The organism is Microbacterium festucae, from assembly GCF_025421715.1.
In the GTDB taxonomy this organism is placed as follows: domain Bacteria; phylum Actinomycetota; class Actinomycetes; order Actinomycetales; family Microbacteriaceae; genus Microbacterium; species Microbacterium festucae.
Window position 1 is genome coordinate 1 of the sequence record NZ_JAOEFC010000001.1, and the last position, 461,373, is coordinate 461,373.

A 461,373-nucleotide genomic window follows, 5' to 3' on the forward strand; every position below is an offset into this window, starting at 1 on the left:
AGCGAGCGCAGCGAGTCGACACGCCCCCCCCCCGCCCCCCCCCCCGGTCGTTGAGCGAGCGCAGCGAGTCGAAACGCCCCCACCGCGCCCCCACCGCGCCCCGGTCGTTGAGCGAGCGCAGCGAGTCGAAACGCCCCCCACGGCGCCCCGCCCGCACTCCCCCGCTCAGGGCCGCAGGGCGGTGGTGGTGCGGTCGCGCATGGTCAGGTCGGGGTGGGTGGCCGCGGCGCGCCAGCCGTCGCCGGTCAGGAGCTCCCGGATCGGCGCCCCCTGCCACTCGCCGTGCTCGATGACGATCGTGCCGCCGGGTCGCAGCAGCCGCAGGCCCACTCCCGAGAGCACGCGCACGACGTCGAGCCCGTCGGGGCCGCCGTAGAGGGCGGCGGGCGGGTCCCAGAGGCGCACCTCGGGGTCGCGCGGGATGGCGTCGTCGGGCACGTAGGGCGGGTTGGAGACGAGCACCGAAACGGTGCCGTCGAGCTCGGGGAACGCGTCGGCGAGGTCGACGAAGGCGACGCGGGCGTTGGGCGCGCCGACCGCGGCGAAGTTCTCCTTGGCCCACACGAACGCGTCGACCGAGTTCTCGGCGGCGTGCACGCGGGCGTGGGGCACCTCGGTGGCCATCGCGAGGGCCAGCGCGCCGGAGCCGGTGCCGAGGTCGACCGCGACGGGTTCGGGCTCCGCACTGGCGCGCAGCGCGTCGATGGCGAGCTGGGCCACCGATTCGGTCTCGGGGCGGGGCACGAACACACCCGGGCCGACGCGCAGTTCGAGGTGACGGAACGGGGCGAGTCCGATGAGGTGCTGCAGGGGCTCACGGGCGGCGCGGCGGGCCAGCAGCGCCTCCCATCGGGCGCGGTGGGCCTCGGGCCACGTGTCGCCGCGGAACGCGGCCGCCGCCAGCTCGCCCCGCGAGAGGCCGAGCACGTGGGCGGCCAGCAGCTCGGCATCCGCTTCGGGGGTGGCCACCCCCGCGGCCTGCAGTGCCTGCACCGCCGACCGGATCGTGTGCGCCAGAGACGCCGCGGGCGCGGATGCGGGGGGCGTCGGGTGCTCGGCGGGAGCCGGTGCGGCGGGAGGGGTGCTGACCATCAGAAGATCCAGCCTAGCCGTGAGTATTCGTCACATTCGGCCCTCTACGCGTGCGCGTGAATAGTCTTGTGCGAGGATCTCGCACCCGCACGAGACGTCGCAGACCCGCACGAAAGGCAGGCCATGTCCGGCATCCACCCCGACATCACGAGCGCATTCGGCAACACCCCGCTCGTCAAGCTCAACCGCATCTCCGAGGGACTTCCGGGCACGGTGCTCGCGAAGCTCGAGTTCTACAACCCGGCGTCGTCGGTGAAGGACCGTCTCGGCATCGCCATCGTCGACGCCGCCGAGGCCTCGGGCGAGCTGAAGCCCGGCGGCACGATCGTCGAGGCCACGAGCGGCAACACCGGCATCGCCCTGGCGATGGTCGGCGCGGCGCGCGGCTACAAGGTGATCCTCGCGATGCCGTCGTCGATGTCGACCGAGCGTCGCCTGCTGCTGAAGGCCTACGGCGCCGAGCTCGTGCTCACCGACCCCGCGGGCGGCATGAAGGGCGCCGTCGCCAAGGCCGAGGAGATCGCCGCGGCGACCCCCGGCGCGATCCTCGCCAAGCAGTTCGCCAACGAGGCCAACCCCGCCATCCACCGCGCGACCACCGCCGAGGAGATCATCCGCGACACCGACGGCGAGGTCGGCTACTTCGTCGCCGGCATCGGCACCGGTGGCACCATCACCGGCGTCGGCCAGGTGCTGAAGGAGCGCATCCCCGAGGCGAAGGTCGTCGCCGTCGAGCCCGCCGACTCGCCGCTGCTGACCAAGGGCACCCCCGGTCCCCACAAGCTGCAGGGCATCGGCCCCAACTTCATCCCCGAGATCCTCGACCAGACCGTCATCGACGAGGTGCAGGACGTCGCGTTCGACGACGCGATCCGCGTGGCCCGCGAGGTCGCCACGAAGGAAGGCATCCTCGTCGGCATCTCTTCGGGTGCGGCGATCTGGGCGGCGCTCGAAGTGGCCGCGCGTCCCGAGGCCGAGGGCAAGAACATCGTGGTGATCGTGCCCTCGTTCGGTGAGCGCTACCTGTCGACGGTGCTGTACGAGCACCTGCGCGACGAGCCCGCGGGCATCTGAGCGTCGCCGGCGTGCACCCGATCCGTCGCATCCGCGAAGACATCGCCTCGGCGAAGCTCCGCGACCCCGCCGCGCGCGGGGCCGTGGAGATCGCGCTGCTCTACCCGGGCCTGCACGCCGTGTGGGCGTATCGCCTGTGGCATGCCCTGTGGATCCGGCGGGCGCGTTTCGTCGCGCGCGCCGGGTCGCAGGTGACGCGCTGGCTCACCGGCGTCGAGATCCACCCCGGCGCCACCATCGGGCGCCGCTTCTTCATCGACCACGGCATGGGCGTGGTCATCGGCGAGACCGCCGAGATCGGTGACGACGTGATGCTGTACCACGGCGTCACCCTCGGCGGCCGCACCCGCGACGCCGGCAAGCGTCACCCCACTCTCGGCGACGGCGTCGCCGTCGGCTCGGGCGCCAAGATCCTCGGCCCCATCACGATCGGCGCCGGATCGGTCGTCGGCGCCAACGCCGTGGTCACCCGCGACGCCCCCGAGGACTCGGTGCTCGTCGGTATCCCCGCCAAGCCGCGCCGCCGCTCCGCCGGCGAAGACACCCGCGCCCTCCTCACCGTGCCGGAGTACTACATCTGAGGTCGCGTTCAGTGGCCTAGGGCTCACGGTTTGTGGGACACGATGCCGGGGCCGGTCCCGCAGGATGCGGGTGCCGGCCCCGGCATCCGCCGTATGCGGGACCTGGTGCGCGGGTCGGTCCCGCAGAGTGCGGGTGGACGCCCCGGCATCCGCTGATTGCGGGACCTGGTGCCGCGCCATGTCCCCCAGGGTGCGGGTGTACGCCCCGGCATCCGCCGTTTGCGGGACCTGGTGCCGCGCCATGTCCCACGGGATGCGGGTGCGGGATGCCTCACCCGCCGCTTTCGAGACCTGGTGTGGGCCGGACCCATACAGCGCGGATGCTGGCCGCCGCACGCGCCGTATGCGAGACCTGCTGCGGCACCGTGTCCCGCGGAGTGCGGGTGGACGCCCCGGCATCCGCTGATTCTGGGATCCCCTGTCGGGGCGCGTCCCGCACAGCGCAGGTGCTAGCCCCGGCATCCGCCAGTTGCGGGACACGCTGCCGGGGCGCGTCTCACAGAATGCGGGTGCGGGAGCCCGCACCCACCGGTTGCGGGACACCATGTCGGGGCGCGTCCCGCACATTGCGGGTGATAGCCCCAGCATCCGCCGTTTGCGGGACACGCTATCGAGGCGCGTCTCACAGAATGCGGGTGCGGGAGGCCGCAGCCACCGGTTGTGGGACACCCTGCCGGGGCGCGTCCCGCAAAATGCGAGCGAGAGCCCCGGCACCCACCGGTTGCGGGACACGCTGCCGCGGCGCGTCCCGCAGAGCGCGGGGGCCAGAGCCTGCAGCCACCGTTTGCGGGACGCGCTCCCGCGCCGCGTCCCACAGGATGCGGGTAGACCCCCGGCATCCGCCCTCCCCCGGTCTCAGGCGCGGGTGCGCGGCGGGCGGATCTTCGCGACGAGCGGAGTGAGCAGCCAGGTGGCCAGGGCGGTGACGAGCCAGACGATGGCGGGGCCGGCGATCCAGGCGAGGGGCTCCGAGATCGACAGTCCGGCCGCCGGGATGAGCACGACGATGACGATCGCGACGAACGTCGACAGGATGCCGATGCCGCCCAGCAGCAGCGGCGCGTGCTTGCGGCTGAGGCGCTGCGCGATCGGCGTGAGCACGCTCTGCAGCACCGCGAACAGCACGATCGCCAGCAGGAAGCCCCACCAGTCCCGCCACGCGATGTGGAAGCCGGGCAGCACGAGGTCGGCGACGATCAGGCCGATGGCCGCCGAAGCGAGGAACACCAGCGCACGCAGCAGGAACGCGATCATGCGCCGACAGTAGCGCCGAGCTCAGCCCAATGCCGCGAGGCGCGCCTCCTCGTCGGCGGTGATCGCCGACTCGATGATCGGCTCGAGCGCGCCGTCCATCACCTGGTCGAGGTTGTAGGCCTTGTATCCGGTGCGGTGATCGGCGATGCGGTTCTCGGGGAAGTTGTAGGTGCGGATGCGCTCGGAACGGTCCATGCCGCGGATCTGCGAACGACGGGCGTCGGATGCCGCGGCGTCGAGTTCTTCCTGCTGCTTGGCGAGCAGGCGTGCACGCAGCACGCGCATGCCGGCCTCGCGGTTCTGCAGCTGCGACTTCTCGTTCTGCATCGACACGACGATGCCGGTGGGGACGTGCGTGATGCGCACGGCCGAGTCGGTCGTGTTCACCGACTGCCCGCCGGGGCCCGACGAGCGGAAGACGTCGATCTTCAGGTCGTTCGGGTCGATGTGGATCTCTTCGGGCTCGTCGACCTCGGGGAAGACGAGCACACCGGTCGTGGAAGTGTGGATGCGCCCCTGCGACTCGGTGGCCGGCACGCGCTGCACGCGGTGCACGCCGCCCTCGTACTTGAGGTGAGCCCACACCCCCTGCGCGGGGTCGGACCCGGAGCCCTTGATCGCCACCTGCACGTCCTTGTAGCCGCCCAGGTCGGACTCGTTGCGCTCGAGGAGCTCGGTCTTCCACCCCTTGGACGCGGCGTACTGCAGGTACATGCGCAGCAGGTCGGCGGCGAACAGCGCCGACTCGGCGCCGCCCTCGCCCTGCTTGATCTCCATGATCACGTCGCGGGCGTCGTCGGGGTCGCGCGGGATGAGGAGACGCCGCAGCCGCTCCTGCGCCTGGGCGAGCTTCTCCTGCAGCGCGGGCACCTCGTCGGCGAACGCGTCGTCTTCACGGGCGAACTCGCGCGCCGCCTCGAGGTCGTCGGCCGCCGCGACCCACGCATCGTGGGCCGCGACGATCTTCGACAGCTCGGCGTACCGCCGGTTGACGCGCTTGGCGCGCGCGGGATCGGCGTGCACCGCCGGATCGGAGAGCTCCTCCTGAACGGCGCGGTGCTCGTCGATCAGGACGGCGACCGATTCGAACACGTCGGACTCAGCGGATGTTGTTCTCGTGACCGTGGCTGTGGCCACCGCCGTGCCCGCCCGTGGGCGCGGGGATCGACTTCTGCATCTGCACGAGGAACTCGACGTTCGAGCTCGTCTCCTTGAGCTTGCCGAGGACGACCTCGAGGGCCTGCTGCGGGTCGAGGCCGGCGAGGGCGCGACGCAGCTTCCACGTGATCTTGACCTCGTCCGAGGACAGCAGCATCTCCTCACGACGGGTCGAGGACGCGTTGACGTCGACGGCCGGGAAGATGCGCTTGTCGGCGAGCTGACGCGACAGGCGCAGCTCGCTGTTGCCGGTGCCCTTGAACTCCTCGAAGATGACATCGTCCATCTTGGAGCCGGTCTCGACCAGCGCGGTGGCGAGGATGGTCAGCGAGCCGCCGTTCTCGATGTTGCGCGCCGCGCCGAAGAAGCGCTTGGGCGGGTACAGCGCCGAGGCGTCGACGCCGCCCGACAGCACGCGGCCCGAGGTGGGAGCCGACACGTTGTAGGCGCGGCCGAGGCGGGTGATCGAGTCGAGCAGCACGACGACGTCGCGACCGAGCTCGACCAGACGCTTGGCACGCTCGATGGCGAGCTCGGCGACGGTGGTGTGGTCCTCGGCCGGGCGGTCGAAGGTCGAGGCGATGACCTCGCCCTTGACGGTGCGCTGCATGTCGGTGACCTCTTCGGGACGCTCGTCGACGAGCACGACCATGAGGTGGACCTCGGGGTTGTTCGCCGCGATGGCGCCCGCGATCTGCTGCAACACGATCGTCTTGCCCGCCTTGGGCGGGGCGACGATGAGGCCGCGCTGGCCCTTGCCGATGGGCGCGACCAGGTCGATGATGCGCTGGGTCAGCTTCTCGGGCGCGGTCTCCAGACGCAGACGCTCCTGCGGGTAGAGCGGCGTGAGCTTGCCGAACTCGACACGGGTGGCGGCGTCTTCGACCGACAGGCCGTTGATCGCGTCGACCTTGACCAGCGCGTTGTACTTCTGGCGGCTGGACTGCTCGCCCTCGCGCGGCTGCTTGATGGCACCGACGACGGCGTCGCCCTTGCGCAGGTTGTACTTCTTCACCTGGCCGAGCGAGACGTAGACGTCGCTCGGGCCCGGGAGGTAGCCGGTGGTGCGCACGAACGCGTAGTTGTCGAGCACATCGAGGATGCCGGCGACCGGGATGAGTACGTCGTCGTCACCGATCTCGGCCTCGAACTCGTCTCCCCCGGCGGCGGTCTGGCCGCGACGCTTGTTGCGCTGACGGCCACGGCCGTTCTGCGACGCGTTGTCGGCAGGAGCCTCGTCGTCGGACTCGGTCTTCTCCTCGGCGGGAGCGGCCTGACCGTTCTGAGCGGCCTCGTTGCGGTTGCGGCTGCGGCTGCGCGAACGGCTGCGCGAACGGCTGCGGCCCGAGGTCTCCCCCTCGGCCTTGTCGCCGTCGGCGTTCTCGCCCTCGGACTTCTCAGCCTCGGACTTCTCGCCCTCGGACTTTTCAGCCTCGGCCACCTCGGCGGTCTCGGCGGCGGGGGTCTCGGCGGCGGGGGTCTCGGCAGCGGCAGCGTCAGCCTCAGCGTCGGCGGCGGGCGCCTCGACGTCGGCGGCGGGCGCCTCGGCAACGGCATCCTCGGCGGGCGCAGCCGGCACGTCGGAGCTCTTCGCGCGGCGCGGGGCGCGCTTGCGCGGCGCCTTGGCGGGCTTCTCGGGGGCGGCCTCGGGCGCAGCCTCCTCGGCGGGCGCTTCGGCAGCGGCCTCGGGCGCAGCCTCCTCGACGGGCGCCTCGGCAGCAGCCTCGGGCGCAGCCTCCTCGACGGGCGCCTCGGCAGCAGCCTCCTCGACGGCGTCCTCGGCCGGCGCCGCGGCGTCGGCCTGCTCGGTGCCGTCGGCGGGCGTCTCGGCCACGGCGGCCTGGTCGGTCGTCACCTCGGCGGCGTCGCCGGTGGTGTCTTCGGTCTGGATCTCGGAGATGGACTCCACGAGTTCTCCCTTGTGAACGTGTGGATAGGACTGTCCGCATCCGGCGCCGTCCACAGCGGCGGCCGACCGTCCCGTCGGCGCGTCCGCGTCCAGGGAGGACGGCGGTCGCCGAAGCGGGGGGTTATGCGGTGGTTCGCAGATTTGCGACGGAGGCCAGATTCACGCTCGAGGCGTGGCACCCTCCGTATACTCCCTCACTGTAGCACCCCGCACATCGACGGCGAGCAGGTGCGGGGCCCACGGCGTGGGCTGGCGGGCGGCCACCTCGAGGGCCTCGAGACGGCGCCCCGGCCCGTCGGCCAGGACCAGCACCGACGGCCCGGCGCCGGAGACGACGGCGGCGAATCCCTCGGCGCGCAGCGCGCGGACGAGGGCGTCGGTGGCCGGCATCGCCTGCGCACGGTAGGACTGATGGAGCTTGTCCTCGGTGGCCGCGAACAGCAGCTCGGGGCTCTGGGTGAGCGCCGCGATCAGCAGCGCCGAACGCGACACGTTGAACACGGCGTCTTCGCGCGGCACCTGCACGGGGGCCAGGCCCCGCGCGACCGACGTGGACATCTGGAAGTCGGGCACGAACACCAGCGGCGCCACGCCGCGATGCACGAGCAGCTTCTTGTGCTGCGGACCGCTCTCGTCGATCCACGCGATCGTCAGACCGCCGAACAGCGCGGGCGCGACGTTGTCGGGGTGGCCCTCGAGCTCGGTCGCCAGGCGCAGCAGAGTGGCGTCGTCGAAGTCGACGTCGCCGGCCAGCAGTCCCTTGGCGGCGAGGATGCCGGCGGCCACGGCCGCACCCGACGAGCCCATGCCCCGGCCGTGCGGGATGGTGTTGTGCGCTTCGAGGTGCAGCCCCGGAAGCTCCCGCCCCGCGGCCTCGAACGCGTACGCGATCGCGCGCACGACGAGGTGCGACGCGTCGGTGGGGACGTCGGCGGCGCCCTCCCCCGTCACGACGATCTCGAGCTCGCCCGCGGGCAGGGTGGTGACGGTGAGCTCGTCGTACACGCTCAGCGCGAGGCCGAGGGTGTCGAAGCCCGGTCCGAGGTTCGCGCTCGTCGCGGGCACCCGCACCGCGACCGAACGGGACTCGGTCATTCGGCCGGAGCCAGCTCGAGCACCGAGGCGACCTCCGACGTCGACGCGTCGACGACGGTGGGGGTGACCTCGGAGCCGTCGGCGTTGCGCAGGGCCCACTGCGGGTCCTTCAGGCCGTGGCCGGTGACGGTGAGCACGACCTTGGCGCCGGCGGGGATGACGCCCGCCTCGGCACGGTCGAGCAGGCCGGCGACGCTGATGGCCGAGCCCGGCTCGACGAAGACGCCCACGGTGCCGGCGAGCAGCTTCTGCGCGGCGAGGATGCGGTCGTCGTCGATGGCGCCGAACCAGCCGTCGGTCGCGTCACGCTGCTGCAGGGCGAGCTCCCACGAGGCCGGGTTGCCGATGCGGATGGCCGAGGCCACTGTCTCGGGGTTCTTGACGACCTCGCCGCGCACGATGGGGGCGGAGCCCTCGGCCTGGAAGCCGAACATGCGGGGAACGCGGGTGGAGACGCCGCGGTCGGCCTCTTCGCGGTAGCCGCGCGAGTAGGCGGTGTAGTTGCCGGCGTTGCCGACCGGGATGAAGTGGAAGTCGGGGGCGTCGCCCAGCTGCGAGACGACCTCGTAGGCGGCGGTCTTCTGCCCCTCGATGCGGTCGGGGTTGACCGAGTTCACCAGGTGCACCGGGTAGTGGTCGGCCAGCTCGCGGGCGATCTCGAGGCAGTCGTCGAAATTGCCGCGGATCTGGATGAGACGGCCGCCGTGGATGACGGCCTGGCTCAGCTTGCCCATCGCGATCTTGCCCTCGGGCACGAGCACGGCGGCGGTGATCCCCGCGTGCGCGGCGTAGGCGGCGGCCGAGGCGGACGTGTTGCCGGTCGAGGCGCAGATGACGGCCTTGGCGCCGTGCTCCACGGCGCGCGAGAGCGCGACGGTCATGCCGCGGTCTTTGAAGGAGCCGGTGGGGTTCATGCCCTCGAACTTCACCCACACGTCGGCGCCGGTGAGGCGCGAGAGTGCGGGGGCGGGGATGAGCGGCGTGCCGCCCTCGCCGAGGGTGACCACCGTCGAGGACTCGGTCACGCCGAGTCGGTCGCCGAATTCGCGGAGGACTCCGCGCCAGACATGTGCCATGTTCAGTCTCCTTCCATGCGCAGGACCGAGACGACGCGGTAGACGACGCCGCTGGAGGCGAGGCGTTGGACCGTCTCCCCCAGGTCCTGCTCGAGTGCGGTGTGGGTGCCGATGACCAGGCGCGCCCGCGCCTGCTCGTCCCCCGGGATGATCGTCTGCTCGACGGTCGCGATCGAGACGCGGCCGTCGGCGAGGATGCCGGCGACGGTCGCGAGCACGCCGGGGCGGTCGTCGACCTCGAGGGTGATCTGGTAGCGCGTCGTCGCGCGGCCGATGGGCAGGATCGGCAGGTTGGCGCGGGTGGACTCGCCCACGCCGATGCCGCCGGCGATGTGCCGCCGGGCGGCCGAGACGAGGTCGCCGAGAACCGCGGATGCCGTCTGCACGCCGCCCGCGCCCGCACCGTAGAACATGAGGTCGCCGGCGGCCTCGGCCTGCACGAACACGGCGTTGTTGGCGCCGTGGACGCTGGCCAGCGGGTGGTCGCGACGCACGAGCGCAGGGTGCACGCGCACCGAGATCGCCTCCCGGCCGTCGTCGGTGCGCCGCTCGCACACCGCGAGCAGCTTGACGACGTAGCCGGCCTTGCGTGCGGCCTCGATGAGAGGGGCGTCGACGCTCGTGATGCCCTCGCGGTGCACGGCATCCAGCGGCACGGCCGTGTGGAAGGCGAGCGAGGCGAGGATGGCGGCCTTCTGCGCGGCGTCGTAGCCTTCGACGTCGGCGGTCGGGTCGGCCTCGGCGTAGCCGAGCCGCTGCGCGTCGGCGAGCACGTCTGCGTAGTCGGCGCCCTCCAGGTCCATCCGGTCGAGGATGTAGTTGGTGGTGCCGTTGACGATGGCGAGGATGCGCTGCACGCGGTCGCCGGCGAGCGAGTCGCGCAGCGGCCGGATGATCGGGATGGCGCCGGCGGCGGCGGCCTCGTAGTGCACCGAGGCGCCCACCTGGTCGGCGGCCTCGAACAGCGCGGGGCCGTGCGTGGCCAGCAGCGCCTTGTTGCCGGTGACGACGTCGGCGCCGGCGCTGAGCGCCTGCAGCAGGTAGGAGCGGGCCGGCTCGATGCCGCCCATCAGCTCGATGACGATGTCGCTGCCCACCAGCAGCGGCTCGGCGTCGGTGGTGAGCAGCTCGCGCGGGATGTCGGTGTCGCGCGGCGCGTCGATGTCGCGCACGGCGACGCCGACCAGCTCGAGGTGGGCCCCGGCGCGGTCGGCCAGTTCCGCCTCGTGCTGGAGCAGGAGCGCAGCCACCTGCGACCCGACGGAGCCCGCACCCAGCAGCGCCACGCGCAGGCGGCGGTATTCGGTCGTCATACGGTGTCCTCGTTCGGGGTGGGGATGCCGGCGTCGCGCGCCAGCAGGTCGTCGATCGTCTCGCCGCGCACGATGACGCGGGCACGGCCGTCGGCGACGGCGACCACCGGCGGGCGCGGCACGGCGTTGTAGTTGTTCGACAGCGAGAAGCAGTAGGCCCCGGTGGCGGGGACGGCGAGCAGGTCGCCGGGGGTCACGTCGCCGGGGAGGTACTCCGCGTCGACGACGATGTCGCCCGACTCGCAGTGCCGGCCCACGACCCGCACGAGCGCCGCCTCGGCATCCGAGGTGCGCGACGCGAGCCGCGCGGAGTACTGGGCGCCGTAGAGGGCGGGGCGGGCGTTGTCGCTCATCCCCCCGTCGACGCTCACGTACACGCGGGTGAGGTCGTCGGTGACGGGGACGGGCTTGACGGTGCCCACCTCGTAGAGGGTGATGCCGGCACGGCCGACGATGGTGCGTCCCGGCTCGAAGGCGAGGTTCGGCACCGGGATGCCGCGCACCTCGCACTCGCGGGCGACGGCGTCGACGATGCCGGTGGCGAGCTCGCCGATGGGCGTGGGGTCGTCGACGGAGGTGTAGGCGATGCCGAAACCGCCGCCGAGGTTCAGCACCGGAACCTCGCCGCCCTCGCGCAGCTGCGCGTGCACGTCGACGACGCGCGCGGCCGACTCGGCGAACCCGGCGGTGCCGAAGATCTGCGAGCCGATGTGGCAGTGCAGCCCGATGAACTCCAGCGACGGCAGTTCGCGGATGCGGGCGACCACGGCCGGCGCATCGGCCAGCGGGAAGCCGAACTTCTGGTCTTCGTGGGCGGTGGCCAGGAAATCGTGGGTCTCGGCGTGCACGCCGCTGTTGACCCGCACGAGCACGCGCTGCACGACGCCGCGGCGCTCGGCGACCACGGCGAGGCGCTCGAGCTCGATGGGGCTGTCGATGACGACCGACCCGACCCCGTGGGCCACGGCCGCCTCGAGCTCGGCGACCGACTTGTTGTTGCCGTGCAGCCCGAGCCGGCCCGGGTCGGCCCCGGCGGCCAGGGCGATGGTGAGCTCTCCCCCGGTGGCGACGTCGACGGCCAGGCCTTCCGCGCTCACCCAGCGGACGACCTCGGTCGACAGGAACGCCTTGCCGGCGTAGTAGACGCGGGCGGCGGCGCCGTGGCGGGCGGCGGCGGACTCGAAGGCCTCGCGCACCTCGCGGGCGCGGGCGCGCACGGCCTGCTCGTCGAGCACGTACAGCGGCGTGCCGAACTGCTCGCGCAGGGCCGAGACGGCGACACCGGCGATGCGCAGTTCGCCCTCGGCATCCCGCGCGGCCGATGCCGGCCACACCAGCGGCGCGAGCGCATTGGCGTCATCCGGCACGGCCAGCCAATCGGGAACGAGCGGACGGGAGTCGGGGGCGGACAACGTTCGAGGAGCCAATCGGTGGAGATGTGCCGGCGGTCGGGTCACGCCGGCGAGGACCGTGCAGAGAGTGGTTGAAGTCTAGGGCACCGTCGGCGCGGGCCATCCGCGCATGACGCCCGGTGGCACCGGCATCCGTTCGGCGCCCGTCGCGGGCACGCGGCCGGGGTGCGGCCCGCCGTCAGGCGCAGGTGCCGGTCTCGCGGGCGGACGGGTCGGTGAGCAGCGCGCTGTCGATGTCGAACTCGGCGACGACGGCATCCGCGCCCACCGTCGTGCTGGTGAGGGTGAGGGCGCGCGGCACGTACTGCGCGACGCAGACCTCCCAGTCGCGCACGACGGTGCGGGCGATGGCGCCGAACTGGTCGACGAGCGTCTCGGCGGGCACTTCCGCCCCGGCCAGGCGCAGCGTGTCGGGGGTGAGCAGCAGCGCCCCGTCCTGCGTGGTGACCGACAGGCCCACCCCCACCGGGATCGAGGCGCCCAGCACGCTGAGCTCGGTGGACATCGCGATGTCGGGGCTGTCGAGGGTGACGGAGTCGGCCGGGAACCCCTCGACCCGCCCGAGCAGCGCCTGCAGCTGCTGCTCATCGAGCGAGATGGACGCCTGGGCCGAGCTCCAGTCGGCGCCGCCGCGGATCGGCACGTCGGCCGCGGTGACCACGACGTCGCCGGTGATCCCGTCGATGGCGACGTCGTCGGATGCCACGCGCACCTGGCCCAGCGAGCCGCCGATCAGCTGCGGCAGCACCGCGCCGGGCACCTCGACGTCGACCTGCTGGTCGGCGGGCAGCTGCAGGTTGGAGACCACCTGCTGCCGGATGGTGCGCTCGACGATGCCGCGCGCGACCCACTCGCCGATGAACCACGCCGCCACCGCCAACAGCACGACGACCACCAGCGCGACCAGCCACGGCCACCGCCGTCGCCGCTTCGGCGCCGGCTCGGGGCTCGACAGCACCCAGCGCGCCGCGGGATCGGGGATCGGGAGGGTGGGCTGCGTGTCGCCGCTCATGTCACATCCGTTCGGGCGCGCTCACGCCGAGCAGGTCCAGTCCGTTGCGCAGCACCTGGCCGGTGGCGTCGTTGAGCCACAGGCGCGTGCGGTGCAGGTCGGTGACCGGCTCGTCGCCCAGCGGGGTGACGCGGCAGTTGTCGTACCAGCGGTGGTAGAGGCTCGCGAGCTCTTCGAGGTAGCGCGCCACGCGGTGCGGCTCGCGCAGCTCGGCGGCAAAGGCGACGATGCGCGGGAACTCCTGCAGGGCGCCCAGCAGCGCCGACTCGGTCTCGTGGTCGAGCAGCTCGGGGGCGAACGCGTCGCGGGCCACGCCCACGCCGGCCGCGTTGCGGGCCACGTTGTGGGTGCGCGCGTGGGCGTACTGCACGTAGAACACCGGGTTGTCGTTGGTGCGCTTGGTGAGGATCTCGGGGTCGAGCGTCAGCGGCGAGTCGGCCGGGTAGCGCGCCAGCGAGTAGCGCAGCGCGTCGGTGCCGAGCCAGTCGCGCAGGTCGTCGAGCTCGATGATGTTGCCGGCGCGCTTGGACAGGCGCGCGCCGTTGACCGACACGAGCTGTCCGATGAGCACCTCGATGTCCTTCTGCGGGTCGTCGCCGGCCGCGCCGGCGAGGGCCTTCAGGCGGTGCACGTAACCGTGGTGGTCGGCGCCCAGCAGGTAGATCTTGTGCGCGAAGCCGCGGTCGCCCTTGTTCAGGTAGTACGCGGCATCCGCGGCGAAGTAGGTGTACTCGCCGTTGGAGCGGCGGATGACGCGGTCTTTGTCGTCGCCGAAGGCGGTCGTACGCACCCAGACGGCGTCGTCCTGGTCGAAGACGTGGCCCTGCGCGCGCAGGCGGTCGACCGCCTCGTCGACGAGGCTCGGCTCGCCGTTCGGACCCTTCGCGTGCAGGTCGCGCTCGCTGAAGAACACGTTGAAGTGCACGTTGAACGCCTCGAGCGAGGCCTGCAGGTCGCCCAGCTGCAGGCGGTAGGCGGTGTCGCGGGCGGTCGCCTCCTGCTCGGCGAGGGGCAGCGCGAGCAGATCGGGCTGCGCGGCGATGACGCGGCGGCCGAGGTCGTCGATGTACGAGCCCGGGTAGCCGTCTTCGGGGGTGGGCTCCCCCTTGATCGAGGCCAGCACCGACCGGCCGAAGCGGTCCATCTGGGCGCCGGCGTCGTTGACGTAGAACTCGCGCACGAGCGTCGCGCCGGATGCCAGCAGCACGCGCGCCATCGCGTCGCCCAGCGCCGCCCACCGGGTGTGCCCGATGTGCATCGGTCCGGTCGGGTTCGCGCTCACGAACTCGAGGTTGATGGTGGCCCCGCGCTGGGTGTCGTTCGTGCCGAACGCGGCTCCCGCCTCGACGATCTGCCGGGCGAGGGCGCCCGCCGCCGCGGCATCCAGGCGGATGTTGATGAACCCCGGGCCGGCGACCTCGACCGAGGCGATGCCGTCGACGTCGCCGAGCGCGTCGGCGATCTGCTGCGCGAACTCGCGGGGGTTGCCCCCGACGGCCTTGCCGAGCTTCATCGCCGCGTTGGAGGCCCAGTCGCCGTGGTCGCGGTTCTTGGGGCGCTCCAGCGGCAGGTCGGCGGCGGTCAGCCCGGCGCTCGAGCCCTCGCGTCGCGCCTCGGCGAGCGGGACGATGACGGCGAGCAGGGCTTCGGAGAGGGCATCGGGATTCATAGCCCCTCGATTCTACGGTCGGCGCCCCTCGGCATCCGCCCGGCGGGGTGGGCGCGCGCGTGTGGACGGGCGCGTGGGCGCGGCGTCACGCCTGCCGAGTGTCCAAGACACGCGGCATCCGCGCGGAGCCGGCCGCGTGTCTTGGACACTCGGCGGGTGGGGATGGGGGCACCGGGGGCGGGGCGGGGGCACCGGGGCCGCGGCGGGGCGGTACCGGGGCGGAGGCGTGGCGGAGCGGACCGGGGGTCAGGCGATGGCGACGAGGTCGGTGATGTCGTCGGTGGCGGGGTCGGATGCCGCGGCGGCGGCGCCGACGGCATCCACATCGGCGGCGTCGTCGGGCACGACGAAGGCATCGACGCGCATGCGCTGCAGGCCGACGTAGGCCCCGTGGTAGCTGAGGAAGGCGCAGTCGGCGGCGTCGCGGCCGGTGGCGATGCGCACGAGCGAACGGCGGTTGGCCAGGCGCGTGGCGTCGATCGCGTACCAGCTGCCGTCGAGGTAGGCCTCGGCGACGGCGTGGAAGTCCATGGGGCGCAGGCCCGGCGCGAAGCAGGCGGCGTAGCGGGCGGGCATGTCCATCGCCCGCAGCAGCGCGATGACGACATGGGCGTAGTCGCGGCACACGCCCTGACCGGTCATGAGGGTCGTCACGGCCGAGTCGGTGCCCTGGCTGAGTCCGGGCGTGTAGGTCGTGCTGGTGGCGACGAACTCGCTCACCGCGGCGATGAGGTCGTGACCCTGCAGGCCGCGGAACTGGCGCCGCGCCTGCGAGAACACCTCGTCGGACTGGCAGTAGCGGCTCGGGCGCAGGTAGGTGATCGCCTCGAGGTCGCTGGTGGCGCGGGGCGCGACCGACCCGTCGATGAGCGCCTCGTAGCGCACCTGCAGCGGTCCGGCGTCGCCGTGGAGCACGTGCAGACGGCTGCCCGACTGGTCGACGATCTCGTTCGGCGTGTAGACGCGGTCGCCCTGCACGAAGGTCAGTTCCTCGCGCACGACGGGCGCCGGCTGGGCCGCCGTGATCTGGAAGATCAGGTCGACGGACGACCCCAGTTCCAGGTCGAGTTCGGCGGTCACGTTGCGCTGCACCGAAGTATCCTCGCACGCCGCGGGAGGTGCTCCGGCACGCGCGGATGCCGGCCGGTTCCGGCCCGATTCCGCGTGCGGCCGAACGTGGCTTACCCTCTACGCATGACGCGCCCCGACACCCGCCCCCGGCGACGCGTCGTGTGGGCGATCGGCGCGCTGATCGCGGTGGTCGCGCTCATCGCCGTCGCCGCGTCATGGCGGCCCTGGACGGCCCCCGCCGCGACCGTCGCCGCCGGCGCCGACGAGCCGGTGGGAGTGGCCCTGCCGGAGCGGTTGGACCTGCCCGACGACGCCACGGTGCTCGTCTTCGGCGACTCGTGGACCTACGGGTCGGCCGCCGCCGCCCCGACCCTCGGCTACGCCTACGTGCTGGCCGAGCTCACCGGCTACACCACCGTCGTCGACGGAGTGCGCGGCAGCGGCTACCTCAAGCCCGGCCTGGACGGCCCCGACTTCGGCACGCGCATCGCCGCGCTCGATCCCGCACTGGATCCCGACCTGGTCATCGTGCAGGGCTCCATCAACGACCGGCGGCTGCCCGCCACCGGCTATGCGGATGCCGTCAGTGCGGCCTGGGACCGCCTCGCGGCGACCTACCCGCGGGCGCGCATCCTCATCCTCGGACCGGCGCCGCAGGTGCTGCCGGTGGAGCCTGCCACCGCGCGCATCGACCGCGACCTGCAGACCCTCGCCGCCGACCGCGGCTGGTGGTACGTCTCCCCCGTGCAGGACGACTGGATCACCCCGGCCAACTACGCCGACGTGATCGACACGGGCATCGGCCGGGATCACCCGTCCACCCCCGGACACCGCTACCTCGCCGAGCGGGTGGCCGCGGCGATCGCCGCCGCATCGCGGTGATACCCTCGATCGGTACGCCTCCGTAGCTCAGGGGATAGAGCGTTGGTTTCCGGTACCAAAGGTCGCAGGTTCGATTCCTGTCGGGGGCACTTCATCCATCACCCGTCGGTGTGACACCGCGCGGGATCCAGCGCGCGGCACCGCCGGCGCACCGCCGCGGGCGCACCAGCCGCGCGGATCACACGAACGGCCGGCAGCCGTCGATGATCCGGTGCAGGAAGATCACGGCGGCCGTCGGCTCGTCCGCGCCGCGCCCGTCGCCGACCGGCGCGGTCTCGCGCAGCCGCTCGACGGCGCCGACTGCGGCGTCGAGGCGCTCGGCTGCGGCGGGATCCCCCACCGGGGTGCCCACGACCTCGGCGACGGCGGCCGTCGCCTCCGCCAACCGGGTGCGCGCCGGCTCGCCCCGCAGCCCGTCGACGGCGTGCAGTCGCTCGATGACATCGGCGAGCTCCCGCGTGTACCGCCACGACAGCTCGAGGCCGCGCAGCCGCGCGTCGTTCTCGTCCAGCTCGCCGCGATGGCGGCGCCCGCGCGGGTTGACGGTGCCGCTCTCGCGCGCTTCGCGCACATCGTCGCCGACGGCATCCATCGTCTCGGCGAAGAGGTCGAGCTCACGCTGCAGGCTCTCTGGGTCGACGTCGGTGGCGGCAACGGCATCCGCCATCGCGCGCAGCTGGGCGGCGAGCGCATCGCGCAGCACGCTGAGGCGCCCGCTGGCGCGGCGCACGTACAGCGGCGGCACGACGACGAGGTTCACGACGATCCCGACGACCACCCCGACACCGGTGGTGACCAGGTACGACACCGAGAAGTCGGCGAGGTCGCGCCCGCCGACGAGCAGCACGAACAGCGCCGCCAGGGCCACCCAGTCACGGCCCACGCCGAGCACGCCGACCCCGCCCAGCAGCACCCCGACCAGGATCACGGCCGCCAGCGCCACCCCGCCGGGCCAGCCCGCGAACACGATCGCCAGTCCGACCAGGCCGATGCCGACGCCCAGGGCGAGCCCGGCGAGGGTCTGCGCCCCCGAGTGGGCCGACCGCGCGACCGTCGGGTACATCGTCACGAGCACGCCCAGCGGCGCGTAGTAGGAGTACTGGTCGTCGGTGAACGGCACCAGCGGCGCCAGGTACCAGGCCAGCACCGCGGCGAAGGCGGCCTTGCCCGCCAGCAGCAGGCGCGCCGGGCTGCCGATCGGCGCGAACGCCGCGAGCATCGCCCGTCCCCGGGCGCGCGCGGCGTCGGCCCCGCGGGAGGCGCCGGCCGCGGACGCGGAGCGGACTGTTCGGGTCATGTGCCTGCCTTCGTTCGGATGCCGGCACGCGTCTGCGCACCGGAGGTGTCGGGCCGAACGGATGCGGGTTTACTCGTGGCCGACGGGCTTGAGCCCCACCACGCAGCCGACGAGGCCGAGGATCAACAGCATCCGCACGAACGAGAACGACTCGTCGCCGGTGGCCATCGCCCAGCCGACCGTGAGGGCTGCGCCGATGCCGACCCACACCGCATACGCCGTGCCGGTCGGGATGGTGCGCATCGCCCACGCCAGGCCGCCCATGCTCGCCACCAGGGCGACGCCGAACACGACCGACGGCCAGAGCTTCGTGAAGCCCTCGGACTTGCCCAGGGCGGTCGCCCAGACCGCCTCGAGGATCCCGGAGATGATGAGAATGATCCACGCCATGACTGTGCCTCCTGGCCAGTCTTGTCGCTCACCGGGTACTGATCCGTCGTCCGGGGACCTGTGGAAGATCCGATGCCAGGCTAACGCCCCGACCTGATCAGCGCCTGGGCAGGATCATCCTCCCGACGGATGCGCATCGTCCCGTCGGCCGATCCGCCGGCGGCCAGCGCTCCGTAGCGTCGATGACATGAGCACAGCGAGCCTCGACATCCGTTCCGCCGCCCGCCCCGGCATCCGTCCGGGCCGGCCGGACCGCCGCGACGGCGGGTCACGCGGGCGCGCCGTGGCGGGGGCGGTGCTCGGCAACATCCTGGTGATCGGACTCGTCATCGCCGCCGCCCTCACCGGTCCGATCGCGGCGACGATCGCGTTCCTGCCGCAGGTGCTCGAACGCCTCTGAGCCCGGGCTCGGGCGCGGGCCCGGGCGCGGCTCGGGCTCAAGGGGAGATGAAGAAGATCGCGCTGAGCAGTCCGGGGTTGTGCGCGTGCACGAGCACCGCGAACACGACCGCGTCGAACAGCAGGTGCACGGTCACGACATAGCCCAGCGAGCGTGTCCTCAGGAAGATCACCGCCTGCAGCAGGGCGAACGGGATCGTCAGCGCCGGCCCCCACGCCTGGTAGCCCAGCTCCCACAGGAACGACACGAACACGATCGCCTGCAGCACGTTGGCCGCGGCATCCGCGAAGTGCCGCCGCAGCAGCACGAAGCAGGTGCAGATGAAGAACAGCTCGTCCCAGATGCCCACCGCGCCCACGCCGACGAACAGCCGTGCGATGAGGTCAGGGCTGTCGACGACCGGCCAGTTGAGGTAGACGTCCGAGGTGATGAAGTAGAACGGCAGGATCAGCCACCCGAGCAGCAGCACGAGGCCGAGCCAGATCCACTGCCACCGCTTCCAGCGCGTGCCGCCGCGCCAGGGGAACCCGATCGCGCGGTCGCGGTAGACCCACCGCGAGATCACGTAGGGCACGACCACCGCCCCGCCGAGGGCGAGGGTGAAGCGCAGCATCGCGAGGTTGTCGAGCTCGGCCTTCAGCGGGATCGCCGAGACGATCAGCAGGCCCGCCGCGATGAGCGACAGGTCGCGGGTGAGCGACGGCGCGGATGCCGTGACCGCGCGGCGCTCGATCAGCAGCGCCCAGGCGAGTCCGGCCGCCAGCAGCAGCCAGCCCAGCCACGGCAGCAGCAGCACGAAGAACGCCGGTGCGGCCAGGCACACGAGCAGCGCCGGCCCGGTCCCCCACGCCACCAGGGGGCGTGCGGATGCCGCGCCGCGCGCGTTCATGTGCGGTCCGCGCGCCGGTAGACGAGGTCGCGGATGTCGCGGCCCTTCGCGAGGCCCTTGCGCTCGAACGCCGTCATCACGCGCCCCTCGAACCGCGGCGCCCACTCGCCCTCGAACGCGGGCGCGAAGTCGTCGGCGCCCCGCATGACCTCGCGCATCTGCAGGGCGTAGTCCTCCCAGTCGGTCGCCAGGCGCAGCAGACCGCCGCCGGTCAGCGCCCGCGCCGCCAGCGGCGGGAAGGGCGGGGCGACCAGGCGCCGCTTGTTGTGCTTGGACTTGTGCCACGGGTCGGGGAAGAAGATCCACAGCTCGTCGATCGACTCGGCGGGCAGCAGGTGCTCGAGCACCTCGGGGGCGTTCGCCTCGACCAGGCGGAGGTTGCGCGCGCCGACGCGGTCGGCGTCGAGCATGGTGCGGGCCAGCCCCGCACGGAACACCTCGACCGCGATGAAGTCGGTGTCGGGGTGGGCGAGGGCGGCGTTGACGATCGCGTGTCCCTGGCCCGAGCCGATCTCCACGACCCGCCGGGCGTCGCGGCCGAACACGGCGACCGGGTCGATGACCGTGCCCGGACGGATGCTCGTGGCCGCGGCATCCCGCTCGACGTCGATGACGTAGTGCGGGGCCAGGTGTTCCCAGGCACCCTCCTGCGCATCGGTCATGCGGCCGCTGCGGCGGACGAACGACACCGGCTTGTCGCGGAAGCGCCGCTCGGGCGCGAGGTCGTCGGCGTCGGGATGCGGCACAGTCCCAGGGTACCGGCCCCGCTCCCCGCCCCGCCGCGGGTTCCGGTCCGCCGCTCTCCGCTCACGCCCCGGCGCGAAACTCCTCCACTTCGCGGCGCGACCGCTCGAGAGAGCGCTCCCCGGGGCTGGAACGGCCCGGAATGGAGGAGTTTCGCGAGCCGGCGCGGACACCGGACACCGCGCGTCGGGCCGTCCACGCGGGCGGCCCCGGTCCGCGAGAGGCAGCACGAGTCCGCGGACGGGAGCTCGAGGCCGCCCGCGGCGAGCCTGGGGGCGGCGACCTCCGGCCCCGCCGCGCCCGCCCGGGCCCCGCCACGCCCGCCGGGCCCCCGGCCCACCGCCGCGAAACTCCTCCGATCCGGGGCGTCACCGCCCGAGAGACCGCTCCCAGCCCGACAACGGGCCCGATGTGGAGGAGTTTCGCGGGGCGGCGCGGAGCCGGGGCGGTGGGGTCAGTCGACGGTGACGAAGTCGATGAGCTCCTCGACGCGGCCGAGGAGGGCGGGGTCGAGGTCGCGGTAGGTCTTCACCGACCCGAGGATGCGCCGCCAGGTGCGGGCGATGTCGGCCTGGTCGCCGGTCGGCCAGCCGAGGGCGCGGCTGACGCCGACCTTCCACTCGATGCCGCGGGGCACGTCGGGCCAGGCGCGGATCCCCAGCACCTCGGGACGCACGCACTGCCAGACGTCGATGTGCGGGTGACCCACGATCTTCAGGTGCGCGCCGTGCGGGCCGCGCATCACGCTGTCGGCCAGCCGCGACTCCTTCGACCCGGTCACGAGGTGGTCGACGAGCACGCCGTAGCGGCGACCCGGGCCGGGCGGGTCCTCCTGCAGCACGTCGGCGAGCAGGTCGACGCCCTGCAGGTACTCGACCACCACGCCCTCGGCGCGCAGGTCGTCTCCCCACACCTTCTCGACGAGCTCGGCGTCGTGGCGCCCCTCGACGAGGATGCGGGACGCCCGCGCGACCCGCGCGCGCTGCTGCGGTGCGGCGAATGACCCGGATGCCGTGCGGCGAGGACCCGTCGGCGCCACGGCTGCGGGGGCGACGAGCTCGACGAGCACGCCCTCCACGAGAAAGCCCGCGCCGAGCGGGAACACCCGCACCCGACCGTGCCGGTCTTCCAGTTCGACCATGCCGCCGCGCACCCCGACGACGGCGCCGCAGTAGCCGTCGGCGGCGACCTCGACGACGAGGTCACGCTCGGCCGGGGTCTTCTGCACGGTGGGTCGGCCGGCGGTGCGCCAACCGGGGGCGAGCACGTCGTCGCCGTATCTGTCCATGGTGTCCTCCGCAGCGGTCACCCTAACCCGCGGCGGGGCGCGCGGGCCCGAGCGACGCACGGTGCGGCGGGGAGACCTAGGTGTTCTCTGTGAGCGTCCGCCCCACCTGGAATCGCATACCGGGCCGGGCATAGGATCGGCGACAAGGGGGCGGGAAGCGGGCCCCGTGGGAAGGAACGCATGCGTTCGCGTCTGGCATTCGCGCTCGTCGCGGCCGGGTCGATCGTGCTCGGCGGTGCCGCGTCGGCGGCGCTGGCCACCGAGCCCGTCGCGCCCCTCACCGAGCCCGTCGCGCCCCTCACCGAGCCGGTCGCTCCCCTGACCGCGCCGGTGACCCTGGGGTCCGGCCACGTGCTCGATCAGGCCGATGTGCTGACCGATGCCGAGGAGCAGAGCCTCGACGAGCGTCTCTCCGCCCTGCCCTCGGACGGCGTGGAGCTGTGGGTGACGTACGTCGACGTCTTCACCGACCCGAGCGATGCCGCCCAGTGGGCCAACACCACCGCGACCGTCAACAACCTGGGCCCGAACCAGTACCTGCTCGCCGTGGCGACCGAGGGCCGGGCCTACTACCTCTCCGGCGACGAACAGGGCCCGGTGTCGGGCGCGGAGCTCACCGACATCGAGCAGGACCTCATCGCGCCGGCCCTGCGCGCCGGCGACTGGGCGGGCGCCGCGGATGCCGCCGCCACCGGCCTCGCCGACGCGGCGGGCGCGGGCGGGGTGAGCCCGATCTGGGTCGTGCTGCTGATCGTGGTGGTCGTCGCCGTCGGCATCCTCGTCGCCGTGGTCGTGGTGCGCTCTCGCAAGCGCGCGGCCGCCGGCGCTCCCGGCACGGGCGGCGGCGCCGCCCCGGTGCGCTCCACCGCCGACCTGCGGCGGGACGCCGCCTCGGCCCTGGTGGCCGCCGACGACGCCGTGAAGACGAGCGAGCAGGAGCTCGGCTTCGCCATCGCGCAGTTCGGCGAAGAGACGGCGCGCGAGTTCACCGATGCCCTCACGGCGGCCAAGGCCGACCTCGACCACGCGTTCTCGCTGCAGCAGCAGCTCGACGACGACGTCGCCGACACCGACGCGCAGGTGCGCGCCTGGGCGCAGCAGATCCTCGACCTGTGCGCGCACGCCGATACGGTGCTCGACGAGAAGGCCGCCGCGTTCGACCGGCTGCGCAGCCTCGAGCAGAACGCCCCCGAGGCGCTCGGCCGCGTGCAGACGCTGCGGGCGACGGTGGCAGAGCACGCCCCCGCCGCGCAGTCGCGCCTGCAGGCGCTGCAGACCGCGTATGCGCCGGAGGCGCTGGCCACCGTCGCCGACAACCCGGCCCAGGCCGCCCAGCGGCTCGCCTTCGCCGACGAGCGTCTCACCCTCGCCGAGCAGGCGATCGGGGCCGGCGACGGCTCGGAGGCCGCCGTGCACATCCGCGCCGCCGAAGACGCCGTCGCGCAGGCGCAGAAGATGCAGGATGCCGTCGGCTCGCTCGCCGCCGACCTGGCCACCGCCGAGCAGTCGGCCGCCGCGCTGGTGACCGACGTCGAGACCGACCTGGCCACGGCGGCCACGGTGCCCGATCCCGACGGCCGGGTCGCCCCGGTGATCGCCGCGACCCGGCGTCAGCTCGACGCCGCCACGGCGCTGCTGACCGGCACGGCGCGCCGACCGCTGGCCGCCCTCGAGCAGCTCGAGGCCGCCGACACCCAGATCGACGCCCTGCTGGACGGGGTGCGCGATGCGCAGGAGAAGGCGCGCCGCGCCGAGCGGCAGCTCGCCCAGCTGCTCACCCAGGCCCAGGCGCAGGTGTCGGCCGCCGAAGACTTCATCACCTCCCGCCGCGGCGCCGTGGGCGCCACCGCCCGCACCCGGCTCGCCGAGGCGGGGGCCGCCCTCGTGCAGGCCCGTCAGCTCGCCGACTCCGACCCCGCCGCGGCCCTCGGGGCCGCCCAGCGCGCCAACGACCTGGCCGCGCAGGCGCTCGGCGCCGCACAGGGCGACGTCGGCGCGTTCGGCGGCGGTGGGGGCACCGGCGGCGGGCTCGGCGGCAACATCATGGGCGCCGTGCTGGGCGGCATCATCGTCAACGCGATGCAGGGCGGCGGCGGCGGCTTTGGCGGCGGCGGCAGCTTCGGTGGCGGCGGCTTCGGCGGCGGATCGTCCCGCGGCCGCACCGGCGGCGGGGGCGGCTTCCGGCCCGGCAGCTTCGGCGGCGGCGGCACCCGTGCCCGCCGGGGTGGAGGTCGATTCTGATCCGCCGACGACTCGCATCCGCCGGGCCGGTTCGGCTCCGCACGAGACTCCCCGCCCGTCCCGATTCCACGCTCGACCTCCGACCTACCTCCTCCAGAAAGGGAACCCGATGGTAAAGCAGTCCATCTTCGGCCGCATCTCGACGCTCGTGAAGGCGAACATCAACGCGATGCTCGACTCCGCCGAAGACCCGCAGAAGATGCTCGACCAGCTCGTCCGCGACTACAGCAACAACATCGCCGACGCCGAGGCGGCGATCGCCGAGACGATCGGCAACCTGCGCCTGCTCGAGCGCGACCACGCCGAAGACGTCAAGGCCGCCACCGAGTGGGGCGGCAAGGCCCTCGCAGCCAGCCGCAAGGCCGACCAGCTGCGGCAGTCGGGCAACGCCGCCGACGCCGACAAGTTCGACAACCTCGCCAAGATCGCGCTGCAGCGTCAGATCAGCGAGGAGAACGAGGCCCGCACGCTGGCCCCGTCGATCGCCGCCCAGACCGAGGTCGTCGACAAGCTCAAGGACGGCCTCAACGGCATGAAGCAGAAGCTTCAGGAGCTGAAGTCGAAGCGCTCCGAGCTGCTGGCGCGTGCCAAGTCGGCCGAGGCGCAGAACAAGGTGCACGACGCCGTCAAGTCGATCGACGTGCTCGACCCGACCAGCGAGCTCGGCCGGTTCGAAGACAAGGTGCGCCGTCAGGAGGCGCTCGCGGCCGGCAAGGCCGAGATCGCGGCGTCGTCGCTGGACGCGCAGTTCAACCAGCTCGAAGACGTGGGCGAGCTCACCGAGGTCGAGGCGCGCCTGGCCGCGCTGAAGTCCGGCGCCGCCCCCGCCATCGAGCAGTAAGACCCGGTACGCGAGGCATCACGCCGGCGGGACGCCCCGCCGCGCGTGGTGCCTCGCGTCGTCGATGATCCCGGGCCGCGCCGCGGCGGACGGGCAGCCGCAGCGCAGGCCGGTGACAGCGGATGCCGACGGCGGAAGGATGAGAGCATGACGCGTTTTCTGGTGGTGCCGCAGTGGCAGGGCTCGCCCTCGCCGCGCGCGATGATGCTGGTCGACGGCGCCGAGGCCATCGCCGGCGACCTGCCCCGCTCGGCGACCACGCGCATCGAGGTGCCGGCCGAAGCAGGCGAGCCCCTCGACACCGGCATCCGCCGCTTCAGCGCGCTGTCGCGGGTGCGCGACGCGGTCGCCGAGGCGCTGGCCGGCTCGGACGAGCCGGCGATCGCAGTGGGCGGCGACTGCGCGGTCGCGGTGAGCGCCGTCGCGCACGCCGCGGCGCGGCATCCGTCGCTGGCCGTCGTCTGGCTCGACGCCCACGCCGATCTGCACTCCCCCGACACCTCGCCGTCGGGCGCCTTGGCCGGCATGGCGCTGCGCGCCCTGTTCGACGAGGGTCCGTTCGCCCAGGCGGCCGTGGGTGCCGAGCGCGTAGTGCTCGCCGGCTCGCGCGAGTTCGACGATGCGGAGTGGGACCTCGTGGCCGCCGGCCGGGTGCGTCACGTCGCCGCCGACGCGTTCGCCGACCCGCGGGTGCTCGTCGATGCCGCCCTGGCGACGGGCGCCGACGCGGTGTACGTGCACGTCGATCTCGATGTCATCGACCCGGCCGACCTCGCCGGGCTCGCCCTGCCCGTCCCCTTCGGGGTGCCGGCGGGGCAGCTGATCGCCGCCCTGGGGGCGCTGCGCGAGCGGATGCCGCTGGTCGGCGCCTCGATCGCCGGCTTCGCCCCCGCGAGCCCGGCCGCCGCCGTCGACGACCTCGGCACCATCCTGCGCGTCGTGGGCGCGCTGGCATGAGCGCGCTGCGCACCCCGCCCGCCGGCTGGCGGGAGCGCGCCGCCCGCGCGGTCGCCCGCGGCGAGCGCCTCGACGCGTTCCTCCCCTTCCTCGACTCTCCGCTCAGCCGGGCGGGGGCGTGGTGGGGCACCGCGGTCGGGTTCGTCTGGGGCGGCCTGTGGTCGACCGGGCGGGTCGAGCGCCGCGAGGGCCTCTGGGTGTTCACCGGCATGCCGGCCCGCACGTTCCGCCGCGGGGGCGTCTGCGTGGGCGCCTGCTACCTCACCGGCGACGCGCGGGTGACGGCGGCGGTGCTGCGCCACGAGGCCGTGCACGCGCGGCAGTGGCGGCGCTACGGAATGCTCATGCCGCTGCTGTACCTGCTGGCCGGGCAGAACCCGCTGACGAACCGGTTCGAAATCCTCGCCGGGCTCGAAGACGGCAACTACGTGCCGCGCGGCGCCTGAGGCGGCGTCCGGCGCCGGCGCGGGGCGGACTCAGCGCGCGGCGGCGAGGCCGAAGCGCGCGGGGGTGCCGATGCCGTCGGCGTCGAAGCCGAGCGCACCGGTGAGGTGGTCGAAGATGTCGGCGGTGCCGAGGTAGCCGCCCAGCAGGTGGATGCGGGTGGCGCGGGCCGCCTCTTCGCAGAGCATCTCGTCGGCCCAGCCGGTGACCGCGCGGGTGAGTGCCTGCCCGGGCACGCAGGTGCGCCCGGTGCCGGGCGTGCCGCTGCGGCGCGAGCGGTCGAGCCAGGTCACCGTCATGCGCGCCGGCGCGTCGATGCGGCCGATCCACTCGGCATCCGGCACTTCGATGAACACGCGCCCGGTCGAGCAGATCGGCAGCGTCGCGATGAGCGCCTGCAGCTCGGCGAGGCTGTGCTCGTCGGCGGTGATCAGGTGCTGCACGCGCTCGTGACGCGACGCCTTGCAGGCGGTCGGGTCGTGGGCGAGACGCGTGGACATGATGAGGCCACTATACCCCCCACAGGATAGGCATGCCTAACCTTCGCGCCAGGCGCGGATGCCGGCCGCGACGACCGCGCCGCGGTCACCCCTCCCGGGCGACGAGCACCTCGCGCAGCCGCTGCAGGTCGTCGGCGTCGAGCCCGTGGGTGCGCAGGAACGCGGCCGCCCCGCCGTGCTCGCGGTCGATCTCGGCGAGCAGTTCCCGCATCACCGGGGCCGGCGAGCGCGTCGCCAGCGCCTCGAGGTTGCGCGCCTCGGGGTGGGCGCTGCGCAGGTAGGCGAGCACGCGCGCGTTGCGCCGCTCGGGAAGCGAGGCCTCGGTGCGCGCGTAGTCGGCGACGATCTCGTCCTCGTCGACCCCCGCGGCGGCCAGCGCCAGCGCCACGGTCACCCCGGTGCGGTCTTTGCCGACGGTGCAGTGCACGAGCACCGGGGCATGGCGGGCGATGGTCTGCACGGCCGCGACGATCGCCTGCGACCCCTCGGCGAGGATCGTGCGGTACATGCTCTCGAGGGTGACGTCGGCGTCGAAGAAGGATGCGGTGGAGCCGGCGAACAGCGGCGCGCGCACCGTCTCGAGCTCGCTCGAGCCGATGAGGTCGACGCGCGACGGCTCGGAGGCCACCTCCTCGCCCGAGCGCAGGTCGACGATGCGGCGCACCCCGAGCCCCCGCAGCACGGCCGCGCCGTCGGCGTCGAGCCGGGCCAGATGCCCCGACCGCAGCAGCACGCCGTGGCGGGTGACCCCGTCGCCGGCGCGCAGCCCGCCGACGTCGCGGAAGTTGAGGGCGCCCGAGACGCTCACGCGCGGGTGTCGCCGCGCCGGGGCGGCACCGGGTACTTGCCGGCGATGGTGATGCGGTTGAAGGAGTTGATCGACACGAGCAGCCAGCTGAGGGCGACGTACTCCTGCTCGGTGAAGATGCCGCCGACGTGGTCGTACACCTCGTCGGGGATGCCCTCTTCGTGGATGTAGACGTAGCTCTCCGCCAGCTGCAGCGCCGCCCGCTCGCGGGCGCTGAACACGCCCGACTCCCGCCAGGCCGCCAGCTGCGCGATCTCGTCCACCGTCACCCCGGCCGTCACCGCGCGGTCCACGTGCACGCGCACGCAGTAGGCGCAGCCGTTGAGCTGCGAGGTGTGCAGCAGCACGAGCTCCTTCAGACGCTCGTCGATCCCCGCGCTCTTGGCGATGTCGCCCACGGTCTGCGAGAAGGCCTCGAGGGCGTCGTAGGCGGGGCGGGCCGAGCGCGAGAGGTGGACGCGGCGTTCCTCAGTCATGACCCCCACCCTGTCACGTCACCCCCACGGGGGCGAGGCAGAATGGCGGTCATGGATGAGTTCCAGTTCCTCCCCGCGCAGGCCGAAGCCGTGGGCGTCGCCGCCCCCGCCGTGCGCCGGCTGAGCCACACGCTTCCGGACGGGCGCTCGGTCAGCGCCCTGCACTACGGCGACGCGCCGCCGGTGGTGACCTTCCTCCACGGCGCCGGCCTCAACGCGCACACGTGGGACACGACGATCCTGTCGCTGGGCCTGCCCGCCCTCGCCGTGGATCTGCCCGGTCACGGCGACTCGTCGTGGCGGGACGACGCCGCCTACACCGGCCGCGCCCTCGCCGCCGACCTCGCCGAGCCCCTCGCCGCCTGGACGAGCACCCCGCAGGTGCTGGTGGGCCAGTCGCTGGGCGGTCTCACCGCCGCCGCGCTGGCCGCCGCCCACCCGCAGCTGGTGCGCCACCTCGTCGTCGTCGACATCACCCCCGGCATCGACCCCGACGGGGATGCCGCGCAGATCGGCGCCTTCTTCGCCGGCCCCGCCGACTGGGCCTCGCGCGATGAGCTCGTCGACCGGGCCCTGTCGTTCGGGCTCGGCGGCACCCGCGCGGCGGCCACCCGCGGCGTCTTCCTCAACTCGCGCGTGCGCGAGGACGGGCGCGTCGAGTGGAAGCACCACTTCGCCCGCATCGCCAACGCGCTGGCCGCCAACCCGGATGCCGCCGCCGCGGCATCCGCGCAGCAGAAGGCGCTGCGGGAGCTGCTGTCGGCCGGCGGCTGGGACGATCTGGCCCACGCGAGCGCCCCGATCACCCTCGTGCGCGGCGACCGCGGCTTCGTCACCCCCGCCGATCTGGCGACCTTCCGGGAGCGCGTGCCCGGCGCCACCACCGTCGATGTGCCCTCCGGTCACAACGTGCAGGAGGAGCAGCCGGCCGCGCTGGGCACCCTCGTGCGCGACATCGCCGGGAAGTGATCGGGCGGCGGCGCTGTTGCTGTCAGCGGTGTTGATGACACTGGATGTCAGCACTTGCGGCGCCGGAGCCTAGGCTGTTACGCGCACAAGAGTCGGCAGCTCCGGCGCAGTACCCAGCAACGACGCGCCCTGCCCCCTGCGAAAGGACCACCCCCGACATGCTCCGTCGTCTCACCCTCGCCGCCGCGGCCCTCGTCGCCGCCAGCGCGCTGGCACTCACCGCGTGCAGCGCCGGCGGCAGCCCGGCCCCCTCCGCCACGGCCGGCACCCCCGACGCCGACGCGTCGGTGGCCATCCGCCTGGTGCTCGAGCCGGGCAACCTCGACATCCGCGAGACGGCCGGCGCGGCGCTGGACCAGATCCTCATCGACAACGTCTACCAGGGCCTGGTCTCCCGCACCCCCGAGCAGGACATCGTGCCCGCCCTGGCCAGCGACTACGAGGTCTCCCCCGACGGCCTCACCTACACCTTCACCCTGCGCGAGGGCGTGACCTTCCACAACGGCGAGGAGCTCACCCCCGCCGACGTGGTGTGGTCGCTCACGCAGGTGCGCGACACCGCCACCTACCGCGACTCGGCGCGCCTCGCCCACGTCACCGGCATCGCCGCCGAGGGGCAGACGATCACCCTCACCCTCGACCAGCCCGACTCGACGCTGCTGTGGTCGCTCACCGGCCGCGCCGGCCTCATCCTCAAGCAGGACGACACCATCGACCGCAAGACCGCGGCCAACGGCACCGGGCCCTACCGCCTGGGCACCTGGAAGCAGGGCGACTCGATCAGCTTCGAGCGCAACGACGACTACTGGGGCGACAAGGCCCCCGTCACCGAGGTCGTCTTCGACTACATCCCCGACACCCAGGCCGCCCTCACCGGCGCCCTCGCCGGTGAGCTCGACGTCGTCACCGGCTTCGACGCGACGCTGAAGGACCAAATCGAGGGCAACGGCGACTTCGTGCTCGAGACCGGCGCGTCCACCGACAAGGGCACCCTGGCGATGAACTCGACCAAGGCCCCCCTCGACGACGTGCGCGTGCGCCAGGCGATCCGCCAGGCCATCGACAAGAAGTCGATCGTCGCCGCCCTCGGCGCCGGCCAGACCCAGTACGGCCCGATCCCCGAGCTCGACCCGGGCTACGAGGACCTCAGCGACACCGCCCCGTTCGACCCCGAGGCGGCCAAGAAGCTGCTCGCCGATGCGAACGCCGAAGACCTCACCCTCACCCTCACGCTGTACAGCGGCTACGGCACCACCGTCTCGCAGATCCTGGTGTCCAACCTCGCCGACGTGGGCATCACGCTGAAGGTCAACCCAGTCGAGTTCCCGACCTGGCTCAACGACGTCTACATCAACAAGGACTACGACCTGAGCTTCGTGCTGCACACCGAGGCGCGCGACTTCGAGAACTGGGCCAACCCCGACTACTACTTCACCTACGACAACCCCGAGGTGCAGCGCCTGTACCAGGAGTCGGTCGCCGCCACCGATGAGGGCGACGCCGCCGACCTGCTCGCCCAGGCCGCCGCGATCGTCGCCGACGACCAGGCCGCCGACTGGCTGTACAACGGCGCGTCCGTCGTCGCCGTGGGCACCCACGTCACCGGCATGCCGACGGTCAACGTCAACGAGCGCCTGAACCTCGCCGAGCTGGCCAAGAGCAAGGGGTGATCCGCTACGCGCTGACCCGACTGTCCCTGCTGGTGCTGGGACTGTTCGTGGCCAGTGCGCTCATCTTCGTCACCCTGCGGGTGCTGCCCGGCGACGTCGCGCAGCTGATCGCCGGCCTGAACGCCACCCCCGAGCAGCTCGCGGGCATCCGCGAGCGGCTCGGGCTGGGCGACCCGCTGGTCGTGCAGTACCTCACGTGGCTGGGCGGGGTGCTCACCGGCGACCTCGGCACCTCGCAGCTGACCGGCACGCCCGTCGCCGACGAACTGCTGGAGAAGGCCGCCGTCACCGTGCCGCTGGGCCTCATGGCGATGACGGTCGCCCTGGTGATCGCCCTGCCGTTCGGCGTCTTCGCCGCGATGCGTCGCGGCCGGGCCTCGGGCACCGTGATCAACGTCACCGCCCAGGCGCTGGCAGCCGTGCCGGTGGTGTGGGCGGGGATGATGCTCGTCGTGGTGGTGGCGGTGTGGCTCGGGTGGCTTCCCGCGCAGGGCTTCCCCCGCACCGGCTGGTCCGACCCCGGTCTCGCCTTCCGCTCGCTGCTGCTGCCGGCCATCACGATCGGGGTGATCGAGGGCGCCATGCTCATGCGCTTCGTGCGCTCGGCGACCCTGCAGGCGGTCGGCCAGGACTACGTGCGCACCGCCGCGGCCAAGGGCCTCACCCGCACCCAGGCGCTGCTGCGCCACGGCCTGCCCAACGTCGGCCTGTCGATCATCACCGTGCTGGGGCTGCAGGTGGCCGGCATCATCGTGGGCGCCGTCGTCATCGAGCAGCTGTTCAGCCTGCCCGGCATCGGGCGGATGCTGGTGGCCGATGTGGGCCAGCGCGACCTGCCCAAGGTGCAGGGCGAACTGCTCGTGCTCACCGGGTTCGTGCTCATCGTCGGCTTCCTCGTCGACCTCCTCCACCGGGTCATCGACCCCCGGCAGCGGGAGGCGGAGTGAGCGCGCGGGTGGGGCGGGCACGCGCCTCGTGGCTGCGGCGCCTCTGGGCGCTGGGCACCGGACGGTTCGGCATCATCGTGGTGCTCGTCGTGGCCCTCACCGCACTCGTGTCGGTCTTCTGGACCCCCTTCGACCCGCAGCAGGTCGACGTCGCGGCGCGCTGGTCGCCGCCGGGCTGGCCGCACCTGCTCGGCACCGACAACTCCGGCCGCGACATCCTGAGCCTCCTGATGGCCGGGGCGCGCACGACGGTGTGGGTCGCCGTCGGCGCGGGCGTCGTGGCCACCGTCATCGGCATCCTGCTGGCCGCCCTCGGCGCGCTCACCGCGCGCTGGCTGCGCGAGACGGTCGCCGTGGCCGTCGACATCCTCATCGCCTTCCCGGTGCTGCTGATCGCGATGATGCTGTCGGCGGTGTGGGGCGGTTCGCTGCTGGTGGTGATCGTCTCGGTCGGCATCGGCTTCGGCGTGAACATCGCCCGTGTCACCCGGCCCGAGCTGCGCCGCGTGCTGCACAGCGACTTCGTGCTGGCCGGTCGCGCGGCCGGGCTCACCCCCTTCCAGAACCTGTGGCGGCACCTGCTGCCCAACGTGGCGCCGGTGTTCATCGTGCAGCTGTCGTGGGGCATGGCCGTGGCGGTGCTCGCCGAGGCGGGCCTGTCGTACCTCGGCTTCGGCGCGCCCGTCACCGAGCCCTCGTGGGGCCTGCTGCTCAAAGACCTGCAGGCCTACATCACCGTGCACCCCGGCAGCGTCGTGTGGCCGGGGCTGGCGATCACCCTCACCGTGCTGGGTCTGAACCTGCTCGGCGACGGCCTGCGCGAGGCGACCGACCCCACCCTCAGCCGCCGGCGCAGCGCGGCGCGCACCCACCAGCCGGAGGTGATCGCATGACCCTCGAGGTGCGCGACCTGGTGATCGACATCGACGGCGCACGGGTGGTCGACGGCGTCTCGTTCGACGTGCCCGAGGGCGCCCGGGTGGGCCTGATCGGCGAGTCGGGCTCGGGCAAGTCGATGACCGCGCTGGCGATCCTCGGCCTCCTCCCCGACGGCGCCGAGGTGGGCGGCAGCATCCGCTGGCAGGGGCGCGAGCTCATCGGCCTGCCCGAGCGGGAGCTGGCGGCGCTGCGCGGCGACGAGATCGGCATCGTCTTCCAGGAGCCGCGCACCGCGCTGAACCCCATCCGCACCGTCGGTCGTCAGATCGCCGAGGCGTTCCGCATCCACGAGGGCCTGGGGCGGCGCGAGGCGCTGGCCCGTGCGGTGGCCGAGGCCGATCGGGTGCGCCTGCCCGACCCCGCGCAGATCGTGCGGCGCTACCCCCACCAGCTCTCCGGCGGGCAGCGTCAGCGCGTCGCGATCGCCGCGGCGCTGGCGTGCCGGCCGCGCCTGCTCATCGCCGACGAGCCGACCACGGCCCTCGACGTCACGATCCAGGCCGACATCCTCGAACTGCTCCACGGGCTCGTCACCGGCGACGGCATGTCGCTGGTGTTCATCACGCACGACCTCGCGGTGCTGTCGCAGATCGCGACGGATGCCGTCGTGCTCGACGCCGGTCGCGTCGTCGAGCAGGGCCCCCTGTCGACGCTGCTCACCGCGCCCCGCTCCCCCGTCACGCAGGGCCTGCTGCGCGATGCCACGGCCACGGTGTGGCGACCGGGAGGCGGCGCATGAGCGACAGTCTCATCCGCGCCCGCGGACTCGGGCGGCGCTTCCGCCAGCCGACGACGCGGCTGTTCGAGCCGAAGAAGTGGACGACGGCCCTCGACGACACCGACATCGATGTCGCCGCCGGCTCGGCCATGGGCGTCATCGGGGAGTCGGGCTCGGGCAAGTCCACGCTCATCCGGCTGCTGCTGGGACTGGATGCGCCCACCACCGGCACCGTGGAGGTGGACGGTCGCGCCGTCGACGCCCGCGCCGGCGCCCGCGCCCTGCACTGGCTGCGCCGACGCACCGGCGTCGTGTTCCAGGACCCCTACGCCTCGCTCGACCCGCGGATGAGCGTCGGACGCATCGTCGGCGAACCGCTGTGGGCGCTGGGGATCGACGGCGACCGGCGCGCGCGGGTGCGCGAGGTGCTCACCGACGTCGGCCTCGACGCCGCCATGGCCGAGCGCTTCCCGCACGAGTTCTCCGGCGGGCAGCGCCAGCGCATCGCCCTGGCGCGCGCGATCGTGCACCGCCCCGACATCCTCGTCGGCGACGAGCCGCTGTCGGCGCTGGATGTGACGGTGCGCGCGCAGATCCTGGAGCTGCTGCGCGACCTGCGCCGCCGCGACGGACTGACACTCGTGCTCGTCTCGCACGACATCGGCGTGGTGCAGAACCTCTGCGACGACGTCGTCGTGATGAAGGACGGCCGCATCGTCGAGGAGGGTCCGACCGAGAAGGTGCTGCTGCAGCCGCAGGTGTCCTACACCCGGCGCCTGCTGGCCTCCATCCCGGTGATCGACCCGACCCGCCCCGGGGCCTGACGGGCCCCGACGCGGTGCGTCATGCGCGCCCCGCGACGTCGGGGGCCGCGGTTACCCTGGGCGCATGCACGCGATCATCCCCCCGTACCTGCTGGCCCGACTCGCGGCATCCTCCGAGCCGCACGTGGCCCGCGCCGCCGAGGCGGCCCGTCAGACCCTCGCCGCGCCGCGGGTGTACCGCCCGACGCGCGCGAGCATCGACCTGTCGGTCGAGGGCGGCGCGCTCGTGCTCGAGGCCTCGCCGGCGCCCGACCGGGTGATCTCCGACGCGCAGCACCGCGAGCAGCTCCCCGGGGTGCGCGCCCGCGGCGAAGACGACCCCGCCACCGGCGACGCCGCCGTCGACGAGGCCTTCGACGGGCTCGGGGCCACCTTCGCGCTGTTCTGGGAGGCGTTCGGCCGCTCGTCGATCGACGGCGCCGGCGGCACCCTCGAGGCGACCGTGCACTACGGCGAGGACTACGACAACGCGTTCTGGAACGGCGAGCGCATGGTCTTCGGCGACGGCGACGGCGAGGTGTTCACGGGGTTCACCCGCTCGGTGTCGGTCATCGGCCACGAGCTGACGCACGGCGTCGTCGAGCACGCCGGGGGGCTGCAGTACGTCGGCCAGTCCGGCGCGCTCAACGAGTCGATCGCCGACGTGTTCGGCGCGCTCACCGAGCAGCATCTGCGCGGGCAGACGGCGGCCGAGGCGTCGTGGCTGATCGGCGCCGGCATCTTCACCGACGCCGTCCAGGGCGACGCGCTGCGCTCGCTCAGCGCCCCCGGCACCGCCTACGACGACGACGTGCTCGGCCGCGACCCGCAGCCGGCCCACATGCGCGACTACGTGCACACCAGCGCCGACAACGGCGGCGTGCACATCAACTCCGGCATCCCCAACAAGGCGTTCCACCTGGTGGCCACCGCCCTCGGCGGTCACGCCTGGGAGCGCGCCGGCCGCATCTGGTACCTCACCCTCACCACCGGCGGCCTGTCCGACACCGCCGACTTCGCCGAGTTCGCCGCCGCCACCCACGCGGCCGCGACGCGCGAGTACGGTGAGGGATCGGAGGAGGCCGCCGCCGTCCACGCCGCCTGGGTGGGTGTCGGCGTGATCGAGGATGCCGCACAGCGCTGACGAGACCGCGACCCCCGACGACGTGCGCGCCGGCGACGGGCGGGGACCCCGCGCCGGCGACGGGCGGGGACCCCGCGCCGACGCACCCGCCGACGCCCCCGACGACGACGGCACGATCGTCGTGATCACGGTCGTGCGCTCGGGCGGGGTGGCCGGGCTCGTTCGCCGGTGGCGGGTGTCGGCCGTGGCCGACAGCGAGCCGCGGTGGATCACCCTCATCGACGCGTGCGACTGGGATGCGGCCGTCGCCGCCGCGCGGGGGGCCGATCGCTACCAGTGGGAGATCGAGGTCACCGCTCCCCCGGTGCGCCACCGCGCGCAGGTGCCCGACGGCGCGCTGCTCGGGCCGTGGCGCACCCTCGTCGACGCGGTGCGCGAGGCGGATGCCGGCGCCCCGGCATCCGAGCGGTCAGCCGCGCCCGAACAGTGAGCGCTTCTTCTTCTTGGGCGAGAGCTGCTTCTGCAGGTAGATCGTGCCCAGCCAGCGGCCGAACTTGAAGCCGACGCGGCCCATGCGGCCGACCTCGACGAAGCCGAGCCGCTCGTGGAGGGCGATGGACCCCTCGGCGCCCTTGTCGCTGATGACGGCGACCATCTGGTGGATGCCGACCTCTTCGCTGGCGGCGATGAGTGCCTCCAGCAGCGCCCGCCCGAGGCCCTTGCCGGTGGCGGCCTGGCCCAGATAGATCGAGTTCTCGACGCTGTAGCGGTACGCCGACTTCGACGACATCGGCTGCACGAGGGCGTAGCCCAGCACCTGCCCGGTGGGCGACTCGGCCACCAGCACCGGCATGCCGAGCTTGGCCAGGTGCGCGAGCTTGTCGCGCCACTGCGCGAGCGACCACTTCTTCTCGTCGAAGGTGACCACCGAATTGGTCACGTAGTAGTTGTAGATCTCGCGGATGTCGGGGATGTCGGCATCGCGGACGGGTCTGATCTCGTAGGAGAAGGGCCGCTCGGCCTCGACCCGGCGCAGGTGCGCGGGCAGGCGGCGACGCGTCTTCTCGTACTCCTCTTCCAGCATGCGCGCCAGCCTACGCGGGGAGCCGCCAGTCGACGGGACCGGCCCCCTGCTGCGCGAGCAGCGCGTTGACGCGCGAGAAGGGACGGGAGCCGAAGAACCCGCGCCGCGCCGACAGCGGCGACGGGTGCGCCGACGCCACGATCGGGGTGTCGCCCAGCAGCGGCTGCAGGGTGGCGGCGTCCTTCCCCCACAGCACCGCCACCAGCGGGCGCCCCCGTGCGACGAGGGTGCGGATGGCGTGCTCGGTGACCTTCTCCCAGCCCCAGCCGCGGTGGGATGCCGGGGCGCCGGGCGCCACGGTGAGCACCCGGTTCAGCAGCATCACGCCCTGATCGCTCCACGCCGACAGGTCGCCGTGCGCGGCGGGCGGGATGTCCAGATCGTCGGCCAGCTCGCGGTAGATGTTGGCGAGGCTCCGCGGCAGCGGCCGCACGTGCGCGTCGACCGCGAAGGAGAGGCCGATGGGGTGGCCCGGGGTCGGGTAGGGGTCCTGCCCGACGATGAGCACCTTCACGTCCGCCAGGGGTCGCGCGAAGGCGCGCAGCACGCGGTCGCCGCTCGGAAGGTAGCCGCGACCGGCGGCCGTCTCGGCGCGCAGCCGCTGCCCGAGGGCGGCGATGTCGGGGGCCACCGGCTCCAGCGCCCGCGCCCACCCGGCATCCACGAGCCCGGCGTCGGCGAGCTCGGGCAGCGACGCCGGGGTCACCGCCCGACCGCCCGAGCGGCGGCGCGCATCAGGCGCTGGCCTCGGCGCCGGCGTCCTCCTCGGCGACCGTGCCCTGCGCCGACCACGGGAAGTCGATCCACTGTCCGGTGGCGCGCCACGAGTAGTCGGGCGTGGCGATCGTGCCGGGCTTGGTGTAGATGCACACCGAGCGCACGTCGGCGCCCGCCTCGCGCAGCATGGTCACGGCCAGGGCGAGCGTGCGACCGCTGTCGGCGACGTCGTCGACCAGCAGCACGCGCTTGCCGGGAAGGTAGCCGAGGTCGAGGTCGGGGGGCAGCAGCGCGGGCGCCTCGAGCACCGTGCCGATGCCGGTGTAGAACTCCACGTTCAGGGCCCCGCAGCTCTTGACGCCGAGCCCGTAGGCGATGGCTCCGGCCGGCAGCAGCCCACCGCGGGCGATGGCCACCACCACATCGGGCGCGAAGCCGTCTGCCAGCACCGCGCGCGAGAGCTCACGCGTCGCCTCTCCGAAACCGTCCCATGTCAGCACTTCGCGCTCATCCGTCACGCGCTCCAGCCTAGGCGGGGCGCGCACTCCCGCGGTGTGTCGCGCACGCGGCCGCACGCGCCGCCGTCCCTAGAATGAGCGCCGTGGCGACCCGAACCGCACTGCGCACCCCGCTGGCCTCGTCAGCGCTGGGAATCACCGCCGGCCTCATCGGCTGGTTCATCCTCGTCGAGCTGGTCAGCGGCATCCTGCAGGGGTACTACGTGCCCCTGTTCAGCGACATCGTCGTGCACCTGGGCATCCACGACTCCGACGTGAACTGGTTCGAGGCCGCGCAGCTGCTGCTGTCGGCGCTGGTCGTGCCGGTGCTCGCCAAGCTCGGCGACATGTACGGCCACAAGCGCATCCTGCTGATCGCCGCCGTCCTCACCGCCGGGGCCACGTGGTGGCTCGCCTTCGCGGGCTCGTTCTGGACGTTCCTCATCGCCTGGGCGCTGCAGGGCTTCTACGTGGTGTGGCTGCCGCTGGAGATCGCGCTCATCTTCGAACGCGGGCGCAGCCAGCAGCGCGGCGTCTCGCAGACCCGCCGGGCGGCGGGCCTGCTGGTGGTGGGACTGCAGGCCGGCGCGATCATCGGCGCCCTCGCGGCCGGACGCATCTTCGCCGCGACCGGCGGCGACCTCACCCTCACCCTCATCGTCCCCGCCGTCGCGGTCTCGATCGTGGCGGTCGTCATCTGGCTGTGGGTGCCCGAGTCGCAGCCCGAGGCCGGGCGCCGCCTCGACACCGCGGGCTTCGTGATCCTCGCGTGGGCGCTGCTGCTGGTCACCGGGGCGCTGGTCTGGATGCGGATGATCGGCGAGCTCGACCTCGGCCCCGGCGCCTGGTGGTGGGTCGGCGCGCTGCTGGTGGCCGGCATCCTCGTCTTCGTCTGGTTCGTGCGTCACGAGCTGCGCCAGGACGACCCCGCCATCGACATCCGCGTGCTGCGCAGGCCCGAGATGTGGCCGGTGCAGGCCACCGCCTTCCTCGTCGGCATCAGCCTGCTGGGCGCGCAGGGGCCGCTGTCGACCTATGCGGGCACCGACCCCGCGCTCGGCTACGGGCTGGGGCTGGATGCCACCGAGCGCTCCAACATCATCGGGGTCTACCTCGTGTCGCTCATCGTCGGCGCCGTGCTGTTCGCCGTCACCTCGCGGTGGGCGAGCCCCCGGGTCGTGCTCATCGGCGCGTCACTGCTGGTCGGCATCGGCTACCTGCTGTTCCTGCCGTTCCACCTCGAGCTGTGGCAGGTGCTGCTGAACCTGTCGATCGCCGGCCTCGGCTGCGGCGCGCTGGTCGGGGCGATGCCCGCCGCCGCGGCGGCCGCCGCCCCGCGGGGCCAGACGGGGGTGGCATCCGCCCTCACCAACACCACCAAGACCATCGGCGGCACGTTCGCCTCGGCCGTCTTCGGCGTCGTGCTCGCCGCCGGGGTCGGGGCGGTCGCCAGCCAGACCGCCGCCTCGCTGGGCGGCTACATCACCGTGTGGGCGGTGTGCGCGGCCGGCGGGTTCCTGGCCGCGGTGCTGCTGCTGTTCGTGCCGAAGGTCGCCTTCGCCGACGCCCCGCCCGCCTGAGCGGACGCCCTGCGGTCAGTGCCCGCGCGGACGCAGCGCGCCGCGGGCGAGCTGGTGCTGCGCCGACTGCGCGACGGGACGCAGGGTGACCAGGTCGAGGTTGACGTGGCCGGGGGCGCTCAGGGCGTAGACGATCACGTCGGCGACGTCGGCGGCGGTCAGCGGGTCGGCGACGTCTTCGTAGACCTTCTCGGCGGCCGACACGTCGCCGCCCAGCCGGTTGAGGGTGAACTCGGGGGTGTGCACCATGCCAGGGGCGACCTCGCTCACCCGGATCGGCTCGCCGCCGAGCTCGAGGCGCAGCGCGTGCACCAGCATCGACTCGCCCGCCTTGGCGGCGTTGTAGCCCGCGCCGCCGGCATAGGCGGTCTGGGCGGCGGTGGAGGTGACGAACAGGGTGTCGGCGTGCCCGTCGGATGCCGCGGCGTCGCGCAGCAGCGGCAGCAGCGCCGCCGTCACCAGCTGCGCCGACAGCACGTTGACCTCGAACATCCAGCGCCAGTCCTCGGGCGAGCCGTCTTCGATGCGGTCGGCGCCGCGGGCGCCGCCGGCCACGTGCACGAGGGCGTGCACCGGGCCGGTGTCGGCGAGGTGGGCGGCGAGGGCCTCGACGTCGGTCTCGGAGGTGAGGTCGGCGGCGAAGGAGGCCGAGCCGACCTCGGCGTCGAGGGCCTCCAGGCGCCCGGCGCGGCGGGCGACGCCCACGACGTCCCAGCCGGCGGCCCGCAGGCCCCGCACGGTCGCCTCACCGATCCCCGAGCTCGCCCCGGTCACCACTGCACGTCGCGTCGTCATCCCCCCACGCTACCCGCGCCGCACCCCACCCCCCGAGCCGGGGCCCCGTGTCGCGAGAAGGGACCCGGCGCGCGCCGATCGGGCGGGGCGGGGCGCGTTACGCCCCGTGTCCGGGGCTTTGCCGCCGCCGCGGGGCGGGACGTACGCTCGACCCCAGCGACGGCATCCGACCGCCGCGAACGACCACCGCGCGATCGAGGGACGATCGGGCGCATCATCCAGGGGAGCCCGACATGACCGCATCCGAGAACTGGCGCTTCGAGACGAAGCAGATCCACACCGGCGCCCAGCCCGACCCGGTGACCAAGGCGCGCGCGACCCCGATCTACCAGACCACCTCGTACGTGTTCGACAACGCCGACCACGCGGCGAACCTGTTCGCGCTGGCCGAGTTCGGCAACATCTACACCCGCATCCAGAACCCCACGCAGGACGTCGTCGAGCAGCGCATCGCCGCGCTCGAAGGCGGCACCGGCGCACTGCTGGTCGCCTCCGGGCAGGCCGCCGAGACCTTCGCGGTGCTCAACATCGCCCAGGCCGGCGACCACATCGTCTCGTCGAGCTCGATCTACGGCGGCACGTACAACCTGTTCAAGTACACCCTCGCCAAGCTCGGCATCGAGACGACCTTCGTCGAGAACCAGGACGACCCCGAGGAGTGGCGCCGCGCGGTGCGCCCGAACACGAAGCTGTTCTTCGCCGAGACGGTCGGCAACCCGCAGATCAACATCCTCGACATCCGCACCGTCGCCGACGTCGCCCACGCCGCCGGTGTGCCGCTCATCGTCGACAACACGATCGCCACGCCCTACCTGATCCGCCCGTTCGAGCACGGCGCCGACATCATCGTGCACTCGGCGACGAAGTTCCTCGGCGGCCACGGCACCGTCATCGGCGGCGCCATCGTCGACGGCGGCACCTTCGCGTGGTCGCAGAACGTCGACAGGTTCCCCGGCCTCACCGAGCCCGACCCCTCCTACCACGGCGCCTCGTACACGACCGCCGTCGGCGACCCGCTGGCCTACATCATCAAGGCCCGCGTGCAGCTGCTGCGCGACCTCGGCGCCGCCATCTCGCCGCAGAGCGCGTGGCTGCTGATCCAGGGCATCGAGACACTGTCGCTGCGCATCGAGCGTCACGTGCAGAACGCGCAGGAGATCGCGGAGTGGCTCGAAAACCACCCCGACGTGGCCAGCGTCAACTACTCGGGCCTGCCCAGCTCGCCCTGGTACGCCGCCGCCAACCGCTACGCGCCCCGCGGCGTCGGCGCGGTGCTGTCGTTCGAGCTGAAGGGCGGCGTGGCCGCCGGCCGCGAGTTCGTCAACTCGCTGAGCCTGTTCAGCCACCTCGCCAACATCGGCGACGTGCGCTCGCTGGTGATCCACCCCGCCTCCACGACCCACTCGCAGCTCACCCCCGAGCAGCAGCTCACCTCCGGAGTGACGCCGGGGCTCGTGCGCCTGTCGGTGGGGCTGGAGAACATCGACGACCTCAAGGCCGACCTCGACCAGGCCCTCGCCGCCGCGCGCCGCTTCGCCGAGGCCGCCCGCGCCTGAGGCGCCTTCCCGTCACCGGGCACGATGCCCCGTCCCTTCACCGGGGCGGGGCATCGCCGCGTGAGACGTAACACGACCGCCCGCAGCGCCCCCAGCCGCGAGAATGGATGCCATGGACTGGCAGACCTCCGAAGACACGGTGCCCAGCGCGCCGATCACGGAGGCCGACGCGCGCCTGTTGCGCGCCCGTCCCCCGGCCACCGGCGCCTGGCGCGACGGCGACCCGGTCGGCGGCCGCCGGTTCGCGGCCCTGGGTTCGTTCCGCACCGAGGGCGGCCGGGAGCTTCCCGGCATCCGCCTGGCCTACGAGACGTGGGGCGAGCTGGATGCCGACGGCGGCAACGCCGTGCTGGTGCTGCACGCCCTCACCGGCGACAGCCACGTGGCCGGCGACGCCGGCCCCGGCCACCCCACCGACGGCTGGTGGGAGGACATCGTCGGCCCGGGCCGCGCCCTCGACACCGACCGCTACTTCGTGGTCGCCCCCAACATGCTGGGCGGATGCCAGGGCTCGACCGGTGCGTCCTCGATCGCCCCCGACGGCCGCGAGTGGGCCTCGCGCTTCCCCTACCTCACCATCCGCGACCAGGTCGCCGCGCAGGCGCTGCTGGCCGACCGGCTCGGCATCGGCACGTGGGCGGCGGTCGTCGGCGGGTCGATGGGCGGCATGCACGCGCTGGAGTGGGCCGTCGGGATGCCGCAGCGCGTCGCGCGCCTGGCGGTGCTCGCCGCTCCCCCGAGCTCGACGGCCGACCAGGTCGCGCTGAACTCGGTGCAGCTGGAGGCCATCCGCATCGACCCGCGCTTCGCCGGCGGCGAGTACTACGACGAGGCCGACGGCGACGGGCCCCACCGCGGGCTGGCGCTGGCGCGGCGCATGGCGATGCTGAACTACCGCAGCACCATCGAGCTGAACCAGCGGTTCCAGCGCTCCTGGCAGTCGGGGGTCAGCCCGCTCGGCCGCGGCGGCCGGTTCGCGGTGGAGAGCTACCTCGACTTCCACGGCAACAAGTTCACGCGCCGCTTCGACGCGAACTCGTACATCACGCTCGTCGAGGCCATGAACTCCCACGACATCGGACGCGATCGCGGCGGCGTCGAAGACGCGCTCGCGCAGGTCACCGCGCGCACGTTCGTGCTCGGCATCGACAGCGACCGGCTGTTCCCCGTGGAGGGGCAGCAGCGCATCTTCCGCGGCATCCGCTCGACCATCGACGACGAGCTGGTGGTGCTGGCCAGCGACTTCGGGCACGACGGCTTCCTCATCGAGACCGAGGTCGTCGGCGCGCACCTGCGGCGGCTCCTCGCCGCCTGACCCCTGCGCGGGGCTGCGGACGGCCCAGCGCAGCCTCGGACGGCTGAGCGCAGCCCGGGCGGCCCGGCGCAGCCCGGGGCGGTTCAGCGCAGCACGGGCACCCGGCGCCGCTCGACGACGACGCTGACGATCGCGATCACCAGTCCCGCCGCGGCCAGCGACGCACCCACCCAGATCGGGGCGGTGAAGCCGAGGCCCGCGCCGATGACCAGGCCGCCCAGGGCGGCGCCCAGGGCGTTGCCGATGTTCAGGGCGGAGTGGTTGAGGGCGGCGGCGATCGACTGGTTGTCGGCGGCGACGTCCATGAGGCGGGTCTGGATGGCGGGGCTGAGGGCAGCCGAGGCGAACCCCACGAGGAAGACGAACAGCGCGAGCGCGCCGATCCACTGCGCCGTCAGCGCCAGCGAGATCTGCACGACGATGAGCACCCCCAGCCCGCCCAGCAGGGTGCGCACGAGGTCGCCGTCGGCCAGGCGTCCGCCGACGAGGTTGCCGGCGGTCATGCCGAGCCCCATCAGCACGAGGATGATCGGCACCACCCACTCCGGCGAGCCCGCCACCTCGGTGATGACGGGGGCGATGTAGCTGTAGCAGGCGAAGAAGCCGCCGAAGCCGATCGCGCCGAACGCCAGCGTGAACCAGACCTGCCCGATGCGGAAGACGCCGAGCTCGGCGCGCAGAGTGCGGCCCGGATCGCCGGGATGGGCGGGCACGAACATCCAGATGAGGAGTGTCGCGAGTGCGAAGATCGCGGCGACGACGACGAAGGCCGCCCGCCATCCCACCTGCTGGCCGAGGAAGGTGCCCAGCGGCACGCCGACCACATTGGCGATGGTCAGGCCGGTGAGCACGAACGCGACGCCCTGCGCGCGCTTGCCCGGGCCGAGCACGTCGGCGGCCACCAGCGCGCCGATGCCGAAGTAGGCGCCGTGGGGCAGGCCCGCCAGCAGCCGCGAGGCCAGCACGGTCTCGAAGCTCGGCAGCAGGAACGTCAGCGCGTTGAACACCGTGAGCGCGAGCGCCAGCACCACCATCACCCGGTGCCGCGGGTATTTCGCGACCGAGCCGGCGATGGTCGGCGCACCGATGACGACGCCCAGCGCGTAGGCGGTGATGAGCCAGCCGGCGCGGGCGATGGCATCTTCGGGCGAGTCGGACCACAGGGCCGGCAGCAGGCTCTCGGCGATGTCGGGGAGCAGCCCCATGACGACGAATTCGGTCATGCCGATGCCGAAGCTGCCGACGGCGAGGGAAAGGAGCGCCCACGTCGCCGCCCCCCTCGTGGTGTTCGAGGAGGTCACCCGCCCAGCGTAGTGGCGTCCGGAGCGGGCGGCTCCGCGGCATCCGCGATGGCCTGCTCGAGGCGCTGGATCTTGCCGTCGATCTCCCCGGTGTAGCCGGGGCGGATGTCGGCCTTCAGCACGAGCGACACGCGCGAGCCGTAGGGCATCACCGCGTCGGTGGCGGCCTTGACGACGGCGAAGACCTCGTCCCACTCCCCCTCCACCTCGGTGAACATCGAGGTGGTGCGGTGCGGCAGGCCCGAAGCGCGCACGACGGCGACCGCGGCGGCGACGGCGTCGTGCACCGAGCCGTCGGCGGAGCCGGAGCCGGACGGGGCGACGGAGAAGGCGATGAGCATGGGGATGACCTCCGATCAGGCGGCGACCGTCGCCGGGCGCCGCACCGGCGGGCGCACCCGCGCCAGCCGGACGACCATCCAGACGAACAGTCCCACGAGCAGGATATTGCGCACCGTCAGCACCGTGACGGCGACGGGCTCCGGGTACAGGATGCCGTTGTAGAGCATCGGATACACGATCTGGGTGAGCGCGGCGGTGACCAGCACCAGCAGCGCGGGCCGCAGCCATGCCCGCCGGTCGAGCACGAGCCCGAGGATCACCGAGGGGAACAGCCAGCAGATGTACTGCGGCGAGCCGACCTTGTTGAAGGCGATGAAGCCCACCACCAGCGCCAGCGAGAGGGCCGGCAGCAGCGTCAGCACCGTGGCGCCGCGGGCGGCCTTGACCGCGCCGAGCGCGGCGACGGCCACGATGGCGGCCACCAGCACCGGCGTCATCACCGCGATCACGGGGTCGATCTGACTGCCGGTCACCTGGAAGGTGAGGATGTCGGGGTCGTAATAGACCCAGAAGCCGGGCACCTCCAGGAGCGCGCCCCACAGGTAGAAGGCGCTCACCGGCGCCTCCACCTGCAGCCCGCGGGAGGTCTGCTCGGTGAGGAACCCGAACGCATACGGCAGGCCGCCGGCGGCCACCACCAGAAGCAGGGTGAGCGCGCTGACCGCGAGCGCCCCGGCGATGATCACGAGGCGCCGGCGCAGCGCGATGACCGCGGCGGCCAGGAGAGCCGCCGGCCACACCTTCATCCACGTGGCCGCCGCCAGCAGCACGGCGGCCACCGCGGGGCGGCGCACCAGCCACAGGCATCCCAGCACGGCGAGGGCGACGGTGATCCCGTCGAGTCGGTACAGGCCCACCGGGCCGAGCAGCACGATCGCCGCCAGCCAGAACCACGCGGCCACCTGCCGCCCCTGCGAGGAGCCCCGTCCGACGAGCACGGCGAACGCGGCGGCGTCGACCGCCGTCACCAGCAGCGCCCACCCGACGATGTAGCTGCCCGTCAGCACACCCAGCGGCTGGGCGATGAGCATCGGCACGAGCGCGAGCTGCGGATAGACCCAGGCGGAGTGGATGCCGACGATGCCGGCGCCCTCGAGCGCGGCGGCCGACCACGGCTCGTACACGCGGTACACGTCGCCCATCGGCTCGTTGGGCATGAGCCAGCCGAGCCACGCGACGCCGAGGTGCACGACGGCGAACGCGATCCACAGCACAGCTCGCCTCGACACCCGCTCCATTGTAGGGATGCCGGCGCGGCGCTCCCCCGGCATGTCGTCCCGCGACGCCGCGCGGGGTGTGTCGGGCGTCTCTGCGGCGCGCGGGGTGTCGGGCGCAGCCGGTGCCAGGTGCCGCGGTGTCAGGAGCTGCGGTGTGCGCGCAGCAGCCCGCCGACGACGGCGGGCACCGCCTCGGCGACGTCCAGCGCGGTCACCGCCCCGCCGCCGGCGCGTTCAACCGCCGCGGCACCGGCGTGCCCGTGCACCCAGGCGCCAGTGGCGGCGAGCGCGCCGAGGGCGTCGAGTGCGTCGGTGCCGGCCTGGTCGCGGGCGGCCGCGCCGGCCACCAGCGCGCCGAGCACCCCGCCCAGCACGTCGCCGGTGCCGGCGGTGGCCAGCCATGCGGTGGGCGCGGCGACGGTGCGCACCGCGCCGGCGGGGGTGGCCACGATCGTGACGGCGCCCTTCAGCAGCACGACCCCGCCGAGCGCGGCCGCGGTCTCCACCGCCGCCGCCTCCCGCTCGGGGGTCTCCGCGGAGGACTCCGGTGCGGACAGGCCCAGGGCGGCGCGCAGCTTCGCGTGCTCCGAGGCGTGCGGGGTCACCACGAGCGGGGCGTGCGCCGCGGGGGCCAGGTCGAGCGCGCCGGCATCGACGACGACCGGCTCATCGCCGGCGAGGATCTCGCGCAGCGCGGCCGTCTCGGCGGCGGTGCGCTCGGCGGCGTCGGTGCCCGAGCCGATCAGCCACGCCTGCACCCGGCCGGCGGCGGTCACCGTCTCGGGCCGGCGCGCCAGCACGAGGGAGGTCGGATGCTCGGGGCCGAGGTAGCGCACCATGCCGAGCCCGGTGCGCCACGCCGCCTCCACGCCGAGCACCGCCGCACCCGGGTAGCGCTGCGACCCGGTGCGCACGCCGAGCACGCCGCGGGAATACTTGTCGTCGGAGCCCGTTGGCTCTCGCAGCAGGGATGCCGCATCCTGTGCCGTCCACTCGTCCGCCATGACGCCACCCTATTCCCGGGAGGCGCCCCGGCCCGCCGCCTCCGAGGAGTCCTCCCGCATGAGCCAGCTGTTCAGCCCCATCGAGCTCGATGGTCACACCGTCCGCAACCGCCTCTGGGTGGCGCCGATGTGCATGTACTCGGCGGTCGACGGGATGCCGAACGACTGGCACCACGTGCACCTGGCGCAGTTCGCCGCCGGCGGGGCGGGCATGGTGATCACCGAGGCGACCGCGGTGCTGCCCGAGGGACGCATCTCCCCCGAGGACGTCGGCCTGTGGAACGACGCGCAGGCCGAGGCCTGGGCGCCCATCGCCGCCGCCATCCGCGCGCGCGGCGCGGTGCCCGCCTTGCAGCTGGCCCACGCCGGGCGGAAGGCCTCGACGTGGTCGCCGTTCTCGGGCCGCGGCCACGGCTCGGTACCGGAGGCCGAGGGCGGGTGGGAGACCCTCGCCCCCTCGCAGGTCGCCTTCGAGGGCTACGCGCCGCCCGCCGCGCTCACCGTCGACCAGCTCGACGAGCTCGTCGCGGCCTTCGGCGCCGCGGCCGCGCGCGCCGTGCGCGCCGGGTTCGAGGCGCTCGAGGTGCACGCCGCCCACGGCTACCTGCTGCACGAGTTCCTCTCGCCGCTGTCCAACCACCGCGACGACGCCTACGGCGGCAGCCTCGAGAACCGGGCACGCCTGCTGCTGCGGGTCATCGATGCCGTCCACGCCGCCGCCCCCGGTGCGCTGCTCATGGTGCGCTTCTCGGCGCAGGACTGGGCCGAGGGCGGCTGGGACCTCGCCCAGACCGCCACGGTGGCCACATGGGCGGCCGAGCACGGCGCCGCCTTCGTCGACGTCTCCAGCGGCGGGCTCGTCGCCCACCAGCAGATCACGACCGGCCCCGGCTATCAGGTGCCCCTGGCCGCCGGCATCCGCCGCGCCACCGGGCTGCCCGTCGGCGCGGTCGGCGAGATCACCAGCGGCACGCAGGCCGAGGCGATCCTCGCCGCCGGCGACGCCGATGTCGTGCTGGCCGGTCGCGAGTGGCTGCGCGACCCGCACTTCGCGCTGCGCGCCGCCGGCGAGATCGGCGACACCGACCTGGCGCCGTGGCCGGCCCCCTACCTGCGGGCCCGCCGCCGCGCCTGACCCCCGCACGCACACGCGCACGACAGAGCCCGCCCCGAGCGATCGGGGCGGGCTCTGTGCGGTGCGGGTCAGTATCCGCGACGGGTGGCGTCGTGCACTTCGCCGACGAGCTCCTCGATGATGTCCTCCAGGAACAGCACGCCGGTGATCTCACCGGTCGCATCGCGCACCTGGCCGAGGTGACGGCTCGAGCGGCGCATCAGCGCCAGCGCGTCTTCGAGGTCGGTGGTCTCGGCGACCGACACCATGTGGTGGATGCGCTTGGGCTTGATCGGCTCCGAGACGTCGTTCTCGGCATCCGGACCCTCGGCCGCGCGCAGCACGTCCTTCAGGTGCACGTAGCCCAGCGGCACGCCCTGGTCGTCGACGATCACGTAGCGCGAGTAGCCGTACTTGGCGACGGCGCGCTCGATCTCGTCGGGCGTCGTCGACTCGGGCAGCGTCACCAGCGCCGACAGCGGCACCGCGATGTCGGCGGCCTTCTTGTCGGTGAACTCCACCGCCGCCGCGACCGCACCCGACGCGTCGTCGAGGAGGCCCTCGATGCGCGACTGGTTGACGATCGTGGCGACCTCGTCGAGCGTGAAGGTCGAGGCGGCCTCGTCCTTCGGCTCGACGCGGAACAGGCGCACGATGTGGTTGGCGATCCAGTTGAGCGCCACGATCAGCGGGTGGAACACCTTCGAGACCCACACCAGCGGCGTCGCCAGCAGCAGCACCGCCCGGTCGGGCAGCGAGAACGCGAGGTTCTTGGGCACCATCTCGCCGAACACGACGTGCAGGTACGACACCAGCAGCAGCGCGATCGCGAACGCGACGCCGCCGATGACGGCCTCGCTCCAGCCGGTGAGCGCCAGCGGGCCCTCCAGCAGGTGGTGGATCGCCGGCTCCGAGACGTTCAGGATCAGCAGCGAACAGATCGTGATGCCGAGCTGGCTCGTGGCCAGCATCAGCGTCGCGTGCTCCATGGCGTACAGCGCCGTCTTGGCCGTCTTCGAGCCCTTCTCGGCCAACGGCTCGATCTGCGAGCGTCGTGCCGAGATGACGGCGAACTCCGCGCCGACGAAGAACGCGTTGAAGACCAGCAGCACGACCAGCCATGCGATTCCCGCCCAGTCGCTCATCGCTGCTCACCTCCCTCGACGCCCGCGCCTTCCGGCAGCGGATGCGCCACGAACTTCACCCGGTCGACGCGGCGACCGTCCATGCGCTGCACCGTGAGGGTGCCGTCCTCCAGGTCGACGACGTCGCCGACCACGGGGATGCGCTCGAGGGTGGACATGAGGAACCCGCCGACGGTGTCGTAGACGTCCCCCTCCGGCACGCGGATGCCGGTGCGGTCGCGCACCTCGTCGGGTCGCAGGTCGCCGCCGAAGACGACGCCGCCGCCCACGCGGACGACGCCCGCGCGGTTGCGGTCGTGCTCGTCGAGCACCTCGCCGACGATCTCCTCGACGAGGTCTTCGAGGGTGACCACACCGGCCGTGCCGCCGTACTCGTCGACGACGATGGCCATCTGGTAGCCGCGGGCGCGCAGCTCCGACATGAGGCCGTCCAGGTGCACGGCCTCGGGAACGCGCAGCGGCTCCTCGGCGATGGCGGCCGCCGGCACATCGGCGCGGCGGTCGCGCGGCACGCTGACGGCCTGCTTCAGGTGGGCGATGCCGATGATGTCGTCCATCGACTCGTCGTACACCGGGAAGCGGCTGTGGCCGGTGCGGCGGGCCAGCTGGATGACGTCTTCGACGCTGTCGCCCGCGGCGACGGCGTGCACGCTCGGGCGCGGGGTCATCACGTCGGCCGTCGACAGGCGGGCGAAGGTGAGGGTGCGGTCCAGCAGCGACGCGGTGTCCTCCTCGAGCACGCCGGCACTGGCCGAACGACGCACGAGGCTCGACAGCTCCTCAGCGGTGCGCGCACCCGACAGCTCCTCCTTGGGCTCCACGCCCATCGAGCGCAGCACCCCGTTGGCGCTGCCGTTGAGCACGGTGATCGCCGGCCGGAAGACCGTCGTGAAGGCCACCTGGAAGGGCAGCACGAGCTTGGCGGTCTGCCGCGGCACCGCGAGGGCGAAGTTCTTCGGGACCAGCTCGCCGATGATCATCGAGAACGTCGTGGCGACGGTGATGGCCACCACCGTCGAGATCGGCCGCGCCGCGGCATCCGAGAGCCCCCACGCCGTGAAGACGGGGCTCAGCAGGTTGGTGATCGCCGGTTCCATCGTGTAACCGGTGAGCAGCGTGGTCAGGGTGATGCCCAGCTGCGCGCTCGACAGGTGCGTCGAGGTGATCCGCAGCGCGCTGATGGTCAGCGCGAGCCGTGACTCACCGGCCGCCTGGCGCGCTTCGAGATCTGCGCGATCGAGGTTGACCAGCGCGAACTCGCTGGCCACGAACAGGCCGGTGCCCACTGTCAGAAGCAGCCCCACGCCCAACATGACGTAATCCATCACGCATCACCTCCGATCGAACGGAGGCGGGGTCGGTGGGGCGAGCGTCTATTAGGGGGGTCATCCATGACAGAAGATTCTAAGGGATCCCCGCTCCCCCTCGGCCGGTCCCCGTTTCGCCCCCCGCTCGTCGAGCGAGGAGCGCGTTTCGACTCGCTCCGCTCGCTCAACGACCAGGGGTCGAGGCACGGTCGTTGAGCGAGGAGGCAATGACCGGAGGACGAGCCACGTTTCGACTCGCTGCGCTCGCTCAACGACCAGAGGTCGAGCGACGGTCGTTGAGCGAGGAGCGCAGCGACGAGACGAAACGTCGCAACCACCACGTTTCGACTCGCTCCGCTCGCTCAACGACCAGAGGTCGAGCCACGGTCTTGAGCGAGGAGCGCAGCGACGAGACGAAACGTCGCAACCGACACGTTTCGACTCGCTGCGCTCGCGCAACGACCGGGGGTCGAGCCACGGTCGTTGAGCGAGGAGCGCAGCGACGAGACGAAACGTCGCGACGGACGCCTTTCGACTCGCTGCGCTCGCTCAACGACCCGGGGTCGAGCCACGTTTCGACTCGCTGTGCTCGCTCAACGACCGGAGGGCGTCACCAGCTGACGGGGAGGGCCTTGCCTTCTTCGTAGCCGGCGGCGGACTGCAGTCCGACCAGCGCGCGCTCGTGGAACTCGGGCACCGTGGCGGCCCCGGCGTAGGTGAACGACGAGCGCACCCCCGAGGTGATCATGTCGAGCAGGTCCTCCACCGACGGACGCAGCGGGTCGAGGTAGATCTTCGACGACGAGATGCCCTCGGCGAACAGCTCCTTGCGGGCGCGCTCGTAGGCGTCGAGGCGACCGAAGCGCCCCTGCACCGCCTTGGTCGAGGCCATGCCCCACGACTCCTTGTAGACCCGGCCGAGGTCGTCGACCTGCAGCTGGCCGGGCGCTTCGATCGTGCCGGCGAACCACGAGCCGATCATGACGGATGCCGCGCCGGCGGCCAGCGCCAGGGCCACGTCGCGGGGGTAGCGCACCCCGCCGTCGGCCCAGACGTGCGCGCCGCGCTCGGCGGCGGCCTGAGCGGTCTCGAGCACGGCCGAGAACTGCGGGCGTCCGACAGCGGTCATCATGCGGGTCGTGCACATCGCGCCGGGGCCGACGCCGACCTTCAGCACCGAGGCGCCCGCCGACACGAGGTCGGCCACGCCGTCGGCGGTGACGATGTTGCCGGCGACGATCGGGATGCCGAGGTTCAGACCCGCCACGGCGTGCAGCGCCCGCAGCATCCCCTCCTGGTGGCCGTGGGCGGTGTCGACGACCAGCACGTCGACACCGGCGGCGGCGAGGGCCTTCGCCTTGGCGGCGACGTCGCCGTTGATGCCGACGGCGGCCGCGACGATGAGGCGCCCGTCGTCGTCGACGGCGGGGCGGTAGAGGGTGGAGCGCAGGGCGGTGCGCTGCGACAGGGTGCCCACGAGGTGGCCGTGCTGCAGCACGGTCACGATCTCGGCGTCGGCGGCCACGAGCAGGTCGAACGCGCGGCGCGGCCCGTCGACGTCGTCGGCGTCGATCGAGGCGCCGCGGCCGCGGGCGAGGTCGCCCAGGCGGGCGTCGGGCAGCGCCGTGCCCAGGCGCGTGGCCGGCACGATGCCGAGGATGTCGTCGACGTGCACCGGGCCGTCGGTGGTCGCCGAGACCACGATGCCGTGTCCGACGGTGGGCGGCAGCAGCGCCGCCGCCTCGGCCACCGTCGTCTCGGGCGAGAGCACGAGGGGCGTGTCCCAGTCGGTCGGCTGCGCCTTCACCCAGCGGATCGCGGTGTCGAGGTCCTGCAGCGGCATGTCCTGCGGCAGCACGCCCAGCCCGCCGCGGCGGGCGAGGGTGGCGGCCAGGCGCGGACCCGTGACCGAGTTCATGTTCGAGGCCACCAGCGGGATGGTCGCCGTCGTGCCGTCGCCGGGTGAGAGGTCGACGTCGAGCCGGCTCGTGACGGCGGAACGCCGCGGCACGAGGAAGACATCGGAGTAGGTCAGATCGACCGTGGGGAGCGCGCCGGAGAACTGCATGCTTCCACGGTACCCACCGGTCACCGTCTCCCGGCGGAATCCGCCCTCCGGATGCGGGGGTATCAGCCGATCGGAAGGTGAACCTGGGCTACCCTGGATTGTTGTGCGCGTGGGGCTCCGCGTCCCCGCACGATCCGAGTCTTCATCGATGAAAGCAGGCGAACTCGTGTCCAGCCAGGTGACCGGCGTGGGAACTTCGAGCGACGGCGACTTCGGAGCCAATGAATGGCTCGTCGCCGAGATGTACGAGCAGTACGCGAAGGACAGGAACTCGGTCGATCAGTCCTGGTGGCCGATCCTCGAGGCCTACCGGCCGGTGAACGCTCCGGCCGCCGCTGCGGCCCCCGCCGCTCCGGCTGCCGCAGCCCCCGCCGCCCCGAGCGCTCCGGCGCCGGCCGCGTCGGCATCCGCCACCGCCGAGCCCCGCCCCGTCACCGCCGCGGTGCCGGTGAACGGCGGCCAGCCGGTGGCCCGCACCACCGCGCGCCCCGCCGCGGCCCAGCCGGTGCCCGCCCAGGCACCCAAGGCCGCCGCCACCGCCGCCCCCGAAGAGGCCGGCGCCGACGTCGTCACGCCGCTGCGCGGCATGCCCAAGACCCTCGCGGCCAACATGGACGAGTCGCTGACCGTCCCCACCGCCACGAGCGTGCGCACCGTCCCGGCCAAGCTGATGATCGACAACCGCATCGTCATCAACAACCACATGGCCCGCACCCGCGGCGGCAAGGTCAGTTTCACGCACCTCATCGGGTGGGCGCTGATCCAGGCGCTGAAGGTCTTCCCGAGCCAGAACGTCGCCTACGCCGAAGTCGACGGCAAGCCGTCGGTGGTCGCCCCCGCCCACATCGGGCTCGGCATCGCCATCGACCTCCCCAAGCCCGACGGCACCCGCGCGCTCATGGTGCCCAGCATCAAGCGCGCCGAGAGCCTCACCTTCCACGAGTACCTCAGCGCCTACGAAGACCTCGTCAAGCGCGCCCGTGCGGGCAAGCTGGCCGCCGCCGACTTCCAGGGCACGACGCTCTCGCTCACCAACCCCGGCGGCATCGGCACCGTGCACTCGGTCCCCCGCCTCATGAAGGGCCAGGGCTGCATCGTCGGCGCCGGCGCCCTCGAGTACCCGGCCGAGTTCCAGGGCTCCAGCGAGCGCACGCTCACCGAGCTCGGCATCGGCAAGACGATCACCCTCACCAGCACCTACGACCACCGCGTCATCCAGGGCGCCGGTTCAGGCGAGTTCCTCAAGATCGTGCACGAGATGCTCATCGGCGGGCACGGCTTCTACGACGGCATCTTCGCCGCGCTGCGCATCCCGTACGCGCCGATCCACTGGTCCAGCGACATCAACGTCGACCTGGCCGAGCGCGTCGACAAGGCCGCCCGCGTGCAGGAGCTCATCAACTCGTTCCGTGTGCGCGGTCACCTGATGGCCGACATCGACCCGCTCGAGTACGTGCAGCGCACCCACCCCGACCTCGAGATCGAGAACCACGGCCTGACGTTCTGGGACCTCGACCGCGAGTTCGTCACCGGCGGATTCGGCGGCAAGCGCACGATGAAGCTGCGCGAGATCCTCGGTGTGCTGCGCGATTCGTACTGCCGCACCATCGGCATCGAGTACATGCACATCCAGGACCCGGGACAGCGCAAGTGGTTCCAGGACAACGTCGAGGTGAAGTACCAGAAGCCCACCCACGACGAGCAGCTGCGGATCCTCGACAAGCTGAACCAGGCCGAGGCGTTCGAGACGTTCCTGCAGACCAAGTACGTCGGGCAGAAGCGCTTCAGCCTCGAGGGCGGCGAGTCGCTCATCCCCCTCCTCGACGAGATCCTGCAGGGCGCCGCTGCGGCGGGCCTGGAGGGCGCGACGATCGGCATGGCCCACCGCGGCCGCCTCAACGTGCTCACCAACGTCGCAGGCAAGACCTACAGCCAGATCTTCCGCGAGTTCGAGGGCTCGGTCGCCATCGGCTCCAAGCGCGGCTCCGGCGACGTGAAGTACCACCTCGGCACCGAGGGCACCTTCGTCTCCGACGGCGGCGCCGAGATGCCGGTGTACCTGGCGGCCAACCCCTCGCACCTGGAGACGGTCGACGGCGTGCTGGAGGGCATCACCCGCGCCAAGCAGGACCGCCGCCCCATCGGCACGTTCTCGTGGCTGCCCGTGCTGGTGCACGGCGACGCGGCCTTCTCGGGTCAGGGCGTGGTCGTGGAGACCCTGCAGATGTCGCAGCTGCGCGGCTACCGCACCGGCGGCACCGTGCACGTGGTCGTCAACAACCAGGTCGGCTTCACCACGCTCCCCCAGGATGCGCGCACCTCGGTGTACGCCACCGACGTGGCCAAGACCATCCAGGCGCCCATCTTCCACGTCAACGGCGACGACCCCGAAGCGGTCGTGCGCGTGGCCGAGCTCGCGGTGCGCTACCGCCAGGAGTTCCAGCGCGACGTCGTCGTCGATCTCGTCTGCTATCGCCGCCGCGGTCACAACGAGGGCGACGACCCGTCGATGACGCAGCCGCTGATGACGAACCTCATCGAGGCCAAGCGCTCGGTGCGCCGCCTCTACACCGAGTCGCTCGTCGGCCGCGGTGACATCACCGAGGAAGAGTACGACAAGGCCAAGCAGGACTTCCAGAACCGGCTCGAGGTCGCCTTCGCCGAGACGCACGAGGCCGAGACCGGTTCGGCGTCGGTCGTGCCGACCACGACGGGCTCGCTCGAGGTCGTCGCCGGCGAGCCCGAGTCGACGGGTGTCGGCGAGGACGTCATCCACGCCATCGGCGACGCGTTCGTCAACAAGCCCGACGGCTTCACGGTGCACGCCAAGCTGCAGCAGCTGCTCGACAAGCGCAACGACATGAGCCGCAAGGGCTCGGTCGACTGGGGCTTCGGCGAGCTGCTCGCCTTCGGCTCGCTGCTCATCGAGGGCACCAACGTGCGCCTCGCGGGTCAGGACGCCCGCCGCGGCACCTTCGTGCAGCGTCACGCCGTGCTCCACGACCGTCAGAACGGTCAGGAGTGGCTGCCGCTGGCCAACCTCGGCGACGGCCAGGGCCGCTTCTACGCGTACGACTCGCTGCTCAGCGAGTACGCCGCGATGGCCTTCGAGTACGGCTACTCGGTGGAGCGCCCCGACACCCTCACCCTGTGGGAGGCGCAGTTCGGCGACTTCGCCAACGGCGCCCAGTCGGTCATCGACGAGTACATCTCCGCCGCCGACCAGAAGTGGGGTCAGCAGTCGAGCGTCGTGCTGCTGCTCCCCCACGGCTACGAGGGCCAGGGACCCGACCACTCGTCGGGCCGTATCGAGCGGTACCTGCAGATGTGCGCGCAGGACAACATGACCGTCGCCCGCCCGTCGACGCCCGCGTCCTACTTCCACCTGCTGCGCCGGCAGGCCTACGCCCGCCCGCGCCGCCCGCTGATCGTGTTCACGCCGAAGGCGATGCTGCGTCTGCGCGGTGCCACCAGCGAGGTCGCCGACTTCACGAGCGGCCGCTTCGAGCCGGTGCTCGACGACGATCGCGGCATCGAGGCCACCCGCGTCAAGCGCGTGCTGCTGCACTCGGGCAAGATCCACTGGGATCTGAAGGCCGAGCTGGAGAAGAACCCGAACCCCGAGGTCGCCCTCGTGCGGCTCGAGCAGTTCTACCCGGCGCCGATCGACGAGCTCAACGCGGTGATCGACGCCTACCCCGACGCCGAGCTGGTGTGGGTGCAGGACGAGCCCGAGAACCAGGGCGCGTGGCCGTTCATCTCGCTCGAGATCGTCAAGCACCTGCACGGCCGAACGATCCGTCGTGTGTCGCGTCCGGCCGCCGCCTCCACGGCCACCGGATCGCCCAAGGTGCACGCGGTCGAGCAGCAGGCCATCCTCGCCAAGGCGCTGACTCTCTGAACGATGCGGATCCGACCGGGGCCGGTTCGCCGGCCTCGGTCGCCTTCCTCGACAACCCCACCGCGCGCCACGGCGCGCACACCGGGGCTGCCCGTCGCGCCGCCCTGCTGCTGCGCGGTGCGGGCATCGACGTGCGCGCCCTGCCCGCCCGCACCCCCGGCGAAGCGTCCGCGCTGCTGACGGATGCCGTCGGCCGGGGCGCCGAGGCGGTCGTGGTCGCCGGCGGCGACGGCACCGTGGGCCTCGCGGTGCAGGTGCTCGCCGGCACCGGCATCCCCCTCGGCATCATCCCCACCGGCACCGGCAACGACCTCGCCACCGGGCTGGGGCTGCGCGAGCTCGACGCCGACGGCGCCGCGGCGGCCGTCATCGGCGGACGGGTGCGCGAGATCGACCTCGCCCGCCTCACCCGTGCCGACGGCACCTCGACGCTGTTCGGCACGGTGCTGGCGAGCGGGTTCGACTCGAAGGTCAACGACCGCGCCAACCGGATGCCGTGGCCACGGGGTCACGTGCGGTACGACATCGCGATCCTCGCGGAGTTCCTGCGGCTGCGGGCCGACCCGTTCCGCATCGAGCTGGAGCTGGCCGACGGACGCGTCGAAGTGGTCGACGACACGCTCACCCTCACGGCCATCGGCAACGGCCGCACGTACGGCGGCGGCATCCCGATCTGTCCCGTCGCCGACCTCGCCGACGGCCTGCTGGATGCGACGATCGTGCGCCGCGTCTCGCGGCCGCGCCTGCTGCGGCTGCTCCCCCGCGTCTACCGGGGCACGCACCCGACGATCCCCGAGGTCTCGACCTACCGCATCCGTTCGGCGCGTCTGGTCGCGAGCGGGGTCACCGCCTACGCCGACGGCGAGCCGCAGGGGCCGCTGCCGGTGCACGTGGCCGCCGTGCCCGGCGCGCTGCGGGTCTTCGCCCCGTAGCCCGAGGCGACGACCGCGCAGGTCAGCGCGCGGCTGGGGTCAGCTCAGTGCGTGGCCTGCTGGGCGCGCAGGCGTGCGAGCACCATGTCGCGCAGCTCTTCGGGAGCCGACTCCTTGCAGGCGCGCGCAACCACGGCGGTCAGGGTCGTGGCCACCAGTGCCTCGTCGCGGCAGGAGGGGCAGTTCTCGAGATGCTCGCGGATGTCGGTGTGCTGGGTCTTGCACACCTCGTTGCGCAGGTACTCCTCGAGATCCTTCCGGGCTTTGTCGCAGCCGCAGTCGCTCATTTCGTGCTCCTCGTGGCGGGCACTTCGATGCCGCGCTCTCTCGCATAGTCGGACAGCAGGTCACGCAGCATCCGTCTGCCTCGGTGCAGACGGCTCATGACCGTGCCGATCGGTGTCTTCATGATGTCCGCGATCTCTTGATACGCGAAGCCTTCGACGTCGGCCAGGTAGACCGCCAGGCGGAAGTCCTCGGGGATCGACTGCAGGGCGTCTTTGACGACGGATGCCGGCATGTGGTCGATCGCCTCGGCCTCAGCCGAACGGCTGCTGGTGGCCGTGGTCGATTCCGCACCGCCCAGCTGCCAGTCCTCGAGGTCGTCGATCGTCCCCTGGTACGGCTCGCGCTGCTTCTTGCGGTACGTGTTGATGTAGGTGTTGGTCAGGATGCGGTACAGCCACGCCTTGAGGTTCGTGCCCTGCGTGAACGAGGCCCACGACGAGAAGGCCTTCACGAAGGTCTCCTGCACGAGGTCGGCGGCGTCGGCCGGATTGCGGGTCATCCGCATGGCGGCGGCGTACAGCTGGTCCATGAACGGCAGCGCCTGCTGCTCGAACTGGTCCCGCGGATCCTGGGGCTGCGGCGTGGTGTCCGCGTCTTGTTCCATCAGGGCCCAGTCTACGTCGCGGGCATCGATCACCAGGGGATCGGGGCCGCGCTCCAAAGTCGCGATCATGTGCCTCCTCGGCGCTGGTTTCGATGGGTCGTGTCGACGGGTTCGTTAGGGTAGAACCTGATGACCGCCACCGGGTATTCCCCAGACTCGTCCACCCCGGACTCGCCCTGGCCCGCGCCCGTGGCCGACTCCCCCGTGCACGCGACCGTGTCGATCCCCGGATCGAAGTCGCTGACCAACCGCAAGCTGGTGCTGGCGGCCATCGCCGACCAGCCCAGCACGCTCGTCTCGCCGCTGCATTCCGACGATTCGGCGCGCATGATCGAGGCGCTGCGCACCCTCGGCACCGAAATCGAAGAGGTCGAGGGCGCAGGCCCGTTCGGCCCCGATCTCTATGTGACGCCCGCACCCGCCCTCACCGGCGATGTCACCGTCGACTGCGGCCAGGCCGGCACCGTCATGCGCTTCGTCGCCCCGCTGGCCGGCCTCGTGCACGGCGATGTCACCCTCACCGCGCACCACAGCGCGCTCCACCGCCCCATGGGCGTCATGATCAAGGCGCTGCGCGAGATCGGCGTCGACATCGACGACGGCGGCAACTGGTCACTGCCGTTCACCGTCAAGGGCCGCGGCCATGTGCGCGGCGGCGAGCTGACCATCGACGCGAGCACCTCCAGCCAGTTCGTCTCGGGCCTGCTCCTGGCGGCGCCGCGCTTCGACGTGGGACTGCACCTCGTGCACTCCGGCGAGCGACTGCCGAGCCTGCCGCACATCGACATGACCGTCGAGGTGCTGGCCCGCCGCGGCGTGCACGTCGAGCGCCCCACCCCCCACGAGTGGATCGTGCCGGCCGGCGCCCCGCGCGGCCGCGACGCCGTCATCGAACCCGACCTGTCCAACGCGGCGCCGTTCCTGGCCGCCGCCGTCGTCACCGGCGGCACGGTCACCATCCCGGGCTGGCCCGCCTCCTCCACCCAGCCCGGCGCGCTGCTGAGCGACATCTTCCCGCTGCTGGGGGCCCGCGCCAGCCGGCGCGGAGGCGCCCTCACCGTCAGCGGCGGCGGTCGCATCGCGGGCGTCGACCTCGACCTCACCGCCGCCAGCGAGCTGACCCCGACCCTGTTCGCCGTCGCCGCCTTCGCCGACGCGCCCACCACGCTGCACGGCATCGGCCACATCCGCGGACACGAGACCGACCGCATCGCCGCGCTCGTGCAGAATCTGCGCGCGCTCGGCGGCGAGGCCGAAGAGCTCCCCGACGGCATCCGCATCCTCCCCCGGCCGCTGCGCGGCGGGCTGTGGCGCGCCCACCACGATCACCGCCTCGCCACGGCTGGCGCGATCATCGGGCTGCGGGTGCCCGGCGTGCAGGTCGACGACATCGGCACCACTGCCAAGACCCTCCCCGAGTTCCCCGAGCTGTGGCGGCAGCTGCTGTCGGCCGACCCCGCCGCATGAGCGCCGACCGGGCATGACGATGCGGAGCACGCGGTGAGCTGGCTCGACGACTTCGACGACGACGACGAGCCGCGCTACGACGAGGCCGACGTGCGCGTGCGCCCGAACCCCAAGGCCAATCGCCCGCGCACCAAACGCCGCCCCGCCCACGCGGATGCCGAGATCGCACGGGTGCTGGGCGTCGACCGCGGCCGCTACACCGTGCTGGTCGACGAAGACGGCCCCGGTGAGCACCAGGTGCTCGCCTCCCGCGCCCGCGAGCTACGCAAGCAGCCCATCGTCACCGGCGACCTCGTGCGCACTGTCGGCGACACCAGCGGCAGCGACGGCACGCTGGCCCGCATCGTGGGCATCACCGAGCGCACGTCGCTGCTGCGTCGCAGCGCCGACGACACCGACCAGGTCGAACGGGTCGTCGTGGCCAACGCCGACCAGATGCTCGTCGTGGTCGCCGCCGCCGACCCCGAGCCGCGCCCGCGCCTGGTCGACCGCTACCTCATCGCCGCGCTCGACGCCGGCATCCACCCCATGCTGGTGGTCACCAAGACCGACCTGACCGACCCGAGCGACTTCCTCACCCACTTCGAAGGGGTGGGCGATCTCGAGGTGTTCCGCAGCAGCCGCGGCGAGATGCCGGTCGAGGCGATCGGCGAGCGGCTCGTCGGCCATTCGACCGTGTTCGTCGGGCACTCCGGCGTCGGCAAGTCGACGCTGGTCAACGCCCTCGTGCCCAGTGCCCTGCGTGCCACCGGGCACGTCAACGAGGTCACCGGACGCGGGCGCCACACCTCGAGCTCGACCGTGTCGCTGCGCTACGAGAGCCCGGCCGGCAAGGGCTGGGTCATCGACACCCCGGGGGTGCGCTCCTTCGGTCTGGGCCACGTCGACCCCGCCAACATCCTCGCCGCGTTCACCGATCTGGCCGCGGTGGCCGAGGAGTGCCCGCGCGGCTGCACGCACCTCCCCGACGCCCCCGACTGCGCGATCGTCGAGGCCGTCGCCGAGGGGCGTCTCGGCGACCAGGGCGCGGCGCGACTCGACTCGCTGCAGCGACTGCTCACCACCTTCGCCTGACCGGCGGCGGCGCAGCCTTCGCCTGACCGCCGGCGGCACCGCAGACGATCTAGGCTGGACGGATGTCGCGCCTGGAACCCGGAGCCCTCGCCCCCGCCTTCACCCTCCCCAACCAGGACGGGGTGGACGTCTCGCTCGACGGGCTGGCCGGCACCGGCGTGATCGTGTTCTTCTACCCGGCGGCGATGACGCCCGGGTGCACCAAGGAGGCCTGCGACTTCCGCGACAGCCTCGCCCCGCTGCAGGCCGCCGGCTACACCGTCGTCGGTATCTCACGCGACACCCCCGAGAAGCTGCGGGAGTTCCGGGAGCGCGACGCCCTGACCTACGACCTGCTCAGTGACCCCGACCACCACGTCCACAGCGCGTACGGCGCGTGGGGCGAGAAGCTCAACTACGGCAAGGTCGTCGAGGGCGTCATCCGCTCGACGTTCGTGATCGACCCCGCCGGACGCATCGAGCACGCGCTGTACAACGTGAAGGCCACCGGCCACGTCGGGCGGCTGCGCACGCTGCTGCACGTGGGCTGAGCCCCGGGCGGGCCCCGCGGCTGTCGCGTGCCTCCCCCTGCGGCCTAGTCGCGCGGGCGAGGCGGCGCCGCAGCCCGCGCGGCGAGCAGCAGCAGCACGCCGGTGACGAGGGCCGGTGCGGCGATGAGCGCAGCACGCGCGGCATCCCCCTCGGGTCCGGTCGCCGCCCCCAGGGCGACGGCCAGCACCAGCAGCTGCGTGACGATACCGCCCGAGCGTCCCCATGATGCGCCGCGGAACACGCCGACGGCGAGGGCGATCACGACGACCGCGCCGACGACGGTGAGGACGAGCAGGGCGAGGGAGCTGGTGGGGTCGACGGTGTCGCCGCCGATCAGCGCGACCAGTTCCCAGCCGGCGAGCACGAGCAGTCCGATGCCCTCCAGGCCCAGCAGGATCGCGGCGGCGCGGGCGACCGGGGAGAGGGTCATGCGGTCATCTCCGAAAAGCTCTGTCGCCGCGGCGCGAGGTGTATTCCTGAGAATGGGCGCCGAAACGTCGATGAAACACGAAGTTCACTCTTGATTCACTTGGCGGTGCATGGAACCATAGAGGAAGCGTGTGCTCCCACAGCGTGGTGGGGCGAGCGAAAAGCTCGCACACCCACCAGGGTAGCCGACGTCCCGAACGTCTCTTGCCCGAATCGAACTCTCAATCCCTGCATCAAGGAGCACGTCACTATGGATTGGCGCGACAAAGCCGCCTGCCTCACCGTCGACCCGGAGCTGTTCTTCCCCGTAGGGAACACCGGCCCGGCCGTCGACCAGATCGAGAAGGCCAAGGCCGTCTGTGCTCGTTGCACGGTCACCGAGATCTGCCTGCAGTACGCCCTCGAGTCCGGTCAGGACTCGGGCGTGTGGGGCGGGCTCTCCGAGGACGAGCGCCGCGCTCTCAAGCGCCGCGCCGCCCGCGCGCGCCGCGCCTCCTGACGCCACATCTTCCTGCCGCCGCCCCGGACTGACCTCGCGTCAGTACGGGGCGCGCTCGCGTCAGTGCGGGGCGCGCTCGATGTAGCGCATCGGAATGTCGATCGTCACCTCGGTGCCGCTGCCCACGAGCGTGTGCCAGTCGATGGTGCCGCTCAGCTCGCCCTGGATGAGGGTGCGCACGATCTGCGTGCCCAGGCCCCGGCCGACCTGACCCTCGGGAAGGCCCACGCCGTCGTCGCGCACCCGCACCTCGAGGCGGTCTTCGGAGCGCTCGGCGATGATCTCGACCTCGCCCTCCTTGTCGGCCAGGCCGTGCTCGACCGCGTTGGTGACCAACTCGGTCAGCGCGAGGGCGAGCGGCGTGGCGTACTCGCTGGGGAGGGTGCCGAACGTGCCGGTCTTGCGCGTGCGCGCCCGGGTGTTGGGGGAAGCGGCCACCTCGGCGACGAGCTTCAGCACCCGGTTGAACACGTCGTCGAAGTCGACGTTCTGCGCGAGGCCCTCCGAGAGGGTGTCGTGCACAACGGCGATCGCCGACACGCGGCGCATGGCGTGGGTGAGGGCGTCGCGGGCGTCCTCGGAGTGGGTGCGCCGCGACTGGATGCGCAGCAGCGATGCGACGGTCTGCAGGTTGTTCTTCACCCGGTGGTGGATCTCGCGGATCGTCGCGTCCTTGGTGATGAGCTCCTGCTCCTGGTGACGGATCTCGGTGACGTCGCGGCACAGCACCACCGCGCCCACGCGGGTGCGGTGGTCGCGCAGCGGGATCGTGCGCAGTGACACCGTCACGCCGCGGGCCTCGATGTCGGCACGCCAGGGTGCGCGACCGGCCATGACGATGGGCAGCGACTCGTCGAACTCGCGGTTGGCGGGCAGGATGCCGGTGGTGACGGCCAGCAGGTCCTCCCCCTCCAGCTCGTCGTCGAAGCCGAGGCGGTTGAACGCCGACAGCGCGTTGGGGCTGGCGAAGGTGGTGATCCCGTCCACGTCGAGGCGGATGAGGCCGTCGGAGGCGCGCGGCGCACCGCGGCGCGGCGAGGTGGGCGCGGCCAGGTCGGGGAAGTCGGCGGTGGCGATCATGCCGAACAGGTCGTCGGCGCAGTCGTTGAACGTGATCTGCTGGCGCGAGGGCGTGCGCGCCTCGCCGAGGTTGGTGTGCCGGGTGAGCACGCCGACGACGACGGGCGCCGACGAGTCGGTGCCCAGGGCGCGCACGATCGGCACCGCCCGCACCCGAGTGGGGGTCTCTTCGAACCAGTCGGGCGAGGCCGAGTCGACGATGCGCAGCTGCGTGAAGGCGTCGTTGACCTGGGTGCGCCACTGCGGCCGCACGAGGTCGCCGACGATGTCACGGTAGAACAGCGTCGCCGCACCGCTCGGACGGGTGTGGGCCACCGCGATGAACGAGTCGTCGGCCGTCGGCACCCACACGACGATGTCGGCGAAGGCGAGGTCGGCCAGCAGCTGTCCGTCGCCGGCGAGGCGGTGCAGCCACTCGACGTCGGCTTCGCTGGAGCGGCCCTGGGCGTACACGAGATCGCTGAGTGTCGACACGAGTCCAGGCTACCGACCCGGCGCTCGGCACGTGCGCGCCGGCGCCGGAGGAACCCGGTGGCGCCGGGGGTCTCGGTGGGGTCCGGGGTCTCGGGAGCGGGGTCGGTTCGGACGGGCAGTCCGGGTCGGGCACCGGCCTCAGGCCGTGCGCGCGAGCTGCGGGGTGCGGCGCGGGCCGGATGCGGCGGCGCGGGGTGCGGGCGACCGGTCGATCGCATCCTCGGTGAACCGCCGCAGGGCCGCCGCCAGCGGCGAGCGCCCCGCGGCGCGCCCGGCCGGCTGTGCGGTGAGCAGCGCGGCATCCGTCGCCTTCTGGTCCCAGGGGGCGAAGGAGATGTCGGACAGCCCGGCGAAGCGCTCGAGGGTGCGGCGCACCTGCCCTCGTGCGTCGATGCCGAGGGCGCCGTTGCGGGTCTTGTTGACGAGCACCCGCAGCGGGGTGGCGCCGATCACGGCGCGCAGCTCTGCGTGCCCGCGCACGAAGCGCGAGACCCCGACGGGGTCGGCGGCGCACACCCCCACCACGAGGTCGGCGGCCGAGAGGGCGGCGAGGGTCGCGGCGTTCCGGCGCGGACCCTCCAGGTCGCTGACGATCTCCTCGTCGCGCTCGAGCGGCCCCGCGAGGTCGACCACGGTCATCTGCACCCAGTCGCGGCAGACGTCGAGCGCGGCCACGACCCGCTCGTGCGAGAGCTCGGGCCAGCGGGCGGGGCGGTTGATGCCGGCGAGCACCTCCACGGGCCCCAGCGGCACGGCGATGCGCTGCAGCTCGGCGACGGTCAGCGCCCCGCGTGCAGCCTGGCGGCACGCGGCAGGGAACCCGGGGCCCTCGTCGGCGATGCCCAGCGACAGGGCGAGCGAGGGCGCGTGGGAGTCGGCGTCGACGAGGCCGACGCGGTGACCGCGGCGGGCGAGCTCGACCGCGATACCGGTCGCGACCGTGGTGCGTCCCGGCGCGCCGGCGGGGCCCCACACCGCGATCACGCGGCCGCGCTCGGAGGGGCCGGTAGCCGCGGCGGCGGGCTCCCGCAGGAAGTCGGCGGCCGGCGCCGTGTCGTCGTGGGCCGCGACCCCGAACATCTCGGCCAGGCGGTGGCCGGAGGCGCCGATGCAGCGGGCCACGATCCGCACCGAGAACCGGTCGCACACGGCGACGAGATCGGCGGTCAGGCCGTCGCGGGTCGCGTCGATGATGAGCACGTCGGCCCGGCTGAGCGCGGCGAGCACCTGTGCCGACAGCGGCCCCGCCACGGCGTCGGCGACAGCCTCCGCCGGGGCGCGGGCGGCGACGAGCTCGACCTCCGCACCGTCGTCGCGCAGCGACTCGGCGAGGGCGCCGGCCCCCGCGGTCACCGCCAGCAGCACCTTCACGGCGTCGTCCCCGGTGCCTCGGAGCCGTCGTCCGCGGCGGCCTCCGCAGCGGCGTCGGTGCCGGCCCCCGACAACGGCACCACCGACAGGCTCGCGCCGGCGGCGACGGCGGCGAGGGTGTCGGCCACGTCGGCCCGGTCGATGACGAGCTCGAGCGACGCGCCGGCCGAGGCCACGACACCGTCGTCGGTGGCGACGGCGGCGACCGTGGCGGCGGGCACGAGGATGCGCGGGGTGTCGAAGCGGCCGCCCTCCAGCGGAGCCGCCGACCACACCTCGACCACGCTGCCCGGCACGATGGCGGCCGGCACATCGGTGGCGCTGTCGACGACCACCGTCGTCGTGCGTGCTGCTCCGGCGTCGCCGACCGCGCTGCGCGGGATGAGTTCGCCGGCGGCGATCGTGCGGGTCGCGACGGCGCCCGGCTCGAGCAGTCCCGGCGCGGTGTACGCCTCGCCCACCTGGCCGAGGGCGACCTCGACGACCCGCAGGTCGTCGCCGGAGACCGCCTCGCCGGGCACGATCGTGCGGGTCGCGGCGAACACCGGCACCGTGGTGCGCGCGACGGCGACGACGGCCCACACCCCGGCGATCGAAGCGGCGATCAGCGCGACGCCGAGCAGGAACCGCGCATCCGACCAGAAGGCGCGGGCCCGGGGACGGGCGGCATCGGCGGTGGTCATGCACCCCATGGTGACCGAGCGATCCGATGCGCGACGACGTTATCCACAACCCGGCGCGGGGCCGTCCGCTCGCGGCGGACGCGGCAGATAATGGCCTCATGCCCGAGCACCCGTCTGATCCCGCGCGCCTGCTGACTCCCGCGCAAGTGGGAGAGATGCTGCAGGTGACCGTCGATGAGGTGCTCGCCCTCGTGCTCGACGGACGCCTGTCGGGCATGCGCGTCGGATCGCCGGCGCAGTGGCGCGTCACCCCCGACAGCGTCGAGGCCTACCTCGACGACCAGGCCGAAGAGGCGCGGCGCATCGCGCTGTGGCGGGAGTCCAACGCCGCCAGCTTCCCCGAACTGTGGGGGCGCGGGGCGGTGCGCCGCCCCGACTGAGCAGGTCGGGCTGGGTCCAGCCCGCTCAGGGGATCTCGGCCGACGGGTCAGCCCGCTCAGGGGATCTCGGCCGGAGCATCCGCCCGCACGGCGGCGATCGCGGTGAAGGTGACGAGTCGATGGCCGGTGACGCTGTGCGGATGCCGCGGCGCCGCGGTGTCGTGCAGCGCCAGGTCGAGGTGGTCGGCGCCGGCGCGATCGATCGTGCCGGTCAGCTGCCGCCCGTCGGCCAGGTGCACCGTCACCGGAACGCGCCGGCGCGCGAGATCGCGCAGCACGAACCCGAAGGTCATGCGGCGACGCAGCGTCTCCCCCGGTGCGGCGTCCCGCGCACTGGCGAGCAGGGCGGCGTGCGGCAGCGCGAGGGCGGTCACCGCGTGCAGCGGTGCGATGACCGGACCCGATCTGCGCGCCTCGGAGGCCAGCGCGCACCAGTCGGCTCCGACGGCCGTCATCCGGCCGGTCAACGACGTGCCGCCGTGCAGGTCGAGCGCGAGATCGTGGTCGAGCAGAGCCACCAGCCGGTCGTGCAACTCGATGCGTGACAGTCGCAGCCGCTCGGCCTCGGTGTCCAGCGCGGCGCGCTCGGCCTCCCATTCGGAGTCGAGCTGATCTTCGAGGTCTTCGAAGAACCGATCCCAGCGCACGACGCGAGGCTAGAGCAGCACCGGCGCGGCCGCGGATGTTGTCCACAGCGCCCTCGCGCCGCTTGTCCACAGTGAAAGGATTCTCATCCTGTCGGGCGTGTCGCTGTGCTCTACTCGTGCCACGTCGCATCCCACCGGCGGTTGCTCTGCGGGTCGGGATCGCGCTCCTGCTGTGAACCCCCGCCCCGTGGACAAGGAGGCCGCCATGGTCCCGCCGTCGTCATCGTCGGAGCGGTCGCCGCGTCGAGGCGCCACCGCTCTGCAGGTGGCCGAGTACTTCGCTCCCCAGCGCACCTCGACCGATGATCTCCCCGCCGCCGAACCCCTGCTGAAGAACCTCGCGATCGGAGTGCTGGAGGTGCTCGCGGGTGTACGCGAGGTCGATCAGCTCGCCCGATGGCTCGGCGAAGACGCATACCGCGTGCTCGTGACGCGCGCGAACCTGTCTGCCCGCGCCCGCAGCGCCCGCGGGGTGAGCGCCCAGCGTCCGGCGCATCAGATCCTGTCGATCCGCGCCTGCTCCCCCGCCGACGGGGTCGTCGAAGGCGTCGTCATCTCCGCCGGCCCCGCCCGCACCCGCGCGATCGCCATCCGCCTCGAAGGCTGGGACGGCCGCTGGCGCGCCACCTCGCTCTCCCTCCTCTGACCCCTCCCTGAGGCAGGAGCGGTCCGCGCAAGTGGGACCGGGATCGGGTGAGCCGGTCGGATCGGCTGAGCCGGTCGGATCGGGTGAGCTGGTCGCCGGCTCCTCGAGTCGGGCTGGCGGCTCCTCGCGTCGGGCTGGCGGCTTCTCGAGTCGGTTGGCGGCACCCGATGACGTGACGCCTGTCCCCGCATCCGACTGGGCGCGACCCCGGAGCGCACCGCACTCCGCCCGTGCACTCGGTGGACCATCCGCCCCCTGATGCGCGCCGCGCCCCCAACTCGGGCCTGGCACTCGGCGGATGGCATCCGCCCGCGCGCCCGGCCCGTGGCATCCGCCCGCCGCTCCCCCGCCAGGCACCATGCCGCGACCGCATCCCGCATTCGACGGATGCCGCATGGCCGACCCACCATCCGCGAGACCGACCCCGTCTCCACGTCCCGGAAAACGCGGCTCCTGCAGCCATCACCCACCATTTGCGAGACACACCCACGCGCCAGGTCCCGCGAAATGCGGTTCTACGGGCCCCGACTCACCATTCGCGGGACAACCCCACGCGGCAGGTCCCACAGAATGCGAGTCCTCCAGCGACCACCCACCGTCTGCGAGACACCCCCACGCGCTACGTCCCACAGAATGCGAGTCCTCCAGCGGCCACCCACCGTCTGCGGGACACGCCCGCGCACCATGTCCCGCAAAGTGCGGGTACACGGGCATCGATCCACCATTCGCGGGACGCAACCGAGCCGCATGTCCCACATAGTGCGAATGCGCCGGCCTCAACCCGCGATCCCCGGGACGCGCTCGCGCACCATGTCGCACAAACTGCGGATGCCACCCAACCCAGCATCCGAGGGACGCACCCACGAACCGTGTCCCGCGAAGTGCGAGTGCACCGACCTCAAACCGTCATTCGCGGGACGCGCTCGCGCACTGTGTCCCACGGAGTGCGAGTGCACCGACCTCAAACCGTCATTCGCGGGACGCGCTCGAGAACCATGTCCCGCAAAGTGCCGGTACGCCGGCCGCGACCCGCCGATCGCGGGACGCACCCACGCGCCACGTCCCACAAACCGCGCCCCGCCACCAGGCCCCGCCCCGGGCCGCGCCGCGCCCCGCGCCCTACTGCCGGTACGACGACAGGAAGTTGCCGAGGCGCTCGATGGCCTCGGTGAGCACGCGGGCTTCGGGGAGGGTGACGATGCGGAAGTGGTCGGGCGTCGGCCAGTTGAATCCGGTGCCCTGCACGAGCAGCACGTGCTCGGCGACGAGGAAGTCGTAGACGAACTTGGCGTCGTCGCGGATGTCGTAGACCTTGGGGTCGAGGCGCGGGAACGCGTAGAGCGCTCCCCGCGGCTTGACGCACTCGACACCCGGGATGGCGGTGAGCGCCGCGTAGGCGGCATCCCGCTGCTCGTGGAGTCGCCCGGTGGGGGCGATGAGCGAGTTGATCGACTGCACCCCCGACAGCGCGGCCTGCACGGCGTGCTGCGCCGGCACGTTGGGGCAGAGCCGGGTGGAGGCGAGCAGCTGGATGCCTTCGAGGAAGCCCTCGGCGTGCTTCTGCGGCCCGGTGATGACCATCCATCCCGAGCGGTAGCCGGCCACCCGGTAGGTCTTGGACAGACCGTTGAAGGTGAGGCAGAGCAGGTCGGGGGCGAGAGTTGCGAGCGGGATGTGCTCGGCGTCGTCGAAGAGGATGCGGTCGTAGATCTCATCCGACAGCAGGAGCAGCTCGTGCTCGCGCGCGATCTCGACGATCCCCTTCAGCACCTCGCGGCTGTAGACGGCGCCGGTGGGGTTGTTCGGGTTGATGACGACGATCGCCTTGGTGCGCTCGGTGATGAGCGAGCGCATGTGCTCGAGGTCGGGCTGCCAGTCGTTGTCGGGGTCGCAGCGGTAGTGCAGGGGCGTGCCGCCGGCGAGGCTGGTCATCGCGGTCCACAGCGGGTAGTCCGGCGACGGGATGAGCACCTCGTCACCGGTGTCCAGCAGCGCCTGCATGGTCATGGTGATCAGCTCCGACACGCCGTTGCCGAGGTACACGTGGTCGGGATCGAACTGCGGGAAGCCGGGGACCTGCTCGTAGCGGGAGACGACGGCGCGGCGGGCCGACATGATGCCGCGGCTGTCGCTGTAGCCGTGCGCGTGCGGGATGGCCTCGATCATGTCGCGCACGATCTGGAACGGCGCTTCGAACCCGAACACCGCCGGGTTGCCGGTGTTGAGCTTGAGGATCGTGTGGCCGTCGGCTTCGAGGCGATCGGCCTCGACGAGGGCGGCACCACGGATCTCGTAGAGGACGTCCTTGAGCTTCGACGACTGATCCAGGATGCGCGGTGTCATCGCATCAGGATATCGGCGCCGCGCCCGTGCCAATCGGCGGCGCGTGGCCTGCACGCGCCGCCGACGGCACTCACTTCTTCTTGTCGGCGGCGCGCCGCTGGGCGCGGTTCTGCGCGGCGGGGGCCGCGCCCTGCGACTCGGTGCGCTGCCCGAAGGCGCCGCGGGCGGCCTCCTGCTCGGGAGCCGACGGGGCCGCCTGCGCCTGCTGGCGCAGCTTCGTGGTCGCCGCCTGCTGCACCTGACCGCGGTCGTTGCGCACCTCGACCTCGCCGTCGGTGCCGGGCGCCGTGTACTGCAGACGCTGCTGCTCCACACCCGGGGTGGTGAGGCCCTTGGCCTCGACCTGGCCCTCGGCGGCGCTGCGCACCTCGACCTCGAGGTTGTAGAGGAAGCCGACCGACTCCTCCTTGATCTGCCCCATCATCGACTGGAACATCTGGAAGCCCTCGCGCTGGTACTCGATCAGCGGGTCGCGCTGTGCCATCGCGCGCAGGCCGATGCCGTCCTTGAGGTAGTCCATCTCGTAGAGGTGGTCGCGCCAGCGGCGGTCGAGCACCTGCAGCACGACGCGGCGCTCGAGCTCGCGCATGGCCGCCTCACCGAGCTTCTCCTCGCGCTTGGCGTAGGCGATCTTCGCGTCGGAGAGGATCTCGCGCTTGAGGCCCTCCGAGGTGACGCGGCCCTTCGCGCCGCCGCTCTCGGCGACGACCTCGTCGATGGTGACGTCCACCGGGTAGAGCGTCTTCAGCTCGGTCCACAGCGCGTCGAAGTCCCAGCTCTCGGTGTGCCCGCTGCCGGTGTGGTCGTCGATCACGGCGCCGACGGCATCCTCGATGAAGTGCTCGACACGGCCGGCGATGTCATCGCCCTCGAGGATGTGGCGACGGTCGGCGTAGATCGCCTCGCGCTGCCGGTTGAGGACGTCGTCGTACTTGAGGACGTTCTTGCGGATCTCGGCGTTGCGCGACTCGACCTGGCTCTGTGCGCTCTTGATGGCGCGGGAGACCATGGTCGACTCGATGGCGACGTCGTCGGGGAAGTTGGTGCGCGCGAGGATGGCCTCGGCGGCGCCCGACTGGAACAGGCGCATGAGGTCGTCGGTCAGCGACAGGTAGAAGCGGCTCTCGCCGGGGTCGCCCTGACGGCCCGAACGTCCGCGCAGCTGGTTGTCGATGCGGCGCGACTCGTGGCGCTCGGTGCCGAGCACGTAGAGGCCACCGGCCTCGACGACCTTGACGCTCTCTTCGGCGACGGTGTCGCGCATGGCCACGTAGACCTCGTCCCACGCCGACTCGTACTCGTCGGGCGTCTCGACGGGGTCGAGGCCCTTGGCCTTCATCTCCTGCACGGCCATGAACTCGGCGTTGCCGCCGAGCATGATGTCGGTACCGCGGCCGGCCATGTTGGTGGCGACGGTGACGGCGTTCAAACGCCCCGCGCGGGCGACGATCTCGGCCTCACGGGCGTGGTTCTTGGCGTTGAGGACCTCGTGCTTGATGCCCTTCTTGGCCAGCATCCTCGACAGGTACTCGCTCTTCTCGACGCTGACCGTGCCCACCAGCACCGGCTGGCCGGTGGCGTGGCGCTCGGCGATGTCTTCGACGACCTGCACGAACTTGGCCTGCTCGTTCTTGTAGACGAGGTCGGGCATGTCCTTGCGGATCATCGGCTTGTTGGTCGGGATGGGAACGACGCCGAGCTTGTACGTCGACATGAACTCGGCGGCCTCGGTCTCGGCCGTTCCGGTCATGCCGGCGAGCTTGTCGTACAGACGGAAGTAGTTCTGCAGCGTGACGGTGGCGAGGGTCTGGTTCTCGGCCTTGACGGGCACCGCCTCTTTGGCCTCGATGGCCTGATGGATGCCTTCGTTGTACCGGCGGCCCACGAGGATGCGGCCGGTGTGCTCGTCGACGATCATGACCTCGTCGTTCATCACGACGTAGTCGGTGTCGCGCTTGAACAGCGCCAGCGCCTTGATCGAGTTGTTGAGGAACGAGATGAGAGGCGTGTTGGCCGACTCGTAGAGGTTGTCGATGCCGAGGTAGTCCTCGACCTTCTCGATGCCGGGCTCGAGCACGCCGATGGTGCGCTTCTTCTCGTCGACCTCGTAGTCCACGCCCGCCTCGAGGGTCTTGGCGATCTTGGCGAACTCCACGAACCAGCGGTTGGCCTCGCCCGACGACGGCCCCGAGATGATCAGCGGGGTGCGCGCCTCGTCGATGAGGATCGAGTCGACCTCGTCGACGATGGCGAAGAAGTGGCCGCGCTGCACGAGGTCTTCACGGCGCCAGGCCATGTTGTCGCGCAGGTAGTCGAAGCCGAACTCGTTGTTGGTGCCGTAGGTGATGTCGGCGGCGTACTGCTCGCGGCGCACCTCGGGGGTCTGCCCCGAGATGATCGTGCCGGTCGTCATGCCGAGGGCGCGGTACACGCGGCCCATGAGCTCGGACTGGTACGAGGCGAGGAAGTCGTTGACGGTGATGACGTGCACGCCCTCGCCGGCGATCGCGTTGAGGTAGACCGCGAAGGTCGCCGTCAGGGTCTTGCCCTCACCGGTCTTCATCTCGGCGATGTTGCCGAGGTGCAGGGCGGCGCCGCCCATGATCTGCACGTCGTAGGGACGCTGGCCGAGGGTGCGCTTGGCCGCCTCGCGGACGGCCGCGAAGGCCTCGGGCATCAGCTTGTCCAGCGACTCGCCGGCCTGGTGGCGGGCACGCAGTTCGGCGGTCTCGCCGCGCAGCTCTTCGTCGGTGAGCTGCGCGTAGTCCTCTTCGAGGGCGCCGACGGCCTTCACGACCTGCTGCAGTCGGCGGAGGATGCGTCCCTCACCGGCACGGAGCAGTTTCTCGAGGGGGTTCGCCACGGAGGGTCTCCATCTGTCGGGTGCGGGCGACGATGACACAGCGCCCGGTCGCACGCGCACGGGTACGGCACGACTTCCCATGTTATCCGCCCGTGACCTTTGCGGTTGCTGTGCACCGCCGTCCTGTCGGTCGGGGACTCGGCGCGGCGCCATAGGATCGAACCATGGCCGGATTCTGGGGCAACCGTAAGAAGGAGCGCGAAGAGCTCGCCGAGAAGGATGCCGAGCTCGGCCGGCGGGCGGGGGCCGCGCTCGTGGCCACCGACGAGCGCATCCGCACCACCGCCGACGAGCTGCTCTACGCCGAGATCGAGCTGGGCGCCGACGCGACCTCCGACCTGCGCGACGCGCTGACGGCCGTGCGCGAGCACCTCGGTGAGGCGTTCCACCTCAACCAGCTCAACCACGACGAGATCCCCGACACCCCCGAAGAGCTGCGCACCCGGCACGCCCGCATCCTGCAGCTGTGCGAGTGGGCCGAGGAGCTGCTCGACGACCGCACCGAGGCGCTGGCCGCCCCCATCGAGCGCGCGCGCCGCGCTCCCGAGATCATCGCCGGGATCCGCAGCGACGTGGAGCGCCTGCGCACCCGGCTCCCCCAGCTCGAGGCCACCCTCGACCGCCTCGCCGCGCGCTACTCGGATGAGGCGCTGCGCAAGGTCTCGGGCAACGCCGCCGAAGCGCGTCAGCTGCTGGAGTTCGCCGTGCACGGCGCCGAGGTCTCGGAGCGCCGCCGCGAAGCCGACCAGCGCGAGCAGGCCAACCTGGCCCTGGAGACCGCGATCGAGGCCGCCCGCCGGGCGGGCACGCTCATCGAGGCGGTCGACCAGTACGAGGTCGAGGCGCTGCGCGCCGAGTCGACGCTCGACGCGATCGTGCTCGACTCGCGCGAAGACCTCGCCGTCGCCAAGCAGTACGCCGCCGTCCCCGCCGTCTCCAGCGCCATGGCGGTGCTCGACCGCGAGCTCGGCAGCCTCACCCCCGCCGGTCACAAGCCCGACCCGTTCGGCGAGCTCACGCGCCTGCGCGAGGCCAACGCCGCTCTGGATGCCGCCGTCGACAAGGCCCGTGCGCGCGCCGAGCGCCCGGTGCCGCCCGAGGCGCACGTGCGTCACGCCATCGACGACGCCGACCGCCAGCTGGGCGTGGCGCGCAGCGTGATCTCGGGTCACCGCGGCTGGATCGGCGCCGACGCGCGCACGCGCCTGGCCGAGGCCGAGCGGGTGCGCCTGGAGCTGTCGACGGTGGGGCCCTCGATCCCCGAAGACGACCGCGAGCAGGTGATGGCCCTCGCCCGCCGCTGCGGCACGCTCGCCGCCGAGGCGCTGCAGCTCGCCCAGCGCGACATCGACTCCGGACGCCCGAACGACGGCGGCTGGGGTCAGGGCGGCCCGGGCGGCTGGGGCGGCCAGCAGCAGGGCTGGGGCGGCGGCGGACGTCGCGGCGGCGGGGGCGACCTCGTCGGCGGCATCCTCGGCGGTCTCGTCATCGGCGGCCTGCTCGACGGCATGTTCGACTGACCCCTCCCGACCCCGCGCTCCGACACCGGACATGACGAAGGGCGGATGCCGACCGGCATCCGCCCTTCGCGTGTTCAGCTCAGGATGCGATCTCGGCGACCGGTGAGGCCGTCGTCTCGAGCGCGATCACACCGTAGTCCCAGCCCTTGCGGCGGTAGACGACCGCCGGGTGGTCGGTGCGCACGTCGATGAACAGGAAGAAGTCGTGACCGACCAGCTCCATGCGGTCGACCGCCTCTTCGACGGTCATCCACTCGGCGTCGAAGCTCTTCTGGCGGATGACGACCGGTGTGTAGTCCTCGTCTTCCTGCGGGTTCAGCGCCACCGGGATCTCCCCGGTCGCCACGGCACGCAACGCCTCCACGGAGGCGGGCTGCACGTCGATGCCGGCGAGGCCGCCGCTCTCCTTGTCGAGCTTCGCCCCGCGCGGGTGGTTGCGCGCGTCGACGCGCTTGTCCTTGGCGCGCCGCAACTGCTCGGCGAGCTTGTCGACGGCGAGGTCGAGTGCCGTGAACTTGTCGCCATCGGTGGCTTCGGCCCGCACCACGGGGCCCTTGCCGGTGACGGTGAGCTCCACCGTCTCCTCTTCGCGACTGCCGTTGTGGTACGCGCGATGAGTGACCTTGACATCCAGGCGCTGCGCGCGCGGAGCGAGGTTCTCGATCCGAACGGACTTCTCTTCAGCGACGGTGCGGAAGCGATCGGACACGCTCACTCCGACCCCGACAATGCTGGTTTCCATCCTGACCTCCTTGTTCCGGGTCCTCCCGGTCAAGGGCGGACCCTGAGTTCGCCTTGTCCCCTCCACGCTATCTGTGCCGGGCATCCCTGTCACGCGCGACTTCCCAGGAAAACCGGATATGACGACGCCGGCAGCCGCTGCGGTGTCGCCGCCACCGTCGCCGCCCCCACCACGACCGCACCCGCCGCCGTCAGCGCCCGCGCGGCCTCTCCGAGCGTGGCCCCGGTCGTGACGACGTCGTCGACGATGACCACCCGGATGCCGTCGGCACGGCGCCGCGCGCCGAACGCGCCGGCGAGGTTGGCTGCGCGCTCATCGCGGCCGAGCCCGCGCTGGTCGCGCGTGGTGCGCAGCGGCCGCAGGAGCGGGAGCGGGCGGCATCCGGCGCGGCGGGCCAGCAGGTCGGCGACGACGTAGCCGCGGCGGCGCAGGGCGGCCCGGGAGCCCGGCACCGTGACCACCGCGTCCCACCCCGCCCCCGCAGACGAGGCGGAAGCCGCCGCCAGCGCCGCGGCCAGCGCGGCACCGAGGGGACGGGCGAGGGCCGTGCGACCGTCTTGCTTGAGGGCACGGAGGCTGCGTGCGCGCACCCCCTCGAACCGCAGCGCGCTGTGCACGGCCAGACCGCCCGGCAGCACGCGCCGTTCGGGCGCCGCGACCAGTGCCCCCGCGCACGGGGCGCACAGGCCCGGTCCGGGCGCGTCGCAGCCCGCGCACCATGACGGGAAGACGAGTTCGAGCGCCTCGTCGACGGCGGCGCGCCAGGCGGGTGGGAGCGGCATGGGCCCACCCTGCGGCATCCCCCCGCGCGATGGGCGCGCCGGTCACGCATCGGTGGACGGATGCCGCCGGCTCATGCCTGGGGAGGAAGCCTCACTCCGGGGTGCCCTGCTGCACCGCGAGCACGTCGATGCCGTCGGTGACCTGCTGCCAGGTGGAGCCGCGCTGCACGAACAGGTTGCCCTCGTCGTCGCGCAGCCGCACCGATCCCGACTGGTTGCCGCCGGCGACCGAGGTGGTGCCCTCGCGCGCACGGATGACGCTGCCCGGGCCGCCCACCGACTGCTCGCGCACGTACCAGTCGCCGTCGCCGACGAACAGCACCGCCGTGGTCACGCTGTCGAGCCACGCCAGGCCGACGCCGTCGCCGCCCAGCACCGCCAGCGGGGTGCGCTCCCCGCTCAGCGCGGCGGGCTCGCCGTCGTCGCCGCGGATGATCGAGGCGATCCACACGGCCGGCTGCGTGCCGTCGCGCACGATCGCGGCGATGCGCGTGCCGTCGCGCGAGACGCGCAGCGCGCTGATGCGCGTGGCGCCGGCCCACGCCCCGGTGAGCTCGTACGCGGTGCCGTCGGGCGCGTAGGCGATGAGCGCGTCGGGGTCGTCTTCGGGCACGACGTAGATGTAGCCGGAGGGGTCGATGGAGGGCGCGATGACGCCCGGCCGCTGATCGATGACGGCGACCGTCCCGGTGGCGGTGACCCGGGCGATCTCACCGCCCGTGGTGCGCACGGCGGCGGTGGTGCGATCTGCCGACACCTCGACGGCCTGCGGGTCGGTGGACACGACGGCATCCGACAGCCCCGGGATCGGGGTGATCTCGTCGCCGGAGAGGAAGCCGAAGCGCCCCTCGGAGGCCACCAGGGTGCGCGCGTCGATGCGGGTGTCGCGCACGCCCACCGGCGAGGCCGCCAGCTCCTGCCCGTCGACGAGCATCTCCACGTCCATGACCCCGGCGGTGGCCAGGCTGCTCTCCAGCTGGGTCTGCATCAGATCGAGCGTGCGCTGGTCGAGGGAGCGCGCGCTGCTGCGCAGCGCGACCTGTGCGACGCCCTGCTGCAGCGGCACCGAGCGCTGGGCGAGCCCGGCGTTCTCGGTGAACGCGGAGCGCACCGCCGAGGCCAGCCACGGGCTGGGGGTGCCCTCGACGAGGGCTTCGGTGATGCGGGTGGCCGCCGTCTCGAACGGGAACCACCGCTGGTCGGGGACGAGGTAGCTCCACGTCGGATCGAAGTAGGTGAGCGAGTAGGGCCGGAAGACGCTCTGGAAGCGGGTGCGGTCGAGCACGATGCCGTCGGGGGCCTGCACGATGCGCCACTCGCCGTCGGACTGCTGCTCGAGGCGGTAGGTGAGCTCGGTGCGCCCCGCGCTGTCGGAGACGACGTAGGCGCCGGTCTCGTCGACGGTGGCCTCGGGCACGACGGTGACGACGATCTCGTCATCGGAGACGGCGGTGACCGCCCGGTCGCCGGGGCCGTAGACGGTCACCGAGGCGCTCGGCTTCCACACCTCGCGGAAGTCGTCGCTGAGGAACTGCTGCGCCGTCTGCCAGTCGCCGCGGGGGCCGGAACCGGCGGCGATGAAGCCCTCGACGACCTGCTGCGGGGTCATGCCCTCGGTCGGCCCGTCGGGCACATACGCGAAGGGCAGGTCGCCGCCCGCGTCGCCGGCGGCCTGGCCGATGCGCACCGGTCCCGAGGTGGGCAAGCCCGCGCACGCGGTGAGCGCGAGGATCAGCACCGCGGCGAGCGCGGTGAGGATGCGGCGGGTCGGTCGGTCGGACATCAGCGGCCTCTCCGTTGCGCGCCGGGCACCTCGATGGGCTGGGTGAGCCCGAGGTGCTCGAGGGGAGCGCCGTCGTCGCCCGGGTCGAGCGGGATGGGGCTGGCGCCGTCGAGCGGCTGCCCGCGCCGGGGCAGGGTGAGCACGAAGTTCGTGCCACGGCCGAGCTCCGACCACACCCCCAGGGTGCCCCCGTGCAGCTTCGCGTCGCCGAGCGCGATCGACAGGCCGAGGCCGGTGCCGCCGATCGTGCGCTTGCGCGACGGGTCGGCCCGCCAGAACCGGTCGAAGACCCGCTCGGCATCCTCGGGGCTCATGCCGAGCCCGAAGTCGCGCACACCCAGCGCGACGGCGCGCTGGTCGCTGTCGACGGTGACCACGATGGGCCGGCCCTCGCCGTGCTCGATCGCGTTGCCGAGCAGGTTGCGCACCACCCGGCGCACGCGCCGCGGATCCATGTCGACCGGGGAATACCCGCCGGGAGCCACGACCCGCACGTCGCTGCCGTGCTGCTCGGCCAGCTGCGCCATCGATTCGACGACGTCTTCGGCGAGCTGGGCGAGGCTCGTGGCCTCCAGCTCGAGCTGCACCGAGCCGGCGTCGTAACGGCTGATCTCCAGCAGGTCGCCCAGCAGCGTCTCGAAGCGCTGCACCTGGGCGTGGAGGAGCTCGGCGGTGCGCGCCGTGGTGGGGTCGAACTCGTCGCGCTGGTCGTTGAGCATGTCGGAGGCCAGGCGGATCGTCGTGAGCGGGGTGCGCAGCTCGTGCGACACGTCGGAGACGAACCGCTGCTGCACGAGAGACAGATCGGCGAGCTCCTTGATCTGGCTCTCGATGCTGTCGGCCATGGCGTTGAACGAGCGCCCCAGCGTCGCGAACTCGTCTTCACCCATCACCGGCAGGCGCACGCCCAGGTCGCCGCCGGCGAGCTTCGCGCTCGTCTCGGCGGCCTGCGCGATCGGCACCGTCACCGAGCGCAGCACCACCCACGAGATCGCACCGATGAGCACGACCAGCGCGATGCCGACGCCCCACAGGGTCACCTGCACGAAGCCGAGCGTGGCCGCCTCCCCCGACATGTCGTAGGCGAAGTAGAGCTCGTACGCACCCGCCTCGGGCACCTGCAGCTGCTGGCCCACGACGATGCCGGGGATCACCCGTCCGTCGTCGCCGGGCAGCCCGATCGACTGCCACCACTGCTGGTCGGGCGTGGCCTGCACGCTGCGGTGCAGCTCGGGCGAGATCATCTCCGCCGTGAGCGATCCCCGCTGGAAGTCCTGCGGGGCGAGGGCGGAGGGCTCGGAGGAGATGCGGGAGACGACCATCATGTCGGTGCCCGCCTGCCGCGAGACGACGTCGCGCAGGTCGTTCATGAGGTTCTGCAGCACGTTCGCGTCGCCCTCGACGACGGCGGCGTCCATCTTCTCCTGCGCGGCCTGCGTGGCACGCCCCGCGGCGGCCTCGGCCTGCCGCACCCGGGAGTCGAACAGGTCGTTCTGGATCGCCAGGGCCATCCACACCAGCGCCACCATGATCGTCAGCGCCGTGAGGCCCAGGGTCACCGCGAGCGTGCGGAAGCGCAGCGACCGGCGCCACGACTCGATCAGCCGGTCAGGCCAGGTGCGCCAATCGCGCCACAGCGCCCACCGGGCGGCGCGCGAGACCGCCATCGGCGATCACACCACCGCGCCGGCGCGGTAGCCCACGCCGCGCACGGTGGTCACGATGCGCGGGTTGTCGGGGTCGAGCTCGACCTTGGCGCGCAGCCGCTGCACATGCACGTTCACGAGGCGGGTGTCGGCCTTGTAGTGGTAGCCCCACACCTGCTCGAGCAGCATCTCCCGCGAGAAGACCTGCTGCGGCTTGGAGGCCAGTGCCACGAGCAGTTCGAACTCGAGCGGAGTGAGGGCGATGACGCTGTCGCCGCGGCGCACTTCGTGGGCGGAGACGTCGACGGTGAGGTCGCCGATGCGCAGCGACTCGTCGGGGGCCTGCGCGGCCGGGCGCAGCCGCGTGCGGATGCGGGCGACGAGCTCCTTCGGGTTGAAGGGCTTGACGATGTAGTCGTCGGCGCCCGACTCGAGCCCGCGCACGACGTCGGCGGTATCGGTGCGGGCGGTGAGCATGATGATGGGCACGCCGGACTCGGCGCGGATGCGGGTGCAGATCTCGATGCCGTCCAGCCCGGGCAGCATGAGATCGAGCAGCACCAGTTCGGGCCGTTCGCTGCGCCAGATGTCGACGGCGATCGCACCATCCGCGCAGAACACCGGTTCGAAGCCCTCGGTGCGCAGCACGATGCCGATCATCTCGGCCAGGGCGGTGTCGTCATCGACGACCAGGATGCGGGATGCCATGGAACCCATACGTCCTTCGGGTACTCAGGGGCGCCGGACGAGGCGCACCTTGTCCACAGTAACGGACAGGGCTGTGCGCATGCCCGGTGGACGGGCCGTATGCCACGATAGGACCACCCGCGATGACCGTCCGAGGAGGCCGCTTGACCCCCTATCCGACGTGGACACCTGCGTCCCGTCCGGGCATCGTGCCGCTGCAGCCCCTCGGTTTCGGCACCATCCTGGGTCGTTCCTTCACCGCGCTGCGCCACAATCCGCGCGTGCTGCTGGGCTTCGCGATGGGCGTGCAGATGCTGGCGGTGCTGGTCGTGGCCGGCGCGACCTTCGGGCTCGGCGTGCTCACCTTCTCTCGCCTGGCCACGCTCACCCCCGGCTCCGACGACTTCGAGGCCGTCATGATCGGGTCGACGGCGCTGATGATCGGGATCGGGGTGGTGCTCTCCGCCGGGGCCACCGCGCTGACGGTCGTGGTGCAGGGCGTGGTGGTGCTGGAGGTGACCCACGCCGTGGTCGCCGAGAAGCTCACCGTGCGGCTGTTGTGGCGCCGTGTGCGCCCCGTGGTCTGGCGCCTGGTCGGCTATTCGCTGCTGCTGCTCCTCGTGATCGCCGTCGTCGCCGCGGCCGCCGGCGCCGCCCTGGTCGCGCTCAGCTTCGCCCTCGGCCCGGTCGCGATCGTGCCGGTGCTGCTGGTGGTGATCGCCTCCGTCCCGCTGTGGCTGTGGCTGAGCACCAAGCTCATGCTGGTGCCGGCGATCATCGTCGTCGAGCGCGCCACCGTCCGCGGGGCGATCGCGCGGTCGTGGACCCTCATCCGCGGCCGCTTCTGGGTGGGACTCGGGGTGACGGTGATCGTCTCGGCCGTGTTCGGCGTGCTGGCCCAGGTGGTGAGCATCCCGCTGACGTTCGCCTCGCTCGGCATCAGCACGACGCTCTCCCCCACCGGCGACCCCGAGGTGGGCGCCACCGTCGCGATCCTCGTCGTCACGCTCCTCACCTACGCGCTCACCTTCGTCATCCAGTCGATCTCGCTGGTCGTGCTCGCCACGGCCACCACGCTGGTCTACGTCGACTGCCGGATGCGGCACGAAGGCCTCGACCTCGATCTGCTCGCCTACGTCGAGCAGCGCGATGCGGGCCGGCTCGACCTTCCCGACCCCTATCGGGTGCACGTCGGCCGTGCCCTCCCCCGGTGGGCACCGCCCACCGCATGGGCACCCCCGGGCGGAGCCGTCCCGCAGGGCGGAGCCTTCCCGCAGGGCGGAGCCTTCCCGCAGGGCGGAGCCTTCCCGCCGGCGCCGGTGGTCGGCCGCGCGCCCGTCCCCGTCGGCGCCCCACCGCCGGCCGCCGCACCCGCCGCACCGGCCGCGCCACCGGCCGCAAGCCCCGAGTCGACCCCGGCGGCCCCGCCGACAGCACCCGAGACAGCCCCGCCGAGCGCCGCACCCAGCGCCACGCAGTGGACCGCGCCGGGAGCGCCCGCGGAGCGCTCGTGATCTCACGCCTGGCGGCACTGCCGCTGATCCCCGACGCCGACGAGGCGCGCTCGCTGGCCGAGCAGGAGCTCGCCGACCCGGTCTACCGCGCCGCCGAGCCGACCTGGTTCGACCGTGCGGCACAGGCGGTGCTCGACTTCGTGGTGTCGCTGTTCTCCGGCGACATCACAGCCGGAGCGGGCGCGGCCCTGGCCGTCGGGGCCATCGTGCTGGTGGGCGCGCTGCTCGTCGTCGCCCTGGTGATCTGGGGGCGCCCGCGCCGCGCGGTGCGCTCGCGCGCGAGCGCCGACCTGTTCGGCGAACCCGAGGGCCGCTCCGCCGGCGAGCTGCGTCGCGCCGCGGCATCCGCGGCCTCGGCCCGGCAATGGGAGGAGGCCATGGTGCTGCGCCTGCGTGCGATCGCCCGGGCCCTGGCCGAACGCGTGGTGGTCGAACCGGCACCGGGAGCGACCGTGCACGCCTTCGCCCGCGAGGCCGGCGCCGTCTTCCCCGCCGAGGCCACCGCCCTGGCCGAAGCCGCCGACCTGTTCGACGACGTGCGCTACCTCCGCCGCCCGGGGACGCCCGCCGGGTACGCATCGCTGACCGCGCTCGATGAGCGCCTCGCCGCCGCCCGCCCCCGGACGACACCCGTCGAGGCGGGCGCATGACGACGACCGCGGCGCCCGTCGCCGCCTCCCCGTCGGCCACGGCCCCGCGCCGCACCCGGGCGATCGGCGCCTGGGTGGCGATCGTCGCCGGCTTCCTCGTGGTGGGAGCGGTGCTGGCCGCGATCGCCGGGGTGTCGACCCTTCCCGCGCAGGGACGCCTCGACCCCGAGGCGGCCGGCCCCGCCGGCGGGCGCGCCCTCGCGCAGATCCTCGCCGACCAGGGCATCGACGTCGTGGTCGCGCGGGATCGCGCAGCCGCCGTCGACGCCCTCGCCGCGGGAACGGCCACCCTCGCGATCACCGACACCGCCGCGCTGTCGGACGAGACCCTCACCGACCTGGTCGACGCCGCCGCCGACGCGGTCGTGCTCGAGCCGCGCAGTCGCGACCTGCGCCTGCTGTGGGGCGCCGAGCCGGCCGGTGCGGGCTTCGACGCCGTCGCACCGCAGTGCGCCCTCCCCGAAGCCGGACGGGCCGGCGAGCTGACCCCCGGCTTCCTGTTCACCCCCGGCGACGACTCCGGCGTGACCGCGTGCTACCCCGACGGCGACGCCGCCGGACTGCTCGTCAGCGACGACGACGGACACCGCCTGGTCGCCGTGGACGGGTCGGCGCTGTTCACCAACGAGAGCCTCGCGGTCGGGGGCAACGCGGCGCTCGGCATCGGGCTGCTCGGCCATCACCCGCGTCTGGTCTGGTACGTGCCGACGTTCGCCGACAGCGACGTGGCCGCCGCGCCCACCCTCGGCGAACTCACCCCCGCGTGGGTCACGCCGGCCATGCTGCTGCTGGTGTGCGCCGCCGTCGCCGCCGCGATCTGGCGGGGACGCCGCTTCGGCCCGCTCGTGGCCGAGAACCTTCCCGTCACCGTGCGCGCCGGCGAGACCACCGAGGGGCGCGCCCGCCTGTACGCGGCAGCGGGCGATCCCACCCACGCCGCCGACGAGCTGCGGATCGCGTCGCTGCGACGCGCCGCGCGCACCCTCGGGCTCGGCCCGGGCACGCCCGCCCACGCCATCAGCGACGCCGTGGCCGCCGCGCTCGGCGCCGACCGCGCCGTGGTGCGCGGCATCCTCGTCGATCGCACCGTCGCCGATGACCGCGCCCTCGTCGAGATCGCCGACAGCCTGCGCGAACTCGACCTTCGCCTGACCCGCACGACCCGTCCCGAGAGGAACACCCGATGAGCGACTCCCCCCAGGCCGCCGAGCTCCGCGAAGCCATGAACCGCGTCCGACTCGAGGTCGGCAAGGCCGTCGTCGGCCAGGACGGCGCCGTGACGGGGCTGCTCATCGCCCTGCTCTCGCGCGGGCACGTGCTGCTGGAAGGTGTGCCCGGTGTGGCCAAGACCCTTCTCGTGCGCTCGTTCAGCCGGGCGATCGGGCTCGACACGACCCGCATCCAGTTCACCCCCGACCTGATGCCGGGCGATGTGACCGGCTCGCTCGTCTACGACGCGCGCAGCGGATCGTTCGAGTTCCGTGCCGGGCCGGTGTTCACGAACGTGCTGCTGGCCGATGAGATCAACCGCACCCCGCCCAAGACCCAGGCGGCCCTGCTGGAGGCGATGGAGGAGCGGCAGGTGTCGGCCGACGGCACCTCGCGCGCGCTGCCCGACCCGTTCCTGGTCGCCGCGACGCAGAACCCCGTCGAGCACGAGGGCACCTACTCGCTGCCCGAGGCCCAGCTCGACCGCTTCCTGCTGAAGCTCGTCGTCGACGCCCCCGCCCGCGACGACGAGATCGCCGTGCTGCGCCGCCACGCCGACGGGTTCTCACCGCGCGCGCTCGACGGCCTGCAGGCGGTCGTCGACGCCGAGGCGATCCGCGCCGCACAGCGCGCCGCTGCGGCCGTCGCCGTCTCGGACGACGTGCTCGGCTATGTCGTCGATCTCGCCCGCGCCACCCGCAACGCCCCGTCGGTGCAGCTGGGCGCGAGCCCCCGCGCCGCGACGGCGCTGCTGGCGACGGCGAAGACGTGGGCCTGGCTGGGCGGGTACCCGGCGATCACGCCCGACCACGTGCAGACCATGCTCGTGCCCACCTGGCGCCACCGGCTGCGGCTGCGGCCCGAGGCCGAGATCGAGGGAGTCTCGGCCGATGCGGTGCTCGCCTCGGTCGTGCAGCAGACCCGCGTGCCGGTGTGACCTCGTGTTCGTGACCGGCCGCCTCGCCCTGGCCATCGGGCTCGGGGTGATCCCGACGGTGCTTCTGAGCGCCGCCGGGGCCTCGCCGTGGGCGGTCGCCGGGGGCTGGCTGCTGCTGTGCGTGCTCGCCGCGGTGGCCGACACGGTCGCCGCCGCCGACCTGGGGGCGGTCAGCGTGAGCCGCCGCCTGCCGGCGCGGGCGCTGCGCGACGACACCGTCGAGACGTCGGTCGTGGTGCGCAACGACGGGCGACGGCGAGTGAGCGGCGCGCTGCGCGACGCGTGGCAGCCGACGGCCGGGGCCCCGCAGGATCGCCCGCGCCTGGACGTGCCCGCCGGTGAGCGCCGCGCCGTCGCCGTGCCGCTGCGTCCCCGCCGTCGCGGCGAGCTGCGTTCGGGGTTCGTGGTCGTCCGCAGCCGCGGGCCCGTGGGCCTGGCCGGGCGGCAGCGGCGCATCGACGCCCCCGGCGCGCTGCGGGTGCTGCCCCCGTTCCGGGCGCGGCGCCACCTGCCCTCGCGCCTGGTGCGTCTGCGCGAGCTCGACGGCAACACCAGCGTGCAGGTGCGCGGCCAGGGCACCGAGTTCGACAGCCTGCGGGAGTACGTGCGCGGCGACGACGTGCGCTCCATCGACTGGCGCGCCACCGCCCGGGCCGGCACCACGATGCTGCGCACGTGGCGCCCCGAACGCGACCGTCACGTCGTGATCGTCATCGACACCGGCCGCACCGCCGCCACGCGCGTGGGCGACGGCGTGCGCCTGGATGCCGCGATGGAGTCGGCGCTGCTGCTGGCGGCCCTCGCCGCCCGCGCCGGCGACCACGTGCACCTGGTGATGTTCGACCGGGTCGTGCGCGCGCGGGTGACACGGGTGGACGGTGCCGCGCTCCTGCCGGCCCTCGTGGATGCGATGGCCCCGGTGGAGCCGCAGCTGATCGACACCGACTGGGACGCCGCCTTCGCCCAGGTGCGCACCTTCACCACCCGCCCGGCCCTCGTGGTCGTGCTCACCGCGCAGGATGCCGTCGCCTCGGCGCGCGCGTTCCTGGGATCGCTGCCGGCGCTCACGGCGCGCAGCCGTGTGCTCGTGGGGACCGCCACCGACGACCCCGCCCCGACCGCATCCCGCCGCGTCGCCGAGGACGTCTACCGCGATGCCGCCTACGCCCGCGCGGTGCGCGAGGCCGAGCAGGTGGCCACGGCGGTCAGGCGGGCCGGCGCCGAGGCGCTGACGGCATCCGCCGAGGAGCTGCCCCCCGCGATCGCCGACCGCTACCTCGCGCTGAAAGCCGCCGGCCGCCTCTGACCCGCCGCGCGCCGGTCGCGCGGGCCCGGCCGCCTCGGCCCGGCCGCGAGAGAACAACGGAGCGCCGAGAGAACGGGCGGCACCCGTACCTTCGGCGCCCAGGTGTTCTCTCGCGGCCGGGAGGCGTCGGTCCGTCGGCGTGTGACGCCGCGCGACGCGCCGTGACGATTCCGGGGCGAGATGCTGTGCAACAGCCCCGGTGAGCGGCAGAATCAGCGGCAACCGGCGATTCTCCGCGAAAGGAACGACCATGAGCCCCGATCCGATCCCCGACCAGCCCGTCGCCCCCACTCCCCTCGATCACGCGCCCTCACCGGCCGGACCCTCCACCGCACAGAAGCTGCTCGCAGAAGCCCTCGGCACGTTCGTGCTGGTCTTCGGCTCGATCAGCGCCGCCCTGTTCGCCTCCGACTTCGGCGTCGGCGCCAACGGGTCGTCGCTGGGCATCGGGTTCGTCGGTGTGGCCTTCGCCTTCGGCCTCACGGTCGTGGCGGGCGCCTACGCGTGGGGTCCGATCTCGGGTGGCCACTTCAACCCCGCCGTCACTCTCGGCCTGGCCGCCGCCGGCCGCTTCGCGTGGAAGGACTCGCTCGGCTACATCGTCGCGCAGGTCATCGGCGGCGCGATCGGCACAAGCCTCATCGTGCTCATCGGCCTCTTCGGACCCGGCAGCTGGCTCGCCGACGCGCAGGCCGGCGGCTTCGCCAGCAACGGCTTCGGCGAGCACTCCCCCGGCGGCTTCGGCCTGGGCGCGGCGATCATCGCCGAGATCCTGTTCACCGGCATCTTCGTGCTCGTCATCCTCGGCGCGACCCACGCCACCCGCGGCACGAAGTTCGCCGGGCTCGTGATCGGCCTCACCCTCACCCTCATCCACCTCGCGTCGATCCCGATCGACAACACCTCGGTCAACCCGGCGCGCTCGCTGGCCACCGCCATCTACGGCGGGCCCGACGCCCTGCTGCAGCTGTGGGTGTTCCTGGTGTTCCCGATCGTCGGCGCGCTGATCGCCGGGTTCGTCCACCGCGCCCTGTTCAGCGTGAAGGGCATCGACGCCTGACCGACACCACCGACGCGGCAACGCGCAACGGCCCCGCCCCCGAAAAGGGGCGGGGCCGTTGCGCATCCGGCGCTCAGCCGTGCAGGTCGAACCGGTCGAGCTCGGTGACGCGGCCCCACGCGGCGACGAAGTCGCGCACGAACTTCTCGTGGGCGTCGTCGGAGGCGTAGACCTCGGCGACGGCCCGCAGCTCCGAGTTGGAGCCGAACAGCAGGTCGACGCGGGTGCCCACGCCGACCCGGTCGCCCGAGCCGTCCTTCACGCCGCCGAACGCGTGCGCACCCGGGTCCAGCGGCTTCCAGGTGGTGCCGAGGTCGAGCAGGTTCACGAAGAAGTCGTTCGTGAGCACGCCCGGCCGGTCGGTGAACACGCCGTACGACGAGCCGTCCCAGTTGGCGCCGAGCACACGCAGGCCGCCGACGAGCACGGTCATCTCGGGTGCGGAGAGGGTGAGCAGGTTCGCCTTGTCGACGAGCAGGTGCTCGGCGGGAAGACCCGCCGCCGTCGCGAGGGGACCCTGGTAGTTGCGGAAGCCGTCGGCCGCCGGCTCCAGGTATCCGAACGAGCGCACGTCGGTCTGCTCCTGCGAGGCGTCGGTGCGACCCGGGTGGAAGGGCACCTCGACCTCGACGCCGGCGTCGGCTGCGGCCTTCTCGACCGCCGCGTTGCCGGCGATGACGATCAGGTCGGCCAGCGACACGGTGGTGCCGGTGGCATCGAAGTCGGCCTTGATGCCGCCGAGCACGCCCAGCACGCGGTGCAGCTGCGCGGGGTTGTTGACCTCCCAGTCCTTCTGCGGCTCGAGGCGGATGCGGGCGCCGTTGACGCCGCCGCGCTTGTCGCTGCCACGGAAGGTCGATGCCGCGGCCCACGTGGTGCCGACCAGCTCCGAGACGGTCAGGCCCGACGCGAGCACGGCCGCCTTCAGGGTCGCCACGTCGGCGTCGCCGATGAGCTCCTGCGGGGCCGCGGGCACGCGGTCCTGCCAGATGAGCTCCTCCTGCGGCACCTCGGGTCCGAGGTAGCGCTCGATGGGTCCCATGTCGCGGTGGGTCAGCTTGAACCACGCACGTGCGAACGCGTCGCCGAACGCCTCGGGGTCGTCCTTGAAGCGGCGCGAGACCGCGTCGTAGGCGGGGTCGGTGCGCAGCGCGAGGTCGCTGGTGAGCATGCGCGGCTCGCGACGCCCGTTCGAGTGCGCGAGGGGCACCATGTCGGCGCCGCCGCCGTTGATGGGCCGCCACTGGTGGCCGCCGCCGGGGCTGGTCATCAGCTCCCACTCGTAGGCGTACAGGATGTGGAAGAACTCGTTGTCCCAGCGCGTGGGGTGGTAGGTCCACGTCACCTCGAGGCCCGAGGTGATGGTGTCGTCGCCGTGGCCGGCGCCGAAGTTGTTCTTCCAGCCGAGGCCCTGCATGTCGACGTCGGCGGCTTCGGGGTTGTTCTCGATGTTCGTGTCGGGCGCCGCACCGTGGGTCTTGCCGAAGGTGTGGCCACCGGCGATGAGGGCGACGGTCTCTTCGTCGTCCATGCCCATGCGGCCGAACGTCTCACGGATGTCGCGGGCGGATGCCAGCGGGTCGGGGTCGCCGTTCGGACCCTCCGGGTTGACGTAGATGAGGCCCATCTGCACGGCTGCCAGCGGCTTCTCGAGGTCGCGGTCGCCCGAGTAGCGCTCGTCGGCGAGCCACGTGGTCTCGGGGCCCCAGTACACGTCGTCGTCGGGCTCCCACACGTCGGGGCGGCCGCCGGCGAAGCCGAAGGTCGAGAAGCCCATCGACTCGAGGGCGACGTTGCCGGCGAGGATCATGAGGTCGGCCCACGAGATCGCCTGACCGTACTTCTTCTTGACCGGCCACAGCAGGCGCCGCGCCTTGTCGAGGTTGACGTTGTCGGGCCAGCTGTTCAGCGGCGCGAAGCGCTGCTGACCGGCACCGCCGCCGCCGCGACCGTCGGTGACCCGGTAGGTGCCGGCGCTGTGCCAGGCCATGCGGATCATCAGCGGGCCGTAGTTGCCGAAGTCGGCGGGCCACCAGTCCTGCGAGGTGACGAGCGTCTGGGCGATGTCGGCCTTCACGGCCGCCAGGTCGAGCGCCCCGAACGCCTCGGCGTAGTCGAAGTCGCCGCCGAGGGGGTTTGCCAGGGCGGGGTTCTTCTTCAGGATGCGCAGGTTCAGCTGGTTCGGCCACCACACGTGGTTGGCCGATCCGCTGGTCGGGTGCGGCTGGGTGCCGCCGTGGATGACGGGGCAGGCGCCGGCCTCGTCCGGGTTGGGGCGGGGACGGGTCTCGCCGTCCTCGCGCTCGTCGACGGGGGTGTCGATCGGCGTGACGGCCTGGTCGGCGTCGGTGGGGTCCGCGCCGATCGGCTGGACGGTCTCATCCGGGTTGCTGCTCATACGTCTTCCTTCCTCGGGAGGTCGTTGGGGGTACAGGAGGAGTCGGTCAGGGGCGCGCCGACCGGCAGGCCGGGCACACGCCCCAGAAGGTGACCTCTGCGGCGGCGATCGTGTAGCCGTGGTCGTCGGAGGGCACGAGGCAGGGGGCGGCGCCGACGGCGCAATCGATGTCTTCGACGGCACCGCATCCGGTGCACACGAGGTGGTGGTGGTTGTCGTCGACGCGCAGCTCGAAGAGCATCGGGCGGCCGGCCGGCTCGATGCGGCGCACCAGACCGGCGTCGGCGAAGTCGCCGAGGGCGTTGTAAACCGACTGCCGACTCGTGCCGGGCACGTGCACGCGGATGCGCTCGTACACGTCGTCGGCGCTGGCGTGCGGAGCGGACCGCAGGGCCTCGTAGACCGCACTGCGCGACTCGGTGACACGCAGGCCCGCACCGCGCAGGGCATCGGATGCCGCGAGCGCGAGGGAGGTCATGGCATCCACTCTACGCGTTGTTTTGACAGGATCAAAACAACGCGTCAGCCCGCGACGAGACGTGCCGTGCCGGTCTCGTACTCGGTGAGATCGCCGGTCTCGCCCGCCTGCGCCGCGCGGCGTCCGACGACGAGCATGTAGACGAGGAAGACGGCCAGCGCGGCGGTGCCGATGCCGATCTTCAGCGGCCAGGGCCACGGCTGGCGGGTGATGAACCCCTCGACCAGGCCCGACAGCGCCAGCGCCAGCACGAGACCGACCGCGACCGTGGCCAGCGAGCGCCCTGCGGCGGCGAGCGCCTCGCCACGCCCCCGACGGCCCGGCGCCACCCACGCCCAGAAGATGTGCAGGCCCGCCGCGGCGGCCACGAAGATCGCGGTGAGCTCGAGCTGGCCGTGCGGGGCGATGAACAGCAGGAAGACGTCGCCGCGGCCGTGCGCGAACAGCACCGCCGCCGCCGTGCCGACCCCGACCGCGTTCTGGATGACGACCATCACCGGCCAGAAGCCGGTCACCCCGAACAGCACGCACTGCGCGGCGATCCAGGCGTTGTTGGTCCACACCGTGCCGGCGAACACCGCCGCCGGGTTCTCGCTGTAGTAGTCGGTGAACTCGTTCTCGGCGTAGTACTGCAGGTCGGCCTGATCGCCGAGGGCGGCCAGCACCGCGGGGTCGCGGGCGATCCACACCGCCACGAGCGCCCCCACGAGGAAGAACCCGAGTGCGACGACGAGGGTGGTCCAGCGCAGGCGGTAGAGGGCCGCCGGCAGCTGCCAGAGGAAGAACCGCGGCAGCTGCCGCAGCACGTTCTCGGGTGCCCCGGTCAGCCGCAGCCGCGCCCGGCCCAGCAGCGTCGACAGGTGGTCGCCCTCGACGCTGCGGCCCGCGGTGGTCTTGATCTCGGCCAGATCGGCGGATGCCGCGCGGTACCGGTCGACGAGTTCGTCGACCTCGCCGGCGGTCGGGCGCCGGATGCGCCCGAGCTCGTCCAGCCGCTCCCACTCCGCGCGTCGCGCGGCCGTGAGGGCGTCGAGGTCCATGTGCTTCACTGTACCCATGCCGATGCCCGGGACCGCCGCCGCGATCCGGCAGGACGAGGTGCTCACCGGCGAGGCCGTCGCCCTCGACGTGCAGCCGCTGGGCTACTTCCTGCGGGCGGTCGGCACGCTCATCGACCTCATCGTGGGCCTCGCGCTGCTGATCGCGGTGTGGGCCGCCGCGGGGTGGGTCACCGGCACCGGAGCCGCCGCCGCCACCCTCTCCCCCATCCTGTCGATCACCGCGCTCGTGCTGGTGATGGTCGTCATCCCGACCGCGGTGGAGACGGCCACCCGCGGGCGCAGCCTCGGCAAGCTCGCCGTCGGCGGGCGCATCGTGCGCCTCGACGGCGGCGCGGCGGGCTTCCGCCACGCGTTCATCCGCGCGCTCGTGGGCGTGTTCGAGCTCTGGTTCACGGTCGGCGCCGTCGCCGGCATCGTCGGCGCCGTCTCACCGCGCTCGCAGCGCCTGGGCGACCTGCTCGCCGGCACCTTCTCCGAGCGCACCCGCGCGCCGCGCCTGCCCGCCCCCGTCGACGGGGTCCCGGGACCGCTGGCGGGCTGGGCGCGCGTGGCCGACGTGGGGCGCCTCCCCGACCGTGTCGCGCGTCGCGCGGCGCGGTTCGTGCGCAGCGCCGACACGCTCGACGCCGCCGCCCGCGTCCGCGCCGCTGGCACCCTCGCCGCCGACGTCGCCCCGTTCGTCACCCCGGTGCCCGCCGTCGATCCCGAGCTGTTCGTGCGCGGCGTGGTCGCGGTGCGCCGCGACCGGGAGTACACCGCCCTGCGCCTCGAGGCGGAGCGCGTCGACGCCCTGACCGCCGGCACCGCCGACCCCCCGCCCGGCTTCCCCCGCCGCTGACGCGCGCGCCGCGGCATCCGCCCGGCCGCGAGAGAACACCTCGCCGCCGAGAGTACGGGCGCTACCCGTTCCCTCGGCGCCCCGTTGTTCTCTCGCCGTCAGAGCCGAGCCCGAGCCGAGCCCGAGCCCGAGCCCGAGCCCGGGGCCTCAGTAGCGGTAGTGGTCGAGCTTGTAGGGGCCCTCGACGGGGACGCCGATGTAGGCGGCCTGGTGGGGGGTGAGCTCGGTGAGCTCGACGCCCAGCGCCGGCAGGTGCAGGCGCGCGACCTTCTCGTCGAGCACCTTGGGCAACGTGTAGACGCCGACCGGGTAGCGGTCGCGGCCGACCCACAGCTCGAGCTGGGCGAGCACCTGGTTCGCGAACGACGCGCTCATCACGAACGACGGGTGACCGGTCGCGTTGCCGAGGTTGAGCAGGCGCCCCTCGCTGAGCACGAGCACGCTGCGCCCGGTGGGGAGGCGGAACTCGTGCACCTGCGGCTTGATCTCGATCTTCTCGACGCCCTCGACCGCTTCCAGGCCCGCCATGTCGATCTCGTCGTCGAAGTGTCCGACGTTGCCGACGATGGCCAGGTGCTTGAGGCCGAGCAGGTGCTCGACGGTGACGACCTGCGTGTTGCCGGTGCCCGTGATGAGGATGTCGACCTGATCGATCACCGACTCCAGACGGGCGACCTGGAAGCCGTCCATCGCGGCCTGCAGGGCGCAGATCGGGTCGACCTCGCCCACGATCACGCGCGCGCCCTGGCCGCGCAGGGCCTCGGCGGCGCCCTTGCCCACGTCGCCGTAGCCGACGATGAAGGCGACCTTGCCGCCCATCAGCACGTCGGTGGCGCGGTTGATGCCGTCGGGCAGCGAGTGGCGGATGCCGTACTTGTTGTCGAACTTCGACTTGGTGACCGAGTCGTTCACGTTGATCGCGGGGAACAGCAGGGCGCCCGCCGCGTGCAGCTCGTACAGGCGGTGCACGCCGGTGGTGGTCTCCTCGGTCACGCCGAGCAGCCCCGCGGCCATCCGCGTGAAGCGCTGCGGGTCGCGGGCGAGCGAGGCGCGGAGAGTGTCGAGCACGATGCGGTACTCGGCGGAGTCGGATGCCGTCGCCTCCGGCACCGCGCCGGCCTTCTCGAACTCGACGCCCTTGTGCACGAGCAGGGTGGCGTCGCCGCCGTCGTCGAGGATGAGGTTCGGGCCGTCGAAGCCTTCGGCCGACCAGTCGAAGATGCGGTCGGCGAGCTGCCAGTACTCGGCGAGGGTCTCGCCCTTGAAGGCGAACACCGGCACGCCGGCGGGGGCCTCGGGGGTGCCGTCGCGGCCGACGACGACCGCGGCGGCGGCCTCGTCCTGAGTGGAGAAGATGTTGCACGACGCCCACCGCACCTGGGCGCCGAGGGCCACGAGGGTCTCGATGAGCACCGCGGTCTGCACGGTCATGTGCAGCGACCCGGCGATGCGGGCGCCGGCCAGCGGCTGGGCCGCCCCGAACTCTTCGCGCAGCGCCATGAGGCCGGGCATCTCGTTCTCGGCGAGGCGGATCTGGTGCCGTCCGGCCTCAGCGAGGGCGATGTCGGCGACGACGTAATCGAGGGTGCTCACGGGAGTCGGCATCTCGCCATCATCCCACGCGCGCGGCGGCGGGAGGTGCGCACGGATGCCGTGCGGCCGGGCCCCGCGGGCGTGCGCGCCTCAGACGCGGAGCGTCTCGTGGCGGACGACCATCCACCCCTTGGGAACCGAGAGGCGGTCGGTGTGGATGGCGCACAGGTCGTGGGCGTGCGGATCGTTGCCCGCGCCGAGCGGGCCGAGCGCCGCCATCTGGTCGCCGTAATCGTAGGTCAGGGTCGTGACCGCTTCGCGGGCGCAGCCCACCTTGGAACAGAGTCTGGTGCGCATCGCCTCCACGCTAGCGAGCCGCCGGCCGGGCAGCCGGATGCCGCGCCGCGCTCAGAAGAAGCGGAACCGCTCGGGGCCGAGGTCCCACGGGTCGCGGTCGAGGTACTCCGCGGCGGCGCGGAACACGTACGACTCGATCATCATGCGCCGGTGCAGCTCGTCGTCGCGGTGCAGGTGGCTGAGGCGCTCGATGGGCAGGCGGAACAGGATGATGCGCTGCTCGGCGGGGCGCGCATCCCAGCGCGGGATGCCGTCGGCGTCGCTGGCGGGCGGCATCGCGCCCACCTCGAAGCGCACTTCGCGCAGCTCGGGCCACGCGCTCCGCAGGAACTCCGCCGCCGTGCCCACCGACAGCTCGAAGGCGTCCTGGCGGGTCTCCAGCGGCGGCAGCGGCGGCCGCACGACGGGGCTGCGGCCCTCACGGCCGTGGCGTCCGTGCCGCGACGGCCGGGCCGTCTGGGCGCGGGTGCGGCGGCGGATCATGCCGCCCATCCTATGCGCGGTGGCGGCGCGGTGGCGGCGCTGCCGGGGCGGCCGGCCGCCGCCCCCGACGGGTCACTGCACGTAGACGACGACGTCGGCCGCCGCGGCATCCGAAGGGGCGACGGGGTAGCCGGCCAGCGCACCGGCGCCGGCATAGGTGACGCTGGCGCGGATGCCGGGGGTCGTGGTGCCGATCACATAGGCCTCGCCGGCCGCGACCGCCACCTGGGCGGCGCCGCCGCTGGGCACCGCGACGTCGACGGGCTCGTCGGCGCCGGCGCCGGCAGAGGTGGTGACGACGGCATCGTCGGGCCCGTCGTTGGTGATCGTGAGCACCGCCCCGGGGCCTTCGGCGACCACGGCGACCGAGCGGGCGCCGAGCTCGGGCGAGGCGGCGTACCAGGCGAAGTCGTCGGCGGCCCCGTAGCCGGTGGCCTCCCACAGCCCCGCGACGACGGGGACGGCCGCGTCCACGCGCAGCGAGTATGTGCCCGCGGCCAGGCCGCCCAGCTGCAGTTCGAGGGGCTGCCCGGCGCTGAGGGCGACCTCGCTCGTGGTGGGCGCGCCTCCCCCCACCGGGGTGACGGTGACGGTGGCCTCGCCGCCACCGGTGGGCGCGAGCAGGCGCAGGGAGGTCGTGCCGTCGGTGTCGGACACCGACGCGCCGGCCACGGTGAAGGCGGGGAACACCTGGGTGGGCGCGGGATCGACGGTGGCGCCGGTCTGGTCGACGCCACCCGGGATGAGCGTGCGGGTGATGCTGCTCTGCACCGCGGCGGTCACCGGCGCCTCGGACGCGTCGACGCGGATGATGGGGCTCTCCTCGCCGAGGGCGAGGGCGGCCATCGACAGCACCCGCTGGGTGCCGGGACCGACGACGATGCCGCTGCCGGCGGCGGGGCGCGTCTCGCCGGACGCCCCGAACACCGTCAGGTCGACCCGCGCGGCGACGTCGCCCGGGTTGGCCAGCAGCACGAGGTCGGACGCGCCGGTCTGGCCGCTGCCGGCGACCAGCCACGACACCATGCGGGGCGTGCCGCACGCGGATGCCGTGAAGCCGCGCAGGTCGTCGTCGGCGAGGCTCGACGACTCGGCGCCGGCGACCTCGGCGCTCTCCCGGCCGGTGGGGATCGCGACGATCGCGTCGACGCCCGCTCCGCCCTGCACGTCGGGGGCGGCGAGGCGGCGCATCGTGGCATCCGACTGCCCGTCGACCGTGGCGGCGACCACCTGCGGGGCGGCCGCGTCGGAGACCGAGCCGGCCGCCTCGGCGGTGCGCCCGGTGGCCAGCACCGGTCCGGCGCAGGCCAGCAGCGATGCGGCCGCGACGGGTTCGGCCGTGACGGCCAGGGGCGTGCGCTCGACGCTCGGCCAGGGCACGGCGACGGCGGCCGCGGCGCCGATCAGGCACGCGGCGGTGACGGCGGCGCCGGCGATGAGGCGCGCGGTCGTGCGGGGAAGGCTCATCGGGCTCCTCCGATCACCCTCGGCACGCGCCGCGCGGCGCGTGCCGTCGCGGCAGTGGGAACGGCCAGCAGCAGCGCGAGCACGAGAGCCCCCGCCTGCAGGACGATCCAGCCGGCGCCGGGGTCGCCTGCGGCCCGCGGGTCGACCTCGGCGGTGACGCGCCACAGCACGCCCTTGCCGGTGTCGCCGACGTTCTCGAGGGCATCGCGCAGGTCGAACGACGACGCGGCCGTGCGGCCGACCGCCGCCGCGGCGTCGTCGGCGGGCACCTCGAGCAGCACGAAGCCGACACCGTGCGCGCCGAGGCGCTCGACGACGTCGCCGGCGGTGCCGGTGACGAGATCGGCGACGACGCCGCCCAGCTCGTCATCGGCGTCGGTGGCGGCGCCGCGCGCCGAGACCAGGGTCGTCTGGCCGTCGAGGGTCTCGCTGCCGCCCCAGACGACCTGCGCGGCGAACGCGCCGGAAGTCTGCGGGGTCAGCACGAGGGTCGCCGTGCCGGTGCCGCCGCGGCCTTCAGCGTCGACGAAGGCGGGGAGGGTGCTGACCGGTCCGTTGGTGAGCACCGCGGCGCCGCGCACCGTGGCGGTGAGGGCGGGCACCGCCGCCACGGCGAGGGCGCCCAGCACCAGCAGGGCGACCAGACCCCGCGGGCGGGGGGCGAGCCGGTCGAGGGTGAGAGCGGCAGCGCCCGCCATTCCGGCCCAGCCGAGGCTGAGGGCGGCGCCCGGCCACAGCGGGGCGGGGTCGGCGCCGACTGCGGCGACGGCGACGCCGGAGACGAGGAACGCGGTCGCGATGCCGGTCGCGGCGATGAGCAGGGTCACGGCGGCCGGCAACAGGCGGGCCACGAGCGGCGCAGTGAGTGCGGCGGCCAGGAGCGGTGCGACCAGCAGCGGCACCCACCAGACCGGCCCGTCCGTCCACGCGCCCCATCCGCCGGGGTCGGCGGTCGGGAACCCGGCCAGCAGCGCGAGCCGCGACACCGGATCGCCGCCCAGGCCCGTGCCGGCGAGGGGCACGCCCGGATCGGCGGCCAGCGTCACCCACTCCCCTGCGGTCACCCGCGCCCACACGAGCGGGGCGAAGACGGCGATCGTCGGCACGATGAGCCACAGCACGCGGCCGATGCCGGCGCCGCGCAGCGTCGCCACGAGAACCAGCTGCACCGTCCACAGCAGCAGCAGCGCGGGCGCCAGTGTCGGGGCGCAGGCCAGGACGGCGACCGCGATGATCGACGCGAGCCCCGCGCTCGTCCAGGCCCGGTGCGCGGCGGCACCGGTGAACAGCAGCCACGGCAGCAGCAGGTGCACGAGCACGCCGGTGGGACGGCCCTCGGTGAGGGCGGACAGCAGCGGCGGCGCGAGCGTCCAGGCGATCGCGACCGCGGCGCGGGGCAGCGCGCGGTCGGTGACGCGGGTGGCCGCGAACCAGCCGCCGAGGGCGGCCAGCGGCAGCGCCAGCACCCACAGCACGACGATGGCGCGGGAGGGGGCCAGCGGCGAGAGCGACCCGATCGTGGCCACGACCGCGCTGAACGGGTCGGCGGGGCCGGAGGTCGCCCAGCCGAGGGCGCGGTCGCCGGCCGGGGCGGCGTCGGCCCACAGCTGCGCGACGGTGGCGCGCAGCGGCGCGAGCGCCCCGCCGCCCAGGGCGGGCCACGCCAGCAGCGCGGGGAACGCGGCGATCGACAGCACGAGCGCGGCCAGCACGATCCAGGCGCCGCCCCCGGTGAAGAAGCCCAGCTCGTGGCGGGCCTCGGGGCCGGTCTCGATCTCGTGACGCTCGCGCAGTTCGCGCGGCGTCATCCGCAGCGGCGCCAGCTGCGCCCAGCCGGCCTGGCGGATGCGACGGATGCCGGAGCGTGCGCGCACGACCGAGGGGATGCGCACCAGCGCGGCGACGGTGGCGGCGATCTCGGGGCCGATGCGCGAGGGATGCTTGCCGATCAGGTGTCCCACCGACCGGGCCAGACCCAGCGGCAGCAGCGAGAGCCAGTGCAGGAACACCAGCGGCGGGGCCGCGTAGACCAGACGCCGGTGCAGCTGGGCGGCCCGTGCGGCGAACCGGGCACGGGTGCGGCTGGCGGTGGAGCGGTCGTCGGGGGCGCCGGCGACGCCGTCACCGGCGACGGCGACGATGGCCCGCGGCGCGAGGGCGACGCGGTGGCCGGCCAGGCGCGCGCGCACGCCGAGGTCGAGCCCCTCGTCGGCGCCGGACAGGGCGGGGTCGAGCCCGCCGAGCTCCTTCCAGCGGTCCGCGCGCACCAGCAAGGCGCGCACGTCGGCGCCGAGCACATCCTGCCGGCCGTCGTGCTGCCCCTGGTCGAGCTCGCCGCCGGCCAGGCCCACGGCGTGTCCGGTGCGGGTCATCGTGACCCCGAGCGAGACGATGCGGTGCGCGTCGTCCCAGCGCACGAGCTTCGGCGCCGCGAAGGCGACCGACGGCGCAGTCTCGAGGGCCCCGGCCAGGCGGGCGAGCGCGGCGGGCTCGGGGGCGGTGTCTTGGGCCAGCAGCCACACGGCATCCCCGTCGATGCGGTGCGAGGCCAGGTGCAGGGCGTCGGCGAAATGCGTGCCGCGATCGGCCTCGATCACGCCCTCGGCACCAGAGGCGGCCGCCAGCTCGCGCACCTCGTCGTCGGTGCCGCACAGCACGATCGTGAGCGCGTCGATGGGCCGCGTCTGGGCGGCGAGGGCGGCGAGGGTTCGACGCAGATGGATGTCGGCGGAGTCGCGCGCATCGGGACGCACGACCAGAAGCGCGTGGACTCTGGCGGGCATGACCTGGTCAGCCTAGGCGCGAGGAACGCTCAGCCGGGGAGATCGGCCGCGATTCTCGAAGTCCGGCCTGTCAGCCGGCGCGACGCTTGAGCTTGCGGCGCTCGCGCTCGCTGAGCCCGCCCCAGATGCCGAAGCGCTCGTCGTTCTGCAGCGCGTACTCGAGGCACTCGCCCCGCACGTCGCACGATCCGCAGATGCGCTTCGCGTCGCGGGTCGAGCCGCCCTTCTCGGGGAAGAACGCCTCGGGGTCGGTCTGAGAGCACAGCGCGTCGGTCTGCCACGCGAGCGTGGTGTCGTCACCGGTGGCGGCGGTGCGCCGCACCCCGGGGACACCGAGGTCGACCGGATCGACGAACCAGTTCTCGGGAACGCCGGAACGGTAACCCGTCATATTGCTCTCCCCCGTGTAATGGTCCGCGCCGTTCGCGCGATGCACTAATTACACCCGTGTCATTCGCTCAGGTCAAGTCGCAGATCGTAAAGCCTCAACCGGTGATTGAACCTTGTTGCCGGCCCGGCGTGTCGGAACTCGACCCCGGAAGTCTGGTCAGGAAGGTCGGTGCGCGCCGCCCGGCTCGGCGACGAAGGCCTCACCCGTCCCCTCGAACAGCAGCTCGGTCTCGTCGGCGTCGGCGTAGGCGGCGGTGCCGGGGGCCAGTTCGCGCCGCGCCGCGCCCGCCGCGACCGTCACCTGTCCCGCCGTGGCCAGCACGATCGAGGGGCCGGTCACCGCGAGCCGGCGCGGCTCGCCGTCCAGCTCCACGCGGGTGAGTCGGAAGTCGGGCACCCCGGCGTCGTAGACCGACACCGCGCCGGTGCCGGAGGCCGCCACGCGCGGCGCGGGGCCGGGAGTCGTGTCGACCAGGCGCAGCAGCTCGGCGACGTCGACGTGCTTGGGCGTGAGCCCGCCGCGCACGACGTTGTCGCTGGCGGCCATCAGCTCCACGCCCAGGCCCTCCTGGTAGGCGTGCAGGGCACCGGCGGGGGCGAACAGCGCCTCACCGCGGCGCAGGTCGACGAGGTTCATCAACAGCGCGACGACCACGCCCGGGTCGCCGGGGAAGTCGGCGGCGACCCGTCGCAGGTTCTCGATCTCGCGGGCGAACTCCGGCGACTGCGCGGCGGGGAGGGCAGCGACGACGTCGGCGATGGCAGGGGCGGCGGCATCCGAGAACAGCCAGGCGAGCGTGTCGCGCAGCACGGCCTCGGCCGTGCCCTCGGCGCTCAGCTGCGCGGCGAGGGCGCCCAGGCCCGCCGCATCCGGAGACGCGTCGCGCAGGGCCGCCACGAGACGGCGGGAGTCCTCGAGCGGCCGCAGCCCCACCAGGGCGGTGAAACGGTCGCTGAGGGCGACGATGATCTCCGGCTTGTGGTTGTCGTCGCGGTAGGTGCGCTCGGCGCCGTCCCGCGGGATGCCGGCGGCCTCTTCGCGGGCGAAGCCCACGGCCGCCTCGGCCTTGGAGGGATGCGCCTGGATCGACAGCGACGAGCCGGCGGCGAGCACCTTCATCAGGTAGGGCAGCGCGGCGCCGGCGGTCACGGTGTCGAGGGTGCGGCCGTCCTCGGTCGTCGACGGCGAGCCGGGGTGGTCGCCGAACCAGATCTCCGCCTCGGGGAGCCCCGACGGCTCCCGTCCCTGCAGAGCCGGGATCAGCGTGACCGATCCCCAGGAGTAGTCGCGCGGGCTGTTGGTGAGCGAGATCAGCACCCCACCAGCCTAGAAGCTCCCCCGCCTCGCGCCCCGGGCGCCACGGCGGGGCCGGGCGACCTGCGGGCGGCGCACCGCCGCACGGTAGCCTGATCCCGGGATGACGGTACACACGAAGCATCCCGTCGCGGCGCCCCCGGTGGCCCCCCGCCGGGAGAAGACGGGCCACCTGCTGCTGCGCGGGTGGTGCATCTTCGTGCTCGCCGCGGGGTTGGCCGGCACCGCGTGGTTGCTGGCGTTCGGCACGGCCGTGTCGGCCGTCGTCGCCGTCGGCTCGGCGCTCGTGTCGATCACGCTGTGGCTCGTGCTGCGCCCCGCGGTGCAGTGGCGGCGCCTGCCCTGGTTCGCGGTGGGCTACGTCGCGCTGGCGACCAGCTCGCTCATCTGGTCGGCCTGGCCCGCGGCCACCGGCCTCACGCTCGTGCTGCTCGTGTCGACCAGCGTGCAGGCGATGTTCGTGGCCGCGGTGCTCACCTGGCGCGAGCTCGTGCGCACCCTGGCATCCGCCCTGAAGTGGATCATCGGGCTGTCGATCGTGTTCGAGCTGTGGGTGTCGCTGGTGTGGGGCGGACCCATCCTGCCGCTGTTCGAGCGTCCCGACGGGCCGGTCGAAGACCCCATCGTGCTGTGGTCGCGCGACAACCTGTTCGACGGCGGACGCATCCAGGGCATCTTCGGCAACGCCAACGCCCTCGCCTACGTCGCCCTGCTGGCGGCCACCGTGTTCGCCGTGCGCATCGCCGCGCGCGCCCCGCGGCGCACCCTGCTGTGGGTCTGGATCGCGCTGGCCGCCTACCTGTTCGTGCGCGCCGGGTCCGCCACCGCCTACCTGTCGGCGGCCTTCACCGTGGTCGTGCTCGTCGCGGCCCTCCTCATGCGCACCACCCGGCGTCCCGGTGCGCGCACCAAGTACTACCTGAGCTACGCGGCCGTGGCCATCGGCGGCCTCACCGCGCTGTGGCTGCTGCGCGACACGATCTTCGGGCTGCTCGGCCGCTCGTCGGATCTCACCGGACGCGAGGGCATCTGGGCACTGGTGGCCGAGCGCGCCGCCGAGCGTCCCGTGCTCGGCTGGGGCTTCTCGACGCCGTGGGTGCCCAGCGACCCCGCGTTCGACCGCTGGATCGTCGACCACGGCCAGACGGTGATGCAGGCCCACAACATGTGGCTCGACGTCTTCCTCCAGCTCGGTGTCATCGGGCTCGTCGTGCTCGGCCTCACCTACCTCGCCTTCATCTGGCGCGCCTGGTTCTTCGCCGTCGACCGGCCCCGCTGGGACCTCGACGCCGACCGTCCCTACTCGCCGCTCACCCTCGTGCCGACCCTCGTGGCCGCCCAGCTGCTCATCCAGGGCCTGGCCGAGTCCTCGCCCCTCCTCGGCTGGGGATGGCTGCTGCTGGTGATGTTCGCCTTCAAGATCAAGCAGGCCCCGCTCATCGGCCGCGGCCCCTCCGAGGAGCGCCTCGCCGGCGAGCGCGGCGAGCAGCTGCCCGCGAACGGGTCATGAGCGCGGCGGCGCGCCCGGGCGGCGCCCCCGAGCGCGCCGCGCTGTTCGCCGTGCTGCGCTCGGCCGAGTTCGCCCGCGCCTACACGTTCACCGTGCTGGGGGCCATGCTCGGCACGCACCTCATCGAGCGCACGATGGGCCAGGTCGTGCTGCGCACGATCATCGCCGGTCTGTGCGTGACGGGCATCGCGGTGCTCGTCGCCCGGCGCGAGGAGATCTCGTTCTTCCGCCTCGTGCCCACCTCGCTCGTGCTGCTGACCGGCTGGGCGTTCGCGACGATCTTCTGGAGCTCCGACCCGGCGATCAGCTTCGGGCGCTGGCTGGCCCTGGCCGCCGTCGCAGTGCTCGCCGTGACCATCGGGCACGTCCGCGACACGCTGCAGACGGTGCGGGCCTTCGCCGACGTCGCCCGCGTCGCCCTCGCGCTCTCGCTCGGCCTGGAGATCTTCTCCGGCGTGCTCATCGACACCCCGCTGCGCTTCCTCGGCATCCAGGGGAACATCGCCCAGTGGGGGCCGGTGCAGGGCATCTTCGGCACGCGCAACATGCTCGGCATCGTCGCGGTGCTCGCCCTCATCACCTTCGTCGTCGAGTGGCGCACCCACTCGGTGCGCCCCGCGCTCTCGTACGCGTCGATCGGCCTGGGCGTCGTGCTGGCGCTCCTGTCGGCCTCCCCCACCGTCTTCATCCTCGCCGCGGCCGTGGGCGCCGCCACCGCGGCGCTGGCGCTGGTGCGCGCGGTGCCCGCCCGCAGCCGGGTGGCCGTGCAGTGGGGACTGGGGGGCGCCGTGGCCACGGCCGGGGTCGCGCTGTGGGTGCAGCGCTCCCGCATCCTGGATCTGCTCGGCGCGACCGACGACCTCGCCATGCGCAACAGCCTGTGGACGCTCGCGAACTTCTACGTGCGGATGCGGCCGGTGCAGGGCTGGGGATTCTTCGGGCCCTGGGAGCTCAGCGAGCAGCCGTTCGCCACGATCAACATGCTGCTGCGGCAGCGGCACACCACCGCGCTGAACGCCTTCGTCGACGTGCTCGTGCAGCTCGGCTGGGTGGGCATCGTGCTGTTCTGCGCCCTGGCCGGCGTCGCCCTGGTGCGCTCGTGGCTGGATGCCAGCGAGCGCAAGTCGATCGTGTACGCGTGGACGCCGCTCATGCTCGTGGCCCTCGGGGTCACCAGCCTGTTCGAGAGCGTCGCGCTGTACGGCACCGGATGGCTGCTGCTGGTGATCTGCGCCGTGCGCGCCGGGCAGTCCCGGTCGTGGCGCGAACGACTGGATGCCATCGGGGTGCGCCGCCCGCCGCCGGAGCCGTCGGACGCCCTGGGGTGACCACAGGTTCGCCGAGGCGCGCACGATAGACTTTCGAGGCCATGACCTCCCCCAGCACGCAGCGCGGATCCGCGTCCACCGCCGCCTTCGACCCGTCGACGGCGACCATCGCGGTCGTCACGTTCAACCGATCCGGGCTGCTGACCAAGCTGCTGGAGAGCATCGTCCGGATGGATCCGCAGCCGGGTCACGTCGTGATCGTCGACAACGCGTCCACCGACGACACGACCGACGTCGTCGAGTCGTTCCGCGAGCGCATCGGCGCCGAGATCGTCTACCGCCGGCTCGACACCAACACCGGCGGCTCGGGCGGCTTCAGCGAGGGCATGCGCGTGGCCTACGAGCTGGGCTCGGAGTGGATCTGGCTCATGGACGACGACGTCGAGGTGATCCCCGACGGGCTCGCCAAGATGGGCGCGTGGTCGGGCCGCTTCCAGAGCATCCAGGGGCGCCGCTACGACTACGACGGCAGCGAGTTCTACTGGCAGTACCGCATCTCGGAGCCCCTCGGCATCCCGATCCCCTTCGCCCCGTCGAAGTTCGACTCCTCGGGCTACAAGGAGATGAACTCGGGATGCTTCGAGGGCATGTTCATCCACCGCGACATCGTCGCCCGGATCGGGCTCCCCGACCCCCGCTTCTTCATCTACTGGGACGACCAGACCTACGGGTGGCTCGCCTCCCGCATCACGACGTCGGTGATCGTCGACGAGTTCGTGCTGCGCCGCACGCGCGAGATCAAGCAGTGGGACATGGGCATCCGCCACATGAACGCCTCCAGCGACGCCTACCGCTACTACATCATGCGCAACCGCGCGATCATCAAGCGCTACTACCGCGCGCTCGGCGTCTACCACGCCGTCCCGTTCGCCCTGGGCACCGCGCTGACCTTCGCCAAGGAGCTCATCCGGCTGCTGTTCGTCGAGCGCAAGGTGCGCGGCACGTCGAACCTGGTGCGCGGCCTCCGCGACGGCCGCAAGATCGCCCGCGACCCGCAGTGGCAGCCGATGCCGCCGCTCGTGGCCGACGCATCCGCCTGAGTCAGCTTTCCGACGCCGATCGGCGCCGATCCGAGGAGATCCCCGTGGCTTACGTCCTTCAAAACACCGTGCTCCCCCTCGACCGGGACCCCGATCTGCTGCCGCTGTACGTCGACCCCGAGACGTGGACGTCCATCGACGAAGAACCGGTGCGCGTCTCCAACCGCGCACGCCTCGGCAACATCCTGGGCCGCACCCGCGCACGCATCCTCGAGGGGCGTCGCGTCTCGTTCGGCACCTACTTCAACGCGTTCCCGGCGTCGTACTGGCAGCACTGGACGACGGTGCGGCAGGTGACGCTCACGGTGCACACGAACGGACCGGCGACCATCCTCGTCTACCGCTCGACCGGGGGCGGCGTCTCACAGCGCATCGACACCCGCGAGGTGACCGGCACGGCCTCGACCTCGTTCGAGCTGACCCTCAACCAGTACAGCGACGGCGGCTGGATCTGGTTCGACGTCGCCGCCGACGAGCACTCGGCGACCTTCGAGGGTGCTCAGTGGACGACCGAGCAGGAGCCGGTGCGCTCGGGCAAGGCCAGCATCGGCATCACGACCTACAACAAGCCCGAGTACTGCGTGGAGACGCTTGCGACCCTCGCCGACTCGGCCGATGTGCTCGATGTCGTCGATCGGATCTTCGTCATCGATCAGGGCGACCAGCGCGTCGACGCCCGGGCGGAGTTCCCGGGGCTCGCCGAGCGACTGGGTGACACCCTCCAGATCGTCACGCAGCCGAACCTGGGAGGCTCGGGCGGCTTCGCCCGCGCGATGAGCGAGACCCTGGCCCGCCCCGAGAGCGACTTCGTGCAGCTGCTCGACGACGACGTGCGCATCGAGCCGGAATCGGTGCGGCGCTCGGTCGTGTTCGGCCGCTACGCGGCGACGCCCACGATCGTCGGCGCGCACATGTTCGACCTGCTCGATCGGCCCAAGCTCCACGCGTGGGCCGAGGTCGTCGACGAGGCGCCGTTCATGTGGCGCACGCTCTACCAGGAGCGCATGCCACACGACTTCGCGGTCGCCAACCTGCGACAGTCCCCGACGCTGCACATGCGCCTCGACGCCGACTACAACGGCTGGTGGATGTGCCTCATCCCGACCGAGATCATCCGCGAGATCGGGCTGGCCCTTCCCGCGTTCATCAAGTGGGACGACGCGGAGTACTCGCTGCGGGCCCGGGATGCCGGCTACCCCACCGTCTCGGTGCCCGGCGTCGCCCTGTGGCACGTGTCGTGGGTGGGCAAGGACGACTCCATCGACTGGCAGGCCTATTTCCACGCCCGCAACCGCATCGTCGCGGGCCTGCTGCACTCTCGGGCGCCCGGCGGCGGCACCCTGCTGCGGCACAGCCGACGCGTCGACCTCAAGCACCTGATGATGATGCAGTACTACCCCGTGGCGCTGCGCCATCGGGCACTGCGCGACATCCTCTCCGGGCCCGCCCACATGCGCGCGAACCTGGCCACCGCCATGCCGGAGGCGCGGGAGGTCGCCAAGAGCTTCCCCGAGACGGTGGTGCACACGGATGCCGGCGTTCCCCTGCGGTCGCGCCGCGGCCGGCAGGTGTTCAGACGGCACAAACGTCATCAGTTCGACAGCCCGACGGGGTTGCGACTTCGGTGGTTCACGGCATCCACGATCCTTTCCCACTGGCTGCACGCACCGAAGCCGGAGAACCTCGCCCAGCCCGAGGTCGAGTTCGGCAAGGACGATGCCTATTGGTGGCGCGTGCCTCTTTTCGACAGCGCTCTCGTCAGCGCGGCGAACGGGTCGGGGAAGAACATCTACACCCGCGACCGGGCGAAGTTCCGCCGAATGCTCGTCGACTCGGTGCGGCTGCACCGAGAGCTCGGACGTCGCTGGCCGCATCTGTCGCAGCAGTATCGCGCTGCTGACGCCGAACTCACCTCGCCCGCCGCGTGGAATCGGACCTTCGAACAGTCCTGACCGCCGTCGCCCTGACCGGTTCAGCGGGCGGTGCCGTACTCGGCGTTGTACCGCGCGAGGACCTCGTCGATGGCGGCATCCATGACCAGTCTGCCCTTGTCGAGGTAGAGGCCGCGCGTGCAGAAGCGGCGCAGATCCTTCTCGTTGTGGCTCACGAAGAAGAGGGTGCGCCCCTCGGCGAGCAGTTCGTCGATGCGGCGGTAGCACTTCTCTCGGAACGCCTTGTCGCCGACGGCGAGCACCTCGTCCACAAGGAGGATCGGCTCCTCCAGCTGCGAGACGACGGCGAACGCGAGACGCACCTTCATGCCACTGGAGAGGTGCTTGTAAGGCATGTCCACGAAGTCGGCGAGCTCGGCGAAACCGATGATGTCGTCGAACCGGCGGGCGATCTCGGCCTTGGTCATGCCGTGGAGCCCGGCGGTGAGGCGCACGTTCTCGCGCACCGTCAGGTCGCCGACGAAGCCGCCGGTGATCTCGATCAGCGGGGCGACCCCGCCGTGCACGGTGACCGACCCCTCGTCGGGGATCAAGACGCCGGCGACGAGCTTGAGCAGCGTGCTCTTGCCCTGCCCGTTGCGTCCGACGACGCCGATGGCCTCGCCCGGGCGCACGTCGAAGCTGACCTCGCGCAGCGCCCAGAACCGGCCGGGCTGCGACCGGCGCTTCGCCCCACCGAAGAGGTCTTTGAGGCTGCGGCGACCCCGGCGGTTGCGCCGGAAGTCGACCCCGAGGCCCGCCACCTCGATCGCCAGCGTGTCACCCATCACAGCTCCTTCAGCACGCCGGGCTCGAGCCGGCGGAACGTGAGGATTCCGAGCAGCAGGACGAGCACGCTGAAGCCGACGCCCACGGCGACGGCGAGCGTGTCCCACTGGTCGGGGAAGAAGCCGACGCGATAGAGCGTGAAGATGCCCGAGAGGGGGTTGAACGCCGCCAGGTCGGAGAAGATGCCGGGCAGGTCGGAGACGCCGTAGATGATCGGCGTCGCGTAGAAGAGGGCGCGCAGCACCAGCCGCGTCGTGCGCTCGAGGTCGCTCCACAGCACGCACAGCGGGGCGACGATGAGCCCGAGCCCGATCAGCAGCACCGTCTGCGTCAGGATCGCCAGCGGAAACAGCAGCAGCCCCCAGCCCACCGACGCGCCCGCGAAGATCGCGAAGCCGGCGAGCACCGGCAATGAGAACAGGAACTCGATGCCCTTGCTCAGCACGATGCGGTTCACCCAGATCGTGCGCGGGATCGCCGTCGAACGCACGAGTCGGGCATCCTTCGTGAACGCGCGCGTGAAGTCGATGACGGCCGAGTTGAACCAGACCCACGGCAGCAGGGCGGTGATGAGGAAGACGATGTACGGCGCCTCACCCACGCCCGAACGGTGGAAGACCTGCGTGAAGACGAACCAGTAGATCCCGCTCATGACGAGCGGATCGAGGATCGACCACAGGTACCCGAGCGCGCTCGTCGAGTAGCGCACCTTCAGGTCGCGCGCCGACAGCAGCCACAGCGAGTGGACATAGCGCCGCGCGGTACCGGGGGCGCCGACGACGGCGGTGGTCACGGGTTCGAGTCTAGGTCGTGGCGACAGCTGAAACTGCGCAGGCCTCACCGGAGGCGAAGCCGCTTTGCCCACCGTCGCAGCAACGGAACGTGCTCCTCGAAGCGGCGCAGGCGTTCTTCCAACAGGACAGCATGTCGTGTCGTGTCGGCCAGCCGGCGCTCGATCCTCGCGCGTTCTTGAGTTCCCTGCTCGATCTGCGCCTCGAGTCCCGAGATCTCGATCCTGAGCTTGTCGACCTGTTCGGGGTGGAGTTCCTCGATCTGGCGTTCCAGCGCGCTCACGTGGGCCTTCGCCCGCCTCAAGTCAGCGAGCAATGGTCCCGATGGGAGGTCCCTGGACTTGCCCTGCGACACACGGCGGCCGGCGATCACAGGCCACTCGTGGTAGCGGGACTGGAAGTTGTCCAGCTCGATCGTGCGGTATCGGATGCCCGCGCCGAGAGCGACCATGATCGACAACTGGTCCCGCCTCGAGTATCGCAAGACGTGGTCAGCCCATGTGCGCATGGCGGCGGCCACTGCGTGCGATCGTCGTCGGACGAGGATGCCGGTCCAGAGCGGTTTCGACGTGAGCACACCAGGATCGGCTTGCGCGTAGTCCGTGAGCTGTTCGTAGACCCGGGCTCGATCGTCATAATTGAGCCTGACGACCTCGTCGAACTCGTCGACCACCGTCTCGCGGTAGCTGTGTGTGGCGAGCGCCATGTCGACGTCGTCAGCGAGCCACTCACCGACCAGCTCCTCTGGCGTCACCCTCAGCCGGACCGATGCGTCGATGTACAGCGTGATGTCGAAGCTGTCGGGAACCGACTGCCCCAGGATCTTGTGAAGACGCGCACTGCGGATGGGGTCCTGGTCGAAGGCGGGCGGGACAACGCGGACATCCCAGGTCTCACTCGTGAGATTCGGATCGTCTGTGAAGCAGATGAAGACGGCGTCGCTGTCACGGGCTACCGGCTGATCAAGCAGAGCGTCGTACTGCCCGAACAGCGACGTGTACACACAGATGCTCATCGTGTCGCGGAGGAGGTGCAGTGGAGAAAGTGACTGCCGTCAACGTCGCAGCATCGCGTGTATCGGCCTCGGTGGGAGCAGGACATTGCCCTACAGTATCGGGACGGCGGGGCTGGAGTGGGGAGGCCGCGACCAAACCCGGACGACGCCCGCCGTGGCGTTCGCTCGAGGCTCTCATCCACCCGCGGATTATCGTGGAAGTATGACCAACGCTGCGCTGACGCGACTGACACGCCTTGCGCGCTCACGGGCGCGATCGCTCGCTGTCCGATTCGGTGGCCTTCCGCACTCTGTGGGTACCGTGGACAGCCCCCCCGCGCCCGTCGCCGCCGACGTGACCTCGCTCTGGCGTCGGAACCTCACATCGAAAAAGCCGGTCGTCGATGCGGCGCATCCTGAGGTGGTGACGATGACCACCCATGGCGACCGGCTGCGCGACGTCTGGCTCGCGATCGAGTCCATCGGGCGGGGAGCGTATCTGCCCGGGAGGATCATTCTGTGGCTCGACCACGAGGCTGGTCTCCCCTGGCGACTGCGCAGATTGCGAAAGCGCGGTCTAGAGGTGAAGTACGTGGAGGCCGGGTGGGGCGTTCACACGAAGTACTGGCCCTATGTCTCCACACAGGCCATCACGGGGCCTCTCATCACCGCGGACGATGACATCATTTACCCGCCGAACTGGCTCGGCGACCTCTCGCACGCACACCGCGCGCACCCCGATGATGTGATCGCGTTCCGCGCTCACACCGTCGGAATGTCGACGCCGTCCGTATTCGCGCCCTACACGACGTGGCTGCCGTGCCTCACCACCGAACCCCGATACAGCAACTTCGCCACGTCGGTGTCGGGCCAGTTGATTCCGCCTGCACTGCAACGCCATATCCTCGGCGAAGGGACAGCTTTCACGAGCGCCGCCCCGACAGCCGATGATGTGTGGCTGCACAGATGCGCGGTCACGTTCGGTTTCGCCACCAGACAGGTGGAAGAGACCCCCCTGCACTGGTGGTTCATTCCCGGTTCCCAGGTGAGCGGACTGAACGCTCAGAACGTGATCGGCGGCGCGAACGACCGACAGATGCAGGCAAGCCACACAAGTCAGACGAGGGCTCGCCTCTGGAATGAGCTACGGGCCGGCTCTCAGACCAACTCAATGTCTGCGTAGACGGTGCCGGTCTGGCGGTGCTCCATCGGAACGAAGAAGTCGACAATCTGCCATTCGATGTCGAGCGATGAGCCGTTCTCGTCAGCGACCTCGACGTTGACGAAGTACTGCCCTCCGGCGAAATGCGCATCACGGATGAGGTACTGGACCTGACTGACCCCGACGGCCGCGTCTCGGTGCGGGCGCCGGAGCCGCCTGCTCCCGGTACCCAGCACTTGCTGCCCGGTGGGGGTGTCGATGCTGATGCCGGTGTTCCACTCTGCCGCGGCGTGCGAGTGCCGTACCGAGATGCTGACGCGGATGTCGTCGCCCGGTGTGACTTCTTTCAGTGCAGTGCCGTCTGCGGCGAGAAGTTCGACCCCGACGATTTCGACACGGGGCGCGACAACGCTCTGCTGAGGGTGCAACTCCGACTCGAGCGCTTCGGCTGTCTCAGCGTTGTGGCGACGACGACCTTCCAGGATCTCGCGGTGCACACGTGTCGCCTCAGCCGCTGAACCGGAGTAGACGACCTTCCCTTCGTGGAGGACCACGCCTTGATCGCAGATCTCCATCACCTGCGCCGCGGAGTGAGACACCAGGATGATGGTGCGTCCCTCAGCTTGGAATTCACGGATCTTGTCCATGCACTTGCGCTGGAAGGCCTCGTCGCCGACAGCCAACACCTCGTCGACCAGCAGAATGTCGGGGTCGGTGTGAATGGCGACCGCAAACGCCAGGCGGACATACATTCCGGACGAGTAGAACTTCACCTGCGTGTCGATGAAGTCGCCGATCTCAGCGAAAGCGACGATGCTGTCGAACTCGGCATCGGTCTGCTCACGCGACAGTCCGAGGATCGAGGCGTTGAGGTAGACGTTGTCACGGCCGGACAGATCAGGATGAAAACCGGCGCCGAGCTCAAGAAGGGCGGCGAATCTTCCCCGCCGTCGCACCGAACCTTCCGACGGATCGATGATTCCGCCGATGACCTTGAGCAAGGTGCTCTTGCCGGACCCGTTGGGGCCCATCAGCCCGATCGTCGAGCCGGCGGCCACAGACACGGAGACGTCCTTCAACGACTCGAAGACCTCCTGGTGAAGCCTTCCGCGTCGCCCAAACGTCACGACCCGCTCTTTGATCGAGTTGTCGCGGCGGATGACGAACTTCTTCGAGACGTTCTCCACGACCACGACGTCGGGACCGGTGGGCCGAAGGTTGCCTCTGCTTGATGTCATTGCGGTCACAGCTCCTGCGCGAAGTTTCCTTGAAGGCGCGTGAAGACGCGCTGGCAGATCCACAGAAGGACCAGACCCACGGCGAAGGCGATCGCCATCCTCAGGGCCAGGCCGGGCGGGTAATCGGCCGGTGTGCCCGCAACCCAGAATGCACGGTGGAAGCCGAGCACGGCCAGCGTGAGCGGACTATTCGTGTAGACCTCGAGCAACCACGCGGGAAAGTTGAACTGTTGGAACACGGAATTCACCATCGTCCAGCTGTACACGATGGGCGAGGCCCACATGGCCAGCATGAGCACGACCTGGGTGAGGTACTGCACATCGCGCAGGTAGACGTTCAACGCTGACAGCAGCAACCCGGTCGCCATGCCGTAGACGATGATCAGGGCCACGGAAGGGAAGAAGTACAGCAGACCCGCCGTCAGCGGAGGCGAGCCCAGCAGGAAGCATGCCACGATGAGCACGACCAGCTGGACGAGAAAGGTGAACATCGCTGACCCGATGCTGGCCAGCGGGAAGATCTCGCGCGGCACGTAGACCTTCTTGACCAGCCCGGAGTTGGCGACGATGGACCCCGTCGATCCGGAAAGCATCTCCGAGAAGAACGCGTAAATGGTCAGTCCCGAGAAGATGTAGATCGCGAACTCGGGGATGCCGCGCGCCGCACCCAGGAACTGACCCATCACCACGTAGTAGACCGTGAGCTGGACGATCGGATTGATCAAGACCCACAACAGTCCGAGAACGCTGTCCTTGTAGCGCGCTTTGATGTCGCGACGAACGAGCAGGGTGAGCAGTTGACGGTGCGACAGCACCTCGGCGATAGAGGCCCAGAAACCGCTGCCGGCCGTGATCGGCGACAGGGGTGCGCGCGACAGCCGCTCGAACCTCGTTTGTGCGTCTTCTAGCACCAGCTGTGTCCATTCCTTTGCGCCGACTCAATATAGCTACCGCACACGGGCAGCAAGCCGCGGCGTCCTGGGTGCTCGGCCATCACGCGAGCTGGTTGTTCCACATCGACAGCGCGGCGCCGATGGCCATGTGCATGTCGAGGTACTGGTAGGTGCCCAGACGACCACCGAACAGCACATCCTTCTCCCCCTTGGCGAGGTCGCGGTACGCGAGCAGGCCCGAGCGGTCGGCCGGGGTGTTCACCGGGTAGTACGGCTCGTCGGCGCGCGTTGCGAAACGGGAGTACTCGCGCACGATCACCGTCTTGTCGGTCGGGTACCGGTCGGCGCGCTCAGGGTGGAAGTGCTTGAACTCGTGGATGCGCGTGTAGGGCACATCGGCATCCGCGTAGTTCATCACGCTCGTGCCCTGGAAGTCGGCGATGTCGAGTACTTCCTGCTCGAAGTCGAGCGTGCGCCAGCCGAGCTCGCCTTCGGCGTAGTCGAAGTAGCGGTCGACCGGCCCCGTGTAGACGATCGGGGTCTGGCCGACGGTGTCGCGCTTGTTGAGCGGCTGCGACTCGTCGAAGAAGTCCACGTCGAGCTTCACGTCGATGTTGGGGTGGTCGGCCATGCGCTCGAGCCACGCGGTGTACCCGTCGACCGGGAGACCTTCCCAGGTGTCGTTGAAGTATCGGTTGTCGTAGGTGTAGCGCACCGGCAGGCGGCTGATGATGTCAGCCGACAGCTCGGTCGGGTCGGTCTGCCACTGCTTGGCGGTGTAGTCGCGGATGAACGCCTCGTAAAGGGGACGGCCGATCAGCCCGATGCCGCGCTCTTCGAGGTTCTGGGCCTGCTTCGGATCGAACTCGCCTGCGAGCTCGTGCACGAGCGCGCGCGCCTCGGCCGGCGTGTACGCCGCCTGGAAGAACTGGTTGATCGTGCCGAGGTTGATCGGCAGCGGGAACACCACGCCCTTGTGGGTCGTGTAGACCCGGTGCACATAGTTCGTGAACGACGTGAAGCGGTTGACGTACTCCCACACGGTGGCGTTGGAGGTGTGGAAGAGGTGGGCGCCGTACTTGTGGACCTCGATGCCCGTGGTCGGCTCGTCCTCGGTGTAGGCGTTGCCGCCGATGTGGGGACGGCGGTCGATGACGGTGACCTTGCGGCCCGCGGCCGCGGCGCGCTCGGCGATCGTGAGGCCGAAGAAGCCGGAGCCGACGATGAGGAGATCCATGTGTCCACTTCCGTGACGCGCGAAAGCGCAGAGCGATGAATGACAGAGCCGCACATGAGTCTACGTGCGCACTCTCTCACTGCCTGGGAGTCGCGACCGTGCTGCGCAGGAAGCGTCCATTACCATTGCAAGCTGGCGTCATTCGAGAAGGTGGAACACGATGATCCAGGAATGGTACGTCGCGTTGCTCCCTCTGCTCATCGCGACGCTCGCGTTCGTCGTACCCGGTCTCGCGGTGATCATCGCAGGTTGGGGAACGTCCCGCATCTCGCTGTTGTTCCTCGCGCCCGCGGTGTCGACGGCGCTGTTGGCGGTCTCGGCGACCATCGCCCCCGTGGTCGGAATGGCCTGGTCTGCACTCCCGTTGGTGATCCTGACGGCCGTGGCCGCCGTCGCGGCCTACGGGCTTCGCCGGTGGGCGGGCAGGGACGCTCCCCCACGCCGGCTCGGATGGCCCCGGATCATCGCACCCGTCGCAGCCTTCCTCGTCGCAGCCGCCATCATCGGCGCTCAGCTAGCGTGGGCGTTCGGTCGCCCCGACAACATTTCGCAGACCTTCGACGCGATCGTGCATGTGAATACGGCGGCTTTCGCAGTCGACACGACGAACGCATCCGCCTTCCACATCGGAGCCACCTCCGACATTCCGTTCTATCCGAACGCCTGGCACAGCCTGGTCTCCCTGGCGGCACTGATGACAGGGGTGTCGACACCGGTCGCGGTGAGTGCCGCGAACATCGCCATCGGAGCGATCGCGTGGCCGGCCTCCTGCATCGCCCTGGCAGGAGCGCTCTTCCGGGGGCGGACGGCAGCGCTGGTGAGCGCCGCCGCTCTGTCGACGGGATTCGGGGCGTTCCCGATGCTTCTGCTCTTCTTCGGTGTCCTCTACCCCAACCTTGCCGCCTACGCCGTCCTGCCGGCCGGAATCGCGGTCGTGGTCTGGCTCTTGAGATCTACCTCTGCACGGGAAGCGACCCTCTGGTCGACTCTGCTGGCGGTCATCGGCGTGGGGATCGGCCTCGCGCATCCGAACGCATTCCTCGCCCTGTTCGCGTTCGGAGCGTCGCTCGCGATCCTGGAGTTCGCGGCCCGCATGCTGCGTGACCGCACCCGCCGGTCGGTCGTGATCCACGCGAGCCTGATCGTCGTGCTGCTCGTGGTCGGCGCCGGGCTCTGGCGGTTCGGGCGCACGAACTACGACATGTCGCGCTGGGGGCCGTGGCAGAGCACCGCGCAAGCCATGGGGGAAGCACTGTTGCTCTCGCCACGCGCGTATCCGATCACGGTAACCGTGTCGATCCTCACCCTCCTCGGCCTCGTCGCGATCATCCGACGCCCGCGGCTGTACCCCCTCGTCGTTCCCTACGCCATCGCGTCCTTCATGTTCGTCCTCGTGTCAGGCACCGGGGTGAACAATCTCCTCCGCGAGATGGTGACGAACCCGTGGTACAACGACTCCTTCCGGCTCGCGGCCCTGCTGCCGGTAGCGGGCATCCCGGTGGCCACGTTGGGCGCTCTCACCGTCGTCGATCTGTCCCGACGGGCGCTCGCACGGTGGAACTCCCCGAAGGGTGTGGCCGTCGTCGCGACCGTCATCGGCGTGGCGGTGCTCTTCTCCGTCGGAGTGGGGCCCAACGTGCTCAGGGTGGCAGCCGACACCCGCAGCGCGTACGCGATGACCTCGACCTCGCCGCTGCTCACCAGCGAGGAGCAGACTCTGCTCGAACGCCTCGACCGCACAACAGCGGCCGACGCGCTCATCGCCGGCAGTCCGTGGACAGGCGCATCGCTCGCCTATGCGATCGGCAACCGCCAGGTGGTCGAGAAGCATGTGTTCGGCACTCGAGACGATGACGAGATCTATCTCGATGAGAACCTCCGCAACATCGATACGGACCCTCGCGTATGCGCCGCGATAAATGAGATCGGCGTCGACTACGTGCTCGACTTCGGGACCCAGAACGTGTGGAACAACCCGGCGGCTTCCGCCGACCGCGACGGCATTCAGGGCCTTCCTCCCACTGAGTCGCTCGCCCTGGTGGATTCCGAGGGACCGGCCGCGAAGCTCTACCGAGTCGTGGGATGCACGCAGTGACCGGTCCCCGCCCGGTCGCCGTCGCCTACGACTGCCTCTTTCCCTATACGACCGGCGGCGGCGAGCGCCAGTATCGCGGATTCGCTGAAGCGCTCGTCGACCGCGGATGCACGGTGGAGTATCTGACGGCGCAGCAGTGGGAACGAGGCGCTGCACCGAACGAGCGTTTCACCGTGACGGCGATCACCCCGCCGCTGAAGCTCTACGATTCCGGTGGGGTGCGGCGCATCACCGCTGCCGCTCGCTTCGCGATGGCACTCTTCTGGAACCTGAGGCGCCGCAGACATGATTTCTCAGCGCTCCTGGTGAGTGGGCTGCCTGTGCTGAACGTCTTCGCGGCGCGTCTCGCTCTCCTCGGGTCGCGGACGCCGCTCGTTGTCGACTACCTCGAAGTGTGGGGGCGCCGCCAGTGGATCGAGTATTCCGGTCACGTCACGGGGACCCTGGCCTGGGTCCTTCAGAAGCTCGCAATCGCCATGACTCCGGTCGCGTCATGCCATTCCCAGCTCAGCGCGCGGCGGCTGCGCGCAGAGGGCTTCCGCCGAGAAGTCCTCGTCAGCCCCGGACTGATCGACGAGAAGGCGACCGGCACGACATCGATCGTGACCACCCCCAGCACCCCCCCGTTCGTGCTCTACGCCGGACGGCACATCCCTGACAAACGCGTCGAATCCCTGCCGGCGGCCGTCGCCGTCGCACGTCGGTCGATTCCCGATCTGAGGCTCGTCATCCTGGGAACCGGCCCCAGCACACCGGCGATCGAGGCCGCCGTCGCAGATGTCGAGGGCGAGACATGGACCGACCTCCCAGGGTTCGTGTCTGATGCCGAACTCGACGGGCTCATGCGATCGGCGTCCGTGCTCGTCAATCCGTCGCGCCGCGAAGGATACGGACTCGTCGTGGTGGAGGCAGCAGCCGCCGGCACGCCGATCGTGCTCGTCGACGACGATTCGAACGCGGCGACCGAACTGGTCACCGTGGGGGTCAACGGCGCGATCGCGCCCGACATCGGCCCGGCGTCGCTGGGAACCAGCATCGCCGAGGTGATCACCGCCGGCACACCGCTGCGCGCGCGCACCCGCGAGTGGTACGCCGACGCCGTGCAGAACAAAACCATCGGGCGCACTGTCGACGGCATCCTCGCCGCATTCGAACGCGCTCGTCATCAGCCGAGTGGGGCGCAGCAAGCCGCTCCCAGGGAAGGACACCTGTGAACAATCAGCCCGAGATCGAGCTGACGATCCTCATGCCCTGCCTCAACGAGGCGGAGACACTCGAGGTCTGCATCCGCAAGGCGCAGGGCTTCCTCGAGCGCTCCGGGGTCGACGGAGAGGTGCTGATCTCCGACAATGGCAGCACCGACGGCTCCCAGGAGATTGCGGCGAGGCTGGGCGCGCGCGTCTCGGCTGCGAGTCGCCGCGGCTACGGCGCGGCTCTGATCAACGGGATCGAGGCCGCCCGCGGTCGGTACATCATCATGGCCGACGCGGATGACAGCTACGACTTCGAGAATCTCGAGCCGTTCGTGGAGCGACTGCGCGCGGGGGCCGACCTCGTCATGGGAAACCGATTCGCGGGCGGGATCGCACCGGGCGCCATGCCCCCCTTGCACAAGTACCTCGGCAATCCCGTGCTGTCGGCTATCGGTCAGCTCTTCTTCCGCCCCAACGTCCGCGACTTCCATTGCGGTCTCCGCGGTTTCAACCGAGACCGGATGCGTGAGCTGGGACTGCAGACGACGGGGATGGAGTTCGCCTCCGAGATGGTCGTGAAGGCCTCGCTCGCGCGATACCGCATCGAAGAAGTCCCGACCACCCTGAAGAAGGACGGCCGGTCCCGCCCGCCCCACCTTCGCAGCTGGCACGATGGCTGGCGCCATCTGCGCTTCCTCCTCCTGTTCGCCCCGCGCTGGCTGTTCGTCTACCCGGGGATCGTCGCGTTCTTCCTGGGCGCGATCACCGTCGCCGTGCTCGCGTTCGGGGGCGTTCAGATCGCCGGTATCGGTTTCGACGTCACCACCATGGTGTACGCCAGCGCACTGTGCATCTTGGGTTACCAAGCGCTGCTGTTCTTCTGGCTCACCAAGTTGTACGCCACCCAGGAAGGCTTCCTCCCGACGAGCCCGCGGTACCGAGCGATCGTCGCGAAGTGGTCAGCCGAGCGCGGCCTCCTCATCGGGCTCGCGATCTTCCTCCTGGGCGTCGTGATCGGCGTCGTCCAGGTGGTGCGGTGGGGAAGCATCGACTTCGGGGCACAGGATGCCGCGCAGGCAGTCCGGATCGCGATCCCCAGCGCGCTCGGAATCATGCTCGGGTTCCAGACGGTGATGATGAGCTTCTTCTCGGGCGTCCTCACCACTCCTCGTCGCGAGCAAAGACCTGACGCGATCATCGAGAGCTGACAGCGGATGCGCATACTCGTCGATCTGTTGGGCTTCACCGGCGGGCGCGGCGGCACGGAGACCTACGTTCGCGAGCTCCTCCCCCGTCTAGCCACCGTCCTGGCTGACGCCGAACTCATCGTCGTGACCGGGCGCGCCGGTTCGGAACACGTCCGCGAGTTCTTCCCTGGCCGGATCGAGACTGTGCCCTGGGTCGGTGCCGACCGGGCGACCTGGGCGCTCGGGGAGATCGCCGCGGTCATCCCTACCGCGCGCCGTGTCGGCGCCGACCTCATATGGTCGCCCGCCAACTTCGGTCCCCTTCGCCGCGGGCCCGTGCGGCGAGTCGTCTCGGTGCACGACGTCATCTATCACGAGGTGAGGGGTGCAGGGCTCTCCGCTCTGCCTCGCAAGATCACCGCGTGGCTGATGACACGCACAGCGCGCAGCGCGCACAAGGTCCTCACGGTGTCCGACGCCGCAGCGGCGTCGATCTCTTCTCACCTCGCTCTCCCTCGCACGCGCATCGCCGTGGTACACAACGGCAGCACACCCGCCCGGCCGGTTCAAGACCCCGCGGCGGCTCTTGCGACTCTCGACCTCCCCGCTGGGCGTCCGATTGTCCTCAGCGCCGGCAATAGGATGCCGCACAAGAACTTCCTCGGGCTCCTCGACGCGCTGTCCAGCATCGCCCCCGCAGATCGCCCGCTGAGCGTCCTGGTGGGGGGTGGCGACGATGATCCGCTGCGGCCGGCCGTCGCCGCGCGCGGACTGGAAGCTGACGTCGTGCTGCCGGGATGGGTCTCAGCGGAGGAGCTGGCAGCGCTCTACGCCGTAGCAACGGTGTACGCGTGCCCCTCTTTGACGGAAGGGTTCGGTCTTCCTGTCGTCGACGCCATGCGCGCAGGGTGCCTCGTCATCGCCAATGACATACCGGTGCTGCGCGAGGTGGGCGGCGACAACGCCTTCTATGCCGACGCGCGTGACCCTGAGAGCTTCGGCGCCGCGCTCTCGCGCGTTCTCATGATCGACGATCACGAGAAAGATGTCCGGCGCGCGGCGGGCCGGTCGTGGTCTGAGAGGTTCAGCTGGGACGCAGCGGCGCTCGGGGTCGCGGCCGTTCTGCGATCAGCGACAGAGGGAGAGACTGCGGGTGCCTGAAGCGAACACGCTCCGCGGCCGCCTGTTCGGGTTCACACTGATCCCGGCGATAGCTGCGGTTTCGCCTCTTGTCGTTCTGCCGGCTGTCTCCCGCTCGGCCGGCGACGACGGGTGGGCCAGCGCGGTCGCGGGCGAGTCCGTGGGCACGTTCATCGCGATCGCCGTCGCCTACGGGTGGACGACGGTCGGCCCGGCGCTGGTCGCCGGCGCGAGCGATGACGTCCGTCGGGGGCGACTGTATCGTGACGCCGTCGTGGTGCGTTTGATCACGTCGGCCTTCGCCCTCCCCCTTCTCGTGGTCCTGTGTGCGCTCGTCGCTGCTCCCGGACACGCGCTCCTCGCGTCGCTGATGGGGTTGCAGGGAGCTCTCATCGGATTGTCGTTCACGTGGTTCGCGGTCGGTGTCGGCGACCCCCGTGCGATTCTCTTTTTCGATGCCGTCCCGCGGCTGGCAGTGGCCGTCGTGGCGATGCTGGCGATCGTCAATGGTGCCCCCGTCGAGGTCTATCCTCTTGCCGGCATCGTTGTCACTCTCGTCGGCACGACCGTCTATACGCTGAACCTCCTGCGGCGCTACCCCTCCGCATGGCCCTCGATGCGCGAACTACCGACGCTTTTCCGGTGGGGAGCTCCGGTCGCACTCAACGATGCTGCCCTGGGTGCCTACTCGTCGGTCCCGATGCCCCTGGTGAACACGATTTCCTCCGGCGCCACCGCAGCCGGATTCGCCTCGGCGGACAAGCTGGCCAAACTCGGTCAGTTCCTGCCGCTCACGCTGGCCAATGCGTTGCAAGCGTGGACGGCTGAGGCCCACGAGGACCAACGTGCACGACGATTGCGGATCGCGCTCGTCATGCACGGCTCGTTCGGCGCTGTCGGGATGGTGGTTCTCGGGCTGACGGGTCCCCTCGTCACCACGCTGTTCTTCGGGGCGCACGCTGGTGCATCGATGGGGGTCTGCTTCGCGCTGGGCGCCGCCTTCGCCATGTATTCGCTCCGCACGTCGATGACACGCCACGTTCTCTTCCCCGCAGCCCGCCAGAAGACGGTCATGTGGGCGACTCTCACCGCAACGGCCGCGGGAGTGCCCGCCATGCTCGTCGGCGCGTGGGCGTTCGGCCCTCTCGGGGTCGCGATCGGCTACGCGCTCACGGAAGCCATCTCGACGGTCCTTCTGGCCCAGCCCACGCGGCGCGCCTTCCATCGACTGGTGAGCGAGGTGGCCCCGTGATCGAACCGATGCTCTTCGTGGTTTCCACCCTCGGGCGCATCTCCGCCCTCGAAGATCTTCTGGCCAGCATCACGCCCCAGCTCCGCTCCGACGATCGCCTCGTCATCGTTGCGCAGCGTCGCGTCGACGAGGTGCATCGGATCGTCGCGCAGTGGGAACCCCGATCGGCGGGAGAGATCCGTGTGGTGAGCTCGGAACTCGGGGCCTCTCTCGGCCGCAACACGGGAGCCAGACGCGGCACGGACGGCCGTACCGACCCTCTCACGATGTTCCCCAACGACACCACCACGTTTCCGCCCGGCAGTGTCGATGCCATCCGCAGCGCCTTCCGAGGTCGCGCCGCCGGTGCCGTCCATGTGATGACCCCCGCGGGCCCGAGGTTCGAGCTCCCCCCGGCGGGCACTCCACTCAGCACGCGGACAGTCTGGTCGGTCATCGAGATGGGCCTGGTCATACGCCTGAGCCTGTTCCGTGAGCTCGGCGGGTTCGACGAGAACATCGGCACCGGCGCGCCCACCCCCTGGCAGGCAGGAGAAGTGACCGACTTGCTGATGCGGCTTGTGACGCGCCGCCCGAGTGAGGGCGCAGCGTTCGTGTGGACCCACATCGTCGGCGCCCACGTCTGCGGAATCGACGAGACCGAGGGCCTCAGCCGCGCGGAGAGCAAGCGAAAGCTCCGGGCGTACGGGCGGGGAGTGGGGCATGTGTACCGCATCCATCCCTTCCCCCGATGGCAACGGTGGGGTTTCGTGCTCGCCGGGTGGGCGATCGGGTTGCGGCGGTCCAGCGACTATCGCCTCGCAGATGGCGGGACCGCGTTCCTCGGCCGTTTGGAGGGCGTGTGCGGGCGCACCTGGGGTCGGGACGCCTCATCTCGCGCCGTCTCGCGATGATCGACGGCACGCGCACGAGCCGGGTCGCTCGGGGGCACGGGTCACCCACCCGCCTCGCGATCAGGCCTGACGGCATGGTCTGGCAGGATTGGACCTCATGAAGGGCATCATTCTCGCCGGCGGCTCGGGCACGCGACTGCATCCGATCACTCTGGGCGTCTCCAAGCAGCTGATCCCGGTGTACGACAAGCCGATGGTCTACTACCCGCTGTCCACGTTGATGCTCGCGGGCATCCGCGACATCCTCGTGATCACCACCCCGCACGACGCACCATTCTTCGAGCGCCTGCTCGGCGATGGTTCGCAGTTCGGCATCTCCCTCAGCTTCGCTCAGCAGCCGTCGCCCGACGGCCTCGCTCAGGCCTTCACCATCGGGGCCGACTTCATCGGAGACGACACGGTCGCCCTCGTCCTCGGCGACAACCTCCTCTACGGGCCCGGACTCGGCTCGCAGCTCAAGCGCTACGCCGACGTCGACGGCGGGGCCGTGTTCGCGTATTGGGTGGCTGAACCGTCCGCCTATGGCGTGGTCGAATTCGACGAGGCGGGTCGCGCCGTATCGCTCGAGGAGAAGCCGTCGCAGCCCAAGAGCAATTACGCCGTCCCCGGCCTGTACTTCTACGACAACGACGTCATCGAGATCGCGCGAGGTCTTCAGCCCTCCCCTCGAGGAGAGTACGAGATCACCGATATCAATCGTGCATACCTCGAGTCCGGAAAGCTGCAGGTCGAAGTGCTGCCGCGCGGAACCGCGTGGCTCGACACCGGCACGTTCGATCAGATGACCGACGCGGCCGACTATGTGCGCACGATGGAGCGACGCACAGCGTTGCGCATCGGCGTGCCGGAGGAAGTCGCGTGGCGGCAGGGTTTCCTCACCGACGACGAGCTGCGCGCTCGCGCGGCCACGCTGGTCAAGTCCGGCTACGGCACCTACCTGCTCGAGGTTCTCGAGCGCGGTCGGTGACCGGCGGGTGAGCCCGAACGCCGCGAGCCTGAATCGCGCGCTACGCCAGACCCTCTCATCGGCGCGCTCTCGGGTGCGCTCGCTGAGGACATCGCCGTGGGCGGGAGCGATGATCCGCGCCGCCGACCGATGGTGGTGGGGCCACGTGATTCGACGAGCGGACGTCGTCGATCTCGCCGTGGTGAACCTCCAACTTCCTGGTCTCAGCACCCGCGCGGCGATCCGCCATTACGTGCGCGGCGGGTTTCGGGACGGCTTCACGCTCAACCCCCTCTTCTCCGAGCAGATGGTGTCCATGCAGCTCTCGGATGCCGGTAGGGTTCCGGCCCTGTACGCCTACCTGGTCAACGACAGGCAGCGCGTCCAAACGAGCCTGCTCTGGGATGCCCCGGAGCATTCCGCCGCCGCGCCGGAGTCCCGTGACGACGCTGCCGGCCCGCTCGGTCACGCCTGGCGTCGGCTTCTGGCCGGCGGACCGATCGACTTCGGACATCGAGATCACCGCACTGCGTCGCGCCACGCCGAGATCCTCGATCTCGTCGCCAGGGCTCTCGTCCTCAGCCGCAAAGACGATCTGACGAGCATCCCCCGGCATCTCGATGACGAGGCCGTCCTGGTGTGGCAACTGGCCGAGGACGAACGCGACATCGCCCTCTCCCTCAAGGGAGCCGCCAGCGCGACGGATCAGTTGGGCGCCCGGCTCGTGATCGGGGTGTCAGGCGACCGCCCTGACGCGTGGGTTCCCGCAGTCGCGATGAGCGACGCGTGCGGGGGCGTGGTCACAACGCTTCGGGATGCCGGAGCGGCACGGCGATTCCTGTCGTCCATCCAGGAGTCGATGGCGGCGGGCTCACGCCTCACCGTGCGTGGGCCCGGGGTCGAGGTCACGGTTTCGAGCATTCTTCTCCTCGCTCGTGCGACCGGAGCGGAGTTGACGTCACCTCTGGTTCTCGACGCCGACGGCGTCCTCATCAACGCCGGGTACATGCACAGCGACGGGGCTCTGCGTCCACTTCTGGCGGGCCACCCCGCCGAAGACGCGTGCGCGCTCGGCCGCGAAGTGCGCGTAGACGCCATCTCGACGACGACGTTCGCGCAGACCATCACGCCGGGACGCCGCCCGGAGTCAGCGTCCGTGCTGACGGATTCCTGGATCATCGCCGCGCCCCACGGCCGGTCCGGGCTCCCCCGAGAGGTGCTGGCGGTGGCGCGGCGGGCTCCGCGGCACGCCGAGGATCTTCTCGCATCCATCGGGCTGCGGAGGGCGCGCGAGTCGTCGACGAGACTCGAGCGCGCGCCCGCGCTCGGCCATAGTGAAACGCCGCGTCTGCGCTGGGCGATAAAGACCGCAGCCCCCGCCGGTCTCGGCGCTGAATGGTGGGGAGACACCCACTTCGCTCGAGGCCTGGCCGCCGCGCTGCGCGAGCTCGGCCAGGACGTGGTCATCGACTCCATCGGCGCGAGAGATCGCCCGTCGCATCATCTCGACGACGTGGAGCTGGTGCTCCGCGGCCCGGAGGCGATCGCACCCCACACGCACGCCACCTCGCTCATGTGGATCATCAGTCACCCCGATCAGATCGCTCCCGACGAGACAGCGCAATTCGATCATGTCTTCGCCGCGTCCGAGAGCTGGGCTCGCTACGCACGCCCCACGCTCGGCGCGATCGAGACTCTCCTGCAGTGCACGGATGCGCGCCAGTTCCATCCGACCGGTGTTGCGAACTCCGACCGCATCGTCTTCGTCGGAACCGCGCGCGGCATCCCGCGGCCCTCGGTGATCGAGCCGATCCGCGCCGGTTTCGAGGTGGACGTGATCGGGCCGGACTGGACGGGATGGATACCAGCATCTTCCGTGGTGGCCACCGGGATCTCCAACACCGAGCTACCCGCGCTGTATGAGAGTGCGCACGTCGTGCTCAACGATCATTGGCCGGCCATGCAGCGTGCCGGCTTCGTGTCCAACCGCCTCTTCGATGTGGTCGCCGCCGGCGGCCGGGCGATCAGCGACAGCGTAGACGGAATCGACGAACTTTTCGGCGGCATGGTGCAGACCTACGAAACGATCCCCGAACTGCTCACGCTTCTGTCCAGGGACCCGCACGAGCTGTTCCCCCAGGGTGACATCGCGACTGCGATCTCAAGAGCTGTGCGAGAACAGCACTCATTCGATGCTCGCGCGGCCACCCTCCTGCGAACGGCACTCGCGATTCGGGCCGGATCCGACAGAATCTAACGTCGCCGGACCGAGCGCACGGCACGGCGGACACGACGACGCCACCGCACCCAACGGTCGTAGGCAGCGAGAATCTTTCGCTCGTCGCCTTGACGGTGCAGTCTCGCGTAGACGGTGAGGAAATCTCGGAACGTCCCCCATTCGAACACGCCCGCTCGTCGCAGGAACTCGATCTGCTCCATCGTGGACACCGGCGGAAGCGTCACAGAGATCTGGTCGAAGTTGTAATCGAGAGCGGTGTAGCTGACCGCCATGTAGTCCGCAGAGGCGACCGTCCGCGAGTGATAGCCTGCTTCGCCCGCGACGTAAACCGGAGTGCGCTCGAGAATGTGCGCCAGGCCGCCGTCCTTGTACGCCTCGACGCCACCGAACTGCTCGTAGTCCCAGGGCTCCTCAACGAGACGGCGTAGTGCAGAGGGACGGGCCACGAACATGGAACCGTAGGGAGCGAGCGGAGTTCCCTCGTCGACCGGCACTCGGATGTTGAGTCGCTCCGTGAGCTCGATGAAACCCGGCTTGTTCGCCCACCACCCGTGGCCGAGAGTCGGGTGACCGATGTGGATGACCGGCGGAAACACGAGCCCGAGGCCCGACTCGCGTTGGAACAGCGAGATGAGGTTAGCCGCATACCCCGCGCTCGGGAGCAGGTTGTCGAGCTGCTGAAGTTTGAAGTGTCGACCGACATTGTCGGAGTCCTGCGGAGTCTTCTTCGAATGCAGTTTCACCACGAGGTCATACCCCCCGTGGAGGAGTTCCTCGCGGCACCCGATCAAGAAGGCCGCTTGATCGCGACCGTTGTTGGAGGGCAGCACGCGCACCTCGACCGCTCCTCGTGGGGCTCGAGGTGCGAGATGCGAGCGGATCAGCTGAGCGCGCCCCTCTTCGGGTGTCGTGACGATGAGGTCGTACGATCCCGGCAATCTGTCGACCCGGTCCATGATCTCGTCGGTCATTTCGGGGTAGTAGATGTGAGCCACCACGAGGGTGCGCAGCGGACGTGCAGGATCATAAGAGCCCGCGTCATCGTCAGCCAGCACCTCGAGCATGGCCGCGTCGGTATTGAGAGTCTGGGGCTCGACGTTCCGAGCGAGATCCTGATAGATGAGCTCCATCGGATACCCGTTCCTCTCGGCCGCATCCAGCGTCCACCGACCGATCACCGCCAACCTGTCCATGAACGGCGGCCACTGGAAGAAGGGCCGTCGCTTCAGCGTCGGGCACCCCGCTTCGATCAGCTGCTCGGCATAGAGAACGGCATTGTTCTCGATCTTGTCGGTCAGGCTCGGGAAGGCGACTTCCGCGACGAAGCCGAGCTCGACGAACTTCTCGGTGAACACCGCCTCGTGCTTGCTCACGGCATCCGAGTAACTGTCGAGCGCGGGCAGGTCCCGCCAGTACGCACGCCACTCCTCTGAGAGGACCATGTCGCGGCGAACGGCCATCCAGTACGACTGCAGATGGTAGGCGAGGTACTCCTCTCCCGTGAAGGGATGGGGCTCGACTCGGGGATGGTCGGTCATCCCCCAGAAATGCAGCGGTCGGCGATCCATTCGCTCGAACAGTGGCGCGAAGTCACCGATGGGGCCGAACCAGGTGTCGTTCGCGAGGACGATCTCGTCCCATCGTCGCAGACGATCGCCGAGGTGCTCCAGCCCCTCCTTGTAACCCGTGATGTCGAATCCACGGTTCTCACGGACAAGGATCTCGTCGGACACCGGTTCCAGAACAGCGCGACCGGCGTCGGTCAAATGCCCATTCACGACGACGAGTACGTGGTCGCAGTGATCGCGAAGCTTCTCCAGCGCGTAGGGAATGTACGCTTCGACATCCCCGCGCCGGTCATAAACCACGTAGATGAGAGCCCGCTTCCCACCGGCGGGGAACTCGGAGGCCGAGCGTGCGGGAAAACTGACGAGCTCTGCCGTTTTCATGCGGATTCCTTCCGACGCGGCGACCGCCCAGGACGAAGTTGACGGAGCGCGCCGACGACCCGATGGCCTCGCCGCGCGAAATAGTAGAGGGGCAGGAGCCGCCGGGCGAGACCGAAGTGGTTGAGACGGAGGTACATCCTCATGAGGGCGACCGGCCCACCGAAACCGGTCGCACCGGCAAGATGCAAGAACCGGATCTGATCCACCGGATAGCCACGCACCGACATCGACACTTGATCAGTCTTGAATTGCAGTGCGGTGTGGCTGATGCTGGCGTGCTCGGAAGTAAGGATCGTTCGGGAATGGAAGCCCGCTTCCGCGGCAGCCGACACGACGGTGCGCTCTTGCACGTGGGCCAACTCGCGCTCACGCTTACCGCGGCGATAGTCGGCGTGGCGCCAACGGTGCTCGGTCATGATCCGAAGGGCCTGGGGCCGTCCGATCCACATGCCGCCATACGGCGCCAGCGGGGACACCGCATCGACGGGGACGCGGATACCGAGGGTGTCGCGAAGGCGAGCGGCCGCACTCTCGAGCCCCGCCCAAGCGCGTCCCATCGTGCCGAAGCCGATATGCACCATAGGCGGGAAGACGAGGCCGAGCCCAGGTTCGCGCGCGAACATCTGCAGGACGTTTCTGACATACCCAGGACTGTTCAGAAGGTTCTCGAGCTGGTAGCGGCGTGAGTACCGGTTGAGATTCAGCGTCTTCCGCGGCGCCGGCCGATGGTGGAGCTTGACGACGATGTCGTGATCGCCGCTGAGCAGAACATCGCGGCACCCGACGAAGAAGTCGCTCATGTCCCGCCCCGGCCCCGGCGGCACGACGCGCACCTCGAGCGAACCGAATGCCAGATCCTCGCGCTCCTCGAACCGGCGTTGGATCGTCGCGGCCGTCATGCCGTCCGGCGCGGTAACGAGAAGGTCGTACCCGGCCGGAAGGTTTTCCATCGCGCGGAAGACCACGTCAAGGCCGGCGCCATCACTCACATGAAGGATCACGAGCAGCCGCAGAGATGTCGCGTCATCCGTCCCGGGCCGGGGACGATCGGGGATCACGTTGAAGAGACCCGCGTTCACATTCAGCGCCTTGGGCGGGACGGTGCGGGCAAGGCTCTGCCACACGAGGTCGCTTGAATACCCCAACTTCGCCATGGCAGCGACGGTCTCGCGCCCCACGACGGCGTGCTGGTCCAGCAGAGGCGGGAAAAGGCGGAATTGGGAGCGGGCCACGACCGGGCAGCCTGCATGCATCAAAGCGACAGCGCCGAACACCAACGGGTCGCCGGTGCGGAACTCGGCGGCGTGGAAGGCGTATGTCGTCGAGAGTCCGGACTCCGCCAGCGAGGGCAACAGCCGGTGCTCGGCATCGACATCGTCTCCGTCCAGCGTCTCCCAGAACGTTGCGAGAGCGCCGCTTCGCAGGGCACCGTCGCGAAGCACCGTCCAGACCCACGGCGCCTCGATCGCGGGAAACCCCTCACCGGGAAAGGACTCCGGCTGGTGGCGGTGGGAGTTCTCGACGAGCTGCCACGCGTCCCAGGACGAGTCCGCCATCCGCTCGAGGACCGGGCGGAAGTCGTTCACCGGACCGAACCAGGAGTCCCCGCTCAGGATGACTTCATCCGCGCCCCCGACGACGGCCTCTCTCGCGGAAAGCGCGACGCCGTAGTCGCTCGCCCGAAACGCGGAGGCCACCGGCGCGAACACGGCATCGCTGACGTCGCGCAGGCGCGCGCGGTCGACCGCTTCGACCGAGCGGGGCGCGATGACAATCACATCGTCCATCAGAGGACGCAGTTGAGTGAGGGCGAAGATGACCTGGTCATCAACCGTGGGCCGCGATCCTTCGATCGCGTAGATGAGACGGCGCCGGGGGTGTTCGACAGGCTCAACCATCGTGTCGCACTCTCCGTTCATGCCCGAAAACAACAGGCCTCAGGATTCTATCCGCCGATCGGCTCGGGGAACTTCGAGCTGCTTCGGTCAGCGACGGTGAGAACGGTAACCTGGGGAGGTGTCCCAGCTTCTTGTGACCGGCGGCGCCGGGTTCATCGGTTCGAATTTCGTCCACCATGTGATCGCGAACACCGATCACGAGGTGATCGTTCTCGACAAGCTCACCTACGCGGGCAATGCCGCGTCGCTGGCGGGGCTGCCTGAACACCGGGTGCGGCTGGTTCAGGGGGACATCGCCGACGCGCCGCTGGTCGATGACCTGTTCTCCCAGGTCGACTCCGTCGTCCACTACGCCGCAGAATCCCACAACGACAACTCCCTGAGCGATCCGCGTCCGTTCCTCGACACGAACATCGTCGGAACATACACGTTGCTCGAAGCAGCGCGCGCGCACGATGTGCGGTTCCACCACATCTCCACGGACGAGGTCTACGGCGATCTCGAACTCGACGACCCCGAGCGCTTCACCGAGAGCACGCCGTACAACCCGTCGTCTCCGTACTCGTCGACGAAAGCCGGGTCCGACCTGCTGGTGCGAGCCTGGGTCCGGTCTTTCGGTGTGCGGGCGACCATCAGCAATTGCTCGAACAACTACGGCCCCTATCAGCACGTCGAGAAGTTCATCCCGCGCCAGATCACCAATGTCCTGCGCGGCATCCGCCCCAAGCTTTACGGCACGGGTGAGAACGTCCGGGACTGGATCCACGCTGATGACCATTCCTCGGCGGTCTTGACCATCCTTGAGAAGGGGACGCTAGGCGAGACCTACCTCATCGGGGCCGACGGAGAGAAGGACAACAAGGCGGTCGTCGAACTCATCCTCCGGCTCAGCGACCTCCCCACCGATGCCTACGACCACGTCAGCGACCGCCCCGGACACGACTTGCGTTACGCGATCGATTCCACCAAGTTGCGCACGGAACTCGGCTGGGCACCGCGCTACCGCGACTTCGAAGCAGGGCTGGCAGCGACCATCGAGTGGTATCGCGAGAACGAGTCGTGGTGGGCGCCCGCGAAAGACGGCGTCGAGGCCTTCTACGCCTCGAAGGGGCAGTGAGGGACGTGTCGATCGAGTTCGGCAAGCACCTCTCCGTCACACAGACCCCCATCCCGGGTCTCATCGTCATCGACCTCCCGGTTCACGGCGATGAACGCGGCTGGTTCAAGGAGAACTGGCAGCGGGAGAAGATGACGGGGCCGGGCATCGAGCTTCCCGATTTCGGACCCGTGCAGAACAACATCTCCTTCAACGATGCGGTTGGTACAACACGGGGAATTCACGCGGAGCCGTGGGACAAGTACGTCTCGGTGGCCTGCGGAAGCATCTTCGGCGCGTGGGTGGATCTGCGTGAGGGCCCGACGTTCGGGGCGGTGTACTCGGCCCGGATCGATGCATCACGGGCGGTGTTCGTCCCGCGCGGCGTCGGCAATGCCTACCAGACGCTGGAGCCCGACACCGCCTACACATACCTGGTGAATGACCACTGGTCACCGGATGCGTCCTACACGTTTCTGAATCTCGCCGACGAGACGGCAGCCATCGACTGGCCGATCCCGCTCGATCAGGTCACCATCAGCGAGAAAGACAAAGGCCACCCGCGGCTGGCCGACGTCGTGCCGATGGCACCGAAGCGCATCCTCGTGACCGGTGCGAACGGGCAGCTGGGGAGAGCCCTCCGTGCCGAGTTCGGCGATCACGAGTGGATCGACTATGCCACGCGCGACGATCTTGATCTGACGGCACCCGATCTCGCGTCGACCCGTCGGTGGCGTGACTACGGCACCATCATCAATGCGGCCGCTTACACCAAGGTCGATCTCGCCGAAACCCCCGCAGGGCGAGCGGAAGCCTGGGCAGCCAACGTCACCGCGGTCTCCGCTCTGGCACGCATCGCGACGGACAACGACATCACCCTCGTGCACGTCTCGAGCGACTACGTCTTCGACGGCGGAAGCGATACTGGTTACGGCGAGGGCGACGAGGTGTCACCGCTGGGTGTCTACGGGCAGACGAAAGCCGCCGGCGACGCTGTGATCTCGGTCGTGCCCCGTCACTACATCTTGCGCACCAGCTGGGTCATCGGTGACGGCAAGAACTTCGTGCGGACGATGGCGTCACTGGCGGAACGAGGAGTGTCCCCGAAGGTGGTCGACGACCAGTGGGGGCGCCTGACGTTCGCATCCGAGATCGCGCGGGCCATCCGGCACCTCCTCGACAGTGGGTCCGACTACGGCATCTACAACGTCTCCGGCGGTGGTGCGACCATGTCCTGGTACGAGATCGCACGAGAGGTGTTCCGCATGACGGGCGCGCCGGACGGGCTGGTGAGTGGGGTCTCGACCGAGGTGTACTTCGCCGACAGCACACTGCCGGTCGCACCCCGGCCCACCCACAGCACTCTGAATTTGAGCAAGCTGGAAGACACCGGCTTCACGCCGCGGGATGCCGCACACTCTCTCGCCGCATACCTGGATGTGTGACATCTCGCGGGAGCTGGCGCAGGGCCGACAGACGGTGTCGGCGGCATGAGGTCCCTCGCCCGCTGGTTGCGCACATCGGTCCTCGTGCGATATCTCCTGGTCGGCGGCCTCTCCTTCCTCATCGACATCGGACTGCTCGCGCTCCTCCACGAGATTTTCCGGGTGCCCTTGTTCGTCGCTACTCCGGCTGCGTTCCTGCTGAGCTTCGGGATCACGTACGTGCTCCAGCGCACCCTGACATTCACCACGCGCACCGGCTGGGGGGCCAGCAGCATCAAGTACGCGCTGCTCGTCGCCTTCAACACCGTCGCGACGACGGCTATCGTCGCCGTGACGGCGGGATGGGGCTGGCCGTGGGAGGTGGGGAAGGTGATCGCGGTGGCGTCGACCACCGTGTGGAACTATTTCGGCTACCGCTACTGGATCTTTCCGCCGTCTGAGCCATCGGGTTCCCCGGAAGCGTCGCTCTGAAGCGTCGGCTCGTGCGTCGACGGTGCCGGATCACGAGCTGCATCTCGGCGCATCAGCATCTCGACCTGCGAACGGAGAATGGCGGTCTCTTCTGCGACGCGCCGGATCTCGTCCTCGGCTCGTGACAGCTCCCAGGACAGATGCAGCGCGACGCCGACCAGGAGCACAATCGAGAGCGCGAAGATCAGGTTGGCGGGAACCTCGACGCCGAGGAGGCTGGTGAGTTCCAGGAGCAGCCCGGGGAAGATCGAGATGATCAGGAGCGCGAGACCGATGACGAGCCACAGGGTCGCATATTTCTCCCCCAACTGACGCTTGAGCAGCAGGGTGATGATGATCGCGAGCACGACGACCGCGAAGATGATTCCAGCGAGGATGATCATTTTGCACCGTGGCCCTCTGCCGATGGACCTCGCATCAGGGCCAAGCTCAACGCGAATACCGAACGCAGGAGATACACTGCCGCCCCGAACGGGTTCTGGCTGGGACGACCGTACGCCCTCGGACGCATCGCCACCGGCACCTGCGTGACCTTCAGTCCTGCGTGTACAGCGCTCACGAGTGAGTCGACTGTGTCCCCCAGGTATTCCGCGGGGTAGTAGCGGACGTACTGCGCGATAGCCGAACGGTTCGCTGCTCGGAACCCGCTCGTGACGTCGGTGAGTTGCGTGCGCGCGACCCTGGACAGCACCGCAGCCAGCAGACGCATCGCCCATCGACGTGGCCCCCGCGCCGAATAGTCTCCGACGTCCGCGAAGCGTGCTCCGATGGAGATGTCCGCGACCTCGAGTCCGTCCAGCACCGCGGCGATATCCCGGGGATTGTGCTGTCCATCCGCATCCACCTGTATCGCCTTGGCGTAGCCGTGGCGCTGGGCATATGTGAAACCGGTTCGCATCGCCCCTCCGACCCCCATGTTGAAGGGAAGGCTGAGGACGACGGCGCCGGCTTCTCGCGCCGCCTGCGCCGTGTCATCGCTGGACCCGTCGTCGACGACGACGATGTCCCAATCTTCGGGTTGGGCGCGGATCTCTCTGACGGTATTGCCGACGTTGGCAGCCTCGTTCCATGCCGGAACGATGACCAAAGTGCGCTCTCGTGCCGTCGACATCCTCAGTAGGATATCAGCGTCTCTCTGCCCCATTGCTCGGCCGCTGTCAGGGTGCAATCCCGTAGATGCGCATCGTGGTCGGACCTTCGTCGACGGTCTCCACGAGGTCGACGCATTCTCCCTCGAGGGTCACTTCGCTGAGAACCCATCGGACGTGTTTCTGTGCGAAATCGCTGCAGGGGTCGAATGTCATCTGGATCTGGTCCGGGGCAGGATTGCGCGGGTTGGGCTCACCGTCCCCCAGCACCCACGACGTCGTCGCGAGCCGATTCCAGATCTCCTCGTGCGCGCCCGACGGATCGATGGCATCCCACATCTCCTCCGAGGGGAAGCCTTGCACGCCATTGAAAGTACGCACCCCGGACTCTACGAGCATCATCGTGGGGAGCAGGGTGTTGCCGATTCCGACCCAGTTTCCGGGCTCAGACTGGTCGACGGCTTGCACGGCCTTCACCGATTCGGTCTCACGCAGATCCAGGACTCCGCTGTACACCGGGTTGACGACGGCGGATTGAGCGAGCGAGAGCACCAGCAGGCCACCGGCCGCAGCAGCGGCCCGGTCGCGCGCAAGAAGCCAGACGACGACGACGAGGCCGGCGGCGAACAGTGCGCCCAGCGCGATGTCACGCTTGGCCACCGCACCCCATAGGCCGTCACCGACCAACTCGTGCGCCTCCCAGACGACGAAGAGTATGGATGCTGCCGCAAGGCCGGCGCTGAGCATCGAAACGGCGAGCGGGGGCTTAGCCCCGGACGTCGGTCTGCGTCCGTCGAGACGCCAGATGCATACGACCACCATCACCATGCTGAGCACGCCAAAGCCGATCCGCATTCTCGAATAGGTCGTTCGATCGAGGAACAGGGCGTGCGCGAGCGCGTCCCAGCCGGGAATGAACAAAAAGGCGAACATGACAATCAGTGCCGCCAGGCACGCGATCGCGATCGCGTCCAGCCCCCCACCGCGGCGCCGACGCGACACGATCAGCCATATCAGCACGGGAACGAGGAACAGCCCCGGCAGGAAGAAGGTGGAGGCCTCCGACTCGTTGACCGTGAAGGGCTGTCCGTGGGTGTAACCGAGTCCGAAGGACAAGAAGCCAGACAGCAGCTGCGCGAACTGATTGCCGTCGGCCGAACCGACGCTTTGAAGCCGCTCGCCGGGATAGACGGTCTCGGTGAAGCCCCTGATCGTGTCGAACCGAGTGAGGATCCACACGAGCATCACGAGCAGCGCCGCGATCCCGGCGATGAGCAGCGGCAGGACCTGTCTGAACCGGCGCCAGCCGACGGCATCGCCGAATCGTCGATCGCAATAGGCGCCCACTGCGAACGCCGCGACGACCACGACGACCGGGATGATGAACGGGGCGTAGATTCCCATTCCCAGGGTGACGGTCGTGTAGCCGGTGAGTGCCGCGAGGATCCATCCCGCACGGCGCCGGGTTGACCGCAGACACCACACAACCGTCGTCAGCGCCAGGAAGCCCCAGACCGCGGGGTAAAGCGTGAGCGACAGATACCACCACTGGAAGAACGGAGAGAAGAAGAAGCCGGCCGCCAGAGTCGATGACAGGATGGGGCGCCGCGGCAGCAGCGAGACTGCGAACAGATAGACGGCGGCTATCACCGCCAAGCCCGGCAGCCACCATTTGAATGCCATGGCGTTGTCGAGGGGAAGAAAGAAGAACCCCAGAAGGTGCGGGCGGAAGGCGGTCGACCAGTCGGAGTTGGGAAGGTCGTTCTGCACGGTGGCGTCCATGCCCCCGGGGAAGGATTCATTGCGAGCGGGCAGACCCTGCTCGACTTGCGAGATCACCCAACTGGTCTGGACGAACCACTCGTCCGACCTGATGCCACGGGGCTGACCCGCGAGCAGGTCTGAGTCTGCGCCTTCCGCGATCTGTCCGTGCACCATCCCCGTCGAACTGCCGGTGATGCCTGCACCGACAAGACCGATGAACATCACGAGGAGGATCAGCAGCGGCACTGCCACGACACGGGCGTTCGGCAGCCCGTCGTCTCTCGGCTCCACGCTGCGACGCCACGTCTCGACGACGCCGCGCACTCGGAAGCCTTCGCGGGGCGATTGTCCGACCGCGGTCACGGCACCGTCACCTTCTGACATCCGAGGAGGGCATTCTGGCCCTGTCCGACGTTGATCCCGTAACTGCAGATGTCGTAGGCACCGGAGGCCAACTTCAGCGTCGTATCGATGCCATGGTTGGCTCCGGCCTCAGGGTAAACCGCTGCGACGTCGGGACGGGCGACGCCGGCGGCGGTCACCGTGTGACCGGCGCCGTTCACGTAGACGTGAACGGTCACGGGATCGGATGTGTCCGGATCGATGACCCAGCCACGCAGACGCACGCCATCGGAGAGGACCGTCGCATCCGTGCCACCGAACGGCGACATGTTCTTGACGGTGACGTCTGTGCACCCCAGCAATGCGTTGACGCCGGCCCCCACGTTGATGCCGTAGGCACAGATCGTGTGCGTCCCCGCGGCCAGCTTCACCGTGGCGTCGACGCCGTGACGCGATCCGTATCCGGGGTAAACGCGACCGACGTCGGCTCGCTCGATGTCGGCTCGGGTCACGCTTCCCACTCCGTCGATGTAATAGTGGACGGCGACAGGTTCGGTCGTGTCCGGATCGATCACCCAACCGCGAAGGCGCACGCTTTCTCCGCTCGCGGTTACATCGACGCCGCCGTACGGATTACCGGCCCGCACCTCCACGTCCTGACACCCGATCGTGGAGTTCGACCCCCATCCGACGTTGATTCCGTATGCGCACACCTGAGCACGACCCGCCGGTGCGGGAATATGTGAGTCGAATCCGCTTCGCAGAGCAGCCTGAGGATACTGCTGGATCACGTCAGGTCGATCGACGCTGGTGGTGAGAGGTGTCCCCGTAGCGCCGCGGTAGACGTGCACGGACATCGGCGCGGAAGTGTTGGGATCGACGACCCAACCTCGGACACGCAGCCCCCCCGGCTCTGCGTACGCCGTCTCCAGCGCTCCGACGGGGCTGGCTGAGCGCTCGACCTCCACCGTCGAGCAGCCCAGCAGCTTGTTGAATCCTAGACCCCGGTTGATTCCGTAGACGCAGACCTCATGACGACCGACCGCCGCCTCGAGTGATACGTCGATTCCGTGACGATCACCAAAGCCCGGAAAGGCTTGACCGACGTCAGGGCGAACGGCATCGGCTCGATGGATCGAACCGACACCATCGACGTACACGTGGATGTCCAAGGAATCGGTGGTGTCGGTGTCCAGCGTCCACCCGGTGATCCGCACGCCGCCCGGAATCGCTTCCGCGCCTGCCCCGCCGTAGGGCGACGCCGTCTCGATCCAGGTGGTCACGCAGCCGAAGTCCTTGTCGTAGCCCGGTCCGATGTTCTTCGCGACCACGCAGATTGTGTGATCGCCGCCGAGCGCCTCGAAAGTGCGACGGATTCCGTGTTTCGAGCCGTACCCCGGATACGCCGCCGCAACGTCCGGGCGTTCGTCGTCCGCAGCGAATGTCCCGAGGCTCTGACCGTCGAGGGTCGCCTCGACCCTCACAGCTTGCGATTGCGCATCGGGATCCAGAACCCAACCCAAGACAGTGAACTTGCCGCGCTCCACCTCGACATTGAACCCTCCGAACGGCGACCGCAGCTGCTGGCCGAACCAGTCGGTGAACAAGCGCCAGAAGTTGCGGTTGCCGTACGACGAGCATCTGTCACCAGTGCCGTAGAGGTTGTTCAGGGCTGCCGCGTTCGGCGTGTAAGGCGTGTAGATGTACAGCCCTGCGGTGGCCTGATTCTCGATGTACACCCGCTGCGTGCCGCAGTTACGGCTGGCATCGGGGTGGTACAGGATGGTGTTCCACCGTCCGGCCTGGTAGCCCCAGTTCGACGGCGTCAACCGATAGACCTCGTACTGTCGAGCCGCGTAGTAGACCTGATAGAAGAACCCCATGGTGGCGGGGTTGCAGGGCGCCGTGTCGGGGCATCCCTGACCCGTCGCCGCCGCGTACGCGCGCGCCTCAGGCGCAGACGACGTGACGAGCGACTGCTCCTTCTCCAAGAGGACCAGGAGCACCTGCTGGCTGATGCCGCAGGATCGGGCGACGTTGTCGATGATCTGGGCCGCGGTTTCGTTCTCGCGCCCCGTGTAGCCGTTGCAGTAGCGGTCGGCCGCGCGCGTGTCGGTGGTCTGGCGATAGTCCTTCAGGCAGGTGTATCCGGCCTTGCAGTTCTTCACCCGCGCATCGAGGAACTGCTGAACGGCAGCCGCGTCCATCGCATTGGAATTGTAGAAAGTGGCGTCATCGATGATGTTCCCGGGGTTGAAGTCCGAGGCCACAGCTGCGTTGGCAGCGGTCGTTGGAGCAACGATGGGCACGGCGACGACGAAACCGAGAATCAGAGCGAGGGTCCCGAGGGTCACTGCCAGCGCGCGGGCACCGCCACGGGCGCTCACGGAGCGGCCTGCACGGGAGTGACGGCGGATTCGGCGCGCGTCACGGCCGAGACGTAACGGACCTGGAATGTCGCGTCGTCCTGATCGACATCCGCCAGCGACACCCGCATCACTCCGCAGTAGGTGACGCCGTTGCCGGCGGTCCCCGTCACCGTGGACACCTCGGTCGCATCACGCAGTTCGAGCGAGCACTCCCCGTCCGACTCGCTCACTCCCTGGACCATCGCGGTCACCTCGAGCGCGCCGTCGATGACCTCCGCGCTGATCACCAGCACCTCCCCCTCTGCAGGGGTGATCGGCGATGATGCTGCCGGGGATGCAGTGGGCGAGATTCCGCTCGGTTCGAGCGTCGGGCTCGCCGTCTGCGACACCGACGGCGTCGAGGTGGTCTCCGAGGCGGGCGTCGGCGCGCAGGCACTCAGGGCCGCGCTGACGACGACAGCACCGAGAAGTAGTGCCCCCGCAACGCTGAATCGGCGGGGGACTCTTCGGACTGTTCGCTCGCACACCACGACTCCATTGTCGCCGCTTGAACGATCCACGATGACACACACGCCGGGTGACCCCGCGTCGGCGGACCCTGGGAGCACTACCTCCTGCGCGGAAGGAGGCGTCGCCGCAGACGCCGAAGCCGCGACCACACGGGTTGGTGAGAATCGATGTCCTGGCGGATGTCCGCGCGCTGACGCTCGAAGGCCAGCTCGATCTCCCGGCGCACTTCCGCTCGAATCCGCTGTTCCACCTGTGCGATGTAGAGAGGCAGGCCCATGCCGTTGTCCGCGATCCACGCGCGCAACGCACGCTCACGGACTTCCTGGTCGTCGCGACGATGCAGGTGATCGAGAGCGAACATGCTGTTGCCCTCCGCCCCGTGGGCGTCCGGTCGCTGCGTCCAGAATGCGAGGGGCTCACCGGCGATGAAGCCGAATCTGTGTCGTGCGAGTGCGCGAAGGTAGAACTCCCAGTCCTCCACCGCGTCCAGCGTCTCGTCATACGGCCCCACCTCGTCATGGAGCGAGCGACGGTAGAGAACCGAGATCGGGACCGCGCGGTTGACCTCGACGAGATCGATCAGTCGCAGAGAGTCCAGGCCTTCCCAGAAAGGGACTCGTTCGGTCTCGATCCACGCACCGTCTCTGAAGGTCTCATAGACGATGGCTGTCGTCACCCCGACCCCCGATTCAGCCGGGGACTCGTCCAGCCGCGCCACGGTCCTCCGCAGGAAGTCGGGATGCCAGAAGTCATCGTCGTCGTGCAGAACCACGTACTCCGTGTCCAGCGCCGCGACTCCGGCATTGGCCGCGGCGCACCGACCACCCGGAGCGGTCGTCGCGATCACTCTCACACGGTCGCCCCACGACGCCTCAGCCACCACCGCGGCTACGGCGTCGACTTCTCCGCCGTCGACGACGACCACCACGCGCCAGTCATCGAAATTCTGTGACGAAATATCCTTGAAAGTTCGTCGGAGGAAGTCGGGCCTGTCGACGGTGCGGACGACGATTCCCACGCGAGCGCTCATGAAGACAGCCTAGGGACGTCTCAGAGGTCCGCGTGCAGCAACCAGACCTGCTCGGCGGCGCCGCGCCATGAGAACGCGCGGCCGCGATCGGCGGCGAGCACGCCGAGCCGCTCCACCGACGCGGCCGAGGCCAGCGCGTCGGACAGCGCCGCCCCGAGGCCGTCGGCGGTGGGCACGATGACGCCGCCGTCGACGAGCACCTCGCGGTGCACCTCGGTCGACACCGCGATGACCGGCACGCCTACGGTGAGCGCCTCGACGACCCGCCACGGGAAGGCCTCCCGCGTGCCGGCGGCCAGAAGCGCCACCGCTCCCCCGAGCACCGCGGCCCGGTCCGCGTCGTCGAGGTCGCCGCGCACGTGCACGCGAGCCGCGGCCAGCCCGGCGGCCTCGGCCAGTTCGACGACCGCCGGCTCGGTGCCGGCCGGAGCGCCGAGCACCACGACGGGCAGGTCGACCCCGGATGCCACGACGGCGGCGAACGCGTCGGCGAGGCCGTCTGCGGCTCCCGGCCCGCCGGCGACCAGCAGGAAGCCTTCGGGGAGGTCGAGGGCGCGACGGCGGCCGACCTCGTCGGTGGGCACCGCGAAGCCGCGGGGCGCGGCGCCGGCGATGACGCGCACGCGGTCGCGCAGACGCGGCTCGATCTCGACGAGCCGGGCTCCCATGGCGTGAGTGGGCACGACGACGGCATCCGCGTGCTTCGCGGCGCGCTTGAGCATGCCCCGGTGCCACATGACCGCGGGCTTGGGCATCTCGTCGGCGTGCAGCCAGGGCGAGAGGTCCCACACGGTGACCACCGTCTGGTCGCTGTCGTGCACGCGGTCGTGGCGCACGAGCGGCGCCATCAGCGTCGGCGAGTGGATGAGCCCGCCCGAGGTGCCCGCGGGCACGCCGAGCTGCCATGCCGCCGACAGCTCGCGTCGCGCGAACGAGGTGCGCGTGACGTCGGCGACGCCGGGCACGTCCGCCGTGACGTCGACGGTGCCGCCGGAGGGCACGATGGCCTCGACGCGGCATCCGGCGGGCGCGGCGGCGACGAGCGCCCGCCCCAGCTCGCGCGAGGCCGTCGCCAGATCGGCCTCGACCGGCGTGACGACCTGGTCGAGCACGACCCGCAGCACCGCGGTCATGAGTCCGGGGTGGGGGTCGGGGTGGGCGGGTAGAGCGCGGCATCGACGAGCTCGCGGATGCGCACCCAGTCGTCGGCGCTCGGCTTGTCGGGGTTGATGCCGGCGCCCTGCGGCGTGAGCTCGAGGGTCTGCACGGGCTGCTCCTTCGACTTGAGCGCGATGTCGACCAGGAAGGACAGCAGCGACGCGGGGATGTCGGTCTGCACGAGGTCTTCGCCGGCGGCGGCGATCTCGTTGAAGTGGGAGAGCACGTTGGTCGGGTTGGCCTGGGCGAGGATCGCCTGCTGCAGCTCTCGCTGACGTCGCATGCGGTCCCAGTCGCTGGTCGTGTAGCGCGACCTGGCGTACCACTGGGCGGTGTCGCCGTCCATGTGCTGCGGACCGGCTTCGATCCAGCCGCTGGCCCAGTCCTCGGCGGACTGTCCCTCGTACGAGGGCCCGCCGCCTTCGGGCAGGCGCTCCTGCACGGTGATGTCCACGCCGCCGAGCGCGTCGACGATGTCGGCGAAGCCCTTCATGTCGACGAACACGTAGTACGGGATCTCGATGCCCATGACGCCCTCGGCGGCGTCGCGGGTGGCCTCGACGGCCGGCGTCGAGTGGTTCGCCGCGGCATCCGGGTAGATGCCGGCACCGCGGTCGGGCTGACACGTCTCGACGGCGTTCATCAGCTGGTTGATGCCGGCGGCCCACCCGCAGGTGCGCGAGGCGTGACCTTCGAGCCCGTCGGGGTAGCGCTCCTTCATCGGCCCGTCCGAGAACGGCACGTTCTGCAGGTCGCGCGGGATGCCGGTGATGGTGACGGCGCCCGAGGTGGCGTTGACGGAGACCACCGAGATGCTGTCGAAGCGCATGGAGTCGCGGCCGAGCCCCGAGTCCGCACCCAGCAGCAGGAAGTTGTAGTAGCCGTTGGACGGCGGCACCGGCGGGGCGGTGTTGGCGAAGATCGATCCGAGCGCTTCGCGGGCGGGCCCCAGCAGCTGCTGGGCGCCGTAGACGGCGGTGCCGCTGGCGAGCACGGTGCCGGCGATGGCGAGGATCGCGATGCCCGCGCGGGCGCGGGGCCGGGTGCGCACCAGGCGCACGAGGCGCAGCGTGTCGATGGTGAGCACGACCCACAGCACGGCGTAGGCCAGCAGCAGCACCTGCACGAGCAGCAGCACCCACCCCAGCGTGAACAGCGAGTAGATGACGGTCGGCGCGACGAGGAACGTGCCGAGCGCCGCGATGGCCAGCAGCCACACGGCGATCGTGGCGCCGAGCCCGATGCGTCCGAGCCGCTTGTTGCCGGCGAGCACCTGCGCCGAGCCCGGCAGCAGGAAGTTGAGGGCGACGAGCCACCAGGCCCGACGCGTCATCACCTGCGGCGATCGGGTGTTCGGATGCCGGATCGGCCGCTCGTCGAGCGCCCCCGCCGACGACAGGGAGGGCGCGGCGGGAGTGGATCCGGACGGCCGGGCGCGGGGCGGGGTGGTGACGCTCACAGCGACTCCTTCAGCCGCCGATTCTTCTCCTCGACCTGCGACTCGAGGTCGCGGGCGTACTGCTCGACGCGGTCGGCGAGGGCGTCGTCACCGGCGCCGATGATCCGCGCGGCCAGCAGGCCCGCGTTCTTCGCGCCGTTGATCGAGACGGTGGCCACCGGGATGCCGGCGGGCATCTGCACGATCGACAGCAGCGAGTCGAGGCCGTCGAGCGTGGCCAGCTGCACCGGCACGCCGATGACGGGGAGGGCGGTGACCGAGGCCAGCATGCCCGGCAGGTGCGCTGCACCCCCGGCGCCGGCGATGATCACGCGGATGCCGCGGCCACGGGCCTCGCGCCCGTAGCGCAGCAGCTTGTCGGGCGTGCGGTGGGCCGAGACGACCTCCACCTCGTGCGGCACCCCGAAATCGCTCAGCAGCTGCGACGCGTCGCTCATGACGCGCCAGTCCGAGTCGGAACCCATGACGACGCCGACCAGCGGCTCGGAAGAGGAGTGGAGGGCGCTTGTCACCGGTCCAGGGTAGGCGGCCCGGCTGGAAGATGCCCGCAGGTGACGCGGTCAGTCGCCGAAGAACGCGGCCGCGGCCCGGGCTTCGTAGACGACGGCGTCGAGGTCGTCGCCCACGGCGTTGACGTGGCCGACCTTGCGCCCGGGGCGCGGTGCCTTGCCGTAGGTGTGCACCTTGACGGCGGGGTGGGCGGCCAGGGCCGCCGGCATCCGGTCTTCGAGCGCGTCCTCGGCCGGCCCGCCGAGGATGTTCACCATGACCGCCCAGGGCTGACGCGGCGTAGGGTCTCCCAGCGGCAGGTCGAGCGCGGCCCGCAGGTGCTGCTCGAACTGCGAGGTGACCGCGCCGTCCTGCGTCCAGTGGCCGCTGTTGTGCGGACGCATGGCGAGCTCGTTGATGAGCAGGCGCTCGTCGGAGGTCTCGAAAAGCTCGACGGCGAGCATCCCCGTCACGCCGAGCCCTTCGGCGATGGCGGTGCCGATGGATGCCGCGACCTCGGCCAGCCGCCCCGCACCGCGCGGCGCGGGCGCGATGACCTCGGCGCAGACGCCGCCGCGCTGCACCGTCTCGACGACGGGGTAGACGGCCAGCTCTCCCGAGGGGCGGCGTGCGACCTGCTGCGCGAGCTCGCGCGTGAAATCGACGAGCTCCTCGACGAGCAGCTGCCCGCCCGGCGCGAGCGCGTCGAGCCAGTCGTCGGCCTCGGCGGCGGATGCCACGACGCGCACACCCTTGCCGTCGTAGCCGCCGCGCGGGGTCTTCACGACCGCGCGGCCGCCGTGCGCGGCGAGGAACTCGTCGAGCTGCGCGGCGTCGGCGACGGCGGCCCAGTCGGGCTGCGGGACGCCCAGTTCTGCCAGCCGGGTGCGCATGGCGATCTTGTCCTGCGCGTACTGCAGGGCGTCCGGCCCCGGGTGCACCTCGACGCCCTCGGCGACGAGGGCGCGCAGCACGTCCTGCGGCACGTGCTCATGGTCGAAGGTGACGACGTCGACGTCCTGCGCGAACGCGCGGACGGTGTCGAGGTCGCGGTAGTCACCGGTCGCGGTCGCGGCGATCTGCGCCGACATGCCGGGCTCCTCGGCCAGCACGCGCACCTGCAGCCCGAGCTCGACCGCCGGGGCGATCATCATGCGGGCCAGCTGCCCACCTCCGACGATTCCGACGCGCAGTGCCATACCGCTCCCTTCCGGCATCCATCCTGTCAGGAGGACGGCACGGATGCCGACCCGGTCAGTCTTCGGGGACGACGGTGGTCGGCGTGGTCTGCGCGTCGCGGTGCGCGAGGATCTGGCTGACCTCGACCTGGTCGGCGAGCACCTCGTGCACGAGGCGCACCGACGCGACGTCGCGGATGCGCAGTGGCGCGTCGAGGCCGTTGGAGAGGGTGAGCGTGCCGGTGCCCCACATCCGCTGCACCGGACCGCGGCGCTCGGCGATCGTGTAGCCGCGGGCGTGGCTGATCTCGGTGCGGTGACGGCCGAGCAGGCCCGACTGCTCGACGACGCGGCGCGTGGTGACGGTGTAGGTGTGGGCGTACCAGCGGGCGAACGGCAGCACGACCAGCAGCAGCACGGCAGCGCCGGCCGCACTCCACAGCATCCAGTCTTCGAAGGGAGCGGGGAGGTTGCCGGTGAAGAAGCCCACCGCACCGGCGGCGGCGATCAGCACGACAGCCGACCAGAACAAGCGGCGGGCGTGTCGCCGGAGGCGCACGAGGCGCAGCTCGGTCGGCGCCGCGCCTGGCATGGGCGTCAGCGGGCGGCCGGTGTAGGCGGTCGGCTGCGTCACGAGACCATTGTGCGTCAGGGCCCCGACACCGGCCGGGACGGCACGCCCAGAACCCGCGTCAGCGGGGGCGCTCGGGGGCGTTCGGGCGGTGCGTCGTCAGCGGGCGTGGACGATGTCGCCCGCCGCCACGACGCTCTCCACGCCCTCGCGCTCGAGCACCAGTCGGCCCGCCGGGTCGAGGCGCACGGCGCGCCCGCCGGTGGTGGTGCCGTCGGGAAGCGACACCGTCACCTCGGTGCCGAGGGTGCGGCACTGCGCCTCGACGGCGCCGCGCACCGCTTCACCGCCGCCGAGGGCGAGCTCGGCGATCAGGTCGCGCAGGCCGGTGAGGTAGTCGGCGAGCAGGCGGTCGTCGTCGGAGGTCTTCCCGAGCACGGCGAACGACATCGCCGTCTCCACCGGCAGCTGCTCGGCGGTCATCGCCGTGTTCACGCCCGCCCCGACCACGACCGTCTGCGGGTCGCCGGGCAGCACCTCGGCGAGGATGCCGCTGATCTTGCGCGCCGCGGCGCCCTCCCCGACCAGCACGTCGTTGGGCCACTTGAGCCCCGCCCCGTCCAGCTGCGCGCCGACGGCGCGGGCCATGGCAGCGCCGGCGACCAGCGGGATCCACCCGCGGTCGGCGTCGGCGACAGCGGCGACCCGCAGCACGACCGAGATGGCCAGCGCCGAGCCGGGCGGGGTGACCCAGCTGCGATCGAGGCGGCCGCGGCCGGCGGTCTGGTCGGTGGTGACGACGGCGGCCAGGTGCGGGTGCGCGTCGGGGTCGACCTCGGCGTCGTGGAGCAGCTTCGCGTTGGTCGACGGGGTCGAGTCGATGAGATGCAGCCGCGGGGTGACGGCGGCGGCGAGCGGGTAACCGAGCGGCGGAAGGGTCATGCCGCCACGATACGCGCACGCCCACCGCACGTCGCAGGCCGCCGCGGGCCGCCGCAGGCCGCCGCAGGCCGCCGCAGGCGCGGAGGGTTGGAGGGAAGGCCACAGCGGATGGCCGCCGGCGTTGTGGCTTGTCGCCAACGTTCGCCGGAAGCGGCTCGCTAGGGTGGAACGCGTGACCGACGCGCCCGACATGTCCACGACCGCCGGCAAGATCGCCGACCTCCGCGCCCGCTACCAGGCGGCCGTGGTCGACGCCGAGGCCGCGGCACTCGAGAAGCAGCACGCGAAGGGCAAGCTCACCGCCCGCGAGCGCATCGAGATGCTCGTCGACCCGGGCTCGTTCGTCGAGCTCGACGAGTATGTGCGCCACCGCACCACCGCGTTCGGCATGGACCGCGCGCGCCCCTACGGCGACTCCGTCGTCACCGGCACCGGCACCATCCACGGCCGCACGGTCGCCGTCTACGCACAGGACTTCACGACCTTCGGCGGGTCGCTCGGCGAGGTCGCGGGCGAGAAGATCATCAAAGTGATGGAGCTGGCGCTGCGCGGCGGCATGCCCATCATCGGCATCCTCGATTCCGGTGGCGCCCGCATCCAGGAGGGCGTGGTCGCCCTCGGCAAGTACGGCGAGATCTTCCGCCTCAACACGCAGGCCTCCGGTGTCATCCCGCAGATCTCGCTCATCATGGGCCCCGCCGCCGGCGGCGCGGTGTACTCCCCCGCCCTCACCGACTTCGTGGTCATGGTCGACAAGACCAGCCAGATGTTCGTCACCGGCCCCGACGTCATCAAGACCGTCACCGGCGAGGACGTCGGCATGGAGGAGCTCGGCGGCGCCTACACGCACAACACCCGCTCCGGCGTGGCCCACTACCTCGCCGAAGACGAAGACGACGCGATCGACTACGTGCGCACGCTGCTGGGCTACCTGCCCGACAACAACCTGTCCGAGCTGCCGCAGTACGACACCGACTTCGAGTTCGAGACGACGGATGCCGACCGGTCGCTGAACACCGTCATCCCCGACTCCCCCAACCAGCCCTACGACATCCACCAGGTGATCTCGCACGTGGTCGACGCGGGCGAGTTCATCGAGGTGCAGCCGCTGTTCGCGCCGAACATCGTCATCGGCTTCGGCCGCGTCGAGGGCCGCACGGTCGGCATCATCGCCAACCAGCCCTCGCAGATGGCCGGCACGCTCAACATCGACGCCGGCGAGAAGGCCAGCCGCTTCGTGCGCTTCTGCGACGCGTTCAGCGTGCCGATCGTCACCCTCGTCGACGTGCCCGGCTACCTCCCCGGCACCGACCAGGAGTGGACCGGCGTCATCCGCCGCGGCGCCAAGCTCCTCTACGCCTACGCCGAGGCCACCGTGCCGCTGGTGACCGTCATCCTGCGCAAGGCCTACGGCGGCGCCTACATCGTGATGGGCTCCAAGCAGCTCGGCGCCGACATCAACCTCGCCTGGCCGACCGCCGAGATCGCCGTCATGGGCGGGCAAGGCGCCGTCAACATCCTTTACCGCGGCGAGCTGAAGAAGGCCGAGGAGGCCGGCGAGGACGTCGCCGCGGTGCGCGCGCGCCTGGCGAGCGAGTACACCTACAACGTGGCCTCCCCGTTCCTGGCCGCCGAGCGCGGCGAGCTCGACGGCATCATCGAGCCGGCCCAGACCCGCGTCGCCATCGCGAAGGCGCTGCGGTCGCTGCGCGGCAAGCGCGCGAGCCTGCCGGCCAAGAAGCACGGGAACATCCCGCTGTGAGCGACGACGCCGCCGTCGACCCCGCCGACCCCGGGCGCATCGTCCGGGTCGACCTCGTGCGCGGCCACGCCGACGACGACGAACTCGCCGCCGTGGTCTCCGTCGCCACCGCCGCCTACCTGCAGGAGACCCGCGCCGCGGTGGCCGAAGAGCAGCCGCGCCGGTCGGCCTGGCAGATCACGGCGACCGCGCCGCGCCCGCCGCTGCGCCGCGACCTCGGCTGGGGCCCGCACTCGGCCTGACCACGCCCCGGGGGCGCGCGTCCGCCCGAGGCCCCGGGCGCTCAAGGCCCTCGGCGTGCTGGATCGGGGTCGCGAGCGACGGGCTCACGCGCCCCGAGCCCGTCGATCGGGACCCCGATTCCCTGCCGAAGGATGCCGGGGCTCGGCGCCCCCGAGGGAGGTCGGGCAGATGTCCCCCAAAGTACCTACAGACAAGAGCCTTCCCGCGGGCGAGACTATGAGAGCTGGAACGCTTCTGCGTTCGGCCGGCCATCGGTCTCCGGTGGCTCCGGCCCCTTGCGAGTCGGTTTTCGGGTAACCACTCGCGCGGCGAGGGGCGGGCGGCTTCGCCGCCCCTCGCCTTCCAGCGGCTTCGGCCGCAGCGGATGCCGGCGCGTGCGGCATCCGGGCCCTCCGCCGATCCCGGCGAGAGCCCCGACGGGCGCGATGGGAGCGCCCCACCACGGACTCCCCCGCCGTCACCGCGGCACGCGATCAGTCGCGGGCGGGACCCTCGGCATCCGGCGACGGCAGCACCGGCGTGGTGCGCTCGATCTCGTGCCACAGGTCGACGACGTCTTCGCCGTCGCCGCCGCGCGAGCGTCCGACGACCGTGACGGCCGTGTCGCCGTGGGTCGAGGTGCGCACGAACACCTGCTCCGACGACGCCGCCGCCAGCGCCTGCGCCAGCCGCGCGCGGATGAGTCCGAGCTCACTGCCGTCGAGGCCGTCGAGGCCGCCCTCGTCGGTGACCGACACGACCGCGCCGCGACGCCGCGCGGCGTCGAGCTGGGCGCGCACCTCGTCATCGAGCAGCCGCGAGGCGCGCAGCTCGTCGCGCAGCGCCCCTTCGGCCAGGTGGGCGCGCTGGCGCTCCGCGGGGTCGAGGCGTCCCTCGGCCTCGATCACCCGGGCCAGCACCGGGCCGGCGATCGCCAGCGCCCGCTGCACCTGGGCGCGGCGTTCGCGCCGCCCGCCCTCCTGCGAGGCCAGCCATTCCGACGCGGCCCGCTGCAGCTGGGTGAGCTCGGCGGTGTCGCGCGCGGCGCGGCCGACGAGCCCCGTGACGAGGTTGGCCACCCCCACCCACAGCACGGCGCCGACGGCGCCGAGCGACAGGGCGTCGGCGAGGCCGATCCACACGATCGCCTCGATGACCACGATCGCGACGCCGATCCACGCGAACACGGTGCGCCCGCGCACCACGAGGATTGCCATCAGCGCGCCGATGCCGCCCAGGCTCCAGGTGGCGAAGCCCTCGAGGCGGGCGTCGGGGCCCACCGCGAACCACGTCGCGTTGGGCACGAGCACGGCCACCCCGAGTGCCAGCAGCGCCGCCCACAGCGGCAGCAGCGAGCGGTGACCGAGGTCGCCGGTGACCGCCGCCGGCCCGGGGGCGCTGCCGTCGGGCCAGAAGATGCAGACGAGCGTCGTGATGAGGTAGCAGGCGAGTGAGGCGACGGCCACGAGCGGCTGGTCGACCGGCTCGGTCCACAGCAGGCCGCCCACGGTGAGGTACGCGGTGAAGGCGACGGCGAGCCACGACAGCAGCGGCCGGATGCCGCCGTTCATGACGGCCTCACCCAGTCGAGGGTGACGACGGTGCCGGCGGCGCCGCTGCGGATCACCGCGCGGCCGGCCACGGCGGCCACCCGCGCGTGTATCGACCCGCGGATGCCCAGGCGGTCGTCGGGCACGGAGGCGGGGTCGAAGCCCGGTCCGCGGTCGGACACCCGGATGCCGAGGGTCCTCGCTTGCGCCCGCACCTGCACCTCCATGCCGGCCGCGCCGGCGTGCTGCACCGAGTTGGCGATCGCCTGCGTCGCGGCGAGCACCAGCGCACCGGCGACACGGCCGGGGATGCGCAGTCCGGTGTCCTCGCCGACCAGCTCGACGGTGAGCGCCACGTGGAAGTCGTCGAGGGCCGACTGCAGGCGGGCGACGACATCGGCGACCCCCACCGGCTCGTCCGACCCCTCCCCGGCATCCCGGTCGGCGTTGGCCAGGCGGGTCAGCGCCTCGCGGGCCATCGCGACGGCGAGGGTTTCCTCGCGCGGCGTCTCGGCCCGCTCACCGGCGATGAGGGCGGCCAGCACGCTGTCGTGCATGAGCGCCGCCACCTCGATGCGCTCCTTCTCCGCGGCATCCGCGGCCGCCGCCGCCGCATACGACGCGACGGTCTCGCGCCGGCTGCGGTCGATCTGGGCAGCCACCGAGCGCAGGATCATGCCGAGCGCGATGATGACGCCGGCGAGGATCATCGCGAACATGCCGTTGAGCAGCACCAGCACGAGCTGGTTCGGATCGAAGCCCAGCTGCACCAGGCGGGCGATCACGAACAGCGCCGGAACGGCGACGGCCCAGACCATCTGCAGCGGCACCGCGAAGGCGAACACCGTCGCGGCGGAGGCCACGTTGAGCAGGTACCAGACCCACGGCGCGTCGACCCCCGGCTCGCGGCCCGCGGTGGCGAACGGCCACGCGATCAGCACGACCGGCAGCACCACGGCGAACACGCGGCACGCCACGCGCACCGCCCGGCCGATCAGCAGCGCGGCGACCATGGCCACCAGCGGCACGAAGGTCACCACGAGCAGCACCACGTGCCACGTCGGGTCTTCCTGCCGCGAGTTGACCGCGTTCAAGAACGCCTGCAGGCCCAGCAGCGCCGACCCGGCGCCGACGACGACCTCGAGGATGCGCTCCATCCGCGCCCGGGTGAAGTTGGCGGCGCCTGCCGAGATGCCGCTGAGCGCGCGGCGCACGTCGGGGTCGATGAGCCCCGGGGCCGGTTCAGTGCTCATCGGGACTCTCGTCGACGAGTCCGTCCTCCATCGCCCGACGGAGGAGATCGACCTTGGTCGGAGCGGGGCGTCCCACCTCGACGTACTTCACGCGCACGCGCGTGATGTTCTCCTTCGCGGTCGAATAGGCGATGCCGAGTCGTTCGGCGACGGCCTTCAGCGGCAGGCCGGCGGCGTACAGGCGCAGCACGTCGCGCTCGCGCGCCGACAGCTGCGCATCGGCGAAGGCGCGGTCGCCCTCCACGGCGCTGGCCCACTCGACGTTGTCGAGCGGCTCGCCGCGGGCCACGACGCGGATCGCGCCGAGCACGTCGTCGGTGCGCGACGACTTGCTGATCACGCCGGCGGCGCCCGCCGCGAGCGCCTCGCGCACCGCAGAGGGGCGGTCGGCCACGCTGTGGATGATCACGGGCGAGCCGTCGCGGATGACACGGGTGACGTTCTCGGTGACGGTGCTGCCGTCGCCGAGGGTGAGGTCGAGCACCACGACGTCGGCGGGCTGCGAGGCCGAGTAGGTGCGCCACGCGAGATAGTCGCGCACCGTCGACCCCGAGAACACGACGTCCATGCCGCCCACCCGCGCGCAGGCGGACTCGAGTCCGAGGCGCACCGACTCGTGATCGTCGATGAGGGCCAAGCGCGTCATGGCGCTCAGCCTAACGGCGAGAGGACGGCGACCGCCTCGACATGGTGTGAATGGGGGAACAGATCCAGCGCGCGCACCGAGCGGGCGGCGTAGCCGTGCCCCTGGAAGGTGCGCAGGTCGCGCGCCAGCGCCACCGGGTCGCACGCGACGTAGACGACGTGGGCGGGATGCAGTCCCGCGAGCAGGTCGACGACCTCGCGCCCCACGCCGGCACGCGGCGGGTCGAGCACGACGACACCGGCCGACAGTCGGGCACGCTGCGCGGCGGATGCCGAGGCGGTGAGCTCGGTGAGCCAGCGGTCGACCCGGCCGGTCTCGGCACGGGCGCCCACCCACTCCGCGAGGTTCTCCCCCGCGTGGTCGGTGGCGCGCGCGTCGGACTCGACCGACGTGAGCCGGGTGCCCGCACCGCCGAGGCCGGCGATGGCGGCGGCGAGCAGCCCGACGCCGCCGTAGAGGTCGAGGTGGTGCGCGGCGGGGTCGACGAGACCGTCGAGCGCGTCGCCGACGGCATCCGTCAGTGTGGTCGCCGCGAGGCGGTGCACCTGCCAGAACCCGCCGGCGTCGACCTGGAACGGGCGCCCGGCGACCGTCTCGACGATCGTCTCGCGGGCGGCGGGGTCGGTGGGGACGCGGGAGGGTCCGCCGCGGCGCCGTCCGCGCGGGGCGGGGGCCTCGGCGCGCGGGATGGTGCGCACCCGCCCGTCGGCCGGCTGCACGAGGTCGAGGCGGCCCGGGTCGCCGCCGTGGCGGCGCAGGGCCGCGCGGGCGATCGCCGGCGTCGCCAGCGGCAGCTCGTCGACCTCGATGACCCGGTGGCTGCGCGCGGCGTACGGGCCGACGCGGCCCTCGGCGTCGACGTGCAGGCTGACGCGGGTGCGCCAGCCCAGCCCGTCGGCGCTCTCTTCGGCGAGCACCGTGCCGTCGGCATCCCGCGCCGGGTGGGCGGCCTCGATCGTGACGGGCAGCTCGACGCCGCCGATGCGCTGCAGGGCGTCGCGAATGACCTCGGTCTTCAGCGTGCGCTGGTGGTCGAGGTCGATGTGGCCGAAGTCGGCGCCGCCGGGGCGCAGCTCGGGCGGCGTGTCGACGTCGGCCGGACGCCAGACGTGCGGCCGGCGGTGCGGCGACGCCGCGAGCACCTCGAGCACGTCGCCGCGCCAGAAGCTCGGCTTGCTGGTGTCGGTCAGCCGCACGCGCACCCGCTCGCCGGGGATCGCATCGGGCACGAACACGACCCGCCCCCCGCCGTGCTCGGGCGCGTCGGCGGCGGTGTCGGGCAGGCGCCCGACGAACACGCCGCCGTGGGCGACAGCGGTGACGTCGAGGTCGATGAGGTCTCCGGCATCCATCCTCCGACTCTCCCACACCGCTCCCCGCGCGCCGCGCCCGGGGCGGGAGCGAAAGCTGCGGGTGGGTACGGTGGGGGGATGCGCGTGTGCCTCGCCTCCACCTCGCCCGCCCGTCTCATGCTGCTGCGGCAGGCGGGGATCGAGCCGGTGAGCCTGGCCCCGCAGGTCGACGAGGAAGCCGTGATCGCCGCGATCGAGTCGCACGAGCAGCGCACGCTCTCCCCCGAGGAGCACGTGCTCGTGCTCGCCCGCCGGAAGGCCGCCGACGTCGCGGCGCGCCTGGCCGCCGACGAGCCGGGCTTCGACGGGCTGGTGATCGGCGGCGACTCGATGTTCGAGCTCGACGGCGAGATCCTCGGCAAGCCCCACACCCCCGAGGTCGCCACGGCGCGCTGGCACGCGATGCGCGGCCGCACCGGGGTGCTGCACTCGGGGCACAGCGTGTTCCGCCTGACCCCCGGCGCCGCGCCGCGCGAGGCGCACGCCGTGGCCGCGGCATCCGTGTCGTTCGTCGCCGATGCGACCGACGCCGAGATCGCCGCCTACGTCGCCAGCGGCGAGCCGCTGCAGGTGGCCGGGGCCTTCACCGTCGACAGCCTCGGCGGGGCGTTCATCGAGCGGGTCGAGGGCGACCCCTCGACGGTCGTGGGCATGTCGCTGTCGACCGTGCGGGCCCTGGCGCGCGAGCTCGACGTCGTCTGGACCGACCTCTGGAACACGCCGACGCATTCGTAGCCTCCCGCACACGTTTTGTGCGTGATCTTGTGCGGGTGATCCAAAGAGCACCCCTCCCGGCTCGGTAGGCTGGCATCCATGCCCCAGACCCCCACGAGGCGGATCTCCAAGGTTCTCGTTGCGAACCGAGGCGAGATCGCCGTCCGCGTCATCCGCGCCGCCCGCGATTCCGGCCGCGCATCGGTCGCCGTCTACGCCGACCAGGATCGCGACGCGATGCACGTGCGCCTCGCCGACGAGGCCTATGCGCTCGAGGGCGCCACGAGCGCCGAGACCTATCTGTCGATCGAGAAGATCCTCTCCGTCGCCCGGCGCTCCGGCGCCGACGCGGTGCACCCCGGCTACGGCTTCCTGGCCGAGAACGCCGAGTTCGCGCGCGCCGTGACCGCGGCGGGCATGGTGTGGATCGGCCCGTCACCCGAGGCGATCGAGGCCCTCGGCGACAAGGTCACCGCACGCCACGTGGCCGAGAAGGTCGGCGCCCCGCTCGCGCCGGGCACCCCCGGCCCGGTGCAGAACGCCGACGAGGTCATCGCCTTCGCGCGCGAATTCGGCCTGCCCATCGCCATCAAGGCGGCCTACGGCGGCGGCGGTCGCGGCCTGAAGGTCGCCCGCGAGTTCGACGAGGTCGCCGAGCTGTTCGAGTCGGCCACCCGCGAGGCGATCACGGCGTTCGGCCGCGGCGAGTGCTTCGTCGAGAAGTACCTCGACAAGCCGCGCCACGTCGAGACCCAGTGCCTGGCGGATGCCGAGGGCACGGTCGTCGTCGTCTCCACCCGCGACTGCTCGCTGCAGCGCCGCCACCAGAAGCTCGTCGAGGAGGCCCCCGCGCCGTTCCTCACCGAGGCGCAGAACCGCACCCTGTACGAGGCGTCGAAGGCGATCCTCAAGGAGGTCGGCTACGTCGGCGCGGGCACGTGCGAGTTCCTCATCGGCGCCGACGGCACGATCTCGTTCCTCGAAGTCAACACCCGCCTGCAGGTCGAGCACCCGGTCTCCGAAGAGGTCACCGGCATCGACCTCGTGCGCGAGCAGTTCCGCATCGCCGAGGGCGGCGTGCTCGACTACGGCGACCCCGAGCCGGTCGGCCACTCGTTCGAGTTCCGCATCAACGGCGAAGACCCGGGGCGCGGGTTCCTGCCCCAGCCCGGTCGCATCCACCAGTTCAAGACGTTCGGCGGCCCCGGCATCCGGCTCGACTCCGGCGTCACCGCCGGCGACTCGGTCTCGGGTGCGTTCGACTCGCTCCTGGGCAAGATCATCGTCACCGGCCGTGACCGCGCCGAGGCGCTGGAGCGCTCGCGCCGCGCGCTCGACGAGTTCGAGGTGGCGGGCATGCCGACGGTACTGCCCTTCCACCGCAAGGTCGTGCGCGACCCCGCCTTCACCGCCGAGGACGGCGTGTTCGGCGTGTTCACCCGCTGGATCGAGACGGAGTTCGTCAACGACATCGCGCCGTGGGACGGCGAGCTGGAGTCGCCCGAGCCGGGCGCCCCGCGCCACACCGTGGTCGTCGAGGTCGGCGGCAAGCGTCTCGAGGTGAGCCTGCCCGAGCGCATCACGCAGTCCACCGCCAAGGTCGGCCGCCCCGTCACGGCGCCGCCCGCGCGCCGTTCGCACGCGACGTCGGTGACCGCCGGCGCCTCGGGCGACGCGGTCACCTCGCCCATGCAGGCCACCATCGTCAAGCTCGCCGTCGAGGACGGTCAGCAGGTCGTCAAGGGCGACCTGGTCGTCGTGCTCGAGGCCATGAAGATGGAGCAGCCCATCCAGGCGCACAAGGACGGCGTCGTCGGCGCGATCGACGCGAACCCGGGCACCACGGTGTCGGCCGGTCACCGCCTGCTCACCATCAGCTGAGCGGCCACCGCCCCACCAACGGCAGAGCGCCACCGATCCCTCACGGATCCGGTGGCGCTCTCTCGTGGGCGCAGGCGCGGCGACCGCCGTCGCACGGCGCGACGCGGTCAGGCCAGCGCGTCCTCCTCCTCGCGGTGCACACGGTGCATCGCGCGGGTGGCGTCGGTGATCGATCCGGTGAGCGAGGGGAACACCGCGAACACGCGCGAGACCTGGTCGACGGTGAGGCGGCGCTCGACGGCGATGGCGATCGGGTAGATCAGCTCCGACGCCTTCGGCGCCACGATCGTGGCGCCGAGCACGGTGCCGGTGCCCTCGAGGGCGATGATCTTCACGAAGCCGTCCTTGATGCCCATCATCTTGGCGCGGGCGTTGGCGGCCAGCGGCATCTTGTGCACGTATCCCTTCAGTCCGCTGCCCTCGAGGTCCTTCTGCTGCCACCCGACGGTGGCGATCTCGGGCGCGGTGAAGATGTTGGCCGTGACGCGGCGCGGCTCGAGCGGGATGACGGTGTCGCCGAGGGCGTGGAAGACGGCCATGCGCCCCTGCATCGAGGCGACCGAGGCCAGCGGGATGAACGTCGTGCAGTCGCCGGCGGCGTAGATGTTGGGCACCGAGGTGCGCGCGACCCGGTTGACCTGGATGTGACCGGATGCCGCCAGCTGCACCCCCGCATCCTCCAGGCCGATGCCGGCGGTGTTGGGGATCGATCCCACCGCCATGAGGCAGTGGCTGCCCTCGATCGTGCGACCGTCGGCGAGGGTGACGACCACCCCGTCGCCGGAGCGCTCCACCCGCTCGGCCCGCGAGCGCGACAGCAGGGTCATGCCGCCGCGGCGGAAGACCTTCTCGAGCACGGCCGCCGCGTCGGCATCCTCGCCGGGGAGCACCTGGTCGCGCGAGGAGATCAGCGTGACCGCCGCGCCCAGGTTCATGTAGGCCGAGGCGAACTCGGCGCCGGTGACGCCCGAGCCGACGACGATGAGGTGCTCGGGCAGCTCCTTCATGTCGTAGAGCTGGGTCCAGGTGAGGATCCGCTCCCCGTCGGGGAGCGCCGAGGGCAGCTCGCGCGGCGAGGCGCCCACAGAGACGACGAGGGTGTCGGCCTCGACGCGGTCGAAGTCGGTGCCGCCGGGGCCGGTGGACACCACCAGCGCGCGCGGTCCGTCGAGCCGGCCGTGGCCGGAGATGATGCGCACGCCCGCCTCGACCAGCTGGGCGCGCATGTCGTCGGACTGCTGGCGCGCGAGCGAGAGCAGCCGCTTGTTGACGGCGGCGAGATTGATGGCGATCTCGGGGCGCAGCGGCGCTCCCCCGCCGCCCTTGGCGAACAGCTGCACGCCGAGGTCGGAGGCCTCGGCGATCGCCACGGCGGCGTCGGCGGTGGCGATGAGGCTCTTGGAGGGGACCACGTCGGTGATGACGGCCGCGCCGCCCACCCCGGCCCGCTCCACCAGCGTCACCTCGGCGCCCAGCTGGGCGGCGGCGAGCGCGGCCTCGTAGCCGCCGGGGCCGCCGCCGAGCACGGCGACGGTCTGGGTGTTGACGAAGCTCGAGGTCATGATGTCCATTGTCTCAGCAGGTGTGCACGGCTCCGCCGCCTGGCAGCGTCGCGGCGCTGTTCCTAGACTCAGACCATGTCCGACACGACCAACCCCCTCGACGATCCCACTGCCGACCCGTTCGAGATCGCCGCCACCGCCGCCGCCGACATCGCGCGACTGACCGGCGTCGCCCAGCACGACATCGCCCTCACCCTCGGCAGCGGCTGGGGCAAGGCCGCCGACCTCGTCGGCGAGACCACCGTCACCATCCCCGCCACCGAGGTCACCGGCTTCAGCGCCCCGGCCCTGGCCGGTCATGTGGGGTCGCTGCGCAGCATCCTCACCCCCAAGGGCAAGCGCGTGCTCGTCATCGGCGCGCGCACCCACTACTACGAGGGCCACGGCGTGCGCCGGGTCGTGCACAGCGTGCGCACCGCCGCCGCGACCGGCGCCACCACGATGGTGCTCACCAACGGCGCCGGCGGCATCAAGAGCACCTGGACGGCCGGTCGCCCCGTGCTCATCAGCGACCACATCAACCTCACCGGCGACTCGCCGCTGGAGGGGGCGACGTTCATCGACCTCACCGACCTCTACTCCACGCGCCTGCGCGACGTCGCCCGCCGCGTCGACCCGAGCCTCGACGAGGGCGTGTACTGCCAGTTCCGCGGCCCCCAGTACGAGACCCCGGCCGAGGTGCGCATGGCCAAGGCGATCGGCGGCCACATCGTGGGCATGTCGACCGCGCTCGAGGCCATCGCCGCCCGCCAGGCCGGCATGGAGATCCTGGGCTTCTCGCTCATCACGAACATGGCCGCCGGCATCCAGACCACCCCCCTCAGCCACCACGAGGTCATCGAGGCCGGCCGCGAGGCCGAGCCGGTGATCTCCGATCTGCTCGCCCGCGTCATCGGGGAGCTGTGATGGCGGTCCTCGACGCCGCGCGCGCGTGGCTGGCGCAGGATCCCGACGAGGTCACCCGTGACGAGCTGGCCGCGCTGATCGCGCAGGCCGATGCCGGCGACGCGGCCGCCCTCGCCGACCTCGACGACCGGTTCGCCGGGCGCCTGGCCTTCGGCACCGCGGGTCTGCGTGGCCGCCTGGGCGCCGGGTCGAACCGGATGAACCGGGTGCTGGTCGGGCAGGCCGCCGCCGGGCTGGCGGCCTACCTGCGCGCGCAGGCGGGCCCCGACTCGGCCCCGACGGTGGTCATCGGCTACGACGGCCGCCGCAACTCCGACGTGTTCGCCCGCGACAGCGCCGAGCTGTTCGCGGGGGCCGGGGTGCGCGCGATCCTGCTGCCGCGGCTGCTACCCACCCCCGTGCTCGCCTTCGCGGTGCGACACCTCGGCGCCGACGCCGGCGTGATGGTCACCGCCTCGCACAACCCGCCCGACGACAACGGCTACAAGGTGTACCTCGGCGGCGCGGAGGGCGGGTCGCAGATCGTCTCGCCCGCCGACGCCGACATCGCCGCGCACATCCAGCGGGTGGCCGACGCCGGCGACCTCGCCGCCCTCCCCCGCGGCGAGTACGAGATCGCCGACGAGCAGGTCGTCGAGGCCTACGTCGCGGCGACGGCGACCGTCGCCCCGGCCCCGGCGGGTGCCGCCGGGATGACCTGGGTGTACACCGCGATGCACGGCGTCGGGCACGAGACCCTCGCCCGCATCCTCGACCTCGCCGGCTACCCGCAGCCGGTGGTCGTGACCGCCCAGATCGAGCCCGACGGCGCGTTCCCGACCGTCTCGTTCCCGAACCCCGAAGAGCCCGGGGCGATGGACCTGTCGTACGAGACGGCGACCGCCGCCGGCGCGGAGTTCATCCTCGCCAACGACCCCGACGCCGACCGCCTGGCCGTCGCGATCCCCGCGGCGGACGGGAGCTGGCGGCGGCTGACGGGCAACCAGGTCGGGCTGCTCCTGGGCTGGCGCGCCGCGCGCACGGCATCCGGCGGTTCGCTGGCGTGCTCGCTGGTGTCGTCGCCGGGCCTGCAGGCCGTCGCCGAGCACTACGGGCTCGACTTCCACGCCACCCTCACCGGCTTCAAGTGGATCTCGCGCGCCGACGGCCTGGTCTACGGGTTCGAAGAGGCGCTCGGCTACCTCGTGAACCCCGAGACCGTGCGCGACAAAGACGGCATCTCGGCCGCGGTCGCCATGCTCGGCCTCATCGCCGAGGCGCGGGAGGAGGGCCGCACCCTCGGCGACCTGCTGGTGCAGTTCGACGAGACGTTCGGCGCTTTCGCGTCGGGTCAGGTGTCGGTGCGCGTCGACGACGTGTCGATCATCGGCCGCATCATGGCCGCGCTGCGCGCCGACCCGCCGGCGGCCATCGGCGGTGTGGCCGTCGAGGTGGTCGAGGACCTCGCGACCGGCGGCGGGGATCTGCCCCCGGGCGACGTGCTGCGCTACTGGCTCACCGACGGCTCGCGCGTCATCGTGCGCCCGAGCGGCACCGAGCCCAAGCTGAAGGTCTACCTCGACGTGCGCGGCGACTCGGCCGCCGACGCCGAGACCCGCCTGGCGGGCCTGGATGCCGGGGCGCGCGCCCTGGTGACCGCCGCGCAGGGCTGAGCCACCGCCCGCGGGCGCCGTGAGCGGTGCCCGCGGGCGCATAACTCCTGCAGAATCGCGTCACCGCGCCCCCAGGGCGCCCGTGGCGGCGATTCTGCAGGAGTTATGGTCCGGGTGGCGGCGGTCCTAGGCTCGGGGGCGTGCTGCTGACCGACGCCGTGACCCTCGACAACCCCCACGTGCGGCTCGAGCCGCTGGCGCCGGCCCACGCCGACGACCTCACCCGCGCCACCGCGGGCCTGTCGTACGCCTGGTACACCTCGGTGCCCGCCTCCGTGCCCGACGAGATCGCACAGCGCCTGGCTCAGCGCGACGCCGGCACGATGAACCCGTTCGCCGTCGTCCGCGGCGGCGTGGCGGTGGGGATGACCACCCTGTGCAACATCGACCAGCCCAACCGGCACGTCGAGATCGGCTACACCTGGCTCTCGCCCACCGTGCAGCGCACCTCGGTGAACACGGCCGCCAAGCTCCTGCTGCTCGGCCACGCGTTCGAGCAGTGCGCCGCCATCGCCGTGGAGTTTCGCACGCACTGGCACAACCGCCAGTCGCGTGCGGCGATCGAGCGGCTGGGCGCCAAGCTCGACGGGGTGCTGCGCAACCACCGGCTCGGCCCCGACGGCACCCTGCGCGACACGGTCGTCTACTCGGTGCTCCCCCACGAGTGGCCCGCGGTGAAGCTGGGCCTGCAGCAGCGGCTCGCGCGCGACTGACCGCGCCCCGCGCCGCGGCGACACAACGGGCCGGATGCCGCCGGCTCAGCCGTCGACGACGGCGACGAGCTCGTCGAGGAACGCCCCGAACGTCGTGCCGCGGCGCACGATGCGCTGCACGCTGTCGCGTTCACTGAACACCTCGACGAGCTGCTCGAACACCGTCTGGAAGGCGGCGCGGTCGGACTCCGAGAAGGCGACCATCGTCACGACCTGCACGCGGCCGTCGCCCCAGCGCATCGACGGATCGGCGATGCCGACGGCGATGGCGGTGCGCGTGGCGGTCATGCCGAGCGCATGCGGCACGGCGAGCGCGTCGGTGAACGCGGTCGACGACAGCCGCTCGCGCTCGAGCGTGCGCTCGACGTAGGCCTGGTCGATCACGCCCTGATCGACCAGCAGGCCGCCCAGCCGGGCGATGACCTCGTCGGATCCGGCGTCGGGGTCGAGCCCGTGCACGAACGCGTCCGCGGAGAAGTAGCGCTCCAGCTCGGTGCGCAGCCGCGCCAGGCGCCGGGCGCGGCGCACCCGTCCGGCGGCCACGTGCACCCGCTCGATGTCGCCGTCGGTGAGGAAGGGCTGGATGCGCACGATGCGGTCGCCGCCGACGGGCGCGTCGATCGTGGTGAGGATGAGGTCGGCGTCGATCGCGTCCCAGTCGGGGTCGACGTGCGTGTCGACGCCGATGACGTCGATCGACTGCCCGAGCGAGCGCGAGATCGACGAGTGCAGCAGCTCGTGCAGCTCGTAGTAGCCGGGGCAGACGATCATCGCCGTCAGCAGCGCCCCGTCGCGGCGGCTGCGCTCGAGGCGTCCCCCGACGTGCATGGCGATGTAGGCGATCTCGTCGTCGAGCAGCGCGATGCCGAGGATCCCCCGCAGCCGGTCGGCGATGAAGACGGCGACTTCGAAGATCATCGGGTACGTCGTCTTCAGCGAGCGGGTGAGCGGGTTGCGCGACCAAGCCTGCTCGGCGGCGCGCAGCCGCAGGTTCTGTACGTGCAGCGCGAGGCGCAGGATGAAGTCCTCGTGCCCGATGTCGACGAGGAACTCCGCCGCGGCCTGCTCGACCGCCTCGCGCACCGCCGCCTCCACGACCGGGTCGAGGCCGGCCCGGATGGTCGCGGCGGGCGCCTCGGCGCCAGGGGCGACCACGCGGCTCTGCACGAGGGCGGCGAGGTGGGCGAGATCGCCCGCACCGAAGTGCACGTCGAGGTGGCGCTGGGAGAGGGTGTCGACGGTGTCGGAGATGCGCGCCAGTGCCTCGCCGCCGGGGTGGTCGTCGGCCTCGTCGAGGCCGCGGTCGCGGTTGACGCGGTCGGCGGCGATGGCGATGTGCATGAGCACGTCGCCGATGCCGAACTCGTTGACGTAGTAGCCCAGGCCCGACAGTTCGGCGACGAGGTCGCGCTTGAGCGGCCCGAACACGTCGGCGGCGACCGTGGAGCGTCCGAGCGCGCGGCGGAGGGTGACCAGGTCGAACGCGCCGTCCTCGGTCTCGTCGTGGGCGAGGCGGCTCAGCAGCCGCCGCTGGTCCATCTCGCTCCCCACGAGGCGGGCGCGCGGACCCGAGCGCTCGAGGGTGAGCCGGGTGCCCGACAGCAGCGAGCGCACGCGCCCGAGGTCGGCCTCGATGGTGGCGGCGCTCACGAAGAAGGCATCCGCGGTCTCGTAGACGTCGATGCCGTCGCGGGCGGCGAGGATCTCGCGCACGAGCCGGTGCAGCCGCTCGCGGGGCGTGCCCTCTTCGAACCCGCCGGCGCGCCCGGCCGCGGCGATCGAGGGGCCGGCGCGATAGCCCAGCGGACCCGACTCCACGGCCACCCCCGACGGCACGCGGCCGTTGACGGCGGTGACGTAGCTGCGGATGCTGCGCGGGGTGACCCCGATGAGATCGGCGAGCTCGGCGGCGGTGATCCAGTCGTCTTCGCGCGTGAGCAGTGACACCAGTCGGTCCTGCCGGGCTCTGCTCACCTCCCCAGTCTTCCATGCACTGCGGCGGGCGTTTCCGCCCTGCGGAAGTTCTCCTGGTTGTCCCCTCCCAGCCCGTTCACAAGAATGGGCGGGAAGGAGGCGGGTCGATGAGGATCCTGGTTGTGTGCGGGGCCGGTGCGTCCAGCACGTTCGTCGCGCAGCGTGTCCGACACGCGGCGCACGCGCGCGGGCGCGACCTGAGTGCCGTCGCCGGCACCGAGCAGTCGCTCCCGATCGACCTGGATGCCGCCGACATCGTGCTCGTGGGACCCCACCTCGAACACGCCCTCGATCGCATCGACCGTGTCGCACGCCCTCGCGGGACGCGCGTGATCCTCCTCCCCGCCGACGTGTTCGGCGACATCGACGGCACGCGCACGCTCGCCCTCATCGATGCCGCCCTGTCCGACGCGGCCACCGCGACAGAGACCACCCCCAGCGAAGGGACACCGCAATGAGCATCGCCACCCGCACGATCCGCATCGGCTCGTCGAACGGGCTGCACGCCCGGCCCGCCAAGCTCTTCGCACAGGCGGTGAAGGATGCCGGCGTGCCGGTGACCATCGCCAAGGGCAGCGGCGCGCCCGCCAACGCCGCCAGCATCCTGGGCGTCATCGCGCTGGGCGCCGAGAAGGGCGACTACGTCACCCTCACCGCCGAAGGCGACAACGCCGAGAGCGTGCTGGACACCCTCGCGGAACTGCTCACGACCGATCACGACGAGTGATCGTCGGAGCCCAGCAGCAACGACAGGGTCTGCGGACCACAGTTTTCAGGATTCAGGAACCACTAGGAGGACGAGGAACAATGAGCGAACTGCGTGGAGTCGGCATCGGACTGGGTGTGGCCCAGGGACCGATCGCCCGGATGGCCGAGCCGCTGCCTGCACCGGAGGACGCCCCCAGCACCCTCTCCCCCGACGAGGAGATCGCCCGCGTGCGCGAGGCCGTGGCCGCCGTCGCCCGTGAGCTCGAGGAGCGCGGCGCCAAGGCCGGCGGCGCGGCCCGCGAGGTACTCGAGGCGCAGGCCATGATGGCCGAGGACCCCACCCTCGACAGCGAGGTGTCCACCCGCACGCAGGCCGGCAAGACCGGCGAGTTCGCCGTCTCCGACGCGTTCGCCTCGTTCCGCGACCAGCTGGCGGCCATGGGCGGCTACCTGGGCGAGCGCGCGGCCGACCTCGACGACGTCGCCCAGCGCGTCATCGCGCGGCTGCGCGGCGTGCCCGCGCCGGGCGTGCCCGACCCGGGCCACCCGTTCGTGCTCGTGGCCAAGGACCTCGCCCCCGCCGACACGGCCCTGCTCGACCTCGACAAGGTGCTGGCCCTGGTCACCACCGAGGGCGGCCCGACCTCGCACACCGCCATCCTCGCTCGCGAGAAGTCGATCGTCGCCGTGGTGGGCGCCGCCGCCGCCAAGGACCTCACCGACGGCGAGACGGTCATCGTCGACGCCGCCAAGGGCATCGTCACCACCGAGCCCACCGACGAGGAGCTCGCCCAGGCGCAGCACCGCGCCGACGCACGCCGCACCGCGGCCTCCGCCCCGCTCACCCCGGGTGCGCTGAAGGACGGCACCGCCGTGCCGCTGCTGGCCAACCTCGGCAAGCCCGGCGGCGCCGCCGAGGCCGTCGAGCTGGGTGCCGAGGGCGTGGGCCTGTTCCGCACCGAGTTCCTCTTCCTCTCGGCCACCCAGGCGCCCACCGTCGACGAGCAGACGAAGTCCTACACCGAGCTGCTGCAGGCCTTCCCCGGCAAGAAGGTCGTCGTGCGGGCGCTGGATGCCGGTGCCGACAAGCCGCTGGCGTTCCTCAACGACGCCCACGAGGAGAACCCGGCGCTGGGCCTGCGGGGCCTGCGCGCGCTGCGCGCCAGCGAGGACATCCTGCGCGAGCAGCTGACCGCCCTGGCCAACGCGGATGCCGCCACCGACGCCGACCTGTGGGTGATGGCGCCGATGGTGTCCACCGTCGAGGAGACCACCTACTTCACCGAGCTCGCCCGCGAGTACGGCATCAAGACCGCCGGTGTCATGGTCGAGGTCCCCTCGTCGGCGCTGCTGGCCGAGCGCGTGCTGCAGATCGCCGACTTCGCCTCGATCGGCACCAACGACCTCACCCAGTACACGCTCGCCGCCGACCGCCTGCTGGGCTCGGTCGCCTCGTTCCAGGACCCGTGGCACCCCGCCGTCCTCCACCTCATCAAGGCGACCGGCGACGGCGGCCGCGTCAACGGCAAGCCCGTGGGCATCTGCGGCGAGGCCGCGGCCGACCCGCTGCTGGCCGTGGTGCTGGTGGGCCTGGGCGCCACCACGCTGTCGATGGCCCCCACGGCCCTCGCCGACGTGCGCGCCTCGCTGCTGCAGTACACCCGCGAAGATGCCGAGCGCATCGCCGCGGCCGCCCTCGCCGCGGACGACGCGGCATCGGCCCGTCTGGCCGCCCAGCAGGCGGCGGAGTCCGCCGGCTGACCGGCACCTACCCGAAGGAGAAACCAGATAATGACAACGGCGTCAACCACCGCCTCTTCACCGAAGAAGGGCGGTGCACGAGTCGCGGTACAGCGATTCGGAACGTTCCTGTCCGGCATGATCATGCCGAACATCGCGGCATTCATCGCGTGGGGCTTCATTACGATGCTCTTCATCCCGGCCGGGTTCTTCGGTGAGAAGAGCCCGTTCGGGTGGCATTGGTTCCCGGTCGCCGAGATCATCGGCGGCGGCGGCAACGCCGAGCAGATCGGCTGGAACGGTGCGATGACCGCACTGGCCGAGGGCGACAACGGCAACTTCATGGCCTACGTCGGCCTCGTCGGCCCGATGGTGACCTACCTGCTGCCGCTGCTGATCGCCAACACCGCCGGCCGCATGGTCTACGACGCCCGCGGTGGCGTCGTGGCGACCATCGCGACCATGGGTGTCATCGTCGGCACCGACATCCCGATGTTCCTCGGCGCGATGATCATGGGCCCGCTGGCCGCGTGGATCACCAAGCAGATGGACAAGCTGTGGGACGGCAAGATCAAGCCCGGCTTCGAGATGCTCGTCAACAACTTCTCGGCCGGCATCCTGGGCATGATCCTCGCGATCCTCGGCTTCTTCGCCTTCGGACCGTTCTTCCTCGGCATCAGCACGGTCCTCGGAAGCGTCGTGGCCTGGCTGGTCGACTTCAACCTGCTGCCGGTGCTGTCGGTGATCGTCGAACCGGCGAAGGTGCTCTTCCTCAACAACGCCATCAACCACGGCGTGTTCACCCCGCTCGGCATCGAGCAGGCCGCCGAGGCCGGCAAGTCGATCCTGTTCCTCATCGAGGCCAACCCCGGCCCCGGCGTGGGTCTGCTGCTGGCCTTCACCTTCTTCGGTGTCGGCGCGGCCAAGGCGTCGGCTCCCGGTGCGGTCGTCATCCAGTTCGTCGGCGGCATCCACGAGATCTACTTCCCGTACGCCCTCAGCAAGCCGATGACCCTCCTCGCCCTCATCGCGGGCGGTGCGACCGGTGTCACCACCAACATGCTCCTCGGCGGCGGCCTCGGCTTCCCCGCCGCCCCCGGCAGCATCATCGCGGTCACCGCCGCGGCGATCGGCCCCGGGGTGGGGAACCTGCTCGTGGTCTACCTGTCGGTGGTGCTCGCCGCGGTCGTGACCTTCCTCATCACCGCGGTCATCCTGCGGGCCTCGCGCAAGCGCGACCTCGCCGCCGAGGCGGACGCATCGGCGAACTTCGAGGCCGCGATCGCCCAGACCGAGGCGAACAAGGGCAAGTCCTCCGACGCGCTGTCGAACCTGCGCGCCGGTGCCGCCGCCAACGCGGGTGTCGCCGGCGGTCAGGCCCCCATCCAGGCCGACGCGGCCGCGGATGCCGTCGCCACCGGCGGCGTGGGCACGATCCCGACGATCGCCACCGTGGTGTTCGCGTGCGACGCCGGCATGGGCTCGTCGGCGATGGGCGCCAGCGTGCTGCGCAACAAGATCAAGAAGGCCGGCTTCGACGACATCTCGGTCACCAACAAGGCGATCGCGAACCTCGACGGCAGTGAAGACCTCGTGATCACGCAGCAGCAGCTGACCGACCGGGCGCGCGGACGCACCCCGGGCGCGATGCACATCTCGGTCGACAACTTCATGAACTCGCCGAAGTACGAAGAGGTCGTCGACCTCATCCGCCAGCAGCACGAAAACGGCGCGTGAGCGCACGGGGCGGGGGCGATCACGTCGCCCCCGCCCCGGCATCCGCCCCACACCGACCGAGCCGTGAACACCGACAGAAGGAGAAGGCATGTCCAGTGACGTTCTGAAGATCGAGCAGGTCCGCATCCACCCCGGATCGGTGAGCAAGGACGACGCGATGCGCGAAGCCGCCGCGATCCTGCAGGAGGCGGGGGCCGTCACCGGCGGCTACTACGACGCGATGCAGCTGCGCGAGGAGACCGTGTCGACCTACATGGGCAACGAGCTCGCCATCCCCCACGGCACCAACGAGACCAAGGACACCATCCTCGCCTCGGCGCTGTCGTTCGTGCGCTACGACGGCGGCGTCGACTGGAGCGGGCAGCCGGTCACCTTCGTCGTCGGCATCGCCGGCAAGGGCGACGAGCACCTCGAGATCCTGTCGCAGATCGCACTCATCTTCTCCGACGACGACGAGGTCGCCACCCTCAAGTCGGCCGGCAGCGTCGAGGAGATCTTCGCGCGCCTGTCGTCGGTGAACGGCTGATGAAGGCCGTCCACTTCGGCGCCGGCAACATCGGCCGCGGCTTCGTCGGGCTGCTGCTGCACGAGGGCGGCTACGAGCTCGTCTTCTCCGACGTCGCCGCGCCCCTCGTCGACGCGATCAACGCGGCCTCCTCCTACACCGTGCACGAGGTCGGCGACGGCGGCACCGACAAGACCGTCACCGGCTTCCGCGCGGTCAACAGCGCCGAGGAGCCCGACCGGCTCATCGCCGAGATCGCCGGCGCCGACGTGGTCACCACCGCCGTCGGCCCGACGATCCTGAAGTTCGTGGCCCCGCCGATCCTCGCGGCCCTGCGCGTGCGCGACCCCGAGGCGGCGCCCCTGCAGGTCATGGCGTGCGAGAACGCGATCGGCGCGACCGACATCCTCCGCGAGGAGATCGTCACCCGCGCCGGCGACGAGTGGCCGCAGCTGGCCGCCCGCGCGGTGTTCGCCAACACCGCGGTCGACCGCATCGTGCCCGCCCAGCCCGCCGGCGGCGGGGTGGACGTGACCGTCGAGCCGTTCTACGAGTGGGCGATCGAGCGCCCGCCGTTCGGGGATGCGCCCCCGCACATCCCGGGTGCCCACTTCGTCGACGACCTCGCCCCCTACATCGAGCGCAAGCTGTTCACCGTCAACACCGGGCACGCCACCACTGCCTACCTCGGAGCCCTCGCCGGGGCCGACAAGATCTCGGACGCGCTGGCCGACGACCAGGTGGCCACCGCCGTCGAGGCGACCCTGCAGGAGACCTCGGCGCTGCTGGCCGCCAAGCACGGCCTCGACCCCGCCGAGCTCGCCGACTACCGCGCCACGATCCTGCGGCGGTTCGCCAACCCCGAGCTGCCCGACACCGTCGGGCGCGTGGGGCGTCAGCCGCTGCGCAAGCTCTCGCGCCACGAGCGGTTCATCGGCCCCGCCGCCGAGGCCGCCGAGCGCGGGCTGCCGGTGCAGGCCCTGGTGACCGCGATCGCCGCCGCGCTGCGGTTCACCGACGCCGACGACGAGCAGGCCGTCGCCCTGCAGCAGCAGCTGCGCGATCAGGATGCCGCGACGTTCACGGCATCCGTCACCGGCCTGGACGACACGCACCCGCTGTTCGCCCAGGTGCAGCAGGTCGTCGCGGCCCGGCAGGCGGAGCTCAGCGACGCTTCGTAGAATCGAAGGATGACCGACGACGCCCCCGTCCCCCCTGCACCTCGCAAGCGACGGGGGCGTCGCATCGTCTTCTGGGTGCTCGGGATCATCGGGGCGGTGATCGTCGCCGCCGTCGTGGGCGTCGTGGTGTGGAGCCAGGTGGGCGTCTACCAGGCCGAGGCCGAGCCGCTGGCCGCGGTGCGCGCCGACCCGGGCATCGAGATCACCGACGACAGCGCGGGCGTCGTACTCTCGCCCGCAGAGGGCGCCACCGGCGTGGGCCTCGTGTTCATCCCAGGGGCGAAGGTCGACGCCTGGGCATACGCGAGCACGCTCTCGGGGCTCGTCGATGACGGCATGACCGTCGTCATCACCAAGCCGTGGCTGAACCTCGCGTTCTTCGACGTGCGACCGCTGACCGCGTTCACCGACCTCGCCCCCGACGTGGACGACTGGCTCGTCGGCGGTCACTCCCTCGGCGGCGTGCGCGCGTGCATGATGGCCGGCGACACCGACGGACTGGTGCTGTTCGCCTCGTACTGCTCGAACGACCTGTCGCAGACCGACCTGCCGGTGCTGAGCCTCTCGGGCAGCGAAGACGGCCTGTCGACGCCGCAGAAGATCGCCGACTCCGCCGCGAACCTGCCGGCCGATGCCACGTTCGTGCAGATCGAGGGCGCCGCGCACGCGTCGTTCGGCGCCTACGGCCCGCAGGACGGCGACGGCACCCCCACCATCTCGGATGCCGACATGATCGCGCGCATCACCGACGAGGTCGGCCTGTTCGTCGCGGCGGTGCCGGTGCCCTGACCCTGGGTGGGCCGGGGCCGGGCGGTGTCGCGTGCCGGGCCGTGCCGTCGTCGCGGGGTGTCCGCGGACACGGGGCGTTCGCGCGGACCGGCTAAGGTGAGCGCCCGTGACCCTTCTGCTGGCAGGCCTGGCCGCCTTCACCGCCGCCGTCATCCAGCGCATCACCGGGCTCGGATTCGTGCTGGTGCTGATCGGTCCGTTCGTGCTGCTCTACGGCCCGACCGAGGGCGTCACCGCGGCCATCCTGCTGGCCCTCGTGGCCGCCGTCGTCGCCGTGCCGCTGGTGTGGCGCGAGGTCGACTGGCGCCGATCGGTGTGGCTCATCTGGCCCGGCCTGCTGACGGCCCCCCTCGGCATCCTGGTCTCGCAGGTGCTGCCCGAACCCGCCCTGCTGCTGCTGATCGGCGCGATGGCGGTCTTCGCGCTCACCGCGGGGTTCCTCCCGGCGCTCGCGGGCGCCCTGCGCGGGCGATCCGGGGCCGTCGCCGCCGGGGCCGCCGGCGGGTTCATGCAGACCGCCAGTGGGCTGTCGGGCCCGGCGCTGGCCGCCCACGCCGTGGGCGACCGGTGGCCGCAGCGCTCGTTCACCGCCAGCGTGCAGGTCATCTTCGTCGTGTTCAGCGGCATCGGGGTGCTGCTGCGCGGCCTCCCCGACCTGGCACCGGCCGACACCGGCATCCTCGTGGGCGTCACCGTGCTCGGCATCGTCGCCGGCACCCTCGCCGCGCACCGGGTGCCGGCGACGATGGCGCGCCGGGCGATGCTCGCGATCGCGTGGGCGGGCGCCGTGGTGGTGCTGGTGCGGGGCGTCATCGCCCTGGCGGCCGGCCCTCTGGCATCCTGATCACACATGCACCAGCCGCACATCGCCGTGATCGGGGCCGGCCCCTCGGGGCTGGCGGCGACGCGCGCCCTGCAGAAGGCGGGGATCGCCGTCACCGGGTTCGAGGCCTCGTCGGGTGTCGGCGGGCTCTGGGACATCGACAACCCGCGCTCGACGATGTACGATTCGGCCCACCTCATCTCCTCGCGCACAACCACGCAGTTCGCCGAGTTCCCGATGCGCGGCGACGTCGACTATCCGGGGCACCGCCCCGTGCTGCAGTACTTCCGCGACTACGCGGCGCACTTCGGGCTCGACGCCGCCTACCGGTTCGACACGCGCGTCACCGCCGTCACGCCGCGCGCGGGCGGGGGCTGGGACGTCACGGCATCCGCAGCGCGCGACGAGCCGGCGGGCGAGACGACCGAGGGGTTCGACGGGGTCGTGCTGGCGGGCGGCACGCTGGCCGAGCCGTCGATCCCGAGCTTCCGCGGCAGCTTCGACGGGGAGCTGCTGCACTCGTCGCAGTACAAGAGCGCCCGGCAGCTCGACGGGCGACGGGTGCTCATCGTGGGCGCCGGCAACTCGGGGTGCGACATCGCCGTCGACGCCGTGCACCACGCGGCATCCGTCGATCTGAGCGTGCGCCGCGGGTACTACTTCGTGCCGCGCTACCTGTTCGGCCGGCCGTCCGACACCCTCAACCAGGGCCGGCCGCTGCCCGCGCGTCTGAAGCAGTTCGTCGACAGCCGGGTGCTGCGGGCCTTCACCGGCGACCCGGTGCGGTTCGGCTTCCCGAAGCCCGACTACCGCATCTACGAGGCGCACCCGATCGTGAACACCCTGGTGCTCGGCCACCTGGGGCAGGGCGACCTCGGCATCCGGCCCGACATCGACCGGTTCGACGGGCACGACGTCGTGTTCCGGGACGGCACCCGCGGCACCTACGACACGGTGCTGCTGGCCACCGGGTACCGGCTCGACTACCCGTTCGTCGACCGCGCCGCCCTCAACTGGACCGGCGCCGCACCCCGCCTCTACCTCAACGTCTTCCCGCCGGCGATGAACGGCCTCTACGTCATGGGCATGATCGAGGCGTCGGGCATCGGCTGGCAGGGCCGCTACGAGCAGGCCGAGCTCATCGCCGCCTATCTGACCGCCGACGACGCGCACCGCGCAGCCTTCGCCCGCGCGATCGGCACCGCGCCCTGGCCCGACCTGACCGGCGGCTACCGCTACCTGGGGCTCGAGCGCATGGCCTACTACGTCAACAAGGACGCCTACCGCCGCGCCGTCCGCCGCGCCACCGCGTCGCTCACCGCGCCCCTCCGCTGACCCACGGTCGCGCTCTTCGCGGTTCGCCCGCGAAACTCCTCCAGATCATCGCCGCCGCGGCCCCGGCGGCCGGTATCCGGCACTTCCGCGCCCGGAATGGAGGAGTTCCGCGACGCGGCCCCAGGTCGCGGTCGTCGCCGGGCCGGAGAACCCCCGAGCCGGTGGCGCGCGAGGTCGCGGAACTGCGACATGCGGAACTCCTCCGATCGGTCGCCCGCACGCCATGAACGGGCCGGAATCGGCGCGGTGGCGCCCGGAGTGGAGGAGTTCCGCGACGCGCACCGCTTCCTCCCCCGCCGGGGTCCGCGGCCATCGGCCCACAGATCCGGACCTGCGGGCGCCAGGGGCACCGGCGATGGGGTGTGCTTCGGCGATGGACCCTTCGCCCCGACACCACGCCGCACTCGTCCTCGCCGGCGCTTACCGCACCACCGCCGAGCTGACCGCGACCGTCTCCCGCGACCGGCTGCGGATGCTCGTGCGCTCGGGCGCCCTGCTGCGGCTGCGCAACGGGCGGTACGTCCTGCCCGATCTGCACCCCGCCCTGCTCGATGCGGGGCGCCTCGGCGCGCGCCTGGACTGCGTCTCGCTGCTGGCCGCGCTCGGGGTCTTCGTGCAGGAGCATGCGCGTCTGCACGTGCAGATCGAGCGCGGATCGAGCAGACTCCCCCCGCGGATGCCGGGCACCACCGCGCACTGGCGCCGCACGGCGTGCGCGCGGGCGGCGCTGGCCACCGAGATCGTGGGCGCTCTCGCGCAGGCGGTGCGCTGTCAGCGGCCGCGCGAGGCGATCGCCACGCTCGACTCCGCCTGGCATCAGGGCCTCGTGGGCGAGAGCGAGATCGCCGCCGTGTTCGCCGCGCTGCCCTGCCGCTACCGACCGTTGCGCGCGCTGCTGGATCGGCGCAGCGAATCGGGGCCCGAGACGCTCGTGCGCCTGATGCTGCGGGCGCTCGGCTGCGCGGTCGAACTGCAGGTCGTGATCGACGGGGTCGGGCGCGTCGATCTGCTCGTCGACGGCTGGCTGATCGTCGAGTGCGACAGCCGCGCGTTCCACGAGGGCTGGGACGCTGCCCGCGAGGACCGGCGTCGCGACCTCGCCGCGGCCGCCCAGGGCTACACGACGGTGCGGGTGCTCGCCGAGGACGTCATGTACCGCGGCGACGAGGTGCTCGGCGCGCTGCGCGCGGCCCTGTCGCACCCGCGCGCGCCGCGCAACTCCTCCATTCCGGCGCCCCGCCGGCGCTGAACCTCGCTTCGAGCCCCGGATCGGGCTGGAGTGGAGGAGTTTCGCGGGGCCGCACCCGGGCCGGGGTCAGGAGGCGAAGCCCTCGCCGATGAGCTCGATGAGCTCCTCGCGCTCCTCGACCGACAGGAAGGCGGCCGCGGCGGCGTTGAGCTGGAAGGCCTCGAGGTCGTCGAGGTCGTACTCGAACGTGTCGGCCAGCACCGCCAGCTCGCGGGTGAGCGAGGTGCGGCTCATGAGCCGGTTGTCGACGTTCACGGTGACCGAGAAGCCCAGCTGGTAGAGCAGGTCGAACGGGTGGTCGGCCATCTCGGTGCCCCACGCGGTGATCGCACCGGTCTGCAGGTTCGACGACGGCGACAGCTCGAGCGGGATCTCGCGGTCGCGCACCCAGCGGGCCAGGTCGCCGAAGGTGACGAAGGTCTCTTCGCCCTTCTGCGAGACGACCTCGAGGTCTTCGGCGATGCGCACGCCGTGCCCGAGGCGCAGCGCCCGGCCGTCGATGAGGGCGGAGCGGATCGAGTCGAGCCCGGCCGCCTCGCCCGCGTGGATCGTGACGGGGAAGAACTCGGATGCCAGGTAGTCGAACGCGGCCCGGTGGTTGGCGGCGGGGAAGCCGTCCTCGGCGCCGGCGATGTCGAAGCCCACGGCGCCGCGGCCGCGGAAGGCGACGGCGAGCTCGGCGATCTCGAGCGAGCGGTCGGCGTGGCGCATCGCGGTGATGAGCTGCCCGACGCGGATGTCGCGGCCGGCCGACTCGGCGGCGTCCTCGCCCTCTTCGATGCCCTCCTGCACGGCCTCGACGGCCTCTTCCAGCGACAGCCCGCGCGCGAGGTGCTGCTCGGGCGCCCAGCGCACCTCGCCGTAGATCACGCCGTCGGCGGCGAGGTCTTCGACGAACTCCTTGGCGACCCGGCGCAGCCCGTCGGCGGTCTGCATGACCGAGGTGGTCACGTCGAAGGTCCTCAGGTACTCCACGAGCGAGCCCGAGTCGCTCTTCTCGGCGAACCAGTCGCCGAGCGCGTCGGCGTCGGTCTCGGGGACGTCGAGGCCGATCTCGTCGGCGAGCTCGATGATCGTCGCCGGGCGCAGGGCCCCGTCGAGGTGGTCGTGCAGCGACACCTTCGGCAGCGATCGGATCGAGACGCCCTGCAGCTGTGCGTCGCCGTGCGGGTCGATGGCCATGGTGATTCCTTCTGACGGGGTGGGGGTGGAGCGGGTCACGCGGTGATGCGCTCGAGCACGAGCGGGGCGGATGCCGGGGCCTCGGCCCCGATCTCCCACGCGCCCTCGAGGGCCTCGGCGGCGCGCGCGAAGCGCGTCTCATCGTCGGCCAGCAGGGTGAACAGCGGCTGTCCGGCGCGCACGGCGTCGCCGGGCTTGACGTGCAGGTCGATGCCGGCGGCGTGGATGACGGGGTCCTGCGCGCGGGCGCGGCCGGCGCCCAGGCGCCAGGCGGCGATGCCGAACGGCAGCGCCTCCATGCGCGTGAGCACGCCGTCGGCGGATGCCGTGACGGTGTGGGTCTCGCGGGGCTGCGGGAGCGGGGCATCGGGGTCGCCGTCCTGCGCGCGGATCATCTCGCGCCATGCGTCCATGGCGCGCCCGTCCTGCAGGGCCTTCTCGACGTCGGCGTCGGGCTGGCCGGCCAGGGCGAGCATCTCGCGGGCGAGGGCGACGGTCAGTTCGACCACGTCGGCGGGTCCGCCGCCGGCGAGCACCTCGACCGACTCGCGCACCTCGTTGGCGTTGCCGATGGTCAGGCCCAGCGGGGTGTTCATGTCGGTGAGCAGTGCGGTGGTGGCCACGCCGGAGTCGGTGCCGAGGGCGACCATGGTGCGGGCGAGCTCGCGCGCCTTGTCGACGTCCTTCATGAAGGCGCCCGAGCCGAACTTCACGTCGAGCACGAGCGAGTCGGTGCCTTCGGCGATCTTCTTGGACATGATGCTCGACGCGATGAGCGGGATCGCCTCGACCGTGCCGGTGACGTCGCGCAGGGCGTAGAGCTTCTTGTCGGCGGGGGCCAGGCCCGAGCCGGCGGCGCAGATGACGGCGCCGACGCCGGCCAGCTGCGCGAACAGCTCGTCGTTGCTGAGCGCGGCGCGCCAGCCGGGGATCGACTCGAGCTTGTCGAGCGTGCCGCCGGTGTGGCCGAGGCCGCGGCCCGACAGCTGCGGCACCGCGACGCCGAACGAGGCGACCAGCGGCGCCAGCGGGAGGGTGATCTTGTCGCCCACGCCGCCCGTGGAGTGCTTGTCGACGGTGGGCTTGCCCAGCGCGCCGAAGCTCATCCGCTCGCCCGAGGCGATCATCGCGTCGGTCATCACGCGGATCTCCTCACGGGTCATGCCGTTGAGGAGCACGGCCATCGTGAACGCCGACATCTGCGCGTCGGCGACGTAGCCGCGCGTATACGCGTCGATCATCCAGCGCAGCGCGTCGCCCGGGACGACTCCCCCGTCGCGCTTGATGCTGATCACCTGGACGGCGTCGAACGGCTCGACGCCGCCCGTGGTCTGCGCACCGGTCATCGGGCGGCCTCCTCGAGGTCTCGGGGCCCGAACGCGTCGGGCAGCACCTCGTCGATGGTGCGGATGCCGGAGACGGTCTCCAGCAGCATGCCCGGCAGGGCGAATTCGTTGAGCAGCTGGCGGCAGCGCCCGCACGGCATGATCGTCTGGCCGTCGTTGTTGACGCACACGAACGCGACGAGCTGGCCGCCGCCGGACATGTGCAGGTCGCCCACGAGCGCGCACTCGGCGCACAGGCCCACGCCGTACGAGGCATTCTCGACGTTGCATCCGGACACGATGCGCCCGTCGCTGACGAGCGCGGCGGCGCCCACCCGGTAGCGGGAGTAGGGCGCGTAGGCGCGCTGCATCGCCTCGATCGCCGCGGCGCGCAGCTCGTCCCAATCGATGTCGGTCATCTCAACCCTTCACGTAGGCCACGCCGTCGGCGGCGGGCGCCCGGGACTTGCCGACCACTCCGGCCACGACGAAGATCGTCACCAGGTACGGCAGCATCAGCATGAACTCGCTCGGCACCGGCGAGCCGATGACGCTGAGGGTGTTCTGCAGGTTGGATGCGAAGCCGAACAGCAGCGCCGCCAGGGTGGCCTTGATCGGGTCCCACTGGCCGAAGATGACGGCCGCGAGCGCGATGAAGCCGGCGCCGGCGGTCATCTCCTTGTTGAAGGCGATGCCGTTGCCGATCGTGAACACGGTGCCGCCGATGCCGGCCAGCGCTCCGGCGAGCACGACGTTCCAGAAGCGGGTCGCGTTGACCTTGATGCCGACGGTGTCGGCGGCCTGCGGGTGCTCGCCGACGGCGCGCAGGCGCAGCCCCCAGCGGGTCTTGAACATGCCCACCCACACCAGGGCCACGGCGATGTACATCAGGTAGACGATGAGCGTCTGGCGGAACAGCACCGGCCCGAGCACGGGGATCTCGCTCAGGAGCGGGATCGGGATGCGGTCGAAGCGGGGCGGGGTGTTCAGCGCCGCCTTGTTGGGCTGCAGCACCTGCGAGAACAGGAAGCTGGTGAGTCCGGCCACCAGCACGTTGAGCACGACACCGACGATCACCTGGTCGACGAGGTACTTGATCGAGAACGCGGCGAGCACCGCGGCCACGAGCATGCCGGCCACGGCGGCGGCGACCAGGCCCGCGATGGGCAGGCCGGTGACGGATGCCACGAGCGCGGCCGTGAACGCACCGGCGAGCAGCTGTCCCTCGATGGCGATGTTGACGACGCCGGCACGTTCGCCGATGACGCCGGCCAGCGCGCCGTAGATGAGGGGCACGGCCAGTGCCAGCGAGCCCGCCAGCAGGCCCGCGACCGGCACGGTGCCGCCGGCGGCGGCCCAGGTGAGGAAGCCGACGACGAGCACGACGATGTAGACGATGACGACCCACAGCGGCGAGCGGCCGAACGCGCGCACGAAGTAGGCGGCGACGCCGGCCAGCGCGAGCGAGAGCACGAGGCACGCCCACGCGGTCGCGGTGACGGGCACGACGAGGTCGGCGACCTGGAACAGGTCGGTGCCGGTGGCCAGGCGGAAGGTCGTGGTGCCGCCCGGGCGGGGCGCGGCCAGCAGCAGGATCGCGAACAGCACGCTGAAGATCAGCAGGGCGATCGGGGTCTTCCAGCTGCGGATGATCGTCGTCTCGGGGAGGACGGCGTCGGTGGAGGTCTGGACGGTGGTCATGCCGTCACCTCCTCTTCTGCCTTGACTTCGGCTTTCAGTTCCTTGGCCCGCGCCTTCTCACGTCGGCGCTTGTCGCGCTCGGGAGAGGGCAGGAAGAAGATCGTGCGCACCAGCGGTGGGGCGGCGATGAACAGCACGATCAGCGACTGCACGACGGTGACGATCTCGATCGGGATCTGCTCGCCGGCCTGCATGGCGAAGCCACCGGCCTTGAACGCGCCGAACAGGATGCCGGCGGCGAAGGTGCCCCACGGGGTGGAGCGGCCCAGCAGCGCCACGGTGATCGCGTCGAAGCCGATGCCGGCGTCGATGCCGGCGGTGAAGCCGGTGGTGATGGTGCCGAGCACCTGGTTCACACCGGCCAGGCCCGCCAGGGCACCGGCGATGAGCATGCCGTAGACGTACATGTTCTTCACGTCGATGCCCGCCACCCGCGCGGCGTTGGGGTTCTCGCCGACGGCGCGGAACTTGAAGCCGAGGCTCGAGCGGCTGAGCAGCCACCACACGACGACCGTCGCGATGATCACCAGGATGAAGCCGAGGTGCAGGTTGTAGCCGGGTCCGAGCAGCCCCGGGAAGATCGCGGTCTCCTTCATGGCCGGCGACTTCGGGTTGCTCGAGCCGGGTGCCTGCAGCAGGCCCGGGGTGCGCAGCATCCACGAGATCAGGTAGAACGCGACGTAGTTGAGCATGATCGTGACGATCACCTCGTGCGCGCCGGTGCGGGCCTTCAGAAGACCGGCGATGCCGGCCCAGATCGCGCCGCAGAGCATGCCGACGACCACGGCCAGCAGCATGTGCAGGCCGAAGGGCAGGTCGAAGCCGAACGCGATCCAGCCGGCGCCGGCGGATGCCATGAGCATCTGCCCGCGTCCGCCGATGTTGAACATGCCGATGCGGAAGGCGAGGGCGACGCCCAGGCCGGCTGCGATCAGCGGCGTGGCGAAGGTGAGCGTCTCGGTGAACGGACGGATGCCGCGCGCGAAGTCGGGCGCGTTGAAGTTGTAGATCGAGCCGCGGAACAGCGCCGTGTAGGCGCCGCTGACCGACTGCCAGACCGCCGCGATCGTGTCGCCCGGACGGGCGAAGAAGTACACCGACGCCTCTTGCACGCGGGTGTCGGTGACGGCGATCATGATGCCGCCGACGATGAGGGCGAGCACCACCGCCAGCACGGAGATCAGCCAGTTGCCCTGGGTGATGCGCACGAAGGTGTCGTGCCACTTCGACGGCGGCTGCACCTCCGTCTGCTTGTCGGTCGCGGCGCTCACGCGGCCACCCCTTCCCCGTCGGGGTGCTCCCCCGCCATCATGAGGCCCAGCACGTCGCGCGGGGTGTCCCCCGGCACGATCCCGACGATCCGGCCGCGGTACATGACCATGATCCGGTCGGCGAGGGCGCTGACCTCGTCCAGTTCGGTCGAGACGACGATCACCGGCACGCCGGAATCGCGCGTCTCGACGATGCGCTTGTGGATGAACTCGATCGAGCCGACGTCGACGCCGCGCGTGGGCTGGGCGGCGACGAACAGCGTGAGGTCGCGGCTGAGCTCGCGCGCCAGCACGACCTTCTGCTGGTTGCCGCCCGACAGCCGCCCCACCGGGGTGTCGATGCCGGGGGCGCGCACGTCGAACTCGGCGAACTTCTCGCGGGCGAACTCCTCGAGGTGGCGCCGCTGCACGGTGCCGCCCTTCACGAACGGCGCGCCGTTGGCACGGTCGAGCATGAGGTTCTCGGCGATGGAGAACTCGCCCACCAGGCCGTCGACCTTGCGGTCTTCGGGGACGAACCCGACGCCCTCATCGAGGATGCGGCGGATGCTGCGCCCCACCAGCTGCTCGCCGCCGAGGGTGATCGACCCGCGCACCTGCGGCTGCATGCCCAGCAGCGCCTCGGTGAGCTCGGTCTGGCCGTTGCCCTGCACGCCGGCGATGGCCAGCACCTCACCGCCGCGCACGCGGAAGTTGACGTCGTTGACGACGATCTGCCCGAGCGGGTCGATGACGCTGAGGTTCTCGACGATGAGATCCTCGTCGCCCAGCTGCGGCGCGTTCTTGCGCACGGTCAGCTCGACCGCGCGGCCCACCATCATCGAGGCCAGCTCGGCGTTGGATGCCGTGGGGCTCGCCTCGCCGACGACCTTGCCCAGGCGGATGACGGTGATGCGGTCCGCCACTTCGCGGACCTCTCGCAGCTTGTGGGTGATGAAGACGATGGAGGCGCCCGACTCCTTGAGCTGGCGCATGATCGCCATCAGCTCGTCGGTCTCCTGCGGGGTGAGCACGGCGGTCGGCTCGTCGAACACGAGCACGCGCGCGTCACGGGAGAGCGCCTTGATGATCTCGACGCGCTGCTGCACGCCGACCGGGAGGTCTTCGACGACGGCATCCGGGTCGACATCGAAACCGAACCGCGCCGAGATCTCGCGCACGCGCTCGCGCGCGGTCTTCAGGTCGAGGATGCCACCGCCCTTGGTGGGCTCGTGGCCGAGCATGACGTTCTCGGCGACGGTGAAGACGGGCACGAGCATGAAGTGCTGGTGGACCATGCCGATGCCGGCGCGCATCGCGTCGCCGGGGCCCCGGAAGTCCTGCACGCGGTCGTCGAGGAGGATGGAGCCCTCGTCGGCGGTGTACAGGCCGTACAGCACGTTCATCAGGGTGGACTTGCCGGCGCCGTTCTCGCCGAGCAGGCAGTGGATCTCGCCCGGTTCGACCACCAGATCGATGTGGTCGTTGGCGACGAGACTGCCGAACCGCTTCGTGATGCCGCGGAGTTCGAGCTTCATGGATCCCGATCCTACTGAGGGGGTGCGCCGCACGCACCCGTGACAAACGAGCGCGCGGGGAGGCCGGCGCACCGGCCTCCCCGCGCGGGAGGAGTGTTACTCCGAGAGGTACGAGGTGACCTCGATCGAGCCGTCGATGATGCCGGCCTTGATCGTGTCGAGCTCGCCCTGCAGGTCTGCGGCGACCTTCGACTCGAAGTCGTGGAACGGGGCCAGGCCCACGCCCTCGTTCTCGAGCGTGCCGATGAACGGCGCGGCGTCGAAGTTGCCCTCACCGGCGGCCGTGACGGCCTCCTCGACACCCACGTCGATGCCCTTGCGGATCGAGGTGAGCAGCAGGTCGCCGACCGACGGGTCGGTCTCGAACACGTCGGCGTCGACGCCGACCATCGCGATGTCGCGGCCGGAGTCGCGGATCACCGAGGCGGCCGACTGGTAGATCGGGCCACCGACGGGCAGGAGCACGTCCACGCCCTGGTCGACGATGCCCTGCGCGGCGTTGATGGCGTCCTGGTTGGCCTCGAAGCCACCGGTGAAGACACCGTCGGTGCCGTCCCAGCCGACGACCTGGACGCTCTTGCCCTTCTGGGCGTTGAAGTAGTCGACACCCTGCTTGAAGCCGTCCATGAAGATGGTGACGGTCGGGATGTTCATGCCACCGAAGGTGCCCACCTTGCCGGCGGTCGAGTACGACGCCGCGGCGTAGCCGGCGAGGAACGCGGCCTGGGCGGTGTCGAAGATGATCGGCTTGATGTTCTCGGCGTCGGTCTTGCCGTCGAAGTCGTTGTCGACCATGTCGTCGATCGAGACGAACTCGACCTCGGGGTTGGCGACGGCGGCCTCACCGGCAGCGGAGGCGAGGAGGAAGCCGACCGTGATGATCAGGTTGCAGCCCTCGTCGACGAGGCTCTGGATGTTCGGGGCGTAGTCGGACTCGGAGCCCGACTCGACCTTCTTGGACTCGACGCCCAGCGACGCGGCCGCGGCCTCGAGGCCCTCGGCACCGAGCTGGTTGAACGACTTGTCCTCGAAGCCGCCGGCGTCGGACACCATGCAGGGCTTGAAGCCGTCGACGGCACCGCCGGGTGCGGCGGAGCCGGAGGGCGAGCTCTCGGGTGCGGATGCACAGCCGGCGAGGGCGACGAACATGCTGGCGGCGACGAGGCTGCCGAGCACGCGCTTTCGGGTGGAAATGGTCAACGCTGCCTCCACGGAAGAAGACCCGCGGATTTCGCGGGGGTTTCCCATGAAGTTACCTACTGTGACGGCGCGGTTGCGGTCAGATCATGCCCATGGTCGGGAATGGTTACAAAGACGCAATCATTCCGATACACCGCGCCCCGACGGGCGGCATCCGGTCGGCCGGCACGCGGCTCAGAGCACGTCGCCGCGGCCGGTGAGCTTGAGCGCGTCGACCACGCCCTTCACCCGCTGCGCGTGCTCGCTGGTGGTCACCAGCAGCGCGTCGGGGGTGTCGACCACGACGATGTCCTTCACGCCGATGAGGCTGATGACGCGGTTGGTGTGGCTGACGACGATGCCGCTGGCGGCGTCGGAGAGGATGCGGGCGTTCTCGCCGAGGATCGCCAGGTCGTTCTTGCGGCCGCTGGAGTTGAGCTTGGCGAGGCTCGCGAAGTCGCCCACGTCGTCCCAGTCGAAGTGGCCGGGCACGACGGCCAACCGCCCCTTCTCGGCGGCGGGCTCGGCCACGACGTAGTCGATGGCGATCTTGGGGAGGGTCGGCCACACCCGGTCGACGACCGGTCCGCGGCGGTCGCGGTCGTCCCACGCCTCGGCCAGCTCGAGCAGTCCCGCGTGCAGCTGCGGGTTGTTGGCCTCGATCTCGGCCAGCAGCACGTCGGCGCGCGAGATGAACATGCCCGCGTTCCACAGGTAGGAGCGGTCGGCGACGTAGGCGCGGGCCGTGTCGAGGTCGGGCTTCTCGACGAAGCGCTCGACGAGGGAGGCGTCGCGGGCGCCCTCGACGATGAGCTCGCCGCCGCGCTTGATGTAGCCGAAGCCGACCGCGGGCTCGGAGGGCGCGATGCCGATCGTGCAGATGTAGCCCTCGCGGGCCACGGCCACGGCGTCGCGCACGGCGAACTCGAACACGCGCGTCCCGCGGATGACGTGGTCGGCGGCGAAGGAGCCGATGATCACGTCGGGCTCGCGGCGGTGCAGGATCGCGGCGGCCAGGCCGATGGCGGCGGCCGAGTCGCGCGGCTCGGACTCGAGGAAGACGTTGTGGTCGGGGATGCCGGGAAGCTGCGCCTCGACGGCGGCGCGGTGGGCGCGGCCGGTGACCACGGCGATGCGGTCCTCCCCCGCCAGCGGCGCGAGGCGGTCCCACGTGTCGCGCAGGAGCGAATGGCCCGACCCGGTGAGGTCGTGCAAGAACTTCGGGGCATCCGCGCGCGACAGCGGCCACAGCCGGCTTCCCACCCCTCCGGCGGGGATGACGGCGTAGAAGTCCTCAAGGGCGTCGACCATGCCCCGAAGCCTACCCGCGCGGCATCCGCCCGCCCGGGAGAGCGCCGTGACAACGCAAGAATCCGGGATCCTTCGGATCTCTCGACATCGAGAGAACTTAGGCCATCCTTCGTCGCCGGTCCCCCAGACCGGGAATAAGATGATCCTGCGCCCGTCTGCGACGCCGGGGGGAACCCCCGAGTGGGCATCGACTGCCCGTCGCCGCGTTCGAGGTGTCACATCTCACCAAGGGAGGACGACCGTGTCTGCACCAGCACGAGTCACACCGTCGGTCACGCAGACGACGTCCAGGACTCCGCGGGGAACGCTGTATCGCGGCCGCGAGGGCATGTGGTCGTGGGTGCTGCACCGCATCACCGGCGTCGCCATCTTCTTCTTCCTGCTCGTGCACGTGCTCGACACGGCGCTGATCCGCGTCGCGCCCGAGGCCTACGACGCCGTGATGAGCACCTACAAGAACCCGATCATGGGTCTCGGCGAGACGGTGCTGGTCGCCGCCATCGTCTACCACGCCTTCAACGGCCTGCGCATCATCGCCGTCGACCTGTGGCCGGCCGCGACGCGCCACCAGCGTCAGCTGTGGTGGGCCGTGCTGGTCCTGTGGGCGGTGACCGTCGGCGGCTTCGCCGCCCGCCACCTCCCGATCGTCTTCTCGAACATGGGAGGCGGTCACTGATGAGCACCGACACCCTCGCCGCTCCCCGCAGCTCTCGCAACGCGCAGGTGCGCAAGTCCGGCCCGAACCTCGAGAAGTGGGGCTGGATCTACATGCGCGTCTCGGGCGTGCTGCTGATCGTGCTGATCTTCGGCCACCTGTTCGTGAACCTCATGCTCGGCGAAGGCATCCACGGCATCGACTTCGCGTTCGTCGCCGGCAAGTTCGCCTCGCCGTTCTGGCAGTGGTGGGACGTGCTGATGCTGTGGCTGGCCTTCATCCACGGCGCCAACGGCATGCGCACGATCGTCAACGACTACGTCACCGGCCAGGCGGTGCGCCGCGTGCTGGTGTGGGCGATCTGGGCGGCCGCCGCGCTGCTGATCCTCCTCGGCACGCTCGTCGTGTTCACCTTCGACCCGTGCATCCCCAACCTCAGCGACGGCAGCGTCCTCACCGAGCTGTGCGCCGCGCAGTGATCCTCGGCGCGGAACCCCGCACGACCTCCCCCATACGCGACCGACGCTGCCCGCGAACGACGCAGCAGAAGACGAAGGCATCCTGACGTGAGCACCCAGACCGCAGACACCGTCGTGAAGGACGGGGTCCACTACCACCAGTTCGACATCGTGATCGTGGGCGCCGGCGGCGCCGGCATGCGCGCGGCGATCGAGGCCGGCCCCGGCGCGAAGACCGCCGTGATCACCAAGCTCTACCCGACGCGCTCGCACACCGGTGCCGCGCAGGGCGGCATGGCGGCGGCCCTGGCCAACGTCGAAGAGGACTCGTGGGAGTGGCACACCTTCGACACCGTCAAGGGCGGCGACTACCTCGTCGACCAGGATGCCGCCGAGATCCTCGCCAAAGAGGCCATCGACGCCGTCATCGACCTCGAGAACATGGGCCTGCCGTTCAACCGCACGCCCGAGGGCAAGATCGACCAGCGCCGCTTCGGCGGTCACACCGCCGACCACGGCAAGACCCCCGTGCGCCGCGCCTGCTACGCCGCCGACCGCACCGGGCACATGATCCTGCAGACGCTGTTCCAGAACTGCGTCAAGCTCGGCATCAACTTCTTCAACGAGTTCTACGTGCTCGACCTGATCACGGTGAAGGATGCCGACGGCAACACCCAGGTCGCCGGCGTCGTCGCCTACGACCTGTCCACCGGCGACCTGCACGTCTTCCAGTCCAAGGCCGTCATCTTCGCCACCGGCGGCTTCGGCAAGATCTTCAAGACCACCTCCAACGCCCACACCCTCACCGGTGACGGCGTCGGCGTGATCTGGCGCAAGGGCCTGCCGCTGGAGGACATGGAGTTCTTCCAGTTCCACCCCACCGGCCTCGCCGGTCTCGGCATCCTCCTCACCGAGGGCGCCCGCGGCGAGGGCGCGATCCTGCGCAACGCCTCGGGCGAGCGCTTCATGGAGCGCTACGCCCCCACCATCAAGGACCTCGCACCCCGCGACATCGTCAGCCGCTGCATGGTGCAGGAGGTCGCCGAGGGTCGCGGCGCCGGCCCGCACCGCGACTACGTGCTGCTGGACTGCACGCACCTGGGCGCCGAGGTGCTCGAGACCAAGCTCCCCGACATCACCGAGTTCGCCCGCACCTACCTCGGCGTCGACCCGGTGGTCGAGCCCGTGCCCGTCATGCCCACCGCCCACTACGCGATGGGCGGCATCCCCACCAACGTCGCCGGCGAGGTGCTCAGCGACAACACCACCGTCGTGCCCGGCCTCTACGCCGCCGGCGAGTGCGCCTGCGTCTCGGTGCACGGCTCGAACCGCCTCGGCACCAACTCGCTGCTCGACATCAACGTCTTCGGCAAGCGCGCCGGGCGCAACGCGGTCGAGTACGTGCAGACGGCCGACTTCGTGCCGCTTCCCGACGACCCCGCCAAGGACGTGCGCGACATGCTCGAGGGCCTGCGCAACAACCCGGGCGGCGAGCGCATCGCGGTGCTGCGCAAGACCCTGCAGGACGAGATGGACCGCAAGGCCCAGGTGTTCCGCACCGACGAGTCGCTCTCGGAGGTCATGGACGTCATCGCCGACCTGCGCGAGCGCTACAAGAACGTGCACGTCGACGACAAGGGCAAGCGGTTCAACACCGACCTGCTCGAGGCCGTCGAGCTCGGCTTCCTGCTCGACCTCGCCGAGGTCGTCGTGGTCACCGCCCGCAACCGCAAGGAGAGCCGCGGCGGGCACATGCGCGACGACTACCCCAAGCGCGACGACGAGAACTACATGAAGCACACGATGGCCTACCTGTCGGGCGACCCGCACTCCTCGCACCCCGAGGACCACATCCGCCTGGATTGGAAGCCCGTCGTCGTGACGCGCTACCAGCCGATGGAGAGGAAGTACTGATGACCCTCGTCGCCCCCGACACCGACGCGGCCGCGCAGACCCAGGACGCCGCCGACGACACCGGCATCCAGTCGTTCCTCGTCACCTTCATCATCCGACGCTTCGACCCCGAGGTCGACGCCGAGCCGCGCTGGGTCGACTACGACGTGGAGCTGTACTCCACCGACCGCGTGCTCGACGCCCTCCACAAGATCAAATGGGAGGTCGACGGCTCGCTGACCTTCCGCCGGTCGTGCGCGCACGGCATCTGCGGTTCGGATGCCATGCGCATCAACGGCCGCAACCGCCTGGCCTGCAAGACGCTGATCAAGGACCTCGACATCTCGAAGCCGATCTACGTCGAGGCCATCAAGGGCCTGCCGCTGGAGAAGGACCTCGTCGTCGACATGGAGCCCTTCTTCGCGTCGTACCGCGAGGTGCAGCCGTTCCTCATCGCCAACTCGACGCCCGAGCCCGGCAAGGAGCGCGTGCAGTCGATCAAGGACCGCGCGATCTTCGACGACACCACCAAGTGCATCCTGTGCGCTGCGTGCACCTCGTCGTGCCCGGTGTTCTGGACCGACGGCCAGTACTTCGGCCCGGCCGCCATCGTCAACGCGCACCGCTTCATCTTCGACTCGCGCGACGACGCCGGCGATGTGCGCCTCGACATCCTCAACGACAAGGAGGGCGTGTGGCGCTGCCGCACGACCTTCAACTGCACCGAGGCGTGCCCCCGCGGCATCGAGGTGACCAAGGCGATCGCCGAGGTCAAGCAGGCCGTCCTGCGCGGCTGAGCGCGCCCGCTCGGCTGATCGGTACGCTGACCGCGTGAGCTCTCCCCACACCAAGCGCGCCGTCGCCGACGTCGCGCGCGCCGAGGAGGAGGGCCTGCGCGAACGGTGGGAGGCCCGGCAGGCCGAGCTGCGCGAGCGCTTCGACGTGCCCCTCAGCCGGGCGACCGAGATCACCCGCAAGACCCTCGCGTGGTTCCCGGTGCGGGTGTGGCGGCACTTCCTGCTGAGCAACGGCTTCCTGCTGGCGGCGAGCATCAGCTACCAGTCGTTGTTCGCGATGTTCGCGGTGCTCTACGTCGCCTTCGCCGGCGTGGGGGTGTGGCTCGGCGGCAGCGAGACCGCCATCGAGAGCCTCATCCTGCTCATCAACCACTACATCCCGGGCATCATCAGCGCGAACGGCCTGGTGACCCCGGATGCCGTGACCGAGGTGGCCCGCAGCAGCACCGGCGTGCTGGCCGTCACCGGTGCGATCGCGCTCGGTGTGGCGATCTGGACGGCGATCGGCTTCGTCACCTTCACGCGACGCGCCGTGCGCGACATCTTCGGGCTGCCGTTCGACCGCCGCAACTACTTCCTGCTCAAGGCCCGCGACTTCGTCGCCGCCGCGATGTTCGGGCTGGCCCTCATCCTCGGCGCCGGGCTCGGCGCGATCGCCGGCGGCGCACTGAAGACCCTGCTGTCGGTGCTCGGCGTCGCCGACGACACGGTGTGGTCGCACGTGAGCGTGCAGGTGCTGTCGATCGCGGTCGGCTTCGCGATCAACGCCGCCGCCCTGGGGTCGCTGTTCCGCTTCCTCACCGGCGCGACGCTCCCCTGGCGGCGCATCTGGCCGGGCTCGCTGCTGGGCGGCGGCGCCATCTCGGTGCTGCAGATCGGCGCCGGCCTGCTGCTGGTCTACACCCCGTCCAACCCGCTGCTGGCCACCTTCTCGGTGTTCATCGGCTTCCTCGTCTGGTTCCGGCTCGTCGGCATCGTCATCCTCGTGGCCGCCTCGTGGATCGCCGTGGCCGCCAACGACGCCGACGTGCCGGTGCGCGTGCTCTCCGAGCGGGAGCGCCTGCAGGAGGAGCACACCGCCCTGCTGCTGGCCGCCCGGGTGCGCCTGCGCACCGCGCGCGAGGCCCACGACACCGCGCCCTGGTTCCGCAAGTGGCAGACCGCCCGGGGTCTGCGCGAGGCGGAGGACGAGCTCGCCCAGGTGCAGGCCGCAGCTCCCCCGCCCGTCAAGCCGCACGGCCTGCTGCCGGACTGACCCAGGGGCGGGGCTCGGGCTGGGGATGGCGCCTGGCGTGTCTGCGGCCGTGGCTAGGCTGTCACGGTGCCCCGCAACCTCCGCATCGCGTCCGTCAACGTCAACGGCATCCGCGCCGCCGCCCGCAAGGGCATGCACGGCTGGCTCGAGCAGGCAGACGTCGACATCCTCACCCTGCAGGAGGTGCGCGCCGAGGCATCCGATCTCGCCGCCGCCCTGCCGGGCTGGCACATCGTCGGCGACGAGGCGCTCGCCAAGGGGCGTGCCGGCGTCGCGATCGCCGCGCGCGAGCCCCTCGACGTCTGGCGCATCGAGCTGGGCGACGACACGCTCGACTCCAAGGGCCGCTGGGTCGAAGCCGACATCCGCGTCGGCGACGAGACCCTCACCGTCGTGAGCGCCTACGTGTTCACCGGTGAGGCCGATACCGAGAAGCAGGTCGCCAAGTACGCGTTCCTCGACGCGATGGAAGCGCGGATGCCGCAGCTCGGCGAGCTCGCCCTCATCACCGGTGACCTCAACGTCGGGCACCGGGAGTTCGACATCCGCAACTGGAAGGGCAACCTCAAGAAGGCGGGCTTCCTCCCCCGCGAGCGCGCCTACTTCGACCGCTTCCTGGGCGCGGCGGGCGCACCCGTCGCCACCGTCGACGGCGCGACGGGCACGGGCCTCGGCTGGGTCGACGTGGGCCGCACCTGGGCGGGCGAGGTCGACGGGCCGTACTCGTGGTGGTCCAACCGCGGCAAGGCGTTCGACACCGACACCGGCTGGCGCATCGACTACCACCTGGCCACCGCCGCGCTGGCAGCGCGCGTGGCCGACTACCGCGTCGTGCGCGCCCCCTCTTGGGACACCCGCTGGAGCGACCACGCCCCCGTCGTCGCCGACTACACCTTCTGACCCGGGGCGCCCGCCCCGGCGGGGCGCGACGTCCCCGCATCCGCTCGTAGGATTGACCCGTGACCAAACCCCGCCTGTACTCCGGCATGCAGCCGTCCGCCGACTCCCTCCAGATCGGCAACTACATCGGGGCGCTCATGCAGTGGCGCGACCTGCAGCAGGCCTACGACGCCTACTTCTCGGTCGTCGACCTCCACGCCCTCACCCAGCCCAACGACCCGGCCGAGCTGCGGCAGAAGACCCGGCGCACCGCCGCGCAGTACATCGCCGCGGGCATCGAGCCCTCGCGATCGACGCTGTACGTGCAGTCGCACGTGCGCGCGCACGCCGAGCTGGCCTGGATCCTCTCGACCATCACCGGCTTCGGCGAGGCCGGCCGCATGACCCAGTTCAAGGACAAGTCGCAGCGCTACGGCAGCGACGCCACCTCGGTGGGCCTGTTCACCTACCCGGTGCTGATGGCCGCCGACATCCTGCTCTACCAGACCGACATCGTGCCGGTCGGCGACGACCAGAAGCAGCACGTCGAGCTCACCCGCGACCTGGCCGAGCGGTTCAACTCGCGCTACGGCGACACGTTCCGGGTGCCGATGCCGGTGATCCAGCAGGACACCGCCCGCATCTACGACCTGCAGAACCCCACCGCCAAGATGAGCAAGTCGGCCGAGTCCGATGCGGGCGTGCTGTGGCTGCTGGATGACCCGTCGGTCTCGGCGAAGAAGGTCATGCGCGCGGTGACCGACTCGGAGGGCTCGGTGCGCTACGACCGCGAGGCCAAGCCCGGCGTCTCGAACCTGCTCGTGATCTACGCCGCCCTCACCGGCCGCCAGATCCCCGCGATCGAGGACGAGTACGCCGGTCGCGGCTACGGCGACTTCAAGAAGGGCCTCGCCGAGGTCGTCGTGGGCGAGTTCGGCCCGGTGCGCGAGCGTGCCCTCGAGCTGCTCGCCGACCCCGCCGAGCTCGACCGTGTGCTGGCGACCAACGCCGCCCGCGCCGACGAGGTCGCCGACGCGACCCTCGCCGCCGTCTACGACAAGGTCGGCCTCCTCCGCCGCGTCTGACCGCCTGCCGGTCGCTGCGGCGTCCGGGTTCTGCCCCGCCTGGCCCGGTGCCAAGTCGCATAACTCAGGCAGTTCCGCGCGCGGGCGCTCGTGCGGCGCCGCGCGCGGCGATTCTGCCTGAGTTATGCGCCGGTGGCGAGGGTGCCCGTTTCGCAGCTCTGGCTCGTAGGCTGTGGCGGCCGGCCCGGTGCCAGGTCGCATAACTCAGGCGGTTTCGCGCGCAGGCGCGCGTTCAGCGCCGCGCGCGGCGATTCTGCCTGGGTTATGCGCCGGTGGCGCGGGTGCGGGAGCCCGGGCGGACGGTCAGCGGCGGCGGGTGGCGACCAGTCCCCGCACCGCGGCGATGACGCGCTCCGGGTCGTAGAGCAGGTCCTCGGCCAGGGGACGCAAGCTCACGAGACCCAGGCGGGCCGCGGCGAGGTCTCGGCGGCGGTCGCGCTTCTGCATCCGCCACCCCTCGTGATGCGCCTTGCTGTCGCATTCGATGATCAGCCATCCCTCGACAAGGAAGTCGACGCGCCCGACCCCGTCCACCTGAACCTGCACCTCGAAGCGCAGACCCAGCTGCCGCAGGATCAGTCGCATCAGGGTCTCTGGCCCCGACTCCGCGCGGCCGTCCGACAGCCGGAGGACCGTCCCGAACCGGCGGGGCAGCGCGGCGAACACGTCCGCCAGATCGAGACGGGTGAGGATGCCGTGATGCAGGATGCTGTCGATCGTCGCCACGGCATGTCGCGGCGACTGGCACCGCACGGCCTGAGCCACCGCATCCGCCACGGGCACGACGCCGAGCGTGTGCTCGTCGAAGCGCAGGGGCCACCAGTGAAGGCGCAGTGCGGCGCGGTCCCGGTCCGACAGCGGACGGGTCCGATCGGCGGGCGAGCGCAGGCGTGACATCGTCCGCTCGATGTGGATATGCAGGACGCCGTCGTCGAACACGAAGACGCCGAGCAGGCGCAGCAGCGAGACACAGGCCAGCCGGCCGCCCACGCGCACCGCGCTCTCGATGCCCGGCTGAGGGGCGGCGAGGTAACGGTCGCGGCGCAGCCGCAGGATCCGTCCGCCCCGCACGGCGCGCGTGATCTGCTTCGGACGGAAGCCGAGCGCGAGCAGATCGGCGCGTCGGAGGACGAGATCGGCGGGCACGGACACGAGGGACATAGGGTCACCCTCGCCGCGCGAGCGCGCGGGCGGTGCCCGGCGACCTCGATCTGTGGACGCTCGGGGCGGATCGTCGCCTGTGGAGGAAGGCGACCACGGCGCATAACTCAGGCAGAATGCCCGTGGCCGCGGCGGATCGGGCCCGGAACTGCCGTTCTGCCTGAGTTATGCGCCGTGGCCCGCGGTGAGGGGCTCCGACAGGGACGCGGACAGGGGCGCGCGTCGTGGCCGGGGCGGGTGGGGCGGGGTAGGGTCGCGGGATGGAACCGGTCACGCTGCACACCGCGAGGCTCGAGTTGTCGCCCCCGGCCGAGGCCGACATCGACGCGATCTACGACGCCTGTCAGGACCCGCTGATCCAGCGGTACACCACCGTGCCGTCGCCGTACGCGCGCGAGCACGCGGAGGGCTTCATCGCGAAGACCCGCGACTGGTGGGAGTCGGGCAGCGAGGCGACGTGGGCGATCCAGCACGAGGGCGAGCTGGCCGGGATGGTCGGCCTCCACCGTATGAGCGCCGGCGCCGGGTCGGCCGAGATCGGCTACTGGATGACGCCGGCGTTCCGCCGCGGCGGCTACCTGACCGAGGCCTGCCGGGCGGTCGTCGACTTCGGCTTCTCCCCCGACGGCCTCGACCTCGTGCGCATCAGCTGGCGCGCTGTGGCCGGCAACGAGGGCTCGGCCCGCCTCGCCCGCCGGATCGGGTTCCGCTTCGAGGGCGCCCAGCGCCAGGCCCTCGTCAACGGCGCGGGGGTGCGCGACGACGGCTGGATGGCCGGGCTGCTGCGCACCGATGACCGCGAACCGCAGCCCTGGCCGGTGCTCGCCGACCTCTGACAGGATGAGGCCATGCCCGAGATGCCGGAGGTGCAGGGGCTCGTCAACTTCCTCGACGGGCGTCTGACGGGGGTGCGGATCGATCGCGTGATGCTCGCGGGCATCGCCGCGCTGAAGACTTACGATCCCCCCATCGACGCACTCGTGGGCACGACGATCACCGGCGCCGCGCGCCACGGCAAGTTCGTCGACCTGTCGACGGACGCCGGTGTGCACCTGGTCTTCCACCTCGCCAAGGCCGGGTGGCTGCGGTTCACCGAGACGCTGCCGGCGACGCTCATCAAGCCCGGGAAGACCCCCATCGCCCTGCGGGTCGCCTTCGGCGACGGCAGCGGGTTCGACCTCACCGAGGCGGGCACGAAGAAGTCGCTCGCGATCTCGGTGGTGCGCGATCCCGCCGAGGTTCCCGGGATCGCCCGCCTCGGCCCCGACCCGCTCGACCCCGCCTTCTCGCGGGCGACGCTGGCCGGGCTCCTCTCGGGCAGGCGCACGCAGATCAAGGGGGTGCTGCGCGATCAGTCGGTCGTCGCGGGGATCGGCAACGCCTACTCCGACGAGATCCTGCACGCCGCGAAGATGTCGCCGTACGCGCTGGCGGCGACCCTCGACGACGCCGAGATCGACCGCCTGTACGCGGCGGTCCACGACACGCTGACGGATGCCGTCGCCACCGCATCCGGAAAGCCGCCCGCCGAGCTCAAAGACGCCAAGCGGCGCGGCATGGCCGTGCACGGCCGGCGCGGGGAGGCGTGCCCGGTGTGCGGTGACGAGGTGCGCAGCGTGTTCTTCGCCGACAACTCGCTGGAGTACTGCCCGACGTGTCAGACCGGGGGCAAGATCCTCGCCGACCGGCGGCTGTCGCGGCTGCTCAAGTAGCCCCGACCGGGCTCAGTCGGCGGTGCCCATGAGGGTGCGCGCGTCGTCGTCGACCCAGTCGAGCGACTTCTGCACGGCCTTGCGCCACATGCGCACGCGCCGGTCGCGCTCGTCGCGGGGCATCTGCGGCTCGAAGCGGCGGTCTTCCTGCGCGTGCCCGCGCAGCTCGTCGCGGCTGGCCCACACGCCGGTCGCGAGGCCCGCGGCGTAGGCGGCGCCCAGCGCCGTGGTCTCGACCACCTTCGGGCGCACGACGGGCAGCTGCAGCACGTCGGCCTGGAACTGCAGCAGCAGGTCGTTGCGGGTCATCCCGCCGTCGACGCGCAGCTCGTCGAGCTCGCGGCCGGTGTCGGCCACGGCGGCCTCGATGACATCCAGCGTCTGGAACGCGGTGGCCTCCAGCGCCGCCCGGGCGATGTGCCCCTTCCCGACGTACCGGGTGAGGCCGACGAGGGCGCCGCGGGCGTCGGGGCGCCAGTAGGGGGCGAACAGCCCCGAGAAGGCGGGGACGAAGTAGGCGCCGCCGTTATCGTCGACCGAGCGGGCGAGGGTCTCGACGTCTTCGGAGCGGCTGATGATGCCGAGGTTGTCGCGCAGCCACTGCACGAGCGACCCGGTGACGGCGATCGACCCTTCCAGCGCGTAGCGGGCGGGCTCGTCGCCGCAGCGGTAGGCGACGGTGGTGATGAGGCCCGACTCGGAACGGACGATCTCGGTGCCGGTGCCCACGAGCAGGAAGTTGCCGGTGCCGTAGGTGTTCTTCGACTCGCCCGCGTCGAAGGCGGCCTGACCGAACGTGGCCGCCTGCTGGTCGCCGAGGATGCCGGCGATGGGCACTCCGCGCAGTTCGGAGACGGCCGAGACGGTGCCCAGCACCGCGGAGGACGAGCGGATCTCGGGCATCATCGACCGCGGGATGCGCCAGTGCGCAAGCAGCTCGTCGGCCCAGTCGAGGGTGCGCAGATCCATGAGCAGGGTGCGGCTGGCGTTGGTGACGTCGGTGACGTGGATGCCGCCGCGCGCGCCCCCGGTGAGGTTCCACACCAGCCACGAGTCGGTCGTGCCGAACAGCAGGTGTCCGGCCTCGGCGAGGTCGCGGGCGCCGTCGACGTGGTCGAGGATCCAGGCGATCTTGGAGGCCGAGAAGTAGGTGGCCACCGGCAGCCCGGTCTGCTCGGCGAAGCGGAACGTGCCCTCGCGGTCGGGCCCGGTCAGCCGGTCGATCGCCGGCTGGGTGCGGGTGTCCTGCCACACGATCGCGCGGTGGATGGGCCGGCCGTTGCGCTTGTCCCACACCACGGTGGTCTCGCGCTGGTTGGTGACGCCGACGGCGGCGATGTCGTCGGCGCGGGTGCGGGCGCGGCCGAGGGCCGTGGCGATCACCCACTCGGTGTCGGTCCAGATCTCCACCGGGTCGTGCTCGACCCACCCGGCGCGGGGGAAGAACTGCTCGTGCTCCCGCTGGGCGGAGGCGACGATGGCGCCGGTGTCGTCGAAGACGATCGCGCGGGTCGAGGTGGTGCCCTGGTCGATGGCCAGCACGTGTGTCACGGGTTCTCCTTCCGCGGGCGTCGGCGCCCGCGCGGCCGGCCGGCGCCGCCTCGCAGCGGCGCCCGGTCCGGCATCGGTCAGGCTATCGCGCGGCGCCGGAGCCGGCGGTGTCGGCGGCGCCCGCGGCGACGGCGTCCCCGGTGGGATCGGCATCCCCGGTGGGGACGGATGCCGCGTGGCCGGGCCAGGTCGGGTCGGCGGCGTGCACGGCCGCGATCCCCCGCCGGATCTCGGCCTCGATCCGCTCGTCGTCCCAGCCGAGCTCGGGCGCCACGGCGGCGGCGACGGCGGCCGCGGCGGCATCGGCGGCGCCGGTGAACGCCAGCGATGTGCGCCGCAGCAGCAGGTCGTCGAGGTGGGAGACCCACTCGGTGCGGGCGAGGTGGCGCAGCTCCCCCGTGCTGTAGTCGGGGGCGCCGTGCAGCGGCGCGTCGTCGGGGTCGGCGGCGATGGCGGCGGCCACGTCGGCGGCCACGGTGCCGTAGCGGTCGAGCAGGGTGATCACCCGGGCGGCGGGCAGGCCTGCGCCGTGCGCGCGGATCCACGCGTCGCGGGCTTCGTCGGTCTCGGGGAACCCGGCGCCGCCGCCGATCGGCAGCTGCGTGGTCGAGGTGCGGCGGGGGACGTGCAGGGCGCCGAGCACGCGGTCGGCGAGGGCCTCCCCCGAGGCGCGGAAGGTCGTCCACTTGCCGCCGACGAGGCTCAGCACCGTCGCCGACCCGCCCGGCAGGGTGCTCTGCTCGATGCGGTAGTCGCGGGAGACGAAGCCGGGGGCGAGATCGCCGTGACCGGGGAGCGGGCGCACCCCGGAGAACCGGTAGACGATGCGCGTGCGGTCGACGACGATCTCGGGCAGCACCTGCGAGATGAGCTCGACGAAGTAGTCGACCTCGGCCTCGGTGCACTGCACCGCGTCTGCCATGTCGTGCTCGAGATCGGTCGTGCCCACGAGCACGCGCCCCTTCAGCGGGTAGATGAGCACGATGCGGCCGTCGGCGTTCTCGAAGAACAGTTCGCGGCCCCCCGTGGCCGCCAGCAGCTCGGGGTCGTCGAGCACGATGTGCGAGCCCTTCGTGCCGCCCATGAACCGGGTGGGGGCGCCGAGGGCGTCGTTGGTGAGATCGGTCCACGGGCCGGTGGCGTTGACGACGACCGAGGCGCGGAACGCGCTCTCGGTGCCGTCTTCACCGCGCAGCACGAGCGCGCCGTCGCGGGTGCCGACCACGGCGGTGCGGGTGGCCAGCCGCGCGTGCGCGCCGGCGGCGAGGGCGTCGCGGGCGACGTCGACGGCGAGGCGCTCGGGGTCGTGGAGCGAGGCGTCCCAGTAGGTGGCGGTGTAGGCCACGTCGGGGTGCAGGTGCGGCAGCAGCTGCCGCGAGCGGCGCCGGCCGTGGAACGCGTGGCGGGGCACGCGGCCGCCGCTGCGCGAGAACGAGTCGTAGATGACCAGCCCGATCTTGATGAGCGCGGCGCCGCGCTCCCGGTGCGGGCCCGAGCCGTGCCGCAGGAACCGCAGCGGCGCCGAGAGCAGCCCCGAGAAGGTCGAGGTGATCGGGATCGTCGTCTGGAGCGGGCGCACGTAGTGGGGCGCCAGCCGAAGCAGCCGGTTGCGCTCGACGACGGCCTCCCGCACGAGACGGAACTCGCCGTTCTCGAGATAGCGGATGCCGCCGTGGATCATGTGGCTCGAGGCCGCCGAGGCACCCGAGATGATGTCGCCGCGCTCGACGAGGGCGACGTCCACCCCCTGCAGGGCCAGCTCGCGGAACGCGGCCAGGCCGTTGATCCCTCCGCCCACGATCAGCACGTCGGCATACGGTCGTTCGGTCAGCGTCTGCAGCATGTCCACCTCTCGGTTCGCCTCTCCATGATCTCAGTCGTGCGGTGCGCCGGGGTCGGAACCGGCGGGTGCGTCGTCGTCTGCGGTGACGTGCAGCACCATCGCCGACCCCGGGATGAGCAGCGGCATCGCCAGCGCCCCGGCCGCGAGCATCCGCCCGGGCAGCACGGTGCCGTGCGCCAGCCACGGCGGCGGGGCGTCCTGCACCGCGCCGGCGTCCGCGCCGAACGACACCGGGCGCACGCGGTAGCGCCGCTCCGGGTCGAGTCCGGGCAGTGCCGCCGGGGCCGGCAGTGCGGCATCCGTGCCGCCCACGACGGCATAGCTGTAGAGCGCCTCGCCCGCGCCGGGGGCGACGACGCCGTGCACGAGCACCGCATCGTCGACGTCGTCGGCCCGCACCACGCGGCCGGCGTGCAGCAGGTCGCGGTGGGCGCGGTGGAAGCCGGTCCACGCGCGCAGGGCGTCGCGGTCGGCGGCGGGCAGCCGCGAGATGTCGGATTCCACCCCGGCGTGGCCGAACAGGGCGGTGGCCAGGCGGAACGACAGGTCGGTCGTGCGCCCCGTGGTGTGCGAGCGCGCGTCGCCGACGTGCGACCCGAGATACTCCGGCGGGATGAGGATGCCGGTCCAGCGCTGGATCAGCTGCCGCTCCCACGGGTCGTTGGCGTCGCTGGTCCACACCCGGTCGACGCGGCGCAGGATGCCGAGGTCGATGCGCGCGCCGCCCGACGCGCACGACTCGATCTCGACGTCGGGGTGGGCCGCGCGCAGGTCGTCGAGCAGGCGGTACAGACCGAGAACCTGGGCGCGGGAGCCGTCGACGAGCAGGTCGCGGTTGTGGTCCCACTTGAGGTAGCGGATCGGGTGGGCGCGCAGCAGCGCGTCGAGGCGCGCGAAGAGGTGGGCGCGCACGTCGTCGCGCGCGAGGTCGAGCACGTGCTGCCACCGCCAGGTGACGGCGGCCGGGTCGGTGAGGAGCCACTCGGGGTGGGCGCGGGCGAGGTCGGAGTCGAGGCTCACCATCTCGGGCTCGACCCACAGCCCGAACTCCATGCCGGCCGCCGCCACGCGGGCGACGAGGGGGCCGAGGCCATCGGGCCAGCGTCCGGCGTCGACGGTCCAGTCGCCCAGGGCCCGCCGGTCGTCGGTGCGGCCGTGGAACCAGCCGTCGTCGAGCACGAACCGCTCCACGCCGATGTCGGCGGCGGCATCGACCAGCGGGGCGAGCTTGTCGAACGACTGGTCGAAGTAGACGGCCTCCCACGTGTTCGCGGTGATCGGGCGGGGACGGCGGGGCGCCGCCCACGAGCGGATCCACGGATGCAGGCGGTCGGAGAGCCCGTCGAGGCCCGCACCCGAGTAGGTGGCGACCACGGGGGCGACCTCGAGCGTCTCGCCGGGGGCGAGGACGACACCGCTCAGGCGCTCACCGGCGCCGAGCACGCTCGCGCCCAGCGGCGAGCGCTCGATCCACTGGCGGGTGTCGCCGCTGAAGGCGACGTGGGTGGACCACACCTCGCCGTGGCCGAAGCCGAAGCCGGGCGTGCCGGCGATGAAGAGGAAGGCGTCGTCGTGGCCGCCGCGGCCGTGGCGCGACTCGCGCAGCCACACGCCGTGGCCGGGGCGCGTGCGCTGCGGGCGCCGCTCCTGGGTCCAGCGGCCGGTGAAGTCGAGCACCTCGCGGGCGCGGTCGGGGACGGGCAGGGTGACGGCGGCGGCGTCGACGCGGACGTCGCGATCCGCGGTGTTGGTGACCGAGCGGGTGGCGACGAGCACGCCCTGCGGAGTGAGCTCGAGGGCGGTGTCGACCCGCAGGGCGCCGAGGGCGGCGCGCACGAGCAGGCGCTGACCGTCGCGGCGGGTGTCGATGGCCGCGGCGGTGGCCCCGGCATCCGACGACACGGCCGGCAGGCCGCTCCAGCCGTCGGACAGGGTCGGCACGAGCGTGTGCCGCAGCGGGGCGTCGATGGAACTGGGTCCGACGGCGGGCTCTCGGGCATCGACGAAGGCGGCCAGGTCGGCGGGGCTGACCTCGCCGAGGTCGGCGCCCCAATGGCTGATGGCGGGAACCCGCGCGCCGCGGGAGTCGACCACGAGGCTGACTCCCGCGGCGCGAAGGTGATGGATCACGTGCAGATCACTCCGCGACGGGGATCGACTGCGACTTCAGGGTCGACACGGTCGACTCCTGGGCCGCGGTGAGCGCGTCGAGCAGGGTGCCCTGTCCCGTGACGGCCTTCTGGAAGCCGTCCGACACGTCGGCGTAGGTCTGCGTCATGGTGGGGCCCCACACGAAGTCGGGGTTCACCTGCTCGGCCGCCTCGGCGAACACGTCGTAGATCTTCTGCCCGCCGTAGAACTCCACGCCCTCCTGCAGCGCGGGCAGCTTCAGCCCGGCGGTGGTGGCCGGGTAGATGTTGGCCGAGGTGTTCAGTGCGGTGAGCGCCTCGTCGGAGGTGTTCAGCCACAGCGCGAACTTCGCGGCCTCGTAGACGTGCTCCGAGCCCTTCAGCACGGCGATCGACGAACCGCCCCAGTTGCCGGCGGCCGCGCCGCCCGCGCTCCACTGCGGCAGCGGTGCGACCGACCAGGCGCCGGCGGTGTCGGGGGCGCCGCTGGAGATCGAGTTGGCCCCCCAGACGGCGGAGTTCCAGGTCCAGACCTCGCCCGAGTTGTAGGCGTTGTTCCACTCCTCGGTCCACGCCGGCACGGTGGCGACGAGGTCTTCGTCGAGCAGCTCCTGCCAGTAGTCGGCGATCTGGGCGCTCTTGTCGCCGGCGAGGTCGACGGTCCAGGCGTCGCCGTCGTTGCCGAACCAGGTGCCGCCGTCCTGCCAGACGAAGCCGGCGAACTGGTTGATGTCGGCGGTGGAGAAGTTCGTGATGTAGCCGCCCAGCGCGCGGATCTTCACGGCCGCTTCCTTGTACTCCTCCCACGTGGTGGGGATCGCGATGCCGTTCTGCTCGAACAGGTCGGAGCGGTAGAACAGGGCCATGGGGCCCGAGTCCTGCGGGATGCCGTAGACGCCGTCGCTGGTGCCGAGGGTGACCTGGCCCCAGGTCCACGGGATGAACTCCGACTCGGCGGCCACGACGTCTTCGCACGCGGCGAGGTTCTCGACGCCGTCCTGCACGCGGAAGCTCGACAGCGCGTCGTACTCGATCTGGCCGAGGTCGGGGGCGTTGCCGGCCTTGATCTGGTTGAAGAACGACTGGTAGGTGCCGGAGTTGCCGTTGGGGCCGGTCTGCACCTTCACCTGGATGTCGGGGTTCTCGTCGTTCCACATCGCCACGACGTCTTCGATCCCGGGGATCCAGGAGGTGAACTCCAGCGTGACCTTGCCGTCGGAGGGCGCGCAGTCCGCGGAGGCGTCGGTGCCTGCGGTGCTGTCTCCTGCGGCGCAGCTGGAGAGCGCCAGGGCGCTCAGCAGTGCGACGCCGGTGGCGACTGCCTTCTTCGAGTGCTGCATGATGATCCTTTTTCTTGATTGCGGTGCGGGTGGATGCCGCCTGGTCCCCGGCGGCGAGGGAGTTACTTGACCGATCCGCTGCCCAGGCCCGTGCGCCAGAACCGCTGGAGCAGCAGGAAGGCGACGATGAGCGGGATGATCGACAGGAGCGCGCCGACGAGCACGTACGTGCGCAGCTCCGGAATCTGGTTCAGCTGGGTGTTCCAGGTGTAGAGGCCGTAGGTCACCGGGAACAGGGCCTCGTCGCGCAGCATGATCAGCGGCAGGAAGAAGTTGTTCCAGATGGCGACGAACTGGAAGAGGAAGACCGTCACCATCGCGGGCGCCATCAGCCGGATCGACACCGTGAAGAAGGTGCGCACCTCGCCGGCACCGTCCAGGCGGCTCGCCTCGATGAGCTCATCGGGCACGCTCGCCGCCGCGTAGATGCGGCTGAGGTAGACCCCGAAGGGGCTCACGATGCTGGGCAGCAGCACCGCCCAGTAGGTGTTGGTGAGGTTGACCTGGCTGAACAGCAGGAACAGCGGCAGCGCGAGCGCGGTGGCCGGCACCAGCACGCCGCCGAGCACCGTGTTGAAGAACGCCTCGCGGCCCCGGAAGTTGTACTTGGCCAGCGCGTAGCCGCACATGCCGGCCAGCACCGTGGCCACGGCGGCGCCGACGCCGGCGTACAGCAGCGAGTTGAGCAGCCACCGCCAGTACACCCCGCCGCCGTAGGCGGACAGGTCGGCGATGTTGGCGAACAGGTTCCAGTCGGCGAACCACAGGGCGGGGGTCGTCAGCAGCTGACCGCGGTCTTTGGACGAGGCGATCAGCAGCCACCAGATCGGCACCAGGAAGTAGAGGGTCGCGATGACCATCACGAGCATGGCGGCGCTGCGCGAGAAGATGCTCTCGCGGGGGCCCCGGCCGGCACCGGTGGGCAGGTCGTCGGCGGTGGCGCCGCGGGTGCGGGTGAGGATGCTGGACATCAGTCGGCCTTCCGCTGGGTGAACTTGAGGAACGCGAACGACAGCACGAAGGTCGCCAGGGCCAGCACGACCGAGAAGGCCGCCGCCAGCGAGGTGTTGGGCACGGCGTTGGTCGCGTAGACGGTCATGTTCGGGGTGAACGTGCTCGAGACGGCGGCGCTGAAGGAGCGGAACACCTGCGGTTCGGCCAGCAGCTGCAGCGTGCCGATGATCGAGAAGATCGTGGTGAGCACGAGCGCGGGGGCGACCATGGGGATCTTGATCGACCAGGCGATGCGCCACTGCCCGGCCCCGTCGATGCGGGCCGCCTCGTACACCTCCTGCGGGATCGCCAGCAGCGCCGAGTAGATGATCAGCATGTTGTAGCCGACGTAGACCCAGGTGACCACGTTCGCGATCGACCAGAGCACGAGCTCGGGCGAGAGGAAGTCGATCGCGCGGGTGACGTCGGTGAACGGCGACAGGTTCGGCGAGAACAGGAAGCCCCACATGATGGCGGCGATGACGCCGGGCACGGCGTAGGGCGCGAAGAAGGCGAGGCGGAAGAACCGCCGCCCCTTCACCAGCGGCGAGTCCAGCAGCAGCGCGAACAGCAGCGCGAGGCCCAGCATCACCGGCACCTGCACGACGCCGAACAGCAGCACCCGCCACACCGACTCCCAGAACGGGGCGTTCTGGAGCACCAGCGCGTACTGCGCGAAACCGCCGAACACCTGCTTCGGCTGGCCGTAGGTGCCGTCGCGCTCGATCACCAGCATCGACTGCCAGATGGCGTAGCCGATGGGGATCAGGTAGAAGAGCAGGAACAGCACCCCGAACGGCACGGTGAACAGGGCGATCGCCCCGCGGTGCTGCGGGCGGCGGCGCTGCGGCGCACCGGCCCGTCGCCGCACCGGGGCGGATGTCACGTCGGAGACGGTCATGCCGTCGCCTCCTCTCGGATGATGCGGACCGCGCCGGCGGGCACCGTCACGGTGCCACCGGCGGTGCTGCCGGTGACCAGTTCGTCGCCGCGCGCCGCCACCGACACCGCGTCGGGGCCGTGGTTGATCGCGAACAGGTAGTCGGTGGCGCCCCGGCGGCGCCGGACCAGGTCGAGGCTGTCGGGCAGGTCGTCGGCGCGCCCGATGAGCCCGGCGTCGGCGGCGACCCGGCGGGCGATGTCGCGGAAGTCCGCCGCTCCCGGGAGGGTCGCCAGGTACCAGGCGGCGCCCTCGCCCCAGGCGTTGCGGGTGAGCGCCGGCGAGCCGGCGGCGGGTCCGTCGACGAACGCGTCGACGACCTCCGCGGTGGTGGCCCGTCCCCGCTCCGACCACAGCGTGGCGGTGCGGCCCGACGACAGGGTGAGCGGCTCGCCGGGGGCGAGCGGCGCGAACTCCTCGACGGCCACCCCGAGCGCCTCGCGGAAGGGGCCGGTGTAGCCGCCGGTGTAGACCCGGTCGGCGGTGTCGACGATGCCGCTGTCGAAGGTGACCAGCAGCGTGCCGCCGTCACGGGCCCAGTCGGTGAGCACCGCGGCATCCGCCGGCGACACCAGGTGCAGGCCCGGCACGACGACGAGGCGGTAGTCCGACAGGGGCGCGCCGGGCGCGACGACGTCGACGGTGATGCCCAGCGCGTGCAGCGCGCCGTAGGCGGCGTGCACCTTGTCGAGATAGCCGAGGTGGCTGCTGGGGCGCGACTCGTTCTGCGAGGCCCACCAGGCCTCCCACGAGAAGACGACGGCGGCCTCGGCGACCACACGCGATCCGGCGACCTCGCCGATGCGGTCGAGGATGCCGCCGAGCTCGACGACCTCGCGCCAGCCGGCCGTGTCGGTGCCGGCGTGCGGGAGCATCGCGGAGTGGAACTTCTCGCTGCCCTGCACCGAGGCGCGCCACTGGAAGAAGCAGACGCCGTCGGCGCCGCGGGCCACGTGGGTGAGCGAGTTGCGCAGCGCCTCGCCGGGGGCCTTGGGCTTGTTGAGGGGCTGCCAGTTGACCGCGCCGACGGAGTGCTCCATGAGCAGCCACGGCGCGCCCTGGGCCAGTCCCCGGGTGAGGTCGGCGGCGAACGAGAGCTCGGTGGTGGGGTCGCCCAGCCGGTGGTCGAGGTAGTGGTCGTTGGCGATCACGTCCATCTCGCCCGCCCACGACCAGTAGTCGAGGCTGTCGATGTGGGCGGTGACCATGAAGTTGGTGGTCACCGGCACCTCGCTCCGGGCGCGGATGACGTCGGCCTCGGCGCGGTAATAGGAGAGCAGCTCGTCGGAGCTGAAGCGGTGGAAGTCGAGCACCTGGCCGGGGTTGCGGCTGGAGATGGTGGCCCGCGGCGGGAGGATCTCCTCCCAGTCGTGGTAGGTCTGGCTCCAGAAGGCGGTGCCCCACGCGCCGTTGAGCGCGGCGAGGGTCTCGTAGCGCTCGCGCAGCCAGCGGCGGAAGGCGGCGGCCGAGACGTCGCAGTAGCACAGCGCGTTGTGGCATCCGAGTTCGTTCGAGACGTGCCACAGCGCCACCGCGGGGTGCGCGCCGTAGCGTTCGGCGGTGGCGGCCACCAGCGCGAGCGCCGCGCTGCGGAACACCGGCGAGCTCGGGCACCACGCCTGACGGCCCCCGGGGAAGCGGCGCGTGCCGTCGGCGGCCATCGGCAGCACCTCGGGGTGCGCGCGGGTGAGCCAGGCCGGCGGCGACGAGGTGCCGGTGCCGAGGTTCACCCGGATGCCGGCGGCGTGCAGGCGCGCGATGACGTCGTCGAGCAGCGTGAAGTCGAACTCCCCCGGCCCGGACTGCACGTGCGCCCAGCCGAAGATGTTGATCGCGACCAGGTCGACGCCGGCTTCGCGCATGAGGGCGATGTCTTCGTCCCACACCTCGGGAGTCCACTGCTCCGGGTTGTAGTCGCACCCATAGGCGATGCCCTCGTGGGTGAAGGGGCGATACCGCGTGGTCATTCCGTCGTCCTCGAATCTGTGAACGTGCACAGTCTCAGACGGTGTTCCTCCGCGCTGAGTGTGTGTGAACGTGTACACACTAGGCATACGCCGGAATCGCTGTCAATACGGGTGCCGCGTCGGTGTGCACGCTCCCAGCCCGCGGGCATACGATGGGCGCGTGGAGACCAGCCGACGACGCCGCGCGACCGTGATCGACGTCGCCGAGCACGCCGGGGTCTCCCGCGGCACGGTGAGCCGGTACCTCAACGGCGGCCGCTACGTCTCCGACGACGCGCGCACGGCGATCGAGGCGGCCATCGAGCGCGTGGGCTTCATCCCCAACCGCGCCGCCCGCAGCCTCGTCATGCAGCGCTCGCAGGCGATCGGCCTCATCGTGCACGAACCGCACTCGCTGTTCGTGCAAGACCCCAACATCGCGTCGATCCTGCTCGGCGCCAACGAGGCGATGTCGGAGGCCGACTATCAGATGGCCTGCCTCATCGCCGACTCGAGCCGCGACGTCGAGCGCCTCACCAAGTTCCTGAGCGGCGGGCTCATCGACGGCGTCATCATCGTCTCGGCGCGCGAGGGGGATGCCATCACCAAGGCGATCACGTCGCTGGACCTCCCCGCCGCGTTCGTGGGCCACCCTCGCGACATCGGCGACGCCGCCTTCGTCGCCATCGACAACCGCGGCGCGGCCCGCGACATCACCCGGCGCCTGGCCGCCACCGGACGCAGCCGCATCGGCATGGTGGCTGCCGCCCTCGACCGCGACTCCGGCGCCGACCGGCTGGCGGGGTTCGTCGACGCGCTCGGCACGTCCTTCGACCCGCAGCTGGTCGAGAGCGTGCCCCTCTACAGCCACGCCGACGGCGAGCGCGGCATGCGCGCACTGCTGGAGCGCTGCCCCGACATCGACGGGGTGTTCGCCTCGAGCGACGCGGTGGCCGCCGGTGCGATGGAGGCCCTCCGGGCGGCCGGTCGCACCGTGCCCGGCGACGTGGGCGTCGTGGGCTTCGACGACAGCTCGTGGGCGCTGCGCTGCGACCCACCGCTGTCGACCGTGCACCAGCCGGCGGCCGAGCTGGGGCGCGAGGCCGCCCTGAGCGTGCTGCGCCAGCTCGCCGGCGACTTCTCGGCCCAGGCGGTGCGCCTGGAGTGCCCCGTGGTGTGGCGCGACTCGGCCTGAGGCGACATCCGCCGTCATCCGGAATGAATGCGCCGAGCCGACGTTGAGTACACTCGTGAGCACAACGTGCTCCGGGGTCGGTGGGAATCCGAACCGGCGGTGACAGTCCGCGAACCTCTCGTCTGACGGGAGGCCGATCCGGTGGAAATCCGGGACCGACGGTGATGCGACCCGCTCTCGCAGAGAGTGGATCGCTAGTCCGGATGGGAGGCAGCACGAGCGGTGTCGCGCGTGCGTGCGCACCCTCATTCCTCCCGGAGCCCCACCGAAGGACCGGGAATGGAAGCGACAGACCGCGAACGAGCCGCCATGCGCGAGGCGCTGGCGCTCGCCCTGCGTGGCCCGCGCGGCGTCAACCCGCAGGTGGGCGCGGTGCTCCTCTCCCCCGCCGGCGACGTGCTCGCCGAGGGGTGGCACCGCGGCGCCGGCACCGCCCACGCCGAGGTCGACGCCCTCTCGAAGCTGCCGGGCGGCGCCGCCCGCGGGGCGACCGCCGTGGTCACCCTCGAGCCGTGCAACCACACCGGCCGCACCGGTCCGTGCGCCGAAGCCCTCATCGCCGCGGGTGTCGCCCGCGTCGTCTACGCCGTCGACGATCCGGGGGAGAACTCCTCGGGCGGCGCCGCGCGGCTGCGCGCTGCCGGCATCGACGTCGTCGGCGGCGTCGAGCACGACGCGGCCACCGCCCTGCTCTCGTCGTGGCTGACGGTGCAGCGGCTGGGGCGCCCCCACGTGAGCGTGAAGTGGGCGCAGTCGCTCGACGGCCGCGCCGCCGCCGCCGACGGCACCAGCCAGTGGATCACCGGGCCCGCCGCCCGCGCCGACGTGCACGAGCGCCGCGCGCAGGCGGATGCCATCGTCGTCGGCACCGGCACCCTGCTGGCCGACGACCCCGCCCTCACCGCGCGCCGCCCCGACGGCACCCTGTACGAGCACCAGCCGATGCCGGTCGTGCTCGGGCAGCGCGCCGTGCCGGAGAGCGCCCTCGTGCACCGCCACCCGCGTCCCGTCCTCCACCGCGACGGCGAGAACCTCGGCGGCGAGAGCCCGAACGAGCCCTCGCTCATGGCGCAGCTGCGTGACCTCGGCGTGCACCGCGTGTTCGTCGAGGGCGGCCCGACGATCGCCAGCGCATTCCTGCGCGCCGGGATCGTCGACGAGGTGCTCGCCTACCTCGCCCCCACCCTCATCGGCGCCGGGCCCGACGGCGCCGACCGGCCCGCGCTGCGGGGCCTGGGCGTTCAGACCATCACCGACCAGCGACGCCTGCGCATCGCCTCGGTCACCCCCCTCGGCGACGACCTGCTGATCGTCGCCCATCCGGCATCCGCGACGGATCCGGCATCCTCGAAGGAGACCCCCTGATGTTCACCGGGATCATCGAAGAACGCGGCACCGTGACCGCGATCGCCCCCTCCGGCGACGGCGTGCGACTGACCGTGCGCGCTGCGCTCGCGGTGTCCGACGCCCAGCACGGCGACTCGATCTCTGTCAGCGGCGTCTGCCTGACCGTCGCCGACCAGGGCCCCGACTGGTTCACCGCCGACGTCATGCGCCAGACCCTCGACATGACCACGATCGGCGCGCTGGCCGAGGGATCCCCCGTCAACCTCGAGCGCGCCCTCGCCGCGCACACCCGCCTCGGCGGCCACATCGTGCAGGGGCACGTCGACGGCACCGGCACGCTCGTCGAGGTGCGCCCCGGCGACCAGTGGCGCGTGCTGCGCATCTCGCTGCCGGCGGAGCTGGCCCCGCTCGTGGTCGACAAGGGCTCGATCTGCGTCGACGGCGTCTCGCTGACGGTGTCGGACGTGTCGGATGCCGACGCCGACGCGCCCTGGTTCGAGGTGTCCCTCATCCCCGAGACCCTCGACATCACGACCCTCGGCGCCCGCGTCGTGGGCGATCCCCTCAACCTCGAGACCGACATCCTGGCGCGGCACGTGCAGCGCCTGCTCCGCTTCACCCCCACCACCGAAGGAGGCTCCCGATGAGCCTTTCGACCCTGTCCGACGCCCTCGACGCCCTGCGCGCGGGACGACCCGTCATCGTCGCCGACGATGAGAACCGCGAGAACGAGGGCGACGTCATCCTCTCCGCGGAGCTGGCCACCCCCGAGTGGATCGCCTGGACGGTGCGGCACTCGTCGGGCTTCATCTGCGCCCCGATGCCGGCCGAGTGGGCCGACCGCCTCGACCTGCCCCCGATGGTCGAGGTCAACGAAGACGCCCGCGGCACCGCCTACACGGTCAGCGTCGACGCGGCCGACCGGGTCTCGACGGGCATCAGCGCCACCGACCGCGCCCACACCCTCACGGTGCTGGCCGACCCCGCGAGCACGCCGGGCTCGGTCATCCGCCCGGGCCACATCCTGCCGCTGCGCGCCGTCGAGGGCGGCGTGCGCGAGCGCGCCGGTCACACCGAGGCTGCTGTCGAGCTCATGCAGCTGGCCGGCCTGTCGCCGGTCGGCGCGATCGCCGAGGTCGTCGCCGACGACGGGTCGATGATGCGCCTGCCCGGACTCATCGAGCTCGGCGCGCGCGACGACGTGCCGGTCATCACCATCGAGCAGATCATCGCCCACCTCGACGAGGTCGACCCGCGCGAGGCCACCGCCCCGGCGCACGCCCGGAGGCGCGTGAGCCTGCGCGCCGAGGCCCAGGTGCCCACCTCGCACGGCTCGTTCCGCTTCCTCGCCTACAAGGACCGTGTCACCGGCACCGACCACATCGCGGTCGTCTCGGGCGACCTCGCCACCGACGCCCCGCTCGTGCGCGTGCACTCGGAGTGCCTCACCGGCGAGGCGTTCGGCTCGCTCAAGTGCGAGTGCGGACCCCAGCTGGATGCCGCACTCGACGCGATCGAGAAGGACGGCGGCGTCGTCATCTACATGCGCGGACACGAGGGGCGCGGCATCGGCCTCATCAACAAGCTGCGCGCCTACAGCCTGCAGGAGCGGGGGCTGGACACCGTCGACGCCAACCTGGCGCTGGGCCTGCCCGCCGATGCGCGCGACTACGCCGCCGCCGCCGGCATCCTCGCCGACCTCGGCGTCGACCAGGTGCGCCTGCTCACCAACAACACCGACAAGGTGACCCAGCTGCGCACCCTCGGCCTCGACATCGTCGAGCAGGTGCCGCTGCTGGTCGGCGTCGGCGCCAACAACCACCAGTACCTCGCCACCAAGCGCGACCGCATGGGGCACATCATCGACGCGGGCGAGCTCGACGCCGCCCTCGCCCAGAGCACGGAGGAGCACGCATGAGCGGCCACGGAGCCCCCGCCACCGCCCCGATCGACGGATCCGACCTCAAGGTCGTCGTCGTCGCCGGCCAGTGGCACGACGTCATCACCGACGGCTTGATCGCCGGGGCCGAGCGCGTGCTCGAAGCCTCCGGAGCGGCCTGGCGCCTGGTGCGCGTGCCCGGATCCTTCGAGCTCCCCGTCGCCTGCAAGGTGGCGCTGGAGTCGGGCGCCGACGCCGTCGTCGCCCTCGGCGTCATCATCCGCGGCGGCACCCCGCACTTCGAGTACGTCTCCGCCGCCGCCACCGACGGCCTCACCCGCGTCGCCCTCGACACCGGAAAGCCCGTCGGCTTCGGCGTGCTCACCCTCGACGACGAGCAGCAGGGCCTCGACCGCGCCGGCCTGCCCGACTCGAAGGAAGACAAGGGCGCCGAGGCCGCCGACGCCGCCCTGCGCACCGCCCTGCTCATCCGCGACCTGCGCGGCTGACGGGCACAGGCGCGCTGGGCCGCTCGCGGGGGTTCCGTCCTGCGGGCGGTGGGGTTCGTGGGACACCGGCGCGAGGCGCGTCCCGCGAACTGCGGGTGCGAGCGCCGGCATCCGCTCGTTGTTGGACAGAGGTGTGAGGCGCGTCCCGCATTCGGTGGGTCGCACCTCCGGTACCCGCGGTCCGCGGGACATGGACGTGCTGCGCGTCCCGCACACTGCGGGTCGTCGCGCCCGCATCCGCAGTTCGCGTGACACGGATACCACGGGCGTCCCGCAATCGGCGGCCTACGGCACCCGCATCCGCAGTTCGTGGGGCACGGATGCCGCTGACGTCCCACAACCGGTGGGTACGGGCACGCACCCGCCATCCTCCGGACCGGGGCGCCTTGCGGGTCCCGCATTCGGCGGGTCCTCGCGCCAACACCCGCAGCTTGCGGGACATCAGCGTCCGGCGAGTCCCGCATTCGGCGGGTCATCACCCCGACACCCGCACCTTGCGGGACGCGGGCATCCGGCAAGTCCCGCATTCGGCGGGCTGAGAGCCCCGGCGTCCGTCATATGCGGAACACGGATGCCGCGGGCGTCCCCCAACCGGTGGGTACGGGCACGCACCCGCCATCCCCGGACTCGCGCGCGCTGCGGGTCCCACATTCGGCGGGTCATCGCGCCAACACCCGCAGCTTGCGCGACATCAGCATTTGGCACGTCCCACATTCGGCGGCTCAACGCCCCAACACCCGCACCTTGCGGGACCCCACCATCCGGCGAGTCCCACATTCGGCGGGCTATCGGGCCAACACCCGCAGCGTGCGGGACGTCAGCGTCCGGCGCGTCCCGCACTCGGCGCACCAAGCACCGCGCACCCCACCCACCACCCACCACCCACCCGCACCCAGACCACCCGCAACCTTCAGCTAAGCTGAGGGCATGGAGATCCTGCGCCACGCCGTCGTCCTGGTCCACCTCGTCGGATTCGCGGTGCTGTTCGGCGCCTGGGTCGTCGAGGCGTTCGGTCAGCGGCGCATCACGCGCCTGCAGAGCTGGGGCCTGGCCATCGCCGCCGTCGCCGGCCTCGCGCTCGCGGGCCCCTGGGGCATCTCGTACGAGCTGAACTACGTGAAGCTCGGCGTGAAGCTCGTGGTGCTGCTGATCATCGGCGCGCTGCTGGGCATCGGATCGGCGCGTCAGCGCAAGAGCGGCTCGGTGCCGCCGGCGATCTTCTGGCTCATCGGCATCCTCACGCTCCTCAACGCCGCGCTCGCGCTCCTCTGGCGCTGACCCCGCGGGCCACCGCCCCCGGCCACCCGCACCCGGCCACCCGCACCCCACACACCCACCCGCCGGTCCTGACCGTCCCGGCAGCGGCGTAGGATCGAAGATCGTGCGTCGGTGAACACACCGGCGCCGCGGTGCCCAACGTCGTGGCGCCCGCCGCAACACCCCTGCCCCGGACGCCCGCCACCGCTGTGTCCGACCCCGGACTTGTCACGCCTCGACGACAGGTTCTCCCCCTTCATGTCCTCCGCCACCGCGGCGCCCGCCGCGCCCGCATCCACCCCCGCCAACCCGCGCTCGCGTGTCATCACCGCGAGCCTCATCGGCACCACGATCGAGTTCTACGACTTCTACGTCTATGCGACGGCGGCGGTGCTCGTCTTCCCGATCCTCTTCTTCCCCACCGGCAACGAGACGACGGCCCTGCTGGCCTCGTTCAGCGTGTTCGGCGCCGCGATGGTGGCGCGCCCCATCGGCGCGATCGTCTTCGGACACTTCGGCGACCGGTTCGGCCGCAAGGCGACCCTCGTGGCGTCGCTGCTGACGATGGGCATCGCGACCTTCCTCATCGGCCTGCTGCCGACCTTCGACCAGATCGGCTGGTGGGGGGCGCTGCTGCTGCTGGTCATGCGCCTCGCGCAGGGCTTCGCGCTCGGCGGCGAGTGGTCGGGGGCCGCGCTGGTGGCCACCGAGAACGCCCCCAAGGGCAAGCGCGCCTGGTACGGCACCTTCCCGCAGCTGGGCGCACCGATCGGCTTCATCATCGCCAACGGCGTCTTCCTGCTGATCAACTTCGCCCTCCCCCACCCCGACGGCGGCGCACAGCGCTCCGAGGAGTTCCTGGCCTGGGGCTGGCGCGTGCCGTTCCTGTTCTCGGCCGTCATGGTCATCGTCGGCCTGTGGGTGCGCCTGCGCCTGGTCGAATCCGACGCGTTCGCCCGCGTGGAGAAGACCGGCGCCGTGCGCAAGTTCCCCCTGGGCTCGGTGATCCGCCACCACTGGAAGAACCTCATCCTCGGCACGTTCATCATGCTGGCGACCTACGTGCTCTTCTACCTGATGACGAGCTTCACCCTCTCCTACGCCACCAAGCCCACCCTCGAGGGGGCGCAGGCCACCGCCGAGGCCGCCGGCACCGCGTTCGACCCGGCCGCCTACGTTCCCGGCCTCGGCTTCGGCTACACCGACTTCGTGATCATGCAGATCATCGGCGTCGTGTTCTTCGGCATCTTCACGCTGCTGTCGGGCCCCATCGCCGATTCGGTGGGTCGCCGCAAGCTGCTCATCTGGGTGACCGTCGGCATCATCGTGTTCGGCCTCACGTTCAACGTGTTCCTCGCCCCGCACGTCGACCCCAAGTTCACCGGCGCGCTCGTGCAGGCCGGCCTCGTCTTCGGCTTCATGCTGATGGGCGCGACCTTCGGCCCGATGGGCGCGGTGCTGCCCGAGCTCTTCCCGACCAACGTGCGCTACACGGGTTCGGCGATCGCCTACAACCTGTCGTCGATCCTCGGCGCCGCCCTCGCGCCGGTCGTCGCGGTGACGCTCTGGGCCGCCGCGGGCGGCTCGGCCGGGCTCGTGGGCGTCTACCTGTCGGTGATGGGCGTTCTCACCCTCATCGCGCTGATCTTCTCGAAAGAGACGAAAGACGTCGAGTACGACACCAACATCGGCGCCGGGGCGACCGGCTCGCTCTGACCGCGCACGCGCTCGCCACGGCATCCGCCGTTTCCGCGTCGCGACGGGCTCAGTCCAGGAACAGCGCCCGCAGCCGCTTGGTGGTGAAGACGAGCCCGATCGCCACCATGACGACGTAGTAGAGCACGTGCCACCCGATGTCGGGGGTGATGATGCCGGTCGTGAGCTGGCGCACCATCTCGACGCCGTGCCACAGCGGCAGGGCCATGACGATCTGCTGCACCCACTCGGGGTAGACGGTGATCGGGTAGAAGGTGGCCGAGAACAGGAACATCGGCAGGAGCACGAAGTTGATCCAGTCCATGTGCTGGAACGTCTTCATGTAGCTGGTGACGGCCATGCCCAGGCTCGCGAACCCGAAGGCGATGAGCAGCACCGCGGGGATGGCCAGCACCGCCGTCCACGCGAGGTTGAGCCCGGCGATCTGCATGATGATCATGAACCCGCTGGCATAGAGCAGACCGCGCAGCAGCGCGTACATGATCTCGCCGAGGGCGACATCCAGCGGCCCGAGCGAGGTCGACAGCATCCCCTCGTAGAGCCGGCCGTAGTGCAGCTTCCAGAACACGTTCCAGGTGGAGTCGTAGATGGCGCCGTTCATGGCCGACACCGCCAGCAGGGCGGGGGCGATGAACGCGGCGTACGACACCTGGATGCCCTGCGCCGTCTCGACGTCGCCGATCAGCTGCCCCAGGCCGATGCCCATGGAGGCCAGGTAGAAGACGGGCTCGAAGAACCCCGAGACCACGATGATCCAGCTCGACGAGCGCGCGGCGATGAGCCCGCGCTGCAGCACGGCCTGCGGGTTGCCCGCCCACAGCGCCCGCACGCCGCCGGCGCGGCGCGGCGCCTCGGAGCGGCCGTCGATCTCAGGGGTGACGGCGCTCATGCGGCGAGCCTTCCGGTGAACACGCGGCGCCCCCACAGGTAGCCGGCGACGCACAGCACCAGCAGGTAGGCGATGTGCACGGCGAGCATCCACGGCGCGACCGCGGAGTGGTAGGTCGCGGCGCGACCGAGCTCGGACCCGTGCCACAGCGGCGAGATCCACCCGATCCACTGCAGCCACGGCGGGAGGGTGTCCAGCGCGAAGAAGGTGCCCGAGAACAGGAACATCGGCACGAACAGGAAGCGCTGCACGAGGGCGAACTGGCCCTTGTCGTCTTCGATCGAGCCGGCATATGCCATCAGCGGGATGCCGAAGGCCAGGCCGGCGGCGACACCGGCGAAGATCGACAGCCAGCCCGTCTCGGGGTGGGCGACGGCGCCGAAGATCCAGATGAACACGTAGTACGCGCCGACGGCCACGACCATCCGCGCCGTCGCGCCGGCGATCACGCCGTGGGCGATCTGCGGGCTCGTCAGCGGCGACGCGTTGAAGCCGTAGAAGTAGCGGCGCCACTTGAACCCCGCCATCACCGGGTAGGTCAGCTCTTCGGATGCCACCGAGATGGCCGCCGTCACCAGCAGCGCCGGGGCGACGAAGGCGAGGTAGTCGACCTCGACGCCATGGTCGACGACCGGGATCTGGATGAGCGCGGCGAGCCCCACCGCCAGGCCCAGCAGGTAGAGGATCGGCTGCCCGAGGGCGCCGACGACGATCGTCCAGCCGTAGGCGCGCATCGCCCGCACCATGTGCTCGGTGACGTACCAGCTGCCGTAGCGGCGCGGCTTGCGGCCCCACGCCATCGCTTCGGCGCGCAGCTGATCGAGGGTGGGCTGGCCCCCCTCGGCCGTTCCCCGCGGATCGGGGGTCTGCGGGAGCGTCATTCGATCAGCGACCGTCCGGTGAGGCGGAGGAACACGTCTTCCAGCGACGAACGCCGCACCAGGCTCGTCATCGGCTGGAGTCCGGCCGCGGTCACCCGCTCGAGGGCGGCCTCGCCGTCGCCGGCGTAGATGAGCACGCGGTCGGGGAGCACCTCGACGCGGTCGCCGATGCCCTGCAGCTGGGCGGCGACCTGCTCGTTGCGGTCGGACCCGAAGCGCACCTCCAGCACCTCGCGACTGGAGTGCTCGCGGATGAGCGAGGCCGGCGTGCCCTCGGCCATGATGCGGCCCTTGTCGACCACGATCAGCCGGTCGCACAGCTGCTCGGCCTCGTCCATGTAGTGCGTGGTGAGCACGAGGGTCGTGCCGCGCTCCTTCAGACGGAACAGCCGGTCCCAGAGCACGTGCCGCGCCTGCGGGTCGAGGCCGGTCGTGGGCTCGTCGAGCAGCAGGATGCGGGGGTCGTTGATGAGGCCGCGGGCGATCGTGAGCCGCCGCTTCATGCCGCCGGAGAGCTGGTCGACCTTGCTCTTGGCCTTGTCTTCGAGCTGCGCGAAGGCCAGCAGCTCGTCGGCCTTGCGGTGGCACACCGCCGCGGGCAGGCCGAAGTATCGCCCGTAGATGTAGAGGTTCTCGCGCGCGTTCAGTTCGCCGTCGAGGTTGTCCTGCTGCGGCACCACGCCCAGGCGGGAGCGGATCTCGGGCCCGTAGGCGTCGGGGTCGAGCCCCAGGATCGACAGGTCTCCGCTCGTGCGGGTCGACACCGCGCCGATCATCCTCATCGTGGTCGACTTGCCGGCGCCGTTGGGGCCGAGCAGCCCGAACGACTCCCCCGGCGCGACGTCGAAGGACAGCCCGTCGACGGCGACGAAGTCGGGCTTGCCCTTGACCTTGTACGCCTTGATCAGGCCCTGCGCGGAGATGACGGGTTCAGGCACCGCACCACCCTAGCGCCGCCCTCCGACACGCACCCCCCTCCCGGCGTCCGACCGTCGGCATCCGGAACGCATGTCAATCCACGTTGACACCTTCGCGTCGTGTCAACTAGGGTTGACGCCATGAGCGACAGCATCCGCACCGCCATCGCCGAGGCCGACGGCGGCGAACCGCTGGCCGAGCTGCGCGCGCTGACCGCGCTGCACGCCGTGCTCGCGCGGGCCGAGGCCGAGCAGGTGCGTCGCGCCCGCGGCGCCGGATACTCCTGGGTCGCCATCGCCGATGCCCTGGGCGTGAGCAGGCAGGCCGTGCACAAGAAGTACGGTCGAAGGTAACCACTTCCGCACGAACGAGGCACACACCCATGTCCGCATCCGACCGCCCCACCCGCCGCCCCGGTCGCGGCGCCGCCCCGAAAGACGGCCCGCGCGCGAGCCTCTCGCAGCTGCTGCCCTACATCTTCGAGCATCGCGGCGTGGTCGCGCTCATCGTCGTCTTGAGCATCGTGGGCGCGGTGACCACCCTCGCCCAGCCGCTGCTGGTCGGTCAGGTGATCGCGCGCGTGCAGGCCGAAGAGCCGCTCGGACTGCTCATCTGGGCGATCGTGGCCCTCGTGGTCGGCGCCTCGGTGATCAGCGGATACCAGCACTACCTGCTGCAGCGCACCGGCACCGCCGTCGTCTACTCCAGCCGGCGCCGCCTCATCGCCCGCATCCTGCACCTGCCGATCCGCGAGTTCGACGCCCGGCGCACCGGCGACCTCGTCTCGCGCGTGGGCACCGACACGACCCTGCTCTATGCGGTGCTCACCCAGGGTCTGGCCGACTCGGTGGGCAACGCCCTGCTGTTCGTCGGCGCGATCCTCGCGATGGCCTTCATCGACCCGCTGCTGCTGCTGGCCATCGCCGGGGTCATCGGTATCTCGGTGGTCGGTGTCGTGCTGCTCAGCGGCCGCATCCGCAAAGCCACCCAGCAGCAGCAGGAGAAGGTCGGCGAACTGGCGTCCGGGGTCGAGCGTGCGATCGGGTCGATCCGCACCGTGCGCGCCGCCGGGGCCACCGAGCGCGAGACCGACGCGGTCACCGCGGTGGCCACCGACGTCTACGGCATCGGCGTGCGCATCGCCAAGGTCTCGGCCCTGGTCGTGCCGATCGCCGGCATCGCCCTGCAGGTGTCGCTGCTGGTGGTGCTCGGACTCGGCGGCTACCGCGTCGCCTCCGGCGCCATCTCGGTGGCGAGCCTGGTGACCTTCGTGATGTTCCTGTTCCTGCTCGTGGCCCCGCTCGGCTCGTTCTTCGGCGCGATCACCTCGGTGAACCAGGCGCTCGGCGCGCTCGGTCGCATCCAGGAGGTGCTCGACCTGCCCACCGAGACCGCCGACGACGACGCGATCGCCACCTCCGTGCAGTCGTCGCGTCCGGCATCCGACCTCACCGGCCCCATCGAGACGCTCGACGACCTGCTGGCCACCCGCGACGCCCCGGCGATCGAGTTCCGCGACGTGCGGTTCGCCTACCCCGCCGCCGTGGTGCGCGCCCGGCGCGACGCCGAGGCCGAGGCCGCCCGCACCCTCGCCGACGTGCACGCCGATGCCGTGGAGGTCGGAGGCTCCGACGGCGACGTGCTGCGCGGCGTCTCGTTCTCGGTGCCGCGCGGGGCCCGCGTGGCCCTCGTGGGCCCGTCGGGCGCGGGCAAGTCGACGACGCTCGCGCTCATCGAGCGCTTCTACGACCCGGATGCCGGTGCGGTGCTGCTCGACGGCACCGATGTGCGCCGCATCGACCGCGCCCGGCTGCGCGCGCAGCTCGGCTACGTCGAGCAGGACGCGCCGACCCTGGCCGGCACGCTCGCCGAGAACCTGCGCCTGGCCGCGCCGCTCGCGGACGACGCGGAATGCGAGCGCGTGCTGCGCGCCGTGAACCTCGGCGACGTGCTCGAGCGCAGCCCGCTGGGCCTGGAGGCGCCCGTCGGCGAGGCGGGCGTGATGCTCTCCGGCGGCGAGCGCCAGCGCCTCGCGATCGCCCGCGCGCTGCTGGCCGCTCCCCCGATCCTGCTGCTCGACGAGTCGACCTCGTCGCTGGACGGCGTCAACGAGCAGCGGATGCGGGAGGCGATCGACGCCGTCGCCACCGGCCGCACCCTCGTGCTCATCGCCCACCGCCTGTCGACCGTGGTCGACAGCGATCTCATCGTCGTGCTCGACAAGGGCCGGGTCGTCGGGCAGGGCACGCACGAGGAGCTGCTCGCCACGACCCCGCTCTATCGCGAGCTCGCCCGCCACCAGCTCCTCGTCTGACCCGCCGCGGGCCGGGCGAAGGCCCGGGGGTCAGCGGGAGTGGGTGAGGCGGTAGCGGAGGGCGGCGAGCTCGGCGCCGAGGGCGGCGGGCACACGGCCGTCGAAGGTCGCGTAGAACTCCTCGGTCAGGTCGGCCTCGGTCAGCCACGTGTCGGGGTCGATCGCGAAGAGCTCCTCGAGATCGGCCTCGGGAACGTCGATGCCGTCGAGGTTCAGGTCGGCGGTGCGCGGCAGACGTCCGATCGCGCTGGGCACGGCCTCGACCTCGCCCTGCAGGCGGCGGACGATCCACTCCACGACGCGGGCGTTGTCGCCGAACCCCGGCCACAGGAACCGGCCGTCGGCGCCCTTGCGGAACCAGTTGACCTGGAAGATGCGCGGGGCGCGGTCGAAGCGCAGCGACTGCCCGACCTTCAGCCAGTGGCCGAAGTAGTCGGCCATGTTGTAGCCGCAGAAGGGCAGCATCGCGAACGGGTCGCGGCGCAGCTCGCCCACCGTGCCCTCGGCGGCGGCGGTGCGCTCCGACGAGATCGTCGACCCCAGGAAGACGCCGTGGGTCCAGTCGGTGGCCTCGACCACCAGCGGCACGTTGGTGGCGCGACGGCCGCCGAACAGGATCGCGTCCAGCGGCACCGCCTCGTCCCAGTCGCCGGCGATCTGGGGGCACTGCCCGGCGCTCACGGTGAAGCGCGAGTTGGGGTGCGCGGCGGGGGTTCCCGATGCCGGCGTCCACGGCCGGCCCTGCCAGTCGGTGAGCTCGTCGGGCACGTCGTCGGTGAGCCCCTCCCACCACACGTCGCCGTCGGGGCGCAGCGCGACGTTCGTGAAGATCGTGTTGCCCCAGAGGGTTTCGACGGCCGTGACGTTGGTCGACTGGCCGGTGCCCGGCGCGACCCCGAAGAAGCCCGCCTCGGGGTTGATCGCCCACAGCCGCCCGTCGTCGCCGGGGCGCAGCCATGCGATGTCGTCGCCGAGGGTCTCCACGCGCCACCCCGGGATCGTCGGGCGCAGCATCGCGAGGTTGGTCTTGCCGCACGCCGACGGGAAGGCGGCGGCGATGTGGAACGCGCGCCCCTGGGGGTCGATCACGCGGATGAGCAGCATGTGCTCGGCCAGCCATCCCTCGTCGCGCCCGATGACTGAGGCGATGCGCAGCGCGAAGCACTTCTTGGCGAGGATGGCGTTGCCGCCGTAGCCGGAGCCGAACGACCACACCTCGAGGGTGTCGGGGAAGTGCACGATGTACTTCTCGTCGTTGCACGGCCACGCCTGGTCGGCCTCGCCGGGCGCCAGCGGCGCGCCCACCGAGTGCACGGTCTTCACCCACGGCTTGCCGGCGGCGATCTGCTCGACCACCTCGGTGCCCACGCGGGTCATGATGCCGATGGATGCCACGGCGTACGCCGAGTCGGTCAGCTGCACGCCGATGTGCGACAGCGGCCCGCCGACGGCGCCCATCGAGAACGGCACGACGTACATGGTGCGTCCGCGCATCGATCCCTCGAACAGCGGGGTGATGGTGGCGCGGATCTCGTCGGGGGCGGCCCAGTTGTTGGTGGGACCGGCATCCTCTTCGCGCGTGGAGGCGATGAAGGTGCGGCCCTCGGTGCGGGCGACGTCGCTCGGATGCGATCGGGCGAGGTACGACCCCGGTCGCCACTCGGGGTTGAGCTTGATGAGCTTGCCCTCGTCGACCATCTCGCGCAGCAGCGCGTCGTTCTCGGCGGCCGACCCGTCGACCCAGTGGATGCGGTCGGGGCGGGTGAGCGCGGCGATCTCGTCGACCCATGCGACGAGCGCTTCGGCCGCGGCACCGGTCATCGCCGGGCGGGCACCGTGCGCGCGGGCGGCGGGCGCGGCGGGGGCGGAGCCCGATCCGCGCGTGGGGACCGGTCGGGTGAAGATGTCCGCGAGGGCCATGTCGTCTCCTTCGTCTGCCGGGGCCGGGTCGTCCGGTGAGGCCTGCGGGCTGCCGTGCCCGCTCTTCCACTTTCCGCCCCCGCGCCCAGACTTTCGAGGCTCTATGGGCGCAAGAACGTGACTTCTTTCCGTATGCTCAAGGAATGACTCCGACCGCGCTCGAACTGTCGACCCTGGGCCACCGCATCCGTCACCAGCGGGTGTCGCACGGGTACACGCTCGACGAGCTGGGGGCGCTGGTGGGGGTCGCCGGCAGTCAGCTGAGCCTCATCGAGAACGGCAAGCGCGAGCCCAAGCTGTCGCTGCTGCAGGCCATCGCGCACGCCACCGGCACCGACGTGACCGACCTGCTCTCGGCGGAGCCGCCCAACGCGCGCGCCGCGCTCGAGCTCGAGCTGAAGCGCGCGCAGACGAGCCCCGTCTTCCGCCGCCTGGGCATCGAGCCGGTGCGGGTCACCAAGACGATGAGCGACGAGACGATCGCCTCGGTGCTGGGGCTGCACCGCGAGCTGCAGCGGCGGGAACGCGAGGCGATCGCCACCCCCGAAGAGGCCCGCCGCGCCAACACCGAGCTGCGCCTGCGGCTGCGCGAGAAGGACAACTACCTCCCCGACATCGAGAAGCTCGCCGAGAAGCAGCTGAAGTCGGCCGGCCACGGGGCGGGGGCGCTGACCCACCGCACCGTCAGCCTCATGGCCCAGCAGCTGGGCTTCGAGCTCATCTACGTCAGCGACCTGCCGCACTCGGCCCGCTCGGTCACCGACCTCGAGAACGGCCGCATCTATCTGCCACCGGCCTCGATCCCGGGCGGCCACGGCCTGCGCTCGATGGCCCTGCAGGCCATGGCCCACCGCCTGCTCGGCCACACGCCGCCCACCGACTACGCCGACTTCCTGCAGCAGCGCCTCGAGATCAACTACTTCGCGGCGTGCTGCCTCATGCCCGAGACCAACGCGGTGGCCTTCCTCGCCCAGGCCAAGAAGGACAAGAACCTCGCGGTGGAGGATTTCCGCGACGCGTTCGGCGTCACCCACGAGGCCGCCGGCATGCGCCTGACCAACCTCGCCACGGTGCACCTGGGCATTCCGCTGCACTTCCTCCGCGTCGACGGCTCGGGGGCGATCACCCGCGTGTACGAGAACGACGAGCTGCCGCTGCCGATGGATGTCACCGGCGCCGTGGAGGGCCAGATGGTGTGCCGCAAGTTCGCGGCGCGGTCGGCGTTCGCCGAGCAGAACCGCACCACCGAGCACTACCAGTACACCGACACCCCCGCCGGCACGTTCTGGTGCTCGAGCCAGACCGGCACGACCTCCGACGGCGAGTTCTCGATCACCGTCGGCGTGCCCTTCGACGACGCCCGCTGGTTCCGCGGGCGCGAGACGCAGAAGCGCGCCACCTCGACCTGCCCCGACGACTCGTGCTGCCGCAGCGCCGACGCCGACCTCACCCGGCGCTGGGAGGGCAAGGCCTGGCCGAGCGCGCGCGTGCACATGCAGATGTTCAGCCCGCTCCCCCGCGGCGCCTTCCCGGGCGTCGACGACGGCGAGGTCTACGCGTTCCTCGACCGTCACGCCGACGTCGACTGAGCTCAGCCCCGCACGAACCGCGAGACCCGCGCCAGGGCCGCCTCGACCTCGGATGCCGGGACGTCGAGGTGACCGAACAGCTCGGCCACCGGCATGCGGTGGTGGCGGCCCACCGCCATCGAGTGCGACCACAGCCCCGCCACCTCGCCGCGTGCGACGAGCACGGGGCGCACGAGACCCTGGATGCTGGGGCCCACGCGCGCCGTGAAGCCGTCGGCGCACGCGAGGGTGCGGTCGGCGTAGGAGAGGTAGTACTCGTCGAAGGGCGGCAGGGCGACCACGCCGCCCTCGTCCGCATCGTCGACGCCCGCCTCCGACCCGGCGCCCGGCACGACGAGCATCCCCTCGCCGGTGTCGACGACGCGGTCGCCGGCGGCCTCGCGCGCGGCGCGGGCCGCGCCCAGCGGCATCCCCGCCCACCACGCGAAGTCGGCGACGCCGGCCGGACCGTGGGAGCGGATGTAGCCCACGAACAGCTCGGCGACCGGGTCGGCCGGCGTCGCGGCGTCGGCGATCCAGTCGCCGGGGGCGACGAGGTACTGGTCGCGGGTGGGCGCCCCCTCGCGCGGGATCACCGGCCCCAGCACGACGTCTTCGCGCAGGGCGAGCGCCGACAGCAGCAGATTGGCCCGCATCCCGGTGGGCTCGACCCCCGCACCGGCCAGCACCGCGGCGAACTCGGCGCGGGTGAGCCGGTTGCCGCCGGCGAGCGCGGCGGTGACCGCACGCGCGGCGGTGTCGACGTGCTCTTCGGGGATGCCGTGGGCACGGCGCACCCCGGCGAACTGCCGCAGCTGGCGGTCGCGGGTGACCTGCAGGATCCAGCCCAGGTCGCGCGCGGAGACGATGTGCAGCGTGCCGCGCTGCGTCCACGCGCGCACGAGCTCGCCGCGGTCGAAGGCGGCGTCGACCTGCGAGAGCACCGGGGCCCCGGCGGTGCGGACGCCGAGGGCCCATCGCCCTCCCCAGAACTCCTGCGCCTGGGTGGCCGTCATGTGCGCCGCGGTGCGCACGAGGTCGGCTGCGGGCGCGCGCAGCAGATGCGAGCCCTGGCGGAGGTGGCGGACGTGCGCGGCATCCATGGTCACATCCTGCCGCGCCCCGGTGACACCGCGCCGCAACCCCCGCCCCCAGGTGGCATGCTGGCGACATGGAACGAGAAGTGCGCAGTCGCCTGGAGCTGGCCGTCACCGAGCCCGCGGAGCTCGTGCTGTCGGTGGCGGTCTCGGCCCACTACGAGCCCGACCACGAGAGCCTCACGACCACCCTCGACGGTGCGCCGGTGACCGCCTCGGAGTTCCACGACCACAGCGGCACGCGCCTGCACCGCGTGCAGGTGCCGGCGGGCACGTTCGTCGCCGAGTACCACGCGCACGTGCTGGGCGAGGGGGCGCACACCATCGGGCGCGAGTACGACCTGTTCTCGTACCGGCTGCCCAGCCGGTACGTCGAGTCCGACACCCTCGCCGCCACCGCGGCCGCCGAGTTCGCGGGCATCGACGACCCGATCGACCTGCTCGCGGCGGTCTCGTCGTGGGTGGGCACCCGCCTGTCCTACGTCACCGGGTCGTCGCTGCCGACCGACGGCGCCGTGCGCACGCTCCTCAGCCGTCAGGGCGTGTGCCGCGACTACGCCCACCTGTGCGTCGCGCTGCTGCGGGCGCGGGGCATCGCCGCGCGCATGGCCGCGGTGTACGCGCCGGGGCTGCACCCCATGGAGTTCCACGCCGTCGCCGAGGCCTGGGTCGAGGGCGCCTGGCGGGTGGTGGATGCCACCGCCCTCGCGCCCCGGCAGAGCCTCCTGCGCATCGCCACGGGCCGGGATGCCGCCGACACGGCGTTCCTCACGGTGCTCAGCGGCCGCGCCGACCTGGTGACCCTCGAGGTGTCGGCCGTCGTCGACGAGCTCGCCTTCGACGACGTGCGCGACCTCGTGTCGATCCACTGACCCGGATCGATCCGCTGCGCGGGGACAGCGTTCCGCGCACGACGAGTCAACCTGTTGACTCTCGCTGAGTCAACTGGTTTACTCAGGGCATGGCCGATCGCATCACCGTGACCCTGCACGAGCTCGTCGCCGAGCTCGACCTGTACGCCGACGACTACCTCCACCGCGTCCACGGCATCTCGTTCAACCTGTTCGAGGTGCTCAACGTGCTCGTCGAGAGGGCACCGATCGACATCTCCGGCCTCGCCCGCTGCCTGCGGGTGACCAAGGCCGCCGTCAGCAAGCGGGTGCCGCAGCTGGTGTCGGGCGGGTGGGTCGTGGCCACGCCGGGGCAGGGCCGGCAGATCCTGCTCGCGCCCACCGACCAGACCGTCGCCCTCGTGCAGCAGGCCGGCGGCGAACTCGAAGCGCACTTCGCCGAGATGCTCGCCGACCCGCGCCTGACCCGGGCCACGGATGCCGTGGCTCCCGGCATCCTCAACAGCCACCTCAGCACCCTCACGCAGATCGTGATCGAGAAGGGACAGCCCGCATGACCGCCCGCATCCTCGTCGTCATCGGCACACCGCTGCCGGACACCTACACGCACGCCCTGGCCGCGTCCTACATCCGCTCGGCCCGGGAGGCCGGCGCCGACGTGCGGGTGGTCGATCTCGCGAACGACCCCATCCCCGCCCACCCGCGCAGCCGCGACCAGCTGCGCGCCCCGCGCGACGGGAACGACCTGCCGCTGGACGCCGATGTGGCCGCCTACCTCGACGACGTGCGGTGGGCGCAGCATCTGGTCTTCTTCCACCCGCAGTGGTGGGGCACGATGCCGGCGGCGCTGAAGGCCTTCATCGACCGCGTCTTCCTCTCGGGCGCGACCTTCCGCTACCGCGAGGGCACCGCGCTGCCCGAGCGCCTGCTCACCGGCCGCACCGCCCGGGTGGTCATGACGATGGACTCGCCCCGCTGGTGGAACCGGGTCGTCTACCGCGGCGCCGCCGAGGCCTCCCTCACCCGCGCGACGCTGGGGTACTGCGGCGTGCGCACCCTCGGGATCACGCGCCTGACCCCCATCCGCCTGGGCGACCGGGCCCGGCGCGAGCGGTGGCTCGACCAGGTGGGCGCGCTCGGCGCCCGCGACGGGCGACGCGGCTCCCGCGCACGGGTCGCGGCGGCGGTGTGAGCCCGGCCGCGCGGGCGCCGATCCCGGCGTCGGCCGTGTCGCCTGCGTAACGAATCGTCGCGCAGCGCGCCCGGTGCGGCGCGGGTCGAGGAAGATGGAGGGGCGCGGCGACACAGCACCGGCCGCGCCGCACCCTGCAGCGCCCCGCGCTCCCACTTCCGGAGGACCCGACATGTCCCGCACCATCCTGCGCACCGGCCTCGCCGCCGCCGCCACCGCCACCGCCCTTCTGCTCGCCGGCTGCGCCGGGGGCGCCACGCCCGCGGCATCCGGTTCGGCCGCCGGCGACGACGAGGGCTACATCACCCCCGGCACCCTGACCATCGCCACCGGCGAGGTCGCCTACTTCCCCTACGTCGTCGACGACGACCCCGAGTCGGGCGAGGGCTTCGAAGCCGCGATCGCCTACGCGGTCGCCGAGAAGCTCGGCTTCGCGAAGGAGGACGTCACCTGGGTGCGCACCTCGTTCGAGTCGGCGATCGCGCCGGGCCCGAAGGACTTCGACTTCAACATCCAGCAGTACTCGATCACCGACGAGCGCAAGCAGGCCGTCGACTTCTCGTCGCCCTACTACCAGGCCAGCCAGGCGATCGTGGCCATCAAGGGCTCCGCCGCCGAGGGCGTGGACACCCTCGAGGGCGCCAAGGGCCTGCTGCTGGGTGCGATGGCCGGCTCCACGAGCGCGCAGACCGTCGAGCAGGCCGTGCAGCCCACGACGCCGGCGCAGCTCTACAACTCCAACGAAGACGCCCGCGCGGCGCTGGAGGCGGGACAGATCGATGGCCTCGTGCTCGACACCCCCACCGCCTACTACGCGACCAGCGAGTACATCGAGAACTCGTTCATCGTCGGCGAGCTGCCCGCCGCGGGTGTGCCCGACGAGTGGGGCCTGCTGCTGGGCAAGGACTCGCCGCTGACGGCCCGCGTGACCGCCGCCGTCGACGAGCTGCGCGAAGACGGCACCCTCGCCGAGATCACCGACAAGTGGCTGGGCTCGGGTCAGGGCGTCACGCTCCTGAAGTGACGCCCGCGCCCGCCGTCACCGGCGGGCGCACCGCGTCGACTACCGTCGTCCTGTGACTTCCGACACCGCCCGCGCGCACAGCCCGAGCGCGCTCGAGCTCGATCGCCGCGCCTACCGGCGCCGCCGTTCGCAGCGCTCGGTGCTGGTGGCCATCGCCTCGACGCTGGCCTTCGCCGCCGTCGCCTGGCTGACGGTGCTGAACACGCCCGGCTGGGCGCAGGTGCAGCAGTCGTTCTTCGACCCGGCCACGGCCCTGGCCGCCCTCCCCCGGGTGTGGGACGGGTTCCTGCTGAACCTGCAGGTGCTGCTGATCTCGGTGGTCACCGTCGGCGTGGTCGGCCTCACCCTGGCGCTGCTGCGCACCCTGCGCGGGCCGGTGTTCTTCCCGGTGCGCGCGCTCGTTGCCGGTTACACCGACATCTTCCGCGGGCTGCCGCTGATCATCGTGCTCTACCTCGTCGGCTACGGCATCCCCACCCTGCTGGAGCAGCGCATCTCGCCGGTCGTGCTGGGGGTGACGGCGGTGACCATCACCTACTCGGCCTACGTGGCCGAGGTGATCCGCGCCGGCATCGACTCGGTGCACCCCTCGCAGCGCCTCGCCGCGCGGGCGCTGGGGCTCGGCTACGTGCAGACGCTGCGCCGCGTGGTGCTGCCGCAGGCGCTGCGCAAGATGACGCCCCCGCTCATGAACGACTTCGTCTCGATGCAGAAGGATGTGGGCCTCATCTCCGTGCTCGGAGCGATGGATGCCGTGCGCGCCGCGCAGGCCGAGACCTCCCTCGCCTACAACTTCACGCCGTACGTCGTGGCCGGCGTGCTGTTCGTGCTGCTGGCGATCCCGACCATCCGGCTGACCGACTGGTACACCGAGCGTCTGCGGCGCCGCGAGCAGGCGGGGTCGATCCTGTGACGGCCCTGCTGCGCACCGAGGACGTCTGGAAGGCGTTCGGCGACCGCGAGGTGCTGCGCGGCGTCTCGCTCGAGCTCGCCGCCCACGAGGTGGTCGCCCTCATCGGTGCGAGCGGCTCGGGCAAGTCGACGCTGCTGCGCTGCCTCAACCTGCTCGAACCCATCGACGACGGCCGCATCTGGCTGGGCGACGACGACATCTCCGACCCGCGCGCCGACGGCAACGGCATCCGCCAGCGCATCGGCATCGTGTTCCAGAGCTACAACCTCTTCCCGCACCTGACGGTGCTCGACAACGTCACCCTGGCCGCGCGCGTCGTGCACCGGATGCCGCGGGCGGCGGCCGAGGAGCGCGCGCACGCGCTGCTGGAACGCATCGGCCTGGCCGACAAGGCCAGGGAGCACCCCGACCGCCTCTCCGGCGGCCAGCAGCAGCGGGTGGCCCTGGTGCGCGCGATCGCGACCGACCCCGAGATCCTGCTGCTCGACGAGATCACCTCGGCCCTCGACCCCGAACTGGTCGGCGAAGTGCTCGAGCTCGTGCGGGGGCTGGCCGCCGACGGCGCGACGATCCTGATGGCCACGCACGAGATGTCGTTCGCGCGCGACGTGGCCGACCGCGTGGTCTTCCTCGACGGCGGCGCGATCGTCGAGGAGGGTGCGCCGGCGCAGCTGTTCACGGCCCCGCGCGAGGCGCGCACCCGCGAGTTCCTCTCCCGCTTCACCGCCTGACGCGACGGGTCTGCTGCGGGCGGCACGGCGGGCCGCAGAGCCGCGGATGCCGTGGTGCGCGGCTCAGCCGGCGAGACGCTCGGCGGCTTCGACCACGTTGGTCATGAGCAGCGCGACCGTCATCGGCCCGACCCCGCCGGGGTTGGGCGAGACGTAGCCGGCGACCTCCACGGCATCCGGGTGCACGTCGCCGTAGACCTTGTTCTTGCCGGTCTCGGGGTCGGTCTCGCGGGTGACGCCCACATCGAGCACGGCGGCGCCGGGCTTGATGTCGGCGCCGCGCACGAGGTGCTTGACGCCGGCGGCGGCCACGACGACGTCGGCCTGGCGCAGGTGCTGGGCGAGGTCGACGGTGCCGGTGTGGGTGAGGGTGACGGTGGCGTTGTACTCGCGGCGGGTCAGCAGCAGGCCGATCGAGCGGCCGATGGTGACGCCGCGGCCGACGACGACGACGTGCTTGCCGGCGAGGTCGTAGCCGTTGCGCACGAGCAGCTCGATGACGCCGCGGGGCGTGCACGGCAGGGGCGAGGTGATCGGCGTGTTCACGTTGAGCACGAGACGCCCGAGGTTGGTGGGGTGCAGGCCGTCGGCATCCTTGTCGGGGTCGATGCGCTCGAGGATCGCGTCGGTGTCGATGTGGCGCGGCAGCGGCAGCTGCACGATGTAGCCGTGGCAGGCCGGGTCGGCGTTGAGCTCGTCGATCAGCGCCTCGACGTCGGCCTGGGTGGCGTCGGCGGGCAGCTCGCGCTGGATCGAGTTCATGCCGATGGCCTCGGACTGGCGGTGCTTCATGCCCACGTACAGCTGCGAGGCGGGGTCGGCGCCCACGAGCACCGTCGCGATGCCCGGGGTGATGCCCCGCGCTTTGAGCGCGGCGACCCGCTCAGTGAGCTCGGCGCGGATCGCCGCCGCCGCGGCCTTGCCGTCGAGAGTGAGAGCCGTCATGTCGTTCCTCCTGTGTCCGGGTCGCCGCTCCCCCGCCCCTGTCCGCGAGAGAACACCGGGGCGCCGAGAGAACGGGTGGGACCCGTTCCCTCGGCCGGTGGGTGTTCTCTCGCGGGCGAGAGCGAGGGGCGCGCGGGGGTTACTGCTGCAGGTCGGGGTAGAGCGGGAAGGCGGCCGCCAGGGCGTCCACGCGCGCGCGGAGGGCCTCGAGGTCGGCGCCGGGCTGCAGGGCCAGCGCGATGACGTCGGCCACCTCGGTGAACTCGGCGTCGCCGAAGCCGCGGGTGGCCAGGGCCGGGGTGCCGATGCGCAGCCCCGAGGTGACCATCGGCGGGCGCGGGTCGTTGGGGACCGCGTTGCGGTTGACGGTGATGTGGATCTCGTGCAGCAGGTCTTCGGCCTGCTTGCCGTCGAGGGCGGCGTCGCGCAGGTCGACGAGCACGAGGTGCACGTCGGTGCCGCCCGAGCGCACCGCGATGCCGGCATCCTTCACGTCCTGCTGCGACAGACGCTCGGCGAGGATCGCGGCGCCGCGCAGCACGCGGCCCTGACGCTCGGCGAACTCCGGCGTGGCCGCCAGCTTGAACGCGGTCGCCTTGGCGGCGATGACGTGCATGAGCGGCCCGCCCTGCTGCCCCGGGAAGACGGCGGTGTTGATCTTCTTGGCGATGTCGGCGTCGTTGGTGAGGATGAAGCCCGAGCGCGGGCCGCCGATGGTCTTGTGCACCGTCGAGCTGACGACGTGGGCGTGCGGCACCGGCGACGGGTGCAGGCCCGCGGCGACCAGTCCGGCGAAGTGTGCCATGTCGACCCACAGCAGGGCGCCGACCTCGTCGGCGATCTCGCGGAAGCGCGCGAAGTCGAGCTGACGGGGGTAGGCCGACCAGCCGGCGATGATCACCTTCGGCTGGTGCTCGCGGGCGAGGCGGGCGACCTCGTCCATGTCGATGATGCTGGTCTCGGGGTCGACGCCGTAGGCGACGATGTTGTAGAGCCGGCCCGAGAAGTTGATCTTCATGCCGTGCGTGAGGTGGCCGCCCTGGTCGAGCGAGAGGCCCAGCAGGGTGTCGCCGGGGCGCGCGATGGCGTGCAGCACGGCGGCGTTGGCCGAGGCGCCCGAGTGGGGCTGCACGTTGGCGAACTCCGAGCCGAACAGCGCCTTGGCGCGCGAGATGGCGAGCTCTTCGGCCACGTCGACCTCTTCGCAGCCGCCGTAGTAGCGGCGGCCCGGGTAGCCCTCGGCGTACTTGTTGGTGAGCACCGAGCCCTGCGACTGCAGCACCGAGACCGGCACGAAGTTCTCGGAGGCGATCATCTCGAGGAACGTGCGCTGGCGGTTCAGCTCGCGCTCGAGCACCTCGGCGATCTCGGGATCGACCTCGGCGAGCGGGGCGTTGAAGACGGAATCGGTCATTGACGAGCTCCTGGTCTGTCGGTGGTTGAGTGCCGCCGCGGGCAGCGGCGGTCTATCGAAACCACGGCCGACCCAGGCGTACGGTCATGAGCCATGTGGTCGCTCCCCGGTGGTGGCCCACCTCAACGCCAGTCGCGACGATGGAAGCATATCGGATGCCGCGACCCGGTAGGCTGATGCCAGGCTATTTGTTAGGACTCTTAACAACGTTGTCGGAGGAACTGTGACCCAGCCCGCTATCGTCCCCCTGCCCTCGGCGCTGCGCGCCCGCGACGGCGGCCCGTTCGTGCTCACCGCCGCGACGGCGCTGCGTGGAGACCCGGATGCCGTGGCGGCGCTGCGCGCGCTGATCACCGCCCGCACCGGCCTGCGCCTGCCCGACGGCGCCGCGGAGGGCGCCGCGCCCGACAGCGCGGCGCCCGACGGGGCCCGCGCCGTCGTGCTCGTCGTCGACGCGGCATCCGGGGCGGCGGAGTCGTACACGCTGCGCGCGGATGCGGCGGGGGTCTCCGTGACCGGGGCCGACGCGGCGGGCCTGTTCTACGGCGTGCAGACCCTGGGCCAGCTGCTGCAGCGGGGCGCGGGCGACGGCGGGTGGAGCGTGCCGGCGGTCGAGGTCGACGACGCGCCCCGCTTCCCCTACCGCGGCGTGATGCTCGATGTCGCCCGCCACTTCCACGACGTCGACACCGTCGAGGCCTACATCGACCGCGCCGCGTCGCTGAAGCTCAACGTGCTGCACCTGCACCTGAGCGACGACCAGGGGTGGCGCCTGGAGATCGCGTCCCGGCCCGAACTGACCGCCCGCGCCGCGGCATCCGCTGTCGGCGGCGACCCGGGCGGGTTCTTCACCCAGGACGACTACCGGCGCATCGTCGCCTTCGCGGCGTCGCGGCACATGACCGTGGTGCCGGAGTTCGACACCCCCGGGCACACGCACGCCGTGTCGCTGGCCTACCCCGAGCTCAGCGCCGAACCGGTGCTGAGCGACCACATCCGCCAGATCATCCGCGACTACGGCGGGGAGCTGCCCGTCAACGGCACCGCGTTCGAGGGGATGGCGGTGGGCTTCTCGTCGCTGAAGATCCACGATGAGGCGACCTACGCGTTCCTCGAGGACGTGTTCGGCGAGCTGGCCGCGCTCACCCCCGGACCGTGGCTGCACCTCGGCGGCGACGAGGCGCTGGGCACCAGCCCCGAAGACTTCGACGTGTTCGTCGCGCGGGCCTCCGAGATCATCCGCCGCCTGGGCAAGACCCCGATGGCCTGGCACGAGGCGGGCTCGGCGGCGGGCCTGGCCCGCGGCACGGTCGGTCAGTACTGGGGCTTCGTGTCGCCCACCGGCGGCATGGACGCCAAGGCGCGCGCGTTCGTCGCGCGCGGCGGCAAGATCGTCTTCTCCCCCGCCGACGCGATCTACCTCGACATGAAGTTCGACGCCGACTCGCCGCTCGGTCTCACCTGGGCGCGCGGGGTCACCTCGGCCCGGCGCGCCTACGAGTGGGACCCGGCGACGGTCGTCGACGGGATCGGCGACGACGACATCCTGGGCGTCGAGGCGCCGCTGTGGACCGAGACGGTGCGCAGCCTCGCCGACATCGACGCGCTCGCCTTCCCGCGCATCACCGCCGCCGCCGAGGCCGCCTGGTCGCCCGCGGTGGGCACCGACCCGGCGCGCACCTGGGAGTCGTTCCGCACCCGGGTGGGCGCGCTCGGCCCGCTGTGGCAGAGTCTGGGCATCGCCTTCACGGCGCTGGACGAGATCGACTGGCGCGACGAAGAGCAGTGAGCCGAGGCGTCGACGAACCGGCGCCCGAGAACCGAGGATCCCCATGACCACCGTCATCCACTCCGTCCGGCTCGTCGACGACGGCACCGTGCAGGATGCCGCGTGGGTGGCCTTCAGCGACGGCGTCGTCGCCGGCCGGGGCACCGGCGACGACTGGCGGCAGCTGACGGTCGCCGAGGCGATCGACGGCGCGGGGCGGGTGCTGACGCCGGGCTTCCTCGACATCCACCATCACGGCGGCGGCGGGGCGGCCTACGACGACGGCGCGGATGCCATCACCGCCGCGCGCGCCGTGCACCGGGCGCACGGGACGACGCGGGCGATCCTGTCGCTGGTGACGGCCTCGGTCGACGACCTCGCCGCGCGCGTGGCCGTCATCGCCGATGCGGCCGAGCGCGACGCCACGATCCTCGGGTCGCACCTGGAGGGGCCGTTCCTCGACGTCGCGCACAAGGGCGCCCACACCGCAGCGCTGCTGCGCGCCCCCGACGCGACGGCGATCGAGCAGCTGCTGCGGGCCGGTCGCGGCACGGTGCGCCAGGTCACCCTCGCCCCAGAGCTGCCCGGCGGCCTCGACGCCGTCGCGCGCTTCGTCGAGGCGGGCGTCGTGGTCGCCGTCGGTCACACCGCGGCGACCTACGCGCAGTCCCGGGCCGCGTTCGACGTGGGCGCGACCCTCGTCACCCACGCCTTCAACGCCATGCCCGGCATCCACCACCGCGAGCCCGGCCCCGTGGTGGCGGCGATGGCCGACGACCGGGTGACGCTCGAGCTGATCGCCGACGGGGTGCACGTGCACCCCGATGTCGTCGCCCTCGCCTTCGCGGGAGCCCCCGGCCGCATCGCCCTGGTCACCGACGCCATGGCCGCCGCCGGCGCCGCCGACGGCTCGTACGAACTCGGCGGCCTTGCCGTCACGGTGCACCGCGGCATCGCGCGCCTCGACTCCGACGGGGCCATCGCCGGGTCGACCCTCACCCAAGACGCGGCGCTGCGCCTCGTGGTTGCCGGCGGGCAGCCGCTCCCGGCCGCCGTCGCCGCCCTGACGACGACGCCCGCCCGCGCGTTCGGCTGGGCGGGCCGGTACGGCTCGCTGCGCCCCGGCGGTGTCGCCGACGCGGTGCTGCTGAACGACGACCTCCACGTCGAGGGCGTGTGGGTCGACGGCACCCGCGTGCCGGCGGGGGCGTGACCGCACGGCATCCGGGCGCCTCCCCGGGCTGGCTCGACGGCATCCGGGCGTCTCTTCCGTCCTCCTCGCGGCGGGCCCGGCCCGCGGAGCCCCGCATCGCCTCGACGTAGACTGGGAGCCATGTCCGAGCTCCCCACCGTGCGCCCCGAGCCGCCGGCACAGCCGCAGCCCGCGGGCACCCGACCGGCACTGACCGCCGTGGACGTGCTCGCCTTCGTCGCCGAGATCTTCGCGTTCGTGTCGCTGGCGATCTGGGGCTTCCTGGCCTGGCCGTTCCCGTGGAACATCGTCGCCGGCATCGGCGCCCCGCTGCTGGCGGTGCTGGTGTGGGCGCTGTTCGTCTCGCCGCGCGCCGTGTTCGTCGTGCACCCCTTCGCCCGGGCCCTGGTCGAGCTGATGGTCTACGCCGCCGCCACCATCGCCTGGTGGACCGCCGGTCAGGCCCTCATCGGCATCGTCTACGGCGTGTTCGCCGTCACCGTGGGCCTGCTCGCCGGCCGCCGTCGCCTGGCGGCATGACGGGCGTCGACGTCGTCCGGCTGCTGCGCGAGCGGCTGGGTGACCGGGTCGACACCTCTCCCGGCGCCCGCGATCTGGCGCGCGCCGACAAGTCGGGGCACGCAGCGGGCGGCGCCCCGCTGGCCGTCGTGCACGCCGCGTCGGTCGCCGACGTGCAGGAGACCCTGCGCATCGCCCACGCCACCGGCACCCCCGTCGTCACCCGCGGCGCCGGCACGGGCCTGGCCGGCGGCGCCAACGCCGGCACGGGCGAGATCGCACTGTCGGTGCGGCGGATGGACCGGGTGCTCGAGGTGCGGCCCGACGACCTGCTCGCCGTCGTCGAACCCGGCATCCTCAACGCCGACCTGGATGCCGCGCTGGAGCCCTACGGGCTGTGGTGGCCGCCCGATCCCGCCAGCCGCGAGATCTCGACGGTCGGCGGCAACATCGCCACCGGCGCCGGCGGGCTGCTGTGCGCCAAGTACGGCGTCGTGCGCGACGCGGTGCTCGCCGTGGACATCGTGCTCGCCGACGGCCGGCTGCTGCACCTCGGCCACCGCACCGTGAAGGGCGTGACCGGGCTCGACCTCACGTCGCTGGTCATCGGGTCGGAGGGGACCCTCGGGGTGATCGTCGGCGCGACGCTGAAGCTGCGCCGGCGCAGCACCGCGCACACGCGCACGCTCACCGCCGTCTTCCCCGACGTGCGCGCGGCGGCGCGGGGCAGCTCCGCGGTGACCGCGTCGGGCGCGCAGCCGGCGATCATGGAGCTGATGGACGCCCTGTCGCTGGCCGCGGTGCACCGGCTGCTGCAGCTGCCCGCCCCCGCCGCCGAGGCCGCCCAGCTGACCGTGCAGACCGACGGCCCGGGCGCCGACGCCGAGGCCGAGCAGATCGCGGCGGTGCTCACCGCCGCGGGCGGCACCGTGCGGCTGGCCGAGAGCGAGGCGGAGGCGGCACTGCTGTGGCGCATCCGCCGGTCGATGCATCCGGCCATGGAGACGCTCGGCACCACCCTCATCGAGGATGTGTCGGTGCCCCGCAGCCGCCTGCCGGAGATGTTCGACGAGATCGCACGCATCGAGCGGGCCTACGGCATCCGCATCCCCACCGTCTGCCACGCCGGCGACGGCAACCTGCATCCGAACTTCGTGTTCGCAGGCCCCGAGGTGCCGCCGGAGATCTGGGAGGCCGCCGACGAGCTGTTCCGCGCCGCGCTGCGCCTGGGAGGCACACTCACCGGCGAACACGGCGTCGGCGTGCTCAAGCGCCGCTGGCTGGCCGACGAGCTCGGCGACGACCAGTGGCAGCTGCAGCGCGACATCGCCCGGGTGTTCGACCCCACCGGCATCCTGAACCCGGGCAAGGTCTTCGACCGCTGACCCCGCGGGGCTCGTGGCTTGCCGATTTCGGAGACCGTCACCCAGATCGGAGCTTTCGCCCCGATTCCGCCGAGCTGGGTGGCATCCTCCGATCTTCGTACGCCCGGGCCCTGCCCGGGGCAGCCAGCCAGCCCTGGGGATGCCGCCCGCCCGCACCTCGGATGCTGCGCCTCACCCGCCCGAATGCCACCCCTCCCCGAATTCGGAGGCCGTCACCCAGTTCGGAGGTTTCCGCCCGATTCCTCCGAGCTGGGTGGCATCCTCCGGTTCCGATGCACCCGGGCCCGCACCCCGGGGCAGCCAGCCAGCCAGCCCCGGGGGATGCCGCCCGCACGCACCTCGGATGCTGCGTCTCACGCGCCCGGATGCCATCCCTCACCGAACTCGGAGACCGTCACCCGCATCGGAGCTTTCGCCCCGATTCCTCCGAGCTGGGTGGCATCCTCCGACTTCGCCGCACCCGGGCCCGCACCGAGCAGACCGACGGGCGGCCTACAGCCCCTGCCAGTCGGGCTTGTTCGCGAAGGCGTAGCGGTAGTAGTCGGCGTTCTTCAGCTGCGAGGCGGCGGCCTCGTCGACGACCACGGTCACGTGGGGGTGCAGCTGGATGGCGGAGCCGGGCAGCGACGAGGTCACCGGGCCCTCGACGGCGCCGGCCACGGCGCGGGCCTTGCCCTCGCCGAAGGCGAGCAGGAACAGGTGCCGCGCCGAGAGGATGGTGCCCAGGCCCTGGGTGATGCAGTGCATCGGCACGTCGTCGATCGAGTCGAAGAAGCGCGCGTTGTCCTCACGGGTCTGCTGGATGAGGGTCTTCACGCGGGTGCGGGAGGAGAAGGAGGACCCCGGCTCGTTGAAGCCGATGTGCCCCGAGGTGCCGATGCCGAGGATCTGCAGGTCGACGCCGCCGGCGGCGGCGATCTCGCGCTCGTAGTCTTCGCCGGCGTGGGAGATGGTCGCCAGCGCGCCGTTGGGCGTGTGGATGCGGGCCGGATCGAGGCCGAGCGGCTCAACGACCTCCTTGGTGATGACCGAACGGTAGCTCTCGGGGTGGTTCGGGTCGATGCCGACGTACTCGTCGAGCGCGAACCCGCGCACCTGCGACACGTCCACGCCCTGCAAACGGGGGCGCAGCGCCTCGTAGACCGGCAGCGGGGTCGACCCGGTCGCGAGGCCGAGCACGGCGTCGGGGCGGGTGGTGACGAGCGTGACGATCTCGTCGGCGACGAGCACTCCGGCCGCCGCCGGCGAGGGGACGATGACGATCTCAGCCATGGACGGTGACCTCCTGTTGATGGGCCTGCGCGCCGACGAGGGCCGCGCCGAGGGCCGCGACGGGGGATCCCGCCGGCAGCACCTCGAGATGGGCGGTCAGTTCGAGCGACCGCAGGAACGCCGACGTCGACGCCCCCCGCTCGAGCTCAGCCACCACGCGAGTCAGCATACGGTCACCGAGGCCGGTCACGCCGCCCCCCAGAACCGTGAAATCGGGGTCGACCGACAGGGTGATCAGGCGGATCGCCGAGGCCACGCCGAACACGAATCCATCGCGGATGCCGATCGCCTCGGCATCCCCGTCGTCGGCGGCGTCGAAGATGTCGCGCACCGCGTGGTCGACGGGGCGTCCCCAGCGGCGGGCGAGCGCGCCGCCCCCGACGAACATCTCGATGCAGCCGGTCTGGCCGCAGCGGCATTCGGGTCCGCGGGGGTCGATGCTGACGTGCCCCACCTCGCCGGCGGTGCCGCGCGCGCCGCGCCACAGCACGCCGTCGGTGACGAACCCGGCCGCGACGCCGGTGCCGAGGTTGAGGTACGCGATCGTGCCGGTGCCGCCGTGGAGGGCCGCCGCCCCGAGCGCCGCCGCCTTCACGTCGTTCTCGGTGCGCACCCGCGTGCCCAGGCGCGGCTCGATCGCGGCGGCCAGGTCGAGGTAGTCGATGCCGAGGTTGACCGCGTGGGTGATCGAGCGCTGGTCGGCGGCGGCCTGACCGGGGATGCCGATGCCGATCGAGGCGAACCCCGATGTCGAGATGCCGAGCTCGGCGGCGAAGGTCTCGGCGGTCTCGGAGACGGCGGTCACGACGGCATCCGCTCCCCACCCGGTGGGGCGGCGTGCGCGCAGCACCACCTCGCCCGCGTCGGAGACGACGACCGCGTCGATCTTGGTGCCGCCCACGTCGAAGCCCACCCGGAGGGCGCCGCTGACGGATGCCGGGCTGAGGAGGCCGGTCACGATGCGCTGCGGGTGGTTCGGGCGGCGACGGCGCGCCGGCTCACGACACGCCCAGGCGCGCAGAGAGCACCATGACCGCGGCGCCGCGCAGCACGATGTCGTCGCCGTGCCGGCTGAGGCCGATGCGCACCGAGTCGTGGAAACGCGCCAGGGAACGGGTGCGCACGGTGTGCGCGGCGGTGTCGAGCAGGGTGCCCGCCAGCAGGTCGGCCGGACCCGACAGCACGATCTCGCCGAGGTCGAGCACGCCCACCAGCGGCGCCAGCGCGATGCCCAGGCGCTCCCCCGCGTCGCGCAGCACGTCGTCGCGGGGCGCGTCGCCGGCCTCGAGCCGCGCGGTCAGCTGCGGAACGGCGAGCCAGGCTTCCAGGCATCCGGTCTTGCCGCACGCGCAGCGCGGGCCGCCGTCGGTGCCGACGGTGACGTGGCCGATCTCGCCCGCGGCGAAGTGGCTGCCGCGGATGGGGCGCCCGCTCATCAGCAGGCCCGAGCCCACACCACGGCCCACGCGCACCAGCAGCACGTCGGCGGCCGCGTCGCCCAGCGTGTACTCCGCGAGCACGGCGGCGTCGGCATCGTTGGCCACGAGCACAGGAAGGTCGGTGGCGGTGGCCAGCTCGTCTTGCAGGGCGACGGCGGTCCACTCGAGATTGGGGGCGACCAGCACGACGCCGTGATCGTCGACGATGCCGGGCGAGCCGACGCCGATGCCGAGCACGGGGGCGTCGGCGAGGGCCACCAGCCGCTGGGCGAGGGCGGTCGCTGCGGCGAGGCTGGCGTCGGCGCCCACGGGCACCGGGCTCTCGTCGCGGGCGAGGATCTCACCGTCGAGGGTCATGACGGCGCCCGTGAACCGGTCGGCGCGCGACAGGTCGAGGCCGATGATGCGGTGGGCGCCGCGGGCGATGTCGACCAGCACGGCGGGCTTGCCCGGCCCGGAGGCGGCGCGCACCCCTCCTTCGACGACCAGGCCGTCGTCGATGAGGGCGGCCACGAGGTCGGAGACGGTCACCCGGGTCAGGCCGGTGGCGCGCGACAGATCGGCCCGACTCATCGCGCCCTGATGGAACAGGTTCTGCAGCACCAGCGCGCGGTTGTGCGTGCGCGCGTGCTCGGGCAGAACCTTGGCAGCCTGACGAGGGGCGCGGGCGATCGTGTCCATATTTGTTAGTACACCTTACGAACCTGTGCGGGCGCAAGTGTTTCCGCCCCGCGTGTCGCGCGGGCGCTCGCGGGCGGCACTCGCGCGGCGGATGCGGTGCGGACGCCGCCAGGGGAACGTCAGGAGGTCTTGCTACCGTGGGCGCGTCCGCGTCGGGCCCCGCCCCGACGGCATCCGTCCGCACATCGTCGGCGCCCGCGCGCCCGAGAGGGATCCCCGTGAAGCTCCGTCTGCCGCTGCTGCTGGCCGCCACCGCCGTCACCGCCGCCCTGCTCACCGGGTGCACCGCCGACCAGAACGGCTCGGCGTCCGGCGGAGCGGGCGGGGCGGGCGACGGCGGGCAGTCCACCGCCGATGCGTGCGCGTCGGTCGGCGCCGCCGTCACGGCGGCCGTCGACGGGTTCCAGAAGATCGATCCGACCGACCCGGCCGCTGCCGCGGAGTCGTTCGACGAGATGGCCGCCTCGCTCGGCGAGGCCGGCGACGCCGTGTCGAACAGCGAGGTCGGCGCGCTCCTCCCCCGTCTGCAGCAGGACTTCGCCGAGGCCGCCGATGTGATGGGCGCCGTCGCCGGCGGCGACCTCGGCCGCGTCGGAGACCTGCAGCAGCCGGCGCAGGACATCCAAGACGCCTTCGGCGAGTTCGCCGCCCTGTGCAGCTGACCGGACTGTGCCGCTGACCGGCCCGAAAGCACGGTTGCATCACGTCTGCATCACGGCGCCGCCCCGGCGAGGGCCGGGCTCGCGGCATCCTTTATCATGGGGTGGCGCCGTGGCGCCATTCCGGGGGGAGACGCCGTGACCGACCTGACCACCAAGCCCGAGTTCGGGGCTGACTCCGGCGACCCGTCGGACGCCGCCGCCCCCGTGCAGTGGGCCGAGCCGCAGCCGAAGAAGAAGAGCCGCCTGCGCCTGGCGCTGTGGATCGGCATTCCGGCCGCCCTCGTCGTCGGCGGTGCGGCCGCCGCCTCGCTCGTGCTCATCGCGCCGGGCACGACGGTCGCCGGCGTTCCGGTCGGCTGGCAGACCGCCGGTGCGGCCACCGATGCCGTGCAGCAGAGCCTGGATGCCACGACCGTCACCCTCGGCACGTCCGGGCCGACCCTCACCGCGGCCGACCTCGGCGCGACCGTCGACGCCGAAGCGCTCGCGCAGGCCGCGTTCGACCAGCATCCGCTCTGGAACGTCACCGCGTGGTTCGGCGAGCCCATCGAGGCGCCCATCACGCTCGACGCCGACACGGCCACCGCCGCGCTCGCGGCCGCCGCGCCCGATCTCTACACCGACCCGGTTCCGGCCGCGATCGCCTTCGACGGCGCCGCCTACGTCGTCACGCCCGCCGTCGACGGCACCGGCGTCGACGTCGAGGCCCTGCAGGCCGCCGTCACCGACGCCTTCGCCGCGGGCACCACGGCCCCCGTCATCGAGCCCGAGAGCGCCCCTGTGGCCGCGCCGGCGGGCACCGCGAAGGCCGACGGCACCGCCAGCAGCCTCAACGGGATGCTGCAGAACATCGGCTTCTATGTGGGCGAGGAGCGCACCGTTCCGGTCGACGCCGCCACCGCCGCCAGCTGGATCACCGTCGCCCCCGGCGCCGACGGGGAGTTCGCCGTCAGCGCGGATGCCGCGAAGATCCAGGCATCCGTCGACGGCCTCGCCGCCCAGGTCGACCAGGCCCCCGTCGACGCGACGGTCATCACCAACGCCGCCGGCAAGGTGCTGCGCACCACCACCGACGGCCAGGACGGCCGCGCGCTGGGCGACACCGCCGGCATCGCCAACGACTTCGCCGCCCAGCTGGCCTCGGGCAACGCCGTCTACCAGCTGCCGGTCGAGGTGACCGCGCACACCACGAAGACGGCCGCCTACCTGCTCGAGGTCGACCTCAGCGAGCAGCGCGTCTGGGCGAAGTCCAACGGCGAGACGGTCATGACGTGGCCGATCTCGAGCGGCCTCGACGAGACGCCCACCCACACCGGTCGGTTCAACATCGGGTGGCGCACGCCGTCGCAGACCATGACCAGCTCGAAGTACGGCTACCGCGTCGAGAACGTGGCGTGGGTCATGTACTTCAACGGCGACCAGGGCTTCCACGGCGCCTACTGGCACAACAACTTCGGCAACCAGATGAGCCACGGCTGCGTCAACATGCCCAACTCCAAGGCCAAGCAGCTCTACGACTGGGCACCCACCGGCACCGACGTCTGGATCCACGACTGACCCTCCGCTGAGGGCCCGGATCCGGGCTGACGCTTGTCGCGCCGCCACGCGCGTCGAAGCGCTTCGCCGGGGATCGTCGCGGCGCTAGCATGTGGGTGTGCCCCGCTTCGATCTGTCTCCCGCCGAACTCGCCGAGTACCTGCCGGAGGTGAGTGAGCCGGCCGACTTCGACGCCTTCTGGCAGTCGACCATCGCCGAGGCGCGCGCCGCGGGCGGCGAGGTCGTCGTCACCGCGGCCGAGTCGCCGTTCCACACCGTCGACGTCTTCGACGTCACGTTCCCGGGCTTCGCCGGCGACCCCGTCAAGGCGTGGCTGATCGTGCCGCGCGGCATCGAGGGCCCCCTCCCCGCGGTCGTGGAATACATCGGCTACGGCGGCGGACGCGGCGTCATCGGCGAGAAGCTCGGCTGGGCCAGCGCCGGCTATGCGCACTTCGTGATGGACACCCGCGGCCAGGGGTCGGCCTGGGGCACCGGCGGCGCGACCGCCGACCCGCACGGCTCGGGCGCCGCCTTCCCCGGCTACATGACCCGCGGCATCGACGACCCCGAGTCCTACTACTACCGCCGCGTCTACACCGACGCCGTGCGCGCGATCGACGCCGTCCGCACCCTCCCGGGCATCGACCCGGCGCGCGTGTCGGTGGCCGGCGCCAGCCAGGGCGGCGGCATCGCGATCGCCGCGGCCGGTTTGTCGGACGGACTCGTCGCCGCGCTCCCCGAGGTGCCGTTCCTCTGCCACTTCGAGCGGGCCATCGGCTTCACCGACCGCGACCCCTACAACGAGGTCGTGCGCTACCTGTCGGTGCACCGCGGCGCCGAGCAGCGCGTCTTCGAGACGCTCTCGTACTTCGACGGCGCCAACCTCGCCAAGCGCGCCACCGCCGCGACCCTCTTCTCGGTCGCCCTGATGGACTTCACCTGCCCGCCGTCCACCGTGTACGCGGCCTTCAACCACTACCAGGGCGCCGACAAGCAGATCGAGGTCTACCCCTACAACGATCACGAGGGCGGGCAGGCCGTGCAGTTCCTGCGCCAGGCCGCCTTCCTCGCCGCGCGCGTCTGACGCCGGGGCGGGGCCGGTCGGCCGGGTCGGCCTGGTCGGTCGCGCAGGGCGTTGCCCCGCGGCATCCGCGATCGGAGATCGGCACCGCGCTCGGAGGATTCGGGCCGAAAGCTCCGAGACGGGCGCCGTCCTCCGAATTGCGCATGCTGAGTGCGCGCACCGGGAGATGACCTGTCGGTCGCACCCCGGCGTCCAGCGTCGGGGATCCGGGGGGTCCGGCATCCGGCGATTGCGGAGCCCGAAACTCGGAGATCGGCCCCTCGCTCGGAGGGTTCCGGCCGAAAGCTCCGAGACGGGCGCCGTCCTCCGAACTGCGCACGTTGAGTGCGCGCACCGGGAGATGACCTGTCGGTCGCACCCCGGCATCCAGCGTCGGGGATCAGGCGGGTCCGGCATCCGGCGATTGCGGAGTCCCGACTCGGAGATCGGCACCGAACTCGGATGATTCCGGCCGGAAGCTCCGAAACGGGTGCCGTCCTCCGAACTGCGTGAGCCGAGAGCGCGGCGCGGGAGATGGAGCACGTCGGTCGCACCCCGGCATCGTGCGCCTGTGACATCCGAACTCGGAGAACCGCACCGAACTCGGAGGATTCCGGCCGAAAGCTCCGAGACAGGTGCCGTCCCCCGACACACACCGCCCCCGCCGCGCGCCGCACCGACCCTGCACCACCCTCCCACTCGCAGCAACGAGAAGGGGCCGGATGCCATGGCATCCGGCCCCTTGTCACAGACAGCGGGGGCTCAGGCCCCGATGCCGTCGATGATGGTGTTGAGCGTCTGCGACGGGCGCATCACCGTGGCCACGAGGGCGGCGTCGGGGTGGTAGTACCCGCCGATCTCCACGGCCTCTCCCTGCACGGCGTTGAGCTCGGCGACGATGGCGTCTTCGGCGGCGGCGAGCTGCTCGGCGACCGGGGCGAACGCGGCGGCCAGCTCGGCGTCGGCGCTCTGCCGGGCCAGCTCCTGCACCCAGTACAGCGCCAGGTAGAAGTGGCTGCCGCGGTTGTCGATCGTGCCGAGGGCGCGCCCCGGCGACTTGTCGTTCTCGAGGAACGTGCCGGTGGCGGCATCCAGCGTGTCGGCGAGGATCTGGGCCCGCGCGTTGCCGGTGCGCTGCGCGAGGTGCTCGAGCGACGCGGCCAGGGCGAAGAACTCGCCGAGCGAGTCCCAGCGCAGGTAGTCCTCTTCGAGGAGCTGCTGCACGTGCTTGGGCGCCGAGCCGCCGGCTCCCGTCTCGAACAGGCCACCGCCGGCCAGCAGCGGCACGATGGACAGCATCTTGGCGCTCGTGCCCACCTCGAGGATGGGGAACAGGTCGGTGAGGTAATCGCGCAGCACGTTGCCGGTGACCGAGATCGTGTCGAGCCCCTGGCGCATGCGCGCGAGGGAATACCGCGTCGCCTCGGCCGGCGGCAGGATCGTGATCTGGATGCCGTGGGTGTCGAGCGTCGCCAGCGCCTGGTGGAGCTTCGCGATGAGCTGCGCGTCATGGGCGCGGTTCACGTCGAGCCAGAAGACGGCCGGCGAGCCGGTGGCCTTCGCCCGCGAGACGGCCAGGCGCACCCAGTCCATGACGGCGATGTGCTTGGTCTGCGTGGCGCGCCAGATGTCGCCGGTGCCGACCTCGTGCTCGATGAGCACGGTGCCGTCGGAGTCGAGCACCTGCACGGTGCCGGGCGCGGCGATCTCGAACGTCTTGTCGTGGCTGCCGTACTCCTCGGCGGCCTGCGCCATGAGTCCGACGTTGGGCACGGTGCCGATGGTGGCGGGGTCGAGCGGGCCGTTGGCGATGACATCGTCGATGACGGCCTGGTAGACGCCGGCGTACGAGGAGTCGGGGATGACCGCGAGGGTGTCGTCCTCGCCGCCGTCGACGCCCCACAGCTTGCCGCCGTTGCGCACGAGGGCCGGCATCGACGCGTCGACGATCACGTCGCTCGGGACGTGCAGGTTGGTGATGCCCTTGTCGGAGTTGACATACGACAGGCGCGGGCCGGCGGCCAGGGCCGCGGTGATCTCGTCGGCGATCTCGGCGCCGCCCTCGACGGCGTCCAGACCCGACAGGATCGCGCCGAGGCCGTTGTTCGGCGTGAGCCCGGCGGCGGCCAGTGCCGCGCCGTGCTTGTCGAACACGTCGGCGAAGTAGGCCTTGACGACGTGGCCGAAGATGATCGGGTCGCTGACCTTCATCATGGTGGCCTTGAGGTGCACCGAGTAGAGCACGTCTTCGGCGGCGGCGGCCTCGAGGGTCTCGGCCAGGAACGCGTCGAGCGCGGCGGCCGACAGGAAGGTGGCGTCGATGATCTCGCGCGGCAGCACCTTCAGGCCCTCCTTGAGCACCGTCACGGTGCCGTCGGCGGCGATGTGACGGATGCTGAGCACGTCGTCGTGCGCGGCGACCCACGACTTCTCGTTGCTCTTGAAGTCGTCGTGGCCCATGGTGGCCACGCGGGTCTTCGAGCCCGCGGCGAACGCCTTGTTGCGGTGCGGGTGCTTGCGCGCGTAGTTCTTCACCGACAACGGCGCACGGCGGTCGCTGTTGCCCTCGCGCAGCACCGGGTTGACGGCGGAGCCCTTGATGCGGTCGTAGCGGGCGCGCACGTCCTTGGCCTCGACCGCGTCGGCCTCGTCGGGGTAGTCGGGGATGTCGTAGCCCTGGGCCTGCAGCTCGGCGATGGCCGCCTTCAGCTGCGGCAGGGATGCCGAGATGTTCGGCAGCTTGATGATGTTGGCCTCGGGGAGGGTGGCCAGGCCGCCGAGCTCGGCGAGCGCGTCGCCGACCTGCTGCTCAGGCGTGAGCCGCTGCGGGAAGGCGGCGAGGATGCGCCCGGCCAGCGAGATGTCGCGGGTTTCGACGTCGACCCCCGCCTGGCCCGTGACGGCCTGGATGATCGGCAGGAACGAGGCCGTCGCCAGCGCCGGAGCCTCGTCGGTGTACGTGTAGATGATGGTGGACTCAGGCACGTGTGATCTCTCTGTGTGAGCGTCGCGGGGTCGATGCCCAGCCTAACGCACCGGCGGAAACTATCTCGATGTCGAGATATCCCGCGCCGGCTCAGACCCGCTCGACGTGCAGCACGAACGCCTGGGCGGGCCACAGCGCGGGCAGCTGCAGGCCCACCTCGCGCAGCACCGCGCCGGGCAGCTCGATCGCGCCGGCCGAGAACCACTCCGGGGTGATCCACGAGGCGCTGCGGGCGGGGCCGATCTCGCCCCGCACCCGCACCCGGTAGCGCGCCGCCGGGTCGAGCGCGCGCAGGCGCAGGCGCTCGGGGCGGGCGTCTTCGAGACTGCGCACCGTGGCGACGACGACCACCGCGGCCGCGGCATCCGCCGTCGTGAACGCGGTGACCCGCCACGCCGGGTCGCGCAGATCGGGATGCGACACCGCACCGCCGTGGACGATGCCGCGCAGCTCGCGGTAGAGCCCGGCGAACGCCGACACGGTGGCGAGGTCGTCGGCGCTCAGCGCGGCGATGTCGGTCTCGAACCCGGCCGAGCCGGTGAGGCTCGTGGCCATGCGGTAGGCGAGGTCGGTCGTGCGCCCCGAACTGTGCGAGGCCTCGGGCCCGACGTGGGCGCCGACGAGCTCGGGCGGCAGCAGCAGCCCCGTCCACCGCTGGATGTCCTGCCGCTCGACGGGGTCGTTGGAGTCGCTGGCCCACACCCGGTCGGCGACCTGCAGGATGCCGAGGTCGGTGCGCGCGCCGCCGCTGGAGCACGACTCGATCTCCAGGCCGGGGTGGGCGGACTTCAGCTCGGCGAACAGGCGGTAGACGGCGTGCATCTGGTCGTGGCCGCCCGGGCGCCCCGCGTGCATGCTGTCGACGAGGTCGCGGTTGTGGTCCCACTTGATGAAGTCGATGCCGAGCCGCTCGACCAGCGCCGAGATCTGATCGCGCACGTGCCGGTAGGCGCCGGGCTCGGCGAGGTTCAGCACGTACTGCGAGCGCCACGACAGCGACCGGTCGTGCTGCAGGTGCGACGCGTCGTGCAGCAGCCATTCGGGGTGGGCGCGGGCGAGGTCGGAGTCGAGGCTGACCATCTCGGGCTCGAACCAGAGCCCGAACTGCATGCCCAGCGCATGCACGCGCTGCGCGAGGGGGTCGAGGCCGTCGGGCCACACGGCGCGGTCGACGACCCAGTCGCCGAGGCTCGTGGTGTCGTCGCGGCGCCCCTGGAACCACCCGTCGTCGAGCACGAACCGCTCGATGCCGACCGAGGCGGCCAGCTCGGCGAGGGCGAGCAGCCGCTGCGGGTCGTGGTCGAAGTAGACGGCCTCCCACGTGTTGAGGGTGAGCGGACGCGGTGCGGCGGGGTGCTGCGGGCGCGAGCGCAACCAGGTGTGCACCCGGGCCGCGAAGCCGTCGAGGCCCGCCGGACTCCACACGAACGCGGCGGCGGGGGCGGCGTAGGCGTCGCCGGGGGCGAGCACGAGCTCGCCGGGGCGCAGCAGCTCACCCGCGCCGACCACGGTGACCGCGTCGGTGAGGCGGTCGGTGCGGTAGGTGACATCCGACGACCACGCGGTGTGCACGCCCCACACCTCGCCCGACTCCCAGCGGGGCTCTCCGACCGAGAGGATGCCGGCCGTCGGCGCATCGTGTCCGGGGCGGCCCCGCCGCGACTGGCGGGCGACCGCACCGGCGGGCACGAGCGTGGTGACGGGGCGCTTCTCGCGCGTCCAGCGCCCGTCGAACGAGGTGAGGTGGGTCGTGGTGGTCGGCACCGGGAGGGTGGGCTCGAGCCAGCCGACCTCCACCGCGCCCTCGCCGTCGTTGCGCACCGCGGCGTCCACCCACACGACGCCTCCGGCGGCGATCTGCGCCCGCCACGTCAGCTGCAGCGCGGCGGTCTCGTCGCGGGCGGTCACCGTCACGGCATCCGCGTCGGCGTGCACGTCCTCGACCGCCCAGCGCGAGACGACGATGCCGGCGGCGGTGCGCAGCTGCAGTCCGGGGCGACCGGTCCAGCCGTCGGATTCGGCGGGCAGGATCGTCGCCTCCCACGCGGCGTCGAGCGTGCCCGGCGGGGTCTGCCGGCTGAGCCCGCGGGCCAGCGCGCGGCGGTCGTCGGCGGTGAGCTCGCCCAGCGGCGCGCCCCAGTGCAGCACCCGCGGCAGGCCCTGTGCGGGCACCTCGAGGAGCAGGGCCACGCCGTGGGCCTCGATGACGATGTCGGTGGGTGTCATGCCGTTCGCTCCCCCGCGGGCGGGCGTTCGCCCGTGCCGCGCTCGATGATCCAGGTGGGCAGGGTGATCTGCTGGGTGAAGCCGGCGGGGTCGGCGATGCGCTCGATCGCCAGGCGCGCGGCACGGCGGCCGAGCTCGAGCGGGTCGTAGGAGACGACCGTCACCCCCAGCACGTCGCCGGTGTCGAAGTCGTCGAACCCGATGAGCGCGGTGCGCCCCTGGTCGTCGAGCTCGCGCATGGCGCGCAGGGCGCCGATGGTCATCCGGTTGTTGCCGGTGATGATCGCCGTCGGCCGGTCGGGGCCGTCCAGCACGGCGCGGACCATGACGGTGGGGTCGAGGTCGAGGTCGTCGCGCAGCATCTCCCAGCGGGAGGTGTCGACCACCCCGGCCTCGGCCATGCCCTGCCGGTAGCCGGCGAGCCGCTCGCTCTGCGTGTAGACCGACGCGGGATTGCACACGTAGGCGATGCGGCGGTGGCCACGCGCGGTGAGGCGGCGGGTGGCCTCGAGCACGCCGGTGCGGTTGTCGAGCACGATCGAGTCGGCCACGAGACTGCGCGCCGGTCGGTCGATGGCGATGACGGGGGTGCCCAGCTGACGCTCCCCCTCCAGGTAGGACTGGTCGTCGCTCACCGGGATCAGCAGCAGGGCGCCGACCCGTTGCGACAGCAGCGCGTCGGCCACGCGGCCCTCCCCCTCCTCGGTGTCGTCGGTGGTGGCGACCACGAGGCTGAAACCGTGGGCGGAGAGTTCCTTCTCGATGCCGGCGGCGACCTTGTAGTAGAAGGGGTTGCCGAGCTCGCCGATGATGAAGCCGACCGTCTTGGTGCCGCCCCCGCGTCGCAGGCCCTGGGCCAGGGTGTTGGGGCGGAAGCGCAGCCGCTTGGCGGCCGTCAGCACCCGCTCGACGGTCTGCGCGGCCACCAGCTCGCGCTGGGTGAACACCCGGGACACGGTCTTCGAGCTGACCCCCGCCAGCCTCGCGACATCGTCCAGCGTCGCACGTTGTTGAACCGCCATCGGCCCTCCCGTCGCGCCCAGGCTACCAGTGTCGGTGCCGGATGACGACGATGGACATTCCGGAGACATTAAAGAGACGGATAACCCGGCATGTCAGCGACAAATCCCCGATCAGAATTAGTTCCGCGCTTTACAGATGTCTGCGGACACGGCGAGACAGCGTTGACATTTCATGCTTGTCAGGGCGTCGGGCGGCGGTCTACTGTGGGCCGCGCGAGCCCTCGACGATGACGCGCGGGCGGCACGTGACGGTTTCAAGGGTGAACCTGACAAGGAGAGAGAACATGGCACGCAAGACAATCGTGGCCATCGCGGGGCTCGTCGCCGCGGGGATCACACTGGCCGGCTGCGCCGGCGGCGGGAGCGGCTCGTCCGACCCCGACAACACGCTCGACGGCGAGGTGAAGGGCGACGTCAAGGTCGTGACCTGGCGCACCGACCTCGTCGAGGACGGCACCTACGACAAATGGATCGCCGAGTTCAACAAGACCTATCCCGACGTGAAGGTCACCGTGGAGGGCATCACGGACTACGCCGGCGAGATGCTCACCCGCATGAGCACCAGCAACTACGGCGACGTCATCGGCATCCCGGCCATCAAGCCCGAACAGTACGACCAGTTCCTCGAGCCGCTCGGCGACACCTCGAGCTTCGAAGACACCTACCGGTTCCTGCCGGCGGCCAGCTTCGACGGCACGCAGTACGGCATCGCCTGGGGCGGCAACGCCAACGGCGTGGTCTACAACAAGCGCGTGTGGGAGGAGGCCGGCGTCACCACGCCGCCGACCACCGAGGAGGAGTGGCTCGCCGACCTGCAGAAGATCAAGGACTCCACCGACGCCATCCCGCTCTACACGAACTACAAGGACGGCTGGCCGCTGACCCAGAGCTTCGGCAACCTGGGCGTCGTCACCGACGACCCCGACGCGCCGATCACGATGGCCGAGGACAAGGCCCCCTGGACCGAGGGCACCGACGTCTACGCCATCGACTCGCTGCTGTTCGACTCGGTGGCCGCCGGCCTCACCGAGGACGACCCGCTCACCACCAACTGGGAGCAGTCGAAGATCGACCTCGGCACCGGCAAGATCGCGACGATGACCCTCGGATCGTGGGCGATCTCGCAGATGCAGACCGCGGCCGAAGACAACGGCGCCTCGGCCGACGACATCGGCTACATGGCCTTCCCGGCCAACGTCGACGGCAAGCAGCTCGCCGTGATCGGCGGCGACTACAACCTGGCCGTCAGCAAGCACTCGGCGTCGAAGGCCGCCTCGTGGGCGTTCATCAAGTTCCTCGTCGAAGAGTCGGGCTACACCGAGGACCAGGGCATGATCTCGACCCTCAAGAGCGCCGACCTGCCGCCGAACCTGCAGGGCTTCACCGACGCGGGCGTGGAGCTCATGGAGATCAACCCCGCCCCGGCGGGCAAGGAGGGTCTCATCAACGAGATCGCCGACGACTCCAAGGTCGACCTGTACGGCCCGATCTACCGCCAGAAGCTGATCGACATCGCCCGCGGCGCCGCCGGCGGCGACAAGGACAGCTACTTCGCCGAGCTCAACACGGCGTGGGGCGCATCGGTCGAGAAGATCGCGGGCTGAGGCCCGCCCGCCGAAAGGACGACAGACGATGGCGATCACGGCACCCGGCTCCGCTCCCGCGGGCGCCCCTGCCGTCCTCTCGGCACCGGCACGTGCCGGCCGCTCGGCGGGTCAGCGCACGCTGCAGGCCCTCACCCCGTGGCTGTTCCTGGCCGCCGCGGTGGGGCTGCTCCTGCTGTTCACGTACTGGCCCGCACTGAACCTCTTCTACTTCTCCGTGACCGACTGGGACGGCATCGACCTGGAGAAGAACTTCGTCGGGCTCGACAACTACGTCGAGGTCTTCACCGACCCGCGCATCTTCAGCGTCTTCGGCGTGAGCCTCTACTACTTCCTGGGCTCGTTCGCGCAGATGGCGATCGCCCTGTACTTCGCGACGCTGCTGAGCTTCTCGACCCGCTTCCAGAACCTCTTCCGCGGCATCCTCTTCTTCCCCTACCTCATCAACGGCGTCGCGATCGGCTTCGTCTTCCTCTACCTGTTCCAGCCCGGCGGCACGCTGGACTCGGTGCTGGCGTGGTTCGGCGTCACCGACCCGCCGCAGTGGCTGGGCGACCCGTCGATCGTGAACTGGTCGCTGGCCGGCACCTCGGTGTGGCGCTACACGGGCCTGAACTTCGTGCTGTTCCTCGGGGCGATCCAGTCGATCCCGCGCGAGCTGTACGAGGCGGCTGACCTCGACGGCGCCTCCAAGTGGCAGCAGTTCTGGGCGCTCATCTTCCCCGGCATCCGCCGCATCATCGGGCTGTCGTTCATCCTCGCCGTGGCCGGGGCGCTCAGCGTCTTCGAGATCCCGTTCATCATGACCGGCGGCGCGAACGGGTCGGCGACGTTCGTCATCCAGACCCTGCAGACCGCGTTCAGCTTCCGCCAGGTCGGTCTCGCCTCGGCGATGGCCGTGGTGCTGCTGGTGATCGTGCTGCTGGTGACGTGGGTGCAGCGCAAAGTCTTCCCCGACGAGAAGGTCGACCTGACATGACCACCACCGCCTCCGCCTCCCGCTCCGTGCAGCCGGGGATGACGCCGCTGCGGCGCCTGCGCGGCATGAGCGCCACCGCCGCGAAGTACACCAGTCTCGTGATCGGCGCCCTGTTCACGCTGCTGCCGCTGTCGGTCGTGCTGTTCGCGAGCCTGAAGACCAAGCAGGAGTACGGCTCGACGGGCCCGCTCACGCCCCCGTCGAACTGGGTCAACTTCGACAACTTCGTCACCGCGTGGAACAGCGGCAAGATGCTCGAGGGCTTCGTCAACACGACGATCGTCCTGGTCATCTCCCTCATCGGCACGATCTTCATCGGCACGATGGCCGCCTACGCCCTCGACCGGTTCGCGTTCCGCGGCAAGAAGCTCGTGATGGGGCTGTTCCTGGTGGCCACGCTGATCCCCAGCGTGACCAGCCAGGTCGCCACCTTCCAGCTGATCAACGCGATCGGCCTCTACGACACCAAGACCGCGCTGGTGCTGCTGTTCATGGGCACCGACATCATCGCGATCTACCTGTTCATCCAGTTCATGCAGTCGATCCCGGTCTCCCTCGACGAGGCGGCTATGATCGACGGCGCGAACCGCTGGACGATCTATTGGCGCGTCGTGCTGCCGTTGCTGAAGCCGGCCATCGCCACCGTCGTCATCATCAAGGGCATCGCGATCTACAACGAGTTCTATGCGCCGTTCCTCTATCTGCCCTCCGAGGGCCTCATCTCCACGTCCCTGTTCCGGTTCAAGGGACCGTTCGGGGCGCAGTGGGAGGTCATCGCCGCCGGCACGATCGTCGTGATCATCCCGACCCTCATCGCCTTCATCCTGCTGCAGCGGTGGATCTACCGCGGCCTGACCTCTGGAGCCGTCAAGTGACACTCTCCCCCCGTCCCCTCCACGACGGCTGGACCCTCCGCGCCGCCGGCGGCCCGGCGCCCGCCGAGATCGGCGCCGCCGGAGCGATCCCGGCTACCGTTCCCGGCAGCGTGCACGTCGACCTGCTGGCCGCGGGCCTCATCCCCGACCCGTTCCACGGCGTGAACGAGGCGGCGGTGGCGTGGGTGGGCCTGGTCGACTGGACCTACGAGACCACCTTCACGTGGGCGCCCGACGGCCACTCCTGCCACGACCTCGTCTTCGACGGCCTCGACACCGTCACCGAGATCCGGCTCAACGGCGCGCTGCTGGGGGCCACGGCCAACCAGCACCGCGGCTACCGCTTCGACGTCGGCGCGATCCTCGTCGAGGGCGAGAACACCGTCGAGCTGGCCTTCCGCGCGCCCATCCCCTACGCCAACGAGCAGAGCCTCGCCCTCGGCGTGCGCCCCCGCCCCTACCCGCTGCCCTACGACGCCATCCGCAAGTCGGCGTGCAGCTTCGGCTGGGACTGGGGCATCGCCACCTTCACCAGCGGCCCGTGGAAGCCGGTGCGGCTCGAGTCGTGGTCGGGCGCGCGCCTGGCCGAGGTGCGGGTGAGCGCGACGCCCGAGGGCGAGGGCGGCGCCGTGACGGCCGAGGTGCTTATCGAGCGTGACGGCGAGTCGGATGCCGCGACGACGGTGCGCCTGTCGGTCACCGGGCCGGGCGCACAGCCCGCCGGGTCGGCCACGGCGACCGTCGACGGCGACACCGCGCAGGTGCGGGTGGAGCTGCCCGTCGCCGAGCGGTGGTGGCCGGTCGGCTACGGCGACGCCACCCGCTACGGGGTCGACGTCGTGCTGGCCGACGCGGACGCCGACGCCCCGCTCGACACCGCGCACCGCAAGGTCGGCTTCCGCACCGTGCACTGGGACACCAGCGCCGACGAGGCCGGCAACGCCTTCACCCTCGTCGTCAACGATCAGCCCGTGTTCGTCAAGGGCGTCAACTGGATCCCCGACGACGCCCTGCCGGTGCGGGTCGACCGCGCGCGCATCGAGCGCCGGTTCCGCCAGGCCCTCGCCGCGAACCTCAACCTCGTGCGCGTGTGGGGCGGCGGACTCTACGAGTCCGACGACTTCTACGACCTCGCCGACGAGCTGGGACTGCTCACCTGGCAGGACTTCCTGTTCGCCTGCGCGGCCTACGCCGAGGAGGAGCCGCTGCGCTCCGAGATCGAGCAGGAAGCGCGCGAGAACATCGTGCGCCTGGCATCCCACCCCTCGCTCGTGCTGATGACCGGCAACAACGAGGCCCTCGAGGGCTTCGAGAACTGGGGCTGGAAGCGGCGGCTGGACGGCAAGACGTGGGGCGCGTTCTACTACTACGACCTGTTCCCGCGCCTGGTGGGCGAGCTCGCCCCGCACGTCACCTACATCCCGGGCAGCCCCTTCAGCCAGGGCATGGGCTGGGACCCGACCCCGACCGCCGACTCCCCCAGCGGCACGCAGACGGGGCCGCACCCGCTGGATGCCGGGTCGGGCACGGTGCACCTGTGGCGGCAGTGGAACGACCGCGATTGGACGACCTACCGCGAGCACACGCCGCGCTTCGTCGCCGAGTTCGGCTGGCAGGGCCCGCCCACCTGGTCGACGCTCACCGGCTCGCTCGACGACGCCCCGCTCACCCCCGAATCGCCCGGCATGATCGTGCACCAGAAGGCCGCCGAGGGGAACGTGAAGCTCACCAACGGGCTGCTGCCCCACTTCCGCCTGCCGGAGGACATGGAGACCTGGCACTGGGCCATGCAGCTCAACCAGGCCAACGCCGTCGGCGCCGCCCTCGACCACTTCCGCTCGTGGGCGCCGCACACGATGGGCGCGATCGTCTGGCAGCTCAACGACTGCTGGCCGGTCACCTCGTGGGCCGCCATCGACGGCGAGGAGCGGCCCAAGCCGCTGCTGCACGCCCTGCGCAACGCCTTCGCCCCGCGCGTGGTCACCGTGCAGCCGCGCGGCGACGGGCTGGCCGCCGTGCTCGGCAACGACACCGCGCAGGAGTGGTCGGGCCGGCTCGACCTGCACCGCCTCTCCTACGACGGCACCGCCCGGGCGGGCGTGTCGGTCGAGGTGACGGTGCCGGCGCGGTCGACGCTCGTCGTGCCGGTCGACCCCGCCGTCGCGGCGCCGGGCGAGGCGGCATCCGAACTGCTCGTGGCGGGCGTGGGGGCGGTGCGCGGCCTGTGGTTCTTCGCCGAGCCGCGCGACTCCGCCCTCGGCGCCGCCGAGCTCACCGTCGACACCCGCCCGGTCGAGGGCGGCACCGAGGTGACCGTCACCGCGGCCGCACTCGCACGCGACGTGACCCTGCTCGTCGACAAGCTCGACCCGGCCGCCCAGGCCGACGGCGGCCTGATCACGCTGCTGCCCGGCGAATCCGCGCGGGTCGTCGTGCGCCACGACGGCGCGCTCGACGCCGCGGGGCTCGCCGACCCCCGCGTGCTGCGCAGCGCCAACCAGCTGGTGACCCCATGACCGTGCTCGACGCCGCCGTCTGCGGGATGACCTGGGGCTGGACCGGCGTCCGCGGCACCTGGGCCACCCCCGCGGCGGCGTCGTCGATGCGCGCGATGGCCGAGCACGCCGTCACCTGGACCGCCCTGTCGTACGCCGCGGTGCAGGACACGGCGTTCTCCACCGAGATCCCGTTCGACCGGGCGCCCACGGTCACCGACGACGAGATCGTGTGGGCGATCCGCGAGGCGAAGGCGCTGGGGCTGAAGGTGTGCCTCAAGCCGGTCGTCAACGTGGCCGACGGCACCTGGCGCGCCCACATCGGCTTCTTCGACTGGGACGTGCCCGGCGAACCCAGCTGGACGCAGTGGTTCGCCTCGTACCGCGACTTCCTGCTGCACGCCGCGCGCCTGGCCGAAGCCGAGGGCTGCGAGATGCTGTGCATCGGATGCGAGATGGTGCGCGCCGACGGGCAGGAGGCGCACTGGCGGGCGCTCATCGCCGACATCCGCGAGGTCTACAGCGGCCTGCTCACCTACAACTGCGACAAGTACCAGGAGGACCGGGTCACCTGGTGGGACGCGGTCGACGTGGTCTCCTCGAGCGGCTACTACCCGATCGACCGGTGGGAGGAGAACCTCGACCGCATCCAGCGGGTGGTCGAGCACGCCCAGCGCCCCTTCGTCTTCCTCGAGGCCGGCTGCCCGTCGCGGGAGGGCTCACCCGCCCGCCCCAACGACTGGAGCCTTCCCGGCGCGCCCTCCGGCGCCGCCCAGCTGGCCTACTACGAGGCGATGTTCGACGCCTGCGCCCGGCGCGACTGGGTGGGCGGGTTCTTCCTGTGGGACTGGCCGCCGCACCTCTACGACGCCGCCGACGCGGCAGCCAACGACGACTACTGCCCGTTCGGCAAGCCCGCCGGCGAGTTCCTCCGCGAGACGTACGCGGCTCTGAGCACGAAGGAGACCCCGCGATGACCAGGAGTGTTCTCGCGATCGACGCGGGGCAGACCGGCATGAAGGTGCGGCTCGAGACCGGCGAGCACCGCGACGAGCTGCTGTTCCGCGGCATCGACACCCACGAGCCGCTGCTGCCCCAGCTCGCCGACGTCGTGCGCGCCTCGCTGGCGCGCACCGACGCCGCCCCCGAGATCGTCACGGCCGGCATCTCGGGGCTCACCGAGCGCGATGCGGATGCCGGGGCGCTGCTGTCGCTGGTGGCCGGCACCGGCATCCGCGAGGCCGCCCTCGCCCACGACTCCACGACCTCCTTCCTGGGCGCGCTCGGCGACCGGCACGGCGCCGTCGTCGCCTCCGGCACCGGGGTGGTCACCCTCGCCGTCGGCGCCCGCGAGATCGCGCGCGTCGACGGGTGGGGCTACATCATGGGCGACGCGGGCAGCGGGTACTGGATCGGGCGCGAGGCGCTCGACGCCGTGATGCGCGCCTACGACGGGCGCGGGCCCGCCACCGCCCTGACCGACGTGGTGCGCGACCTCTGGCCCGACCTGTCGCAGGCCTACATCGCGCTGCAGGGCGACGAGCAGCGCGTGCGCATCGTCGCCGGGTTCGCCGCTCCGGTGGCGCGCCTGGCCGGCGAGGGCGACCCGGTCGCCCTCGAGATCACCCGGCGCGCCGCGGTCGAGCTCGCCACCAGCGTCGCCACCGCGATCGGGCGGGTGCGCGGCGTCGAGGCCGAGACCTTCGCCGCCTGCGCGCTGGGCGGGGTCTTCCGCTCCGCGCCGCTGCGCGCCGCGTTCGCCGACGCGCTCACCGACGGCGGGCGGCGCACCGACGTCGAGATCGTCACGCCGCTGGGCGACGGGATCGACGGGGTGGTCGCCCTCACCGACCTCGCCGCGTCGCATCCGCTCACCGCCGCCGTGCACCGCGCCCTGGTGTGAGGCGGGCTGGGGGCTGAGGCTGGCGGGCTGGCGCGGGGTTGGGGAAATCCACGGCCCTGCCGAACGCGTCGGCCGCTAGCCTGGTGCCATGACCGAACTGCGCCTGGTGGAACTGTCGGCCGCGACGATCGTCGCGGTGAACGCGATGTCGCTCAAGCCGGGTCAGGAGCAGTTCCTGGCCCCCACGAGCTATGCCGTGGCCGGGGCCGTCACCGACCCGAAGACCTCGTGGCAGCGCGTCGTGCTCGACGCCAACGAGGTGGTCGGATTCGTGAGCGCCAACTTCGACCCCGACGCCACGCACGAGCACTTCCGGTCCGTGCTGTGGCGCATCAACGTCGACGCCGACGACCAGGGCCGCGGTGTCGGCCGCTTCGCGGTGGACGGGCTGCTCGAAGAGGCCCGCGCCCGCGGCTGGGACCACGTCCACGTCATCTACGAGGCGGGCGAGGAAGGCCCCGAGGCGTTCTTCCGCCGCGTCGGCTTCACCCCGGTCGGAGAGACCGAGTTCGGCGAGGTCATCGCCGAGATCCGCCTGTAGCGCGCTCCGCGGCCGCGGGGTTCGCGGCCCGAAACCACCGGATGCCGGGGCCCGAGGCCCCAGCATCCTCGGGTTCCAGCGTCCGCGGGTTCCGGCATCCGTGTGTTCCGGCATCCGCGGGCTCCGGCATCCGCGCGCATTTCGGAGGATGACGCCCACGTCGGACGATTCTGCCCGCATCCTCCGAAGCGCGTGCACCTCTCCGATCTCCGCACGCCGGCGGGGCCGGCCGCTCCCCGCACCACCGACGCGCTCGCACGTCGCCCCGGCATCCGAATCGGAGTTCGGCACGCTTCTCGGATGAGTCGGGCCAGATCCTCCGAATCGGATGCCGGTCCCCGAAAAGCGCCGCGTTCGCACGCGACCACCCGCTCCGCGCCACCTCCGCCCACCTCCGCCCACCTCGAGGTTCCTCACCAGCGCGTGCGCGAGGCGCATTGTCCACAGATGCTCGCCGCGCGCTGTCGCGCCAGCCGTCCGTGCGCGACGCTCTCACGATGGACGTCGCACAGTTCGTGGCCTCGCGGGGAGGGGTGGTGCACCGCGCCGAGGTGATCGAAGCGGGCGCGTCGCCGGGGCGCATTCGCGCGGCGGTGCTGAGCGGCGAGGTCGAACGACTACGGCGCTCGTGGCTCGCGACAGCCACCGCTCCCCCACTCTTGCGGACGGCGGCGACCGCCTCGGGCCGCCTCGCCTGCCTGAGCGCGGCACGCCATCGGGGCTGGTGGGTGCCACCGCAGGTCGAGGATCTTCCGCACCTCCACCTCCACCCGCACGCCGCGGTGCCGGCCGTGCCCGCCGTGCTGCACTGGACGATCCCGCTGGTGCCGAGCGGCCCGCGCGCCCTCGTCGAATCCGTGGTCGACACCCTCGAACACGTGGCGCGGTGTCAGCCGCGCGAGACCGCACTGGTGCTGTGGGAGTCTGCGCTCGCCCGCGAGGACATCTCGCTGCCGGTGCTGCGATCCATCGACTGGCGCTCGACGGCCGCGCGGATGCTGACCGCCGAGGTCACCGGCCGCATGGCATCCGGTCTCGAGAGCATCTTCGCCGCGCGACTGCGGCGATGGGGACTCGACGTGCGCGTGCAGGTGCTCCTGGCGGGGCACGAAGTGGACGCGCTGATCGGCGAGCGCCTCGTGGTGCAGCTCGACGGCTTCGCCTTCCACTCCTCCTCCGCCGACCGCACCCGAGACGTCGCGCACGACCGCGAGCTCGCCGCCCAGGGATACACGGTGCTCCGCTTCACCTATGCCGACGTGCTTCACCACTGGCCCCGCGTGCGCCGCGCCATCTCGCTCGCGATCGCGCAGGGCCGACACCTCGCCGCCTGACCTCTCGGCGTGGCCGCGGTCCGGGCCTGAGCCCTGGTGACGGGGCCCGGGGTCGGGCGCAAGCTCGGACTCGTGCTCGGGCTCGACCTCGTGCTTGGGCTCGACCTCGTGCTTGGGCTCGGCATCCAGATCGGAGATGCGCACCCAGATCGGAGCGATTCGGGAGAATTCTCCGATCTCGGTGCCCACCTCCGAATCGAGTGTGTGGCCGGCGGGGTTGGAGTGCGTCAGATGGGGTGTGCACCTCGGCATCCGCAGCGAGCCCCGCACCCAGCCCCGCGCCACACACCCAGCCCGGCGCCCCGCACCCAGCTCGGAGCCCCGCACCCAGATCGGAGCGGAGCGGGAGAATCCTCCGAACTGGGTGCCGAGCTCCGAGATCCGCGCACACCCGCGACCGTCGCGACGCCGCGGCCCGAACCCAGCGAAACCACCGGATGCCGGGGCCCGAGGCCCCGGCATCCGTGCTTCACGACGTTCTCGGCGTCAGACGAGCGACTCCTGCCACGCGCTGTGCAGCTGCGCGAACTTGCCGGTGCCGGCGATGAGCGCTTCGGGGCTGTCGTCCTCGATGATGCGGCCGTGCTCCATGACGAGCACGCGGTCGGCGATCGCGACGGTCGACAGGCGGTGGGCGATGATGATCGCGGTGCGGTCGGCGAGCAGGGTCTGCAGCGCCTCCTGCACCTGGCGCTCGCTGGGCATGTCGAGCGAGGCGGTCGCCTCGTCGAGGATGAGCACCGCCGGGTCTGCCAGGAAGGCCCGCGCGAACGAGATCAGCTGCCGCTGCCCCGCCGACACCCGCCCGCCGCGCTTGTTGACGTCGGTGGCGTATCCGTCGGGCAGCGCGCGGATGAACGCGTCGGCGCCCACCGCCCGCGCCGCCGCCTGGATCTGCTCCAGCGTCGCGTCGGGCTTGCCGAGCGCGATGTTGTCGGCGACGGTCCCGCTGAACAGGTACGCCTCCTGGGTGACCATGACGATCGCGCGCCGCAGGTCCTTCGGGTGCATGTCGCGCAGGTCGACGCCGTCGAGGGTCACCGCGCCGCGCGACGGGTCGTAGAACCGCGACACGAGCTTGGCGAGCGTCGACTTGCCGGCGCCCGTGGTGCCCACGAGGGCCACCGTCTGCCCCGCGGGCAGATCGAGCGAGAACCCGGGCAGGATGATGCGGTCGTCGCTGTAGCCGAAGGTGACGTCACGGAACTCGACGTGCCCCTTGGCCTCCCACAGGTCGACGGGCGTCTCGGGGTCGGGCACGGTGGGCTGCTCTTCGAGCACACCCGACACCTTCTCCAGGGCCGCCGTGGCCGCCTGGTACGAGTTCAGGAAGAACGCGACCTCCTGCAGCGGCGCGAAGAAGTTGCGCACGTACAGCACCACCGCCAGCGTCCCGAGCCCGATGACACCGTCGATCAGGCGCCAGCCCGCCCACAGCAGCACCAGCGACACCGCCACGGCCGAGACGACCATCAGCGCCGGCTCGAACGTGCCGAACAGCCGGATCGCGCGCATGTTGTTGTCGCGGTACTGGCTGGCGAGCTCACCGAACTCGTCGTCGTTGCGCTCCTCCTTGCGGAACGCCTTGACGGCGCGGATGCCGGTCATCGTCTCGACGAACTTGACGATCACCTTCGCGCTGACCACGCGCGACTCCCGGTAGACCACCTGCGAGCGCCGGTAGAACCAGCGCATGAGCAGGTACATCGGGATCGCCATGGCCAGCAGGATGACGCCCGACTCCCAGTCCAGCAGCACGAGCGCGACGAGGGTGAACGTGCAGTACAGGATGCCGGAGACGAGCTGGTTCAGCCCGCCGTCGAGCAGTTCGCGGATCGACTCGAGGTCGCTGGTCTGTCGCGAGATGATGCGGCCCGACGTGTACGACTCGTGGAACTCGAGGCTGAGACGCTGGGTGTGCAGGAAGATGCGGCGGCGCAGGTCGAACATGACCGCCTGGGTGAGGCGCGCCGAGATGACCGCGTACCACCCGATCATCGCCGCGCCCACCGCACCGGCGGCGAGGTAGACGACGGTGACCAGGATGCTGGGCATCCAGTCGGCGTCGTCGATCACGCGCGGCAGGGCGGTGTTGATGCCGTAGGCGATGAGCGCGGGCCCGGCGACCTGCGCGGCCGTCGAGATGACGAGCACGATCGCCGCGAGGGTGACCTGCCGCTTGAGGGGGCTGAGCAGCGACCCGAGCAGGCGCAGCGACCGGCGCCGGATCTCGCGGCTCTCGGCCTTCGTGTAATCGGTGCGGTCTTCACCGGTGGTGCCGACGAGGGTGCTCATCGGGTCACCTCCTTCGCGTCGGTGCGGCGGTCTCGGGCCGAGTCGTCGTCGCCGCGCGCTTCGCGTTCGGCGTCTTCCAGGCTCGAGATGACATGGCGGTAGTGGGCGCTCGTGCGCAGCAGCTCGGCGTGGGTGCCGACCGCGCTCACGCGGCCCGCCTCCAGCAGCGCCACCCGGTCGGCGAGCATCACCGTCGAGGGACGGTGGGCGACCACGAGAGTCGTCGTCTCGGCCATGACCTCGCGCAGCGCGTCTTCGACGAGGGCCTCGGTGTCGACGTCGAGCGCCGACAGCGGGTCGTCGAGAACGAGCACGGTGGGCCGCGCCGCGACGGCGCGCGCGAGCGCGAGCCGCTGACGCTGACCACCGGACAGGCTCAGCCCCTCCTCGCCGATGACGGTGTCGAGGCCCTCGGGCAGCTCTTCGACGAAGCCCGCCTGCGCCACCTGCAGCGCCTCGCGCAGCACGGCATCCGCTTCGGGGCTGCCCGGCGTGAGGTCTTCACGGCCGAGCAGCACGTTCTCGCGGACGGTCTGCGAGAACAGCGTCGAGTCTTCGAACGCCATGCCGACGTGGGTGCGCAGCTCCTTGAGGGTGAGCTCGCGCACGTCGACGCCGTCGATGGTGACCCGCCCGGCGGTGACGTCGTACAGGCGCGCCGGCAGGGTCGTGAGCGTCGTCTTGCCCGATCCCGTCAGGCCCACCAGGGCCATGGTCTCGCCCGGCTCGAGGCTCAGGTCGATGCCGTCGAGCAGGTCGCGCTCGTGCTCACCGGCATCCTGATAGCGGAAGTGCGCGCCCTCGAAGACGAGCCGGCCCTGCGGCGAGGCGATCGACGTCGGATGCGGCGGGTCGACGATCGTGTTCTCCTCGTCGAACACCTCGAAGATGCGGTCGGTGGCGGTGCGCGCGTCGAGCAGGAACGAGAAGAGGAACCCGAGGGACTCCATCGGCCAGCGCAGCACGGTGGCCATCGCGAAGAAGGCGAGCAGCCCCGCGACGTCGAGCTCGCCGATCTGCACCAGCACGATGCCCGCCAGCAGCGACAGCGCGAAGGCGATGTCGGGCAGGATGATCAGCCAGAACCAGATGAACCCGACGGCGCGCGCCTTGCTGATCTCGGTCTCGCGCAGCGTCTCGGCCTGGCGGGTGAACTTGTGCAGGGCGTGCTTGCCGCGGCCGAAGGCCTTGAGCACGCGGATGCCGTGGACGCTCTCTTCGACGGCGGTCGCGAGGTCGCCGGCCTGGTCCTGGCTCTGGCGGGCGAGCACGCCGTAGGTCTTCTCGAAGCGGTAGCCGGCGTACCACAGCGGTGCGCACGAGACGAGGAAGACGGTGCCGAGCACCCAGTGCCAGTTGAACAGCAGCACGGCGCCGACGACGATCGTGATCATGTTGACGACGAGCAGCACGAGGCCGAACGCCATCCAGCGGCGCACCATGCCGATGTCCTGCATCATGCGGGAGAGCAGCTGACCCGACTGCCAGCGGTCGTGGAAGGCGACAGGCAGTCGCTGCAGGCGCGCGTAGAAGCCGTGGCGCAGCTCGTACTCGACGCGCGTGGCGGGGCCGAGCACGAACCAGCGGCGCAGCCACACCATCGCGGCTTCGGCCAGGCCCAGCCCGAGGATGGCGACGACGCCCCACACGAGCACGGCGCGGTCGCCGGAGGCGATGGGTCCGGCGATGATCTGCTCGAGCACGAGCGGGATGGCCAGGGCGAGCAGGCTCGCCACGAGGGCGGAGGCGGCGCCCAGCAGCAGGCGCGGCAGGACGGGCCGGGCGTGCGGGAGGAGCCGGAGGAGGGCTTTGGCGGTGGAGAGGCGTTGCGGAGGATGGGTGTTCATGTGTGTGCCGTGTCGTATCTGTGTTCTGTGCTGTGCGGGATGTCTGTGCTGTGCGGGTGGCCGGAGGGCCGGTGCCGGCAGGAGGTGAGTGTCGTCGGAGCGGAGTCGTCGACATTAATCGAATCGGTTCGATGAGGTCGTGCGCAAGAGGGCGCGGAGGAAGGGGCCAGGATCGAGGCCCTGACGGAAGAACGCGGAAGAGGGGCTGGCTTATGCCGCCGCGGGCGAACCCGTCGCGTCGTCCCGTCGGACGTCTCCGATGGCGCGGAGGACGGTGGGCTTCGTGGTGTCGATGGCCTGTGACATGACTGCCTCCTCGGATCGGCGGACGGGACGATGCCGCGGCGTGCGCGACAGCCCACCAGCCTAAACCTGGGAATCAGCCGAAAGCAAGACTTTTCTGTTCGCGATCCAGCAGCGCGCGCTTGACGAGCTCTCCCCAGGCGAAGCCGCCGAGCGACCCGTCGCCGCGGAGCACCCGGTGGCACGGCACGAAGAGGGCGGGAGCGTTGCGCGCGCAGACCGACGCCGCGGCGCGCACCGCGCGCGGCGCACCGAGGGCGGCGGCGAACTCGGAGTAGCTCAGCGGCCGCCCCGGAGTGATGCGGCGCAGGGCCTCCCAACCCTGCAGCTGCATCGGCGTGCCGCGCTGGGCGACCTCGACGTCGTCGATGGCCGACACATCGCCCCCGTAGTAGGCCTCGGCCGCCGCGGCGGCGCGGGTGCGCCCCGGCACGACTTCGCTCGGGCGGTCGGCGGCGCGCAGGCGCTCGAGCAGATCGTCGAGCCGCACCGTCCACCCGCTGGCCAGCACGCGCTCGCGCTCGTCGACGAGCACCGAGAAGGGCCCGTCGGGCGTGTCGATGGTCTGGAAGGTCGCGGTCATGTCGTCTCCTGAGTGCCAGATGTCGGATCGGTGGGGCTGTAGTGAACGGGTGTGGTGTCCGAGGCGACACCAGCACCACGGGTCCGACGGATGGACCCCGAACGCGCCGGGGCCGGGGCCGCTGGGGCGGGGGCCTCGGCCGGGGCCGCTGGGGCGGAGGCCGGGGCAGCTGGATCCTCGGCCGGGGGCATGGGGGCCTCGGCCGGGGCCGGGGTCAGGGAGCGCCAGAGGTGGGCGGTGAGATAGCTGCGCCAGGGCGCGGTGCGGGCGGCCCACGCGTCGTAGCCCCGGGGATCGGCCGGGATGCCGGCACGTGCGGCTCCGGTGCGCACGGCGACGTCGCCGGGCAGGGTGATGTCGGGGTCGCCGAGCACCCGCATGCGCACGTAGTCGGCCGTCCACGGGCCGATGCCCGGGCGGGCCAGCAGCGCGGCGCGCTGGGCGGGGCCGTCGTCGCCGGAGGTCAGCGTGAGGCTGCCGTCGGCCAGGGCGGCGGCCGCGGCGGTGATCGCGCGGATGCGGGCGCCCGGCCCCCGCAGCACCTCGTGCCCATGCTCGGCGATCGCGTCCATCGTCGGGAAGAGGCGGTCGGTGCCCTCCACCTCGGGCACCTCCTCGCCCAGCGCCTCGGTGAGCCTGCTCAGCGCGGTGCGCGCCGAGGCGACCGAGATCTGCTGGCCGACCATGGCACGGATGAGCATCTCGTGCGGGTCGGCGGCGCCCGGCACGCGGATGCCGGGGACGCGGGCCACCAGGGGCGCGACCTCGGGATGGACGCGGAGCGCGGCGTCGATCGCGAGCGGGTCGGCGTCGAGGTCGAACAGCCGGCGCGCGCGAGCGACGAGGGTGCCGAGGTCGGCCAGCCGGGTCAGGTGGGCGCGCAGTCGCAGGCGTCCGGCGCGGTCGCGGCGCAGCTCGAACCAGACCGGACCGCCCGGCAGGCGCAGCGCCCGCGCGAAGCTCGTCGCGGTGGCCACCTCGACGCCGGGCACCGCGCGCACCGTCATCCAGCCGAACAGGCCCTCGAGGTCGAGCGGCTCGCGGTAGGGCAGCACGAGGTCGATCGCGCCGGGCGCCTGGCCGCCCACTCCGGCGGCGGGCCGGCGGGCGCGGAGGGCGCCGGGGGTGAGCCCGAACACCTCCTGCACGGTGTCGTTGAACTGGCGCACGCTGGCGAACCCGGCCGAGAAGGCGACATCGGATGCCGTCAGGTCGGTGCCCACCAGCAGCATGCGCGCGGTGTGGGCGCGCTGGGCGCGCGCGAGGGCGAGGGGGCCGGCGCCGAGCTCGGCGGTGAGGATGCGACCCAGGTGCCGCGGCGAGTAGCCCAGGCGGGCAGCGAGCCCCGGCACGCCCTCACGCTCGACGACGCCGTCGGCGATGAGCCGCATGGCGCGCCCGGCGACGTCGCCGCGCAGGTTCCACTCCGGCGAGCCCGGTGCCGCTTCGGGCAGGCAGCGCTTGCACGCGCGGTAGCCGGCCTCGTGCGCCGCGGCGCTGGTGGGGTAGAACGTGACGTTCGCGGGCTTGGGGGTGCGCGCGGGGCACGAGGGCCGGCAGTAGATGCCCGTCGAGCGCACGGCGGTGACGAACTGCCCGTCGAAGCGCGCGTCGCGCGCGTCGATCGCACGGTAGCGCTCGTCGAAGGTCATCGACGCGGCGGGCAGCACGGTGGACATGCCCCCAGCCTGCCACCGTTCACGGCACCCGGCTGGCGGGAATCGGACACGGCGGTGGCGGCCTCCGCCAGCGCCCCGCCGGCGCCCACCCGGCCGCCACGGCGCGCTCCGTCGGCCCGCGCCGCTCACGACGACGTCGCACCGCCACCGCCCGCGGCTCAGAGCGCGGCTCAGGCCAGCCCGGCGACAGGCTCAGGCGCGCGCGTCCGCGTCGTCGTCGGCAGACACCCACGCCAGCGACGACACGCACAGGTCGAACAGCGCGCGCATCTGCAGCAGCGGCGGGTCGTCGGCGGGCACATCGACGGGGCGGGTGATCACGAGGGTCAGCTGCAGCGCCCGGCGCCGGCCGCTGCCGGGAATGGGCGAGAGGTAGACGACGGTGGTCAGCAGCGCCGACTCGCCGTCGATGTGCTGCTCGCTCTCGCGCTCGGCGCGCAGGATGCGCTTGTCGCCCAGCAGCGGCGTCGCCCCGTCGCGCACGATCGACGCGCGCACGTGGTCGTCGAGCGTGGCGCCGGGCTCGGCGCGCAGCACGCGGGCGGTGAGCGAGGCGGGGAGCACGAGAGCGCCGGGGCTCTCGTCGGTGTCGGGGAGGAACATCGCCACGGCACCCACGGCGTCGAGCTGCGCGAAGGCCTCCGCCAGGAGCACCCGCATGCGGGCGTAGAGGTCGGGGCGGTGCACCTCCATGAGACGGGCGCGCATCGCAGCATCCATGCGGGTGCGCTCGTCGGCGGTGACGGGGCGTCGGGTCCAGCCGGGCGGCAGCACGAGCGTGAAGTCGGGGTCGCGCGGGGCGCCGAGCGCGTCGCGCAGGCTGACGCGGCTGGGGGTCCCGGCCGTGCCGGCGGCGCCCAGGTCGGTGGCGGGAGACGGCGTGTCGGTCATGTCGCTCCGGGGTGGGTCGCGTCGAGGGTGAACAGCGTGCCGAGGTCGGCCGCGGTGGCGCGGGCGCGGAGGTCGTCGTCGATGAGACCGCGCTCGGCGAGGATCTGCAGGGCGTCGTCGCGGTCGCCGCGGATGGCGACGCGCTCGTCGTGGGTGAGGCCGGCCACGAGGATGCGGGCCCGGTCGCCGTCGGAGACGGTGGGCGCTGCGGGCAGCGGCGCCGGCACGGGCTCGTCGGGCGCCGCGCGGCGGCGCAGCACGATGCCCAGCGCCAGGAGGCCGCCGAGGACGATCGTCGCCCACACCGGGATCATCCAGGCACCGAGCGGGTAGTCGTCGCGGGCTGCGACGTTGGGCAGTCCGAACGCGGCGAACCCGGCGAGCACGGCATTGGCGCCGGCGAGCACCGCAAGCGGAAGCGAGTAGCGCGCGCCCCCACGCAGCCACCCGATGGCGAGGATCAGCTGGGTCAGCGCGGCGACGGTGAAGCAGATGCCCGAGATCGGCACGGCCAGCTCGGCGGGGAAGGGTTCGGCGGTGGGCGCCACATAGGCCGGCGCGTCGCCGTAGATCGCCACGCCGATGGCCGGGGCCAGCAGCAGCAGGATGCCGACGGCCACGAGCGCGACGCCACCGAGGCGCCGGGCGGGGGTGCGCCGGCCGGCGGTGCGCAGCACCGAGGCGAGCGAGGCCCCGTCGGCGCCGAACGAGGCGACGATGTCGGGATGGGCCTGGAAGGCGACGCTCTCGAGTCGTCCGAGGCGGGGGGCGTTGGCGAGCGACTGGTCGCGCGCCCACGTGCGGGCATCCGGATAGGGCAGGCTCATGACGCTGTCACCCTAGCAATGCTCACGCGGTCGCCCACTGGTCGGCGGGCGCGGCGCCGAGGATGCCGGCGGGTTCGGCGCGGAAACGCTCCCCCGCCGGGCCCTCGAGCACGAGCGACTGCACGAAGCCGTGGATGGCGGGCATGAGGATCGCGAGGAGTTCGGGCAGCGTCGGCTCCACCGACACGGCGACCACGCGGGTGCCGCTGCGGAACACGAACTCCGCGCCGACCACGGTCGCCCCGGCGACGGTGCCGACGACGGGCACGTGCACGCCCGGGCCGAGGCCCTCGCTGTCGTAGGGCACCGCGTCACCGGTGCGCACGTCGGCGAGGTCGCCGGCGGCCGGGGCGGGGACGACGAGGGTCCCCTCGGCCGTGTCGGTGTCTCCCACGGCGGCGTGGACGATCAGGCAGAGCGCCGCGTTGGTCGGCCAGAGCTGGAAGGCGAGGGCGTCCTCGTCGCGCCGGCGCGCGAGCGCCGCCCCGAGCATGGCGGGGATGACGTGGTCGTGCTCGGGCTGCCAGGTGTGCGCCCACGCGTCGCGGAGCGCACCCGCCTGGGCGTCGACCCACGCACGGCGCGACGCCTCGGAGTCGGTGCGGGGCAGCAGCAGCCACCCGGGTTCGTCACTGGAGCCGGTGAGGGTCCACCCCGCCGCGCTCACAGCACTGCTCCCACCCAGGGCATGGTGCCGCTGGGGCCGGATCCCTTGTTGCCGGTCCACGTGGCGATGTTGTCGCCCACCTTCCACGAGCCCGACACGACCGTGTAGGCGAACTGCCATGCCGCCGACAGCGTGGTGGTGCGGCAGAAGCCGTTGGCGCCGCCGCTCATCGCGGTGATCATGCCCTCCAGCCCGGAGGTGTCCTTGCCGAACAGCAGCCGGGTCATGACGTCGCCGACACCGGCGGGGTTGCTCATGGTGAGGAACTCGCGCGTGCCGGCGAGGAAGCCGCGGGCGCCCCCGCCGGAGAACGCGCTCACCAGCGAGAGCGTGCGCCCCTGGCCGATGGCGGCGCTCCACGTGCTGGGCTTGAACGCGCTGAACATGTCACCGAGGAAGGCGATGCGCCCGGCGGACCCCTGGAAGAGCTTGCCGGCGCTGCCGAAGGGAATCGCCCCCACGATCGCCAGCGCCAGATCTGTGCCGGAGGCGTCTTGCCGGATGAACTGGTAGAGGGTCAGCGCGAGGGTGAGCACACCCACGACCGCGCCGATGAGGGCGACGATGGGGCCGCCGATGATGATGGCGGCGATGCCGACGATGAGGCCGACGACCTGCAGCACCGAGACCGCGGTCGCGATGAAGCCGTCGAGGTCGTCCCACGGGCTGTCTTCGATCGCGCCGTCGAGCACGTCGCCGATGCCGGCCACGGCGGTGTCGAAGGCGTCTTCCCAGGTGTCGACGCGGCGGTCAAACTCGCGCGCCTCCGCCTCCCAGTCGCCCCGCAGGTCTTCCTTGCGGTCGTCCTCCTCCTGCGCCTGCTCGGCGGCATCCGGGTCGGTGGGGACGATCAGTCGCCCGCCGACGTGCCCGGGGGCCCGCTCGAAGTCGCGCCATGCCTGGGCGCAGGCGTCGACGGCGGCCTGGATGAGCGGCTGCGAGCTCCCGACGGCGTGGCCGTAGGTGACGAGCACGGCACCGGTCGGCTCGTACAGCCGGCCTGCGCGCCGCAGCTCTTCGTAGGTGTCGCCGACGATCTCGCGCACCTTGTCGATCGCCTTGCCCCGCTGCTGCGGGTCGTCGACGAGGTCTTCCAGCACGTCGGCGCTGGAGACCATCTGCCGACCGATCGACTGGATGCGCGAGCCCCGTCGGCGGATCGTGGCGCCGTCGCCGTCGAGCCCGGTGATCGCGCGGCCACGCGGCGAGGGGGGCATCATCGTCATCGCTGGTTCCTCACAGTTCGCACCGTCTTGTCGCCTCTCACAGGTCCCGCCGCTACACCGGGGTCGGCCTGGTCGCGTCGCTGAGCCCCGAGGCGTCGACGTCCATCTGGGCGCCGGTCTCGGCATCCCAGTCGGCGAAGCCGTCGAGCACGCCCTCGACGTGCTCGTGGATGCTGGTGATGTCGCGCACCAGGTCGCTGCGGCGGTTGTCCCACCGCGACTCGAAGTCGCCGGCGCGGTCGCGCAGCGCGCCGTGACCGTAGGGCGAGCCGATCGCGGCCCGCAGCTCGTCGGCGAGGCCCCGGGCGTCTTCGAGTTCCTCGATGATGCGCCCGAGCCGGTCGCTCGTGCGGCGCAGCGTCGCGTAGTTGATCCACACCGCGTCAGCCACGGCCCCTCCTCAGGTCAGGGAAAAGCGGGGCGGGCGTCTCCGCCCGCCCCGCCGCGAGTCATCGTGTGATCAGCCGCCGGCGAGCTGCTGGTCGAGGTCCTGGATCGCGCGCATCATGCCCAGCAGAGCCTCGGACATGTCGTTGATGCCGTCGACCGCGTTCTTCAGACCCGTGGTCAGCTCCGAGTAGCCCTCGCCGAACTTGCCCGACGCGTGCTGCGTCTTGAAGTCGTCGCCCAGCAGGGTGTCCACCTGGCTCTTCAGCGTGTCCAGCTGACCCTGAATGTCATCACGAGCCTGCGACAGCGACGACGCCACCTGCTCCATCTCACCGTAAGACGCACCGAAATCGGCCATCATCAACTCCCTCGAGTCTTGGATTCCGACCCACCCCGGGCCGACACCCTTACGCTAACGGCATCTCGCCGCGATCGCCTATGGGGAGTGGTCCCCACTTCTCCCACCACCCGGTCGCGGGCACGCGAGAAGGGGCCGACCGTCTCGGTCGACCCCTTCTCGGAAGGTTGCGGGGCGGATCAGCCGCCGGCGAGCTGCTGGTCGAGGTCCTGGATCGCGCGCATCATGCCCAGCAGAGCCTCGGACATGTCGTTGATGCCGTCGACCGCGTTCTTCAGACCCGTGGTCAGCTCCGAGTAGCCCTCGCCGAACTTGCCCGACGCGTGCTGCGTCTTGAAGTCGTCGCCCAGCAGGGTGTCCACCTGGCTCTTCAGCGTGTCCAGCTGACCCTGAATGTCATCACGAGCCTGCGACAGCGACGACGCCACCTGCTCCATCTCACCGTAAGACGCACCGAAATCGGCCATCATCAACTCCCTCGAGTCTTGGATTCCGACCCACCCCGGGCCGCTGAGAAGAGTCAACCCGATGTCCCCGCAAACGCCAATGGGGAGGGGTCCTCCTTGACACGGCGCCGCCCGAGTGGGTACGGCGGGTCGGGCTCGGCCCGTCCGGGGTCAGACGGTCTGCGGAGCGGGCGCCCAGTCGAGGCCCAGCGCCATGGCGTCGTAGAGCACCCGGGTGGCCGCGCGTGCCGGGGCGTCGTCGGCTTCGCCCGCCAGAGCGACCCGCGTGCCGGTGAGCAGCACCGCCTCGCGCAGGTCGGCGCCGGGCACGGGGATCAGGTAGTTGTACTGCTCCGAGACGGTGCCGGCCATCTCGTCGGTGCCGGCGGTCGTGGTCGACCACGCGAGCACCGTGCGCCCCTCGTCGAGGAACTCCGACGTGCCGCTGCGGATCTTGCTCACCGCCCAGGTCTTGAGGGGATGACCGGCGACGTCGCCCACGACCGACACGATGAGCGAGAGCGGCAGCGCCGTCCCGGTCGGCGGGTCGAGCGGGAGCACGGCGTACAGCCCGCCGGTCTCGCGGAGGCGGGAGACCCACGTGCGCAGCATCCCCGACAGGTAGGCGTCGAGCTCGGGGCGGTGGGACTGCATCAGCACCCTGCGCATGCGCGCCGAGAACGCCCTCATGTGCTCGTCGTCGAGCGGGACGACCTCCCATCCGCCGGGCACGAGCATGCGCATCGTCCCTGCGGTGGGCGTGCCGAGCAGCTCGTGGCGCAGTGAGGTCATGCGGCTCCCGTTCGCTCGCGTCGGATGACGGAGATGTCGGATGCCAGCGCGTCGAATAGCTCCATCCCGGAGCCGAGCATACCGAGGTCCGCCGAGGTGATCGCGGTCTCGACGAACACGCCCGACGCCAGGAACTGGTAGCGCAGCTGCCCGATCATCGCGCCGCCGTCGAGGGCGCCGGCCGAGGAGATCACCCGCCCCTCCCCCAGGTGCGGCGACGTGAACGGCCGCACCCGCTGCGGCAGGGCGACGCGTTCGGTCGCGTCGATGTCGTCCAGCGTGCGCGCGTCCACGTCGACGATGAAGACCTCGACCAGGGCGTCACCGGGCAGGCCCCGCGGGCAGAACAGGAACGCGGCGAACGCGTCGCCCGACAGCAGGGAGACCTGGCCGGCGACCCGTGTGCGCACGCCGTCCCCGTCGCCGCTCCATGCCGCCGCGTGGTTCCACCGTTCGGTCGTCTCCGCCACCCATGCCGCCCGCGCGGCCGCGTCGCCGGAGCGCGCGTCGACGGGCACCTCGAGGAAGTGCGTGCCGTCGAACGGGATGTCGACCTGCCACTGCGGGGGCGCGGGGCTCACCCGAGGCTCCAGTCGCCGGTCGCGAGGCCCGTGACCGCCTTGACCGGGTTGTCGAGGAAGTTCGCGACCTGGTTGCCCACGCCGCCGACGTCGTCCATGAGACCGGCCAGGGCGCTGCCGTCGGCACTGCCCGACAGGAACTGCGCCAGGTTCTGCTGGGCCTTGTTCGACAGCCCGCCCGCGGCATCGGCGAAGTGCGCGCCGGCCGCGCCGTCGAAGCCCTGCATGAGCCGGTGGAAGGCGCTGGGGAGGCTCTGGTTGTCGCCGAAGAACTGGCGCAGCACGCGGGAGCCGTGCTGGTTGACCGCCCCGCCGGCGTGGAAGACGTCGGCGGTGAGGCCGCTGTTGAGCACCCCGGAGAGGGCGCGACTGCCCGAGCGTCCGCCGAGGCCGACCATGTCGACGGCCATGCCGCCGAGACCGCTGAGCCCGGCCATCGCCCGGCCGCCCAGCCCGCTGGCCGCCGCGACGCCCTTGAACGCCGAGAACGCCTTGCCGAACGGGAAGACGCCCACCGCGGCCCAGAAGATGTCGCCGCCGTCGGCACGCCCTCCCGCCGCCAGCAGCAGGGTGACCCCGAGCGACGCGAGGCCGATGAGCGCGGCCGCCAGGATGAAGGGTCCGCCGATGATGCAGGCGGCGATCGCGAAGACGAACCCGGCGATCATGAGCACGAACGCGAGGGCTTCCAGCGCGGGGAGGATGTTGTCGAGCCAGCCGTCCTCGACACCGTTGTCGTTGGCGTCCTCGAGTCCGTTGACCGCGGCATCGTACGCGCTGTCCCACGAGGTGTAGTGCGGGTCGTAGAGGCGCGCCTCGTCCTCCCACGCCGAGACGGCCGCGTCGAAGGCGCTCTGCGCCGCGGCGGTGTCCTCTCCCGCCGACTCCGCCTCTTCGAGTGTCTGCGAGGTCTGCCGCACCGTCGCCCACAGCGACTCGCAGGTGTCGACGATGGTCGCGATCGGCTGCTGCACCTCGCCGAGCGCCTTGCCGTAGGCCTCGAGGACGGTGCCGCTGGGCGCGTACCGCACGCCCGCCTTCTTCAGGTCGGAGTGGACGTCCTCGGCGGACTCGCGGAGCTTGTCGATCGACAGTCCCTTGCCCACGGTGCCGGAGGCGATCTGGTTGAGCGTGTTGGCCGCCTCCTGCATCCGCGTGCCGAGATCGGCCATCGCGCGGCCGCGGCTCTCGATGTCGCTCGCGTTGCCGGCGATGGTGCGCAGGTCGCGCCCACCGGGCGTGTCGAGCATCTCGCGGCGCTGGTACTGCGGGCCGTTGACCGTCATCCGTCGTTCCCGTCCTGCACCTCGCTCGCCGTGGCGAGCTCGCGGTCGAGGTCCTGCCACGCCTCGCGCGTGCCGCTCACGCGCTCGAGCAGGTCGGCCAGGTGCTCTTGCAGCGTCTTGCGCTTGTCGTCCCAGGCCTCTTCGAAGCGCTGCGCTTCGGCGCGGAGCGTGCCGCGTCCCAACGGGCTGCCGATGGCCGATTCGAGGGCTTCGCTGTTGCCGGTGGCGGCCTCGAACTCGGCGATCGTGTCCTTGATCGCCCGCTCGAGATCGCTCATGCTCCGCATGGGGATGTCGATGTCGTCATACGCCATCTGCTGTCGCTCCTTCCGGCTGCGGTCGGGGCGAGTCGATGCGCCCTCCGAGAACATCCAAGGGCATGGCGGCCCCGGCGTCGATGGGGACCACTCCCCGCCGGCCCGCTCCCCCGGCCGTCACGACGGTGCTGCCACCGCCGCCGGTCACCGCGGCCCCAGCGCCGAGACGTCGATGTCGCCGTCGAAGTACACCCACACCAGCCACGCGACCGGTCCGAGCCGTCGCGCCTGCGCCGCGGTGGCCGCGGGGAGGTCCGCGGCGGCCAGGGCGCTCTCCCAGCGCTCGGCGAGCGCCGCGGCGTCGGCGGGGCCGCCGGGGCGGAACGCGGCCAGGCGCGCCGCCTCGGCACGCAGCGCACGGTCGTCGCGGCGGCGGTCGCCGGCGGCCGCGACGGCCCCGGGCACCGGGACGGTGCCCCCCTTGCGCCGGGCGAGGAGCACGGCGACCACGACGAGTTCGACGAGCAGGATGCCGCCCGCGACGAACCACAGTCGCAACTGGTCCTCGGTGAACGGGACCCCGCGTGAGGCGGTGCCGACGACCATCCGGTACCCGATCAGGGCGGCCAGCACGACGGCGACGATCGTCGTCATCACCATGCCGACGTAGGCGGGGTAGGGCGATGCGCGCCGGGCCAGCAGGGCGGCGACCGCCAGCAGCACGAACGCGATCGGCGTGGCGATCATGACGATGGGCAGGGCTACCTCGATGTCGACGACCACCCCGCGCACCGGCGGGAGGAACATCGATGCCGCGGCCACCACGGCCAGCAGCGCGACGGTGAGAACGGCGCCCCACACCCGGTCGGACGACGATGCCGCCGGCGACGCGGCGCGCGGCGCTGCGGCCGGCTCTCCCTCGCGGACGGCGATGAACGCCCGGCGCTCCTGCCCCAGCCGCCGCACCGCGGGCAGCAGGCGGTTCGCCAGGTCGCGGTCGGCGGTGATCGCCGCCGCGGCGGCGCGGGCCACGGTCAGCACCTCGCCGTCCTCGCCGATCAGGCGCACGGTGCGCGTGCTCACGAGCCCGCCCTCACGACCGTGCCGTTTCGCGCGCCGGAAGCGTCGCGGCATCCACCAGGGGCAGCTGCACGGTCACCTGACGGCCCGCCTGCACGAAGATGCCGCGGCCCTCGGGGAAGTCGGAGCGCTTGACCTTGGGGAAGGGCACCTTGAACACGGCGTCGCCGTCGAACGCGTCGGGCTTGAGGATGATGCCCTTGCGGCCGCTCTTGAAGTCGCCCACGAACCCGAAGCCGCTGGTGACCTGGGTGACGTCGGCGTCGCCGACGAGGAAGTGGTCGCTGCGGTTGATCGCCTGGAACAGCGCCTTCAGGGTCCGCTCGGCGGGCGAGTCGGCGAACTGCGGCACGTCTTCCATCACGATCATGAACCGCTGCCCGATCGTCTCGTCGGCGACGAGCTCGGCCAGCTCGGTGGCGAGCTCCTTGGCCTCGTCGGGCGTGGTGGCGCTGCGGATCCAGGGGGCGAACTCCTTCAGCTGCGCCCGGCGCCCGCCGAAGTGGAAGAGCTTGACCTCGGGGTCGAGGCGCACCATCGAGGTGACCAGCGCCTTGAGGGCGTTGGTCTTGCCCGACGAGGGCGGTCCGGCGACCACGAAGGTGCCGACCGGGTCGAACTCGCGCGCGGCGAGGGTGTCTTCGGCGATGCCGAGCACGGGGAACTCGCCGATGCGGGCGGGGAGGTCGGGCAGCGCGAGGCGGGTGGGCAGGGCTCCGATCTCGGGCACCTCCCGTGCGCCGCGGGCGCGCAGCTCGTCGGCCATCTGCCCCAGCAGCTTCGTCTGCTCGGCCACGTTGGGCGTGCCGCCCAGCACGGCGATCTGGGTCTCGAGACCGTCGACGATGGCGCGGCCGGGCGCCGAGCGCTCGTCGAGCACGTCCTTGGGCGCGTTCAGCAGCGTGTAGGCGTTCTCGTCGGACAGGCGCAGCACGACCCGTCGCGACACGTTGGAGCTGACGGCGGTGGGCACCGAACCCGAGCGGTCGGCGGTGGCCACGACGTGCACTCCGAGCGGGCGCCCCTCGCCGAGGATCCGCATGAACGCCTGGTAGAACGGCATCCGCGCGGTGGTCGACTCCCACTCGGCGCGGAACTGCGGCAGACCGTCGAGCAGCAGCACGACGCGCGCCTCGTCCTGACCGGTCAGCTCGCGGTACTCGCCGATGGTCGACGCGTTGGCGGCGCTGAAGCGCTTGCCGCGGTCGTCGAGCAGGGCGCCCAGCGAGCGCATGATGCGCTGCACGCGCTCGGCGTCGTCGCCGGGGATGACCGAGCCGACGTGGGGCAGCACCTCGAGGCTCTTGAGCGCGCCGGAGCCGAAGTCGAGGCCGTAGACGGCGACGTTCTCGGCCCGCCGGCCCATGGCCGCCGAGATCGCCACGGTGCGCAGCACGGTGGACTTGCCCGAACCGCTCGTGCCGTAGACCAGCAGCGAGCCGTCGCGGTCGGGGTCGAAGTACACCGGCTCCTGCAGCTGACGGGCCGGCACATCGCTCTTGCCGAGCAGGATCGCGCCGCCGCGCCCGCCCGGCAGCGCCCGGATGTCGACGGCCGATTCGAGGTCGTCCAGCCACGGCCGCCGGGGGGCGGGGATGCCGGCGCGTGAGGCCGCCGCCACGAGCGTGGCCACGATGCGCTTCTGGTCGTTGGGGCCGGGGTCGATGGCCGCCGCCGGGTCTTCGGGTGCCTCTTCCAGCTCCCACCGCAGCACCGAGCCGAACCGCAGCTCGGCGACGGTGATGTCGGCGACGGGGGCCTCCTGCGTCGACCAGCCACCGGCGTACGCCGACTGGAACGGCACGAGGCGGCCGGGGCCGGTCTTGGCGATGCCGCGCCCGGGGATGCCGGGGTCGAAGCTGGCGGCCACCGGGTCGTCGACGACGTCTTTCGAGTCGGACTCGTCGGCCATGCGCAGCGCGACGCGCAGGTTGGTGTTGGCGCGCAGGTTGTCTTTGATGACACCGGCGGGGCGCTGGGTGGCCATGATCAGGTGGATGCCGAGTGAACGGCCGCGCTGGGCGATGTCGACGACGCCGTCGACGAACTCGGGCACCTCGCCGGCGAGCGCGGCGAATTCGTCGATCACGAGCACGAGGGCGGGCGGGGTGTCGGGGTCGCGCCGCTTCTCGAGCTCGAGCAGGTCCTTGGCCTTCTTGCGGTTGAACAGGTGCTCGCGGTGGTGCAGTTCGGCGCGCAGGCTGGTGAGCGCGCGGCGCACCAGGTGGGGGCTCAGGTCGGTGACGAGGCCGACGGTGTGCGGCAGGTCGACGCAGTCGGCGAAGGCCGAGCCGCCCTTGTAGTCGACGAAGAGGAACGTCACCCGGTCGGGGCTGTGCGCCGCGGCCATGCCGAGCACCCACGCCTGCAGGAACTCGCTCTTGCCGGCGCCGGTGGTGCCGCCGACGAGGGCGTGGGGGCCCTGGGTGCGCAGGTCGAGGGTCATCGCGTCGGTGGCGCCCTGCCCGACGATGGCGCGCAGGGTGCCCGACTTCTTCAGGCGCGGCAGGGCCACCCCGGTGCGGTCGAGGATCGTGTTGTTCTCGCGCCACCGGTCGATGGCGAAGGCCGGATCGGAGGCGAGTTCGCCGCCGACCAGCGAGAGGAACATCACCGAGTTGGGGATGTCGGAGGCGTCTTCGATGACGGTGCTCGAGTCGACGACGGGCGCGAGGCGCTTGGCGAACACGGTCATCAGCTCGTTCGAGACGCCCTCGACGGCGGTCTGCGGGTAGTCGACGCCGCTGCGCACGGTGCCGGCACGGGCGGCATCCAGCCCGCCCGACACGTCGAGGAAGCTGCGGCAGACGGCCGGGAGAGCCTCGACGACGGGGGCGACGAACAGGCCGTAGACCCCGACGTCGGCGCCGCGTTCGAGCACCTGGGTGAGGCGGGCGCGGTCGATGGGCGCGTCGGCGGTGACGATGACCAGCACCGCGGTCTGGCCCGGGAAGGTGGCCTCTTCGGCGGCGCGGCGCACGTCGGTGCCGTAGCGCATCGAGTCCCAGTCGTCGTCGAAGGGCAGGCGGGGGGATGCCGCGGCCTTGGAGCGCCGCATCACGAGCTCTTCCAGTCCCGACAGCAGCGCCGCACCGGTGGAGGCGGAGTCGGCCAGCGGCAGGTCGCGGAAGGGGCTGCGTTCGCTGGAGGTGTGCGGCAGCCACTTGAGCCATTCGAGTTGCTGGGCCCACTCGGGCTCGGTCAGCGCGACGGCGACCAGCTCGTTCGGGGAGTGCAGGCCGAACAGCTGCACGCACAGGCCCCGCAGCGCGTCGGCGGCGGGCAGGGTGGGGCCGGCCACGCCGATGGCCCCGACGCTCTGCAGCGACTCGAGAACCGGCACGCCGTCGATGAGCCGGTAGCGGTCGGCGAGCCGGTCGACGCGGTCGACGTACTCCTGCAGCGCCTCGGGCGCCTCGGCGCGCTTGATCGAGGTGCGCGAGGGCGCCTCGCAGGTGCCCAGGCGCACCGCCAGGAAGTTCCAGTGCTCGGGGCGGCGGGTCCACAGCATGGGGCCGAGCTCCATCGCCTCCGAGAAGACCACCGCCACCGGCGGCGCCTCGGCGCCGCGGATGTCGCGCTCGCGCGGACGCTCGCGGTAGAGGGTCTCTTCGAGCTCCTCGAACATGCGCTCGAAGACCTCGCCCTCCTTCTTCACGCGCTGCCCGATCTGGGTGCGCTGGGAGATGAAGTTGCCGAAGAGCATCAGCGGCGACATCAGCACGACCAGCAGCGAGCGCGGCTGACCGTTCATCGCGTACAGCGAGATGCCGAGGATGAGCGGGGCCACGAGCATCGGCCAGGGGAACAGGCGCGAGATCGGGTCCTTCGGCATCCGCGGTTCGGGCAGTTCCTCGCCGACGTAGCGCGGTTCGACCATGGGGCTGCGGTTGAACAGCAGCGCACCGCCCCGCTCGAGCACCTGGTCTTCTTCGACGGGCGCGAAGTCCTGCACCATGCGCACCACGACGTCGGTGTCGCCCAGCTGGAAGCGCTGCCCGGGGATCACCCGCAGACGCGGGACGCGCCCGCCGTCGACGACGATGCCGTTGGCGGAGTTGAGGTCGACGATCTCGACGGTGGGGCCCACCTCGATGCGGGCGTGGCGCTTGGAGACCAGCGCGTCGTCGAGCACGATGTCGTTGCCGCTGACGCGGCCGATCGTGAAGTGACCGCGGGGCAGGGCGAACTCCTGCCCGGCCAGCGGTCCGCCGACGACCGAGAGCACCGCCGCGGCGGGGCCGTGGGCGCTGCGGGGCCGCGCGCCGGCGCCGAGGTTGGCGATCTGCGCGATGAACCCCGAGCCGACGGGCGCATCGCTGATGAGCATGTCGGGGTCGAGGGTGCGGAAGTCGGCCGACGTGGGCGGGGCGACGGTGAGTGTCAGCGTCTCGTCGGCGCCGACGACCAGCTCGCGGGCCGGGTCGGCCTCCACGATGCGGCGCGCGACGTCGCCGACGGTCGCGGTGGTGTCGGAGGTGACGACGATGTCGGTGCGTCGCTGGTCTCGGCGCTGCAGGGTCAGTTTGAGTCTCATGCCGGCATCCTCTGCGGGAGGTCAGGGGGAACGATCAGGCGCCGCGCACGAGGGCGCTGCGGTCGCCGAAGCGGATGGTGTCGCCGTCGGCGAGCGGGACGGGGCGGCCGGGGACGAGCGGGGTCTCGTCGCCGTCGTGCACGAGCGCACTGCCGTTGGTGGAGGCGCGGTCGACGACGACGAGCCCGGCGGGGGTGCGCAGCACGGCGAAGTGCAGCTTCGAGACCGACCGGGTGCTGTCGGCGACGGCGACGGCGGTCAGGCCGGCGTCGGCGGCCTGGTCGGCGCTCGGCGCGCGGCCGAGCAGGATGCCCGCGCCGATCGCGACGCGCTCCCCCGAGTCGAGGACGAGCTGGGCGGATGCCGCCGCGCGCGGTGCCGGCGCGGCCGGGGCGCCGGCGGCCGGGGCCGCGGGTGCCGACGCGGGCGACGGGATCGGCGCGGGCGTCAGAGGCGGCGCGGCGGGCGTCGGGCGGGGCGCGGCGGCCGGGGCGGCCGCGGGAGTCGGTGCGGGTGCGGGTGCGGAAGCCGCTGCCGCGGCGGGCACTGCGAAGCCCGGCACGGCATCCACGATGCCCGAAGCCACCGGCGCCGCGGCCGCGCCGGCGGGGGCGCCGCCGAGGGGCGACCAGCCGGCCGCGGTCACGGGATCGGGCGCCGGGGCCGGGGCCTCGGTCTTGGGGGCGCCGAGCACTCCCCCGCTGCGGCGTGCGGTGGGCACCTGCAGCGCGGGTGCCTGCGGGCCGCGGGGCGTGGCCAGCGACGGCAGCTCGGCGCGCACGTCGGCGAGGTCGGTGGCGACGGTCTTGCGGGCGATGCGCATCCGCTTCTGGTCGTAGGGGTCCAGGCCCTGCTTCACGTCGACGAACCAGGTGGCGGCGGCCATGTCGGGCCAGCCGCGACCGCGCCGCTGCGGGTCGAACAGCGGCGACAGCGCGATCACCAGCAGCGGCCCCAGCAGCGGCAGCAGGAAGCTCGCCCCCTGCACGAGGTAGCGCACGACGGCGCCGCGCCAGAAGCCGGGGCGCTCGAGCGTGCGCACGTTGACGGAGCGGATGCCGGTGAGCGCCTTGCCGAGCGTGACGCCGCGACGCCCGTGGAGGATCATCTGAACCAGCAGGAACACGGTGGTCAGCGCGTAGCTGGCGGCGGCGGCCAGCACGATCCACAGCAGCCCCGACTGCGCCCGCATCGCGGCCTCGGGGTCAGTGCTCAGCGCGATCGCGAGAAGCCCCGGCAGGGCGCCGATCAGCATCGGCAGCTGCAGCAGCACCACCACGACGATCTCGATGGTCACCGCCAGCACGCGACGCCCCTTCGGCGCCGGCACGAGGCCGAGCGCGGCCGCGTACTCGGGACGCGGGCGACCGTACGTGTCGAGTCCCTCGATCGTGCGGGACTGCTCGTCGATCTCCCAGATCACCGGTCCTCCTCGGCCTCGCCGTAACGCTCCGACCCTACCGGGCGCGGGCGATCCCGCCGGCGGGGAGCACTCCCCACCGGCGGCATGTCGCGCTCAGTGGAAGAAGTGGCGCTCGCCGGTGAAGAACATCGTCACGCCGGCCGCGCGGGCCGCGTCGATGACCTCCTGGTCGCGCACCGATCCGCCGGGCTGGATGATCGTGCGGATGCCGGCGTCGATGAGCACCTGCGGGCCGTCGGCGAACGGGAAGAACGCGTCGGATGCCGCGACCGACCCGGCGGCGCGGTCTCCCGCGCGCTCGACGGCCAGACGGCACGAATCCACCCGGTTGACCTGTCCCATGCCGATGCCGACGGTGGCCGAGGCCTGGGCGAGCACGATGGCGTTGCTCTTCACGGCGCGGCACGCCTTCCACGCGAAGGCGAGGTTCGACTTGGCGCTGTCGTCGGGCATCTCGCCGGTGACCAGCTCCCAGCCGTCGACGAGCGACTCGATCTCGGCGGGGAAGCGATCGGCATCCTGCAGCAGCAGCCCACCCGAGACCAGGCGCACGTCCATCGGCTCCTGGCGCCAGTCTGCGGGAAGCTGCAGCACGCGCAGGTTCTTCTTGAGCTTGAAGACCTCCAGCGCCTCGGGGGCGAAGTCGGGGGCCACGATGACTTCGGTGAAGATGTCGCGCAGGTTCTCGGCCATCTTCAACGTCACGGTGCGGTTGGCCGCGATCACGCCGCCGAACGCCGACACCGGGTCGCACTCGTGGGCGCGCAGGTGCGCCGAGGCGATGGGGTCGAGGGCCTGCGGGGCGCCGATGGCGATGCCGCAGGGGTTGGCGTGCTTGATGATGGCCACGGCCGGCTTGACCATGTCGAACGCGGCGCGCAGGGCGGCATCGGCGTCGACGTAGTTGTTGTACGACATCTCCTTGCCCTGCAGCTGGGTGGCCTGGGCGATGCCGTGCCCGCCGGTGCGCGAGTAGATGGCGGCGCGCTGGTGCGAGTTCTCGCCGTAGCGGAGGGTCTCGAGGCGCTCGGCGCGGATGGTGAGGTGCTGGGGAAGCTCGCCCTCGTCGGCGAGGGTCTCGTCGGCGAACCACGTCGACACGGCGCGGTCGTAGGCGGCGGTGTGCGAGAAGGCCCGCGCGGCGAGCTCCTTGCGCTGGGTCAGGCTGGTGCCGCCCTGCCCGATGGCGTCGATGATGGCGGGGTAGGACTCGGGCGAGACGACGATGGCGACGTTGGCGAAGTTCTTAGCCGAGGCGCGCACCATGGCCGGGCCGCCGATGTCGATCTGCTCGACCACGGCGTCGCCGGTGGCGCCGGAGGCCACCGTCTCGACGAACGGGTAGAGGTTCACCACGACGAGCTCGAACGGGAGGATGCCGAGGTCGGCCAGCTGCGTCTCGTGGTCTTCGAGGCGCAGGTCTGCCAGCAGGCCGGCGTGCACGCTCGGGTGCAGGGTCTTCACGCGGCCGCCCAGCGACTCGGGGAACCCGGTGATCTCGGCGACGTCGGTGACCTCGAGGCCGGCGTCGCGCAGCAGCGACGCCGATCCCCCGGTGGAGACGAGCTCGACGCCCGAGGCGGCCAGCGCCTGGGCCAGCGGCAGCAGACCGGTCTTGTCGCTCACCGAGATGAGCGCCCGGCGGATCGCGACGACGTCGCGCGGGCGGTAGAGGGACGGGTCGATGGTGGGACCGGCCATGGCGGAGGGCTCCTCGGGGTCGGAGATCGGACGTCGGTGGGGAAAGGGTCAGACGGTCGGCGCGGGAGCGTCGAAGCGGGAGAGGTCGAGCTCGCCGGTGGCGATGCCGCGCACCACGTCGATGAGCAGGCGCCGCTCGACGGGCTTGATGCGCTCGTGCAGGGTGTGCTCGGTGTCGCCGGGCAGCACCGGGATGCGCTCCTGGGCGAGGATCGGGCCGGTGTCGACGCCGCCGTCGACGACGATGACGCTCGCGCCGGTCTGCGTCGCGCCGGCGGCCAGCGCGTCGCGCACCCCGTGGGCCCCGGGGAACTCGGGCAGGTAGGCGGGGTGCGTGTTGATCAGCCGGGGCGCCCACGCCGCGACGACCGCGGCCGGCAGCAGGCGCATGAGCCCGCTGAGCACGACGAGGTCGGGGTTCCACACCTCGAGCTGGCTCTGCAGCTCGGCGCCCCACTGCTCGCGGGTCTCGAACTCGCGGAAGGGCACCATGAAGGTCGGGATGCCGAACTGCTCGGCGTGCGCGAAGCCGTCGGCCTGCCGGTCGGCGCCGACGACGACCACCCGCGCCGGGAAGTCGGCGGATGCCGTGGCTTCCAGCAGCGCGCGGAGGTTGGAGCCGGTGCCCGAGATGAGGACGGCGACCGTGAGCATCCCGTCAGTCTAGCGAGGCGCCGCGGCGCCGTCAGAGCGCCGGCGGCGGGGTGCGGGGGCCCTCGTCGTCGCCGTCGTCGGGGGCGTCCGCGCCCCGGCCCGGGGTGCGGCGGTCGTCGGCGAAGAAGGCCAGCGGCTCGATCGGCTCGGTGACCCCGTCGGGGTCGGCCGTCGCGGCGCCGCGGGCCACCGGGCCGTCCGCCCACTCGCCGGCGGAGGCGCCCGCGTCAGCGTGGCCCTCGGCGTGGTCGACGAGCACCGGCGCCGTGCGGCGCTCGGCGCGGTGGTCGTCGGCGCGGTGGTCGAGGCGATGCTCGTCGAGCCAGACCTCGTGCGGGTCGGTCTCACCCGAGCGGCGGCGGGGGCCGAACAGCATGATGGCGGCGCCGACGGCGATCTCGGCTCCCACGGCGAGGGCCAGGGGCCCGGCCTGCGGTCCCACGACCGCCAGCCGGCCGGGGCCGATCGAACCGGAGGCGACGACGGCGAGCACGGCGGCGGCGAGGCCGGAGCCGACGGCGAGGGCGGCGAGGATCGCGAGGCGGGCGGGCACGGCATCGGCACCGTCGCGCACGAGGCGGGCACGGGCGATCCAGCCGGCGAGCGCACCGATGCCCACCACGGCGACGGCGAGCAGCAGCAGCCAGTGCGAGGGCGCTTCGGGGACGATGCCCAGCACCGGGATGGCCGGGAGCACACCGAGGTCGGTGCCGGCGGCCGACACCGTGGCGCCCTCGCCGAGCAGGAACCCGGGGCCGGCGGCGTAGGCGAGCCCCCACACCACGAGGGTGGGCAGGTAGGCGATCTGGGCGAGGGCGACGGTGATCGCACCGACGACGTCGACGTGCGCCGCCTCGAACAGTGCCACCACGTCGCCGCCGCCGACGGCGAGGGCCACGGCCAGCACGGCCGCGCCCAGACCGATCGCACCGACCACCGCGGCGGCCAGGCCCCGGGCGGCGGCGTCGACCGTGCCCCGCCACACCTCGGTGCGGTCGGCGCGGTCGTGCAGGTCGTCGACGAGACCGTCGTCGCCCTCGCGCCAGGCGGTCGCGAAAGCGCCCACGGCGGCCGGCACCAGGTAGACGAGGGTGGGCACGGCGATGGCCTGCCACATCTCGACGCTCGCCACCGGCGCGTGCGACGACACCGCGCACAGCGCCGCCAGCGCGCCGAAGGCGACGGTGCCCGACAGCACGCCGATCAGGCCCGCGCCGGAGTGCGCCGCCCGCGCGCCCGAGCGGGCGGCGAACAGCGCGGTGAACGTGGCGAAGGCGAGCGGGGCCAGCGAGACCGTGAACGCGGCGGCGGCCTCGGGGATGCCGGTGGCGGTGAGGTATTCGGCCGGCAGGGTCACCTGCACGGGCACGAGGTTGCCGGCCTGCCAGATGCGGGCCGCGGCCGGCCACAGCAGCCCCCAGTCGGCGGCACCGCCGAAGCCGAACACCCACAGCAGGGTGAGCGGAGCCAGCGCGGCGGCCACCCCGACGACGGCCGCGATGGCGGCGTCGAAGGCGGCGAGGATGATGACGAGGAGGCGGTTCATGCGCCTTCGACCCTATCCGCGCTAGCGTCGAGGGAATGAACACCCCGCCCTCTTCGACGGTCGCCGCCGGCGGCCGCCTCGACCGCTTCTTCGAGATCAGCCGCCGAGGCTCCACCCTCGGCACCGAGATCCGCGGAGGCCTGGTCACCTTCGTGACGATGGCCTACATCGTCATCCTCAACCCGCTGATCCTGTCCACCCCCGACGTCGACGGATCGGTGCTCGACGGCAACGCCGTCGCCGCCGCCACGGCGCTCACCGCCGGTGTGATGACGGTGCTGTTCGGCCTGGTCACCCGCCTGCCGTTCGCCTTCGCCGCCGGCCTCGGCATCAACGCGTTCCTGGCCTTCTCGGTCGTGGGCTCGGTCACCTGGCCCGAGGCGATGGCCCTCGTGGTCATCAACGGCCTCATCATCGTGCTGCTGGCGGCCACCGGCCTGCGGAAGCTGATCTTCGACGCCGTGCCGGTGCAGCTGAAGCTCGCCATCACGGTCGGCATCGGCCTGTTCATCGCGTTCATCGGCTTCGTCAACGCCGGGTTCGTCACCGCCACCGGCAACCCCTCCCCGCCGGTCGACCTCGGCATCGGCGGTTCGGTCGCGACGCTGCCGACCCTGCTGTTCGTGCTCACCCTGCTCATCGGCGGCGTGCTCATCTCGCTGCGCGTGAAGGGCGCCATCCTCATCGCCCTGGTCAGCGGCACGCTGCTGGCCGCGCTCGTCAACGCGATCTGGCCGTTCGGCCTCGACTTCGGGTTCTCGGGCGGCATCGTCGCCCTCCCCGACCTCAGCCTCATCGGCGCCGTCGACTTCGGCTTCGACCTGCAGCGGGTGAGCGTGGTGGCCCTGGTCATGTTCGTGTTCACGCTGCTGTTCTCGAACTTCTTCGACGCCATGGGCACGATGACGGGCCTGGCCAAAGAGGCCGACCTCGCCGACGCCAACGGCGACTTCCCCCGCATCAAGTCGGCGCTGATCGTCGAGGGCGTGGGCGCCGTCGTCGGCGGTGCCACCTCGTCGTCGTCGGCGACCGTGTTCGTCGAGTCGGGCTCCGGCATCGGCGAGGGCGCGCGCACCGGACTCGCCTCGGTGGTCACCGGTGGCCTGTTCCTGCTGGCGATGTTCTTCACGCCGCTGACCTCGCTGGTGCCCGGCGGCGTCGCCGCGGCGGCGCTGGTGCTGGTGGGCGCGATGATGCTGACGCAGATCAAGAACATCGACTTCACCGACTTCCGGGTGCTGCTGCCGGTGTTCCTGACGGCCACGGTCATGCCGATGACCTACTCGATCGCCAACGGCATCGGCGCCGGATTCGTCAGCTGGATCGTGCTGCACGCGTTCTCCGGCAAGGCCAAGACCATCCACCCGCTGCTGTGGGCGGTCGGCATCGGCTTCGTCATCTTCTTCGCCCGCGGCCCGATCGAGGCGCTCTTCGGCGTGGCCACCTGACACTCCGCACGCACGCGAAAGGGGCCGGATGCCATGGCATCCGGCCCCTTCACCGTCGGTGCGGTGCGGTGTCGCTCAGAGCTGCTCGATGATCTCGCGCATGAGGGCGGCGGTCTCGGACGGCGTCTTGCCGACCTTCACACCGGCCGCCTCGAGGGCTTCCTTCTTGGCCTGCGCGGTGCCCGCCGAGCCCGAGACGATGGCGCCGGCGTGGCCCATGGTCTTGCCCTCGGGGGCGGTGAAGCCGGCCACGTAGCCGACGACCGGCTTGGTGACGTTGGCCTTGATGTAGTCGGCCGCGCGCTCTTCAGCGTCGCCGCCGATCTCGCCGATCATGACGATCGCCTGGGTCTCGGGGTCGGCCTCGAACGCGGCGAGCGCGTCGATGTGCGTCGTGCCGATCACCGGGTCGCCGCCGATGCCGATGGCCGTCGAGAAGCCCAGGTCGCGCAGCTCGAACATCATCTGGTAGGTCAGGGTGCCCGACTTCGACACCAGGCCGATCGGGCCCTTGCCGGTGATGTTGGCGGGCGTGATGCCCACCAGCGCCTCACCGGGGGTGATGATGCCGGGGCAGTTCGGACCGATGATGCGGGTCTTGTTGCCGCGGCTCTTCGCGTAGGCCCACGCCTCGGCGGTGTCGCCGACGGGCACGCCCTCGGTGATCACCACGAGCAGCGGGATGTCGGTGTCGATGGCCTCGATCATGGCGTCCTTGGTGAACGCCGGGGGCACGAACGCGATCGACACGTCGGCGCCGGTGGCCGCGATGGCCTCGGCCACCGAGGCGAACACGGGCAGCTCGACGGCGTTGCCGGCGGCGTCGGTGTGCGACACGGTCGTGCCGGCCTTGCGCGCGTTCACGCCGCCGACGACGTTGGTGCCCGCCTTGAGCATCAGCGCGGTGTGCTTGGTGCCCTCGCCGCCCGTGATGCCCTGGACGATGACCTTGGAGTCCTTGTTCAGATAGATAGACATTGTTCTGTTCCTCGAATTCGGGAGGCCGGGGGTCAGGCCGCGGCCAGCGCGGCGGCCTTGTCGGCGCCCTCGTCCATGCCGGCGGCCAGGGTCACGAGCGGGTGGTTCGCGGCGGCGAGGATGGCGCGCCCCTCTTCCACCTGGTTGCCGTCGAGGCGCACCACGAGCGGCTTGGTGGCGGTGTCGCCGAGGATCTCGAGGGCCTTGACGATGCCCTCCGCCACGGCCACGCACGAGGTGATGCCGCCGAAGACGTTCACGAACACGCTCTTGACCTGCTCGTCGCCGAGGATGACGTCCAGGCCCGCGGCCATGACCGTCGCCGAGGCGCCGCCGCCGATGTCGAGGAAGTTGGCGGGCTTGACGCCGCCGTGATTCTCGCCGGCGTAGGCGACGACGTCGAGGGTCGACATGACCAGGCCCGCGCCGTTGCCGATGATGCCGACCTCGCCGTCGAGCTTCACGTAGTTGAGACCGGACGCCTTGGCCTTGGCCTCGAGCGGGTCGGCGGCGCCCTTGTCTTCGAGCTCTTCGTGCTCGGGGTGGCGCACCTCCGACGCGTTGTCGTCGAGGGTGACCTTGCCGTCGAGGGCGATGATGTTGCCCGCGGCATCCTGGATGAGCGGGTTCACCTCGACGAGGGTCGCGCCCTCGCCCTTGTAGACGTCGTAGAGCTTGACGAACACGGCCGCGACCTTCTCGACGAGCTCCTCGGGGAAGTTCGCGGCGCGGGCGATCTCGACGGCCTTGGCCTCGTCGATGCCGTCGAGCGGGTCGACCTCGACGCGCGCGAGCGCCTCGGGCTTCTCGACCGCGAGCTGCTCGATCTCCATGCCGCCCTCCACCGAGCACAGGCTCAGGTAGGAGCGGTTGGCGCGGTCGAGCAGCACCGAGAAGTAGAACTCCTTCTCGATCTGGGCGCCCGCGGCGACCATAACGCGCTGGACGACGTGGCCCTTGATGTCGAGGCCGAGGATGGCCTTGGCCGCCTCGTAGGCCTCGTCGGGGGTCTTGGCGACCTTCACGCCGCCGGCCTTGCCGCGCCCGCCGGTCTTGACCTGGGCCTTGACGACGACGACGCCGCCGAGCTTCTCGGCAGCCGCTTTCACCTCCTCGGGGGTGTCCGCGACGATGCCGGCGAGCACCGGCACCTCGTACTTCTCGAATAGGTCTCGTGCCTGGTACTCGTACAGATCCACGTGCAATCCTTCGCTGGGCGACTGTGGCTATCGTGCCGAAAGTGTGATTCGACGGCCGAAGAAATCTCGATGTCGAGAGATCGACCGAGACCCCAGCCTAATACGCGCCTGTGAACACCTCCGACCCGCCCTCGGGCTCCGCCGGGTCTGCGGGCGCCTCGCCGGGGGTACGGGGCAGCCGCTCCAGGTCGCGCACGGCCGGACCCTCGATGCGCGCGCCGTCGGCGGTGAACCGAGAGGCGTGCAGCGGGCAGTCCCACGTGCAGTCGGCGTCGTTCCACCGCAGCACGCCGCCCAGGTGCGGGCACACCGCGCGCACGGCGCGGGTGCGGCCGTCGACCGTCGAGACCCCCACCGGCACCAGTCCGCGGTGGGCGACCACACCCTCCCCCTCGGCCGGTCGCGCCACCGGCACCGCCTGCCGCTGCGATCCCGCCCAGCCGGATGCCGCCTCCCACCCCACCGAGATGTTCTCGGCGCCGCCGCGGCCGATGTCGGCGGGCACGGTCAGGCGGCGCGAGATCGTCTGCATCCACTCCGGTCTGTCGCGGAAGGGCACGCCGGTGATCTCGGCGGTGAGGCGCTGCGCGGCGGCGGGCGCCAGCGCCAGCCCCCACTTGCCGTAGCCCGTCGCGAAGCGCACCGCCCCGCCGGTGCGGGGCATGACGCCGATGAAGGGGATGAGGTCGTGCGACTCGTAATCCTGCGCTGACCACCAGGTCACCGGCTGCGCCTGGGGCAGGTGGGTGCGGGTCCAGGCGATGAGGTCGTCGACGGCGGCGCGCTCCGAGTAGGCACGGCCCACCGGGTGGCCGTTGCCGCCGACCACCAGCTGCGCGCGGTGGGCGGGGCCGTCGGCGGCGGTGACCGAGCGGATCGAGCGGGTGGGGCCGTCGACCGACAGCATCAGCCCCGCGGGCAGGTCGCCCTCGACGGCGAACGCCACGCAGTAGCTGCGCAGCCCGCGCGTCTTGGCGAAGTAGAGGCCGCGGTCCAGCAGCGGCGTGCCGGTGGCCAGCACGATCAGGTCGGCCTCCAGCGGGCCGGCGTCGGTGAGCAGGGTGGTGCGCGGGAGCGTGCGCACCCCGGTGGCCCGGATGCCGGTGTGGAGGGTGCCGCCCTCGGCCTGCAGCCGCGCGGCGAGGGCGGCGAGCGTCGCGACCGGGTCGAGGGCGAGCTGTCCGTCCAGGGCCAGCCCGTCGACGATCGGGAAGGGGTGGTCGCCGGCCGGCACGAGCCGGTGCACGGGCAGCCCGGCCTCGACGGCGGCGCGCTCCTCGGCATCCAGGTGGGCGATGCCCTCGGCGGTCTGCGCATACGAGATCGCGGTGCGCGCGGTGTGCGGCACCCCCTCGGCCGTGACGAACGCGCGCAGCCACGACGCTCCGTCGGCGTTCGCCTCGACGTAGGCGCGCACGAGCGCGGCGGGGTGGTGGCGTCGCAGCGTCGAGAGCACCCGGCCCTGCAGCAGCGACACCTTGCCGGTGTTGCCGCCGCTGGCCAGCGCCCCCACACCGCCGGCGTCGATGACGGCCACCCGGCGACCGGCGCGGGTGAGCAGCAGCGCCGTGGTGAGCCCGGTGATCCCCGCACCGACCACCACGACGTCGGGACGCCCGGCGGGGAGGGCGGGGGCGGTCGGGGTGGTGCCGGTGTCAGTGCCGGTGTCCATGCCGGTGCCGGTGTCCATCTTCCAGAGGGGCTGCATGCTGTCAGCCAAGCCCGCCCCCGCGGCGGTGGCAACCCGGTTGACACGTGCGGACGGGGACCCACTGGGTAGGCTCGGGGTCATGAGTGACGCCGCTCCCCCGCCCACCCGAGGCGCCGTCGTGGCCGCCGCCCTCGACCTGTTCGCGACGCAGGGGTTCGAGGCGACCTCGGTGGAGCAGATCGCCCAGGCCGCCGGCGTCTCGCGGTCCACCTTCTTCCGCCAGTTCGGCGGCAAGGACGACGTCGTCTTCACCGACCACGACGAACTCCTCGCCCAGCTGCGCACGCAGCTGGCGGGCCCCCACGACAACCCGTGGGCCGCGGTGTGCGCGGCATCCGTCGACGTGTTCCGCCACTTCGCCGCCGATCCCGAGATGGCCCGCCGCCGCTACCGCGTCGTGCGCCAGGTGCCGGCGCTGCGCGAACGCGAGATCGTGACGGTGTTCCAGTACGAGCGGCTGTTCGACGAGTACCTGCGCGGTGCGCTGCCGGGCCTGGACCCGGTGGATGCCGTGGCGTTCGCCGCCGCCGTGACCGCCGTGCACAACCACGTGCTGCGGCGACTGCTGCGCGGCACGACCGACGTGCCGGCATCCGTGCTGTCCGAGGCCTACGACGGCCTCATGCACCGCTTCGGCGTGCACCCCGATGGCGAGACGCCGGCCACCGACGACCTGATCATCGCCGCCTTCCCGCGGCGGATGCCGGCCGCCGAGATCGCCCGGCGACTGCGCGCCGACCTGACCTGACCGCCGCCCGGGCGGGGATCACACCCCCGGCGCGGGGGCCGGCAGGCGCGACAGGCCGTGCAGCAGATCGGCGCGCGCGGCGGCCACGCACACGCGGATCCACCCCTCGCCGCTGACGCCGAACGCCGACCCCGGCGCCACCGCCACCCGCTCGGCGCGCAGGAACCGCTCCGTCCACGCGGCGACGTCGCCGCCGGTGGCGTGCGCCATGTCGATCCACAGATACAGCGCGCCGTGGGGCCGCAGGTAGCGGATGCCGCGCTCGTCGAGCAGCGCCGTGGCGGCGTCGAGGTTCTCGCGGTAGTGCTCGCGCGCGGCGGCCACGTGCTGCTGGTCGCCGGTGAGCGCGGCGACGCCGGCGTGCTGCGCGGGGGCGTTCAGGCACGACACCATCGCCTCCTGCGCCGACCGCAGGTGCGGCGCCCACGCCTCGGGCGCGACGAGGAAGCCGACGCGGATGCCGGTCATGGCATACGTCTTCGACAGCGAGAAGGCGCCGATCACCCGACGACCGCCGGTGGCGACGGTGTCGAGGGCGGTGAGGCTCGTGTGGGGGCGGTCGAAGGTGAGCTGCGAATACACCTCGTCGCTGATGATCCACAGGTCGTGCCGGTCGGCGAAGTCCAGCAGGGCGCGGGCGCCGGCCTCGTCGATCACGGTGCCCAGCGGGTTGGACGGCGAGTTGACGATGATCGCGCGGGTGCGCGCGGTGATGAGCCCCTCGAGCACGTCGACCTCGGGCAGGAACCCCGCCGCCAGGCGCAGCGGGTAGGGCACGGGCACGGCCGACAGCATCCGAGGGCTCATCGAGAAGGTCGTGTAGCCCGGGTCGGGCACGAGCACCTCGTCGCCCGGGTCGAGCACGAACCCCAGCGCCTGGTGCAGCGCCTGGGTGGCCCCGACCGTCGCCCACACCCGCTCGGGGTCGAGGGCGACGCCGGTCTCGACCCCGAAGCGGTCGGCGAACGCGCGGCGCAGCGCCGGGATGCCCCCGTTGGGGGTGTAGTCGGTGAGGTCGGCGTCCCACGCGGCGGTGGCCGCCGCGGCGATGTGCGGCGCGATGGGCATGTCGGGCTCGCCGACGGCCAGGAAGGTGACGTCGTCGAGGGTCAGCGCCACCTCGAACAGCCGGCGGATGCCGCTGACCGGCACCGTGTGGACATGCGGACTCAGCTCGGGCACCGCCCCAGGCTACGCGCTCGTCTCCGTGGCGCGGGCGGGGTCAGAGGGCGGCGTAGGCGGCGTGGAGGTAGGCGACGGTGCGGGGTCCGGCGAGCAGGCCGGGCTGCATGCGGTTCATCACATACGCGAACGTCACGCCGCGGTCGACGTCGGCGGTGACGATCGACCCGCCCCACCCGCCCCAGAAGGCCACGCGGCCCTCGGGGATGTAATCGGTCGTCCCCGGCTGGCGCAGACCCCAGCCGAGCCCCCACCGCAGCGGGATGCCGAGCACGAGGTCGATCCCCTCCTGCGGGTCGCGGAAGAGGCGGTCGACCGTCTCGGGTCGCACCACGCGGATGCCGTCCACCTCACCGCGCCCCGAGACGACGGCGTTGAGCCGTGCGACCGCCCGGGCGTTGGCCTGGCCGCCCGCGCCGCCGACGCCGGCGCCGCGCCAGGCGCGCGTCCAGGTGTCTTCGGCACGCAGCACCGGGCCGGTGAAGGTGCGGAACGCGGGGGTGCCCGGCTGCAGCGGCAGGTCGACGGCCGGCGGCGGCACGACGTCGCTCACCCGGTGGTCCTCGCCCTCCGGCAGCCCGAACCAGAAGTCGGCGCCGAGCGGGCCGGCCAGCTCATCGGCGACGAACGCGCCCAGCGACCGGCCGTCGACGGCGCGCACGAGGCCGTGCACGAGGTGCCCGTAGTCGAGCAGGTGGTAGCCGCTGGCAGCGCCGGCCGGCCACCACGGCGCCTGCGCGGCGAGGCGCTCGGCGGCCGCGTCGACGTCGAGGATGTCGGCACCGGTGACCGGCTGATCCCAGCCCGACACCCCGGAGGCGTGCTGCAGCACGTGGCGCACGAGCACGTCCTGCTTGCCGGCGGCGGCGAACGCGGGCCAGTAGTGGGCGACGGGACGGTCGGGGTCGAGCCGGCCGCGGTCGATGAGCACGAGAGCCGCCAGCGCCGACACCGTCTTCGACAGCGACCACACCGTCGTCAGGGTGTCGCGGCGCCAGGGGCGGGTGCGGGCGGGGTCGGCCCAGCCGCCCCAGAGGTCGACGACGGGCCTCCCGTCGACGAGCACGCAGAGCGAGCCGCCGAGGTCGGCGCCGGAGGCGAGGTTCTCGCGGAAGAGGTCGCGGAGCGGGGTGAACCGGTCGTCGGCGTGGCCCTCGACGTCAGCGTCGAGAGGGGCGCCCGAGGATCCGGCGGCGATGACGTGATCCGACATGTCGCAAGCATACCGCCTGGTCGGTATGCTCGACAACACCCGCTCGCTCCGCGCGACACCGCGGGCGCATCCGACGAGGAGGTCCCGATGCAGATCACCGGCGCCGTGCTGGAGCACGACGACACCGCCCCCGCCTCGCACGCCTGGACTATCGGCCCGCTCGAGCTCGACGACCCCGGCGCGGGCGAGCTGCTCGTGCGCATCGAGGTCGCGGGCGTGTGCCACTCCGACCTCAGCGTGGTCGACGGCAGCCGCCGCCGCCCCCTGCCGATGCTGCTCGGCCACGAGGCCGCCGGCATCGTCGAGCGCACCGGCGACGGCGTCGACGACCTCGCCCCCGGCACACGCGTGGTGATGACGTTCCTGCCGCGGTGCGGCCGGTGCGACGGATGCCGCACCGACGGCCGCCTGCCCTGCGCACCGGGGAGCGCGGCCAACGCCGCCGGCGAGCTCGTCGGCGGCGGCATCCGCCTGCACCGCCGCGACGCGCAGGGCCGCCCGCAGGCGGTGCGCCACCACCTCGGGGTGAGCGGGTTCGCCACCCACGCCGTCGTCGACCGCACCTCGGTGGTGCCCGTGCCGGCCGACGTGCCCGCCGACGTCGCCGCCCTGCTCGGCTGCGCCGTGCTCACCGGCGGCGGCGCCGTGCTCAACGCCGGCCGCCCCGCACCCGGCGACCCGGTCGTGGTGGTGGGCCTGGGCGGCGTGGGCATGGCGGCGCTGCTCGTGGCCCGCGCCCTCGGGCACGACGTGATCGGCGTGGATGCCGTGGCCGCCAAGCTCGACCTCGCCCGGCAGCTGGGGGCCGCGGCGGCATGGGAGCCGGGCGACGCCCTGGACCGCGGCGTGCGCGCCCCGGTCGTCGTGGAGGCGGCGGGCTCGGCCCGCGCGTTCGAGACGGCGCTGGCGCTCACCTCCCCCGGCGGCACCACCGTCACCGTCGGGCTGCCGGCGCCGGATGCCCGCGCCGCGGTGTCGCCGCTGACCCTCACCGCCGAGGCCCGCACCGTGATCGGCAGCTACCTCGGCTCGGCCGTTCCCGCCCGCGACATCCCCCGCTACGTCGACCTGTGGCGCCGCGGCCTGCTGCCGCTGGAGCGCCTCATCTCCGACCGCATCACCCTCGCCGACCTGCCCGCGGCGATGGACCGCCTCGCCACCGGCGCCGCCCTGCGCCAGCTCATCGTCTTCTGAGCCGGCCCGCATCCGCCCCGCCCCGACCCGCAGACCACCCGCAGACCGCCCCGAAAGGAACCCCATGACCGGCACCCCCTCCCCCGACGCGACCCCCGAAGCGGCAGCGCCCGCGGCGCGCGTCGCCCTCGTCACCGGCGCCGCGCGCGGCATCGGCGCCGCCATCGCCCAGCGCCTGGCCGCCGACGGCCACGCGGTCGGCGTGCTCGACATCACCGCCGACGCGTGCGGCGATACCGTGGCGGCCATCACCGCCGCCGGTGGCCGCGCCGTGGCGCTGGGCGCCGACGTCGCCGACGCGGCCGCGGTCGAGGCGGCCCTGTCCCGCCTCGTCGACGAGCTCGGCGCCCCCACGATCCTCGTCAACAACGCCGGCATCATCCGCGACAACCTGCTGTTCAAGATGACCGAGGACGACTGGGATGCCGTGCTCTCGGTGCATCTGCGCGGCGCGTTCCTGGTCACCCGCGCCGTGCAGGCCCACATGGTCGCCGCCGGCTGGGGGCGCATCGTGAACCTGTCGTCGACCTCGGCGCTGGGCAACCGCGGCCAGGCCAACTACGCCGCCGCCAAGGCCGGGATGCAGGGCCTCACCAAGACGCTCGCGCTCGAGCTCGGCCGTTACGGGGTCACCGCCAACGCGATCGCCCCGGGCTTCATCCAGACCGACATGACCCGGCAGACGGCCGCCCGCATCGGGGTGCCCTTCGACGAGTTCGTCGCCGCCGCCACCCGCGAGATCCCGGTGGGCCGGGCCGGCACCCCCGACGACATCGCCGCCGCCGCCGCATTCTTCTGCGCACCGGAGGCCGGCTTCGTGTCGGGTCAGGTGCTCTACGTGGCGGGAGGTCCGCGCGCATGAGCATCGAGATCGCCGACCCGCAGGCCCTGCCCGACGCCGTCGGCCGCACCGCCACCGGCGACTGGTTCGAGGTCGACCAGTCGCGCATCGACGCGTTCGCCGCCGCCACCGAAGACCGGCAGTGGATCCACCTCGACGCCGAGCGCGCCGCGACCGGGCCCTTCGGGGGCACGATCGCCCACGGCTACCTCACGCTGTCGCTGCTGCCGCACCTCACCGACGGGCTGCTGCGGGTGCAGGGCCTGGCGATGGCCGTCAACTACGGGCTCGACAAGGTGCGCTTCCTGCAGCCGGTGCGCGCGGGCTCGCGCGTGCGCGCGGTCACCGAGATCACCGCCGTGGATGCCGCCGGCGCGGGCCTCGGGGGCGCCCCGGCCTTCCGGGTGAGCGCACGCACGACGGTCGAGATCGACGGCGCCGATCGGCCCGCCCTCGTCGCCGAGACGATCGCGCTGCTCGTCGCCGCCTGACCGGCATTCGCGGGCGCAACGGCGCCGGCGGATGCCGCGGCCCGAGGTCGCGGCATCCGCCGGTGCGTCGCGTGGTCGCCGGTGGGGGGGGGGGGGTCAGACCCGCTCGATCACCATGGCCATCCCCTGCCCGCCGCCCACGCACATGGTCTCGAGGCCATAGCGACCGCCGACGGTGTTCAGGCCGTTGATCAGGGTCGCGGTGATGCGGGCGCCGGTCATGCCGAACGGGTGGCCGACGGCGATGGCGCCGCCGTGCACGTTGAGCCGTTCGGGGTCGACGCCGAGCTCGCGCGCCGAGGGGAGGACCTGGGCGGCGAAGGCCTCGTTGATCTCGACGAGGTCGATGTCGTCGATCGTCAGCCCCGCGCGGGCGAGGGCGCGCTGCGAGGCCGCCACCGGCCCGAGCCCCATGATCTCGGGCGAGAGCCCCGACACCCCGGTCGACACGATCCGCGCCAGCGGCTGCAGGCCGAGCTCGTCGACCACCCGCTCCGAGACCACGACGACCGCCGCGGCGCCGTCGTTGAGCGGGCAGCAGTTGCCGGCGGTGACCGTGCCGTCGGGGCGGAACACCGGATCGAGCGCCGCGAGGGCCTCGACGGTGACCCCGGGGCGCGGCCCGTCGTCGGCGGCGACCACCGAGCCGTCGGCAAGGGTCACGGGCGTGATCTCGCGCGCCCAGAACCCCGCGGCGCCGGCCGCCTCGGCGCGCTGCTGCGAGCGGGCCGCGAACGCATCCTGGTCGGCGCGGGTCACGCCGCGCAGCTCGGCCACGTTCTCGGCGGTCTGCCCCATGGCGATGTACGGGTCGGGAAGGAGGCCGTCCGCGCGCGGATCGCACCACCCGGGCGTGCCGGCGGCGGTGCGCGCCGCCGAGCGGGCGAGCGCGTCGGCGAACCTCGGGTTGACGGCATCCGGCAGGTCGGACGCCCCCGCGGGGTAGCGAGAGACCGCCTCGACACCGGCCGAGACGAACACATCGCCCTCGCCGGCGCGGATGGCGTGGAAGGCCATGCGGGTGGTCTGCAGCGACGACGAGCAGTAGCGGTTGACGGTGGTGCCGGGCACCGCGTCCCACCCGAGCAGCACCGACACGATGCGGGCCAGGTTGAACCCCTGCTCGCCGGCGGGCTGGCCGGTGCCCAGCAGCAGGTCGTCGATGCGGGCGGGGTCGAGGGCGGGCAGCTTCTCGAGCGCGGCGGCGACCATCTGGGCGGCGAGGTCGTCGGGGCGGATGTCGACGAGCGACCCCTTGCGGGCGCGGCCGATGGGCGAGCGGGCGGTGGCGACGATGTAGGCCTCGGACATGGCGGACCTCACACGAACGCGGCGATGCCGGTGATCGCGCGCCCCACGATGAGCGAGTTCATGTCGTAGGTGCCCTCGAACGTGAAGACGGCCTCGGCGTCGGCGAAGTACCGCGCCACGCTGTAGCCGGGCGGGATGTCGGCCTGCAGCTGTTCGTGCCCGCCGAGCTGGATGCCGTTGCCGCCGCAGATCTCGCGGGCGGCGGCGACGACCTCGCGCATGCGGGCGGTGACGAAGGCCTTGGCCAGCGCCGCCTGCTGGTCGGTCTGCGCGCCGTCGTCCTGCAGCTGCGAGACGCGCATGCACAGGGCGGTGGACGCGGTGATGGCCGCGAGGGCATCGGCGAGCTTCTGCTGCACGAGCTGGTACGAGGCGATGGGCTTGCCGAACTGCACGCGGTGGCGGGCGTAGGCGACCGCGCACTCGTAGGCGCCGACGGCGACCCCCAGCGCCTGCCAGGCGACGTCGGCGCGGGTGAGACGCAGCACGACGGCGACGTCGCGGAAGCCGTGGATGCGCTGCAGCCGGTCGGATTCGGGCACGACCACGCCGTCCAGCACGATGTCGGCGTTCTCGACGGCGCGCAGCGACTGCTTGCGGGCGATCGTGGTGGCGTGGAAGCCCGGTGTCGGGGTGCGCACGAGGAAGCCCTTGACCTGGTCGTCGGCGACGTCGCGCGCCCAGATGACGACGACGTCGGCGAACGCGCCGTTGCCGATCCAGCGCTTCGCGCCGGTGAGCACCCATTCGTCGCCGCGCCGCTCGGCGGTGGTCTCCAGCCCCTTGGCGGTGTCGGAGCCGTGGCCCGGCTCGGTGAGCCCGAAGGCCGCGAGCTGCTCTCCGGCGGCGAGCTTCGGCATCCACTCGGCCTGCTGCTCCTCCGACCCGCCGACGGCGATGGCCGTCATCGCGAGGCCGGAGTGCACGCCGACGAACGTGGCGGTGGAGGGATCGGCACGCGAGATCTCCATGGCCACCCAGCCGCGGAACACGGCGCTGTTGTCGAAGTGGCGCGTCTGCGGGAAGGCGTTGGCGTACAGGCCGAGCTCGGCGATGCGCGGCACCAGGTGACGGGGGCTCTGCGCCCGCTCCCAGTGGTCGTCGGCGAAGGGGCGCACCTCGGTCTCGAGGAAGTGGCGGATGCCGGCGAGCGCGCGCTGCTCGGTGGGGGTGAGGGTCTGCTGGAAGCCGTAGAAGTCCGCGTCCAGCAGCGGGGCCGGCTCTGCGGCGAGGTGCGGGGTGGTGGGGTCGGGGGCGTGCGCTGCAACGCCCTCGCTCAGGGTGAACGTCATCGTGTCCTCCACGTCGTCGTCGATCGTGTGCCGGCGCGGGGCGCGCCTGACCCGAGTATGCATCATTGTGCGAGATGTTGCACGACATTCTCGGAGACGTTGCAGGAGCAAGGGGTCGCGGCGGTAGAGTGCGAGCGTGACCACCGCCGCGCACACCGCCACCTCGCCCGCCCCGATCGGAGAGGTGGGCCTGGTCGCGGCGCCCTCGTGGCTGTCGACGCGGCTGCGCAGCGGCGAGCACCCCGACGTGGTGCGCGCGTTCGACCGCGCCCGCGCGGCCTTCATCGACGGCCGCCGCATCGACATGGGCTCGCTCGCCGGCTCGCTCGGCATCGACCGCACGTCGCTGTTCCGGTGGGTCGGCAACCGTGATGCGCTGCTGAGCGAAGTGCTGTGGTCACTGGCTGTTCCCACGCTCGTGCAGGCCGAGCACGCCGCCACCTCCCCCGCCGGCGCCGAGCGCATCGCCGAGATCCTGGGACGGTTCGTCGACGACCTCATCACCGCCGAGTACTTCCGCCACTTCCTGCGCCGCGAACCGGCCCGCGCGCTGCGACTGCTCACCACGAAGGAGAGCCCGATCCAGCGACGCTACGTGGCGACGGCCGAGTGGCTGATCGACCGCGAGCTCGGCGCCGAGCCGCTCGACGGGGCGATTGACGCGCACTCGCTGGCCTACCTGCTGGTGCGGGTGTCGGAGTCGTTCACCTACGCCGACCTCATCTCCGGCGACCAGCCCAGCGCACTGCGGGCCGGGCAGGCCTTCCGGCTGCTCCTGCGCGTGCCCTGACCCCGCATCCCATCCCACCCCGGAGGACCCATGCCCGCCTACCGCGTGCGGATGCCGTTCGGCACCCGCTGGAACGACAACGACCAGTACGGCCACCTCAACAACACCGTCTACTACGAGGCGATGGACACCGCCGTGAACACCTGGATGATCCGCGCGGCGGGGCTCGATCCCCACGGCGGCGGCCCGATCGCCCTGTGCGCGGCCTCGTCGTGCGAGTTCCACGCCGCCACCGGCTTCCCGGCGGCCCTCGAGGTCGGGATCGCCGTGGAGCGCCTGGGCACCACCAGCATCACCTGGTCGCTGGGCATCCTCCCCGCCGGCGAAGACGGGCCGGTGGCGACGGGCAGGTTCACCCACGTGTTCGTCGACGCCATCGCCCGCACGCCCACCCCGATCCCCGACGGCATCCGCGCCGCGGTCGAGCGCGAGCTCGCCGTCGCCGACTGACCCGCGGCGGCCGGGCACGCTGTTCTTCCACCCCTCGTGCCCGCGCCGATTCCGCACATACCGACCATCCGGTATGCTTGCGGTGGCGTCAGAGACGACGCCGGAGAGGCACGGCGATGACCGACACCCCCGGGCTCGATGTGGCGGGCCTGCGCGCCTGGCTGCAGCGCACGCACCCCGATCTGCGGGCCGGCGACCTGCGCGCCCACGTGATCGCGGGCGGCCGCAGCAACCTCACCTACGCCGTCGACGGCGCCGCCGTGCCGTTGATCGTGCGGCGCCCGCCGCTGGGCCACGTGCTCTCCAGCGCCCACGACATGCGCCGCGAGCACCGGGTCATCTCGGCCCTGGCCGCCACGCCGGTGCCGGTGCCGGTGGCCGTCGACGTCGTCGACGACGTCGAGACCGCCGAGGTGACCGGCACCGTGTTCTTCGTGATGGAGCGCGCCCCCGGCGCGGTGATCTCGCGGCGCGCGCAGAACGCCGAGTTCACCGCCGCAGGCCTGCAGCGTCTGGGCGGCGACCTGGCCCGTCACCTCGCCGACCTGCACGCCGTCGATCCCGCCGCGGTCGGCCTCGGCGACTTCGGCAGGCCCGAGGGCTACCTGCAGCGGCAGCTCACCACGTGGCGCCGCCAGCTCGACGCGTCGCGCTCCCGCGAGACCCCGGCCCTGGACGCCCTGCAGGACAGCCTCGGCGCCGGCATCCCCTCGTCGGGCCGCACCGGCATCGTGCACGGCGACTACCGGCTCGACAACGCCCTGGTCACCGGCCACGGCGACCGCCCGCAGGTCTCGGCCATCCTCGACTGGGAGATGGCGACGCTGGGCGACCCGTTCGTCGACCTCGGCATCCTGTGGCTCTACTGGACGATCGGCGAGGTCGAGGGCATCGGCGACGCCGTGCCGAGCGCCGTCGACACCGCCGCCGGCTATCCCGACTTCGCCGGCCTCGTCGACGCCTACGCCGCCCACGCCGGCATCCGGGTGCCCGATCTGCGCTGGTACCGGGCGTTCGCCGCCTACAAGCTCGCGGTGATCCTCGAAGGGATCCACTACCGCTTCCGCGCCGGCGACACCGTCGGGGCGGGTTTCGATCAGATGGGTGCGCTCGTGGAACCGCTCGCCCGTCGCGGCCAGGAGGTGCACTGATGGACTTCTCCTTCGACACCCGCACGCGCGGGCTCATCGACCGGGTGCGGACCTTCGTCGATGAGCAGGTGATCCCCGCCGAGCCGGTGCTCGACGAGGAGCTCGCCGCCACCCCGGGCCAGTGGCACGTGCGTCCGGTGGTGCGGCGGCTGCAGGCGGCCGCCCGCGCCGAGGGGCTGTGGAACCTCTTCCTGCCCGGCGAGGCCGGCGCCGGGCTCACCAACCTGCAGTACGCACCGCTGGCCGAGGTGACCGGGTGGAGCCCCCGCCTGGCACCGGTCGCGCTCAACTGCGCCGCCCCCGACACCGGCAACATGGAGGTGCTCCACGACTTCGGCACGCCCGCCCAGCAGGAGCGCTGGCTCGCGCCGCTGCTGCGCGCCGAGATCCGTTCGGCCTTCTGCATGACCGAGCCCGACGTGGCCTCCTCCGACGCCACCAACATCGGCACCCGCATCCGCCGTGACGGCGACGACTACGTCATCACCGGACGCAAGTGGTGGTCGACGGGTGCGATGAACCCGGATGCCGCCGTGTTCATCGTCATGGGCGAGACCGACCCCGACGCTCCCCGCCACCGCCGCCAGTCGATGATCCTCGTGCCCCGGGACGCCCCCGGGGTGCGCATCGTGCGCCCGCTCACCGTGTTCGGCTTCGACGACCGCGACCACGGCGGCCACGCCGAGATCGCCTTCGACGACGTGCGGGTGCCCGCCGCGAACCTCATCGCCGGGGAGGGCGAGGGCTTCGCCATCGCCCAGGCGCGCCTGGGCCCCGGTCGCATCCACCACTGCATGCGCGCCCTCGGCATGGGCGAACGCGCCCTGGCGCTCATGATCGACCGCGCCCGCTCCCGCACCGCGTTCGGGCGCACCCTGGCCGAGCAGGGCGTCGTGCGCGAATGGGTGGCCGAATCGCGTGTGCAGCTGGAATCGCTGCGGCTGCTCGTGCTGAAGACCGCCTGGCTCATGGACACCGTCGGCAACCGCGCCGCGATGACCGAGATCCAGGCCATCAAGGTGGCCGTGCCGCGGGCCGTGCAGCAGATCGTCGACCGGGCCATCCAGCTCCACGGCGGCGCCGGGGTCTCCGGCGACACACCGCTGGCCGAGCTCTACGCCGGCGTCCGGTCGCTGCGCATCGCCGACGGCCCCGACGAGGTGCACCTGTCGAGCCTCGGCCGCGGGCAGTTCGCCGCGGCCGCGTCGACGGCGTGAGGCCGGCATCCGCTTCCCTTCCCACGAACGAGCTTTTCACCGACGAAAGGACCCCCGTGCATCTCTCCGACCCCGCCATCGACGGCCCCGGTCACGCCAGCCTCTCGGTCGCGGCCATCCTGGCCGAGTCCGCCCGGCGCCATCCCGACCGCCCCGCCCTGCACTTCGCCGGCACGACCACCACCTATGCGCAGCTGTGGGCGCAGACCCTCGCCTACGCCGGCGCGCTGCGGGGCCGCGGCATCGGCCCCGGCAGCCGCGTGGCCATGATGATCCCGAACGTGCCCGACTTCGCCCGCGTCTACTACGCGACCCTGGCGCTGGGCGCCGTGGTGGTGCCGGTGCACCTGCTGTTCAAGGCCGACGAGATCGCCCACGTGCTACGCGACGCCGACGCCGACCTGCTGGTGGTCGCCGCCCCCCTGCTGGGCGAGGCGCTGCCGGCGGCGGCGGGCACCGCGACACCCGTGGTCACCGTGCTGCTGCCCGCCGATGCTCCCGAGCCGGTGCGCGGCCTCGACCGCCTCGAGGTGGAGGCCGCCGCGGCCGACCCGCTCGAGCGCCATGCCGCCACGCGGCCGAGCGACCCGGCGACGATCCTCTACACCAGCGGCACCACCGGCACCCCCAAGGGCGCCGTGGGCTCGCACCTGTCGATCGTCGAGCAGGTGCACTGCACCCTCATCGACTCGTTCGACCTGAACGCCGCCGACATCGTCTTCGGCGGACTGCCGCTGTTCCACACGTTCGGGCAGACCGCGGTGATGAACATCGCCTTCCGTGTGGGCGCGTCGATCATCCTGCTCCCCCGGTTCGACGCCGACGAGGCGCTCGCCCTCATGGTCGCCCACGGCGCCACGGTGTTCACCGCGGTGCCCACCATGTACGTGGGGCTCATCGAGAGCGGCCGGCGCACCACGGCGCGCCCGCCGCTGCGCTACGCCGTCTCGGGTGGTGCGGCGCTGCCGGTGGCCGTGCTCGAGGCGTTCCGCGCCGAGTTCGACGCCGACGCGCACGAGGGCTACGGCCTCACCGAGACCGCGCCGATCGTCTCCTCCAACACCCTGTTCGAGCCCATCCGGCCGGGCACCGTGGGTCGCGCCCTGTGGGGCGTCGACGTGGCCGTTGCCGACCCCGAGATCGACGAGCGGGTCGTGCTGCTCACCGACGAGCAGGCGCTCGGCGAGATCGTGGTGCGCGGGCACAACCTGTTCAAGGGGTATCTGGGCCGGCCCGAGGCCACCGCCGAGGCGATCGTCGACGGCTGGTTCCGCACCGGCGACCTCGGCACCTACATCGACGGGGTGCTCACCATCGTCGACCGCAAGAAGGACATGATCGTGCGCTCCGGCTACAACGTGTACCCGAGCGAGGTCGAGGCGGTGCTCGCCCGGCATCCGGGCATCGCACTGGCCGCCGTGTTCGGCGTGGCCGACGAGGTGCGCGGCCAGGAGGTGCACGCGGCCGTCGTGCCGCTGGAAGGTCACGAGCTCGACGCCGACGAGGTGACCGCGTTCGTGCGCGACCGCATCGCCGCCTACAAGTACCCGCGCGTCGTGCACATCGTGGCGAGCCTGCCGCTGGGCGGCAGCGGCAAGGTGCTCAAGCGCGAGCTGGTGGCCGCGCACACCCCGCAGCCGGCGCCGCAGCCGTAGCGGCAGCCGCAGCCGGCACGAAGACGCCGGGTGCCTCCGTGAGGAGCGCACCCGGCGTCTTGTGTCGGGGCCGCGGGTCAGGACCCGGGTACCGCCCCGGTGACGAAGGCGACCGGCTCGGGCTCCACCGCGGTGACCTCGTCGCCGTCGACGGCGAAGGTCGCGCCGACGTAGTCCTGCACGCCCTGGTCGACGGCCGTGATGCCCACGCCGCGGTAGGCGGCGTGGCTGTCGGCGCCGAAGGCGAGCGGCAGGATGCCGTTGCCGGCGAGCTCTCCCGCCGAGATCGCCTCGAGCAGTGCTTCGCGCGTCGGGTTCTCGCCCGCCGCCTCGAGCGCCTCGGCGAACAGGTAGGCCACGCTCATCCCGTAGACGGTGTTGCCGTCGAAGGGCGCCCCGTTGTTGTACTCGTCGTTGATCTCGCGGAACGTCGCGACCCACTCCGAGTCGCCGCCGGCCGCCGGCAGGTAGTTCGCGCCGACGAATCCCTGCAGCAGCTTCGGACCGACGTCTTCGCCGAGGTACCCCACGAGCGTCGGGTAGTCGGCGCCCGACGACGACGAGAACCACTTCGGGAACCAGCCCAGCTGCGCGGCGGTGCCCACCGCCAGCGCGGTGAACCCGTTGATCGTGCCGAGGATGTTGATCTCGCAGCCGGCGGCCTTGAGCGCGCCGATCTGCGCGGTCACATCCTGGTTCGACACGGCATACCGCTCGACGTGGGTGAGGCCGTCGGCGCCGAGTGCGAGTTCGGCACCCTCGATCATCTCGTCGCCGAAGTCGTCGTCCTGGCCCAGCAGGCACACCTTCGCCCCCGCGAACGCCTCGTCGGCATAGGCGGCGAGGGCGGCGCCCTCGACCACGTAGTCGGCGTTGAAGCCGAACGTGTAGGGGTAGGTCTCGGGCTGGTTCCAGGTGGTCGACCCGGAGGCGACGAACAGGTCGGGGACCTTGTTCTGGTTGAGGTAGTCGAGCACGGCGGTGTGGGTGGGCGTGCCCAGCCCGTTGACGATGGCGAACACCTCGTCCTCCTGCACGAGCTCGCGCACGACGGTCTGGGTGGTGGCCGGGTTGTAGCCGTCGTCCTTGACGATGTACTCGATCGAGCGCCCGTGCACACCCCCCTGCTCGTTGAGGTACGCGAAGTAGGCCGACGCCGCGGCCGAGATCGACGAGTAGCCCGCGGCGGCGGGGCCGGTGAGCGGGGTGTGGGCGCCGATCGTGACGGTGTCGTCGGTGACACCGGTGGCCGTCGCGTCGTCGGTCGACGACACGGCCGCGGGTGAACTGCATCCGGCGAGCGCGATGACGGCGAAGACGCCGACGATCGCCACGGCGCGGATCGGGTGGTGCTGTGACATGGTCACCTCTCTCTGTGTGTGGTGATGGCGGGAAGGGACATCTCGGATGCCGCGGCCGGTGCGGGCGCGGGTGTGGTCGGGGTCGGGTCGGAGGTGGTCGGAGCCGGGGCGGCGTCCGGGGCTGTGGGCCGGCGCGGGCGGCGCACGGCGGCGCGCAGGCTCGCCAGGCCTCCCGGGCGCACCAGGATGACGACGATCAGCAGGGCGCCGAACACCAGCACCGGCAGGTTGCCGCTGAGGCGCTGGGCGGCCTCGGCGGGGAGCGCGGCGGTCACCGCGCCCAGCGCCCACGGCACCATCACGATCAGCGCCGAGCCGATCGCCGCGCCGCCGATGCTGCCGAGCCCGCCCAGCACGACGGCCACCACCAGCAGCAGCGAGAACGCGAGGGTGTAGGCGCCGGGGCTCACCGACTGCGTCACGAAGCACAGCAGTGCCCCGCCGACGCCGGCGGTGACCGCGCTGAGTGTGAACGCACCGACCTTCACCCGCCCGGTGCGGATGCCGGTGATGCGGGCGGCCGTCTCGTCGTCGCGCACGGCCCGCATCCGCAGACCCGCAGCTCCCCGGCACACCGCCACCAGGGCGGTGACGGTGGCGCCGGTCACGAAGATCGCGACCCACGCCTGCCATTGCTCGACCACCATCACGCTCTGCAGCACCGGGGGGACGCCGTCGAACGGGATCTGCACGCCCTGGTCGCCGCGCAGCACCTCGGAGAAGACGGTGGCCACGGCAGGGAGGGCGATGACGACGGCGAGGGTGACGCCGGCGAGATAGGGGCCGCGCAGGCGCGCGGCGGCCAGCCCCAGCAGCCACCCGACGGCGGCGGCGAGCACGACGGCGGCCAGCAGGCCGATCGCGAAGCGCGGCACCCCGTCGACGCCGAGGTCGGTGAGGGCCCGCGCGGTGAGCGCGTAGCCGTACCCGCCGACGGCCATGAGAGCGGCGTGGCCGAGCGAGAGCTGCCCCGTCCACCCGACGAGCACGGTCAGCCCCGCCGCGGCGCAGAAGGTCGCGGCGATCGTGGCGAGCTGGAAGTTGCGGTAGGGGTCGAGGAGGAACGTGCCGGCCAGCGCGAGCACGGTGAGCACCACGCCGCGGGCGACGACGGAGCGGGCGAGGGAGCGGACGCCGTTCATGCGCTGCGCGCCTCTCGCAGGGAGAACACGCCGCCGGGTTTGACCAGCAGCACCGCCACCAGCAGCACCAGCACGCCGATGGGGGCGACGCTGGCACCCAGGTAGCCGGTGACGAGCGTCATGGCGACCCCGACGATGAGCCCGCCGAACAGCGCCCCGGCCGGCGAGTCGAGCCCGCCGACGACGGCGACGGTGAACGCGTAGACGAACAGCACGTCGGTGGCGTGGGGGTTGAGCCCGAGCTCGGTGGGCATGAGCAGGATGGCGGCCAGCGCCGCCACCGCGGCCGACAGCATCCACCCGATCGTGACCATGCGCCCCACGCGCACACCCAGCACGCGCGAGACCTCGGGGGCGAAGGCCGAAGCTCGCAGCTGCAGGCCGAGGGAGGTGCGCGCGAACAGCAGCGCCAGCCCGGCCATCACGGCCAGGGCCACCACCAGCACGAACAGGTCGTAGGGCGACAGCAGCGGCACGCCCGCCACGAGGATCGGGCTGTCGTCGAAGGGCGCGCGCATCGGGCGGTACTGCGGGCCGAACGCGATCCCCAGCAGCGACTGCAGCACCATCACCAGACCGATCGCCGCGATCACCCCGGTCAGCGGCCGCCCCGGGGGCGCGAAGCGCATCACGCCGCGCTCGACGATGAACCCGATCGCGGCTCCCGAGAGGATGCCGACGAGCAGGCCGACGAGGTAGGAGCCCGACAGGGCGGTCGCCGCGAAGGCGGCGTAGGTGGCGGCGAGGGCCATCGCGCCCTGCGCGAAGTTGACGATGCGTGCGGCGCGCCAGATGAGCACGAGCGACAGCGCGAACAGGGCGAACACGGCGCCGCGGGCGAGGCCGGTGGCCAGGAGGAAGAGGAGGCGGTCCATGGGGAGATCCGTTCAGGGGCCGGGAGGTCGGGGGCTCGGTCAGAAGCCCAGGTAGGCGTGGCGGAGGGAGGTGTCGGCGGCGAGGGCGGCCGCGGGGGCATCGGCGACGATGCGGCCGAGGTCGAGCACGACCCCGCGGTCGGCGATCGACAGCGCCCCGGTGACGTTCTGCTCGGCCAGCAGCACCGTCACCCCGCGGCGGCGGGCGGCGTCTTGCAGCACCGACATGAGGTGGGCGACCACGAGGGGCGCCAGGCCCAGCGACGGCTCGTCGAGGGCGAGCAGGGCGGGCTCGGCGACCAGGGCGCGGCCGAGGGCGAGCATCTGCCGCTCGCCGCCCGAGAGCTGGTGGCCGGCGCTGCCGCGGCGGCGCGCGAGCGGTTCGAACAGGTCGTAGACCTCTGCCACGGCCCGCTCGCGTGCCGCGCCGCGGTGGCGCCACAGCGCCCCGAGGCGCAGGTTCTCGTCGACGGTCAGCTCGGCCACCACGCTCTGCCCGTCGGGCACGAGCGCGAACGCGCGCCGCGCCCGCTGCTCGGTGCGCAGCCCGGCGATCTCGGCGTCGTCCAGCCGCACCGAGCCGGTCGCCGGCACGAGGCCGGCCAGGGCCCGCAGGAGCGTGGTCTTGCCGGCGCCGTTGGCGCCCAGCAATGCCACGATCTCGCCGGGGGCGAGGGCGAGGTCGAGCCCGGCCAGCACCGGCGCGCCGCCGTAGCCGACGGTGAGCCCGCGCACCCGCAGGCTCGCGCCGACCGCGGCGGGGGCGGCGGCATCCGCCAGCGTGTTCATGCCTCGACCCGCCGTCCGAGGTAGGCCTCTTCGACGCGGGGGTCGGTGCGCACCTGCTCGGGCGTGCCGGCGGCGATCACCTTGCCGAAGTCGAGCACCACGATGCGGTCGGCCACGCGCATGACGAAGTCGACGTGGTGCTCGACCAGCAGCACGGCGCAGCCGCTGGCGGCCACCTCGCCGATCACCGCGCCGAGCTCGGCGATGTCGTCGGCGCCGAGGCCGCCGGCGGGTTCGTCGAGCAGCAGCAGCGACGGCGCGCCCACCAGGGCGCGGGCCAGGGCCACGCGCTTGCGGTCGGGGTACGACAGCGCTGCCACGGGGCGCTCGGCCACCGCGGTCAGTCGCAGCCGGGCCAGCACCTCGTCGGCGCGCGCCGCCGCACCGCGACGGTCGGCGATGGGCACGGTCACGTTCTCGCGCACGCTCAGGCCGTGGAAGAGCCCCAGTCCCTGCAGCGTGCGCGCCACCCCGCGGGGGGCGAGCCCCCAGGGGCGGCCGGGCGCGGGGGCGTCGTCGAGCAGCACCTCGCCGCGGCGGCGCACCAGCGCGCAGATCGCGTTGAAGACGGTCGTCTTGCCGGCGCCGTTGGGCCCGATGAGCGCCACCACTTCGCCGGGGGCGACCTCGAACGACACATCGTCGACGGCCACGAGGCCGCCGAAGGCGACGCGCAGCCCGCGCACGTCGAGGCGCGGCGGGGCCGCGGGCGCTGCGGCGGCGGGCGGGTCGGCGGGCGGGTCGGGAACGGATCGCGGAGACATCGGCACCTCTTCGTGTCGGGTGTGGTCAGGATAACAAAGAAACCGACTGGGCGGTATGTTTCTGTTGCGTGCAGATGCCGAACGGATGCCGCGCACGTCGGCAGCCGCGGATCAGCGCACGCGGGGCGACGATGATCGTCGCGGCGGGGCGCGAGCACGGCGCGCACACGGGGCGCGCGATGGCCGACCAGCGCGCGTGACCGGGGCGACCGGTTCGGCCTACCGGTGCGGGATGCCCGCGATCATGCCGCCGTCGACGACGAACTCGGCGCCGGTGGTGAACGCCGACGCATCGGAGGCGAGGAACACGATGGTGCCGGTGAGATCGCCCGGCTCGCCGGGGCGCCCGAGCGGGATGTCGAGGTGGGCCGGATCGATGCGCGAGGTCATCTGCGTGCGGATGAAGCCCGGGTGCACCGAGTTGACGCGGATGCCGGCCGGTCCGAGCTCGACCGCGAGCGACTGCGAGAGCCCCCGCACCCCGAACTTGGCGGCGGTGTAGGCGTGCACGCCGCGGCTGCCGCGCATCCCCTCCACCGACGAGATGTTGATGATCGACCCGGCGCCCTGCGCCTTCATGGTGGGGACGACGGCGCGGCATCCGAAGAACACGCCGGTGAGGTTCACCGCGATGGCCGCGTTCCACTTCTCGGTGGTGAGGTGCTCGATCGGGGCCGCATTGGCGATGCCGGCGTTGTTGACCAGCACGTCGACGGCGCCGAAGCGCTCGCGCGTGGTGGTCACGGTCGCCGCCCACTGCTCCTCGTCGGTGACGTCGAGCGGCACGAACAGGGCCGCCGTCCCCGTCGGATCGATGTCGGCGGCGAGCGCGCGGCCCTCCGCCTCGAGCAGGTCGGCGATGACGACCCGGGCGCCGGCGGCGTGGAGGGCCCGCACGTACGCCTCGCCGATGCCGCGCGCGCCACCGGTGACCAGGCACACCCGCCCGGCGAGGTCCATCACGACGCGACCTGCACGACGACCCGGCCCACCGTGCCGCCCCCGGCGAGCGCGGTGAGCGCCTGCGGCGCGTCGGCGAACGGCACGATGTGGTCGACGACGGGCCGGATGCCGCCGGCATCCGCCAGTTGCGTCAGCTCGGCACGCGCCTGGTCGACGATGTCGGGCCGGATGCCGGGGTACATGCCCCAGTGCAGTCCGATCACCGAGTAGTTCTTCACGAGCACGTGGCCCGCCGGGACGGCGGGGATGGTGCCGCCGGCGAAGCCGACCACCACGAGGCGCCCCTCGAAGGCGATGCACTTGGTCGAGGCCGTGAAGGCGTCGCCGCCGACCGGATCGAACACCACATCGGCGCCGTGGCCGGCGGTGGCCGTCTTGACGCCCGCGACGATGTCGTCGGCGCCGCGCACGAGCACGACCTCGGCGCCGGCGGTGCGTGCCACCTCGGCCTTGGCGGGCGATCCGACGACCCCGATCACGCGCGCCCCGGCGGCGACGGCCAGTTGCACCGCGGCGAGCCCCACCCCGCCGGCGGCGGCGTGCACGAGCACCCACTCCCCGGCCTGCAGGCGGGCGCGGCGGTGCAGTGCGAACCACGCGGTCTGGTAGGCCACGGTCAGCCCCGCGGCAGCCGCGTCGTCGAGCCCGGCCGGGGCCGGCCAGAGGTCGGCGGCGGGCAGCACGGCATACTCCGAGAGCACGCCGATCTTCGAGCCCAGCACCCGCTCCCCCACGCGCAGCCCCGTGACGCCCTCGCCGAGGCCGGCGACGTCGCCGACCAGCTCGATCCCGGGCACGAACGGCAGCTCGGGCTTGACCTGGTACTCCCCGCGGCACAGCAGCACGTCGGGGAAGTTCGCCGCGACCGCGCGGGTGCGCACCAGCACCTCGCCCGGTCCGGGAACGGGCACGTCGAGCTCGTCCAGCGTGAGCGCGTCGGCCGGCTCACCCAGGCGGGTCACCCGCCAGGCGCGCATGCGGGGATCAGGCATCCGGTCTCCTCAGACTCGTCAGGAACAGGTCGGTCAGCTGCGAGGCGACGAGCGTCTTGCTCTCGGGCCCCTCGGCCGAGTACCAGTGCGACAGGTAGTGCACGTCGCTGAAGAAGTGGGCCACGAGCATCGCCAGCGGGATGTCGGTGCGGTAGTCGCCCTCGCGCTGCCCGCGGGCGATGAGCGCGGCGAACTCGTCGTGGTAGGCGCGGCGCCGGCGGATGACCTCCTGCCGGCGGGGCTCGGTGAGCATGTGCATGCTGCGGAAGAACACCGCGCCCTGCTTGATGTAGTCGATCGAGGTCTCGAGCACGTCGACGCAGACCGCGCGCAGCACCTCGTCGACGCCGGCATCCGGGGCGGCGGCGGCGATGATCTCGTCGAGGCGCCCCTTCTGCAGGGTCAGCAGGGAGTCGTAGATGCCGAAGAGCAGGTCGTCCTTCGACTCGAAGTAGTGGTACATCGCGCCCTTGGTGACCCCGGCGGCGGCGACCACCTGCTGCACGCTCGTGTTGGCATAGCCCTGGGTGGCGAACAGCTCGACGGCGGCGTTCATGACGTCGTCCGCGACGTGGGAATCCTTCATGCCTTCATCTTCCACCGATCGCGGCGGCGGGCCCTCACGCCAGTCCGCCGATGCCGGCACCGCCGTCGATCGTGATGGTCTGCCCGGTGATCCACGCGGCATCCTCCGACAGCAGGAAGGCCACCGGACCGGCGACGTCGGCGGGCACGCCCAGCCGCGCGAGCGGGTAGGCGGCCGAGACCTCGCTCTCGCGGCCCTCGAACAGCGCGCGGGCGAAGTCGGTCTTGATGACGGCGGGAGCCACCGCGTTGACCCGGATGCCGGGGGCGAGCTCGTCGGCCAGCTGCAGGGTCAGATTGATGACGGCGGCCTTCGAGACGCCGTAGAGCGCGATGCCGGGGCTCGCGCCCTGCCCGGCCACCGAGGCGACGTTGACGATCGAGCGGGCGAGCCCGGCAGTCAGGGCGGCGCGGGTCCACTCGAGCGTCGCGAGCACGTTGACCTCGAGGATCTTGCGCGCCGCGGCGACGTCGAGCGCGGCGAGGGTGCCGTAGACGGGGTTGATCCCGGTGTTGTTGACGAGGTGGTCGAGGCGCCCGTGTGCGCGGGCGATGTGCGCGAAGACCTCGGCGCGGTGGTCGGCGTCGTCGGCGCGACCGGCCACCGCGGATGCCGCGGGGCCCAGTTGCTCGACGGCCTCGGTGAGCGCCTCGGCGGTGCGGGCGGTGAGCACGACCTCGCCGCCTTCGGCGACGATCCGCTCGGCGATCGCGAAGCCGATGCCCCGGCTCGCGCCGGTGACCAGCGACACCGTCCCCGCGAACCTGCGCAGCCCTGCGTCGTTCCCCATGCAGCCTCCTCGCAACATACCGAACAGTCGGTTTGCATACCCTAGCACGCCGAGATCGCGTGGCGTCGCACGGGCGGTCGCAGTGCGGGGTGAGACGGAGTTTCGCGCATCGCGGCATCGGGTCTCATAATGGGAGGGAGACGCGAGGAGCACCATGTCCGACCCCACTCCCTTCCCCGGCGGCACCGCACCCGACTACGAGGTCACCGGGCGGCTCGGCACCGACTACTACGCCGTGTTCGCCGACCTGGATGCCGACGACCGCGCCGTCTGGCAGCGCGCACAGGCCTTCGTCGACGAGGTCGCCGCGCCCATGCGCGCGGCGTGGGACGCCGGCAGCTATCCGCTCGAGGTGGTGCACCGTTTCGGCGAGCTCGACCTGTTCACCGACGGCATCGACCACCCCGCCCTCACCCGCATCTCGCCGCTGGCGGCGGGCCTGGTCAACATGGAGATCTCCCGCGGCGACGGGTCGCTGGGCACCGTGCTGGCGGTGCAGGGCGGCCTGGCGCTGCGCACCCTCGCGCTGTTCGGCAGCCCCGCCCAGCAGGAGCACCACCTCGTTCCCATCGCCCGCGGCGCAGAGCTGGCCGCGTTCGCCCTCACCGAGCCCGACCACGGCTCCGACTCGGTCTCGCTCGAGACCGTCGCCCGCCGCACGGCCGACGGCTGGGTGCTGCGCGGGGCGAAGAAGTGGATCGGCAACGGCGCCTCGGGCGGTATCACGTTCGTCTGGGCGCGCGTGGTCGACGAGGGCGCCGACGACCACGGCGCAGTGCGCTGCTTCCTCGTCCCCCAGCAGACCCCCGGCTACACCGGCACCGTCATCACCGGCAAGGCCTCACTGCGCGGCATCCACCAGGCCCACATCACCCTCGACGACGTGCGCCTGCCCGCGGATGCCGTGCTCCCCGGCGCCCGGTCGTTCGCAGACGCGTCGACCGTGCTCTACTCGACCCGGTCGGGCGTGGCCTGGTCGGCGCTCGGGCACGCGACGGCCTGCTACGAGGCCGCGCTGCAGTACGCGCAGCAGCGCGTGCAGTTCGGCAAGCCGCTGGCGAAGTTCCAGATGGTGCAGGAGCGGCTCACCGGGATGCTCGAGGAGCTGACCGCGATGCAGCTGTACTGCCGGTGGATGGCCGACCTCGAGGCGCGCGGGCAGCTGCGCCCGGTGCAGGCGTCGCTGGCGAAATATCACAACACCCGCGCCGCACGCCGCATCGCGCAGGTGGCCCGCGACCTGCTCGGCGGCAACGGCATCCTGCTGGAGTACGGCGTGATGCAGCACCTGGCCGACATCGAGGCGATCCACACCTACGAGGGCACGGAGAGCGTGCAGGCCCTGCTCATCGGGCGCGACATCACCGGGATGAGCGCGTTCGCCTGACCCGCCCCGCACGCCCCACCCCGCGCCTGCTCGCGGCGAGCCCCGCGTCTGGGCGCCGTGTCAAGGCCCCCGGATCCCGGCGGCGCGCCGGTTAGGCTCGCCGGATGGGACTGTTCCGCCGCACGCCGACCGCCGTCCGCCTCGAGCCGGGCGCCCCCGTGTCGGTGGCCATCGGCACCGGCCGCGCCCCCTGGAGCCTGTGGTCCGACGGCCTCGGCCGTGCCGCGATCCGGTCGCTGCAGGTCATCCTCGTCGTCGCGATCACCGCCGCGGCGGTGTGGAGCATCCAGCAGCTCACCATCGTCACGATCCCCCTCGTGCTCGCGCTGATCTTCGCCGCCGCCTTCGCGCCGGTCATGACGTGGCTGCGCGCCCGCGGCGTGCCGTCGCTCGCGGCCACGGTGCTGGCGCTGCTGGTGATCGCGCTGCTGCTGACCGGCGTGGGCTGGCTCATCGTCTCGGCGGTGCGCAACCAGTGGCCCGAGCTCGTCGATCAGGCCGTCGACGGCTTCCAGCAGCTCATGGCGTGGGTGCAGACCCTGCCCTTCGCTCCCACCTCGGAGCAGATCGACGAGTGGACCGACACCGCGCTCGACTTCGTCACGAGCGCCCAGTTCGGGTCGGGGGCCGTGGCGGGCGTGGGCGCCGTCGCCAACTTCGTCACGGGCCTCGTGCTGATGGTGACGATCCTCTTCTTCTTCCTCAAGGACGGCCCGCAGATGTGGGCGTTCGTGCTGCGCCCGTTCGAGGGTGCGCACTACGAGCGCGGCCGCCGCATCGGCGACAAGACCATCTCGGTGCTCGGCTCGTACGTGCGCGGCACGGCGACGGTGGCGCTGGTGGATGCCGTCGGCATCCTCATCGGTCTGCTCATCCTGCAGGTGCCGCTGGCCGTGCCGCTGGCCGCGCTGGTGTTCCTGCTGGCGTTCATCCCGATCGTCGGCGCGACGCTGGCCGGCATCCTCGCCGCGCTCGTCGCACTCGTGGCCAACGGCTGGGTCAACGCCCTGTTCGTCGTCGGTGTCGTAGTGGCCGTCAACCAGCTGGAGGGCAACTTCCTGCAGCCGTTCCTCATGGGCCGGTCGATGAAGCTGCACGCCTTCGTCATCCTCATCGCCCTGACCGTGGGCGCCGTACTCGGCGGCATCGTCGGCGCCGTGCTGGCCGTGCCGATCGCTGCGGTCGCGTGGGGCATCGTGCAGGTGTGGGAGGGTCCGCATACCCCGGCGCGCTGGGCGGTCGCCAAGCACCGCGAACCCTGACCGCGCCCTGAGGCCCGAGGGTCCCGGGGCCGCGGCTGCACACCCGGTGCGCGGGCACGCCCCGCGCGGCAGGATGGGCGCATGCCCTATGAGATCCCGGCGCCGATGCTCGCCAAGGCCGTCACCGCCGTGCCCGACCCCGCCGCCACGGCGGGCGGCCTGTCGTTCGAGCCGAAGTGGGACGGGTTCCGTGCGCTGGTGTCGTGGGACGGCGAGAACGTCGAGATCGGCTCGCGCGGCGCCAAGCCCCTCACCCGCTACTTCCCCGAACTCGTCGACGCGTTCGCCCGTCTGCTGCCCGAGCCGTGCCTGCTCGACGGCGAGATCGTGGTCGAGCACGGCGGCCGCCTGCAGTGGGAGCTGCTCTCGCAGCGCATCCATCCGGCGGCCTCTCGCGTGGCGCTGCTCAGCGAGCAGTTCCCGGCGATGTTCATCGCGTTCGACCTGCTCGCCGGCGGCGAGCGCGACCTGCAGGCCGAGCCGTTCCAGACCCGTCGCGCCGAGCTCGAGCAGCTGCTGGCGGACGTGCCGGCGCCGCTGCACCTGACCCGCACCACCCGCGAGCGCGCCGTCGCCGAGCGCTGGCTGGCCGAGTTCGAGGGCGCCGGTCTCGACGGCGTCGTCGCCAAGCCGCTGGCCGCGGCCTACGCCCCCGGCAAGCGCACCATGCTCAAGATCAAGCATGTGCGCACGGCCGACGTCGTCGCGGTGGGCTACCGCGTGCACAAGAGCGGCCGGGGCGTGGGGTCGCTGCTGGTGGGGCTCTACGACGACGAGGGCGTGCTGCGCAGCGTCGGCGGCGTCGCCGCATGGTCTGACAAGCGCCGCCTCGAACTGGTCGACGAGCTCGCTCCGCTCGTCGAGACGGATGCCGACGGGCACGCGGTCACCGGCGAGTCCGAGCGCTCGCGGTTCACGGCATCCAAAGACGTCTCGTTCGTGCGGCTGCGCCCCGAGCGGGTGCTGGAGGTGCGGTACGACCAGCTGGAGGGCAGCCGGTTCCGGCACACCGTGCAGTTCGAGCGGTGGCGGCCCGACCGCGACCCGGCCTCGTGCACATATGCGCAGCTCGACACCGTCGCGGCGTACGACCTCGGCGACGTGCTGGAGTGAGCTGACGGCAGCGCCGCGGGCGCACAGACCGGGCCCGCATCGGCGCCGGATGCCGGCGGCTCGGACATGCGGGCCCGAGATCTGTGGAGCCGCCTTGGGGGACGCGGCTCTTGAGAACGAAGATAGCGTCGGCCCATCGCGCCGCCGACGGCCCTGCGCCGTGAATAACCCGCCGGTCGCAACGGGCGTGCCGCGGGCCCGGATCGCCCGCGTGCGCGGGCCGCTCAGAGCAGCACGAGCAGCTGAGCGAGCAGGATCTTCACGACGATCGCGGCGGGGTAGAGCAGGCTGTAGCCCAGCGCGACGCGCGGATCGTGCCCGGTGCGCGCGTTGGCGAAGGCGAGGATCGCCGAGTTGGTCTGGGTGCCGGCCAGCACACCGCTCAGCCGGGTGCCGCCCAGGTGGAAGAGGTGGCGCAGCACGAGGTAGCCGCCGAGCATCACGACGGTGGTGACGACGGCGCCGACCACGACGTAGCCGAGCACGACACCGGATGCCAGTGCCGCCACGATCAGTTCGCCCGCGGTGGTGCCCGCCGCGGCCAGGAACAGCAGCAGTCCGAGCTCCCCCAGCACGACCCCCGCGGTGTTGGGGAGGGAGGTAAGCATCGGGCCGATGCGGCCCAGCCGGCCGAAGACGAGCCCGATGAACAGGGCGCCGGCGGCGTACCCCAGCGAGAAGTGCCCGCCGCCGGGCAGCGGGATCTCGATGGAGCCCAGCAGCAGGCCGATGGTGAGGCCGATCCCGATGGCGAGCGGATTGATGTCGGCCATGCCGCGCTCGGAGTCGCCCAGGTAGGCCGACACCTTGCGCAGCTGGTCGCCGGGACCGACCACGCGCAGCCGGTCGCCCTGGTGCAGCACGAAGTCGCCGGTGCCGACGAACTCGACGTCGCCGCGGCGCACCCGCACGATCGTGGCGCCGTAGGTCTCTGGCAGGCGCAGGCTCGCCACCGTACGCCCGGCGAGGGCGGGTTTGGAGAGGATGATGCGCCGGTAGTCGAGCTGGCTGCGGTCGCGGGTGATGTCGATCGTCGAGGTGTGACCGAGCTCGGCGGTCACCTGGGCGACGGCATCCTGCGGTCCCACGACCGTCACCACGGCGCCCGGCGGCAGCTCGGTGTCGTCGGCGACGGTGCGGATCTCGGTGCCGCCGCGCAGGCGCACGCGCGAGAAGGTGACGAGCCCGCCGAAGCGCCGGGCCAGGTCGCCGGCGGTGTGGGTCTCTTGCGCGTCGATGCGCACGGTCTTGCCGACGATGGGCGCGGGGGCGTCGGTGTCGCCGGCGCGGTGGCGCAGCGCCATCCCGACCACCAGCAGCGCCCCGACCACCCCGAACACGTAGGTGCTGGCATAGCCGACCGTCGCGTCGGCGCCGCCGCTGATGCCGGCCAGCGACGCCGTGCTCGTGACCGCACCGGCGAACGTGCCGGCGATGCCGGCGGCATCCAGCCCCCACAGCCGTCCGAGCAGCAGGGCGGTGCCGGCGCCGGCCACGAGGATGCCGGCCACCGCCAGCAGCATGCCCCACGACGAGCGCAGCGCGTTGACGAACCCCGGCCCCGCCGCCACCCCGACGCAGAACGTGAAGATCACGACGCCGACGTCGCCGACCACCGCCGGCAGGGCGAGGTCGACGCCGGCCACCGATGCCGCCGCCGACAGGCCCATGCCGGCGAACAGCACCGCGACCGCACCGAGCGAGACCCCGGCGATGCGGATGCGGCCGACCGCCGAGCCGACCCCCAGCAGCAGGAACAGCACGATGATCGGCCGGTCCGCGAGGAACTGGAACACATCGTGCATGGTCCGAGTATGACCCCGCCCGAGACCGCCCGCGACGCGCGCGGCCGGGAGAACGCGGCCTCAGCCGGCGTCTCCGGCCGCGGGCTCGGCGTCGGCGGGGCGCTTGGCACGGCTGGGCTGCACGCGGGGCGGCTCGCCGGGCATCTTCGGGAACTCGGGCGGGAAGGGCAGTTCCCCGAGCCCCCCGTCGAGGTCGCGCTGCCACCACTCCAGCAGGGTGTCGATGCGTCCGGGCGCGGCCTGCAGGTCGGCCCACGGGTCGCCGATGTCGGCGAGGCGCTGGGGCACGGTGCGCACCGTGAACGCGGTGGGGTCCACCCCCGCCTCCAGTTCCTCCCACGTGATGGGGGTCGCCACCGTGGCGGCCGCCAGCGCCCGGGGGCTGTAGGCGCCGGCCATCGTGCGGTCGCGGTTGGCCTGGTTGAAGTCGACGAAGATGCGCGCGCCGCGCTCCTCCTTCCACCAGTTGGTGGTCACCTGCTCCGGCATCCGGCGCTCGAGCTCGCGCCCCGCGGCGATCACCGCGTGACGCACGTCGAGGAACTCGTGAGTGGGCTCGATGGGGCAGAACACGTGGATGCCGCGGTTGCCGCTCGTCTTCAGCCACGGCTCCAGCCCCGCCTCGCGCAGCACCTCGCGCAGCGCGGGGGCCACGGCCGCGGCATCCGAGAAGTCGGTTCCCGGCTGCGGATCGAGGTCGATGCGCAGCTCGACGGGGTTGTCGGTGTCGGCGGCCAGCGACGCCCACGGGTGGAACACGACGGTGTTCATCTGGATCGCCCACACCGTGGCGGCGGCCTCGTCGAGCACGACCTGCGGATGCTTACGCCCGCTGTTGTAGGTGCACATCACCTCGTGCACGTAGTCGGGCGCGCCCTTGGGCGGGTTCTTCGAGAAGAAGCTGTCGCCGTCGACCCCGCCCGAGAAGCGCTCGAGCGACACCGGACGATGCCCGTTGGCGCGCAGGAACGGCTCGGACACCGCGATCGCGTACTCGGCCAGCTCGTGCTTGGTGATGCCGACCTCGGGCCAGATCACCCGGTTCGGACTCGACAGCGACACATCGTGGTCGCCGACCGTGAGGGTGATGCGCTCCGAGGCCATGCCTCGACCCTAGGACGTGAGGTCGCCGGGGCGACAGGGGTGGGGCGGCAGGGTGGGCGCCGTGCGCGCGCCGAGCGCGCGCATTTCGGAGACCGGCACCGACGTCGGATGCCGAAACGCTTCCGCATCCGATCTCGGAGGCATCCTCCGAATCCGGTGCGGTCACGGCCGCACCGCGCGCCCGACTCAGGCGAGGGCGAGCAGCGGCGCGAGGGCGGCGCGGTCGAGTTCGATCCAGGGTCCGGCCGGGTCGACGACGATGCCGGTCAGGCCGGGCTCCGAGGTGATGGCCTTGGCCAGCTGCTCGGCGGTCAGCGGCAGCGGGCGGTCGCCGCGCCCGAGGGCGAGCACCTCGAGCGGGTGCGAGAAGACCTCGAGGTGGCGCGATCCGCTCTCGCGGCGCGCTTCGGCCAGGCCCATCTGACCTTCCGGTCCGGTGTTGCCGGCGACCCACAGCTTGGCGGTGGCCATCGCGGCGACGATCTCGCCGGCCGTCGCGTCGGTGCGCGGGCCCGAGAGCAGGCGCTTGACGGTGAAGGTGGGGTCGCCCTCTTCGAGCGCCTTCTTCACGAGCGGGGTGGGAAGCACGAGGCGGGCACCCGAGGTGGCGTGGTCGAGCCAGATGCCGTCGTAGGGGCCCGACAACAGGTTCTGCAGCACGGCCAGGAACGGCTGGGCGATCGTCGAGGTCGCGGTGTCGCCGTCGGCGCGCACGCTGTCTTGCAGGGCCGCCCCGCCCGAGAACGCGAGCAGGAACCGGCGGCCGTCGTGCTCGGCGATGCCGAGGTTCAGCGGCTGCCCGTCGGCCATCAGCGCCTTGGCATCGCCCTGCACCCGCAGGTACAGCGGCCCCTGCAGCACCTGACGCATCACGTTGAGGATGTGGCCGTTGTCGATGTCGGCCGGCAGCCCCTGCAGCGCGGCGCGCAGGTACACGTTGTCGGGAAGCCCCGGAACAGTGGTGGTCGGCGCCGCGGATGCCGGCGGTCGCGGACTGTCGACGACGGGCGCCGTCGGCGCTGCCGCTGCGGCCGGGGCCGTCGAGGCCGTGGGGGCCGCCGGGGCGGTCGGCGCAGCCGGGGCGGTCGGCGGCTTGCCGTAGGTCGAGACCGAGATGTTCACCTGGGGCACCGGCGCCTCGGCGACATCCGGCGCCTCCGCGACATCCGCTCCCGCAGCCCCCTCGGCCGCAGCATCCGCGGCCTCGGTCGACGCCTCGTCGTTCGCGGCCTCCGCGGCATCCGGAGCGGGCACGGACTTGCGGCGGGAGAACAGAGCCATGCGTCGAGCCTAGGCGCTCGACCGCCGGCGCCGGTGCGCGGTCATCGCCGCGCTCGACGACCGGAGGTCAGAGCTTCGCGATCGGCGCGACCTTGATGAGCAGCTTCTTCGCACCGGCGCTGTCGAACTTCACGTGCGCGACGCGCTTGGCGCCCTCGCCGGTGACCATGTCGACGCGGCCCTCGCCGAAGTCGTCGTGGCGGATGCGGTCGCCCGCGGCCAACTCGAGATCGCCGTTGTCGCGGATCTTCGCCGGGATGCGGTTGGCGAACTTCGTCACATCGCCCGCCGGGCGCTCCCGGCGCGGCAGCGGCACGAGGTCGTCGCCGTAGCGCGAGCCGCCGCCGCCCCCACCGGGACGGCGCGCGTTGAGCGCCCGCGACTGGGTGCCGCCGCGGGAGTTCACGTCGCCGGGCGACTGCCGCCAGTCGATCAGCTCGTGCGGGATCTCCTGCAGGAACCGGCTGGGCATCGCCACGGTCACCTCGCCGAACTGCGCGCGGGTCATCGCCAGCGACAGGTGCAGCTTCTTGCGGGCGCGGGTGAGCGCGACGTAGAACAGGCGCCGCTCCTCCTGCGGGCCGCCCGGCTCCCCCGCCGAGATGCGGTGCGGGATGAGGTCTTCCTCGACGCCGGTCACGAACACGGCGTCGTACTCCAGGCCCTTGGCGGTGTGCATCGTCATCAGCGACACCGATCCCGACTCGTCGTCGAGGTCGTCGGCATCCGAGACCAGCGCCACCTCGGTGAGGAAGTCGAGCACGGTGCCCTCGGGGTTGTTGCGAGCGAACTCGCGGGTCACCGCGACGAGCTCGTCGAGGTTCTCGACGCGCGCCTCGTCTTGCGGGTCTTTCGAGCGGCGCAGCACGTCGAGGTAGCCCGACTTGTTCAGCAGCACGGTGAGCCCGTCGGTGACCGAGGTGGGCGGCGGGATCTCGCCCGAGGCGGGCAGCATGATCTCGGAGGCCTCGGCGAGCACGGCATCCAGCTGCGAGATCGCCTGCTGGATCTTCGGTCCCACCCCGAGCGCGGATGCGTTGGCGAGCGCGTCGCGGAAGGTGATGCCCTCGTCGGCGGCGTAGCGGGCGATCGCCGTCTCGGTGACATCGCCGATGCCCCGACGCGGCCGGTTGAGGATGCGGCGCACGCTCAGCTCGTCGGCCGGGTTGGTGACGGCGATGAGGTAGGCCATCGCATCCTTGATCTCGGCCCGGTCGTAGAACTTGGTGCCGCCCATGATCTTGTAGGGCACCGCCGAGCGGATGAAGATCTCTTCCAGCGCGCGCGACTGCGAGTTGGTGCGGTAGAACACCGCCACCTGGCTGTAGGGCACGTTCGCCTTGTGCAGGGCCTCGATCTCGTCGGCGACGAACTGCGCCTCGTCGTGCTGCGAGTAGCCGGTGAACCCGATGATCGCATCGCCTGCGCCCACGTCGGTCCACAGCTTCTTGTCTTTGCGGTCGAAGTTGTGGCTGATCACGGCGTTGGCCGCCGACAGGATGTTCTGCGTCGAACGGTAGTTCTGCTCGAGCAGCACCACCTTCGCGCCGGGGAAGTCGCGCTCGAACTCGCTGATGTTGCGGATGTCGGCGCCGCGGAAGGCGTAGATCGACTGGTCGGAGTCGCCGACGACGGTCAGCGAGGCGCCCGGCTCGGTGGCGGGGGCGTCGAAGATCATCATGCCGCCGTGCTCGGTGGGCGCCGCGTCGGAGCCGGGCGGCCGGGTGAGCTCGTGGATGAGGGCGTACTGGGCGTGGTTGGTGTCTTGGTACTCGTCGACCAGGATGTGCCGGAACCGGCGGCGGTAGGTGTCGGCCACCTGCGGGAACGCGCGGAACAGGTAGACCGTCTGGGCGATGAGGTCGTCGAAGTCGAAGGCGTTCGCCCGCTGCAGCGCCCGCTGGTAGTCGCCGAAGATCGCCGCGAACAGCCGCTCGGCCGGGTCGTTCATGTTGGCCTGGCGCGCGAACGACTCGGCGTCGGCCAGCTCGTTCTTGAGCTTGGAGATGCGCCCCTGCACGGATGCCGGGGTGAGGCCGAACGCGTCGGCCTCGTGCTCTTTGACGAGACGCTTGATGAGGGCGCGGGAGTCGCCGGAGTCGTAGATGGTGAAGTTCTTCGTGAATCCGAACTGGTCGGCCTCGCGCCGCAGGATGCGCACGCACGCCGAGTGGAACGTCGAGATCCACATGCCGCGCGAGACGTCGCCGACGAGCTGGTGCACACGCTCGCGCATCTCGCCGGCGGCCTTGTTGGTGAAGGTGATCGCGAGGATCTGGCTGGGCCAGGCCTCGCCGCCGCGCAGCAGCGACGCGATCCGCCGGGTGAGCACGCTCGTCTTCCCCGAACCGGCCCCCGCGACGATCAGCAGCGCCGAGCCGCGGTAGGTGACGGCGGCGCGCTGGGGCGGATTGAGTCCGCGCAGCAGGTCATCGTCGGCGCGGGCACCCTCGGTCGGGCTGCCGAGGACGACGGGCTTCAGGGGTTCTGGCATGGCCCGTCAATTCTAGGCTCGCCCTCCGACACCCACTCCCGGCCGCCCCGCCTCGCGTCGGCTACAGCAGCCGACGCTCCGACGCCCAGACCGTCAGCTCGTGCCGCGACGAGAGCTGGAGCTTCCGCAGCACCGCCGACACGTGGGTCTCGACCGTCTTGATGGAGATGAACAGCTCGGATGCCACTTCCTTGTAGGCGTAGCCGCGGGCGATGAGCCGCATGACCTCCTGCTCGCGCGCCGACAGCCGGTCGAGCTCGTCGCCGGCCGCGGCGGTCTCCCCCGCGACGGCGCCGAACGCGTCGAGCACGAACCCCGCCAGCCGCGGCGAGAACACCGCGTCGCCACCGGCGACGGCGTGCACCGCACGGCTGACCTCGACGCCCGACGAGCCCTTGGTGATGTAGCCGCGGGCACCGGCGCGGATGACGCGCACGACATCCTCCGCCGCATCCGACACGCTCAGCGCGAGGAATCGGGTGGGGACCCCCGCGCTTCCGCGGATCACCTCTTCCCCGCCGGTCGCCTCGGCGCCCGATCCGCCGGGAAGGTGCACGTCGAGCAGGACCACGTCGGGTCGCGCCTGCGCGATCGCGGCGATCGCACCGGGCACGTCGGCCGCCTCGCCGACGACGTCGACGGTGTCGTCGAGGTCGTTGCGCAGTCCCGACCGGAAGATGGAGTGGTCGTCGACGATCACGACCCGGATGCCGCCCGGCACGGACTCACCCACGGTTCGCCTCCCCGCTCGGCCCCGCTGCCGGGCCGGCCCCGAAGTGCAGGTGCACCTCGGTGCCGGCATCCGTCGATCTCACCGTGGCGGACGCGCCGACCCGGCGCATGCGCCCGATGATCGACTGCCGCACGCCGAGCCGGTCGTCGGGGACGGCATCGATGTCGAACCCGTCGCCACGATCGCGGATGTAGACGTCGACGCCCGCGGCGCCGCCCTCGATGTACACCGACACCTCACCCCCGGCATGGCGGGCGGCGTTGAGCATCGCTTCGCGCGCGGCGGCCGCCAGCTCGCCGCTGGCCCGCTCGGTCGACAGCCCCGCCGAGACGACGTCGATGCGCACGGGATAGTCGAGCTCGAGCGCGCCGGCGTAATCGCGCAGGTCGGTGGCCAGGTCGCTGTCGGCCGGCTGATCGCCGTCGTACAGCCAGGCGCGCAGCTCGCGCTCCTGGGCGCGCGCCAGGCGGGCGACCTCGCTGGACGCGCCGCTGCGGTTCTGGATGAGCGCCAGGGTCTGCAGCACCGAGTCGTGCAGGTGGGCGGCCATCTCGGCGCGCTGCTCTTCGCGGATGCGGGCGACGCGCTCCCCCGACAGCTCCCGCCACTTCTCGATGAGAGTGGTCGACGGCAGCGCCACGAGCCCCGCCAGCGGCAGCAGCACGATGAACAGCACCGCGATCCCGTCGGAGGCGAGCAGCTGCAGCGGGATGAGGAAGGCGAGTACCAGCACGACGGATGCCACGACGCGCACCGCAGCGGCATGCCGGGGTCCGCGTGCGGGGTCGGCGCGGTCGATGAGGGCGGCCCACATCCCCGCGGCGACGGCGAGGACGACACTGCCGGCGACGGTGACCGCCAGCAGCGCGGCGCCGTTGTGAACGGCGATCTGCACGCCCATCAGCGATGCGCCGGCGGCACCGGCGAGGATCCAGGCGACCGGCGCCGAACGCGTCACCGCCGCGGCGCCGCTCTCGCGCGGCGTGAACGCCCAGCACCAGAGGTAGAACAGCACGCCGGCACCGGCGCAGAGGCCGAGCACGACGAACAGGGCGCGGACGGCCCCCACCGGCGCACCGAGGTGGCGGGCGAGGCCGGCGCTCACGCCCGTGACGACGCACTCGCGCGGCAGCTGCAGTGCAGGCCGCGCCACGGCGGGACGCGCCGGCGGCAGCGGCCGGGCGACCGGCGACGGCGGCCCGGATGAAGAGGGCGCCGGATGCGGCGGCGCCGCAGCGGAGGTCGACATGCCGCCATCCAATCACCCCCGGCTGCGCACACCGAGGGCGGCGCCCGGGAATCAGGGTGCGGTCAGGGGATCACCCCATGGCGGCGCCCCCGCCCCGCCGCGGAGGATCGAAACATGACCGACACCCCCGTCCTCGATCCCGGCCCCCCGCCGTCGGCGCCGTCCTCGGCACCTTCCTGGCGGCCGAGCCGATCCGACCGCTTCTTCGCCTGGACGGCGGGCCTGGGCCTCGTGCGCGGTGACGGCTGGATCGGCGGCGTGGCCGCCGGTGTCGCGGCCCGGCTGCGGATCGACCCGCTCATCGTGCGCGGCATCCTCGTCGTCACGGGCCTGTTCGGGTTCCCCGTGCTGTTCCTCTACGCCGTGGCGTGGGCGCTGCTCCCCGACCTCGAGAGCCGCATCCCCCTGCAGGAGGCCCTGCGCGGCCGGTTCGTCGCCGCCCACGTCGGCATCCTCGCCTTCCTGCTGCTGGGCGTGCTGCCCGCCCCCGCTGCCCTGTTCGTCGGCGCGCCCACCTGGTGGTCGTTCGCCGGTGGCGGCGGCGTCTACACGGCGCTGAGCATCATCGGGATCCTGATCGCGATCGGCATCGGCGGCGGACTCCTCTTCCTCATCGTCCGGGCGGCGCAGGGCGCCGGCCACCCCGCTTCCGAGACCGCGCCGCGAACGGCTTCCGCCGCGGCCTCGGATGCGTCCGCCCCGCCGGCCGCTTCGGGTGCGGCCGAGCCCGCGGACGCCGCCGGGACGGATGCCGCCGGCTTCGCGGCATCCGTCCCCCCTCTCTCCCCGCTCCCGTCCGATGACGGGCGGCCCTCCGACGAGGTCGGCCGGGCGCCGGCCGACGCGGCGCCGACCGACGAGGCTGCGCTGACCGAGGCGGCGCCGACCGATGAGGCGCTGACCGAGGCGGCGACGGAGGCCGCGACCCCGGCCGACGAGATGGCCGCCTGGCGCGAGCAGCACGCGGCGTGGAAGGTGCAGGAGGACGCCTGGCGCCGCGAGCAGCAGAACCTCGCCCGCATCGCCCGCGATCAGGCGCGGCGCGAACGCCACGCGCACGCCGCGGCGTTCACCGCCGAGGCGGCCGAGCGGCGTCGCATCCGACGCCTGACCGCCCCGCGCACGCCCTTCGCCTATGTCGCCGCCGCCGTGGGGCTGGCGGTGCTCGCCGGCACGCTGAGCGCGCTCGCCTCCGCCTCCGAGCTCGCCGTCGCGCAGGGGGTGTTCTGGGGCGCGCTCGTGCTCGCCGCGGCGATGGTGGTCGCGGGACTCCTCCGGTGGCGCAGCGGCTTCCTCGCCTTCCTCACGATGCTCGCCCTGGCGGGTGGGCTCGTGGCCACCGCGGTTCCCACGGTGCAGGCGATGCACGTCGGCGACTACGGCATCTCCAATCTCGCCGGCGCCGAGACCTACCCGGCCGGCGCGCCGTTCGTGCAGCCGTGGGGCGACCTCACCGTGTACCTGGGCGACACCGGCACGAGCCGTCCGATGCACGTCGAGAAGCGCATGGGCACCACACGCATCGCCGTCGAGCCGGGCGTCGAGGTCACGATCGATGCGACCACGACCCATCAGAGCGCCATCTACCTCATCGACGCCGCGGGCGACTACCGCGTGCTGTCGGCCGAGCCCGGCACCCAGCGGGAGGTCCTCGCCGACGGTCGCACCCGCTACGTCGCGACGATCGCCGGGACCGCAGCCCCCATCACGACCCGCCAGACCATCGTGCTCGAGCAGGAGGTCGGCCCGATCGACATCCGGCTGCTGCAGCCGAACGCCACCGACGCGAGCACCACCGAGGGAGAGACCCCATGAGCGACCGCGACCTGCACCCGATGTCCGAGCTCGACGCCGCGACCACCGAGCTGCCCGCGGAACTGGCGCCGCCGGCCCCTTCCGACGCGAGCGCGGCGGAGCCCGGTGACGCGGCGGAGGCCGTCGACGCGGGGGAGGCCGTCGTGCCGCTGCGCGCCCGCACCCGCTGGGCGGGGATCGTCTGGGGTCTCGTCTTCGTCGGGCTCGCCGCCGCCGGCGTGTGGCTGAGCTCCGCCGAGGGCCGCGCCGACGAGCTCGCCGCGTGGATACAGCGCCTCGACACGGCGACCGCGATCGGGTACGGCCTGCTCGCCGTCGGCGCGCTCGTGCTGGTCACCGGCCTGGTGGGCCTGCTGCGCCGCGCGCAGCGCGCGGTGGCCGCCCGCCGATGAGGCATCCGCTCAGCCGCCGCCCGGCAGAATGGATGCCGTGCGCACCCTGCTGAACATCATCTGGCTCGTCCTGTCCGGATTCTGGATGTTCCTCGCGTACCTGCTGGCCGGTGTGCTGCTGTGCATCCCGATCATCACGATCCCGTGGGCGATCGCGTCGTTCCGCATCGGCGCCTACGCACTCTGGCCGTTCGGTCGCACGATCGTCGAGAAGCCCACCGCCGGCGTCGGGTCGTTCCTCGGCAACGTCATCTGGGTGATCCTCGCCGGCATCTGGCTCGCCATCGGCCACATCCTCACCGGCATCGCGATGTGCATCACGATCATCGGCATCCCGCTCGGCATCGCGAGCTTCAAGCTCGTCCCCGTCTCCCTCATGCCCCTCGGCAAAGAGATCGTCGACCTCCCCTAGCCCCCGGCCTCCCGGCCTCCCCCGCCCCGCTCGAGTGTCCAAGACACGCCGCTGGCGCCGCCCGGATGCCGCGTGTCCTGGACACTCGCCGCACGAACCGCCCCGACCCTCGCGCACCCCGCCCCGTCTCGCGCCCCCGCCCCGCTCGAGTGTCCAAGACACGCCGCTGGCGCCGCGCGGATGCCGCGTGTCCTGGACACTCGCCGCACGAACCGCCCCGTCCCTCGCGCCCCGCCCCTCGCCGCCCCCGCCCCGCTCGAGTGTCCAAGACACGCCGCTAGCGCCGCGCGGATGCCGCGTGTCCTGGACACTCGGCGCGCGAACCGCCCCGTCCCTCGCGCCCCGCCCCTCGCCGCCCCCGCCCCGCTCGAGTGTCCAAGACACGCCGCTAGCGCCGCGCGGATGCCGCGTGTCCTGGACACTCGGCATCCGCGGCGAGGACCGAGAGCACGGGGCCGACGGCACCCGCCGACGGCACCGCCCGCGGCGCCGCCCGCCCGACCCAGCGTCAGTTGCTGCGGCGCATCGCACGGATGCCGGCCCACAGGCCGACGGCCGCCACGGCGCCTGCAGCGAGCCAGCCCCACAGCACCACGGGGTCGCCGTAGCGTCCCGACATCAGCGCGCGCTCGGCCTGCACCACCCAGTTGACAGGGTTGACGGTGGCGACCGCCCGCATCCACGCGGGGCCGTCCTCCAGCGGCAGGAGCATGCCCGACAGGATCATCAACGGGAAGATGAGCGTCTGCTGCACGCCCCAGAACAGCCACTCGCGGTCCTTCGTGCCGAGTGCGAGCGTGTACGAGAGCGACCCCAGGCCCACACCGAAGACGGCCAGCAGGGCGAGGCCCACGATGAGCCCGGGCAGGTCGATCGCGAACCCGAAGGGCCACGCGATCAGCACGATCACCACCGCCTGAACCACGATGGGCGCGATCTCCTTGAGGGCGCGACCCACCAGCAGCGACGAACGCGCGAGCGGAGCGACCAGCGTGCGCTCGTGCGAGCCGGTCATCATCTCGTACTGCAGGTTCGACCCGGTCGCTCCGGTGCCGAACAGCACGATCATCACGAGCACGCCGGGCACGAACCACTGCAGGGTCTCACCGATCGGCAGCCCCGAGGTGCCCACCAGCAGCGGCGCGAACAGCCCCAAGAAGATGAGCGGCTGCACGAGGCTGAAGATCAGGGTGAACGGGTCGCGCGCGACCGGCTTGAGTTCACGGGTCAGCACGTTCCAGGTGTCGCGGGCGGCGTTGGCGCGCACCGCCGTGTCTGGACGAGGGGTGGTGTCGGTCATCGCGAGGCTCCTGTCTGCTCGGCGGATGCGTCATCCGCGGGTTCTTCGGCCGGCTCCCCCTCGCCGGCTTCGCGCAGTGTGCGGCCGGTGAGTGCGAGGAAGACGTCGTCGAGGGTCGGCGGCACGCCGGTGGCGCGTTGCACGCGGATGCCGTCGGCATCGAGCGCGCGCACCGCCTGCGGCAGCAACGCGTCGCCGTCGGGGACGGTGACGGTGACGGATGCCGCATCCTCACGCCGCACGTCGCGATCGGTGAGGGCCGCGACGATCGGCATCGCTGCGTCGGCGTCGGCGGGCGTGTCGAATCCGAGCGAGATCACGTCTCCGGCGAGTTCGGCCTTCAGTCGTGCGGCGGTGTCATCGGCGATGACGCGGCCCCGATCCATCACCATCACCCGCTCGGCGTACCGGTCGGCCTCTTCGAGGTAGTGGGTGGTGAGGAACACGGTCGTTCCGTGGGAGCGGCGCAGCTCGAGGATGTGCTGCCAGAGATTCGCCCGGCTCTGCGGGTCGAGCCCGGTCGAGGGCTCATCGAGGAACAGCAGCGGCGGCGCGTGCATCAGCCCGAGGGCCACGTCGAGGCGGCGCTTCTGGCCGCCCGAGAGCTGCTGCACCGAACGGGCCGCGAAGCTCCCGAGATCGAGCGAATCGATCAGTTCGTCGGCTCGGCGGCGCGCCGCGTGCTTCGACATCCCGTAGAACGCGCCCTGGCTGAGCAGCTCGTCGCGCGCCCGCTGCGAGAAGCTGCCGCTGGTGAGCTGACCGACGTATCCGATACGCGCCCGCACGTCGGCGGGGCGCTGCAGAATGTCGAAGCCGACCACCCGGGCGGTGCCGGCGGTGGGCGGGATGAGAGTGGTGAGCATGCGCAGGCTCGTCGACTTGCCCGCGCCGTTGGGTCCCAGGAACGCGACGAGCTCGCCGCGCGCGACCTGGAACGTGAGGTCCGCGACCGCGGGGGGCTGCTGCGCCGCGGTCGTCTTCTGCTTCTTCGCTGGGAAGCGCTTGGTGAGTGCCTGCGCTTCGATGATCGGTTCCATCGCCATAGCCCGAGGCTAGAAAGCAATGCGGACAGATTCCGTCCGCGATCCGTGGGATTCTCGATGCATGTCCGACACGACCGGCCGCGCCCTCTCCCTGCTGAATCTTCTGCAGACGCATCGGCATTGGCCCGGCGCCGAGCTGGCCGACCGCCTCGGCGTCACCGAGCGCACGGTGCGGCGCGATGTGGAGCGGCTGCGCGACCTCGGATACCGCATCGAATCGACGCCCGGCGCCGCCGGCGGCTACCGGCTGGAGGCCGGCAGCGCCGTGCCGCCCCTGCTGCTCACCGACGAAGAGGCCGTCGCGATGGCGATCGGGCTGCGACTGGCGGCATCCCAGCGCATCACGACCGGCGTGGAGACCACGATCACGGCGCTGGCCAAGCTCGAGCAGGTGCTTCCCGCGCCGCTGCGCCGACGGGTCAACGCACTGGCAGAGACCGTGCAGCCGGCGGGGCTGAACGCGGGCGCGCCCGTCTCGACCGAGGTGCTCGGCGAGCTGGCGCTGGCGTGCCGCGACCACGAACGCGTGCGATTCGTCTACACCGCGGCATCCGGCGAGGTGACCCGCCGCCGCGTCGAACCGCACGCGCTGGCCCCCGCCGACCGCCACTGGTACTTGCTGTGCTGGGACCTCGATAAGGACGACTGGCGCACCTTCCGCGTCGACCGCCTCGCCGCCATCGACCACACGCGTGTCCTGTTCTCGCCGCGCCCGCTCACCCCGGAGCAGATCGAGGAGTTCATCCTGGTCGCCCGCTCCTGGGTGCAACAGCCCGTGGAAGCGGATGCCGTGATGGCGCTGCCCCTCGCGCAGATGCGCGAGATGTTCGGGCAGTGGGGTCAGGGCGCCACGGCCGAAGGCCCCTCGCACACGCGGTGGCCGGTCGGAGGTGCCGACTTCCGCGAGACGATGTACGGCCTGTCCTGGATCCCGGCCGACGTGGAGTACACGACCGACCTCGCAGGTGCGGCGCGCGACGACCTGCGGGAGACGCTGCAGCGGATGCTGCGCGCCCTCGACGCCTCGCCCCCACCCACCGCCGCGCGCTGAGCACCGTCCCCCCGGCGCCGGGCACCGGGCACCGGGCACCCGCCGAGTGTCCAAGACACGCGGCTGGCGCCCGCCGGATGCCGCGTGTCTTGGACAATCGACCCGCCGGCGCCCCGCGGGGCGCCCCGCGCGCGGCACCAACCCCGCGACATGTGACGCACCGGGAATATTCCGGCGCCGGGGGCGTTGTCACCTGCAGGTTCGGTCTCGTCGTTCCGTGGACCGAAGGAACCCCTTATGCCGATCTGGCTCGAACAGCTCCGTGGCATCCTGTCGATGCGCGCCGCCACCCACGCTGCGCTTCCCGACCTGCGCCAGCTGCCGTCCGCCCGTGCCCGTGTCGAGGGAACGCACTTCGTGGCCAACGACCCGGAGCGCCGCCACCGCGCCGATCGCCCCTATGTGCTGCGCCGTCAGCGTCGCCGCGGGCCGGCGATCGCGGTCTTCGCGCAGGGGCGCAACATCGGCTACGTCGCCGCCGCCCGGGCCGCCGCACTGGCGCCGCTGCTGGACGAGCTGGGCGGGGCCGCGCTCGTCAACGGCGTGGGCGCGTCACCGCGCAGCACCCGGTTGTGGATGGACCTGCCGACCGACGATGCGCTGTCGCGCTACGTCATGCTCTACCCGACGGCAGGGGCGGAGACCTCGAGCGCAGGCTGACCGCGCGGTCATGTGACGACTCCTACCGAAATCACAGGTCACACACCTGGCGGTTGTCGCAGGCCCCCTCTAGCGTGAGATCCGTCCCCGCCGGCACCACCGCCGACGGACATCGCGGCGATCCGGGCGGTCCCGGGCACTGGTTCATACCCACGTGCGCTGCGGGTTCGACTCCCGCCGTCGCGTCCAGGTTGCAGGTGACGAAAGTCGAGCGGATCGCTCAGTCGTTCGCCATACTGACCAGATGGATGCCGTCAACGCGTGGTTGCTGACCTGGGGCGACAACCTCTGGACCTGGATCGTCCTTCCGGTGGTCGTCCTCCTCGGGCTGTATTTCACCGTCCGGTCGGGCGTGGTTCAGTTCCGCCTGATCCCGGAGATGTTCCGCACGCTGACGGACAAGACCCCGCAGACCGCCGACGGGCGTCCGCAGTCCGTCTCGGCGTTCCAGGCGTTCACCATTTCGGCCGCCTCCCGTGTCGGCGTCGGCAATATCGCCGGCGTGGGTACCGCGATCGCCGTCGGCGGGCCCGGCGCGGTCTTCTGGATGTGGGCGATGGCCTTCATCGGGGGTGCGTCGAGCTTCATCGAGTCTTCCCTCGCGCAGCTGTTCAAGGTGCGCGATGTGGACAGCTTCCGCGGTGGCCCCGCCTACTACATGCAACGCGGGCTGAAGGCGCGATGGCTGGGGATCTGGTTCGCGATCATCCTCATCGTCTGCTTCCCGTTCGCGTTCAGCTCGCTCCAGGCCAACACCATCGCCGCGACGGTGTCGTCGAGCGTCGGCGACGACCTGCCCTGGCTGCCGTGGACCGTGGGGGCCGGCATCGCTGCACTCACCGGTCTGGTCGTGTTCGGCGGCGTGCGGCGAATCGCATCGGTCACGCAGTTCCTGGTGCCGATCATGGCCCTGGCCTACCTGCTGCTGGGGATCGTCGTCGTCGCCCTGCACGTCGACCGGATCGGCCCGGTGTTCGCGGAGATCTTCACCTCCGCGTGGGGCTTCAACGAGGTCGTGGGCGCCGCCTTCGGCTACATCGTGCTCACCGGCGTCAAGCGCGGGATGTTCTCGAACGAAGCCGGCCTCGGCTCCGCACCCAACGCTGGTGCGAGCGCCGCGGTGACCCACCCGGTCAAGCAGGGTCTCGTGCAGACCCTCGGCGTCTACTTCGACACCTTCCTGGTGTGCTCGATCACGGCCTTCATCATCCTGGTGTCCGTCCCCGATCTGGCAGGGGCCACGAGAGGGATCGGGCTGACCCAGGGCGCTCTGGTGAGCACGCTGGGCGACTGGTCGAACATCGCGCTGAGCATCATCATCTTCCTCCTCGCCTTCTCCTCCATCCTCGGCAACTACTACTACGGCGAGTCGAACATCGAGTTCATCTCGACCAGCCGCGCCCTGCTCACCGGTTACCGGCTGCTGGTCATCGTCGCGGTGCTGGTGGGCTCGGTCGCCGGCGCCGACCTGGTGTGGAACTTCGCCGACGGCGTGATGGGGTTGATGGCCCTCACCAACCTCATCGCCATCGGCCTGCTGTCCGGCATCGCCTTCCGGCTGCTCAAGGACTACACCGCGCAGCGCCGTGCCGGACGAGACCCGGTCTTCACCCGCGACCGGCTGCCCGGGGTGAGCGGAATCGAGTGCTGGGAGGATGAGCTCACCGTCACCGGACCGGTCGAGATCGCCGTCACCTCGCGCCAGGCGGCCAAGCACCGCGACCACCTCCACCACGACTGATGCCACCCGTGCCCGTGCGCTGGCTGTGACCGCCGCGACCCGTTAGCGTGCCCTTGTGAGCGAGATCGACGTCCCCTCTCCGCCCCCGGGGCGTCGGCGCCGCGACGTGCCGACCGGTGTGATCATGGTGGGCATCGCGGTCATCGCGTGGTGGCCCGCCTTCACGCTCGGGGCGTGGCACGAGATCTTCTTCGACGACATCCTCGCGCTGTGGGCGGCGGCGACGGCGGCCCTGGCCTTCGTGCTGGTGGAGCATCGACCGGTGGGGGTGCGCCTCGTCCGGGCGCTCGTGCTGCTGCTCCCGTCGGCGTGGGTTGTGCTCAACTTCGTCGTCGACGACCGCACCGCCGACCTGACGGCGATCGCCCTCGACCTGGCGGCGTTCGCCGTGGTGATCGTCGGCATCCCGTTCACCCTGTGGGTGCTCGTGACGATCATGTGGCCGGACTTCGCCGGGGGCCTGGCCGGTCGCACGAAGTGGCTCATCGCGGGCGTGGTCCTCGCCATCGTGATCGTCTCGTTCCTGCTCGGCTGGAATCAGGCGCACTTCCTCACGTGCGAGGACTTCGTCGTGAGCGGCAACTCCGAGCCTCCCGGCTGCACCCCCGGCTGAGGCGCGACGAAGGACGGCCTCGCCGGAGCGAGACCGTCCTTCTGTGGTGAGCGCACGCGCTCAGTTCTCGATCATCACCTCCCCGGGGCGGTCGGCGCCCTTGCGGCGCGGCCGACGCAGGAAGACGGTGAGGGCGATGAGGGTGGCGGCACCCAGCACGAGCGTCCCGAAGACGCTGCCCTCGACACCGAAGGTGCCGCCCGAGAGCATGTCGGTGCTGTGGGCCGACGGGCCCACGCTCAGCAGCGACGTGGCGTAGCCGTGACCCGAGACCGGCAGGCCGAAGATGTTGCCCTGGAAGAAGTTCCACCCGGCGTGCAGGCCGGCGATGAGCCAGAGCGAGTTCTGCTTGAGGGCGACGAGGCAGGCGAAGACGGCGTACAGGATGATGTTCGTCAGAATGATCGGCTCGAACGACAGGTGCACGAGCGCGAAGATCACCGAGCTGGCGATGATCGCCAGCCACAGCGGCATGCTGCGGGCACCGGACTGCAGCATGTAGCCGCGGGTCAGCGTCTCTTCGGTCGTTCCCTGGAGGATGAACACGAGCACCAGCGGCAGCAGCGCCAGCAGCGAGCCCCACCCGGTGACCGCGTGGGTCGAGGCGCCGAAGGAGAGCTGACCGGTGAGCAGCCCGACACCCACGCCCGCGCCCATCATGGCGCCGCCGAGCAGGAATCCGAGGCCGATCTTCTTGAGGCCGCCCTTGCTCGGGGTGAAGCCGAGGGTGCGTATCCGGCGGCCCTCGACCACGCGCACCCAGAAGAAGAGCGCGAGGAGGGTGACGCCGAAGGAGAACACCTCGCCGTACTGTGCGAGGGGCGACCCGTCGCCCGGCGAACCGAGGACAATGTTCCCGATCTGGGTGCCGACCAGACCGCCGCCCACCATGATCAGAAGCGAGACAGGCCAGGCGATCCACCATGGGATCTTGCGGCGGGCCTCGCCGGCCATGCTCAGTAGGCCGCTGGAAGGCCGCGGAGTCCGCCGAGGCCCGGCGGGCTGCGCAGAGCCGGATGCCGTTTCGGTGAGGCGGACGGTGGCGGTGGGCGTGGACATGATGTGCTTCCTTTCGAGGAGGTTGTGGAGATGATGTCGATGAGTCCAGACTCCTCCGATGCGCCGTCGGCGTCGTCCGTCCCGGGGAGACACTTGGGTGTACTCCCGTGGGAGTACACCCGCCGGCCGTAGCCTGGGCTCGTGACCTTCCCGGCTCCGCGGGCGCGAGCCCGCCCGCACCTCTCGGACGTCGCCGTCGCGGCGGCCGCGGCGGCTGTCGCCGTCGTCGGGTGGGTGGCGGCGCCCGAGGGCTTCACGGTCCCCTCCGCCCTGCTCGTATCGCTCAGCCTCGTCGCACTGGTGTGGCGACGCACCGCTCCCCTCCCGGTGTTCGTGATCGTCACGGTCCTGTCCGTCGCCGCGACGGCGATCGTCCCGGCAGGAGCTGTCGCACTGCCCGTCGCCGTCGCCGCAGCCGGCGTCGTCGGCAGTGGGCGCGTGCGCTCGGGGATCCTCTTGTCCGCCGGCGCGATCGTCGCGATCGTCGCGACGATCTGGCTTCGCGGGGCGGCGGTGGCCGACGAGCGTGTGCTGATCGTGTCGCTGGTGATCGCGCTCGGTGCGGCCGCGGGTCTCGTGCAAGACGCCCGACGCCGCGCATTCGCGGCAGCTGTCGACCGCGCAGAACGCGCCGAAGCGGCCGCACGGGCCGAGGCGGCTCAGGCCGTCGCGCAGGAGCGGCTGCGCATCGCGCGCGATCTGCACGATTCCTTGGCGCATCAGATCGCGGTGATCGGCGTGCAGTCGGGCCTGGCCGACTATGTGATGGATGGCGACCCGGCGGCGGCGCACAGCGCCTTGGCCACCGTACGCGCGGCAGGCGGCGATGCGCTGCACGAGCTCGCCACGATGCTTCACCTGCTGCGCAGCGACCACGACGACGCCGCTGTCGCACCCCCGGCCTCGCTGCAGAACCTCTCCTCCCTCGTCGACGCCGCCGCCCGCGGCGGACTTCGGATCGACGCCGCCACCCGCGGCATTCCCCGCCGCCTCGCCCCCCTGGTCGACGCCGCCGCCTACCGCGTCGCGCAGGAGGGGCTGACCAACGCGTCCAAGCACGGCGCCGGTTCGGCAGAGCTGGTCGTCGAGTACACCGATGCGGAGGTGGTCGTCGTTGTCACGAACCCGGTCTCGGGGGCCACCGCGACCGCATCCGGGTTCGGCCTGCTCGGGATGCGCGAGCGGATGGATGCCGTCGGCGGCACCGTCTCGCATGCGACCACAGACGGGACCTTCCGGCTTCGAGCGGCGATACCGGCGCCGCAGCTCACTCCCGCGGAACAGAGGCGGACATGAACATCCGAGTCGCCGTCGTCGACGATCAGCACCTCATCCGAGGGGGGATCGCCTCTCTGCTGCGCCACACGCCGGATGTCGAGGTCGTGGGTGAGGCAGGCGACGGCCGAGAAGGCGTGGATCTGGTACGCCGCGAGAAGCCGGACGTCGTGCTGATGGACATCCGGATGCCGGTGCTCGATGGCATCGGGGCCACAGCTCAGATCACGTCCGACCCGGCGTTGTCGGAAACACACGTGGTCGTCTTGACGACCTTCGAGGGCGACGCGGAGGTGCTCGGTGCGCTGCGCGCGGGTGCCGTGGGGTTCCTCGGCAAAGGGGCCGCCCCCGAGGAACTCCTTCACGCTGTGCGATCAGCCGCTTCCGGTGACGCCCTCCTGTCGCCGACGGCGACCGCGGCCGTCGTCGCGCACCTGCTGGCCGAGCCCACTGTCTCCGCCCCGCAGACCGAAGCGCTGAGCGCGCTCACGGAGCGGGAGCTGGAGGTCGTCGCGCTGGTCGCCGAGGGGCTGTCCAACGACGAGATCGCGGGTCGCTTGCACATCTCCCCGTTGACGGCGAAGACCCATGTCAGCCGCGCCCTCACGAAGACCGGAGCGCGCGATCGGGTGCAGCTGGTCGTGCTCGCCTACCGAGCACGGCTGGTCGTCCCCGGCATGCCGCCCGGCTGAGCGCACTCAGCCGCCCGCCACCGAGCGCCCGCCACCCGGCGCCCGCCACCCCGCTCAGGCCACGCCCGTGGCGCCGAGCAGCGACCCGATGCCGTAGGTGGCGGCGAGCGCGATCGCCCCGCCGATCACCACGCGGAGCATCGCGCGCGTCTTCGAACTCCCGCCGAGGTGCGCCGAGATCCAGCCGGTGAGGGCGAGCGCGAGCAGCACGGCGACGAACGTCACGGGCACCCGCCACGGCGCCGGTGGCAGCAGGATCGCGAGCATGGGCAGCAGCGCGCCGATCGTGAAGGCGATGGCCGAGGCGACGGCCGCGTGCCATGCGCTCACCACGTCGGTCTCGTCGATGTTCAGCTCGGCCGACAGGTGTGCGGCGACCGGGTCGTGCGCGGTGAGCTCTTCGGCGACCTGCCGCGCGGTCTCCGGGCTCAGCCCCTTGGCCTCGTAGAGTCCCGCGAGCTCCCGCAGCTCTTCTTGGGGCATCTCGCGCAGCTCGCGCTTCTCCTTCGCGATGAGCGCGCGCTCGCTGTCGCTCTGACTGCTCACCGACACGTACTCCCCCAGCGCCATCGAGATGGCCCCGCCGACGAGGCCGGCGACACCGGCGGTGAGGATCGGGGAGAGCTCGCTGGTCGCGCCCGCGACACCGACGACGATCGCGGCGACCGACACGATGCCGTCGTTGGCGCCGAGCACGCCCGCGCGCAGCCAGTTCAGTCGCTGGGCGAGCCCTGCCTGATGCGGTTCGTCGGTGTGCGGCACGGGGAGCGGCCCGGAAGCGGTGGACATGTCCTCAGCCAACCACCGACCTCGCCGCGCCACCAGCGTTCGGCGAGATCGCCGGATGCCGCGGGTCAGGCATCACCGGACCCAGCGCGTCCGCGACGGCGACGACGAGCAGAACGTCGACGTCCTCGGCCGCTGCGGTCGCTGACGCGCCCGCACGCCGCACTCCCCGCCGATTCGCAGGCTCGACGCCTAGCCTGGGCGTCCACCCGCTCGGCTCGAGGAGGATCGACATGCGCCGGACCGCGACCGCCACCGCCCTCATCCTCGTCGCCCTGGGGCTGTCCGCCTGTGCGACGGGAGCACCGATGCCCGACCCGACCTCCGCCACGCCCGCACCGAGCGCCTCCACCCGGCCGCCGCTGGCGACGACGACCCCCGGCGTGATCGCCCCCACCGGCACTCCCGCCGAGGTGCCGCCCGCCCGCTGGAGCGCCATCGAGGACGACCTCGCCGGCCGCGGCGTGACCGCCGCCCCGGTGCTGGTCTCGGCCGAGAACGTCACGTTCAACGACGGCTCGCTCGGGTGCGCCGCGCCCGGCCAGAGCTACACGCAGGCCCAGATCGACGGGATGCGCGTCGTGGTCGAGGCCGACGGCACGACCTACGACTACCGCTTCGGCAACGGCGACACCCCGCAGCTCTGCACGCGCTGATCCTGCCGGCACCGCGCCGGTCGGATATCTTGGGGCCTTCCACACTCCGACAGGAAGGCCGCGCATGCGTGTGACCCCTCGTGCCTGGATGGGCATCCCCATCTGGATCGGCTACGTCATCATCATCATCGGCGTCGCGCTGCTCAGCGGCGTCCCCTACCCCGAGATCGGCACCTCCGCCGACACGACCTGGCGGGGCGCGGTGATGGACCTCGTCATCGGCGCGGCGTTCCTCGTCATCGTCACCTCGCTGCTGGGCTGGTGGCGGCCGGCGCTGTTCGAGCAGAAGCGCTCGCACCACAAGTGGCCGGTCTTCGTGCCGATCCTCATGGCCGTCGCCGCGGTGCTCAACCTGATCAGCGCCGACTGGACGAAGTTCGACACGTCGTTCCTGCTGTCACTCCTGGCGCTCGGCGTCTTCGTCGGTTTCGCCGAGGAGCTCCTGGCCCGCGGACTGCTGCTCACCGCGTTCCGCTCACAGCTGCGCGAGGTCTGGGTGTGGCTGTTCACCAGCGCGCTGTTCGGACTGATGCACGTGGCCAACGCCGCCTTGGGCGCCGACCTCGGCGGTTCGCTGCTGCAGGCCGGCACCGCCTTCGCCTCCGGCACGGCGTTCTACATCCTGCGCCGGGTGACCGGCTCGCTCGTCTGGGCGATGGTGCTGCACGGCCTGTGGGACGTGTCGGTGTTCGCAGGCGGCTTCGGCGGCGGCGTGCCGATCGGTGCGCTGCTCACGCCGATCATCTCCATCCTTGCGCTGGCCACCGTGTACTGGGTCATCAAGGGCGCCGACGAGAAGCCGCGTCTGGCCGCCTGACACCGGCTTCCGCACACGGAAGAGGGGCGGGGCGCTTTCGCGCTCCGCCCCTCTCTCGTTCTCTCGGTCTTACTTCACCTTGACCAGCAGGGCCTCATCGGCACCCGACTGGTTGTCGGCGACGACGACCATCGCCCCCAGCGGCTTCTGCGCCTCGTAGGCGGCGCCGTTCACCGTGAAGGTGACGTCGGCCTTGCCGCGCTTGGGCACGGTCACGTACTGGCCGTTGCTGAGAGCAGGGTTGGTGTGGTCGTACGTCGCCCACCCGTCGACCGCGTCCTCCCCGCCGGAGGTGAGGCTCGACGACTGCACGGTGTAGTCGAACGCACCGGTGAGCCCGAGCTGGGCGGCGGTGACCGGCAGCAGGATCGTGCTGCTGTCGGTGGGCGCCTGCGCGAGGTATCCGGTCGCATACAGCGCGCCGGTGGCGACGTTCTGCGCGAACACCTCGGTGATGCCGTTGACGGCATCCGCCCGCACCGCACCCGAGTCGTACGAGAACACGACCCAGTCGGCCTGGCCGTCGCGGTTCGTGTCGAGCACGACGTCGAACTCGATGCCCGCCGCATTCGACCAGCGCTTGTGCGTGTTCACCGCGAACACGAGCACCTGGTCGTCACCGTCGGCCCACGACTGCACACCCGCCGAGCGGATGTCGTAGCCGGTGTCGACCAGCGACTTCGGCACGTCCTTGTCGTCGGACAGGCCCCACGTGTACACGTCGGCACCCGCGTCCAGCGCGCCCAGCGTGTTGCGCAGGCTCACCGTCTTGGTGCCGTCGCTGACCGCCTGCTTCTTGCCGAACCACGGCGCGGAGCCGGCCACGGTGACCTTGCTGTTCGAGCGGGGCACGAGCAGGTAGGGCACACGCAGGGTCGACTCGGAGGAGGTGAGCACGACGTCGCCCGAGATCTCGTAGAACGAGAACTGGTCGTCGCCGGCGAGCGAGCCCGGCACGTCCTTCGCGGCACCGGCGACGGTGACCACGAGCTTGGCGGTGCCGCCGGGGCGCACGGTGAGCTTCTTGGAGCTGACCTTCACGCTCGCCGACTGCGACGCCTCGGACGGGACGGTGGACACCTGGTAGGTGACCGGCTTGTCGCCCTCGTTCTTCACCGTGACGGTCTTCACGCCGCCGAACCCGAGCACCGACTCCTGGAACCCGAAGCTCAGCGCCGACTCGCGCGCCCAGCCGCTCTCGGTGCGGAAGGCGTCACCGGTCGCGGTGACCTTCGTCGCCACCGCCTGCGCGGTGTCGACCAGGCCCACGCCTCCCAGGGTGAGCGACTGACCGGCCACCTTGTCGGGGTCGGCCGTCGACACGATCGCCGCCGACACCTGCGGTGCCGACCAGTCGGGGTGCGACTCCACCGTCAGCGCGGCCACGCCGGCCACGTGCGGAGCGGCCATCGACGTGCCCGACAGGATCGCCGCGCCGCTGCCCGAGCCGACCTCGGCCGAGGCGATGGACACGCCCGGAGCCGCCACGTCGGGGCTGATCGCGCTGTCACCCGAACGGGGGCCCGACGAGGTGAACGAGGCGTAGGAGCGGAAACCGGGGTTGCCGATCTGCGCGGCCTCGAAGCTCGCCGTGGCGCCGGTGGTGAACACCGCGCCGTCGGTGGAGCGGACGCCGAAGAACGGGATGTCCACGGTGTAGCGCTCACCGGTGTCGGGGTTGGAGGTGATCCGACCCTCGTACGGCGGCAGGGCGTCGGCGTTGTTGACCATCAGCACCGCGGCCGCGCCGGCCTGCTGACCGAAGATCGGCTTGGCGGCGCGGGCACAGGTGCCGCGCTCGACGACGGCCAGCTGGTTGCCGCCCGGCACGATGCCGGCGGCCTGATAGGCCTCCACCGAGCAGCCCAGCGCGTTCGCGCCGGTCAGGCGCACGACGGTCAGCTCGCCGAGACCCTCGAGCGAGGCGCCGTTGGCGTTGATCGCCTCGACCTCCTGGCCGGCGATCGAGATCTTCGCGCCGGGGAAGGTCTCCGAGCTGTCGATGGCCGAGACGGCGATCACGCCGTCGCCGGTGCCGGGCGAGCCGGTGAGGTAGGGGCTCGGGCCGGAGTTGCCGGCCGAGGCCACCACGACCACGCCCGCGCCGACCGCGTTGGAGGCGGCGACGGCATCCGGGTCGTCACCGCGACCGAACGACGAGCCGAGCGACATGTTGATGACGTCCATGCCGTTCTCGACGGCCCAGTCGATGGCGGGCACGACCACGTCGGTCGATCCCGCGCAGCCGAAGACGCGCACGGCGTAGAGGTCGGCCTGCGGGGCGACGCCCGGGCCCACCAGGAACTCCTGCGACGGGGTGGTGGTGTCGTACGGCCCCTCGAAGGTGGCGCCCTCGGCGGTCACACCCGAGCCGCCCGCGGTGCCGGCGACGTGGGAGCCGTGGCCTTCGCAGTCGAGGGGGTTCTCGTCGGGCACCGGGATGAGCGCGTCGCCTTCACCGGCGGCGTTGTAGGCGTCGCCGACGAGGTCGATGCCGCCCTTGACGCGCGGGGCGTCGGGTCCGAACAGGGCCGGGTCGGCCGGCTGGGCGGATGCCGCGGCGGCGGCCTCGTAGGCCTCGGCGGTGCCCGGTCCGCCGAAGGTGGCGTGGGTGTAGTCGATGCCGGTGTCGAGGATGGCGACCTTCACGTTCTGGCCGGTGTAGCCCGTCGACTCCCACACCTGCGGCACGCCCAGGTAGGGCACCGACACGGCGTTGTCGAGCTCGAACGTGCGCACCGGGTGCACGGCCACGACGCCCGGGAGCGAGGCCACCGCGTCGACCTGGTCGACGGGAACGGTGGCCTGGATGCCGTTGTACGCCGACTGCATCTCGGCCTGCACTTCGCCGCCCTTGTCGGCGACGGCATCCGCGACCGGGGCCTGCGCCTGCTGCAGGTCGCCCTTGATCTGGTCCTTCTCGCCGTCGGAGAGCTCCCGACCCTGCTCCGCCTCGACAACGGCGACGGGGTCGCCGGTCATCTCGATGATGACCTTCGTCTGTCCGTCGGCGCTGATCGCCGACGCCTGGAAAGACGAGTCGATCTGGCCTGCGGAATCGGACGGGGTGAAGCGGGACGAGGGATCCTCTTCCGTTGCGGCGAAGGCCGCGGTTGCGGGGAGTGTCAGCGCGATCGCGCCGACGGCCGCGAGTATGCGTCGATGCAAGGGGGAACCGCCTTTCGTGCAGGGGTCAGGCCGGCGCGGGATATGCGGGGGCTGAAAGGAGGCTATGCATCCGCTGGATTCTTCGGGGGAACCATGAGAAAAGTTTCATACGCGACGGCACTGGGTCCCATCCGGGCTATGGCGGCCCCCGCGCGCGGGCCCGCTATCGTGAGGGCCGATGCCCTCCTCGCCCGGCCCGCGCTTCGGCCCCCTCGTCGCCGGCGCCGCCGGCGTCGCCGCGCGCGAGGTCACCTTCGTCTGGCGACCCGAGGCGCCCACCGACGACGAGGTGCTGCTGGTGCTCGCCGGGGTCACCGATCCCACCGCGCTCGATCCCGTGCTGCTGCGCCGTGACGGCGACGAGTGGACCTGCACCCTGCTGCTGCCCGACGACCTGGTCGCCGGCTACGGCTTCGCCTCCGCCCCGCGCATCCCCCGCGACGCCGGCGACGACTTCTTCGCGTGGGTCGGCGTGCTGCAGAGCGCCGTGCCCGACCCCGCGGTCGGCGAGCGCATCCCCGACCAGCTGGGCGGCACGGCATCCGTGCTGCGCATGCCGGGGTCGCGGTGCCACCCCGCCGAACGGGCGGATGCCGCGCCGTTGCGGCGCTTCGCCACCACCGCGCTCGATCTGGGCGACGACGGTGTCGCCACCGTGCTCGTCCCCGACACCGCGGCCCGGCGACTGCTGATCCTGTTCGACGCCGAGAACCAGCGGCAGCTGCCGGTCGAGGCCGACCTCGCCCGGCATCCGTTCGGCGACACGTCGGTGCTGCTGCTGCCCTCGGGCGACCCCTACCGCCGGTTCCGCACGCTGCCCGACCGCGGGGCCGTCGCCGCCTGGACCGACCGGGCCATCACCGCCGGGCAGCGAGCCGGCGCCCTCCCGCACGACCTGTCCCCCGCCGACGTGACCGCGGCCGGTCAGAGCTACGGCGCCCTGGCGGCGGCGGGGCTCGTCGTCGACGGGCGGGCTCGCGCGGCGATCCTGCAGTCGGGGTCGTTCGAGCAGCGCGCCGACACCCCGGCCGGGGAGGAGGCGGACCGGCCCGGCGACCTCGTCGAGGCGCTCGCGACCACCCGGCTCGACGCGCGCCTGGTCGTGCAGCACGGCACGCTCGAGCCGCACGCCAGCCGGCTCGCGGCGCAGTTCGCGGCGGCCGCCCGCGGCGCGGGCGCCGCCGTCACCGCCCGGGCCTACCGCGGCGGCCACGACTACGCGTGGTGGCGCACCGGACTGCTCGACGCCCTCGACGCCCTCTCGCCCGCGGATCCCGCCGCGCGCTGACCCGCCGGAGGCTCGGGGACCCGACGGAGGCTCAGGCGATGCGCGTGCCGGGCGGAAGCGTGCGCGCCGGGGTGCGGGTGCGCGCCCACGCCCACCACAGCAGCCCCGCGGCCAGCAGCAGCTGCACCCCAAGCCCGACGAACCAGCTCGGCACGGTCGAATCGATCACGTCGCGCGCTTCGCGCTGGGTCGTGTCGGTCTGCACGGCGCACTCGTCCCACGTGCTCTCGAGCTCGGGAGTGAGCTGGGCGTAGCGCACACCCAGCTTGATCTGGCCGAACAGGTCGTCGGGCGTGCCGTACTCGGTGTAGTTCGTGGGCGAGGCGTCGGCGAGGATGACGAACGGGTTCGCCGCCAGCAGCCACCACACCCGGTCGAAGCGGGGCCCGGTGTAGGACTGCGTCTCCCACGGACCGCACTGCCAGTTCTCGGGGTCGTTGACGCACCGGTCGGCGCCCTCCACGCACTCGGGGGCACCGGTCTGCGGGTCGTACACCGCGTAGCGGTACGACGACGTGTAGGTGCTCTGCGAGCTCATGCCCACCAGGCCGAACCCGATGAGCGTGCCGACGGCCAGCGCCGCCACCACGAGGTAGGTCGTGGCCACCGAGAACAGCGGCCGGGCGAGGATGCCCGACAGGGCCACGCCGATCGCCGCGATGATGCCCACCTCCACCAGCAGGATCACCGCCGAGACGAGCACCGTGAGCGGGTCGACGCCGCCGGCGAGGGTGGCCACCACCAAGAACGGCACGGCGACCGCCGCGAAGGCCAGGCCGGTGATCCAGGCGGCGAGCAGCTTGCCGAAGAGGATCTCCGACGTCGTGGCGAGGGTCACCTGCACCCCGGCGAGGGTGGCCGCGTCGCGGTCGCCGTTGATGCTGTTGCCGCTGAGAGTGGGCGAGACCAGCACGACCAGCAGCAGCGTGATGTAGACGACGGTCGAATAGACGCCAGGTCCGCCCGAGTCGCTCATGCCGCCGAAGGCGAGGAACGACAGGGCCGTGACCCCGACGAGCACCGCCGCGAACACCCCGAGCAGCACGTACCACGACACCGAGCGCACCCGCTGCAGCAGCTCGAGACGGGCGATGGTCCACAGCCGTGCGACGTTCACTGCACTCCCCCTCGGTCGCCGCCCTCGAGATCGAGGAAGGTGTGCTCGAGCATGCCCGTCGCCGCCGAGAACTCGGCCACCGGCAGACCCGCCGACACGAGCGCGGCGAGCGCGCGTGCGGCGTCGGCATCCGACACGAACGCCACGAGCAGATCGCGCCGGTCGATCGGGATGAGGGCGGCGTCGAGGTCGAGCGCCCGTGCGACCGGCAGCACCGCCGCCGTCGCGTCGCGGTCGGCCAGACGCAGGCGCCACGTGCGGGTGCGCCCCGCCGCCGCCGCGACCCGGTCGGCGCTGACGGTCTGGCCCTGCACGAGGAACACGGCATCGTCGACGACCTCTTCGAGCTCGGAGAGGATGTGGCTCGACAGCAGCACCGTGCGGCCGTCGGCGGCGAGTCGGCGCAGCAGCCGGCGCAGGTCGATGCGGCCCTGCGGGTCGAGGCCGGACGCCGGCTCGTCCAGCAGCAGCACGCGCGGGTCGTGCACGAGGGCGCGGGCAAGGCCCAGGCGCTGCTTCTGCCCGCGCGAGAGCACGCGGGCCGGGGCATCGGCGACGTCGTCGAGCCCGACCTCGCGGATCAGCTGTGCGGCCCGCGCGGCGGCCACCTGCCGATCCAGGTCATACAGCCGCGCCGTGGTGACGATGGTCTCGCGCGCGGTGAGGTTGGGCCAGGCGCCGAGCGAATCCGGCATCCACCCCAGCAGTGCGCGGGCGGCGGCGGGATCGACCACGGGGTCGACGCCCCCGACCTGCACCTGCCCCGCATCGGGCGCCAGCAGCGAGGCGAGCATGAGCAGCAGGGTGGTCTTGCCCGAGCCGTTCGGGCCGACGAGCCCGGTGACGGCGCCTTCACGGGCCACGAACGAGACGTCGCGCACGGCGTGGACGTCGCCGAAGGAACGCCGCACCCCCGTCACGACGATGCCGGCGGTGGTCATGGCCTCACTCTAGGGGGTGGCTCCGACCTGTCACCGGACGTCGCCGGAAGTCAGCGGAAGTCAGCGGAAGAAGGCCACGCCCAGGTCGGCGTGGTCCACGAAGACGCCGTCGACACCGGCATCCGCGATCAGCTGCCACTCGGCCTGCCAATGCCCGTGCGCCGCCTTGTCGCGCCCGCGGCGGAACTGCGGGAGCAGGAACCGGTTCTCGGGCCGGCAGGTCCAGGTGTACACCCGCAGCCCGCGCTCGTGCGCGGCCGCGACGAACGGCGCGGGACCGGTGGCGCGGCCGAGCTTGTCGGGCGCGAGGATCATCTTCTTGTCGACGCTGATGCCGTCGACCGCGCCCACGAGCGCGTCGAGGCCCGCCGCCGTGACGGCGTCGCGGTAGGGCGTCGGCCGCCCCTGGGCGACGAGGTCGTACGGCGCCCCGTCGGACTCGATGAGGTAGACGTACGTGCCGCGGATGCCGGTGGCCCGCAGCCCCGCCAGCACGGTGGCCTCGAACGACTCGACCGTCAGCGGCAGCTCCCCCGCGCCCCAGCCGGCGGCGCGCAGCTCGGCGGCCAGCAGCCCCGCCACGTCGAAGCCCGCCTGAGCGAAGTACGTCGCGTGCTTGATCTCGACCACCGCGCCGATCTCGCGGCCCTGGTCGAGCGAGGCCTGCCGCACCAGATCGAGCACGTCGCTCAGGCGCAGCACCGGCTGGGTGCCGTCGAAGGTCGCGCTGGAGGGGCGCACCTTCGGCAGGCGCTCCCGGCAGCGCAGCGTCGCCAGCTCGTCCCACGTGAAGTCCTCGGTGAACCAGCCGGTGTGCGCCGCGCCGTCGATGGTCTTCGTGGTGCGCCGGTCCGCGAACTCGGGGCGGTCGGCGACATCGGTCGTCGTGGAGATCTCGTTCTCGTGCCGCACCACCGCGACGGCATCGCGGGTGAACACGACGTCGGGTTCGACGGCATCCACCCCCATCGCCAGGGCGAGGTCGTACGACGAACGGGTGTGCTCGGGGCGGTACCCGGGCGCGCCGCGGTGACCGATCACGAGGGGGCGGCGGCGAGGCATGCCCCCAGGCTACGGGCACGCCTCGGACGGGTTCATAGGGTGCTCACAGCGAGGTCCCGAGACCGGCGGAATGGCGTCCGGTACGCTGGGATTCCGCACCATACCTGTTGCGGCACCCTTCGCATTGGAGCCCCGACCACCATGGCCTCGAGCAACCCCGCTTTCAGCAACCCCGCGTTCCAGGAGCAGCGGCCCGGGCTGACCCCGCCGGCTGCCCAGACCCAGTTCGCCGCGACGTCGCACCAGGGCGTCGATGCCGCCGCCCAGGCACAGCTCGAGGGCGCGTACGCCGCCCCGGCCGCCGGTGCGGTGCAGACCGGCCGGATGACCGTCGAGGACACCGTCTTCAAGACCCTCGGCCTGTTCGCCGTGCTGCTGGTCACCGCCGTCGCCGGCTGGATCTGGACGATGTCGCCGGTGACCGCCGACAACCCCGCGCCCACGATGATGCCGTGGATCATCGGCGCCCTCGGCGGGTTCGTCCTGTCGATGGTCGTCATCTTCACCTCGCGCAAGAAGATCCGTCCCGGCCTCATCCTCGGCTACGCCGCCTTCGAGGGCCTGTTCGTCGGCGCCATCTCGGCCTACTTCGAGTTCATCTGGCCCGGCATCGTGCTGCAGGCCACCCTCGCGACCCTGTCGGTCGTCGGTGTGACCCTGGCCCTGTTCGCCAGCGGCAAGGTGCGCGCCTCGAAGAAGGCCACCAAGATCTTCATGATCGCGATGCTCGGCTACCTCGTGTTCTCGCTCATCAACGTCGTCATGATGATGTTCGGCGCCTTCGGCCCCGACAGCGGCGGCCCGTTCGGCATGCTGTCCAACGTCAAGATCGCCGGCATCCCGCTGGGCCTCATCATCGGTGTGCTCGTGGTCATCATGGCCGCCTACTCGCTGGTGCTCGACTTCGACTCGATCCAGCAGGGTGTGCGCAACGGCGCCCCGCGCCAGTACGCCTGGATGGGCGCCTTCGGCATCATGGTCACCGTCGTCTGGCTCTACATCGAGATCCTCCGCATCATCGCGATCCTGCGCGGCAACAACTGACCGCGCCCCGTCGCTGACAGGCCCGTCCGGTTCGCCGGGCGGGCCTTTCGCTTGCCCGCGGCGGTGGGGCCCCGCGCCACGGGCGCATAACTCAGGCAGATCGGGCCGCTCGGGGCCGAGTGGGCGCGGCAGGGCGGATTCTGCCTGAGTTATGCGCCGTGGCGCGCGGGCGACCGGGGCCGCAGGGCGCCGTGGCGCGCGGGCGACCGGGGCCGCAGGGCGCCGTGGCGCGCGGGCGACCGGGGCCGCGGGGCGCCGTGGCGCCCCGGCACCAGCACCGACGACCGGCACGACGCGACCGGCCACGGCCCGGAAACGACGGATGCCGGGGCGCAGGGCCCCGGCATCCGGTCAGTTCACTCCCACTCGATGGTGCCCGGGGGCTTGGAGGTGACGTCGAGCACGACGCGGTTCACCTCGCGCACCTCGTTGGTGATGCGGTTGCTGATCTTCGACAGCACGTCGTAGGGCAGGCGGGTCCAGTCGGCGGTCATGGCGTCTTCCGACGACACCGGCCGCAGCACGATGGGGTGGCCATAGGTGCGGCCGTCGCCCTGCACGCCCACCGAGCGCACGTCTGCCAGCAGCACGACCGGGCACTGCCAGATCTCGCCGTCGAGGCCCGCCTTGGTCAGCTCTTCGCGGGCGATGGCGTCGGCGTCACGCAGGATCTCGAGGCGGTCAGCGGTGACCTCACCCACGATGCGGATGCCGAGGCCGGGGCCCGGAAACGGCTGGCGGCCGACGATCTCCGCGGGCAGTCCGAGCTCACGACCGATGGCGCGCACCTCGTCTTTGAAGAGGGTGCGCAGCGGCTCGACGAGCTCGAACTGCAGGTCTTCGGGGAGGCCGCCGACGTTGTGGTGGCTCTTGATGTTGGCGGTGCCGGCGCCGCCACCCGACTCGACCACGTCGGGGTAGAGCGTGCCCTGCACGAGGAAGCGGATCGGCTCGCCCTCGGCGGCGGCTTCGGCGACGAGGTCGGCCTGCACCTTCTCGAACGCGCGGATGAACTCGCGGCCGATGATCTTGCGCTTCTGCTCGGGGTCGCTCACGCCGGCGAGGGCGCCGAGGAAGGTCTCGCGCGCGTCGACGGTGATCAGGCGCACACCGGTGGAGGCGACGTAGTCCTGCTCCACCTGCTCGCGCTCGCCCTTGCGCAGCAGCCCGTGGTCGACGAACACGGCGACGAGCTGGTCGCCGACGGCCTCGTGCACGAGCGCGGTCGAGACGGCCGAGTCGACGCCGCCCGACAGCGCCGACAGCACGCGGCCGGTGCCGACCTGCGCGCGGATGCGCTCGACCTGCTCGGCGATGACGTTGCCGCTGTTCCAGTCGGCCGCCAGGCCCGCGGCCTTGTGGAGGAAGTTCTCGAGCACCTCCTGGCCGTGGTCGGAGTGCTTCACCTCGGGGTGCCACTGCACGCCGTAGAAGCACTTCTCCGCGTTGCCGAAGGCGGCGACGGGGGTGACGGCGGTGGATGCCAGCACCTCGAAGCCCTCGGGGGCCTTCGAGACCTGGTCGCCGTGGCTCATCCACACGTTCTGCGTGTCGGGCTGGCCGCCCAGCAGCACGCCGCCGGAACCGGTGACGGTGGCGTCGGTCGCGCCGTACTCGCGCAGGCCGGTGTGGGCCACCTCGCCGCCGAGGGTCTGGGCCATCACCTGGAAGCCGTAGCAGATGCCGAGCGTCGGCACGCCGAGGTCGAACACGGCGGGGTCGAGCCGCGGCGCGCCCTCTTCATACACCGACGAGGGCCCGCCCGACAGCACGAGGGCCACCGGGTTCTTCGCCGCGATGTCGGCGGCGGTGGCGGTGTGGGGGACGATCTCGCTGTAGACGCCGGCCTCGCGCACACGCCGGGCGATCAGCTGCGCATACTGGGCGCCGAAGTCGACGACGAGGACAGGACGCTGATCCGTCTCGGTCTGGGTGGTCACCGCTTGTTCTCCGTGGGGATCTCGTGGGTCAGGGAAGAGTGCTCGGAACGCGAGTGCAGCTCGTCGGCTTCGCGCTGGGCGAGGTAGGCCTTCACCTCGCGGCCCACGCGCGCCTCCATGAAGAACGACAGCAGCGGCACGATGCCGCCGAGGGCGAGCATGATGAAGCGCACGAAGTCCCAGCGCATGAGGCTCCACACGCGGAAGCACGCGAAGAGGTAGACGACGTAGAACCAGCCGTGGGCGATGAGGATGCCGAGGCTGAGGTTCACGCCGTCGCCGGTGGACTCGCCGAAGGCGTCGACCTGGGCGAACCAGAGGAAGCCGCCCGAGCCGCCGAGGAACAGCTCGTACTGGAAGGCGTACTTGATGAGCATCTCGGCGCAGAGCAGGAGCAGCATGACGCCGGTGATCACCGAGGCGATCTGATAGAACCGAAGCGCGCCGCGGATCGCCGGGAAGCTGGCGAGCTTGGGCTGGGGCATGCCCTTCAGTCTAGTTGCCGGGCGGCGGGCCCCCGGCCGCGGCGGCACGCTCCTCGAAGGCCTCGACCTCCTTCTCGTGCGCGTCGCGCGCGAGCCGGTACCACATGTAGAACGCGAACCCGGCGAAGATCGCCCACTCGATGGCGTAGAAGATGTTCAGCCAGTTGACGCTCGAGCGCTCGTTGGGCGCGGGCGAGTGGATGGCCTCGAGCCCGCCGAACGCCTCGGCGCTGGTGAGGTACGACCGGTAGACGTCGAGGCCCTCGATGTCGTGCCAGGTGCTCAGCAGAGCCGCCGGCGACATGCGGGTCATCTCGTCGGGGTCATCGCGCGGCGGCAGCGCCGGACCCTCGTCCGAGATGATGCGCCCGGTGAGGGCGACCTCCTGCGGCGGGTCTGCCGAGAGGGCGGATGCCACGGCGTCGGCGCGCGCGCGGTCGCCGGTCCACCCGACGGCCACGGCCAGGGCGGTGGGGGCGGCGGCGTCTGCCACGCGCAGCTGCCCGACGACCCAGTAGCCCTCGACGCCGTCGTTGAAGCGCGAGGACACGACACCGAAGTCGTCGGCGACGAACGAACCGGTGACCTCGACCCGCTGCCCCACGAGCGGCTCGGCGAGGTACTCGCCCGGCTCGGTGACATCGGCGAGGGGGCGCACCGACTCGGTGGCGCCGGCGGCCGGCGGGTCGGTGTCGATCGCGCTGGAGAGCTGCCACTGGCCGAGCCAGGCGAACACGGCGGCCACCGCGAGCGCGAAGACGAGCATGCCGATCCACCAGGGGCGCAGCATGACCTCACGCAGCGTCGGCGGGAACTCGTCCTGCCCGGCTGCGGCCGTCGGTTCGCTCACGGTACTCACACGTCGTAGGGCGCGACGACGACCTCGACGCGCTGGAACTCCTTGAGATCCGAGTAGCCGGTGGTCGCCATCGACTTGCGGAGCGCGCCGATGAGGTTGGCGGTGCCGTCGGCGACGGGCGCCGGGCCGTAGAGGATCTCCTCGAGCGGGGCGACCTGGCCGACCTCGACGCGCTTGCCGCGCGGGAGCCGCGCGTGGTGCGCCTCGGGGCCCCAGTGGAAGCCGCGGCCGGGCGCGTCGGTGGCGCGGGCCAGCGCGACGCCGAGCATCACGGCATCCGCGCCCATCGCCAGGGCCTTCACGATGTCGCCGGATGTGCCCACACCGCCGTCGGCGATGACATGCACGTAGCGTCCGCCCGACTCGTCGAGGTAGTCGCGGCGGGCGCCGGCGACGTCGGCGACCGCGGTGGCCATGGGCGCGTGGACGCCGAGGGTGGCGCGGGTGGTCGAGGCCGCTCCCCCGCCGAAGCCGACGAGCACGCCGGCCGCGCCGGTGCGCATGAGGTGGAGGGCCGCGGTGTAGGTGGACGCACCGCCGACGATGACGGGGACGTCGAGGTCGTAGATGAACTTCTTGAGGTTCAGCGGGGCGGCATCGCTGGAGACGTGCTCGGCCGAGACGGTCGTGCCGCGGATGACGAACAGGTCGACGCCGGCGGCCACGACGGTCTCGTAGAGCTCCTGCGTGCGCTGCGGGGTGAGCGCGCCGGCGACGGTGACCCCGGCGGCGCGGATCTCGGCCAGGCGGGCCGAGACGAGCTCGGGCTTGATCGGCTCGGCATAGAGCTCCTGCATGCGCCGGGTCGCCTGGTCGGCGGGCAGGCCCGCGATCTCGGCGAGGTGCGGCGACGGGTCTTCGTAGCGGGTCCACACGCCCTCGAGGTCGAGCACGCCCAGCCCGCCGAGCTGCCCGAGCATGATCGCCGTCGTGGGACTCATGACCGAGTCCATGGGGGCGCCGAGCACCGGGATCTCGAAACCGTAGGCGTCGATCGACCACGCGGTCGAGACGTCTTCGGGGTTGCGCGTGCGCCGGGAGGGCACGACCGCGATGTCGTCGAATGCGAACGCGCGGCGGGCGCGCTTGGCGCGGCCGATCTCGATCTCCATGCTCACAGGCCCAGCCTACCCGGGGTCGACTCCACGGCATCCGCCCGCCGGGGCGCTCACTTGCGGTAGTTGGGCGCCTCGACGACGATCTGCACGTCGTGCGGGTGCGACTCCTTGAGCCCCGCGGGGGTGATGCGGACGAACTTGCCCTTGGCCTTGAGCTCGTCGACGGTGCGCGCACCGACGTAGAACATCGACTGCCGAAGACCGCCGATGAGCTGGTAGGCGACGGCCGAGACCGGGCCGCGGTAGGCGACCTGACCCTCGATGCCCTCGGGGATGAGCTTGTCGTCGCTGGGGACGTCGGCCTGGAAGTAGCGGTCCTTCGAGTAGGAGGTCTTCTTGCCACGGGTCTGCAGGGCGCCGAGGGAGCCCATGCCGCGGTAGAGCTTGAACTGCTTGCCGCCCTGGAACACGATCTCGCCCGGCGACTCGTCGGTGCCCGCCAGCAGCGAGCCGAGCATGACCGAGTCGGCGCCGGCCACGAGGGCCTTGGCGATGTCGCCCGAGTACTGCAGGCCGCCGTCGGCGATCACCGGCACTCCGGCTTCGCGGGCGGCCAGCGACGCCTCGTAGATGGCGGTGACCTGCGGCACGCCGACACCGGCGATGATGCGGGTGGTGCAGATGGAGCCCGGTCCGACGCCCACCTTCACTGCATCCGCCCCCGCGTCGATGAGCGCCTGCGCGCCCTCGCGGGTGGCGACGTTGCCGCCGATGACGTCGATGTGGGCGAAGGTCGGGTCGGCCTTGATGCGCGCGACCATCTCGATGACGCCGGCCGACTGGCCGTTGGCGGTGTCGACGACGAGCACGTCGACGCCCGCGTCGCGCAGGGCCTCGGCGCGCTGCCAGGCGTCGCCGAAGAAGCCGATCGCCGCGCCCACGCGGAGGCGCCCCTGGTCGTCCTTGGTGGCGAGGGGGTACTTCTCGCTCTTGTCGAAGTCCTTGATGGTGATGAGTCCGGCCAGCATCCCGTCGTCGTCGATGAGCGGGAGCTTCTCGACGCGGTGCTGCGCGAACAGGGCGATGACCTCGTTGGCGCCGATGCCGACGCGTCCGGTCACCAGGCCGTCGCTGGTCATGACGTCGCGCACCTTGGTGGTCTGCCGCTCGAAGCCCGAGACGAAGCGCATGTCGCGGTTGGTGATGATGCCGACCAGGCGCCCCGCGTCGTCGACGACCGGCAGTCCCGAGATGCGGTACTGCGCGCACATCGCATCGACCTCTTCGATCGTGGCATCCGGGGTCGTGGTGATCGGGTCGGTGATCATGCCCGACTCGCTGCGCTTGACCTGGTCGACCATGGCGGCCTGGTCGTCGATGGAGAGGTTGCGGTGGATGATGCCCAGCCCGCCCTCGCGCGCGATCGCGATCGCGAGGCGCCCCTCGGTGACGGTGTCCATCGCCGCCGACAGCAGGGGCGTCGCCACCGTGATGCGGCGGGTCACCCGCGACGACGTGTCGGCCTCGGAGGGGATGACGTCGGTGTGCCCCGGCAGCAGCAGAACGTCGTCGTAGGTCAATCCGACGAAACCGAACGGGTCGTTGTGCTCCATGCGCTCTCCTGCGTCCTTTGTGCGGCTGTGGGGACTTACAGAATTCTAAGCGGCGCGGGCCCCGATTCATTCCGGGGCGGGGGCTCCCCGTGATCGGAAACACGCGACTTCCGCCCGGAAACAAAACCGACACATTACGCTCGTACCGTCGTCAATCAATGTCGATGCGACCGCACCACCCGATAGGTGCGCCCTGACTGGAGGAACCGTTGAGTCCCACGACCGTCGCTGCACCCCGGCCACTGCGCTGGACCGTGCTGCTACTGGGCGCCCTGCTGGCGGCTGTTCTGCTGATATCCGGCAGTCCGCTCGCAGCTCACGCCGCCGCACCCGACACTCCCGGCGCTGACCAGGAGCAGACCGACTTCTACTTCGGCGGTGTCATCACCAACGCCGAGAAGCCCGTTCCCGACGTGACCGTCTCGGTCACCGGCAACGGCTTCGACGCCGAGACGGTGACCGACGCCGACGGCCGCTGGCGGCTGTACGTCCCCGAGAAGGAGACCTACACGCTCATCGTCGACGAGTCGACGCTGCCCGAGGGCGTCATCGTCGACCCGGCGCAGCTGCCCGAGGGCCTGCAGCCCAAGTCGGGCACGACCGGGGAGTTCGAGGTCGAGTTCGGCCTGACGAGCACCAAGATCGTGAACCTGTTCCTCGGCGCCGGCGAACGGGTCACCCAGTCCTTCGTCGACCAGCTGGCGGTGCGCCTGGTCAACGGCCTGAACTTCGGCCTGCTGCTCGCCCTGGCCGCGATGGGCGCCGCGCTCATCTACGGCACCACGGGCCTGTCGAACTTCGCCCACGGCGAGATGGTCACGTGGGGCGCGCTGGTGGCCCTGGTGTTCTCCACCATGTGGACCCTGCCGCTGTGGCTCGGCATCACCGCCGCGGTGCTGGGCGGGGCGGCCCTGGGCCTGGCGATGGATGCCGGACTCTGGCGACCCCTGCGCCGACGGGGCCTGGGCGTCGTGCAGCTGATGATCGTCAGCATCGGCCTCTCGCTGGCCCTGCGCTACACGTACCAGTTCTTCATCGGTGGCAAGACCTACCAGCTGCCCGGCGCCAGCCCCGCGCCCATCCAGTTCGGGCCCATCCAGCTGTCGTACATCGACCTGGTGAGCATGGCGGTGAGCATCGTCGTGATCGTCGCGGTGGCGTTCTTCCTGCTGCGCACCCGCATCGGCAAGGCCACGCGCGCCATCTCCGACAATCCGCAGCTGGCCTCGGCATCCGGCATCAACGTCGACCGCGTCGTGCGGATCGTCTGGGTGCTCGCCGGCGCACTGGCCGCCATCTCGGGTGTGCTGTGGGCCTACTTCCGCCCGGGTGTGCGCTGGGACATGGGCACGCAGATGCTGCTGCTCATCTTCGCCGCCATCACCCTCGGCGGACTCGGCACCGCCTTCGGGGCGCTGCTGGGCTCGCTGATCGTCGGCGTGGTCGTGGAGACCTCCACCCTGTGGATCCCCTCCGACCTCAAGTACGCGGGCGCCCTGGTCGTGCTCATCCTGATCCTCCTGGTGAGACCGCAGGGTCTGCTGGGTCGCAAAGAAAGGCTCGGGTGACCGCCATGGATTGGGGTGCCATCCTCTCCAACACGCTCGGCTACATCCTGAGCCCCGTCACCATCGCGTACGCGCTGGCGGCCACCGGCCTGGCCGTGCACTTCGGCTATGCGGGCCTGCTGAACTTCGGCATGGCCGGGTTCATGGCCCTGGGCGCCTACGGGTACGCCATCTCGGTGCTGACCTTCGGTCTGCCGTGGTACCTGGCCATGCTGGTCGGCCTCGCGCTGGCGGCAGTGTTCGCGATCATCCTCGGTGTGCCGACCCTGCGCCTGCGCGCCGACTACCTCGCCATCGTGACGATCGCCGCTGCCGAGATCGTGCGTCTGCTGTTCACGACCCAGGTCTTCGACGAGTGGACCAACTCGGCCGACGGCCTCGGCAACTACAACGGCTCGTTCCAGTCGTCCAACCCCTTCCCCGTGCTGCCGCGCGGCGAGCGGTACGGCTGGGGGCCGTGGACCTTCACGGCGCAGCAGCTGTGGGTGGTCGTGTTCGGCCTGATCGTGCTGGCGCTGTCGCTGTTCGTCGTCTGGGCGCTCATGCGCAGCCCGTGGGGCCGCGTGCTCAAGGGCATCCGTGAAGACGAAGACGCCGTGCGCTCGCTCGGCAAGAACGTGTTCGCCTACAAGATGCAGGCGCTCGTCGTCGGCGGTGTGATCGGCGCGCTCGGCGGCATCGTCTACGTGCTGCCCTCGGCGGTCATCCCGTCGAGCTACACGACGGCGCTGACCTTCTTCCTGTGGACGATCCTCCTGCTGGGTGGCGCGTCGACGATCTTCGGTCCGTCGCTGGGCGCGGTCATCTTCTGGATGGTCATGGCCCTGCTCGGCAACCTCCTGCCCGAGATGGCCAAGGAGGGCTGGCTGCCGATGACCGACATCCAGGCCGGCACGCTGCGCTACATCCTCGTGGGCGTCGCGCTCATGCTCCTCGTGATCTTCAGGCCGCAGGGAATCCTCGGCGACAAGAGGGAGATGACCTTTGTCAAATAACCCGCCCAGCACCCCGCCCCTCGGCGAACCCACCCCGGATGCCGGCGGCGTGAGCGAGCCGGCACCGGCGACCGGCAGCATCCCCCGGCCGAAGGCCACCGGCCTCGCGAAGGGTCCCGCTGTGCCCGGGGTCGCCAAGGTCGACCCGATCATGGTCGTCGACGGCGTGACCCGTCGCTTCGGCGGCCTCACCGCCGTCGACGTCGAGCACCTCGAGATCCCGCGCAACGCGATCACCGCGCTGATCGGCCCCAACGGCGCCGGCAAGACCACGCTGTTCAACCTGCTGTGCGGCTTCGACAAGCCGAACACGGGCACGTGGTCCTACGACGGCACCAACCTCTCGGGCATCCCCGCCTTCAAGGTGGCCCGCATGGGCCAGGTGCGCACCTTCCAGCTCACCAAGGCGCTGTCGCTGCTCACCGTGCTCGAGAACATGAAGCTCGGTGCGCCCAACCAGCGCGGCGAGAAGTTCTGGCAGTCGTTCGTGCCCGCGGTCTGGAGAGGCCAGGAGGAGAGCAACGAGGTCAAGGCGCGCGACCTGCTCAAGCGCTTCAAGCTCGACGCCAAGGAGAAGGACTTCGCGGCATCGCTCTCGGGCGGCCAGCGCAAGCTCCTCGAGATGGCGCGGGCGCTCATGAGCGACCCGAACCTCGTCATGCTCGACGAGCCGATGGCCGGCGTCAACCCGGCCCTCACCCAGTCGCTGCTCGACCACATCCTCGACCTCAAGGACCTGGGCGTGACGGTGCTGTTCGTCGAGCACGACATGCACATGGTGCGTCACATCGCCGACTGGGTCGTCGTGATGGCCGAGGGCAAGGTCGTCGCCGAGGGCCCGCCCGACGCGGTGATGGAGGACAAGGCCGTCATCGACGCCTACCTCGGCAGCCACCAGGACGTCGACCTGGGCGTGGTCACCGGCCGCGTGCCGGGCGAGCTCGACCCGGCGGCGCAGGAGCTGCTCGAAGAGATCAGAGAAGACGAGGCGGCGGCGATCGCCGAGGCCGAGGAGGAGAACAAGTGAGCACTCCCGCACCCGCAGCGGCGCCGGCCCCCGCGTCGGACGCCGAGGTCGTCGTGCAGGTCACCGACCTGCTGGCGGGCTACCTGCCCGGCATCAACATCATCAACAACGCCAACCTCGTCGCCCGCAAGGGCGAGCTGATCGGCATCATCGGCCCCAACGGCGCCGGCAAGTCGACGCTGCTGAAGTCGATCTTCGGGCTCGTCAAGGTGCGCGGCGGCGACATCACCGTCAACGGCGAGTCGATCGTCGGGCTGAAGGCCGACAAGCTCGTGCAACGCGGCGTGGCCTTCGTGCCGCAGAACAACAACGTGTTCCCCTCGCTGTCGATCGAGGAGAACCTGCAGATGGGGCTCTACCAGAACCCCCGCATCTATGCCGAGCGGCTCGAGTTCGTGACGGGCATCTTCGCCGAGCTCGGCAAGCGCCTCAAGCAGCGGGCCGGCTCGCTGTCGGGCGGTGAGCGCCAAATGGTCGCGATGAGCCGTGCGCTCATGATGGACCCGTCGGTGCTGCTGCTCGACGAGCCGTCGGCCGGTCTGTCGCCGGTGCGCCAGGACGACGCGTTCATCCGCGTCTCCGACATCAACAAGGCCGGCGTGACCACGATCATGGTCGAGCAGAACGCCCGCCGCTGCCTGCAGATCTGCGACCGCGGGTACGTGCTCGACCAGGGCCGCGACGCCCATGAGGGCACCGGCCGCGAGCTGCTGAACGACCCGCAGGTCATCGGGCTGTACCTGGGCACCCTCGGCACCGAGGACTGACGCCCCGCACCCACCGCGAAAGGGGGCGGATGCCGATCGGCATCCGCCCCCTTTCGCGTGCCCCCGCACTCCTTTATTAGGGGCGCCATGACGCCGCGCAGGGGGTACGGAGAAGGGCCCCGGAGCGATGCTCCGGGGCCCTTCGTGCGATCAGACGATCAGCTGGTCAGAGATCAGCGGGTGTCGACGCGGGTGTGGGTGTTGTCGGCACCGAACTCGAAGATACCGATCGACGCCTGGGTCGGGTCGCCGTTCTCGTCGAACGTGACCGGGCCCGAGTAGCCGTCGTAGTCGGCGACGCCGCCCTCGAGGATGATGTCGGCGCACTCCGCGAACGAGGTGCACTTCGTGCCGTCACCCGAGCCGCCGGAGACTTCCTGCAGCTTGGTGGCGATGTCGGCACCCGTGGTCGACTGGGCCGCGAGCGAGGCCAGCGCGAGCAGGATGACGGCGTCGTACGACTCGGCCGAGTACGAGTAGTCCTCGAGCTCGGAGTTGCCGCCGGCGGTCCAGGCGTCGTTCAGACGCTGCTGGAAGTCGTCCTCGAGCACCGGACCGGGCGTGGTGCCCTTGGCGCCCTCGAGCGAGACCGACACGTCGGCACCCCACTGCTTGAGGTTGCCGTCGACGAGGTAGAAGCTCGAGGCCGGGATGCCCGCGTTCACCAGCAGCGGCGCGATGGTCGCGAACTGGTCGAACGTGATGAGCACGACCGCGTCGGGCTTGGCAGCGGCGATCTGCGCGACCTGCGCGTCGAACGAGCTGTCACCGTCGTTGTAGGACGCCTCGGCGACGACCGAACCACCGGTCGACTCGAAGACCTCCTTGACGACACCGAACAGGCCGGTGCCGTAGGCGTCGTTCTGGTAGATGATGCCGACGTTCTTGTGGCCGTCCTCTGCGATGAGGTTGCCGAGCACCTCGCCCTGGAGCAGGTCGCTCGGGGCGGTGCGCCAGTAGAGGTCCTCGTCTTCCCAGGTGGTGAAGTCGGGCGAGGTGTTGGCGGGCGAGAAGGTGATGATGCCGGCCGCGACGTTGGAGTCGAGGAAGAGCTTCGTCACACCCGAGGCGGCGGCGCCGATCATGGCCGAGACGCCCTCGCTCTGCAGCTTCGGGACCGTGGTCTCGAAGGCCTTGTTGTCGGCATCGCCCGAGTCGCCCGGGGTGAAGTCGACCGTGATGCCCTTGGCTGCTTCGTTGACCTCGTTGACACCGAGGAGCACGCCGGCTTCCTCGGGCGGGCCGAGGAAGGCGAGGCTGCCGGTCTGGGGCAGCACACTGCCGATCTTGAGGGTCAGGTCCTCGGTGGGGGCGCTCGACGTAGTCGGCTCCGAGGTCGTCCCGCCGCCGGCGCAGCCGGCGAGTAGGACGGCGCTGACAGCTGCCACGGCGATACCGCCGACGACCTTGCCCGCACCTGAACGCGTGAAGACGCTCATATTGCTCCTTGCTGTGGATGAACAGGACGACCTCGGGTGCCGTCCTAGTGCGTCAAACCTAATCGCAGCGTGATCTCGCGAATGTTGCGGCTCGTTAACGATGTGATACGGCTGTATCACGGTGCGATAACGGTCGCCCGTCCGCGACGGGCGTGGCGCACCGAGTCGACCATCAGCACGACCAGCGCCAGCCACACCAGGCCGAAGCCGATCCACCGCTCCAGCGGCATGGGCTCCTGCAGCAGCCACGCGCCGGTGAGGAACTGCATGATCGGCGCGACGAACTGCAGCAGGCCGATCACAGTCAGACTCGCACGCCGCGCGCCGGCGGCGAACAGCAGCAGCGGCACGGCGGTGACGACGCCCGCCATCAGCAGCAGGGCGGTGTGGCCGGGGCCCTCGGTGCCGAGGGTGATGCCGGTGGTCGCGGCGACGACGCCCAGCTGGATGGCGGCGACCGGCGCGAGCCAGAGGGATTCGAGGGTCAGGCCGCTGACGGCATCCACGCTCGGCCCGATCTGCTTCTTCACGAGGCCGTAGGTGCCGAAGCTCGCCGCCAGCAGCAGCGCGATCCAGGGGAACGCTCCGTAGCCGATGACGATGACGATCACCGCGAGCCCCGCGATCGCTATCGCCACCCACTGCGCGGTGCGCAGCCGCTCTTTGAGCACGAGCACGCCCAGCAGCACCGTGACGATCGGGTTGATGAAGTAGCCGAGGCTCCCCTCGATCACGTGACCGGTGAGGGTGCTGATGAGGAACACCTGCCAGTTCACGTAGATCAGCAGGCCCGCCACGATCGTCCAGAAGACGAGTCGGCGGTTGCGCAGGATCGCGAACAGCTTGCCCCACGAGCGGGTGACGGTGAGCAGGATCGCGCAGAACAGCAGCGAGAACAGGATGCGCCACGACACGACCTCCCACGGGCCGGTGGGGGCCAGCGTCAGGAAGTACAGCGGCATGAAGCCCCAGAGGAAGTACGCCGCGAACGCGTATACGCCGCCGACGAACTGTTCGCGGGACGTCTCCTCGGGTGTCATGAGTCCAAGACTAGAACGGTCATGACGGATGCCGGGCGTCGGGGCCGTCGGCATCCTGCCGACCTGCGCGGGGATCCTGCCATCGCCCCCGCCCAGGGACGGCAGAAGGCCCGGATGCCGAGGCATCCGGGCCTTCTGGTGATCTCGTGGCGCACCCTCAGGTGCAGCCGGCGATGATCGAGATCAGCGGACGACGACCGCCAGCACGTCGCGAGCCGACAGCACGAGGAACTCGTCGCCACCGAACTTCACCTCGGTGCCGCCGTACTTGCTGTAGAGAACGCGGTCGCCCACGGCGACGTCGAGCGGAACGCGGTTGCCGTTGTCGTCGATGCGACCCGGACCCACGGCGACGACCTCGCCCTCCTGGGGCTTCTCCTTCGCAGTGTCGGGGATGACCAGGCCACTCGCGGTGGTCTGCTCGGCCTCGACCTGCTTGATGACGATGCGGTCCTCGAGCGGCTTGATGGAAACCGACACGGTCTACCTCTTTCTCAGATCTCAAGACTGATTAGCACCCACACCTGGCGAGTGCTAACAGCAAGTGTAGGGTGCGGCTGGCACTCATGCAACGCGAGTGCCAATGAGCGTCGGATGCCGTCATACGGCGTCGCATCCGCGCCCGGCGATCTCGTGTCCGGCCTTCCGCCGGCAGGCCTCCCGGCTCGGATCCCCCTCCCCATCCCCTAATCCCCCTCTCTCGCTCGGGGCGCGATCCCCTAACGCCGAGTCCTGCCCGCAACAGACGCGCAGACCCTTCCGCATCGGCGGGGAGGGGAGTAAGAAAGTCTCGGGGGCTGACAGAAGCTGCTGTGCTCGATGTCGAGCATCCGAGGGCCGGGGGGCCGAGGAAGCGTGTCAGGGATGGTTGTGAGTTTTGCTGTAGATGTGGGGACTTCGTTCACGTCGGCGGCCTGCGCGGAAGCAGGCGCCGAGGGGACGACGGTGCGCCCGGTGCGACTGGGACGGGCACAGGATGCCGCGTCGTCGGCCGTGTTCGTCACCGAAGACGACGTGCTGCACGGCGACGCCGCCGAGCGGCGCGGTGTCGGCACGCCCGGCCGCCTGCTGCGCGGAGTGAAGCGGCGCATCGGCGATCCGGTGCCTTTCGCCGTGGCCGGTCGCACGCTCACCGCCGAGGAGCTCTACGCCCGCACCGTGGAGTGGGCGATCGCCGCGGCCGTCGCCGACGGCATCGCCGTGCGCGAGGTCACCGTGACCGTGCCCGCGGCGTGGGGGCCCCACCGCCGGGACGGCGTGCGGGCCGCGCTGGAGCGGCGCGGGGTGACCGTGGCGGCGATGCCGACCGAGCCCGAGGCCGCCGCCGCGCATTACGCCGCCACCCATGCGCTGGCGCCCGGATCGGTGCTGGCCGTCTACGACCTCGGGGCGGGCACCTTCGACCTCGCCTTCGTGCGCATCGGCGACGCCGGCGAGGCGGCCACCGTGCTGCACAGCGAGGGCATCGGCGATCTCGGCGGCGCCGACTTCGACGACGTGGTCGTCGAGCACGTGATCTCGTCGACCGGGGCGATCGCGGCCACCGCCGCGCCCGTGACCATGGCGGCGATGCGCCGCGAGTGCGTCGCCGCCAAGGAAGCCCTGTCGTTCGACTCCGAGGCGCTCATCCCGCTGCTGGACGGATCGGGCGGCACGGTGCGCATGGTGCGCAGCGAGTTCGAGGCGATGATCGAGGCCGACATCGACCGCACGATCGACGCCTTCGGCCGCGCCCGGGAGCGCGCCGGCATCCCGCTCGGCGACATCGACGCGATCGTGCTGTCGGGCGGGTCGAGCCGCATCCCGCGGGTGGCGCAGCTGCTCTCGGAGGCCTTCGACCTGCCGCTGCGCTCGGATGCCGACCCGAAGGCCGTCGTCGCGATGGGGGCCGCGCGGCTCGGCGCCGACGCCGTGCGGCGGCGCGCGATGGCCACGGCGACGCCCGACGACGACGCGGAGGCGGCGCCGATCCCGCTGCTGCTGGCGCCGCGGCCGGGCCGGTGGCGCGCGGCGATGACCGGCACCGCCGCGGCCGCGGTGATCGTGGGCGGGTTCGCGTTCGGCGGCTCGGCGGCGGCGCTCGTGCGCCCCGTCATCTCGACGGCCGGCGACGTGACCGCGGCGGGGGCCGACACCGGGCGTCTGCCGCTGCAGAACCCGTTCGCGCCGCTGCCGGTGAGCGATGTGGCCGAAGCGGCCGACGGCGCGCTGCCGGCTCCCGAGCCGCCCGCCGCCGCGCCCATCGTGGTGGCCCCGGCACCGGCCCCGCTGCGACCGCCGCTCAAGGAGGGCGCTCTGCCGGCGAAGCCGCCCAAGAGCCCCGCCGACCGGCTGCTCACCCCCGCCGCACCACGGGCCACGGCACCGGCGGCGACCAAGCCGGCCGAGGCACGGCCCTCCGCCGACCGCCCGCCCGAGAACCCGCCGGCCACGACGCCCGCGCCGGGACCGGCGCCCGCGCCGAGCCCCGTGGTGCCCTCGCCCGACCCGGTGATCGACCCGACGCCCGCCGACGACCCCGACCCGGTCGTCACGCCCGAGCCGACCACCGATCCGACACCCGACCCGCAGCCCGAGCCCACACCCGAGCCGCAGCCGACCGCCGATCCGCAACCCACCACCGACCCGCAGCCCGAGCCGACGCCCGAGCCGCAGCCCGAACCCGATCCTTCCCCCCAACCGGATCCCGAACCGGAACCGACTCCGCCCCCGGAGACGCCTGTTCCGATCTGACCCGCGCTGGGTGAGGAAGAAGAGATGACGACGAGGTCCACCACACCGACGACGCTGACCGCGCTCGGGGCGCCGCCCCCGGCCATCGGCGGGCCCGGCGAAGAGGTCGCGCGGATGCTGGCCGACACGGCCGCCGCGGGCCTGGGCGCCGCGGCGCTCCCGATCCGCGGGGTCGTGATCGGCGCCGCAGGCAGCGGCAAGACGCTCACCCTGCAGGCCCTGCGCCGCGAGCTCGCCGCCCGCGACATCGCGGTGCGCACCCTCGCCGGCGGCGCACGCGCGGGCGGGACGCCCGCCCCCGACGACGGCGCAGCGGATGCCGGTGTGCTGCTGGTCGACGATGCGCACACGCTCGACGACGACGGCATCGCCGCGCTGCTCGCCCTCGCGGCCGACCCCGAGGCGAGCCTCGTGGTCGCCTACCGGGACCACCCGGCATCCGACCCGCTCCGCCGACTGGGGGGCCGCCTCGAACGGTCGGCGCCGCCGGTGCTGCTCGGAGAGATCACCGCCGACCGCATCGCCGAGGCGACCCAGGTCTCCGTCGCCTGCGCGCACGCCATCGTGCGCCGCACCGGGGGCCTCACGTGGCTGACGCTCGCCGCGCTCGACGCCCACGACAGCGGCACCTGCGACCTCGACCCGGCCCACCGCGACCTCGCACGCACGCTGCGCAGCGCCATCGCCCATCGTCTCGACCAGGTCGACCGTGCCGCCCGCCCCGCCGTCGAGGCGCTGTGCCTGTTCCCGCCCGCCGAGATCGCCGCGCTCGAGGCGCCCGGGGTCTCGTGGGAGGAGGCCATCGCCCACGGCAGCGCCGCGGGGCTGCTGCGCCCCAACGGCGAACCGCCGAGCATCGTGCGCGCCGCGGTGCGGGCGGTGCTGCCCGTGCACCGGCTGACCGAGCTGCTGGCGCTGGCCCACCACGACAGCGCCGACGGCGGCGACGACTGGGACGACGACGCCTGGGACGACGACGCCGTGTCGGGCGGGGCGCCCGGCCGACTGATCCGCCGCGGCGACGCGCTGCGCGTCGACGACCCGGCCCGCGCGCTGAGCCTCTACCGCGAGGCGCTCGTGGCCGGCGCCGAACCCGCCGACCTGGCGGTGCGGTTCGGCATCGCCGCCTTCGCCGACGGTGACCTCGACACCGCCGCCGCCGCCTTCGACCGGGTGCTGCGCCGCCCCGGCCACCCGGGCCTCGCCGACGCGCTCGACGGGTCGGCGGCGATCTGGTCGGCGCGGGGCACGCTCGCCGTCGGCGCCGCCGCGGCGCGCACGTCGCCGACGACGGCGACCTCGGCCGCGCGGGCCGCCCTCATCGACCTCGGGGTGGGCCGGCGCCCGCAGCCGGCACCCCCGGCCGCGGTGCCCGACACCGCGACGGTGGCCGGCGAAGCGCTCACCGCCGCCGTGCGCACCTCGTTCGGCACCGACCTGGCCGGCGCCGTCGACGACCTCGTGCTCGCCTCCGAGCTCGCCAGCGCCACCCGGTCGGACTTCCCCCTGGTCGAGCCGCCCGCGGTGGTCGCCGCCGCCGCCGCCATGTCGACCGGCTCGCTGGCCGTCGCGGCCTCGGTGCTCGCCTCCGCCGTCGAGGCCGGTCAATGCGGCCGCTGGGGCCGGCCCCGCCTGCGCCTCTGGCAGGCGTGGGTGTCGATCGCCGCCGCCCGCCCCGACGAGGCGCGCACGCACCTCGCCGCCGCCCAGGGGGGCGCGGCGGCCCTGCAGCCGCGCGACCGCCTCATCGCGGCCGTCTGCGAGACGGCCCTGGCCCGCCGCTACGCCAACACCGCGACCCTCATGGCCGTCTTCCGCGACGCGCGCCCGCATCTGCTGCGCCAGCGCTTCGACGCCTACCTGCTGCCCTTCCTCGGTGAACTCCTCCTGGCCGCCGTGCGGGTCGGGGCCGCCGACGCCGCCGAGCGGCACTTCGACGCGGCGATGGCCGGCCTCGACGCCGCCGGCGCCCCACCGCTGTGGGCGCCGCTGCCGCACTGGGCCGGCATCCAGCGCGGGATCCTGCAGGGACAGCCCGACGCCCTCGTGCCGCACGCCCGCGCGCTGCTGGCCGCCGCCGAGCACAGCCCGTTCGCCGCGCGCCTGGCCGACGCGGGCCGCATCTGGACCGACGTGCTCGCCGGCAAGGTCGACACGGCCCAGGTGGAGCGGGCCGCGCACGCGCTCGCGCGCGACGGCCTGGCATGGGACGGCGCCCGGCTGGCCGCCCACGGCGCAGCGCGCACGGGCGACAAGCAGTCCGCCGCGCAGCTGCTGGCATGCGCTCGCGAACTGCATCCGACGCAGCTGCTGGCGACCGAGGCGACGCACGCCGACGCCGCGCCCACCGCCGACGGCACGGCGCTGAGCGCCCGCGAGCTCGAGGTGGCACGGCTGGTCGTGCAGGGACGCACCTACGTCGAGATCGGCCAGACCCTGTTCATCTCGCCGCGCACGGCAGAGCACCACATCGCGCGGATCCGCCGGCGGCTCGACGCCGAGTCGCGCTCGGATCTGCTCACCAAACTGCGCGACGTGCTGCGCGGCGACGCGCCGCACGGACGCGAGGGGGCGGCATGACCGCGCACCCCCACATCTCACCCCCTACCGGGGGCACCGCGGCACGGGGACGATCCCCGATGCCGTCCACGTCGGGCTCCCCTAACCTCAGGGTGCCGACATGCGAACGCACGGAGGACTCATGAGCACCGCGATTACCACGATGGCCAATGCGCTGATCGATTTCATCCTGAGCCTGCTGCGCGATCCGGAGGTGGCCGCGGAGTTCGACGCGGCCCCCGAGGCGGCCCTGACCGCGCACGGCATGCAGGGCATCTCGTACAACGATCTGTGCGCGGTGCTGCCGATGGTCTACGACCATCCGCAGGTCGCGCAGCGGCCCGAGCCGTCCGCCGTGGTCACGCCCCGGCAGAGCGATCCCGACGTCATCCGCGAGCTTCGGGACGTGATCAACAACAACGCCTACATCACGAACAACTCGACGCTGGTCGATCAGTCGGTGAACCAGAACATCTGGGCCGAGGGCGACGTCATGCAGCTGTTCGACAACGAGGCGGTCATCGCCAGCGGCGAGGGCTCCACCGCCGCCGGCGGCAGCATCGTGCACGACAGCAGCCAGGACTCCTCCACGACGATCACCGCCGGCGGGGACGCCGTGGTCGACAACGACATCGACGTCACCACCAACGACGGCTCGTTCAACCAGCAGACCGACGGGTCGACGACCGACAACTCCACGACGACCTCGACGGTGGGCGCTCCCGCTCCCGCCCCGGAGCCGGAGCCGGAGCCCGCCGCCGACCCGATGGCCGAAGCGGCCACGTACGCCGACCAGGAAGGCGGAGCGCTGCCCGAGACGGCCGGCTACGACGAGGCGTTCGACGACGATGACTACTGAGGAGGGGGCCGCGCCGCGGCTGCGCACCACGCGCGAGCAGCCGCTGCGCCCCGCGCTCACCACCGTCAACCACGCGCCCGTGGTCGCCCAGCTGCCGCCGCCGCTGACGGTGCGCATCAGCCAGCTGCTGTGGATCCTCGCCCTCGCGGTGGGCGCGTTCGGGGTGGCCTACGCGTTCATCATCCGCGAGAAGCAGCTCGAGGTGATCTCGGAGCGGGTGCGCACGGTCAACCCCGACCGCGCCGCCGAGACGGTCACCACCACCGCCGACATCATCTACTGGTCGCTGTTCGGCGCATTGGTGGCCGTCGTGCTGCTGCAGCTGGTGTTCCTCGTGTCATTCATGAACCGGCGTCGCCGTGCGCGCTGGATGCTGCTGGCCACGCTGCTGCTGCTGGCGGGGGTCGGCGTGGTCGGGCTCGAGTTCGCCGGCGCCGGCACGTCGGCCGACCCGCTGCGCATGATCATCCTGCTGCAGGCCGGACTGGCGGTGCTCGCCCTGCTCGTGAGCCTCCTGCCCCCGGCCCTGCGCTGGACCGCCCGCGGCATCGACGTGCGGCGCGGGCCGAGCAGCAGCGGCGGCCCCGCCGACTTCTGAGGCCACCCCCTCGAGGCTGCGCACCACGGCGGCGCACACCCGCGCATGCGCGGCCGAGGTCAGCGGCGACTCCGCGCGCACCCGCCACCGCTCCAGCAGCTCCAGGGCGCGCGCCCGGGTGAGGTCCCGATCGGCGCCCGCCGGCAGCCCGAGCCGGTCCACCGCCTCGGTGCCCTCGGCGCCCAGCACACGTTCCGCCTCGGCATCCAGGCCGCCGGGCAGGCCGAGGCCGGTGGCGCGCGATCGCGCCAGCAGATCGAGCTCGCGCAGTTCGTGCGACTCGGCCGCCAGTCGCTCGATGCCCGCTTCCAGCCGGCCGGCGCCCGCGTGCGGACGATCGCGCAGCAGCCCCTCCAGACCCCCCAGCACGCTGCGCACCTTCAGCGCCGCCTGACGGCCCCGGAACTGCCGGTGCACGACACCGCGCAGCTCTTCCAGCCCCGACTGCTGCAGCAGCTGCTCCGAGAGCTGCTGCGCCGAGCGCGCGCCGCCGCGCACCAGGGCGGCGGCCAGCCGGATGCCGGAGATGCCGAGGCGGTCCACGAGCGCGCGGCGCACCGCGGAGGTGACCCCGGCCACCTCCTCGCCCCGTGTGAACCGGTCGACCGACAGCAGCATCCGCTCGCGGTCCGACCGGTCGAGGGCCGCCAGCGCGCGCAGGGCCTGGAACTCCCGCTCCCGCAGCGTGCGGGCCGTCTCGGCGAGCAGGCCCGCCACCGGCAGCACGGTGAGCGCCAGGGCGCGCAGCTGCGGGTCGTCGCGGTAGCGCTCGGCGATCTTGCGCGCCGACAGCATGGCATCCAGGCGTCCCGCCCCCACCTCGTCGGCACGCGAGAGCACCGCCAGCGCGTTGACCGTGTGGGCGGTGCCGGCGGCGCCGTCGCGGAACGCCTCGAGGAAGGCCACGTCGGAGGTGTGCAGGTGCCGCAGCAGATAGACGATCGCGTCGGCGTCGGATGCCGTCTCGTCGGCCGGCAGCAGGAAGGCGCGCGTGCGGGCCGAGACCCGCTCCGACACCGACTCGATGCCGGGGGTGTCGATGAGCACGATCGAGCGCAGGCTCACGCTCGGCCAGCGCACGTCGATGCGTTCGATGTCGTCGACGCTCGTGTCGCCGAGGTCGAACACCAGGCGCCCGTCGGTGCGGCGCAGCGCCAGGCGCTGGAGGGTGCCGTCGATGCGCCGGGCGGTGACGGCCGGGGTGTCGCCGTAGCGGTACCAGGTGATCGCCCGGGTGCACTCGCCGGCGTCGGTGGGCGCCACCCGCTCGCCCAGCATCGCGTTGAGCAGCGTCGACTTGCCCGCCTTCACCATGCCCGCGATCCCGAGGCGCAGCGGATCGTCGAGCCGCGCGCGCCACTGCGCGATGCGCGTCTGGGCGACCGTGTCGTCGTCGTACGCCGCCGCCGCTTCGTCGAGCAGCAGCCGGGCGTCTTCAGCGATGTTCACGCGCGTCCTGTGAAAGAGGGGGCGGCCGCGGCCGTCGCGGCGGGCGTCTGCGGCAGCGGCGGACGCGGCGGCGGCGTGGCCGGCAACGCGGCGCGCGGGGCGGGGGCCGGCAGCGCGCGGCGCATGCCGGTGAGCTGCTGGGTGCGCGCACGCAGGTGCTCGATGCGCCCCTCCCGGTCTTTGGCGAACGACCCCGCCGCCAGCCGGGCCGCGTCGGCGGCCGCCGTCAGCGAACGGTGGATCTCGTCGGCACGCGAGCCGAAGTGGTCGCGCGTGGCCCGCTGCACGGCGCGCAGGCGGTCGCGCAGCTGCTTGCCGACCTGGAAGGCGACCTCGTCGATGTAGCGGCGCACGAGCGCCTTGGCCTCGGACTGCCGCCGCGACAGGCGGGCCTGCTTGTCTTCGCGGTAGGCGCGCCGACCGACGAACACGCCGGCCAGCAGCGACAGCGGATTGAGCACCGACAGCCCCAGCACGCTCGTGGCCAGCCCCACCATCAGCACGCCGCCGTAGGAGCCTCGCACCCCGATGTAGATCTTCTCGGCGGCCGACAGCGACGCGGCATCCATCCCGGCGATCTCATCGACCGGGTCGAGCACACCGGTGATGTCGCTCACATCGATGTCGGGGATGTCATCCTCCCCCTCGAGGAACTGATCGGCGACCTCGCGCGCGAGCCACTGCTGGCGCTCGTTGGTCCACACGAACGTGTCGGACACCGCCTCGCCCACCCGCTCGTCGAGCCACGCGGCGAACTCGTCCCAGATCGGCCCCGGATCGCCCTCGTCGATGGCCTCCTCGGCCTGCCGCTGCACGCGGCGCAGCCGATCGCGCAGATCGTGCTCGGTGTCGGCGATGAGGTCGCCGATGCCGTCAGTGAGGGTCGTCTGCCAGCGCGAGGAGCGGCTGCGGAACTCGTCGGCGCGGCCCTTGGCGATCTCGAGCTTCGCGATGAGCTCGGGGGTCTGCTCGGGGTGCTCCAGGGCGTGCAGCTCGGACTGCACCGCGATCAGCAGCTGGTCGGCGACCGAGGCGAGATCGGCCGCGGCGGCGCGGCGCTGCAGCGCCTCGGTGCGCCCCACCACCTGCGTGCGCAGGTGGCTCACCAGCGCCGGAAAGCCCGACTCGTCGTTGAGCTCGCGATCGCGCTCGGCCGCGGCGGTCAGACGCAGATCGCTCGACACCGCGAACACGGGCACATCTCCCACGTCCGCCAGATGCCGACGGTCGATCTGCTCGATGCGTCGCCACTCCGGGTAGACATCGGTCTTCGAGACGACCGCGGCGACGTTCGTCGAGATGCGCAGCGCCTGCGTGATCAGCCGCAGCTCAGGCGCCGTGTACTCCTGCGACGCGTCGGAGACCAGCAGCATCGCGTGCGCACCGGCCAGCGCCGACAGCGTCGACAGCTCGCGGAACGACTCCACATCGCCGACGCCGGGCGAATCCACCAGGCGCAGCCCGCCCTTGAGGATCTCCCGCGGCAGCAGCACCTCCGCTCCCAGCACCTCGGCACCCTCGTGCCGCGGCCGGGCCGAGGTGACGACCCCGGCCACGTCGTCGATCGGGATGCCGCGGCGGTGCGGCTCGGCATCCGGCTTCTCCCGCACGATCAACGCGGCCTCCGGCGTCTGGCCGTACCCGACCACCGTCGCCACCCGCGTGGCCACGTCGTCGTCGACCGGGCACACCGGTGCGCCGACGAGGGCGTTGATCAGCTTGCTCTTGCCCTGCTTGTACTCGCCGACGACCAGCACACGCACGTACGGGTCGACCAGCCGCGCCCGCGTGTGCACCAGGTGCTCGGCGAGATCGTCACGGTCGGCGAGCCGGCACAGCTGCATCAGCTGATCGGCGGCGCGCACCAGTTCGTTCGCGGACGGCGCCGCATCCCCTGTCGGATCGCTCATCTATGACTCACTCCGCCTGCGCGGCGTCGCGCAGGTCCCCCACGTGGCACGGTAGTGCGCGCCGGCATCGGACTCAACCCCCGGCACGCTGGCCGGCGCCCCGGGAGGCGATGCCACCCGAGGCGCCGGTGCTGTGCGCGGAGGGATCAGAAGTCGATGTCCTCCACGTCGATGTTCGATCCACCGTTGTCGGCGATGTCGTTGCCGACCTGCCACATGTTGCTGGACTCGTCGGTCCACGACTGCTCGTTGCTCACCGTCGGCGAGAACTCCTCGTTGAACGACTCGTTCAGCGAGTCGGAGATCGAGGTGTTGACGCTCTCGTTCGTGTTGTCGGTGTTGAACGAACCGAGGTTCGTGTTCCACTCCTGGTTGAACGAGTCGGAGATCGTCGACTGCAGCGAGTTGTCGGTGACGGAGTTGTCGGTCGCCGTGTTGAACGAGTCGACGTTGGTCGTCGTGGTCGTCACGTTGCCGATCCACGCGTCGCCGCCGGTGAGGTAGTTCACCGAGTTGTCGACCGAGCTGTCGAACGTGATGTCACCGCCGGCCGCGTTGGCGTTCGCCGCCGTGGCCGCGATGGTGGACGCCGACGAGCCGACCGCGACGTCGCCGCCGGCGTCGATGTTGTTGTTCAGCGACTGGTCGATGTTGGTCGAGTTGTTGTTGACCGTCACCGAGCCACCCACGGTCCCCAGGCCCGCGAGCGGCGCGGCCGATCCACCGAACGCCGTCGAGTACTCCCGCACACCCGCGTTGACGGAGTTGTCGTTCGCGGAGTCGTGGATCGAGTTGTCCTCGTCGTAGTCCAGGTGCTGGTTGTACGACCCGTTGTTGCCGGAGTCGTTCGTCGAGTTGTCGGAGTTGTCGTTGAACGAGTCGGTGATGTCGACGTCGATCGAGTTGTCGCTGTTATCCGAGTTGTCGCTGTTGTCCGAGTTGTCGCTGTTGTCCGAGTTGTCGCTGTTGTCCGAGTTGTCGCTGTTGTCCGAGTTGTCGCTGTTGTCCGAGTTGTCGCTGTTGTCCGAGTTGTCGCTGTTGTCGGAGTTGTCGTTGAACGAGTCGTCCGCGTCGTTCTCGACGGAGTTGTCGGTCGAGTTGTCGGAGTTGTCGTTGTACGAGTCCTCCACGTCGCTGCGCACCGAGTTGTCGCTGTTGTCGTTGAACGAGTCGTCGGCGTCGTTCTCGACCGAGTTGTCCGAGTTGTCGTTGAACGAGTCGTCGGCGTCGTTCTCGACCGAGTTGTCCGAGTTGTCGTTGTTGGAGTCCTCGACATCGGTGTCGACGGAGCTGTCCGAGTTGTCGTTGAACGAGTCGTCCGCGTCATTTTCGACCGAGTTGTCGGTGGAGTTGTCGCTGTTGTCGTTGAACGAGTCGTCGGCGTCGTTCTCGACCGAGTTGTCCGTCAGCGTCGCGTCGACGTCGATACCGACATTGGTCTCGTCCACGTCGCTGAGGAAGTTGCCGTCAGCCATTTCGAAATCCTCTCGTTGGGCGCCCCACGCGCCAGGTGACTAGAGTCTGCGCCGCGCCGCAGCCCCCGGCATCCGTGATCATCCCCCCGGTGCACACCCCTCCCCCCGGGTCCATTAGGGGCCTCCCGCCCCGGGGGTGGGGGTTCGCCCCGCGCGCGGGGCGTTCTCGCCGAGCGGGGCGGGAGGGGAGGGTGGGAGACCTAGGCTGGACGGATGGAGATGGCCGAGTTCGCCGCGCTGCTCACCCCGGAGGGGCTGCGGCTGCTCGATGGACTCGGCACGCTCGACGACACCGCCGACGTCGCCGCCGAGGTCACGCGGCTGCGACGGGACGGCCACTCCCCCGACCTCGTCGCCGCCGTCGTCGGGCAGGCACGGCTGCGCGCGAAGGCCCGTGCCAAGTTCGGTCCGTTCGCCGATCGGATGCTGTTCACCCGCGCCGGCCTCGAACAGGCCACGCGCCTGGAGAGCGCCGCCCGTCACGCCGGGCGCTTCCGCGACGCCGGCCTCAGCCGGGTCGCCGACCTCGGATGCGGGATCGGCGGCGACGCCCTGGGCCTGGCCGGCATCGGCCTGGACGTGCTCGCCGTCGACGCCGACGAGATCACCGCGGCCATCGCCGCCTACAACCTCGCCCCGTTCGGCTCCGCCGCCACGGTGCGCCATGCCCGCGCCGAGGAGGTCGACCTCACCGGCATCGACGGCGTCTGGCTCGATCCCGCTCGACGCAGCGCCGGGCACTCCGAGACCCGCCGCCTCGGCGCCGACGCGTGGTCGCCGTCGTTGGACTGGGTGACCGGGCTCGCCTCCCGCGTCCCCGCCGGCATCAAGCTCGGGCCCGGCCTCGATCGCGACCGCATTCCCGACGACGTCGAGGCCCAGTGGATCAGCGTCGACGGGTCGACCATCGAACTCGTACTGTGGTCGGGGGTGCTCGCGCGGCCCGGCGTCACGCGCGCGGCCCTCGTGGTGCGCGGCGGCTCTGCGGCCGAGCTCACGGCATCCGCCGATGCGCTCGATGCCGAGGTGCGGCCGATCGGCGCGTTCGTGCACGAGCCCGAGGGCGCGGTCATCCGGGCGCGGCTGATCGGCGACGTCGCGCGCACCCTCGATGCCGGGATGGTGTCGGAGGGAATCGCCTACCTCACTTCGGATGCGGCCCTCACGAGCCCGTTCGTGCAGTCGTTCCGGGTGCGCGAGCAACTGCCGCTGAAGGTGCCGGCGATCAACGCCGTGCTCGCGGCGAACGGCATCGGCACCCTCGAGATCAAGAAACGCGGCGTCGACATCGACCCCGCGCAGTTCCGCCGCAAGCTGCGGCTGCGCGGCGACGCCGCGGCGACCCTCATCCTCACGCGCATCGGGTCTGCCCGGGTCGCGCTGCTGGCCGACCGTATCTGACCATCCGTCGGAGCCGTGGGGCTGGTGTCACCTCGCGGGGCACGGCCGACCACACCCGCCCCACCGGTCCGACCGATGGTGCGGCACCGCCGGCTCCTGCGCCCGCCGAAGCGCCGCAGCCCCGCCGAAGCCCCGCCGAAGCCCGCGGATGACCGCGGGTCAGCCGAACAAGGGCCCCTGGGTGGACGCCCACCACAGCCACCCGGCGCTGTAGAGCAGCGAGACGACGCTCAGGCACAGGGCCCACACCGCCACGGCGCGGTTCTCCCACGGGCGGCGCAGCGAGAACAGGGCGAGGCCGGCGCCGAGCACCCCGATGAGGAACCCCCAGCCGACCACGAGCGAGACGACGAGGCCGAGCACGCCGAACAGCAGCGCCCACGGCGCCGTGCGGATGAGTCGCGGCTGGGCCACCGGCGCCGGCGGCACCTCCTCGAGGTGCACCGACTCGGTGACCGGCACCGGCACGTCGACGGGGGCGGTCATGGCGCGCGAGTAGCCCCCGCGGTGCTCCCCCGGCAGGGCGGTGACGTCGACGGTGAGCTCGACGTCGTCGCCCGGCACGTCGATGCGGGTGCTCGGCGCCGGCACGGCCGCGGGAGCGGCGGCATCCGCAGCGGGAGCGGCGGCATCCGCAGCGGCGGCGGGAACCTCGCGCGGCTCGGCGTCGGAGGTGCGCTCGGTGCTCATGACGCGGCCGCCACCTGGATCTCGGTGACCGGGAGGGTCGAGTCGGCGCCGAACTCGAGGGTCGAGGCGGGGCGGCCGCTTATGATGAGCTCTGCGGCGAGGGCGGCGATCATCGCTCCATTGTCGGTGCACAGGCTCAGCGGCGGAATGCGCACCGCGACACCGGCCGCGGCGGCGCGCTCGAGCGCGACCTCGCGCAGTCGCCGGTTGGCGATCACCCCGCCGCCCAGCAGCAGTCGCGGCACGTCGTGGCGGGCGCACGCGTCGAGCGCCTTCGTCACCAGCACATCGACGACCGCTTCGCGGAAGGATGCCGCGACGTCGGCCACGGGAACGTCGGCGCCCGAGGTCTCGACCCACCGGGCCACCGCCGTCTTCAGGCCCGAGAACGAGAAGTCGTACCGGTGCTCGGCCATGTCGGACGCCCGCGACATGCCGCGGGGGAAGCGGATCGCGGTCGGGTCGCCCGTCGCGGCGGCGCGGTCGATCTCGGGTCCGCCGGGGTAGGGCAGGCCGAGGATGCGCGCGATCTTGTCGAAGGCCTCGCCGGCGGCGTCGTCCATCGTCTCGCCGAGCAGTTCGACGTTGCTGACGAGATCGCGCACGAGCAGCAGCGAGGTGTGCCCGCCGCTGACCAGCAGCGCGATGGTCGGGTACTCGACGTCGTCGCCGGTGAGGATGTCGGCGGCGATGTGTCCGACGAGGTGGTTCACGGCGTAGAGCGGCTTGTCGAGGCCGACGGCGAGCGCCTTGGCCGCGCCGATGCCGACCATGAGGGCGCCAGCCAGGCCCGGCCCGCTGGTGACGGCGACCGCGTCGATGTCGGCGAGGGTGACCCCCGCCTCGGCGAGCGCGGCCTCGATCGACGGCTGCAGCGCCTCGAGGTGGGCGCGCGCGGCGACCTCGGGGACGACCCCGCCGTACCGGGCGTGCTCGTCCATGGAGCTCGCGATGGTGTTGCTCAGCAGCGTGTGGCCGCGCACAATGCCGATGCCGGTCTCGTCGCAGCTGGTCTCGATGCCCAGCACGAGTGGTGCGGTGCGGTCCATCAGCAGGCTCCCCTCGCATCCGCGCCGTGCGTCGCCTGGCCGCGGTGGGCGTCAGACCAGGCGGGCACGTCGAGCTGCATCACGAGGGCGTCGACGCCCTCGGCGGCGTAGTAGTTCGGGCGGATGCCGATCTCGCGGAACCCGACGGAGCGGTAGAGGCTCTGGGCGACGGTGTTGTCGACGCGCACGTCGAGGAACACGTCGCGCACCCCGCGCAGCGACGCCTGCTCGAGGAGCGTGGTGAGCAGCTCACGCCCCGCCCCGCGGCCCCGCGCGTCGGCGGACAGCGCGATCGTCTGGATGTCGCCGTCGTGGGATCCGCTCGGCGCGCGCAGTCCCGCGTACCCGATGACGCGGCCCGCCTGCTCGGCAACGACGTAGTGGTTGTGCGGCGAGGCGAGCTCGGCGGCCATCATCTGCTCGCTCCACGCATCGCGCACGAACGAGGCGCGCTCGATGGTCATGATGGCATCCAGGTCGGCGGGGGTCGCTGCGCGCAGGGTCATCCCGTCACCCGCTTCGGGGCACCCGGGAGGGTGACATCGGGGGCGCGCAGGTAGAGCGGCTCGCCGTCGGCGAGGGTGCGCCCGGCGGCGACCGCGCGCGCTGCGGCGAGGGCGAGCATGGCCGCCGGGATGCCGGAGACGTCGCGGCGCTCGGCGCCGAGGCCTGCCAGGCGCGCGTCGAGGTCGGCCAGCGGGCTGAGGGCGGGCTCGGTCGCCCGCACCGGGAGGCCGTCGCCGTCGATGCCGTCGTAGACCGTGTAGGCGAGTTCGCGGCGGCGCGCGTCGGTGACGACGGCGAAGCGCGGCAGGTCGGCGAACGGGTCGGCCAGCAGCAGGGCGAGGGCGGCCGCGTCGTGGCTCGGCACCGGGATCACGGGGATGCCGCGGGCGAGGGCGAACGCGCGGGCGGCGGCGATGCCGACCCGCAGTCCGGTGAACGGGCCCGGGCCCATGCCGGCCGCGACGTGCGTGGGCGCGGCGGGCGCCGGGGCGGCGGTCGCGCCGATGGGGCCGCGCTCGGCATCCCGCAGCACCTGGGCGATGAGCGTGCCGATGACTTCGGCGTGGCCGAGCGGGTTGGCGCTGTGCGCCTCGGCCCGCACGGCCCCGTCGGGTTCGACCACCGCGACGGCGGTGCCGAGGGACGTGTCGATGCCGAGGATCACAGCATCCAGGGTAGTCGGCGCGCACGCGGCTGCGCCCCGCGCGGTCAGGGGCGGGGGGTGATCCGGACGGTGCGGGGGGCGGCGTCTTCCATCTCGGCGGCGTGCGGGCCGGCGGTGCCGCAGGCGGTGTCCAGGCCCGTGCCGCTCCAGCCGCGCTCGATCTCGATCTCCCACCACCGGTCGACGAGCCCGTCGACCATGCCGCGGCCCCACTCGACGATGACGGCCGCGTGGGCGAGGTCGATGTCGAGGTCGTCGAGTTCGGCGGGCGAGCCGAGGCGATACGCATCCACGTGCACGAGCGCCGGGCCGCCGACGAGCGACGGGTGGGTGCGGGCGAGCACGAACGTCGGACTCTGCACGGGACCGCGGATGCCGAGCCCGGCGCCGATGCCGCGGGTCAGGGTGGTCTTGCCGGCACCGAGCGGCCCGGTCAGCACGACGAGGTCGCCGGCACCCAGCGCCGCGCCGATCCGCCGGCCGAGCGCCTCCATGTCGGCGGGCGAGGCGACCTCGCGCTCACCGGCGAACGCGTCGAGGCCGCTCACGCCCCGGCCTCCCGCCGCGGCACGCGCGGGCCGATGCGCGTGACGATCTCGTAGTTGATGGTGCCGGCGGCATCCGCCCACGTCTCCACGGGCGGGGCGCCGAGCGTCGGGTCGCCGAACAGCACGGCCTCGTCGCCGACGGCGACGGGGTGATCGCCCACGTCGACGACGAACTGGTCCATGGCGATGCGCCCGGCGACGGGGAAGGTGCGCCCGCCGATGCGCACGGCACCGCCCCCGGAGGCCGCGCGCGGCACGCCGTCGGCGTATCCCAGCGGGATGAGCGCCAGGGTCGAATCGGCGGCGGTGCGGTGCTGGTACCCGTACGACACGCCCTGCCCGGCGGGCACGCGGCGCACGGCTGCGACTGCGGCGCGCAGGGTCATGGCGGGGCGGAGCCCCAGGTCGGCCGAGGTGCGGTCGGCGAACGGCGACAGGCCGTACATCGCGATGCCGATGCGCACGCAGCCCAGGCGCGAGCTCGGCAGCGCGATGGCGGCATGCGAGGCGGCGATGTGGGTGACCTCGGGGCGCAGCCCGTAGCTGCCCGCGCCGGCGAGGGCCACCTGGAACCGCGACAGGGCGGTGCGGTCCTCGTCGTCGCTGGTGTTGGAGAGGTGGCTGAAGATGCCGGCGACCCGCAGCTGACCGATGCGCTCCAGCCGCGCCGCCTCGGCGAACACGAGCGCATAGTCGGCCGGCGCGATGCCGTTGCGACCGAGCCCGGTCTCGACCTTGAGGTGCACCGTGACCGGGCGGTCGCCGTGGCCGGCGGCCGCGGCGGCCTGCAGCTGGTCGTACGACGAGATACCCACCTGGATGCCGCGGGCACCGGCCTCGGCGAAGTCGGTGCCCGGCGCGTGCAGCCAGGCGAGGATCGGGGCGTCGATCCCGCCGCGGCGCAGGGCGAACGCCTCGTTCAGGTCGGCGACGGCGACCCGGCCGGCACCGCCGTCGAGGGCCGCGCGAGCCGCGCGCACCGCGCCGTGTCCGTAGCCGTCGGCCTTGACGACGGCGATGACCTCCGCGTCGGTGAGCCGGCGCAGGTGGCGCACGTTGTCGGCGATCGCGTCGGTATCGATGACGGCCTCGCGCATGGTGCCGTGCGGCATCCGGGTCATGACGGGTTCCCTTCCGCGACCACGCCGCGTCCTTCCGCGACGACGTAGGCGGTCGCCAGGCCGGCGTCGTGCGACAGCGACAGGTGCACGGCGGTGATGCCGCGGGCCGCGACGACGGATGCCGTCGAGCCCGACAGCGCGAACACGGGGCGCCCGCTCGGTTCGGAGGCCACCTCGATGTCGGTCCAGTGCACGCCGTCCGAGCCGCCGAGGGCCTTGATCAGCGCCTCCTTCGCGGCATAGCGCGCGGCGAGCGAGTGCGGCTTGAGCAGCCGCTCGGCGGGCGCGAAGAGGCGCTCGATCAGCCGGGGCGTGCGGGAGATCGCCCGCTCGAAACGGGGGATGTCGACGAGGTCGACCCCGATGCCCACGATCATCCGTTCAGCCTAGCCGCGCGTCCCCGCGCGGCACGGGTGGCCGCGCGGGGACGGCGGAGGAGGTCACTCGACGGTGACCGACTTCGCCAGGTTGCGCGGCTTGTCGACGTCGAGGCCCTTGGCCGTGGCGAGTCCCATCGCGAAGATGTGCAGCGGCACGACGGCCAGCAGCGGCTCGAACAGCGGGTCGGCCAGCGGGATGCGCAGCACCTCGTCGGCGAAGGGCAGCACGGCGGCGTCGCCCTCCTCGGCGATGACGATGACGCGGGCGCCGCGGGCGCGGATCTCCTGGATGTTGGAGACGACCTTCTTGTGCAGCTCGCCCGAGTGGCGCGGCGAGGGCACGATGACGAACACCGGCTGCCCGGGCTCGACGAGCGCGATCGGGCCGTGCTTGAGCTCACCGGCGGCGAAGCCCTCGGCGTGGATGTAGGAGATCTCCTTGAGCTTGAGCGCCCCCTCGAGGGCGATCGGGTAGCCCACGTGGCGGCCGAGGAACAGCACCGACTGGGTGTCGGCCATCCAGCGCGAGAACTGCTCGATGTGCTGCTGCTCGTGCTCGAGCACCCAACGGATCTTGTCCGGCACGGCCTCCAGCTCCGCCACCTGCGCGGCGGCGACCTCGGGGGCGAGGACCCCCCGCACCCGGCCGATGTGCAGGCCCACCAGGTAGAGCGCCGTGATCTGCGCGACGAACGCCTTCGTCGAGGCCACGGCGACCTCGGGACCGGCGTGCGTGTAGACGATGGCATCCGACTCGCGCGGGATGGTGGCGCCCTGCGTGTTGCAGATCGAGAGGGTCTTGGCGCCGCGCTCGCGGGCGTACTTGACCGCCATGAGCGTGTCCATCGTCTCCCCCGACTGCGAGATCGACACGACGAGCGTGTCGTCGCCGATCACCGGGTCGCGGTAGCGGAACTCGTGGGCGAGCTCGACGTCGGTGGGGATGCGGGTCCACTGCTCGAGGGCGTACTTGCCGGTCTGGGCGGCGTAGGCGGCCGTGCCGCACGCGACGATGAGGATGCGGGTGATGCCCGCGAACAGGTCGTCGAGCCCGTCGAGCTCGGGGATCACCACGGCGCCGCCCTGCACGCGTCCGCGCACCGTGTTCGCGACGGCATCCGGCTCTTCGGAGACCTCCTTGGCCATGAACGACGACCAGCCGCCCTTCTCGGCGGCCGAGGCGTCCCACACGACCTCGAACGGCTCGACCTCGACCGCGTTGCCGTCGAAGTCGGTGACCTCGACGCCGGCGGGGGTGATCGCGACGATCTCGTCCTGGCCGATCGCGAGCGCGTTGCGGGTGTGCTCGACGAAGGCGGCGACGTCGGAGCCGAGGAAGTTCTCGCCCTCGCCCAGGCCGATCACCAGCGGCGAGTTGCGGCGGGCGCCGACGACCAGTCCGGGCTGGTCGCGGTGCATGGCCAGCAGCGTGAAGGCGCCCTCGAGGCGACGCGCGACGGCGCGGAAGGCGGCGACCAGATCACCGGATGCCGCGAACTCGCGGCCCAGCAGCACGGCGGCCACCTCGGTGTCGGTCTCGCTGCGGAACGTGAAGCCCTCGGCGGTGAGCTCGGCCTTCAGCTCGGAGAAGTTCTCGATGATGCCGTTGTGGATGACCGCGAGGCGGTCGTCGTCGGCCAGGTGCGGGTGCGCGTTCGCGTCGGTCGGACCGCCGTGCGTGGCCCAGCGGGTGTGACCGATGCCGGTGGTGCCGTCGGGCATGGCGTGGGCGGCGAGGTCGTCGCGCAGCACCTGCAGCTTGCCCGCGCGCTTGCGCATCTCGAGGTCGCCGTCGGCGGAGACCACCGCGATGCCGGCGGAGTCGTACCCGCGATACTCGAGGCGGGCGAGACCCGACAGCAGGATGTCCTGGCTCGGGCGCGGCCCGACGTATCCGACGATTCCACACATGGCATCCATCGTAGGTCGCGCGATTTAGTGCGGCGTCCTGACAAACCTGGGGCTGGGGTGACGCGGGGCGGGGGTGGTCGTTGAGCGAGCGGAGCGAGTCGAAACGGCCGGGGGGTGAGGCGCGGCGGGGGTGCGTTTCGACTCGTCGCTGCGCTCCTCGCTCAACGACCGGAGAAGGGGGTGGGCGTTGAGCGAGCGGAGCGAGTCGAAACGGCCGGAGACAGAGACGGGGTCCTCTGAAAGTGAGCCGTTGGGGACGGTCGGACTCAGAGGACCCCTACCACGCTTCTCCCGGAGGGCCGTTGGGGTGGCCGAATTCCGGAACGCCGCTTGGGGGCAGCTGAGGACGGCGCGGACGGTGCCCATTCTATCGAAACGGTTCTTCGACGACGGCGCGAACAGCCACCGCCACGCGGAAGGAAATAGGTCTTCCACCGCCGTGATCGCTGTGCCATACTCAAGCCACGTCCGCCGCCGAGAGGTGGGATGGATGCCGAGGGGTCGGCGTCCAGCAGACGGAATCCGATCGGGATGGGACCTGATCGGAGGTCCGGACGAAGTTGGGGGTACGGGTCTCGACCCGTACGCATTGGGGACAGTGGGCTTCGGCTCACGACTTGGGGACAACGGGGACACGGTCATGGGGAGACGTCTCGATCTGTGCGCACGCGCTGACGCGCCACGCACCACGCATCGGCTCACGCTCGGCAGCGGGGCACCGCGGTGAGCGCGGCGGCGCCGACCCTCGTTTCGGGGTCGCGCGCCGTCGGAGCTCCTCGCGTCATGCCGCTGCTCGAGCAGAGGCTGACCGAGGTGCGCCGGCTGCGCGCACGCACCGGGGTCGTGGACACCGTGATCATCGCCGCCGCGGCGGCGGTCACCGCGGCGTGGTTCCGCACCACGCCGCTGGGGGCGCCCGGCATCATCGCGGCGGCGGCGCTCACGTTCGCGTGGGCGACTTCGCTCGTGGTGCTGCGCAGCCGCGCCCACCGGCACGGCACGGGCATGCGCCTGGAGCTGATGCCGATCGCGCATTCGGCGGTCATCGGAGTGGCGGCTCTGGCCGTGGCATCCGGTGCCGCCGGAGGCGACGCCCTACCGCCGCATCTGTACGTGACGGTGCCGCTGGCGGCGGCAACGCTCGTGTCGGTGCGCGCGGTGCGACGTGCCTGGCTCTCACGGCGACGCGACGCGGATGCGCTCGCGCCCCGCACGCTCGTCGTGGGAGACCAGGCCGGTATCGAAGACCTCATCCGGTCGCTGTCCACCGACACCGAGTTCGGGCACCGCATCGTCGGAGCCGCCGTCGCCGGGGCCGGCGACGGCGCGGTGACGGTGGGCTCGCACTCGTACCCCGTGCTCGGCACGCCCGAGCAGGTGGCGGAGATCGCCCGTCAGTGCTGCATCGAGACGGTCGTCGTCGCCGGCGGCACCGATGACCCCGACTATCTGCGCAAACTCTCGTGGAGCCTGGAAGGGGCTGCCACCGATCTGATCCTTGCAACCCGCCTGGCGGATGTCGCCCGTTCCCGCATCGCTTTCGAGCGATCGAACGGGCTCGCTCTCACCCATGTGAGCCTCCCCAGGTTCGACCGCTCGAGCATGCGCGCCAAGCGACTGCTCGATGTGGTCGTCGCGCTCGCCGCGCTCGTTCCGATCGCGCTGATCACCCCTGTGATCGCGCTGTTCATCGCTGGAGACACTCCGGGGGGCGTGTTCTTCCGACAGCGACGGATCGGGCGCGGCGGGCGCGAATTCGACATCCTCAAGTTCCGCACCATGACGGCGTCCGCCGAATCGGACCGCGCCGCGCTGGTGGCCGCCAACGAGGGCGCCGGACCGCTGTTCAAGCTGAAGCACGACCCGCGGGTGACCCGCGTGGGCGCGGTGCTGCGCCGGTTCTCGCTCGACGAGCTGCCGCAGTTCTGGAACGTGCTCATGGGTGAGATGAGCGTCGTCGGGCCCCGCCCGCCCCTCCCGACCGAGGTGAGCGAGTACGACGGGCCCGTCTTCCGGCGCCTGTACGTGCAGCCCGGCATCACCGGGCTCTGGCAGGTGAGCGGCCGCAGCGACCTCAGCTGGGAGCAGTCGGTGCGCCTCGACCTGCACTACGTGGAGAACTGGTCGCTCGCGACCGACCTGCAGATCATCGCCCGCACCGCTGCGGTGATGGTCCGGCCGAAGGGGGCCTACTGATGTTCCGACGCCCGACGTGGACCCGCAAGCGGGCCCCGCACATCCTGATCATCGTGCAGAACCTGCCCGTGCCGCTGGACCGGCGGGTGTGGCTGGAATGTCAGGCGCTGGTCACCCGCGGCTATCGGGTGAGCGTGATCTGCCCGAAGGGCCCGGGAGACCCCGTGTTCGAACACCTCGACGGCGTGGACATCCACAAGTACGCACCGGCTCCTGAGGCGGAGGGCCTGGCCGGCTACGCGTGGGAGTTCGCCTACAGCTGGGTGCGCACGGCGCTGCTGTCCGTGAAGGTGCGCCGGCGCGGCCGATTCGATGTCATCCAGGCGTGCAACCCGCCTGACACCTACTGGCTGCTGGCGCTGCTGTGGCGCGTGGCCGGGGTGCGCTTCGTCTACGACCACCACGACCTCAACCCCGAGCTGTTCCGGTCGCGGTTCGGCGAACCGCAGGGGACGCTCAAGAAGCTCGAGTACCGCACGCTGCTCTGGCTCGAGCGCCGCTCGTTCCGCGCCGCCGACCATGTCATCTCGACCAATGAGTCCTACAAGGGCAAGGCGATCACCCGCGGCGGACGGTCGGCGGACGAGGTCACCGTCGTGCGCAGCGGCCCCGACACCGAGCAGATGCGGCCGATCTATCCGGAGGCACCGCGACGCATCGACACCGTGAACCTGGTCTACGTGGGGATCATGGGCCCGCAGGACGGCGTCGACCAGGTGCTCCACGTCGTCGACGAATTGGTGCACCATCGCGGTCGCCGCAACGTCACCGCCACACTGCTCGGCTTCGGGGACTGCCTGGAGAAGTTGAAGGCCGAGACGCTCGAGCTGCGCCTGCACGACCACGTCACCTTCACCGGCCGCGTCGACCGCACGCAGATGGCGGAGTATCTGAGCCGCGGGGACATCGGAGTCTGCCCCGACCTGAAGACTCCGCTCAACGACGTCTCCACGATGAACAAGACCATGGAGTACATGGCGTACGCGCTGCCGGCGGTCGCTTTCGACCTGGAGGAGACGCAGGTCTCGGGAGCCGACACCGTGCTCTATGCCCCGTCGGGCGACGTCGCCGCCTTCGCAGATCAGGTCGAGCGGCTCATCGACGATCGTGATCTGCGCGCGCGCATGGGACGGGCGGCGCGGGAACGCGTGGCGGCCGTGCTCGATTGGCGCCCGCAGGCAGAGGCCTACGTGGGGGTCTACGACGCACTCACCGGTTTCCACGTCGACGGCCCGGCCGTCCCGGTGACCGCCGGGGTGCGCGAGGCCGACGCGCAGGGGCGGCGCTACGTCGACCTGCACGACGGCGAGGCGATGGAGGCCTACCTGCTGGGTCGCGGCGCCAGCGACCTCACGGTCACGACGGAGGCCATCCGTCAGCTGGCCGAGGGCGGGGGCGCGACCGTCGATGCGACCGCGGATGTGCGGTCGTGAGAGTCGACGGCGCCGGCAACAGGACTTCACAGATGTGGCGGCTCATGCTCGAGCCACGACGATGCGCACGGCGGAACCTCATCGAGGGGCCTCCCGCCACCCCGCCTGCGCACGCGTCGGGCTCGGCTCCCGGGGGGCAGCAGCCGGCCACGTGAGAGGCGCGCCCGCCTCATGCCCCCACATCGGGGCGGGCGCGTCACTTGTCGGTCATCACACACAGCAATTGGCTGTTCCCCTCCGACGCACTCGGGAGTACAGTCGGGGCAGAGCCGTCGCTGGGGAAACGACGACGGCGGGGCCGCGGGGGCGGCCCAGACAGCAGGACACATGGGGAACGGCCGTCGACACGTCGACTGCCGCACACTGGGGGCACGTGCATGGGGACACGGGAGGGCGCGCAGCCGCGCGCAGAGTCTGCCGGACGCACCGGGATGACACCGGCGATGCGCTGGGTGATCGCCGCGGTCGCGACGGCGGTCGTGGGCGGGCTCGTCTGGGCGATGGTGCTCGGCGGGCCGCGCGTGATCGACGGCGCCGATGAGGCCGATGGCGCGGGTGGGGCCGCGCCATCGGCCTCCCCGACACAGCCGGCGGCGGAGCCGACGCCGGTCGACGGCAGCGAAGTGCTGCCCCCCGAGCAGGCGCAGACGGTGAGCGGACGCCTTCCCGCACTGCCGGCCGCGACGCCGCGGATCGCCGCGCCCCTGCCCGCGAACGGGACGGCATCGGGGTCCCTCGTGGCGGGCTATCCCGTCGATCTCGCCGGGGCGACGCCCCCGTCGGACGTGGTCGACTCGTCGATCTCCGGCGACGGCTCGACCGTGCAGGTCTCACTCACCGCGCGCACCGATGAGACACCGGATGCCGTGACGGCAGCGTTCCGCGAGCGTTGGGCGGCCCAGGGACTGGCCCCCGTCGCGGCCGCCGATGCCGCCCTCGCCTACGGCGATGCGTTCACGTCGATCTCCTTGGCCGTGGCCACCACGGGCACCGGAACCGTGTACACCGTGTTCGCGACGCTGCGGACGGAGTGACGGGTGTACATCTCACTCACAGGCTCCCCCGCGCCCGCCACCGGCGAGCGCCGCGCCCCGCGGGGTGTGCGCACGGTGTCGTCGACGGTGATCACGCTCGGCGTGGTGTCGATGCTGACCGACATCTCGTCGGAGTCGGTCTCGGCCATCCTGCCCCTCTACATCACCGGGTTCCTCGGCCTGTCGACGATCGCCTTCGGCGTGCTCGACGGCCTCTACCAGGGCACCAGCGCCGTGGTGCGGATCGCAGGGGGCTACGCCTCCGACCGGCTGGACCAGCCGAAATGGGTCGCCTTCATCGGGTACGCCCTGGCCGCGGTGGCCCGCGTCGGCCTCATCTTCTGGAGCGGTTTCGGCGCGCTGACGGCGGTGATCACGGCCGACCGCATCGGCAAGGGCATCCGCACGGCGCCGCGCGATGCGCTCATCACCGGCGCGAGCGACCCGGCCCGACTGGCATCCGCGTTCGGCGTGCACCGCATGCTCGACAACATCGGGGCCGCGATCGGCCCCTTCCTCGCGTTCGTGATCCTGCTGGTCGTCCCCGACGGCTTCCACATCGTCTTCGTCGCGTCGCTGGCCTTCGCGGCGATCGGCGTCGCGATCCTCGGGCTCGTCGTGCCCAACGTCCGCAGCCGCCGCGCCCGCCGCGGCGAGCGGGCACGGGTGCCGTGGCGGCGCGTGCTGAGCGCACCGATGCGGCGCGTGCTCGCCGCGGCCGGCATCCTGGGGCTGGTCACCATCGGCGACGGCTTCGTCTATCTCATCCTGCAGGCCCGCAGCGACTTCGCCGCGATGTGGTTCCCCCTTCTCTATGTGGGCACCAATGTGGCCTTCCTCGCCTTCGCGATCCCGCTGGGGCGTCTGGCCGACCGGATCGGCCGCGCCCGCGTGTTCGTCTGGGGGCACGTGGGGCTCCTCGCCGCCTACGTGGTCGCCGTGCTGCCGATGACCGATGCGGTCGCCACCGTGCTGTGCCTGGTCTTCCTCGGCGGGTTCTATGCGGCCACCGACGGCGTGCTGTCGGCGCTCACCTCGCAGCTGTCGACGCCCGAGACGCGGGCGACGGCGATCGCGAGCGCGCAGACCGTCGTCGCGCTCGCGCGCTTCGTGTCGGCCGCCGGCTTCGGCGTGCTCTGGTTCGCCCTCGGGCAGGGCGCCGCGATGCTCGTCGTCGCGATCGTGCTGGCCGTCGCCATCCCGCTCGTTGCCGTGCTGCTGCGCCCGCTGCTGCGGCCCGCCGAGGCACCGGGCGAGGTGACCCCGTGAAGACGCGCACCGCCTGGATCGTCATCGCCGGGATCTCGGTGGTCGCCCTCGGCGCCACCGGAGCGGTGGGAGCCGTCGCGTGGGCCGACTACCAGGCGCGGCAGGACGCCCCCAGCCTGGTGTCGTCGACGGCGGCCTCGGAGCTGACCGGCGCAGAGCGGATCGTCTTTCGCAACACCGCCGCCGGACTCGGCTACGGCCACGTGGCATCCGTTCCGCTGGACTCTCCGGGGGCGCCCCGCGAGGTGTCGGCCGTGGCCTGCGACCGCGTGGATGCGACCGCCGACGAGGTCGCGTGCCTGCGCACCGTGCGCGGCATCACTCCTCTTTATACGGCGACGCTGCTCGGTGCCGACGGTGCAGTACGCGCCGAGTGGCCCCTGACGGGCATCCCGAGTCGCACCCGCATCTCGGATGACGGCGCGCTCATCGCGACCACCGCCTTCGTCACCGGGCATTCGTACGCGACGATCGGCTTCTCGACCGCCACCACCGTGCACACCCGCGACGGCGCCGACCTCGGCAACCTCGAGGACTGGGCCCTCGAGGTCGACGGACGGCCGAGCGCCCCGGTCGACCGCAACTACTGGGGCATCACGTTCGCCGATGACGACACGTTCTATGCCACCGTCGGCATGAGCACGCAGGGTGTGACCTCGCTCGTGCGCGGGTCGATCGCGGCCCGCACACTGCAGACCGTCGCCGACAACGTCGAATGCCCGTCACTGTCGCCCGACAAGACCCGCATCGCGTTCAAGCGCGTCACCGCCGGCTCCGGGCCCACGGTGCACTGGACGCCGGCGATCTACGACCTGGCCACCGGCGAGGTCACCCTGCTGCCCGAGAAGCGATCGATCGACGATCAGATCGAGTGGTTCGACGACGACACGATCCTCTACGGCATGCCGCGGGACGACGCCGCGGGCGACAGCGACGTGTGGGCGCTCACGGCCGACGGCGCGAGCGAACCGCAGGTGCTCATCGAGCACGCGTGGTCGCCATCGGTCGTGCGGGGCTGAGGAGGAGAGATGGCCAGCATCATCATCGCCGCGCACGACGAGGAAGCGGTGATCGGCCGCTGTCTGGACGCGCTGCGCGATCAGGTCACCGGCGCGGACGTGATCGTGAGCGCCAACGGCTGCCACGACCGCACGGCGCAGATCGCCGCGACGCACGGAGCCACCGTCATCGACCGGGTCGAGCCGGGGAAGGCGGCCGCGCTGAACGCCGCGGAGCGTGTCGCGAGCACCTTCCCCCGCGTCTACCTCGACGCCGACATCGTCGTGCCGCCCGAGGGGCTGGCGCACCTGCTCGCCCAGCTGGAGGCCCCCGGGGTGCTGGCCGCCGTGCCGCGCCGACGCATCGAGCTCGCGGGACGGCCCTGGCCGGTGCGGGCGTACTTCGCGATCAACGAGCGACTCCCCGTCTTCCGCGACGGACTGTTCGGCCGGGGGATGATCGCCGTCTCGGCGGCGGGGCGCGAGCGCTTCGACGAGTTCCCCACGGTGATCGCCGACGACCTGTTCCTGGACTCGCAGTTCGCCACGCCCGAGAAGCGCGAAGCCCCGGAGGTGGAGGTGGTCGTCGCCGCGCCCCGCCGCACGCGCGATCTCGTCGCACGCCTGGTGCGGGTGCGCCGCGGCAACGCGCAGCTGCGCGCCGCGGCAGAGAGCCTCGGCGTCGAGGTGCGTCCCGGCGACCGATGGGCGTGGCTGCGCGAGGTCGTCGTGCCCCGACCGCATCTCCTCGTCGCCGCCGTGCCGTACGTCGTCATCACGGCGCTGGCCGCGTGGCGTGCACGGCGCGACACGGGGGGCTGGGGGCGCGACGAGAGCACGCGAAACCTCTCGGCGCACTCGGGCGGTGTTCCCGCATGACCGTCGAGATCTGCTTCCACGGGATCGGTGTCTGCGAGCGGGAACGTGAAGCCGGAGAGGCTCGCTACTGGATGCCGGAGGCCGAGTTCCTGCGCGTGCTCGATGCGCTCGTGGGACTGCCCGATGTCACCCTCAGCTTCGACGACGGAAACCGATCGGACATCGAGATCGGCCTTCCCGCGCTGCAGGAGAGGGGGCTGCGCGCCACCTTCTTCGCCCTGGCAGGGCGGCTCGATGACGCCGCCAGTCTCCACCCGGACGATCTGCGCGAGCTCGCGGGCGCCGGCATGACCGTCGGCACCCACGGCTGGGATCACATCCCCTGGCGCGGACTCACCGACCACGACGCGCACCGCGAGCTCATCGACGCCCGCGGCGCGCTCGCCGAGGCCGCCGGCACCGACGTCCGCACCGCGGCGCTTCCGCTCGGACGCTACGATCGGCGACTGCTGGCACGGCTGCGCGGCGCCGGCTACGACGCCGTCTACTCCAGTGACCGGCTGCCGTTCCACGACGGCACCTGGCTGCGCGCGCGGTACAGCGTCACGGCATCCGACACTCCGGCGTCGGTGCAGCGCATCATCGTGGACCGCTCGCGCTCCCGTGACGTGCGCAACCGCCTCGTCGGCGCGGTCAAACGCCTGCGCTGATCAGCGGCTCCCGCGCGCGCCACCGGGCGCACGACCACCGTCGCGGCGGACGACCAGAAGCCACGCGAGCCCCGCTCCGACGGCGGCCCCGGCGACATTGGCGAGGATGTCGCGCAGGCTCGCGACGCGCGAGGGGATGATCATCTGCACGAGTTCGGCACCCGCGGAGACGAGCAGCGCCACACCGACCCCGGCCCAGTACGGCCGAATGAGGAGGGCGAGCAGGAAGCCGAGGGGGACGAACATGAGGATGTTCGCGGCGAACTCGATCCAGCCCGACCCGAACCAGGACAGCCCGAACCATCGCGACAGCTGCTCGGCGACGGCGTTGACGATCTGGCTGTAAGAGATGGGCGCCACGAGGATGACCACGACGATCGCCCCGTATGCGGCGAGGCCGACGAGCGCCCAACGCCCGCGTCCGCCACGGCCACTCGCTCCCATTGCGTCTCCCCGCCCCCGCTGTCCGTCCAGAGTAGAGCCCCGAGGCACCCCGTGAGGGTTCTCTCATCCGGTTCGAGAGCTCCGTGGCAGCGGAGATACTTCCTGTAGCCCCGACATCACCCGACCCGTCGCTGTGCGCCTTCTCGGGCCCGTCCAGATCGGAAGATCATGCCCTCCCACCTGCTTCGTTCCCTCTCGAGGATCCCCCGGGCACGCCGTCCGCTGCACGCCCTCCTCGTCGCCGTCGCCATTGCGGCCGTCGCCGTGACCGGAGGCATCGTCGCCCCCGCGATCGCGGCGCCGTCCCCGACGACGGGGATCTTCTCCGACTCGCTGCGCCCCGAGGTCGACGCCGATGCCGACCGTGTGCCCGTCGAACTCGGCATCCGCTTCCGCCCGCAGGACGCGGGCGAGGTCACCGCCCTGCAGTACTACCAGGGCGCCCGCGCCGGCGAGGTGACCGATGCCACGCTGTGGGCCGCCGACGGCACCGTCCTGGCACGCGCGTCGTTCGAGGCGACCGCCGACGTCGGCTGGCGCACCGTGCCCCTCGCCACGCCTGTCGCGCTCACCGCGGGAGAGACCTACGTCGCGTCCTACAACGCCCCGCAGGGCGGGTATCCGGTCACCGAGCACGACCTCACGGCACCGACCACGCAGAACTCGTTCGACCTGCCCGCCGACGCCGGCGTCTACCGCTACGGGCCGACGACGAAGATCCCGACCGCGAGCTGGCAAGGCTCCAACTACCTCGTCGACATCGTCTTCACGCCGGGCGCTGCGCCCGGGACACAGCCGCCCACGCCCACCGTCTCGCCCACCGAGGTCGCGACGCCCACGGCATCACCGACGGCACTGCCGACCGCGACGCCGACCGCGGCCCCCCGGCCGACGACCCCGGCGCCCACGCCGAAGCCCACGGCCACGCCCATGCCGACGCCCACACCGCCGGTGGTCACCCCGCCGCCCGCCGGCGGCGGCATCGTCGTGCTGGGGCGCAGCTTCCCCAGCGCCGAGACGACCGGCGTCCCCGCCGGAACCGCGCTGAGCGCCTACACCGGCCCCTGCACCATTCAGACCGACGACGTGGTGATCGACGGCAAGATCATCGACTGCGACATGCGGGTGCTCGCTCAGAACCTCACGATCACCAATTCAATCCTCAACGGCTCGATCTACAGCGACCCCGACTACTTCAATGGGTCGTTCTCGCTCACCGACTCCGAGGTGCGGATGCCGCCGTCGACGGGCACCGGCGTGGGTGATGTCAACTTCACGCTCACGCGCGTCGAGGTCACCGGCGGCTCCCGCTCGGTCAACTGCGCCGCCGCCTGCACGGTGCAGGACTCCTTCCTTCACGCGCAGTACACCGACAACCGTGGAATCGACCACGAGTCGGCCATCCGCATGGGGTCGGGCAGCACCATCCGCCACAACACGCTGTACTGCGACGCCACCCCGGTGCCGCCGGATGCCGGATGCTCGGCCGCACTCACCGGGTACGGGGATTTCGCGATCGTGCAGAAGAACACCATCGACGACAACCTGATCGGCGGACCGTACGACTCGATGGGGTACTGCGCCTACGGCGGGTCGACCCAGGGCAAGCCCTTCTCCGCCGGCGTGAACAACATCGTGTTCACGAACAACATCTTCCTGCGCGGACCGAGCGGCAAATGCGGCATCTGGGGGCCGATCACGTCGTTCGACTCCGGCGCTCCCGGCAACATCTGGCGCAACAACCTCTGGGACGACGGTGCGGAGGTACCGGCGGCGAACTGAGCGCGCCTCACCACGCGAGGAGCGCGAGCTCGCTGTACAGGTAGTCGAGACGCTCGAGCTCGTCACCCGGGGTCTTCGCCTTCAGCATCCGGGGCCGCGGGTGTCGCACCCACAGCCCGGCGCCACGCGGCGCGAACCCCAGCACGCGCGGCTCGGCGAGGGTGGCGAGGTGTCCCGTCGACAGCAGTCGGCGCGACACCGCCGCCCAGTTGCGCTCCAGGACACCTGCCTCTCCCCCGACGTAGAGCGGCGTGGCGAACACCGGCAGCCGCTTTCGCCGATCGCGCCGATACACGAGGTAGGCGTACCCCTCGTCATCGACGACGGCGAGGTGGTGTGCGGCGGATGCACCGCGGTGGTCATCGAAGAGCCGCCGATCCGTCGCGCTCAGCACATCACGCACGTCGTCCCCCGTGACCACGACGGCACGGGGGCGCCGGCCGCCACCGCCGTTGACGACCAGGCGGGTGCGCACATCGAACCGCGTGAAGCCGAGGCGATCGTTCATCGCGGGCACGTTCCCGCTCGGCGACAGGTCGGTGAAGACGAAACCCGGCTGCGCCAGCACGGCGCGCACGAGCCGCAGCGAATGGGCGCGGTGCTCCTCCTCCACGACGAAGGCCGCGAGATTGCAGGTGCGCAGCCCCTCCCTCACGTCGTCCCGGTCGGCGTACACAGCGGCATAGGCGCCGACGATCCGCCCCTCGTTGCGCAGGAGGAACCCACTGTTGGGTGGGTCGGCGCCCCACGGGGGCTGGAGGACAGCGCGCCACGCCGACGCGGCGACCCGGGAGTTCAGGCGCGAGTGCAGGAATGCTGCGACCTCGGTCACCTCCGCCGCCGAGATGGGGGTCAGCTCCGGCCGGGTCGCGGTCATGTCGGCAGCAGCTCCCCCATGGCCCGCCGGGTGTGCGGCATCCGGGATGCTTCGGCGACGGCACGCTGACGCCGACGTTCCAGCAGGATGACGACGGCCGCGGTGACGCCGATCCCGAGCACGGCCGTCATCCCGAGCGCGCGCGGTCTGCTCCCGCCCACCTGATAGACCATCGTCGACTCGGGGGCGGGGATCACCGTGATCATCGCCGCCTCGTAGACACCGGCCTCACGCTGCATCGCCGCCAACTGCTCGCCGACCCGGTCGATCAACTCGGACTGACGTACCACCACCCCTTCGGGCGTGGGGGCGACGATGTCGAGGATGAGCCGCTGCGTCGCGAAGTTCGTCGCCCACTGCCCACCGGTGTCGGGAAGCCGGATCGACCAGCCGTCGCGCACGCCGAGTCCGACCAGGCTGACCTCGGGCGAGGCGAACTTGGCGACCTGCCCCGGGCCGCTGATCTGACGTGCGACCGCTCCAGCGGTGATGATGATGTCTTCGGACTGGGTGCGCAGTGCGTTCGGGTACAGCGGACTCGTGGGCGCGAGGAAGATCAGCTCGGTGCGCGTGAACGCCACGCCCTTGTCTGCCACCACGGCGGCGCCGATCGCCCCCGTGCACACCGCGCCGATGAGGACCACGGGCCAGAAGCGCAAAAATGCGCGGATCAACTCCCAGAAAGTCATCGTTCCCCCTCGCTAGGATACTCCCAGGTGCGACCCGCTTGCCGGGCGACGAAGGGGGATTCGTCAATGCTTACCGAGGTGTTCCGGGCGCTGGGGCGTCGATGGTACGTCGTCGTGGTGGGGCTGCTGATGACGGGCGCGCTCGCGTATGGCGCCTACACGCTGACACCGACCCAGTACACGTCACGCGGATTGATCCTGCTCCTGCCGTCCGAGGAGGCCGCCACGGCCGCCGGCAATCCGTTCCTCGCCCTGAGCGGGCTCGAGCAGCCCGCCGGCGTCGTCGTCGCCTACTTCGCCAGCTCGTCGGCGCAGAACGAGATCGCCGACCTCTCCCCCACGGCCGAGTACCTCGTGGCCATCGACGACTCCACCCGCGGACCGGCGATCTCCGTGAACGTCACGGATGTCAGCGCCGAGAGCTCGCTTTCAACCCTCGAGCACCTGATGACACGGGTTCCCGAGGAGCTCGCCCGCATCCAGAACGAGCTCGACGTGCCTGCCGAAGCGGCGGTCGGATCGATGACGCTCACCGCCGACGAGGCCGCCGAGCCGGACCGATCGGGCACGATCCGCATGACGATCGCCGCCGTCGCCGTGGGCGTGCTGCTCACCGGCATCAGCGCGTTCGCCCTCGACGGCATCCTGCTGCGTCGCGCGCGGCGCACCGCGCAGCGGGAAGAGGATGCCACCGAGACGGGCGATCACGGACCGGGCTCCCCCGCCGCCGGGCCCACGCCCGCCCACGACGAGATCGGGGATCCCGATCTCCTGCTCGACCCGCAGCCCGTCCCGGCGCGCTCGCGGCGCGGCTAGACGATGGTCATCCCCGCGGTGCAACGGCGCACCGTGTCCGCCCCGGACGCCGTCGGCTGGCTGACGATCTACATCATCCTGCTGTTCTTCCTCCCGTCCCGGCTCGTCGTGGGCCCGCTCGCCAGCGCCGGCGCGCCGTCGATGCTGTTCGGCCTGGCCAGTCTGGTGCTCTGGGCGCTGCTCGCGCTGGGCGCGCCGCGGGGCATCGTCGGCGAGCCCCAACCATTGCGGATCGCGCTGGGCGTGCTGTGGCTGTGCGTGGGGGCGAGCTACGTGATGGCCATGTCGCGCCCGATGTCGTCGGACGAGATCAGTCCGGCCGACGTCGCCCTGCTGGGCCTCGCGTCGTGGACGGGCACGATGCTGCTCACCCACGATCGCATCCCCGATCGTCGTCGCCTCGACACCCTGGTCTGGCGGTTCGCGGTGTGCGGCGGCTTCGTGGCCGTGCTGGGGCTCATCCAGGTCGCGACGCGACAGGTGTGGGTCGACCAGATCGCGATACCGGGGCTGTCCAGTTCCACCGCCTACGGCCTGGTGGAGCGCGGCGGATACCCTCGCCCCTCTGGAACGGCCATCCACCCGATCGAGTTCGGCGTGATCCTCGCGATCCTGCTGCCGATCGCACTGCACGTCGGCTTCCACCACACCCACCGTCACGTGCTCGTGCGGTGGCTGCCGGCGGCCGCCATCGGGCTGATCATCCCCTTGACCTCGTCGCGGTCGGCGTACCTGGGTGCGGTGATCGCGCTGGTGGTGTGCATGATCGGGTGGGCACGCGCGCAGCGGCTGCTGATGCTGGGGGTCGGTGCCATCGGCATCCTCGCGATGGTCGTCGTCGCACCGAACTTCGTGAACTCGGTCGCGGGGCTGTTCACCGGCGCAGCCGAGGATCCCTCCATCACCTCGCGCACCGACAGCTTCGCGCTCGCGATGGAGTTCATCACCCAGAATCCGCTGTTCGGGCGCGGCCTGGGCACCTTCCTCCCGAAGTACCGCATCTTCGACAACCAGTACCTGCTGCTGCTCGTGACGATCGGCGTCATCGGCACGGTGGCTTTCATCGCACTCGGCCTGACGACCGTGGTGACGATGCTGCGCACCCGACGCCGACTCCGCGACGACGCGAGCCGCGATCTGGCCATGTCGATCGCCGCGGCGGTGACGGCGGGCTTCTCCTGCCTGTTCATGTTCGACGCCTTCTCCTTCCCGCAGACGATGGGAACGCTCTTCCTGCTCATCGGGATGGGCGGCGCGCTGCGCCGCAGCCAGCGTTCCCAGTCCGAGCTCGCCGCCCTCCTCCAGTGAAATGAGTGCCGTGTCCGTCGCCATCGCCGCCGTCGTCGTCACCTACAACAGCGAGGAGCACATCGCCCGACTCCTCGACAGCGTTCCCGCTGCGATGGGCGATCTGACCTACTCGGTGGTGGTCGTCGACAATGGATCGAGCGACGGCACGCTCGCGATCCTCGACGCGCGCGCCGACTGCGTGGTGGTGCGTTCGAGCAACGACGGCTACGCGGCGGGGATGAATCGGGCGGTCGCGGCGTCCCCCGCCGCATCGGCTGTGCTGATCCTCAATCCGGATGCGACCCTCGACCCCGGCATGGTTCCCGCGCTGCTGCGCGCGCTCGAGGCTCCGGGGGTGGGGATCACCGCACCCCGGGTGCGCGAGGCCGACGGCACGCTCTCCCCCACGCTGCGCCGCGGTCCCACCCTGGCACGGGTCGGCGGCCTGAGCTTCACGAGGCTCCCCGCCTTCGCGGAGCGCATCGAGGACCCGGCCGCGTATGCGTCGGCGCACGAGGTGGACTGGGCGGTCGGTGCCATCCTGCTCATCGACGAGGCGTGCTACCGGGCGTTGGGCGGCATGGACGAGAGCTACTTCCTCTACTCGGAGGAGACCGACTTCAGCCTGCGGGCCAAGGACGCCGGGTGGGCGACGGTGTACACGCCCGCAGCCGGCGCGATGCACGTCGGCGGGGGCTCGGGCGAGAGCGCCCGCACCCACATGATGAAGCAGATCAACCGCATCCGCCTGTATCGGCGGCGCACCGGACCCGCACGCGCCGCCGTCTATTACGCCCTGACGGTGGCCAACGAGGTGCGTCGCGCGATGCTCGGCCATGACAAGTCCTGGCCCACCGTGCGGGCACTCGTGCACCCGTCGCGGCGTCCGCCGATGCTGCACGCGGGCGACACGGTCGTGCCGCGGTGAGAGACGAGCGCCGCATGAAGATCCTGCTCATCGCGCCGGCCTGCGACGGCGAGGACACCGGCGAGTCGTGGGTGGCGTTCCAGTGGGCGCGGCGGCTGGCCGAACGGCACGATCTGACGCTCGTGACGTCGTACAAGCGCGGCCACACGCCGATGTCGCGGCAGCTCCCCCAGGCGCGCGTGATCGAGTGGCCGGAGCCCGTGGGTGTCGGTCGCTTCGAACGCCTCAACAGCCTGCTGCAGCCCGGCTATGCGCCGTTCCATCTGCGGGCTCGCCGGTGGATCCGGGCGCGGATCGCGGCGGGCGAGGTGTTCGACGTCGCACACCAGGTGGTGCCGGTGGCCATGCGCTACCCGTCGCCCGCGGCGGGCCTCGGCATCCCCCTCGTCATCGGACCGGTCGGCGGCAGTCTCAGCTCACCGTCGGCGTTCGAAGCCGAAGAGGGCGCGACGCCGTGGTACCAGCGGATGCGGAAGCTGGACAGCTGGCGGATGCGGCACGACCGGCTGCTGCGACGCACGTACGCGTCGGCGGAGCTGGTCGTCGGGGTCGCCGACTATGTGCAGGATTTCCTCGCCGACGTGCCGCTGCGACGTTTCGAGGTGATGAGCGAGACGGCCGTCGAGGATGTCCCCCCTCCCGTGGCTCGCGGCACTCGCGGCGGGCCGGTGCGCCTGCTGCACGTCGGACGCACCGTGCGCACGAAGGGCCTGCGGGATGTGATCCGAGCGCTCGGTCAGGTCGACGACCTGGATGTGGTCCTCGACGTCGTCGGCGACGGGAACGACCGCACCGCCTGCGAGCTGCTCGTGGACGAACTCGGTCTGCGCGAACGTGTCCGCTTCCACGGCGCCGTCCCGCGGGAGGCCGTGGACGACTTCTACCGACGGGCCGATGTCTTCGTGTTCCCCAGCTATCGCGAGCCGGGTGGCAACGTGAGCCTGGAAGCGATGTCGTGGGGACTGCCGGTGATCGTCTGCCGGCGCGGAGGCCCCGGGGCCAACGTCGACGACACGTGCGGATTCCGGCTGGCGGCCACCTCACCCGCACAGCTCGCCGACGACACCGCCGCGGCGATTCGGCGTCTGGTGACCGATCCGGTCCAGCGCGCGACGATGGGTGCCGCCGGCCGGGAGCGCGTGCTCGCCGTGCACCTCTGGGACCACCGCGTGCGCCGGATGGAGACCTTCTACGACGACCTCGCCGCCGGTCGCTGAGTCAGTCGGCTCCGGTCGCCACGAGCAGATTGGTGAGGAAGGCCACCGCGCTCACTCTCGGGGTGTGTCGACCCTCCACAAGAGCGTCGATCCACCCGGCGTCGATGAAGGGCACGGCTGCGAGCGGCGCGAGGATGTCTGGTTGTGCACGCCAGTGCTCGATCACCCTGCCCGCCATCACCTCACCGCCTGCCGGCGCACGACTGCCGTGGCGCAAGCGCTGCACGCCCTTGCGTGTGAACCGTCGTGCCGTCTCGAGGCGATCGGTCAGCGGCCGCAGCGGGGAGGGATGGGCATACGCCGACGGCGCGGGACGCCCGTCGAGCGGCTCGGCGGCCAGCTCGGGATCGAGACGCTCCTGCAGCAGGCCGAGAAACCTCGCGCCCGCTTTGTCGTGCGGGCTGAGGCGCGAGGCGATGCGGAGAAACTGCGGATCGAGCATGGGGTTGATGACCACGCGTTCCGCACTGACGGCCACATCGGTCGCCCCCGCCCACCGCTGCATCCGATGGTGCAGGTACAGCTCGTCGGTGGCGCGGAACCACTCCGGGCCGCCGTCTCGCAACGCGTCGAAGACGGCGTCGACGGCACGCTCGCGCGCCCACGCGGCGAAGTCTGCGGTGAGCAGTCCCGGCTCGACGGCCTCGTTGACGAACATGCGCCACCCCGCCAGACGCGCGGCGTCGGCACGACGGTACGGGCGGTCGCGCACGCGTCCGACGTAGTAGAAGCCGCGCGCGACCTCTCCGCCGAGCCCCGAGATGCGCACACCCTGCGGGAACGCACGCTCGGCGACGCGCTGCGCGGCCAAGGCCACCGGGTCTGACATCGCGTCGAGCCGCGTCGACGCGACCCGGCAGAGCCGCCACGCCTCGGCGGGACTGAGCGTCGACACGTCGGAGAGGCCGCGCACGTCGTGCTCGATCCCGTACCGGGCTGCGAGACGGCGGGCGACGGCGACATCCCCCGCGCCCGGCACATCGAGGGTCATCGCCCGCAGGCCGCGGCGGCGCGCGGGAGCGATCGCGCTCAGGAGCAGTCGCGAGTCCATCCCTCCGGTGAGCTGGAGGACGGCGTCCGGGTGGTCGTCGAGCAGCGCGCCCATCGAGGTGCGCAGCAGGTCGGCCGCGCGATCGACGGCCTCGGCGAGGTCGATCGGGTCGTGCTCGGCCCGCCCGGGCTCGACGGTCGACGCCCCCGCATCGTCGATGGTCGTCACCGATCCGGGAGCGAGCTTCTCGACGTGCCGGTGCAGCGTGCGCTGGCCGAGCTGCCACCCCAGCAGCGATTGGATGCCCACCGCCGTCTCATCCAGGCGCGCGTCGGCGAGCCGGGCGACGAGCAGTTCCGAACCGGATGCCACGACACCGCCGCGCCCGGTCGCCAGGAACAGCTGCTGGAAGCCCATGCCATCACCGACCACCCGCACCCCGCGAGCGTCGGCGAAGACACCGCCGAACGGCGGCAGCATGTCGGCGAGCGAGGCGGGGTCCTCGCGCAGGGCGGCGGCGACGACCTCGGGCGCGACGCGCCCCGTCGCGCGTCGGCGCACGCGCGAGATGCACAGCGCGATGCCGTCTTCGGCGGGTGCGAGCGCGTCGACACCCCACCGCGCGAGGGTCGCCGGCCCGGCGTCGGACATCGTCGCCGACGGCACGGCGCCCGCCATCCGGGTGCGTGCCTCTCCGGTCGCGGCGACGAATCCCGGGAGCAGGGCGTCGGCGATCATGTCAGGAGCGGAGCTTGCCGTCGACGAAGCCGGCCAGGCTGCCCACCGTCTCGAAGAGCTCGGCGCCGAACTCGTCGTCGTCGATCGTGATGTCGAAGCGGTCCTCCAGAGCACCGACGAGGGCGACGACCCCGAAAGAGTCCAGTTCGGGCAGCGCTCCGAACAGTGCGGTGTCAGGCTGCAGGTCGTCGGGCTGCTGCGTCAGTTCGAGCGCATCGACGAGCACTTCGCGCACGGCGGTCAGCGTTGCGGTGGTCATGGAGGGTCTCCTTCGTTCTCGGTTTCCGGGCGGTCAGACGAGCACCTCGGCCGGAGCCGGGTGTCCCAGGAATGCGGTGGGGCTGGCCGTGAGGCCGTAGGCACCCTGTTGGAAGATCACGACGAGGTCGTCGACCTGGGCGTGCCCGAGGTCGACGTCGTCGCCCAGCAGGTCCAGCGGCGTGCACAGGCAGCCGACCACACTGACCCGGGCGCCGACGGGCTCGTCGAGACGGTTTCCGACCGCGAGCGGGTAGTTGCGGCGGATCGCCTGACCGAAGTTCCCCGACGCGGCGAGCTGGTGGTGCATGCCCCCGTCGACGACGAGGAACGTCTTGCCGCGCGACACCTTCCGGTCGACGACCTTCGTCACGTACACTCCGCACTCCCCGACCAGGAAGCGGCCCAGCTCGATCACCGGTGCCGCGTCGGGGAACCGCTCGGCCAGCGTGCCGTCGACGATCTCGTGCAGGCCCGCGCCGACGGCGTGCACGTCGAGGGGCCGGTCCTTCTCGGTGTAGGGGATCCCGAACCCGCCACCCAGGTTCAGATAGCGCAGCGGACCGGTCAGGTGATCGGCGAGCGTCGAGATGAGCTCGACGGTGCGTCGCTGCGCCTGGGCGATCAGCTCGGCGTCCAGGTTCTGCGACCCGGCGAAGACGTGGAACCCGTGCACGTCGACGGCGTCGCCGAACATCGCGAGCACCGCGGGCACCTCTTCGGCGTCGATGCCGAACTGCTGCGGGCCGCCCCCCATGCGCATCCCGGAACCCTTCACCGCGAAATCGGGGTTCACCCGCAGCGCGACGGCGGCGCCCGCGCCGAGCTCCTCGGCAGCGGCGACCACGCGGCGCAGCTCGGTGACCGACTCTGCCTCGATCAGCACGCCGGCCGCGACCGCTTGACGCAGTTCGGCCGCCGTCTTGCCGGGACCGGCGAAGCTGACCCGCTCCGGGCGCATGCCGGTGTCCAGGGCGTGCTGCATCTCGCCCGCGGATGCCACGTCGATGCGATCCACGCGCGTCGCGAGGTGCTGCACGACCGCGGGCATCGGGTTCGCCTTCATGGCGTAGCTCAGCTGCACGCGCGCGGGGAGCACGCGACGCAGCAGGTCGACCCGCTCATCGATGAGCGCTCGGTCGTAGGCGAAGAAGGGGGTCGAGCCGACGCGGGCTGCGAGGCGGCTGAGCGCCATCCCCCCCAACCGCAGTTCGCCCTGCACGGTGCCGAACGGGATGACGTGTTCGTGCGGGCTCATGCCGACACCTCCGCGGTGATGAGTGGTCGATCGAACTTGCCGTTCGGGGAACGAGGAAGGTCGGGGCGGATGTCGACCCGGGCAGGGAGCATGTAGGCGGGCAGCAGCGATCGCAGGGCGGCGATGACGGCGGCCGGCTCCAGCCCGTCGCCCGCCGCTGTGACCACCAGCACGATCCGCTGACCCAGCGTCTCGTCGGCGACGCCGAGCGCGACGACATCGCGCACGAGACCCGTCGCGTAGGCCGCTTCCTCGACCTCGGTCGGGCTCACGCGGTAGCCGGAGGTCTTGATCATGTCGTCGGCCCGCCCGACGAACGACAGGAAGCCGTCTTCGTCGCGCACCACCGTGTCTCCGGACCACACCGCCGTCTCGGGAGCCCGCCACGGCTGACCGGGGTGCACGAGCGGCCGGAACCGCTCGGCCGTGCGCGTCGGATCGTTCCAGTAGCCCAGTGCGACGAGAGCACCTCGGTGCACCAGCTCTCCGGGCTCGCCGGGGCGGCACGGTGTGCCGTCGGGGCGCAGCACGAGGATCTCGGCGTTCGGGATGGCCTTCCCGATGGATGCGGGACGCCGGTCGACCTCGGCCGGGTCGAGGTAGGTCGAGCGGAAGGCCTCCGTCAGCCCGTACATGAGATAGGGATCGGCTGACGTGAACGTGGATCGCAGCCGGTCCAGGAGCGGGCGCGGCATCCGGCCACCGGTGTTCGCCCAATAGCGCAGGCGGCGGGCGGTCTCTTCGGGCCATTCCACGTGGGCGAGCTGCTGCCAGAGCGGCGGCACGCACGTGAGACCTGTCACACCGTGCCGGGCGCACAGCTTCACCACGTCGCGCGGGAGAAGGTAGTTCATGAGCACGCAGTGCGCTCCCACGGCGAAAGCCGTCGTCACCTGGCTGAGGCCGGCATCGAAGCTCAGCGGGAGCACGCTGAGGATGACGTCGTCGCTCGTGTTGCGGAGATACTCCGCGACGCTCTCGGCTCCGACGATGAGGTTGCGATGACTGAGGACGACACCCTTGGGCAGTCCGGTGCTGCCCGACGTGTACAGGATGGCTGCGGGATCGAGGTCGATGCCTCTCGCGGTGGCGCCCGCCATCGCGCTCGGGGCGGTCGGGCCCCCGTCGGGCCCCGGGGCGCTCGGCCAGTCGTGCACGGCGATCGGCCCGCCGACCACGTCGGCGCGGCCATCGACCACGATGACCTGGGACACGACTGTGTCGGCGAGCACGGCAGACAGCTGCGCGAGCCTGTCGGCCGAGGTCACCAGCACACGCGCACCGCTGTCACGCAGGATGTGCCCCACCTGCCGAGCCTTGAGCACGTGGTTGACGGGCACGAACATCGCCCCCGCGGCCGAAGCACCGAAGAGGGCCGCGACCGTCTCGACGCGCTTCTCGAGGTACACGGCCACGCGATCGCCCCGGCCGACGCCGAGGGCGCGCAGCAGGTCGGCCACCGCGCACGCTTGGCCCCACAGCTGGGCATAGGTGACGGTGTCGTCGCGGTAGGTGACCGCGGGCGCCTCGCCATCAGAGGCTGCCCGCTGCGACAACAGCTGGTGGAATTGCGCTCTCATCGCACCGCCTCCGGTTGCAGCCACGCCGCCATCTGCATCGCCCGCGCCTCCCAGCTGGCCGCCGCGACGGTGCGGCGGATCTCGACTCGATCATGTGGTGTGCGCGCGATGTCGGCAACATGTGCGGCGAAACTGTCCGCTCCGTCACTGCCCACCACGAACCTCTCGTCCAGCCCATGAGTGGATGCGACGTCGGAGGTGACCACAGCGACCCCCGCCGCCAGGTACTCGACCGTCTTGAGCGGATAGCTGCGGCGGTTGAACATGGAGTCGCGGTAGGGGGTCAGCCCCACGTCCACTGCTCTGAGATACGGGGCGAGCTGGTCTCGCGGGACCGCGTCGACCCAGTGCACGCGCGGACGGGCGATGAGGTCGTCGAACGTGCGGGCATCGGCGTCGTCGGCGAACCACCTCGGCCCGACGAGCAGCAGGCTGGTCCCCGATGCGTGGACGGCGCGCAGCAGATCCAGGTCGGTGCGCGCGTTGAACTGGCCGATGACCCCCGCGATCGGATGGCGCAGCGGCAGGTCGGCGGCCGCGACGTGCTCGAGGGTGGCGAAACGCTGCACGTCTGCTCCATTGGGGAGCCAGCCGGATGCCGCCGGCCCGCGCTGCAGGTGGCGCGCCAGGTCTTCGGTGACCGCCAGCACCAGGTCGGCCGCGGCGAGGTTCTGTTCGCGTGATGCACCGAGGTAGCGGCGGCTCACCCCCCACATCTCGGCGGCTTCGACGTAGTCGTCGGTTGCGTAGTAGATGCGCTGACCGCCGAGGTCGGTGGTCAGCGCGAGCATCGGTGCGGTGGTGGAGGCGATGACGGCGCGCGGCACGAGACCGTGCTCGGCCAGGTAGCGGCGCGCGACCTCGCCGCGGCGGCGGTTGGCGATGCCGCGCAGCAGCGGGCGCTGCACACCGGCGAAGGTGGCGGCGCGCAGGCGGACGACGTTCGGGTGCGGATGGCTGATCGCCGGCACCACGCGGTCGCGGGCGCGCAGCACCGAGTGCGGCGTATCGACCCAGATGACGGGGGCGTGCGCGGCGAGCGCGGTGACCAGCTGCCGGTCGGTGCCGGCGAGGGTGTCCCACCCGACGCCCGGGAAGTACACGATCGGCCCCGCGGGGTCGATGGGGCCGCCGGTGCGCCGGGCCGTCTCCGCCGCGCTCGCGACGGGGTCCGCATTGAAGTCGTCGGCGCGCTGACGCCCGCGCCAGCGCGCGACGCGCTGAGTGACCAGGTAACGCGCGAAGCCGGCGACGCACCGCACGGTCTCCGCCGCCCGCCCGACGCGGCCGGCGCCCCGCGCGGCTGCGGCCACGGCGTCGCGGTAGAGCGTCACCTGCGTGCGGGCGGCCCTGGTGAGGCCATAGTCCTCCACCACCCGTCGCCCGAAAGCGGCGAGTTCGCGGCGACGGCGAGCGTCGGCGAGAAGCGGCAGCAGCTGCGCCGTCAGCGCGCCCGCTCCGTGCTCGATGCCCGACCCGACGCCGTACCAGCCCCGCCACCGGAACTCGTCGACGCTGTGCTCGTCGAGCGTGCGGAAGTAGCCGTGCTCCCCCTGCACGACGAGCGGCTTGGCGAACGCGAGCGCGCGCAGCGCCGACCCGCCCATCCCGAGCACGACGTCGGCGGTCGCATAGGCCGCCCTCGGGTCGCTGAGCTCACCGGTGAAGATCACGACGCGACGACCGGCGCGCTGGTTGGCGACGACGGCGCGCCGCTCCATCTCGGGCCGGGCTCTGCCGTCGCCGACGATCAACAGCTGGAACGGGGAAGACCCGGCCAGGGCGCCGGCGACGTCGATGGCGGTGAGGATCCCCTCCGACTTCAGCTCCGGCACGAGCCGGCTGACCACGACCACTGTCGGAAGTTCGCTCAGCCCCCATCTCCGGCGGAAGTCCTGCCCGGCCTCCTCGCCGACACCGCTGTTGTGCTCCAGGTCGACGGGAGGCTCGATGAGGTTGACCGCCGACCGCCCCGCCCGCTGCTCGCGGGCGCTGATCTGCTGCGTCCCCACGACCAGCGGCATCCAGCGGGGCAGGAAGGGCGCGACCGCCATCGACATGACGGTGCTCATGGCGGCGACACCCGGCAGGGCACGCACGGCCCACGCCGCCTCCAGCGCGGGTGGCCATTCGTAGCCGTGCACCACGTCGATGCCGCGCTCGGCGACGATTCTGCGCAGCGCGAGCGCCACGCGCCGCGACGGTCGCCTGCCGGGGTCGGGTGACTCGATGAACTCGAGCCCGAGCTCGTCGATGCGGGTGCACAGGGTGCCACGGCGGCCGAAGACGATGCACTCGTGGCCGAGGCGGGTCACCGCCGCCGCGAGCTCGATCGCGTTCGTCTGGCTTCCGCCCATGTTCAGGTCGTGGGGATACACGAGGATCTTCATGCGTGGCGACCTCCCGCCGCGTCGCGGAAGCGCCGCACGTCGTCGCGGTGCAGCGTCAGCAGAGCGCCGATGACGGCCACCGCGATGCCACCGGCGATCGCCGCGGTCAGCAGGTCGGGCATCGCCGCCTGCGAGAGCGCCCAGCCGGCGCACCAGACCACGCCGCCGGCGACGGCGGGCAGCATCACAGCCCGCGCGAGCGCGGCCGCCCGCACGCCGTTGCGGTTCAGCAGCAGGGCGTAGAGGGGCGTGAGGACGGCGGCGGCCACGATCACCTGGGCCGCGGCGACGCCGGGCGCACCGAAGGGCACGACGAGGGCCAGCATCAGCGGAAGCCCGGCGGCGAGAGCGACGGCCTGAGTGACGAGGATCCACCCCGAGCGGCCGAGCACCACGAGGTAGTCGTAGGCCAGCTCGAACCCGATCCGGAACGCGGCGAACGCCGCGAGCCACAGCAGCACCTGAGCCGCCGGCAGCCAGGCCGTCCCGTAGACGAACTCGATGACGGGCTGCGCGGCGCCACTGACCGCCAGACACGCCGGCACCGCCACGCTCATGAGCAGGGCGAAGACGCGCACATAGGTGCGCGACATCCGATCGGGCTCGTCTTTGATGGCGGAGAACATCGCCGGGGCGACGGCGCGCAACGGCTGGGAGAAGATCGAGACGGGCCAGCTGGCGAGGTTGAAGGCGAGCACGTAGAAGCCGAGCGCCTGTGCGCCGAGCACCGCGCCCACGATGATCTGGTCGGCGAATCCCGACGCGAACACGATGATGCTCGAGGCCGCCAGGGGCAGCCCGAACCGCCAGAGCCGCCCGGCCACCTCGCGGTCCCACCCGAAACGGTAGGGGACCGGCGACCACCGCCAGATCATCGCGCTGAACACGAGGCTGGCCACGAGGCGTCCGATCGCGAGCGACATCGCGCCCCACCCCAGCAGGGCGAGAACGAGTGACAGTCCCGCCCCGAGCCACGTGTTCACCTGGTCGGCGATGGTGCGTTCCTTCTGCATGAACTCGCGCTGCAGGATGGCCGCGGGCGTGGCCACCAGCCCGTTGATGAGGATCGACAGCGCCAGCACCTGCACGACCGGCGTCGCGGCGACATCGCCCAGCGCCGTCGAGATCAACGGCGCCGAGGCGTACATCACCACGGTGAGCAGGGCGCTCGAGGCGACGGCGATCGTGTTGACCGTCGGTGCGATGGCCGACGGATGGTCACGCCAGCGGATGATCGCCAGGCTGACGCCGAGTTCGTTGAAGCTGAGCACGGCCAGCAGGGCCACCGTCGCGATCGCGAAGATGCCGAACTCCTCGGGTCCCAGCACGCGGGCCAGGGCGACGCCGATCGCGAGGGTGCCGAGCCTCGCGGCGATGGTGTTCCCGAAGCTCCAGGTGAACGCGCGCGCCGCGCGCGTGGGCACCGAGTGCGAGGGCTCACTCACCGCGCACCGCTTCGGCCAGCGCCGCCGCGACCCGGGCCTGCTGCGCCTCGGTCAGGTGCGGGAACATCGGCAGCGACAGGATGCGGGTGGCGGCGGCCTCCGCCACGGGGAACTCTCCCGCACGGTGACCGAGCCCCGCGTAGGCCTGCGTCTGCGGAACGATCGTCGGATAGTGGATGCCGGCGCCGATGCCGGCGTCGGCCAGTGCGGCGAGCACCCGGTCGCGCTCGTCGACGCGAACCACGTAGAGGTGCCACACGTCGGTGTTCCCGGGACGCGAGGTCGGCAGCCGCACGCCGTCGATCCCGTCGAGCAGCGCCTCGTACCGCGTCGCCGCCGTGCGCCGGTGCTCGTTCCAGCGCTCGAGCCGGCGCAGCTTGGCCCGCAGCACCGTGGCCTGCACGGCATCCATGCGCGCGTTGCATCCGATCCGCTCGTGGACGTACTTCGTCGCGCTGCCGTGCGCCGCGAGGGTGCGCACCGCCGCGGCGAGTTCGGCGTCGCCGGTGAGCACCGCCCCGGCATCGCCGGCGGCACCGAGGTTCTTCCCCGGATAGAAGCTGGTCGCGGCCAGGGCGCCGAAGGCGCCCGCCCGGCCCTCCGAGGAGCTCGCCCCCTGCGCCTGAGCCGCGTCCTCGACGACCGCGAGCCCGTGGCGGGCGGCGATCGCCAGCACCTCGGCCATGGGTGCGGTCTGTCCGAACAGGTGCACCGGCACCAGCAGTCGGGTGCGCGGGGTGATCGCCGCGTCGAGAGCGGCGGGGTCGATGAGCAGGTGCTCGTCGTCGACGTCGACGAAGACCGGCACCGCGCCGATGCGCGAGGCCGCCTCCGCGGTGGCGATGAAGGTGTTCGCGGGCATGATGACCTCATCGCCCGGGCCCACCCCGAGCGCGCGGTAGGCGAGTTCGAGCGCGTCGGTGCCGTTGGAGACCCCGACCACGTGCTCGACGCCGATGTACCCGGCGTACTCGTCTTCGAACGCCGCGATCTCGGGGCCGCCGATGAAGGATGCCTGTGCGAGCTGGCGCTGCCAGGTGGCCAGCACCTCGAACGACACCTCCTCCTGCTGCGACTCGAGATCGAGGAATGGCACGTTCATACCCGCTCCTCCCGCACTCCGGTCACGACCGCGTCCCGCGTGCGTGCGCCCATCGGACGGGCCGGAACGCCGACCCAGGTCTCCCCCGCCGGCACGTCGCCGAGCACGGCAGCCGACATCCCCACGGTGGCCCCCGCCCCGATCCGACTGCCCTGCCGCACGGCGGCGTTCATCCCGATGTAGGCCTGCGCGCCCACCCGCACGCCGCCGCCGAGGGCCACACCCGCGGCGAGCGTCGCAGCATCCTCGATGACGTCGTCGTGGGTGATGGTGCAGTTCGGCATGACGACGACGTGCCGGCCGATGCGGGCGTGTGCCGTGACGACCACACCGTCGAGCACGATCGACCCGCGGCCGACGGTGCTGGTCGTGCCGAGGCGTGCCGACGGCGCGATGTAGGTGGCGAACCGTTCGTCGGTGACGCCCCACCCACGCAGCTGCGCGACGATCGCGGCCCGCGCAGCGCCCTGCCCGACGCAGACGAGCAGGCGCTCGGAGCGGCGCCGTGCCGTGGCGGTGCCGCCGCGCACCGGGACGCCGTCGACGTCGGTGCCCCACAGCGTCTCATCGTCGTCGAGGATGCCGACGACGCCGGAGATCCCCGCCGCGATCAGTTCCCTTGCCAGGCCGCTCGCCCCCACAAGGAGCAGCCCGGCGATCACGCGACCGCCGCCTTCGCCGGTTTGAGCAACACGTCGATCACCCGATCCTGATCCGATTCGCTGAGAGAGTGGTAGACCGGCAGGATCAGCGTCCCGTCGGTGAGGCGTTCGGTGACGGGGAGCGAACCCTCCGGCGCCAGGTCACGGTAGGGCGGCTGGCGGTGGGCGGCCATGATGCCGCGACGCGCCGAGATGCCCGCCTCGGCCAGCGCGACCAGAAGCCCGTCGCGGTCGAGCGGATACGCGTCTTCCACCTCGACCCAGAACGACTGCACGTTGCCCGTGCCGTAATCGGGGTCGGACACGGTGCGCAGGCCCTCGACCCCGCGGATGCCGGCGCGGTAGCGCGTCGCGATCTCACGACGACGGCGCACGATGGCCGGCAGCTTGCCGAGCTGGACGAGCCCGACCGCCGCCTGCAGGTCGGTCATCCGGTAGTTGAACCCGATCTCGGTGTACTCCTCGGCCGGCGGCAGCACCGACCGGTGCCGGTCGGCGGCCGACACGCTCATCGCGTGCTCCCGCAGCCGGCGGGCCCGTGCCGCCCAATCGGCGCGCGAGGTGGTCAGCATCCCGCCCTCACCGGTGGTGAGGAGCTTTCGCGGATGGAACGACCACGCCGCGATGTCGGCTCCCGCGCCGACGGGCCGGTTGCGATAGGTCGACCCCGCCCCGCATGCGGCGTCCTCGATGACGACGATGCCGAGTGGATCGGCGATGGCGCGGATCTCGACGAGGTCGACGGGCACACCGCCCTGGTCGACGGCGATCACCGCGCGCGTGGCGGAGGTGAGCAGGCGTTCGATCTCGGCCGCCGTGATGTTGCCGGTGACGACGTCGACATCGGCGAACACCGGCGAGGCGCCGACGTAGCGCACCGCGTTGGTGGTCGCGATGAAGGAGAACGAGGGCACGATGACCTCGTCGCCCGGTCCGATGCCGGCCACGACCAGCGCCAGGTGCAGCGCCGTGGTGCAGCTGGTGGTGGCCACGGCATAGCCGGCGTCCATCACCCGGGCGAACTCCTCTTCGAACCGGGCGACCCGCGGACCCTGGGCGACCCAGCCCGAGGCGATCACCTCGGCCACGGCGTCGGCCTCTTCCTGACCGAGCCACGGGATCATGACGTTGATGCGTTCGCTCATGCGCCCACCACCTGTCGCCCCGACGCGATCTCGTCGCGCAGCGGCGCCCACCATTCGACGAGCTGCCGCAGCCCCTCCTCGATGCCGATCGTCGCCTCGAAGCCGAGGTCGCGGCGAGCGGCGCGGGTGTCGGCGAGCCGGCGCACCACTGCGTTCACCGGGCGCTCGGGTCCGTGCTCGACGCCGAGATGCTCGGCGTCCATGACCCGCAGCAGCGCTTCGGCGAGTTCGAGCAGGCTCGTCTCGGTGCCGCTGGCGATGTTGTAGGTGCCTTCGACGACGTCGCTGCGCGCGGCGAGCACGTTGGCGCGGGCGATGTCGGGCACGCAGACGAAGTCCATCGTCTGCTGTCCGTCGCCGAAGATCAGCGGCGGGCGCCCGTCGGCGATGCGCTCCATCCAGCGCACGAGCACCTCGGTGTAGAGGCCGTGCACGTCCATGCGGGGGCCGTACACGTTGAAGTAGCGCAGCAGCACGTAGTCGAGCCCCTGCATGGCGCGGAAGCTGCGCACCAGCCCCTCGTTGAAGGTCTTGGACGCCCCGTAGATGGTGTCGTTGTTCTCGTGGTGGTGCCGCTCGTCGGTCGGGAAGGTCTCGGCCATCCCGTAGACCGAGGCGCTCGAGGCGGCGATCAGCTTTCCCACCCGGTGGCGCGCGGCCGCCTCGACGACGTTGAACGTGCCGTCGACGAGCACCTCCAGCGCCAGGCGCGGCTCCTCCGCGCACTGCGTGATGCGGATGGCGGCCTGGTGGAACACCAGGTCTTTGCCGGCGACGAGGTCGTCGACCAGATGCGCATCGCGGATGTCGCCGTCGATGAGCGTGACACGGCCGGTCGCGATCGCTTCGTCGAGATTCGCGAGCCGGCCGCGCACGAGGTTGTCGAGCACGTCGACGTGGGCGGCGCCCGCCTCCAGCAGCTGGTCGACGAGTGTCGAGCCGATCGTGCCGGCGCCGCCGGTGACGAGGATGCTGGTTCCTTCGATGCGCGTCATGCGGCGGCCCCCCGGGTCGATCGTTGCGGCTGGATGTCGAGCGTCATGGGTGCCGGCGCCCCGCCGGCGGCGAGGCTGCGCTGGGCGGCATCGAGCACGGCCAGCACCCGCAGGCCGGCTTCCCCGCTGGTGCGGGCGGGGCGCTTCTCGTCGATCGCGGCGGCGAATTCTGCCACCACGCCGCCGAGCGCCTCCCGTTCGGGAAGGGCGGGCGACCAGGTGTCGCCGAGGCGGTAGGAGATGTTCGCCGACCGGCGGTCGAGCGTCGTCTCCTTCGAGACGGTGTCGATGTCGACGCCCCGGTCGTACACGCTGATGCGCTGCTGCGGGTTGAGGTCGTCCCAGACGAGGGTGCGGCGGGTGCCCCCGATCACCATCTGGCGGATCTTCGTGGGGCTCAGCCAGTTGACGTTCACGTGGGCCATCGCCCCGCACGCCAGCGGCATCGCGAGGTAGCCGACGCAGGCCTTGCCGGTGCGCAGCGGATCCGAGCCGTGCGCCGACACGGATGCCGTGTCGAGCCCGCCCGGGAGGATGAAGTCCATGATCGACAGGTCGTGGGGCGCGAGGTCCCAGAACACGTCGACGTCGGGCTGGATGAGGCCGAGGTTGATGCGCGTGCTGTCGACGAACAGGATGTCGCCCAGCGCTCCCTCGGCGATGAGCTCGCGGATCTTCAGCACCGCCGGCGTGTAGCAGTAAGTGTGATCGGCCATGAGCACGAGCCCGCTCTCGGCGGCGCGGGCGACCATGTCCTCGCCCCGCGACTTCTCGTCGGCCAGCGGCTTCTCGACCATCACGTGCTTGCCGGCCGTCAGCGCCGCCGTCACGATCGGGTGGTGCGTGCGCGCGGGCGTGGCCACCGCGATGGCATCCACGCTCGCATCCGCCAGCACGTCGGCCAGGCTCGTCGTGATGGGCACGCCCCCGACGCTGTCGGCGACGGCCTGCGCGCGCGCCTGGTCGAGATCGCAGATGCCGGCCAGCTCCCACTGCGCGCTCGCGCGGAAGTTGCGGGCGAGGTTCGGGCCCCAATAGCCGGCCCCCACGACCACGATCCTCTTCTTCTTCTCTGTCACTGTGCTGCCTCCCCTGTGCACGTGAACCGCCCCCCAGCGGCTGTGTGGATGTTCTACTCCCGCGGCGCGAACGTCACGTCGACCCAGTAGTTGTGCGTGCTCGTGGCATCCGGGAATCCCTGCGAGTACGTGTATGCGGCGCCGCTGGCCGGGGTCGAGAAGACCCCGGATGCGGTCGGCGCTGCGAGTCCGTTGAGATCGACGGCGTAGCGCCCGGTGGTGCTGTGCAGACCGACGCGGTACTCGACGCCGGCCTCGAGATCGACCGGATGGGTGAAGACCGCCTCCTGCCAGCCGGATGCCGTCTCTCCGATGAATGCGATCTCGGCAAGCTTCACGCCGTCGGCGCGCCACAGGTAGCCGGTGTGCAGCCCCGTGTTCGCGTCGCCCTTGTAGAAGCGCACGCTCGTGGCCTGACCGGCCACGCTCACGGTGAACCGTGTCGCGACCTGCACGCCGTCCGGATCGTTCCAGGCCGGATGCTGCGGTGTGGCCGCCCCGAAGATCGTCTGCGCCTCGAGCACCGGCGGCGGCGCGGAGGTCGTGAAGGTCCACTCGCCGCCGGCGAGCGCGAGCGCCCCGTCGGTGGCCGCAGCCGTGTAGGCCGTCGTCCACTCGAGCGGCTGCGCCGGCGTGAATGTCATCGTGCGGGTGGCCTCGTCGTAGGTCGCGACGCCCTCCACCGGTGCCCCGCCGCGGCGCAGCGTCATCGCGGGTGCGGCGGGCGCCCGGTCGAAGACGGCGGTCACGGTGACCGTCGGCGCCACGTCGACGGCACCGGGCGCAGGCGTCACGGTCGTCACCGTCGCAAGCGTCGGCGTCGGCGTCGGCGTCGGCGTCGGAGTGGGCGTCGGAGTCGGCGTCGGCGTCGGCGTGGGCGTCGGAGTCGGCGTGGGCGTGGGTGTTGCAGTCGGAGTCGGAGTCGGAGTCGGCGTCGGAGTCGGAGTCGGAGTCGGAGTCGGCGTCGGAGTCGGCGTCGGCGTCGGCGTCGGCGTCGGCGTGGGCGTCGGCGTCGGAGTCGGAGTGGGCGTCGGCGTCGGAGTCGGAGTGGGCGTGGGCGCCGCCGGGGTTCCGAACGTCACCTCGGCGTCGACGAAGTACGACGACGAGTTCCACGACCCGTCGGGGAAGCCGCCCGACGCGCCGTAACGGAAGCGCCCGTTCGCGCCCGCCGGTGCCGTGATCGCTCCGCTCGTGCGCGCAGCGGAGAAGTAGCCGGCCTCGATCGCGTAGCGGCCCGAGGGGGCGAAGTACGACACGATGTACGTCTGCCCCGCCGCGACCGGCAGCGGCGTCGACAGTGCCGCGCGCTGCCATCCCGACGATGTCTCGGCGTCGAACGACACGGTGGCCAGCCGGTCGCCGGCGCTGTTCCAGACGCTGCCGGTGTGCGCGCCGACGTTGGCGGCACCCTTGTAGAACCGGATCGCGGTGACGGTGCCGGGTGCGGCGACGGTGAACGCCGTCCCCAGCTCCACGGCGTCGGTGTCGGTCGAGGCGGTGATCGCGGGAACGGTGGTGCCGAACAGGTTCTCGACCGATCCCGAGACGACGGGCGCGGCCGTGGTGAAGGTCCACTGATCGAGCGCCTGGCCGCCGATGCGCACGGTGGCGGTGTAGGTCGTCGCGGCGGTCAGTGGCGCACCGGGCGCGAAGGCCAGGCGGCGCGCGGCCGCGTCGTATGTCGACGTCCCGGCCACCAGCTGACCGGCGGTCGCGAGGGAGAGCGTCGGCGCAGCGACGTCCTGCGACAGTGTGGCGGTGATGGCCGCGTCGACGGCCGCCGACGCACCCGTGGGCGTGGTCGCGGTCACCGTCGGCGCCGGGGCGGTGGTGGTGCCGGCGACGAACACGATGTCGGCGAAGTAGCCCGACGACTGCCACGTCTGCGTCGGCATCGTGCCGCCGCTGCCGTAGCGGAATGTGCCCGCCGTCGCCGTCAGCGGCCCGCTCGAGCGCGGTTGGCTGAAGAAGCCCGTCGCGTAGGGGTAGCGGCCCTGCGGCGACAGGAAGGAGACGGTGTAGTCGGTGCCGGTCGCGAGCGTCACCGGCACGGCGAGCACCGCCGTCTGCCACCCCGAGGCGCTCTCGTCGGCGAAGGTCACGGTCGTGAGCGCCCGGCCGTCGGGACCCCACAGGGTTCCGGTGTGCACGCCGGTGTCACCCGCGGTCTTGAAGAAGCGCAGCGCCGTGACCTGCCCGGCCACCGAGGTGCGCAGGGAGGTGCCGAGTTCGACCGATGCGCCGTCTGCTCCGGATGCCGCGACGGGCGCCGCGGTGCCGAAGAGAGTGACGGGGACCGGCTGGGCGGGGTCTGTCATGACCGTGAACGACCACGAGCGGTCGGCCGCGGCACCCCCGCTGCCGGCGATCCCCGACGCCGCGACGACGATGTGCGCACCGTAGGGCAGCGGCGCCGCCGGAGTGAACGTGACGGTGCTGCCCGCCGCGGTCACCGCACCGGCGACGGCAGACCCGTTCGCGGTCACCGACAGGCTCGGAGCGCCAGTGAGATCTGCCGAATAGGTGGCGGAGACGGCGACGCTGCGAGCGACACCTGTCGCGCCGGCGGCGGGGCTGGTGGAGACCAGCACCGGGGCGGCGCCGGCGCGCTCGAAGACGACGTCGACGAAGTAGCTGGCCGTCGACCGGTGCGTCGGGAACCCGCCGGCGTACGAGTAGGCGCCGCCGCCCGCGCTCGCGGTGATCGGCCCGCGGGTGACCGCCGAGCTGAAGGCGGACGGCGTCGCCGAGTACCGGCCGACCGGCGCGTCGTACGACACGACGTACTCGGTGCCCGGTTCGACGGCCACGGGCGTGGCGAACGAGGCGGTCTGCCACCCGGATGCCGTCTCGTCGGTGAACTCGATCTCGGCGAGCTGCCGCCCGTCCGAGGTCCACAGCGCCCCCCGGTGCGTGCCGGTGTTGAGCAGGTGCTTGTAGAAGCGCACCCCCGAGATCACACCGGGCTCGGCCACGCTGAAGGCCATGCCGAGGGTGACGGGAACGTCATCGGGATCGGCGGCGATCGTCGGCCGGTCGAGGTCGGTGTAGAGCGAGCACGGGCAGGTTCCCACGGGCGCCGTCGGCGCGGCGGTGGTGAACGACCACGCGCCGCCGGCGTCGAACGTCGACCCGTCGAGAGGCGTCGCCGACACGGTGACGGCATAGGTCGTCGAGGGCGCCAGGGCTTGTGCCGGCGCGAAGCGGATCGACCGTGTCGCCGCATCGTAGGAGGCGGTGCCGGCGACGGCGCCGTCGGGTCCGGTCAGGGTCAGCGTCGCATCCGACACATCGCGTGTGGTGACGGCGACCACCGAGGTGTCGGTCGGGATCGACGCCGATCCGGGTGCCGGGGTGCGTGCGGCCAGGCGCGTGGGCGACGACTCGGTCGCCTCGAACACGGCATCCACGTAGTAGTTGGAGGTCCCCCACGTGCGCGTCGGGAACGTGCCCGCATGTCCGAAGACCCCGGGGCTGTCCTCCCCGACTCCCGGGGCGACCGTCAGCGGAGACGACGGGCGATTGCGGTACGGCCAGTAGTCGTCGACGTAGGCGTAGCCGCCGGACGGCGCCGTGTACGAGACGACGTAGGCCGTTCCCGCGCTCACCGCGACCGGATGGGTGAACAGGGCCGACTGCCACCCGGTGGCGGTCTCGCCCACGAAGGTCACCTGCGCGAGCGAGGTGCCGTCGGCGCTCCACAGCGAGCCGACGTGGGTGCCGGCGTTCGCGGGCCCCTTGTAGAAGCGCACGCCGGTGATGTATCCGTCGCGGTCGGGAGAGAAGGTGATGCCGAGCTCGACGGCCTGCTGGTCGTCGGCCGAGGGCCGCACCGGCACCTCTTCGCCGAAGATCGACGCCGCCCCGGTCACGACCACGCTGCGCTCGACACCGGCGGCGAGGAAGTTCGCGCTGTCGTCGATGGCGCGGGCGCGCACGGTCGCAGCGGGCCCGCCCTGCTGGATGTACGAGTACGACCATGAGGTGGTGCCCGATGCCGGATGCCACGTGGTCCCGCCGTCTGTCGACACCTCGACACCGGCGACGCGGCCGCCCCCGGCATCCGCAGCGGTACCGGTGACCGTCACGGTCGCACCGTGCACGACCTGCTCCCCGGCGGCGGGGCTCGTGATCGTCGTCGTCGGTGCGATGGTGTCGGAGCTCGCGGTGGCGGGGACGAGCCCCGTCATCAGCGTCGCGGGCTGGGCGCCCATATCGGCCAGCAGGTTCACCTGCGCCTGCTGCATGCGGCTGTCGGCGGGAGCGCCGTTGCCGTCGTGAGTCTGGTCGAGTCCCCAGCCCCACTGGATGCTGGCCGCCGAGAAGACGAGTGCCCCGCTGGCGGCGCGGTAGAGCGTGACGTGGTGGGTGGTCGTACCCTCGACGACGGTGTTGCCGTAGTCGGTGAGGTACTGCGGCGTGTAGCCGGTCGTCGTCGACAGCCGCACGAGACCGGCCGGGCGGAACCCGTTGTCGATGTCTTCGTTGGACTCGTATCCGACGGTGTGCGGCGCGAGCTCCGCGCTCGACCCAGCGGCGAGGGAGGCTAGGCCGGTGTTGCGCCACAGCCGCGTCTTGCCCTCCTCCGCCGACACCGTGACGGGAAGGTCGTCGTCGTTGACCATGTACATGGTGCCGGTGAGGGCGTTCTCGGGCGAGTGAGCGCCCTGCGCCGCCGTCGCGAAGCGCGGGTCGCGCCACGTGCCCGTCCACTCCGGGCTCGGGTCGATCTTGGCGTTGGACCACGTCTCCTTGTACGAGACGAGGGTGCGGTAGGGCGTGCCCGAGCCGTCGACCGCGTTCTCGTAGCGGGTGCGCCAGTACCCCTCGTTGCCGGTCAGGAACTGCAGGTTGACCTCGGCATCCCGTGCCGCCTCGATGTTGCGACGCTGCGCGCCCGACCAGTACTCGTCGTGACCCACCGACAGGAAGACGTCATGGTTCAGCAGCTCACCGCCCCGGCGGTCGGTGTCGACGCCGGCGAGGTACGACACGTCGTAGCCGTTGCGTTCGAGGAAGCGCACCGTGGCGAACTCGGAGCTGAAGTAGAAGTCGCGCCCGTTGCTGACGCCGCGGGTGGCGAGCGGCCGGTTGTAGCTGATCTTGTAGGCACGACCGTTGGCGGCGCCCTGGTAGAAGTCCGACCCGCCGTAGGGGTTGTAGGCCTGCCAGGTCGGGTCGGAGGTCTGGAACAGCACGTCGGACGTGTTGCCGTCTTGCCGGACGATGAAGATGATGTGGCTCGCGCCCCCGTCGCCGCGGGTCAGGCGGGCGATGTACACGCCCGAGACCGCCGTCGCCGGCACGTCCCACGAGGCCGAGACGCCCCAGGTGCCGCAGTCGTACAGCTCGGTCGTCTCGTCCGAGATGCACTCCGGCTGCACCTGCGGCAGGGCTGCGCTCACGGGAACCGATGTGATGAACCGGGCGCCTTTGCCCTGGTACCAGCCGGTGCGGTAGATGTCGATGTCGTACGACGCGGCATCCGTGTCGATCTTGAAGTCGATGCGCGCGCCCGCGTTCACCGAGATGTCGGTGGCGAAGCCCTGGATGGTCGGATCTCCCGCGCCCTCGATGTCCCATACCGCGGGGTCGGTGCCCTGCTCCTGGTTCTCGCACACGATCGGGTTGATCCCCGGGTCGCAGGCGCTCGCCGCGTCGGCGCGCCCCGGCGATGCCGAGACGACGAGCGTGGCAGCGAGCGCCGCGGTGATGGCCATCAGCGCGAGCGCGCGACGGTGCCACGATGTGGTCGGTGCGAGTGCACCGGTCCCCCGGTTTGTCCCCATTACTCAATCCCCAGTCACCCGTCTCGTGAGTACGCGAGACGGGCCATTCGCACTCCGCGCGAGATCGATCGCTCGATCTCTGGCCCGCGCCCCCCATAGGCGTGAGTCGACGGAGTGTCCCCCGCTCGGAGTGTAGCCAGATCCGCGAACCGCGCACAATACTTGGCACCAGATACGTCGCACCCGATCCCTGGGGAGGATGCCATGACCGAGACCGACTCCGCCGTCGTCCAGCCGACGGCCGACATCGACGACGACGTCGTGCTCGGGGCGCGCACCCGCGTGTGGCACCTCGCGCAGGTGCGCGCCGGCGCCCGCCTCGGCGCCGACTGCAACATCGGGCGGGGCGCCTACATCGGCCCGGGAGTGGTGCTCGGCGACGCGTGCAAGGTGCAGAACTACGCGCTCGTCTACGAGCCGGCCGTCGTCGGCGACGGGGTGTTCATCGGCCCCGCCGTCGTGTTCACCAACGACGAGTTCCCCCGCGCGGCCAACCCCGACGGGTCGCTGAAGGGTGCCGACGACTGGCACGCGGTCGGCGTGACCGTCGACCGCGGCGCCTCCATCGGCGCCCGCGCCGTGTGCATCGCCCCCGTGACGATCGGCGCCTGGGCCCTCGTCGCCGCCGGCGCCGTGGTCACCAAAGACGTGCCCGCGCACGCCCTCGTCGCCGGGGTGCCCGCCCGCCGCATCGGCTGGGTCGGCCGCACCGGTCGCCCGCTCACCGCCGACGGCCCCGAATGGGTCTGCCCCGACACCGGCGAGCGCTACGTCGCCGACGGCGAGTCCCTGCATCCGGTCGGCTGACGCCGGGCCCGGTGGGTGAGGCCGTCCGTGCGCGCGCATTTCGGAGCCTGTCACCCAGATCGGAGGAAATCGACGGATTCCTCCGAGATGGGCGCCGTGCTCCGAAACGGATGCCGGTCGGCGAGGCGCCCGTCCGCCACCCCCGCCGGGCGTCAGAGCTTGCGCAGCAGCACCGACTCCACGGCGTGGTCGGCGGCCTTGCGCAGCACGAGGTTGGCGCGGTGCTTGGTGGGCTCGACGTTCTCGCGCAGGTTCGGCAGGTTGATGTCGTTCCAGAAGCCGAGGGCGCGCGGCACGGCCTCTTCGTCCGAGAGCTCGGCGAACCGGTTGAAGAACGACGAGGGGTTGCTGAACGCCCCGTCGCGCAGTGCCAGGAAGCGGCTCACGAACCACTGCGAGATGTCGTCGGCGTCGGCGTCGATGTAGATCGAGAAGTCGAACAGGTCGCTGACGGCGACGTCGTTGGGGGTGGGCGGCGGCTGCAGCACGTTGAGGCCCTCGACGATCACGACGTCGGGGCGGCGCACGACCACCTGCGCGTCGGGCATGATGTCGTAGCGCACGTGGGAGTAGAACGGCGCCCGCGCTTCGGCCGCCCCCGACTTCACGTCGATGAGGAACTTCACCAGCTCGCGGCGGTCGTACGACTCGGGGAAGCCCTTGCGGTGCATGATGCCGCGCCGCTCGAGCTCGGCGTTGGGGTAGAGGAACCCGTCGGTGGTGACCAGCTCCACCCGGGGCGTGCCGGGCCAGCGGCTCATGAGCTCGCGCAGCAGGCGGGCGATCGTCGACTTGCCCACCGCGACCGACCCGGCGACCCCGACGACGAACGGCGTGGTCGAGTCGGGCTCGCCGAGGAAGTCCGCGCTCTCGCGCCCCAGCCGCTTCGTGTTCTCGGCGTACGTGCTCAGCAGCCGGCTGAGCGGCAGGTACACCTGACGCACCTCGGCGGGGTCGAGCCGGTCGCCGATGCCGCGCAGCTGCACGATCTCGGTGTCGGTGAGCGGGTTGGGGATGCCGGAGGCCAAGCGCGCCCACTCGTCGCGGCCGATCTCGCGGTAGAGCGAATCGACGGGCGTCAGCGCCTCGGTGGTGTCGTCGGGGACCATCGCGCCTACTTTATCCGGCGCATAACTCAGGCAGAATCTCCGTTTCGGCGGGGTGTCACCGGTTTCGGGGGCGTTCTGCCTGAGTTATGACCCCGCTACGCTCGCCACATGCGCCTCGGAGTCCTCGACATCGGCTCGAACACCGTCCATCTGCTCGTCGCCGACGTGCGCCCCGGCGGTCGGCCGCTGGCCGCGACCAGTCAGCGCACCGTGCTGCGCCTCATGCGCTACCTCGAACCCGACGGCTCGATCAGCGAGGCCGGGGTGACCGCGCTGGTGGATGCCGTGACGCAGGCGCGCGAGACCGCACGCGCCGAGAACGTGCGCGAGCTGCTCGCGACGGCCACGAGCGCGGTGCGCGAGGCGACCAACGGCGCCGAGGTGATCGCGCGCATCGAGGAGGCCCTCGGCCAGGAACTGCAGGTGCTCGGCGGCGAGTCCGAGGCCCGCTTCACCTTCCTGGCGGTGCGGCGCTGGTTCGGCTGGTCGGCCGGCCAGATCATGCTGTTCGACATCGGCGGCGGCTCGCTCGAGCTGGCCGCGGGCGCCGACGAGCTTCCCGACGTGGCAGCGTCGGTGCCGCTGGGCGCCGGCCGCATGACGATCGAGTTCCTCCCCGACGACCCGCCCGGGGAGGATGCCGTGGCCCGCCTGCGCGACCACGCACAGGCCACCCTCGCCCCGGTCGTCGAGCTCATGCGCGAGCAGCCCCGCCCGAACCACGTCGTCGGCTCGTCGAAGGCGATCCGTTCGCTCGCGAAGCTCGCCGGCTATCCGGTGCCCGGCTGGAGCGGGTCGGAGCGGATGCTGCTCCCCCGCCAGGCCCTGGGCTCGTGGATTCCGCGGCTGGCCCGCATCCCGGCATCCGCCCGTCAGGAGCTGCCGGGCATCACCGCCGACCGCACGTTCCAGATCGTGGCGGGCGCCGTCGTGCTGCACACCGCGATGACGGCCCTGAAGGTCGACGAGCTCGAGGTGAGCCCGTGGGCGCTGCGCGAGGGCGTGCTGCTGCGCTACATCGAATCGCTCAGCTGGACCGACCCCGACTGATCCCGGGGCCTGCGCCCGAGGGATGCTCCACCGCGCGTCATCCGGCGGAAACACGTGCGCCGCGGCGCGGCAACAGGCACCTTCTACTGTCGGCCCATCGGCCGCTCCGCCACCGGGCTGAGCGTCGGCAGGCCCTGAGCCGGGAGGCCCTTGATGAGCGCACTGAGCGACGCGATCCGCGATCGCCGCCCCGACTCCACCCTCGCCGCGCGCTCGCCCCTGCACGGTCTGCGGCGAGGGTCGCTCGGCCCCGCCGATGTCGTCGCGCAGTCGGTGGCCGCCGTCGCGCCGGCAGGCGTGCTGCTCACCCATGCCGGCGGCCTCGTGCGACAGCTGGGCGCCTTCGCGTTCCTCGCGCTGCTGGCGACCTCGGTGATCGTCATGCTCGTCGCCCTGTCGCTGGCGATCTTCGGGCGGCGTATCGCCGCGGCGGGCGGGGTGTACACGTTCGTCACGCGGGGCCTGGGTCCGGTGGTGGGCATCGCCGCCGGCACGGCGATCGCCGTCGGCTACGGGGCCATGTCGATCGACACGCTGCGCTCGGGGGCCCGGCGGATCGCGCAGCTGGTGGCGGGGCCGCGGGCAGACGGCCCCGACCCCGCGCTCATGATCGGGGTCGTGCTGGTCGTCGGGGCGGCGATCACCGCGGTCATCGTCGTCGGGGCGCGGGTCTCGACGCGCATCATGCTCGTCGTCGAAGGCGTCGCCGTCGCCGCGATCCTCACACTCTCCTTCGCCACGCTGACCGCCACCGGCTGGGACCTCGCCCCGCTCCTGCCCGGTGCCGGCGCCGGGCCGCCTCCCTCGGCATCCGCGTTCGCCGCCGGCATCGCGTTGGCCCTCGCCTCGTTCGTGGGCTTCGAGAGCGGTGCGGCGCTGGCCCCCGAGACGCGCCGCCCGTTGGCGACGGTGCCGCGTGCGCTCATCTGGACGGCCGCCGCCCTCGGGCTGATCTACCTCTTCGGCGTCGCGGCGCAGGTGTCGGCGAGCGCGCACGGCGCGACCGGTCCCCTGGGGCAGACGATCGTCCTCCCCGACTCGACCTGGTGGGGGGCGGCGACGGATGCCGTGATCGCGGCCTCGTGGATCGCCTGCGCGCTGGCGTGCACGAATGCGCTCGTGCGGCTCGTGTTCACCCTCGCCCGTGAAGGCGCACTGCCGGCCTGGCTCGGCGCCGCGTCGCGCCGGTTCGGCTCGCCGCATCGCGCGGCCGCGGTGGTGGGCGGGCTCATCTCGGCGGGGGCGACCGCGCTCATCGTGATCGGCCGCGACACGCTGCTGGGCGCCACGATCGGCGTCGCTTCGAGCTTCGGGTTCATCGTCGCCTACCTGCTGCTGTGCGCGGCGGCGGTGCGCTACCTCGTGCGCATCGGCGAGTTCACGCTGCGCGAGAGCTGGCCGGCCCTCGTCGGCGCGGCGGCGCTCGCGATGATCGTCGTCGTGGAGTGGACCGGCACCACCGGCGACGACCACACCGGCATCCTCGTCATCGTCGTGCTGCTGCTGGGCGTGGTGGGGGTGCACGCCTGGCGGCTGTACCGCGGGGCGCTGTCGCCCGCACGCGCCGGTGCCTACGACACCCCGATCGCGGCGGATGCCATCGCTCCCGCCGCCGCACAGAAGCCGGCCGTCCGCCGGTGAGCGGGGCGGGCTCCGGCTCGAGCGTCGGACAGGCTCTCGCGGTGCTCGAAGAGGTGGCCCGCTCGGGCCCGACGCTGTCGGCCAACGGCATCGCGCGCGCCCTGGGGCTGCCACGGGCCAGCGCCTACCGGCTGATCAACTCGCTCGTGAGCGAGGAGTATCTGCTGCGCCACCCCACCCTCGACGGCTTCTCGCTCGGCGTGCGCGTCGTCGAGCTCGCGCATCTGGTCGCGCCGACCCGCCCGCTGTCGACGGCCGAGGTGGTCGCCGGGGTGCGCGCCGAGACCGGGGTGGCCGTGCACCTGGCCCGCTATCAGCGGGGCCGGGTCGTGATCGTCGACGAAGACCCGGGTCGGCCGCTGCGTTCGCTCGATCGCACCCGCCAGCAGCTGGCCTCCACCGCGATCGGGCGGGTGTTGCTGGCCGCCTACGCGCCGCCGCTGGCGGCCTACCCCGATCAGGATGCCGTCGCGACGGTCGTGCAGACCGCGCGCGCATCGGGCATCACCCCGCAGGAGCACCGCGAGATCGCGGCCGAGGTGTTCGCGCTCGGCTATGCCCTCGCAGTGGACCCGTCGGAGGAGCAGCGCGCATGCGTCGCGGTGCCGCTGCGCACCGCCGAGGGACGCATCGTGGGTGCGCTGGCGGCGGCGGCCGCCGGGCCGTCGGAGGCGGCGGCGCAGGTCGGTGCGCTCACCGGCGCGGCGCGCCGGCTGGCCGACGCGCTGTCGATTCCGGCCGCGGCCGACGACCGCGCAGGGGCCTCGGCGACATAGCCGGCAGCTCAGTGCAGCGGCACCACCCACGGGGCGACGGTGACGACATGCTCGAGCGGCACGCTGCCGAGGTAGCGCGAGTCGACGGATGCCGTTCGGTTGTCGCCGAGCACGAACACGGCATCCGTCGGCACGACATGCGAGAAGGCGAGCACGCTGGCCAGCGTCGTGTCGGGGGCGAGGTAGGGCTCGACGAGGGGCTCGCCGTCGACCGTGAGACGCCCGGCGCCGTCGCAGCACGCGACGCGCTCCCCCGGCAGGCCGATGACGCGTTTGACGAACACGTCGGGAACGTCGGCGGCGCCGGTGAGACGCGCGGCGGTCTGCGCCCACCCGCCGGGGTCGGAGAACACCACGATGTCGCCGCGGGCGGGTGGCGTCTGCGGGCGCCCTCCGCCGAGCAGCAGGTCGCCGGTCTGCACGGCGGGCGCCATCGACGCGGACTGCGCCCGCAGCACGGTGGGCTGCGCGGCGGCCACGCCCACGACCGCGGCAGCGGTGACGACCGCCGCGGCAGCGGCAAGGCGACGCTTCACAGCACCGCCAGGCGGGCCGTCATCGCTTCGATCTCGCGCTGCTGTTCGGCGGCGACGTGCTTGGCGAGGGCGCGGATCCAGCTGTTGTTCCCGGCGACGATCACCTCGCGGGTCATCTGCAGGGCGCCGTCGTGGTGGACGATCATCAGCTCGAGAAACCGCTTCTCGGCAGCGACGCCCTCCAGCGCGTCGAGCGCCGCCACCTGCTCGGGGGTGGCCATGCCGGCCATCGACCCGGTGTGGTCGTGGTCCATCACGCCGATCTGATGCCAGGCGCCCAGCCAGTCGGTCATCTGCACGATCTCGGCGCTCTGGTCGCGGTCGATGAAGGCGGCCAGCGCGCGCGAGGTGTCGTCGATGCCGGGGGTGGCGGCGAGGATGCGCGACAGCTCCACCGCCTGCGCGTGGTGGGGGATCATCATCGTCGCGAACACCATGTCCGCCTCGACGGGCACGTCGTCGACCTGCGCGTCACGCTGCGCGGCGGTGACCACGAGTGCGGCCCCGCCGTCGGAGCTCGCCGCCACGGGCCGACTCGCCCCGGCGGCCCACCCCAGCGCGCTGGCCAGCAGCGCCCCGGTCACCAGGACGGCGGCGGCAGAGACGGCGGCGGCGAGAGGTCGGCGCATGGTGCTCCCTTCGACGAAGGCGGGATCTGTGGGGTGGAGAGGGAGGGTGGCGGTCCGGTCCGCCGGGGGCGCGAACCGGACCGCCGGTCGATCACTGCGGTGCGAGCAGCGTGTTGCGGCGACGGCGCAGCACGAAGGCGGTGCCGAGCACCACCAGCGCGACTCCCGCCAGGGCGGCGCCCCCGGCGATCGTGCCGCCGGTGACGGCCAGCGCCCCGGTCACCGTCAACGCCGTCGACACCTCGGTGCCCGAGACGACGCCGACCGCCACCAGGCGGTGTGCTCCCGCGGGTGCGGCCACCGGAACGGTGAGCGCGCCCGACACGACACCCGCGGCGTTCGCGCGCAGGGTGCCGACCGTCAGCGGGTCGGAGTGCAGCGTGAAGGTCACCGACTCGTCGGGGGCGAAGCCGCCCGCAGTCACATCGAACACGTCACCCGGTGCGAGGCTCGTGCGCGACAGCTTCATCCCCGCCGCCGCTGCCGCCCCGTCGGGTCCGCCGGTGGACGGCAGGCCGCCGTCCGGCGACGTCGAGGGCGTGGGCGACGCGGATGCCGTGGGCTCCGGCGAGGCCGAGACGGTGGGCTCCGGGGTGGCGGTGGCCGTCGGCTCGGGGGTGACGGGCGTCTCGGGCTCGACGACCTCGCAGGGCGACTCGTCGGTGTGGATCTCGCCGCCGGGGTCGCCGTTGATGCACGACCGGCCCCCGGGGGTGCCCATCGAGGTCGATGTCCAGTCGCGCGGGATGATCGTGAACGACTGCCAGTGGGTCTGCATGGGGCTCTGGTCCTCGTCGCGCACGACGTGGTGGAACCCGCTGTTGACCCACGCGACCGGGTCGACCAGGTCACTGCCGGCACCCGATGTCACATAGTCGACGACGTTCTTCTCGGTGCACGCGGTGTTGAGGTTGTTGGTCGCGTACTCCTGGCAGGCGTTGTAGTTCGTGAACGACAGCAGGGGCTGGGTCACCGGGTCGCCCTGGTAGAGCTGGGCGCCGGGGAAGACGAACTCGTACGAGCGCACGTGCCCGTCGGCGTTCACGCTGTCGGGCGCGGCGACCCGCCACCAGGTGAGGTCGTCGGCCGGCACGAGGCTCGACGGCGAGGCGACCTGCTGCGACGTGGTGTGCATGAGGCGCGTCTTCTCCCCCATCTCGCCGAGCTCCGAGTCGTACTGTTCGACCACCTGGTGGCTCTGACCGTCGAGACCGAAGTCGAGACGCCAGATGGCGTTGTGCCAGTGCGAGGCGGCGAACTGGTCGGCGCTGCCCTCACCGACGGGCCAGCCCGTGGTGGCATCCGCGTCGAAGTCCTCATACGAGATGTCGCCGGTGGCGCCGAGGTCGAACGAGATCCCGCCTTCGTCGGTGAACTCGATCTTCGTGGCGTACTCGTACCAGTCGACCTTCGAGATGATCTGCAGCGAGAAGCCCTGCTTGTCGTCGGTGAACAGCGGGGCGTCGGCGATCGATCCCCAGGTCTGCTCGTGCGAGCGGTAGGCCAGCGGGCTGGTGGTGTCGGTGATGCACAGGCCCGGAATGGTGCGCATCCAGGTCGTCGTCTCGCCCCGACGGGTCGTCGTCCAGTTCTGGGCGACGTCGCGCAGCTCGCCCTGACCGCACTCGGCCGGGCTCAGCTTCTGCAGGTACTGGTTGCCGAAGCCGTACGAGGTGATGTCGTTCCAGACGTTCTTGCCGGTGTCGTAGGGCACGTGCAGCTGGCTGAGGTAGAGCGAGTCGAGCACGCGCCGGTAGTTCGTCTCGCCGGGCGCCTTCACGGCGACCTGCTCGAGCACGAGGCCCTTCTTGCTGTCGACGCGCCAGCACATCTGCCATGTGGTGCCGTTGTCGAACGACTTCTCGATGAGCGCGTCGCCCGAGCAGTTGATGGGCGGGGGCGCGGCGGTGGCGGCGGTGGCGGGCACCGCGACGAGGCCGACGGCGCCGATGAGGGCGACGGCGGTGAGCGCGAGGGCGCGGGTCAGCTTCTTGACGGGACTGTTCACAGACACTGCGCCTTTCATCGGATGCCGATCACGGAGCGGCGGGAGAGGTCGACGACGAACCCGGTGGTGTCGAGGTAGCCGCCACCGGGGATGCGGAACTGCATCTCGACGCAGCGGTCGGTGGCGCAGGCCTCGCCGCCGACGGTGCCGGCATCGGGCACGAAGGCGCCACCGCTGACACCCAGCTGGTCGATGGAGGTGAGCTCGGCGCCGGTGACGGCGGTGAACTCGCCGCGCACCTCGGCGCTGGCGGCGGCATCGTCGAGGAAGACGGTGAACGCGTAGTCGACCTCGTCGGGGCTGGGCGGGGGCTGCACCCCCGTCTGCGACGAGCTGGTGACGGCGTCGGCGGTGAGGTTGACCTCCTGCAGCAGCGCCTGGTTGCCGGTGTAGTCGTACAGCAGCACGTCGACGATGCGGTCGGCGCCGTCGACGTCGCGGGTGGCGACGTCGATCGAGAGCACCTGCGGCGCCTCGGACCCGTCGACGGAGGTGACGCCGTCGGGCAGGTGCGCCGCGTCGGTGGCGAGGTGGAGCGCGTAGGCGAGCTCGTCCTGGCTCAGCGCGTCGCGGGGGGCGCCCAGGGCGGGCTTGGACGTGACGTGCGCGACTTCGTCGGAGCCGGAACCGCCGGGGGCGGCGGCGCCGCTGACGGCAGGGATGGCCAGGAAGCCGACGACGATCGCGGCGGCCGCAAGGGCTCCTCCGCCGATGATCGCGTACGGCGCCCTGCTGTGGCGGATGCTGCGCGGTGGTGATTGCACCGGGTCTCCTCGAGGCGTAGGGCTGCAGGACTCGCGGGTGCGAGCGATGCGACGCTACGGCGGCCGTGTTTCACAGCATCCGGAGGCGATGTTTCGCCGAGGTAACTCGACGTGAGACACCCGCGCGGCCCAGCCGCGCGCTATAGGCCCAGCGCACGACCGGCCCAGCCGCGCACGACAGGCCCAGCCGGCGAGATACTCAGCCGCGCACGACCGCCTCGAGCACGACGTCGCGGTCGCGCTGCGTCAGGCGCCCGCCGACCGAGGCGAGGCCCCGCCCGTCGGTGCGGTGGGGCACGATCTCGCCGGGCGCGGCCAGGCGCACGCGCACGCCGCTGTCGACGGGCTCGATCTGCAGCTCGGCGGTGCGGGCGGCGGAGTGCTTGACGGCGTTGACGAGGCCCTCGCTCACGATGGCCGCCACGCGGCGGGCGACGACCGGGTCGGCGATGACCTCTTCGGCACGCGCGTCGATGTCGCTGGCGACCTCGACGACGTCGGTCCAGGCCGCCAGCAGCCCCGCCAGGTCGCTGTCGGCGTCGTCGACCTGCGCAGAGACGGCCGCGTCGAGCGCCGCATCGATGCCGCTGCGGAAGGCATCGATCTCGACCTCGGTCGGCTCCGCCTCGTCGATGTAGGCGGCGAACACCACGCAGCGCGCCTGCACGCGACCGTGCAGCAGGTCGGCCGCGTGCCGCAGGCGCTCCCGCACACTCGCTTCGGTGGCGGCCAGGCCCCTGGGCACGGTGCGCAGGGCATAGGTGAGCCGCTGCGTCTGCACGGTGGAGCGGTGCACCGCGTCGGTGCAGACGGCGCACAGCGCGGCGAGGGCGGGGAAGCCGGCGACGGGCACGATCAGCGCCGCGCCGGACTGCGGCAGCACGATCATCCCGACGGTGGTCATCGTCGCTCCGGCGAGCGTCCACGTCAGGAGGAAGAGGATGCCGCGGGCCACGGGCGGACGCACGCGCACGAAGCGCCGGGTGATGAGGTCGGCGCCGAGGCAGACCAGCAGGGCCAGCACGATGGCCACGATCAGCACCAGGGGTCCGCCGACCGACAGCACGAACGGCGCGGCCGCGACCGCGTAGATCGCCCCGACCGTCAGCAGCGGCGGTGGCCGCAGGCGCGCGAACACCGGCACCCGATCGCGCGTCGTGGGGGCGGCGGCCGCGGTCCGGTGCGGCGCGCCGGCGAAGCCGTGACGGTCGGCGCGAGAGAGATCCTGCAGGCGGTGGCTCTGCGCGCGCACGACGTCAGAGTAGGCGCGCACGCGGTCGAAGTCGAGGTCGCCGGCCAGCAGCGCGTCGCGCCGTGCGCGCAGCTGCGCGGCCGCCTCCGCCAGCGCGGCCCCGGTGGCACGCTCGAAGGCGGCGATCTCGGCCCGCGAGACGGCGAGCGCGTCCATCGCGGCGCGCAGGCGCTGACCACCGTCGCGGAGGGCGGCGTAGCGCTCGGTCGCGATGGCGACGGCGCCGGTGATCGCGAACCACGCCAGCAGGTTGGTGGCCACCCGCTGCACCCACCCCGCGGTCGTCGGCTCGCCCAGCAGCACCCACAGCAGGGCATCGTTCAGGAAGGGGCGCACCGCCGAGGCCAGGGCGAGCGCGGTCACCACGACCGCGCCGCGCGCCGCGCGCGACGGCATCCGACGCTCCGCCGCCGCGACCGGCAGCAGCGCCACCGCCAGCACCGCCCACACGAGCGTCGACACGACGAACGCGCCGACGGTGTCGGCGGCGGTGTCGGCCCCCGCATACGGGCCCAGCAGCGTCTGGGCCACGATGCCGGTGGCCAGCAGCGTCCACCAGGTCAGATAGCGGCCGCTCGAGACGGCGCCCCACCAGATGCGCCCCCACGACCAGCCACGGGTCGTCGCTCGCTGCATCAGCCTGCCTCTCGGCTCCGGCTCGGGGGCGCCGGATCTGCTCCGAAGATTACCGTGCCCGCGAGCCGGAGCCGCACTCAGTCCGCGCGTCGGCGGCGCCGCACGAGCAGGATGACGATGCCGACGAGCACCAGTCCCCCGCCGATGGCGGGCACGGCCCAGCTGATCTCCCCGCCGGTGGGCGGCAGCGGAGCGACGAACGTGTTCGTGATCACCACCTCGATGTCGGTGTCGGCGGCGATCACCGTCAGCGCCCCGCCCGACGCCTGCGCGATGCGGGTGCCGTCGGCCGTGCGGGCGACCACGGCGGTCGCGTCGGCGCCGCCCGCGTCGGTCTCGGTGACCGTGCACGAGGTTCCCACCGGAAGCAGGTCGACCGTGGCCGTGAGCGATGACGCGCCGCCGATCTCGAACGTGTCGTCGCGCACCGGGTAGCCGTCCGGGTGGGAGGGGTCGGTGAGCGTGCAGACCACGTCGACGGGGAACGTGCGCGAGACGGCGGCCGCGCCGGTGCCGGCGAGCTCCTTCGAGATCGTGAGCGCGGTCGTCGGGAAGGTGTTGTCGATCGCGACCGTGGTCTGGTTCGCGGCGGCCACCGGGGGAAGCGGGTCGAGCACGACCGACGTGCCCGCCACCGAGGTGTCGATCAGACCGCCCTGCGTGACGGTGAGCGACGTGGAGCCGGCACCGGCGGTGTCGGACTCGGTCACCGTGCACGCCGCACCGGCGGGCAGCTCGGTCCAGGTGACCGTGTCACCGTCGGCGATCGCCTGCGTCATCGGCTCGAGTGCCGAGACCGGGATGCCGTTGAACTCGCAGCTCAGCGTCACCTCGAACGGTCCGAACGGCACCGGGTCGCCGGCCTGGTCGACCGCGTCGGTGGTCACCGTCTTGATCACGCTCACCTCGGCGAAGTCGAACGTGTTCCGCACGCCGAGCGGGGGCTGCGTCTGGTCGTCGGCGCTCAGCAGCGTCGGGTCGGTGACCACCGTGAAGGTGTACCCCGTCGAGGCGTCGGGCACGAGCACGTCGCCGTTCTCGTCGAGGATCGCGGTCGGGTCGGCACCGCCGGCATCGGTCTCCGCCAACGTGCAGTCGGCGCCGGTGGGAAGCGCGTTCCACTCGGCGGTGGCCGATGATGCCGACACGGTGCGCTCGGTGCCGCCGGGGATCACGACGTCGATCCCGTCGCGCACGCAGGTGAGCTCGAGCGTGTAGTCGGCGGTGCCGAACTTCTGCGCACCGTCGCCGTCGAAGGTCTTGGTCACCTCGACCGAGCCGGTGAGATACCAGTTGGTCGCAGTCACGTCGACGTCGGCGTCGGTGTCGACGATGACCACGGCGGTCGATGGATCGGCGGGGTCGCTGGGTGTCATGGTCACCGCATCGGCGCCCTGCAGGTCGGGTTCGGTGACGGTGCACTCCGAGCCGATGACGATTCCCGGCACCGCCGCCGTCCAGCCGCCGGCGGCGTCGAGGTCGACGGTCGTGTCGACGAGCGTCTCGCCATCGAAGGTGCAGACGACGTTCATCGTGAACGTCTTGTCCTCGCCGAACTGCGCCGCGGCCGCCCCCGCGAAGTCCTTGCGGATCGTGATGCCGCCGACGCCGAAGAGGTTGATGTACCCGACCTCGTTCTGGGTGCCGCTGGTGGTGGAGTCGGGGGTGAGCTCGGGGATCACCACGGTCAGCGTGTCGTCGTCGGTGGTGGGGGGCACCGTCGGGTCGGTGACGTCGACGAGCGGGATGGTGAGTCCGGCGCCCCGGTCATCGGTCTCCTGCACCACGCAGCGTGCGCGCGCCGGGAGGTCGTCGAAGGTCTGCGACTGCCCGGCGTCGAGGGTGAACGACGTGTCGAGCACGATCTCGCCGTTGAATGTGCACTGCACCGTGAAGGCGAACTGCGTGGGGATGTTGAACCCCGTGGCGGCGAAGGCGGCCTTGCGCACGACGAGGCTCGCGTACTGGTAGTCGTTGCGCACCCCGATCACCTCGGCCGTAGCCGGCGGGCGGTTGGCGACGACGGTCGCCGGGTCGAGCGTCACGGCGCTGCCGGCGTCGTCTTCGACGAAGGTGCACTCCGCGCCCCACGGCACACCGGTCACCGTCACCGGTGTTCCGGGGGTGAGGGGCGGCACCGGTGGCAGGGACTCTGCGGGCACGGGGGTGCCGTTGGAGGTGCAGGCGAGTGCGCCGGTGAAGGTGGCGGGCACCCAGTCCTCGCCGGCGGCGGGGCCGGAGAGCGACTTCTCGACGCTGACGCTGCCGGTGGCCAGGGCCGCGCCGACGACGGGCGACTCGAACGGGGCGAGCTGGGTCTGCGGGCCGCCCGCCGACGGGGTGTACCAGCCGCCGGTCTTGACCGAGTTCCAGGTCTTCGGGTCGATCGCGGGGGTGGGCGCGACATCCGGGGCGACCGTCTGGAAGCTGATGCGGTAGCGGCCGCCCGGCTGCAGGGCGTCACCGGCCACGTCGAACTCCGCAGCGCCGTAGACGGCGGTGATGGTGCTGAAATCGGTCGTCGGCTCGAGGAACTGCCAGGCGCCCGTCGGGCAGAAGCTGCCGGGGTTGAGCAGTTCGGTGCAGATCGATTCCCGCGGCGCGGTCGTGTAGTAGAGCACGATATTGGCGTTCGGGTTGTCGAGCGCCACGGCCTGCAGGCTGCCGGGAACGAGCTCGGGCGTCCACTGGCTCGTCTGGCCCGAGTCGATGTCGATGCCGCTGGGGCCGACATGCGGGAAGTACACGATGCTGTCGACGATGTCGAGCGGGTAGGTGCCGGTGTTGGTGTAGGTGAGCTCCCACTCATCGATTCCGCCGGGCTTGGTGACCGGCGTGCAGGGGAAGCGGTAGAAGCCGCGCAGATCGGCATCGGCCGGCGTGCACGCGGTGGTCGTCGCCGACAGCACGCCGAGTTCGTCGTCGGTCGCCCTCACCTGCTGCACCATCGCCAGGCTCGCCACCGGTGTGGTCTGCAGCTCGGCGGTGGTCGCGCAGGTGTCGGCGGCCGGCCCCTGCGCGTTGCAGGTGTCGAACTGGCGCTCCCCGTCGACGGTCAAGGTATTGGTGAACGTCTCGTTGGCGATCGCTCCGACGCGGATCTGCATCCGGAACGAGACGGTGTAGGTCTGCCCCACCCCGAGCGCCGACCCGGCGGGGAACGAGAACTGCAGGCGCGTCGGGTCTCCCGCGGCCGGGTCGAGCGCCACATCGACGTCGGCGGATGCCGTGGGCAACGGCGTGAAGGACGGGGGTGCCGTGCCGCCGCTCAGGGCATAGGTGTACGTCCCGGGCGCCGCCGGGTCGACGCCGGGCGGGAAGACGAGGTCGGGCTGCCCCGGCACGACCCCGCCCACGGGGAGCGTGTCGGTGATGACGGGGTCGATGATCGGCCACTGCCCGTCGTTGGTGATGCTGAGGGTCACGGTGAACGGCACACCGGGCTGCTCGAGACCGGCCGGCGTCTTCGTGAGCTGCGCGCTCGTGGGCCGGTGGAGGAAGCGGAACGAGGCGGACGCGTCGCTGCTGACCGGTCCGCCGCTTCCCGGGGCGCCGCTGACGGTGGCCGTCACGGTGTTCGGATAGGTGCCCGCGGCCGGCGTGCCCGGCGCCGCCGTAGTGCCGGCGAGGTCGGTGGGCACGGCACCGGTGGTCAGCAGCGCGTCGCGCCGGTTGACGAGGGTCGCCGCCGACAGGGTCGGCCCCGCAGGGTTCTCGAACAGCAGCGGCTCGGCCGCGGGGTCGTTGATGTCGGCCGGCGCGACGCGCTGGAACGTCACGCGCAGCCCCTGCACCTGCCCGTAGGTGATCGCCGGCGTCGGCCCGGCGAGGGTCACGAGCGTGCCCTGAGCGCCGGCCGGCAGCGCGGCCCGCGCCTGTGCCGCCGACATCCACGTGTCACCGCTCAGGTTCGACACCGTGATCCACGTGCCGTCCGCCGAGGTGAGCGTGTTCCCCGCCCCGACGGTGTAGGTGGCGCCATGGAGCACCTCGATCAACACCCGGTTCGAGGGCGTCGCGGTGGCGAATCCGCCCGAGAGCCCGGCGAAGCCGTAGGCGTTCCAGAACGCGGGGGTGTCGTCCTGCAGCACGAGCTGGGTGCTGCGCGCGTCACCGCCGATCCGCCCGCTGAGGGTCATCGTGATGTCGCCGTCCTGGTCCTCGTACTGCGAGGTCGGGCCGAACGTCTTGCCGGCGTCCACGGTGCGCAGCAGCGTGCCGGTGATCTCGGTGGTCGCCGTGGAGCAGCCGATGACCGTGCCCGCCGGCGGCGCGACGGCGGGCGACGCCGCACACGAGCCGGCCGGCTCGACCGAGGGGTCGCTGATGGCGCCGTAGACCGAGTTGGGAACGGTGGCGGCGGTGACGGCGGCTCCGGTGCTGCGCAGGGTCACACGCAGTCGCAGATCGAGCTGCACCTGCAGGCGACCCGCCGACGTGCCCGTGCCGATGCGCCCGTCGCTGGCGGCTTGGATGCCGACGACGTCGGCCAGCGCGGCGGCTCCCATGGCCGTCGCCTCCGCGACTGTCATCGGCGGGCTGTTCGTGCCGTCGGCATACACGAGCACGACCTGCGTCGCGGTGGCGCCCGGCGGCGGGGTGACGCTGACGATGCCGACGAGGTCGAAGCTGTCGAACGCCGTGCCGGCGACGGCGACGCCGGGGGCCGGGTCGCGCAGCACCATGCTGTCGACCAGCTGCGGACCGTTGTTGACCACCGAGAGGGTGGCGCGCGTCGTCGGGAAGTCCTGCGGCGCGGTGGTCGACGGGTCGGGGATGCCGATGGGGCCGCCCGTCCACGTCTTGCCGGTGGTGATGGTGGCGGTGCCGTTGAGGATCGTGGTGTCGGCCGCGTCGGTGCTGGTGAGCGGGTCGGCGCACGTGCCGTCGGCGGCGAAGTCGGTGAAGCACGCCGTCGAGGCGCCCGTGTTGCGCACGAGGCCGACCTGCGGCGCCACGTTGTAGACGTCGGTCGCGAGCACCGGCGTCGTGCCGTCGACGCGCAGCACGTCGCGCAGCTGGAAGGTGATCGGGATGGTGCGGCGGTCGATCGACGAGGCCACCCCCGACCCGACCGCGGGCTGACTGAGGTCGCCGGGGGTCAGCGCGGCGGCGCGGTTCGGGCTCTCTTCGAAGAGGTAGCGCACCCCGGTCGTCGTGGCGCGTTCGGCGCTGGTGAGCGTGTAGCCGGGGAACACGGTGTCGCCCGAGGTCGGGCCGTCCCAGTCGCCCGATCCGACCGCCGTCCACGTGCCCGTGGTGTGGTCGAACAGTTCGACCGACACCAGCCGGTCGAACGCCAGCAGCGGATCGTTCGTCTTGGTCAGCGCCGGCAGCGTGACGATGTCGAACGCGTTCAGATACGACGTGGGCAGCGTCGCCGTCGTGGCGGGCGCGCCGCCGGTGGAGCCGGTCTCGGTGACCGACTGCTGCACGACGCCGGTGAGGCCGCCCGTCGACCAGCGCAGCTGGCCGGTCACCCCCGCCTGGGTGCGCTCGGTGACCAGCTGCGGAGAGAGCGCCTTGTCGAACAGGTCGGGCCCGTCGCCGTCGCCGTCGATGGGCACGAGGTCGTGGGTCGGGCACGGATCGGTCGTCGCGTCGGGGGCGACGAGGTCTTCGGCGTCGAGGGTGGCCCCGGCGCCGGCGCAGTTGGCGGTGCGCACGACGTCTTCGCCCTGCCCGTTCACCGCGTTGGTGGGCACGTCTTCGATCGGCACGTCGCCGTCACGGGTCGTGTCGCGCGTCGTGAACGTCGCGTTGGGCTGGAACGTCGTGCCCGGGGCGAACGAGGCGCCGGGGTCGGCGTCGTAGATGAAGCGGAAACCCTGGATCGTGGCCGGGTCGACGCCGGCGGGAATCGCGACGTCCTGGTACTGCGGCGGTGCGCTGAGGGGGCCCGCAAGGCTCTGCCAGGTGGTGCCGTCGGTCGTGTACTCGATCGTCAGCGTCGCATTGTCGGGGATGCCCAGCTGCGGGAAACCGGTGACGTCGTACAGGTTCCACCAGACGGGAGAGGTGACGATCGAGTCCTCGACGACGACCTGGGTCGGGTTGACGGTCGTGGCGGGGAACTCGGAGACCTTCGCGGGGATCTGCGCGGTCACCTGCTGCCCCGGGATCAGCCATCCCTGGGCGGGCGAGAGCGACTTGCCGACCTCGACGGCGATCTGGTCGCCGTAGACGGTGAGGGTGCTCTGGGCGGAGTCGGTGGCATCCTGCCCGCCCGCCGACCCCGTCACGGTCGTCTCATTGGGGAAGGTGACGGGCTGCTCGGGCGGCGGCGTCGGCCCGGTGTACTCGACCGTGAAGGGCACCCGGGCCTCGGCGCTGGGCACGATCGTCGCGGGAGCGGTGGCCGTGAACGTGACGGTGAAGCCGACCACGCGCGGCGCACCGGCCGGCACAGCCGGCAGCGTGTCGGTGGCCGCGGCGGTGAGCGCACCCGAGTCGGTGCCGTCTTCGTACTGGTATGTGATGGTCGCACCGTCGGCGTCGGCGGGCCACTGGATGCCGCCGCCCGCGCCGTCGTCGCCGATTCCGACGAACTCCAGGTCGCCCGCGAGGGTGTCGGGGGTTCCCGCCCCCGGCTCGGTGATCGTCAGGGTCTCCAGCGGCGCGGTGCCGGTGTTGGTGCCGGTGAGGCGAACGATGCTCGTCTCGTTCACCCGGATGTCGGCCTTGTCGAAGCTCTTCCCGGCGGCCACCTGCAGTCCGTACGGCACGATGCGGTAGGTCGCCTGCGCGGGGTCGGAGTTCGCCGTGTCGGAGTCGACCCGCACACTGCTGGTCACCGTGTTGGTGAGGGTGGTCTCGGGGAGACCGTCGACGTTGTCGCGCTGCGCGAGCTGCACGTCGGCGGTGACCGTCGCGTCCCGCGCGATGCGGTCGCCCGTGGTGTCGGTGAAGGTGAAGCGCACGCCGTAGACGTCGTCGAGCGCCGGGATGTCGCCGCCGGGCGCCGGGTAGACCGGGGGGCCGGCCCCCGTGTACACGACGTGCCACGTCTGGTCGGCGGCCGAGAACACCTCGGCGACGACCTCGTCGGCGCCGGCGGGCGGGGTCACCGTGCCGAAGCCGGTGAAGGCGAGGTAGAAGAACGGGTTCGACGCATCGGTGGCGGGTGTGCCCGCCGGGTCTTGCACGACGAGCTCGTCGACGGCGCCGTTGGTCGCGTTGGCGGCCGACAGGGTGAGCGTGGTCGGCAGGCCCGGGGTGGCGAAGTTCTCCGCCGGCGCGAAGCTCTTCGACGGGGTCGAGTCGAGCTGGCGCGGAACGGCCGGGGTCACGGGCACCGACGACTGCTTGGGGTCGGCGTTGTCAGAGGTGAGGTCGGCGGTGTTGGTCAGCTCCGCACCGCTGATCTCCCAGGGCGCGTCGGCGGCGAGGCGCACCTGCATCGACACGGTGAACGATCCGAACGGAAGGCCGGGCACCTCCGGCGTCGCCGGGTCGCCGGTGATCTGCACGGGGTCGGTGAAGGTGATGGTGACCTGGTCCCGGCCTCCTACCTGCGTCACCGACGCGGTGCCCGGAGCTCCCGCCGGAAAGGGCCCCATGGCGACGAACTCGATGTTCGGCGGCAGCAGGTCGATGATGGTGGCGTTGCCGCATCCGGTGACCCCGCCCACCGATGAGCCGCACGTCACGGCGAAGGAGTAGAGGAAGGGCTCGCCGGGAGCGACGGTGGCGTTATCGGTGTCGGCGGTCTTGGTGATCGTCTGCACCGCGGTGATGTCGGCCGCGGCGGCCGGCGCCGCGGTGATGACCAGTCCGCTGCCGACTAGCAGCACGCTCGCGAATGCCGCGATGACCGAGCGGACACGTGTCGAGATCCCCGAAGACGCCTTCACACGCGTCACTCTAGGCAACTTCTCAGACAATGGATAGGAGTTTTACCCGATCGTCATCCGCCCACGAGCGGCCTCCGAGCGCGCCGCCGGCACCACCGGCGGCGCTACAGCGCGAGGCGCTCCCGCACCACGTCGGCCAGGCGCTCGGCGACCTCCGCGGCGACGTCGGCGGTCGACGCCTCGACCATCACGCGCACCAGCGGCTCGGTGCCCGACGCGCGCAGCAGCACGCGCCCCGACAGCCCGAGGCGAGCGGTCGCCGCCGCGACGGCATCCTGCACCACCTCGTCATCGCCGACGCGCGAGCGGTCGACGCCGGTGACGTTGATGAGCACCTGGGGGAAGACGGTCATGACCGATGCGAGTTCGGCGAGCGTCTTGCGCTGGCGGGCCATCTCGGCGCACAGGTGCAGACCGGTGAGCAGGCCGTCGCCGGTGGTGGCGAACGCGCTCATGATCACGTGACCGCTCTGCTCACCGCCGAGCGAGTAGTTGCCCTCGTTCATGCGCTCGAGCACGTAGCGGTCGCCGACGCCGGTGGTCTCGACGTGGATGCCGTTGTCGGCCATCGCGCGGTGCAGCCCGAGGTTGCTCATCACGGTGGCCACGAGCGTGTTCTGGTGCAGACGGCCGCGCTGCTTCATCGCGACGGCGAGGATCGCCATGATCTGGTCGCCGTCGACCACGGCGCCGGAGGCGTCGACGGCCAGGCACCGGTCGGCGTCGCCGTCGTGGGCGATGCCGACGTCGGCGCCCACGCGCACGACCTCGGCAGCGAGCTTGTCGAGGTGGGTCGAGCCGACGCCGTCGTTGATGTTCAGGCCATCGGGGTCGGCGCCGATCACGGTCACTCGGGCGCCGGCGTTGCGGAACGTCTCGGGAGAGACGCCGGATGCCGCGCCGTGGGCGCAGTCGAGCACGACGTGCAGGCCGTCGAGGCGGTGGGGCAGCGAGCCGAGCAGGTGCAGCACGTAGCGGTCTTCGGCGTCGGAGAAGCGGGTCACGCGGCCGACGTCGCCGCCGGTCGGGCGCAGCTTCTCGCCGGCCATCGCCTCTTCGATGCGCTGCTCGACCGCGTCGGGGAGCTTCACACCGCCGCGGGCGAAGATCTTGATGCCGTTGTCGGGGGCGGGGTTGTGCGAGGCGGAGATCATCACGCCGAAATCAGCGTCGACATCGCCGATCAGGTAGGCCGCCGCCGGGGTGGGCAGCGTCCCGGCGTCGAGCACGTCGACACCCGACGAGGCGAGCCCCGCTTCGACCGCGGCCGAGAGGAACTGCCCCGACACGCGGGGGTCGCGGGCGATCACGGCGGTGAGCCGCTTGCCCGTCGCCCGCCGCGCGGTCGCGATACGCCCCTGGCCCAGGACGACAGCTGTCGCCTGGGCCAGGGAGAGCGCGAGATCGGCCGTCAGGATGCCATTGGCAAGACCACGGACACCGTCCGTGCCGAAAAGCGCCATGCGCGGATCAGCGCTTGGAGTACTGAGGCGCCTTGCGGGCCTTCTTGAGACCGGCCTTCTTGCGCTCGATGACGCGGGCGTCACGCGAGAGGAAGCCGGCCTTCTTCAGGGTCGGGCGGTTGTTCTCAGCGTCGATCTCGTTGAGCGCACGGGCGATGCCCAGGCGCAGCGCGCCGGCCTGGCCCGAGGGGCCGCCGCCGGAGATGCGCACGATGACGTCGTAGGCGCCGGTGAGGTTGAGCACCGTGAACGGGTCGGTGATGAGCTGCTGGTGCAGCTTGTTGGGGAAGTAGTCCTCGAACTCACGGCCGTTGACCGTGATGGTGCCCGAGCCGGGGATGAGGCGCACGCGGGCGATGGCCTGCTTGCGGCGGCCCACAGCGGCACCGGGAACCGTCAGCACCGGGCGGGGAGCCGCAGCGGCCTCGGTCGCGGGCGTCTCGGTGGAGTAGTTCTCGGGGGTCTCTTCGATGGAGTCAGCGATCTTCGCCATCAGATGTGTCCTTTATCTTTCTCGGCGGCGCTTACTGGGCGACCTGGTCGAAGGCGTACGGGGTGGGCTGCTGCGCGGAGTGCGGGTGCTCGGCACCGACGTACACCTTGAGCTTCGACAGCTGCTGGGCGCCCAGGCTGTTCTTGGGGAGCATGCCGCGCACGGCCTTCTCCACGGCGCGAACCGGGTTCTTCTCCATGAGCTCGGCGTAGGTGACCGAGCTGAGGCCGCCCGGGTAGCCCGAGTGACGGTAGGCCTTCTTCTGGGTCAGCTTCTGACCGGTGAGGGCGACCTTCTCGGCGTTGACGATGATGACGAAGTCACCGGTGTCGATGTGGTTGGCGAAGGTGGGCTTGTGCTTGCCGCGGAGGATGGTGGCCGCGTGCGAGGCGAGGCGTCCGAGGACGACGTCGGTCGCGTCGATGACGACCCACTCACGGGTCACTTCACCAGCCTTGGGGGTGTAGGTGCGCGTCACAGTAGTGCTGCTTTCTTGAATCGAACGGAGAGGTTCGTGAATCCCGCTCCGGGGTGGTTCTTCCCGGTCGTTGAGCGAGCGAAGCGAGTCGAAACGCAACAACCGAACAGAACACGCCAGTGGAGGGCTCACGTTCGTGGTGCCGGGTCAGCTGAGCCGCACACCAAAGGGAGAGTCTACGGCATACGGATGCCGATTCCCAATCGCCTCACCACAGGAGCAGCAGCACTCCCCCGAGGTTGAAGAGCACGTGGGCGACGATTCCGGGGGCGAGCCGGCCGGTCGCCGCCACGAGGGCGCCCGCGCCCAGGCCGACGAGCAGGGGCGACAGCACGGCCGACGGCGGCACCGCACCCCCGTAGGGCACGGTGTGCAGCAGCACGAACGCGACGGTCGAGATCGCCACGGCGACGATGCCGCCCACCACCGGCCCGGCCCCGCGGGCGAGGGCCGCGCCGAGCGCGCGCTGCAGCGCACCGCGGAACAGCAGCTCTTCGCAGACCGGGGCGATCAGCACTGCGCCGACGATGGTGACGACGAGCACGGCCGTGCGGTCGTCGTCGGCGAAGGCCGACACGAGGCCGCCCACCGTGGGGAAGATCAGCTCCATCACGGCACGGGCGAGCAGGGCGACGAAGAAGCCGAGCGCGAGGTCGAGAGCGGTGACGCGCAGACCGAGTGCGCGTCGGATGCCGGGGCCGCCCAGCCGCGCGGCGACGAGCGCGCCGATGAGCAGGGGCCCGGCGACCACGACGATGTCGAGCAGCGCGCCGACGGCATCGGGCAGCGGGCCGAGCCCGGGCTTGAGCGTCGACCAGTTCAGCACGATCGCCGCATCGGCGACGAGGGCGACGACGACGACCAGCAGCGCCGCGCCGGGGCGCGACCACTCAGGTCGCCCGGCGACAGGCGAAGGCCCCGAGCCGGAGCCCGGGGCCTTCGTCATGAAAGCGATCCTGCGATCAGCGCTGCGCGGCGCGGCGACGGGCAGTCGCGGCGACGACGGCGAGGCCACCGAGGCCGAGAGCGCCGGCGCCGACCCAGAGGGCAGCGGTCGACAGCTCGCCACCGGTGGAGGGCAGCGTCGGGTCACCGGCGGCGGCCGCAGCAACCGACAGCGTGATGGTGTCGAGCACGGTGCCGGTGGCGGCGTCGGTCGCGGTCACCGTGTAGGTGCCGGCGGCCGAGGCGGTGAAGCTCGCCGACGCGACGTCGTTCGAGACCGGCTTGGTCACGCTGCTGCTCGACGTGGCCGTCGAGACGAGCGATGCGAGGCTCGCACCGGTCGAGGGCGACACCGTGAAGGTGACGTTGTTGATGACGAACGAGAAGTCGCCGATGTTGATGGTGATGGTGATCGTCTGGCCGATGCCGGGAGTGGTGTCGGTGACGGTGATCGCGTCTTCATCGATGGGGTACTGGTTGGCAGCGGAGGCGGCAGAGGCGCCACCGAACAGCAGAGCGCCGGCGACGACTGTCGCGGCAAGAGTCTTCTTCAGCATGGTTTCGGTCCTTCGGTCTCTACGTAGTCTCGATCTGAGTCACGGATTTCGGCGGACACCTGTCCCCCACCCACGCTCGAGACTAGCGAGACTGATGTGAATCCTCAAAATCAGCTGGGTTACCACTGTGTAACATCTCGGTGCCGTTCGACACGCCGTGTCATAAACCGGGTTGTCGGCTATCAGGCGAGAAAAGTGCCCCCGAGCAGCAGCCCGACACCGCTCACGTTGTAGACCACGTGGATGAGCACGGCCGTCCAGATGCGCCCGGTGAGCAGCACGGCGGCCCCCGCCGTGAGGCCCAGCACCGCCAGCGCGACGACCGTCGAGACGGCGCCGGGAGCCAGTGCCGCGTGCAGCACCACGAAGACGGCGGTGGTGACCAGCAGCGCCGTGAGGCCGGCGGTGAACCCGCCGAGCGCTCGACGCAGCATCGAGTAGGCGGCGACTAGCAGCACGCCGTGGAAGAAGAACTCTTCGATCAGCGGGGCGATCACGGCGGGAGCGAGTGCGTCGGTGAACCACCAGCCCGCGGGCAGCTGGCCATCGACACGCGTGAGCGCGGGAAAGGCGGCATCCGCGCCGGCCACCCATCCCTGCACCGCACGCACCGTCAGCCCGAGGCCCAGGCCCCACAGCAGATCGATCGCGCGAAAGCGCAGCAGCCCGACGGGGCGCGACCACACGAAGGCCACGATCACCGGGGCGAGCATGCCCAGCCACAGCAGCACCTGCGGCAGCAGCGTCAGCGTGGGCGCGAACTGCCGCGCCAGATCGCCGAGCACAACGCCGGCGCCTAGAGAGAGGAGTGCGATCGCCAGCAGCTTCTCGCGCCAGGGGCGCACCGTCGAACCGCCCAGCCGCCAGTCGTTGCGTCGCTCGCGGCGGTGCTCGCTGCGGTCGCGGCGGGGCGCGAGCTGCGTCTCGCTAGAGTGATCGGGCACCCGCCCACGTTACCCGGAGCACGCCATGGAACTGATGACCGTCTGCACCGGCAACATCTGCCGGTCGCCGCTGGCCGAGCTGCTGTTGGCGACGCGGCTGGGTGACCTGGGTGTCACGGTGCACAGTGCGGGGGTGCGCGGGCTGGATGCCGCCACGATGACCCCCGAGGCCATCGATCTCGCGCTCGAGCTGGGTGTGAGCGAAGCGGATGCCGACGCCCACCGCTCGCGCTACCTCACCGAGGCGATGCTCACGAGCCCCGATCTTCTGCTGGCGATGACGCGCGATCACCGACGCGAGATCGCCGAGCTCGCCCCCAGCCGGTTGCGCTCCACGTTCACCGTGCGCGAGTTCGCACGCCTGGCCGCCTCGCTCTCCGACGATGCGCTGGTGAGCGCGGCAGAGGCTGCGGGGCCCGACCCGTCGGCGCGCCTGCGCGCGGCCGCGGCGACCGTCGCCGGCATGCGCGGGCTCACCCCGTCGCCCGCCGACCCGGCCGACGACGACGTCATCGACCCCTACCGGCGCAGCTGGGAGACCTACCAGCTGTCGGCGCAGCAGTTGGTTCCCGCCCTCGCGCAGGTCGAGCGCGTCGTCCGCCTCGCCGCCGCCTGACCCGGCCGGCCGCCGCCGCCGCGAACCGCGTCGACCGTCACGTCGCGACGCCTCGCCCGGGCGCCGCGACGCCCTGTGGCACACTGGACACACCCGCGGCCGCGCGGTCCCGCCCCTTCTGAGAGGTAGCGCCCCCCGAGCATGGAGCTGAGCGACTACATCCGCGTTCTGCGGAAGAACTGGCTGCTGATCATCATCGCGACGCTGGTCGGCATCGGTGTCGCGGCGGCGTACTCGCTGACGCGCACCCCCGAATACGAGGCGTCGAGCACGGTCGCCGTGTCGACGCAGGGCAGCGGCTCGGTCGCCGAGCTGCAGCAGGGCTCGAGCTTCGCGCAGACCCGCATCAACACCTACGTCGGCCTCGTGAAGACGCCGATCGTGCTCAACCCGGTGATCGCCCAGCTCGACATGGGCGTGACCTCGACCGAGCTGGGCGCGCAGGTGTCGGCATCCGCAGCGCTCAACACCACGCTCATCACCATCACGGTCACCGACCCCGATCCGGTGAAGGCTGCCGAGCTGGCCAACGCCGTCGCGGCGAGCCTGTCTGAGGTCGTGCCGCAGATCGAGCCGACCGTTTCTGAGGGCGCGAGCCCGGTGCGCCTCACCCGCGTGTCCGACGCGCTGCCGCCACTGAAGCCCTCGAGCCCCAATGTGCCGCTCAACCTCGCGCTCGGCGCGCTCGTCGGCCTCGCGCTCGGCGTGGGTGGCGCGGTGCTGCGCACCGTGCTCGACACTCGCGTGCGCACCCCGCGCGATGTCGCCCAGGTGACCTCGGTGCCGCTGATCGGCGCGATCGCCTACGACGCGAAGGCCAAAGATCGGCCGCTCATCGTGCACGCCGACCCGCTCAGCCCCCGCGCCGAGTCGTTCCGGGCGCTGCGCACCAACCTGCAGTTCGTCGACATGGGTGGGCGGGCGAGCTTCGTCGTCACCAGCTCGGTGCCCAGCGAGGGCAAGTCGACGACCACCATCAACCTCGCGATCGCGCTGGCCGATGCCGGCAAGCGCGTGGCGCTGCTCGACACCGATCTGCGCAAGCCCAAGGTGGCCGAGTACCTCGGCATCGAGGGTGGCGTGGGCCTCACCGACGTGCTCATCGGGCGCGTGCGCGTGGGCGACGTGATGCTGCCGTGGGGTGGCCGCTCGCTCTATGTGCTGCCCGCCGGAAAGATTCCGCCGAACCCGAGCGAGCTGCTGGGTTCGCAGCAGATGCAGACGCTGCTCGAGGTGCTCGAGCGCGACTTCGACGTCGTGCTGTGCGACGCCCCGCCGCTGCTGCCCGTCACCGATGCCGCCATCCTTGCCAAGTCGACCAGTGGCGCGATCCTCGCGATCGCCGCCGGCCGCACCTCCCGCCACCAGCTGTCGGGCGCCGTCGAGGCGCTCGAGACGGTGGGCGCCAAGACCGCCGGCACCGTGCTCACCATGGTGCCCACCCGCGGCCCCGACGCCTACTACCACCAGTACGGCGGCTACGGGTATGGCTACGGCTACCGCGAAGACCCCAAGGCCGCCGCCAAGGCTGCCAAGGTCGCCGCCAAGGCGCAGAAGAAGGCGAAGGATGCCGGCGAGGTGCCGCCGCCGGCGCCGGTCGTGGCTCCCGAGCCCTCGCTTCCCTCCGCCGCGCGCCGCACCTTCACGGTGACGGGTGCGACGCAGACGCCCAAGCCGTCGACGCCTCCCGCCGCCGCGCCCGCCGCGGCACCGGCGACGCCGCGCGAGTCCGGCAACCACCCGGGCTTCGCGCCGGAAGACGCCGCGCGCCCGGCACCGGCGGCGCGGCCCGCCGCGGCTCCGCGCACGCCGCAGGACGACTTCGATTCGCTGCTGGCCGGCGAGCCGCTCTCCGATCCCGATTCGACCACGCGTCGCCGCCCCTGACGCCCCGTGTCTCGTCCGTTCTCCGCCCGCAGCCGGGGTGCGCGGATCGTGGCGATCGTCGCCGTGGTCGCGCTCACCGCGGTGGTCGGTGTGCTCTCGGCGCTCGCGCTACAGAGCACCCGCGGCGGCGAGGTGGCCGGCGAGACGATGACCCCGGCACCGACGTTCACCTTCGGTGACCGCGAGACCCCGTCCCCCACCCCCACGCCCACCGCCGCCGCGTCACACACCGATGAGCGCTTCCTCGCCGTCGCCGGCGACACGCTGTGGCGCGCGACGGCGGGGGCGTGCGGCGTGGCAGCCCCCACTGTCGAGATTTCGACCGATGCCGGTGAGACGTGGCGCGACGTCACGCCCACTGCGGTCGGCGCCGCGCAGGTGCTCGGCGTCGCGACCTTCAGCGAGGGCAACGGCGAGGTGCTCGCTGCTCTCGGCGATGCGTGCGAACCGGCGGCGCTGCGCACCTACACCGACGGGCGCGACTGGGAGGCCTACACCTCGGTACTGGCCGAGGCCACCTACCTCTCCCCCGCCGACGGTGTCACCGTCGTGCGCCCGGATGCCGACGCCACGGCGCCCTGCGACGCCGCCACGAACGTGCGCACCAGTCGCGGCGTGATCGGACTGATCTGCGACGGCGCCGCGATGCTCCTCCCGGCCGGCACCGCGGGCACGGCCGCAAGCGACTGGATCGCGGTCGCGCCCCAGGGTGCGATCGCCCTCGACGCGCTCGGCGGCACCCTCGTGGTGGCGCACACCGACGAGGCATGCGCCGACGGCGTCGCCGTCACCCGCTTCACCGGCACCACGGGCTCGCTCCTCGGGTGCATCTCCGACGTCGACCCCGCCGCCCCCGCTGCGATCTCGATGCTCGACGACGACCTGGTGCTCTGGAGCGGCGACAGCCTGCTCACCCTCGACTGACTCACCCCCGTCGCCCCCACTTTCCCGCATCCGCAATCGGGACCGCTCTCATCAACTTTTCAGCCATGTGGTCTGACCACAGAGGTAGAATCAGAACATGGATGAGATCGGGGGGTCGACCGAGGGACGCGGCATGAGCCGCCGCACCCTGCTCTCCGCGGCCGCCTGGGCGACGCCGGTGATCGTGCTCGCGACCGCACTCCCGGCTGCCGCGGCCAGTGCACCGCCGAGAGACCCTCTCGAGGTGCTCGGCGGCACGCTCTCGTGGAACGGGTCGGCCGGACCCACGTGGGTCTACACCAAGGCCGTCGTGTCGGGCATGAGTATGCCCGCAGGCACCCAGTACTCCGCCGGCGACATCCGCATCTCCGTCTCGGCACCCTCCGGCTCGCAGATCACGAGGGTGGCAACATACCCCGGTAACGACGACAAAAACTCGTGGATGCAGGTGCCCGCCACGCTGCCTGCGGGCGCGACCACGGTCTCCTTCCTGAACCAGCTGCCCGTGCTAGCTCAGACGGTCGTGCCGTTCACCGCGTTCGAGGTTTCACTCACCGGCCCCGGCACTCCTTCCGTGCTCGCCGCGCCATCGGGCATCGCGCTCCCGCTCAGCTGAGCCGGCACGCTATGCGCGCCCCCGGCGTACACTCGCGACCACAGCCCCGTCGTCGCGGCGCCACCCTCTCGTTTCAGGAGACTCCGATCGCCGCGACCCCCCGTTCCCCCGCTCGCACCCTCGCCCGCGACCCGCGCGCATGGCTGGCGCTCTATCTCGGCGCCCTCGCGCTCATCGCACTCTGGCCGACGCCGGTCGATCAGGGCGCCGGCCCGCTGCTGCAAGCGATCGCACGCGTCGCCCCCGCGCTGACCTATGAACGTGTCGAGTTCGCCGCGAACATCGCCTTGTTCGTCCCCTTCGGCCTGCTGCTCGCGCTCATCATGCGGTCGCGTCGATGGCTGGCGCTCCCGATCGCCGTCGCGACCACAGTGCTGGTTGAACTCGCACAGGGCCTCCTCCCCCAGCGCACCCCGAGTGTGTTCGACGTGATCGCCAACACCGCCGGCGCCTGTCTTGGCATCGTCGTCGCGACGGTGCTCGACTCGCGCCGACGGCGACAAGCGCAGACACCGGTTGCGGACGCGGAGAATTTTTCTCTCCCTGAACCGCCAAGACCTCAAGAGGCAACGACTCCTACGCCTCACGCGGTCACGCAGTGAGTCGACACACAGCGTGACGCGGTTCGACCGCCCGCTACCCTGAGAGAGCCCCCTTCGAGAAAACTTCTATGTCGCATCACGAAACCTCCCCGTCGCACGAGCTTGATACAGTCACGCCCGTCGGTTCGGAAGACGCGAGGAGTGACGCGATGAGCACGGAGGCCGCAGTTTCACCCGCGACGACGAGTGCACCTACTGCTTCCGAGTCGGAGCTGACGACGGAATCCGGCCGCGTCCTTTTGCCGCCCAAGCGCGACGCGTGGCGTGCACGCTACGCCCGCATGCTTCGCATCACCGACCTGCTCGTGCTGGTGTGGGTGGTCTACGGCACGCAGATCATCTGGTTCGGCCTCGGCCGCGTCGATGTCGCCGTGCGCGAAGACAGCCGCCTCAATGAGTTCTCCTACTGGCTGTTCTCCGCGTTTCTCGTCATCGTGTGGATGCTGGCGCTCGCCCTGGCCGATTCCCGGAGCGACCGCGTCATCGGCACCGGGGCAACCGAGTACGCGCGCCTCGCAGGCGCCAGCCTGGGTGTGTTCGGCGCAATCGCGATCATCGCCTTCCTCACGCGCGTCGATGTCGCCCGCGGTTATCTGCTCATCTCGTTGCCGGCGGGCATCTTCTTCCTTCTCCTCACCCGCTGGCTGTGGCGCCAGTGGCTGGTTGCCCAACGGCAGGCAGGTCGTTACTCCGCCAACGTCCTGCTCGTCGGCTCTCGCCAGTCAGTTGCCCAGGTCGCCCGCGACCTGCAGCGCAGCGCCAGCGCCGGATACCGTGTCGTCGGCGCCTGCGTCCCCCATGGCAAAGTGGCCGATGTGCTCGAGGGCACCGGCATCCCGATTATGGGGAACGTCGATTCAATCGACCGCGCGCTTGCGGTCACGGGCGCTGACACCGTGGTTGTTACGAGCACCGACGATCTCCCCACCGACAAGGTGAAGCAAATTTCCTGGAGTCTTGAGGCCGGCCGCCAGCACCTGGTGCTCGCCCCCTCCATCACCGACATTGCCGGCCCACGCATCCATACTCGGCCAGTCGCCGGACTGCCACTGATCCATGTCGAGACACCGAACTTTAGCGCTGGGCAACGGCTGCTCAAGCGGACCATGGACCTCTCCATTTCCCTCGTGGGAGTAGTCGCGATCAGCCCTGTCCTGTTAACTCTTGCGCTCGTCGTTAAGCTATCCAGCCCCGGGCCAGTAATCTTCCGCCAGACCCGCGTCGGCTATCACGGTCAAGAGTTCCAAATGCTGAAGTTCCGCTCGATGGTTGTCGACGCTGAGGACCGTTTGGACGAGCTGAAGGCAAGCCGCCGTCAGGATGTCGGCAATAGGGTTCTCTTCAAAATGGCGGAGGACCCACGCGTGACGCGAGCAGGACGAATCATGCGCCGGTTCAGCCTCGATGAGCTTCCTCAATTGTTCAACGTGATAGGTGGATCTATGTCCTTAGTGGGCCCGCGTCCGCCGTTGCGTAGCGAGGTCGCGGCGTACGAGGCGCACGTGCATCGAAGGTTCCTCGCAAAACCCGGGGTAACTGGAGCATGGCAGGTCGGCGGGCGCTCCACACTGTCCTGGGAGGATTCGGTGCGGCTCGACCTTGGCTATGTCGAGAACTGGTCCTTGGTCGGCGATCTGATGATATTGGCCCGCACCCTCCGCGCAATTGTGGGGCCTCAGCGCACTGCTTTCTAGCACTGCGGAAGAACCTGACTTGGCAACGGCGGGCGGGGGGAGAGAGACCGATGGCTGATGTTTCAGTGGACCCGCCCGCCACGCCGGATGGTTGCCACGGTCCTTGGCCGATGCGTGAGGGATTGACAGTCGTTACTTTCGCGGCGTAGAACGAGCTGGGTTGGCCTCGAAGCCATTCCGGAATGCGCGACTAGTGTCGCGGTCCCGACCGCGATGCGAGCAAGCAGAAGGACGCGGGTCGACCCGACCGCGGTACGGCACCGGGGGTCCCGCTACGCGCGGAACCGGCGCTGCGTCACCGCCTTCGCTCCCGTATCCACCAGTGCTTGGTGATCTCAGGTGGCGTTGAGAATCACGCAGGCGCAACGCGGTGATATGCGAGAGCCCCCGCCAACACAGTGGCCGCGCGTGAGCGCCTTCCACCACCGATGATCGGCTGCCACCGGCCGTTCCGTATCGTGTCCCCTAGACGACGAGACTGACGTTAGGCACATCAGCCAACGACTGGCGGTATACCCCTTCGAGCTTGTGATAGCCGGCCTCCACCATCACGACCCGCTTACCGAGGATCGCGGCTGGCAACGCGATGTGCAACCGATCCGAAACCACCGTCGTCGCGCGCGAGATAATCGACCGGTACTCGTTAAACGTCGCGAACTCCGTCGCGCTAATGTCCACTTCTCGCGTTATCGGTTCGATCAGCGCATACCCCGACTGTTCTGCTCGCGCGAGCAACTTCTGGGCCGAGCGGTGAAGTCGCGTTCGAAACAGCAAGCGCGCGAGTCGCGTTCGCATACCCCGCGGCAGCGAAAAAAAGACTCGGCGCGCGAGGCCCTTCCACCAAACTCGCTGCACGGGCGCTGGAGAAGGCTCCGCGTCGAGACTCCCTGCTTCGACGTCGGTCCTCGCCCCGACCAATAGGAGCGGCCGCTTCGCAAAGCGACGCGGTGTCGACTCGAACAGATCAACTACGAACCGATGACCCGACGCAACGACGTCGTGATCCAGCAACAGACGTACACCGACAGACTCCAAGTCCTCTGCCCATCGACTTCTCATCAAGTCGAACGAGTACTGCTCTCGAAAGACCCAGAGGGTGGATGCGCGGCGCCCGCGGAAGATGAAGGCCGGTGATACGTTGTCGAACTTAGCGGACGAGGGGAAGATCACGATGGGCACATCTTCTAGTCCGATCAAACGTTCCGCGAGAATTTTCGGGAACTGATAGATCTCGAGCAGCGCGCCGTTTGGCGGGACGATGACAATCTCAGCTTGGTCTCTGCCTACGCGCTCGATCCGAAGCTCGGCAAGCAACTTGTCGAACACCCAGTGCATCAGGGCATCACCGTTGTTCCCAAGGGTTATGCCCTCGCGATCCGTCATGCTCACGACATACGCATTCTTCCCGCGGGCGTGATCCAGAGCCGCAAAGAGCGTCTCTGTCGTCGGCCAGTTCTTCAGGTTGGTTGCAGTCATGCCGTCGCCACTCTCCAGATCATCATCGTCACAGCCTTGACAAATACCGCGTCGACACCGCTAGCAGCGAAAACTCGCGCACGGCATATGCTCGCGCATTAGTAGACATACGCGTCCAAACCTCAGCATCTGCGGCTAAGCATCTGAGCGCAGCGACAAGAGACGCATCGTCCCCGACCACGAACCCTGCCGCGCTGTCCTCGACAATCTCGCCCATCGCTCCCGCGTTGCTTACCACGACTGGTAGCGCGCTGAACATCGCCTCGCTTAGGGCCCCCGGCAGGCCCTCGGCTTTTGATGGAAGCACAAATGCGTCCAATTCTCGCATGTACTCTGCTGACACGTCGCTCACGAAGCCAAGGAGGGTCACCCTCGACGTCAAATTTAGGGAGGCTAACAGTCCTTCAAAGAATATCTTGTACTCGTCATCGACGTAGGGCCCGATAAACACCGACTCGACGTCGACGCCGTCGTCAAGGAGCCCCTTCATTGCGATGAGAACCCTGTGCGGCTGCTTAACCGGTCCGAGTTTCCCACAGAAGAGAAGGCGAAATGGCCTCGCATCCCGCACGCGCCGATCGACCGCAAACTCGTCCGATACAGGGTTACCAATCCGAACGATTCGACCGTCCTCTACGCCGTATAGCCTAGCCTCCGCTGCAATTCCATCACTCAAGGCGAAAACGGTATGCGCGCGCCTCAGAACTCTCCGGGCGATGGCCACCTTGAGATTTCGAAAGCCCCCATTAGCCAGATTGAGATCACCGGCCTCGAGCACCGGCAGGATCAACAGTTTCGCCTTGCGATCTGCAAAAAGGGCGGGGAGCAGATTGAGCAGATATGCGCCGTGGAGGTGAATGTAGTCATAGCGACCTCGTCTCAGACTGAGGACGCACGCGACCCGTAATGCCCACACCATCTGAGAGACGAGCCCAAGTGTGCGGGCTATCAGCATCCGGTCGGCGCGCGTGGCCCAAGGCTCGCTCCTCGATGACGTATCTCTGGCGCGATAGAGCAGATCAATCTGAACACCGTCCGCACGCCCGAGAGTGCCGAACAGGCGATTTTGCAGCACGACAGGACCTGAGTAAGCCTCGCTGGTCCCCCAAGGAGATGCCACTAGAAGTCGTAGGACTCGTGTGGAACTGGAGCCATCCGATGTCAATCTCTTCTCCAACTCGCGAAGCGCCATTTTGCCCGTCGACCAAGCGCGCGCAGCCGCTGACTAAGTGGCAGCCGGGGCAGATTGTCCAGCACCACCGGCTTGCGCCCTCCGAACCACGCGTAGACCTCGCGCCGCGTCACGTTCATGCCTTTCGCAGATGCGAAGGCAGAACCACTCTTGCCACCAAAGTGATGAAGATACTCCTCGTGCTCGTAGAAGCCAGCAACCCGACAGCCACTATTTAGGAGCTGAGCCTGCTGCTTTGTTACCGACCACCACCACTGGTGACCCTCATCCAGCGGATACTCGCGGTAGAGATCCGCGTCAACCAAAAGGCAGTATCCGTCTACTCTAAGCGGATCCTGGGCAATACCGTATGCTGTTGCCCCCCTTCTGTGGTTCTCGACCAGGCGATCGAGCCAGGCTGCATTCTTCACCTCTACGTCACTATTCAGAAGCAAAAAGTGACTGGCATCTTCGCTCGCCAACGAGGCGGCCAGATTGTTGCCGCCCGCAAACAGAGTGTTGGTCTCGGAGAAATGGAGTTTGTCGATCAATCCCTCTGAATGCAAACTACGAAGCAGACGCCGCGTCTCCTCGCCCGAGGCATTGTCCAAGACGATTACCTCGTGCGGAGGACTGTTCGTCATCTCATTTAGGCTCCGGATCGTAATCTCAACGTACTCGGGTGCGTTGTGGACCAGAATCAAGATGCCGATAAAGATTTGAGGGCTATTCATGCGTGCTCCCGAATATCGGTTCGGACGGGCGGTGGGGGCGGCGCGAGACCCTGACCGCAAAGATGATCCATACGGAAGCGAACAGGAGAGCAGCACCGAAAATCCAGGCGGAGACACCACCCGGTAGGAGCACACCTACCGTGAGGAGTCCGGTCGCCAGAGTGACGCACACGGATAAGGTCAACAGACTGGGCCAACCTGAGTCGCGCAGGACGATACACAGCCGGACAAGACCAAAGCACAACCGCCACGCAGTAAGAATCACGGCGAATGCCTCGAGCCCGACGATCGCCAGCGACGCCGCGATGACAGCCGACGCGACCGTCTCTACGAGGTTGAAGGCTGTGCTTTGCCACCACTGACGGTTGGACTGCTGGAAGCCCTCGATAATGGGCGCCATTAGCCGTGTTGGCAGACTCGCGAGCATAATGAGTGCGATGGGCACTGCCGGACGCCACTCCATGGGCAGGAAGTCCTGGAACGCGATAGAGGCGAACGCGACAACCGCTACGACGATCGAAACGCCAGCAGCAATGACGTGGCACAGATCGGTGGCGAGCCTTAAGCGCGCGCGCCCTCGCGTTTCCCCGAAAGTCGCAAGTGAAATTCTCGCCAAGGGAACCGCGAGCAACCCGGAGAGCCCGAGAGATACCTGAAAGCTCAGATAGTAAATGCCAAGAGTAGAATCATCGGTAACAAACTGAGCAACAAAGAATCCTATCTGAAGCGGGAGCGATACGGCCAGAGAGTTTATCGCCCACGAGAATCGCTCTCGACCCGATGCTCGAGCTATATCTCCACCGTCGATCGCCAACGCTGCCCTTCTCACCCGCCGCAAGCTCGGGATGAGTATCAAGTAGTACGCAAGCGTGGGGATGGCTAACGCGAGCGCGCTCCCGGTGACGGCAGCGAGTGCGATGCCAATGCCGAGTTTCAGGGTAGCGGCGAGCGCCTGAGAAACGACGAGCGATGAGTACGCTCGCGCTTTGACTCCGGCGGCGTAGAGGACCTCAGACTCACCTTGGAAAGGAATGCTCAGCGCCAGGATCACAGCTAGGATTCCGCTCTCCAGCCCGCTCAAAACACCGATGACCCCGGCCAAGACAAGCGCGGCAAGCGTCAGTAGAAAGTTCTGCCGTCGCGTCGCGCGAATCACTCGCTTCAAGGTCGATGCCCCCGCGAGGTAGCCATTTACCTCGCCGAAGTTCGTGATGCTCGTGAGGAAGGTCAGCGATGCCAGCACCGCCGCCCAGACGCCGAACTCGCTCGGCGCAAGCCATATGACCAACACAAACTGCGAAGCAGCCGACGCTGCCCGCACCGCCGCGGTTCCAATTGATAGCGCCGCCGCGCCGCGCAATATCCCACCGGCGTCGCTGGCGCGGTGAGCCGGCTCGCCTGCTCTACTTAGCTCAGCCATGCTGATGTGAGCCCCCCGTGGACAATTGTTGCCTAGGGCGCCCTTCGGGACCGGGCTCGAGTCGACGATCGGTGCCAGACAGACCGATCATTACGAGTGACAACAAGAACAGCGGAAAGCCGCGGTTCTCAGTGGGGAAGCCGTTGGCCAACGTCGCGAGGACGAGTATGCCACTGACGCATAGGAAGGTTGGTCGAGCGAGGGCGAATACTCTGACTTCCCTTCGCGCGACGTTCAGCGCCGCGAACACCAAAATACAGGCAATGCAGAGGATCGCGGATCCCACGACACCGAACTTCGCCAACACGACCAAGGGCGTGTCCAATGTGAATCCCCCGTCGGCTGTCGAGCCAGACCGGACGGAGGGGAAGTACTCTCCAAGCCCGCGCCCAATAACGGGGCTCTGCGACCAAATCTCAGCGGTCCACGCGTACGCATTGAGGCGATCAACTACGGAGCCATCGCTCGAAACGACGCTCCACCCGTTCTCGAGAACTCTGTCGAAGAAATCAAGTCGGCGAGCCGCGATCCCGCCGCCGATCGCCTGCGACACAGAAAGAACCGCAAAAAACGCGAGGGTTGCGCTGATCATGATCCCGAGAAATCTGGCCATCCGTGAGAGGTACCCGCCCGACGCGAGGAGGGCCGCGCAAGCAATCGCGATGCACGCGAATATTGCTGGCTGACGGCCTCCCGTACTGACCATGACACCCAAAAGCGCGAGGCCTGTGATCAACCACCGAATACCGCCCTTAGCCCCGTTGAAGTACATCGTGAGGCACAGCGCCACTCCGGTGAATACCGGGAACGACGATGCGAGGCCAAGCTGTTCAAAGCCCAGCTCGGCACCGCCCCTCCGCCCCAGCCAAGTAAACATGGCAATTAGTGCGGCTGCCCCCGAAGCACCAACCGAAAGCGACCAGATCTGCGCTCGGCTGAGAGTCAATCCGGCTTCCGCCCCCACCGCAATGCACACAGGTATCAAGAAGTAGCCGATCGCGTCACGAACCCAGCTATCGAACGTAGCTTGACCATATCCAAGCTGAGCAAGAGAACCCAGCGGGACCGTAGCCGAGAGTACCGTGGCAGCCCGAAGTAGTCCGAGAGCACGTTGAGTGGCCGGCGTCGATCCCCGCTCGATAATCGACAGCTGATGATAGGAGTAGATGCCGAGGACGCCAGAAACAGTTACAAATCCAATGCTTACGCCGTTTGGCAGGTTGGCATTCTGGAATACAAACAGACTTCCGAATAGTACAAATGTTGGCCGCAACAACGCTGGCCGGATTGCCCACGCAAGGATCGTGAGAATTGCCCCGGCCAACGCGATCCAGGCATTGAGCATCGCTGCGCCTAGCGCGGAAACCACGACCCCTAGCAGCACAACAACGAGAGTCTCCCCGCGTCGTTGACGAGCCATCTCCGACTGTTCCATTTATTTAGCACCGCTCACGAGCGACCTAACTCGACGGAGGTGTTCCTCTCGCGAATCCTCAGGAATTCGAAAACGAACATGTCGGGCGGGGTTGCCGGCGACGATCGAGAACGCCGCGACGTCGCGAGTCACGACGCTTCCTGCGGCGACAATCGCGCCATCGCCGATGGTGACTCCACCAAGAACTACAGCGCTGGCGCCGATCCAGACGTCGCTACCAATTTCGACTCGATCCTCCGGCTCGGGACCACGATCGCCAACCCACTCCGACAGCGCCATGGGTACACCCAACTCATCGATCGCGTGATCCATTCGACCCACGATCTGGACTTGACGTGCGATCAGCACGAAGTCACCAATCGTCCCGTCCACCTCAATTGTGGATCGCTGCCCAATCGCAACGTGGCTGCCAATCGTCAGTCCGTGCGGACTTCCGACATAACTACCGAAACCAAGCCGTAGCTGCCCTGCCGCACGAACATTTGGACCTATCTGTCGCGCTCGCATGAGGGCTCGAACCAATCGTTGCAGCGGTCGAGGTATACGACTGCGGCTGGAAGGTGCAGATCTCGATGTCATGCAGGCCAACCGTCCTCATCCAGCTCCTGTGGCACGTTCTGGAGCGCGCGCACGACGCCGTCTGCCATGCGTTCGGCAGAGTACGCGACTCGGACCCTAGCGGCCAGGTCTTCGCGATCCTGCAGTTCCTGACGGTCCATTACCGTCTCAAGGGCTTCTGCCAGACTCTCCGAAGAGTCACTGTCGAAGAACGTCACGCCGCCCAGATGCCGCAGTTCGATCTCAGGAGCATGCGGCTCATCACGGGCGACCAGTATTGGAACGCCAAAGCCGAGCGACTGGGTCACACTGAGGCCCGCGTAGCCCGGCGAGACGGCACAAACGGCGGAGCGATAGAGGCCATGGAGAGTCTCGACATCTGTGACGCTTCCGTGGAACGTCAATCTGTCTTCCACACCGAGATCGACAGCCAACTGACTGAGTTGGTTCCGCATCGGGCCGTCTCCGACGAGATCTAGCTCCATGCCCACTGCGCGAAGACGAGGCTCCGCAAGCGCCCGAACGAGAAGGTCGACTTTCTTCGACTGGACGAGTCTCCCAACGTAGATGTAGCGCCTTGAGGTCCCGACCATCGTCGCCGGACGCATCGCGTTCTCGCGATAGAGCGCGTTAGGTGCGACCCACACTCTCACACGAGGATTAAGGGCCCTCGCTTCTCGAACACTGTCATATCCGTATAGGACCGTCCCGTCGCCCAGTCTCCTCATCGCCTCCCGCAATGACGAAGACCGGGATCCCGCGCCGGCCCGAGGGTTCAGGTGGCCCCACAAAAGGGTTCTCCGCCGGGTTAGCCGACGGCACGACAAAAGGAGCCAGCTGGTGATACTCCGCGGGTTCAAATCGAGAACTGCTGATTCGGCTCGAAGTGCGGCGCGCCACCCTCCGAGCTGAACTAGAGCCTTGCCGCCGAGCGAGACATTCCTGAGCGGGCGATACAGGTGTCGATCGACACCTGTCTTAACTGACGCGTCAAGTTGCCGGGGACCCGCGAAAGTGACCAAGTCACGGCCGAGTCGTTCCTCCAGCACCTCCATGAATGCCTGTCGATAGAAGGGAAGGACCGCAAGGTACTGGACGTAAGACCCCTCGGGGCGTCGCTCGCCTGCTTCGCTCACTCCCCGCACCATCAGCTCCACCGATCTCCCTGGATAACGGGAGCTTGGGAGCCGAATATCACGCCGGGAGGCACCTCTCCGTCCACCACTGTCATCGGTTTCACGAGTGCGTTATCACCGATCTGCGCACCACCGAGCACGACACATCGGGAGGTCACCCATGCGCCATCTCCAATCCGAATTGGACGAGTCAACAAAGACATATCCCGGCGGTGCGCATGACTGCCCGTGGTGAGGAAGGTGTCTTGAGAGATAACAACATCGTGACCGATACAGATGCGGTCTTGGTTGTGAAACCAGACGCCCTCCCCGATCCACGACCTGTCCCCGATCAGCAGCTTCCACGGAAACTTCACGCGCGTCCGAGGCCGAAAGATCACGCCTGTCCCGATATCAGCACCGAAAGCTCTTAGCACCCGAATACGCACTGCTGAACTGATTTGCCATGGGTTAGTTACGAAGAGCAACTCACAAACGGCCCACGCATAGACCATCCAGGCGGGACGGTCCCACGCTGCGCGCTCGCCCGGAGCCATGGACAGATCAATCACCGACCGCTTCATCACTGACGGCGCACCGTTTTCGGGGCCCGGTATCTGTTCGCTCATCTCGCTTCTCTCCCTTTACCGGACCGAAACCCACGTGACGATAATCTCGTTCGTATGCGTACAGCGTCCCCGCGGGTGCTCCTCCTCGGCTTGAACTATCCGCCTGAGCCGACCGGTATCTCGCCGTATACCGGCGCGATGGCTCGAGGCTTGGTTCGCCGAGGCTTCATCACCCGCGTTCTGACGACGCACCCACATTATCCGGCATGGCGAATACAGCCAGGTTACGGACAGTGGGAGAGTACACAGACCGTCCATGGCGTTCTGGTCACGCGACTCCTTCACTACGTCCCATCGCGCCCCGCGGGGTTGAAACGCGCAGCGTCGGAGGCGAGCTTTGGTGCGCGCTTGGTCGGAGCTCGATGGGGGCGCCCAGACGCGATCGTCTTGGTCTCGCCGGCGTTGATCTCGTCCGCAGCCGCCGCGCTGCGTCGTCTGCTATCGCTTCGACAGCCCCCACTCGTCGTGTGGGTGCAGGATCTGTACACACTGGGGCTATCCGAAACCGGTCAGGGCCAGGGTGCCGTCGTCCGCGCGATGGCGGTGATTGAAGGCTGGCTTCTGCGGCGAGCTGATCGCGTGGTTGTGATTCACGAGAGGTTCCGCACCCGCGTCTCGGAGGACTTTGACATCCCGCTCGACAAAATCGAGGTCGTGCGGAACTGGACTCATCTGGGTCAAAGCGACCCTGTGGATATCGATGCTACGCGCGCGCGATTCGGCTGGTCGTCAAACGAGACGGTCGTCCTGCATGCAGGGAATATGGGCGTCAAGCAAGGTCTGCACAACGTCGTCGAGGCTGCACGGCTGGCGGAAGAGTCGGGGTCGCGGGTGAGATTCGTGCTCATTGGCGGAGGATCCCAACTCGAGAGCCTCCAAGCAGCCGGCGCAGGGCTTTCGCATCTCAGCTTCATGGCATCACTCGATGACGCCGACTTCGCCGCTGCGTTGCGAAGCGCGGACTGCCTGCTCGTCAACGAGCTGCCTGGGGTCTCAGAAATGGCGGTGCCCAGCAAGCTGACGTCGTACTTCTCCGCGAGCCGCCCCGTGATCGCATCCACCGACCCTGACGGGATCACGGCGGAGGAGATCCAGCGAGCAGGCGCCGGAGTTGTGGTTTCCTCGGGCGACCCGAAGGCGCTACTTGCGGCCGCCGAAGACCTCGCATCCGACCCCGATAGAAGCACAGCGATGGGCGCTGCCGGCTTGAGGTACCGTGAAACCGTTCTCGACGAAGCGAGCGCGATCGAACACTTCAGTCGGATTCTGACTGACCTCATCAGTCCCGACGGCGCCTTGGCGCTCGTCGACCAACCCACGGATCAAAGGACAGTACTTTGACGAAGCGCGCACTCATCACCGGCATCACTGGCCAGGACGGCTCGTACCTTGCGGAGCTGCTGCTCTCGAAGGGATATGAGGTGCACGGACTGATTCGTCGAGCCTCCACCTTCAACACTTCTCGCATCGACCACCTCTACGTGGACCCGCATGACCCGAGCGCAAGGCTCTTCCTGCACTACGGCGACCTCAGCGATGGGGCGCGACTAGTGACTCTCCTCGCCGAGATCAACCCCGACGAGGTCTACAACCTGGCCGCGCAGTCTCACGTGCGCGTGTCGTTCGATGAGCCCGAGCACACGGCCGACACGACCGGAACGGGCACGATCCGCCTTCTGGAGGCGGTGCGGATGTCGGGAACGCGTCCGCGGTTCTATCAGGCTTCGACGTCGGAGCTTTACGGCGCCACCCCGCCGCCGCAGAACGAGGAGACTCCGTTCTACCCCCGCTCGCCCTACGCGGCCGCCAAGCTGTACAGCTACTGGATCACGAAGAACTACCGCGAGGCGTACGACATGTTCGCGGTGAACGGCATCCTCTTCAACCACGAATCCCCACGCCGCGGCGAGACGTTCGTCACTCGGAAGATCACTCGTGCCGTGGCACGCATCAAGGCGGGTGTGCAGAAGGACATCTACCTGGGCAACCTCGACTCGATCCGCGACTGGGGCTACGCCGCCGAATACGTCGAGGGCATGTGGCGCATGCTGCAGGTGGACGAGCCCGAAGACTTCGTGCTCGCCACCGGCGTGGGATACATGATCAAGGACTTCCTCGAGACCTCGTTCGGGCACGTCGGGCTCGACTGGCAGGAGTTCGTCAAGTTCGACGAGCGGTACCTGCGACCCACCGAGGTGGACGCCCTGATCGGTGACCCCGCGAAGGCCGCAGACAAGCTCGGGTGGGTGCCCTCCATCGACGGCAAGGAGCTCGCGAAGCTCATGGTCGACGCCGACGTTGCGGCGCTCGAGGCCGGTGCGGACTGGCGCGACACCGTCAACCTCGCGTCGTGGAACTCTGAGCCGACGCTGGTGCGGGCGTGAGTGGGGTGGGACGTTTCGACTCGCTGCGCTCGCTCAACGACCAGGGGGTGCGCTCGCTCAACGACCGAGGGGTGCGCTCGGTCGGCGACCGGGGTGTGGGGCGATGACGGCGGTGGATGGGGTTGCGTACACGCCGGCGGAGCTCGACCGCGACGCCACGTTCTATGTCGCTGGGCACCGCGGGCTCGTGGGGTCGGCGATCTGGCGGAAGCTGGAAGCATCCGGGTTCGAGAAGCTCGTAGGGAAGCCCTCCGCCGAGCTCGATCTCAAAGACCGCGATGCGGTGTTCGCCTACATGGGTGAGGTGAAGCCGAAGTACGTCGTGCTGGCCGCAGCGAAGGTCGGCGGCATCCTCGCCAACTCGACCTATCCCGTCGACTTCCTCAGCGACAACATGCGCATCCAGGTGAATGTGCTCGACGCCGCTCTCGCCAACGACGTCGAACGAGTGCTGTTCCTGGGCTCGTCGTGCATCTATCCGAAGCTGGCCGACCAGCCCATTCGGGAGGACTCTCTTCTCACCGGACACCTCGAGCCCACGAACGATGCCTACGCGATCGCGAAGATCGCCGGCATCCTGCAGACCCAGGCTGTGCGCCGTCAGTACGGGTTGCCGTGGATCTCGGCGATGCCCACCAATCTCTACGGGCCCAACGACAACTTCTCACCGAAGGGCTCGCACGTTCTGCCTGCTCTCATCCGTCGCTATGACGAAGCCGCCACCACGGGTGCGGCGTCGGTGACGAACTGGGGCACGGGCACGCCCCGCCGCGAGTTTTTGCACGCCGACGACATGGCCGACGCGTGCCTTCACCTGCTCGAGCACTATGACGGCCCCGACCAGGTCAACGTGGGCACCGGGTCTGACGTCACCATCCGCGAGATCGCCGAGACCATCGCCAACGTCGTCGGCTTCACCGGCGACACCGAATGGGACACCACGAAGCCCGACGGTACGCCCCAGAAGCTGCTCGATGTCTCGAAGCTCGCCGACGCCGGCTGGACGTCGAAGATCACACTCCAAGAAGGCCTCGAACGCACGGTCGCCTGGTACCACGACCACGTGGGGTCGCTGAGAGGCTGACCGATGGCCTATCGGCACGTCGTGCTCTTTCGCGTGCGCGACGGGGTGGGGCGTGACGACGTCGACAAGCTCATCGACGCGCTGCGGGAGTTGTCGTCCCTGCCCGGGGTGACACATTGGCGCATCGAACGGTCGCTCGACCAGCGCAAGGGCACCATCATCGTCGAGGAAGCAACCTTCGTCGATCAGCGCGCGTTCGACAACTTCCGCGCGCACCCTGCACATATCGCGGCGGCAACGCTCGCCTCTGGCATCAGTGACTGGTGTGTAGGCGACTACCTCGAGTGAGGCAGCATCCGTTGGAGGAGACCCTCGGTGCCCGGCCAGAGCGGCGTGGGCAGGTCGCCCACAGCGAAATAGCCGAACTCGTGAGCCTCGTTCCGCGGCGTGACCGCACCTGACAACGTCACCACGAAGGAGAGTCCGATCGCGTGCTTTCGCGGGTCGACGCCGTGGGGAGGCGCATCGGCAGGCGTGTCATCGGGCGGAAACCACTGGTAGACGTAATCGGGTTGCGGATCTGCGGGAAGCTCGACGACGACGTCTCCGAGAGTGTCAGTGGCGTGTCGGCGGATCGCTCCCGCGATCGTCTCACCCCGCAGGATGCGGCCGCCGAGGTGACACCACACCCGGCCGAACGGCGAATCGCGGAGGATGAGGCCGATCTCAGCAACACGGTTTGACGCACGCCGGACGGGAACGAAGTCGACGCAGGCCAGCGGCATGGAGCGCTCGATCTCGGAGTACAGCTCGGGAGGCAGCAGACGCACCCGACCATCATCCCGCGCGGATCAGCAGTGCGGACTCAACCCGTCACGCAACGAGAGCAGAGTCCCTTCGCTCGTGTTCAAGCGAGCAATAGGCGTGCGGACCTCGCCACACTGCCGCGTGTGCGTGCACGGGCTTCGCGCACTCCTCGCAACTGAGCACTTCCGCGCCCCACACAGCGCGTTCGACACGATCCAGCAATCCCCAATGCATCGCTCCCCCAAGAGCTGATCCGCTCCCCCGAGCGGTCCCCAACAGAACGTCACTGTTCCTGGTGACGACGCTAGACCTGCGAGCGCGGCGCGTCAACGCCTTCGGCGGTTCGCAGCCGGGGTGCGCGCACCGGGAACTCCCGCGTTCATTCCCGAGCAACACTCGGTAATCAACGGGAAACGTGCGCCTGAGAGAGTCCGGGTATCCCCCGGACGCGTCGATGCGGCTCACGCACCTCGTCGCGTCGACAGTCCATTCCCTCACCCGAAAGGAATGGCTTTCGCATGCCTGCAGCACGCACAGCGGCAAGCCGGCGCCGGCTCGGCGGTCGACTCGCGGCCCTGGCCGCAGCCACCGCCGCGCTCCTCGGCGCCACCCTCGCCCTCGCCCCCGCCGCGGTCGCCGCCGGCGGCTCGATCGGCACCGTCACCGTGACGGCGCCCTCGACCGCCGACGAAGGCGACACCGTCACCGTCACCATCCCGGTCGACGCCAGCACCGACCTCTTCGCCTACGACCTCGTCGTCACGTTCGACCCGGCACTGCTCGACTTCGACGACGCCTCGGCCACGTTCCCCTCCGGTGGCTACGACACGGTCACCGAGAGCACCGGCAGCGTGCTGCTCGCCCACACGCGCCTGGGCAGCTCGCCCGGCCTGGTCGGCGCGCAGACCCTCGCCACCTTCACGTTCACAGCCCTCGGTGGCGGCAGCGCAGCGATCCAGCTCGCCAGTGCCACCTTCGTCGACTCGACCGGCGGCACCATCCCGCTCGCCGCGCCCGTCACCACCACCGTCGCGGTGACGGCCGCCCCGGTCACGCCGTCGCCGACGGCATCCGCCACCCCCACCCCGACGGCCACGACGTCGCCCTCGGCCACACCGGCACCCGCGGGCGCCACGCCCGTGGCATCCGACCCGCTGGCATCTACCGGGTCGAACCCCACCGGCGTGCTCGTCGCCGGCGCACTCGCCGCGGGCCTGCTCGCCCTCGGCGTGGTGCTCGTGATCCGTCGTCGCTCCGCCACCGCAAACGAGGTCGTCCGATGAACCGCACTGTCTTCAGCCGCCGCCGCGTGCTCACCGGCACCGCCACCCTCGGCATCCTCGCCGTCTGCGTCGCCGGCGCCCCCGCCGCCTCTGCAGCGCCGATGGCCGCCCCCACTGCGGCCGCGCTGCCGCCGTTCTATACGCAGCTCGACCTCACCGGCGACGGCGTGGTCACCGCGGCCGACCTCGACGTGGCATCCGCCGCACTGGGCACCACGGCAGCCGACGCCGCCTGGGGCGAGATCTCGCAGATCGACCTCGACGACAACGGCACCATCACCGTGGCCGACCTGGCCGGCCTCTCGCAGCGCATGGTCTATGACGACGGGCCCTTCGACGTGATCGAGGCGACCACGCTCGACATGCAGGCGGCGATGAACGCCGGCGTCACGACATCGGTGCAGATCACCCAGAACTACATCGACCGCATCGCCGCCTACGACCGCACCGTCGTGGCCGGCGGCACGCGCGCGCTCAACTCGATCATCACCGTCAGCGACGTCGCCCTCAAGGCCGCCGCCGCGGCCGATGCCGAGCGCGCCGAGCATGGCATGACGAGCCTGCTGCTCGGGGTGCCGATCGCGCTGAAAGACAACTACGACACGGTCGACATGGTCACCACCGGCGGCTGCGGATGCTGGAACGACAACCAGACCTCCACCGACGCGTTCATGGTGGCGGGGCTGCGTGAGGCCGGCGCCGTGATTCTCGCGAAGGCGTCGCTCGACGAGTTCGCCTACGGCTTCGCATCCGAGTTCTCGTCGTTCCAGCCGGCCGGGTCGACCCTGCTGGTCGCGTCGCCGTATGACACCTCGAAGACGGCGGGCGGATCGTCGGGCGGCACCGGCGCAGCGATCGCCGCCAACCTCGCCGGCATCGGCTTCGGCACCGACACCGGCGGATCGATCCGCGTGCCGTCGTCGTACAACCAGCTCGTCGGCATCCGGCCCACCGTCGGCCTCGCCAGCCGCGACGGCATCATCCCCCTCGCGCTCTCGCAAGACACCGGCGGACCCATCGCCCGCTCCGTCGTCGACGCGGCCGTCGCGCTCGACGCGGTGGTCGGGGTCGACCCGGCGGATGCCGTCACCTCGCGCCAGCAGGGACTCGTGCCGTCGTCGTACACGGCCGACCTCTCCGACACCGCACTGCAGGGCGCCCGCATCGGCTACCTGCCGTCGATGGTGGGCTCCAACTCCGCCACCTCCGGCCTGTTCACGCAGGCACGGGCGACGCTGCAGGCCCAGGGGGCCACGCTCGTCGAGCTGACGGCGCCCACCGGCTTCGCCGCGGTGCTCAACGAAGGCTCGGGCTCGACCAACGAGTTCAAGCACGACTTCGACCAGTACGTGGCGACCCACCTCGCCCCGAACATCACCCAGCGCAGCATCCAGCAGATTCTCGACGGCGGCAACTACGTCACCTCGCGGCGCAGCGTATATGTGCAGCGCAACGGCGTGACCGACGCCACCTACCAGGGGTGGGCCGGGCCCGAGGGCAGCCACACGAAGCAGCTCGCCACGGGCAAGACGCTCGTGACGAAGCTGATGGACGACAACGACCTCGACGCGATCATCTACCCGAGCACCAACGCCTACGGCACCATCGGCACCAACATGCGCCTGAGCCCCAACACGGGGATGCCGGCGGTGACCCTGCCCATGGGCATCACCGGCGACGGCCAGGGCGGAGCCTCGGTGGGCGTCAACCTCGAGTGGCTCGGCCGCGACTTCTCAGAGGGCACCCTGCTGGGGCTCGCCTACGACTTCGAGCAGGCCACGCACTACCGCACCGCCTCGCCGCTGTACCCGGCGCTCGGCTGAGCGGGTCACCCGCCGCGCTGTGCGGGTGCGTGAACGCCGGCGTCCCCGGCATCCGTCTTTCGGATGCCGGGGCCGTTCGGCGCCTGCGGGGGGGGCGAAGGTTGCGGGAGTGTTTCGTGATTGGTGGGGTGGCGCTGCGGCCCCATAGGCTCGACTCGTGAAGCTCTCGGTAATCGGCTGCGGCTATCTCGGAGCGGTGCACGCCGCCGCGATGGCATCCATCGGTCATGAAGTCGTCGGCATCGACGTCGACCCCGCCAAGATCGCCGCCCTGTCGGCCGGCGAGGCGCCCTTCTTCGAACCGGGCCTGCCCGAACTGCTGCGCGAGGGTGTGGCATCCGGTCAGCTCACCTTCACCACCGACATCTCGGCCGCGCACGGCGCGAAGGTGCACTTCATCGGCGTCGGCACTCCGCAGCGCGCCGACGGCTATGCCGCCGACCTCACCTACGTCAACGCCGCCGTCGACGCCCTGCTGCCGCACCTGTCGCCCGGAGACATCGTCGCCGGCAAGTCGACCGTGCCCGTCGGCACCGCGGCCGAACTCGCGCCACGCATCGAGGCGCGCGGCGCCACGCTCGTGTGGAACCCCGAGTTCTTGCGCGAGGGCTGGGCCGTGCAAGACACCATCGACCCCGACCGGCTGGTCGTGGGGGTCGCGGGTGGGGCGGACGTTTCGACTCGCGGTGCTCGCTCAACGACCGGGGACGCCGGCGGGGAGGCGGACGTTTCGACTCGCTCCGCTCGCTCAACGACCGGGGGCGGGGAGGTGGATCCGGCGGAGGTGCTGCGCGAGGTGTACCACCCGGCCGTGGCCAAGGGCACGCCGTTCATCGTCACCGACCTCGCCACCGCCGAGCTCGTCAAGGTCGCCGCCAACGCGTTCCTGGCCACCAAGATCAGCTTCATCAACGCCATGGCCGAGATCGCCGAGGTCACCGGCGCCGACGTCACCCAGCTGGCGGATGCCATCGGCCACGACGCCCGCATCGGTCGGCGCTTTCTCGGCGCCGGCATCGGATTCGGCGGCGGATGCCTGCCCAAAGACATCCGCGCGTTCTCGGCCCGCGCCGAAGAGCTCGGGCGCGGCGAATCGGTCGCCTTCCTGCGCGAAGTCGACGAGATCAACCTGCGCCGCCGCGACCGCGCCGTGCAGCTGGTGGTCGACGGCCTCGGCGGCGCGGTGTTCGAGAAGAAGATTGCCGTGCTCGGCGCCGCGTTCAAGCCGCACTCCGACGACATCCGCGACTCCCCCGCCCTCGACGTGGCCGTGCGTCTGCACGGGCTGGGGGCACGCGTGGTCGTCACCGACCCCGAAGCCATCGCCAACGCCCGCCAGAAGCACCCGCAGCTCACCTACGAGGCATCCCGCGACGAGACGATCCGCGATGCCGACGCCGTCATCCTCGTGACCGAGTGGGACGAATACCGCCGCGAGCTCGACCCCGAGCACGCCTCGACGCTGACGGCCGGACGCGTCGTCGTCGACGGCCGCAACGGACTGGATGCCGCCGCATGGCGCGCCGCGGGCTGGACCTACTACGGGATGGGACGACCGTAGGGCTGGGGTTCGGGCTCGTGTTCGTGGGGGTCGTGGGGGTGGCCGACCTAATAGCAGGTGGCCAGCTCTTCCACGTCGGGGCTGAGTGTCGTCGGTCCGCCGATGAGCGTAACCCCCGCGATCCGCAACGACAGCAGTGACGATGCGGCGCTTCCGCTCAGGCACCACGGGTCGGTGAGAACCACCGGCGCACCGATGACGCCGGCCAACGAGGCCGCAGCCAGCGCGTCGGGGAAGTTGGCGCCGGTCGCCAGCAGGCTCACCTCAGAGCGTGAGAAGGCGTCCATGTTGATCAGGGCAGCGGTGGCGTATCGGTCGTCGCCGGCGAGACGAGTGACGTTGTCCGCGCCCAGCAGAGCGGCCAGATCGTTCTCGAGCGCAGTGCCGACCGTGGTGGGGCCACCCGCGATGATCACGTCGCGCACGCCGAGATCGGTCAGGAGCGTGCGCGTCTCGGCATCCAGCGGCGACGTGCCCGAGACGAGAATCAGCGGGATGCCGCGTTGCCCGGCCGCATTGCCCGCGGCCAGTGCGTCGGGAAAGTTCGCGCCCGTCGCGACGTAGGCGCTCGAAGCCTCGTCGAAAGCGCTTCGTACGATGAGCCTGCCGGTCTCGTATCGATCGGCGCCGCCGATCCTCTCGACTTGCGCGCGGGGGACAGCCTCTGCAATCGCTCTCCGCACCGCCGCAGTGATCGTCGGCGTACCCCCGAGCACGACGACGCGCTCGGGATCCAGATCGACCAGCGCGCGGCGCGTGACGGCGGGCAACTCTGTCGGACTGGTGAGCAACATCACACCGCCGCCGGTGATCACCGCCGGCGACGCGGCGAGAGCATCGGGAAAGTCTTGCCCGCTGGCGATGTACACCAGCGGTGAGCGCCCTGCGTCGACCGAAGCGGTGGCCAGCATCGCTGCGGTCTCGTACCTGTCCACGCCGGCGATGCGATCCACGTCGAAGAAGCGCGGCTCCAACGTCATCGTGCCGAGGTCGAGGGTTTGGCCGGCCTCGACCTCGACATCCTGGGACTGCGCGAAGTAGCGGGCGTCCTGGTAGAACTCGCTGCCGATCGACAGATCTTCGGCATCCACCAGGATCGTGTAGGTGCCGCCCGTCAGCGCGGGCGACTGGCGCACCGACGACATGCCAGCCCACTCGGCCGACCGGTCCCCCGCCCGCAGCCACGACGGGACCGAGTACGCGCCCGTCCCGTCATCGCGCTTGAGGATCGTGATGTGAGCGGCGGCCGCATCGAGCGGTGTCGGGGCGCTGCCGGGCTCAGCGCGGTACTGCAGGTTCACCCGGAGGAAGGACGCCTCGTCGACCACGATGTCGGCAGCCTGCACCTTCTCACCTCGCGGGATGCCGATGGGCGTCGCCTGCTCTCGGAAGTAGGCGCCATCTGCACCGTCGTAGTACTCAGGCACGACCGGGACGCGATCGCACCGGCTCACCGAGATGACCAGCTCGCCGGGCCCCCACTGCGTTCGGTACCGGCCGAAGCCGTCTGTCGTCGCTCCGCTGTAACGCACCGGAGGGCCGACATACTCCACACCCATGTCGGCCCTGGCGCAGGGTCGCACCGCGCCGTCCGCGCCGCGCACCAGAACGCGACCGCTCAATGAGCTCTCTCTGACGAGGTCGACGTGCACGGCGGTCACCTCGCCCTCTACGACCCGGAGCGGCTCGCCTGCCGGCATGTCCGCCATCACGCGGCCGTTATGGTCCTGAGTCTCCCAGCCGTCGGACGACACCCACAGGTAGTAGTCGCCCGGGGCCAGGGCGACCGACCGCACCACCCCGTCCTCGATCGTGACGTCGGTCCACACCCGCGGCATCTGCGCGGAAACCGGATGGACCACCGCTCGGGCGTCGAGCGGCACACCCTCCCCGGTGACCGTGCCGCCGATCGTGCCGCCGCTCTCCAGCACCACATCGAGCGTGTTGGCGCCCGGCTCCACGACGTTGGCTGACTGCTGCTGGGGCCCGCGCGAGCCGTCACCCCACTCACCGAGGTACGGGAAATCGAAGGTCGTGTGCGGATCGATCAGCACGTGTCGCTGCCCCGCGGGGATGTCTGTGAGTGCATACCACCCCGTGGCGTCCGACGTGGTCCGCAGCGCCTGACCGTCGACGACCGCGGCCACCGACACCTCGACGCCGGCGAGCGGCTCGCCGGCTGTATTGGTGATGCGTCCGCTCAACGATCCTGTCGCCACGGCACCGAACGCCGGGGGCGCGACGGTCGTCAACGCGACGCATGCGCCGATAAGAAGGGCGCAGAGCGAGAGACGGCGGCGCGACATCGCACCTTCCTTCCGGGGGAGAGAGGAGGCTGTGACTGCAAGTTAGCATCTGGGTGCTCGGCCGCGCGATTGGAGATTCCTCCCCAACAGCGCCATCCCGCGCGTTATCCACCCGCCAGCGGATCTGGCCAGAAATGCGCGTGGAATGTCGGAGGTATGTTCGATACTTCTCGTATGACGTACTTGGCAGACCTGACCGGCGCGGTGGAGCGCTTGGCAGTGTTCGCCGAGCTTGACGTCGACGTCGACCGCCTGCCACTGTCAGCGTGCGAACTCTCCGATGAGTCGGTGCGACTGGTCTTCGACGCGTTCTCCGCGCTGGTGCGTGATGTGCAGAAGGGGCAGGCCGTGCTCGCCGGGGTCATCGCCGCTCGGTCGCGCCGCGACGCCGGTCACAGCGGCCTGGCCCAGACCGGCGGGTTCCGCACACCGGTGCAGTTCGTGCAGGATGCCACGGGCGTCACCAAGCGCGAAGCCGAGCGCGTCGTGCGCGTCGGGGTGTCCCTGATCGACGGCGACGCGGTTGCGGGGAGTGCGGGGGCCGGGCAGCCCGGCGGGGCCGGTGCGGCAGATGCGGTCGACGCGGCGGGTGCAGGGGAGAGCGGTGAATCGGTGCCGTGGCATCGCCCCCTGCGCGACGCGCTGCTGACCGGCGGGCTGACGCAGGCGCAGCATGAGGCGATCCGGCGTGGACTCGGTGAGCCGCCCGCCATCGACGACCGTCGCGACGAAGACGTCGTGGAGGTATGGCGCCACGCGGCCGCCATGCTCATCGACACGGCCACCGGGGTGACCGTCGAGGCGCTCGCCGACGCGGCCCGCTCGCTGCGCGACCAGATCGACCCCCGCGGCGCGCAGCAGCGGTGGGAGCAGCACTTCGCCCGGCGCTCCTACCGGTCGTATCGCGACGCCGATGGGCAGTGTCACGCGCACCTCGTGTTCGACGACGAGACGGCTGCGTTCTGGGACGACGTCATCGCCACCGCACTCCGACCGCGGCGGGGCGGGCCTCGGTTCGTGTCTGACGACGAGAAGGTGCGGGCCACCCAGCTGCAGCACGATCCGCGCACCAACGAGCAGCTCTCCTACGACCTCGTCACCGATGTCTTCCGTGCGGGCGCCCTGGCGACCGCTGCCGACGTCTATGGGGCGCGGCAGGCCGGCGTGCGCCTGGTGGCCGTGGCGGATGCCGTGGGCACACGCGACGCGTTCGACAGGCTGCTGGCTGTGACGCACACCGAAGACGGCGCGTTCACCATGCCCGGGTCGGTGCTCGACCGGGCGCTGTGCACGGTGGGAGCGCTAGAGGCCACGTTCGACACGTTCGGAAACCCGCTCGACCTCGGGCGCGAGTCGCGCCTCTACACCGCGAAGCAGCGGCTGGTGCTCGCTCTTCGCGACGGCGGCTGCGTCTGGCCCGGCTGCGACCGACCGCCCGCCTACTGCGAAGCACACCACTGCGACCACTGGCACGCCGATCACGGGCGCACCGACGTCGACCGCGGCGCACTGCTGTGCCGCTTCCACCACATCCACCTGCACACCGCCGGTTGGAAGATCACCCGCGACGGCGACGGGCCGCACGTGCTGCACCCGCCACCCGGCGACCCTAGCCCGCCGATCGAACTCCGATCGAAGTCACCCCTGCGATGGCTGTTCGACCCGCCCGAGAGACGCCCCTGGCGAACCGCCGCCGCGTGAACCCCCGCGGGCTGTCCTGCCGCGGGCTGACCTGCCGCGTGCTGGGTGCCGCGTGCTGAGTGCCGCGCTGCCACTGGCGCGCGGCGCGGCGTGTCACCGCCGGATGGAGAGAGCCCGAATGGAAAGACAGAACGGGCGCCGCAGTCGTGGCCAGTACGTCGCTGCGCGTGGGAAGATCGAGCCCAACGCTCCAACCGCCCGACTCATCCGCACGATTGGACACCCGTTGCCCGACGACGCTCCTCCCGCGCCCGCGCCCTCGCCCGCGCCCGCCCTCAGCCGCCGACAACTCCTGGCGACGGCGGCGTGGTCGAGCCCGGTAATCATCCTCGCCACCGCCACGCCCGCAACGGCTGCCCCGGTGCAGTCGCCTTCGCCCGACCTCGCCCTGACATTCACAAATCTCAGTGGCTACTACAGCTGGGGGGCGACGGGTCGCGACGCGATCACCGGCAACCTCAACATTCTCGTATCCGGCCCCCAAGACTCGTCTCCACCGGTGAGCTCGATCACCCTGCAGCTGTCTTTCGATCCGCTCGGCCTGACATCAGAGAGCGGTGCGGTCCTCACGGGCGGCCCGCAATGGACCGGCGGTACGCGGACCACCAGTTCCAGCGGCCAGGCGGTCTACACCTTCTTGTGGACCGATCCGGTGGGGATCGGCGCCAACTACAGCACGGGGGTACTCACGTTCCGTATCCCCGGGGACACCGCCGTGCTGAACCCGACGCCACCCGCGAAGTCATGGCAAGGGCTGGCTACCTCTCCCACTGCTCAGTCAGCGACCGCGGTGGGCGGAACGATCGCCACCCCCGCGCGGGACGAGCCCACGCCGTTCTAAGCGACGAGCTCCTCGATGCGGGCGCGCAGCACTCGCGGAGAGAACGGCTTCGTGAGGTACTCATCGGCACCGGCAGCCATCGCACGCTCCACATCGGCCTCGTTGGCGCGGGCGGTGAGCATCACGATCTTCGTGTCGGCGAAGCCGGCGTCGGCGCGCAGCTCGGTGCACACATCGAGGCCGTTCTTCACCGGCATCATCCAGTCGAGGATCACCAGGTCGTGGTGACTCGCGCGCGCGGCCCGCAGACCCGCTCCCCCGTCACCGGCGACATCGACCGTGTGGCCCGACGCCGAGAGCACATGCTCGAGCAGGCGGGCGACATCGACGTCGTCATCGACGACCAGAATGACTGCCACGGCGCCTCCACCGAGATCTCCAGGATTGAGATCAACCGTACCTTGCCGGGAAGAGCGCACGCGACGGTATAAGTTCTGCGTATGCCCTCGGTCGTCGCACCCGCCGACGGCGGCGTCGTCGCCCGGCGAGACCTGCCGTGGTGGGGGTGGCTGATCGCCGCGGCCCTGGCCTACAGCATCGCGATGCTCACCCTGCTGATCACCGCGACGGGCGCCTCGATCGCCCCCTGGTGGCCCGCCGCCGGGTTCACGATGATCCTGCTGCTCCTGGCTCCCCGCCGGCAGCTGTGGATCGTGCTGGCCATAGTGGTCATCATCACCTTCGCCGCGAACATCACCATCGGGCGCTCCCTCATCATCTCGGTGCTCTACACCCTCGCCAACACCCTCGAGATGGCCGTCATCGGCGGCATCCTGGGGCTCCACCGGCGGCCCTTCCACCTCGACTCGATGCGCGCCGCCGTGCGCTTCCTCGCCGCCGTCATCGTGGGCGGGATCGTGCTGGGCAACCTCGCCGGGCTCGTCTCGTGGGGCTTCGCAGGCACCGACTTCGTGCCGATCGCCGTCACCGCCGCGGCCTCGCACATCGCCGCGATCCTGCTGATCGCGCCCTTCGGTGCGCTGCCCCCCAAGGTCGCCACCCGCTCGCGCATCCCCGTGCCCGAGGCGGTGCTGCAGACCGGCCTGCTCATCGGCGCGCTGATCGTCACGTTCCGCCCCGGCGCCGAACTGCCCCTCAGCTTCCTCGTCTTCACGCTCCTCGGGTGGGGGCTGCTGCGCCTTC

392 protein-coding genes, 2 tRNA genes, 1 pseudogene and 3 riboswitches (1 of these 398 only partly in view) are annotated in these 461,373 nt (G+C 71.5%); of the genes and pseudogenes, 177 read left to right on the forward strand and 218 right to left on the reverse strand.

Features of this window, described 5'->3' with window-relative positions; genetic code table 11:
- Positions 1-165: 165 nt before the first annotated feature.
- Positions 166-1,092, reverse strand: coding sequence for a peptide chain release factor N(5)-glutamine methyltransferase (gene prmC, locus N3K63_RS00005; RefSeq protein ID WP_261577908.1), 927 nt, complete (start codon positions 1,090-1,092; stop codon positions 166-168).
- Positions 1,093-1,215: 123 nt separating this feature from the next.
- Here prmC and cysK point away from each other — a divergent pair, with 123 nt between their 5' ends.
- Together cysK and epsC are read left to right on the forward strand one after the other, a co-directional pair.
- Positions 1,216-2,166 (forward strand): cysteine synthase A, encoded by a 951-nt coding sequence (cysK, locus tag N3K63_RS00010; protein ID WP_261577909.1) that lies wholly within the window; start codon positions 1,216-1,218, stop codon positions 2,164-2,166.
- A gap of 11 nt (positions 2,167-2,177) precedes the next feature.
- Positions 2,178-2,747, forward strand: a complete 570-nt coding sequence (gene epsC / locus N3K63_RS00015; protein ID WP_261577910.1) for a serine O-acetyltransferase EpsC — start codon at positions 2,178-2,180, stop codon at positions 2,745-2,747.
- 855 nt (positions 2,748-3,602) lie between these two features.
- Here the strand turns inward: epsC and N3K63_RS00020 are convergent.
- The 10 genes from N3K63_RS00020 to N3K63_RS00065 form a co-directional block, all read right to left on the reverse strand.
- Complete coding sequence (locus N3K63_RS00020) at positions 3,603-4,001, reverse strand: phage holin family protein (RefSeq protein ID WP_261577911.1); 399 nt, start codon at positions 3,999-4,001, stop codon at positions 3,603-3,605.
- A 21-nt stretch (positions 4,002-4,022) separates the two neighbouring features.
- On the reverse strand, positions 4,023-5,093 hold the full coding sequence (gene prfA, locus N3K63_RS00025) for a peptide chain release factor 1 (RefSeq protein WP_261577912.1): 1,071 nt from the start codon (positions 5,091-5,093) through the stop codon (positions 4,023-4,025).
- Positions 5,094-5,100: 7 nt separating this feature from the next.
- A complete protein-coding gene (rho, locus tag N3K63_RS00030; RefSeq protein ID WP_261577913.1) occupies positions 5,101-7,068 on the reverse strand; it encodes a transcription termination factor Rho in 1,968 nt (655 codons plus the stop codon).
- A gap of 159 nt (positions 7,069-7,227) precedes the next feature.
- Entirely contained in the window at positions 7,228-8,163 is a 936-nt protein-coding gene (thrB, locus tag N3K63_RS00035) for a homoserine kinase (RefSeq protein ID WP_261577914.1), read from the reverse strand.
- Positions 8,160-9,239, reverse strand: coding sequence for a threonine synthase (thrC, locus tag N3K63_RS00040; RefSeq protein ID WP_261577915.1), 1,080 nt, complete (start codon positions 9,237-9,239; stop codon positions 8,160-8,162). The genes thrB and thrC overlap by 4 nt, the downstream gene beginning before the upstream one ends.
- A 2-nt stretch (positions 9,240-9,241) precedes the next feature.
- Positions 9,242-10,552 (reverse strand): homoserine dehydrogenase, encoded by a 1,311-nt coding sequence (locus N3K63_RS00045; protein WP_261577916.1) that lies wholly within the window; start codon positions 10,550-10,552, stop codon positions 9,242-9,244.
- On the reverse strand, positions 10,549-11,964 hold the full coding sequence (gene lysA / locus N3K63_RS00050) for a diaminopimelate decarboxylase (protein ID WP_261577917.1): 1,416 nt from the start codon (positions 11,962-11,964) through the stop codon (positions 10,549-10,551). Before lysA ends, N3K63_RS00045 begins: the two co-directional genes overlap by 4 nt.
- A 178-nt stretch (positions 11,965-12,142) precedes the next feature.
- Positions 12,143-12,976: a DUF2993 domain-containing protein gene (locus N3K63_RS00055; protein ID WP_261577918.1), complete on the reverse strand. Its 834-nt coding sequence runs from the start codon at positions 12,974-12,976 to the stop codon at positions 12,143-12,145.
- Between the two features lies 1 nt (position 12,977).
- A complete protein-coding gene (locus N3K63_RS00060; RefSeq protein ID WP_261577919.1) occupies positions 12,978-14,645 on the reverse strand; it encodes an arginine--tRNA ligase in 1,668 nt (555 codons plus the stop codon).
- Between the two features lie 246 nt (positions 14,646-14,891).
- Complete coding sequence (locus N3K63_RS00065) at positions 14,892-15,737, reverse strand: transglutaminase-like domain-containing protein (RefSeq protein WP_261577920.1); 846 nt, start codon at positions 15,735-15,737, stop codon at positions 14,892-14,894.
- A gap of 102 nt (positions 15,738-15,839) precedes the next feature.
- Here N3K63_RS00065 and N3K63_RS00070 point away from each other — a divergent pair, with 102 nt between their 5' ends.
- Entirely contained in the window at positions 15,840-16,598 is a 759-nt protein-coding gene (locus N3K63_RS00070; protein WP_261577921.1) for an SGNH/GDSL hydrolase family protein, read from the forward strand.
- A 16-nt stretch (positions 16,599-16,614) separates the two neighbouring features.
- A tRNA-Arg gene (locus tag N3K63_RS00075) sits at positions 16,615-16,687 on the forward strand.
- An 89-nt stretch (positions 16,688-16,776) separates the two neighbouring features.
- Here the strand turns inward: N3K63_RS00075 and N3K63_RS00080 are convergent.
- A complete protein-coding gene (locus tag N3K63_RS00080; protein WP_261577922.1) occupies positions 16,777-17,895 on the reverse strand; it encodes an FUSC family protein in 1,119 nt (372 codons plus the stop codon).
- A gap of 69 nt (positions 17,896-17,964) precedes the next feature.
- Positions 17,965-18,285 (reverse strand): DMT family transporter, encoded by a 321-nt coding sequence (locus N3K63_RS00085; protein ID WP_261577923.1) that lies wholly within the window; start codon positions 18,283-18,285, stop codon positions 17,965-17,967.
- A 10-nt stretch (positions 18,286-18,295) separates the two neighbouring features.
- Positions 18,296-18,360, reverse strand: a riboswitch (guanidine-III (ykkC-III) riboswitch).
- A 112-nt stretch (positions 18,361-18,472) separates the two neighbouring features.
- Here N3K63_RS00085 and N3K63_RS00090 point away from each other — a divergent pair.
- Positions 18,473-18,685, forward strand: coding sequence for a hypothetical protein (locus tag N3K63_RS00090; RefSeq protein WP_261577924.1), 213 nt, complete (start codon positions 18,473-18,475; stop codon positions 18,683-18,685).
- A gap of 37 nt (positions 18,686-18,722) precedes the next feature.
- Here the strand turns inward: N3K63_RS00090 and N3K63_RS00095 are convergent, their stop codons facing one another.
- The 3 genes from N3K63_RS00095 to N3K63_RS00105 form a co-directional block, all read right to left on the reverse strand.
- Positions 18,723-19,574 (reverse strand): CPBP family intramembrane glutamic endopeptidase, encoded by an 852-nt coding sequence (locus N3K63_RS00095; RefSeq protein ID WP_261577925.1) that lies wholly within the window; start codon positions 19,572-19,574, stop codon positions 18,723-18,725.
- A complete protein-coding gene (trmB, locus tag N3K63_RS00100; protein WP_261577926.1) occupies positions 19,571-20,320 on the reverse strand; it encodes a tRNA (guanosine(46)-N7)-methyltransferase TrmB in 750 nt (249 codons plus the stop codon). The genes N3K63_RS00095 and trmB overlap by 4 nt, the downstream gene beginning before the upstream one ends.
- A 452-nt stretch (positions 20,321-20,772) precedes the next feature.
- A complete protein-coding gene (locus tag N3K63_RS00105) occupies positions 20,773-21,606 on the reverse strand; it encodes a DUF3097 domain-containing protein (protein ID WP_261577927.1) in 834 nt (277 codons plus the stop codon).
- Positions 21,607-21,786: 180 nt separating this feature from the next.
- Between N3K63_RS00105 and N3K63_RS00110 the strand changes: the two genes are divergently transcribed.
- From N3K63_RS00110 to N3K63_RS00125, 4 genes are all read left to right on the forward strand, one after another.
- On the forward strand, positions 21,787-23,847 hold the full coding sequence (locus tag N3K63_RS00110) for a TPM domain-containing protein (protein WP_261577928.1): 2,061 nt from the start codon (positions 21,787-21,789) through the stop codon (positions 23,845-23,847).
- Positions 23,848-23,956: 109 nt separating this feature from the next.
- The gene (locus tag N3K63_RS00115) at positions 23,957-24,688 is read left to right on the forward strand and encodes a PspA/IM30 family protein (protein ID WP_261577929.1); all 732 of its coding nucleotides are present in this window, start codon (positions 23,957-23,959) and stop codon (positions 24,686-24,688) included.
- A 147-nt stretch (positions 24,689-24,835) separates the two neighbouring features.
- Positions 24,836-25,645, forward strand: a complete 810-nt coding sequence (locus N3K63_RS00120) for an arginase family protein (protein WP_261577930.1) — start codon at positions 24,836-24,838, stop codon at positions 25,643-25,645.
- Positions 25,642-26,091, forward strand: a complete 450-nt coding sequence (locus tag N3K63_RS00125; RefSeq protein WP_261577931.1) for a Fe-S oxidoreductase — start codon at positions 25,642-25,644, stop codon at positions 26,089-26,091. Before N3K63_RS00120 ends, N3K63_RS00125 begins: the two co-directional genes overlap by 4 nt.
- Before the next feature lie 30 nt (positions 26,092-26,121).
- On the opposite strand, the gene N3K63_RS00130 is transcribed toward N3K63_RS00125, so the two are convergent.
- The 3 genes from N3K63_RS00130 to N3K63_RS00140 form a co-directional block, all read right to left on the reverse strand.
- A complete protein-coding gene (locus tag N3K63_RS00130) occupies positions 26,122-26,589 on the reverse strand; it encodes an SIP domain-containing protein (protein ID WP_261577932.1) in 468 nt (155 codons plus the stop codon).
- A gap of 85 nt (positions 26,590-26,674) precedes the next feature.
- Positions 26,675-27,397, reverse strand: coding sequence for a tyrosine-protein phosphatase (locus N3K63_RS00135; RefSeq protein WP_261577933.1), 723 nt, complete (start codon positions 27,395-27,397; stop codon positions 26,675-26,677).
- Entirely contained in the window at positions 27,394-27,873 is a 480-nt protein-coding gene (locus tag N3K63_RS00140) for a carboxymuconolactone decarboxylase family protein (protein ID WP_261577934.1), read from the reverse strand. The genes N3K63_RS00135 and N3K63_RS00140 overlap by 4 nt, the downstream gene beginning before the upstream one ends.
- A 51-nt stretch (positions 27,874-27,924) precedes the next feature.
- Between N3K63_RS00140 and N3K63_RS00145 the strand changes: the two genes are divergently transcribed.
- From N3K63_RS00145 to N3K63_RS00180, 8 genes are all read left to right on the forward strand, one after another.
- A complete protein-coding gene (locus N3K63_RS00145; RefSeq protein ID WP_261577935.1) occupies positions 27,925-28,842 on the forward strand; it encodes an alpha/beta fold hydrolase in 918 nt (305 codons plus the stop codon).
- A 158-nt stretch (positions 28,843-29,000) separates the two neighbouring features.
- The gene (locus N3K63_RS00150; protein WP_261577936.1) at positions 29,001-30,512 is read left to right on the forward strand and encodes an ABC transporter substrate-binding protein; all 1,512 of its coding nucleotides are present in this window, start codon (positions 29,001-29,003) and stop codon (positions 30,510-30,512) included.
- Positions 30,509-31,459: an ABC transporter permease gene (locus N3K63_RS00155; protein WP_261577937.1), complete on the forward strand. Its 951-nt coding sequence runs from the start codon at positions 30,509-30,511 to the stop codon at positions 31,457-31,459. The genes N3K63_RS00150 and N3K63_RS00155 overlap by 4 nt, the downstream gene beginning before the upstream one ends.
- Positions 31,456-32,352 (forward strand): ABC transporter permease, encoded by an 897-nt coding sequence (locus tag N3K63_RS00160; protein WP_261577938.1) that lies wholly within the window; start codon positions 31,456-31,458, stop codon positions 32,350-32,352. The genes N3K63_RS00155 and N3K63_RS00160 overlap by 4 nt, the downstream gene beginning before the upstream one ends.
- Complete coding sequence (locus tag N3K63_RS00165) at positions 32,349-33,137, forward strand: ABC transporter ATP-binding protein (RefSeq protein ID WP_261577940.1); 789 nt, start codon at positions 32,349-32,351, stop codon at positions 33,135-33,137. The genes N3K63_RS00160 and N3K63_RS00165 overlap by 4 nt, the downstream gene beginning before the upstream one ends.
- On the forward strand, positions 33,134-33,940 hold the full coding sequence (locus N3K63_RS00170) for an ABC transporter ATP-binding protein (RefSeq protein WP_261577941.1): 807 nt from the start codon (positions 33,134-33,136) through the stop codon (positions 33,938-33,940). The genes N3K63_RS00165 and N3K63_RS00170 overlap by 4 nt, the downstream gene beginning before the upstream one ends.
- Positions 33,941-34,004: 64 nt before the next feature.
- On the forward strand, positions 34,005-35,063 hold the full coding sequence (locus N3K63_RS00175) for a M4 family metallopeptidase (RefSeq protein ID WP_261577942.1): 1,059 nt from the start codon (positions 34,005-34,007) through the stop codon (positions 35,061-35,063).
- Positions 35,047-35,493, forward strand: a complete 447-nt coding sequence (locus N3K63_RS00180) for a protealysin inhibitor emfourin (RefSeq protein WP_261577943.1) — start codon at positions 35,047-35,049, stop codon at positions 35,491-35,493. Before N3K63_RS00175 ends, N3K63_RS00180 begins: the two co-directional genes overlap by 17 nt.
- Here N3K63_RS00180 and N3K63_RS00185 read toward each other — a convergent pair.
- Genes N3K63_RS00185 through N3K63_RS00195 form a run of 3 tightly spaced genes read right to left on the reverse strand, consistent with a single transcriptional unit; the run spans position 35,473 to position 37,322 of the window.
- A complete protein-coding gene (locus N3K63_RS00185; RefSeq protein WP_261577944.1) occupies positions 35,473-36,087 on the reverse strand; it encodes a GNAT family N-acetyltransferase in 615 nt (204 codons plus the stop codon). The genes N3K63_RS00180 and N3K63_RS00185 overlap by 21 nt on opposite strands.
- Positions 36,088-36,097: 10 nt before the next feature.
- Positions 36,098-36,793: a uracil-DNA glycosylase gene (locus tag N3K63_RS00190; RefSeq protein WP_261577945.1), complete on the reverse strand. Its 696-nt coding sequence runs from the start codon at positions 36,791-36,793 to the stop codon at positions 36,098-36,100.
- Between the two features lie 28 nt (positions 36,794-36,821).
- Entirely contained in the window at positions 36,822-37,322 is a 501-nt protein-coding gene (locus N3K63_RS00195; protein ID WP_261577946.1) for a phosphoribosyltransferase, read from the reverse strand.
- A 74-nt stretch (positions 37,323-37,396) separates the two neighbouring features.
- On the opposite strand from N3K63_RS00195, the gene N3K63_RS00200 reads away from it, so the two are divergent.
- Entirely contained in the window at positions 37,397-38,881 is a 1,485-nt protein-coding gene (locus N3K63_RS00200) for an MFS transporter (RefSeq protein ID WP_261577947.1), read from the forward strand.
- A 15-nt stretch (positions 38,882-38,896) separates the two neighbouring features.
- Here N3K63_RS00200 and N3K63_RS00205 read toward each other — a convergent pair whose 3' ends face one another.
- Positions 38,897-39,676, reverse strand: a complete 780-nt coding sequence (locus tag N3K63_RS00205) for an SDR family oxidoreductase (RefSeq protein WP_261577948.1) — start codon at positions 39,674-39,676, stop codon at positions 38,897-38,899.
- 233 nt (positions 39,677-39,909) lie between these two features.
- Here N3K63_RS00205 and N3K63_RS00210 point away from each other — a divergent pair, with 233 nt between their 5' ends.
- The gene (locus tag N3K63_RS00210) at positions 39,910-41,232 is read left to right on the forward strand and encodes a bifunctional o-acetylhomoserine/o-acetylserine sulfhydrylase (protein ID WP_261577949.1); all 1,323 of its coding nucleotides are present in this window, start codon (positions 39,910-39,912) and stop codon (positions 41,230-41,232) included.
- A gap of 112 nt (positions 41,233-41,344) precedes the next feature.
- Complete coding sequence (metX, locus tag N3K63_RS00215; RefSeq protein WP_261577950.1) at positions 41,345-42,547, forward strand: homoserine O-acetyltransferase MetX; 1,203 nt, start codon at positions 41,345-41,347, stop codon at positions 42,545-42,547.
- 83 nt (positions 42,548-42,630) lie between these two features.
- Here metX and N3K63_RS00220 read toward each other — a convergent pair whose 3' ends face one another.
- The 4 genes from N3K63_RS00220 to N3K63_RS00235 form a co-directional block, all read right to left on the reverse strand.
- Complete coding sequence (locus N3K63_RS00220) at positions 42,631-43,848, reverse strand: MFS transporter (RefSeq protein ID WP_261577951.1); 1,218 nt, start codon at positions 43,846-43,848, stop codon at positions 42,631-42,633.
- A complete protein-coding gene (locus N3K63_RS00225) occupies positions 43,845-44,189 on the reverse strand; it encodes a thiamine-binding protein (RefSeq protein WP_261577952.1) in 345 nt (114 codons plus the stop codon). Before N3K63_RS00225 ends, N3K63_RS00220 begins: the two co-directional genes overlap by 4 nt.
- 15 nt (positions 44,190-44,204) lie before the next feature.
- Positions 44,205-45,419: a hypothetical protein gene (locus N3K63_RS00230; protein ID WP_261577953.1), complete on the reverse strand. Its 1,215-nt coding sequence runs from the start codon at positions 45,417-45,419 to the stop codon at positions 44,205-44,207.
- Between the two features lie 128 nt (positions 45,420-45,547).
- Positions 45,548-46,411 (reverse strand): ADP-dependent NAD(P)H-hydrate dehydratase, encoded by an 864-nt coding sequence (locus N3K63_RS00235; RefSeq protein WP_261577954.1) that lies wholly within the window; start codon positions 46,409-46,411, stop codon positions 45,548-45,550.
- 58 nt (positions 46,412-46,469) lie between these two features.
- Between N3K63_RS00235 and N3K63_RS00240 the strand changes: the two genes are divergently transcribed.
- Positions 46,470-47,546, forward strand: coding sequence for an NADH:flavin oxidoreductase/NADH oxidase (locus N3K63_RS00240; RefSeq protein ID WP_261577955.1), 1,077 nt, complete (start codon positions 46,470-46,472; stop codon positions 47,544-47,546).
- Positions 47,547-47,614: 68 nt separating this feature from the next.
- On the opposite strand, the gene N3K63_RS00245 is transcribed toward N3K63_RS00240, so the two are convergent.
- The 3 genes from N3K63_RS00245 to guaB1 all read right to left on the reverse strand — a co-directional run bounded on the left by N3K63_RS00245 (position 47,615) and on the right by guaB1 (position 52,045).
- Complete coding sequence (locus N3K63_RS00245; protein ID WP_261577956.1) at positions 47,615-48,670, reverse strand: hemolysin family protein; 1,056 nt, start codon at positions 48,668-48,670, stop codon at positions 47,615-47,617.
- Positions 48,667-49,995, reverse strand: coding sequence for a hemolysin family protein (locus N3K63_RS00250; RefSeq protein ID WP_261577957.1), 1,329 nt, complete (start codon positions 49,993-49,995; stop codon positions 48,667-48,669). Before N3K63_RS00250 ends, N3K63_RS00245 begins: the two co-directional genes overlap by 4 nt.
- Positions 49,996-50,587: 592 nt before the next feature.
- Positions 50,588-52,045 carry a GMP reductase gene (gene guaB1 / locus N3K63_RS00255; protein WP_261577958.1) on the reverse strand — a complete coding sequence of 486 codons (1,458 nt, stop codon included), beginning with the start codon at positions 52,043-52,045 and terminating at the stop codon, positions 50,588-50,590.
- Positions 52,046-52,211: 166 nt separating this feature from the next.
- Here guaB1 and N3K63_RS00260 point away from each other — a divergent pair, with 166 nt between their 5' ends.
- Entirely contained in the window at positions 52,212-55,946 is a 3,735-nt protein-coding gene (locus N3K63_RS00260; protein WP_261579136.1) for a multifunctional oxoglutarate decarboxylase/oxoglutarate dehydrogenase thiamine pyrophosphate-binding subunit/dihydrolipoyllysine-residue succinyltransferase subunit, read from the forward strand.
- Positions 55,943-56,878: a diacylglycerol kinase gene (locus N3K63_RS00265; RefSeq protein ID WP_261579139.1), complete on the forward strand. Its 936-nt coding sequence runs from the start codon at positions 55,943-55,945 to the stop codon at positions 56,876-56,878. Before N3K63_RS00260 ends, N3K63_RS00265 begins: the two co-directional genes overlap by 4 nt.
- A 44-nt stretch (positions 56,879-56,922) precedes the next feature.
- Here the strand turns inward: N3K63_RS00265 and N3K63_RS00270 are convergent, their stop codons facing one another.
- Both N3K63_RS00270 and N3K63_RS00275 read right to left on the reverse strand, forming a co-directional pair.
- On the reverse strand, positions 56,923-57,165 hold the full coding sequence (locus tag N3K63_RS00270; protein ID WP_261577959.1) for a zf-HC2 domain-containing protein: 243 nt from the start codon (positions 57,163-57,165) through the stop codon (positions 56,923-56,925).
- Positions 57,162-57,770: a sigma-70 family RNA polymerase sigma factor gene (locus N3K63_RS00275; RefSeq protein ID WP_261577960.1), complete on the reverse strand. Its 609-nt coding sequence runs from the start codon at positions 57,768-57,770 to the stop codon at positions 57,162-57,164. The genes N3K63_RS00270 and N3K63_RS00275 overlap by 4 nt, the downstream gene beginning before the upstream one ends.
- 129 nt (positions 57,771-57,899) lie before the next feature.
- On the opposite strand from N3K63_RS00275, the gene aroA reads away from it, so the two are divergent.
- The 3 genes from aroA to bcp all read left to right on the forward strand — a co-directional run bounded on the left by aroA (position 57,900) and on the right by bcp (position 60,841).
- The gene (gene aroA, locus N3K63_RS00280) at positions 57,900-59,237 is read left to right on the forward strand and encodes a 3-phosphoshikimate 1-carboxyvinyltransferase (protein ID WP_261577961.1); all 1,338 of its coding nucleotides are present in this window, start codon (positions 57,900-57,902) and stop codon (positions 59,235-59,237) included.
- 33 nt (positions 59,238-59,270) lie between these two features.
- The gene (gene rsgA / locus N3K63_RS00285) at positions 59,271-60,311 is read left to right on the forward strand and encodes a ribosome small subunit-dependent GTPase A (RefSeq protein ID WP_261577962.1); all 1,041 of its coding nucleotides are present in this window, start codon (positions 59,271-59,273) and stop codon (positions 60,309-60,311) included.
- A 62-nt stretch (positions 60,312-60,373) separates the two neighbouring features.
- Complete coding sequence (bcp, locus tag N3K63_RS00290; protein ID WP_261577963.1) at positions 60,374-60,841, forward strand: thioredoxin-dependent thiol peroxidase; 468 nt, start codon at positions 60,374-60,376, stop codon at positions 60,839-60,841.
- Positions 60,842-60,885: 44 nt separating this feature from the next.
- On the opposite strand, the gene N3K63_RS00295 is transcribed toward bcp, so the two are convergent.
- A complete protein-coding gene (locus N3K63_RS00295; protein ID WP_261577964.1) occupies positions 60,886-61,272 on the reverse strand; it encodes a histidine kinase in 387 nt (128 codons plus the stop codon).
- A 249-nt stretch (positions 61,273-61,521) separates the two neighbouring features.
- On the opposite strand from N3K63_RS00295, the gene N3K63_RS00300 reads away from it, so the two are divergent.
- Complete coding sequence (locus tag N3K63_RS00300) at positions 61,522-61,770, forward strand: WhiB family transcriptional regulator (protein ID WP_036295594.1); 249 nt, start codon at positions 61,522-61,524, stop codon at positions 61,768-61,770.
- 60 nt (positions 61,771-61,830) lie between these two features.
- Here N3K63_RS00300 and N3K63_RS00305 read toward each other — a convergent pair whose 3' ends face one another.
- The 3 genes from N3K63_RS00305 to N3K63_RS00315 form a co-directional block, all read right to left on the reverse strand.
- Positions 61,831-63,324, reverse strand: a complete 1,494-nt coding sequence (locus N3K63_RS00305; RefSeq protein WP_261577965.1) for a sensor histidine kinase — start codon at positions 63,322-63,324, stop codon at positions 61,831-61,833.
- Positions 63,325-63,462: 138 nt separating this feature from the next.
- Positions 63,463-64,695, reverse strand: coding sequence for an AAA family ATPase (locus N3K63_RS00310; RefSeq protein WP_261577966.1), 1,233 nt, complete (start codon positions 64,693-64,695; stop codon positions 63,463-63,465).
- Positions 64,692-65,378, reverse strand: coding sequence for an SAF domain-containing protein (locus N3K63_RS00315; RefSeq protein ID WP_261577967.1), 687 nt, complete (start codon positions 65,376-65,378; stop codon positions 64,692-64,694). The genes N3K63_RS00310 and N3K63_RS00315 overlap by 4 nt, the downstream gene beginning before the upstream one ends.
- A 98-nt stretch (positions 65,379-65,476) precedes the next feature.
- Between N3K63_RS00315 and N3K63_RS00320 the strand changes: the two genes are divergently transcribed.
- Positions 65,477-65,758, forward strand: a complete 282-nt coding sequence (locus N3K63_RS00320) for a helix-turn-helix domain-containing protein (RefSeq protein ID WP_261577968.1) — start codon at positions 65,477-65,479, stop codon at positions 65,756-65,758.
- A 56-nt stretch (positions 65,759-65,814) separates the two neighbouring features.
- Here N3K63_RS00320 and N3K63_RS00325 read toward each other — a convergent pair whose 3' ends face one another.
- On the reverse strand, positions 65,815-66,405 hold the full coding sequence (locus tag N3K63_RS00325) for a hypothetical protein (protein WP_261577969.1): 591 nt from the start codon (positions 66,403-66,405) through the stop codon (positions 65,815-65,817).
- 205 nt (positions 66,406-66,610) lie between these two features.
- Here N3K63_RS00325 and N3K63_RS00330 point away from each other — a divergent pair, with 205 nt between their 5' ends.
- Positions 66,611-67,051 (forward strand): Rv3235 family protein, encoded by a 441-nt coding sequence (locus N3K63_RS00330; protein WP_261577970.1) that lies wholly within the window; start codon positions 66,611-66,613, stop codon positions 67,049-67,051.
- 1,119 nt (positions 67,052-68,170) lie between these two features.
- Here the strand turns inward: N3K63_RS00330 and N3K63_RS00335 are convergent.
- Entirely contained in the window at positions 68,171-69,394 is a 1,224-nt protein-coding gene (locus N3K63_RS00335) for a pyridoxal phosphate-dependent aminotransferase (protein ID WP_261577971.1), read from the reverse strand.
- A gap of 70 nt (positions 69,395-69,464) precedes the next feature.
- Positions 69,465-72,257, reverse strand: a complete 2,793-nt coding sequence (secA, locus tag N3K63_RS00340; protein ID WP_261577972.1) for a preprotein translocase subunit SecA — start codon at positions 72,255-72,257, stop codon at positions 69,465-69,467.
- A gap of 164 nt (positions 72,258-72,421) precedes the next feature.
- Between secA and N3K63_RS00345 the strand changes: the two genes are divergently transcribed.
- Positions 72,422-73,777: a hypothetical protein gene (locus N3K63_RS00345; protein WP_261577973.1), complete on the forward strand. Its 1,356-nt coding sequence runs from the start codon at positions 72,422-72,424 to the stop codon at positions 73,775-73,777.
- A gap of 79 nt (positions 73,778-73,856) precedes the next feature.
- On the opposite strand, the gene hpf is transcribed toward N3K63_RS00345, so the two are convergent.
- The 5 genes from hpf to mtrA all read right to left on the reverse strand — a co-directional run bounded on the left by hpf (position 73,857) and on the right by mtrA (position 79,438).
- Positions 73,857-74,519, reverse strand: a complete 663-nt coding sequence (gene hpf / locus N3K63_RS00350; protein WP_261577974.1) for a ribosome hibernation-promoting factor, HPF/YfiA family — start codon at positions 74,517-74,519, stop codon at positions 73,857-73,859.
- An 89-nt stretch (positions 74,520-74,608) separates the two neighbouring features.
- Positions 74,609-75,301, reverse strand: coding sequence for a ComF family protein (locus tag N3K63_RS00355; RefSeq protein WP_261577975.1), 693 nt, complete (start codon positions 75,299-75,301; stop codon positions 74,609-74,611).
- A 91-nt stretch (positions 75,302-75,392) separates the two neighbouring features.
- Complete coding sequence (locus N3K63_RS00360; RefSeq protein WP_261577976.1) at positions 75,393-77,084, reverse strand: LpqB family beta-propeller domain-containing protein; 1,692 nt, start codon at positions 77,082-77,084, stop codon at positions 75,393-75,395.
- Positions 77,084-78,751 carry an MtrAB system histidine kinase MtrB gene (mtrB, locus tag N3K63_RS00365; protein ID WP_261577977.1) on the reverse strand — a complete coding sequence of 556 codons (1,668 nt, stop codon included), beginning with the start codon at positions 78,749-78,751 and terminating at the stop codon, positions 77,084-77,086. The genes N3K63_RS00360 and mtrB overlap by 1 nt, the downstream gene beginning before the upstream one ends.
- Before the next feature lie 6 nt (positions 78,752-78,757).
- Entirely contained in the window at positions 78,758-79,438 is a 681-nt protein-coding gene (gene mtrA / locus N3K63_RS00370; protein ID WP_261577978.1) for an MtrAB system response regulator MtrA, read from the reverse strand.
- Positions 79,439-79,581: 143 nt separating this feature from the next.
- Here mtrA and N3K63_RS00375 point away from each other — a divergent pair, with 143 nt between their 5' ends.
- The 6 genes from N3K63_RS00375 to aqpZ all read left to right on the forward strand — a co-directional run bounded on the left by N3K63_RS00375 (position 79,582) and on the right by aqpZ (position 86,093).
- Positions 79,582-80,931: a glycerophosphoryl diester phosphodiesterase membrane domain-containing protein gene (locus N3K63_RS00375; RefSeq protein ID WP_261577979.1), complete on the forward strand. Its 1,350-nt coding sequence runs from the start codon at positions 79,582-79,584 to the stop codon at positions 80,929-80,931.
- Entirely contained in the window at positions 80,928-81,581 is a 654-nt protein-coding gene (locus tag N3K63_RS00380; protein WP_261577980.1) for a DUF4129 domain-containing protein, read from the forward strand. Before N3K63_RS00375 ends, N3K63_RS00380 begins: the two co-directional genes overlap by 4 nt.
- On the forward strand, positions 81,578-82,768 hold the full coding sequence (locus N3K63_RS00385) for a DUF4350 domain-containing protein (RefSeq protein WP_261577981.1): 1,191 nt from the start codon (positions 81,578-81,580) through the stop codon (positions 82,766-82,768). The genes N3K63_RS00380 and N3K63_RS00385 overlap by 4 nt, the downstream gene beginning before the upstream one ends.
- Entirely contained in the window at positions 82,765-83,727 is a 963-nt protein-coding gene (locus tag N3K63_RS00390) for an AAA family ATPase (protein ID WP_261577982.1), read from the forward strand. The genes N3K63_RS00385 and N3K63_RS00390 overlap by 4 nt, the downstream gene beginning before the upstream one ends.
- Before the next feature lie 4 nt (positions 83,728-83,731).
- On the forward strand, positions 83,732-85,033 hold the full coding sequence (locus N3K63_RS00395; protein ID WP_261577983.1) for a DUF58 domain-containing protein: 1,302 nt from the start codon (positions 83,732-83,734) through the stop codon (positions 85,031-85,033).
- 250 nt (positions 85,034-85,283) lie between these two features.
- Positions 85,284-86,093 carry an aquaporin Z gene (gene aqpZ / locus N3K63_RS00400; RefSeq protein WP_261577984.1) on the forward strand — a complete coding sequence of 270 codons (810 nt, stop codon included), beginning with the start codon at positions 85,284-85,286 and terminating at the stop codon, positions 86,091-86,093.
- 73 nt (positions 86,094-86,166) lie between these two features.
- Here the strand turns inward: aqpZ and katG are convergent, their stop codons facing one another.
- Genes katG through N3K63_RS00415 form a run of 3 tightly spaced genes read right to left on the reverse strand, consistent with a single transcriptional unit; the run spans position 86,167 to position 90,009 of the window.
- Positions 86,167-88,491 (reverse strand): catalase/peroxidase HPI, encoded by a 2,325-nt coding sequence (gene katG / locus N3K63_RS00405; protein ID WP_261577985.1) that lies wholly within the window; start codon positions 88,489-88,491, stop codon positions 86,167-86,169.
- Between the two features lie 46 nt (positions 88,492-88,537).
- The gene (locus N3K63_RS00410) at positions 88,538-88,969 is read right to left on the reverse strand and encodes a Fur family transcriptional regulator (RefSeq protein WP_261577986.1); all 432 of its coding nucleotides are present in this window, start codon (positions 88,967-88,969) and stop codon (positions 88,538-88,540) included.
- Positions 88,970-89,013: 44 nt separating this feature from the next.
- Positions 89,014-90,009 (reverse strand): stage II sporulation protein M, encoded by a 996-nt coding sequence (locus N3K63_RS00415; RefSeq protein WP_261577987.1) that lies wholly within the window; start codon positions 90,007-90,009, stop codon positions 89,014-89,016.
- Between the two features lie 16 nt (positions 90,010-90,025).
- Here N3K63_RS00415 and N3K63_RS00420 point away from each other — a divergent pair, with 16 nt between their 5' ends.
- A complete protein-coding gene (locus tag N3K63_RS00420) occupies positions 90,026-90,868 on the forward strand; it encodes an RDD family protein (RefSeq protein ID WP_261577988.1) in 843 nt (280 codons plus the stop codon).
- A gap of 147 nt (positions 90,869-91,015) precedes the next feature.
- Here the strand turns inward: N3K63_RS00420 and ahcY are convergent, their stop codons facing one another.
- The 7 genes from ahcY to manA form a co-directional block, all read right to left on the reverse strand.
- On the reverse strand, positions 91,016-92,473 hold the full coding sequence (ahcY, locus tag N3K63_RS00425) for an adenosylhomocysteinase (RefSeq protein WP_261577989.1): 1,458 nt from the start codon (positions 92,471-92,473) through the stop codon (positions 91,016-91,018).
- A gap of 78 nt (positions 92,474-92,551) precedes the next feature.
- A complete protein-coding gene (locus N3K63_RS00430; protein WP_261577990.1) occupies positions 92,552-92,758 on the reverse strand; it encodes a DUF3499 domain-containing protein in 207 nt (68 codons plus the stop codon).
- Positions 92,759-92,809: 51 nt separating this feature from the next.
- Positions 92,810-93,241: a metallopeptidase family protein gene (locus tag N3K63_RS00435; protein ID WP_261577991.1), complete on the reverse strand. Its 432-nt coding sequence runs from the start codon at positions 93,239-93,241 to the stop codon at positions 92,810-92,812.
- A gap of 72 nt (positions 93,242-93,313) precedes the next feature.
- Positions 93,314-94,708, reverse strand: a complete 1,395-nt coding sequence (locus N3K63_RS00440; protein WP_261577992.1) for a DUF5719 family protein — start codon at positions 94,706-94,708, stop codon at positions 93,314-93,316.
- The gene (locus N3K63_RS00445; protein WP_261577994.1) at positions 94,705-97,491 is read right to left on the reverse strand and encodes a glycosyltransferase; all 2,787 of its coding nucleotides are present in this window, start codon (positions 97,489-97,491) and stop codon (positions 94,705-94,707) included. The genes N3K63_RS00440 and N3K63_RS00445 overlap by 4 nt, the downstream gene beginning before the upstream one ends.
- A gap of 70 nt (positions 97,492-97,561) precedes the next feature.
- On the reverse strand, positions 97,562-97,882 hold the full coding sequence (locus N3K63_RS00450; RefSeq protein WP_261577995.1) for a WhiB family transcriptional regulator: 321 nt from the start codon (positions 97,880-97,882) through the stop codon (positions 97,562-97,564).
- A gap of 156 nt (positions 97,883-98,038) precedes the next feature.
- Positions 98,039-99,199, reverse strand: a complete 1,161-nt coding sequence (manA, locus tag N3K63_RS00455) for a mannose-6-phosphate isomerase, class I (protein ID WP_261577996.1) — start codon at positions 99,197-99,199, stop codon at positions 98,039-98,041.
- A 100-nt stretch (positions 99,200-99,299) separates the two neighbouring features.
- On the opposite strand from manA, the gene N3K63_RS00460 reads away from it, so the two are divergent.
- The 4 genes from N3K63_RS00460 to N3K63_RS00475 are packed head-to-tail and all read left to right on the forward strand — an operon-like array spanning position 99,300 to position 105,026.
- A complete protein-coding gene (locus tag N3K63_RS00460) occupies positions 99,300-100,706 on the forward strand; it encodes an O-antigen ligase family protein (RefSeq protein ID WP_261577997.1) in 1,407 nt (468 codons plus the stop codon).
- Positions 100,703-102,034 (forward strand): O-antigen ligase family protein, encoded by a 1,332-nt coding sequence (locus N3K63_RS00465; RefSeq protein WP_261577998.1) that lies wholly within the window; start codon positions 100,703-100,705, stop codon positions 102,032-102,034. Before N3K63_RS00460 ends, N3K63_RS00465 begins: the two co-directional genes overlap by 4 nt.
- Before the next feature lie 41 nt (positions 102,035-102,075).
- Positions 102,076-103,074 carry a glycosyltransferase family 2 protein gene (locus N3K63_RS00470; protein ID WP_261577999.1) on the forward strand — a complete coding sequence of 333 codons (999 nt, stop codon included), beginning with the start codon at positions 102,076-102,078 and terminating at the stop codon, positions 103,072-103,074.
- Positions 103,075-103,118: 44 nt separating this feature from the next.
- The gene (locus N3K63_RS00475) at positions 103,119-105,026 is read left to right on the forward strand and encodes a glycosyltransferase (protein WP_261578000.1); all 1,908 of its coding nucleotides are present in this window, start codon (positions 103,119-103,121) and stop codon (positions 105,024-105,026) included.
- A 20-nt stretch (positions 105,027-105,046) separates the two neighbouring features.
- Here N3K63_RS00475 and N3K63_RS00480 read toward each other — a convergent pair whose 3' ends face one another.
- Genes N3K63_RS00480 through N3K63_RS00490 form a run of 3 tightly spaced genes read right to left on the reverse strand, consistent with a single transcriptional unit; the run spans position 105,047 to position 107,588 of the window.
- Complete coding sequence (locus N3K63_RS00480) at positions 105,047-105,793, reverse strand: ABC transporter ATP-binding protein (protein WP_261578001.1); 747 nt, start codon at positions 105,791-105,793, stop codon at positions 105,047-105,049.
- Complete coding sequence (locus tag N3K63_RS00485) at positions 105,793-106,587, reverse strand: ABC transporter permease (RefSeq protein WP_261578002.1); 795 nt, start codon at positions 106,585-106,587, stop codon at positions 105,793-105,795. The genes N3K63_RS00480 and N3K63_RS00485 overlap by 1 nt, the downstream gene beginning before the upstream one ends.
- Before the next feature lie 44 nt (positions 106,588-106,631).
- Positions 106,632-107,588: a glycosyltransferase domain-containing protein gene (locus tag N3K63_RS00490; protein WP_261578003.1), complete on the reverse strand. Its 957-nt coding sequence runs from the start codon at positions 107,586-107,588 to the stop codon at positions 106,632-106,634.
- 214 nt (positions 107,589-107,802) lie between these two features.
- On the opposite strand from N3K63_RS00490, the gene N3K63_RS00495 reads away from it, so the two are divergent.
- Positions 107,803-108,762 carry a hypothetical protein gene (locus N3K63_RS00495; protein ID WP_261578004.1) on the forward strand — a complete coding sequence of 320 codons (960 nt, stop codon included), beginning with the start codon at positions 107,803-107,805 and terminating at the stop codon, positions 108,760-108,762.
- On the opposite strand, the gene N3K63_RS00500 is transcribed toward N3K63_RS00495, so the two are convergent.
- The 3 genes from N3K63_RS00500 to glf form a co-directional block, all read right to left on the reverse strand.
- On the reverse strand, positions 108,738-109,979 hold the full coding sequence (locus tag N3K63_RS00500) for an ABC transporter ATP-binding protein (RefSeq protein WP_261579140.1): 1,242 nt from the start codon (positions 109,977-109,979) through the stop codon (positions 108,738-108,740). The two genes, N3K63_RS00495 and N3K63_RS00500, sit on opposite strands and share 25 nt — an antisense overlap.
- A gap of 5 nt (positions 109,980-109,984) precedes the next feature.
- The gene (locus N3K63_RS00505) at positions 109,985-110,890 is read right to left on the reverse strand and encodes an ABC transporter permease (protein ID WP_261578005.1); all 906 of its coding nucleotides are present in this window, start codon (positions 110,888-110,890) and stop codon (positions 109,985-109,987) included.
- A gap of 82 nt (positions 110,891-110,972) precedes the next feature.
- The gene (glf, locus tag N3K63_RS00510) at positions 110,973-112,109 is read right to left on the reverse strand and encodes a UDP-galactopyranose mutase (RefSeq protein ID WP_261578006.1); all 1,137 of its coding nucleotides are present in this window, start codon (positions 112,107-112,109) and stop codon (positions 110,973-110,975) included.
- A 160-nt stretch (positions 112,110-112,269) separates the two neighbouring features.
- Between glf and N3K63_RS00515 the strand changes: the two genes are divergently transcribed.
- From N3K63_RS00515 to N3K63_RS00550, 8 genes are all read left to right on the forward strand, one after another.
- Positions 112,270-114,204: a DUF6541 family protein gene (locus N3K63_RS00515; protein WP_261578007.1), complete on the forward strand. Its 1,935-nt coding sequence runs from the start codon at positions 112,270-112,272 to the stop codon at positions 114,202-114,204.
- Positions 114,201-115,418 (forward strand): glycosyltransferase family 4 protein, encoded by a 1,218-nt coding sequence (locus N3K63_RS00520; protein WP_261578008.1) that lies wholly within the window; start codon positions 114,201-114,203, stop codon positions 115,416-115,418. Before N3K63_RS00515 ends, N3K63_RS00520 begins: the two co-directional genes overlap by 4 nt.
- Positions 115,415-116,605 (forward strand): glycosyltransferase family 2 protein, encoded by a 1,191-nt coding sequence (locus N3K63_RS00525; protein WP_261578009.1) that lies wholly within the window; start codon positions 115,415-115,417, stop codon positions 116,603-116,605. Before N3K63_RS00520 ends, N3K63_RS00525 begins: the two co-directional genes overlap by 4 nt.
- A gap of 6 nt (positions 116,606-116,611) precedes the next feature.
- Positions 116,612-117,745 (forward strand): glycosyltransferase family 4 protein, encoded by a 1,134-nt coding sequence (locus N3K63_RS00530; RefSeq protein WP_261578010.1) that lies wholly within the window; start codon positions 116,612-116,614, stop codon positions 117,743-117,745.
- On the forward strand, positions 117,738-118,976 hold the full coding sequence (locus N3K63_RS00535; RefSeq protein WP_261578011.1) for a lipopolysaccharide biosynthesis protein: 1,239 nt from the start codon (positions 117,738-117,740) through the stop codon (positions 118,974-118,976). Before N3K63_RS00530 ends, N3K63_RS00535 begins: the two co-directional genes overlap by 8 nt.
- The gene (locus N3K63_RS00540) at positions 118,973-119,869 is read left to right on the forward strand and encodes a glycosyltransferase family 2 protein (RefSeq protein ID WP_261578012.1); all 897 of its coding nucleotides are present in this window, start codon (positions 118,973-118,975) and stop codon (positions 119,867-119,869) included. The genes N3K63_RS00535 and N3K63_RS00540 overlap by 4 nt, the downstream gene beginning before the upstream one ends.
- Before the next feature lie 97 nt (positions 119,870-119,966).
- A complete protein-coding gene (gene rfbA, locus N3K63_RS00545; protein ID WP_261578013.1) occupies positions 119,967-120,836 on the forward strand; it encodes a glucose-1-phosphate thymidylyltransferase RfbA in 870 nt (289 codons plus the stop codon).
- A 109-nt stretch (positions 120,837-120,945) separates the two neighbouring features.
- Positions 120,946-123,072: a glycosyltransferase family protein gene (locus N3K63_RS00550; protein ID WP_261578014.1), complete on the forward strand. Its 2,127-nt coding sequence runs from the start codon at positions 120,946-120,948 to the stop codon at positions 123,070-123,072.
- On the opposite strand, the gene N3K63_RS00555 is transcribed toward N3K63_RS00550, so the two are convergent.
- Positions 123,069-125,003, reverse strand: a complete 1,935-nt coding sequence (locus N3K63_RS00555) for a rhamnan synthesis F family protein (protein ID WP_261578015.1) — start codon at positions 125,001-125,003, stop codon at positions 123,069-123,071. The genes N3K63_RS00550 and N3K63_RS00555 overlap by 4 nt on opposite strands.
- A complete protein-coding gene (locus tag N3K63_RS00560; RefSeq protein ID WP_261578016.1) occupies positions 125,000-126,901 on the reverse strand; it encodes a rhamnan synthesis F family protein in 1,902 nt (633 codons plus the stop codon). Before N3K63_RS00560 ends, N3K63_RS00555 begins: the two co-directional genes overlap by 4 nt.
- Positions 126,902-127,019: 118 nt before the next feature.
- On the opposite strand from N3K63_RS00560, the gene rfbB reads away from it, so the two are divergent.
- From rfbB to N3K63_RS00575, 3 genes are read left to right on the forward strand one after another with little or no spacing between them, the layout of a single operon-like run.
- A complete protein-coding gene (rfbB, locus tag N3K63_RS00565) occupies positions 127,020-128,018 on the forward strand; it encodes a dTDP-glucose 4,6-dehydratase (RefSeq protein WP_261578017.1) in 999 nt (332 codons plus the stop codon).
- 5 nt (positions 128,019-128,023) lie between these two features.
- Positions 128,024-129,442, forward strand: a complete 1,419-nt coding sequence (locus N3K63_RS00570) for a bifunctional dTDP-4-dehydrorhamnose 3,5-epimerase family protein/NAD(P)-dependent oxidoreductase (protein ID WP_261578018.1) — start codon at positions 128,024-128,026, stop codon at positions 129,440-129,442.
- Between the two features lie 45 nt (positions 129,443-129,487).
- Positions 129,488-129,913 carry a GtrA family protein gene (locus N3K63_RS00575; RefSeq protein WP_261578019.1) on the forward strand — a complete coding sequence of 142 codons (426 nt, stop codon included), beginning with the start codon at positions 129,488-129,490 and terminating at the stop codon, positions 129,911-129,913.
- Here N3K63_RS00575 and N3K63_RS00580 read toward each other — a convergent pair.
- The 12 genes from N3K63_RS00580 to N3K63_RS00635 form a co-directional block, all read right to left on the reverse strand.
- Positions 129,859-130,296: a DUF2304 domain-containing protein gene (locus tag N3K63_RS00580; protein WP_261578020.1), complete on the reverse strand. Its 438-nt coding sequence runs from the start codon at positions 130,294-130,296 to the stop codon at positions 129,859-129,861. The genes N3K63_RS00575 and N3K63_RS00580 overlap by 55 nt on opposite strands.
- On the reverse strand, positions 130,293-131,024 hold the full coding sequence (locus tag N3K63_RS00585; protein WP_261578021.1) for a glycosyltransferase family 2 protein: 732 nt from the start codon (positions 131,022-131,024) through the stop codon (positions 130,293-130,295). The genes N3K63_RS00580 and N3K63_RS00585 overlap by 4 nt, the downstream gene beginning before the upstream one ends.
- Positions 131,025-131,070: 46 nt before the next feature.
- A complete protein-coding gene (locus N3K63_RS00590; RefSeq protein WP_261578022.1) occupies positions 131,071-133,089 on the reverse strand; it encodes a DUF7657 domain-containing protein in 2,019 nt (672 codons plus the stop codon).
- A 35-nt stretch (positions 133,090-133,124) separates the two neighbouring features.
- Entirely contained in the window at positions 133,125-135,494 is a 2,370-nt protein-coding gene (locus N3K63_RS00595; RefSeq protein WP_261578023.1) for a hypothetical protein, read from the reverse strand.
- Complete coding sequence (locus N3K63_RS00600) at positions 135,491-135,769, reverse strand: hypothetical protein (RefSeq protein WP_261578024.1); 279 nt, start codon at positions 135,767-135,769, stop codon at positions 135,491-135,493. The genes N3K63_RS00595 and N3K63_RS00600 overlap by 4 nt, the downstream gene beginning before the upstream one ends.
- Before the next feature lie 314 nt (positions 135,770-136,083).
- Positions 136,084-137,016, reverse strand: coding sequence for a glycosyltransferase family 2 protein (locus N3K63_RS00605; RefSeq protein WP_261578025.1), 933 nt, complete (start codon positions 137,014-137,016; stop codon positions 136,084-136,086).
- A gap of 20 nt (positions 137,017-137,036) precedes the next feature.
- Entirely contained in the window at positions 137,037-138,149 is a 1,113-nt protein-coding gene (locus N3K63_RS00610) for a glycosyltransferase (protein WP_261578026.1), read from the reverse strand.
- Positions 138,146-139,633 (reverse strand): LCP family protein, encoded by a 1,488-nt coding sequence (locus N3K63_RS00615; RefSeq protein ID WP_261578027.1) that lies wholly within the window; start codon positions 139,631-139,633, stop codon positions 138,146-138,148. The genes N3K63_RS00610 and N3K63_RS00615 overlap by 4 nt, the downstream gene beginning before the upstream one ends.
- The gene (gene purE, locus N3K63_RS00620; protein WP_261579144.1) at positions 139,630-140,097 is read right to left on the reverse strand and encodes a 5-(carboxyamino)imidazole ribonucleotide mutase; all 468 of its coding nucleotides are present in this window, start codon (positions 140,095-140,097) and stop codon (positions 139,630-139,632) included. The genes N3K63_RS00615 and purE overlap by 4 nt, the downstream gene beginning before the upstream one ends.
- 96 nt (positions 140,098-140,193) lie before the next feature.
- Positions 140,194-141,321 carry a 5-(carboxyamino)imidazole ribonucleotide synthase gene (locus N3K63_RS00625; protein WP_261578028.1) on the reverse strand — a complete coding sequence of 376 codons (1,128 nt, stop codon included), beginning with the start codon at positions 141,319-141,321 and terminating at the stop codon, positions 140,194-140,196.
- 55 nt (positions 141,322-141,376) lie between these two features.
- Positions 141,377-141,934 (reverse strand): PH domain-containing protein, encoded by a 558-nt coding sequence (locus N3K63_RS00630; RefSeq protein WP_261578029.1) that lies wholly within the window; start codon positions 141,932-141,934, stop codon positions 141,377-141,379.
- Positions 141,935-142,030: 96 nt separating this feature from the next.
- The gene (locus N3K63_RS00635; protein WP_261578030.1) at positions 142,031-142,813 is read right to left on the reverse strand and encodes a biotin--[acetyl-CoA-carboxylase] ligase; all 783 of its coding nucleotides are present in this window, start codon (positions 142,811-142,813) and stop codon (positions 142,031-142,033) included.
- Between the two features lie 190 nt (positions 142,814-143,003).
- On the opposite strand from N3K63_RS00635, the gene N3K63_RS00640 reads away from it, so the two are divergent.
- Positions 143,004-144,575 carry an acyl-CoA carboxylase subunit beta gene (locus N3K63_RS00640; RefSeq protein ID WP_261579146.1) on the forward strand — a complete coding sequence of 524 codons (1,572 nt, stop codon included), beginning with the start codon at positions 143,004-143,006 and terminating at the stop codon, positions 144,573-144,575.
- The gene (locus N3K63_RS00645; RefSeq protein WP_261578031.1) at positions 144,572-144,817 is read left to right on the forward strand and encodes an acyl-CoA carboxylase epsilon subunit; all 246 of its coding nucleotides are present in this window, start codon (positions 144,572-144,574) and stop codon (positions 144,815-144,817) included. The genes N3K63_RS00640 and N3K63_RS00645 overlap by 4 nt, the downstream gene beginning before the upstream one ends.
- Positions 144,818-145,291: 474 nt before the next feature.
- On the opposite strand, the gene N3K63_RS00650 is transcribed toward N3K63_RS00645, so the two are convergent.
- Genes N3K63_RS00650 through N3K63_RS00665 form a run of 4 tightly spaced genes read right to left on the reverse strand, consistent with a single transcriptional unit; the run spans position 145,292 to position 149,598 of the window.
- Positions 145,292-146,368, reverse strand: a complete 1,077-nt coding sequence (locus tag N3K63_RS00650; protein WP_261578032.1) for a hypothetical protein — start codon at positions 146,366-146,368, stop codon at positions 145,292-145,294.
- Positions 146,365-147,600, reverse strand: coding sequence for a sensor histidine kinase (locus tag N3K63_RS00655; protein WP_261578033.1), 1,236 nt, complete (start codon positions 147,598-147,600; stop codon positions 146,365-146,367). The genes N3K63_RS00650 and N3K63_RS00655 overlap by 4 nt, the downstream gene beginning before the upstream one ends.
- A complete protein-coding gene (locus N3K63_RS00660; RefSeq protein WP_261578034.1) occupies positions 147,590-148,246 on the reverse strand; it encodes a response regulator transcription factor in 657 nt (218 codons plus the stop codon). Before N3K63_RS00660 ends, N3K63_RS00655 begins: the two co-directional genes overlap by 11 nt.
- A 5-nt stretch (positions 148,247-148,251) precedes the next feature.
- The gene (locus N3K63_RS00665) at positions 148,252-149,598 is read right to left on the reverse strand and encodes a class I SAM-dependent RNA methyltransferase (RefSeq protein WP_261578035.1); all 1,347 of its coding nucleotides are present in this window, start codon (positions 149,596-149,598) and stop codon (positions 148,252-148,254) included.
- Between the two features lie 78 nt (positions 149,599-149,676).
- Between N3K63_RS00665 and N3K63_RS00670 the strand changes: the two genes are divergently transcribed.
- Together N3K63_RS00670 and N3K63_RS00675 are read left to right on the forward strand one after the other, a co-directional pair.
- A complete protein-coding gene (locus N3K63_RS00670) occupies positions 149,677-150,333 on the forward strand; it encodes a Maf family protein (protein WP_261578036.1) in 657 nt (218 codons plus the stop codon).
- 78 nt (positions 150,334-150,411) lie between these two features.
- Positions 150,412-152,193 carry an acetyl/propionyl/methylcrotonyl-CoA carboxylase subunit alpha gene (locus tag N3K63_RS00675; RefSeq protein WP_261578037.1) on the forward strand — a complete coding sequence of 594 codons (1,782 nt, stop codon included), beginning with the start codon at positions 150,412-150,414 and terminating at the stop codon, positions 152,191-152,193.
- A gap of 107 nt (positions 152,194-152,300) precedes the next feature.
- Here the strand turns inward: N3K63_RS00675 and N3K63_RS00680 are convergent, their stop codons facing one another.
- Positions 152,301-153,755 (reverse strand): NAD(P)H-quinone dehydrogenase, encoded by a 1,455-nt coding sequence (locus N3K63_RS00680; RefSeq protein ID WP_390894901.1) that lies wholly within the window; start codon positions 153,753-153,755, stop codon positions 152,301-152,303.
- Positions 153,756-153,830: 75 nt separating this feature from the next.
- On the opposite strand from N3K63_RS00680, the gene N3K63_RS00685 reads away from it, so the two are divergent.
- The 3 genes from N3K63_RS00685 to N3K63_RS00695 all read left to right on the forward strand — a co-directional run bounded on the left by N3K63_RS00685 (position 153,831) and on the right by N3K63_RS00695 (position 157,026).
- A complete protein-coding gene (locus tag N3K63_RS00685) occupies positions 153,831-154,661 on the forward strand; it encodes a purine-nucleoside phosphorylase (RefSeq protein WP_261578039.1) in 831 nt (276 codons plus the stop codon).
- Complete coding sequence (locus N3K63_RS00690) at positions 154,661-156,313, forward strand: phospho-sugar mutase (RefSeq protein ID WP_261578040.1); 1,653 nt, start codon at positions 154,661-154,663, stop codon at positions 156,311-156,313. Before N3K63_RS00685 ends, N3K63_RS00690 begins: the two co-directional genes overlap by 1 nt.
- A 140-nt stretch (positions 156,314-156,453) precedes the next feature.
- On the forward strand, positions 156,454-157,026 hold the full coding sequence (locus N3K63_RS00695) for a GNAT family N-acetyltransferase (RefSeq protein ID WP_261578041.1): 573 nt from the start codon (positions 156,454-156,456) through the stop codon (positions 157,024-157,026).
- A 45-nt stretch (positions 157,027-157,071) separates the two neighbouring features.
- On the opposite strand, the gene N3K63_RS00700 is transcribed toward N3K63_RS00695, so the two are convergent.
- Positions 157,072-159,000 (reverse strand): BglG family transcription antiterminator, encoded by a 1,929-nt coding sequence (locus N3K63_RS00700; RefSeq protein ID WP_261578042.1) that lies wholly within the window; start codon positions 158,998-159,000, stop codon positions 157,072-157,074.
- Positions 159,001-159,107: 107 nt separating this feature from the next.
- On the opposite strand from N3K63_RS00700, the gene N3K63_RS00705 reads away from it, so the two are divergent.
- The 10 genes from N3K63_RS00705 (at position 159,108) to N3K63_RS00750 (ending at position 169,067) form a co-directional block, all read left to right on the forward strand.
- Positions 159,108-159,458, forward strand: coding sequence for a PTS sugar transporter subunit IIB (locus N3K63_RS00705; RefSeq protein WP_261578043.1), 351 nt, complete (start codon positions 159,108-159,110; stop codon positions 159,456-159,458).
- Positions 159,455-159,727: an HPr family phosphocarrier protein gene (locus N3K63_RS00710; RefSeq protein ID WP_261578044.1), complete on the forward strand. Its 273-nt coding sequence runs from the start codon at positions 159,455-159,457 to the stop codon at positions 159,725-159,727. The genes N3K63_RS00705 and N3K63_RS00710 overlap by 4 nt, the downstream gene beginning before the upstream one ends.
- A gap of 80 nt (positions 159,728-159,807) precedes the next feature.
- Complete coding sequence (ptsP, locus tag N3K63_RS00715; RefSeq protein ID WP_261578045.1) at positions 159,808-161,469, forward strand: phosphoenolpyruvate--protein phosphotransferase; 1,662 nt, start codon at positions 159,808-159,810, stop codon at positions 161,467-161,469.
- A gap of 30 nt (positions 161,470-161,499) precedes the next feature.
- A complete protein-coding gene (locus tag N3K63_RS00720) occupies positions 161,500-163,185 on the forward strand; it encodes a PTS mannitol transporter subunit IICB (RefSeq protein ID WP_261578046.1) in 1,686 nt (561 codons plus the stop codon).
- 88 nt (positions 163,186-163,273) lie between these two features.
- Complete coding sequence (locus N3K63_RS00725) at positions 163,274-163,711, forward strand: PTS sugar transporter subunit IIA (RefSeq protein WP_261578047.1); 438 nt, start codon at positions 163,274-163,276, stop codon at positions 163,709-163,711.
- Entirely contained in the window at positions 163,711-164,871 is a 1,161-nt protein-coding gene (locus N3K63_RS00730; RefSeq protein ID WP_261578048.1) for a mannitol-1-phosphate 5-dehydrogenase, read from the forward strand. The genes N3K63_RS00725 and N3K63_RS00730 overlap by 1 nt, the downstream gene beginning before the upstream one ends.
- A 9-nt stretch (positions 164,872-164,880) precedes the next feature.
- Positions 164,881-165,660, forward strand: a complete 780-nt coding sequence (locus N3K63_RS00735; protein ID WP_261578049.1) for an alpha/beta hydrolase — start codon at positions 164,881-164,883, stop codon at positions 165,658-165,660.
- Between the two features lie 106 nt (positions 165,661-165,766).
- A complete protein-coding gene (locus N3K63_RS00740; RefSeq protein ID WP_261578050.1) occupies positions 165,767-166,504 on the forward strand; it encodes a TSUP family transporter in 738 nt (245 codons plus the stop codon).
- 6 nt (positions 166,505-166,510) lie between these two features.
- Complete coding sequence (locus N3K63_RS00745; RefSeq protein WP_261578051.1) at positions 166,511-167,818, forward strand: flavin-containing monooxygenase; 1,308 nt, start codon at positions 166,511-166,513, stop codon at positions 167,816-167,818.
- A gap of 373 nt (positions 167,819-168,191) precedes the next feature.
- Positions 168,192-169,067, forward strand: coding sequence for an endonuclease domain-containing protein (locus N3K63_RS00750; protein WP_261578052.1), 876 nt, complete (start codon positions 168,192-168,194; stop codon positions 169,065-169,067).
- A 66-nt stretch (positions 169,068-169,133) separates the two neighbouring features.
- Here N3K63_RS00750 and N3K63_RS00755 read toward each other — a convergent pair whose 3' ends face one another.
- The 8 genes from N3K63_RS00755 to N3K63_RS00790 form a co-directional block, all read right to left on the reverse strand.
- Positions 169,134-170,249: an adenosine deaminase gene (locus N3K63_RS00755; RefSeq protein WP_261578053.1), complete on the reverse strand. Its 1,116-nt coding sequence runs from the start codon at positions 170,247-170,249 to the stop codon at positions 169,134-169,136.
- Positions 170,250-170,284: 35 nt separating this feature from the next.
- Positions 170,285-171,595 carry a thymidine phosphorylase gene (locus tag N3K63_RS00760; RefSeq protein ID WP_261578054.1) on the reverse strand — a complete coding sequence of 437 codons (1,311 nt, stop codon included), beginning with the start codon at positions 171,593-171,595 and terminating at the stop codon, positions 170,285-170,287.
- Entirely contained in the window at positions 171,592-171,993 is a 402-nt protein-coding gene (locus N3K63_RS00765; protein WP_261578055.1) for a cytidine deaminase, read from the reverse strand. The genes N3K63_RS00760 and N3K63_RS00765 overlap by 4 nt, the downstream gene beginning before the upstream one ends.
- A 1-nt stretch (position 171,994) precedes the next feature.
- Complete coding sequence (locus N3K63_RS00770; RefSeq protein ID WP_261578056.1) at positions 171,995-173,275, reverse strand: ABC transporter permease; 1,281 nt, start codon at positions 173,273-173,275, stop codon at positions 171,995-171,997.
- Positions 173,272-174,546, reverse strand: a complete 1,275-nt coding sequence (locus tag N3K63_RS00775; RefSeq protein WP_390894902.1) for an ABC transporter permease — start codon at positions 174,544-174,546, stop codon at positions 173,272-173,274. The genes N3K63_RS00770 and N3K63_RS00775 overlap by 4 nt, the downstream gene beginning before the upstream one ends.
- Positions 174,543-176,063 carry an ABC transporter ATP-binding protein gene (locus tag N3K63_RS00780; protein WP_261578057.1) on the reverse strand — a complete coding sequence of 507 codons (1,521 nt, stop codon included), beginning with the start codon at positions 176,061-176,063 and terminating at the stop codon, positions 174,543-174,545. The genes N3K63_RS00775 and N3K63_RS00780 overlap by 4 nt, the downstream gene beginning before the upstream one ends.
- A gap of 96 nt (positions 176,064-176,159) precedes the next feature.
- Positions 176,160-177,263: a BMP family lipoprotein gene (locus N3K63_RS00785; RefSeq protein ID WP_261578058.1), complete on the reverse strand. Its 1,104-nt coding sequence runs from the start codon at positions 177,261-177,263 to the stop codon at positions 176,160-176,162.
- A gap of 174 nt (positions 177,264-177,437) precedes the next feature.
- Positions 177,438-178,553 carry a mannose-1-phosphate guanylyltransferase gene (locus tag N3K63_RS00790; RefSeq protein WP_261578059.1) on the reverse strand — a complete coding sequence of 372 codons (1,116 nt, stop codon included), beginning with the start codon at positions 178,551-178,553 and terminating at the stop codon, positions 177,438-177,440.
- 241 nt (positions 178,554-178,794) lie between these two features.
- Here N3K63_RS00790 and sdhC point away from each other — a divergent pair, with 241 nt between their 5' ends.
- The 7 genes from sdhC to trpS all read left to right on the forward strand — a co-directional run bounded on the left by sdhC (position 178,795) and on the right by trpS (position 185,575).
- Entirely contained in the window at positions 178,795-179,229 is a 435-nt protein-coding gene (gene sdhC / locus N3K63_RS00795; protein ID WP_261578060.1) for a succinate dehydrogenase, cytochrome b556 subunit, read from the forward strand.
- Positions 179,229-179,687, forward strand: coding sequence for a succinate dehydrogenase hydrophobic membrane anchor subunit (locus N3K63_RS00800; protein WP_261578061.1), 459 nt, complete (start codon positions 179,229-179,231; stop codon positions 179,685-179,687). The genes sdhC and N3K63_RS00800 overlap by 1 nt, the downstream gene beginning before the upstream one ends.
- 87 nt (positions 179,688-179,774) lie before the next feature.
- The gene (gene sdhA, locus N3K63_RS00805; protein WP_261578062.1) at positions 179,775-181,580 is read left to right on the forward strand and encodes a succinate dehydrogenase flavoprotein subunit; all 1,806 of its coding nucleotides are present in this window, start codon (positions 179,775-179,777) and stop codon (positions 181,578-181,580) included.
- The gene (locus tag N3K63_RS00810) at positions 181,580-182,356 is read left to right on the forward strand and encodes a succinate dehydrogenase iron-sulfur subunit (protein WP_261578063.1); all 777 of its coding nucleotides are present in this window, start codon (positions 181,580-181,582) and stop codon (positions 182,354-182,356) included. Before sdhA ends, N3K63_RS00810 begins: the two co-directional genes overlap by 1 nt.
- Positions 182,357-182,390: 34 nt before the next feature.
- Positions 182,391-183,611: a YihY/virulence factor BrkB family protein gene (locus tag N3K63_RS00815; RefSeq protein WP_261578064.1), complete on the forward strand. Its 1,221-nt coding sequence runs from the start codon at positions 182,391-182,393 to the stop codon at positions 183,609-183,611.
- Between the two features lie 66 nt (positions 183,612-183,677).
- Positions 183,678-184,511: an exodeoxyribonuclease III gene (locus tag N3K63_RS00820; protein WP_261578065.1), complete on the forward strand. Its 834-nt coding sequence runs from the start codon at positions 183,678-183,680 to the stop codon at positions 184,509-184,511.
- A 59-nt stretch (positions 184,512-184,570) separates the two neighbouring features.
- On the forward strand, positions 184,571-185,575 hold the full coding sequence (trpS, locus tag N3K63_RS00825; protein ID WP_261578066.1) for a tryptophan--tRNA ligase: 1,005 nt from the start codon (positions 184,571-184,573) through the stop codon (positions 185,573-185,575).
- A gap of 303 nt (positions 185,576-185,878) precedes the next feature.
- On the opposite strand, the gene N3K63_RS00830 is transcribed toward trpS, so the two are convergent.
- Entirely contained in the window at positions 185,879-186,736 is an 858-nt protein-coding gene (locus tag N3K63_RS00830; RefSeq protein WP_261578067.1) for an endonuclease domain-containing protein, read from the reverse strand.
- A 260-nt stretch (positions 186,737-186,996) separates the two neighbouring features.
- On the opposite strand from N3K63_RS00830, the gene N3K63_RS00835 reads away from it, so the two are divergent.
- Together N3K63_RS00835 and N3K63_RS00840 are read left to right on the forward strand one after the other, a co-directional pair.
- Positions 186,997-187,572 carry a GNAT family N-acetyltransferase gene (locus N3K63_RS00835; protein ID WP_261578068.1) on the forward strand — a complete coding sequence of 192 codons (576 nt, stop codon included), beginning with the start codon at positions 186,997-186,999 and terminating at the stop codon, positions 187,570-187,572.
- A 12-nt stretch (positions 187,573-187,584) separates the two neighbouring features.
- Positions 187,585-188,448, forward strand: coding sequence for an Fpg/Nei family DNA glycosylase (locus N3K63_RS00840; RefSeq protein WP_261578069.1), 864 nt, complete (start codon positions 187,585-187,587; stop codon positions 188,446-188,448).
- A 12-nt stretch (positions 188,449-188,460) separates the two neighbouring features.
- On the opposite strand, the gene glpK is transcribed toward N3K63_RS00840, so the two are convergent.
- The 7 genes from glpK to N3K63_RS00875 all read right to left on the reverse strand — a co-directional run bounded on the left by glpK (position 188,461) and on the right by N3K63_RS00875 (position 199,211).
- Positions 188,461-190,152, reverse strand: coding sequence for a glycerol kinase GlpK (gene glpK, locus N3K63_RS00845; RefSeq protein ID WP_390894903.1), 1,692 nt, complete (start codon positions 190,150-190,152; stop codon positions 188,461-188,463).
- Positions 190,082-191,842, reverse strand: a complete 1,761-nt coding sequence (locus N3K63_RS00850) for a glycerol-3-phosphate dehydrogenase/oxidase (protein WP_261578071.1) — start codon at positions 191,840-191,842, stop codon at positions 190,082-190,084. Before N3K63_RS00850 ends, glpK begins: the two co-directional genes overlap by 71 nt.
- 30 nt (positions 191,843-191,872) lie before the next feature.
- Entirely contained in the window at positions 191,873-193,972 is a 2,100-nt protein-coding gene (locus N3K63_RS00855) for an alpha-galactosidase (protein ID WP_261578072.1), read from the reverse strand.
- A 7-nt stretch (positions 193,973-193,979) separates the two neighbouring features.
- Entirely contained in the window at positions 193,980-195,311 is a 1,332-nt protein-coding gene (locus N3K63_RS00860) for an ABC transporter substrate-binding protein (protein WP_261578073.1), read from the reverse strand.
- Between the two features lie 62 nt (positions 195,312-195,373).
- Positions 195,374-196,282, reverse strand: coding sequence for a carbohydrate ABC transporter permease (locus N3K63_RS00865; protein WP_261578074.1), 909 nt, complete (start codon positions 196,280-196,282; stop codon positions 195,374-195,376).
- Complete coding sequence (locus tag N3K63_RS00870; RefSeq protein WP_261578075.1) at positions 196,282-197,205, reverse strand: carbohydrate ABC transporter permease; 924 nt, start codon at positions 197,203-197,205, stop codon at positions 196,282-196,284. Before N3K63_RS00870 ends, N3K63_RS00865 begins: the two co-directional genes overlap by 1 nt.
- The gene (locus N3K63_RS00875; protein WP_261578076.1) at positions 197,202-199,211 is read right to left on the reverse strand and encodes a beta-galactosidase; all 2,010 of its coding nucleotides are present in this window, start codon (positions 199,209-199,211) and stop codon (positions 197,202-197,204) included. The genes N3K63_RS00870 and N3K63_RS00875 overlap by 4 nt, the downstream gene beginning before the upstream one ends.
- 160 nt (positions 199,212-199,371) lie before the next feature.
- Between N3K63_RS00875 and N3K63_RS00880 the strand changes: the two genes are divergently transcribed.
- The 7 genes from N3K63_RS00880 (at position 199,372) to N3K63_RS00910 (ending at position 207,093) form a co-directional block, all read left to right on the forward strand.
- Entirely contained in the window at positions 199,372-200,385 is a 1,014-nt protein-coding gene (locus tag N3K63_RS00880; RefSeq protein ID WP_261578077.1) for a LacI family DNA-binding transcriptional regulator, read from the forward strand.
- Positions 200,386-200,448: 63 nt separating this feature from the next.
- Positions 200,449-200,605, forward strand: a riboswitch (FMN riboswitch).
- A gap of 59 nt (positions 200,606-200,664) precedes the next feature.
- The gene (gene ribD, locus N3K63_RS00885; protein ID WP_261578078.1) at positions 200,665-201,750 is read left to right on the forward strand and encodes a bifunctional diaminohydroxyphosphoribosylaminopyrimidine deaminase/5-amino-6-(5-phosphoribosylamino)uracil reductase RibD; all 1,086 of its coding nucleotides are present in this window, start codon (positions 200,665-200,667) and stop codon (positions 201,748-201,750) included.
- Positions 201,750-202,379 carry a riboflavin synthase gene (locus N3K63_RS00890; RefSeq protein WP_261578079.1) on the forward strand — a complete coding sequence of 210 codons (630 nt, stop codon included), beginning with the start codon at positions 201,750-201,752 and terminating at the stop codon, positions 202,377-202,379. The genes ribD and N3K63_RS00890 overlap by 1 nt, the downstream gene beginning before the upstream one ends.
- Positions 202,376-203,650, forward strand: a complete 1,275-nt coding sequence (gene ribA / locus N3K63_RS00895) for a GTP cyclohydrolase II (protein WP_261578080.1) — start codon at positions 202,376-202,378, stop codon at positions 203,648-203,650. Before N3K63_RS00890 ends, ribA begins: the two co-directional genes overlap by 4 nt.
- Positions 203,647-204,120, forward strand: a complete 474-nt coding sequence (gene ribH, locus N3K63_RS00900; RefSeq protein ID WP_261578081.1) for a 6,7-dimethyl-8-ribityllumazine synthase — start codon at positions 203,647-203,649, stop codon at positions 204,118-204,120. The genes ribA and ribH overlap by 4 nt, the downstream gene beginning before the upstream one ends.
- Before the next feature lie 927 nt (positions 204,121-205,047).
- Positions 205,048-205,398, forward strand: coding sequence for a Fe-S protein (locus tag N3K63_RS00905; RefSeq protein ID WP_261578082.1), 351 nt, complete (start codon positions 205,048-205,050; stop codon positions 205,396-205,398).
- Positions 205,399-205,635: 237 nt separating this feature from the next.
- Positions 205,636-207,093 (forward strand): MFS transporter, encoded by a 1,458-nt coding sequence (locus N3K63_RS00910; RefSeq protein WP_261578083.1) that lies wholly within the window; start codon positions 205,636-205,638, stop codon positions 207,091-207,093.
- Between the two features lie 49 nt (positions 207,094-207,142).
- Here the strand turns inward: N3K63_RS00910 and N3K63_RS00915 are convergent, their stop codons facing one another.
- From N3K63_RS00915 to N3K63_RS00925, 3 genes are read right to left on the reverse strand one after another with little or no spacing between them, the layout of a single operon-like run.
- Entirely contained in the window at positions 207,143-207,982 is an 840-nt protein-coding gene (locus tag N3K63_RS00915) for an ABC transporter permease (protein ID WP_261578084.1), read from the reverse strand.
- On the reverse strand, positions 207,979-208,863 hold the full coding sequence (locus N3K63_RS00920) for an ABC transporter permease (protein WP_261578085.1): 885 nt from the start codon (positions 208,861-208,863) through the stop codon (positions 207,979-207,981). Before N3K63_RS00920 ends, N3K63_RS00915 begins: the two co-directional genes overlap by 4 nt.
- Positions 208,860-209,801 (reverse strand): ABC transporter ATP-binding protein, encoded by a 942-nt coding sequence (locus N3K63_RS00925; protein WP_261578086.1) that lies wholly within the window; start codon positions 209,799-209,801, stop codon positions 208,860-208,862. The genes N3K63_RS00920 and N3K63_RS00925 overlap by 4 nt, the downstream gene beginning before the upstream one ends.
- Positions 209,802-209,921: 120 nt before the next feature.
- Here N3K63_RS00925 and N3K63_RS00930 point away from each other — a divergent pair, with 120 nt between their 5' ends.
- Both N3K63_RS00930 and N3K63_RS00935 read left to right on the forward strand, forming a co-directional pair.
- Positions 209,922-210,134: an AsnC family protein gene (locus tag N3K63_RS00930; RefSeq protein WP_261578087.1), complete on the forward strand. Its 213-nt coding sequence runs from the start codon at positions 209,922-209,924 to the stop codon at positions 210,132-210,134.
- A gap of 29 nt (positions 210,135-210,163) precedes the next feature.
- Positions 210,164-212,095, forward strand: coding sequence for an ABC transporter ATP-binding protein (locus tag N3K63_RS00935; RefSeq protein WP_261578088.1), 1,932 nt, complete (start codon positions 210,164-210,166; stop codon positions 212,093-212,095).
- A 30-nt stretch (positions 212,096-212,125) separates the two neighbouring features.
- Here the strand turns inward: N3K63_RS00935 and N3K63_RS00940 are convergent, their stop codons facing one another.
- Entirely contained in the window at positions 212,126-214,015 is a 1,890-nt protein-coding gene (locus tag N3K63_RS00940; protein ID WP_261578089.1) for a phosphoenolpyruvate carboxykinase (GTP), read from the reverse strand.
- A 143-nt stretch (positions 214,016-214,158) separates the two neighbouring features.
- Here N3K63_RS00940 and N3K63_RS00945 point away from each other — a divergent pair, with 143 nt between their 5' ends.
- The gene (locus N3K63_RS00945; protein WP_261578090.1) at positions 214,159-215,604 is read left to right on the forward strand and encodes an XRE family transcriptional regulator; all 1,446 of its coding nucleotides are present in this window, start codon (positions 214,159-214,161) and stop codon (positions 215,602-215,604) included.
- Positions 215,605-215,606: 2 nt separating this feature from the next.
- Here N3K63_RS00945 and N3K63_RS00950 read toward each other — a convergent pair whose 3' ends face one another.
- A complete protein-coding gene (locus N3K63_RS00950; protein WP_261578091.1) occupies positions 215,607-216,686 on the reverse strand; it encodes a winged helix DNA-binding domain-containing protein in 1,080 nt (359 codons plus the stop codon).
- Between the two features lie 68 nt (positions 216,687-216,754).
- On the opposite strand from N3K63_RS00950, the gene N3K63_RS00955 reads away from it, so the two are divergent.
- From N3K63_RS00955 to N3K63_RS00980, 6 genes are all read left to right on the forward strand, one after another.
- Entirely contained in the window at positions 216,755-217,552 is a 798-nt protein-coding gene (locus N3K63_RS00955) for a transglutaminase-like domain-containing protein (protein ID WP_261578092.1), read from the forward strand.
- 89 nt (positions 217,553-217,641) lie between these two features.
- Positions 217,642-218,088 (forward strand): MarR family winged helix-turn-helix transcriptional regulator, encoded by a 447-nt coding sequence (locus N3K63_RS00960; RefSeq protein ID WP_261578093.1) that lies wholly within the window; start codon positions 217,642-217,644, stop codon positions 218,086-218,088.
- The gene (locus tag N3K63_RS00965) at positions 218,085-218,723 is read left to right on the forward strand and encodes an NAD(P)H-dependent oxidoreductase (protein ID WP_261578094.1); all 639 of its coding nucleotides are present in this window, start codon (positions 218,085-218,087) and stop codon (positions 218,721-218,723) included. The genes N3K63_RS00960 and N3K63_RS00965 overlap by 4 nt, the downstream gene beginning before the upstream one ends.
- 172 nt (positions 218,724-218,895) lie before the next feature.
- Positions 218,896-219,747 carry an ABC transporter substrate-binding protein gene (locus N3K63_RS00970; protein WP_261578095.1) on the forward strand — a complete coding sequence of 284 codons (852 nt, stop codon included), beginning with the start codon at positions 218,896-218,898 and terminating at the stop codon, positions 219,745-219,747.
- A gap of 52 nt (positions 219,748-219,799) precedes the next feature.
- The gene (locus tag N3K63_RS00975; protein WP_261578096.1) at positions 219,800-220,660 is read left to right on the forward strand and encodes an amino acid ABC transporter permease; all 861 of its coding nucleotides are present in this window, start codon (positions 219,800-219,802) and stop codon (positions 220,658-220,660) included.
- The gene (locus tag N3K63_RS00980) at positions 220,657-221,391 is read left to right on the forward strand and encodes an amino acid ABC transporter ATP-binding protein (protein WP_261578097.1); all 735 of its coding nucleotides are present in this window, start codon (positions 220,657-220,659) and stop codon (positions 221,389-221,391) included. Before N3K63_RS00975 ends, N3K63_RS00980 begins: the two co-directional genes overlap by 4 nt.
- A 63-nt stretch (positions 221,392-221,454) precedes the next feature.
- Here N3K63_RS00980 and N3K63_RS00985 read toward each other — a convergent pair whose 3' ends face one another.
- Entirely contained in the window at positions 221,455-222,336 is an 882-nt protein-coding gene (locus N3K63_RS00985; protein ID WP_261578098.1) for a bifunctional methylenetetrahydrofolate dehydrogenase/methenyltetrahydrofolate cyclohydrolase, read from the reverse strand.
- Between the two features lie 139 nt (positions 222,337-222,475).
- Positions 222,476-223,750, reverse strand: a complete 1,275-nt coding sequence (gene glyA / locus N3K63_RS00990; protein ID WP_261578099.1) for a serine hydroxymethyltransferase — start codon at positions 223,748-223,750, stop codon at positions 222,476-222,478.
- A 63-nt stretch (positions 223,751-223,813) separates the two neighbouring features.
- Positions 223,814-223,896: riboswitch (ZMP/ZTP riboswitch) on the reverse strand.
- Between the two features lie 77 nt (positions 223,897-223,973).
- Between glyA and N3K63_RS00995 the strand changes: the two genes are divergently transcribed.
- The 4 genes from N3K63_RS00995 (at position 223,974) to N3K63_RS01010 (ending at position 228,614) form a co-directional block, all read left to right on the forward strand.
- Positions 223,974-225,539 (forward strand): beta-N-acetylhexosaminidase, encoded by a 1,566-nt coding sequence (locus N3K63_RS00995; RefSeq protein ID WP_261578100.1) that lies wholly within the window; start codon positions 223,974-223,976, stop codon positions 225,537-225,539.
- Positions 225,540-225,582: 43 nt separating this feature from the next.
- A complete protein-coding gene (gene nagA / locus N3K63_RS01000; RefSeq protein ID WP_261578101.1) occupies positions 225,583-226,731 on the forward strand; it encodes an N-acetylglucosamine-6-phosphate deacetylase in 1,149 nt (382 codons plus the stop codon).
- A 120-nt stretch (positions 226,732-226,851) separates the two neighbouring features.
- Positions 226,852-227,250 carry a YrdB family protein gene (locus N3K63_RS01005; protein ID WP_261578102.1) on the forward strand — a complete coding sequence of 133 codons (399 nt, stop codon included), beginning with the start codon at positions 226,852-226,854 and terminating at the stop codon, positions 227,248-227,250.
- Complete coding sequence (locus N3K63_RS01010) at positions 227,247-228,614, forward strand: FAD-binding oxidoreductase (RefSeq protein ID WP_261578103.1); 1,368 nt, start codon at positions 227,247-227,249, stop codon at positions 228,612-228,614. Before N3K63_RS01005 ends, N3K63_RS01010 begins: the two co-directional genes overlap by 4 nt.
- Positions 228,615-229,106: 492 nt before the next feature.
- Here N3K63_RS01010 and N3K63_RS01015 read toward each other — a convergent pair whose 3' ends face one another.
- Genes N3K63_RS01015 through N3K63_RS01025 form a run of 3 tightly spaced genes read right to left on the reverse strand, consistent with a single transcriptional unit; the run spans position 229,107 to position 232,006 of the window.
- On the reverse strand, positions 229,107-229,886 hold the full coding sequence (locus N3K63_RS01015) for a glucosamine-6-phosphate deaminase (protein WP_261578104.1): 780 nt from the start codon (positions 229,884-229,886) through the stop codon (positions 229,107-229,109).
- The gene (locus N3K63_RS01020; RefSeq protein ID WP_261578105.1) at positions 229,879-230,844 is read right to left on the reverse strand and encodes an ROK family protein; all 966 of its coding nucleotides are present in this window, start codon (positions 230,842-230,844) and stop codon (positions 229,879-229,881) included. Before N3K63_RS01020 ends, N3K63_RS01015 begins: the two co-directional genes overlap by 8 nt.
- 40 nt (positions 230,845-230,884) lie before the next feature.
- A complete protein-coding gene (locus N3K63_RS01025) occupies positions 230,885-232,006 on the reverse strand; it encodes an ROK family transcriptional regulator (protein ID WP_261578106.1) in 1,122 nt (373 codons plus the stop codon).
- A gap of 218 nt (positions 232,007-232,224) precedes the next feature.
- On the opposite strand from N3K63_RS01025, the gene N3K63_RS01030 reads away from it, so the two are divergent.
- From N3K63_RS01030 to N3K63_RS01040, 3 genes are all read left to right on the forward strand, one after another.
- Positions 232,225-232,668, forward strand: a complete 444-nt coding sequence (locus N3K63_RS01030) for a hypothetical protein (RefSeq protein ID WP_261578107.1) — start codon at positions 232,225-232,227, stop codon at positions 232,666-232,668.
- A gap of 135 nt (positions 232,669-232,803) precedes the next feature.
- Positions 232,804-234,225 carry a L,D-transpeptidase family protein gene (locus N3K63_RS01035; protein ID WP_261578108.1) on the forward strand — a complete coding sequence of 474 codons (1,422 nt, stop codon included), beginning with the start codon at positions 232,804-232,806 and terminating at the stop codon, positions 234,223-234,225.
- A 97-nt stretch (positions 234,226-234,322) separates the two neighbouring features.
- Positions 234,323-235,291 (forward strand): acetylxylan esterase, encoded by a 969-nt coding sequence (locus tag N3K63_RS01040; RefSeq protein ID WP_261578109.1) that lies wholly within the window; start codon positions 234,323-234,325, stop codon positions 235,289-235,291.
- A gap of 741 nt (positions 235,292-236,032) precedes the next feature.
- Here the strand turns inward: N3K63_RS01040 and N3K63_RS01045 are convergent.
- From N3K63_RS01045 to N3K63_RS01055, 3 genes are all read right to left on the reverse strand, one after another.
- On the reverse strand, positions 236,033-238,255 hold the full coding sequence (locus N3K63_RS01045; RefSeq protein ID WP_261578110.1) for an NADP-dependent isocitrate dehydrogenase: 2,223 nt from the start codon (positions 238,253-238,255) through the stop codon (positions 236,033-236,035).
- Positions 238,256-238,346: 91 nt separating this feature from the next.
- A complete protein-coding gene (locus N3K63_RS01050) occupies positions 238,347-240,482 on the reverse strand; it encodes an alpha-galactosidase (protein WP_261578111.1) in 2,136 nt (711 codons plus the stop codon).
- Positions 240,479-241,504: a LacI family DNA-binding transcriptional regulator gene (locus N3K63_RS01055; protein WP_261578112.1), complete on the reverse strand. Its 1,026-nt coding sequence runs from the start codon at positions 241,502-241,504 to the stop codon at positions 240,479-240,481. The genes N3K63_RS01050 and N3K63_RS01055 overlap by 4 nt, the downstream gene beginning before the upstream one ends.
- A gap of 284 nt (positions 241,505-241,788) precedes the next feature.
- On the opposite strand from N3K63_RS01055, the gene N3K63_RS01060 reads away from it, so the two are divergent.
- From N3K63_RS01060 to N3K63_RS01095, 8 genes are all read left to right on the forward strand, one after another.
- Positions 241,789-243,108 carry an ABC transporter substrate-binding protein gene (locus N3K63_RS01060; RefSeq protein ID WP_261578113.1) on the forward strand — a complete coding sequence of 440 codons (1,320 nt, stop codon included), beginning with the start codon at positions 241,789-241,791 and terminating at the stop codon, positions 243,106-243,108.
- Between the two features lie 28 nt (positions 243,109-243,136).
- Positions 243,137-244,087: a carbohydrate ABC transporter permease gene (locus N3K63_RS01065; RefSeq protein WP_261578114.1), complete on the forward strand. Its 951-nt coding sequence runs from the start codon at positions 243,137-243,139 to the stop codon at positions 244,085-244,087.
- Complete coding sequence (locus tag N3K63_RS01070; RefSeq protein ID WP_261578115.1) at positions 244,084-244,962, forward strand: carbohydrate ABC transporter permease; 879 nt, start codon at positions 244,084-244,086, stop codon at positions 244,960-244,962. Before N3K63_RS01065 ends, N3K63_RS01070 begins: the two co-directional genes overlap by 4 nt.
- The gene (locus N3K63_RS01075) at positions 244,959-247,478 is read left to right on the forward strand and encodes a glycoside hydrolase family 2 protein (RefSeq protein ID WP_261578116.1); all 2,520 of its coding nucleotides are present in this window, start codon (positions 244,959-244,961) and stop codon (positions 247,476-247,478) included. Before N3K63_RS01070 ends, N3K63_RS01075 begins: the two co-directional genes overlap by 4 nt.
- Positions 247,475-248,434 carry a glycoside hydrolase family 113 gene (locus tag N3K63_RS01080; protein ID WP_390894904.1) on the forward strand — a complete coding sequence of 320 codons (960 nt, stop codon included), beginning with the start codon at positions 247,475-247,477 and terminating at the stop codon, positions 248,432-248,434. Before N3K63_RS01075 ends, N3K63_RS01080 begins: the two co-directional genes overlap by 4 nt.
- Complete coding sequence (locus N3K63_RS01085; RefSeq protein WP_261578117.1) at positions 248,431-249,360, forward strand: N-acetylglucosamine kinase; 930 nt, start codon at positions 248,431-248,433, stop codon at positions 249,358-249,360. Before N3K63_RS01080 ends, N3K63_RS01085 begins: the two co-directional genes overlap by 4 nt.
- Before the next feature lie 88 nt (positions 249,361-249,448).
- A complete protein-coding gene (locus N3K63_RS01090; RefSeq protein WP_261578118.1) occupies positions 249,449-249,901 on the forward strand; it encodes a GNAT family N-acetyltransferase in 453 nt (150 codons plus the stop codon).
- Positions 249,902-250,398: 497 nt separating this feature from the next.
- Positions 250,399-251,235, forward strand: a complete 837-nt coding sequence (locus tag N3K63_RS01095; RefSeq protein WP_261578119.1) for a type IV toxin-antitoxin system AbiEi family antitoxin domain-containing protein — start codon at positions 250,399-250,401, stop codon at positions 251,233-251,235.
- Positions 251,236-251,721: 486 nt separating this feature from the next.
- Here N3K63_RS01095 and N3K63_RS01100 read toward each other — a convergent pair whose 3' ends face one another.
- The 21 genes from N3K63_RS01100 to N3K63_RS01200 form a co-directional block, all read right to left on the reverse strand.
- A complete protein-coding gene (locus N3K63_RS01100; protein WP_261578120.1) occupies positions 251,722-253,530 on the reverse strand; it encodes an ABC transporter ATP-binding protein in 1,809 nt (602 codons plus the stop codon).
- Positions 253,527-255,377 carry an ABC transporter ATP-binding protein gene (locus tag N3K63_RS01105; RefSeq protein WP_261578121.1) on the reverse strand — a complete coding sequence of 617 codons (1,851 nt, stop codon included), beginning with the start codon at positions 255,375-255,377 and terminating at the stop codon, positions 253,527-253,529. The genes N3K63_RS01100 and N3K63_RS01105 overlap by 4 nt, the downstream gene beginning before the upstream one ends.
- 379 nt (positions 255,378-255,756) lie before the next feature.
- Positions 255,757-256,263, reverse strand: a complete 507-nt coding sequence (locus N3K63_RS01110) for a methylated-DNA--[protein]-cysteine S-methyltransferase (RefSeq protein ID WP_261578122.1) — start codon at positions 256,261-256,263, stop codon at positions 255,757-255,759.
- Complete coding sequence (locus tag N3K63_RS01115; protein ID WP_261578123.1) at positions 256,260-257,942, reverse strand: DNA-3-methyladenine glycosylase 2 family protein; 1,683 nt, start codon at positions 257,940-257,942, stop codon at positions 256,260-256,262. Before N3K63_RS01115 ends, N3K63_RS01110 begins: the two co-directional genes overlap by 4 nt.
- Before the next feature lie 192 nt (positions 257,943-258,134).
- Positions 258,135-258,833 carry a hypothetical protein gene (locus N3K63_RS01120; protein ID WP_261578124.1) on the reverse strand — a complete coding sequence of 233 codons (699 nt, stop codon included), beginning with the start codon at positions 258,831-258,833 and terminating at the stop codon, positions 258,135-258,137.
- Entirely contained in the window at positions 258,830-259,660 is an 831-nt protein-coding gene (locus N3K63_RS01125) for a hypothetical protein (protein ID WP_261578125.1), read from the reverse strand. Before N3K63_RS01125 ends, N3K63_RS01120 begins: the two co-directional genes overlap by 4 nt.
- A 22-nt stretch (positions 259,661-259,682) precedes the next feature.
- Positions 259,683-260,327 carry a hypothetical protein gene (locus N3K63_RS01130; protein WP_261578126.1) on the reverse strand — a complete coding sequence of 215 codons (645 nt, stop codon included), beginning with the start codon at positions 260,325-260,327 and terminating at the stop codon, positions 259,683-259,685.
- Positions 260,324-261,553 carry a hypothetical protein gene (locus tag N3K63_RS01135; protein WP_261578127.1) on the reverse strand — a complete coding sequence of 410 codons (1,230 nt, stop codon included), beginning with the start codon at positions 261,551-261,553 and terminating at the stop codon, positions 260,324-260,326. The genes N3K63_RS01130 and N3K63_RS01135 overlap by 4 nt, the downstream gene beginning before the upstream one ends.
- A 52-nt stretch (positions 261,554-261,605) precedes the next feature.
- Positions 261,606-261,944: a hypothetical protein gene (locus N3K63_RS01140; protein WP_261578128.1), complete on the reverse strand. Its 339-nt coding sequence runs from the start codon at positions 261,942-261,944 to the stop codon at positions 261,606-261,608.
- 69 nt (positions 261,945-262,013) lie between these two features.
- Positions 262,014-262,301 carry a WXG100 family type VII secretion target gene (locus tag N3K63_RS01145; protein ID WP_261578129.1) on the reverse strand — a complete coding sequence of 96 codons (288 nt, stop codon included), beginning with the start codon at positions 262,299-262,301 and terminating at the stop codon, positions 262,014-262,016.
- Between the two features lie 179 nt (positions 262,302-262,480).
- Positions 262,481-262,768: a WXG100 family type VII secretion target gene (locus tag N3K63_RS01150; RefSeq protein ID WP_261578129.1), complete on the reverse strand. Its 288-nt coding sequence runs from the start codon at positions 262,766-262,768 to the stop codon at positions 262,481-262,483.
- Positions 262,769-262,918: 150 nt separating this feature from the next.
- Positions 262,919-263,539 carry a hypothetical protein gene (locus N3K63_RS01155; RefSeq protein WP_261578130.1) on the reverse strand — a complete coding sequence of 207 codons (621 nt, stop codon included), beginning with the start codon at positions 263,537-263,539 and terminating at the stop codon, positions 262,919-262,921.
- Positions 263,536-264,120: a hypothetical protein gene (locus N3K63_RS01160; RefSeq protein WP_261578131.1), complete on the reverse strand. Its 585-nt coding sequence runs from the start codon at positions 264,118-264,120 to the stop codon at positions 263,536-263,538. Before N3K63_RS01160 ends, N3K63_RS01155 begins: the two co-directional genes overlap by 4 nt.
- Entirely contained in the window at positions 264,117-265,406 is a 1,290-nt protein-coding gene (locus N3K63_RS01165; RefSeq protein ID WP_261578132.1) for a hypothetical protein, read from the reverse strand. The genes N3K63_RS01160 and N3K63_RS01165 overlap by 4 nt, the downstream gene beginning before the upstream one ends.
- Positions 265,403-265,720, reverse strand: coding sequence for a hypothetical protein (locus tag N3K63_RS01170; protein WP_261578133.1), 318 nt, complete (start codon positions 265,718-265,720; stop codon positions 265,403-265,405). The genes N3K63_RS01165 and N3K63_RS01170 overlap by 4 nt, the downstream gene beginning before the upstream one ends.
- 147 nt (positions 265,721-265,867) lie before the next feature.
- Positions 265,868-266,746: a hypothetical protein gene (locus N3K63_RS01175; protein WP_261578134.1), complete on the reverse strand. Its 879-nt coding sequence runs from the start codon at positions 266,744-266,746 to the stop codon at positions 265,868-265,870.
- Positions 266,747-266,756: 10 nt separating this feature from the next.
- Positions 266,757-271,280, reverse strand: a complete 4,524-nt coding sequence (locus tag N3K63_RS01180) for an FtsK/SpoIIIE domain-containing protein (protein WP_261578135.1) — start codon at positions 271,278-271,280, stop codon at positions 266,757-266,759.
- 34 nt (positions 271,281-271,314) lie between these two features.
- Complete coding sequence (locus N3K63_RS01185) at positions 271,315-272,703, reverse strand: RDD family protein (RefSeq protein ID WP_261578136.1); 1,389 nt, start codon at positions 272,701-272,703, stop codon at positions 271,315-271,317.
- A 93-nt stretch (positions 272,704-272,796) separates the two neighbouring features.
- Positions 272,797-274,404 carry a bifunctional phosphoribosylaminoimidazolecarboxamide formyltransferase/IMP cyclohydrolase gene (gene purH, locus N3K63_RS01190; protein WP_261578137.1) on the reverse strand — a complete coding sequence of 536 codons (1,608 nt, stop codon included), beginning with the start codon at positions 274,402-274,404 and terminating at the stop codon, positions 272,797-272,799.
- Between the two features lie 48 nt (positions 274,405-274,452).
- On the reverse strand, positions 274,453-275,058 hold the full coding sequence (gene purN / locus N3K63_RS01195) for a phosphoribosylglycinamide formyltransferase (protein WP_261578138.1): 606 nt from the start codon (positions 275,056-275,058) through the stop codon (positions 274,453-274,455).
- 31 nt (positions 275,059-275,089) lie between these two features.
- Positions 275,090-276,604: a cell division protein PerM gene (locus tag N3K63_RS01200; protein ID WP_261578139.1), complete on the reverse strand. Its 1,515-nt coding sequence runs from the start codon at positions 276,602-276,604 to the stop codon at positions 275,090-275,092.
- 35 nt (positions 276,605-276,639) lie between these two features.
- On the opposite strand from N3K63_RS01200, the gene N3K63_RS01205 reads away from it, so the two are divergent.
- On the forward strand, positions 276,640-278,052 hold the full coding sequence (locus N3K63_RS01205) for an NCS2 family permease (RefSeq protein WP_261578140.1): 1,413 nt from the start codon (positions 276,640-276,642) through the stop codon (positions 278,050-278,052).
- Between the two features lie 75 nt (positions 278,053-278,127).
- On the opposite strand, the gene sucD is transcribed toward N3K63_RS01205, so the two are convergent.
- The 3 genes from sucD to N3K63_RS01220 form a co-directional block, all read right to left on the reverse strand.
- Positions 278,128-279,030 carry a succinate--CoA ligase subunit alpha gene (sucD, locus tag N3K63_RS01210; protein WP_261578141.1) on the reverse strand — a complete coding sequence of 301 codons (903 nt, stop codon included), beginning with the start codon at positions 279,028-279,030 and terminating at the stop codon, positions 278,128-278,130.
- Positions 279,031-279,062: 32 nt separating this feature from the next.
- Positions 279,063-280,229 carry an ADP-forming succinate--CoA ligase subunit beta gene (sucC, locus tag N3K63_RS01215; protein WP_261578142.1) on the reverse strand — a complete coding sequence of 389 codons (1,167 nt, stop codon included), beginning with the start codon at positions 280,227-280,229 and terminating at the stop codon, positions 279,063-279,065.
- 97 nt (positions 280,230-280,326) lie between these two features.
- Positions 280,327-281,937: an FAD-dependent oxidoreductase gene (locus N3K63_RS01220; RefSeq protein ID WP_261578143.1), complete on the reverse strand. Its 1,611-nt coding sequence runs from the start codon at positions 281,935-281,937 to the stop codon at positions 280,327-280,329.
- Between the two features lie 82 nt (positions 281,938-282,019).
- Between N3K63_RS01220 and N3K63_RS01225 the strand changes: the two genes are divergently transcribed.
- Positions 282,020-282,688: a TetR/AcrR family transcriptional regulator gene (locus N3K63_RS01225; RefSeq protein ID WP_261578144.1), complete on the forward strand. Its 669-nt coding sequence runs from the start codon at positions 282,020-282,022 to the stop codon at positions 282,686-282,688.
- 18 nt (positions 282,689-282,706) lie between these two features.
- Here the strand turns inward: N3K63_RS01225 and N3K63_RS01230 are convergent, their stop codons facing one another.
- Together N3K63_RS01230 and N3K63_RS01235 are read right to left on the reverse strand one after the other, a co-directional pair.
- Positions 282,707-283,870, reverse strand: a complete 1,164-nt coding sequence (locus N3K63_RS01230) for a pyridoxal phosphate-dependent aminotransferase (RefSeq protein ID WP_261578145.1) — start codon at positions 283,868-283,870, stop codon at positions 282,707-282,709.
- Positions 283,871-283,910: 40 nt separating this feature from the next.
- Positions 283,911-285,083: a serine hydrolase domain-containing protein gene (locus N3K63_RS01235; protein ID WP_261578146.1), complete on the reverse strand. Its 1,173-nt coding sequence runs from the start codon at positions 285,081-285,083 to the stop codon at positions 283,911-283,913.
- Between the two features lie 87 nt (positions 285,084-285,170).
- Here N3K63_RS01235 and N3K63_RS01240 point away from each other — a divergent pair, with 87 nt between their 5' ends.
- The 3 genes from N3K63_RS01240 (at position 285,171) to N3K63_RS01250 (ending at position 287,609) form a co-directional block, all read left to right on the forward strand.
- Positions 285,171-286,277, forward strand: a complete 1,107-nt coding sequence (locus N3K63_RS01240; RefSeq protein ID WP_261578147.1) for an alcohol dehydrogenase catalytic domain-containing protein — start codon at positions 285,171-285,173, stop codon at positions 286,275-286,277.
- A gap of 64 nt (positions 286,278-286,341) precedes the next feature.
- On the forward strand, positions 286,342-287,139 hold the full coding sequence (gene fabG / locus N3K63_RS01245; RefSeq protein ID WP_261578148.1) for a 3-oxoacyl-ACP reductase FabG: 798 nt from the start codon (positions 286,342-286,344) through the stop codon (positions 287,137-287,139).
- On the forward strand, positions 287,136-287,609 hold the full coding sequence (locus N3K63_RS01250) for a MaoC family dehydratase (RefSeq protein ID WP_261578149.1): 474 nt from the start codon (positions 287,136-287,138) through the stop codon (positions 287,607-287,609). Before fabG ends, N3K63_RS01250 begins: the two co-directional genes overlap by 4 nt.
- Positions 287,610-287,705: 96 nt before the next feature.
- On the opposite strand, the gene N3K63_RS01255 is transcribed toward N3K63_RS01250, so the two are convergent.
- Together N3K63_RS01255 and N3K63_RS01260 are read right to left on the reverse strand one after the other, a co-directional pair.
- Complete coding sequence (locus N3K63_RS01255) at positions 287,706-288,920, reverse strand: acetyl-CoA C-acetyltransferase (RefSeq protein ID WP_261578150.1); 1,215 nt, start codon at positions 288,918-288,920, stop codon at positions 287,706-287,708.
- An 8-nt stretch (positions 288,921-288,928) separates the two neighbouring features.
- Entirely contained in the window at positions 288,929-290,212 is a 1,284-nt protein-coding gene (locus tag N3K63_RS01260; protein ID WP_261578151.1) for an acyl-CoA dehydrogenase family protein, read from the reverse strand.
- A gap of 136 nt (positions 290,213-290,348) precedes the next feature.
- Between N3K63_RS01260 and N3K63_RS01265 the strand changes: the two genes are divergently transcribed.
- The 5 genes from N3K63_RS01265 to N3K63_RS01285 all read left to right on the forward strand — a co-directional run bounded on the left by N3K63_RS01265 (position 290,349) and on the right by N3K63_RS01285 (position 295,475).
- Positions 290,349-291,002 (forward strand): QsdR family transcriptional regulator, encoded by a 654-nt coding sequence (locus N3K63_RS01265; protein ID WP_261578152.1) that lies wholly within the window; start codon positions 290,349-290,351, stop codon positions 291,000-291,002.
- A 30-nt stretch (positions 291,003-291,032) separates the two neighbouring features.
- Entirely contained in the window at positions 291,033-291,452 is a 420-nt protein-coding gene (locus N3K63_RS01270; RefSeq protein ID WP_261578153.1) for an acyl-CoA thioesterase, read from the forward strand.
- 116 nt (positions 291,453-291,568) lie between these two features.
- Positions 291,569-292,603, forward strand: coding sequence for a phosphotransferase family protein (locus N3K63_RS01275; protein WP_261578154.1), 1,035 nt, complete (start codon positions 291,569-291,571; stop codon positions 292,601-292,603).
- The gene (locus N3K63_RS01280; protein ID WP_261578155.1) at positions 292,603-293,820 is read left to right on the forward strand and encodes an acyl-CoA dehydrogenase family protein; all 1,218 of its coding nucleotides are present in this window, start codon (positions 292,603-292,605) and stop codon (positions 293,818-293,820) included. The genes N3K63_RS01275 and N3K63_RS01280 overlap by 1 nt, the downstream gene beginning before the upstream one ends.
- A 56-nt stretch (positions 293,821-293,876) precedes the next feature.
- Positions 293,877-295,475 carry an AMP-binding protein gene (locus N3K63_RS01285; RefSeq protein WP_261578156.1) on the forward strand — a complete coding sequence of 533 codons (1,599 nt, stop codon included), beginning with the start codon at positions 293,877-293,879 and terminating at the stop codon, positions 295,473-295,475.
- A gap of 77 nt (positions 295,476-295,552) precedes the next feature.
- On the opposite strand, the gene N3K63_RS01290 is transcribed toward N3K63_RS01285, so the two are convergent.
- The 9 genes from N3K63_RS01290 to N3K63_RS01330 form a co-directional block, all read right to left on the reverse strand.
- Entirely contained in the window at positions 295,553-296,836 is a 1,284-nt protein-coding gene (locus N3K63_RS01290; RefSeq protein WP_261578157.1) for an ABC transporter substrate-binding protein, read from the reverse strand.
- A gap of 2 nt (positions 296,837-296,838) precedes the next feature.
- Positions 296,839-297,978, reverse strand: a complete 1,140-nt coding sequence (locus N3K63_RS01295) for a branched-chain amino acid ABC transporter permease (protein WP_261578158.1) — start codon at positions 297,976-297,978, stop codon at positions 296,839-296,841.
- Complete coding sequence (locus N3K63_RS01300; RefSeq protein ID WP_261578159.1) at positions 297,975-298,853, reverse strand: branched-chain amino acid ABC transporter permease; 879 nt, start codon at positions 298,851-298,853, stop codon at positions 297,975-297,977. Before N3K63_RS01300 ends, N3K63_RS01295 begins: the two co-directional genes overlap by 4 nt.
- 39 nt (positions 298,854-298,892) lie before the next feature.
- Entirely contained in the window at positions 298,893-299,642 is a 750-nt protein-coding gene (locus tag N3K63_RS01305) for an ABC transporter ATP-binding protein (RefSeq protein ID WP_261578160.1), read from the reverse strand.
- Positions 299,639-300,406, reverse strand: coding sequence for an ABC transporter ATP-binding protein (locus N3K63_RS01310; RefSeq protein WP_261578161.1), 768 nt, complete (start codon positions 300,404-300,406; stop codon positions 299,639-299,641). Before N3K63_RS01310 ends, N3K63_RS01305 begins: the two co-directional genes overlap by 4 nt.
- Before the next feature lie 219 nt (positions 300,407-300,625).
- Entirely contained in the window at positions 300,626-301,366 is a 741-nt protein-coding gene (locus tag N3K63_RS01315; RefSeq protein WP_261579150.1) for an SDR family NAD(P)-dependent oxidoreductase, read from the reverse strand.
- On the reverse strand, positions 301,366-302,361 hold the full coding sequence (locus N3K63_RS01320) for an NADPH:quinone oxidoreductase family protein (RefSeq protein ID WP_261578162.1): 996 nt from the start codon (positions 302,359-302,361) through the stop codon (positions 301,366-301,368). Before N3K63_RS01320 ends, N3K63_RS01315 begins: the two co-directional genes overlap by 1 nt.
- Positions 302,354-302,947: a TetR/AcrR family transcriptional regulator gene (locus N3K63_RS01325; RefSeq protein ID WP_261578163.1), complete on the reverse strand. Its 594-nt coding sequence runs from the start codon at positions 302,945-302,947 to the stop codon at positions 302,354-302,356. Before N3K63_RS01325 ends, N3K63_RS01320 begins: the two co-directional genes overlap by 8 nt.
- Before the next feature lie 34 nt (positions 302,948-302,981).
- On the reverse strand, positions 302,982-303,737 hold the full coding sequence (locus N3K63_RS01330; RefSeq protein ID WP_261578164.1) for an SDR family oxidoreductase: 756 nt from the start codon (positions 303,735-303,737) through the stop codon (positions 302,982-302,984).
- A gap of 154 nt (positions 303,738-303,891) precedes the next feature.
- Here N3K63_RS01330 and N3K63_RS01335 point away from each other — a divergent pair, with 154 nt between their 5' ends.
- From N3K63_RS01335 to N3K63_RS01345, 3 genes are all read left to right on the forward strand, one after another.
- Positions 303,892-305,124, forward strand: coding sequence for an acyl-CoA dehydrogenase family protein (locus N3K63_RS01335; RefSeq protein WP_261578165.1), 1,233 nt, complete (start codon positions 303,892-303,894; stop codon positions 305,122-305,124).
- A gap of 104 nt (positions 305,125-305,228) precedes the next feature.
- Entirely contained in the window at positions 305,229-306,386 is a 1,158-nt protein-coding gene (locus tag N3K63_RS01340) for an AI-2E family transporter (RefSeq protein ID WP_261578166.1), read from the forward strand.
- A gap of 81 nt (positions 306,387-306,467) precedes the next feature.
- Complete coding sequence (locus N3K63_RS01345) at positions 306,468-307,499, forward strand: ATP-dependent DNA ligase (protein WP_261578167.1); 1,032 nt, start codon at positions 306,468-306,470, stop codon at positions 307,497-307,499.
- Positions 307,500-307,723: 224 nt separating this feature from the next.
- Here N3K63_RS01345 and N3K63_RS01350 read toward each other — a convergent pair whose 3' ends face one another.
- From N3K63_RS01350 to N3K63_RS01375, 6 genes are all read right to left on the reverse strand, one after another.
- Positions 307,724-309,304: an aspartate:alanine exchanger family transporter gene (locus N3K63_RS01350; protein ID WP_261578168.1), complete on the reverse strand. Its 1,581-nt coding sequence runs from the start codon at positions 309,302-309,304 to the stop codon at positions 307,724-307,726.
- A gap of 60 nt (positions 309,305-309,364) precedes the next feature.
- Positions 309,365-310,408, reverse strand: coding sequence for a non-homologous end-joining DNA ligase (ligD, locus tag N3K63_RS01355; RefSeq protein ID WP_261578169.1), 1,044 nt, complete (start codon positions 310,406-310,408; stop codon positions 309,365-309,367).
- A 186-nt stretch (positions 310,409-310,594) separates the two neighbouring features.
- Positions 310,595-311,689 (reverse strand): SseB family protein, encoded by a 1,095-nt coding sequence (locus N3K63_RS01360; RefSeq protein ID WP_261578170.1) that lies wholly within the window; start codon positions 311,687-311,689, stop codon positions 310,595-310,597.
- A gap of 67 nt (positions 311,690-311,756) precedes the next feature.
- The gene (locus N3K63_RS01365) at positions 311,757-314,183 is read right to left on the reverse strand and encodes an ATP-dependent helicase (protein ID WP_261578171.1); all 2,427 of its coding nucleotides are present in this window, start codon (positions 314,181-314,183) and stop codon (positions 311,757-311,759) included.
- 61 nt (positions 314,184-314,244) lie between these two features.
- Positions 314,245-314,904 carry a LuxR C-terminal-related transcriptional regulator gene (locus N3K63_RS01370; RefSeq protein WP_261579151.1) on the reverse strand — a complete coding sequence of 220 codons (660 nt, stop codon included), beginning with the start codon at positions 314,902-314,904 and terminating at the stop codon, positions 314,245-314,247.
- A 4-nt stretch (positions 314,905-314,908) separates the two neighbouring features.
- Complete coding sequence (locus tag N3K63_RS01375; RefSeq protein ID WP_261578172.1) at positions 314,909-316,165, reverse strand: ATP-binding protein; 1,257 nt, start codon at positions 316,163-316,165, stop codon at positions 314,909-314,911.
- A 114-nt stretch (positions 316,166-316,279) separates the two neighbouring features.
- Here N3K63_RS01375 and N3K63_RS01380 point away from each other — a divergent pair, with 114 nt between their 5' ends.
- From N3K63_RS01380 to N3K63_RS01390, 3 genes are read left to right on the forward strand one after another with little or no spacing between them, the layout of a single operon-like run.
- On the forward strand, positions 316,280-317,980 hold the full coding sequence (locus N3K63_RS01380) for a PspC domain-containing protein (protein ID WP_261578173.1): 1,701 nt from the start codon (positions 316,280-316,282) through the stop codon (positions 317,978-317,980).
- A complete protein-coding gene (locus tag N3K63_RS01385) occupies positions 317,977-318,372 on the forward strand; it encodes a hypothetical protein (RefSeq protein WP_261578174.1) in 396 nt (131 codons plus the stop codon). Before N3K63_RS01380 ends, N3K63_RS01385 begins: the two co-directional genes overlap by 4 nt.
- Before the next feature lie 37 nt (positions 318,373-318,409).
- The gene (locus N3K63_RS01390) at positions 318,410-318,784 is read left to right on the forward strand and encodes a YccF domain-containing protein (protein WP_261578175.1); all 375 of its coding nucleotides are present in this window, start codon (positions 318,410-318,412) and stop codon (positions 318,782-318,784) included.
- A 508-nt stretch (positions 318,785-319,292) separates the two neighbouring features.
- Here the strand turns inward: N3K63_RS01390 and N3K63_RS01395 are convergent.
- On the reverse strand, positions 319,293-320,084 hold the full coding sequence (locus N3K63_RS01395; RefSeq protein WP_261578176.1) for an ABC transporter permease: 792 nt from the start codon (positions 320,082-320,084) through the stop codon (positions 319,293-319,295).
- Positions 320,081-321,130, reverse strand: coding sequence for an ATP-binding cassette domain-containing protein (locus N3K63_RS01400; RefSeq protein WP_261578177.1), 1,050 nt, complete (start codon positions 321,128-321,130; stop codon positions 320,081-320,083). The genes N3K63_RS01395 and N3K63_RS01400 overlap by 4 nt, the downstream gene beginning before the upstream one ends.
- 61 nt (positions 321,131-321,191) lie before the next feature.
- Here N3K63_RS01400 and N3K63_RS01405 point away from each other — a divergent pair, with 61 nt between their 5' ends.
- The 5 genes from N3K63_RS01405 (at position 321,192) to N3K63_RS01425 (ending at position 325,195) form a co-directional block, all read left to right on the forward strand.
- Positions 321,192-322,181 carry a helix-turn-helix transcriptional regulator gene (locus tag N3K63_RS01405; protein ID WP_261578178.1) on the forward strand — a complete coding sequence of 330 codons (990 nt, stop codon included), beginning with the start codon at positions 321,192-321,194 and terminating at the stop codon, positions 322,179-322,181.
- 237 nt (positions 322,182-322,418) lie between these two features.
- The gene (locus N3K63_RS01410; protein WP_261578179.1) at positions 322,419-322,841 is read left to right on the forward strand and encodes a hypothetical protein; all 423 of its coding nucleotides are present in this window, start codon (positions 322,419-322,421) and stop codon (positions 322,839-322,841) included.
- A gap of 113 nt (positions 322,842-322,954) precedes the next feature.
- Positions 322,955-323,030: transfer RNA gene (locus N3K63_RS01415), tRNA-Met, on the forward strand.
- Positions 323,031-323,085: 55 nt separating this feature from the next.
- The gene (locus tag N3K63_RS01420) at positions 323,086-324,582 is read left to right on the forward strand and encodes an alanine/glycine:cation symporter family protein (protein WP_261578180.1); all 1,497 of its coding nucleotides are present in this window, start codon (positions 323,086-323,088) and stop codon (positions 324,580-324,582) included.
- Positions 324,583-324,637: 55 nt separating this feature from the next.
- Positions 324,638-325,195: a hypothetical protein gene (locus tag N3K63_RS01425; protein ID WP_261578181.1), complete on the forward strand. Its 558-nt coding sequence runs from the start codon at positions 324,638-324,640 to the stop codon at positions 325,193-325,195.
- 60 nt (positions 325,196-325,255) lie between these two features.
- Here the strand turns inward: N3K63_RS01425 and N3K63_RS01430 are convergent, their stop codons facing one another.
- Positions 325,256-326,149 carry a CPBP family intramembrane glutamic endopeptidase gene (locus N3K63_RS01430; protein WP_261578182.1) on the reverse strand — a complete coding sequence of 298 codons (894 nt, stop codon included), beginning with the start codon at positions 326,147-326,149 and terminating at the stop codon, positions 325,256-325,258.
- A gap of 246 nt (positions 326,150-326,395) precedes the next feature.
- Here N3K63_RS01430 and N3K63_RS01435 point away from each other — a divergent pair, with 246 nt between their 5' ends.
- A complete protein-coding gene (locus N3K63_RS01435; RefSeq protein WP_261578183.1) occupies positions 326,396-327,550 on the forward strand; it encodes a sensor histidine kinase in 1,155 nt (384 codons plus the stop codon).
- Positions 327,547-328,221 (forward strand): response regulator, encoded by a 675-nt coding sequence (locus tag N3K63_RS01440; protein WP_261578184.1) that lies wholly within the window; start codon positions 327,547-327,549, stop codon positions 328,219-328,221. Before N3K63_RS01435 ends, N3K63_RS01440 begins: the two co-directional genes overlap by 4 nt.
- 54 nt (positions 328,222-328,275) lie before the next feature.
- On the opposite strand, the gene N3K63_RS01445 is transcribed toward N3K63_RS01440, so the two are convergent.
- Entirely contained in the window at positions 328,276-329,010 is a 735-nt protein-coding gene (locus N3K63_RS01445; RefSeq protein ID WP_261578185.1) for a VIT1/CCC1 transporter family protein, read from the reverse strand.
- A 230-nt stretch (positions 329,011-329,240) separates the two neighbouring features.
- Here N3K63_RS01445 and N3K63_RS01450 point away from each other — a divergent pair, with 230 nt between their 5' ends.
- Together N3K63_RS01450 and N3K63_RS01455 are read left to right on the forward strand one after the other, a co-directional pair.
- Positions 329,241-329,663: a hypothetical protein gene (locus N3K63_RS01450; RefSeq protein WP_261578186.1), complete on the forward strand. Its 423-nt coding sequence runs from the start codon at positions 329,241-329,243 to the stop codon at positions 329,661-329,663.
- Between the two features lie 64 nt (positions 329,664-329,727).
- A complete protein-coding gene (locus tag N3K63_RS01455) occupies positions 329,728-330,480 on the forward strand; it encodes a CPBP family intramembrane glutamic endopeptidase (RefSeq protein WP_261578187.1) in 753 nt (250 codons plus the stop codon).
- A gap of 69 nt (positions 330,481-330,549) precedes the next feature.
- On the opposite strand, the gene N3K63_RS01460 is transcribed toward N3K63_RS01455, so the two are convergent.
- Positions 330,550-333,648: a S8 family peptidase gene (locus N3K63_RS01460; protein ID WP_261578188.1), complete on the reverse strand. Its 3,099-nt coding sequence runs from the start codon at positions 333,646-333,648 to the stop codon at positions 330,550-330,552.
- A gap of 178 nt (positions 333,649-333,826) precedes the next feature.
- Between N3K63_RS01460 and N3K63_RS01465 the strand changes: the two genes are divergently transcribed.
- On the forward strand, positions 333,827-334,936 hold the full coding sequence (locus N3K63_RS01465; RefSeq protein ID WP_261578189.1) for an enterochelin esterase domain-containing protein: 1,110 nt from the start codon (positions 333,827-333,829) through the stop codon (positions 334,934-334,936).
- 31 nt (positions 334,937-334,967) lie between these two features.
- Here N3K63_RS01465 and N3K63_RS01470 read toward each other — a convergent pair whose 3' ends face one another.
- Genes N3K63_RS01470 through N3K63_RS01480 form a run of 3 tightly spaced genes read right to left on the reverse strand, consistent with a single transcriptional unit; the run spans position 334,968 to position 338,056 of the window.
- Positions 334,968-336,053 (reverse strand): ABC transporter permease, encoded by a 1,086-nt coding sequence (locus N3K63_RS01470; RefSeq protein ID WP_261578190.1) that lies wholly within the window; start codon positions 336,051-336,053, stop codon positions 334,968-334,970.
- Positions 336,050-336,994 carry an ABC transporter ATP-binding protein gene (locus N3K63_RS01475; protein WP_261578191.1) on the reverse strand — a complete coding sequence of 315 codons (945 nt, stop codon included), beginning with the start codon at positions 336,992-336,994 and terminating at the stop codon, positions 336,050-336,052. Before N3K63_RS01475 ends, N3K63_RS01470 begins: the two co-directional genes overlap by 4 nt.
- 60 nt (positions 336,995-337,054) lie before the next feature.
- On the reverse strand, positions 337,055-338,056 hold the full coding sequence (locus N3K63_RS01480) for a glycerophosphodiester phosphodiesterase family protein (RefSeq protein ID WP_261578192.1): 1,002 nt from the start codon (positions 338,054-338,056) through the stop codon (positions 337,055-337,057).
- Between the two features lie 141 nt (positions 338,057-338,197).
- On the opposite strand from N3K63_RS01480, the gene N3K63_RS01485 reads away from it, so the two are divergent.
- Positions 338,198-339,100, forward strand: a complete 903-nt coding sequence (locus N3K63_RS01485) for a Bax inhibitor-1/YccA family protein (RefSeq protein WP_261578193.1) — start codon at positions 338,198-338,200, stop codon at positions 339,098-339,100.
- Positions 339,101-339,456: 356 nt separating this feature from the next.
- Here N3K63_RS01485 and guaA read toward each other — a convergent pair whose 3' ends face one another.
- The 5 genes from guaA to guaB form a co-directional block, all read right to left on the reverse strand.
- Positions 339,457-341,040 carry a glutamine-hydrolyzing GMP synthase gene (gene guaA / locus N3K63_RS01490; RefSeq protein ID WP_261578194.1) on the reverse strand — a complete coding sequence of 528 codons (1,584 nt, stop codon included), beginning with the start codon at positions 341,038-341,040 and terminating at the stop codon, positions 339,457-339,459.
- Positions 341,037-341,525: a DUF3817 domain-containing protein gene (locus tag N3K63_RS01495; protein ID WP_261578195.1), complete on the reverse strand. Its 489-nt coding sequence runs from the start codon at positions 341,523-341,525 to the stop codon at positions 341,037-341,039. Before N3K63_RS01495 ends, guaA begins: the two co-directional genes overlap by 4 nt.
- A 10-nt stretch (positions 341,526-341,535) precedes the next feature.
- On the reverse strand, positions 341,536-342,315 hold the full coding sequence (locus N3K63_RS01500) for an SURF1 family cytochrome oxidase biogenesis protein (protein WP_261579152.1): 780 nt from the start codon (positions 342,313-342,315) through the stop codon (positions 341,536-341,538).
- Between the two features lie 65 nt (positions 342,316-342,380).
- Entirely contained in the window at positions 342,381-343,496 is a 1,116-nt protein-coding gene (locus N3K63_RS01505) for a GuaB3 family IMP dehydrogenase-related protein (RefSeq protein ID WP_261579153.1), read from the reverse strand.
- A gap of 56 nt (positions 343,497-343,552) precedes the next feature.
- Positions 343,553-345,055 (reverse strand): IMP dehydrogenase, encoded by a 1,503-nt coding sequence (guaB, locus tag N3K63_RS01510; RefSeq protein ID WP_261578196.1) that lies wholly within the window; start codon positions 345,053-345,055, stop codon positions 343,553-343,555.
- Positions 345,056-345,264: 209 nt separating this feature from the next.
- On the opposite strand from guaB, the gene N3K63_RS01515 reads away from it, so the two are divergent.
- The 4 genes from N3K63_RS01515 to N3K63_RS01530 all read left to right on the forward strand — a co-directional run bounded on the left by N3K63_RS01515 (position 345,265) and on the right by N3K63_RS01530 (position 349,412).
- Entirely contained in the window at positions 345,265-346,623 is a 1,359-nt protein-coding gene (locus N3K63_RS01515; protein ID WP_261578197.1) for a branched-chain amino acid ABC transporter permease, read from the forward strand.
- 5 nt (positions 346,624-346,628) lie between these two features.
- Entirely contained in the window at positions 346,629-347,618 is a 990-nt protein-coding gene (locus tag N3K63_RS01520) for a branched-chain amino acid ABC transporter permease (RefSeq protein ID WP_261579154.1), read from the forward strand.
- 151 nt (positions 347,619-347,769) lie between these two features.
- Positions 347,770-348,645: an ABC transporter ATP-binding protein gene (locus N3K63_RS01525; RefSeq protein ID WP_261579155.1), complete on the forward strand. Its 876-nt coding sequence runs from the start codon at positions 347,770-347,772 to the stop codon at positions 348,643-348,645.
- Positions 348,642-349,412 (forward strand): ABC transporter ATP-binding protein, encoded by a 771-nt coding sequence (locus tag N3K63_RS01530; protein WP_261578198.1) that lies wholly within the window; start codon positions 348,642-348,644, stop codon positions 349,410-349,412. The genes N3K63_RS01525 and N3K63_RS01530 overlap by 4 nt, the downstream gene beginning before the upstream one ends.
- Positions 349,413-349,585: 173 nt before the next feature.
- On the opposite strand, the gene N3K63_RS01535 is transcribed toward N3K63_RS01530, so the two are convergent.
- The 3 genes from N3K63_RS01535 to groES all read right to left on the reverse strand — a co-directional run bounded on the left by N3K63_RS01535 (position 349,586) and on the right by groES (position 352,371).
- A complete protein-coding gene (locus N3K63_RS01535; protein ID WP_261578199.1) occupies positions 349,586-350,851 on the reverse strand; it encodes an ABC transporter substrate-binding protein in 1,266 nt (421 codons plus the stop codon).
- Between the two features lie 116 nt (positions 350,852-350,967).
- Entirely contained in the window at positions 350,968-351,891 is a 924-nt protein-coding gene (gene rarD, locus N3K63_RS01540; protein WP_261578200.1) for an EamA family transporter RarD, read from the reverse strand.
- A 183-nt stretch (positions 351,892-352,074) separates the two neighbouring features.
- Positions 352,075-352,371, reverse strand: a complete 297-nt coding sequence (gene groES, locus N3K63_RS01545) for a co-chaperone GroES (RefSeq protein WP_184215554.1) — start codon at positions 352,369-352,371, stop codon at positions 352,075-352,077.
- A 408-nt stretch (positions 352,372-352,779) separates the two neighbouring features.
- Here groES and N3K63_RS01550 point away from each other — a divergent pair, with 408 nt between their 5' ends.
- The 3 genes from N3K63_RS01550 to N3K63_RS01560 all read left to right on the forward strand — a co-directional run bounded on the left by N3K63_RS01550 (position 352,780) and on the right by N3K63_RS01560 (position 358,042).
- Positions 352,780-354,624: an Hsp70 family protein gene (locus N3K63_RS01550; RefSeq protein WP_261578201.1), complete on the forward strand. Its 1,845-nt coding sequence runs from the start codon at positions 352,780-352,782 to the stop codon at positions 354,622-354,624.
- 24 nt (positions 354,625-354,648) lie between these two features.
- A complete protein-coding gene (locus N3K63_RS01555; RefSeq protein ID WP_261578202.1) occupies positions 354,649-357,204 on the forward strand; it encodes a helix-turn-helix transcriptional regulator in 2,556 nt (851 codons plus the stop codon).
- A 121-nt stretch (positions 357,205-357,325) separates the two neighbouring features.
- On the forward strand, positions 357,326-358,042 hold the full coding sequence (locus tag N3K63_RS01560; protein WP_261578203.1) for an IniB N-terminal domain-containing protein: 717 nt from the start codon (positions 357,326-357,328) through the stop codon (positions 358,040-358,042).
- A gap of 337 nt (positions 358,043-358,379) precedes the next feature.
- On the opposite strand, the gene N3K63_RS01565 is transcribed toward N3K63_RS01560, so the two are convergent.
- The 3 genes from N3K63_RS01565 to N3K63_RS01575 form a co-directional block, all read right to left on the reverse strand.
- Positions 358,380-360,089, reverse strand: a complete 1,710-nt coding sequence (locus N3K63_RS01565; RefSeq protein ID WP_261578204.1) for a dynamin family protein — start codon at positions 360,087-360,089, stop codon at positions 358,380-358,382.
- Positions 360,086-361,999 carry a dynamin family protein gene (locus tag N3K63_RS01570; RefSeq protein ID WP_261578205.1) on the reverse strand — a complete coding sequence of 638 codons (1,914 nt, stop codon included), beginning with the start codon at positions 361,997-361,999 and terminating at the stop codon, positions 360,086-360,088. The genes N3K63_RS01565 and N3K63_RS01570 overlap by 4 nt, the downstream gene beginning before the upstream one ends.
- A 146-nt stretch (positions 362,000-362,145) precedes the next feature.
- On the reverse strand, positions 362,146-363,474 hold the full coding sequence (locus N3K63_RS01575; RefSeq protein ID WP_261578206.1) for a hypothetical protein: 1,329 nt from the start codon (positions 363,472-363,474) through the stop codon (positions 362,146-362,148).
- A 213-nt stretch (positions 363,475-363,687) separates the two neighbouring features.
- Here N3K63_RS01575 and N3K63_RS01580 point away from each other — a divergent pair, with 213 nt between their 5' ends.
- Positions 363,688-364,875, forward strand: a complete 1,188-nt coding sequence (locus tag N3K63_RS01580; RefSeq protein ID WP_261578207.1) for a class I SAM-dependent methyltransferase — start codon at positions 363,688-363,690, stop codon at positions 364,873-364,875.
- Positions 364,876-365,034: 159 nt separating this feature from the next.
- Here the strand turns inward: N3K63_RS01580 and N3K63_RS01585 are convergent, their stop codons facing one another.
- The 8 genes from N3K63_RS01585 to glmS form a co-directional block, all read right to left on the reverse strand.
- The gene (locus tag N3K63_RS01585) at positions 365,035-365,565 is read right to left on the reverse strand and encodes a hypothetical protein (protein ID WP_261578208.1); all 531 of its coding nucleotides are present in this window, start codon (positions 365,563-365,565) and stop codon (positions 365,035-365,037) included.
- Complete coding sequence (tsaD, locus tag N3K63_RS01590; RefSeq protein WP_261578209.1) at positions 365,562-366,614, reverse strand: tRNA (adenosine(37)-N6)-threonylcarbamoyltransferase complex transferase subunit TsaD; 1,053 nt, start codon at positions 366,612-366,614, stop codon at positions 365,562-365,564. The genes N3K63_RS01585 and tsaD overlap by 4 nt, the downstream gene beginning before the upstream one ends.
- Positions 366,614-367,120: a ribosomal protein S18-alanine N-acetyltransferase gene (rimI, locus tag N3K63_RS01595; protein WP_261578210.1), complete on the reverse strand. Its 507-nt coding sequence runs from the start codon at positions 367,118-367,120 to the stop codon at positions 366,614-366,616. Before rimI ends, tsaD begins: the two co-directional genes overlap by 1 nt.
- Complete coding sequence (gene tsaB, locus N3K63_RS01600) at positions 367,117-367,785, reverse strand: tRNA (adenosine(37)-N6)-threonylcarbamoyltransferase complex dimerization subunit type 1 TsaB (RefSeq protein WP_261578211.1); 669 nt, start codon at positions 367,783-367,785, stop codon at positions 367,117-367,119. The genes rimI and tsaB overlap by 4 nt, the downstream gene beginning before the upstream one ends.
- Positions 367,786-367,829: 44 nt before the next feature.
- Positions 367,830-368,333, reverse strand: coding sequence for a tRNA (adenosine(37)-N6)-threonylcarbamoyltransferase complex ATPase subunit type 1 TsaE (gene tsaE / locus N3K63_RS01605; protein WP_261578212.1), 504 nt, complete (start codon positions 368,331-368,333; stop codon positions 367,830-367,832).
- Positions 368,330-369,454: an alanine racemase gene (gene alr, locus N3K63_RS01610; protein ID WP_261578213.1), complete on the reverse strand. Its 1,125-nt coding sequence runs from the start codon at positions 369,452-369,454 to the stop codon at positions 368,330-368,332. The genes tsaE and alr overlap by 4 nt, the downstream gene beginning before the upstream one ends.
- The gene (locus N3K63_RS01615) at positions 369,451-369,831 is read right to left on the reverse strand and encodes a holo-ACP synthase (protein WP_261578214.1); all 381 of its coding nucleotides are present in this window, start codon (positions 369,829-369,831) and stop codon (positions 369,451-369,453) included. Before N3K63_RS01615 ends, alr begins: the two co-directional genes overlap by 4 nt.
- Positions 369,832-369,894: 63 nt before the next feature.
- Positions 369,895-371,745 (reverse strand): glutamine--fructose-6-phosphate transaminase (isomerizing), encoded by a 1,851-nt coding sequence (gene glmS / locus N3K63_RS01620; RefSeq protein ID WP_261578215.1) that lies wholly within the window; start codon positions 371,743-371,745, stop codon positions 369,895-369,897.
- Positions 371,746-372,528: 783 nt separating this feature from the next.
- On the opposite strand from glmS, the gene N3K63_RS01625 reads away from it, so the two are divergent.
- From N3K63_RS01625 to N3K63_RS01655, 7 genes are all read left to right on the forward strand, one after another.
- Positions 372,529-373,941, forward strand: a complete 1,413-nt coding sequence (locus N3K63_RS01625; RefSeq protein ID WP_261578216.1) for a sugar transferase — start codon at positions 372,529-372,531, stop codon at positions 373,939-373,941.
- Positions 373,941-375,374, forward strand: a complete 1,434-nt coding sequence (locus N3K63_RS01630; RefSeq protein WP_261578217.1) for a glycosyltransferase family 4 protein — start codon at positions 373,941-373,943, stop codon at positions 375,372-375,374. Before N3K63_RS01625 ends, N3K63_RS01630 begins: the two co-directional genes overlap by 1 nt.
- A 431-nt stretch (positions 375,375-375,805) precedes the next feature.
- A complete protein-coding gene (locus N3K63_RS01635; RefSeq protein ID WP_261578218.1) occupies positions 375,806-376,408 on the forward strand; it encodes a hypothetical protein in 603 nt (200 codons plus the stop codon).
- Between the two features lie 3 nt (positions 376,409-376,411).
- Positions 376,412-377,677: an MFS transporter gene (locus N3K63_RS01640; protein WP_261578219.1), complete on the forward strand. Its 1,266-nt coding sequence runs from the start codon at positions 376,412-376,414 to the stop codon at positions 377,675-377,677.
- Complete coding sequence (locus N3K63_RS01645; RefSeq protein WP_261578220.1) at positions 377,674-378,696, forward strand: hypothetical protein; 1,023 nt, start codon at positions 377,674-377,676, stop codon at positions 378,694-378,696. Before N3K63_RS01640 ends, N3K63_RS01645 begins: the two co-directional genes overlap by 4 nt.
- A 9-nt stretch (positions 378,697-378,705) precedes the next feature.
- Positions 378,706-379,554 (forward strand): glycosyltransferase family 2 protein, encoded by an 849-nt coding sequence (locus tag N3K63_RS01650; protein WP_261578221.1) that lies wholly within the window; start codon positions 378,706-378,708, stop codon positions 379,552-379,554.
- Positions 379,551-380,204, forward strand: coding sequence for a polysaccharide deacetylase family protein (locus N3K63_RS01655; RefSeq protein WP_261578222.1), 654 nt, complete (start codon positions 379,551-379,553; stop codon positions 380,202-380,204). The genes N3K63_RS01650 and N3K63_RS01655 overlap by 4 nt, the downstream gene beginning before the upstream one ends.
- Here the strand turns inward: N3K63_RS01655 and N3K63_RS01660 are convergent, their stop codons facing one another.
- The gene (locus N3K63_RS01660) at positions 380,205-380,648 is read right to left on the reverse strand and encodes a VanZ family protein (protein WP_261578223.1); all 444 of its coding nucleotides are present in this window, start codon (positions 380,646-380,648) and stop codon (positions 380,205-380,207) included.
- 264 nt (positions 380,649-380,912) lie between these two features.
- Here N3K63_RS01660 and N3K63_RS01665 point away from each other — a divergent pair, with 264 nt between their 5' ends.
- A complete protein-coding gene (locus N3K63_RS01665; RefSeq protein WP_261578224.1) occupies positions 380,913-382,430 on the forward strand; it encodes a DUF4082 domain-containing protein in 1,518 nt (505 codons plus the stop codon).
- Positions 382,431-382,437: 7 nt separating this feature from the next.
- On the opposite strand, the gene N3K63_RS01670 is transcribed toward N3K63_RS01665, so the two are convergent.
- A complete protein-coding gene (locus N3K63_RS01670; RefSeq protein ID WP_261578225.1) occupies positions 382,438-383,307 on the reverse strand; it encodes a hypothetical protein in 870 nt (289 codons plus the stop codon).
- A complete protein-coding gene (locus N3K63_RS01675) occupies positions 383,304-383,996 on the reverse strand; it encodes a hypothetical protein (RefSeq protein WP_261578226.1) in 693 nt (230 codons plus the stop codon). Before N3K63_RS01675 ends, N3K63_RS01670 begins: the two co-directional genes overlap by 4 nt.
- A gap of 66 nt (positions 383,997-384,062) precedes the next feature.
- On the opposite strand from N3K63_RS01675, the gene N3K63_RS01680 reads away from it, so the two are divergent.
- Genes N3K63_RS01680 through N3K63_RS01695 form a run of 4 tightly spaced genes read left to right on the forward strand, consistent with a single transcriptional unit; the run spans position 384,063 to position 388,247 of the window.
- Positions 384,063-384,812, forward strand: coding sequence for a hypothetical protein (locus N3K63_RS01680; RefSeq protein WP_261578227.1), 750 nt, complete (start codon positions 384,063-384,065; stop codon positions 384,810-384,812).
- A gap of 33 nt (positions 384,813-384,845) precedes the next feature.
- Positions 384,846-386,120, forward strand: a complete 1,275-nt coding sequence (locus N3K63_RS01685; RefSeq protein ID WP_261578228.1) for an O-antigen ligase family protein — start codon at positions 384,846-384,848, stop codon at positions 386,118-386,120.
- Positions 386,121-386,130: 10 nt separating this feature from the next.
- Positions 386,131-387,030, forward strand: coding sequence for a glycosyltransferase family 2 protein (locus N3K63_RS01690; protein WP_261578229.1), 900 nt, complete (start codon positions 386,131-386,133; stop codon positions 387,028-387,030).
- Between the two features lie 14 nt (positions 387,031-387,044).
- Positions 387,045-388,247 carry a glycosyltransferase family 4 protein gene (locus tag N3K63_RS01695; RefSeq protein ID WP_261578230.1) on the forward strand — a complete coding sequence of 401 codons (1,203 nt, stop codon included), beginning with the start codon at positions 387,045-387,047 and terminating at the stop codon, positions 388,245-388,247.
- Position 388,248: 1 nt separating this feature from the next.
- Here N3K63_RS01695 and N3K63_RS01700 read toward each other — a convergent pair whose 3' ends face one another.
- From N3K63_RS01700 to N3K63_RS01755, 12 genes are read right to left on the reverse strand one after another with little or no spacing between them, the layout of a single operon-like run.
- The gene (locus N3K63_RS01700) at positions 388,249-389,976 is read right to left on the reverse strand and encodes an asparagine synthase-related protein (protein WP_261578231.1); all 1,728 of its coding nucleotides are present in this window, start codon (positions 389,974-389,976) and stop codon (positions 388,249-388,251) included.
- Between the two features lies 1 nt (position 389,977).
- Positions 389,978-390,235: an acyl carrier protein gene (locus tag N3K63_RS01705; RefSeq protein ID WP_261578232.1), complete on the reverse strand. Its 258-nt coding sequence runs from the start codon at positions 390,233-390,235 to the stop codon at positions 389,978-389,980.
- A 33-nt stretch (positions 390,236-390,268) separates the two neighbouring features.
- On the reverse strand, positions 390,269-391,492 hold the full coding sequence (locus N3K63_RS01710) for a pyridoxal-dependent decarboxylase, exosortase A system-associated (protein ID WP_261578233.1): 1,224 nt from the start codon (positions 391,490-391,492) through the stop codon (positions 390,269-390,271).
- Positions 391,489-393,072 (reverse strand): acyl-CoA ligase (AMP-forming), exosortase A system-associated, encoded by a 1,584-nt coding sequence (locus N3K63_RS01715; protein WP_261578234.1) that lies wholly within the window; start codon positions 393,070-393,072, stop codon positions 391,489-391,491. Before N3K63_RS01715 ends, N3K63_RS01710 begins: the two co-directional genes overlap by 4 nt.
- Entirely contained in the window at positions 393,069-395,462 is a 2,394-nt protein-coding gene (locus N3K63_RS01720) for a glycosyltransferase (protein WP_261578235.1), read from the reverse strand. The genes N3K63_RS01715 and N3K63_RS01720 overlap by 4 nt, the downstream gene beginning before the upstream one ends.
- Positions 395,459-396,907, reverse strand: coding sequence for a lipopolysaccharide biosynthesis protein (locus tag N3K63_RS01725; RefSeq protein WP_261578236.1), 1,449 nt, complete (start codon positions 396,905-396,907; stop codon positions 395,459-395,461). The genes N3K63_RS01720 and N3K63_RS01725 overlap by 4 nt, the downstream gene beginning before the upstream one ends.
- Positions 396,900-398,009: a DegT/DnrJ/EryC1/StrS family aminotransferase gene (locus N3K63_RS01730; protein WP_261578237.1), complete on the reverse strand. Its 1,110-nt coding sequence runs from the start codon at positions 398,007-398,009 to the stop codon at positions 396,900-396,902. The genes N3K63_RS01725 and N3K63_RS01730 overlap by 8 nt, the downstream gene beginning before the upstream one ends.
- Positions 398,006-398,671, reverse strand: coding sequence for a NeuD/PglB/VioB family sugar acetyltransferase (locus N3K63_RS01735; RefSeq protein WP_315943075.1), 666 nt, complete (start codon positions 398,669-398,671; stop codon positions 398,006-398,008). Before N3K63_RS01735 ends, N3K63_RS01730 begins: the two co-directional genes overlap by 4 nt.
- On the reverse strand, positions 398,668-399,816 hold the full coding sequence (locus N3K63_RS01740) for a DegT/DnrJ/EryC1/StrS family aminotransferase (RefSeq protein ID WP_261578238.1): 1,149 nt from the start codon (positions 399,814-399,816) through the stop codon (positions 398,668-398,670). Before N3K63_RS01740 ends, N3K63_RS01735 begins: the two co-directional genes overlap by 4 nt.
- Complete coding sequence (locus N3K63_RS01745) at positions 399,813-400,811, reverse strand: SDR family NAD(P)-dependent oxidoreductase (RefSeq protein ID WP_261578239.1); 999 nt, start codon at positions 400,809-400,811, stop codon at positions 399,813-399,815. The genes N3K63_RS01740 and N3K63_RS01745 overlap by 4 nt, the downstream gene beginning before the upstream one ends.
- Positions 400,808-401,890 (reverse strand): Gfo/Idh/MocA family protein, encoded by a 1,083-nt coding sequence (locus N3K63_RS01750; protein WP_261578240.1) that lies wholly within the window; start codon positions 401,888-401,890, stop codon positions 400,808-400,810. Before N3K63_RS01750 ends, N3K63_RS01745 begins: the two co-directional genes overlap by 4 nt.
- A gap of 53 nt (positions 401,891-401,943) precedes the next feature.
- The gene (locus N3K63_RS01755; RefSeq protein WP_261578241.1) at positions 401,944-407,613 is read right to left on the reverse strand and encodes a DUF4082 domain-containing protein; all 5,670 of its coding nucleotides are present in this window, start codon (positions 407,611-407,613) and stop codon (positions 401,944-401,946) included.
- A 273-nt stretch (positions 407,614-407,886) separates the two neighbouring features.
- On the opposite strand from N3K63_RS01755, the gene N3K63_RS01760 reads away from it, so the two are divergent.
- Positions 407,887-408,489: an acyltransferase gene (locus tag N3K63_RS01760; protein ID WP_261578242.1), complete on the forward strand. Its 603-nt coding sequence runs from the start codon at positions 407,887-407,889 to the stop codon at positions 408,487-408,489.
- Between the two features lie 152 nt (positions 408,490-408,641).
- Here N3K63_RS01760 and coaA read toward each other — a convergent pair whose 3' ends face one another.
- Positions 408,642-409,598 (reverse strand): type I pantothenate kinase, encoded by a 957-nt coding sequence (gene coaA, locus N3K63_RS01765; RefSeq protein ID WP_261578243.1) that lies wholly within the window; start codon positions 409,596-409,598, stop codon positions 408,642-408,644.
- Between the two features lie 108 nt (positions 409,599-409,706).
- On the opposite strand from coaA, the gene N3K63_RS01770 reads away from it, so the two are divergent.
- From N3K63_RS01770 to N3K63_RS01780, 3 genes are all read left to right on the forward strand, one after another.
- Positions 409,707-410,648: a Ppx/GppA phosphatase family protein gene (locus tag N3K63_RS01770; RefSeq protein ID WP_261578244.1), complete on the forward strand. Its 942-nt coding sequence runs from the start codon at positions 409,707-409,709 to the stop codon at positions 410,646-410,648.
- Between the two features lie 153 nt (positions 410,649-410,801).
- Complete coding sequence (locus N3K63_RS01775) at positions 410,802-412,289, forward strand: APC family permease (RefSeq protein ID WP_261578245.1); 1,488 nt, start codon at positions 410,802-410,804, stop codon at positions 412,287-412,289.
- The gene (locus tag N3K63_RS01780; protein ID WP_261578246.1) at positions 412,286-413,065 is read left to right on the forward strand and encodes a helix-turn-helix domain-containing protein; all 780 of its coding nucleotides are present in this window, start codon (positions 412,286-412,288) and stop codon (positions 413,063-413,065) included. The genes N3K63_RS01775 and N3K63_RS01780 overlap by 4 nt, the downstream gene beginning before the upstream one ends.
- An 8-nt stretch (positions 413,066-413,073) precedes the next feature.
- Here N3K63_RS01780 and lepB read toward each other — a convergent pair whose 3' ends face one another.
- From lepB to N3K63_RS01840, 12 genes are all read right to left on the reverse strand, one after another.
- On the reverse strand, positions 413,074-413,601 hold the full coding sequence (lepB, locus tag N3K63_RS01785; RefSeq protein ID WP_261578247.1) for a signal peptidase I: 528 nt from the start codon (positions 413,599-413,601) through the stop codon (positions 413,074-413,076).
- Positions 413,598-414,230 carry a DUF305 domain-containing protein gene (locus N3K63_RS01790; RefSeq protein ID WP_261578248.1) on the reverse strand — a complete coding sequence of 211 codons (633 nt, stop codon included), beginning with the start codon at positions 414,228-414,230 and terminating at the stop codon, positions 413,598-413,600. Before N3K63_RS01790 ends, lepB begins: the two co-directional genes overlap by 4 nt.
- A gap of 91 nt (positions 414,231-414,321) precedes the next feature.
- Positions 414,322-416,238: a copper amine oxidase gene (locus N3K63_RS01795; protein WP_261578249.1), complete on the reverse strand. Its 1,917-nt coding sequence runs from the start codon at positions 416,236-416,238 to the stop codon at positions 414,322-414,324.
- Between the two features lie 14 nt (positions 416,239-416,252).
- The gene (locus N3K63_RS01800) at positions 416,253-417,002 is read right to left on the reverse strand and encodes a hypothetical protein (RefSeq protein ID WP_261578250.1); all 750 of its coding nucleotides are present in this window, start codon (positions 417,000-417,002) and stop codon (positions 416,253-416,255) included.
- Between the two features lie 199 nt (positions 417,003-417,201).
- Positions 417,202-418,890: a hypothetical protein gene (locus tag N3K63_RS01805; protein WP_261578251.1), complete on the reverse strand. Its 1,689-nt coding sequence runs from the start codon at positions 418,888-418,890 to the stop codon at positions 417,202-417,204.
- Positions 418,891-418,967: 77 nt separating this feature from the next.
- On the reverse strand, positions 418,968-426,743 hold the full coding sequence (locus tag N3K63_RS01810; RefSeq protein ID WP_261578252.1) for a DUF5979 domain-containing protein: 7,776 nt from the start codon (positions 426,741-426,743) through the stop codon (positions 418,968-418,970).
- 104 nt (positions 426,744-426,847) lie between these two features.
- The gene (glmM, locus tag N3K63_RS01815; RefSeq protein ID WP_261578253.1) at positions 426,848-428,206 is read right to left on the reverse strand and encodes a phosphoglucosamine mutase; all 1,359 of its coding nucleotides are present in this window, start codon (positions 428,204-428,206) and stop codon (positions 426,848-426,850) included.
- 7 nt (positions 428,207-428,213) lie between these two features.
- Positions 428,214-428,699 carry a 30S ribosomal protein S9 gene (rpsI, locus tag N3K63_RS01820; RefSeq protein WP_261578254.1) on the reverse strand — a complete coding sequence of 162 codons (486 nt, stop codon included), beginning with the start codon at positions 428,697-428,699 and terminating at the stop codon, positions 428,214-428,216.
- A 31-nt stretch (positions 428,700-428,730) separates the two neighbouring features.
- Positions 428,731-429,177 (reverse strand): 50S ribosomal protein L13, encoded by a 447-nt coding sequence (rplM, locus tag N3K63_RS01825; RefSeq protein ID WP_261578255.1) that lies wholly within the window; start codon positions 429,175-429,177, stop codon positions 428,731-428,733.
- Between the two features lie 208 nt (positions 429,178-429,385).
- Positions 429,386-430,123: a CPBP family intramembrane glutamic endopeptidase gene (locus tag N3K63_RS01830; protein WP_261578256.1), complete on the reverse strand. Its 738-nt coding sequence runs from the start codon at positions 430,121-430,123 to the stop codon at positions 429,386-429,388.
- A gap of 16 nt (positions 430,124-430,139) precedes the next feature.
- Positions 430,140-430,679 carry an LPXTG cell wall anchor domain-containing protein gene (locus tag N3K63_RS01835; protein ID WP_261578257.1) on the reverse strand — a complete coding sequence of 180 codons (540 nt, stop codon included), beginning with the start codon at positions 430,677-430,679 and terminating at the stop codon, positions 430,140-430,142.
- Positions 430,680-430,861: 182 nt separating this feature from the next.
- Positions 430,862-431,623: a CPBP family intramembrane glutamic endopeptidase gene (locus N3K63_RS01840; protein WP_261578258.1), complete on the reverse strand. Its 762-nt coding sequence runs from the start codon at positions 431,621-431,623 to the stop codon at positions 430,862-430,864.
- 25 nt (positions 431,624-431,648) lie between these two features.
- On the opposite strand from N3K63_RS01840, the gene N3K63_RS01845 reads away from it, so the two are divergent.
- From N3K63_RS01845 to N3K63_RS01870, 6 genes are all read left to right on the forward strand, one after another.
- Positions 431,649-432,239 carry an arsenate reductase/protein-tyrosine-phosphatase family protein gene (locus tag N3K63_RS01845; protein ID WP_261578259.1) on the forward strand — a complete coding sequence of 197 codons (591 nt, stop codon included), beginning with the start codon at positions 431,649-431,651 and terminating at the stop codon, positions 432,237-432,239.
- 141 nt (positions 432,240-432,380) lie between these two features.
- Entirely contained in the window at positions 432,381-434,126 is a 1,746-nt protein-coding gene (locus tag N3K63_RS01850; RefSeq protein WP_261578260.1) for a polysaccharide biosynthesis tyrosine autokinase, read from the forward strand.
- Between the two features lie 48 nt (positions 434,127-434,174).
- Positions 434,175-435,050, forward strand: a complete 876-nt coding sequence (locus N3K63_RS01855; protein ID WP_261578261.1) for a hypothetical protein — start codon at positions 434,175-434,177, stop codon at positions 435,048-435,050.
- 97 nt (positions 435,051-435,147) lie between these two features.
- Positions 435,148-435,666 carry a hypothetical protein gene (locus N3K63_RS01860; protein ID WP_261578262.1) on the forward strand — a complete coding sequence of 173 codons (519 nt, stop codon included), beginning with the start codon at positions 435,148-435,150 and terminating at the stop codon, positions 435,664-435,666.
- An 11-nt stretch (positions 435,667-435,677) separates the two neighbouring features.
- Positions 435,678-436,268, forward strand: coding sequence for a VanZ family protein (locus N3K63_RS01865; RefSeq protein WP_261578263.1), 591 nt, complete (start codon positions 435,678-435,680; stop codon positions 436,266-436,268).
- 149 nt (positions 436,269-436,417) lie between these two features.
- On the forward strand, positions 436,418-437,962 hold the full coding sequence (locus N3K63_RS01870) for a sugar transferase (protein WP_261578264.1): 1,545 nt from the start codon (positions 436,418-436,420) through the stop codon (positions 437,960-437,962).
- A 465-nt stretch (positions 437,963-438,427) separates the two neighbouring features.
- Here the strand turns inward: N3K63_RS01870 and N3K63_RS01875 are convergent, their stop codons facing one another.
- From N3K63_RS01875 to N3K63_RS01910, 8 genes and pseudogenes are all read right to left on the reverse strand, one after another.
- Complete coding sequence (locus tag N3K63_RS01875) at positions 438,428-439,438, reverse strand: hypothetical protein (protein WP_261578265.1); 1,011 nt, start codon at positions 439,436-439,438, stop codon at positions 438,428-438,430.
- A gap of 28 nt (positions 439,439-439,466) precedes the next feature.
- Positions 439,467-440,630, reverse strand: a complete 1,164-nt coding sequence (locus N3K63_RS01880; protein ID WP_261578266.1) for a glycosyltransferase family 4 protein — start codon at positions 440,628-440,630, stop codon at positions 439,467-439,469.
- On the reverse strand, positions 440,600-441,343 hold the full coding sequence (locus N3K63_RS01885; protein ID WP_261578267.1) for a glycosyltransferase family 2 protein: 744 nt from the start codon (positions 441,341-441,343) through the stop codon (positions 440,600-440,602). Before N3K63_RS01885 ends, N3K63_RS01880 begins: the two co-directional genes overlap by 31 nt.
- Positions 441,336-442,763: a hypothetical protein gene (locus N3K63_RS01890; RefSeq protein WP_261578268.1), complete on the reverse strand. Its 1,428-nt coding sequence runs from the start codon at positions 442,761-442,763 to the stop codon at positions 441,336-441,338. Before N3K63_RS01890 ends, N3K63_RS01885 begins: the two co-directional genes overlap by 8 nt.
- On the reverse strand, positions 442,756-444,108 hold the full coding sequence (locus N3K63_RS01895; RefSeq protein ID WP_261578269.1) for a hypothetical protein: 1,353 nt from the start codon (positions 444,106-444,108) through the stop codon (positions 442,756-442,758). The genes N3K63_RS01890 and N3K63_RS01895 overlap by 8 nt, the downstream gene beginning before the upstream one ends.
- 177 nt (positions 444,109-444,285) lie before the next feature.
- Positions 444,286-444,420, reverse strand: a pseudogene (locus tag N3K63_RS15210) (DapH/DapD/GlmU-related protein); the annotation flags it as partial.
- A gap of 353 nt (positions 444,421-444,773) precedes the next feature.
- Positions 444,774-445,904 (reverse strand): glycosyltransferase, encoded by a 1,131-nt coding sequence (locus tag N3K63_RS15180; RefSeq protein ID WP_315943082.1) that lies wholly within the window; start codon positions 445,902-445,904, stop codon positions 444,774-444,776.
- Positions 445,904-446,500, reverse strand: a complete 597-nt coding sequence (locus N3K63_RS01910; protein WP_261578270.1) for an acetyltransferase — start codon at positions 446,498-446,500, stop codon at positions 445,904-445,906. The genes N3K63_RS15180 and N3K63_RS01910 overlap by 1 nt, the downstream gene beginning before the upstream one ends.
- Positions 446,501-446,554: 54 nt before the next feature.
- Here N3K63_RS01910 and N3K63_RS01915 point away from each other — a divergent pair, with 54 nt between their 5' ends.
- From N3K63_RS01915 to N3K63_RS01930, 4 genes are all read left to right on the forward strand, one after another.
- Positions 446,555-447,841: a glycosyltransferase family 4 protein gene (locus N3K63_RS01915; RefSeq protein ID WP_261578271.1), complete on the forward strand. Its 1,287-nt coding sequence runs from the start codon at positions 446,555-446,557 to the stop codon at positions 447,839-447,841.
- The gene (gene gmd / locus N3K63_RS01920; RefSeq protein WP_261578272.1) at positions 447,838-448,884 is read left to right on the forward strand and encodes a GDP-mannose 4,6-dehydratase; all 1,047 of its coding nucleotides are present in this window, start codon (positions 447,838-447,840) and stop codon (positions 448,882-448,884) included. The genes N3K63_RS01915 and gmd overlap by 4 nt, the downstream gene beginning before the upstream one ends.
- Before the next feature lie 103 nt (positions 448,885-448,987).
- Positions 448,988-449,968 carry a GDP-L-fucose synthase family protein gene (locus tag N3K63_RS01925; protein WP_261578273.1) on the forward strand — a complete coding sequence of 327 codons (981 nt, stop codon included), beginning with the start codon at positions 448,988-448,990 and terminating at the stop codon, positions 449,966-449,968.
- A gap of 3 nt (positions 449,969-449,971) precedes the next feature.
- Positions 449,972-450,256, forward strand: coding sequence for a Dabb family protein (locus tag N3K63_RS01930; RefSeq protein WP_261578274.1), 285 nt, complete (start codon positions 449,972-449,974; stop codon positions 450,254-450,256).
- On the opposite strand, the gene N3K63_RS01935 is transcribed toward N3K63_RS01930, so the two are convergent.
- Positions 450,244-450,738 (reverse strand): DUF4916 domain-containing protein, encoded by a 495-nt coding sequence (locus tag N3K63_RS01935; protein WP_261578275.1) that lies wholly within the window; start codon positions 450,736-450,738, stop codon positions 450,244-450,246. The genes N3K63_RS01930 and N3K63_RS01935 overlap by 13 nt on opposite strands.
- Positions 450,739-451,233: 495 nt before the next feature.
- On the opposite strand from N3K63_RS01935, the gene N3K63_RS01940 reads away from it, so the two are divergent.
- From N3K63_RS01940 to N3K63_RS01950, 3 genes are all read left to right on the forward strand, one after another.
- A complete protein-coding gene (locus N3K63_RS01940; protein WP_261578276.1) occupies positions 451,234-451,998 on the forward strand; it encodes a cohesin domain-containing protein in 765 nt (254 codons plus the stop codon).
- Positions 451,995-453,821 carry an amidase family protein gene (locus tag N3K63_RS01945; RefSeq protein ID WP_261578277.1) on the forward strand — a complete coding sequence of 609 codons (1,827 nt, stop codon included), beginning with the start codon at positions 451,995-451,997 and terminating at the stop codon, positions 453,819-453,821. Before N3K63_RS01940 ends, N3K63_RS01945 begins: the two co-directional genes overlap by 4 nt.
- Positions 453,822-453,978: 157 nt before the next feature.
- Entirely contained in the window at positions 453,979-455,382 is a 1,404-nt protein-coding gene (locus N3K63_RS01950; RefSeq protein ID WP_261578278.1) for a UDP-glucose dehydrogenase family protein, read from the forward strand.
- A gap of 47 nt (positions 455,383-455,429) precedes the next feature.
- Here the strand turns inward: N3K63_RS01950 and N3K63_RS01955 are convergent, their stop codons facing one another.
- A complete protein-coding gene (locus N3K63_RS01955; RefSeq protein WP_261578279.1) occupies positions 455,430-457,688 on the reverse strand; it encodes a cell wall-binding repeat-containing protein in 2,259 nt (752 codons plus the stop codon).
- A gap of 174 nt (positions 457,689-457,862) precedes the next feature.
- On the opposite strand from N3K63_RS01955, the gene N3K63_RS01960 reads away from it, so the two are divergent.
- Together N3K63_RS01960 and N3K63_RS01965 are read left to right on the forward strand one after the other, a co-directional pair.
- On the forward strand, positions 457,863-459,389 hold the full coding sequence (locus N3K63_RS01960; RefSeq protein WP_261578280.1) for an HNH endonuclease signature motif containing protein: 1,527 nt from the start codon (positions 457,863-457,865) through the stop codon (positions 459,387-459,389).
- A 499-nt stretch (positions 459,390-459,888) separates the two neighbouring features.
- Positions 459,889-460,230 carry a hypothetical protein gene (locus tag N3K63_RS01965; protein ID WP_261578281.1) on the forward strand — a complete coding sequence of 114 codons (342 nt, stop codon included), beginning with the start codon at positions 459,889-459,891 and terminating at the stop codon, positions 460,228-460,230.
- On the opposite strand, the gene N3K63_RS01970 is transcribed toward N3K63_RS01965, so the two are convergent.
- Complete coding sequence (locus N3K63_RS01970) at positions 460,227-460,589, reverse strand: response regulator transcription factor (RefSeq protein WP_261578282.1); 363 nt, start codon at positions 460,587-460,589, stop codon at positions 460,227-460,229. The two genes, N3K63_RS01965 and N3K63_RS01970, sit on opposite strands and share 4 nt — an antisense overlap.
- A gap of 81 nt (positions 460,590-460,670) precedes the next feature.
- Here N3K63_RS01970 and N3K63_RS01975 point away from each other — a divergent pair, with 81 nt between their 5' ends.
- Positions 460,671-461,373 carry the 5' portion of a sensor histidine kinase gene (locus tag N3K63_RS01975; RefSeq protein WP_261578283.1) on the forward strand. Its footprint extends 956 nt past the window's final position, so the window shows 703 of its 1,659 coding nt (coding positions 1-703); it begins with the start codon at positions 460,671-460,673; its stop codon lies beyond the right edge, outside the window.

Excerpts from the sequence above, each read along its gene's own strand:
- N3K63_RS00495 (WP_261578004.1), top strand. The coding sequence starts at position 107,803 with ATGACCAACGCTGCGCTGACGCGACTGACACGCCTTGCGCGCTCACGG.
- N3K63_RS00410 (WP_261577986.1), bottom strand. The coding sequence starts at position 88,969 with ATGACCTCCCTCGCGCTCGCGGCATCCGATGCCCTGCGCGGTGCGGGC.
- N3K63_RS00420 (WP_261577988.1), top strand. The coding sequence starts at position 90,026 with ATGCCGATGCCCGGGACCGCCGCCGCGATCCGGCAGGACGAGGTGCTC.
- N3K63_RS00760 (WP_261578054.1), bottom strand. The coding sequence starts at position 171,595 with ATGACCGGTGCGCAGACCACGGGCGGCGTCGAGCCGTTCGACGCCGTC.
- N3K63_RS00530 (WP_261578010.1), top strand. The coding sequence starts at position 116,612 with ATGCGCATACTCGTCGATCTGTTGGGCTTCACCGGCGGGCGCGGCGGC.
- N3K63_RS00705 (WP_261578043.1), top strand. The coding sequence starts at position 159,108 with ATGAGGATCCTGGTTGTGTGCGGGGCCGGTGCGTCCAGCACGTTCGTC.
- N3K63_RS01340 (WP_261578166.1), top strand. The coding sequence starts at position 305,229 with ATGGGACTGTTCCGCCGCACGCCGACCGCCGTCCGCCTCGAGCCGGGC.
- N3K63_RS01090 (WP_261578118.1), top strand. The coding sequence starts at position 249,449 with ATGACCGAACTGCGCCTGGTGGAACTGTCGGCCGCGACGATCGTCGCG.
- N3K63_RS01650 (WP_261578221.1), top strand. The coding sequence starts at position 378,706 with ATGGCCAGCATCATCATCGCCGCGCACGACGAGGAAGCGGTGATCGGC.
- N3K63_RS00935 (WP_261578088.1), top strand. The coding sequence starts at position 210,164 with ATGTCCGCATCCGACCGCCCCACCCGCCGCCCCGGTCGCGGCGCCGCC.
- N3K63_RS00120 (WP_261577930.1), top strand. The coding sequence starts at position 24,836 with ATGACGCGTTTTCTGGTGGTGCCGCAGTGGCAGGGCTCGCCCTCGCCG.
- N3K63_RS01330 (WP_261578164.1), bottom strand. The coding sequence starts at position 303,737 with ATGGGGAACGACGCAGGGCTGCGCAGGTTCGCGGGGACGGTGTCGCTG.
- N3K63_RS00390 (WP_261577982.1), top strand. The coding sequence starts at position 82,765 with ATGAGCGACTCCCCCCAGGCCGCCGAGCTCCGCGAAGCCATGAACCGC.
- N3K63_RS01315 (WP_261579150.1), bottom strand. The coding sequence starts at position 301,366 with ATGGACCTCGCCGGGCGGGTGTGCCTGGTCACCGGTGGCGCGCGCGGC.
- N3K63_RS00090 (WP_261577924.1), top strand. The coding sequence starts at position 18,473 with ATGAGCACAGCGAGCCTCGACATCCGTTCCGCCGCCCGCCCCGGCATC.
- N3K63_RS00330 (WP_261577970.1), top strand. The coding sequence starts at position 66,611 with ATGGTCCCGCCGTCGTCATCGTCGGAGCGGTCGCCGCGTCGAGGCGCC.
- N3K63_RS01420 (WP_261578180.1), top strand. The coding sequence starts at position 323,086 with ATGGATGCCGTCAACGCGTGGTTGCTGACCTGGGGCGACAACCTCTGG.
- N3K63_RS01805 (WP_261578251.1), bottom strand. The coding sequence starts at position 418,890 with ATGCAGCGAGCGACGACCCGTGGCTGGTCGTGGGGGCGCATCTGGTGG.
- N3K63_RS01065 (WP_261578114.1), top strand. The coding sequence starts at position 243,137 with ATGGCGATCACGGCACCCGGCTCCGCTCCCGCGGGCGCCCCTGCCGTC.
- ptsP (WP_261578045.1), top strand. The coding sequence starts at position 159,808 with ATGAGCGAACTGCGTGGAGTCGGCATCGGACTGGGTGTGGCCCAGGGA.
- N3K63_RS01320 (WP_261578162.1), bottom strand. The coding sequence starts at position 302,361 with ATGCCTGATCCCCGCATGCGCGCCTGGCGGGTGACCCGCCTGGGTGAG.
- N3K63_RS00580 (WP_261578020.1), bottom strand. The coding sequence starts at position 130,296 with ATGATCATCCTCGCTGGAATCATCTTCGCGGTCGTCGTGCTCGCGATC.
- N3K63_RS00550 (WP_261578014.1), top strand. The coding sequence starts at position 120,946 with ATGATCCGCGCCGCCGACCGATGGTGGTGGGGCCACGTGATTCGACGA.
- N3K63_RS00730 (WP_261578048.1), top strand. The coding sequence starts at position 163,711 with ATGAAGGCCGTCCACTTCGGCGCCGGCAACATCGGCCGCGGCTTCGTC.
- N3K63_RS01730 (WP_261578237.1), bottom strand. The coding sequence starts at position 398,009 with ATGAACGTGCCATTCCTCGATCTCGAGTCGCAGCAGGAGGAGGTGTCG.
- N3K63_RS01155 (WP_261578130.1), bottom strand. The coding sequence starts at position 263,539 with ATGACCTCACTGCGCCACGAGCTGCTCGGCACGCCCACCGCAGGGACG.
- N3K63_RS01360 (WP_261578170.1), bottom strand. The coding sequence starts at position 311,689 with ATGGCTCTGTTCTCCCGCCGCAAGTCCGTGCCCGCTCCGGATGCCGCG.
- N3K63_RS01945 (WP_261578277.1), top strand. The coding sequence starts at position 451,995 with ATGAACCGCACTGTCTTCAGCCGCCGCCGCGTGCTCACCGGCACCGCC.
- N3K63_RS01400 (WP_261578177.1), bottom strand. The coding sequence starts at position 321,130 with ATGGCGATGGAACCGATCATCGAAGCGCAGGCACTCACCAAGCGCTTC.
- N3K63_RS01085 (WP_261578117.1), top strand. The coding sequence starts at position 248,431 with ATGACCAGGAGTGTTCTCGCGATCGACGCGGGGCAGACCGGCATGAAG.
- N3K63_RS01095 (WP_261578119.1), top strand. The coding sequence starts at position 250,399 with ATGGACGTCGCACAGTTCGTGGCCTCGCGGGGAGGGGTGGTGCACCGC.
- N3K63_RS00635 (WP_261578030.1), bottom strand. The coding sequence starts at position 142,813 with ATGACCCTTCCGCCGCTCGGTTACCCGCTCGCCGCCGCCGTCACCCCG.
- N3K63_RS00165 (WP_261577940.1), top strand. The coding sequence starts at position 32,349 with ATGACCCTCGAGGTGCGCGACCTGGTGATCGACATCGACGGCGCACGG.
- N3K63_RS01555 (WP_261578202.1), top strand. The coding sequence starts at position 354,649 with ATGACGACGAGGTCCACCACACCGACGACGCTGACCGCGCTCGGGGCG.
- N3K63_RS00180 (WP_261577943.1), top strand. The coding sequence starts at position 35,047 with ATGCCGCACAGCGCTGACGAGACCGCGACCCCCGACGACGTGCGCGCC.
- N3K63_RS00710 (WP_261578044.1), top strand. The coding sequence starts at position 159,455 with ATGAGCATCGCCACCCGCACGATCCGCATCGGCTCGTCGAACGGGCTG.
- N3K63_RS00985 (WP_261578098.1), bottom strand. The coding sequence starts at position 222,336 with ATGACGGCTCTCACTCTCGACGGCAAGGCCGCGGCGGCGGCGATCCGC.
- N3K63_RS01955 (WP_261578279.1), bottom strand. The coding sequence starts at position 457,688 with ATGTCGCGCCGCCGTCTCTCGCTCTGCGCCCTTCTTATCGGCGCATGC.
- N3K63_RS00295 (WP_261577964.1), bottom strand. The coding sequence starts at position 61,272 with ATGACCCTCTCCCCGGTCGCCCGCGCCGCCGCGATCCTGCTGGGCCTG.
- N3K63_RS00470 (WP_261577999.1), top strand. The coding sequence starts at position 102,076 with ATGACCTCCCCCAGCACGCAGCGCGGATCCGCGTCCACCGCCGCCTTC.
- N3K63_RS01080 (WP_390894904.1), top strand. The coding sequence starts at position 247,475 with ATGACCGTGCTCGACGCCGCCGTCTGCGGGATGACCTGGGGCTGGACC.
- N3K63_RS00585 (WP_261578021.1), bottom strand. The coding sequence starts at position 131,024 with ATGTCGACGGCACGAGAGCGCACTTTGGTCATCGTTCCGGCATGGAAC.
- N3K63_RS00070 (WP_261577921.1), top strand. The coding sequence starts at position 15,840 with ATGACGCGCCCCGACACCCGCCCCCGGCGACGCGTCGTGTGGGCGATC.
- N3K63_RS00665 (WP_261578035.1), bottom strand. The coding sequence starts at position 149,598 with ATGGATGCCGGAGACCTCATCGACCTCGACGTCACCGCTGTCGCCCAC.
- ribH (WP_261578081.1), top strand. The coding sequence starts at position 203,647 with ATGAGCGGCCACGGAGCCCCCGCCACCGCCCCGATCGACGGATCCGAC.
- N3K63_RS01580 (WP_261578207.1), top strand. The coding sequence starts at position 363,688 with ATGGAGATGGCCGAGTTCGCCGCGCTGCTCACCCCGGAGGGGCTGCGG.
- N3K63_RS01495 (WP_261578195.1), bottom strand. The coding sequence starts at position 341,525 with ATGCCCCAGCCCAAGCTCGCCAGCTTCCCGGCGATCCGCGGCGCGCTT.
- N3K63_RS00690 (WP_261578040.1), top strand. The coding sequence starts at position 154,661 with ATGGCGGTCCTCGACGCCGCGCGCGCGTGGCTGGCGCAGGATCCCGAC.
- N3K63_RS00780 (WP_261578057.1), bottom strand. The coding sequence starts at position 176,063 with ATGAAGCTCGAACTCCGCGGCATCACGAAGCGGTTCGGCAGTCTCGTC.
- N3K63_RS01180 (WP_261578135.1), bottom strand. The coding sequence starts at position 271,280 with ATGAGACTCAAACTGACCCTGCAGCGCCGAGACCAGCGACGCACCGAC.
- N3K63_RS01655 (WP_261578222.1), top strand. The coding sequence starts at position 379,551 with ATGACCGTCGAGATCTGCTTCCACGGGATCGGTGTCTGCGAGCGGGAA.
- N3K63_RS01275 (WP_261578154.1), top strand. The coding sequence starts at position 291,569 with ATGACCGACACCCCCGGGCTCGATGTGGCGGGCCTGCGCGCCTGGCTG.
- metX (WP_261577950.1), top strand. The coding sequence starts at position 41,345 with ATGGACTGGCAGACCTCCGAAGACACGGTGCCCAGCGCGCCGATCACG.
- N3K63_RS01885 (WP_261578267.1), bottom strand. The coding sequence starts at position 441,343 with ATGAATAGCCCTCAAATCTTTATCGGCATCTTGATTCTGGTCCACAAC.
- N3K63_RS00175 (WP_261577942.1), top strand. The coding sequence starts at position 34,005 with ATGCACGCGATCATCCCCCCGTACCTGCTGGCCCGACTCGCGGCATCC.
- purN (WP_261578138.1), bottom strand. The coding sequence starts at position 275,058 with ATGCTCACGGTCGCCGTCCTCATCTCGGGCACCGGCTCCAACCTCCGC.
- N3K63_RS01365 (WP_261578171.1), bottom strand. The coding sequence starts at position 314,183 with ATGCCAGAACCCCTGAAGCCCGTCGTCCTCGGCAGCCCGACCGAGGGT.
- N3K63_RS01105 (WP_261578121.1), bottom strand. The coding sequence starts at position 255,377 with ATGAACACCCATCCTCCGCAACGCCTCTCCACCGCCAAAGCCCTCCTC.
- N3K63_RS00865 (WP_261578074.1), bottom strand. The coding sequence starts at position 196,282 with ATGTCCAGCATCCTCACCCGCACCCGCGGCGCCACCGCCGACGACCTG.
- N3K63_RS01110 (WP_261578122.1), bottom strand. The coding sequence starts at position 256,263 with ATGACCGCGACCTTCCAGACCATCGACACGCCCGACGGGCCCTTCTCG.
- glf (WP_261578006.1), bottom strand. The coding sequence starts at position 112,109 with ATGGATCTCCTCATCGTCGGCTCCGGCTTCTTCGGCCTCACGATCGCC.
- N3K63_RS00890 (WP_261578079.1), top strand. The coding sequence starts at position 201,750 with ATGTTCACCGGGATCATCGAAGAACGCGGCACCGTGACCGCGATCGCC.
- N3K63_RS00840 (WP_261578069.1), top strand. The coding sequence starts at position 187,585 with ATGCCCGAGATGCCGGAGGTGCAGGGGCTCGTCAACTTCCTCGACGGG.
- N3K63_RS00060 (WP_261577919.1), bottom strand. The coding sequence starts at position 14,645 with ATGAATCCCGATGCCCTCTCCGAAGCCCTGCTCGCCGTCATCGTCCCG.
- N3K63_RS01260 (WP_261578151.1), bottom strand. The coding sequence starts at position 290,212 with ATGACGTTCACCCTGAGCGAGGGCGTTGCAGCGCACGCCCCCGACCCC.
- N3K63_RS00055 (WP_261577918.1), bottom strand. The coding sequence starts at position 12,976 with ATGAGCGGCGACACGCAGCCCACCCTCCCGATCCCCGATCCCGCGGCG.
- N3K63_RS01325 (WP_261578163.1), bottom strand. The coding sequence starts at position 302,947 with ATGAAGGATTCCCACGTCGCGGACGACGTCATGAACGCCGCCGTCGAG.
- N3K63_RS01760 (WP_261578242.1), top strand. The coding sequence starts at position 407,887 with ATGACCGAGACCGACTCCGCCGTCGTCCAGCCGACGGCCGACATCGAC.
- N3K63_RS00250 (WP_261577957.1), bottom strand. The coding sequence starts at position 49,995 with ATGGATTACGTCATGTTGGGCGTGGGGCTGCTTCTGACAGTGGGCACC.
- N3K63_RS00955 (WP_261578092.1), top strand. The coding sequence starts at position 216,755 with ATGGAACGAGAAGTGCGCAGTCGCCTGGAGCTGGCCGTCACCGAGCCC.
- N3K63_RS01445 (WP_261578185.1), bottom strand. The coding sequence starts at position 329,010 with ATGTCCACCGCTTCCGGGCCGCTCCCCGTGCCGCACACCGACGAACCG.
- N3K63_RS01200 (WP_261578139.1), bottom strand. The coding sequence starts at position 276,604 with ATGAACCGCCTCCTCGTCATCATCCTCGCCGCCTTCGACGCCGCCATC.
- N3K63_RS00960 (WP_261578093.1), top strand. The coding sequence starts at position 217,642 with ATGGCCGATCGCATCACCGTGACCCTGCACGAGCTCGTCGCCGAGCTC.
- N3K63_RS01835 (WP_261578257.1), bottom strand. The coding sequence starts at position 430,679 with ATGCTGAAGAAGACTCTTGCCGCGACAGTCGTCGCCGGCGCTCTGCTG.
- N3K63_RS00555 (WP_261578015.1), bottom strand. The coding sequence starts at position 125,003 with ATGAAAACGGCAGAGCTCGTCAGTTTTCCCGCACGCTCGGCCTCCGAG.
- N3K63_RS00240 (WP_261577955.1), top strand. The coding sequence starts at position 46,470 with ATGAGCCAGCTGTTCAGCCCCATCGAGCTCGATGGTCACACCGTCCGC.
- N3K63_RS00515 (WP_261578007.1), top strand. The coding sequence starts at position 112,270 with ATGATCCAGGAATGGTACGTCGCGTTGCTCCCTCTGCTCATCGCGACG.
- N3K63_RS00930 (WP_261578087.1), top strand. The coding sequence starts at position 209,922 with ATGAGCGACAGCATCCGCACCGCCATCGCCGAGGCCGACGGCGGCGAA.
- N3K63_RS00415 (WP_261577987.1), bottom strand. The coding sequence starts at position 90,009 with ATGGACCTCGACGCCCTCACGGCCGCGCGACGCGCGGAGTGGGAGCGG.
- N3K63_RS01015 (WP_261578104.1), bottom strand. The coding sequence starts at position 229,886 with ATGGCTGAGATCGTCATCGTCCCCTCGCCGGCGGCGGCCGGAGTGCTC.
- N3K63_RS01070 (WP_261578115.1), top strand. The coding sequence starts at position 244,084 with ATGACCACCACCGCCTCCGCCTCCCGCTCCGTGCAGCCGGGGATGACG.
- N3K63_RS01845 (WP_261578259.1), top strand. The coding sequence starts at position 431,649 with ATGGAACTGATGACCGTCTGCACCGGCAACATCTGCCGGTCGCCGCTG.
- N3K63_RS00125 (WP_261577931.1), top strand. The coding sequence starts at position 25,642 with ATGAGCGCGCTGCGCACCCCGCCCGCCGGCTGGCGGGAGCGCGCCGCC.
- N3K63_RS01410 (WP_261578179.1), top strand. The coding sequence starts at position 322,419 with ATGCCGATCTGGCTCGAACAGCTCCGTGGCATCCTGTCGATGCGCGCC.
- N3K63_RS01135 (WP_261578127.1), bottom strand. The coding sequence starts at position 261,553 with ATGACGATGATGCCCCCCTCGCCGCGTGGCCGCGCGATCACCGGGCTC.
- N3K63_RS01335 (WP_261578165.1), top strand. The coding sequence starts at position 303,892 with ATGTCCGACCCCACTCCCTTCCCCGGCGGCACCGCACCCGACTACGAG.
- N3K63_RS00800 (WP_261578061.1), top strand. The coding sequence starts at position 179,229 with ATGAGCACCGACACCCTCGCCGCTCCCCGCAGCTCTCGCAACGCGCAG.
- N3K63_RS01250 (WP_261578149.1), top strand. The coding sequence starts at position 287,136 with ATGAGCATCGAGATCGCCGACCCGCAGGCCCTGCCCGACGCCGTCGGC.
- N3K63_RS00445 (WP_261577994.1), bottom strand. The coding sequence starts at position 97,491 with ATGCCCGCCAGAGTCCACGCGCTTCTGGTCGTGCGTCCCGATGCGCGC.
- N3K63_RS00460 (WP_261577997.1), top strand. The coding sequence starts at position 99,300 with ATGACGGTACACACGAAGCATCCCGTCGCGGCGCCCCCGGTGGCCCCC.
- N3K63_RS00355 (WP_261577975.1), bottom strand. The coding sequence starts at position 75,301 with ATGCCGCTCCCACCCGCCTGGCGCGCCGCCGTCGACGAGGCGCTCGAA.
- N3K63_RS00385 (WP_261577981.1), top strand. The coding sequence starts at position 81,578 with ATGACGACGACCGCGGCGCCCGTCGCCGCCTCCCCGTCGGCCACGGCC.
- N3K63_RS00085 (WP_261577923.1), bottom strand. The coding sequence starts at position 18,285 with ATGGCGTGGATCATTCTCATCATCTCCGGGATCCTCGAGGCGGTCTGG.
- N3K63_RS00950 (WP_261578091.1), bottom strand. The coding sequence starts at position 216,686 with ATGGATGCCGCGCACGTCCGCCACCTCCGCCAGGGCTCGCATCTGCTG.
- N3K63_RS01755 (WP_261578241.1), bottom strand. The coding sequence starts at position 407,613 with ATGGCCATCACCGCGGCGCTCGCTGCCACGCTCGTCGTCTCGGCATCG.
- N3K63_RS01475 (WP_261578191.1), bottom strand. The coding sequence starts at position 336,994 with ATGACCACCGCCGGCATCGTCGTGACGGGGGTGCGGCGTTCCTTCGGC.
- hpf (WP_261577974.1), bottom strand. The coding sequence starts at position 74,519 with ATGGAAACCAGCATTGTCGGGGTCGGAGTGAGCGTGTCCGATCGCTTC.
- N3K63_RS00655 (WP_261578033.1), bottom strand. The coding sequence starts at position 147,600 with ATGAGCACTGAACCGGCCCCGGGGCTCATCGACCCCGACGTGCGCCGC.
- N3K63_RS00725 (WP_261578047.1), top strand. The coding sequence starts at position 163,274 with ATGTCCAGTGACGTTCTGAAGATCGAGCAGGTCCGCATCCACCCCGGA.
- N3K63_RS01025 (WP_261578106.1), bottom strand. The coding sequence starts at position 232,006 with ATGGACACGATCGCCCGCGCCCCTCGTCAGGCTGCCAAGGTTCTGCCC.
- guaB (WP_261578196.1), bottom strand. The coding sequence starts at position 345,055 with ATGGAGCACAACGACCCGTTCGGTTTCGTCGGATTGACCTACGACGAC.
- N3K63_RS00045 (WP_261577916.1), bottom strand. The coding sequence starts at position 10,552 with ATGACGACCGAATACCGCCGCCTGCGCGTGGCGCTGCTGGGTGCGGGC.
- N3K63_RS01395 (WP_261578176.1), bottom strand. The coding sequence starts at position 320,084 with ATGACCGACACCACCCCTCGTCCAGACACGGCGGTGCGCGCCAACGCC.
- N3K63_RS01205 (WP_261578140.1), top strand. The coding sequence starts at position 276,640 with ATGAACACCCCGCCCTCTTCGACGGTCGCCGCCGGCGGCCGCCTCGAC.
- N3K63_RS01710 (WP_261578233.1), bottom strand. The coding sequence starts at position 391,492 with ATGAGCCCGCACGAACACGTCATCCCGTTCGGCACCGTGCAGGGCGAA.
- N3K63_RS01865 (WP_261578263.1), top strand. The coding sequence starts at position 435,678 with ATGCGCGCCCCCGGCGTACACTCGCGACCACAGCCCCGTCGTCGCGGC.
- N3K63_RS01790 (WP_261578248.1), bottom strand. The coding sequence starts at position 414,230 with ATGCGCCGACCTCTCGCCGCCGCCGTCTCTGCCGCCGCCGTCCTGGTG.
- N3K63_RS01585 (WP_261578208.1), bottom strand. The coding sequence starts at position 365,565 with ATGAGCACCGAGCGCACCTCCGACGCCGAGCCGCGCGAGGTTCCCGCC.
- N3K63_RS01405 (WP_261578178.1), top strand. The coding sequence starts at position 321,192 with ATGTCCGACACGACCGGCCGCGCCCTCTCCCTGCTGAATCTTCTGCAG.
- N3K63_RS01440 (WP_261578184.1), top strand. The coding sequence starts at position 327,547 with ATGAACATCCGAGTCGCCGTCGTCGACGATCAGCACCTCATCCGAGGG.
- purE (WP_261579144.1), bottom strand. The coding sequence starts at position 140,097 with ATGGGTTCCGACTCGGACTGGCGCGTCATGAGCGACGCGTCGCAGCTG.
- N3K63_RS01940 (WP_261578276.1), top strand. The coding sequence starts at position 451,234 with ATGCCTGCAGCACGCACAGCGGCAAGCCGGCGCCGGCTCGGCGGTCGA.
- N3K63_RS01745 (WP_261578239.1), bottom strand. The coding sequence starts at position 400,811 with ATGACGCGCATCGAAGGAACCAGCATCCTCGTCACCGGCGGCGCCGGC.
- N3K63_RS01880 (WP_261578266.1), bottom strand. The coding sequence starts at position 440,630 with ATGGCGCTTCGCGAGTTGGAGAAGAGATTGACATCGGATGGCTCCAGT.
- N3K63_RS00430 (WP_261577990.1), bottom strand. The coding sequence starts at position 92,758 with ATGCGCACCAGACTCTGTTCCAAGGTGGGCTGCGCCCGCGAAGCGGTC.
- N3K63_RS00835 (WP_261578068.1), top strand. The coding sequence starts at position 186,997 with ATGGAACCGGTCACGCTGCACACCGCGAGGCTCGAGTTGTCGCCCCCG.
- aqpZ (WP_261577984.1), top strand. The coding sequence starts at position 85,284 with ATGAGCCCCGATCCGATCCCCGACCAGCCCGTCGCCCCCACTCCCCTC.
- glmM (WP_261578253.1), bottom strand. The coding sequence starts at position 428,206 with ATGGCGCTTTTCGGCACGGACGGTGTCCGTGGTCTTGCCAATGGCATC.
- N3K63_RS01775 (WP_261578245.1), top strand. The coding sequence starts at position 410,802 with ATGAGCGCACTGAGCGACGCGATCCGCGATCGCCGCCCCGACTCCACC.
- N3K63_RS01850 (WP_261578260.1), top strand. The coding sequence starts at position 432,381 with ATGGAGCTGAGCGACTACATCCGCGTTCTGCGGAAGAACTGGCTGCTG.
- N3K63_RS01660 (WP_261578223.1), bottom strand. The coding sequence starts at position 380,648 with ATGGGAGCGAGTGGCCGTGGCGGACGCGGGCGTTGGGCGCTCGTCGGC.
- rpsI (WP_261578254.1), bottom strand. The coding sequence starts at position 428,699 with ATGGCGAAGATCGCTGACTCCATCGAAGAGACCCCCGAGAACTACTCC.
- N3K63_RS00150 (WP_261577936.1), top strand. The coding sequence starts at position 29,001 with ATGCTCCGTCGTCTCACCCTCGCCGCCGCGGCCCTCGTCGCCGCCAGC.
- N3K63_RS01525 (WP_261579155.1), top strand. The coding sequence starts at position 347,770 with ATGGTCGTCGACGGCGTGACCCGTCGCTTCGGCGGCCTCACCGCCGTC.
- N3K63_RS00755 (WP_261578053.1), bottom strand. The coding sequence starts at position 170,249 with ATGGCCATCGACCCGCACGGCGACGCACAGCTGCAGGGCGTCTCGATC.
- N3K63_RS01350 (WP_261578168.1), bottom strand. The coding sequence starts at position 309,304 with ATGCACGATGTGTTCCAGTTCCTCGCGGACCGGCCGATCATCGTGCTG.
- coaA (WP_261578243.1), bottom strand. The coding sequence starts at position 409,598 with ATGGTCCCCGACGACACCACCGAGGCGCTGACGCCCGTCGATTCGCTC.
- N3K63_RS00945 (WP_261578090.1), top strand. The coding sequence starts at position 214,159 with ATGACTCCGACCGCGCTCGAACTGTCGACCCTGGGCCACCGCATCCGT.
- N3K63_RS00810 (WP_261578063.1), top strand. The coding sequence starts at position 181,580 with ATGACCCTCGTCGCCCCCGACACCGACGCGGCCGCGCAGACCCAGGAC.
- N3K63_RS00480 (WP_261578001.1), bottom strand. The coding sequence starts at position 105,793 with ATGGGTGACACGCTGGCGATCGAGGTGGCGGGCCTCGGGGTCGACTTC.
- N3K63_RS00345 (WP_261577973.1), top strand. The coding sequence starts at position 72,422 with ATGGCCGGATTCTGGGGCAACCGTAAGAAGGAGCGCGAAGAGCTCGCC.
- bcp (WP_261577963.1), top strand. The coding sequence starts at position 60,374 with ATGTCGCGCCTGGAACCCGGAGCCCTCGCCCCCGCCTTCACCCTCCCC.
- N3K63_RS00450 (WP_261577995.1), bottom strand. The coding sequence starts at position 97,882 with ATGACGGGTTACCGTTCCGGCGTTCCCGAGAACTGGTTCGTCGATCCG.
- N3K63_RS00205 (WP_261577948.1), bottom strand. The coding sequence starts at position 39,676 with ATGACGACGCGACGTGCAGTGGTGACCGGGGCGAGCTCGGGGATCGGT.
- N3K63_RS00360 (WP_261577976.1), bottom strand. The coding sequence starts at position 77,084 with ATGTCCGACCGACCGACCCGCCGCATCCTCACCGCGCTCGCCGCGGTG.
- N3K63_RS01625 (WP_261578216.1), top strand. The coding sequence starts at position 372,529 with ATGCCGCTGCTCGAGCAGAGGCTGACCGAGGTGCGCCGGCTGCGCGCA.
- N3K63_RS01520 (WP_261579154.1), top strand. The coding sequence starts at position 346,629 with ATGGATTGGGGTGCCATCCTCTCCAACACGCTCGGCTACATCCTGAGC.
- guaB1 (WP_261577958.1), bottom strand. The coding sequence starts at position 52,045 with ATGCAGTTCTCCGGCGCGCTCCCCACGGTCGATCTGACCTACTCCGAT.
- N3K63_RS01010 (WP_261578103.1), top strand. The coding sequence starts at position 227,247 with ATGACGGGCGTCGACGTCGTCCGGCTGCTGCGCGAGCGGCTGGGTGAC.
- N3K63_RS01860 (WP_261578262.1), top strand. The coding sequence starts at position 435,148 with ATGGATGAGATCGGGGGGTCGACCGAGGGACGCGGCATGAGCCGCCGC.
- N3K63_RS00670 (WP_261578036.1), top strand. The coding sequence starts at position 149,677 with ATGCGCGTGTGCCTCGCCTCCACCTCGCCCGCCCGTCTCATGCTGCTG.
- N3K63_RS01720 (WP_261578235.1), bottom strand. The coding sequence starts at position 395,462 with ATGAAGATCCTCGTGTATCCCCACGACCTGAACATGGGCGGAAGCCAG.
- N3K63_RS00270 (WP_261577959.1), bottom strand. The coding sequence starts at position 57,165 with ATGAGCGACTGCGGCTGCGACAAAGCCCGGAAGGATCTCGAGGAGTAC.
- N3K63_RS00140 (WP_261577934.1), bottom strand. The coding sequence starts at position 27,873 with ATGACTGAGGAACGCCGCGTCCACCTCTCGCGCTCGGCCCGCCCCGCC.
- N3K63_RS01560 (WP_261578203.1), top strand. The coding sequence starts at position 357,326 with ATGAGCACCGCGATTACCACGATGGCCAATGCGCTGATCGATTTCATC.
- N3K63_RS01450 (WP_261578186.1), top strand. The coding sequence starts at position 329,241 with ATGCGCCGGACCGCGACCGCCACCGCCCTCATCCTCGTCGCCCTGGGG.
- N3K63_RS01170 (WP_261578133.1), bottom strand. The coding sequence starts at position 265,720 with ATGGCGTATGACGACATCGACATCCCCATGCGGAGCATGAGCGATCTC.
- N3K63_RS01870 (WP_261578264.1), top strand. The coding sequence starts at position 436,418 with ATGAGCACGGAGGCCGCAGTTTCACCCGCGACGACGAGTGCACCTACT.
- N3K63_RS00860 (WP_261578073.1), bottom strand. The coding sequence starts at position 195,311 with ATGCAGCACTCGAAGAAGGCAGTCGCCACCGGCGTCGCACTGCTGAGC.
- N3K63_RS00320 (WP_261577968.1), top strand. The coding sequence starts at position 65,477 with ATGCCCGAGCACCCGTCTGATCCCGCGCGCCTGCTGACTCCCGCGCAA.
- N3K63_RS00275 (WP_261577960.1), bottom strand. The coding sequence starts at position 57,770 with ATGGAACAAGACGCGGACACCACGCCGCAGCCCCAGGATCCGCGGGAC.
- N3K63_RS01915 (WP_261578271.1), top strand. The coding sequence starts at position 446,555 with ATGCGTACAGCGTCCCCGCGGGTGCTCCTCCTCGGCTTGAACTATCCG.
- N3K63_RS00850 (WP_261578071.1), bottom strand. The coding sequence starts at position 191,842 with ATGCTGCAGACGCTGACCGAACGACCGTATGCCGACGTGCTGATCGTG.
- N3K63_RS01050 (WP_261578111.1), bottom strand. The coding sequence starts at position 240,482 with ATGACACCCACCGACATCGTCATCGAGGCCCACGGCGTGGCCCTGCTC.
- N3K63_RS00680 (WP_390894901.1), bottom strand. The coding sequence starts at position 153,755 with ATGACCTCGAGCTTCGTCAACACCCAGACCGTCGCCGTGCTCGGCGGC.
- N3K63_RS00560 (WP_261578016.1), bottom strand. The coding sequence starts at position 126,901 with ATGGTTGAGCCTGTCGAACACCCCCGGCGCCGTCTCATCTACGCGATC.
- N3K63_RS00145 (WP_261577935.1), top strand. The coding sequence starts at position 27,925 with ATGGATGAGTTCCAGTTCCTCCCCGCGCAGGCCGAAGCCGTGGGCGTC.
- N3K63_RS01150 (WP_261578129.1), bottom strand. The coding sequence starts at position 262,768 with ATGGCCGATTTCGGTGCGTCTTACGGTGAGATGGAGCAGGTGGCGTCG.
- N3K63_RS01060 (WP_261578113.1), top strand. The coding sequence starts at position 241,789 with ATGGCACGCAAGACAATCGTGGCCATCGCGGGGCTCGTCGCCGCGGGG.
- N3K63_RS00185 (WP_261577944.1), bottom strand. The coding sequence starts at position 36,087 with ATGCTGGAAGAGGAGTACGAGAAGACGCGTCGCCGCCTGCCCGCGCAC.
- N3K63_RS01430 (WP_261578182.1), bottom strand. The coding sequence starts at position 326,149 with ATGGCCGGCGAGGCCCGCCGCAAGATCCCATGGTGGATCGCCTGGCCT.
- N3K63_RS00225 (WP_261577952.1), bottom strand. The coding sequence starts at position 44,189 with ATGCTCATCGCCTTCTCCGTCGCCCCGTCCGGCTCCGGCTCCGCCGAC.
- N3K63_RS00965 (WP_261578094.1), top strand. The coding sequence starts at position 218,085 with ATGACCGCCCGCATCCTCGTCGTCATCGGCACACCGCTGCCGGACACC.
- N3K63_RS00920 (WP_261578085.1), bottom strand. The coding sequence starts at position 208,863 with ATGACGCTCCCGCAGACCCCCGATCCGCGGGGAACGGCCGAGGGGGGC.
- N3K63_RS01535 (WP_261578199.1), bottom strand. The coding sequence starts at position 350,851 with ATGAGCGTCTTCACGCGTTCAGGTGCGGGCAAGGTCGTCGGCGGTATC.
- N3K63_RS00940 (WP_261578089.1), bottom strand. The coding sequence starts at position 214,015 with ATGGCCCTCGCGGACATCTTCACCCGACCGGTCCCCACGCGCGGATCG.
- N3K63_RS01310 (WP_261578161.1), bottom strand. The coding sequence starts at position 300,406 with ATGTCTCCGCGATCCGTTCCCGACCCGCCCGCCGACCCGCCCGCCGCC.
- N3K63_RS01165 (WP_261578132.1), bottom strand. The coding sequence starts at position 265,406 with ATGACGGTCAACGGCCCGCAGTACCAGCGCCGCGAGATGCTCGACACG.
- N3K63_RS01005 (WP_261578102.1), top strand. The coding sequence starts at position 226,852 with ATGTCCGAGCTCCCCACCGTGCGCCCCGAGCCGCCGGCACAGCCGCAG.
- alr (WP_261578213.1), bottom strand. The coding sequence starts at position 369,454 with ATGACCCGGATGCCGCACGGCACCATGCGCGAGGCCGTCATCGATACC.
- N3K63_RS00440 (WP_261577992.1), bottom strand. The coding sequence starts at position 94,708 with ATGAGCCTTCCCCGCACGACCGCGCGCCTCATCGCCGGCGCCGCCGTC.
- N3K63_RS01925 (WP_261578273.1), top strand. The coding sequence starts at position 448,988 with ATGACGGCGGTGGATGGGGTTGCGTACACGCCGGCGGAGCTCGACCGC.
- N3K63_RS01305 (WP_261578160.1), bottom strand. The coding sequence starts at position 299,642 with ATGAACACGCTGGCGGATGCCGCCGCCCCCGCCGCGGTCGGCGCGAGC.
- N3K63_RS01770 (WP_261578244.1), top strand. The coding sequence starts at position 409,707 with ATGCGCCTCGGAGTCCTCGACATCGGCTCGAACACCGTCCATCTGCTC.
- ahcY (WP_261577989.1), bottom strand. The coding sequence starts at position 92,473 with ATGCCGACTCCCGTGAGCACCCTCGATTACGTCGTCGCCGACATCGCC.
- N3K63_RS01575 (WP_261578206.1), bottom strand. The coding sequence starts at position 363,474 with ATGGCTGACGGCAACTTCCTCAGCGACGTGGACGAGACCAATGTCGGT.
- ribD (WP_261578078.1), top strand. The coding sequence starts at position 200,665 with ATGGAAGCGACAGACCGCGAACGAGCCGCCATGCGCGAGGCGCTGGCG.
- N3K63_RS01255 (WP_261578150.1), bottom strand. The coding sequence starts at position 288,920 with ATGTCCGAGGCCTACATCGTCGCCACCGCCCGCTCGCCCATCGGCCGC.
- N3K63_RS01705 (WP_261578232.1), bottom strand. The coding sequence starts at position 390,235 with ATGACCACCGCAACGCTGACCGCCGTGCGCGAAGTGCTCGTCGATGCG.
- N3K63_RS00210 (WP_261577949.1), top strand. The coding sequence starts at position 39,910 with ATGACCGCATCCGAGAACTGGCGCTTCGAGACGAAGCAGATCCACACC.
- mtrA (WP_261577978.1), bottom strand. The coding sequence starts at position 79,438 with ATGGCATCCCGCATCCTGGTCGTCGATGACGACACCGCCCTGGCCGAG.
- N3K63_RS00235 (WP_261577954.1), bottom strand. The coding sequence starts at position 46,411 with ATGGCGGACGAGTGGACGGCACAGGATGCGGCATCCCTGCTGCGAGAG.
- N3K63_RS00335 (WP_261577971.1), bottom strand. The coding sequence starts at position 69,394 with ATGACACCGCGCATCCTGGATCAGTCGTCGAAGCTCAAGGACGTCCTC.
- rarD (WP_261578200.1), bottom strand. The coding sequence starts at position 351,891 with ATGACACCCGAGGAGACGTCCCGCGAACAGTTCGTCGGCGGCGTATAC.
- glpK (WP_390894903.1), bottom strand. The coding sequence starts at position 190,152 with ATGCCGATCCCACCGGGGACGCCGTCGCCGCGGGCGCCGCCGACACCG.
- N3K63_RS01235 (WP_261578146.1), bottom strand. The coding sequence starts at position 285,083 with ATGTCGGATCACGTCATCGCCGCCGGATCCTCGGGCGCCCCTCTCGAC.
- N3K63_RS01455 (WP_261578187.1), top strand. The coding sequence starts at position 329,728 with ATGCGTGTGACCCCTCGTGCCTGGATGGGCATCCCCATCTGGATCGGC.
- N3K63_RS01570 (WP_261578205.1), bottom strand. The coding sequence starts at position 361,999 with ATGAGCGATCCGACAGGGGATGCGGCGCCGTCCGCGAACGAACTGGTG.
- N3K63_RS01700 (WP_261578231.1), bottom strand. The coding sequence starts at position 389,976 with ATGATCGCCGACGCCCTGCTCCCGGGATTCGTCGCCGCGACCGGAGAG.
- N3K63_RS01270 (WP_261578153.1), top strand. The coding sequence starts at position 291,033 with ATGCCCGCCTACCGCGTGCGGATGCCGTTCGGCACCCGCTGGAACGAC.
- thrC (WP_261577915.1), bottom strand. The coding sequence starts at position 9,239 with ATGGCACATGTCTGGCGCGGAGTCCTCCGCGAATTCGGCGACCGACTC.
- N3K63_RS01740 (WP_261578238.1), bottom strand. The coding sequence starts at position 399,816 with ATGAGCGAACGCATCAACGTCATGATCCCGTGGCTCGGTCAGGAAGAG.
- N3K63_RS00735 (WP_261578049.1), top strand. The coding sequence starts at position 164,881 with ATGACCGACGACGCCCCCGTCCCCCCTGCACCTCGCAAGCGACGGGGG.
- N3K63_RS01890 (WP_261578268.1), bottom strand. The coding sequence starts at position 442,763 with ATGGCTGAGCTAAGTAGAGCAGGCGAGCCGGCTCACCGCGCCAGCGAC.
- N3K63_RS00875 (WP_261578076.1), bottom strand. The coding sequence starts at position 199,211 with ATGACCACGCGGTATCGCCCCTTCACCCACGAGGGCATCGCCTATGGG.
- N3K63_RS01220 (WP_261578143.1), bottom strand. The coding sequence starts at position 281,937 with ATGCAGCCCCTCTGGAAGATGGACACCGGCACCGGCATGGACACCGGC.
- ligD (WP_261578169.1), bottom strand. The coding sequence starts at position 310,408 with ATGGCCTCGGAGCGCATCACCCTCACGGTCGGCGACCACGATGTGTCG.
- N3K63_RS01345 (WP_261578167.1), top strand. The coding sequence starts at position 306,468 with ATGCCCTATGAGATCCCGGCGCCGATGCTCGCCAAGGCCGTCACCGCC.
- N3K63_RS00200 (WP_261577947.1), top strand. The coding sequence starts at position 37,397 with ATGAGCGCCGTGGCGACCCGAACCGCACTGCGCACCCCGCTGGCCTCG.
- N3K63_RS00750 (WP_261578052.1), top strand. The coding sequence starts at position 168,192 with ATGGACCCTTCGCCCCGACACCACGCCGCACTCGTCCTCGCCGGCGCT.
- N3K63_RS01290 (WP_261578157.1), bottom strand. The coding sequence starts at position 296,836 with ATGTCACAGCACCACCCGATCCGCGCCGTGGCGATCGTCGGCGTCTTC.
- N3K63_RS00745 (WP_261578051.1), top strand. The coding sequence starts at position 166,511 with ATGCACCAGCCGCACATCGCCGTGATCGGGGCCGGCCCCTCGGGGCTG.
- thrB (WP_261577914.1), bottom strand. The coding sequence starts at position 8,163 with ATGACCGAGTCCCGTTCGGTCGCGGTGCGGGTGCCCGCGACGAGCGCG.
- N3K63_RS01485 (WP_261578193.1), top strand. The coding sequence starts at position 338,198 with ATGGCCTCGAGCAACCCCGCTTTCAGCAACCCCGCGTTCCAGGAGCAG.
- N3K63_RS00080 (WP_261577922.1), bottom strand. The coding sequence starts at position 17,895 with ATGACCCGAACAGTCCGCTCCGCGTCCGCGGCCGGCGCCTCCCGCGGG.
- N3K63_RS00720 (WP_261578046.1), top strand. The coding sequence starts at position 161,500 with ATGACAACGGCGTCAACCACCGCCTCTTCACCGAAGAAGGGCGGTGCA.
- rimI (WP_261578210.1), bottom strand. The coding sequence starts at position 367,120 with ATGACCCTGCGCGCAGCGACCCCCGCCGACCTGGATGCCATCATGACC.
- purH (WP_261578137.1), bottom strand. The coding sequence starts at position 274,404 with ATGGCCGGTCCCACCATCGACCCGTCCCTCTACCGCCCGCGCGACGTC.
- N3K63_RS00870 (WP_261578075.1), bottom strand. The coding sequence starts at position 197,205 with ATGACCGTCTCCGACGTGACATCCGCCCCGGTGCGGCGACGGGCCGGT.
- N3K63_RS01125 (WP_261578125.1), bottom strand. The coding sequence starts at position 259,660 with ATGAGCCTGCCCTATCCGGATGCCCGCACGTGGGCGCGCGACCAGTCG.
- N3K63_RS00115 (WP_261577929.1), top strand. The coding sequence starts at position 23,957 with ATGGTAAAGCAGTCCATCTTCGGCCGCATCTCGACGCTCGTGAAGGCG.
- N3K63_RS01375 (WP_261578172.1), bottom strand. The coding sequence starts at position 316,165 with ATGTCGACCTCCGCTGCGGCGCCGCCGCATCCGGCGCCCTCTTCATCC.
- N3K63_RS00500 (WP_261579140.1), bottom strand. The coding sequence starts at position 109,979 with ATGACATCAAGCAGAGGCAACCTTCGGCCCACCGGTCCCGACGTCGTG.
- N3K63_RS00910 (WP_261578083.1), top strand. The coding sequence starts at position 205,636 with ATGTCCTCCGCCACCGCGGCGCCCGCCGCGCCCGCATCCACCCCCGCC.
- N3K63_RS00020 (WP_261577911.1), bottom strand. The coding sequence starts at position 4,001 with ATGATCGCGTTCCTGCTGCGTGCGCTGGTGTTCCTCGCTTCGGCGGCC.
- mtrB (WP_261577977.1), bottom strand. The coding sequence starts at position 78,751 with ATGGCGGTCTCGCGCGCCGCCCGGTGGGCGCTGTGGCGCGATTGGCGC.
- N3K63_RS01910 (WP_261578270.1), bottom strand. The coding sequence starts at position 446,500 with ATGAGCGAACAGATACCGGGCCCCGAAAACGGTGCGCCGTCAGTGATG.
- N3K63_RS01300 (WP_261578159.1), bottom strand. The coding sequence starts at position 298,853 with ATGGACCGCCTCCTCTTCCTCCTGGCCACCGGCCTCGCCCGCGGCGCC.
- prmC (WP_261577908.1), bottom strand. The coding sequence starts at position 1,092 with ATGGTCAGCACCCCTCCCGCCGCACCGGCTCCCGCCGAGCACCCGACG.
- N3K63_RS01280 (WP_261578155.1), top strand. The coding sequence starts at position 292,603 with ATGGACTTCTCCTTCGACACCCGCACGCGCGGGCTCATCGACCGGGTG.
- N3K63_RS00970 (WP_261578095.1), top strand. The coding sequence starts at position 218,896 with ATGTCCCGCACCATCCTGCGCACCGGCCTCGCCGCCGCCGCCACCGCC.
- sucD (WP_261578141.1), bottom strand. The coding sequence starts at position 279,030 with ATGTCTATCTATCTGAACAAGGACTCCAAGGTCATCGTCCAGGGCATC.
- N3K63_RS01225 (WP_261578144.1), top strand. The coding sequence starts at position 282,020 with ATGAGTGACGCCGCTCCCCCGCCCACCCGAGGCGCCGTCGTGGCCGCC.
- N3K63_RS01100 (WP_261578120.1), bottom strand. The coding sequence starts at position 253,530 with ATGAGCACCCTCGTCGGCACCACCGGTGAAGACCGCACCGATTACACG.
- N3K63_RS01830 (WP_261578256.1), bottom strand. The coding sequence starts at position 430,123 with ATGACGAAGGCCCCGGGCTCCGGCTCGGGGCCTTCGCCTGTCGCCGGG.
- katG (WP_261577985.1), bottom strand. The coding sequence starts at position 88,491 with ATGAGCAGCAACCCGGATGAGACCGTCCAGCCGATCGGCGCGGACCCC.
- N3K63_RS01465 (WP_261578189.1), top strand. The coding sequence starts at position 333,827 with ATGCCCTCCTCGCCCGGCCCGCGCTTCGGCCCCCTCGTCGCCGGCGCC.
- N3K63_RS00605 (WP_261578025.1), bottom strand. The coding sequence starts at position 137,016 with ATGAGCGCTCGCGTGGGAATCGTCGTCCGCACCGTCGACAGGCCCGAC.
- N3K63_RS00905 (WP_261578082.1), top strand. The coding sequence starts at position 205,048 with ATGGAGATCCTGCGCCACGCCGTCGTCCTGGTCCACCTCGTCGGATTC.
- N3K63_RS01680 (WP_261578227.1), top strand. The coding sequence starts at position 384,063 with ATGCTTACCGAGGTGTTCCGGGCGCTGGGGCGTCGATGGTACGTCGTC.
- N3K63_RS00765 (WP_261578055.1), bottom strand. The coding sequence starts at position 171,993 with ATGACCGACATCGATTGGGACGAGCTGCGCGCCGCGGCGATCGAGGCG.
- N3K63_RS01385 (WP_261578174.1), top strand. The coding sequence starts at position 317,977 with ATGAGCGACCGCGACCTGCACCCGATGTCCGAGCTCGACGCCGCGACC.
- N3K63_RS01875 (WP_261578265.1), bottom strand. The coding sequence starts at position 439,438 with ATGACTGCAACCAACCTGAAGAACTGGCCGACGACAGAGACGCTCTTT.
- N3K63_RS00610 (WP_261578026.1), bottom strand. The coding sequence starts at position 138,149 with ATGACCGCGGTGCTGCGGGTCGTGCTCGACCAGGTCGTCACGCCGGTC.
- ribA (WP_261578080.1), top strand. The coding sequence starts at position 202,376 with ATGAGCCTTTCGACCCTGTCCGACGCCCTCGACGCCCTGCGCGCGGGA.
- N3K63_RS00315 (WP_261577967.1), bottom strand. The coding sequence starts at position 65,378 with ATGACCACCGCCGATGCCGCCCGTCCCCGGGCCCGCGCCTTCTGGTCG.
- N3K63_RS00110 (WP_261577928.1), top strand. The coding sequence starts at position 21,787 with ATGCGTTCGCGTCTGGCATTCGCGCTCGTCGCGGCCGGGTCGATCGTG.
- glyA (WP_261578099.1), bottom strand. The coding sequence starts at position 223,750 with ATGACCGATTCCGTCTTCAACGCCCCGCTCGCCGAGGTCGATCCCGAG.
- N3K63_RS01500 (WP_261579152.1), bottom strand. The coding sequence starts at position 342,315 with ATGCTGCGCCCCTGGTGGATCGGCATGCTCGTCTTCGCGCTCGCGGTG.
- N3K63_RS00575 (WP_261578019.1), top strand. The coding sequence starts at position 129,488 with ATGAGGTCCCTCGCCCGCTGGTTGCGCACATCGGTCCTCGTGCGATAT.
- N3K63_RS00465 (WP_261577998.1), top strand. The coding sequence starts at position 100,703 with ATGAGCGCGGCGGCGCGCCCGGGCGGCGCCCCCGAGCGCGCCGCGCTG.
- N3K63_RS00685 (WP_261578039.1), top strand. The coding sequence starts at position 153,831 with ATGTCCGACACGACCAACCCCCTCGACGATCCCACTGCCGACCCGTTC.
- N3K63_RS01115 (WP_261578123.1), bottom strand. The coding sequence starts at position 257,942 with ATGTCCACCGTGCTGCCCGCCGCGTCGATGACCTTCGACGAGCGCTAC.
- N3K63_RS00095 (WP_261577925.1), bottom strand. The coding sequence starts at position 19,574 with ATGAACGCGCGCGGCGCGGCATCCGCACGCCCCCTGGTGGCGTGGGGG.
- N3K63_RS01240 (WP_261578147.1), top strand. The coding sequence starts at position 285,171 with ATGCAGATCACCGGCGCCGTGCTGGAGCACGACGACACCGCCCCCGCC.
- N3K63_RS01630 (WP_261578217.1), top strand. The coding sequence starts at position 373,941 with ATGTTCCGACGCCCGACGTGGACCCGCAAGCGGGCCCCGCACATCCTG.
- N3K63_RS00675 (WP_261578037.1), top strand. The coding sequence starts at position 150,412 with ATGCCCCAGACCCCCACGAGGCGGATCTCCAAGGTTCTCGTTGCGAAC.
- cysK (WP_261577909.1), top strand. The coding sequence starts at position 1,216 with ATGTCCGGCATCCACCCCGACATCACGAGCGCATTCGGCAACACCCCG.
- N3K63_RS00770 (WP_261578056.1), bottom strand. The coding sequence starts at position 173,275 with ATGACCACCGTCCAGACCTCCACCGACGCCGTCCTCCCCGAGACGACG.
- N3K63_RS01145 (WP_261578129.1), bottom strand. The coding sequence starts at position 262,301 with ATGGCCGATTTCGGTGCGTCTTACGGTGAGATGGAGCAGGTGGCGTCG.
- N3K63_RS01670 (WP_261578225.1), bottom strand. The coding sequence starts at position 383,307 with ATGACCGCGACCCGGCCGGAGCTGACCCCCATCTCGGCGGCGGAGGTG.
- N3K63_RS01120 (WP_261578124.1), bottom strand. The coding sequence starts at position 258,833 with ATGACCGACACGCCGTCTCCCGCCACCGACCTGGGCGCCGCCGGCACG.
- N3K63_RS01615 (WP_261578214.1), bottom strand. The coding sequence starts at position 369,831 with ATGATCGTGGGCATCGGGGTCGACCTCGTCGACATCCCCCGTTTCGAG.
- N3K63_RS01695 (WP_261578230.1), top strand. The coding sequence starts at position 387,045 with ATGAAGATCCTGCTCATCGCGCCGGCCTGCGACGGCGAGGACACCGGC.
- N3K63_RS00300 (WP_036295594.1), top strand. The coding sequence starts at position 61,522 with ATGGATTGGCGCGACAAAGCCGCCTGCCTCACCGTCGACCCGGAGCTG.
- N3K63_RS00660 (WP_261578034.1), bottom strand. The coding sequence starts at position 148,246 with ATGACGCGCTTGGCCCTCATCGACGATCACGAGTCGGTGCGCCTCGGA.
- N3K63_RS00650 (WP_261578032.1), bottom strand. The coding sequence starts at position 146,368 with ATGAACGGCGGCATCCGGCCGCTGCTGTCGTGGCTCGCCGTCGCCTTC.
- N3K63_RS01960 (WP_261578280.1), top strand. The coding sequence starts at position 457,863 with ATGACGTACTTGGCAGACCTGACCGGCGCGGTGGAGCGCTTGGCAGTG.
- N3K63_RS01295 (WP_261578158.1), bottom strand. The coding sequence starts at position 297,978 with ATGAACGGCGTCCGCTCCCTCGCCCGCTCCGTCGTCGCCCGCGGCGTG.
- N3K63_RS00625 (WP_261578028.1), bottom strand. The coding sequence starts at position 141,321 with ATGGCACTGCGCGTCGGAATCGTCGGAGGTGGGCAGCTGGCCCGCATG.
- N3K63_RS00915 (WP_261578084.1), bottom strand. The coding sequence starts at position 207,982 with ATGAGCGCCGTCACCCCTGAGATCGACGGCCGCTCCGAGGCGCCGCGC.
- N3K63_RS01895 (WP_261578269.1), bottom strand. The coding sequence starts at position 444,108 with ATGCTCAATGCCTGGATCGCGTTGGCCGGGGCAATTCTCACGATCCTT.
- rfbA (WP_261578013.1), top strand. The coding sequence starts at position 119,967 with ATGAAGGGCATCATTCTCGCCGGCGGCTCGGGCACGCGACTGCATCCG.
- glmS (WP_261578215.1), bottom strand. The coding sequence starts at position 371,745 with ATGTGTGGAATCGTCGGATACGTCGGGCCGCGCCCGAGCCAGGACATC.
- tsaD (WP_261578209.1), bottom strand. The coding sequence starts at position 366,614 with ATGGACCGCACCGCACCACTCGTGCTGGGCATCGAGACCAGCTGCGAC.
- N3K63_RS01055 (WP_261578112.1), bottom strand. The coding sequence starts at position 241,504 with ATGGCGGTTCAACAACGTGCGACGCTGGACGATGTCGCGAGGCTGGCG.
- fabG (WP_261578148.1), top strand. The coding sequence starts at position 286,342 with ATGACCGGCACCCCCTCCCCCGACGCGACCCCCGAAGCGGCAGCGCCC.
- N3K63_RS00245 (WP_261577956.1), bottom strand. The coding sequence starts at position 48,670 with ATGAGCGACTGGGCGGGAATCGCATGGCTGGTCGTGCTGCTGGTCTTC.
- N3K63_RS15180 (WP_315943082.1), bottom strand. The coding sequence starts at position 445,904 with ATGGTGCGGGGAGTGAGCGAAGCAGGCGAGCGACGCCCCGAGGGGTCT.
- N3K63_RS01480 (WP_261578192.1), bottom strand. The coding sequence starts at position 338,056 with ATGCCTCGCCGCCGCCCCCTCGTGATCGGTCACCGCGGCGCGCCCGGG.
- N3K63_RS00435 (WP_261577991.1), bottom strand. The coding sequence starts at position 93,241 with ATGATCCGCCGCCGCACCCGCGCCCAGACGGCCCGGCCGTCGCGGCAC.
- nagA (WP_261578101.1), top strand. The coding sequence starts at position 225,583 with ATGACCACCGTCATCCACTCCGTCCGGCTCGTCGACGACGGCACCGTG.
- N3K63_RS00790 (WP_261578059.1), bottom strand. The coding sequence starts at position 178,553 with ATGGTCGACGCCCTTGAGGACTTCTACGCCGTCATCCCCGCCGGAGGG.
- aroA (WP_261577961.1), top strand. The coding sequence starts at position 57,900 with ATGACCGCCACCGGGTATTCCCCAGACTCGTCCACCCCGGACTCGCCC.
- N3K63_RS01635 (WP_261578218.1), top strand. The coding sequence starts at position 375,806 with ATGACACCGGCGATGCGCTGGGTGATCGCCGCGGTCGCGACGGCGGTC.
- N3K63_RS00170 (WP_261577941.1), top strand. The coding sequence starts at position 33,134 with ATGAGCGACAGTCTCATCCGCGCCCGCGGACTCGGGCGGCGCTTCCGC.
- N3K63_RS00130 (WP_261577932.1), bottom strand. The coding sequence starts at position 26,589 with ATGTCCACGCGTCTCGCCCACGACCCGACCGCCTGCAAGGCGTCGCGT.
- N3K63_RS01715 (WP_261578234.1), bottom strand. The coding sequence starts at position 393,072 with ATGAGAGCGCAATTCCACCAGCTGTTGTCGCAGCGGGCAGCCTCTGAT.
- N3K63_RS01505 (WP_261579153.1), bottom strand. The coding sequence starts at position 343,496 with ATGGAGATCGAGATCGGCCGCGCCAAGCGCGCCCGCCGCGCGTTCGCA.
- N3K63_RS00105 (WP_261577927.1), bottom strand. The coding sequence starts at position 21,606 with ATGGACAGATACGGCGACGACGTGCTCGCCCCCGGTTGGCGCACCGCC.
- N3K63_RS01930 (WP_261578274.1), top strand. The coding sequence starts at position 449,972 with ATGGCCTATCGGCACGTCGTGCTCTTTCGCGTGCGCGACGGGGTGGGG.
- N3K63_RS00830 (WP_261578067.1), bottom strand. The coding sequence starts at position 186,736 with ATGTCCCTCGTGTCCGTGCCCGCCGATCTCGTCCTCCGACGCGCCGAT.
- N3K63_RS01380 (WP_261578173.1), top strand. The coding sequence starts at position 316,280 with ATGACCGACACCCCCGTCCTCGATCCCGGCCCCCCGCCGTCGGCGCCG.
- N3K63_RS01675 (WP_261578226.1), bottom strand. The coding sequence starts at position 383,996 with ATGACTTTCTGGGAGTTGATCCGCGCATTTTTGCGCTTCTGGCCCGTG.
- N3K63_RS00640 (WP_261579146.1), top strand. The coding sequence starts at position 143,004 with ATGTCCACGACCGCCGGCAAGATCGCCGACCTCCGCGCCCGCTACCAG.